Genomic DNA, 461,373 nt, shown 5'->3' on the forward strand with positions numbered 1-461,373 from the left:
TACTAATTGCCCGTACGGCTTGATCCTATAACCTTGTAATCTGCAGCAAACTCATACCGCAGTCACAACAAACAACCTTCCCCATTTTGCGCTTCCCGTCCCCAGGACGTGAGGCATACAAGTTACGTCTGGCGTCAATAGCCCTCTGGTACCACCCCTTCCCTTCCCGAACAGGACCGTGAAACAGATGAGCGCCAATGATAGTGAGCTTCCGCTCGCGAAAGTAGGTCAACGCCAGACTCCCATTTACAAAGCCCCTCACGGTTAAACCGGCGAGGGGCTTTGTGCGTCTACTAAATAGAAAAATAACGGCTGAAATGTGTGTTTTTAGCAGCCTCTGGTTTGCGCGCCGAGCGTCCTGAGAATGGCCTGTGATCAGCCAAGTAACTTGCGTTGGGTTAAATACTTCTCAAGAATTTCCAGTCGTGCCACCGGGTCGTCCAGTTCCAGCAGTTTCTGTTTGGCGAGATTCTGGATGGGCAAGACTTCGGTAATCCGATAGCCCACCCATTCGGCTTCGTCGTAGCGATGTGGTTCGGGCATACGGTCCTTGCCGAGGTCGCCGACGATACGGCGGAGCAGGGGAACGAGGCGTTCGCGTTCTGGCGGCAGCGGTGTCGGGCCGGTTTCGGCCAGCAGTTCGACGTTTGCTTCGAGCTGATTGCCCGGTCCGACGGTGCTTTCGATAATGCGGAAACGACGGCCGCCCTGAGCGGTGATCATCAGGATACCGAGTTGCTCCATTTCCCAAGTGCTGATTGTGGCGAGCGTGCCGATGGAGTGGGGAACGGCCGTCTCACCGACTTCGCTGCCTTTTTCGATCAGACAGACACCGAAGGGCATGTTGTCCTTCATGCAGGCTGCAGCCATGTCGAGATAGCGCTGTTCGAAGATTTTCAGCGGCAACATGCTGCCGGGGAAAAGCACCGTGCTGAGCGGGAATAGGGGGATGCGCAGCGTTTCGACCGCATTGCCGGATGGTGAGCGGATAAAATCGAACCAACCCATGTCAGCGCTCCTCGCCCCAGCGTTGCATCAGGGTGTGCGGCACGCCGATCTGGTCCATGACGCGGGCAACGACGAAGTCGACGATATCCTGCACGCTCTGCGGGTGGTGGTAGAAGCCGGGGCTGGGCGGCAGGATGATGGCGCCGGCGCGCGACAGGCGCAGCATGTTTTCGAGGTGGATGGCCGAGAATGGCGTTTCGCGCGGAACTAGCACGAGCTTGCGGCCTTCCTTCATCACCACATCAGCAGCGCGTTCGATCAGGTTGTCAGCCAGACCCTGGGCGATGGCGGCCAGCGTGCCCATCGAGCAGGGGCAGATGATCATGGCGTCCGGCGGATTTGAACCCGAGGCGACCGGGGCGAACCATTCTTCGCGGCCATAAACAGCGAGATTTTCCGGGTTGGCCGCAGGAAAACGAGTGAGCAGGGCGGCTTTGGCTTCGGCCGGGCGTGACGGAAGGTCGAAATCCAATTCCTGTCTGGCAACGATCTGTGAGGCCTGCGAGTAGAGCAATTGCACCTTGCAGCCTGCTGCGAGCAGGCATTCGAGCAGGCGCAGGCCGTAGGGCATGCCGGAGGCACCGGTCAGGGCGAGGCAAATGGTCTTGTTCATTGGGGCATTTCCGCTGGCGCAGGTTCAGCCAGCAGTTTAGCTGCGATCAGGCCGTTGATGGTGCCGAAGACCAGCGCGGCGGCGGTAAAAACCGGGGTGAGCAGGAAGACGCCATCGTGCGGGATCAGCCACAGGCGGGCGAGCAGCAACTGGCCGCCGATGTGGGCGAAGGCTGCGAGGATGGACAGGCTGACCGGGCCGAACCAGCGTTGGGGCAGATGGCGGGCGAGACCCAATGTGAGCAGGCTGAGGATTGTGCCGGTCAGCGACAGGAAAAATCCGGGGGCAAGAAAGTAGCCGAGCAGCAAGCTACCGGCCAGCACGCGCAGGCAGCTGACCCAGACGGCGGTAGCCCAGCCGTAACGGGCAAGGACGACAAGCGTGACGATGTTGGCCAGCCCCGGTTTGACGCCGGGTAGCGGCGACGGGATCGCCGCGTCGACCAGCGACAGGCCGACGGCCGCCGTGGCCAGCCAGGCGACGCGACGGTCTTCGGCGGTGACGACGAGTTCAGTAGCTGATCGAGTCATAGACCTTGGTTCGTCCGGCGATCTGGACGCTGACCCGGTTCGGGGCGCAGATGGCGATTTCGCCGGGGCGCATCAGCCAGCCTTGCTTGACACAATATTGCCGTGGGCTGGGGTCGGAAATGATGCGGGCGCGGCCGGGTTCGACGGCAATCAGCGTGATGCCGAGTGGGCCACTGACCTCGAACTGTTTGCGGGCCTTGAGATCGACTTCGGCAAAGACCTTGCCTTCCTGGCGGATGATCGCCCGGTCGGCCAGGCCGCCTTGCCAGAAAACCGGGATGCTGGCACCAACCAAGGCGGCACTGCCGAGGATGACCAGCCAGTCACCCGGCCGGATCAGGGCCAGCCAGGGGGTCAAGTGCCGGCCAGAGTGCGGTGCCGAACCAGCACTCGGGCCCGGTTGGAGAATTCCTCAGCCAGCCACTCGGCGATATAAACGGAGCGGTGCTGGCCGCCGGTGCAGCCGATGGCGACGGTCAGGTAATTTCGGTTGTCGCGGATGTAGCAAGGTAGCCAGGTGGCAACGAAGCGGGCGATGTCGTCGCGCATGCGGCGAACCTCCTCCTCAGCTTCGAGGAAGGCAATCACCGGTTGATCCTTGCCGGTCAGCGGGCGCAGGTCGGGGTCATAGTGCGGATTGGGCAGGCAGCGCACGTCGAAGACGAGGTCGGCGTCGAGCGGAATACCGTGCTTGAAGCCGAAGGATTCGAACATCAGGGTCAGGCCCTGGCCCGGCTCAGCCTCAATGAACTGGCGGACCCATTCGCGCAGGCCGTTGGCCTTCATGCCGCTGGTATCGATGCGGTGGCCGAGTCCGGAAATGGGTTCGAGCAGGTTGCGCTCGGACCGGATGGCTTCGACCAGGGTCTGATCCGCACTGGCCAGCGGGTGGCGGCGGCGGGATTCCGAATAGCGCTTGAGCAGCGTATCTTCGGTTGAATGCAGGAACAGGAAAGTCAGGTTGATGCCCGATTGGGTCAGCCTTTCCATCTTGGAGGCCAGCAAGTCGATGCCATGCCCGGAGCGGGCATCGATGGCGACCGCGGTTTTCTTGATCCCTTCTTCCTTCAGCATGCCGACGAGCACGGTCAGCATGATGACTGGCAGGTTGTCGACGCAGTAATAGCCCGAATCTTCGAGCAGGTTCAGGGCGACGGATTTGCCGGAGCCGGACAGGCCGCTAATCAGAATGAGTTCCATGGAGCGGAGCATAATCAAGGCAGCGTCCGGTATCAACCCGCGGCATAATATAAAAAACAGGAGACGCTCATGCCCCCGACAATTCCCTTGCTCGATCTGCCTTTCTTGGCCGAACTGACTGCCCTGCGGCGCGATATCCATGCCCATCCGGAACTCGCTTTCGACGAAAACCGGACGGCCGATATCGTGGCACGCGAACTGGAACGCTACGGTCTGGAAGTCCATCGTGGCATCGCCAAAACCGGCGTCGTGGCTGTGCTGCGGGCCGGTACTTCGCAGCGGATGATCGGCCTGCGCGCCGACATGGATGCGCTACCGCTGGCCGAACTGAACGAATTCCCGCATCACTCCCGTCACCAGGGAAAGATGCACGCCTGCGGCCATGATGGTCATACAGCGACGCTGCTCGGTGCGGCCCGCTATCTGGCTGAAAAGCCCGATTTCGACGGCATCGCCGTGTTCATCTTCCAGCCGGCCGAGGAATCGGAAGGCGGGGCGGCGGTGATGATCGAGGATGGCCTGTTCGAGCGCTTCCCGGTCGAGGCGGTGTTTGGCCTGCACAACTGGCCGGGTATTCCGGTCGGCGAAATGATGGTCATGCCGGGGCCGGTGATGGCAGGCACCTGCGCCTTCGAGATTTTCGTGCGCGGCCATGGCTGCCACGCGGCGATGCCGCATCAGGGCGTCGATTCCATCGTTGCTGGCGCCCAACTGGTGCAGGCGTTGCAGACGGTGGTGGCGCGTACCTTGCACCCCTGTGAATCCGCGGTCGTCAGCGTGACGCAATTCCACGCCGGCGAGGCATGGAACATCATTCCCGAGGAAGTGGTGCTGCGCGGCACGATTCGCACTTTCAAGCCGGAGGTGCAGGAAGCCGTTGAGCGGGCCGTCGAGCGTTTGTGCAGCGGCATCGCTGCGGCCAACGGGGCGCAGATCAGCGTCCATTTCGATCATCGCTACCCGCCAACGGTCAATAGCGTTGCCGAAGCGAATTTCTGCCAGCAGGTGGCCGCCGAGGTCTTCGGGCAGGAAAAGGTACTGACCGACATCCTGCCATCCATGGGGGCCGAGGATTTTGCCTACATGCTCAACGAGAAGCCGGGCTGCTACGTCTGGCTGGGTAATGGCCCGGGTACCGGCGGCTGCACGCTACACAACCCGCACTACGATTTCAACGACGAGCTGCTGACGCTGGGCGCCAGCTACTGGGTGAATCTGGTCCGGCGCTGGTTGCCCAAGTCTGCCTAGCCGGCTGCAAGCATTCCATTTTCCAGGCGTAGGGCATTGACCAGCAGCAATTCGCGTTCAACCTTGGCGACCAGTGCATCATCTGCCATATTGAGAAAGCGGGTATTGACGTCAAGGGCGAAAGGCAGGGCGAGCACGAAGGCCGGAAAATCGTGTTTCGGTATCCGCCGTTTTTCCATCATGGCAAAGGCGACGATGACCTTGATGGCGTGCCAGGCCAGCTGTTCAATGTTGTTCTGGAACTGGTTCAGGCGCCGGAAAGCGCGCTCGAAGGCGGCATCGACGGTAGAGAACGGTCGGCCGTGACCGGGAATGACCGTGTCGATGGCCAGTTGGGAGAGCATTTCCAGCGTTGCCTGCGTGCTGGCCAGGCCGTCCGCTTCACCGAGCAGTTCCGGGAAAATGACGCCGAAGCCGTTTTCCCACAGGGCATCGCCCGAGATCAGGATGCGCTGCTCCGGGTTGTAGTAGGCCAGTGCCTCCATGTCGTGACCGGGGACGGCCAGTGCCTGCCAGTTGAGACCGCCCATTTCGAGTTCGTTGCCGGCGCCGATCAGGCTGTCGTGCTGGAAGCGGGCCGACTGCTGGCCGAGCGGCGAAAGCAGCAGGGCATCTTCGTCCCAGTCGGCAATCACCGCGTGCAGACCGGCCGGGACGATGATTTCGCAGTCAAAAGCCGCTTTGAGCGCTGCGTTGCCGCCGATGTGGTCGGAGTGGGAATGGGTGTTGATCAGCCGGCTCAGTTGCCGGCCTGCCAGGGAGTGTTGCACCAGTTCGACGGTTTGCCTGGCATGGGCGACATAGCCGCTATCGACCAGCGTGGCCTGATTGCCATCGAAAAACAGGATGTTGTTGGCCGACAGCCAGCCGCGTTCGAGTACCTGCATGCTGGCGGGGAGCGTCACGGTCATTCCGGTGTGTCCGGATCACCCTTGCCGGTCGGTACAGTCGTTGTCGGTTGGGTCAGTTCGGCCACGATGCCGGGTTCGCCGAGGGGCGGACGGCCGCAGCCCAGGCAGTAGCCGGAGTCGGGGTCGGACATGCAGACACCGACGCACTGGTAGAGATCTTCTTGTTCGCTAGTCATTTCGATGGCTGTCACAGCGCAATACGTCTTCACAGAAATCGTACTCCTGCCGGCGCCGGGTGACGGCGGCAAGAATGTTTGTTTTGGCGACGTCGTCGAGGCGCGACCAGTCGGTAATTTCGCCGATGGTGCGATAGCAGCCGAGACACAGGCCATTATTCGCATCCATCTGGCAGATGTTGATGCAGGGTGAGGGAACCATCAGATGAGCATGAAGCGGTGTTGTTGATCGCGCACCATCTCAACGGCTTCGAGGGCTTCGTCGCGGCTGATTCTGGCGAGCATGGCCAGATGCAGACGCCGGTCGCGGGCAGTTAGTTCCGGGAAATTGATAGTGTGGACGTTGATGTCCTGCACTGGTTCATCCTTGACGATGCCCAAGCGGTCGACGGTGATGCTGACCGGCGTCAGGTGCAGAGCGGGTTCCGGGGAGAGCAGGTAATCGGCCAAGGCTTCCAGCAGGTGTTCCGGCATCAGGGCTTCGGCGCTGTGGCGAAGCTTGCTGTCAAGTTCGGCCAGGTGCCGGGTGCCGACCTCGATTTCATGGCCGCCCATCGCACTGTGGAAGGTCGTCAGGTGCGCCCGTTCGATCGATACGTCGGTACGCAGCCCTTCGCGCTCGCGGCGGAGCACTTCGACGTGCGAGTGAAAGGTGTGGAGCAGGCTTTCGAGCGCTTTGCAGCGCAAGCCGTGCAGGCTGGTCTCAAGCTGGCAGCTCGGTTCGATCAGGGTCTGGCCGGAGAAGTAGAGGACCAGTTGCGGCACATCGTTGCGAATGACTTCGCCTTGTTGTTCCATGCCGAGCTGTTTTTTCTGCTGGCGGCGGGCGGCGAACATGGCGTAGAAATGGTCGCTTTCCCAACTGCAGGGCTCGGCCAGGAAATCGCGCACTGCCTGGCTGCGACCCAGCATCTGGAAAATATCGTCGGCCGTGGCGAATAGCGCGTGCACCAGCGGGTCATTGGCAAATGCCTGGCGGTTGATATCGACAGGGCCGGGCAACGAGGCGACCAGACCATCGCAATAGCCGAGTGCATGCTGTAGCGGCCCGCTCAGTTTTTTTTCAAAGCCCGGCGCCAGTTTGAGCATCGGGTCGACCAGTTCGGCGACCCGGCCCAGTGCCTTTTGCAAGGAAGGGTCCGGCGGTGGCGCAGGCTTCAGGAAGTCGGCAACGGCAGAAAAAAGGCTCACTCGATCGCAGTGCACAGGGCCCGGCCGGCCTTGGCGCCATTCGGGCGGTTGATGGCGTTGGAAATCCATTCGCCGATAGCTGCCAGTTTAGCCAGATCGATGCCGGTTTCAACGCCCAGCCCCTGCAATAAATAAACGACATCTTCGGTCGCGACGTTGCCGGAGGCACCCTTGGCGTAGGGGCAGCCACCGAGGCCGGCGATGGAGCTGTCGAAAACCGCCATGCCCATCTGCAGCGAGGCGTAGATATTGGCGATGGCCATGCCGTAGGTGTCGTGATAGTGGCCGGCCAGCTTGGTCATGGGAATCTGTCTGGCGCAGGCTTCGATCATGCGCTGGATGCTGGCCGGGTTGCCGACACCGATGGTGTCGCCAAGCGAGACTTCGTAGCAGCCCATATCGAACAGGGTTTTCGCCACTTCCGCTGTTTTCTGTGGATCGATCGCGCCTTCGTATGGGCAGCCGAGGACGCAGGAAACATAACCACGGACCGGAATTTCCAGGGCTGAAGCCGCTGAAACGATGGGTTCGAAGCGTTTCAGGCTCTCGGCGATTGAGCAATTGATGTTTTTTCGGGAAAAACTCTCTGAGGCGGCCCCGAAAATGGCGACTTCATCGGCGCCAGCCTGAATTGCACCGTCAAAACCCTGCAAATTCGGGCTCAGCGCCGTATAAATGGTTTTCGGATGGCGCCTGATCCCCTGCAGGACGGCCGTGTTGTCGCCCATCTGCGGCACCCATTTCGGCGATACGAAGGAGGTGGCCTCGATGACGCGCAGGCCGGCGTCGGCCAGACGGTTGATCAGTTCGATCTTGATGTCGGTCGGGACGACCTGTTTTTCGTTCTGCAGGCCATCACGCGGGCCGACTTCGACGATTTTTACTTTGGCGGGAATATTCATGGGTTGGCCTTGTGAACTCCCTCCCCTTTATGTCCCGCAGGGACGGTATCCCAGGGGGCAAGGGGAGGGCTGGGGTGGGGATGGGTTCCTGTTTCAGCGAGAGCTGCCATGATCAACTCGATCACGGCTTCAGTTTCCTGAAACACTTGGTTATTCCAAAAGCGCAAAACCCGAAATCCAGCAGCTTTGAGTTGTTGCGTCCTGGCCTCATCTTCGGCGATAACTTCAGCATGCTGTCCGCCATCAAGTTCAACGACCAGTTTTGCTTCGAGTGAAACGAAATCGAGTACGAAACCATTGAAGGGATGCTGCCGACGAAATTTCACACCGAGCCGATTTCCGCGCAGGTATTGCCAGATCAGGCGCTCGGCATCGGTTGCGTTATTCCGAAGTTGTTGCGGAATCCGGTTTTGTTGCAACCAGTCTTTACTCTGTCCGTGCATTCGTAACCCATCCCCCTCCCTGCCTCCCCCTTGAAGAGGGGGGAGTTTTATTCGCCCTCGAACTCGACCAGTGCCGCGCCATCGGTCACCTGTTCGCCAGCCGCGTAGCAGAAGGCCTTGACGATGCCGGCGGCCGGAGCGGTGATGGTGTGCTCCATTTTCATCGCTTCGAGGATCAGCAGCGGCGTGCCTTTTTCGACCTTCTGGCCGGGCTGGGCGAGCAGGGCAACGACCTTGCCGGGCATCGGCGCGGTCAGGCCGCCACCATGGCTGTCGCCGGCGTCGACGCGGTGCAACGGGTCGTCGCGGAGCAGCGTGAAGGTGGTGCCCTGCAGGAAGATGCTGCGCTTGTCGGCGACGGCCACCACACTGGCGATCAGGCGGCGGTCGTCAAGTTCGACGGCAAAGCGGTCGCCGTCCAGCTTCTTGCCGCGGGCCAGGGTCGTTTCGCCATTCAGCGTGATCTGCCACTGATCGCGCTGGTAGCGGACGTGGGCATCGACCAGTGCTTCGCCATCGTCCCCCAAGGGGACTTCCTTCGGGGCGCGGAAGCTGATGGTGCGGGCCGAGGACAGGTTCATCCGCCAGCCATCGCGGGCATGCCACGGCGAGTAGGGGTCGCCACTGGCTTTGGCGGCCTGCTTGGCCTCATGCTGTTCCCAGAGCAGCTCGCCCACGGTGGCGACCAGCAGCACGTCGCGGGGAACGGCTTGCGCTTCGGGGAAGAGGAATTCCTTCTGGCGTTCGATCAGGCCGGTATCGAGGTCGGCGCCGGCGAAGGCCGGGCAGGCGACGAGTCGGGAGAGGAAATCGATATTGGTGGTGACACCGGCTACCTGATAGTCGGCCAGCGCCTTGCGCATGCGGGCCAGTGCGGCGTCGCGATGCTCGTCCCAGACGATCAGCTTGGCGATCATCGGGTCGTAGTAGGGCGTGATCTCGTCGTCCTCTTCGACGCCGGTATCGACGCGGACATTCAGCGATTCGGCTGGCGGGGCGAGGCGAACCAGCTTGCCGGTAGCGGGCAGGAAGCCCTTGCTGGCGTCTTCGGCGTAGATCCGGGCTTCCAGTGCATGGCCGCGAATCTGCAGCTGTTCCTGGCGCAGAGGCAGCGGTTCGCCCGAAGCGACGCGCAACTGCCATTCGACCAGATCCTGGCCGGTGATCATTTCGGTGACCGGGTGCTCGACCTGCAGGCGGGTGTTCATTTCCATGAAATAGAACGAACCGTCCTGGTTGGCGATGAACTCGACCGTGCCGGCGCCGACGTAATCAACCGCCTTGGCGGCAGCGACTGCGGCTTCGCCCATCTGGCGACGGCGCTCTTCCGGCATGCCGGGGGCAGGGGCTTCTTCCAGCACCTTCTGGTGGCGGCGCTGCACCGAGCAGTCGCGCTCGAACAGATAGACGCAGTTACCCAGCGAGTCGGCGAAGACCTGGATTTCGATGTGGCGCGGCCGGGTGATGTATTTCTCGATCAGCACGTGCTCGTTGCCGAAACTGGACGCGGCTTCGCGCTTGCAGGAGGCGAGGGCGTCGAGGAAATCCTCGCTCTTTTCGACTAGGCGCATGCCCTTGCCGCCACCGCCAGCGGCGGCCTTGATCAGTACCGGGTAGTCAATAGCGTCGGCTTCCTTGTGGAGCAACGAAGGCGCCTGGTCGTCGCCGTGGTAGCCCGGCGTCAGCGGCACGGCAGCGCTGCCCATCAGTTTCTTGGCTTCGGATTTCGAGCCCATGGCGCGAATCGCCGAGGCCGGCGGGCCGATGAAAGTGATGCCGCTGGCGGCCAGTGCATCGGCAAAGGCGGCGTTCTCGGAAAGGAAGCCGTAGCCGGGATGCACGGCCTGGGCGCCGGTGCGCTTGCAGGCGTCGATGATCTTGTCGGCTACGAGGTAGGACTCGCGGGCGGCGGCCGGGCCGAGCAGCACGGCTTCGTCGGCGAGGCGGACGTGGCGGGCGTTGGCGTCGGCTTCGGAATAGACGGCCACGGTGCGGATGCCCATGCGGCGGGCAGTCTTGATGACGCGGCAGGCTATTTCTCCGCGGTTGGCGATCAATATCTTGTTAAACATGCTGGGTCTCCCGCGGAGAAATAGCCTGGGCGTGCTCTGCACGCAGGCAATTTGACTTCGTCGCTGCGCCGCTGCGCGGCTGGTCGCCGCGGTTTGCAATCAGAATCTTGGTGAACATGGTGATTACTCCCCAATCCAGTTGGGCTGGCGTTTGTCAAGGAAGGCGGCGATGCCTTCGCGGGCTTCCGGCGTGGCGCGCAGGTGGGCGATGCGGTGGGCGGTATCCTCGACCAGATTGTCGTTGATCGGCCGGCTGTCGACGGCGCGGATCAGGTCCTTGGCGGCAGCCTGGGCGAGCGGGCCGCCTTGCAGCAGCGAGCTGACGATTTCCTGCACCTTGGCATCCAGTTGCTCCGGCTCAACGGCTTCGTGGACGAGGCCGATTTCTCGGGCGCGGCCAGAATCAATCCGTTCAGCGCTCTGGAAATAGCGCGTTGCCTGCCGGGCGCCGATGGCGCGCAGCACGTAGGGCGAAATGGCCGAAGGGATGATCCCGAACTTGACCTCCGAGGTGGCGAAAACCGCCTTGTCCGAAGCGACAGCGATGTCGCAGGCAGCGGCCAGCCCCATGCCACCACCGAGGGCGGCACCCTGGACGCGGGCGATGGTCGGCTTCTTCATCTCGGCCAGCGTACGCAGCATCTTGGCCAGCGCCCGGGCATCGTTGAGGTTGTCGTCGAGGCCATTGTTGGCCGCGCGCTTCATCCAGTTGAGGTCGGCTCCGGCCGAGAAGCTCTTGCCACGACCGGCGAGAACGACGACGCGGATGTCTTCGTCTTTATCCAGCGCGACGCAGGCGGCGGTCAGTTCGGCAATCAGGGTTTCGTCAAAGGCGTTGTGCAGGTCGGGCCGGTTCATCCAGATTGTGGCGACCGGGCCGTTCAGTTCGATTTCTAGTGCGGTGAACATCTATTTGTCTCCTCCTGTTGAGGCTCGTCGTTGTATTTCGGCCTGCTTTAAATTGTTAAAAGCGGATTTTGTTTTTTGCAAACAATCTAAAAGACCTGGTTTTGTGTATGCCTGAATAAAAAGATCCCAGTCCTCAATACCTTTTCTCAGTGGGTAACGATCAAGTTGATCGGGAGGAAATTTTTTGAGCAAATTTGGAATTGGATTCTTTGTATCGAAGGGGATTTCCCAATCAAACTCAGGCTCGGTGAATGTAATTTTGTATTTTTCAGAAAGTGTTGAAATCCAGTGTCCCTTTTCAACGCTTCCGCATCTACTAGCAAGCATTCCTTTCAGGAATAGCTCCACTGCATGCCTTCCCAAATGAGCAGAAACGCATGCAGCTGGATAATTCCAAACCACCCCGTCTTCTCCAAATCGTTGACATTGACAAATCGCTGCATCGATATAGGCATCTGCAAATTGCCAGTATTTTTCGTGGGCAACGATTTCAGTTAGATCGAGGTTCGATACCACCATTAGTTACATCCGGAAGATGCCGAATTTCGTTTCTTCAGCCGGCGCATTCATCGAAGCCGACAACCCAAGCCCCAGCACCCGCCGCGTATCCGCCGGATCGATAATCCCGTCGTCCCACAGCCGCGCCGAGGCGTAATACGGATGCCCCTGCGTCTCGTACTGCTCGCGGATCGGCGTCTTGAAGGCGGCCTCTTCCTCGGCGCTCCAGGTTTTGCCGGTCGCTTCCATGCCGTCGCGCTTGACGGTGGCCAGCACGCCGGCAGCCTGTTCGCCGCCCATCACCGAAATGCGGGCGTTGGGCCACATCCACAGGAAGCGGGGCGAGTAGGCACGGCCGCACATGCCGTAGTTGCCGGCGCCGAACGAGCCGCCAATGACCACGGTGAACTTCGGCACCTTGGCGGTGGCGACGGCGGTGACCATCTTGGCCCCGTCACGGGCGATGCCGCCGTTTTCGTACTTGCGGCCGACCATGAAGCCGGTGATGTTCTGCAAAAAGACGAGCGGGATGCCGCGCTGGGCGCAGAGTTCGATGAAATGCGCGCCTTTGAGGGCGGATTCGCTGAACAGGATGCCGTTGTTGGCGACGATGCCGACCGGATAGCCGTAGATGCGGGCAAAGCCGCAAACCAGCGTGGTGCCGTAACGGGCCTTGAATTCGTCAAAGTCGGAGCCATCGACGATGCGGCCGATGATCTCGCGCACGTCGAATGGTTTCTTACTGTCGGTCGGGATCACGCCGTAGAGCTCTTCAGCCGAATAAAGCGGCTCGGCCGGCGGCGTCAGGGTGACCGGCGGCTGCTTCTTCCAGTTCAGGTCCTTGATGATGCGGCGGGCGATGGCCAGCGCATGGGCATCGTTTTCGGCCAGATGGTCGACGACTCCGGAAATGCGAGTATGCACGTCAGCGCCGCCGAGGTCTTCGGCCGAGACGACTTCGCCGGTCGCGGCCTTCACCAGTGGTGGGCCGCCGAGAAAGATGGTGCCCTGATTCTTGACGATGATCGACTCGTCGCACATCGCCGGCACGTAGGCGCCACCGGCCGTGCAGGAGCCCATCACCGCAGCAATCTGCGGAATGCCTTTGGCCGACAGGTTGGCCTGGTTGAAGAAGATGCGGCCGAAGTGTTCCTTGTCCGGGAATACCTCGTCTTGCATGGGCAGGAAGGCGCCGCCGGAATCGACCAGATAGACGCAGGGCAGGTGGTTTTCCAGCGCAATTTCCTGCGCCCGCAGGTGCTTTTTCACCGTCAGCGGATAGTAGGTGCCGCCCTTCACGGTCGCATCGTTGGCGACGACCATGCATTCGACCCCGTGTACGCGGCCGATACCGGCGATCACCGAGGCGGCCGGGACATCGCCGCCGTACATGCCATAAGCGGCGAACTGGCCGATTTCGAGGAAGGGCGTGCCGGGATCGAGCAGGCCACTGACCCGCTCGCGCGGCAGCAGCTTGCCGCGGGCCAGATGTTTCTGGCGGGCCGCTTCCGGACCACCGAGGGCGATCTTGTCGACCTTTTCATGCAGGTCGGCAACCACCGTCCGCATGGCGTCCGCGTTGGCCTGAAAGTCGGCGCTTCGCGGGTTGAGTTGGGTTTTCAGGGTAGTCATGTCTCTTCCTTGTTATTAGTTACTTGCTAGCCTCGTTAAACCGTCATTCCCGCGGAGGCGGGAATCCAGGCAGCGGTGCGTCTCTGGGTTCCCGTTTGCACGGGAACGACGGCTTGATCCTCACAGCTGCTTTTCCTCTTTCAGCCATTTGCTGACTGGCTCAGGCCGGTAGGCGGCCATCGCGTCAAGCAGGTTTTCAATATCGGTGTCGGCGAGCGCCATCGCCCGGTTCTGGGCGCGCAGGAAGCCTTCCTGTACCGCATGGTCGAACAGACCAAGCAGCGGGTCGTAGAAGCCATTGACGTTGAGCAGGCCCATTGGTTTGACGTGGAAGCCAAGCTGCCCCCAGGTCAGGATTTCGCAGAATTCCTCGAAGGTGCCAAAGCCGCCGGGCAGGGCGATGAAGCCATCGGACAGTTCGGCCATCCGGGCCTTGCGGGTGTGCATCGAATCGACCACTTCGATCCGCGTCAGCGCGCGGTGATCGACGGCGCGACCGGCGACTTCCTTGCCCATCAACGCCTCCGGGATGACACCGATGACCGTGCCGCCCGCCTCCAGGCAGGCATCGGCGACAGCGCCCATCAGGCCGATGTTGCCGGCGCCATAGACCAGTTCGATGCCGCGGGCGGCCAGCAGTCGGCCGAGCCTTTCGGCCTCGGCACGGTAGAGCGGGTTGTGGCCAGCGTTCGAGCCGCAGAAGACGCAGATTCGTTTCATGAAGTCCTCAGAAGCCTCCGATTTCAAGCCAGTGCTCAATCTGCGGCAGACGGTCAGCGCCAAAGAAGGCTTCGCCGTCGATGACGACGTGCGGTGAGCCGAAGACGCCGGCGGCCAGCGCTTGCTCGCATTCGTCGTTGAGTCTGGCCTTGATTTCCGGGCTTTGCAGCGCGGCGGCCAGCGTAGTGCGATCGACGCCCAGTTTTTCGGCAATGTCGAGCACGGTGTCGGGCGACGAAATATCGCGGTCATCGACGAAGAAGCCGCGATAGACGGCATGGGCAAAAGCCCGGGCCAGCGCGCAATCCTGGCCGTGCAGCCAGTAGTAGGCGCGGGCGGCGTTCTGCGTCGGCAGCGGGAAGCGGCTGGGCGGGGTGTAAGGAATGCCCATGTACCGCGCCGAGCGGTAGAAGTCATGGAACATGTACTTCCCCTTGCTGGTCACACCATCGGCCGGCGGTCGTGAGCCGGTGGCCTGGAAAATGATGCCGAGCAGGATCGGATGCCAGCGCACCTTGCGGCCGTACTGGGCGGCGAGCGCGTCGATCTTCTCGCTCATCAGGTAGCCGTAGGGGCTGGAAAAGTCGAACCAGAAATCGATGGGGGCCTTGTCGTTATCGGTCATGTCTTGTCTCCTGCTCAGTTGGCAGCGGTCGCCGGAATTTCTTGGGTGTTCCGGTCGACCCTGGGGCCAGCTGTAGTTTCTATGGTCGCCAGGTTGGGGCTTACTCGTTGGCGATGCTGCGGCCGATCACTAGGCGTTGAATGTCGTTGGCGCCTTCGTAAATCTGCGAAATACGCACGTCACGGTAAATGCGCTCGACCGGGAAGTCGCTGGTGTAGCCGACGCCCCCGTGGATCTGGATGGCGTCCGAGGCGATCTTCTCGGCGGCTTCGGAGGCGAACATCTTGGCCATCGAGGCTTCCTTCAGGCAGGGCTTGCCGGCGTCCTTGAGCTGGGCGGCGCGCCAGACCATCAGGCGGGCGGCGTCAAGCAGCGTGTTCATGTCGGCCAGGCGGAAATTGACGGCCTGATGTTCGATGATCGGCTGCCCGAAGGTGACGCGCTCCTTGGCGTAGCGCACGGCTGCCTCGAAGGCGGCGCGGGCCATGCCGATGCTCTGGGCGGCGATGCCGATGCGGCCGGCTTCGAGGTTGGACAGGGCGATCTTGTAGCCTTCGCCTTCCTTGCCAAGCAGGGCGCTGGCCGGGACGCGGCAATTTTCAAGAATGATCTGCACGGTGTCGGATGCGTGCTGGCCCATCTTGTCCTCGGTGCGGCCGACGATGAAGCCCGGCGTCGCGGTCGGGATCAGGAAGCAGGAGATGCCCTTCTTGCCGGCCGCCTTGTCGGTCACGGCGAAGACGATGGCCATGTGGGCGTGCTTGCCGGTGGTGATGAACTGCTTGACGCCGTTGAGCACGAAGCTGTCACCGTCGCGGTCGGCGCGGGTGGTGATCGCGGCGGCGTCGGAGCCGGTATGCGGCTCGGTCAGGCAGAAGCAGCCCCATTTTTCGCCACGGGCCAAAGGCTTGAGCCATTCTTCCTTTTGCTGGTCGGTGCCGTATTTCTGCGTGATGCCGCAGGCCAGCGAGTTCTGCACCGAGACAATGGTCGAGGTGGCGCCATCGCCGGCGGCGATTTCTTCCAGCGTCAGGACCAGCGACATGTAGTCCATGCCGGCACCGTCCCATTCTTCCGGTACGCACATGCCCATGGCACCCAGTTCGCCGAGTTCCTTCAGGGCTTCGGCCGGGAAGGTGTGGTGCTTGTCCCATTCGGCGGCGAAGGGGGCGAGGCGCTCCTGCGCGAAGGCGCGCATCGAGTCGCGGATCATTTCCTGTTCTTGCGTCAGAATCATGTTGTTTTTCCCTTTTGATAACTGGTGAGCCAGACGCCGGTAATGACCAGCGCGCCACCGGCCAGTACGGCCAGCCCGAGGCGTTCGTCAAGCAGCAGGGCAGCTTGCAGCACGGCGAAAACCGGCACCAGATTGATGAATATGGAGGCATGGCCAGCGCCGAGTCGATGCACGGCGTCGGTAAACCAGGTGTAGGCGATGGCGGTACCGAAAATGGCGAGGAAGCCCATGCCGGCCCAGACGCGCCACGACCAGGACGCCGGGTCGATATCACCCTGAACCAGCGCGGCGAGGCCAAGCAGCACGGCGCCGCTCAGACTGGCGTAGAGCGTCGTCGCCAGCGGCGAGAAACGATGGGTGGCCTGCCAGCCGATGAAGGTGTAGGCCGTCCACGACAGTACGCAGCCGATGATCAGCCACTCGCCGAGGCCGACGGAGCCCTGGAAGAGCGCCAGCGGATCGCCGTTGCCGATCACCGTCAGACAGCCGGCAAAGGCGATCAGACTGCCAATGGCCTTTCTGGGTGTCATGTGCTCCTTGCCGATCAGCCAGGCAGTGATGACGATGACCACCGGGTTGAGTGCGACGACCAGCGCCCCTCGGCCAGCCGGAATGCGTTGCAGGCCGAAGAAGAAGCACAGCCCGTAGAGGAAGATGCCGAAAAAGCCCAAGGCCCAGATCAGCCCCCAGTCGCCGCCAGTCTGCGGCACCGGGATGCGGCCTGCGGAGAGCAGCATGAAGCCACCAACGGCCAGGCCGGACAGCACGAAACGCAGCGAAGCCACGGCGAGCGGCGCACTCAGCTCCTGGGCGATGATCCGCCCGGCAACCCAGGTGCCTCCCCACATGGCCATGGCTGCGATCAGCTTGACGTAGACGAGCGAACGGGCCGAAGGCAATTACAGCATTTCCACCGCGAGGGCAGTTGCTTCGCCGCCACCGATGCACAGCGAGGCGACGCCGCGCTTCTTGCCGTACTTCTTCAGCGCGCCGAGCAGTGTGACGACGATGCGGGCACCAGAGGCGCCGATCGGGTGGCCCAGCGCACAGGCGCCGCCGTGGATGTTCACCTTGGCCGGATCGAGCTTGAGGTCGTGCAGCGAGGCCATGGTGACGACGGCGAAGGCTTCGTTGATCTCGTACAGATCGACCGACTCAGCCGTCCAGCCAGTCTTGGCAAACAGCTTCTGCATGGCACCAACCGGAGCGGACGGGAACAGGGCGGGCGTACCGGCATGGGTGGTATGGCCGACGATGCGGGCAATCGGCTGCAGGCCGAGCTTGGCGGCTTGCGATTCACGCATCAGCACCATCGCGGCAGCGCCATCGGAAATCGACGAGGAGTTGGCGGCGGTGACGGTGCCGTCCTTCTTGAAAGCCGGCTTCAGGGTCGGGATTTTTTCGACATTGACGGCGAACGGGCCTTCGTCCTTGTCGATGACGACGTCGCCCTTGCGGCCGGCGACGGTGGTCGGGGCGATTTCCCAGGCGAAGCTGCCGTTGTTGCTGGCTTCGATGGCGCGGCTGGTCGAGCGGACGGCGAATTCATCCTGCGCTTCGCGGGTGAAACCGTAAGTGGTCGCACACTCTTCGGCAAAGGTACCCATCAGGCGGCCGCGGGTTTCCTTGCTGTAGGAATCTTCCAGGCCGTCGAGGAACATGTGGTCCATCATCTGACCGTGACCAAGGCGATAACCACCGCGGGCTTTGGGCAGCAGGTAGGGGGCGTTGGTCATTGACTCCATGCCGCCGACCACGGCGGCGCCGTAGGAACCGGCCAGAATGCCGTCGTGGCCGAGCATGGTGGCCTTCATGGCCGAGCCGCACACCTTGTGGATGGTGGCGCAACCGGCAGAGAGGGGCAGGCCGGCCTGCAATGCGGCCTGGCGAGCCGGTGCCTGGCCCTGGCCGGCTTGCAGCACGCAGCCCATCAGCACTTCTTCGATCAGGTTGGCGTCGATGCCAGTGCGCTCGACGGCGGCCTTGATGGCCACGGCGCCGAGATTGGCGGCGGTCAGGCCGGCGAAGCCGCCCTGAAAGGCACCCATGGCGGTACGGGCGGCGGAAACGATAACGATCGGGTCATTCATGCTGATTTCTCCTGAGTTGTTCAAAACGACACGCCGCCTTTGTCATCCCTGCGTAGGCGGGGATCCAGCGGCTTGTTTGGGATGGATTCCCGCCTGCGCGGGAATGACGGGGGGCAGGTTTTCATGCGTCCAACGCTTTCAGTGCGGCGTCGTAACGGGTGGGTAAATCTTGTGGGCAATCGACGGTGATGCCGAGGTCGTGGATCAGGCCGTCCTTCAGGCCGTAGATCCAGCCATGGACGGTCAGTTGCTGGCCGCGCGCCCAGGCATCCTGGACGACTGGGTTGTGGCAGACGTTGGTCACCTGTTCAAGGACGTTCAGTTCGCACAGGCGGTCGTGGCGCTGGGCTTCGGGCAGGTTGTCGACGTTGGCCAGGTGCTTGTTATGCACGTCATGGACATGGCGCAGCCAGAGATCGACGACGCCGACCCGGGCCCGGTTGAGCGCGGCGAGCACACCGCCGCAACCGTAGTGGCCGACGACCATGATGTGCTTCACTTTCAGCACATCGACGGCGTACTGGATGACCGACAGGCAGTTCAGATCGGTGTGCACGACGACGTTGGCGACGTTGCGATGGACGAAGACTTCGCCCGGCAGCAGACCGACGATCTGGTTGGCCGGCACGCGTGAGTCGGAGCAGCCGATCCACAGGAATTCCGGGGTCTGCAGGTGGGACAGCTTGTCGAAATAGGACGGGTCGACGGCCTGCATCTGGCTGGCCCAGGCGCGGTTGAAGTCGAACAGGTGGGAGAGGTTTTCGCTGCGAATTTCCTCTTCCGACCAGTTGTCGAGATCGAGGGCGAGGAACATCGTGCCTTCGACCGGCGTCTGGTAATAGTTCGGCGCTTCGGTAAAGCCCAGCTCGCGGTACAGCTTCACGGCCATGCGCATGTTGGGCAGGGTGTCGATCATCAACTTGCGATAGCCGATTTCCTTGGCTGCCTTGATCGCGGCCAGCGCCAGCGCGGCGCCGATACCGTGACCACGTTCAGCCGGATCGACATAGAGGCGTTTCATTTCGCAGACGCCATCGCTGTCCGGCAGCGGGCGAACGCCGACACAGCCGGCCGGGTGGCCATCGACTTCGGCAAAGAACAGCCGGCCCTGCGGCGCGACATAGTTGCCGGGCAGGGAAGCCATTTCCTGGTCGAAATTCTGGTACGACAAATCGACGCCCAGCCAGGCCGCATAGTTGCGGAAGTACTGGCGAACCTGCTCGAGGGCTTCGGTGTCGTTGGCGGTGAGGGTGCGTAGGGTAACGGTCATGCTGTTTAGCTCCATGTTGCGGCGCCCCTGTCCGGAGCGCCGGCAGGAGCGTGTTATGCGGTTTCGGCGAAAAGTTCGCGACCAATCAGCATTCTACGGATTTCGGAGGTGCCTGCCCCGATCTCGTAGAGCTTGGCATCGCGCCACAAACGGCCGGTCGGATACTCGTTGGTATAGCCGACGCCGCCAAGCGTCTGGATCGCCTCGCCGGCCATCCACGTCGCCTTTTCAGCCGAGTAGAGAATGGCGCCGGCCGCATCCTTGCGTAGCGTGCGTGAATGGTCCGTTGCATCACAGGCCCGGCCGACGGCATAGACGTAAGCGCGGGTGGCCTGCCAGGTCGAATAGAGGTCGGCGACCTTGCCCTGCATCAGCTGGAATTCGCCGATCGCCTGGCCGAACTGCTTGCGTTCGTGCAGGAAGGGAACGACGACGTCCATGCAGGCCGCCATGATGCCGAGCGGGCCACCGCAGAGTACGGCCCGCTCGTAATCAAGACCGGACATCAATACTTTGGTTCCGTTGCCGACGCCGCCCAGCACGTTTTCCTCCGGCACTTCGCAGTCGTCGAAGAACAGCGGGAAAGTGTTCGAGCCGCGCATGCCCAGCTTGTCGAGATGGGTGCCGTGGGTGAAACCTTTCATGCCTTTTTCGACGATGAAGGCGGTCATGCCCTTGGCGCCGGCATTGAGGTCAGTTTTGGCATAAACCACCAGCGTGTCGGCGTCGCCACCGTTGGTAATCCACATCTTGGAACCGTTCAGGACATAACGGTCGCCCTTTTTCTCGGCCTTCAGCTTCATGGAGACAACATCGGAGCCGGCATTCGGTTCGGACATGGCCAGTGCGCCGACGTGGTCGCCGGAAATCAGCTTGGGCAGGTATTTCTGGCGCTGGGCTTCGGTGCCGTTGCGGCGGATCTGGTTGACGCACAGATTCGAGTGGGCGCCGTAGGACAGACCGACCGAGGCCGAAGCGCGCGAGATTTCCTCCAGCGCGACGATGTGGGCGAGGTAGCCCATGTTGGTGCCGCCGTATTCTTCGCCGGCGGTCATGCCGAGCAGGCCCATGTCGCCGAATTTCTTCCAGAGATCGGCCGGGAATTCGTTAACCCGGTCGATTTCTGCCGCGCGCGGCGCGATTTCGGCATCGGCAAAGGCCTTCACCGCATCGCGCAGCAGATTAATGTCTTCGCCGAGGCCGAAGTCGAGGCTGGGAATGTTCATGTGATTTGTCTCCGTCTTGTTGTTAGTTATTAGTTGCCTAGGGACTGGAGTGAGAGCAGTTTTACTAACAGCTCAAGTCTCTTGGGCAACTCGATCCTATTTCTCGCCCTTCCCATGCATGACCATGATGGTCTGCTGCATCAGAGCGCAAAGCGTTTCCCGGCCGTCTTTCACGGCAAAAACTTCAGCCTGGGTGATGATCAACGTCTTGCCCGGGCGTACCACCTTGCCTCGGGCGATCAGCTTTTCGCCGTCGGCCGGGGCGACCAGGTTCATCTTGAATTCGACAGTCAGCACTGAGGCAGTTTCCGGCACGACGGTCATTGCCGCATAGCCGGCCGCCGAGTCGGCGATCATGCCGACAACGCCGCCATGGACGAAACCATGCTGCTGCTCGACGCCCGTCCAGTGCGGCAGATGGATTTCCGTTCGACCATGTTCGATGACCGGCATCGTTGCCTGGATCAATTCCATGGCGTTCTGGCGGGCAAAACTGGCGCTGACGCGCTCGGCAAAGTGGGGGTCGAAGATTTTGGTCATAGGTCGTGATTGTATTTACGTTAACGTTAACGTCAACTGATTGGGAAATATTTATTTCTTGGCGTTGCGGCGGGTCAACTCCTGTTCGCATTGCTGCTCGAATTGCGAGATTTCGGCCAGCATCGCCTCAATGTCTTCGCGTTGCTGTTCCAGTGCGGCACGGCGCTTCTCCATGACGCGCAGGCATTCGAGCAATTGGGGCGTTTCGTCCTCGGTCGACTCGTACATGCCGATCAGATCCTTGATCTCGGCCAGCGACAGGCCGAGGCGCTTGCCGCGCAGGGCCATCTTCAGGCGCGCCCGGTCGCGGCGGTTGAAGATGCGCTTGCTGCCTTCACGTTCCGGCGACAGGATGCCCTGGTCTTCCCAGAAGCGGATGGTGCGTGGGGTGATGCCGAATTCCCGAGCCAGGTCGGAAATGGCGAAGGTCGGTGTGGAAGGGGCGGCCGTCTGGCTCATTTTGTCTCCTGATGGTGCGGCAGAGTAAATCAGAAGCGGGGGCTTTTTTCAATCCGCTACCGTATGGTAAGTTGAACGCCCCTGTTTTCGGGTTTCCCCATGTCCCTGCATTTTCCCCATGCCCATCCGCCCGCAGCTGGCGAGCTGACCGAGGTCGCGCCCGGTGTTTACTGGCTGCGCATGCCGTTGCCGTTCCAGCTGGATCACATCAATCTCTGGTTGCTGCGTGATGGCGCTGACTGGACGATCATCGACACCGGCTTTCCCGACGATGCTGTTCGGGCAATGTGGACCCAGATTCTCGATCGGCTCGACGGGCCGGTGACGCGCCTGATCGTGACCCATTTCCATCCCGATCATCTCGGCCTCGCAACCTGGCTGATGGAAAAGACCGGCGCACCGCTGGCGATGACCACCGGTGAGTTTCTGACAGCCCATGTCGTCTGGCATGAGGTTGGCGGTCACGGGGCACGCTTCATGGTCGAACAATTTCGTCAGCATGGCCTGGATGCCGACCATCTGGCCAAATTCGAGAAGCGCGGTTCGGGCTATCGGCGGGCTGTGCCTGCCTTGCCGGAGTACTACCATCGCTTGATGGCCGGAGATATCACGACCATTGACGGCAAAAAATGGCAAATTCTGATCGGTCATGGTCACGCCCCCGAACATTTGGCACTTTACTGTGTCGAACTCGGCGTGTTAATTTCGGGCGACATGCTATTGCCAAGAATTTCGACTAACGTCAGCGTTTTTGCGGCGACCCCGGAAGCTGACGCTTTGCGTTGGTATCTGGATTCGCTCGATGAAATGGCGAGAGATATTCCGGCAGAAACTTTGGTGTTGCCTTCGCACGGGTTGCCCTTCACCGGGGTGCAAGAGAGGGTTCAGGCACTGCATGCGCACCATGAGGAGCGCCTGCAGGCACTGGAAAATAGCTGTGAACAAGCGCCACAGAGCGCAGCCGAGTTGCTGGATGTCCTGTTCAATCGGGCACTCGATACACACCAAACCATGTTCGCGATGGGCGAAGCGATCGCCCATCTGAACTACCTTGAACAAGCTGGTCGGTTGTCGCGTAGCATGGACGCCGATGGGGTAATTCGCTATTCGCGGTTGCGGTAATGACCCGCCGCGCACTGACAGAGGGAGTTTGAAGATGTCGCAGCAAACCGAAGACCAGAGCATGAATCTGCCGAACCCGGCCGAAATTGCCAAGACCTATGCCGAAGTCGCCCAGCGCGCCTCCCGGCTGATTACCCAGTTCATGGAAAAGAAGGCGAAGGACGGCGTTGATGCGCCGGCCGACGAGTTGGGCGTTGCCAAGGCCTTCATGGACCTTTCCGCCCGTCTGATGGCCAATCCGTACAAGCTGGCCCAGACCCAGATGAACATGATGTGGGATTACTTCTCGCTGTGGCAAGGCTCCATGATGAAGATGATGGGTGTGCCTGGTTCTGGCCCCGTCGCTGCCCCGAAAAAGGGTGACAATCGCTTCAAGGACGAAGACTGGGAGCAGCATTTCCTGTTTGACTTCGTCAAGCAGTCCTACCTGATCACCGCCCGCCACCTGCATGACACCGTAGCCGGTACCGAAGGCCTGGATGAAGCAACCCAGCAGAAGGTCAACTTCTTCACCCGTCAGTACATCGATGCGCTGTCGCCCTCCAACTTTGCCCTGACCAACCCGGAAGTCTTCCGTGAAACCGTCAAGAGCCACGGCCAGAACCTGATCAAGGGCCTGAACAACCTGCTGCACGACGTCGAATCCGGCGACGGCCAGTTGCGCATCCGCATGACCGACACCTCGGCCTTCGAAATGGGCAAGAACGTTGCCACGACGCCGGGCAAGGTAATCTTCCAGAACGAACTGTTCCAGCTGATCCAGTACAACCCGACGACCCCGGACCAGAACAAGAAGCCCTTCCTGATCGTTCCACCGTGGATCAACAAGTACTACATCCTCGACCTGCGCGAGAAGAATTCCATGGTCAAGTGGGCGACCGATCAGGGTCACACCACCTTCATCATGTCCTGGATCAACCCGGACGAAAAGCTGGCCAAGAAGTCCTTCGAAAACTACCTGCTCGAAGGCTCCATCGAAGCCATCAACCAGGTCTGCGCCCACACCGGCGAAGACAGCGTCAATCTGGCCGGCTACTGCCTGGGCGGCACGCTGACCATGACCACGCTGGCCTACATGGCGGCCAAGAAGGACAAGCGCGCCAACTCCGCCACCTTCTTCACCACCATGCTTGATTTCTCCGAGCCGGGCGAACTGGGCATCTTCCTCGATGAAGGCGCCGTCGCCGGTCTGGAAAAGAAGATGGCCGAGCGCGGCTTCCTCGAAGGTTCGGAAATGGCCGGCACCTTCAACATGCTGCGCGCCAACGACCTGATCTGGTCCTTCGTGGTCAATAACTACCTGATGGGCAAGGATCCGTTCCCGTTCGACCTGCTCTACTGGAACTCCGACTCCACCCGCATGCCGGCCGCGATGCACAGCTTCTACCTGCGCAACATGTACCTCGGCAACCTGCTCAAGGAACCGGGCGGAATCGAGTTGGGCGGCGTCAAGATCGACATCAGCAAGGTCAAGACCCCGTGCTACTTCATCTCGACGATCGAAGACCACATCGCCCCGTGGAAGAGCACCTACATGGGTGCCCGCCTGCCGTCCGGCAACACCAAGTTCGTGCTCGGTGGCTCCGGCCACATCGCCGGTATCGTCAATCCGCCGGCCGCCAACAAGTACGGTTTCTGGACCAACGACGCCACCGACGGCAACCTGCCGGAAAGCCCGGAAGACTTCCTGGCTGGCGCCACCCAGAACGCTGGTTCGTGGTGGACGCACTGGAATCAGTGGGTCACCAGCCTGCCGGGTGGTTCTGCCAAGGTCAAGGCCCGCAAGCCGGAAGATGGCAAGCTGGCGGTGATCGAAGATGCACCGGGCAGCTACGTCAAGTTCCGTCTGGATACCCAGAAAAAAGCCTAAAGGCGATTTCGTCTGAAGCAAAAAGGGAGGCTGCGGCCTCCCTTTTTATTGGCGAATGAATTTACTGCTTTTTCAACGGGAATGATGGATGCACCGGGTCGGCTGATTTCTGTTGCCCCGCATCCTGAACCATGCCGGATTCCTTCTGTCTTACAAACACAGACAGAAAGGAGATCTGCCATGTTCGACTCTCCCGTTGTTTCCGTTCATATTCCGTTGGCGCTCCGTGGTTTTTCCGGTGGGCACGATGAGATTACTGCCAGTGGCGATACGGTCGGTGAGGTTCTGGCTGCCGTTGGTCACGAGTTTCCGGCGATTCATGATTATCTGGTATCGCCCAGCGGCGATTTGCTGCCCGGGGTGGCGGTCTTTCTCGGGCCTCGCAGCATCAGCGAATTGCAGGGCTTGGCGACACCGATCGAGTTGGAAGAAGTGCTCAGCATCGTACCGATAGGTAGCTTGTAAGCAGTTTGTGCCGATTGTCTGAACGGTCCGCGTGAGTGCAGAAAAAGCTTTGCTGCACTGCAGGAATCGCGATTGGACAGCATGGGGTATGCTCTTCCCGAAATAATCGGCCATTGGCGCCAGGCGGGGAGGGTTTGATGTCTGAAGAATTGGTTTCCCAGATCAGCAAGGCGCTTTCGCGTAGCGAAAACCAGATTTCATTTGCGATTACGCTGATGGAACACTTGGTGGTTCCGACCTTCGTGCTCGATGCCGATCAGAATGTGCTGATCTGGAACCGGGCCTGTGAGCGCCTGACCGATATACCGGCTGCAGAGGTGGTTGGCACCCGCAACCACTGGCGGGCTTTCTATGAAGAGCCCAGGCCGTGTCTGGCTGATCTGGTCGCTACTTCCAGCCTTGAGCAGATTTCCGATCTGTATACCGTGTCCGACGATCCGAGCGACCCGTCATTCGGCGTCCACGCCGAGAACTGGTGCTGGATGCCACGTCGTCGCCAGCATCTTTATCTGGCGATCGATGCGGGCCCGGTGTTTGACGAGTCCGGCAAGCTGATTGCCGTGGTCGAGACCCTGCGCGATACCACGGAAAGGCATATTGCCCAGACCAAGGTGCAGGAGCAGGCCAGCATCCTGAAGGCACATTTCGATGAGCAGGAGCGCGAGACGGAACTGGCACGGCGCATTCTTGACCACCAGATTCGCAGCGACCTGATGCAACAGGCGGGAGTCAAGTATTCGGTCATTCCGGCCAGTAATTTCTCGGGTGACATGGTGCTCGCCGCACGCTCGCCGTCTGGCCGTCTCTATGCCATCCTGGCCGATGCGACCGGGCATGGCCTTTCGGCTGCGGTCAGCGTCTTGCCGATGGTGCAGGAATTTTATCGTCTGGTCGAACTGTCATCGCCGCTGAGCACTGTGATCGAGTCGATCAATTTCCTGCTGGCCAATTCCTTGCCGCTCGGGCGTTTTGTCGCCGCCGCCTTTGTGACGCTGGATGAGGCGGCCAAAGAGGGGGAGATCTGGGTAGGCGGGGTGCCGGATGTGCTGATGTTCGACAGCGCCGGCCGGCTGGAGCGACGCATCGCTTCGAGCAATCTACCCTTGGGTATTGTGAAGACCAGTGAGGGTGTTCAGGGTATTGAACACTTTAACTGGGTTGACGCTCGCCAGCTGCTGTTGATCTCGGATGGCATTGTCGAGGCCTGCAACGCCGATGACGTTGCCTTTGGCGATGAGCAACTGATACATGTCGTCGAGCACCGTGCCCCTGGCGTCGAGTTAACCGATGCGCTACAGCAGGCGTTGCAGCACCATTTGAAGGGCTGCAGCGCTCATGACGACATGTCGATGCTGGTCATCGACTGTCCGGCCAATAGCAATTAATGGCGAAATAGCGGCAGCTTGGCGGAAAACTTCGGCCACTCCACGGCGTCGAGCATGTTCTTGACGATCAGGCCGAGTTCGGTATCGCCGGTGATTTCCAGTTCGCGGTTGAAGAACAGCGTATCCGGGTCTTCCTGGCGGGCCAGCAACTGCAGGTAGGCCGACAGATTGGCAGCAAAGGCCAGATCAGGTTCGCGCTCCGGGCGGAAAACCGGCCGGAACAGGCCGTTAAGGTAGGTGTAGCAAGCTTCTCCACCGGTATCGAGGACACGAACGCGGAACAGCTTGTCTTCCAGCAGGGCAAGTTCGCTTTCCGGCAGCAACTTCATTTTCAGTGCCGCATTCAAGCCGGCGACCAAGGCCAGGGCATGTGGCCATTGCGGCAGTTTCTGGCCGAGACTGGCGACGAAATCAGGCAGCTTGAATTTGGGAATGGTGAAATTGCCGTTCATGTTCATGCTCCGTGTGTCATGCACCCAACTGGGCAAGTGCTTGCGTATGGCGCTGGACGATACCGGCATCGCCAAACCAGTAGCCATCCACCAGGCCGCTGGTGCTCCATTCCCGACTGTCGACCGGCAGCGTCTCGCCCCGTCGGGCCGCATCGAAGGCAGCGATGATTTCGTTGATGTACTGCTTCTGCGGGCTGATGCGCACGATGTCGATACCCATCTTGAGCATTTCCGGCATCTCGTGCAGCAGATTGTAGCTCTGTGCCGACATGGTCTGGATGCCGTTGATGGTCAGGAAGTCCTGTCCCTCGCGGGTTTTCAGGGTCAAACCTTCGGCGTGATCCAGGCACTTGAACTGGCAGTCATCCTTGTTCAGATCGTAATGGCGAGCGGTGAAGCAGCGGGCGGAAAAGGCGAGCGGAATCTTGCCGAAGGCGAAGACTTCAGTCTCGATGCCAGCTGGCCTGCTCGCGTGCAGGGCCTCGATCATGCTGCGTGAGCCTTCGAGTGGCGGCACCCAGCGCTTCAGGCCGAAGCGAGCGAAAGAAGCCAGCGTCGCCTCGTTGTAGATGTTCAGATGCGGGCCGGCCACGAAATCCTGGCCGTGCACGAGGTTGACGGCTCCAAGATCGTTGGCTTCGAGCATGCAGCCAGCTTCGTCGATCAGCCGGCGCAGGGCCTTGAGGTCGCTTTCCGATTCGAGCAGGGCCTGCGCCGAGACGACGACCTGTTTGCCGGCATCGGTCAGGTCGCGGGCCAGGCCGATCCAGTCGGTCGTGCGCAGTTGCTGGCGGCGCGAGCAGACCACTTCGCCAACGTAGATGATGTCGATGGCCGGGTTCTGGGCCATTTCGGCGTAGAACTCCATGACCTCGGCTTTGGGCCAGAAATAGAGTAGGGGGCCAAGCGAAAGTTTCATGTTGCGTTGTCCTTTAGCGCCATGGCCGGCTGTAGGCGCCGAGCGTTGCCTGGCTGCCTTCGGAAACCTTGGCCAGCTCGGCTTGCCAGGCCGGTTTCACATGGAAGCGTTCGCTGCCATCACGGAGCGAATCGAGCGCGGCGCGCAGTGTGCGAGTGACTTGCGTGACGTAGGCCGGGCTACGCTGGCGGCCTTCCACCTTGATGGCCTTGACGCCGATCTTGATGATTTCCGGCAGGATTTCCAGCACATTCAGGCTGGTTGGTTCTTCCAGGGCGTAATAGGTTTCGCCCTGTACTTCGAAACGCCCCTTGCACAGCGTCGGGTAACCCGCCGGTTCATCATCGCCGAAACGGTCGATCAGGACGCCGTTGAGGCGTGTTTCCATGGTGCCCGGCTTCTTGTCCCATTTGACGTACTTGGCCGGCGAACAGGCCCCCACTGTATTGGGCGATTCGCCACAGGCGTAGGACGAGAGCCAGCAGCGTCCTTCGTTCATTACACACAGGCTGCCGAAGCCGAAGACCTCGATTTCGACCGAGGTGTTCTTGATCACATGTTCAACCTGGGCCAGCGTCAACACACGCGGCAAGACGGCGCGGCGAACGCCGAATTCACGCTGGCAGAAATTGATCGCCTCGTAGCTGGTCGCCGAGCCCTGGACCGAGAGGTGCAGACGCTGCTGTGGATGCTTGTTGCGGGCGTAATCAAGCAGGCCGATGTCGGCCAGGATGATCGCATCCACCCCCTGATCGACGGCACCGTCGACGGCCTTGTGCCAGTCGGCAACCCGGCCGGCCTGCGGGAAAGTGTTGATCGCCATCAGCACTTCGCGACCCTTGGCGTGAGCGTAGCGTATGCCTTCGGCCATGGTCTTGGCGTCGAAGTTCAGGCCGGCGAAATTGCGGGCGTTGGTATCGTTTTTGTAGCCGAGATAGACGGTATCGGCACCGTTGTCGACGGCGGCCTTGAGTGCCGGCAGGCTGCCGGCCGGACAGACGAGATCGGGCAAGGAGCTCATGGGAGGCGTCCTGAATATCAAGCGCCGGAGTATAGCCAGCGCTGCAGAAACGCCATTGATCCTGGTCAAAGGCGTGGCTTGTGCGAGGCAAGATTGGCCTTCGTTACGGTATGATTGTGGTCAATAATCGGCCAGGGGAGGGGCATGTTTTCCCGCTCTTTCGTCCAAAGCACCCCGCCAGTCATGTGTCAGGCCATTGAGAAAGGCTGAGTAATGAATAAGGAACGCGTCCTCGTTGTTGATGATGAACAATTGAACCTGTTCATCATCGAGGAGTTTCTCGAGCAGGAAGATATCGAGCTGGAGATGCACAGCAATCCGCTTGAGGCTTGGGATAGCCTGATTGCACCGGACAGTGATTTTTCACTGGTGGTTCTCGATCGAATGATGCCTGAGCTGGACGGGATGGAGTTGCTCCGCCGCATGAAGCGGGAGGCGCGCTTTGTCGATATTCCGGTCATCATGCAGACGGCGGCTTCTTCTCCCGATCAGGTTCGGGAGGGTCTGGAAGCGGGAGCTTACTACTACCTGACCAAGCCTTACGAACCGGAAGCGCTGATTTCCATCGTGCGGGCTGCGATGGAAGATCGGCGGGCACGCAAACAGTTGCGCAGCCGTGCGGCTCGTCTGGAAGAGGCGCAAAAGCTGATCCGGAGCGTCGAGTACCGTTTTGTGACGCTGGAGGATGTCACCAGTCTGGTTCCTGTCTTGGCCGGCATGTGCCCGGTGCCGGATGTCGCTGCGCCCGGTTTGTCAGATCTGATGGTCAATGCGGTCGAGCACGGTAATCTGGGCGTGACTTATCAGGAAAAGTCGCTGCTCAAGTGGGAGGGCGACTGGGAGGCAGAAATCAGGCGTCGCCTTGCGCTGCCGCAATTCACCGATCGATTTGCCACGGTCAGAGTCGAGCGTGATGCCGATGGTGTCGTCTTCACCATTACTGATCAGGGCGATGGTTTCGAGTGGAACAAGTTCCTGAGTTTCGATCCGGACCGCGCGTTTGATCCGAATGGCCGAGGCATCGCGATGGCGAAGATGATGAGTTTCTCGGCGCTCGACTATCAGGGGCGAGGCAACGTCGTCGTTGCCAGGGTCAATCTCTGACCTCGCTGCCTAGCGGGTGATGATCGTCGGACGGTAGCCCAGCGCAGCGCGGATTTTCTCGGCGACCCGGTCGGCATCGCCGCGATTCGCATAGGGGCCGAGATGCAGGCGGTGAATGCCGCCACTTGGATTGACCCGCATCGTTTCGCTCAGCCAGTCGAGCTCGCGCAGCAGGTGATTCTTCAGGTTTTCGGCATTTTCGGCATTCGAAAAGGCGCCCAGCTGCAGGTAAATTCCCTTCTGAATGCTTTCGTCGCCACTCATGCCGGCCATCGCCGCGGTTTGCACCGGTCGCTCTTCAAGCGCCATGCGCTTGGCCAGTTGTTCGATATCGTCCCCGTTCGCGGGGCCGGCGACGCGGGGTGGCGGCGTGGTCTGGGCGTAGGCGGTGCCGGCGAGTTCGCCTGGAATGATTGCCTCGACCTCGACCTGGCCGCTACCACCATTGATCAAGCCAAGCTTGTAGGCAGCGGTGTAGGAAAGATCGATCACACGGTCGGCATGGAAAGGGCCGCGATCGGTGATGCGGACGATCACCGACTTGCCGCTCTGCACGCTGGTGACGCGAGCGTAGGAGGGCAGGGCCAGCGTGGTGTGGGCGGCGGTCATGGCGAACATGTCGTAAGGCTCGCCGATCGAGGTTTTCTGGCCATGGAACTTCTTGCCGTACCAGCTGGCGATGCCACGTGCCCTGTAGGCCTTGACCGCGGTATTCGGCACATATTCCTTGCCCAGCACGGCGTAGGGCTTGGTGGCGGGTTTGTGCAGCGGCTCCCACTTCGGTTCGGCATCGGGAATGTCATCGAGGCCATCCGGGATGTCGTCGGCCGGGCCGTCATCCTTGTAGAAACCACCGCCTCGCTTGAGGACGGCTGTTGGTTTCCTGGTCGGCGTCGGTGTTTTTGAAACTGGCCCTTTTTGCCCCTCAACCGTTGTCTCGCGTACCGGACCGGGGCCACCGCAGGCGGCAAGCAGCAAGGCCAGACTCAGGGGGGCGATCAGGCGAATCATTTCTTGACCAGCATCCGGTGGGTATGGATCGACATCAGCATGCCGATGCCGAGAAATAGCGTGACCAGCGCTGTGCCGCCATAGCTCATGAAGGGCAGCGGGACGCCGACGACGGGCAGAATGCCGCTGACCATGCCCATGTTGATGAAGGCGTAGGTGAAAAAGCCAAGGGTAATCGCCCCGGCGAGGAGACGGGAAAACAGCGTTGGGGCGGCCGAGGCAATCATCAGGCCGCGCCCGATCAGCAAGGTGTACAGAAAGACGAGCAGTGCATTGCCGAGCAAACCCCATTCTTCGGAATAGACGGCGAAGATGAAGTCGGTATGCTTTTCCGGGATGAATTCGAGGTGAGTCTGCGTTCCGTTCAGGTAGCCCTTGCCAAAGGCGCCACCGGAGCCGATGGCGATGATTGACTGGATGATGTGGTAACCCGAGCCGAGCGGATCAGTAGTCGGGTCGATCAGCGTGAGGATGCGCTTTTGCTGGTAGTCGTGCAGCATGTTCCACAGGAACGGGGCGGCCGAGGCTCCCGCGGCGACCAGTCCGATGATCACCTTCCACGGCAGGCCGGCGAAAAAGATGACATAAAAGCCGACGGCGCCGACCAGTAGTGCCGTACCCAGGTCGGGCTGCTTGGCGATCAGCGCGAACGGGATGATCAATAGAGCGCAGGCAATCAGGTAATGCTTCATCTTCAGCACGGCTTCGTATTTCTGGAAATACCAGGCGAGCATCAGCGGCATGGCAATCTTCATGATTTCGGAAGGTTGAATCCGCGTGAAACCGAGCGAAAGCCAGCGCTTCGCCCCATTGACCTTGATCCCGAACAGAAAGACGCAGACCAGCAGGATCAAAGCGATGACATAGAGCGGAATGGCAAAGTTCATCAGTTTCTGTGGCGGCAGGCGCGACACGAACCACATGACGATCATGGCAATGCCCATATTGCCTGCCTGGGAGAGCATCCGGTGGTTGCTGTCCCAGGTTGCGGAATTGACCGTGGCCAGGCCGACACCCATGATCGCCAGCGTGATGAAAAACAGCGGAAAGTCGATATGGGCAATCAACTGCTGCCAACTGCGGCGGAGGGTGCCAACGATATCGATCATTCTTCGGGGTCCTCCTCGACGGCGGCCGGGTCTTCCTTCGCCGCGCCGCCCGGTAGCTTGCCGAGCAGGTAGTAGTCGATGACCATGCGGGCGATCGGTGCGGCTGACTGGGCGCCGAAGCCACCGTTTTCGACCAGCACGGCGAGGGCGATTTTCGGTTTGTCGGCCGGGGCGTAGGCGATGAACAGGGCGTGGTCGCGCAGTTCTTTCTTGACGGAGCCTTCCTTGTACTGGGCCCCCTTCAGCGAGTAAACCTGGGCCGTACCAGTCTTGCCGGCGGCTTCGTAGGGGGCGCCGGCGAAGGCGCGGGTGCCGGTACCTTCCTTGTTTACACCGACCATCGCCCGTCGGATGACATCGACGTTCTGCTGCTTGAGGTTCAGATCACGAATCGGCTTCGGTTCGACCTGGCGTTTTTCGCCCGTCTTGGTGTCTATGATGTAATGCACCAGATGTGGCCGGAACATCACCCCATTGTTGGCCAGGGTGGCCGTTGCCTGGGCCAGCTGGATCGGCGTGTAGGCGTTGTAGCCCTGACCGATACCGATCGAGATCGTTTCACCGGCATACCATTTCTGCTGTTCCGGTTTCTTGAAGCGCTGTTTTTTCCACTCCTGTGAAGGCAGCACCCCCTTCGATTCGCCGGAATCATCCTTGCCGAGATCGATCCCGGTGCGCTGGCCGAGGCCCAGGGAGCCCATGAACTTGGCGATGTTGTCGATCCCCATGTCGTTGGCCAGCATGTAGTAATAGGTGTCGCAGGAGTGCACGATCGACTTGTACATGTCCACGCTACCGTGGCCGCCCTTCTTGTCGTCACGGAACTGGTGGTTGCCAAAGTTGAAATAACCGGGGTCGCTGATCGCCTGATTCGGCGTGCGCTTACCCATCTCCAGTGCGGCCAGTGCCATGAAGGGCTTGAAGGTTGAGCCCGGCGGATAGGCACCGTTGATGGCGCGATTGACCATCGGCTTGCTCGGATGCTCGTTCAGTTCCTTCCAGTTGTCTGGCGTGATGCCATCGACGAACAGGTTGGGGTCGTAAGTCGGGGTGGAGACCAGGGCGAGGATGCCGCCGGTGGAAGGATCGATGGCGACCAGCGAACCTTTGCGGTCGCCGAAGGCCTGTTCGGTGATTTCCTGCAGCTTGGCATCCAGCGTCAGCGCCAGGTTGTTGCCGGAAACCGGCGGAATCCGCTTCAGGCTGCGTAAGGCCCGGCCGCCGGCATCGATCTCGACTTCCTCGTAGCCGGTTTCGCCGTGCAGCTCGAATTCGTAATGCTGCTCAAGGCCCGTTTTGCCGACGTGATCGGTACCCTTGTAATTGGCCTGCCGTTCAGATTCCTCGATCCATTTCAGGTCGCGTTCGGTGATTCGCCCGATATAACCAATGGCGTGCGAGGCGATGCTGGCCAGCGGATATTGCCGGAACAGACGGGCCTTGACCTCGATGCCGGGGAAACGATAGCGATGCGAGGCAAACTTGGCGACTTCACCATCGGTCAGGCGGGTACGAATGGGGATCGATTCGAAGTTCTTGGCTTCGTCGAGCAGGCGCTTGAAGCGCTTGCGGTCCTTCGGCTGAATGTCGATGACTTCGGAGAGTGCATCAATGGTTGCCTCGAGATCGCCAGCCTGCGACGGGGTAATTTCCAGTGTGAAGGCCGAGTAGTTGTGGGCCAGCACGACCCCGTTGCGGTCGGTGATGACGCCACGGTTGGGGACGATGGGAATCAGTGCGATACGGTTATCTTCGGCGCGGGTCCGGTAAAAATCGTGCTGGATGACCTGCAGCCAGACGAAGCGGCCGATCAACAGGCCAAAGGCGAGCAGGACGGCAACCGCCGCAAAGCCGATGCGAAACCGAAAACGGTCGAGATCGGCTTCCGGATTGTTGAAGTCACCCACGTGCGCCCTGCCTCGGCCTTAAATAGGGCGGTTGGGGTCCTGCTCGACCGGCCGGTATTGCGGCAGGAGCAGGATGAAGGTGGCGGGAATCCAGAGCAGCGTAGCGATCATCGGGCCAACGAAATAGCCCCAGCCGGGAAACTCGGCGCCAACGGCCAGGCGCATCAAGGCTTGCAATACCTGCGTCGCCAACAGCAGCGGCATGATCTGCAGGGCCTGTTGCAGTAGCGGGAACCACAGGATGCGGCGCGACAGCGAGGCGGCGGTATAGGCGAGAGCGACGTAGGCAAAGCAATGCTGACCGAGCACCGCGCCGTCGGCAACGTCCATCAGCAATCCCAGCATGAAGCCCCAGCCCATGCCGACCTTGCGGAATTCGCGGACACTCCAGAAGCACAGCACCAGTGCGACCCAGTCCGGCATGCCGGGCCAGTGTGCCGTCGGCAGGAAGTTGAGGAGCGCGGCGGCAATCAGGCTGAAAAAAATGAACCAGGGCCGGACTGGCAGCAGAATGCGTGAGGAGGAAAAGGTAGGTTGCATCAGTGTTCTTTTCCTGAAACTTTCTTTTTCTTGCGCAGGTTCGGCTTGTCCGAACTGCCCGGGCGTCCGGACGACTCCGGCGGCGCCGGCGGCAAAGCCTTGCGCGGGTCGAGGACCATCACTTCGCCAAAGTTTTCGACGCCGGCGATGGGTACGCAGAAAATTCGGGCAAAGGAGTAGGCGCTGTCGCGCTCGATATTGACCACCTTGGCGACCGGGAAACCCGCCAGGTAGATGCCGTCCAGTCCGGAGGTGACCAAGATGTCGCCGACCTGGACGTCCGCGTTGGCCGGCATGTAGCGCAATTCCAGCTGGCCGTTGCCGAGGCCGAAAACGACAGAGCGCTGGCCGCTGCGAACGACTTGAACCGGCACGACCTGATCCTTGTCGGTGATCAGCGTAATTTCAGACGAGAACGGAAAGACGCGGGTCACCTGGCCGACGACGCCGGCTTCATCGATGGCTGGTTGCCCGGCGATGATGCCGGCCTGCTGGCCTTTGTCCACAATGACCTTGCGCGAGAACGGGTCGCGTGCAGTGTATAGAATCTGGGTGACTTGACCGTTGGCCTTTTCGCGTTCCTTGACGGCCAGCAACTTGCGCAACCGTTCATTTTCAACTTCGAGTTGGGCCAGGCGCTGCAGATTGGGCGCGGTCGTCAGCTGATTGTGCTTCAGCTCGCTGTTTTCATGTTGCAGGGCACGCAGGCCTTGCAGATAGCTGGCCGCATAGTCGACCAGGCTGCCCGGTGTCTGGGCGACGCGCTGGACCGGGTCGACGACCAGCGCGATACTCTGGCGCAGCAATTCGAGGCTCTTGAAACGCAGGTCGAGCACGAATATCGCCAATGAAACGGCGATGTAGAAAGTCAGAAGGGCCAGCGGTGCTGGCCCTCGCTTGAAGAACGGTGGAGGCGCGTGGTCGATGCCGGCCATCGCTCAATCCTGCCTTGCTGCGATCAAGGTTTAGTCCGAGGCAAAAATGCTGCCCAGCTTGTCCATCTTTTCCAGTGCCATGCCGCAACCGCGGGCAACACAGGTCAGGGGCTCATCGGCAACGATGACGGGGAGGCCGGTTTCTTCCATCAGCAGACGGTCGAGATCACGCAACAGAGCGCCGCCACCGGTCAGGACCATGCCCTTTTCGGCAATGTCGGCACCGAGTTCGGGCGGCGTCTTTTCTAGCGCGGACTTGACGGCGGAAACGATCTGGTTGAGCGGGTCGGTCAGCGCCTCGAGGATTTCGTTGGAGGAAATCGTGAATTTGCGCGGGATGCCTTCGGCCTTGTTGATGCCGGAAACTTCCATTTCCTTGACTTCGGCGCCCGGGAAGGCGGAACCGATGTTCTTCTTGATGTTCTCGGCAGTGTTCTCGCCGATCATCATGCCGTAGTTGCGGCTGATGTAATTGATGATCGCTTCGTCGAGCTTGTCGCCACCGACGCGCACCGAGCCGGCATAGACCATGCCGCCGAGCGAGATGACGCCGACTTCGGTCGTGCCGCCGCCGATGTCGACGACCATGGAACCTGTCGCATCGGAGACCGGCAGGCCGGCACCGATCGCAGCAGCCATCGGCTCCTCGATCAGGTAAACCTGGCTGGCGCCAGCGCCGAGGGCGGATTCACGGATGGCGCGACGTTCGACCTGGGTCGATCCGGACGGAACACAGATGATGATGCGCGGACTCGGGCTGAACAGCTTCGAGTCGTGTACCTTCTTGATGAATTGCTTGAGCATCTGCTCGGTGACGGTGAAGTCGGCAATGACGCCGTCCTTCATCGGGCGGATAACGGTGATGGTGCCCGGTGCCTTGCCAAGCATGTCCTTGGCTTCCCGGCCGACGGCCTGGATGGTTTTTTTGGCATTGGGGCCGCCTTCAAGGCGGATGGCGACGACTGATGGCTCGTCCAGGACGATGCCGCGGGCACGCACATAAATCAGCGTGTTGGCGGTACCAAGGTCGATGGCGAGGTCGTTCGAGAAGTATTTACTGAGGAAACCAAACATGGATGCTCCGCGTGGGGGGGTGCGGTAGGGAAAACTTTTATGATACCTTATAACGCTTTCCATTTTAAGACTTTGTGCACTGCAAAAAAGTCTTTGGCACCCATGTCGCTCACATTAGAACAGGTTAAGCGCATCGCCCATCTCGCCCGAATCGAGATCAGCGATGACGAGGCCCTGACCACCCAGGGCCACCTCAATGGCATCTTCCAGTTGATCGAACAAATGCAGGCCGTGGATACCAGCGGCGTCGAGCCGATGGCGCATGCTCAGGATGTCAGCCAGCGTCTGCGTGAAGATGCAGTTTCCGAAGGTGATCGCCGCGCCGCCTATCAGGCCGTCGCCCCGGAAATTGAAGCCGGGCTCTACCTTGTGCCGAAGGTGATCGAATGATCAATGCCAGCCTGAAAGAACTGTCGCAGGCGCTGGCCGCGAAGAAGGTTTCCAGCGTCGAGTTGTCGTCCTTGTTCCTTGACCGCATCGAGCGTCTGAATCCAAGTCTCAATGCCTTTGTGACGGTTGATCGCGAGAAGAGCCTGCAAATGGCCCGTGATGCCGATACGCGTATCGCTGCCGGCACGGCTGGCCCATTGACCGGCATACCTATCGCCCAGAAGGACATCTTCTGTGCCGAGGGCTGGCTGAGTACTTGTGGCTCGAAAATGCTGGCCAACTTCGTTTCGCCCTATGATGCGACGGTCATCCGCAAGATGCACGCCGAAGCCGGCCTGGTCTCGCTCGGCAAGACGAATATGGACGAATTCGCTATGGGTTCGTCGAATGAAACCTCGTTCTTCGGCTCGGTGCGCAACCCTTGGGATACCGAGCGTGTACCAGGCGGTTCGTCTGGCGGTTCGGCCGCCGCAGTGGCTGCCCGTCTGGCGCCGGCAGCGACTGGCACCGATACTGGCGGCTCGATCCGTCAGCCGGCTGCGCTGTGCAACCTGACCGGCCTGAAGCCAACCTACGGTGTTGTTTCCCGCTACGGCATGATTGCCTTCGCATCGTCGCTTGATCAGGGCGGCCCGATGGCAGCCAGCGCCGAAGATTGCGCCTTGCTGCTCAACACGATGGTCGGTTTCGACGAACGCGACTCAACCTCACTCGACCGCCCGGTCGAAGACTATGCCCGTGATCTCGAGAAACCTCTGAATGGCCTGCGCATTGGTCTGCCGAAAGAGTTCTTCGGTGAGGGTTGCGATGCCGGGGTGATGGCGGCCGTGCGTGCGGCGATTGCCGAATACGAGAAGCTCGGCGCATCGATAGTTGATGTCTCGCTGCCCAACTCCCATCTGTCGGTACCGGCCTATTACGTGATCGCGCCGGCGGAGGCCAGTTCCAACCTGTCGCGTTTCGACGGTGTGCGCTACGGCTATCGCGCTCCGGATTACGGCAATCTGGACGACATGTACATGAAGACCCGCGCCCAGGGCTTCGGTGCGGAAGTAAAGCGCCGCATCCTGATTGGCGCCTATGTGTTGTCGCACGGCTATTACGACGCCTATTACCTGCAGGCCCAGCGCATCCGCCGCTTGATCGCCAATGATTTCGTCGAGGCCTTCAAGCACTGTGATGTGATCATGAGCCCGACTTCGCCATCGACTGCCTTCAAACTCGGCGAAAAGGCGGCCGATCCGGTGCAGATGTACTTGTCGGATATCTACACGATCGCGGTCAATCTGGCTGGTCTGCCCGGCATGTCGATTCCCTGCGGCTTTGTCGGCGGCTTGCCGGTTGGACTGCAACTGATCGGCAACTACTTTGCCGAGAACCGTTTGCTAAATGTGGCCCATCGTTATCAGCAAGCGACTGATTGGCATCAGCGTCGCCCGGGTGGCATTGAATAAAATGCGCCTTCTCTGGACTCTGCTCGCTGCCCTGATGTTGGCCAGTTGCGCTGAAACGCCGAAGGCGCCCAAGGAACCAGCGGCGCAATCAACTGCTGAAAAACCGGTGGCCACCGAAGAAACGCCGAAATTCAAGAATTCGACCCTGAAGTACCTGGCCAACCGCAACCTCAAGCCGCAGCCGACGCGTCCGCTCAACGTTCGCTCGCGTTGCTCGCACAAGGATGCGATCGGCACGCAGACCCGGCTCGATCTGCTGGTCAAGGAGGCCGACGTCAAGAAATTTGATGCCCAGGTCAGCATGAAGGGCTATGGCACCTGCCGTTTTAACCTGGACGATTTCGAGCAGATCGAGAAGCTGCCGCAGGCGCTGCTGCGTCACAAGAAACAGTCGGATTGCCTGGTTCGCATGTGGGAGCAGGGCCCCAAAGTAACGATTGCATTCAATAGTTGCCCCAAATCCTGCGAAGGAAAGGCCTTCGACTATCTCTGGCCGATCATGGTCGAGGCGAAGAGCGGGCAATGTTTCTAATACGGATGAAGCTATGACTCAGTGGGAAGTGGTAATCGGCATCGAGACGCATGCACAGCTCTCGACGGTCTCGAAGATTTTCTCCGGCGCCTCGACGGCGTTTGGTGCCGAACCGAACACCCAGGCTTGCGCCGTTGATCTTGCCCTGCCTGGTGTTCTCCCCGTGCTGAACAAGAAAGCGGTGGAATGCGCCATTCGCTTTGGCTTGGCGATCGGCGCAGAAGTCGCCAAAAAATCGGTATTTGCCCGCAAGAACTACTTTTACCCAGATCTACCCAAGGGCTACCAGATCAGCCAGATGGATCTGCCGGTGGTGGTTGGCGGAAACATCACGCTGCAGGTTGGACTGGGCGACAAGGCCTACGAAAAAGTCGTTCGCCTGACCCGGGCTCACCTTGAAGAAGATGCCGGCAAGTCGCTGCATGAAGATTTTCATGGCAAGTCGGGGATCGATCTGAATCGCGCCGGTACACCATTGCTGGAAATCGTTTCCGAGCCGGACATGCGTTCGTCTGACGAGGCGGTCGCCTATGCCCGGGCATTGCATGCCTTGGTCCGTTGGATCGGCATTTGCGACGGCAACATGCAGGAAGGCTCCTTCCGCTGCGATGCCAACGTTTCGGTGCGCCCGAAAGGCCAGGCCGAATTTGGCACCCGTCGCGAGATCAAGAATCTGAACTCCTTCCGTTTCCTGAAGGAAGCCATCGACTTCGAAGTCCAGTGGCAAATCAATGAAATCGAGGAAGGCCGCAAGATTCAGCAGGCCACCGTGCTGTTTGATCCGGATACCGGCGAAACACGCATGATGCGGAGCAAGGAAGATGCGCACGATTACCGCTACTTCCCGGATCCTGATCTGCTGCCACTGATTATTCCGGCCGAGTGGATTGCCCGTGTGCAGGGCGAATTGCCAGAATTGCCGGTCCAGAGACGCGAACGTTTTGCTGGCGAATTGGGACTCTCTGCTTACGACGCCACCGCGCTCACCGCCAGTCAGGAAATAGCCGATTATTTCGAGGCGGCAGTGGCGATTGCCGGCAAGGTCAATGCCAAGCCCTGTGCCAACTGGGTGATGGTTGATCTGGCTGCCCGTCTCAACAAGGAAGGCAAGGACATCGCCGAGTCGCCGGTTTCAGCAACTCAACTGGCTGGCCTGATCTTGCGTATTGCTGACGACACCATTTCCAACAATATCGCCAAGAAGGTCTTCGAGGCGCTGTGGAATGGTGAAGGGGCGACGGCCGATGAAGTCATCGACAAGCAGGGTTTGAAGCAAATTACCGATACTGGCGCCATCGAAGCTTTGGTGGACGAAGTACTGGCTGCCAATGCTGCCAACGTCGCCGAATTCAAGGCCGGCAAGGAAAAGGCGTTCAATGCGCTGGTCGGTCAAGTGATGAAAGCCGCAAAGGGCAAGGCCAACCCGCAGCAGGTCAACGACCTGCTGAAGCAGAAACTGGCTGGCTGATCAGCGAATTGCCGGGGCTGCGCCGCTGTTCGGCGTAGCCGGTGGCCGGCGGGTCAATTCGAAGTAGCGCTTGCGGTCAGCGTCGTACTTGGCCTTGATCGACTCGAAATCCTTTTTCTTGATTTCGAGTAGTTCCTGCTGCAACTTGATTTCGTGGTCAATGGCGCGCAGTTCTTTGTCGAGTTCAGGAGGTAGTGTCTTTTTCTTGTAAAACTCGGCCTCGTCAGCAAACTTTTTGCGCTTGGTACGAACGGCATCGATGCGGGAAATAGTCGCCAGAATGGCTAAATTCACATCCGCTTCGGCTTTCTTTTGTGCCAGATCGATGTCTTCTGGTGTCGTGTAGGTATCGAGTAGGGCCTGATCCCGCCGACGCTGCTCGCGGCTCGCATCTTCAAGCTGTTTCTTGCGACGGTTTTCCAGTACCTGTTCCGCCTTTTGCTCCGGCGTCAGCGGCGGGCCGACTTCCTTGACGATATTGCCGCCGCTGTCGAGCACCCGATAGGCACGGCCGCGACATTGCTCGGGCAGCGTGTCCCCGCACACCCGACGGCCACTGACCGGGTCGTGGCAGCAGTAAAACTCTCCAGCCGCTTGGGCCGAAGTGGCCAGCAGCAGAAGAAGAGGGAGGATAGCCCGCTTAGGCATCGACCCCATACTGCTCCCGGTAGCGGGCCACAGCCTCGCGATGCTTGGCAAAATCAGGCCGTTGGGACAGGAAGGTCATCAGATCCTTGAGCCCGGCAACGGCGACAACGGGAATGCCATAGTCGCGCTGGACTTCCTGGACGGCGGAGAGGTCGCCCTGGCCACGCTCCTGGCGGTCCAGCGCAATCAGAACACCGGCTGGTGTGGCACCGGCGGCACGGATCAGTTCGACCGATTCGCGGACCGAGGTGCCGGCAGAAATCACGTCATCGACAATCAGGACGCGTCCGGTCAATGGCGAACCGACGATATTGCCGCCTTCACCGTGATCCTTGGCTTCCTTGCGGTTGAAGGCGAAAGGGAAATTTTTGCCACGCTGGGCAAGGGAAATGGCAATCGCCGCAACCAGCGGAATTCCCTTGTAGGCCGGGCCAAACAACATGTCGAACTGCACGCCGCCAGCTTCTGCTGCTTTGGCGTAGAATTCGGCCAGACGCCCCAGTGAGTTGCCATCATTGAACAGGCCGGCATTGAAAAAATAGGGCGAAAGCCGTCCAGCCTTGGTTTTGAATTCGCCAAAGCGCAATACCTGGCAGCTAACGGCGAATTCGATGAAATCCTGACGAAAATCCATAGTTTTCTTTTCCTGACGGTCGGAAAAATACGACCAATTTGAGCACAATGTTACGCATCATCTCCCTGAATCTCAATGGTATCCGCTCCGCGTGGAACAAAAATGTGTTGCCGTGGGCAGCAGCCAAGAATGCGGACATCATTTGCCTGCAGGAATTGAAGGCTCAGTTGCCCGATCTGACCCCGGAAATGATGGCCCCGGATGGCATGCAGGCGTTCTATCACTGTGCCGAAAAGAAGGGGTATAGCGGCGTCGGTATCTGGAGTCGGCAAAAACCGGATCGGGTGATCGAAGGCTTCGATGGCGGTGAGTTTGATGCCGAGGGGCGTTACATACGGGCTGATTTTGGCGACCTGTCGGTGATTTCGCTTTATCTGCCTTCGGGTTCCTCGTCGCCGGAGCGGCAGGAGGCCAAGTTTCGCTTCCTTGATGTCTTCTTTCCCCAAATGCTGGCTTTGCGCAACGAGGGGCGCGAAATCGTGCTGTGTGGCGACTGGAATATCGCCCATCAGGCCATTGATCTGAAGAACTGGAAGTCGAATCAGAAGAATTCCGGCTTCCTGCCGGAAGAGCGTGCGTGGTTGTCACGGGTTTTCGACGAACTGGGCTGGGTCGATGTTTATCGCCGCCTGTACCCGGAAACGACGGATACCTGTTACACATGGTGGAGCAATCGGGGTCAGGCCTGGGCCAAGAATGTCGGCTGGCGAATCGACTACCAGATCGCCACCCCGGGCATCGCAGCAACGGCTGTGCAGGCCGAGGTCTACAAGGATGAGCGATTTTCTGATCACGCTCCGCTGATCGTTGATTACGACTTCAAATAAGCACCCAAAGTGCATTGATTTCGCTGCGCCGTAGGGATAACCTGTAGCTCTGCTTACTTGTCTAACGAGGTTGAAAAATGTCTGACCAAATCACTGCTGCCAACAAGGAAAAGCTGGTTTCCGATCTCAAGGTTGTGATCTCCGATACCGAAGAATTGTTGCGCGCAACTGCCGGTGCTGCCGGTGAAAAAGTGGGCGAACTGCGTGAGCGTCTTGGCGTTCGTCTGCGCGATGCCAAAGAGCGCGTGATCGATCTCGAAGTCGCTCTGGTCGATAAGACCAAGGCAGCAGCCCGCGCGACTGATGATTTTGTGCACGAAGAGCCATGGAAGGCTGTTGGTGTGGCTGCCGCATTGGGTCTGGCTCTCGGTGTGCTGATCGGACGTCGCTAAGCGCATGACTCAGCAGTCAGGCGGTGAAGGGGGCCGCGAGGGTCTTTTTTCCGCCTTGAAAAATATTGTCGCGACGCTGATCGCGATAGGTAAGACGCGTGCTGAGCTTCTGGTTACGGAGCTTGAGGAGGAGAAATTCCGCCTCATGTCGCTCTGGGCCAAGGCCATCGGTGCCGCGTTTCTGCTCGCCTTGGGCGTCGTCATGGTCGTCTGCTGTGTGGCGCTGGCTTTCTGGGAGCAGAGGGTCGTCGTCTTCGGCATCTTTGCCGTCCTGTTCATTGGCGGTGGTGCGATCCTCGTTGGTTCGCTGAAACGGCAAGCCAGTCAGCCGAGCAAAATGTTCAAGTCCAGTCTGTCTGAATTGGAAGCGGACATGGCGCAACTGCGCCGCTATCGCAACAAGTCGGAATGAACCCCAAGCTGCTTGAGCTGGCAACGCGACACGGTGCTCTCAAGGCGCGTATCGACGAGCAGCGCCGTCAACTGGCAAGGCATGTTGAGCCGCTGCAGGGAGCGCTGGCCAAGGGCGATACCGTTCTCAAAGGGGTCGATTGGCTGAAGCATCATCCCGCCGCCGTCGGCTTAGCCGTCGCTGCGGCCGTCATTGCCCGGCCAAAACGTGCATGGCGCTGGGGGCGGCGCAGTTTCCTGCTGTGGCGTGGCTGGCAGGCACTTAAAAGCGCCGTGGCCGGAGGGCGCTGAGCGTGGCGAAAGGCAGTCTGGACGAGGCGATACTGCCTGGCTGGTGGCGGCAGGTTGTGTCGTCGCAGCGACGCGAAGCCCAGCGAATACTGGCCGAACTGCTGGCGACACGCGGCATCATGCCGCTGTTGATGAAGGCGCGTAATGGCGAAGGCTGGACGATTGCCGAGAAAGAGGAGCTACTGGGGCATTTGCGCCGGATGGCCCACTTGTCCCCTTATCTGATTGGCCTGCTCTTGCCGGGGTCAGTTCTGCTGTTGCCGATCTATGCATGGTGGCTGGATCGCCGACGTCTCAAACGGGGCGAATAGCCGAATCCGAGGTTTCGTGCCACGGTGCGACTTTCAGTAGCAAAAGCATTCCCGGCACCGCAAGGCCGGCACACAGCCAGAAGAAACCGTACCAGCCAAGATTTTCAACCAGCCAGCCCGCCGAGGCGTTGATGAAGGTGCGCGGCACGGCGGCCAGGCTGGTGAACAGGGCCATTTGCGTCGCCGTATAAGCCGGATGCGTCGAGCGCGCAATGAAGGCGACGAACGCTGCAGTGCCCAGACCAACACCTAGCGCTTCGAGTCCGATGACGAAGGCGAGAGCAAGCCGCTCGCTGGCGCCGACACTATCGTAATGTCCTTGGGCCGCCAGCCAGGCAAAGCCGAAGATCGATACCAGTTGCACGACGCCAAACAGCCACAGGGCCCGGTTGATGCCCAGCCTGACCATCCATAATCCGCCGAGCAGGGCGCCAATGACTGCCGGCCATAGCCCAGCATGTTTGGCGATCAGGCCGATATCGGTCTTGGTGAAACCCATGTCGAGATAGAAAGGGGTGGCCAGTGCCGTGCACAGGCTATCGCCCAGTTTGTACAGGAAGATGAAGCCGAGTACCGTGGCGGCACCCTGCCAGCCCTGGCGGCCGATGAATTCGTGGAAAGGCTCAGTGACGGCTTGGCGCAGCGTTTTGGGGGCACCTTTGATTGTCGGCTCAGTAACCAGCCAGGCCATGGCCATACCGGGAATCATGAAAGCACCGGTAATCCAGAAAACCTCGTTCCAGGGCAGGCGATCGGCCAGGATCAGCGATAGCGAGCCGGGAATCAGACCGGCGATCCGGTAAGCGTTCACATGGACGGCATTGCCGAGGCCGAGTTCGTTGTCGCCGAGGATTTCCCGCCGGAAGGCATCGACAGCGATGTCCTGGGTGGCGGAGAGCAGTGAAAGCAGGGTGGCGAGCCACAGGATGGGCCAGATGCTTTCTTTCGGGTCAAAGCCGCCGAGGAAGCCGATGGAGAACAGCAGGCCGATTTGGGTAATCAGCATCCAGCCACGCCGGCGGCCAAAGCCTGGCAGGCTGTAGCGGTCAAGCAGCGGGGACCAGAGGAATTTCCAGGTGTAAGGGAACTGGATCAGCGCGAAGAAACCGATGGTTTTGAGGTCCACGCCTTCGCTGCGCAGCCAGGCTGGCAGCAGGTTAAGGAGCAGGTAAAGCGGCAGACCGGATGAAAAACCGGTGAAGATGCAGATCAGCATCTTCCGGGTGAGTAGGGCCGCGAGCCAGGCTGGCATCAGCGGTTTTGCGTCAGGCGATAGACTGCCAGGCTGCCGAGGAAATTGATTTCCCGGTTGTCCGTGTTGTGCACGATGTTGCCACCCTCGTCCAGCACTTGCCGTTCGCGGATGATCAGGCCCATTTGATCGCACAGCGCTTCAAAATCAAGCAGCGTGAAAAAGCGGACGTTGGGCGAGTCGTACCACTGGTATGGCAAGTCTTCGGAGACCGGCATACGGCCATCAAGCACCGAGCGCAGGTTTTTCCAGTAGGCAAAGTTCGGGAAGGAGACGACGGCTTCGCGGCCGACGCGCAGCATTTCACGCAGGATGCCCTCGGTGTGGCGAACGGTTTGCAGGGTGCGCGACAGGACGACGTGGTCGAAGGCCTGGTCGGCGAATTCATCGAGGCCGCGCTCCAGATTGCCCTGGATGATGTTGATGCCGTTCTTGATGGCGGCCAGGACGTTGGCGTCGTCGATTTCCACGCCGACGCCATGAACACCGCGGGTTTCGATCAGGTGCTTGAGTAGCGTGCCATCGCCGCAGCCGAGGTCGAGGACGCGGTGGCCCGGCTCGACCCAGCCGGCAATGACTTCAAAATCGGGGCGGCCCAAGGTATGCGTCATAGCTTGATGTTCCGCAGATAGGCGTCGACGACGCCGTGATAATGGGCATCATCCATCAGGAAAGAGTCGTGGCCGAAGTTGAGGTCGATTTCGGCGTAGGAAACATTGCGTCCGTTGGCGAGCAGCGCGGCGACGATTTCCTTGGAGCGGGCCGGTGTGAATCGCCAGTCGGTGGTGAATGAGGCAATCAGGAAATTGGCCTTGGTGCGCGCCATGGTGGCGGTCAGGTTGCCATCATCTTCTCGGGATGGGTCGAAGTAATCGAGCGCCTTGGTCATCAGGAGGTAGGTGTTGGCGTCGAAGTAACCGGCAAACTTGTCGCCCTGGTAGCGCAAATACGATTCGACTTCGAACTCGACGCCGTAGCCAAAGGAAAAGGCACTGTTGCGCAGTTCCCGGCCAAATTTTTCGCCCATCTGGTCATCGGACAGATAGGTGATGTGGCCGAGCATGCGCGCCAGGCGCAGGCCGCGGACTGGGCGGGTGTTGTGTTCGTAGTAATGGCCGCCGTGGAAATCGGGATCGGTCAGGATGGCCTGGCGGGCGACGTCGTTGAAGGCGATGTTCTGCGCCGAAAGCTTCGGGGCGGCAGCGATCACGATGGCGTTCCGGACGCGTTCCGGGAAAGTGATGCTCCAGCGCAGCGCCTGCATGCCGCCCAGGCTGCCACCCATGACGGCAGCCCAGCTGTCAATGCCGAGCAAGTCGGCCAGCCGGGCCTGGGCGTGCACCCAATCATTGACGGCAACGATCGGGAAATCGGCCCCCCATGGCTTGCCAGTGGCCGGATTGAGCGATGAGGGGCCGGTGGAGCCGTGGCAGCCACCGAGGTTGTTCAGGCCGACGATGAAGAATTTGTCGGTATCGAGCGGGCGACCGGGGCCGACGATGTTGTCCCACCAGCCGATATTGTCGGGCTGGTCGGCATAGTGGCCGGCGACGTGATGATGGCCGGAGAGGGCGTGGCAGACGAGAATGGCATTCGACTTGGCCGCATTGAGCGTGCCGTAGGTCTCATAGACCAGATCGTAGGCCGGCAAAACCCCGCCGCTGCGCAAATGCAGTGGCTGGTCGAAGTGGGCGCGCTGTGGCTGGACGGCGCCGACGGATTGTCCTGGCATGCTGTTCCTGAAAACAAAAACCCAGTTGGCTGAAAAACGCGAACTGGGTGGTTCCCGTTTTAGCTGTATTTATAAGCGCCCGCAATCAGAGCTCAAATCGGCGCCGCTGAAGTGTTTTCAGCGTCTGCGGACAATACCCAGCAGGGCGGCAAAAGTCAATAAAACGAATGCCTTATGCAGTGATGGTGGGGGCGTCAAGTTTTGTTAAACTCCAAAAAACAAACTTTTAGAAAGACTTGAACCTAATGTTGGATCAAAGACGGCATCTGCGAATTCGGTTTGCTTCATTGCCAACGATACGCCTTGGTTATGGCGGTGCGATCGGTGACGGGGTGATTGAGAACCTGTCGCTGTCAGGGCTGATGGTTCGAACCTCGATGCCTCTGGAAATTTCGCGCAATGTTGGCTGCGAGTTTCGAATTTTCCAGTCGCCGCTGATTGATGTTCCCGCTGCCGTGGTCAGCCGGGTGGGGGATGTTTTTGGCGTGCGTTTTCAACCGGGTCCGATCGCGCAGATTCTGATCGAGGATGCGATCAATCAGGCGCTGCTCGATGGCAATGCGTCGATTCTCTCTGTCCACGAATTAGGCGGGAAGAAAATCATGCGCATCACCGGGGGGCTTTCCGGCGCCTTGCGCAATGACTTCATGCACGCCCTGACGCGGATGGGCGTCGATGAAATCGATGTAGAAAGCGTGACGGCTGTTGAGCAGGCTGGTCTGGCGCTATGTCTGGTGGCAACCACTCGGCATGGCGTCTCCATTGGTGCTCAATCGCAGTGTTTTGCCGAGGCATGGAAGTTTGCGCAAGTCGTGCCTGGAGATGTGGCGCCGGGGATGTCGGGGCGTGATCAGACCCTGGAATAGCCTCTCGCGCAGTCTTCTGCTCATTGCTTTGGTCGCGATGGGGGTCAGTGCATCTTGGGCAGATGACGAGAGGGCCTATTTCAGTGAGTTGCCGGTTGTTGCATCGGTCAGCCGGCTGCCGCAGCGAATTGCGGATGCCCCAACTGCTGTCACCGTTATCGATCGGGAGTTGATCAAGGCTTCCGGTGCCCGTGATTTGAGTGATGTATTCCGGTTGGTGCCGGGTTTCCAGACCTTTCCCAATAACACCGAGGCAGCTCAGGTCACCTACCACGGCATGTCGGATGGTGAGTATTCGCCGCGCCTGCAGGTGCTGGTGGATGGTCGTTCTCTGCATTCTCCTTTGTTCAGCAATGGGATCAATTGGGCGACGATTCCGGTAGCGCTTGAGGATATCGAACGGATTGAGGTCGTGCGCGGGACCAATGCGGTGTCTTATGGCAGCAATGCCTTTCTCGGGGTCGTCAATATCATCACGGTGGATCCCGCTCTGGCGCAGGGTTTTTCCATTTCTACCGGTTACGGCAGCCAGAATGTTCGTGACTATGCTTTGCGTGCCGGCGGGCGGATCGGGGATGTCGGAGACTTCCGATTCACCTACAAGCAGCAGAATGATGATGGCTTGACTAACCGTTGGGACTGGGTCGATTCATTCCGGTCGCGATTGTTCGACTTCCGTTCGGATTTTTCATTGAGCGACCGGGATAGTCTGCAGTTCAGCATTGGGCAGATTGAGGGGGTAACCCAGCGCGGCCGGCTGAATACGACTACATGGCAGCAGAAACCGGAAGATCCGATTCGTGATATGCGGCAGACAGATGCCTATGTGCAGTTTTTGTGGCGCCGGGTATTGTCGCCCACTTCAGATTTGCAACTGCGCTACTCCTATGTCGTTGACCGTTCATCTGACGAGTTCTCCATTCCGTTCGCTGGCCGAATCTACCGGGTTAATCAATCCGGTGACGAAGGGGCCAGGCATGAACTGGAGATCCAGAACTCCCTGAAGCTGATTGATACTTCGCGGCTGGTCTGGGGGGCAAGCTGGCGTACTGACAGCATGCGTTCGGACTGGACCCTGCCAGGGCAGGGGGCTGTGCAGCGAGATCTGGCACGGATATTCGGCAATCTCGAATGGAAACCGAGTCACTGGTTTACCGGCAATGCCGGTATTTCCGGGGAGAACGATTCAATGGCTGGCTTTCATATGGCCCCCAGAGTCAGCGGCAATTTTCATCTGAGTCCGGAGAATACGATCCGTACCGGTTTTTCCCGCGCTTATCGGACAGGGAGCATTCTGGGTTACCGGGGAGATTGGTGGACAGTCAGTGGTGGCTTGCCCAAATACCAGTTTGCAGGCAATCCGAATATGCCGCCCGAGCGGATGGATACGTGGGAAATCGGTTACCTGGGCGATTGGCGTGAAAGCCGGATGAGCCTTGATGTGCGGGTTTTCAATGAAACAATTCACGACAGGCTGCTGTCGATCGATCAGAACATCGCCAACAATCTGATTCCGGATACGATCATGCCGGTCCAGAAAGTCTGGATTCGCGGATTTGAGTATCAGTACAAGTGGCAGCCGTTTGAATCGACACGGATTGTCCTGAATCAGGCTTTTGCCGATATTGGCAGCAGCTATCTGCAATCGGCACTGGCTAATCCCAACAATTCATTGGGAAATGCCGCCAAGAGCGCAGCAATTCGCGAGCAAACCGAGTATTCGATGCCGCATCGTTCGACATCGTTGCTGGTGATGCAAAAGTTGCACTGGAACCTCGATTTCTCCGTGGCGGGCTATTGGCAGGACCGGATGAAATGGTCGACCAATTCCTGGTCGCCGAAATACCGGCGCTTCGATGCGCGTCTGGCCTACCTCTTCCGCTGGAGTGGGCTGGGCGGCGAAGTGGCTTACACCATCCAATCACTGAATGGCGCCCACAGCGAGTACAAATGGAACGACGAGCCCTCCGACCGTGTTGTGGATCGGCGCCAGTGGATCAGTCTGCGGCTTGACTTCTGATCCTGAGTCGGTACTAACCCGAACGCATCACCGCACCCTCGAACCAGACCTCGAAGGGCTCGTTGGGGGCGATGGCCTTGCCCTGGGCGTAATCGATACCGAGATCCTTGAGTTGCTCCAGTGTTTCCAGATCATCGATATCTTCGGCGATCGAATGGATATGCTGGTCGGCTGTGATTTCCTGCACGGCCCGCAGCAGGGCGGTTGACGCGCGGTTGCCACCGAGATCCCGGGTCAGGCTGCGGCTCAGCTTGACGTGGCTGGGCGTGATGCTGCGCAGGTGGCTGAAGGAAGACAGGCCCCCACCGAAATCGTCCAGGCCGATCTGGCAGCCAAGGGTCCGCATCTGGCGCGAGAACTCCATGGCCTGACTGGTCAGGTGGGTCAGGATGTCTTCGGAAAACACGAAGCAGAGCTTGTTGCCGGACATGTTCTGACTAGCCAGGCTGCGGGCGATGTAGTCGATGGTTTCGCGGCTGCCGATGGAGCCGCGGGAGAGCGGCACCAGACAGTGCAGGTTGCGGTGCCGACGCTTGGCGCGGGCCTGGGCGGCGATGGCGGTATCGATCAGGCGACGGTCGATGGCCGGCGCCAGGTCGTAGCGTTCGGCGGCGTCGATCAGTGCGGCGAGGGTGACAGGTGGTTGACCGGGTTCGTTGAGGCGCGCCGTCAGTTCGACGATGTGCCCGCCGGAAGCGTGCTGGAGGGCGCGCAAGGGCACGGCTTCGATAAGCAATCTGTCCTCGGACAGGGCGCTGGCGATGCGGCTGGCCCAATTGCTGGCTTCGTGGCGGCGTTCCTGGCTGAAGGTGACCTCCTGCTCGACGACCCGGTTGCGACCACTTTCCTTGGCGCGATGGCAGGCAGCATCGCCGGCAGCGAGGATTTCGTTGATATTGCGTACCTTGCGGTTCACCGTGGTGATGCCAACGCTGGCGCCAATGGCGAATACCTTGTCCTGCCAGATGAAGCGATAGGCGGCGGCCAGGCCGCAAATATCCTCGGCGACCTGCATGGCACGTGTGCCGGTGCAGTTGGCCAGCATGATGCTGAATTCATCGCCGCCCAGACGCGCCAGCGTGTCCTCCTCACGCAAGCGGCCCTGGAAAAGCAGCGACATCTGGCGGAGCAGTTCGTCGCCGGCCAGATAGCCGCAGGTGTCGTTGACCTGCTTGAAGCGGTCAAGATCGAGGAAGAGGATGGCGAATTCATCGCCGCCAGCCTGCACGCTGGCCAAAGCCTTTTCCAGACGGTGTTCGAATTCGCGCCGGTTAAGCAGGCCGGTCAGCGCATCGTGGCGGGCCTGGAAGGCGAGTTGGGCGGTGGCTTCCTCGATCCGCGCCTGCATCGAGTGATGCACTTCTTCCATTCGTGTGGCCATCTCGTTGAAGCCGTTTTCGAGAATGCCGAGTTCGCCGCTGGAACTGGTTGGCACGCGCGTATCCAGTCGGCCAGATGACATGCCGCGCACGGCCTCGACCAGACGCATCACCGGCTTGGCCAAATTGTCCGCCATGGCGATGGCTAGCGCGGCGAGTACCAGCAAGCCGAAGAGCACGATGACCAAACCGCGCTGCAGGAGTTGTCGTTGCTTGTTGGCCAGCTCGGTCTTGTCGAATTCGACAAAGACGTGACCAATGATTTCAGGGGCGGCCGGCTTGCTGGTATTGGTTTCGAAGAGCTGGTCGGTATCGCTCATCGAGCGCTTGACCGGGGCACCAAAGGCAATCCAGTGTTCGGTTTCGGCGACTTGCCGCGCTTCGCTCAGGTTCTGGCGCAGTTCGTCAGCTGCCAGTGAAACCCGGCCACTGACGGCAATGGTGCGGCCCTTCTGGTTGACGACAATGGCCGCCTTGACGCCGGATTCCTGGACGGTGGCCTGGGCCAGCCCGTGCAGGCCTTCAACCTGGCCGGCAATGATGCCGTATTCGCTGATCGGGGCCAGATAACGGACGGTGGCCATGCCCTTGAGGCGGAGTTCGCCTTCCAGCGTCTTGATCCCGCTGAAGGTGAAATACGCGACCAGCGCGATGGCAATCAACGTGCTGGGGAGCAGCGTCAATAGCAGCAGGCGATGGCGGAGGGTGAGACGATTCATCGTGCTTCCCTGTCAGCAAGGATGGAGCGTCGCAGCGACGCTTCATCCGGAATATTGAGCCCCAGCGCCTGAGCAACATTGGTATTGATGGCAATGGCAAACTGGGCGGGGCCGGTTGGGGGGGCAAGGTTGATGCCGTTGTTGACGATCATGTCGGCCGTCTGGCGGGCAATCTGGCTCGGTGTGCTATGCAGCGCAGCCAGCGCGCCGGCCGTGACAAAGGCGGTGGAGTAGCCGATGACCGGTCGCTGGTGGCGGAAGGCGGTAATCAGGATGGCCTTGATATTGTTGCGGTGGTAGATGCTGGCATCAGGCAGGGCGAGCAGGGCACCACTCCGGGTGAGCAGGGTATTCAAGGCCGGCAATAGCGTCTTGTCGGTATCGCTGTCTTCGCTGTCCAGTACCAGTCCGGACCAGGCGAAGGCCTGGCGATACTGGCTGGCGGAGTTTCTTGTCTCGCTGCTGAAAAGTATGCCGAATCGCTTCTGGTCCGGTAAGAGATGGCGCAAGAAAGCAGCTTGCCGGTTGGCCGGTTGGTCGAGATAGATGGCGGTGATGCGGCCGGAAGTCCGCCGATGCTCAGCCAGGATCTTTTCGTAGTTTTGTCGCGGCAGCAGTGTCGCGATGATCGGGGTGCTGTCGCCTCGACTCAAGGTCCGGCGCAAGGCTTCACTGCCGACGGTGACGACCAGATCGGGGGGCCTGGACGGTTGAGGTGGCGCATCTCCCTGGCTGGTCGAGACAATGTTCCAGGTCGTCCCGCTGAGCGATTCATCAAGGATGTTGGCGAATTCGCCATACATGCCGCCGCCTTCGCTGAGAACAAGCGCAATGCTGCCGGCCTGTGCCGGTACGGCAAGGACGATCAGTAAAATCAGGACGAAGCGGCTCAAGCTGCGCATCAGCGGAATATCGCACGGCAGGTATGCCAATGCAATGAGGGTTTTACACAGGTCAACGATTGTTGATCATGCGACCGATTTGTTCCGTGATTTCTGACACAGGCATGGCAAAAGCGAATTTCTTGACGAAGCTGCCGTCCGGGCCGAGCAGGATCATGCCGGCGGAATGGTCGACTGCGTAGCGGTCTGCGGCAACGCCGGGTTCCTTGACTTTGGCGTAGCGAATCTTGAAATTGTCGGCCGTACGCCGAATCAGCGCGGGTGAGGCGGTGAGGCCGAGAATGCGGGGGTCGAAGAACTCGGTATAAGTCTTGAGAATCTTGCCGGTGTCACGCTCCGGGTCGACTGAAATGAAAATGGCCTGGACTTGTTTGGCATCGGCGCCCAGTTGTTTCAGGATTTCGGCCATTTCGACCAGCGTGGTCGGGCAGATGTCGGGGCAGTAGGTGTAGCCGAAGGCGATCAGTTGATAGCGCCCGCGAAAATCCTCACTGGTGACCGAGCGTCCGTTCGGATCCTGCAGAAGGTAGCGTGGATTGATTCCTTCGGTGCTTCCTTCTTTTAGCAACTCAAGGCTGTGGGAGGCCTGCGCGGCAGCGTGGCCGGCGACCAGAAGAGCAAAGAGAAATACGAGGGTACGAATCATTTGCTATCGGCAAATGCCGACTTCATGCGTTGTTCGGCTGCGGCAATGTTGCTGGCCAGGCTTGCGGCATCTGGGCAGGTGGCACCCTTGCCTTGTTCGAGATAGGCGGCGTTGGTGGCGTTTTCAAAAACTTCGCCGTAGCCGCGGGTCTTGGGGGCGGTGGTGATGATGGCATTGCGGGCACGGGTGACCAGGGCCGGCTGCTGGCAGGCCAGGGCGATGCCGTTGAGACGGCCGAGCGCTTCGACCGCAACAGTGCCCGGGTCGGTATCGGCAGCCATGCTGCTGTTGGCGAGAGCGGCAAGGATCAGGGCAAGGAGCGGAGCAGTGATCTTCATGAACGGAATCCTTAAGTTTGGACGACGATTATAGGCAATGTGCCGGTCGTGGCCTTTTCACAGATCAAAAATGGCTAGCAATTGCGGCAGGCCTTCGCTGATCGCGACGGGGCCAGGAGTCAGGATGATCGCTGACTTGATTTCGTGCATTTTCCCGTTGCGTACCGCCGGGATGCTGTCCCAGCCAGGGCGGGCGGCGACGCGCTCGGGGCGGAAGTGCTTGCCGCACCACGAGCCGATGATGATGTCCGGGGCACGGGAGATGACGGCTTCCGGTGTTGGGCGACGATCCTTGGCCAATGGTGAGCGGGCCTGCTCGGCAAAAATGTCTTCACCGCCGGCGATTTCGATCAACTCCGAGGCCCAGCGGATGCCGCTGATCAGCGGTTCGTCCCATTCCTCGAAATAGACGCGCGGTTTTTTGCCGCTGCGGGCGTAGCGTTCGGCAGCGATGGCGCGGGCTTTTTCAATTTCCGCTTCCAGTCCGGCAACGATCTCCAGTGCCTTGGCCTCGGCGCCAACCAGTCGGCCCACCGTTTCCACCATGCCGAGGATGTCCTCGACGCTGCGCGTGTTGAAGGCGTAAACCGGCACGCCGGCCTTGATCAGGTCGCGCGAAATCTCGCTTTGCAGGTCGGAGAAGGTCAGGACCAGATCGGGCTGGGTAGCGAGGATCTTGTCGATGTCGCCGCTGGTGAAGGCGAAGACCTTCGGTTTTTCCTTGCGGGCCTCCGGCGGGCGCACGGTGTAGCCGGAAATGCCGACGATGCGCTCCTGCTCGCCGAGGGCGTAGAGGACTTCGACGGTTTCGGTGGTCAGGCAGACGATGCGTTGGGGCAGGCGGGGCATGTTTTACTTGGCAGAACGGTGGCTTCTTGCGACATCGAGGTGGGCGCAAAGTTTCTCGGCACCATCAAGGATGCGCGGCGTGTGGCGCTGCATGATGTCGGGGTTGATGTGGAACAGGTTGTTGCGCTTGACCGCCGTCATCCGTGTCCATTTGTCCCAGTCGTGCAGCCACTCCGGCTTGGCGTCGCCCATGCCGGTAGCGATGATGGCCTCGGGGTCGGCTTCGAGCACGGCTTCGACACTGACCGTCGGCGCCATCTTGCCGAGGTGGCCGAAAACGTTGGTGCCGCCGCACAGCGTGATGGCATCGCTGATGATCTGCGGGCCGCCGACCGTCATCAGCGGCGTTTTCCAGATTTGATAGAACACCCGGACCTTGGGCTTGCCGGCATTGGCCGCGCGCAGGGCCTCCAGGCGTTTGCGGAAACGTTCGGCCGTGGCATTGGCGACTGTTTCGGTGCCGGCCAGTTGGCCCAGGCGCACCAGTTGGTCGGCGACGTTTTCCATCGTGTTGGGCTGCGAAACATAGACCGTCAGGCCCAGCCCCTTCAGCTTGTCGACCTGCGGCATGTTGTTGCCGCTTTCCCAGGCCAGGACCAGATCCGGTTTAAGGGCGGCAACGGCCTCCAGATCGACGCGCGAATAGCCGCCGACGCGCGGCACTTTCTTCGCTTCCGGCGGGTGGTCGCTGTAATCGACGGTGCCGACCAGCCGGTCGCCAGCCCCCGCTGCGTAGAGGCTCTCGGCGATGTGCGGAGCGAGCGCGATGATGCGTTTGGCCGGCGCCTTGAGGCGGACTTCCTGGCCGGTGTCGTCCTTGAAGACGAGGTCGGCGTGGACAGTAGTGGACACGGCGAAGGCTGCAGCCAAGGCCGCAAGCAAGTGGATTTTCATGCGGGTTTCCATTCGGCAAGTGCCTGGCCCAGACGTTGCCATTCGGTTTCGCTGCCGGGAAGGCCAAAGCGGAGCAGGGGCTGCTGGTCGAAGCGGCGGGTCAGGATGCCCTGGCGGGCGAGGGCTTCATGTAAATCGCCGGCGTGTTGGGTGGTCAGCGTGGCGAACAGGGCGGTGGCCTTGACCTCGCCGAGCGGGGCGAGCATCAGGAGCAAACGTTCGCCGGCGGCCTGCAGGCGGGGACGGGTGGCAGCCTGCCAGGCAGTATCCTGCAAGGCCAGTTTGGCCGCCTCGCGCGACGGGCCGCTGATCGTCCATGGGCCCTGTGCCTCGCTCATCCGGCCGAGCAGTTCGGGGGCACCAAACACGAAACCGACACGGATTCCCGCTAGGCCGAAGAACTTGCCGATGGAGCGGAGGACGATCAGGTTCGGCGCTTCTTCGCTACCGGCCAGCGGGGTGACGCTGTCTTCCGGCGTCGCATCGATAAAGGCCTCGTCGACAATCAGCCAGCCGCCGCGTTTCTTGATCTGCCGGGCGGCGTCGAGCACGATGTCGTGCGGATGGCGGTCGGCCGTCGGGTTGTTCGGGTTGCACAGCAGCACGTAAGGAGTCGCTGCCGCCAGCGCCCGCGGCAACAGGGCATTCTGCAGGAAACGGATCTTGTGGCCGGCGTGTTGCCAGGCCTGGGGGTGCTCGGCGTAGATCGGCGAAATGCAGGCGACGACGGCGCGGGGCAGCAGGGTCGGCAGCCACTGGATTGCCGCCTGCGAGCCGGCGACGGGCAACAGGTTGGCGTTGCCGTAATAGGCGGCCGCAGCGGCTTCCAGGCCGTCGTTGCTTTCCGGCAGGCGCTGCCAGACAGCGGGCGGCAGGGCCGGAACCGGCCATGGGTCAGGGTTGATGCCGGTGGACAGGTCCAGCCAGTTATCCAGCGGAATGTTGTAGTGTGCCGCGGCTTCACGCAGGCGGCCGCCGTGTTCAAGCATCCAGGAATCCAATCACGAAAAATGCGCTCAGCCAGAGCCAGAGGCTCTGCCGAATCAGGGCAATCGCCCGGCCAAGGTCGGCGGCAACCGGTGCCGGTCCGCTGCCGAGCGGTGGGCGGATTTCTTCCTGCCCATGATAGATCGCCGCGCCGCCGAGTTGCACGCCGAGACTGCCGGCCCCGGCCGACATCACCGGTCCGGCGTTCGGGCTGTCCCAACCCGGCGCCTGGGTACGCCAGCAGGCCAGCGCGTTGCGGGTCTGGCCAAGCAGGGCATAGGTCAGGGCCGTCAGGCGGGCCGGAACCCAGTTCAAGGCATCGTCAAAACGGGCGGCAAAACGGCCGAACAGGTTGAAGCGTTCGGTGCGGTAGCCCCACATCGCATCCAGCGTATTGGCCAGGCGGAAAAGCAGGGCGCCGGGGCCGCCGAGCAGGGCGAACCAGAACAGGGTGCCGAAGATGGCATCGTTGCCATTTTCCAGTACCGACTCGACGCCCGCCTTGGCGATGCCGGATTCGTCCAGCGTCGATGTGTCACGGGAGACAATCCAGCTGACGCGCTGTCGTGCCTCGTCAAGATGCCCGTCCTGCAAGGGTTTCGCGATGGCTTCCGCATGCTCGCACAGGCTCTGCGCACCGAGCGCGAAGTAGAGGAGAGCCACATCGACGGCGAAGGGGGCGTAGGGGCGCAACAGCCAAGCCAGTGCGACAAAGGGCAGGACGACCAGCGCCCAGGCGAACAGCCCTGGCACTAGGCGGCGGTTGTTCAGACGTTTCTCGACAGCGGCGGCCAGGTTGCCGAAACCGACCAGCGGGTGGAAATGGCGCGCTTCGCCGAGCAGGCGGTCGAGCAGCACGGCCGCCAGGGCGGCGGCCGGCATGGCGAGTGCGCCATCGAGCATCATTTCGGAAAGATGCCCCGCTGCTGGATGTCGTCCTGCATGGCGGCGACTGTGTTGGTCAGCGATTCCTGGCGTGTCACATCAGCCTGGCCCCACTGGTCGTAATAGAGCAGGTCGGCAATCGGCAGGCGGGGCAGCCAGCCAGCCTTTTCCAGTTCCGGCTTGTCGTGGAAGTGGCTGACGTAGCCGATGCACAGGTAGGCGATTGGCACGATGTCGGTCGGCATGCCCAGCGCCTGCTGCAGTTCAGGCTGGTTGAAGATGCTTACCCAGCCGACGCCCAGCCCTTCGGCACGGGCGGCCAGCCACAGGTTTTGCACGGCACAGACACTGGAGTAGAGATCCATTGTCTTGATGTGGGTGCGGCCGACGACGACCGGGCCGGTTCGCTCGCGGTCGCAGGTGATGCACAGGTTGATCGGCGATTCGACGATGCCTTCGAGCTTGAGCTGGCTGTAGATTTCCCGCTTGCCCTCGGGGAACATCATGGCCGCTTCGGCATGGGCCTTGGCGAAGATGTCGCGGACCCGCTGCTTGACCTCGGGCGAGCGGACGAGCAGGAAGTTCCACGGCTGCATGAAACCGACCGATGGCGCATGGTGGGCGGCGAGCATGACGCGGGCGAGCACCTCGTCCGGTACCCGATCGGGCAGGAACTGGCCGCGCACATCGCGGCGATTGAAGATGCTGCGATAGACGGCGGCGCGCTCGGCGTCTGAAAAAGAATGGTCAATCTGGTTTTCCATGAATTCCCCTTGTGGAAAAACGATGGCTGCCTGTCCATGCAGCCTAATTTCGTCTCCCGGCCGGTCTTCTGACTTGGATTCAACCGAACGATGCGCCTTCCCGGCCGGGTTTCCCCTCTGCCAGTGGCTTCTTGCATCGCCCGTCCTCCTCACAGCGTTGGGCACGTGGCGGAATTGCACCGCCTTCCCGATTCTCCGTTCAGCAGGCTGAACGGCACCCGGAGACACTCGCCCAAATCAAATTGGGCGGCCCCGATGGTGCCATAATTACCGACTTTTTTCACATATGCTCGCCATGCCCTGTTATTCCCTGATGGTCCAAGGCACTACCTCCGATGCCGGTAAATCGACGCTGGTCGCAGCGCTGTGCCGCATCCTGAAGCGGCGGGGCGTGCGGGTGGCGCCGTTCAAGCCGCAGAACATGGCGCTGAATTCTGCCGTGACGGTGGATGGCGGCGAGATTGGCCGGGCGCAGGCCTTGCAGGCACTGGCCTGCGGGCTTCTGCCGCATACCGACTTCAATCCGGTCTTGCTCAAACCGACCACCGACAAGAAGGCGCAGGTCATCATCCACGGCAAGGTGGCGATTGATCTCGATGCCAAGGCCTATCACGCCTACAAACCACGGGCGATGGGGGCGGTGCTGGAATCCTGGGCGCGGCTGACTGCTGAATACGAATGCGTGGTGGTCGAAGGCGCCGGTTCGCCGGCCGAGATCAACCTGCGCGACCGCGACATTGCCAACATGGGCTTTGCCGAGGCGGTCGATTGCCCGGTGATCATCGTCGCCGACATCGACCGTGGCGGTGTCTTTGCCCATCTGGTTGGCACGCTGGAATTACTGTCACCCTCCGAGCAGAACCGGGTCAAGGGTTTTGTCATCAACCGTTTTCGCGGCGATATTGCCTTGCTTGAATCGGGTCTGACCTGGCTGGAAGAGCGCACTGGCAAGCCGGTTCTGGGCGTCCTGCCCTATCTGCATGGCCTGATGCTTGATGCAGAGGACGCCATCGCCACCGCGGCGGTCGGCGGCAAAAAGACGGCAAAACTGAAAGTCGTTGCCCCGGCCTACCCGCGCGTCTCCAATCACAACGATCTCGATCCGCTGCGTCTGCACCCGGAAGTCGATTTTCGCTGGATCGGCCCGGGTGAGACGCCGCCAGCCGCCGATCTGATCGTTTTGCCCGGTTCCAAGGCGGTGCGCGCCGACATCGACTGGCTACGGACGCAGGGCTGGGACAAAGCGATCCACAAGCATCTGCGCTACGGTGGCAAGGTCGTCGGCCTGTGTGGTGGCTACCAGATGTTGGGCCGGATGATCCACGATCCGCAGGGGCTGGAGGGGCTGTCGGGCAGCACGGCTGGCCTCGGCGTGCTGGCCGTGGAAACGACATTGGAGGCCGAGAAGCAGCTGCGCAATGTGAGTGGTCACTTGTCGCTACCGGGTCGGCCGGCGATGACCGGTTACGAAATTCACCTCGGTGTGACACGCGGCGAAGGATTGGCCCTGGGCGCCGTGGAACTGGCTGACGGCACCCGCGATGGCGCCATTTCAGCCGACGATCAGGTTTTTGCCACCTACTGCCATGGGGTCTTTGATCACCCCGATGCGCTGACCGCGCTGCTCGCCTGGGCTGGCATGACCGAGAGCGAACAAGTCGATTTCGCGGCGCGCCGTGAGGCTGATCTCGACCGCCTGGCCGATTCGGTCGAAGCCGCGCTGGACTGGAAAAAGCTGTCGTCGCTGCTGCCCGGCTGAGCGTTTCAGGCGGCCGGCTTCTCTTCGTGGTGGATGCGCTTGAGCGCCACCTGCTTCTGAATCTCGCGGAAATCCTGCTCCCGGCCCTGCAGCGCGTATTGCTTGCGGATCGTGCCGAAAACCTTCTTGGCGTCTGGGCTGGTCATCAACAGCTCGGTATGCCGGTCGGCCAGTTCGTGATCGCCGACTGTAAGCGCCGCCCGCATCACGTCGATGCTGGCGCTCGGGTCCAATTCGCTGGCTAGCAGGGCTGGGCGCAGGCCGGCAAAGCGGGCCTTGCCCTTTTCCGGCGAACTGATGGCGAGCAGGGCGGCAAAACTGGCCTGCTCGGCGAGGTTCATCGCCTGAATTTCGGCGTCGCGTAGGCCGACCAGCACTTTTTCGGCTGAAATCTTGTCCCCGGCATCGACGTGGCTGCGGGCCATGGCCAGCCGGTCTTCCGCCGAAACCGCGCCAGGCATGGTGTCATTGGCAATGACGTCGGCCATTGCTGCCCGCGCTGTTTCGCTGTCGCCATTCAGGGTGGCGGCTTCGGCCAGCATTCGCTTGCGCAGATAGTTGCGGGGGGTTTTCTTGGCCACCTCATCGAGCACTTTCTGGGCTTCGGCATGTTCGCCCTGAGCCATGCAGATGCTGGCCTTGAGGTCCGAAGCGTCAAAAAAATGCGGTGTGCCGGCGACCACCTTGTCGATTTCGGTGCGGGCCTCGGTCAGACGGTTCTGCTTGTGCAGGGAGCGGGCAACCCCGGCTCTCGCCCAGGGGAATTCGTAATTTTCCAGGATGTCGCGATAGGCCTTCTCGGAGGCTTCGGCATCGCCGCTGGCGAGCAGGACTTCCGCTTGCTGACGCAGAATCTCGAAACGGTACGGTCGTCCGGTTTCGCTGGCGCGTTGGGCCTCAAGGATGGCCAACGCCCTGGCGAACTCCTGCTGGCGCTTTTCCTTGTAGTAAGCGGCGAAGAAGTTCTTCTTGGCGACGATCCGGTCCAGTCGGAGGACCAGCTTGTCCGGCGAGAACGGCTTGATGATGTAGTCGTCCGGCACCAGTTCAACGGCTGAAACCACCTGCTCGTAGGATTGTTCGCCGGTAACCATCATGAAGATCGTTTCGTCCGGCAACAGATTGAAGCGGCGCAACTCTTCGAGCAACTGCTGCCCCGAGCGGCCCTCGCCCAGCATGTAATCGCAAAGGATGATGTCCGGCGCATTGTTGCGAATCCGGAAGATCGCATCCTGATAATTGGAGGCGAATTCAACGGCGAAGGCGCCTATCGTTTGGGCAATGGAGCGCAACGCATCGCGGGCCTGCGGCTGGTCGTCGATGACGAGAAAACGTTTTTTGTTGTACTCGCTCATCAGGGCAGCCGCAATTCAAAACGGGCGCCGCCGAGGCTGCCGCCGTTGCTCAAATGCAGGCTGCCCTGCAGGCCCTTGCGGGCATGCAGCTCGGCCAGGCGGGAGGCGACCATCAGGCCGGTACCCTGTTCCGGCGGCAGTGCGGAAAAACCAGAACCGTCGTCTTCGACGCTGAGGAGGAGCCAGCCGCCTTGCTCCTGAGCGCTGAGCCTGATCTGGCTGCGGGCGAAGCGCCCGGCGTTCTGTACGGCGTTGTTCAGCATGTCGGTGACCAGGTCACGGTCCAGCGGCCATTCGTCGAACACCTGGCAATCGACTGTCAGTTCAATGTTTTCGCCGGTCAGATGGTTCTTTTGGGCGAGTACGACTTCTTCGCAGAGGTCGGCAACGAGTACCGGCGTGACGGCCAGCGTCGCGTCATGGCGCAGAACGCCATAGGCAGCCAACGTGCGGGAGAGGCGATTACCCGCCGCTTCGATGGCGTAGCGGGCTTCGCTCATGGTCATGCCGTACTTGGCTTCGGCGGCGGCAATCAGCGATTCGGCGATGAACAACTGGTTCTTGGCGTCATGTACGCCCGAAGCCAGGATGTCGAGCAATTTATGCATCTTTGAACCCTCCACCAAAGACATCTGTCGCATCTATTTTCGGTAAGGATACCGATCTTTTTGTCGGGCTGCCCGAATCGCGAGAAATGCCCTCAAAAATGGCGCCAGATCAGCCGGCGGCGGACTTGAGGCTCAATGGCAGTCCGGCGGCAACCAGCGTCACTTGATCGCAAACCGCAGCGACGCGCTGGTTCAGCCGCCCCTGTTCATCGGCAAACAGGCGGGAAACCGGATGCATCGGCACGATGCCCCAGCCCACCTCGTTGGAGACCAGAATGATGCGGCCGGGTAGTTGCGGCAGTAGTTCGATCAGCGCAGTGGTTTCCGTGCGGAACAGCGGGCAGTCGATGGCCTCGCCGGCTTCGGCCTGTGCTGCAGCCTGGCCGGCAAAGAGCAGGTTGGAGAGCCACAAGGTCAGGCAATCGACCAGCACGCAGGTGTCCGGCGCTGCCAGTTCACGCAGTCGGGCCGCCAGGTAAAGAGTTTCCTCAGTGCAGCCCCATTCGGCCGGCCGGCGTTCGCGGTGATGGGCGACACGGCGGGCCATTTCGCCGTCGAGCGCCTGTGCCGTGGCGAGGTAGGTCACCTTCATGCTTCGGTCGTTGGCATATACGCGTGCCCGTTGTTCGGCCAGCAGGCTCTTGCCCGACCGGGCACCGCCGAGAATCAGTTCTTTCATGGCCGGCATTTTGGGTGAAGGCCGGCCCGGCGGCAACCGGTATAATTTTGCCTTCGACAATACGGAACCCGGTGCGAGTCTGACTCAATTCCGGGGCGGGCCCGCCGCTGTAATCGGGGACCGATGCCGCAACAGCCACTGCAATGGGGAAACAGACCCGGCGGGAAGGCGCGGTAAAGGGACGATCCGAAAGCCAGAAGACGTGTCGAAACAAGAAACGCCAACAAAATAATCCTGGCGTTGTTGTGCCGCCTTGCCGTACGCCTTGTGCTGTCTTCGGCGGCACGCCTAGCCAGGACCGCTTTGCTTCATGTTGTTGGTGTTTCTTGATCGTGGAAGCCTGTGGACAGGGCTTCGCGGCAGCGTTGGCCAAACGTTGTCGCGAGGCCCTTTTGCTTTTGGAGAATCGGATGCATTCGTTTGAAATTTCTACCCCGGACTGCGGTCTGGAAACTGCCCTGCAAAACAAGATCGACCGCAAGACCAAGCCGCTCGGCGCGCTAGGTCAGCTTGAAAAAGTCGCCAAAAAAATCGGTCTGGTTCAGCAAACGCTGAGCCCACAACTGAACAACCCGCAAATGCTGGTTTTCGCAGGCGACCATGGCGCAGCCAAGGCTGGCGTCTCGGCTTACCCGCAGGACGTTACCTGGCAGATGGTCGAGAACTTCCTGGCCGGCGGTGCTGCCATCAATGTCTTCGCACGGCAGAACGGGCTGGGCCTCTCGGTCGTCGATGCCGGCGTGGCCCACGATTTCGGCCAGCGTACCGGTTTGGTCGATGCCAAGGTGGCGGCCGGCACGGCCAACTACATCGAGCAAGCCGCCATGACGGCTACCCAGTGCGAACAGGCGATCAATAACGGCGCCGCCATCGTCCGCCAACTGGCAGCGAACGGTTGCAATGTCGTGGGCTTCGGCGAAATGGGCATCGGCAATACCGCTTCTGCCTCGCTGCTCACGCACTGCCTGACCGGCCTGCCACTGGCCGAATGCGTCGGGCGCGGCACCGGGCTGGACGATGCCGGCCTGGCGCGCAAGCAGGACCTGCTCGAACAAGCCTTGATCCGCTACCGCGCAGGCGGTGGCGATGACGAAGCATTCAAGGTGCTGGCCGAGTTTGGCGGTTTCGAAATTGCCACCATGGTCGGCGCCATGCTGGCGGCGGCCGAAGCGAAGATGGTGCTGCTGATCGACGGCTTCATCGTCGGTTCGGCTGCCTTGGTGGCTTCCCGTCTGGCGCCAGCCCTGCTCGGCTACTGTGTCTTCTGCCACCGTTCCGCCGAGGCCGGTCATCGCACGCAATTGCTGGCGATGGGCGCCGAGCCGCTGCTGGACCTTGGCCTGCGCCTCGGCGAAGGCACTGGCGCCGCGCTGGCTTATCCGCTGGTACAGGCGGCCGTGAATTTCCTCAACGAGATGGCCAGCTTCGAATCGGCCGGTGTGTCGGACAAGGAATAAGCAGGCCAATAGAAACCGTAATTCCCGTACCCCAAGGGCACTTCCTGCGGGACGAGAAAGCGGGAATCCAGGAATTCCAGAATGATCCGTCGCGAGCTTGAATACTTCTTCGGCGCCATCCGCTTCTTCACGCGGCTGCCGGTGCCCGGCTGGGTCGGGCATTCGGCCGAGGCGCTCAACCACTCGGCCCGCTATTTCCCGGCCGTCGGCCTGTTGGTCGGCGGCATCGGGGCGCTGATCTATCTCGGCGCAGCCTTGCTCTGGCCGCAGCCGGTCGCTGTGCTGCTGTCGATGGCGGCGACCATCTACGCGACCGGCGCCTTCCATGAAGATGGCCTGTCCGACACCGCCGATGGCCTCGGTGGCGGCTGGGAGAAACAGCGCATCCTCGACATCATGAAGGACTCCCGCGTCGGCAGCTACGGCGTTGTCGCGCTGGTGCTGGCCCTGCTCGGCAAGTTCGTTCTGCTCTCCTCGCTCAACCCGGCGCTAGTTCCCTTAGCCCTGCTCTCTGGCCATGCTGTTTCGCGCTTCTGCGCGACCGTGCTGCTGGCGACCATGGACTACGTTCGCGACGATCAACTCAGCAAGGCCAAGCCGCTCGCCACCCGCTTGTCAGGCGGGGCCCTGCTGGTTGCTTTGTGCTTCGTTATCGCTCCGCTGGCCGCGTTGCCCTTATTCAAGGCGCTAGCGGGAGTCACGCTGGCCGCTCTGGCCACCCTGTGGCTTGCCCGCAAATTTCAGCGCTGGCTGGGCGGGTATACGGGGGATTGCCTTGGTGCGACGCAGCAGTTGGCGGAGATTGCGTTCTATCTGGGGTTGGCGGCGATTTGGTTGGTGCGCCTTCCTTAACTCTTTCGTATTTCGTATGCTGCAGGTCGGTCAGTAGAAATGGCAGAGAATTCCGTCGAGATTGCTGACTGTCTCAGTATTGATTGAATGTTTCGGCTCTGTCGAATGAGCGTTCATTGCTGACAGGTCATTCCGGGAGCATAATTCCCGCAAGGGCATCAATGTAGATTCGTGATCACTAGGATCCGATAAGAACCTCTTGGGCGCAGAGTACTTTGACCATCATTCCAAAATCTCAAATCAGTTCAGAACTAAGCGATAACCGAGTCTTAAGACGTTACCTTGATCTTCCGAAGTTTATTGATCTGCTGCGAACGCAAAATCTTTTCCTTTGTCGCGCTGATCTATTTCAAGACAAGTTCGAAGGCTCGTTTACGCCGTCATTGCGAGCTGCGATTGAAGAGGCTTATAGCTATAACAAGAGCGAGTTCAGCTATGAGAAATTCAAAAAGGAGCTACGTGAAGGTGTTTACGTAAATTGCTGGTCATTAGGTGTCAATGACAATATGGCCCTTTGGGAACTCTATGGAAAGTCTGATGCTTCGGTAGCAATTACCACGACAGTTGGCCGGCTACGAAAGGAATTGGCAGCATCCAATCTACTTGGCGTAACAAGCCTATGCAAGGTTGAGTACATCAAGCATTGGAACGACCCAAAAATAGACATCATTCCGTATTCGAACGTCTTTCGGTACAAAGTTGTCGCCTACGATTTCGAGCGGGAGGTACGAATCATCCACGACAGGTTCGAACAGAACTTCAAGATGTCAGGCAAGGAAAGTGGATTACCCCTAAGTGTTCGGCTAAATAGCTTACTCAGAAGCATCGTCGTGTCGCCATCAGCTCAGCCATGGTTCATTGATCTCGTTAAAGATGTTGCGCAGCGGTATGGAGTCACAACTCCTGTCAGACGATCAAAACTCTCGCTCGATCCTATCTGATACAGAGCTTTCTGTTTGCTGCTGAAAACCCGAACTTTCGCTAAGAGTCGGCGGCACGCTTTATAACTTTCAAACGGCCAATATGCGCCTCCATCTGATCCGCCACCCAAAGCCAGTGATCGAATCTGGCGTTTGCTACGGCCGGCATGATTGCCCGGCCGAGGATGTGGTGTCGGTGGCCGGGGCTTTGCTGGTCGAATTGCCGCCGGGGCTAGCGGTATGGAGCAGCCCCTTGCGCCGTTGTCGCGAGCTGGCGGACCGGTTGCATGTACGGCCAATCATTGACACCCGTCTGGCCGAGATGGATTTCGGGCTATGGGAGGGGCGACTCTGGGATGAGATTCCGCGCGCCGAGCTGGATGCCTGGGCGGCGGATGTGGCCGGCTATGCGCCGCCCGGCGGCGAATCGCCGCGCCAATTGCAACGACGGGCGCTCGATTTCGTTGATTCACTGGATGTGCCCGAGGCGGTGATCGTCACCCATGCCGGGGTGATCCGTACCTTGCTGGCGCACTGGCAGGGGCTACCGCCGGAGCGGTGGACGGAGCTGAGCTTCGCTTATGGCTCCTGCGCGGTGATCGACATTCCCCGGTAACGCCGGCGTTATCCACAATGGTGGCTGCTAGTAGAATGCCGGGCATGGAAACTTTCAATCCTCTGCGCGACGCGGTGCCGCTCGGTGAAATCAAGCGAGCGCTGGTCATCAAGCTGCGCCATCATGGCGATGTGCTGGTCAGTTCGCCGGTCTTTTCGGTGCTCAAGGCGCATGCGCCGCAGGTCGAGATCGATGCGCTGGTCTATGCCGATACGGCCGAGATGGTGACCTTGCATCCGGCGATTGCTGAAGTGCATACCATCGACCGCAAGTGGAAGCAGTTGGGTGCCATCGGCCAGCTCAAGGCCGAACTGGCGCTTTACAACACCCTGAAGGCGCGTGGCTACGACCTGATTATTCATTTGACCGAGCATTGGCGCGGCGCCTGGCTGTGCCGTCTGTTGAAGCCACGCTGGGCGGTTGGCCCGGCGGTGCGGGGGCGGAGCAAGCGCTGGAAGCAGAGCTTTAGCCATATCCAAGCCATGCCGTTCAATGCGCTGCGTCACATGGCTGAAACCAATCTCGACGCCCTGCGCCGGATCGGCATTCAGCCAGGCGTGAATGAGCGTTGCATGACCCTTGTACCTGGGGCGCCGGCTGAGGCGGTGGTAGCGAAGCACCTTGCCGGGTTTGGACTCAGCGGGAGGGGTTTTATTCACATCCATCCTGCTTCACGCTGGTTTTTCAAGTGTTGGCCGGTAGAAAATATGGCCGCCTTGGTTGAACGGCTGCAGGTCGAAGGGCATGCGATTATTTTGACTGCTGCGCCCAGTCCGGATGAAAAGAGAATGTTGGACTCGATTCAGGGGCGCCTGACCAAGCCGGCCTTCTGCCTCTCCGGTCAGTTGTCGTTGAAGGAGCTGGCGGCGCTGACCCGGGTAGCGACCTTGTTTGTCGGTGTTGATTCCGCCCCGATGCATATCGCAGCAGCGGTCGGCACCCCGACAGTTGCGCTGTTCGGGCCGTCCGGCGATAAGCAGTGGGGGCCGTGGGGAGTGCCTTGCCGCATCGTCAGTAGCACCAGGCACCAGTGTCGGCCTTGCGGCATTGACGGTTGCGGGGGCGGGAAGCTTAGCGAATGCCTGACATCCTTGAGCGTCGACGAAGTTTTTCAGGCGGTGCAGGACGTCCTGAGTCAATGTGGCGGGGTGGGCAAATGACGATCAGGCTTGCGCTGATTCGCCAACGTTACAACCCGTTTGGTGGGGCGGAACGTTTCGTTGCGACGACGCTGGAAGCTTTGATGCAGAAGAACAACGACCTGTCGTTGACCCTGATTACGCGCAAATGGACGGGTAGCGAACACAAACATGCGGTCATCGAGTGCGCCCCGCCGCATCTTGGCCGTCTGGGGCGCGATTACTCTTTTGCCCGTTGCGTCCAGCGCACGCTGGCGCGTGAGCAGTTCGATCTCGTGCAGTCGCATGAGCGGATTGCGGGTTGCGACATCTTTCGCGCCGGTGATGGCGTGCATGCCGCGTGGCTGGAGCAGCGGCGTCGCCAACAGAGTCTGATCGGCCGGGTCGGCACCGCACTGTCGCCTTGGCATCGCTATACCTTGGCAGCAGAGCGGGCGATGTTTGCCGACCCGCGTTTGCGGGCGGTCATCTGTATTTCCGAACTGGTCCGTGACGATATCCGGCGCTTCTATGGCGTGCCTGAGCAGAAACTGCATGTGATCTACAACGGTATCGATCTGGACCGTTATCACCCGAGGCTGGCGACCGAGCATCGGGCCGAGGTACGCCGGCAATATGGCATTCCCGAAGCGGCTCCGCTGTTTGTTTACGTTGGCTCCGGCTTCGAGCGGAAGGGTGTCGGACCGTTGCTTGCCGCGTTGGCAAGCGCCAGGGCAACAGGCAGTTACCTGCTGGTTGTCGGCGCCGACAAGCATTTGGAGTCCTATCGGCAACAGGCGGCGGGTCTCGGTCTGTCCGGGCGGGTGATCTTTACCGGGGGGCTCAAGAATGTCCTTCCCTGTTACGGCGCAGCCGACGCCTTTGTCTTGCCGACGCTGTATGAACCGCTCTCAAATGCGGTGCTCGAAGCACTGGCTTGCGGTCTGCCATGTATCGTCAGTGACCATTGCGGGGCAGCTGAGCTGATCGAGCCGGGAGTGAGCGGTCAGATTTGCGATGCGCTTGACGTGACTGCGCTGAGCGCCCATCTGGATACGCTGGCGCAACCCGGCGTGGCGGCCGGCATGCGGGGGGCGGCGCGGGCGGCGGTTGAGCATCTGGGACTGGTAGCCATGTCGGAGCGATTACTGGCGCTTTATCGCAGCCTCCTCTGAGGCTTGCCGGCGAAACGGTATAATGCTCGTTTAATCGCCGAGCGCCTATGACCAAACCCGCGAGCAGCCGCGAACTCTATCTGCGCCTTCTTCAGTACGTTCGTCCCTACTGGAAGGCGATTGTGCTTTCCCTGTGCGCGACGGCGATCATGGCGGCAACCGAACCGATGTTTCCGGCGCTGCTCAAGCCGCTGCTCGACGAAGGATTTACCAAACAGGGTGGCGGTATGGAAAATCCGCTGCTCATCCCGCTTGGTATCGTCGGTGTTTTCCTGTTGCGCGGTGTTTTCAACTATTTTTCCTCCTACGGTTTTTCGTGGGTCTCGAACCGGGTCATTGCCGATATTCGTGCCGAAATGTATCTCCGGATGGTCCGGCTGCCGAATGGTTATTTCCAGAAAAATGCATCCAGCGTACCGCTGACCAAGATCGCCTACGACGTCAATGGCGTTGCTTCAGCGGCAACCAACGTTATCGTCACAGTGCTCAAGGATGGATTGGTGGTTATCGGCCTCTTGTGCTGGTTGCTGTGGCTGAACTGGCAATTGACCCTGATTTGCTTTGCCCTGATTCCAGCAGTGGCCTGGGCGATGCGAACCTTTTCGGGACGCTTGCGCAAGGCCAGCCGGGCGGCGCAGGTCAGCACTGCGAACATGGTCCAGGTGCTGCAGGAAACCGCGCATTGTGAGCGGGTGATCAAAGTGTTCGGGGGAGAGTCGCAGGAAGCGGCCCGCTTCCACCGTACCAACGATGAGGTTCGTCGCCAGAACATGCGTCAGGCGGTTGCTGCCGCTGCGACCAATCCGATTGTCCAGATGTTTGCCGCGACGGCAGTGGCAGTGGTCATCTACATCGCGCAGGTGCAGTCGGCTTCGGGCCAGATCACGGTCGGCAGCTTTGTTTCTTTCATCACTGCGCTGCTGATGCTGCTTTCACCGTTGCGCCACTTGGCCGACGTCAATGCGCCACTGCAACGTGGTCTGGCCGCAGCCGAAAGCGTTTTTCAGCTGCTTGATGAGGCGATCGAGTGCGACGATGGCAAGATCGACGCCGGCCATGCCGCGGGGCATCTGGTGTTCCGCGATGTTGCCTTCCGCTATCCGGGGGCCGAGCGCAATGCGCTGTCCGGCATTAATCTCGATATTGCCCCTGGCCAGACGGTCGCTCTGGTCGGCCAGTCCGGCGGTGGCAAGTCGACCCTGGCAGCGCTGGTGCCGCGTTTTCACAACCCCGATAGCGGTGCCATCCTGCTCGATGGCAATGAACTGCAGGCCTTGAGCATGCATAGCCTGCGCCGCAACATCGCTTATGTCAGCCAGGATGTGTTGCTGTTCAACGATACCGTTGCGGCCAATATCGCCTACGGCGACAAGGCTGGCGCGTCGCTTGAGGCGATTGAGGCCGCGGCTGCAGCGGCTAATGCCCTGGAGTTCATCCGTGCGTTGCCCAACGGTTTCGAGACGATGATCGGCGAGAATGGCAATAACCTTTCCGGTGGTCAGCGCCAGCGCCTGGCGATTGCTCGCGCCATCCTCAAAGACGCACCGATACTGATCCTCGATGAAGCGACTTCGGCGCTCGACAACGAATCCGAGCGTCTGGTGCAGGGGGCGCTGGAAAACTTGATGAAGAAACGGACCACGCTGGTCATTGCCCATCGTTTGTCGACAATTGAGAAGGCTGATTGCATCGTGGTTCTTGGCGATGGCCGGGTACTCGAATCCGGGCAGCACGGAGAGCTTGTCGCCATCAACGGCGCCTATGCCCGTTTGCACAGCCTGCAGATGCAGACCGAGTCGATGCGGGAGCCGGCATGAGAATTCTCCATACCGAAGCTTCATGTGGCTGGGGCGGCCAGGAGATCCGGATCCTGACGGAAGCGCGCGGGCTGATCCGCCGCGGTCATCAGGTGGAGCTGGTCTGCCCGCCGGAGGCTCGCATTTTTCAGGAGGCGCCTGCCTACGGCGTGCCCGTCAGAGGGTTGTCAATCGGCAAGAAGCGTTTGCCAGCGCTCAAGGCAATGCGTACTTTTCTGCACGACAACCGTTTCGACGTCATCAATACCCATAGCTCGACAGATTCCTGGTTGGCTGCGCTGGCCTGCAAGACGCTGGCCGACGCCCCGCCCATCGTTCGCACCCGCCATTTGTCCACGGCGGTCAACCGCTCATGGTCGACCCGCTGGTTGTACGAAAAAGGCTGCGCTCATGTCGTCGTCACCGGCGAGGCCCTGAAGGCACAGCTGATTCGCGATAACGGTTTCCCTTCAGCGCAACTGACCTCGGTGCCAACCGGCATCGACCTCGAACGTTTCCATCCGCAGCCACGAGCCTCGGCGCGGGCGACGCTTGGGCTAAGTGCGGAGGCGACTTACATCGGTATTCTGGCTACCCTGCGTGACTGGAAAGGGCACACCGTGCTCTTCGATGCGCTGACCCAGTTGCTGCCGAGTCGTCCGAACCTGCGTGTGCTGATCATCGGCGATGGTCCTTACCGCGACCGGCTCGATACCCGTGCCGAAGTGCTGGGCATAACCGACAGGCTCGACTTTGTTGGTCACCGTACGGATGCCGAGCGCTGGCTACCGGTCATCGATGTGTTCACCTTGCCCTCCTGGGGCGACGAAGGCGTGTCGCAAGCCTTGATGCAGGCGATGGCGTGCGCTTTGCCTATCGTCACCACCCCGGTGGGGAGCTTGACTGAGGTCATCCACGATGGTGAAACCGGCTTGATCGTACCGCCGCGTGATGCCTCTGCACTCGCTGCGGCAATTGCCCGGCTGCTCGACGATCCGGCGTTGGCCGGCCGCCTCGGGACAGCCGCCCGCGAACTGGCCGTGGTGCGTTGCGGTGAAACACTGATGCTGGACCGTATGGAAGCCATCTTCCGGCGTTTCGGGCGTCCCGGAGCACGCTAAACGATGTGTGGCATCGCTGGCTTCTTTGGCCGCCGCCCGGTTTCCGGGTTGGCTGTTGACGCCATGCGTGCGGCGATTGCCCGCCGCGGTCCCGATGCCTTTCATGTTGCCGGTTGTCGTGTTTCTGCTGCCCAGTTCGTCTTGCAGGATGAGTATGCCGGACTGAGCAGCGCGTTGCTGCATGCCCGTCTCTCGATCCGTGATCCGCGCCCGGTGGCCGACCAGCCAATGGCCAGCGAAGATGGTGATATCTGGCTTTGCTACAACGGTGAAGTTTACGGCTGGGAACAAGACAAGGCAGGTTTGCAGGCTCAGGGTCACGTTTTCAATACGACATCCGACACGGAATTCATCCTGCGCGCCTACCAGCAGTGGGGCTGGAACGGGCTGCTGCCGCGCTTGCGCGGCATGTTCGCACTGGTGGTCCTCGACCGGAAATTGGGCAAGGTTTTTGCCGCACGCGACCGCATGGGTTTGAAGCCGCTGGTTTATTACCACGATGCAGCCAATGGCGAATTTGCCTTCAGCTCATTGGTGCGTGGCGTGCTGCCCTATCTGCCCGCCAACAAGCGCGGGTTTTCGCCGGCCGGCATCGACGCTTATCTCGCCCACCGAACGATTCCCGCGCCGGGAACGGTCTTTACCCACATCCAGCGCCTGGAAAATGCCCATTGTCTGGCGTTCGACCTCGCCAGTGGCAAACTCGAGAAGCGCTGCTACTGGTCTCCCGAACCGCTGGCAGATGGCAGCAAGACCTGGCAGGCCGAGCTGGACGAGGCAATTTTCCTGCGTACTGCCGCTGACCGGCCGGTCGGCCTGTTCCTGTCGAGTGGCATCGATTCGACGGTACTCGCCAGTCGACTGGCCGAGCAGGGCTACCGCAACATCAGGACGTTTACCGCTGCCTTCGACAACCCCGCCATGGACGAAAGCGAGCGTGCTGCGGGTATCGCCCGGCGATTGGGCATGGAGAACGAACGAATTGCCATGCCGGCGGACACGGTGGCTGATTTTGCGCAGATTGTCGCCGATCTCGACGAGCCCTTCGCCGACCCCTCCAGCTTCCCAACCTGGTATCTCGCGCAGGCAGCAGTCAAGAGCGTCAAGGTCGTGCTCTGCGGTGACGGTGGTGACGAGATGTTTGCCGGTTACAAGCGTTATCGGCAACACCTGCGTTCGGCTTGGCGACGAAAGCTTCCTGCGATTTCCGCTCTTCGCCCGCCACCGGCAATCTTGCCCGGCAAGCCTGGTCGCTTGGCTTTGGAAGCGTCGCTCGACTGGTTATCCGCCTACCCATTGCGCTTTTCCGGGATTGGCCTGACCGAGCGTGCGGCGCTGCAACCGGATGTCGCGGTCAATGCTCACCACTGGCGAATTCCTGATGGGGTGGCGGCGCTGTCTCCCATCACGCAGTTGCTGGCCATCGATGCCGAAAATTATCTGCCGGAATATATCCTGCGCAAGGCGGACTTGCTGACGATGGCGCATGGCCTTGAAGGGCGCGCCCCTTTGCTCGACCATGTTTTCGTCGGCCGCGTATTGGCGATGCCGGCCGCCGAGCGCTTCACCGATCCCGCGAAGCAGGCGTTGGCAGGCGTCTGTCCGCAGGCAGCAGAGTTCGCATTCTTTTCGCGCAAGAAAATGGGTTTCAATCCACCGGTTGGATCCCTGCTGAAATCCTTGCAAGGCCGGTTCGCAGGTTTGCCGGAACGCCTCTCGGCAAACAGTGGCAACCAGTTGCCGGTGCCTGCATTGACCCAGGCGCTGGCGCAGTGGCAAAGCGACAACGGGTATGGCGAACAACTGTTGCAATTGCTGATCCTCGATGAGTCTCTCCAGCAACTCGCCTGCTTGGCGCGGGTGCGACATGACTAAAAACAGCCGCCTCTGGTCTCGCTTGCTGGTTCTCTCGCATGCCTTGCCGCGCCTTGTTTTTGGCCGGAAAAAACCGAGCCGGCCACAACGAATACTGATCGCTCATCATCTATTGCTCGGTGACAGCATCATGCTGGCTGGACTGTTCAAGAAACTGCGCCGCGATCACCCTGAAGCGCAGATCGATACTCTGGTGCCGGTGGCCTGGCTGCCCATTTTTGCGAGTCGGCCCTATGGCATACGGGCGCTGCCTTACGACCCTCGTTCACTGAGCAGCCAGAAACGACTGATTTCCGAGGGGCCCTATGACTGGGCGCTCGTCCCGGCCGACAACCGCTGGGCGTGGATCGCCCGGGCCATGGGGGCGCGTTGGGTGACCGCCTTTGCCGGTAGCGAAGGTGGCGTCAAGGATTGGCCGGTGGACGAATTCATCGACTGGCCACAGAGCCCGGAAGCCTGGGGGGACATCGCCAGCCGTTTGGTGTTTGGTCCGGAGCCGGCTCCGTACGTTTCCGGGGAGTGGCCGGCACCGCCCTTGCCCGAAAATGGCCCGGTGCTGCCGGCCAAACCGTACGCAGTGCTGCATCTGGGCGCCTCCAGCCCTCACAAGTTGTGGCCGCCTGAACGCTGGCTGGCCTTGGCCGAAACCCTTGCTCAGTCCGGACTAACCGTGGTCTGGTCCGCCGGGCCGAATGAAAAGGCGCTGGTCGAGGCGGCCGACCCGCAGGGACGCTTCATTAATCTGGCTGGGCAGTTCAACATGGCAGGCTTGTGGCATCTGATGGCCGGGGCTGCGCTGCTGGTCAGTCCCGATACCGGGGTCGCCCATTTGGCGCGGCTGACCGGGACGCCTGCCGTGGTGCTGTTCGGTCCGGGGTCGCCGATTGTGTCGGGGCCGGGCCGTTTCTGGCACGACAGTCCGTTTGCGGTGGTCTGGGAAGAGAACATCGAGTGCCGCAATCAGAATCTGCTGTTCGAGCGGCCCTTGCCTTGGGTGCGCCATTGCTGGCGCGGCGTTGCCGAGTGCGGTCGGCCGCGCTGCATCTGGGAAATCGATAACCAACGGGTCATGCAGGCCATTGAAAAAGTTACCGGCATCGTGCTGGTCAGGGAGCGGGCATGAGTCCGGAAAACAAGAAACGGGTCGGTTTGTTTGTCGACTCGCTGATGGGCGGCGGGGCCGAGCGGGTGGCGCTCAATTTCGCCGAAAAATTCATCGAACTGGGCCACGATGCGCGGGTTTTTGTGCTGCACCCGCCCATCGAACACCAGACCGGCACTGTGCCGATTCATCTGGTCAGCGAGCAGTTCAAACTGGCCAACTGGCGGCCACTGAATAAATGGCTGTACGCCCAGCGCATCAAAAAGCTGGTCCGCGAGATCGAGGCCGATGGCAAGCCTTTCGATTTCTTCATCTCGAATGCCGAGGATTCCGATCGCCTGACACGGATGGCCGGTCTGCGGCCGGTATTTATCCGCTATCGCAATTCGCTGCAGCACTTCCTGGCCGCAAAGGTCGGAGATACGACAGGGCTCAAGCGCCGTATCCGTCATGTCCGCTGGTTGAACAAGTTTCGCCGTTTCTACAGCGGTCATATCGTTACTGTCTCGCGGGCGCTGGAAGAAGAGCTGGTGCATGAAATCGGCCTCAAACCGAAGTCGATCAAAACCATCTACAACCCCTTTGATTTCGACCTGCTGCGTCGCCGTGCCGCCGAAGCGCGCGAACTGCCGGCCGAGCCTTACATCCTCTATCCCGCCCGCCTGACGCCGCGCAAGCGCCAAGATCTGCTGCTGCGTGCTTATGCGCTGTCGGGGGTGACGCTGCCGCTGGTATTGCTGGGCGGTGTCAGTGGTGCCGAAGGCGAGAAATACGAGGCAGAGATGAAGGCGCTGGCTGCCGAATTGGGTATTGCCGGGCGGGTCCGCTTCCTCGGCTTCGAGCAGAATCCCTATCCGTGGATCAAGCATGCGGCGCTGGTCGCGATGTCCTCCGACAGCGAAGGCCTGCCGACGGTGCTGATCGAATCCCTGATTCTTGGAACGCCAGTGGTGAGCACCGACTGTCCGACAGGGCCGTCGGAAATTCTCACTGGCGATCTGGCCTGCTTCCTGTCACCGGTCGACGATGCACCGGCGCTGGGCGCCAATATCCGTGCGGCGCTGGAAAACTATCCGGCAATCGGCGAGGCTCATATCGAGCGCTTCCGAGCCGAAAACACGATCCAAACCTACATTGCTCATTTTGAGGCGCTGACCGAGGCGGCAAAGAAATGACTCAGGGCATGCCAGCCGAGCCGCTGTTTGCCCAGATCAAACTGCACACGTATTTCGGTGGCGGAGAAATTTTCGCTGCGCATCTTGCCGAGGCTGCCGCCGGCTTGGGTGGCTCATCAGTCCTGATTGTGCACCCGGCTGCGAAGCATTGGCAGAACCTGCACCTGCCGGCAACCAGACTGATCGAGGCGCACGACTGGGCAGAGGCTGTTACTAAGCTACCGCGCGGCTTGCCGGTGATTGTCCATGCTGCGCCACCGCTGGACATTGCGCAGAAAATTGCCGCGATGCAACCGTTGATCGGCTTCGTGCATATGCCTCTCAACCGTTTTTATGCCGACAGCCGTCATGCCTATGGCGCCTGCACGCGGGTGGTCGGTGTTTCCGGCTACGTGATCGATACCATTCGCGGCTTGGGGTTGGAAGCCTGGCCCGATCCTTTCTATGGCGTTGCTGATGCCAGGCGACCAGGTGACGGGGAGGGGATCGTCTCGACCTCCGAATTCGAATGGGATCGCCGCAAGTTCCGCGATCGTCTGCTTGGTCTCAGCGAACCGTTCTGGTCACGCCTGCGTCGGCAAACCGCTTACCAGAAGCGCGATGGCCTGACGCTTGGCATTGTTTCGCGTCTGGCACCGATCAAGCAGTTCCCGCTGCTGATGGAACTGCTCTCTCCGGAACTGGCGCGCCAGAAAAACATTTTTCTGGAAGTCTTTGGTGCAGGCGGCTACGCTTCGGTGCGCGACCTGCGCCGCGCCCTGAAACCGCTCGGTGAGCGCGTTCGCTTTTGGGGTCACCAGCGGGATGTTGCCCGGGCTTATGCCAGCATTGACGTGCTGATGACCGGCTTGCCGGAGCGCGAGGCACTGGGGCTCAATGTCATTGAGTCCCAGGCTTGCGGTGTACCGGTGCTGGCGCCGGGGGCGCCGCCATTTACCGAAACGGTTCTTCCTGGCAAGACAGGCTGGCTGTATGCAGACCCGAGAAAATCCGGCGACGCTGTTTACCCGTCATTTTCTGCGCTACTTGCCCAGATTCAGATGGGCAAGGCGGCCGGTTCGCTACCCGACCCGCGTAGCGAAACCGAACACATGGAACGTTTCTCGAAAAATGCCTTCAACAAACGACTCGCCGCCTTGCTTGCCAGCGTCCGCTGAGCCGAACAGCCGTTTTACGCTTTTCGCCTGGGTTTCTCTCTCCCTGCTGGGCGTTTTTGCCTTGCTGGCAAACGCGCCGGCACCCCGTCGAATATTTTCAGTTGTGGTGTTGTTAAGCTTCATCGTTGAAGGGTTCAACAGAGTTTCCCTGATCAGGCGCTACTGGGCAGCCTTTTTACCCTGGGTCGCGGTGGTGCTGGCATCGGCTCTTTGGTCACCTTCTCCCACGGTTACCCTGGGTGACGCGTTGTGGGAGATCATTTCTCCGATTGCGGCCGGCTTGTTGGCCATGTCGGTGGCGGCGCGTATCGGGCAACGCCATTTCTGGTTGCCATTTGCCTTGATCGGCATTTTTATCGTGCCATGTCTGCTCGGGGCATTGCATGTCCATGCGGGATTCTGGCCGGAACTCCCCAAAGTTGTTGTTGGCGCCTACGCCGGGCGTGGCGTGGCCAGTACCATGGGAGTCTTTCTGACGCTGATCGGCATTGCCGTAATCGGAATTAACTGGAGAGTTGCGGGGGGGCGGAAATATCGGCTGATTTTTCTTGGGGGCTGGTTGTTGATTGCCGGGATATTGCTGGGAGTACTCGGGCATAACCGGATGTACTGGTTGGCTTTGCCAATCGCCTTGCTGCCGTGGCTGATCAGGATTGGAAATTTGCCGAAACGCATGCGTTTCGGGCTGATTGGCAGCTTGCTGATGGTTGTTGCCATGGGCATTTTGTACTCGAATTATCTTGCCAAATTGCCCGCAGTTGGCGAAGCAGCGCCCTCCGAAAATCTGAATAGTTATGTCAAGGATCCTCGTTGGGTAATCTGGCATGACTGGCTGGCGGTAGCAGCTGAACGTCCGCTGCTCGGTATCGGCTATGGCTCGCGGATCATGTCGAGAGTGGGCGAACAGAAAATTGCCGTCACTGTCGATTACAACGTTCAGCAGCATGCTCATAATCTGCTGCTCAACATCGTCGTCCAGACGGGACTTGTCGGACTCGTTTGTTTTCTGTTCGCACTCGGGGGAGTCTGGCGCTTGCTATTCGATGCCCGGGGTGCAGTTGCGGAAGTGCCGGGCACATGGCAACTGGCTGCCCTTTCTCTGGTGCTGGCAGCTTTGGTTAAGTCCATGACGGATGATTTTTTTTGGGGGCCGGCCGGTGTTTTGATGTGGATGTTTGTCGGCGTATTCGCTGCCAGAAGGCGATAATTTTTAACAGCGTTGTCAACCAGGGTTGGGGCAAAGCGAGCGACATGGGCCTTAAAATCGTGTCTGGATGGGGCTAGTCGATAAAAGGAAAAGCATGATCAGAAAAGATGGTCGTACGATGCGGCGTCTGCGAAAGCTACGCTTGAAATTTGGCAAGCCGGCATTGGCCGAGAATTCTGGTGTACTGCTGCCGATTTCTGCCGCCGGCGTTTCTCCCGCCTTGTTGCGGGCGATTTATCTTGACCCTTATGAAAGTCATGAGCGGGCAATCATCATGAGCAAATTGGCTGGCGATGATGTGGTGCTCGAGTTGGGGGCTGGGATAGGGTTCATCTCGACCCTCTGCGCAAAAAAAATAGGTAGCGAAAGGGTTTTTGCTGTGGAAGCGAATCCGATCATGGCCGAAACCATCCGGGAGACCTATCGTCTCAATGGTGTTGCTCCGCAGTTGACCTGCGGTCTTCTCGGACAGGGCGATGGTGAGGACACTTTTTATGTTGAGAGCAATTTCATCTCGTCATCTACCCACCAGCGAAGTGCTTCCGCCACGCCGATCAGGACGCAGCGTTTCGATGCGGGGAGATTCATGCAACAGATCAAGCCGACATTTCTGATCTGTGATATCGAAGGCGGGGAGCAGGAGTTGCTCGATTACATGTCTCTGGATGGCTTACGAAAGCTTTGCATCGAGTTGCATCCACATGTGATCGGCAATCAGGGCGTCAGCAGTATTTTCAGGCGCTTGCTGAATGAGGGGTTTGTCTGTGATTTCCTGATGTCCTCGGGCAAGGTTTTTTTCTTCGAACGTAATTCGGCATAGCTTTGTGGCTGTGAGGCAGCGTGCAGGGGGCTCTGAACAAGATCCCTCGCACGGAAGGGTGTGAAACAGAGAGATGGGCAAACCAGAACAATCAATTCTAATCATTCGGCGAGACAACATTGGTGATCTGGTGTTGACGACACCTTTGTTCGAAGCCATCCGGCGACGCTATCCGAATGCGTACATTGCCGTGCTGGTCAATAGCTACAACGCACCGGCAATTCTTGGTAACCCATTTGTCGACGATGTCTTTTCATATACCAAAGGCAAGCATGCCGAGGGTGTCAAAGTACTGAATGCTTACTGGCGGCGCTTTTTGCTGGTCTGGCGCTTGCGCAGGCAACATTTCGATTTCGTCATCCTTCCCAATGGCGGCTACGCTTCGCGGGCCCTGAGTTTTGCCCGGATGCTGAAACCGAAGAGCATCATTGGATTCGATGGTGGCAAGGAAAAGGGGGGCGGGATCGATGTGCCAATTTCCCATGTTGGCGGCGAGTCTCTGCATGAAACAGAGGATATCTTTCGGTTGCTCTCGCCGCTCGATATTGCTGAACCAATACCACCGCTGACGGTGGTACCGAACCGGCAAGTTGTGGAACGGATTGCCTCCAGTTTGGCGCCGGCCTTCACCGCGGCCAGCGGCCCGGTTGTGGCGCTGCACCTGAGCGCCCGCAAGGAAAAGCAGCGTTGGCCGGTCGACAGGTTTGCAGTATTGGCCCGGCGCTTGTACCAGACCCACGGCACACGCTTCCTGGTTTTCTGGTCGCCTGGTGACGAGAACAATCCCTTTCATCCTGGTGATGATGGCAAGGCAGCAAAATTGCTGGCGGACGTTGCCGACCTGCCGGTATCAGCGGTCCGTACGGAAGCTTTGGCCGAACTGATTGCCGGCCTTTCATTGGCCGATTTCGCCATACTCTCCGATGGAGGTGCGATGCACCTGGCTGCCGGGCTGGGTAAGCCCATGGTCTGCTTTTTTGGCAACTCTCCGTCGAATCGCTGGCATCCATGGGGGGTTCCCTATGAATTGTTGCAAAAATCGTCGGAGGATGTCGGTGATATTGGCGTGGACGAGGTGCTTGCGGCGTTTGAACGCTTGCTAATCAGTAACGTAAGCAAGCGGCCCGCCTAATGCGCCGCTTCCCAGTTCGGTCCGACGCCGACTTCGACGACCAGCGGTACCTTCAGCTCGGCTACCTGCCCCATCAGCCGTGGCAGATGGGTGCGGACATCCATCAGTTCGTCGTCCGGCACTTCGAGCAGCAATTCGTCGTGAACCTGCAAGATGAGCCGTGATTTCAGCGCCGACTTTTCCAGCCAGTTTTGCACGGCGATCATTGCCAGCTTGATCAGGTCGGCCGCCGTGCCCTGCATCGGCGCGTTGATCGCGGCGCGCTCGGCGCCTTGGCGGCGATTGCCGTTGCTGGAACGGATATCCGGGAACCATAGCCGGCGGCCGAAGGCGGTTTCGACGTAACCGTGCTGACGGGCCGATTCGCGAGCTTCTTCCATGTAGCGGGCGACGCCCGGGTAACGGGCGAAATAGCGGTCTATGTATGTTTGCGCCGCGCTACGTTCCAGCCCGAGCTGGCGGGCCAGGCCGAAGGCGCTCATGCCGTAGATCAGGCCGAAGTTGATGCTCTTGGCGACGCGGCGCTGGTCGGGGCCGACTTCAAGCGGCGTGACGCCAAAAATTTCGCCGGCCGTCGCCTTGTGCACATCCTCGCCGTGGGCGAAGGCATCAAGCAGACGCTCGTCGCCCGACAAATGCGCCATGATGCGCAGTTCGATCTGCGAATAGTCGGCCGAAACGATGCTGGAACCTTCCGGAGCGATGAAGGCGGTGCGGATTTTCCGGCCTTCCTCGCTGCGTACCGGGATGTTCTGCAGGTTGGGGTCGCTGGAGGCCAGCCGGCCCGTGACAACGGCGGCTTGCGAGAAGTGAGTATGTACTCTCCCGGTGCCCTGATTGACCATGTGCGGCAGCTTGTCGGTGTAAGTGCCTTTCAGCTTGGACAGACTGCGGTGCTCGAGCAGTAGTTTCGGTAGCGGGTAGTCGAGGGCCAGTTCGGACAGCACTTCCTCGTCGGTGGACGGGCCGCCGGACGGCGTTTTCTTCTTGACCGGCAGGCCCAGTTTTTCGAACAGGATGTCGGCGAGCTGCTTCGGTGAGGCGAGGTTGAATGGCTGGCCGGCCAGTTCGTAGGCTTGCGCTTCGAGGGCCATGATTTTCTGGCCCATTTCGTGGCTCTGCCGGGCAAGAATTTCGATGTCGATCAGGATGCCGTTGCGTTCGATCTGCCAGATCACCTGGCGGGCCGGCATTTCGATCTCGTGGTAAATGCGCGACAGGCCAGGTTCATCGGCAAATTGCGGGTGCAGCACGTTATGGACGCGCAGGGTGACGTCGGAATCTTCGGCGGCGTAGGTCGCGGCGCGTTCGATGTCGACCTGATCGAAGGTGATCTGCTTGGCACCCTTGCCGCACAGGTCTTCGTAAGCGATGGTATCCAGCCCGAGGTGGCGGGTGCATAGCTGGCCGAGGTCGTGGCCCTTGTCGGACTCGATGACGTAGCTTTGCAGCATGGTGTCGTGGGCGATGCCGGCCAGCGTGATGCCGTGGTTGGCGAAAACGTGCTGGTCGTACTTGGCGTTTTGCAGCACCTTCTTGTGGTCGGCAGACTCCAGCCAGGATTTCAGCTTGGCCAGCGCTTCTGCGCGCGGTAGCTGGTCGGCGACGCCGGGGGCGGTGTGGGCGAGCGGGATGTAGCAGGCTTCGCCAGGGGTAACCGACAGAGAAACGCCGACGATACGGGCTTCGAAGGAATCGAGGCTGGTCGTTTCGGTATCCAGCGCGGTCAGTTCTGCTGCTTCGATCTTCGCTAGCCAGGCATCGAATTGCGGCCAGCTCAGCACGGTTTCGTACTTGACCTCGACCGGGCCAACCGGCGCTATCGGGGTTGCCGCCAGACTTTCCCGGGCAGGCACGGCGGCAGCCGCTTCCGGGCCGTCGATTTCGCCCAGCCAGGTCCGGAACTGGTAGCGGGTATAGAGCTCGCGCAGGGCGGCCGTGTCACGCGGGCTGGTGGTCAGCGTGCTAGGCCCTGGCAGGTTCGACAGGTCGCAGGCGACGGTGACCAGCTTTCGGCCGAGCGGCAGGAAACCAAGGTGATCGCGCAGGTTCTGGCCGACCACGCCGCCGATTTCGCCGGCATGGGCGACGACTTCGTCGAGCGAGCCGTATTGCGCCAGCCACTTGAGTGCGGTCTTTGGACCGCACTTGGCGACGCCCGGCACGCCGTCGACGGTATCGCCGACCAGCGCCAGGTAATCGACGATCTTGCCCGGTGGCACGCCGAATTTGGCTTCAACGCCGGCTTCGTCGAGCAGTTCGTTGCTCATCGTGTTGTACCAGCGGACATGTGAGCTGACCAGTTGGGTCAGATCCTTGTCGCCGGTGGAAATCAGCGTCTCGATACCATCGGCGGTGGCATTGGTGGCCAGGGTGCCGATCACGTCATCGGCTTCGACGCCATCGACCATCAATAGCGGCCAGCCGGCCGCCTTGATCGCCGCGTGCAGCGGTTCGATCTGCTGGACCAGATCCTCCGGCATCGGCGGGCGATGCGCCTTGTATTCGGGATACCAGTCGTCGCGGAAGGTCTTGCCCTTGGCGTCGAAGATGACGGCCTTGTAGTCTGCCTTGTAGTCGCTCTCCAGACGACGTAGCATGTTCAGAACGCCGTAGATGGCGCCCGTCGGCTCGCCGGCCTTGTTGCGCAAGTCAGGCAGGGCATGGAAAGCGCGATAGAGATAGGACGAACCGTCCACTAACAACAAGAGAGGCATAGGAAGTGACGGAAAGCGATAAATTGGTGACTGGGGTGGAGACCGAGGCCATCCTGAAAAGTACGACGGCCCGCGAGTCGTGGCGGATTTTTGGCATTATGTCAGAGTTCGTCGAGGCAACAGAGCGCCTGGCCGCCATCAAGCCGGCGGTAACCATTTTCGGCAGTGCCCGCGTTCGTCCGGAGTCTCCCTATTACATGCTGACCGAGCAAACGGCGCGGCTGCTGTCCGATTCCGGCTTCTCGGTCATCTCCGGCGGCGGGCCGGGCATCATGGAAGCGGCCAACAAAGGTGCCTTCTTCGGCAAGTCGCCATCGGTCGGCTTGAACATCCAGTTGCCGCACGAGCAGAAGAACAATCCGTACCAGGACATCTCGCAGACTTTCCGTCACTTCTTCGCCCGCAAATATATGTTCGTCCGTTTTGCCAGTGCTTATGTGGTGATGCCGGGCGGTTTCGGTACGCTGGACGAGTTGATGGAAGCCTTGACGCTGATCCAGACTGGCAAGGGCCGCAAGATCCCGTTGATCCTGGTCGGCTCGGCATTCTGGGGCGGCATGATCGCCTGGTTCAAGGACCGTCTGGTCGCCGAGGGCATGGTCGATCCGGAAGACATGAATCTGATCCAGCTGATCGACGAGCCGGAAAAGGTTGTCGAAGCCATTTTCAAGCATTACGAATCTCGCCCCTTCGGCCCCTTGCCGAACGAACACGAGATGCTGCTCAACCTGTAAAATCGGGACATAGCCACTGAGGATCTGATCATGCGCCGCCTTCTCCCCATCCTGCTTCTTGCCGCTTTGCCTGTCTGGGCGCAGAAGGGCGATCTCCAGCCCCTGCCGGCCGTGCCGCCACCGCCGCCGGGCATGGAAGCCTTCGATGAAGCGCTTGAGCCGCAGGTGACCATCGTCAAGAAAGAGACCGAAACCCGCGAAGAGTTTCGGGTCAAGGGCAAGCTCTACATGGTCAAGGTCACGCCCGTCGTCGGTCCGGCCTACTATCTGGTCGATCGTCAGGGTGACGGTCAGTTTATCGAGGCGGATATCAACCAGAAGCCGGTCAAGCCGCCGATGTGGGTCATCCATAGCTGGTAAGCCTTGTCCGTCTATACCAAGGTCGGGCGGGATGATCTCGCCGCCTGGCTCCAGCCGCTAGGTCTGGGTGAGTTGATCGACCATGCCGGTATCGCTGCCGGCATGCAGAATTCCAATTATTTCGTGACGACCACCCGCGGTCGTTTCGTGCTGACGCTGTTTGAACGTATCGACCCCTCGGCCCTGGATTTCTATCTGGCGCTGCAGGACAGCCTGGCTCGGCGTGGCATCCCTTGTCCGCAACCCGTGGCCGATGGCGAGGGACGCTACTGGCGCCTGCTTTGCGACAAACCGGCCGCCTTGCTCACCTGTCTGTCGGGGGCGGCGCTGGAAACGCCTGCGGCGAGTCATTGTCATGCCGCCGGCGAAATGCTGGCCCGCCTGCACCTGGCGGCGGCCGACATGCCGAACCCGCTGCCCAACCCCTGTGGTGCCGCCTGGCGTCAGACTGTCGGTACGGCCCTGCTGCCACTGGTGTCGGCTGAGGAACATGACCTGCTGGCTGACGAACTGGTGTTTCAGGACGGGCAGGACTGGGCGGGTCTGCCGCGTGGTGTCATCCATGCCGATCTGTTCCGCGACAACGTCCTCTGGGATTCGACTGGCCGACTGAGCGGCGTGCTGGATTTTTACTTTGCCGGTGAGGACGCCTGGTTGTTCGATCTGGCGGTCGTCGCCAACGACTGGTGTTTTGACGAAACGACACTGGCGGCGCTGATTACCGGTTATACGGCCCAGCGTCCCTTGATCGAGTCGGAAAGAGAAGCCTGGCCAGCCATGCGCCGGGCCGCCGCCTTGCGTTTCTGGCTGCTACGTTTGGAGGTCAGGCACCAGCCGCGTGCCGGGGAAGTGGTAACGATCAAGAATCCGGATGACTTTCGGCACCTGCTGGCCCGTTTTCGCCTTGCTCCGGAAGCACTCCCCCGTTAGCATCCGCGCATGAACGAAACTCCTGTATTTCCCATGGCACCGACCCGTTTTACCGGGGAGAGCCGCGAAGTTGACCCCGGTGCCTGCTTTGACTGGCTGCGCCAGGGCTGGGCAATGTTTCTCGTCAATCCTGGCGTCTGGATCGGCAGCACCGTCCTGCTGCTCGTCATCCTGATGGCCATTTCCATTGTGCCCTTGTTTGGACAGATTGCGGCGCACCTGCTGGTGCCGCTGTTCGGGGCCGGTATGATCAAGCTCTGCCGCCGCCTGGGTGAAGGCGAAGAGCCGGAAATCGCCGATCTGTTTGCCGGATTTCGCCACAATGCCGGGCAACTGGTCATGGTTGGAGTCTTCTTTGCGCTTGGGATTTTCGGCATTGCCTTCATGGCTTTTCTACTGGTCAGCGGAGGAATTATTGGTGGCGGGGTGACCGGCAAGGTGGCGGGCGTCGGTATCGCCCTCGGCGGCGTCATGCTGGCGGGCCTGTTGGTCATGGTGCTGTCGGTACCGGTCATCATGGCCACCTGGTTTTCGCCGGCCCTGGTATTTTTCCACGACATGCAGCCGCTGGATGCGATGAAGGCCAGCTTCGCCGCTGGCGCCAAGAATTTCCTGCCGATGGCTATCTTCGGCGTCTTTCTGGTCGTCGCACTGTTTTTTGCCATGTTGCCGGTCGGTATGGGCCTGTTGCTGCTGCTGCCGGTCTTCTCCGGTGCGGTTTACGCCTCCTACCGCGATATTTTCGTGGGAAGCTAAGGGTGAGGGCGCAAACACTACCAGCCGCCGCTGGCTGGCAATGGATACTCGGCGGCTTCGCAATCTTCCGGCGTAACCCGCTGATGCTCGGCATGCTGGTCGTTTCCTACTGGTTCACCGTGCTCTTCCTCAATATCGTGCCGGTGATTGGTGTCGTTGTTGCCTCGCTGGCTATCCCAGGCCTGTCGGTTGGCCTAATGCAGGCGGCGCGCAACCTGGAACGCGGGCAGCCCATCGGCCTGCAAACCCTCTACGGCAGCCTGAAGGAAAACGCCAGGACGCTGATCGCCCTTGGCGCGCTCTATCTGGCTTGCACGCTGGGTATCCTGGGCCTGTCATCGCTGGTTGATGGTGGTGATTTTTTGAAATTCATGCTGTCGAGCAGTCGTGCCGAGAGAGCCGCCGTCGAGGACGCCGATTTCATCTTACCCGCCCTGTTCATCACCCTCCTGATGACACCGGTGCTGATGGCCTACTGGTTTGCCCCGGTGCTGGCGGCCTGGCATCGCCTGTCGGTCGGCCGTTCGCTTTTCTTCAGCTTTGTCGCCTGCTGGATGAACTGGCGCCCCTTTCTGGCCTATGGCATCGGCTTGGTGCTGTTTGCCGGCATCGTGCCCGGCGTTGTGCTCGGCTTGTTATTGCTGCTGTTTCCGGGGGCTGCAAGTTTCATCACCGCCCTCGTGACCATCCCGATGGTGCTGGTCGTGGCGCCAACCATCTTTGCCAGCTTCTATGCCTGCTATCGTGACATCTTCGGTATTTCCGAAATTGTCTGAACCGCTTGGCCTGTTTGGCGGTACCTTCGACCCGGTTCATTTCGGCCACTTGCGATTGGCCGAAGAGTCGATTGCCCACCTAGGCCTAGGTGGCGTGCGCTGGATTCCGGCCGGGCAGCCGCCGCATCGCGGGACGCCTCAGGTCACGCCACAGCAACGTCTGGAAATGGTCCGTCTGGCCATGGCCAGCAACGGACGATTTTCGCTGGACCCGAGCGAAGTGGAGGCTGCAGCGCCAAGTTACACCGTGCATACGTTGGAGCGTCTGCGCCGCGAACTGGGCGCTCAGCAACCGCTGGTCCTGCTGGTCGGCGCCGATGCCTTTGCCGGACTGGCAACCTGGCACCGCTGGCGGGACATTTTCGCGCTGGCTCATGTCGCGGTTTCACATCGGCCGGGTTTTCCGGTTGAAATTTCCAGTCTGCCGCACGAACTGGCCACTGAGTTCAATGACCGTCGACTGGCCGATGTGGACGGGCTGAAAGCCTCACCAGCCGGCGGAATTGTGACTTTCGCCATGACCCAGCTGGCCATTTCGGCGACGCAAATCCGCAAGTTGCTGGCCAACGACCTATCGGCTCGCTATTTGCTGCCGGATAGCGTTCTCGACTATATTCAAACCCATTCTCTTTATAGAAACTCCTGATGGACATCCGCAAGCTGCAAAAAATCGTCGTTTCCGCCCTCGAAGACATCAAGGGCAAGGATATCGAAGTAATCAACACCAGTAAGCTGACTTCGATGTTTGATCGAATCATCATCGCGACTGGTGATTCCAACCGCCAAGTCAAATCGCTGGCCAACAACGTCCAGGAAAAGGTCAAGGAAGCCGGTGCCGAGGTTATCTCGACCGAAGGCGAAGACGGTGGCGAATGGGTGCTGGTCGACCTTGGCGACATCGTCGTCCACGTCATGCAAGCCAACGTGCGCCAGTATTACAACCTTGAAGAGTTGTGGTCAGCCACACCGGCCCAGCGGCGCAAAGCCGTGGAGCAGGCTCGGGAAGAATGAAACTTGCCGTACTCGCCGTAGGCCATCGCCAGCCCGATTGGGTGAACGAAGGCTGCGCCGAGTACCTCAAGCGCATGCCGCGCGAACTGCCGGCCAGCGTTACCGAAATCAAGCCTGAAGCCCGAGGTTCCAAGACCCGCGAGCAATTGCTCGCGGCCGAAAAATCGCGCATTCGCGATGCGCTGGCCGCTGGCAGCCGCATTGTCGTGCTCGACGAGAAGGGCGACGACCTGACAACCTTGAAACTGGCCAAGCGGTTGGAAGCCTGGATGCAGGATGGTCGCGATGTGGCCTTGCTGATCGGTGGGGCTGATGGCCTGGACGAGGAATTCAAGCAGCAGGCCGACGATCGCTTGCGTTTGTCCAGCCTGACGCTGCCGCATGGCATGGCGCGCCTGCTATTATGCGAACAGCTTTATCGTGCTGTCAGTGTGCTGAAGAACCATCCATATCATCGGGAGGGATGATGCGTCTTTATCTTGCCTCGCGCAGTCCGCGCCGTCGTGAATTGCTCAATCAGATCGGTATCGATTTTGATACCGTCGTTTTCCGCGATGGTACCCGGGCGGATAGCGAAACCGATGAAACCCCACAGCCGGGGGAGAGCCCGGTTGCCTATGTCGAGCGCGTAGCCCGTGCCAAGGCCATCCATGGCCTGAAAATCGTCGAGGAACGCAAGTTGCCGATGCGCCCGGTGCTGTCGGCCGACACGACGCTCGAATTCAATGGCTCCATCATCGGCAAACCGGTCGATCGGGCTGATGCGGCCGCTATCCTGCGCCGCCTTTCCGGGCATACCCACCGGGTGTTGACCGGAGTGGCGATCAATCACATGGGCCATTCCGAGTATGTGCTGTCGACCAGCGAAGTGACTTTCCGCGAGATCGACGATGAGGAAATCCGCCATTACGTGATGAGCGGCGAGCCGATGGACAAGGCCGGCGCTTACGGCATTCAGGGCCGGGCCGGCTTGTTCGTCAAGCATCTGTCCGGCAGCTTTACCGGTGTCATGGGCCTGCCGGTTTGCGAAACCGGCGATCTACTCAAGAAGCTCGGCTTCAGGCCGCTTTAGTCGCTACAGCACCAACGTAGCGGGCAGGCTGAGCGCTGCCTTCTGCCAAAGACTCCTCCGGTTCCGTCTTTCTCTCCATCAAAGCCAAGCCTCGGTATTTCAAGCAGGGATTTTTGCGCTGGCGTAGCGAATAATGGCATTTGCCGCCTGGCAAATGCCGTCTGCTGTCGGAACAGGGGATGGCTTTTGACTCAGAACGCCTTCGATAGCAGCGGTCAGCCGTCCGCTTTCCAGGTCGGCAGCTTCGATCTCGAGACAGCGCGCATTGCCAGTCAGCCATTCGATCAGGCAATTCTGCTCCGGCCAGTCTTCACGCCGTTGGTAGATGACTGGGATGCCGTTGCAGGCGGCCTCCGTAAAGGTGCCATAACCGGGTTTGGTAATGATCGCATCGACGGAGCACAGCAGGTCGGTGAAGCTGAGGCCAAAGGACTCGCCGGCGATTGCATCAGGGTGCCGGCAGTTCCATTCGGCCGGAACCAGCCAGCGCACGCCGGGCAGCCGGGGCCAGTTTTCCACCGGCAGACGGTGAGCGATGCCGCCCATGGCAATCAGAATGGCTTTGTCGCCATTCAGCTTGAGTTTGTGTTGCTTGCCGTGGGCGGCGATCGGGCTGACGGGCTGGATATTGCCCAGCGCCGCCATCGCCATGCCCGGCGTAACCCGCAGGAAAGCCTGCGCCGACCGATAGGCAGCGAGCATTTCTGCGTGGATGGGCGGTGCCCAGGATTGGTCGCCAAAGAAGTGGCCAAACAGGTCCGCCCAGTTCAGTGAGCACAGGCTGAGGGCGGGAATGCCCGCAGCGGCAGCCCCGGCCAGCGGTAGGTAGCTGACGTTGGTGAGCACCAGATCGAGCTTGAGGCTGGCGAGAAAGCAGGCTTCATCGGCGATGCTGCCTGCCCAGTCGGTGTGGGCCTGATGATAGGCGGACGCGCTGGCCGCCAGATCGACGCGGGTGGCATCGATCATTACGTAGCCAAAATCGCTTGCAGCGCTGATCAGATTGAAGGGTGTCTTGATCCGTTGCTGCAGCTTGGCTGCGGGCAGAGCACTTCTGACGATCAGCCGGAAATCCGGGATGATTTCCGCCACGGCGTTGAGCACTGGCGCCGTGATGGCGAGATGCCCGAAACCGTGGCTGGAAATGTCGACAAACAGGTGCATTTGGGCTGTCTATTGCCTAAATGACCGGTCTCAGCGGTTCTTGAACACCGGCTTGCGCTTCTCGACAAAGGCGGCCATGCCTTCCTTCTGGTCTTCGAGGGCGAAGGCCGAGTGGAAGACGCGGCGCTCGAAGAGCAAGCCTTCGTTCAGGCTCGATTCATAGGCCCGATTGACTGTTTCCTTGATCATCATGACCACCGGCAGCGAATAGCCGGCAATGGTCTGGGCGGCTTTCAGGGTTTCGGCTAGCAGTTGGTCAGCCGGGATGATGCGGGCGACCAGGCCAGCCTTTTCGGCTTCGGCCGCATCCATCATCCGGGCAGTCAGGCACATGTCCATGGCCTTGGCCTTGCCGACGGCGCGGGGCAGACGTTGCGTGCCGCCGGCCCCGGGCATGGTGCCAAGACGAATTTCCGGCTGGCCGAACTTGGCGGTGTCGGCGGCAAAGATCATGTCGCACATCATGGCCATTTCGCAGCCACCACCGAGGGCGAATCCGGAGACTGCAGCGATGACCGGCTTGCGGGTGGTCTTGATGCGTTCCCAGTTGCGGGTGATGAAGTCGGTTTTATAGGCGTGCATGTAGTCAAAATCCTTCATGAAGCCGATGTCGGCTCCGGCGGCGAAGGCTTTCTCATTACCAGTGATGACGATGCAGCCGATGTTCTCGTCGGCTTCGTAGGTGTCGATGGCGGCGCCGATGCCGTCGACGACCTCGTTGTTCAGTGCGTTCATCGCTTCCGGACGGTTGATGCGGATCAGGCCGACCTTGCCGATCACTTCGGTGAGGACTACTTGGGTCATGCTGGCTCTCCTTGTCTGTGGTTTTGTTGGTGGCGACAAACCCTGATATTAGCAGCAGGCAAATCAGGGTTTGTCCGCCTGACGACAGTCTTGAGCCTCGCTAAGCTGTTAACCTGTACGTTGAACACCATAAAACGGAGACAACATGACCTACGCCATCGAAGCGCAGCCACTCTGGCAACCCAATCCGCAAACTGTCGGCCAGACCCGCATGGCGCAGTTCATGCGCGCGGAGGGTTACGAAAGCTATGCCGACCTTTGGCAATGGTCTATCGACATGCCGGAGGTTTTCTGGTCTTCGCTGTGGAACTACTGCAGCGCGGTCGGCGAAAAAGGTACGAAGATCCTCGTCGATCGCGACAAAATGCCCGGTGCCCGCTGGTTTCCCGAAGCACGCCTGAATTACGCCGAGAACCTGCTGCAACAGCGCGATGCCAGCGAGGCGCTGGTCTTCTGGGGGGAAGACAAGGTCAAGCGGCGGATGAGTCGCAGCGAACTGTATGCCGAGGTAGCGCGCTTCCAGCAATTCCTGATCGCCGCCGGTGTCGGCGAAGGCGACCGGGTGGCGGGTTACCTGCCCAATCTGCCGGAAACGCTGGTCGCCATGCTGGCGGCGACTTCACTGGGGGCCATCTGGTCCTCCGCCTCGCCGGATTTCGGCATCCAGGGCGTGCTCGATCGTTTCGGCCAGATCGAGCCGAAGGTGCTGATCTGTGTCGATGGCTACTGGTACAACGGCAAACCGGTGGATTGTCTGGAGAAGAACGCCGAGGTGGTGGCCAAAATGCCATCGCTGCTCAAGATGGTCGTCGTGCCCTACCTGAATGCATCGCCGGCACTTGGCAATATCGCCAACGCGGTCAGCTGGAACGATATCCCGCCCGCTAATGGCAAAGAGGTCGTATTCAAGCGTGTTGGCTTTGATCACCCGCTGTTCATCATGTTTTCCTCGGGGACTACCGGTGTCCCGAAGTGCATCGTCCATTGTCACGGCGGCGTGCTGTTGCAGCATTTGAAAGAGCACCAGTTGCACAGCGATGTCCGGCCGGACGACCGGCTGTTCTACTTCACCACCTGTGGCTGGATGATGTGGAACTGGTTGGTTTCAGGTCTGGCCTGCGGCGCCACGCTGCTGCTTTACGACGGTTCGCCGTTTGCCGCCAAGGGCAGGGTGCTGTTCGACTATGCCGAAGCCGAAAAAATGACCCACTTCGGCACCTCGGCCAAATTCATCGATGCCGCCGCCAAGCTCGGTCTGACGCCGGGCAAGACGCACGATCTCACTGCCCTGCGCGCCATGTTCTCGACCGGTAGCCCGCTGTCACCGGAAGGCTTTGACTGGGTCTATCGCGAAATCAAGCAGGACATCCTGCTCGCCTCGATATCCGGTGGCACCGACATTGTTTCCTGCTTTGTGCTCGGCAATCCGGTGCTGCCGGTCTATCGCGGTGAAATCCAGTGTCGTGGCCTGGGCATGGCGGTTGATGTCTTTGATGATGCCGGTCAGCCGGTGCGCGGCGAAAAGGGCGAACTGGTTTGCACCAAGCCCTTCCCGGTGATACCGGTCGGCTTTTGGAACGATCCGGAAGGCGCAAAGTACAAGGCGGCCTATTTCGAGCGTTTCGACAACATCTGGTGCCACGGCGATTTTTCGGAACTGACTGCCCACGACGGGGTGATCATCTACGGTCGCTCCGACGCGACGCTGAACCCCGGTGGTGTGCGCATCGGCACGGCGGAAATCTACCGCCAGGTCGAACAGCTACCGGAAGTCCTCGAGTCACTGGTCATCGGCCAGGCGTGGCCCCCCGGTCGAAATGACGACGTACGCGTCGTGCTCTTTGTCAGGCTGCGGGAAGGTGATGTGCTGGATGCCGCATTGATCGACCGCATTAAACGGCAGATCAGGGACAGCACGACGCCGCGCCATGTGCCGGCCAAAGTGGTTCAGGTGCAGGACATTCCACGCACCAAGTCCGGCAAGATCGTCGAACTGGCGGTGCGCAACGTGGTGAGTGAGCAGCCGGTCAAGAATGTCGAGGCATTGGCTAACCCCGAGGCGCTGGAATTCTTCCGGGGCCGCCCGGAACTCGCCGACTAGGCCAGCCTTTGGTTCTGTGGTGCTAGGTGCGGCGCGGCAGCAGGGTGCCGATGACTGGCACCCGGCGGGCAATGATCATGGCGTTGCCGAATAGCCAGCCAAGGGCGCCGGTGATGCGTCGGCTGGCTTCCGGGCTCTCGATCCAGCGATAGAACAGGGTCGCTGCGGCAATGCTGGTCGCCCAGGCCAGGATCAGGCCGATCATGGCCGATGCGGTTGAATCCAGACCGAGTCGGGCATAGAGGCCGTTCGCGATGAGCAGGACCGGGAAGTGCACCAGGAAAATTGAGTAGGAAATCTGGCCAAGGAAGGCCAGTGGCCTGGCATTCGGCCATTGTTCCAGCAGGCCGCTGCGGCGCCCGAAGCCGAGCAGCAAGGCGACGGCAACGGCCAGTACGATGCGCAGGCGGAAATCGACGATCAGCGCCGCAATGGCAATGGTCAGGATGACGCCCATCCAGGCGGATAGTTGTTTGCGGTCGGAGGCCCACCAAGCGGCAGCGCCGAGGCCGTAGGAGCCAAAGAAGTAGATGGCCCAGTTGTCCCAGCTGGCATCACGGTTGAACCAGAACAGCGAGGCTGAGGCGACCAGCAGAACCAGCGCGGGGGCAACGATGCGCGTGCGGCCGGACCAGAGCAGGAGGGCCATCAGCGCAAAGAGCTGGAAATCGATGGCGATGTACCAGACGCCGGCCGAGAGCGCGTCGAAGCCGAGCACGCCATGCAGCAAGGTGGCATGGGCGAGCCATTGCAGGAAGGTGGCGCGGGCCGGAATGGCATCGTCGTCCAGCCAGTGGTCGGCAATGGCGGCGGCCACAATGGCCAGGCCAATGGCGGCCAGATAAGGCACGACCAGCCGCAGATAACGCTTCCAGATCAGCGGCAAGGGCGAAACATCGAGTGCCTGGCCTTGAGAAGACAGGCCGCGTGCGGCGAGGAAGCCGGCAATGACCAGGAAAACCTGCACGGCCATGCGGCCGTACTCGAAAAACCAGCCGAATATCCCCGGGAAAGCCTGCCGAGCCGCCTCGGCCAGCGGGCCATAGGAGGAAAAGTGGTTGAGCAGAACGAGCAGTGCCGCGACCGCCTTGAGGGCGTCGATTAGCGGCATGCGGTTGGAATTCTGGCTCATTCGGCGAATCTTACACGGGTTTGCTGCGGTGCACAAAACCAATTTGTTATTGATTTGTCGGGTGTTTGTTACACAAAACGCGCGACAAAGGAATTGGTGTACATGGTCGGTAAATCAACCCAGACCCGGTGGCCGCTGCCGGGGGCAACGGTAGCCGGCTGGCCGGCCTTATCTTCCATGCGGGCCAGTGTGAAGATGTGGTTGCCTGAAGGGTGCACGCACTCCAGACGGTCGCCGACCGAGAAGCGGTTCTTGACTTCGATTTCCATCAGGCCGCGCGCCGTATCGAAACGTACCGCGTCGCCGACGTAGAGGCTGCGGTCCGATTCGGAGCTGCCGCGCAGGTAGTTCTGGTACTCGGTATCGTGGTGGCGTTGCAGGAATCCATCGGTATAGCCGCGGTTGGCCAGGCCTTCCAGTTCACGCAACAGCGCCGGGTCGAGCGGCTTGCCGGCGACCGCATCGTCGATGGCTTGGCGGTAGGCCTGGCTGGTCCGGGCGACGTAGTAGGGGCTCTTGGTACGGCCTTCGATCTTCAGCGAGTCGACGCCGATCTCGACCAGGCGATGCACGTGCTCGATGGCGCGCAGGTCCTTGGAGTTCAGGATGTAGGTGCCGTGCTCGTCTTCCTCGATCGGCATCAGCTCCCCGGGGCGCTGCTTTTCCTCGAGCAGGATTTCCTGTTCCTGCCGGAGCATTTGCGCCGGTTGCCCGTCGGAAGTGCTGACCTTGTAATCCCAGCGGCAGGAGTTGGTGCAGGTGCCCTGGTTCGGGTCGCGGTGATTGAAGTAGCCGGAAAGCAGGCAGCGGCCTGAGTAAGCGATGCACAGCGCGCCATGGACGAAGACTTCGAGCTCGATGTCCGGGCAGCGCTGACGGATTTCGGCGACTTCATCAAGCGACAGTTCGCGCGACAGGATGATGCGCTGGACGCCCATTTTTTGCCAAAAGCGAACCGAGGCCCAGTTCACGGTGTTGGCCTGCACCGACAGGTGGATCACCTGTTCCGGCCAGGTCTCGCTCACCATGTCGATCAGGCCGGGGTCGGACATGATCAGGGCGTCGGGCTTTAGGGCGATGACTGGGGCCATGTCGGCCAGATAGGTGGTCAGCTTGGCGTTGTGCGGAATGATGTTGCTGACGACAAAAAACTGCTTGCCGCGGGCATGCGCTTCATCAATGCCTTCACCCAGCTTTTCCATGCTGCCGAACTCGTTGTTGCGGACGCGCAGGCTGTAACGTGGCTGGCCGGCGTAGATCGCATCGGCGCCGAAATCGAAGGCGGTGCGCATCATATCGAGCGAGCCGGCGGGAGCGAGGAGTTCGGGAGCTTTGGGCATAGTAGAATGCAGCAAAACCGCGCATTCTACGCCCCATGACCGAAGAGATACTGATCAATTTCACGCCGCAGGAGACCCGCGTTGCCGTCATGCAACAGGGCGTCGTCCAGGAACTGCACATCGAACGCACAGCGAGCCGCGGGCTGGTCGGTAACGTCTATCTTGGCCGTGTCGTCCGCATTCTTCCCGGCATGCAGTCGGCGTTCATCGACGTCGGGCTGGATCGCACCGCCTTCCTGCACGTTGCCGATATCTGGCAGCCGCGCGAAACGGCGACCGAACGGCCGATCGAGAAGATTCTGCACGATGGACAAAGTATTCTCGTCCAGGTCGTCAAGGATCCGATCGGCACCAAGGGCGCCCGGTTGTCGACGCAGGTTTCCATCGCCGGCCGCATGCTGGTTTATCTGCCGCAGGAAAAACACATCGGCATCTCGCAGCGCATCGAGTCCGAAACCGAGCGCGAAGTGCTGCGCGAGAAAATCACCCGACTGGTGCCAGCAGACGAACCGGGTGGTTTCATCGTCCGGACCATGGCTGAGAGCGCCAGCGATGAAGAGTTCGCCACCGATATCGCCTATCTGCGCAAGACCTGGGCCGATATCCGCGACAAGGCCCGCACCTCGGGGCCGCCGACGCTGCTCTACCAGGAACTCTCGCTTGGGCAGCGCGTGCTGCGCGATTTCGTCAATCCGGAAACAACGCGCATCGTCATCGACTCGCGGGAGAATTTCCAGAAACTGACCGGGTTTGCCGAGGAGTACACCCCGGCCGTCATCCCGCTGCTCGAACACTACACCGGCCAACGCCCCTTGTTCGACCTGCATGGCGTCGAGGAGGAAATCCAGAAAGCCCTCGCCCGGCGTGTCGATCTGAAGTCCGGTGGCTACCTGATCATCGACCAGACCGAGGCGATGACGACCATCGACGTCAACACCGGCGGTTTCGTCGGCGTGCGCAATTTCGACGACACCATCTTCAAGACCAACCTCGAGGCAGCCGTCACCATCGCCCGCCAGCTGCGCCTGCGGAACCTCGGCGGCATCATCATTGTCGACTTCATCGACATGGAGAACGACGAGCACAAGAAGGCCGTGCTGGACGAGTTCAATAAGGCGCTGGCCCGTGACCATACGCGCCTGACGGTCAACGGGTTTACGGCGCTTGGGCTGGTTGAAATGACCCGCAAGCGGACGCGTGAATCGCTCGCCCACGTGCTTTGCCAGCCTTGCCCAACCTGTAGCGGGCGGGGCGAGGTCAAGACCGCACGTACCGTAGCCTATGAAATCCTCCGCGAACTGCTGCGCGAAGCCCGCCAGTTCAATGCTCGCGAATACCGGATTCTGGCTGGTCCCGATGTGGTCGACCTGTTTCTCGACGAAGAGTCCCAGGCCTTGGCCATGCTTTCCGACTTCATCGGCAAATCCGTCTCACTACAGTCCGAACCCAGCTATTCGCCCGAGCAGTACGACATTGTTTTGATGTAATGCCCATTCAGGAGACAAACCATGAAAACAGAACCCGAGTTCGACAGTCTCGTTCCGCCCCAGACCTTTGATCGCCGCAGCTTCCTGGTGACCAGTCTGGGCGCCGGATTCGCCCTGGCCACGCAGCCGGTGATGGCACAAACCGCGATCAAGACCGATGAGGTCGGCCTGATTGCCGGCGAAATCAAGGTGCCGGTCAAGGATGGCGAGATGGTCGCCTACCGTGCGATGCCGGGTGGTCTGGCCAAACCGCCGGTGGTGCTGGTGGTTTCCGAAATCTTTGGTGCCCACGAATACATCCGCGATACCTGTCGCCGTCTGGCCAAGCTCGGTTATTGCGCCATTGGCCCCGACCTCTTTGCCCGTCAGGGCGACCCGCGGCAGATCACCAGCATTCCCGAAATTCTCGAAAAAATCACCGGCAAGACCCCCGATGCGCAGGTCTTGAGTGATCTCGATGCCTGTGTGGCTTGGGCTGCCGGCAAGGGAGCGGATACCAGTCGGCTGGCGGTGACCGGTTTCTGCTGGGGCGGCCGCATCACGTGGCTGTACAGCGCTCACAACCCGGCCGTGAAGGCTGGGGTGGCCTGGTACGGCAAGCTGGTGGGCGCAAGTAACGAGATGACACCCAAGCATCCGACTGAACTCGTCGGGCAGCTCAAGGCGCCGGTGCTTGGTCTCTATGGCGGCCTGGACGCCGGTATTCCGCTGGAAACCGTCGAGGCTATGGAAAAGGCCTTGCAGCAAGGCAGCGCAGCGGCCAAGGCCTCGGAAATTTATGTTTACGATAATGCGCCACATGCCTTCCATGCCGACTACCGCCCCAGCTATCGCAAGGAAGAGGCTGAGGATGGCTGGAAACGCATGCTCGCCTGGTTCCGCAAAAACGGTGTCTGAAAACCGATTTCGCGGCTGTAAGGGCGTGCCTTCGTGCTAACCTTCGCGCCTCAACCTGTTTCTGTTACATCATGACGACTACCGAAGCCACTACCGACAAGCCGATTGACGCGCGAGCCCTGCTCAAGGACTTGCAGACGCAATTCGATGTTTTCCGCAATTTCAGCCCGCTGGCCATTGGCATCGACAAGCAGGTTTTCGCCCAATTGCCGGAAGTCAGCAAGAAATCCCTGCGACTCGCCATGCGCAGTCACACCATTTCAACGCGTTATCTGAAGGAAATGGAAAAAGGTACTGTCCGTCTGAATCTCGACGGCACGCCGGCTGGCGAGGTGACCGACGAAAACCGTCAGCACGCGACGGAACTGTTGCGTGAGCGCTTCAAGAAACAGGCCGAGCAGCGCAAGGCCGCGGAAGCTGAGGCCAAGGCCGAGCAGCGTCGCGTCGAAAAGCTGAATCAGCTGGCTGAAAAATTCGGGCGCAAATAAGCTTCGAGCAGACAGCAATGAAAAAGGCCAGTCGAGTGACTGGCCTTTTTGCTGGTATCCGGTGGTTGCGGGGGCAGGACTTGAACCTGCGACCTTCGGGTTATGAGCCCGACGAGCTGCCAACTGCTCCACCCCGCGTCCGATCAGGTGAAATCACCTGGGATTTACTGCAACAACTCTATAAACAAAAAACCTCGACGCTAGGCCGAGGCTCAGTGTTTTGGTAATTCTGGTGGGGCGCGACAGATTCGAACTGTCGACCTACGGATTAAGAGTCCGCTGCTCTACCAACTGAGCTAGCGCCCCACGTTCCCTAAAAGACTGGTGGGTCGGCCGAGATTCGAACTCGGGACCAACGGATTAAAAGTCCGCTGCTCTACCGACTGAGCTACCGACCCAGCTTACAGGGAGCGCGCATTATATAGACGCACCAGTTGTGCGTCAACGCACCTCGTTGAATTGTGAAGATATGTTGGGAAGCATGACCTGCTTGGGAGGATGTCGCTAGAATAATCTGGTGGGCCGGCCTTCCGGCTGGCGGACTTTAGAACCATGTTCTTTAAGGAGAAGGTTATGACAGAACAGGATATTTCGCGCTATCAGGATTTGCTGGTCACGACGGCCACGGACGTGGGCTTGAAGATACTGGCTGCTATTGTCTTCTGGGTGGTCGGTCGCTGGCTGATTGGCGTGGCCGTTGGTTTGGTCCGCGCTTCGCTGGAGCGCCAGAAGGTCGATCCGACGGTGCTGCGTTACCTCGGTTCGGTCATTACCGTGACCCTGAACGTCCTGCTGGTGATCGGCATTCTGGGCTATTTTGGCATCCAGACGACAACCTTTGCCGCTCTGATCGCTGCGGCCGGTGTGGCGATCGGCATGGCCTGGTCGGGCTTGCTGTCAAATTTTGCGGCGGGCGCTTTCATGATTGTGCTGCGGCCGATGAAAGTCGGCGATTTCGTGACGGTGGCCGGTGTTACCGGCACGGTCACCGAGCTGGGTTTGTTCACGACGACGATCAATACGCCGGATAACGTCCTGACCATTGTCGGCAACAACAAGGTGTTCAGCGACAATATCCAGAATTTCACAGTCAATCCGTTCCGCCGGGTCGATCTGAAGTGCCAGTTGGCCGGTACGGCGGATCATCAGGCTGCGATGGCGCTGTTGCGTGAAAAGGTAGCCTTGATCCCGAATGTGCTGCCGGAACCGAAGGTCGATGTCGAAATTCTCGAGTTCAACCTGGTTGGCCCGGTGCTGGCTGTGCGTCCGTATTGCCATAACGACAACTATTGGCAGGTCTATTTCGATACCAATCGGGTGATTCGCGAGGCCTTGGCCGAAGCCGGCTTCCCGGCACCAATGCCGGCACAGAACGTGATCGTGACGCAAATCTCCTGAGATATCGGGGCAGCAAAAAGCCCGACACGGTTTGGTCGGGCTTTTTGCTTTTTGGCTGTTTTTCCGGTTGGCAGCAGCAAACCGGAAAAATGGCTCGCCAGGCAGTCAGCCGAGGCGGCGGCAGATTTCCGTGGTCAGCGCACTCTGATTCATGGCATAGAAATGCAGGCCGGGGGCGCCGCCCTTGAGCAGGCGTTCGCAAAGTTCGGTGACGACATCGAGGCCGAAGGCGCGGATCGAGTCGGCGTCGTCGCCGAAACTTTCGAATTTTTTGCGCATCCAGCGTGGAATGTCAGCACCACAGGCATCCGAGAAGCGGGCCAGCTTGGTGAAGCCGGCGATCGGCATGATGCCGGGCACGATGGGCACATCGACGCCGAGGGCGCGGGCTTCGTCGACAAAATGGAAATAGGCGTCGGCGTTGTAGAAATACTGGGTAATAGCCGAGTTGGCGCCAGCCTTGACCTTGCGGGCGAAGGCGTCGAGGTCGTCTTTCGGGCTGCGGGCTTGTGGGTGCCATTCCGGGTAGGCGGCAACCTCGATGCTGAACCAGTCGCCGGTTTCGGCGCGAATAAATTCAACCAGTTCGTTGGCGTAGCGGAACTCACCGGTTTCGGCCATGCCGGAGGGCAGATCGCCGCGTAGGGCGACGGTGCGCTTGATGCCGGCGGCCTTGTATTCGGCGAGGATTTCGCGGATGGACTCGCGGGTCGAGCCGATGCACGACAGGTGCGGTGCTGCGTCGAAGCCTTCGGCGGCGATTTCCTTGACCACGGCAAAGGTGCGCTCGCGGGTCGAGCCGCCGGCGCCGTAGGTGACCGAGAAGAAATGCGGGTTCAGCTTGGCCAGTTCAGCCCGGACGGTGCGCAGTTTTTCGAGGCCTTCCGGGGTTTGGGGCGGGAAAAACTCGATGGAGATTTCAGGTTTCATTTGTTCAACCAGATAAAGAATTCGCGGTTGCCGTCACCGCCGGTAATCGGACTATCCAGCCAGGCGCGGACAGTAAGGCCAAGCTTGGTTGCGCAGTCGCGCAGTTTGGTCTCGACGTCCTTGTAGAGCGTTGCATCGCGGACGATGCCGCCCTTGCCGATGTTGTCTGGACCGACTTCGAATTGCGGTTTGACCAGCAGCAGGAGGTCGCCATGTTCGGCCAGCAAGGCCGGCAACTGTGGCAGAACCAAGGTCATGGAGATGAAGGAGACATCGCCGACGATCAGATCGAAGCCGGCCGCCGGAAAGGCATGGCCGAGATCGGCCGCGGTCAGTGCCCGGCAGTTGATACCTTCGATGGCGGTGACTGCGGAGTCGTGGCGGAGTTGCGAGTGCAACTGGCCGTGACCAACATCGACGCCAACGACGTGCTTCGCTCCGGCCTGCAGCAGGCAGTCGGTGAAGCCGCCGGTCGACTGGCCGACATCGAGGCAGCTCTTTCCCGCGACCTCGATCCCTGTTTCGGCCAGCGCGCCGGCCAGCTTGTTGCCGCCTCGCGAGACGTAATGGGCATCCGGGTCGGCTGCAACGCTCAAGGGGGTGCCCTCGGGCAATTCCATTGCCGGTTTGTTGACCGCACCACCTACCCAGCTGACGCGCCCTTCCTTGATCAGCCATTGGGCGGCCGTGCGGGAGGGGGCGAGTTTCTGGGCGACGAGCAAGGCATCCGCCCGCGACATCCCGGCCGGTCGTTCATGGCTAGGCTGGCGTGGGGCCGGCGGCTTTTTCTGCCGCGCATGGAAGGAGTTCATGCTCATCGCTGCAGTTCAGTTCTTGCGCAGCAGAACCGCGCTCAAGACCCATGAAATCAGGCTGTAGCCGATGGAGCCGAGGAGGGCCGACCAGAAGCCGCCGACCTGAAAGCCGTCGACCAGATTGCCGGCCAACATGAAGAGCAGGGCATTGATGACGAAAATGAACAGCCCCAGCGTCAGCAACGTGACCGGCAGCGTGAGCAGGATCAACAGCGGCTTGAGCAGCGTGTTGATCAGGCCCAGCACGACGGCCACCAGCATCGCCGTGCCGAACCCCGCTATCTGGATCGACGGAACGACATAAGGCAGCGCCAGCAAGGCCAGCGCATTGACGATCCAGACGGCGAGCAGGTTCAGCATCGTGATTGCTTAATAGCGGTAGTGGTCAGCCTTGTACGGGCCTTCCTTCGGCACGCTGATGTAGGCAGCTTGCTCGTCGGTCAGCTCGGACAACTGGGCATTCAGCGTCTTGAGCTGCAGGCGGGCGACCTTTTCATCGAGGTGCTTGGGTAGCGTGTAGACGCCGACCGGGTACTTGTTGGAACCCTTGACGGCCTCGGTCCACAGTTCGATCTGAGCGATAGTCTGGTTGGCAAAGGAGGAAGACATCACGTAGGACGGATGGCCTGTGCCGCAGCCGAGGTTCACCAGGCGACCCTTGGCGAGCAGGATGATGCGTTTGCCGTCCGGGAAGATGACGTGGTCGACTTGCGGCTTGATCTCTTCCCACTGGTACTTCTCGATCGAAGCGACGTCAATTTCGTTGTCGAAGTGACCGATGTTGCAGACGATGGCGTTGTTCTTCATCGCGACCATGTGGTCATGGGTGATGACGTGGAAGTTGCCGGTCGTGGTGACGAAGATGTCGGCCTTGTCGGCGGCGTACTCCATGGTCACCACGCGGTAGCCTTCCATGGCAGCCTGCAGGGCGCAGATCGGGTCAATTTCGGTAACCCAGACCTGAGCCGACAAGGCGCGCATGGCCTGGGCGGAGCCCTTGCCCACATCGCCGTAACCCGCGATCACGGCGATCTTGCCGGCGATCATCACGTCGGTGGCGCGCTTGATGCCATCGACCAGCGATTCGCGGCAGCCGTACAGGTTGTCGAACTTGGACTTGGTCACCGAGTCATTGACGTTGATGCCCGGGAACTTGAGTTCGCCGCGCTGGTGCATCTGGTACAGGCGATGGACGCCGGTGGTGGTTTCTTCGGTGACGCCCTTGATCTGGGCCAGGCGCACGGAGTACCAGGTCGGATCGACGGCCAGCTTGGCCTTGATGGCGGCGAAGAGGATGGTTTCTTCTTCGGAGCCCGGCTTGGCCAGCAGGGAGATGTCCTTCTCGGCACGGGCGCCGAGGTGCAGCAGCAGGGTGGCATCGCCGCCGTCGTCGAGGATCATGTTCGAGTAGCCGCCGTCGGCCCATTCGAAGATGCGGTGGGTGTAATCCCAGTAATCGACCAGAGTTTCGCCCTTGACCGCGAAGACCGGGATGTTCTGCGCGGCAATGGCGGCCGCGGCGTGGTCCTGGGTCGAGAAGATGTTGCACGAGGCCCAGCGGACTTCGGCGCCGAGCGCGGTCAGCGTCTCGATCAGCACGGCGGTCTGGATGGTCATGTGCAGCGAACCGGTGATGCGGGCGCCCTTGAGCGGCTGGGTCTTCGCGAATTCTTCGCGAATGGCCATCAGGCCCGGCATTTCGGTTTCAGCAATGAGGATTTCCTTGCGACCCCAGTCGGCAAGGGAAAGATCGGCAATGACGTAGTCTTTGAATTCAGCCACAGTAAGCTCCTAAATAACTGTGACGGGGAGGGGAATAACGGCGTTGTTGCTCACCGGCGGCCCCCTGCGCCCGGCAGGGTTGATCAGTGAGCGCCGTTTTAAACCGAGCCTGGGAGGAATCTCCTGCAGCGCCCCTCGGTAGGTTGCGGATTATAAATGTCTTTTCAGACCTTGTCGCCAGCCCAATAGCGGTCGACATCCTTGATGCCCCACTTGGCGGCATCTTCGCGACCGGCAATTTTCTCGGGGCTGCGGGCAATGTCGATGAGTTCCGGCTTGATATAGGCCTGCGATTTGGTCGAAAAGAATACTTTGATCTTTGGTTTGAGCAGCGATTGCTCGCCCTGTTCGACGACGACGCCGAGTTTGCCCGAGGCGAGGCGAACCAGTGAGCCAATTGGATAGATTCCCAAACTTTTAACGAAGGCCTGAAAAACGGCGGGGTCGAAATGCCCCTTCCATTCGGCCATTCGCTTGATCGACTCGGCCGGATCCCAGCCAGCCTTGTACGGGCGGTTGGAGGTGACTGCGTCGTAAACGTCGCAAACGGCCCCCATCTTGGCGAACAGGCTCATGGTCTCGCCATTCAGTTCCTTGGGGTAACCGCTGCCATCAACCTTTTCATGGTGGTGCAGGCAGACATCCCTGGTCATCTCGCTGATGCCGCTACCCTCCAGCAAAAGCTTGTAGCCTTCTGCGGGGTGAGTCTTGACCAGATCGAATTCCTCGTCGGTCAGCTTGCCCGGCTTGTTCAATATCTCAAGCGGGATCATCGCCTTGCCAAGGTCATGCAACAGGCCGGCCATTCCGGCATCGCGGACTTGTTGCTCATCGAGGCCGAGTTGGCGGGCGAGGGCGATCATCAGGGCGCAGACGGCCACCGAATGCATGAAGGTATAGTCGTCCGCCGTTTTCAGGCGGGCCAGGCTGATCAGGGCGCCCGGATTGCGCATGACCGAATTGGAAATTTCCTCGACCAGCGGCGCGGCGGCTTCGGCCTCAATGGCCCTTCCCATGCGCGCTTCCTGGAACATCGAAACGACGGCTTCCTTGCCTTTGGCGCAAATCTTGGCGGCGCGTTTTACTTCGTCGTTGAACGAAGCCTTTTCCTGCACAACGGGCGGTGGTTCGGGAATTTCCTCTGCGCTGACGACTTCCTTCGCACCGGCAAAATCCCCCGTTTCTACGTCGGTGCCTTTGGAAGCGTCGATCCAGACTTCCCTGATCGAGCTTTCCATGATCAGGCACAGGTCGTTTGGATCGGTCAGGACGAACTTGGTCCGCCAGAACGGATGATCCAGCCAGGCGCCGCAGAAAGCCTGGAGGTGCATGCCGAGCGTCAGTTTTTCGACTGGGATTTTCTTCAACATATTTCGCAATTCTAACAAAAAGGGGGCTGCGCGCCCCCTTGTTTAATGCGAAGAAATGTAGGGTTTACAGACCGGCATCGCTCTTCAGCAGATTGGCGCGATCGGTGGCTTCCCAGGTGAATTCCGGCTCGTCGCGGCCGAAGTGGCCGTAGGCGGCGGTCTTCTGGTAGATCGGACGGAGCAGGTCGAGCATGTTGACGATGCCCTTCGGACGCAGGTCGAAGTGCTTGCGAACCAGTGCAGTCAGAGTTTCGTTGTTGACCTTGCCGGTGCCGTAGGTCTCGACCATGATCGAAGTCGGCTCGGCGACGCCGATGGCGTAGGAAACCTGGACCAGGCAGCGCGAGGCGAGGCCGGCGGCAACGATGTTCTTGGCGACGTAGCGGGTGGCGTAGGCGGCCGAACGGTCTACCTTGGAGGGATCCTTGCCGGAGAAGGCGCCGCCACCGTGCGGTGCGGCACCGCCGTAGGTGTCGACGATGATCTTGCGGCCGGTCAGGCCGCAGTCGCCCTGCGGGCCGCCGACGACGAAGCGGCCGGTCGGGTTGACCAGATACTTGATGTCGCCCTTGATCAACTCCTTCGGCAGTACCGGCTTGATGATCTGCTCAATGGTGGCTTCGCGCAGGTCTTCCAGGCTGATGTCCGGCGAATGCTGGGTGGACAGCACGACGGTATCGATCGAGTGCGGTTTGCCATCAACGTAGCGGATGGTGACCTGCGACTTGGCATCCGGGCGGGCCCACGGCAGGCGGCCATCCTTGCGCAGCATGGCTTGGCGCTCGACCATGCGGTGCGACAGATAGATCGGCAGCGGCATCAGCGACGGGGTTTCGTCACAAGCGTAGCCGAACATCAGGCCCTGGTCGCCGGCGCCCTGGCCGAGGTTGTCGTCGTAGGCGGCATTGACGCCCTGGGCGATGTCCGGGCTCTGCTTGTCGTAGGCGACGAGCACGGCGCAGCCCTTGTAGTCGATGCCATATTCGGTGTTGTCGTAGCCGATGCGCTTGATGGTGTCGCGGGCAACCTGGATGTAGTCGACGTTGGCGTTGGTGGTGATTTCACCGGCCAGCACGACTAGGCCGGTGTTGCACAGGGTCTCGGCGGCAACGCGGGAATGCTTGTCCTGAGCCAGGATGGCGTCGAGGATGGCGTCGGAAATCTGATCGGCAACCTTGTCGGGATGGCCTTCGCCGACAGATTCCGAAGTGAAGAGGTAATCGCTCATGGAATGCTCCAATGGTCCTTTGATCCGGCGTTACCAGCTTCGGACCATGAGCAGGTGACGCTTTAGCAGAATTTATTAGTCGCCCCGCAAGTTGTCTGTTTAACTCGGCGAACGGATAATATTAAACTTTTCTCAGGGGGATTCAACCCCCGGGGCGTCATGGTTTTTATTTTTCGCGTTTTTTCCTTATTGCCGCTGGGCTTGCTGCATGCGTTGGGCGGCGGGGTCGGCCGCCTGATTTACTGGCTTTCACCGACCTATCGGCGTCATCTGCAGGAAAATCTGGCGCAGGCCGGCATAGCCCCGGCCTTGCGTGGGCGGGTGGCGGCCGAAACCGGCAAGCAGATGATCGAGCTGGCGCGCATCTGGATGCGTCCGCTTGAAGAGGCGGTGCCGCTGGTCGCCGAGGTCGTCGGATGGGAACATGTCGCGGCAGCACGGCAGGCTGGCAAGGGAATCGTGTTTCTGACGCCGCACCTCGGCTGTTTCGAGATTACGGCCCAGTACCTCTCGTCTTTTGGCGACATCACCGTGCTATATCGTGCCCCCAAGTCGGCCTCGGCTCAGGAGTTGATCCTGATGGGGCGTAAACGTGAGCACCTGCACCTCGCGCCGGCCGATCTGTCCGGGGTTCGGGCGCTGATCAAGGCGCTGAAGAAGGGCGAGATGGTCGGCATGCTGCCGGACCAGGCGCCCAAGACCGGCGAAGGCGTCTGGCTGAAGTTTTTCGGGCGCTATGCCTACACCATGACCCTGGCGGCACGCCTGACCGAAACTGGCGCAGCCTCGCTGCTGACCTGGGGCGAGCGCCTTCCTGGCGGGCGCGGTTACCGTGTTCATTTTCAGCCGCCGCAAACCGCTTTAACGGGTTCGACCGTCGAACGCGCACAGCAGATCAATACCGAAATCGAGGCCTTGATTCGTCAATGTCCAACCCAGTACCTGTGGGGCTACAACCGATACAAGCGACCGGGTGGCGCTGAATTGCCGCCGGCGGAGTGAGCTTTGAAGATCTTCCTTACCTACCTCCTCGTTGGTTTTCTCTGGCTGCTGCATTGGCTGCCCTTGCCGGTTTTGCGAGACTTGGGCTGGGGCTTGGGGCGTCTGCTGTATGCCTTGGGGCGTGAGCGGCGGCGTGTTGCGCTGACCAATCTGCGTCTGTGTTTTCCGGAGAAAAGTGAAGTCGAGCGCGAAGAACTGGCGCGTCGGCATTTCGTCTCCTTTGCCCGGGCTGTGCTTGATCGTACGCTGGGTTGGTGGGCCTCGAAGGAACGACTGGAGCGCATCATCCGTATCCATGGTGTCGAACACCTGACCGATCCGGAAGGCCGGCCGGTGATCCTGCTGTCACCGCATTTTGTCGGGCTGGATGCCGGCGCAACCCGTATTTCGATGTACGTCGTCGGCTGCAGCGTCTTTTCCAACCAGAAGAATCCGGTGTTGAACAAGCTGCTTTATGATGGGCGGATGCGATTCAATGAGGCAGTACTGCTGTCACGGCAGGATGGCATGCGCAAGATCGTCAAGGCGATGAAGGACGGACATCAGTTCTATTACCTGCCGGACATGGATTTCGGCCCGAAGGAGTCGATCTTCGTGCCTTTCTTCGGCGTTCAGGCAGCAACGATTCCCGCTCTGTCGCGGCTGGTTCGCCTGACCGGCGCTCGCGTCGTGGCCTGCATTACCCGTCAGGTGCCGGACGGCTACGAGGTCGAAGTGATGCCCGCCTGGGAGAATTTTCCCGGCGAGAGTGTTGAAGCCGATACCGAATTCATGAACAAATTTATCGAAAGCCAGGTGCTGCGCATGCCGGAGCAGTATTTCTGGTTGCATAAACGCTTCAAAACCCGGCCACCCGGAGAACAGAGGTTTTATAAATGAACAGCAGCCTGAAAGTGGAAATCCGCCCCGTGACGCCGCCCGATGTGCCGGCAATCGCGGCCCTCGCTCGCGAAATCTGGCAGGCGACCTATCCTGGCATCATCACCCAGGAACAGATCGATTTTATGCTCGAACAGCGCTACGGCCATGAGCGCTTGTACGACGACCTGGAAGACTTGCATAAGTGGTTGGATCAGGCTTTCCACGGGGAGCGTCGCGTTGGTTTCGCGTTCAGCGAAATCTACAAGGACGAATTCAAGCTCGACAAGCTCTACATTCACCCGGATGTGCAGCGCCAGGGCGTTGGTGGTCAGTTGATCGCCCACGTCGCCGAGCGGGCGAAAAAGCAGGGCTACCCTTGCGTCATCCTGCAGGTCAACAAGCGCAACGTGAATGCCATCAACTCATACAAGAAATATGGTTTCGCCGTACGTGCAGCGACGGTTGACGACATCGGTCACGGCTACGTGATGGACGATTTCGTGATGGAGAAGAAACTTTAACAATTTGAGGCAAGCCCCTGTCTCTGCTATTCTTTTCCTAACCATTCAGCGGAGCGGTGCGTGAAACTCAAATTCTCCAAGATGCACGGTTTGGGCAACGATTTCGTTGTCCTTGACGGTGTTCGCCAGCATGTTTCCCTGTCCCCGGAACAGTTGTGTTATCTGGCTGATCGCCACTTCGGCGTCGGCTGTGACCAGATTCTGCTGGTCGAGAAGACGAGCCAGCCGGGGATCGATTTCCGTTATCGGATTTTCAATGCCGATGGCGGCGAGGTCGAACAATGCGGCAATGGGGCTCGCTGTTTCGTTCGCTTTGTTCATGACGAAGGCCTGACTGAAAAGCGCGAGATTCGCGTCGAGACGATGCGAGGCATTATTTCGCCGCGCCTTGAAGGCGATGGCAATGTCACGGTCGATATGGGTGTTCCGCGCTTTTTGCCGGCTGAAATTCCCTTCCTGGCCGAAGACGACGTGATCATTCACCTCCTTGACGTAGCCGACGAGACCCTGGAAACCAGTGTCGTGTCGATGGGCAATCCGCATGCCGTGCAGGTCGTGGAGAGCGTCGACGCCGCGCCGGTTGGCGAGCATGGGCCATTGATCGAAAAGCATCCGCGCTTTCCGCAGCGGGTCAACGCCGGCTTCATGCAGATCGTTGATCGGCATGCCATCAAGCTGCGTGTTTACGAGCGCGGTTCAGGCGAAACGATGGCCTGTGGCACTGGCGCCTGTGCGGCGGTGGTGACGGGGATTCGTCGTGGCTTGCTCGATTCGCCGGTCAGGGTAACGACCCGCGGTGGCGACCTGACGATAGCCTGGGGTGGCGACGACCGGCCGGTGCTGATGACCGGCCCGGCAGTGACCGTATTTACTGGAGAAATTGAATTATGAGCGCCATGTTCCCCGAGGAAATCGCGGAGTATCTGAAGAACAATCCGGGTTTCTTCGAGCAGTATGCGGACTTGATGGCGCAGATTTTCGTGCCACACCCGCACGGTGGTCGTGCTGTCTCGCTGGCCGAGCGGCAGATGCTGACGCTGCGCGAAAAAAACCGGACGACCGAAAGCAAGCTGGCCGAGTTGATTGCTTTTGGTGAAGAAAACGACCAGATCAGCGAGAAGGTGCATCGCCTCGCTGTGGCACTGATCGCTGCCGAAACTTTTCAGGCGGTGATCCATTTGCTCAATTTCCATCTGCGCGATGATTTCTCCGTGCCGCACGTCGCTCTGCGCCTGTGGGACAAGCCGGAAGGCGTCGAGGGCTTGCCGGAGTTCGCTGCGGTCAGTGAGGAATTGCAGGTTTTCGCCGAAACGCTGGCCCGTCCTTATTGCGGTTCGACGGCAGGGTTCGGTACGGCTTCATGGTTTGGCGAACATGCTTCGCACATTCGCTCGCAAGCCTTGATTGCCTTGCGCAACGGTGGCGGCACGATCGGCATGATCGCTTTGGGCAGCGAGGAAGCGCAGCGCTTCTACGCCGACATGGGGACGCTCTATCTCGAACGCCTCGGCGAAATGGTTTCTGCTGCGCTGGCCCGGGTGACCAAGAGCGTGCTGTGACCCCGGTCGTTGCCGTCGACACTTGGCTGGCCGAGCTTTCGGACCAGCGACGCTTGTCGGCGCACACCGTTTCGAACTATCGACGTGATCTGCAAAAGCTGCTGGCAGCAGCGGGGGATATTCCGCTCGCCAGCCTGCAGGTGCACCACCTCCGGCGCTTCGTGGCCCAACTGCATGGTCAGGGGCTGGCAGGTCGCTCGTTGGCGCGGACCTTGTCGGCATGGCGCGGGTTCTTTCAATGGCTGGGTGAACGCGGCATGGTGAAAGCCAATCCTTGCGACGGAATCCGTCCGCCCAAATCGCCCCGGTTGTTGCCCAAGGCCTTGTCGGTCGATGAAACCTCGCGCCTGCTAACGCCGGTCGAGGATGATGATCCCGCCCAGGCGGCACGCGATCTGGCGATGTTCGAATTGTTCTATTCGTCGGGCTTGCGCCTGGCCGAACTGGTTGCTCTGGATTGCGAGGCGCTGGACAGCATCGCCCATGAAAGCGAAGTCCGCGTGCTGGGCAAGCGCAACAAGCTGCGTCTGGTGCCGGTCGGCAGCAAGGCGCGGGAGGCCCTGGCGGCGTGGGCGGCGGTGCGAGGTGAGCTGGCGAAGCCTGAGGAAAAGGCCCTGTTCGTCGGTCAGCGCGGTGCCCGCATCAGCCCGCGCATGGTCGAGGCCCGGCTGGCTCGACGAGCTATGCTGCTTGGTTTGCCGACCCATGTCCATCCCCACATGCTGCGCCATTCCTTCGCTTCGCATGTCCTGCAATCGTCGGGGGACTTACGGGCGGTGCAGGAAATGCTCGGTCATGCCAGCATCGCGTCGACGCAGGTCTATACGCATCTTGATTTTCAGCATCTGGCCAAGGTTTACGACGCTGCCCACCCAAGAGCGAAGAGCAAGTAGGACTCACTTCGGTTGGTATGGCATGGGCTGATGGAATTTCTGTGGCCGGCTGCCGAAAGTGGCGAAAAATCAAGGCTTCGTTGACGATTTCTCCACCAGCCTCTATGATTGACGGTTTCGAAATATAGCCGGAATCAAGGAGTTATTCATGGCCATCAACCGTAATCGCCGTTCGTCCCTGGAGCGCCGCTGCGTTTCCAAGTCCACCAAGCGTCTGTTCAAGAGCACCGGCAAGACCATGTTCAAGGTCATGTACGCTGCTGAGTGCCATCAGCGCAACCGCAAGGCTCTGGGCGCCTGATTCCACGCCCGAACCAACCGTGACTTTGTCGACGTCGCCTTGCCGTGCTAATCGCACTGTCTGCGGCTTGTCTTCGCGTCACGCTTGATCCGGGCATGGAATAAAAGCCAGCACAGTATTTCAGGCCCCGGTTGCTGCAAGGCAACCGGGGCTTCTTGCTTTTTAGATCGGGAAAAACATGGCTCAGCTGATTCTGCTTCCGGGCAAGGAGCGTTCTGCCTTCAAGCATCACCCCTGGTTGTTCGCCGGTTCGGTTGGTCGTCTGGAAGGCCGTGCGCGGCCGGGCGATACGGTCGAGGTATTGGCTGACAACCTGCGTCCGCTCGGACGGGCTGCCTACAGTCCGAAATCGCAGATTCGCGCCCGTTTCTGGACGTTTGACGCCGACGAGTCGATCGACGATGCCTTCTTCAAGCGCCGTATCGCTGCCGCCGTGGCGCTTCGCCAGGCATTGCCGGAACTGCGCGGCCAGCAGGGCTTGCGACTGATCCATGCCGAATCCGATGGTTTGCCCGGGGTTATCGCCGACCAGTATGGCGATACGGTAGTCGTCCAGCTGACTTCGGCCGGGGCCGACAAGTGGCGCAATGCCATCGTCGCCGGCTTGGTCAAGGCGACCGGCTGTGCCCGGGTTTATGAGCGTTCCGATTCAGATGTGCGTGGCCTCGAAGGTCTGGGGCCGACGACCGGCTGGCTGCATGGTGAAGCGCCAGCAACGCCGCTGTCGATTGATGAAAACGGCGTCCGTCTGGCGGTCGATGTTGCCGGTGGCCATAAGACAGGTTTCTATCTCGACCAGCGCGAAAACCGGGCCTTGCTCGGCCAGTTGTCAGCCGGCAAGGATGTCCTGAACTGCTTCTGCTACACCGGCGGCTTTTCCCTGCTGGCTCTGGCTGGGGGGGCGAAAAGTGTATTGTCGATTGACTCCTCCGGCCCGGCGCTGGCGCAGGCCAAGGCCAATCTGGCGCTCAATCCGCAACTGCCGGCTGCTCGTGCCGAATGGCAGGAGGCTGATGTATTCCAGGCGCTGCGCGATTTCCGCAAGGCCGGCAAGCTGTTCGACCTGATCGTGCTCGACCCGCCCAAGTTTGCACCTTCTGCGGCGCATGCCGACCGGGCGGCGAAAGCCTACAAGGACATCAATATCCTCGGTTGCCGGCTGCTCAAGCCGGGTGGCCTGTTGATGACCTATTCGTGTTCCGGTGGTGTCGGGCTGGAAATGTTCCAGAAAATCATCGCCGATTCGGCGCTGGATGCCGGGCGCAGTGCGCGTATCGTGCGCCGTTTGTCCGGTGCGGCCGATCATCCGGTGGCGCTGAATTTCCCGGAAGGCGAATATTTGAAGGGCCTGCTGGTCCAGGTGGACTGAGCCAGCCGCTCTGCCATCTGAACGTAATGCAGCGCTGCTAAACTGAATAGATGCTTCAGTTGCGCCAGCTCCTTCTCGTTGCCGTTCTCTTCTTCGCCCAATTGGCGACGGGAGCGCACGCGGTCGAGCATGCGGCGGGCAACGAGAAGGGCTTGCCGACGCATGCCTGCCAGCTTTGCCTGGCAGCGCATGATCTTGGCGCAGCACTGCCCTCGCTGGTGGCTTTGCCGCCAGTGGTGGCTATCCAGTTTGTTCCGGAAGCCTTGTCGGCCCATGGCCGGAGCGCCTTCCCGGCACCGGTCGCAACTCAGCGCGGCCCGCCTCTCTTCTGAAATTTGCCCGTTTTTGATGGTCGACCGGAGCAATCCTGCTGCCGGTCGATTTCAACGCATTTTCAGGAGAATCCCATGCAAAAATCATTTGCCATGGCGGCGCTGCTGGCCGCCTCGTGCGGCGCGCAGGCCGCAACCGATGCCGATCTGGCAGCCATCCGCGCCCAGATCGACGAGATGAAAAAATCCTACGAGCAGCGTATTGCCTCGCTCGAGAAGAAACTGGTGCAAGCCGAGTCCAAGGCGAGTGCGCAGCCTGTTGCCGCACCGGTCGTCACAACCGAGGGACGCCAAACGGCTGCATCGACGGCAAGCGGCTTCAATCCCGAGGTATCGCTGATCCTCCAGGGGCAGTACAAGAACATGAAGGATGTGCCGGAGCGTGGCATCACCGGCTTCTACCCGGCGGGCGGTCACGATCATGGCGATGGGGCCATTCCGGGCATCAGCAAGCGCGGCTTCTCGGTCGAGCATACCGAACTGGTGCTGGCAGCGAATATCGATCCTTACTGGCGCGGCCAGGCGATAATCGCCATGGTCGACGGTACGGCCGAGGTCGAGGAGGCCTGGTTCCAGTCGCTCGGCCTTGGCCATGGCATCGGCCTGAAAGGGGGGCGTTACCGCTCGGGTATCGGTTACCTGAACGAGCAGCATCCGCATATGTGGGATTTCGCCGACGCACCGTTGATGTACCAGGCGATGTTCGGTGAAGAGGCAAGCTACGTGCAGGACGGCGTCCAGTTCAAGTGGCTGGCACCGACCGAAACCTTTATTGAACTTGGTGTCGAAGCGGGGCGCGGTGCGACCTTCCCGGGTACCGATCGCAACAAGAACGGCAGTGGCGCCGCGGCGGCCTTTGCACATGTCGGCGGCGATGTCGGCTTGTCCAGCAACTGGCGGGCCGGCGTGTCCTACCTGAAGACCAAGGCCAAGGAGCGCGAGGGTCATTTCGAGGACATCGGCGGCGTCGAGGCGCTGGGCAAATTCACTGGCGATTCGTCCACCGTGCTGGCGGACTTCGTCTGGAAATGGGCGCCGAATGGCAATCCGAAGTACCAGAATTTCAAGTTCCAGACTGAGTACTTCAGCCGGCGGGAGAAGGGCGATCTGACCTGTTCCGATGATGAGGGCGTGGGTAATGCCTGTGACCCGCTGGTTGCGGGTGACAGCGTGACCAGTCGCTACAAGACCCGTCAGTCCGGCTGGTATGCACAAGGCGTTTTCCAGTTTACCCCGCAATGGCGTGCCGGCCTGCGCTACGAGCAACTCGACAGCGGCCACCGCGATTTCGGCGCCAATGCAGCCAATCTGGTCGTTGCCGACTATCGGCCGAAGAAGGCGACAGCGATGGTCGACTACAGCTGGAGCGAGTTCTCGCGGGTCCGCCTGCAGTTTGCCCAGGACAAGTCGATGCTTGGCATCACCGACAACCAGGTGACACTGCAGTACGTCATGAGCCTGGGTGCCCACGGCGCCCACAAGTTCTAGGAGGTCACATGAAACATTTTGCTATGAGCATTTTGCTCGCTGTGACGGGGCTTTCCGCCCAGGCCGACCTGAAGGTCTTCGCCACGGTTCCCGAATGGGGGGCGCTGGCCAAGGAAATTGGCGGCGACAAGGTCAGGGTTTACACGGCCACCAATGCTTTCCAGGACCCGCATCGCATCGAGGCCAAGCCGTCGCTGCTTGCCCAGGCGCGGCAGGCCAACCTGCTTGTCGCGGCCGGCGCCGATCTGGAAATCGGCTGGTTGCCGCTGGTCCTGCGTGATTCCGGGAATTCGGCCATTCAGAATGGGCGGTCCGGATATTTCGAGGCCTCGGCCTTCGTCAATCGGCTGGATGTGCCAGCAACACTGGATCGAGCCCATGGCGATCTCCATGCGGCCGGCAACCCGCATACTCACCTTGATCCACGCAACGTGTTGAAGGTTGGCGAAGCGCTGACGGCACGCATGGCCGAGCTGGATGCGGCCAATGCCACCAGCTATCAGGCGGCTTTCAAGACCTTTGCCAGCAAGTGGCAGGTGGCGATAGCGCGCTGGGAAAAGGAAGCCGCGCCACTCAAAGGCGTTCCGGTACTGGTCCATCATCAATCCTTCGTCTATCTCAGTCATTGGCTGGGCTTGAAGGAGGTCGGCGCGCTCGAGCCCAAACCAGGCATCGAGCCGACCAGCGGCCATTTGACGGGTCTCCTCAGTCGTCAGCAAACCGCTCCAGCCAGAATGGTGCTGCGGGCGGCCTATCAGCAGGAGGGGCCAAGTCAGTGGATCGCCGGCAAGACGGGTATCCCGGCAGTGTTGCTGCCCTATACCGTCGGCGGGACGCCGGAGGCCGGCGATCTGTTCGGCTTGTACGACGATACGATCCAGCGTTTGCTCAAAGGTATTCGTTGAGATGATGCTGCGCGCCAAAGCGCTTGTCGCCGGCTGGCAAAAGCCGGCGACCCAGGCCATCAATCTGTCACTGGCGGCTGGCGAAATTGTCGGCCTGACCGGCCCCAACGGCGTCGGCAAAAGCACTTTGCTCGCCGCCCTGGCCGGGCGAGCCCGCGTTTTCTCCGGACGCCTCGACCTGCAGCCGGGGTTACGCCTGGCCTTGCAGACCCAGGATGTACCGCCGGTCGATGGCCTGCCGCTGTCCGGGCGCGAATTGCTGGCGCTGACCGGCGCCAGCCCGGCAGGCTTGCCACCCTGGCTGGCTGAGCGTATCGATATCCGGCTGGACCGTTTGTCCGGCGGCCAGCGGCACTACCTTGCGCTGTGGGCGGTCCTGCAGGCACCGGCCGATCTCGTCCTGCTCGATGAACCGACCAACAATCTCGATGCGGCCGGCGTCCGGCACCTGACAGCGCATCTGCACGAGCGCTCGAAAGGCGGAACGGGAATTATCGTGGTCAGTCACGATGCCGCTTTCGTTGAAGCGGCCTGCGACCGGGTCGTGGTTCTGGAGGCCCATGATGGGGAATGAGCTTTTTCTGATTCCGTTCCTGACCGGGCTAGGCTTGGCGGTCTTGCTACCGCTGCTCGGTTGCTATCTCCGCTTGCGCGACGAGTGGCTGGCGGCGCTGGCCTATTCGCACGTCGCGGCAGCCGGTGCTCTGCTGGCGCTGGTCAGTGGTTTGCCCCCCATTCTCGGCGGCATCGGCTTGGCCGGCCTGGCCGGCGCAGGCAAGCGCTTGTTTGCCCGGCGCCTGGCGGGTGGCGCCAGCTACGCCTTGCTGCTGCTCGGTGGCTGGGCGGTGGCCGTGCTGTTGGCAGCCAATCAGCCGATGGCGGAGCGGCTGGGGCATGCCTTATTTGACGGGCAACTCTATTTTGCCGGTCAGAATGAACTCTGGCTCGTCGCAGCCTGTGTGCCAGTGGCCGTGTTGATTTTGCGTCTCTTGTCCCGCCACCTGCTGTTGGCGCACACCTATCCGGATCTGTTTCGTATCCGCGGTCTGAAGGCGTGGCCAACGCAGATCGGCTTCGATCTCCTGGCGGCTTTGTCTTTGGCGCTGGCGACGATGAATCTGGGGGTAATGGGGGCCTTTACACTGATTTTCATTCCGCCGTGGCTGGCCTTCCGGCGGGCCGGGAATTGGCGTGCCGGCTTGCTCTGGGCCTTGATTATTGGCGTTCTTGGCTATGTCGGCGCTTTCTCGCTGGCGCTTTGGCTGGATCAACCCTTTGGTCCGGTGCTGGCAATTCTGCTGGTTGTCGTTGGGCTGGTCGTTGCATGAACGCAGACGCCGTGCTAAAACTCGCATTCTGCATGCGGAGTGGTCATGGTCTTTTCGTTTTTCAAGAAGCAGCCCAACAAGATGCCGGAACGTCCGGCCGCGCGTCCGCGTTCGGCTGAACCGTTGCCTGAGGCAGATCAGCCAAAACCAGCCAGCGAAGAGGCGCCGAAGCCGCTTCCCCAGCCATTGCCGGATCTGGAATTTACCCCCGGCAAGCCACTGGCCACCGTTTCAGGCATCGCTGCGGCGCAGCCCAAAGTTGCCGCAGCCGTGGCGAATGCTCCCTCCACCCAGGCCAAATTGCCGGTGGACAATACAGATTTCAGCATTGACGATTTTGATCGCGATTTTACGGATTCGAGTGTCATGGGCATCGATGTTGATCATGACGTCGATCCATTACAGGCCTGTGTCGAGCAGGTAGTGGTGCTCTACGCCAACGGCCAGGATGGGGCGGCTCGCTCGCTGCTCGAGACTTTTGTCCGTTCTTATCGCGGTACTGAAGGCAAGCGCTTCTGGCTGCTTTTATTCGACCTGCTGCAGATCGGCGGCGACCGGGTTGCCTTCGAAAAGTTGGGCGTAGATTATGCCGAGGCCTGCGAGACTTCGCCGCCAACCTGGTGCCAGGCGTCGTCGATGGCCAAACAGGCGACGAGTGGGGTCGGGCCACGCAAGGTTTTTCTGCAAGGCGTATTGACGACCGAAGGCGCCTTGCCAGTGACGGAGCTGGTCAAATTCATTGACCAGAAGGAAGAGGTGACCGTTGATTGCAGCAAGTTGATCGGCTGTGATGACGAAATTGCGGCCCTGTTGGCTGATTGTCTGACCAAGGCACGAAAGACGCGCCTTGCGGTCACGCTGCTCGGCGCAGAAGCTTTTATGGATCGCTTGAACGACCGGCTGGTCGCAGGCGACGCGGGGCACGAGGCTGCCTGGCGCTTGCTGCTGGAGTTGCTGCAGCGCCATGGCACCCAGGAAAAGTTTGAAGAACGGGCTGTCGATTACGCCATCACCTTCGAGTTGTCACCACCCTCCTGGGAGGCGCCGGCGCCCGGCACCAAAGCCTCTGCCGTTGTGCCTCAGTCAGGTGACGATGCGCATTATCTGAGCGGCGATCTTAAAGGCTGTCGTTTTGAAGATCTGGCCCAGATCATTGAGGCCAACGAGCAGCCCATCCTCGATTTCTCCGGCGTCAGCCGGCTCGATTTCGTGTCGGCCGGGCAGCTGGTGAACCGTCTGGCACCCTACAAGGCAGCCGGGCGGGACATCATTATCCGCAGTCCGAACCACCTCGTCGCTGAACTTATGGCCGTGGTCGGACTCAACAAACAGGCACGCATCGTCGTTCCCAAGTCTTAATTTAGGAAAAATCATGGAGCAATATCACGGCACCACGATCTTGTCGGTGCGCCGGGGCAATTCTGTTGCCATGGGCGGCGACGGACAGGTCACGCTGGGCAACATCGTCATCAAGGCGACGGCCAAAAAGGTTCGCCGCCTGTATCAGGGCCGCATCCTGGCTGGGTTCGCAGGCGGTACGGCCGATGCCTTCACGCTGTTCGAGCGTTTCGAGGCCAAGCTGGAAAAGCATCAGGGCAACCTGCTGCGCTCGGCCGTGGAGCTTGCCAAGGACTGGCGCTCGGACCGTGCCCTGCGCCGCCTGGAGGCCATGCTTTCGGTTGCTGATCGCGAGGTATCGCTGATCATCACCGGCAACGGCGATGTACTGGAGCCGGAGCAGGGCATCGTCGCGATCGGCTCAGGCGGTTCCTACGCCCAGAGCGCAGCGCGTGCCTTGCTCGAAAACACCGAACTGGCACCGCGCGACATCGTCACCAAATCGCTGGAAATCGCTGGCGATATCTGCATTTACACCAACCGTAATTTCACGATCGAGGCCCTCGAATGACCGCGATGACCCCGCAGGAAATCGTTTCCGAGCTCGACAAGCACATCGTCGGTCAGAAAAACGCCAAGAAGGCCGTTGCCATTGCCTTGCGCAACCGCTGGCGGCGTTCGCAGGTGGCCGAGCCCCTGCGTCAGGAAATTACGCCAAAAAATATTCTGATGATCGGGCCGACTGGCGTTGGCAAGACCGAGATTGCTCGTCGTCTGGCTCGCCTGGCCAATGCTCCGTTCATCAAGATCGAGGCGACGAAATTTACCGAAGTCGGCTACGTCGGGCGTGACGTCGAGACGATCATCCGTGATCTGGTCGAGATGGCCATCAAATCACACCGCGAACGGGCCATGAAGGCTATGCGCGCACGGGCCGAGGATGCCGCCGAAGAGCGCATTCTCGACGTGCTGCTGCCAACGGCGCGCGGCCCCAATTTTTTTGCCGAAAACTCCGAGTCGACCGCAAGCGATAACACCACCCGCCAGAAATTCCGCAAGAAATTGCGCGAAGGCGAGCTGGATGACAAGGAAATCGACATCGAAGTCGCCGCACCGAGCATGCAGGCCGAAATCTTCGCGCCGCCGGGCATGGAGGAGCTGACCCAGCAGATTCAGGGCATGTTCCAGAGCGTCGGTGGTGGCAAGAAGAAGTCGCGAAAGCTGCCGATCAAGGAGGCTTTGAAGCTGCTGGCCGATGAAGAGGCTGCGAAGTTGGTCAATGATGAGGACGTGAAGCTGGAGGCAGTGAAGGCAGTCGAGCAGAACGGCATCGTCTTCCTTGATGAACTCGACAAGATTGCCAGTCGCTCCGAAATGCATGGCGCCGACGTTTCTCGGCAAGGCGTACAGCGCGACCTGCTGCCGCTGGTCGAAGGCACGACCGTATCGACCAAGTACGGCATGATCAAGACCGACCACATCCTGTTCATCGCTTCGGGCGCTTTCCATCTGTCAAAGCCGTCCGACCTGATTCCCGAGTTGCAGGGCCGCTTCCCGATCCGTGTCGAGCTGGATTCGCTTTCGGTGGCTGATTTCGAGTGCATCCTGACCCAGACCGATGCCTGCCTGACGCGGCAATATCAGGCGTTGCTTGAGACAGAAGGTGTTCAGCTTGAGTTTGTCGAAGATGGTATCCGACGTTTGGCTGAAATCGCCTTCCAGGTGAACGAAAAAACCGAGAACATCGGTGCCCGTCGTCTGCATACCGTCATGGAAAAGCTGCTCGAAGAGGTTTCCTTCGATGCCGGCAAGGTTGGCCTCGTCAAGGTGCTGATCGACGCCGCCTACGTCAATGCCAAGCTAGGCGAACTGGCCGCCGACGAAGACCTGTCGCGTTACGTGCTGTAAAAGCACGGCTGGCCGGGTGGGCCTCAGGGTCTTTCCCTATTGCGCACTGATCGGCCAGCCTCGCACAATGTCTGCCACATTGCAGACCATTCCCCGGGGTTCTGATTGGAAGACCAAAGCCTGAGTTTCCGCCTGCTGGCCATCCTGTTCCCCATTTTCGGGATCGTGGCGGCCGGCTATTTCTACGGACGCAAGCACAAGCCGGAGATGGCCGTCGCCAACCGCCTGAACATGGATGTCTTCGTGCCGGCGCTGGTCTTTGCAGCAATGGCCGGCAAGTCCTTCGATCTGGCGGCCTATGCCCCATTGGCGCTGGGCGGCTTTCTGGTTCTTGCTGCCTGTGGTCTGCTCGCCTGGCCGATTGCGCGTTTGGCTGGCATCCAGCCAAAAACACTGGTTCCACCCATGTTGTTCAACAACTCCGGCAACATCGGCCTGCCGCTCGCCGTACTGGCCTGGGGGGAAAACGCCCTGCCGGCAGCGGTCATCCTGTTCATGGTTGAGAACACGCTGCATTTCTCGTTCGGCGCCCGTCTGCTCGATCCGACGACACGGCTGTTGACGCTGTGGCGTATCCCGGTGGTTTTCGCCGCGATTGCCGGGCTGGCTGTCGCGCTGCTGAAAATCTCCATCTGGACGCCGCTGGTCATCGCAATCAAGATGCTTGGCGATGTATCTGTACCGCTGTTGCTCTTTTCGCTTGGCGTGCGGATGACGGATGTGAATTTCAGCGAATGGAAGGTGGCGGTGGGTAGTGCCGTACTGCGGCCGCTGGCCGGCATGCTGATCGCAGCCGGTGTCATTCAGTTGCTTGGATTGCAGGGCAGGGATGCGGCGATGCTGTTCGTTTTCGGCGCCCTGCCGCCTGCCGTGCTCAATTTCCTGTTTGCCGAGCGCTACAAGCAGGAGCCGCAGCGGGTTGCCTCGATTGTGCTGATTGGTAATCTGGCAGCGCTGGTTTTTCTGCCGTTGGCCCTAGCCTGGGTGCTATGAGCCGCTGAAGCGGCCGAGCTGGCGGCGGTCGCGCTTGGTCGGTCGGCCATGGGTGTCGGCGGCGGGGTCTTGCACGAACTGCCGGCTTTCGCGCTCGGCTTCGCGGGCCGCAATACTTTCCGGTGTTTCCTCGTAAAGCATGCGTGCTTCCGGCGCCGGGCCGCGTTTGTCCGACAGGGCTTTAACGGTCACTTCCCAGCGTGTTTCGCTGTTGGCGATCTCAAGTTGGTCCCCAATCTTGATTTCACGGGCTGGTTTGATCGTGGCGCGATTGATCTTCACCTTGCCGCCACTGACGGCATCGCTGGCCAGGGAGCGCGTCTTGAAAAAGCGCGCTGCCCACAGCCATTTATCGACGCGCAGGCTCACTTGGGGAGAATGGACTCGCCGGCGTAGAGTTGTTCGACCGTTTCACGCTGGCGAATGACATGGATCTGGTCGCCATCGACCATCACTTCAACCGCCCGCGGCCGGGTGTTGTAGTTCGAGGCCATGGCCATGCCGTAGGCGCCGGCTGACATCACGGCCAGCAGGTCGCCGGCTTCGACGGCCAGCGGACGGGCCTGACCGAGAAAATCACCAGTTTCGCAAACCGGGCCGACGACGTCGTATTCGGTGGCAGCACTGGCGCGCGGCACGACGGGCAGGATGTCGTGCCAGGCTTCGTACAGCGCCGGACGCATCAAATCGTTCATGGCGGCATCGATGATGGCGAAATTCTTGGCCTCGCCCTGCTTCAGATATTCGATGCGCGTCAGCAGCAGGCCGGCATTGCCAACCAGTCGGCGGCCTGGTTCGAGGACGACCTGCAGGCCGCGACCGGCCAGTTTATCGAGCAGCGGCGTCAGGTAGGAAGCCACTGTTGGTTGCACTTGTTCGGCGTTGTACTTTATGCCGAGGCCGCCACCGAGGTCGAGGTGATGAATGTGGATGCCTTCGGCCGCCATCTGGTCGACCAGGGCCAAAATGCGATCGAGTGCTTCGACGAACGGCGACGGGTCGAGCAGTTGCGAGCCGATATGGCAGTCGATGCCGGTGACTTCGATGTTCGGCAGGGTAGCGGCACGGCGATAGAGGGCAAGTGCGTTGTCGTAGGCGACGCCGAATTTGGCTCCCTTGAGGCCGGTAGAAATGTAGGGGTGCGTCTTCGGGTCGACGTTGGGATTGACGCGCAGGCTGATCGGCGCCTTTTTGCCGCACTGGCCGGCGACTTCGTTCAGGCGTTCCAGTTCAGGCGCGGATTCGACGTTGAAGCAGAAAATGCCGACTTCCAGCGCCAGCTTCATCTCTTCGGCTTTCTTGCCAACACCGGAAAAAACAACCTTCTTCGGATCAGCACCAGCGGCGAGCACGCGCTGCAGTTCGCCACCGGAAACGATGTCAAAGCCGGCGCCGAGGCGGGCGAAGACGTTCAGGATGGCCAGATTGGAATTCGCCTTGACGGCATAGCAGACCAAGGCACCTTTGCCGGCAGGATGGCCGCCGAGAACATCATGGAATTCGCGCAGCGATGCTTCCAGCGCAGTGCGGGAGTAAACATAGGCCGGCGTCCCGAACTGGTCGGCGATGGCGGGCAGGGCAACGGATTCGGCGTGCAGGACGCCGTTATTCAGGGCAAATTCGGTCATTGGGCTTGGGGGCGAGTGGTCGTGCTAACATCCTTGACGGCTGTCTTGCCGCTGCCGAGCAGCGGCTCCGGCGCCGGGCCGGAAGGCCGTTCAAGCGGGCCTTTCATGCCACAGGCAGCAAGGCTGAAAATGATCAGTAAGGCGGCGATTCTGGACATGTTCGGAGCGCTGTCAGCGAAGAGCGGGATGGTAGCACACGATGGATGACAGCGAATTCAACGCATTGGCCGAACAGGTACTGGCCCGGATTGATGCGGCACTCGAGGCTTGTGATGCCGATCTCGATTTCGAACTGGCGCCGGGCGGCGTGCTGGAAATCGAGTTTGCCGACCGCAGCAAGATCATTGTCAATCGCCACGGTGTCGCCAAGGAAATCTGGGTAGCCGCCCGTGCCGGCGGCTTCCATTTTCGCTGGGATGGTACCGCTTGGCGCGATACCCGCGATAACGCCGAACTGATGGAAAAGCTGTCGATGCTCGCCAGCCAGCAGGCCGGCGAGACTATCGTTCTGCGCTGATCAGTCGCTGGGCGGCGTACTCAGGTCTGGCTTGGGCAGCGGCGTCGCATCCTGGCTTTCCTCTTCAGGCGTACGCTCATTGGCGGCGTTCTCGGCGTAGACGTAGCTTCGGTCACGCCCTTCGCCATAGGCAATGAGACCTTCCGGCGCTTGCTGTACCTGCATTGGTACGTCCTTGAGGGCGCGCGCCATGTAGCCGATCCAGATCGGTAGTGCCGCCGTGCCACCAGTTTCCTTGTCTCCCAGTTTTCTCGGCTGGTCGAAGCCAATCCAGGCGCAACCGGCGACTGTCATCTGATAACCGCAGAACCAGGCGTCGACATACTCGTTTGTTGTTCCGGTCTTGCCGGCCAGATCCTGACGCTTCAGAATCGCCGATGCCTTGGCTGCAGTACCGTAGATGGCGACGTCGCGCAGCATGGTATCCATCATGAAGGCGTTGCGTGGGTCAATGACCCGGATAGTGTCACTACCGGCTTCGATCTCGGCGGAGCGGGCCAGGACCTGCTCGCGTTCGTCACGAATTTCGCGGACGACGAATGGATTGACCTTGAAGCCGCCGTTGGCAAACACGGAATAGGCGGTGACCATCTGCCATGGGGTGACTGATCCGGCACCTAGCGCCATGGTCAGATAGGGTGGATGCTTGGCGGGATCGAAGCCGAAGCGTCCGGCGTAGTCCTGAGCGTAGTTCGTGCCGATAGCCTGCAGGATGCGGATCGATACCATGTTCTTCGATTTGGCCAGTGCCGTGCGCATCTTCATCGGGCCTTCGTACTTGCCATCGTAGTTATGCGGCTCCCAAGCCTGGGTGCCGGTCTGGCTAGCCGGAATGACGATTGGTTCATCGGCAATCACGCTGTTCGGGCTGAAACCCTTTTCCAGCGAGGCCGAGTAGATGAATGGTTTGAAACTGGAACCTGGCTGCCGCCAGGCCTGCGTGACATGGTTGAATTTGTTGCGATTGAAATCGAAACCGCCGACCAGGGCGCGAATGGCTCCATCTTTTGGATCGACCGCGACGAATGCAGACTCGACTTCCGGCAACTGGCTGATCTGCCAGCCACCCTTGTCGTCCTTCTGCAGGCGAATGATGGCGCTACGTTTCAGGCGCTTGTTCGGCGGAGCCTTGTCGTCGAGCATCTTGGCAGCGAATTTCATCGCATCGCCAGTCAGTGTCACGACTTCGCCGCCCTTGCGGTAAGCCTTGATTTGTTTGGCGTCGGCCGACAGCACCAGGGCGGGGATCAGATCCCCCGTGTCGGAGATGTCCTGAAGCGCTTCGTCGATCGCCTCATCCTGGTCGGACTTGATGTCCTTCATGTCCAGATAGGATTCGGCGCCCCGGTAGCCGTGCCGTCGGTCGTAGTCCATGACGCCTTTCCGCAGGCTGTTGTAGGCGGCTTCCTGCTCGGCTTTGATTAGCGTCGTGTAAACCTTCATCCCGCGGGAGTAAACCTCTTCCGGAAAGCGTTCCGCCGTGATCTGGCGAGCCATTTCGGCGACATATTCGGCATGAACGGCGTAGCCCGCCAGTTCGCGCTTGACGATCAGCGGCTCTTTCAGGGCGGCGGCGTGTTGGGTTTCCGAGATATGCCCCAGTTCATGCATGCGGCGCAGTACGTATTGTTGGCGAAGTCTGGCCCGAGTCGGGTTCACCACCGGGTTGTAGGCCGATGGTGCCTTCGGCAAGCCGGCCAGCATGGCCGCTTCGGCAATCGAAATATCTTTCAGCGGCTTGCCGAAATAAATCTGGGCGGCCGCGGCAAATCCATAGGCGCGCTGACCAAGGAAAATCTGGTTGATGTACAGCTCGAAAATCTGGTCTTTCGTCAGGTTGCTTTCTATCTTGAAAGAGAGAAGTGCCTCGTAAAGTTTGCGCGTGTAGGTCTTTTCGCCGGTCAAAAAGAAGTTCCTGGCGACCTGCTGGGTAATGGTCGATGCGCCTTGGCGTTTGCCGCCACCAATCAAATTTGCGCCAGCTGCGCGCAGGATTCCGGTGTAATCGATGCCGCCATGCTGATAAAAGCGATCATCCTCAGCGGCCAGAATGGCCTGCTTCATGATTGGTGGCACGTCCTTGATCGCAACCACCGCGCGGCGCTCCTCGCCGTATTCGCCGATCAGGAAGCCGTCAGCTGTATACACACGCAAAGGAATCTTTGGGCGGTAGTCGGTCAACACTTCAAGCGACGGGAGGTTTGGATAGGCCAGAATGAGGACAATCAATGCCATCGCGACGCCGATGGCGACAAGTCCAACCAGCAATATGAGGGGATAAAGGATCAGGCGTAGCGTTGGATGGGCTGAAAACACGGCGGTTTGGGCTGCAAAATTGAAGTTGCGCAGATTATACGCCGCGCTATTTTTCGGTCGTGAAATTGCTTTACATGCCTATAGGTTGTTGTTAGCATCTGAAGTGAATTATTGGTTATTTTCGTAACTTCGTAATCCGTAAGGACTTTTTGGGGGTCTGGTGGGCTTCGATATCTCAGCGTTGTTAAATCCCAAGGCGCGTCCCTTGTTCGGGTTGGACATAAGTTCGTCCGCCGTAAAGATGGTTGAGTTGACCGCAAACGGGAAGGACGGCTATCGCGTTGAGCGCTACACCATTGAGGTGTTGCCCAAGGATGCGGTGTCCGATGGCAATATCGCCAACCTGGATGGCGTTGTCGACTGCGTGAAGCGTGCGTGGAAGCGCATGGGAACGTCGACTCGCAATGTCGCCATGGCTCTGCCAGGTTCTGCGGTCATCACCAAGAAAATCATTGTTCCGGCGGGGCTGCGGGATGACGAGCTTGAGGCTCAGGTCGAAACGGAGGCGAATCAGTACATTCCGTTTTCGATCGACGAAGTTAATCTGGATTATCAGGTGATCGGACCGGCCCCCGCAGTGCCCGATGAGCTTGAAGTCCTGATCGCAGCATCCAAAAAAGAACGCGTCGAAGATCGCGTAGCTGTTGCCGATGCGGCCGGGCTCAAAGCCATGGTGGTTGATGTCGAGTCTTTCGCAGTGTTGGCTGCGTTTGAGTTGATTGAGCGCCAGTTGCCAGAATCCGGCAAGAATCAGGTCGTCGCCATGATCGATGCCGGCGCCAATGTGATGAACTTGACCGTGCTCAGAAATGGCCAGCAGGTATATGCCCGTGAGCAGGCTTTTGGTGGCGGTCAATTAACGCAAGATATAGCGCGTCACTACGGCATGAGCTTCGAAGATGCCGAGGCGGCCAAAAGAGCGGGAAATCTGCCTGAAGGTTACGAGGTGGAGTTGCTGAACCCGTTCATGGAAAATTTGGCGCTCGAGGTTTCGCGTGCCTTGCAATTCTTCTTTACTTCGACTCAATACAACCAGGTTGATCACATCGTTCTCGCGGGAGGGTGCGCAGTAATCCCCGGCATCGATGAAGTTGTTGCGACTAGAACGCAAGTTAATACCCTGATTGCCAACCCGTTTGCCAACATGGTGCTGTCCGACCGCGTGCGTGCGAAGAGCCTTTTAGCCGACGCCTCGTCGCTGATGGTGGCCTGCGGCTTGGCTTTGCGGAGGTTTGATCCATCATGATTCGCATCAATCTTCTGCCGCATCGCGAAGAGGCAAAAAAAGCTAGGCGCGAACAGTTTTTCGTATTGGTCGGGTTGGTTTCTATTTTGGGTGCCCTGATCGTCTTTGCCGGCTACACCCTGATTGGTGGTGCGATCACCAACCAAGAGGGGGCAAATGACTTCCTCAAGAAGGAAATTGCAGTTCTTGACAAGCAACTGGATCAGATCAAGCGCCTGAAAGAGCAGACACAGGCATTGTTGTCACGAAAGCAGGTTATTGAAAACTTACAGCGTGATCGCGGTGAGACTGTTTATCTGCTCAGCGAACTGGTCAAGCAGGTTCCAGAGGGTATTTATCTAAAAGCGGTGAAGCAGGATGGCCTGAAAATCAATGTTATCGGTCATGCCCAGTCAAATGCCCGTATTTCAGCGCTGATGCGTAATTTGGAAGCATCCCCTTGGCTGGAGCAGCCGCAGTTGGTCGAAAGCAAGGCGGTAGTTGTCAATGGTCGCAGGGTTTACGAGTTCGGAATGAATTTCGTCATGACCCGAGTGAAACCAGACGACGTGAAGGGTAAAAAATGAACGCCAAGTCCATATCCCTGCCCAATTTCGATTTTCAATCGATCACAGACGATTTTCGTTTCTTAAACCCGAATGATCCGGGTTCGTGGCCACTGGTTCCAAAGGCGACAGTTCTTGTCGGTTTATTTGCGGCAATTTTGCTGGCTGGCTGGTGGTTCGTCTGGAATGATCAGTTGATTGAATTGGAGTCCAAAGAAAATGAAGAGCAGACCTTGAAGCAGCAATTTCTGGATAAGAAGCGCCAGGCGGTGAATCTGGATCTCTATATCCAGCAGTTGGCTGAAATTGACCGTTCTTTTGGTGCCCTGTTAAAGCAGCTACCAGACAAATCCGAGATCGAGGCGCTGTTGATTGAGGTTAACCAGGCTGGCTTAGGGCGCGGTTTGCAGTTTGAGCTCTTCAAGCCTGGCCAGGAGCAAGTCAAGGATTTCTACGCCGAACTGCCGATTACAGTGAAAATTAATGGCGGCTACCATGACTTCGGCGCATTTGCCGCTGATATCGCGAAACTTCCGCGCATCGTAACGCTGAACAATATAGCAATCACTTCCGTTAAAGAGGGCGGTCAGCTCTCTCTTGATGCGACAACAAAGACATTCCGCTATCTGGATGACGAAGAAATCGCCAAGCAGAAAAAAGCCGAGCAACAGAAGAAGGCAGAGCAAGGAGCGAAGAAGTGAAACGGATATTGCTCATCGCCCTGTATGGCGCTCTGGGGGCTTGCTCCGGGAGTGACCACGAAGATTTGAAGCAATGGATGGCGGAAAACACCAAGGACCTACGCGGGAATATTCCCAAGTTACCTGAGGTGAAGCCCTACGAACCTGTTCCGTATGATGTTGAGGGCGCGTTAGATCCATTCAAGGCCAGCAAAATCGAGCCGGAATCGAAATACAAGCAGGTGGCTGGAAAAGGGGGGGCATTCCAGCCCGATTTCGAGGCGCGCGAGGTACGGAATAGCTTGCTCGAAAAGTATCCGATCGAATCCCTGAAGATGATCGGCTACATGAACGTCAATAAGCGTCCAATGGCCGTGATTCAGGTGGAAGATAAGGTCAAGCAGATAAAAGTCGGTGACTACATGGGGCTTGACTTCGGTATGGTGACGCAGGTTTCCGATACGGAAGTGCAATTGCGGGAATTGATTCAGGATTCTGCTGGGGATTGGACTGAGCGCAAGAGCTCGCTCTACCTGCAGAGCAAGGAGGGAAGCAAGAAATGAAATTCATAAACTATGCGATGGCTACTGCCTTGGCCTGCCTTGCCGTAGTCTCTTCTGTGAACGCGGAAACATTGCCTTCAAATGCGATTGAATCTGTCAATGTGGCGCAACAAGGGAACGAAGTTGCATTGCGGATTGACTTAAAAGAGGCGCTTGCTTCGCCTCCCCCAGGGTTCAGCGTCGCTAATCCTGCCAAAATAGCATTGGACTTTCAGTCAACGGCCAATGGCTTGGGTAAAAATAGTCAGGTTTTTAACCAAGGCGATCTGCGCAGCATGAATGTTGTTCAAGTGGGTGACCGCACTCGTGTGGTCCTCAATCTTGTCCGGAATATGAATTACAAGACACGTCTGGATGGGAAGGCGCTATACGTAACGCTTTCACCGATTGAGCGCTTGGCGGACTCGACGGCTCAGCGTGCTACTAGGTTTGCTGAGGAAAGCTTGGTCGGCAGTAGGCACGCAGTTAATGATGTAGTGTTTCGTCGCGGCAAAGGTGGCGAGGGTCGCATTGTTGTCGATCTAAGTGATACAGGAACGGGTATCGATATTCGGCAACAGGGAGCAAACCTGATTGTTGATTTCATGAAAACCAATATCCCTGACCGCCTGCGTCGAAAACTGGACGTCACTGATTTCGCAACCCCCGTGACGACAGTAGAAACCAAGGCCTTTGGTGACAACGTGCGGATGATTATTACGCCAAAAGGGCTATGGGAGCACAACGCTTATCAGAGCGACAACCAGTTTATCGTTGAGGTGAAGCGCGTTGTTGAAGATCCTAATAAGTTGGTCCAAGGCTCCAAAGTAGGTTATCAGGGGCCGCGAGTTAGCATTAATTATCAGAATGGCGATGTGCGTGCGCTCTTGCGTCTGATGGCAGAGGAGCTAGGTCTGAATGCAGTGATCAGTGAAACAGTGACTGGGACGACGACGCTGGTACTGAAGGATGTCCCTGCTGACCAAGTTATCGACATCATTTTCCAGCAAAAGGGGCTGGACATGCGGAAGAAAGGCAACATCATCATGATCGCCCCGCGTGATGAAATTGCAACTCGCGAAAAATTGGAATTTGAGTCAAAACAGCAGATTAGTGAATTGGAACCGCTTAAATTAGAGCAATTTCAGCTGAATTATCAAAAATCTGCAGATGTCGCACGCTTGCTATCAGGGGTCGCGATTGCTGGGGGGGCTGTCGCCAGCTCGGGGGGAGCAAACCCCCAGCGCATTCTAAGTAAGAGGGGTAGTGCAGTAGCTGATCCAATGTCCAATATTCTTTTTATCAACGATATTCCCTCTAAACTTGAGGAGATTCGTTCATTTATTGCGGCTATTGATATTGGGGCTAGGCAGGTCTTGATTGAGGCCAGGGTAGTTGAAGCAAATGACACATTTAACCGAGATCTAGGTGTCAAACTAGGGTTCATCAATTCAAAGGCAAATGAGCTTGGTGGAAGCGGCTGGAATGTAGTGGGGGGCAAGATGAGTCCCGCTGTGACTAGTGGAACTACCACGACGCCTGCTACCTTGACGCAAAATTCAATGGTTGGCGTGAATCTCCCTTCTGGTGCCTCAAGTGGAGGCACCTTGGCCCTGTCGCTCTTCAACGCATCCGTAACACGGATATTGAATCTTGAATTGACGGCCTTGGAGAAGGATGGAATCGGCAAAATTATTTCCAGTCCGCGGGTTATCACGGCAAATAACGTCAAGGCCAAAATAGAAGATGGCACTGAGGTACCGTATATAACAACCCAAGCTGCTACTGCTGGGGCTGCTCAGACGTATACGGTAAGTTTCAAGCCCGCCAAGTTATCATTGGAAGTTACGCCGCAAATTACGCCAGAGGGAACGGTCAGGATGATGCTGGTAGTAAAGAAAGAGGAGCCAGATTGGGAGCGAGCGGTCGCGGTGAATGGTTTCTTGAATCCGCCGATCAAGAGTTCAATCGTTGAGACAAGTGTCGTTGTTGAGAATGGTGGAACTGTGGTTATTGGCGGTGTTTTTGTAACGAAATCAGGCAACACGGTAAACAAAGTTCCTTTGCTGGGTGATATCCCGGTCCTTGGATGGTTGTTCAAGACGAAAAGCGAATCGGTGGACCGGCGCGAGTTGCTGGTGTTCATTACGCCTCGACTTATGTCTGACAAGATGCGTTTTGATTGATGCAACGAAATTGATCGATGAAGGGCCGGCAATGCCGGCCCTTTTTTGTTTCAGCTTAAGACTCAGCTAAAATCACGACTGTGGAACATCGTCGAAACATATATCTCGTCGGGTTGATGGGTGCCGGTAAAACTACTGTTGGGCGCCAATTGGCTAGGCGGCTTACCCGCCCTTTTTTCGATTCCGATCATGAGATCGTTGAGCGGACGGGGGTGCCGATCCCGACTATTTTCGAGATTGAGGGCGAAGAGGGGTTTCGGCGTCGAGAGGCGCAGACGATTCATGACCTCACGCTTGATGACAATATTGTCTTGGCTACAGGTGGTGGGGTAGTAATCAATCCAGAGAATCGCCAGCGATTACACGATACGGGCTGGGTCGTATACCTGAACGTCTCGCCGGTGCTCTTGTATGAACGTACACGGCATGATCGCAATCGACCGCTATTGCACGTGGAGGACCCTTTGGCCAAGCTCGAGGAACTCCATTCGATCCGGGATCCCTTGTATCGGGAGACTGCACATATCGTGGTCGATGGATCTCATCTGGTTGCCTCTGGCATCGTTCAGTATTTGTTGAGGGAATTCAACCGCTTATGCAAACAGTGACCCAAACGCTCGATGTTGCCTTGGGCGAACGTTCTTATTTGATACACATTGGAACGGGTGTCTTGTCCAAGCCGGAGTTAATCCTGCCGTACATCGCCCAAAAAAAAGCGGTTGTGGTAACCAACACCACGGTGGCGCCGCTTTATCTGGAATCCCTTCTTTCGACTCTCGAAAAAGGTGGGATAGAGGCTCTGCCCGTTGTCTTGCCGGACGGTGAGCAGTACAAGACCTGGGAAACGCTTAACCTGATATTCGATGCCTTGTTAGGCGCCCGATGCGAGCGAAATACCACGCTGATTGCTCTTGGTGGGGGCGTTATCGGTGATATGGGCGGATTTGCTGCAGCCTGCTATCAGCGCGGCATGCCGTTTATTCAAGTACCAACCACGCTGCTTTCACAAGTTGATTCATCGGTGGGCGGAAAAACTGCCATCAATCACCCGATGGGCAAGAACATGATCGGCGCCTTCTATCAGCCCAGACTGGTGCTCGCCGATCTTTCGACACTCGATACCTTGCCTGACCGAGAATTGAAAGCCGGCCTGGCCGAAGTCATCAAATATGGCTTGATTCGAGATCCGGATTTCTTCGTGTGGCTGGAGGGCAACCTGGAACAGTTGCTGCTTCGCGACAAAGCTGCATTGGCGTATGCGGTGCATCGCTCCTGTGCCAACAAGGCTGAAGTGGTTGCTGCTGATGAACGCGAAAGTGGCGAGCGCGCGCTACTCAATCTCGGGCATACCTTTGGTCACGCCATTGAAACTGGACTGGGTTACGGCGAATGGCTGCACGGTGAAGCGGTAGCTGCCGGCACGCTAATTGCAGCCGAATTGTCATGTCAGATGGGCTGGATTGGTAACGATGCCCTGGATCGGATAGAAAAAATATTCGTCCGGGCTGGTTTGCCTGTCGTGGGGCCGGCTCTTGGTGGGGCTCGCTATCTTGAATTGATGAGTCATGACAAGAAGGTGCAGGACGGAAAGCTACGTTTGGTGCTCCTCCGCGGAATTGGCGAGGCGGTGCTTTCAGATGTGGCATCTGCTGAACAGATTGTCGGCGCCATCGAGGCGCGATGCACCCAAACAGGGAAAGTGTGACTGTTGAAGTGCCGGATTGGTGCGTCGCAGCATCTTGAATTGACAGGGGTTTGCCAGTATATTTGATGGTTGCCTCTAATTTTCGTACAGGCCGTAACGTCAAATATGACGTGCGGCTTTTTTGACCATTGGCCTTTAGTCACCGGCCAAGTTATTTGAAGGAACGCGTGTGATGGAACCGGCAGTACCTGAGCGGCAGGGTTTGTACGACCCAGCCAACGAGCACGACGCTTGCGGCGTGGGCTTTGTTGCCCATTTTAAAGGCCAGAAAAGTCACAGCATCGTCGAGCAGGGTTTGTTGATCCTGAAGAATCTGGATCACCGCGGTGCCGTTGGTGCCGATCCGTTGCAGGGTGACGGTGCCGGTATCCTGATCCAGATTCCGGATCAGTTCTATCGCGAGGAAATGGCCAAGCAGGGCCTCGAGCTGCCGCCGAATGGCGAGTACGGTGTCGGCATGGTTTTCCTGCCGCAAGAAGCCGCTTCGCGCCACGCTTGCGTCGAAGAGATCGAGCGTTCGGTCAAGGCCGAAGGTCAGGTTGTCCTTGGCTGGCGTGATGTACCGGTCAATGCCGATATGCCGATGTCGCCGACCGTCAAGGCCAAAGAACCGGTCATTCGCCAGATCTTCGTTGGTCGTGGTCCAGATGTTTTCGTGACCGACGCGCTCGAACGCAAGCTGTACATCATTCGCCGTCGCGCTGCCAACGCCATCAAGTCGCTGAAACTGAAGCATGGCCAGGAATTCTATGTGCCGTCTTTCTCGGCGCGCACGGTCAACTACAAAGGTTTGCTGCTGGCCGACCAGGTCGGTGTGTACTACGCCGACCTGCAGGACAAGCGTACTGTTTCTGCTCTCGCGCTTGTGCACCAGCGGTTTTCGACCAATACCTTCCCGACCTGGGATCTGGCTCACCCGTTCCGCTATATCGCCCACAACGGCGAGATCAACACGGTGCGCGGCAACGTCAATTGGTTCAAGGCTCGTGAACAGGCGATTTCTTCGCCGATTCTCGGCGACGACCTGAAGAAGGTCTGGCCGCTGCATTACCCCGGTCAGTCTGACTCTGCTTCTTTCGACAATGCGCTCGAACTGCTGGTCATGGGCGGCGGCTACTCGCTGGCCCAAGCCGTGATGCTGATGATCCCGGAAGCCTGGGAAAAGCACACGACGATGGACGAGAACCGTCGCGCCTTCTACGAATACCATGCTGCGATGATGGAGCCGTGGGACGGCCCCGCTGCGGTGGCATTCACCGATGGCCGCCAGATCGGCGCAACGCTGGATCGCAATGGCCTGCGTCCAGCCCGTTATCTGGTGACTGACGATGACCTCGTGGTCATGGCTTCCGAATCTGGCGTGCTGCCGATTCCGGAAAAGAAAATCGTCAAGAAGTGGCGTCTGCAGCCGGGCAAGATGTTCCTGATCGATATGGAACAAGGCCGCATCATCGATGACCAGGAGTTGAAGAACTCGCTGGCCAACGCCAAGCCATATCGCGAGTGGATCGAAAAGATCCGCATCAAGCTCGACGAAGTGCCGGCGGCCGCCGAAAAGTGCGCTGAATCTTCAGCCTCCCTGCTCGATCGCCAGCAAGCTTTCGGCTACACCCAAGAGGACGTCAAGGTCATTCTTGAGCCGATGGTGCTGAATGGCGAAGAAGCTAGCGGGTCCATGGGCACCGATTCGGCTTTGCCGGTCCTGTCCAGTAAGAACAAGACGCTCTACGCTTACTTCAAGCAGCTGTTCGCTCAGGTGACCAATCCGCCGATCGATCCGATTCGCGAAGAACTGGTCATGTCGCTGGTGTCCTTCATTGGGCCGAAGCCGAACCTGCTGAACACGAGTGATATCAATCCGCCGATCCGTCTCGAGGTGTCGCAACCTGTCCTGTCCTTTGCTGACATGGAAAAGCTGCGCAATATTGGCAAGTACACCTCCGACAAGTTCCGTTCCTTCGAACTGGATATCTGCTATCCCGTTGCCTGGGGCAAGGATGGTGTTGAAGCCCGTCTGGCTTCGCTGGCGGCAGATGCCGAGGACGCGGTTCGTTCCGGTGCCAACATCCTGATCGTCTCCGACCGCAAGATCGATGCCGAGCACGTGGCCATTCCGGCGCTGCTGGCGACTTCTGCCATCCATCAGCATCTGGTCAAGAAGGGCCTGCGCACCAGCGCCGGTCTGGTGGTCGAGACAGGCTCCGCCCGCGAAGTCCATCATTTCGCCTTGCTCGGTGGTTACGGTGCCGAAGCGGTTCACCCGTACCTGGCCCTCGAAACCATCGAAGGTCTGGCCAAGGGCGATGCCGAGAAGGCCGAGAAGTTCACCAAGAACTTCATCAAGGCTATCGGCAAGGGCTTGAACAAGGTCATGTCGAAGATGGGTATCTCCACCTACATGTCCTACACCGGTGCCCAGATCTTCGAAGCGATTGGTCTGCAAAAGGCCTTCGTTGAGAAGTATTTCACCGGTACGCCGTCGAACATTGAGGGTATTGGTGTCTTCGAGGTGGCCGAAGAGTCCATTCGTTTGCACAATGAAGCCTTCTCCGCTGATCCTGTGCTGGCCAACATGCTGGATGCCGGTGGCGAGTACGCTTACCGCATCCGTGGTGAAGAGCATCTGTGGACGCCGGATTCCATCGCCAAGCTGCAGCACTCGACCCGTTCCGGCCAGTATGAAACTTACAAGGAATACGCCAAGCTGATCAACGATCAGACCAAGCGTCACCTGACCCTGCGCGGCCTGTTCGACTTCAAGCCGCAAGGCGCAGCGATTCCGCTGGAAGAAGTCGAGTCGGCCAAGGAGATCGTCAGGCGCTTCGCTACCGGTGCCATGTCGCTCGGTTCGATCTCGACCGAAGCGCACACCACGCTGGCGATTGCCATGAACCGTATCGGCGGCAAGTCGAATACCGGTGAAGGTGGCGAGGATGCCAAGCGTTTCCTGCCGATCAAGGCGGGTCAGAAGCTGTCCGAAATCATTGGTGCCTCGCGCATTGAGCGTGACTATCAATTCAAGGACGGCGATTCCCTGCGTTCGGCGATCAAGCAGGTCGCCTCCGGTCGTTTCGGTGTCACTACCGAGTATCTGGTCAACGCCGACCAGATCCAGATCAAGATGGCGCAAGGCGCCAAGCCGGGCGAGGGTGGCCAGTTGCCGGGTCACAAGGTTTCCGAGTACATCGGCTTCCTGCGTCACTCGGTGCCGGGCGTCGGCCTGATTTCGCCGCCGCCGCATCACGACATCTACTCGATTGAGGATCTGGCCCAGCTGATTCACGACCTTAAGAACGCCAACTCGCGTGCTTCGATCTCTGTCAAGCTGGTTTCCGAAGTCGGTGTTGGTACCGTTGCTGCCGGTGTGGCCAAGGCCAAGGCCGACCACGTCGTGATCGCCGGTTTCGACGGCGGTACGGGCGCTTCGCCGCAATCTTCGATCAAGCACGCCGGCACGCCATGGGAACTCGGTCTGTCCGAGACCCAGCAGACCCTGGTCCTGAATCGTCTGCGTTCGCGTATCCGCGTTCAGGTCGATGGCCAGATGAAGACCGGTCGTGACGTCGTTGTCGGTGCGCTGCTCGGCGCCGACGAATTCGGCTTCGCCACTGCACCGCTGGTGGTCGAAGGCTGCGTCATGATGCGCAAGTGCCACCTGAATACCTGTCCGGTTGGTGTCGCCACCCAGGATCCGGTACTCCGTCAGCGCTTCTCCGGTCAGCCGGAACATGTCGTCAATTACTTCTTCTTTGTTGCTGAAGAAGTTCGCGAAATCATGGCTGAGCTCGGCATTCGCAAGTTTGACGATCTGGTCGGCCGTGCCGATCTGCTCGACACCCGTGCCGGTATCGAACACTGGAAGGCCAAGGGACTGGACTTCTCCAAGGTGTTCTATCAGCCGAACGTGCCGGCCGAAGTTTCGCGTCGCCATACTGAAACTCAGGATCACGGTCTGGAAAAGGCGCTCGACCACAAGTTGATCGAGCAGGCCAAGCCAGCCCTCGAAAAGGGCCAGAAGGTCCAGATCGAGACCAAGATCATCAACGTCAATCGTACCTGCGGCACCATGCTGTCGGGTGAAGTCGCTCGTCGCTACGGCAACGACGGCCTGCCGGACGACACCATTCACGTCAAGCTGACCGGTACTGCCGGCCAGGCCTTCGGTGCTTTCCTGGCCAAGGGCGTGACGCTGGAGCTGACCGGTGAAGGCAATGATTATGTGGGCAAGGGTCTGTCGGGCGGTCGTCTGATCATCAAGCCGAGCCCCGATTTCCGTGGCGATACGCAGCAGAACATCATCTGCGGCAATACCGTGATGTACGGTGCAACCGATGGCGAAGCCTACCTGGCTGGCGTTGGTGGCGAGCGCTTCTGCGTCCGCAACTCCGGCGCCACGGCAGTGGTCGAAGGTGTCGGTGACCATGGCTGCGAATACATGACTGGCGGTACGGTGGCCGTGCTGGGCATGACCGGGCGTAACTTTGCGGCCGGTATGTCGGGTGGCATCGCTTATGTGCTGGATGAGGACGGTGGTTTCAAGAGCCGTTGCAATCTCGCTCAGGTGGCACTCGAGAAAGTTCTGCCGGCCAGCCGTCACGCTGCCGGTGAGCCATTGCATCGTGGCATCGCCGACGAAACGCAACTCAAGGAACTGGTGACCCGTCACGCCGAATATACCGGCAGCGCGACCGCCAAGGCTATCCTGGCCAACTGGGATGCTTACCGCGAGAAGTTTGTCAAAGTTTATCCGCACGAGTACAAGCGCGCCCTCACCGAGATGGCTGCTGCACAGAAGGAGGCCGCATAATGGGCAAGCCGACTGGCTTCATGGAGTTTGAGCGTCTCAACGAGAGCTACGACCCGGTTGAACAACGCCTGAAGCATTACAAGGAGTTCGTGCATACGCTGAACGACGACGATGCCAAGGTTCAGGGCGCACGCTGTATGGACTGTGGCATCCCGTTCTGCAATAACGGCTGCCCGGTGAACAACATCATTCCGGACTGGAATGACCTGGTTTACCGCGGCAACTGGAAGCAGGCGCTGGATGTGCTGCACTCCACCAACAACTTCCCGGATTTCACCGGCCGCATCTGTCCGGCGCCTTGCGAAGCTGCCTGTACGCTGGGCATCAACGCGGCACCGGTCGGTATCAAGTCGATTGAGCATTTCATCATCGACAAGGGCTGGGAGTCGGGCTGGGTTGTGCCGCAGCCGCCGAAGACCAAGACCGGCAAGAAGGTTGCCGTCGTGGGTTCCGGCCCGGCGGGTCTGGCTGCTGCCCAGCAACTGGCGCGTGTCGGTCATGACGTGACCGTGTTCGAAAAGAGCGACCGTCTCGGCGGCCTGCTTGGCTACGGCATTCCCGACTTCAAGCTGGAAAAAACGGTCATTGATCGCCGTGTTGCCCAGATGGAAGCCGAAGGCGTCACCTTCAAGACCAAGGTCGTGATCGGTGACAAGAACGTGCCGGCCGGCATCAACAACGATGCCACCGAGTTCGTTTCGGCCGACCAGTTGAAGAAAGATTTCGATGCGGTGATTCTGGCTGCCGGCTCTGAAGTGCCGCGCGATCTGCCGGTGCAGGGCCGCGAGCTGAAGGGCATCTACGCTGCGCTCGAGTTCCTGATTCCGCAGAACAAGGAAGTTCAGCAGGGCAAGGCCAATCCGATCAACGTCAAGGGCAAGCACGTCATCGTCATTGGTGGCGGCGATACTGGTTCTGACTGCGTCGGTACGTCGAATCGCCATGGCGCAGCCTCGGTCACCCAGTTCGAACTGATGCCGATGCCGCCGGAACAAGAAAACAAGGCGCTGACCTGGCCGTACTGGCCGTACAAGCTGCGTACTTCTTCTTCGCACGATGAAGGCTGCAGCCGCGATTTCGCCGTTGCGACCAAGGGTTTCGTCGATGATGGCAAGGGCAACGTCAAGGCACTAAAGGCCGTTCGTCTGGACTGGAAGGACGGCAAGATGAGCGAAGTCGCCGGTTCGGAGTTCGAACTGCCGTGCGACAACGCCTTCCTGGCCATGGGCTTTACCAACCCGGTTGGCGGCTTGCTCGAGGCTTTTGGCGTCGAAAAGGATGCGCGCCAGAATGCCAAGGCAACGACCGATGGCGAGGGTTGCTACAAGACCAACGTGGACAAGGTTTACGCCGCCGGTGACGTGCGTCGTGGCCAGTCGCTCGTGGTCTGGGCGATCCGTGAAGGCCGTCAGGCAGCGCGTGAAGTGGATGCCTTCCTGATGGGCTCGACGACGCTGCCGCGTTAAATCAAGCCTGATCCTGAAAAGCCCCGCATCTGAGAAGATGGCGGGGCTTTTTTCTTATGGCATCCGCCATCCGGAAAGAATGCTCAGCACAGCTTGCGAGGCCGGTGAAAACTTCCTCCATCAGTGTTTTCAGGCTTCGACAGCCCGCCTCAATCGTGTGAAAATGACGAACGATCACTAGGGGGGAACTATGTCGGCTGAGCTGCAACCTGCCTTGCAGGTGACAACACCAAGCGGGGCGCTTGATGGGCATATGCTGCTCATCCTGGCCATTATGGTCGTGGCCGGTATTCTGGGCGGTGCCGCCAACTATTTCCTGGCTGACCGGCATGGCGAACCCGCCCGCCGCGATTGGCTGAAATATCCGGTTTTCGGGGTCGTGGCGGCGCTGACCGTGCCGCTCTTCCTGAACATGATCTCCAGCACCCTGCTTGAGGGGGCGCGGACAAAACCGATCGATTTCTATGTTTTCGCCGGCTTTTGCCTGATCTATGTGGTGGCCTCGCGCCGCCTGTTCGAAAACATGGTGCAACTGCTGCTGGGCCAGATTGATCAGGTGCGCCGCGATGTCGGGCAGATCAAGCAGCAGCGGCGCGACGAGCCGATCATGGCAGCGGCCAGGTTAGAGACCGAGCAGGTCAAGGCGGTTGAGCCAGATCCCAAGGAGGTCCTCTCCTACAACGACGTGGAAATTTTGCGGGCCTTGTCCGAAGAGAGCTTCGTTTACGGCAATCTTGCCGCCATCTGCGACAGCACCGGGCTGGCCAGGGATTTCGTCAGCCAGCGGCTGACGGTCATGAAGGCGCTGGGCGTCATCGAAACCCGGATCAACGACAAGAATGTCCTGCACTGGTTCGTTTCAGCCCGCGGCAAGGCGGTGCTGGGCGATATCCTCGGCGGACAGGAGCAGAAGAAGATCGCATGAAATCTGCTGGCTTTGGCCGGCCTTACCTGAGATAAAACCATGAATATCGTCATCCTCGCTGCCGGCCAAGGCAAGCGCATGCACTCCAATCTCCCCAAGGTGCTTCACCCGGTCGCCGGCAAGGCACTGGCCCAGCATGTGATCGACACGGCGCGCCAGTTGTCCCCGGAAAAGCTGATCGTGGTCTATGGCCATGGTGGTGAAGTGGTGCGTTCGACGCTGGCCGCCGCCGATCTTTCCTGGGCCGAGCAGGCGCAGCAACTGGGTACCGGTCATGCGGTAGCGCAGGCCTTGCCCGAGCTCGGTGCAGCCGCCCAGACGCTGGTGCTTTACGGTGACGTACCGCTGACTACCGTGGCAACGCTGAAGCGTCTGCTGCAGGCTGGCAAGGATGGTTTGTCGGTGCTAACCGTCGACCTGGCCAATCCGACCGGCTATGGTCGTATCGTGCGAGACACCGCTGGCAACATGGTCAGCATCGTCGAGGAAAAGGATGCAAGCGCCGAGCAGAAGTCGATCCGTGAGGTGAACACCGGCATCATGGCGGTACCGACGGCACGCCTGGCTGATTGGTTGGGCCGCTTGAAGAATGACAATGCCCAAGGCGAGTATTACCTGACCGATATCATCGCTCTGGCCGTGGCCGAAGGCATGCCGGTGCATACGGCGCAGCCGGAGGGCGAATGGGAGGTGCTGGGCGTCAACAGCAAGGTCCAGCTGGCTGAGCTGGAGCGTCAGCATCAGCGCAATCTGGCCGATGCCTTGCTGGTTGCCGGCGTGCGCCTGGCCGACCCGGCCCGCATCGATATCCGCGGCGAGCTGACCCATGGTCGCGATGTGGCGATCGATGTCGGCTGTGTCTTCGAAGGCAAGGTCGAACTGGCCGATGCGGTCGAAGTTGGCCCCTATTGCGTACTGAAAAACGTCAAGGTCGGCGCCGGCACGCGCATCGCCGCCTTCTGCCATTTCGAGGATGCGGTGATCGGGCCGGATGGCGTGCTCGGCCCCTACGCCCGCCTGCGGCCGGGGACCGAACTCGGCCCGGAAGTGCATATCGGCAACTTTGTCGAGGTCAAGAAGAGCACCATCGGCGCCCAGTCCAAGGCCAATCATCTGGCCTATATCGGCGACGCCCGGATCGGCCAGCGCGTCAATGTCGGCGCCGGCACCATCACCTGCAACTACGATGGCGCCAACAAGCACCTGACCATCATCGAGGACGATGTCTTCATCGGCTCCGATACCCAGCTGGTTGCACCGGTGACCGTGGGGCGTGGGGCAACGCTGGGGGCCGGTACGACGCTGACCAAGGATGCCCCGCCCGATGCCCTGACCGTGTCGCGTGCCAAGCAGCTGACGCTGCCGGGTTGGGAACGTCCGAAGAAGGTAAAGAAATAATGGATCTGGGTTTCACCGCGTTTGTCACCGCGATTGCGCTCCTCGTGGCAGTTGGGGGATCGCTATTGCTGGTCGGCTATTTCGGTACCTTGCCGGCGTCGTTCAATTTTGGCTGGAAGGCATGGCTGCCGACGCTGGTCCTGCCCGTGCTCGGGCCGGTCTGGTTTGCCTTGACGCACCGTGACGAGTTCCTGCGCCCAGCCTTGCAACTGATTTCCGGCCTGCTGCTGATTGCCGCCGCAGTCGGCTTGCTATTCGGCTTTGGCCAGCACTTTGCTGACCAGCTCGTCGCAGGCATCAAATGATTTTTCGCTAAGTTCATATAAGTTCAGGGAGAAGAAGATGTCCAAGTACAACACCGAGTCCCTTCGATCCATCGCACTGGTTGGTCATGGTGCCGTCGGCAAGACCAGCCTGGCCGAGGCCTTGTTGTTCGCGACCGGCGCAATCGCTGCCAAGGGCAGCGTCGACAAAGGCAGTACGGTTGCCGATTTCGATGCGCAGGAAAAGGAGGCGGGCCATTCCCTGACTTCTGCCGTGGTCAATTTTGGCTACGAAGATACCCATGTTCACCTGATCGACACCCCGGGCTACCCGGATTTCTCCGGTCAGGCCATTGCCGCGCTGGCCGGCGTCGATACAGCGCTGGTCGTGATCAATGCCCAGACCGGTGTCGAGCTGATGACCGAGCGCATGATGCGCTACGCCGCCGACCGCAAGCTGTGCCGGATGATCGTCATTAACAAGATCGATGCCGAGAATCTCGATCTGCCGGGCCTGGTCGCTGACATCCGCGAGCGCTTTGGCAAGCAGTGCATGCTGCTCGATCTGCCGGCCCATGGCGCGGCCGATGTGGTCGAAGTCCTGGAGCACGACGCTGGCGATGCCGACTTCGAATCCGTCACGGCCGCCCACCGCGCGCTGATCGACCAGATCGTCGAGGAAGACGAGGACCTGCTCGCCCAATACCTCGAAGATGGTGCCGATCCAAGCGCTGCTGCCCTGCATGCGCCGTTCGAGAAGGCGCTGCGCGAAGGTCACCTGATTCCCATCCTGTTCACTTCGGCCAAGACCGGCGCCGGCATCAAGGAACTGCTGCATGTGCTGGCCTCGCTGGCGCCTAACCCGGCAGAAGGCAACCCGCCGCCGTTCTACAAGGGCGAACCGGGCGACGTCACCGAGCCATTCCACGCCGAGCCGGATGCCGGCAAACATGTGCTGGCCCACGTTTTCAAGATCGTGGCCGACCCCTACATGGGCAAGATCGGCGTTTTCCGTGTGCATCAGGGTACGATCAAAAAGGACATGCAACTGTTCGTCGGCGACAGCAAGCGCCCGTTCAAGGTGGCGCACCTGTACCAGTTGCAGGGCAAGGACAGTGTCGAGGTCGATGAACTGCTGCCAGGCGACATCGGTGCCATCGCCAAGGTTGATGAAGTCGATTTCGACTGTGTGCTGCATGACTCGCACGATGAGGATCATATCCATCTGGTGCCGCTCGAATTTCCGAAGCCGATGGCTGGCCTGGCGGTCGAGACCAAGAAGAAGGGCGACGAGCAGCGTCTGTTCGAAACGCTGGGCAAGCTGGCCATGGAAGATCCGACCTTCGTCGTCGAGCGTCATCCGACCAGCAACGAAACGGTGATCCGCGGTCTGGGCGAAATCCACCTGAAAGCCAAGCTGGCCCGCATGTCTGGTCAGTACAAGCTGGAAGTCGATACCAAGCCGCCGCGCATTCCTTACTGCGAGACGATCACTGGTTCTGCCGAGGCAATGTACCGCCACAAGAAGCAGTCGGGCGGCGCCGGGCAGTTTGGTGAAGTGCATCTGCGCATCGAGCCGAAAGGCCGGGGCGAGGGCTTCGAGTTCGTCGATGCGGTCAAAGGTGGCGTCATTCCCGGTGTCTTCATGGCGGCGGTCGAAAAGGGCATTCGCCAGGGCCTGGAAGGTGGCGTTGTCGCCGGTTATGCCGTCGATGACCTGAAAGTGACGGTTTTCGATGGCAAGACCCACGCCGTCGATGGCAAGGAAGTCGCCTTCGTGGTGGCCGGCCGCAAGGCGGTCATCGAGGCCATTCGTGGCGCCAAGCCGATCGTGCTCGAACCGATCGTCAATATCGAGATCATCGTTCCCGAAAGCGCCATTGGCGATCTGACCGGCGACCTTTCCGGGCGTCGTGGCCACATCACCGGCACCGATGGGCGTGGCCACGGGCTGGCCGCGATCAGTGGCGAAGTGCCGCTGGCCGAGTTGAACGACTACCAGTCCCGCCTGAAGTCGCTGACCGGTGGTCAGGGCAGCTACACCATCGAGTTCGCGCGCTACGCTGCCGTGCCGCCGAACATCCAGCAGCAACTGGCGAGCAAGTTCCAGTTGCACGACGAAGACGAGTGAGTTTTCACGCTGCCCCCGGTGCCTGTGCGCCGTGGGCTGGATGGACAAAAGGGCTGAGTCATCAGCCCTTTTTGCTGTCCGTCAGCCGGTGCTCTCTTCGAGTTTGTAAGCCGCCTTGATGCCGTCCAGAACGCGGTCGAGTTCCAGTTCAAAGCGTTCGAGGTGTTCCGCCATGTCCGGGCTGCGGTTCTTGATGGCTTGCTCCAGCGCTGCGGCCAGTGCGGCCAGCGTCGTGGCGCCGATCATGCCGCCGGTGCCCTTCAGGCTGTGGGCTCGGCGGCTGGCGACATCGATTTCCTGATTGCCGAGAGCTTCGCGGATGCGCGTCGCTTCGCCGGTAAAGCGGGCATGGAAGTCGCGCAGTATCTTTTCATACATCGAAACGCGATTGAGCATGCGGCGCAAGCCATCGACGACATTAATCCCGGGCAAATCGGGCATGCCGGGTGCTTCGCCGCTGGCCGTGCTCGCCGGTTTTTCGGGTTGTGCCTGGCCGACGGAATGATCCGGTTTCCAGCGCTGGATCATGGCGATCAGCTGGGCAGGTTCGATCGGCTTGGTCAGAAAATCATTCATGCCCGAGGCGATGGCATGCTGGCGCTCATCCTCCAGTGCATGGGCGGTGAGCGCGATGATTGGAATATCGGCTCGCACCTGGCCGGCCCGAATACGGCGGGTTGCTTCCATGCCGTCCATCTCGGGCATCTGGATGTCCATCAGGATCAGATCAAGCCCCTTGCCGGCAGCGGCCAGCTGCTCGAGGGCGAGCCGGCCGTTATCCGCCATGTCGACCGTGGCGCCGAGCGATTCGAGCAGGTCGCGCATGATCAGCTGGTTGGTCGGGACGTCCTCGGCCACCAGGATGCGCAGTCCGGCCAGCGGCGCGGTGTGCGACGCTGCTTCTGCCGGCGGTGGGTGGGGGCTGTGCTGCAGGTCGTTGAGCACCTCGCCGATGCGGGCGAAAGTCGCTGGTTTTTCGATGATGGCATCGAAGTCCCCCAGGGCGTAGCGGTAGCGCGAGGCATGCACGTTTTCGCCGGTGACCATGACCAGTTTGGCCGGGGCGCCCTTTTCGTCGCGAATATGATGGGCCAGTGCCAGGCCGTCCATGTCCGGCATGTTCAGGTCCACCATGACGCAATCGAAGCGGATGTTGTTTTGGGCATGCAACATGGCCAGTGCCGCGGCGCCCGAGCTTGCCGTCGCGACGATACAGCCATGTTTCTTGAGCAGGCTGGCCAGTACGCTGAGTGCCAGGTCGTTGTCGTCGACGACCAGTACCCGATAACCGGGTTTTTGCACTGGATCGGGGTGCGCCGTGTCGACCCCGAGGCGGACATTGAACGAGAAGGTCGAGCCGACTTGCTGGCGACTGTCTACCGAGATGCTGCCGCCCATCATTTCGACCAGCCGCTTGCTGATGATCAGGCCGAGTCCGGTGCCGCCGTATTTTCGCGTGACTGAACTGTCCGCCTGCGAGAAGGCCCGGAACAGGTTCTCCACTTGCGCCGGCGACATGCCTATCCCGGTATCCTGGATGCGGAATTCGAGCTCGATCTGGCCGTCGACAGGCGCTTGCGCATCGACGAAAACGGTAATCGACCCCTCGGCGGTGAACTTGATGGCGTTGCCGACCAGGTTGATCAGGATCTGTGACAGGCGCAGCGCATCGCCGCGCAGGGCTTGTGGCGTATCCGGATTGACCACGTATTCGAGGACCAGTTTCTTCTCCTGGACGCGACCGCGAACCAGGTTCGACAGATTGTCGAGCACCTCGTCGAGCTGGAAGGAGGCGGTTTCCAGCTGCATTCCGCCGGCATCGATCTTCGAGAAGTCGAGGACGTCATTGACGACTGCCAGCAGCAGTTTGCCGGCCCCCTCGATGCGTCTGACGTATTCCATCTCGCGCGGCTCAAGCTTGCTCTGCAGGAGCAGGTAGGCGAGGCCGATCACGCCGTTCAGCGGCGTCCGGATTTCATGGCTCATGTTGGCCAGGAAATCGGAACGCGTCTGAGCCAGCGCTTCTGCCTCCTGACGGGCGATTTCGCGCATTCGGGCCAGGGCCCGGTCGCGTTCGTTGTCGAAAGCGAGGCGGTTGCGCAGCGACTCCAGGCCCTGGATGACCTGGGCTATTTCATCGTCGCCGCGAACGTCGAGCCGGGTGTCGAACTGGCCGGACGAAATGGCGTGGAAGGTTGGCAGGACCTGCGTGTTCAATGGCTCCAGCACCAGCTTGCGCAAGAGCAGGATGATGATGACGAAAATTGCCCCGGCCATCGCCAGGCCACCGCCGATGACCAGCCAGACGATGCGGTCGGTCAGCGCCGTGAATTCATCAACCGAGGTGCCACCGGCAACGATCCATCTCGGATTGTCCAGCGTCTCGAAAATGACCAGTTTCTTGCGGGCTGTTTTCTCCCCGGCTTCCTCATTCTTCCAGTGGTAGGTGATCGCGCCATTTTTCTGCTTGACCAGTTCGGTGACCAGATCCAGGCCGTCCTCGGTGCGGAAGTCGGCCAGATTGCGACCCTCCTTGTAAGGGTGCAGGATCAGGTTGCCGTAATACTCGCCGGGGGAAGTGTCGATGATGTAGTAATAGCCGCTGTTGCCGACCTGCATCGAGCGGATTTGTGCCTTGAGGGTCTCCAGTTGTTCGCCGATGTCGATGCCGACCACGCTGGCGCCGATGACCTTGTTGTTGGCATCGAGGATGGGGGTGTAGCGGGTGACGTACTGGCGGCCGAAGACGCGGGCCGGGCCGACGTAGGTATGGCCGGCGGCAAGCACTTTGGAGGCCGGATGATCAGCCTCGAGGTAGGTGCCGATGGCGGACTTGCCGCGTTCATCGACGGCGGTGGACAGGCGGCGCTGAAACCCCTGGGGGGTGAGGATGAAGATGCTGCCGACACCGCGTAATTCCTTGAGAAACTGCTCGAAGTGATGAACCGGTGACTTGCTCTCTTGCCGCAACATGGCCGTCAGTGTTTCCAGGCTGGCGTTCCTTTGGCCATCGAGCGCGTCGTAGACCTGGTCGGAGAGCAGCTTCGAATATTCGACGGCTTCGATATTGGCGCTTTCGACCCGGGCCGACACTGCCGCGCGGAGCAGGCTGACCTGATGGGTCAGTTGATGGCGGGCGTTGTCATCCAGGGTGCGGGTAACGTGGCCGGCCAGGAAATAAGTCGTCAGTCCGAGGACGATGATGGCGGCGAGCAGCGAAGCCAGGACAAACTTGGTGCCGAGTGAGGCTTTGCCAAATGTCTGCGGCAGCGAGGTCCAACTGCGGCGAGGGCTGGCTGCGCCGTGTTCGAAGACCAGTTCTTTCTGCGACTGATGGCGCAAGGTTGCGTAGTTTTGCTCGGCGAGCCGGATCTGGTCGCGCGTTGCCTTGCGCCGCATCGACATGTAGCCGGAGACCTTGTCGCGATCCCAGATCGGCGAAATGTGCGCTTCAGCCCAGTAGGCATCGCCATTCCGGCAGCGGTTCTTGATCATGCCGATCCACGGGCGTCCGGCCTCGATGTCGCGCCAGAGATCGGCAAAGACTTCCGCCGGCATGTCGGGATGGCGAAGGATGTTGTGTGGCTGGCCGATCAGCTCTTCTTCGGTAAAGCCACTGATTTCGACGAAATCCGCATTGACGAAGACGATCCGACCCTGCTCATCACTTCGCGAAATGATGATCTGATCATCCAGCAGTTCGATTTCGTGGCCGCTTACCGGACCGTTGTCGCGCATTTGCAGCAAACCCCAGAGCGATCGGCAGAGGCATCTGTCGGTCGGTGTTGTCGATCAAAGCGAGAGGCTGAGGAATTGCCATCCCGATTTCAGCTATCACAGTGGCTGCGGTGGGCGAAAAGCTGCCTGCCGCGCTGGTCATTCTAAACCCAGGCGATGCTGTAATTCGAGGAATTTATAACAAAAACATCAAAATCAATAGGTGTTTTTTAGGGGCAATGGCGCCGGCATGGTCAGCCGGAACCCTGCTTGCCCGGCGGCTCCGGGCAAAGGCCTAATCCGGCTCGCCGGACCAGGCTACGCTAGCCAGAAAGAGATAGCCGGCCCCATAGACGGTCTTGATGAAGGCGGGGCTTTGCGGATCGGGTTCGAGCTTGCGGCGCAGGCGCGAGATACGGACGTCGATGGCGCGGTCGGTCGGGGCCAGGTCGCGGGTGCCCATCAGCTTTTCGCGTTGCAGGATACGGTTCGGGTTGTTGACGAAAACTTTCAGCAATTCCGACTCGGCGGTGCTCAGCGCGTGTTCTTCCCCATTCGGGGCGCTCAGCCGGTTGTTGCCAAGATTGAAGCGCCAGCCGCCGAATTCGGCAATCTGGCGGGCCGGGGCTTCGCCGCTTTCGCGCCGCCGCACGATGCTGCGTACCCGGGCGACCAGTTCGCGCGGCTCGAACGGTTTCAGCACGTAATCGTCGGCCCCCAGTTCGAGGCCCATCACCCGGTCGCTGACATGGGCGCGCCCGGTCAGGATCAGGATGCCGCAGCCCGACTGGGCGCGCACGCGCTGCATGGCTTCGAGGCCATCCATGTCGGGCAGGCCGAGGTCGATGATGCACAGGTCGGGCGCCAGGGTGCGCAGGCGGCGCAGCAGGTCGCCGGCGCTGCGACACCAGACGGTGCGGAAGCCGAAGTCGCCGAGCACCTGCTCGATGATCTTGGCGACATCCGGATCGTCCTCGACGATGGCGATCAGCTTGGCGGCTTCGTTATCTCTCATGGCTTGCCTCGGGGTGCGCGTTGCAGGGCGCGGGCCAGATCCTGGCGGTCAAAGGGTTTGGCCAGCACCGGCAGATCGCTGGTGGCATCGGCATCGGCTTCGTCGGTATAGCCGCTCATCAGCACAATCCGCATTTGTGGGCGACGGGCCAGCGTTTGCTCGGCCAATTGCCGGCCGTTGAGGCCGCCGGGCATGATCACATCGCTGACGACGATGGCAATATCGTGAACCTGATCGATCATGTCGAGGGCCTGGGCGCCGTCCTCGGCCTCGATGACCGGATAGCCCAGATCGATCAGTTGCTGGCGGACGACACGGCGGACGTTCGGCTCATCCTCGACGAGCAGTACCAGTTCGCCGCCATGGGGCAGGGCGGTCTCTGCGCAGGGTGCGTCGAGCTCAAGTTCCGGCGCGGCCAGCGGCAGCACCATCAGCACGGAAGTGCCTTGCTCGGGCTGGCTTTGAATCGAAACGCCGCCGCCTGACTGCTTGGCGAAGCCGTAGGCCATGGCCAGACCGAGGCCGCTGCCCAGTCCGAAGCGCTTGGTCGTGAAGAAGGGTTCGCAGGCCCGGGAGAGGGTGGCGGCATCCATGCCGCAGCCGTTGTCGGCGACTTCGATCAGCACGTAATGGCCGGGCGGCACATCGAAAGCGGCGGCGTCGGTCGACAGCTCGACAGCGCGTGCCCCGATGTGCAGGCGCCCGCCATTGGGCATGGCATCGCGCGAATTCAGCGCAAAGTTGAGCAGGGCGCTTTCCAGTTGCCCCGGGTCGACCAGGGCGTGAATCGAGGCCCCGGCCAGGTCGGTCGACACGGCAATCGACTCGGGCAGCGAACGACGGACCAGTTTGGCCAGGCTGCCGATCAGGCGGCCGATGTCGACGGCCTGCGGCTCCAGCGGCTGCTGCCGCGAGAAGGTGAGCAGGCGTTTGATCAGCTGCACGCCCCGGCGGGCCGATTGCAGCGCCGGCTCGACGAATTCGTTGACGCCGGCATCGTCCGGCCGGTGATCCTGCAAGGCGGCCAGGTTGCCGATGATGACGGTGAGCAGGTTGTTGAAGTCATGGGCCAGGCCACCGGTCAGCTGGCCGATGGCTTCCATTTTCTGGGCCTGGACCAGCGCCGCCTGCATGCGCTTCTGCTCGGTGATTTCGTGCGAGAAGACAAAAAAGCCCAGGGTTTCGCCGGCGGCACTGATTTCGGGAACCAGGGTGCTGCGGGCAAAAACCGTCTGCCCCTGCTTTTCCATCTGGTACTCGTAAGTGACCTGCTGGCCGGCCAGCGCCCGGCGCACCGAGTCGCGAACCTGGCCGTAAACCTCGGGGCCGATCACGTCGAGCACCGCCCGGCCGGTGACGCTACCTTCCGGGTGGCCGTACCAGTCGGAGTAGCCCTTGTTGGCGTAGCGATAGACCTCATCCTTGTCGACGTAGCCGATCAGGATGGGAATGGTGTCGTTGATCAGGCGCAGGCGGGCTTCGCTGCGGCCGAGGGCGGCGGCAATGCGCTCGTTGTCTTCGTTGGCCAGGCGCAGGTTGGCATTGGCGTTTTCGAGCTGGGCCGTGCGCCGGCGCACGCGTTCTTCGAGCTGGATGTTCTGGTGTTCGGTCAGGTGCTCGATGTAACGCTGTTCGGTCACGTCGCTGTACAAGGTTACAAAGCCGCGGTGGGGCAAGGGCTCGCCACGCAGCATCAGCACCCGGCCGTTCGGGCGCTGGCGCTCGGTCAGGTGGGGGGCAAAGTCGCGGGCGGCGCCGACGCGTTCGGCAATCTGGATTTCCCTGTCGCCCGGCCCGTATTCGCCGCGCTCGGCGTTGTAGCGGATGAAGCTTTCGAACGGGGCGCCGACGAAGGCAAGTTTCTCCGGAAATTCAAGCAACTGCAGGAAGGTCCGGTTCCAGGCGACCAGCCGCAAATCCCCGTCGAACACCGTGATGCCCTGGTCGAGCAGATCGAGGCCGGCTTGCAACATTTCGTAGCGCTGGCTGGGCGCGGCGGCGGGGGCGGCGGGAAGCATCGGTCGATTCTAGTGCAGGCGGCAGGTTTGAATCCGGGGTGTAACGATTCGTTACATTCTGCCAATAGTTGCGCAAGAGTGTTTTGCGATTCTCCTGAAAAACAAAGCACGGTTACGGGCGCACCGCACGGATAGATGCCTGGATCGGCAATAACTTGCTCCAACGAGAACAGCAAACTCGGCAAGCAACGTGAGGAGATTTATCTTGGTTAACCCGTACACCGTAGGGCTGGACCGGAATCCGGCCAACTATGTTCCGCTTTCTCCGCTGACCTTCATCGAACGGTCGGCCTTTATCTATCCCAAGCGCATTTCCGTCATCCAGGGCGCTCGTCATTACACCTGGAAGGAAAGCTACGACCGTAGCCGCCAGCTGGCTGCCGCCCTCAAGGGCCGGGGCATCGGCAAGGGTGACACTGTCGCCGTCATGCTGCCGAACAGTGCTGCGATGTTCGAATGCCACTTCGGCGTGCCGATGATCGGCGCCGTGCTGAATACCCTGAACACCCGCCTCGACGCCGAAGCCATCGCCTTCATGCTGGCCCACGGCGAAGCCAAGGTGCTGATCACCGACCTGGAGTTCTCCAAGGTCGTCAAGGCCGCGTTGGCGCTGCTCGAAGGGCCGAAGCCGCTGGTCATCGACAGCCTCGACCCGGATTTCACCGACGGTGAAAAGCTCGGCGAGAAGGACTACGACGCCTTCCTGAACGAAGGTTCGCCCGACTTCGAATGGCAGTTGCCTGAAGACGAGTGGGATGCCATCGCCCTGAACTACACCTCCGGCACGACCGGCAACCCGAAGGGTGTGGTCTATCACCATCGCGGCGCCTACCTGAATTCGGCCTCGAACATCATTTCCTGGGGCATGCCGCCGCACTCGGTCTATTTGTGGACCCTGCCGATGTTCCACTGCAACGGCTGGTGCTTCCCCTGGACCCTGGCCGCCAATGCCGGCACCAGCGTCTGCCTGCGCAAGGTTGATCCGGCCCTGATCTTCGGCCTGATCAAGGAGCACAAGGTCAGCCACATGTGCGGCGCGCCGATTGTGTACGGCATGATGATCAACGCCCCGGAAAGCCTGCGCGAGGGCATTGAGCATCAGGTCAACGGCCTGATCGCCGGTGCAGCCCCCCCGGCCGCCATCATCGAAGGCGCCCAGCGCATGGGCTTCAACATCACCCACGTGTATGGCCTGACCGAAACCTACGGCCCGGCTGCCGTCTGCGCCAAGCAGCCGGAGTGGGATCGCCTGCCGATCGACCTGCAGGCTGCCCGCAACGGCCGCCAGGGTGTGCGTTACCACATGCAGGAAGCGATCACCGTGCTCGACCCGGTCTCCATGGAGCCGGTGCCCTGGGATGGCGAGACGATGGGCGAGATCATGTTCCGCGGCAACCTGGTCATGAAGGGTTACCTGAAGAACGAGAAGGCCACCGAGGAATCCTTTGCCGGCGGCTGGTTCCACACCGGTGACCTGGCGGTCGTCCATAGCGACGGCTACGTCAAAATCAAGGACCGCTCCAAGGACGTGATCATTTCCGGCGGCGAGAACATTTCGTCGCTGGAAGTCGAGGACGTGCTCTACCGCCACCCGGCCGTCATCGCCGCCGCCGTCGTCGCCAAGCCCGACGAGAAGTGGGGCGAGGTGCCGGCTGCCTTCATCGAACTGAAGGCCGATGCCAAGTGCACCGAGGCCGAGATCATCGAGCATTGCCGCGCCCACCTGGCCCGCTTCAAGGTGCCCAAGCAGGTTGTTTTCGGCGAACTGCCGAAGACCTCGACCGGCAAGATCCAGAAATACGTCCTCCGCCAGCACGCCAATTCGGCGCTGGCCATCGAGTAGCTATTAGTTGCTGGTCGTTAGTCGTTAGCGGTTGGTTGCTAGCGACTAATGACTACGGACTAACCACTAAAAGGAATTCCCATGAGCACCTATATCGCCCCGATTCGCGACATGCAGTTCGTTCTGAATGAAGTCGCCGGCCTTGAAGAGATTTGCGCCCTGCCGGGCAACGAGGAATGCTCGGTCGATCTCGTCGAATCCATTCTCGACGAAGCTTCCAAGTTCGCCACCGGCGTTCTCGATCCGATCAACAACGTTGGCGACCGTGTCGGCCACGTCTGCAAGGACGGCGTCGTCACCACGGCGCCCGGCTTCAAGGAAGCCTACCAACTGTTCGCCGAAACCGGCTGGAACTCCATGCCTTTCTCGCCGGAATACGGCGGCCAGGGCCTGCCGGCCGTCGTTTCGATGGCCGTCAATGAAATGTGGAAGGGCGCCAACATGGCCTTCGGCCTGTGCCCGATGCTGACCGGCGGCGCCATTGAAGCCATTGCCCACCACGCCTCCGACGAACTCAAGCAGAAGTACCTGCCGAAGATGGTCGAAGGCACCTGGACTGGCACGATGAACCTCACCGAGCCGAACGCCGGCTCCGATCTGGCGGCCATCTCTTCCAAGGCCAAGGCCGTCGGTGATGGCTCTTACCTGGTCAGCGGCACCAAGATTTTCATTACCTGGGGCGAACATGATGTCGCCGAGAACATCATCCACCTCGTGCTGGCCCGCCTGCCGGACGCGCCGCCGGGACTGAAGGGCATCTCGCTCTTCCTGGTGCCGAAGTTCCTGGTCAATGACGACGGCTCGCTCGGCAAGCGCAACGATCTGATCTGCGCCTCCATTGAACACAAGCTCGGCATCCACGGCAGCCCGACCGCCGTCATGTCCTACGGCGAGAACGAAGGCGCTGTCGGCTACCTGATCGGCGACGAGAACAAGGGCATCGGCTACATGTTCACGATGATGAACCACGCCCGCGTCAATGTCGGCCTCGAAGGCGTCGGCATCGCCGAGCGCGCCTACCAGCACGCCCTGTGGTACGCCCGTGAGCGCGTGCAGGGCAAGATCATCGGCGACAAGTCCGACGAGAAGAAGACCATCCTGCATCACCCGGATGTTCGCCGCATGCTGATGGACGTCAAGTCGCGCACCGAAGCCATGCGTACGCTGGCTTATTACGCTGCCGCCAATATCGACCGCGCCCATGCCGGCGATGCTGCCGCCCAGTCGCGCGTCGATCTGCTCACCCCGGTCGTCAAGGGCTGGAGCACGGAGCAGGGCGTCGAGCTGTCGTCGACCGCGCTGCAGGTCTTCGGTGGCGTCGGTTTCGTCGAAGAAACCGGTGCGGCGCAGTACTACCGCGATTCGCGCATCACCACCATCTACGAAGGCACGACGGCCATCCAGGCCAACGACCTGGTCGGCCGCAAGCTGGCCCGCGAAAAGGTGCCGGGCGCCGCCATGAAGACGCTGATCGCCGAAATGACGGCCACGGCTGACGAGATCGCCGCTAACGCCCAGCTGGCCGGTATTGCCGCCAACCTGAAGACGGCGATTGCGGCCCAGCAGAAGGCGGTGGACTGGATTCTCGCCAATTACGAAAGCGCCCCGGCCGCCGTTCATGCCGGTTCCGTGCCTTTCCTCAAGCAGACCGGTATCGTGGTCGGCGGCTGGCTGATGGCCAAGTCGGCCGCCATTGCCGTCAAGCACATTGCCGAAGGCAGCAGCGACGATTTCTACAAGGCCAAGCTGGCCACGGCCAACTACTTCGCCGCCCACCAGTTGCCGTTCGCTACCGCCTACGCTGCTGAAATCACCGGTGGTGCCGAGTCGGTGTTCGCCCTGCCGGAAAGCCTGTTCTGACCATGAGCACGCGCACCGATCGCGATGCAATGGAATACGATGTCGTGATCATCGGCGGCGGCCCTTCGGGGCTGTCTTCGGCGATCCGCATCAAGCAGCTGGCCGAGCAGTCGGGCAAGGAAGTTTCCGTCTGTCTGCTGGAAAAGGGCTCGGAAATCGGCGCCCACATCCTGTCCGGCGCCGTGCTGGAACCGCATGCCCTGAACGAACTCTTTCCGGACTGGAAGGAACGCGGCGCGCCCCTGAACACGCCGGCCGGCGAGGATCGTTTCCTGTTCCTGACCGAAGGCGGTTCGTTCAAGCTGCCGACCCCGCCGCAGATGTCCAACCATGGCAACTACATCATCAGCCTGGGCAACCTTTGCCGCTGGCTGGGTGAGCAGGCCGAGGCGCTGGGCGTCGAGATCTACCCGGGCTTTGCCGCCGCCGAGGTGCTTTACCACGAGGACGGCTCGGTCAAGGGCGTCGCCACCGGCGACCTGGGCATCGGCAAGGACGGCCAGCCGGGCCACAACTTCCAGCCGGGCATGGAACTGCATGCCCGCCAGACCATCTTCGCCGAAGGCTGCCGCGGTTCGCTGACCAAGGAACTGTTCGGCAAGTTCGATCTGCGCGATGGCATCAATCCGCAAACCTACGGCATCGGCATCAAGGAGCTGTGGGAAATCGACCCGGCCAAGCACCAGCCCGGCCTGATCGTGCACACCGTGGGCTGGCCGGTATCGTCCGACACCTACGGCGGCTCCTTCCTCTACCACCTGGAGAACAACCTGGTGGCGGTGGGCTACGTTGTCGGCCTCGACTACAAGAACCCGTGGCTGTCGCCGTACGAGGAATTCCAGCGCTACAAGACGCACCCGGCGATTCGCGGCTTCTTCGAAGGCGGCCGGCGCATTTCCTACGGCGCCCGCGCGCTGTCGGAAGGCGGCTACCAGTCGGTGCCCAAGCTGCATTTCCCGGGCGGCCTGCTGGTCGGCGACACCGCCGGCTTCCTCAATGTGCCGAAGATCAAGGGCACGCACATGGCCATGGAGTCCGGCATCGTCGCCGCCAAGGCCGTGTTCGAGCACCTGTTCAAGGACAACGCCGGCACCGAGGTCAAGGAATACGGCGAGCTGATCAAGCAGAGCTGGCTGTGGGCCGAGCTGTACAAGGTGCGCAACATCCGCCCGGCCTTCAAGTGGGGCTTGTTGGGTGGCCTGGCCTACGGCGCCATCGACACCTTCCTGTTCGGCGGCAAGGCACCGTGGACCATGCGTCACCACGACGACCACAGCCAGCTCGGCGACAAGAACAGCTATCCGAAGATCGACTACCCGAAGCCGGACGGCAAGATCAGCTTCGACCGCCTGTCCTCGGTTTTCCTGTCGGCGACCAACCACGAGGAAAACCAGCAGACGCACCTGCGCCTGAAGGATGAATCGGTGGCCATTTCGGTCAATTACGCCAAGTACGGCGCGCCGGAAACGCGTTACTGCCCGGCTGGCGTGTACGAAATCCTCGGTGAGGAGGAAGGCAAGCCGCGGCTGCAGATCAACGGCCAGAACTGCCTGCACTGCAAGACCTGCGACATCAAGGATCCGACCCAGAACATCAACTGGACGGTTCCGGAAGGTGGCGGTGGGCCGAACTATCCAAACATGTAAGTCCTGACGCCTGGCCGGGCATCGCTCAGGCCGGGCGCAACAACAAACAGAACCCGAGAACAGCGCAGTTTCAAATCAATCGGAGTTTCCAGGAGGTCTCATGTCACAAGAAAATATCCAGGCGAAGATTCGGAGCAATCCGAAATTCGCCGAACTGGTCGGCAAGCGTACCCGCTTCGCCGTCATCCTCTCGCTGGTCGTGCTGGTGCCTTACTACACCTTCATGTTCCTCGTTTCCACGCAGCCGCAGATCTTCGCCGCCAAGATTGCCGAAGGTAGCGTCATCACCATCGGCTGGCCGATCGCCGCGCTGATCGTCGTTGCCGGCTGGATCCTGACCGGTGTCTACGTCAACCGCGCCAACGGCGAATTCGACAGCATCACCGCCGAAGTCCTCAAGGAGGCCCGCAAATGAAGCGCTCCATCACCGCATTGATCGCCGGCAGCCTGCTCGCCGTCTCCTTCGCCGTATTTGCCGGTCCCGGCGCCATCGAAGGCGTCGAGAAACAGCCGATCAACGTCAGCGCCATCGCCATGTTCATGATCTTCGTGCTGGCCACGCTCGGCATCACCAAGTGGGCGGCCGGCAAGACCAAGACCACCGCTGACTTCTACACGGCTGGCGGCGGCATCACCGGCTTCCAGAATGGCCTGGCCATCGCCGGCGACTACATGTCCGCCGCGACCCTGCTCGGTCTGACTTCGATGGTCTATTTCAAGGGCTACGACGGCTTCATCTACGCCGTCTGCTTCTTCATCGGCTGGCCAATCATCCTGTTCCTGATGGCGGAACGTCTGCGCAACCTCGGCAAGTTCACCTTCGCCGACATCGCCTCCTACCGCCTCGACCAGAACCGCATCCGCACCTTCGCGGCCATCGGTTCGCTGACCGTCGTCTGCTTCTACCTGATCGTCCAGATGGTCGGTGCCGGCCAGTTGATCCAGCTGCTGTTCGGGCTGGAATACAACTATGCCGTGATCGTCGTCGGCCTGCTCATGATGGTGTACGTCACCTTCGGCGGCATGACGGCAACGACCTGGGTGCAGATCATCAAGGCCTGCCTGCTGCTCGGTGGCGGCATCACGCTGATGCTGCTGACCCTGGCGCAATTCGGCTGGTCTTTCGAGAATCTGTTCACCAAGGCCATCGAGTCGCACAAGCTGGGCGAAAAGCTGATGTCACCGGGTACGCTGATGGCTGACCCGATCTCTGCCTTCTCGCTGTCGCTCGGCCTGCTTTTTGGTACCGCCGGTCTGCCGCACATCATGATGCGCTTCTTCACCGTGCCGAACGCCAAGGAAGCCCGCAAGTCGGTGTTCTACGCGACTGGTTTCATCGGCCTGTTCTTCCTGGTCACCATGGTTCTCGGCGCTGCCGCGATCACCATCGTCGGCACCAACGGCGCTTTCTTCGAAGGCGGCCAGGTTGGCGGCAAGCTGATCGGTGGCGGCAACATGCCGGTCATGCACCTGGCCAAGGCAGTTGGCGGCGACATCTTCCTCGGCTTCCTGTCGGCCGTGGCTTTTGCCACCATCCTGGCAGTGGTGTCGGGCCTGGCCCTGGCCGGCGCCTCGGCGATCTCGCATGACCTGTACGCCCGCGTCATCAAGAAGGGCACGGCCTCCAGCCAGCAGGAAATGAAGGTCACCCGTCTGGCCTCCATCGGCCTCGGCATCGCGGCCATCCTGCTTGGCATCGCCTTCAAGGATCAGAACGTGCTGTTCCTCGTCGCGCTGGCCTTTGGCGTCGCTTCCTCGGTCAACTTCCCGGTGCTGATCCTGTCCATGTACTGGAAGGGCCTGACCACGCGCGGCGCGCTGTGGGGCGGCATCGCTGGTCTGGTTTCGTCGGTTGGTCTGGTCATCCTGTCGCCGACCGTGTGGGTCAAGATTCTCGGCAACAAGGCCGCCATCTTCCCGTACGACCACCCGGCCATCGTCTCGATGACGCTCGCCTTCTTTGTCACCTGGTTGCTTTCGGTGACCGACAAGAGCGCCCGTGCTGCGGCCGAAGCCGCCGCTTTCGAAGAGCAGTTCATCCGTGCCCAAACCGGCCTGGGTGCTGCCGGAGCGCACGCGCACTAAGAATTTGCTCACTCTGCGGGTGAGATATCGGGAGAACAGCGCCCGCCATCTCATTCTTTCAGGGGCCTTCGGGCCCCTTTTTTTGTCACGTAGATATTAAATGTAATAATTTTACAAAAAATGCCTTTTAAATATTGATTTGGCGTTATCCTGACGCTATCGACTATAACTAAAGTAATGGCTTCTGCGGAGATGCAAAAGTAAATGAGTGAGATGGGCCAAAGCCGGCTTCCCGGGCTGCTGGGCAAACTGGGAAAGATGACGTCGATTCGCGATACTGAGCTGCTGGAGCAAAGCCTGCTGCGGACATTGGGGCCCTTGCTCGGGGTGCTCGATACCTCCTTGTACCGGACGGACGATGGCGAGAGCCTGATCCGGGTCACCCACTATCACCGTTCCAAAGTGGTGGACGCGGATGGCGTCGCTCGCATGGTCGAGCGGGTCGAGGAGGTCATGCATCTGGGCGAATTGCCGCCGGAGGTAATCGGATTGACCGATAACGTCAGGCTGCTGGCCAAGCCCTGTACGCGCAAACTCGATCAAGACCTTCTGGTCGCCTATCCCCTGATGGGCGGCAACGATGTCTGTGGTTACTTCGTCTTCCTGCGCGATCGAGAGGTTTCTGCGGTTGAAGACACGATGATCCGCGGCGTGCTGGAAGTGTTCTCGAATTACTACGCGCTGCTCGACATCAGCCAGCGCGATCGCCTGACCGGACTATTCAACCGCCAGGCACTGGAAAGCAGTTTCGACCGGATCTGGCGGGCGCTCGGTCGTCCCGATTTCTTTGCCGAGAAGACCGCCGGCCGCCGGCAGTTGCCGGCCGACACTTACTGGCTGGCCGTGATCGACATCGATCACTTCAAACGCATCAACGACGGTTTCGGCCACATGGTCGGCGACGAGATCCTGCTGCTGGCGTCGCGCCTGATGAGCCACACCTTCCGCTCCTCGGATCTGCTTTACCGCTACGGGGGCGAAGAGTTTGTCGCGATTATTTCGGCCGAAAACGCGGCCATCGCCAGGAACGTTTTCGAACGTGTCCGCCTGGCCATCGAGGCGCATCTTTTCCCACGTATCGAACACCTGACCGTCAGCATCGGCTACAGCCAGGCCGCGCCCGACATCCTGCCGGTCGAAGTCCTCAGCCGGGCCGACCGCAGCCTCTACCAAGCCAAGCAGGACGGGCGAAATCGCGTTTACGCCTATCAGGAGCTGGTCGATTCCGGGGTCTTTGCGCAGCAGAGTTACGACGAAGTGGAGTTTTTCTAAAGGCGCCAAGGGCCGCCGCCGGCGGGCTGCCGGCGGGTGAACGTGACCGTTTATTTGTCGACGCGATACATCTTGGCCTTGTTCATCTTCGGGCTCCACGGCAGGCCGCTGTTCTGCCAGCCGTTTTGCAGGCGGAAGCCGGCTTGCGGCCCTTCCTTGATGATCGAACCCTGGAAGCCATTGACGATATAGCGGGCATTGACGAAGCCGTTGTCACGCAGATATTCGGCACTCGGCTCGCCCCGTTCGCTGCCGGAACGGCACATGGTGATGATTTCGGTGTCCGCTCCCCAGCCCCGTTTGGCCAGCTCGGCCTTGACGTCGGCTACGAAATTCGGGTTGTAGTTCGGTTTGTAGTTGCCGCGCTTGTCGTCCCAGACATTGCGGTCGACGATCAGGTAGGGAATGTTCACGGTAATCATGTCGGTGAAACCGGTGAACATGATCTCGACCGGATCGCGCACGTCGATGAACAGGATCTTGGCATCGGCCTGCTTGACCTTGTTGTAGGCCTCCTGCGCAGAAATTGCGATATCGACGGCACTGGCCGTCAGCGCGCTGAAGATCAGGCTGGCTGCAGCAATGAGTCGTTTCATGGTGTCTCCTTTATATTGTGTGGAAATATAAGGTTACACGAATATTATCAATCGCTACTGATGCGATCGGGCAGCACGCTACTGCGCAAACCAATACCGGATCAGGGCGAGTGACAGTGCAAACAGGTAGCCATAGGCGAACCGGTCGATGCGCAGCACGGGCTGATTATTCCGGGCCCGCCAGGCACCCATGACGCACATCAGCAGGCCAACGGCGACAGGCGTGAACAGCAGGTTGGCCAGACGCAGCCCGGCACTGGCGAAATGCATCGGCAACAGCAAAAGGCTGATGCCGCCGGCGATGGCGCCAAAGATGGCATAGCCGAATCCAGCCAGCCACGGGTTGGGCGGTTTGCGGAATGGCTCAGCCAGCGAGTGCAGCCCAAGTTCGACCAGCGCCTCGGCAACCGCCTGCAGCACAACTTCGCCAATGACTTCGACGATGAACTCGACAATCAGCTCAAGCATCCGGGTGGCGCCAGTTGTTGTTTGGGCGGTGCAGCGGGCTCGGCATCAGCCGGTTCGCTTCAGGTTGTTTTCGCTTCCGCGGCGGCCAGTTTCGGCCGTTCGAACAGCGAACTGATGGTGACACGCCCGATGGCCGGGGTGTCCGGCACGGCATACATCACATCGACCATCATTTCCTCGAAGATGCCACGCAGGCTGCGGGCGCCGGCCTTGTATTCGATGGCGAGTTCGGCCATCTGGCGGAAGACGTTGGGTTCCACCTGCAAGTCGACGCCATCGGCGGCCAGCATGGCCTGAAACTGTTTGTAGATGGCGTTTTTCGGCTCGGTCAGGATGCGGATCAGCATGTCCTGCGACAGCTCGTGCAGGCGGGTGACGATGGGCAGACGGCCGGCGAATTCGGGAATCAGGCCGAATTCGAGCAGGTCGGTTGGTTTGACGCGGGCATTCAGCCGTTCCAGGATTTTCTGGTCGTCGCCTTCTGCGGTCGAGATAAAGCCGAAGGTGTGGGTCCGGGTCAGGATGTGGTCGAGCCCGACAAAGGCGCCACCGCAGATGAACAGGATATTGGTGGTATCGATATGGCGCCCGTCTTTCAGGCGGACCGGGGCGCCTTCCATGATCTTGAGCAGGGCGTGCTGGACGCTCTCGCCGGAAGTAGCACGGGCTTCGCCGCCAACCGCCTTGAGCTTGTCCACTTCATCGACGAAAACGATGCCGCGCTGGGCGAGGGCGAGGTCGTCGTTGGCCCGGTCGAGCAGGCGATGCAGGATGGCCTCGATTTCGTCGCCGACAAACTGCGTCTGGGCCAGCGAGGTCGCATCGGCGGTCACGAAGGGCACGTCGAGAATACGGGCCAGCGTTTCGCAAAGCAGCGTCTTGCCGGTGCCGGTCGGGCCGATCAGCAGAATGTTGCTCTTGGTCAGCTCGACGCTGTCCTCGGCGATATTCCCCATCCGGCGAAAGTGAGCGTAGATGGCGACGGCCAGCGTTTTCTTGGCATCTTCCTGGCCGATGACATGTTCGGAGAGGCGGCGGACGATTTCGCTGGGTTTGAGCAGGGTGGGCATCGGAGTACTCCGCGGACAGTATTTGCCGATGCTAGTCGTGCCGGGCTGTTTCGGAAAGCCCAATCGCGTGGCCGGGCCAGCTGCGAGCTTTGCCTCCCCGCTGGCATGGCCGTCAAAGGTAAAATAACGAATTGACCAAGTGATCGGTGCTGGCTATCCGGCAACCATCGCTTGAGGCCCGACTTCATTTTCCTGCAGGAATTCCTTCATGCTACCGAAGCTCACCTCCTTCCCCGGCGTCCAAGGCCCGGTCGTTATCATCGTGATGGACGGCTACGGCCTGCCCAAGACCGACGTTGGCAGCGCCATCGCCGCGGCCAAAAAACCGACCCTCGACCGCCTGTTCGCCAATTACCCGAACATCCGCCTGCGCGCCCACGGCACGGCGGTCGGCATGCCGTCCGACGACGACATGGGCAATTCCGAAGTCGGCCACAACGCCATCGGGGCCGGACAGGTTTACAGCCAGGGCGCGTCGCTGGTCGCCAACGCGATTGCCGATGGCGCCCTCTGGCAGGGCGAGGCGTGGCAGCAGATTGTTGCCGGCGCCAAGGCCGGTCGCGGTGTGGTCCATTTCATCGGCCTGTTCTCCGACGGCAACGTGCACAGCCACATCGATCACCTGAAGGCCATGGTCGTCCAGGCCAAGACCGAAGGCATCAAGACCGTGCGCATTCACGCGCTGCTCGACGGCCGCGACGTGCCGGAAACCAGTGCGCTGGATTATGTCGTGCCCTTCGAAGCCTTTCTGGCCGAGATCAGTGCGGATGGCTTCGATGCCCGCATCGCTTCCGGCGGTGGCCGCCAGTACATCACCATGGACCGTTACGACGCCAACTGGGCGATGGTCGAAAAAGGCTGGAAGACCCACGTGCTCGGCAAGGGGCCGCAGTTCGCCAATGCCACGGCAGCGGTCAACGGCCTGCGCGAGCAGAACCCCGGTACCATCGACCAGGATCTACCGGAGTTCGTCATCGCCGATAACGGCAAGGCCATCGGCACCATCGAGGACGGCGATTCGGTCGTCTTCTTCAACTTCCGCGGCGACCGCGCCATCGAAATCACCCGCGCTTTCGAAGAGGCGGCTTTCGACAAGTTTGACCGCGTTCGTTTCCCGAAGGTCACCTACGCCGGCATGCTGCAGTACGACGGTGACCTGAAACTGCCGGCCCGTTTCCTGGTCGCCCCGCCGGCGATCAAGGACACCACCGGCGAATGGTTCGCCAAGTCGGGCATCGCTCAGTTCGCCTGCTCGGAAACGCAGAAATTCGGCCATGTGACCTACTTCTGGAATGGCAACCGCTCCGGCAAGTTCGACGGCGAAACCTGGCAGGAAGTGCCGAGCGATGTCGTTCCCTTCGAGCAGCGGCCCTGGATGAAGGCGGCCGAAATCGCCGACGCGATGATCGCTGCCCTCCAGTCAGGCCAGTACAGAACGCTGCGCTGCAACTTCGCCAATGGCGACATGGTCGGCCACACTGGCAACTTCGAAGCAGCACGGATCGCGGTCGAAGCCGTCGACCTGTCGCTCGCCCGCGTCCTGCAGGCCATCGATGCGGCCGGCGGCGTGGCGCTGATCACGGCCGACCACGGCAATGCCGACGAAATGTTCGAACTGGACAAGAAGACCAAGCAGCCGGCCATGAACAAGGATGGTTCGTTCAAGGCCAAGACGGCACATACGCTGAACCCGGTGCCGCTGATCCTCTACGACAACGTCAGTGGCAGCAAGCTGGGCTTCAAGCAGACCGAGACGGCCGGCCTGTCCAACATCGCCGCCACAGTTGCCAACCTGCTCGGGCTGGAGAAGCATGCGGCTTGGGACGAAAGCTTGCTGGAAATTCGCTGAAGTGCGCTGGCCGGCGACAACGGATGCCCTGATGCCGGAACGGCATCCGTTGGCTGGCCTTGGGGGCTGCGATGATTGACCCCTTCATCGCCCTGCGCGGTGAGCCGCCCGCCCTGCAGGTGCTGAAGCATCCACTCGGCTTTGTCTTTCGGGTGCTGCGCGGCTTCAGTACCAATCAGGGCCTGCTGCTGGCTGGGGCGATTGCCTACTATGCGCTGCTTTCGGTCGTACCGCTGCTGATCCTGACGGTATTCCTGCTTTCCAATCTGGTCAGCCAGGCCGAATTGCTCGGCGTCCTCGGGCGCTATCTGGAATGGCTGGTGCCCAGCCAGTCGCAGGCGGTGCTCGGCGATGTTTCCCGATTTCTGCAGAACGGCATCGGGATCGGTGCCCTGTTGCTGCTGACCATGCTGTTTTTCAGTTCGCTGGCCTTTTCCGGACTGGAAAAAGCGATGGCGATCATCTTTGCCCATCGTGGTCGGCAAAAGAAGCGCCACTTTCTGGTTTCCGCCGTCCTGCCCTACTGTTTCGTTTTCGTGCTGGGCATCGCCTTGTTGGTCGTGACCTTCGCTTCGGCCAGCCTGCAGGCGATGGAACATGAAAGCGTCCATTTTCTTGGCACCGACTGGTCGTTGCGCGGGGTCTCCGGCCTGCTTTTCTACCTGCTCGGACTGGCCATGGAAACTGCCGTCCTGACCTCGCTCTACCTGATCATCCCGGTCGGGCGGACGTCGCTCAGCCACGCGCTGATCGGCGGTTTTTCGGCCGCCCTGCTGTGGGAAGCCCTGCGCCATGTGCTGGTCTGGTACCTGACCAGCCTGTCGCGGGTCAGTGTCGTCTATGGCTCGCTGACCACGGCGGTGGTGGCGCTGTTCTGCATGGAACTCGCCGCGACGCTGCTACTGCTTGGCGCCCAGGTGATTGCCGAGTACGAGTTGCTGGGCGACAACGCACCCGCCTGATTACTTGGCGTTCCGCTCGCGAACGATGGGCGGCACGAACTTGACCGAGAATTTCCAGCCGTCCGGGCTGGCCTTGAGGAGCAGGGATTTTGAATTGGCCCCTTCCTCAAACAGCGGTTCTTCGTTGAGCATTTCAATGGCGCCTATGCCCTTGATGACACAGGCGCCGGGCAGCGTGACAAAAGCCGATTCGGCGGCGACCAGCACAAACTGCCCTTCCTTGGACTCGGAGCAGGACAGGCCCTTCGGCACGCTGGCCGGGTTCTCCTTCCAGGCTTGACGCAGCTTGTCGAGGCTTAGGCCCAGTTCTTCGGTGATCTTGAGCGGGAGCGTTACTTCGCGCGATTTGGCATGGCTCATTCGATGGTTCCTTGGTGGTGGCCGCTCAGAGCCAGGTCAGCCAGCGGCCGACCAGCAGCATCAGCACGATGGGCAGATAGGGAAAGGCGACGGTTGGGCGGCAGGCGCTGAGAATGTAGCTGGTGATCAGGCCAACGCTGCCGGGTCGGCTGGCAGCCCAGTCGGTATGCAGTTGCATCGCCGCTGGTGTCGGCTCGGGCTGCCCGAGCAGCGCTTCGATGTGCAGCAGGCGCTCGGCCAGCCGTGACTGGTAGGTCTTGAATATGCCTTCCTGCACCCAGCAGAGCAGTACCGTGAAGCCGATCCAGACCGGTGGCAGGCGGAGCGCCAGGCCAATCAGGCAAAGCGCGAGGCAGACCAGCTTGATGCTCAGGGCGTTGCGTTCGTGCTGTTCGTGGTTGTCCTGCAGGGTTTGCCACTCCTGAGCCAATAAGGTTTTGCTGTCCATTCGCCATTGTTCCCGGTTGCTTGCGACGCTGCGGTAGCAAGGATAGCCGTTTGTGCCCCGGATGTACGCGACAGGCGATGCTGATGGCAGGCAGCGTGTGGTGGAGAGGCGATTGCCACGCTGATTTGAAACGAAAAGGGCCGCCCGAAACGGGGCGGCCTTGTGTCCCAATGCCATTCAGTTAGTGAAAAACCTCTGGGGTCTGTCGTTCCCGCGGCCTCGACACGCCCGGGACTCCGCTTCGCGGCGGGCGAAGCGGGAACCCAGTAAATGTGTGATGCCTGGATTCCCGCTTTCGCGGGAATGACGCTTGACTGAACCGTATTGGGCCCTCGGCCTGGACGGCAATGGCCTCCGGCTTGCTGCGATTACTCGCCAGCGGCGCAGGCGCGCTGCTCGGCGCGGCTTAGGCCGCTGCCGGTAAAGCACTTGTTGTAGCCATCCTGCTCCAGCTTGTACAGCGTGCGAGCGACGACCGCGGTGTCGGTGAAATCGGAGAAGACACCATCGATACCCAGGCGGTAGAACTGCAGGTACTCATTGACCGGGTTGCCGGTGTAATCGCTGGACAGACGGCGCTGTTCGTTGCGGAAGGTCCAGGTGTGCACCTTGAGGCCACGGGCGTGGGCGCGCTCGATCAGGTCGGTCGGCTCGGCCAGGGCGCGGGCCGCTTCGCCCGGGCCGGTCGCATCGGAGACGACGGTGCTGACGATGTAGCGTTTCCACGGACCGATGCCGTAGGCGTAGCTGGCGATCTCGTCGAGGCCGGCATCGGTGGCGAACCAGCCAAAGGTGCGAGCCAGCAATTCCGGCTTGCCGGAGGCCGTCCAGTCGTACGGGCGGTCGAATGGTGCGTTGTAGGCCAGGCTGCCATCGGCGTTGACGTCGTCGGCATCGACCAGCTGGATCAGGCGGACCTTGGTCTGCTTGCTCAGGGCCTTCAGGTTGGCCTGTTCGAAGCTCTGGATGAAGACCGGGGCGTGGCGGTGGTTCCAGCCGGCGCGGGTCAGCGCGGCGAGCAGCTTGCCTTCCAGCGGCAGACCGAGGGCCTGGTGGTAGGTCGGGTGCTTGGTTTCCGGATAGATGCCGATGGTGCGGCCGGTTTCACGCGATTTGCGCTTGGCCAGTTCGATTACTTCATCAAAGGTCGGGATCTGGAACTTGCCGTCGAATTGCGTCGGCCGGTCGGCCGGGATCGGCTGCTTGGCGCGCAGGGTCTTGATTTCGGCCAGCGTGAAGTCGGAGGCGAAAAAGCCGGTTTCGGCGGCACCATCGACCAGGCGGGTACGCTTGCGGGCGGCGAACTCGGGGCGGCTGGCGACGTCGGTCGTCGCCGTGATGTTCGGTTCGTGACGGGCGATCAGGTGGCCATCCTTGGTCGAGACAAGGTCCGGCTCGATGTAATCGGCGCCGAGTGCGATGGCCAGGGCATAGCCTTCGAGGGTGTGGTCGGGCAGGTAGCCGGCGGTGCCGCGGTGGCCGATGACCAGCGGGGCAGTTTCGTTGCGTTCGTCGTAAGCGTTGTGACCATCGTGGGCGACAGCCGGGGCGGTCGTGGCCAGGCCGAGCGCGCCGGTGACCAGCAGGGCGGCGAGCGAAAGGTAGTGCTTGCGCATGTGGGGTGCTCCTCAGAGGTGGGGGAGCGGCTAGGCTAGTGTCGTGATATGACCATGTAATGACATTTCGCGTGGCCGGCGCGCGGATTGGCAGGCCCTGTGGCCAGGCTTGGGAAGCGCCAAAAATGCGGGCGACTCTTCGGTTTAATCGAAGTGTTTCTGTTGCACAGGTCGGTGGTTCGCACTGGTCAGGCTGCTTAGAATAGGCGCCTACGATTTTTCCGGTTCCCTGCCATGTTCGAACTCCTGCTCTCCCCCGAAATCTGGATCGCTTTCTTCACGCTGACGGCGCTGGAACTGGTGCTCGGTATCGACAACATCATTTTCATCAGCATCCTGGTCGACAAGCTGCCCAAGGAGCAGCAGGAGCTGGCCCGCAAGATCGGCCTGTTCCTCGCCATGTTCATGCGCATTGCGCTGCTGCTGGTGCTGTCGTGGATTGTCGGCCTGACTGAACCGGTGCTGACGCTGTTCGGTTATGGCGTTTCCGGGCGCGACCTGATCCTGATTGCCGGCGGCCTGTTCCTGATCTGGAAGAGTACCGGCGAGGTGCACCAGTTGCTGGAAGGCGAGGAAGGCAGCGAATCGGCCAAGGTGGCGTCAAGCTTTGCCGGGGTGATCGCCCAGATCATGGTGATCGACCTGGTGTTCTCGCTGGATTCGATCATCACGGCGGTCGGCATGGTCAGCCAGGTCGGCGTGATGATTGCCGCCGTCGTTGCCTCGGTCGGCCTGATGATGCTGTTTGCGCGCCATATCGGCGAATTTGTCTCGAATCACCCGACGATCAAGATGCTGGCCCTGTCCTTTCTGGTGGTGGTTGGCGTGGTGCTGATCGCCGACGGTTTCGGCCACCATGTGCCGAAGGGTTACATCTACTTCGCCATGGCCTTCTCGGTGGGGGTCGAAATGCTCAACATCCGCATGCGCAAGAAGGCCGTCAAGCCGGTCGATCTGCGCGAGCCGTATGCCCGGGAGTTAGAGGCCGATTAGGCTTCAAACCGGCGACAGCACGGCGGCCACCCGGCCTGGCTCGATGCGGATCGAGCGAAGCAGCCAGCGGGCCGCCTTTTCCTGCAGGCTGCCGTCTTCGCGCAGGACATAGACCGGCTTGCTACGGAAATAGCTGGCCACCATCTGGCTGATTGCCTGACGGGCCATCGGCTCGTATTCCCGCGGTAGCGCGGCGGATTGCACCGACTCGGCGACCGGTTGGTCGAGGAAAAACGCTTTGGCCGCATCGTCGTAGCGCACCCCGGCGGTGCCGAGCATGTCGACAGGAACGGCTGCCTGGCCGAGCAGCGATACATTCAGGCGGGCAGCGATGGTGGCCTTGCCGGCCGGCTCGCCAAGACGAATTCTGGGCGCTTCGCTCAGTGAAACGATGATCATCCCTTTGCCGTAGCTCTTCTGCTGCACACCATTTTTGTCGATCTGTGTCTGGATGTCGGCTTCGGAAAAATAGACTTCCTTGTCGAGCAAGCCGGCGCTGCCGGTCGTGGCGCTAACGAGGAGGGCCAGTGCGGCCATTAGGGATTTGAGCTTCATCAGATACCTCGATTCGAGTCGGCGTATTTTCCCACCCATTGACGCCGATAGTGCACTGGCGCCATGCCGGTCCATTCGACAAAGGCGCGATAGAAGGCCGAGGTGTCGGCATAGCCGAGGTCGGCGGCGACCTTGGCGATCGAGTCCTTCGTTTTCGTCAGCCGGGCCAGCGCCATGTCGCGGCGCAGGGCGTCCTTGATGCCACGGAAGCTGGAGCCTTCTTCTTCGAGCCGGCGGTGAATGGTGCGCGGCGACAGGTAGAGGCGGTCGGCGATGTCGTCCAGGCTCAAGGTGTCGGGCAGGGCGGCGCGCAGCAGGTCGCGGACGCGGATGACCATCTCGCGGTCGCGTCGGTAGAGGGTGGTGATCTTGCCGGGGGCGCCGTCGAGGAAAGTGGTCAGTGCCGCTTCGTCGCGGCGGATGGGCAGATCGAGCAGGTTGGCGTTGAAGCTGGCGACCAGCGTCCCCATGCCACCGGGAACCGTCGGCGCAAAGCGCGAATCCTCGGTGAAGATCAGGGCGTAGTCGGCGAAATGGGCTGGCTTGCGGTAGGGAAAGATCACGCTGTCGAGACCAATGCCGCGCCCGGCCAGCCAGCACGACAGGCCGTGCAGCAGACGGAGCAGCCATTCGAAGGCGAAGATGCGGCCGGGGTCATTTACTCCTCCCTCTTTAGGGTCCAGAGGGCCGGTATCCCTTGGGACAAGGGGGAGGTTGGGTGGGGGATGGGTTTTGGCACGCGCTGTCATTGCCCCATCCCCTCCCCAGCCCTCCCCTTGAAGGGGAGGGGGGGCAGGCCAACTTTGCATGGGAGGGAGTGGCAGGCCGAGCGGGCGCCGTTCAGCGATGACCAGTTCGGCGTGACCATGTGAGCGGCGGACGCTGACCGCCATGTCGGGCAATACGACGTGCAGGAAGCGGGCGGCACGGGTGAGCGCCTCGGCCAGCGTCGGGGCACTCAGGCAGCCACGGCACAGGAATTCGAAACTGCCGACGCGCATCGGCTGGGCGAAAAGATTGAAGGCTTCATCGTCCAGCTCACGATTCAGCCGGTTGTAGAGCGCGGCGTAGCGGTCGATAGGGATGCGCTTGGCCGTGTCTGCAATGTCAATGTTTTCAGCGGCCAGCATGGGGGCCGGGTTGATCTGTCGCCGCGCCAGACCAGCCAGCATGCCGGTAACAAAGCCCATGGCAACAGTGGCTTGGGTGCGGTTTGGTGATTCTGGGTTGGTGCGATGCAGCATTTTTGGCCAATTTTTCTGGTTCACTGTGACAGGGTATCACCTTGGCGGAATTTGCACGATTATCGTCATTCGCCACAATGGCAGCGGGGTGAAAGGGGCATACGATGGGCGCCTTTCCACCTTTTTGTTGAGGCAGGCGTCATGACCGATCTTTCAGTTGCCAAGAAGCTTTCCCCGTACAAGCCGAAGAACAAGGTTCGTTTCGTCACCGCCGCCTCGCTGTTCGACGGCCACGACGCCTCGATCAACATCATGCGCCGCATCCTGCAATCGACTGGCTCGGAAGTGATCCACCTCGGCCACAACCGCTCGGTGCAGGAAATCGTCAATGCCGCGCTGCAGGAAGACGTGCAGGGCATCTGCATCACCTCCTACCAGGGGGGGCACGTCGAATTCTTCAAATACATGATCGACCTGCTCAAGGCCAATGGTGGCGCCAACATCAAGGTGTTCGGCGGTGGCGGCGGCGTCATCGTGCCGTCGGAAATCAAGGAACTGCACGACTACGGCGTGACCCGCATCTACGCACCGGAAGACGGCGTGCACATGGGCCTGCAAGGCATGATCAACGAGGTCGTGCAGAAATCCGACTTCGATGTCGCCGATGAAGGCGTGCCAACGGCCGAACAGGTGCTGGCTGGCCTGAAGGCCGGCGACAAGCGCCTGCTGGCCCGGGTCATCACCCTGCTCGAAAACGGCGAAGCCCCGGCCCTCAAGGAGCCGCTGCTCAAGGCGGCGGCCGAAACGAATATTCCTGTGCTCGGCATCACCGGCACCGGTGGTGCCGGTAAGTCGTCGCTGACCGACGAACTGGTCCGTCGCTTCCGCCTCGATCAGGGCGATACGGTCAAGATCGGCCTGATCTCGATCGATCCGTCACGCAAGCGTACCGGCGGTGCCTTGTTGGGCGACCGTATCCGGATGAACGCCATCGAGCATCCGAACATCTTCATGCGTTCGCTGGCTACCCGCGACACCGGCTCCGAAATCTCCGTTGCGCTGCCGGAAGTGATCGCCGCCTGCAAGCTGGCCGGCTTTGATCTGGTCGTCGTCGAAACCTCCGGCATCGGCCAGGGCAACGCCGCCATCGTGCCTTTCGTCGATCTGTCGCTGTACGTGATGACGCCCGAGTTCGGTGCCGCCTCGCAGCTGGAGAAGATCGACATGCTCGATTTCGCCGATTTCGTCGCGATCAACAAGTTCGACCGCAAGGGCGCCGAGGATGCGCTGCGCGACGTGCGCAAGCAGTACCAGCGCAATCGCGAAGCTTTCACCACGCCGACTGACGACATGCCGGTCTTCGGCACGCAGGCTGCCCGTTTCAACGACGATGGCGTCACCGCCTTGTATCAGGCGCTGGTCCCGGCCCTGACCGAAAAGGGTCTGACGCTCAAGCCAGGTCAATTGCCGATCGTCACCGTCAAGCAGTCCTCGACCCAGCGCGCCATCGTGCCGGCCCAGCGCGTGCGCTACCTGGCTGAAATTGCCGACACCGTGCGCGGCTATCACGCCCACACTGAAGAGCAGGTCAAGATCGCCCGTGAGCGCCAGTCGCTGCGCATCGCCAAGGCTGTCTTTGCCGGTTGCGACAAGAACGTGGCCGATTTCGACGAAATGCAGGCTTTCAAGGACGCCCAGCAAGACCCGAAAGCCAAGAAGCTGCTCGACATGTGGCCGGCGACGGTCGAGGCCTATTCCGGTGACGAGTACGTCGTGAAAATCCGCGATAAGGAAATCCGTACCAAGCTGGTTTCCGAATCGCTGTCCGGCACCAAGATCAAGAAGGTCATCCTGCCCAAGTTCGGCGACGATGGCGAAACCCTGCGCTTCCTGATGCGCGAGAACGTACCGGGCTCCTTCCCCTACACCGCCGGCGTCTTCGCCTTCAAGCGCGAAGGTGAAGATCCGACCCGGATGTTCGCCGGCGAAGGCGATGCCTTCCGCACCAACCGCCGTTTCAAGCGCGTTTCCGAAGGCATGCCGGCCCACCGTTTGTCGACCGCCTTCGACTCGGTGACGCTGTACGGCTGTGACCCGGACGAGCGCCCGGACATCTACGGCAAGATCGGCAATTCCGGCGTCTCGATCGCCACACTCGACGACCTCAAGGTGCTTTACGACGGCTTCGACCTGCTCGCCCCGACCACCTCGGTCTCGATGACCATCAACGGCCCGGCACCGATCATCCTGGCCTGCTTCTTCAACACCGCCATCGATCAACAGATGGCCAAGTTCGAAAAGGACAACGGCCGTCAGCCGACCGAAGACGAAGCCGAGAAGATTCGCGAGTGGGTGCTGAAGAGCGTGCGCGGCACGGTTCAGGCCGACATCCTGAAGGAAGACCAGGGCCAGAACACTTGCATCTTCTCGACCGAGTTTGCACTGAAGATGATGGGCGACATCCAGGAATTCTTCGTCCATAACCAGGTGCAGAACTTCTACTCGGTGTCGATCTCCGGCTATCACATTGCCGAAGCCGGCGCCAACCCGATCAGCCAGCTTGCTTTCACGCTGTCCAACGGCTTCACCTACGTTGAGTCGTATCTGGCGCGCGGCATGCACATCGACGATTTCGCGCCGAATCTGTCGTTCTTCTTCTCGAACGGCATGGACCCGGAATACTCGGTGATCGGCCGCGTTGCCCGCCGCATCTGGGCGATTGCGATGAAGAACAAGTACGGCGCCAACGAACGCAGCCAGAAGCTGAAGTACCACATCCAGACCTCCGGCCGCTCGCTGCACGCCCAGGAAATGGACTTCAACGACATCCGCACCACGCTGCAGGCGCTGATCGCCATCTACGACAACTGCAACTCGCTGCACACCAACGCCTACGACGAAGCGATCACCACGCCGACCGAGGAATCCGTGCGCCGCGCCATGGCCATCCAGTTGATCATCAACCGCGAGTGGGGCGTCGCCAAGAACGAAAACCCGAACCAGGGGGCCTTTGTCATCGACGAACTGACCGATCTGGTTGAAGAGGCCGTGCTCAAGGAATTCGAAGCCATCGCCAGCCGCGGCGGCGTGCTCGGCGCCATGGAAACCGGCTACCAGCGCGGCAAGATCCAGGAAGAGTCGATGTACTACGAGCACAAGAAGCACGACGGCTCGTACCCGATCATTGGCGTGAACACCTTCCTGAATCCGAAGGGCATGGCCCAACAGGAAATCGAACTGGCCCGTTCGAGCGAGGAAGAAAAGCAATCGCAGATCAAGCGCCTGCGCGACTTCCAGGCCCGTAATGCCGACAAGTCGTCGGCCATGCTGGCCAAGCTGAAACAGACGGTCATTGAAGACGGCAACGTCTTCGCCGTGCTGGTCGATGCCGTCAAGTGCTGCTCGCTCGGTCAGATCAGCAGCGCACTGTATGAAGTCGGTGGCCAGTACCGCCGCAGCATGTAAGGGCCCGCGTAAAAGGCGAACAGCAACCCGAACCCGATAGGGCGGAGGAGAAAAACGACGGCGAGGCTATGAACCTCGCCGTTTTCATTGCCTGATCTATCCGCGGGTAAACCTGAAAATGCGCTTCTTGGTAACCTGCATCGGTGAATCTGCACGATAATCAGAAAACGCTAATGCATCATGCAGTCATCGCTTATGTACCCGCAGACTACCAACGCCGCTTCCGACTGGATTGTCGATAACACCCACCTGCTCGATTTCGTCCTGAACGAAGCGGGCGGCTTTGTTTACGCCATCGACGCGACGACTCACGAAATCCTTTATGCCAACGGCAGCGTCGTTCGCACTTTCGGTAACGTGGTCGGCAAAACCTGCTTTCACGCACTTCAACGCGGGCGCGACGAGATCTGCCCGGGTTGTCCGGAAATGCCCCCTCCCGAGCAGCCCGAGAGCGATGAGCTGGTTGAATGGGAGAACACCAACAGCATCAACCAGCGGACCTATCTGCTGAATGGCCGTTACCTTCGCTGGCCCGACGGTCGTCGGATTCGCCTTCAGGTTGGTATCGACATCACTCGCCAGAAGGCGCTCGAATCGGCCGTCGACGAGGAACGCCGGGCGTCGCTGGAAACCTTCGAGATGCTGACCAATGCGACCATCGAAGGGCTGATCATCTATGACGAGGATCGCCGTTGCGTGCGGGTCAATCAGGTGGCGCCGCAAATCCTGGGCTACAGCGCCGACGAAATGCTCGGCAAGAGCGCGTTCGATTTCATCGCCCCCCAGTCGCGCGATCACGTCCATCGCGTCATCAAGAATGCTGACCAGGCCCCCTATGAAGCGCAGATGCTGCGCCGGGACGGTTCCGTATTCTGGGCCATCCTGCGCGGCCGCGACCTGAGCCTGGCCGGCCGTAAAATTCGCGTTTCTGCCATTCTGGATATTTCCCAAATCAAGGAAAAGGAAGCCGAGATCAGCCACTTGGCCTACTACGACGCGCTGACCGAGCTGCCCAACCGGCGCTATCTGAACGAACAACTTGGCCACGCCTTGAACGCCGCCCGGCGAAGCGGAAATTATGGCGGACTGTTGTTTATCGATCTCGATCATTTCAAGACCATCAACGACACCCGTGGCCATGCCGTCGGCGACAAGGTGCTGATCGAAGCCGCGCGACGAATCAGGCAGTACACGCGCGATGCCGACTACGTCAGCCGCTTCGGCGGCGACGAATTCGTCGTGCTGCTGGAAAACCTCTCCTCCGCTGAAAGCGAAGCCACGCAAAAGGCGTATCAGGCTGCCCGCAAAATTCTCGATGCGCTGGCGGTCCCTTACCTGATCGATACCTACGACTACCGGCTCACCGGCAGCATCGGCATTGCCCTGTTCAACGGTTCCTCGGGTTCCAACGAGGATTTGTTGCGCTATGCCGATGCCGCGATGTACACGGCCAAGGATGCCGGACGCAACAGCGTGCGTTTCTTTGACCCGGTGCTGCAACAACAGGCGGAAGCCAAGGCACTGCTGATCAGCCGTCTGCGGCGTGCCATTGAAGAAGAAAAGCTTCAGCTCTACGCCCAGCCGCAAATTGGCTCCACCGGTGGCCGGAAGGTTTACGGCGTCGAATTGCTGGCCCGCTGGCCGGATGCCGAGCAAGGCATGATTCCGCCCGGCATTTTTATTCCGGCGGCAGAGGAAAGCGGCCTGATCCTCCCGCTTGGGCAATGGGTGCTGCATCAGGCCGTCCGCCAGCTGAAAGCCTGGGAAAACGATCCGGAGCGAAAAAACTGGCGCATTTCGATCAATGTCAGCGTTCGCCAGTTCGAAGACGGCGACTGTGTGGCAGGCATTACCGAACTGCTCGAACGCTACCGCTTCCGACCCGAGCTGCTTTGCCTTGAACTGACCGAGAGCGTCCTGCTGCAACACACCAAGGAGATACTCCACAAGTTCTCGCGCTTGCGCGAACTGGGTTTCCACCTTTCGATCGATGATTTCGGCACCGGCTATTCCTCACTCGCCTACCTGAAGCGGCTGCCGATCACCGAACTGAAAATTGACCGCTCTTTCGTCCATGAAATGACGATCGACAGCAGCAATGCGATTCTGGTCCAGACCATGATCGCCATCGGCCAGCAGTTCGGTCTCGACGTAGTGGCCGAAGGGGTCGAAACCGAGGCCCAGTACGAACGCCTGCTGGCAATGGGGTGTACGCAATTCCAGGGTTACCTTTTCGGGCGCCCGACCCCGGTCGGCGACTGAGGCGGCGTCTGAAACACGGCTGATCGTTGCCGCCGCAGCCTGTGAGGCAATCTTCAGCGGTGGGGTGGCATGCCGGAGCCGTTCGGGCGGCGGAAAAACGACGGCGAGGCCGTGGACCTCGCCGTTATTGTTGGTGCACCGGTGAGAGAGGTGATCAGAACGGCATTGCCACCTTCACCCCGATCGCATTGGTGGAGCTGTTGTTGGAAAACTGACCGGTGTATTCCAGGCGAATGGTCGTGCCGCTCTTGCGCAGGATATCGACGCCAATCGCCAGATCGGCATAGGTCTTTTTGCTCTTGGTGGTGACCGTGAATGGCTGGACGCCGGATGGCGCGCCTTCGAGGCTGGCGGTGACGTGGCGCTCATTGCTGCCGAGGAACTGGGTCATGCCGACGCGCACGTAATGGCGGAGCAGGGTGCCCTCGCCGCCGACACTGTTTTCACCGCCGAACTCGATAGCTGGATGCAGTGACACGAAGGTGTCGTTTGCCTTCTCGACACGCAGGTTGGCACCACCGGCCCCAGTTTCCTCATAGGCATCGCGTGACACGTAGGACACGCCCAAGCCCAGCATCGGGCGGATATAGGCGTTTTCGCTGGCCATGATGTCGTGGCTGATCCGGCCGTGCAAGGAACTAGACCACAGGGTCGGCCTGGCTTGGGCATAGGTGCCCGGGGCTACGAGGTCGACCAGGCGCCGGGTGTTGTAGTGGCCGTAGCCGGCGCTGAAGGACAGCGACAGGCGGGTGGCGTCGTAGCGTTGCTTGAGGATCATGCCGCCCTCGAAGCGCTCGCCATTGACGTCCGAAAAGACCGAGTTGAGGGCCGATTGCTGGTAAGAGGCGCCAAAGCCGAGATGCAGGTTTTCGCGCACGGCCTTCTGGAACCCACCGGCCATCGTCACCACATCCTGACGATAGCCTGGATTCTGGTCGTTCCTTTCCTGATCGCGGATGCTGCCACCGAAGCGGACCCAGCTGCATTCGCCTTCGCGGATGAAGCGATAGTCGCCGTCGCGCTGACGGCAACTGTGCATCGCATCGTTGAACGCCAGGCTGGAAGTGGTCGCTGCCGTCGTTGTCGTACCCAGCGCGCCCGGGCCGAGCTTTTCGTAGGCAATGCGCAAGCGCGCCTCGTCCGGCATGCTGACCAACGCAGCGATATAAGGTGCCAGGCTGCTTGAGCCGCCAGCCGCCAGAATTGCATTGAGGTGGGCGCCGATTTGCCGGCCGTTGTTGCCCAGCGAGGCCGGTGAGAAATCAACCAGGCTGGAAATGGCCACCTCATTGCTGCTCGGGTAGCTCAAGGCGTAATGAACGATGGGCGATGCCGGGGCAATCAGGCTCAGGCTGTTGGAGGTGACGCCGCCAGCGGCCGAGAGGACGACGCGCTGCCAGTTGCCGATCTGGACGGAGCCGGTGTCGATCGGCGTTACCCGGATGCTGCCGCCAAGCTGGGCGCTGCCGCTGACGTTGAGGCGGTCGCTGCTCCTGCCTGCCAGGCTGAGGTCGACGTTGTAGGCGCCGCCGGCGTTCTGCTGCAGATTGCCCGTCAGCAAGGTGGTCTGTGGCACCCGCGAACCGCCGGGTGAGAGCGTGCCGTCGTTGCTGAAGCTGCGTCCGGCGCCGATCATGATGTTGGCCAGGGGGTTGAAGGTCGCATCGACAAGGTTGCTGATTGTGTTGCTGCCGGCGCCGAGATCGACGTTGCCGGTCAGCGTGCCGTGGTTGTTGAGCGTTTCTGCAGCAGCGCCGCCACTCAGGGCCATGCCACTCAAAGCCGAGACCGTACCCCGGTTGGTGATGACGTTGCTGGCGCCATTCAGAACCATGATGCCGACGCCGGTTCCGCTGCCGCCGGTGACCGAACCGTCGTTGATATTGACGATCACATTGCCGTTGCTCGCACCGCCCAGACTCTGGGCAACGATACCGTGGGCGTCAGCACCGGTGACGAGGATATTGCCCGAACTATTGACCGTGACCAGGCCGGATGAACCGGTATAAACGCCGCCGCTGAAGCCGCCATTGCTCTGGGCGACGATGCCGTGCGCGGCGATGCCGTAGGTCCGGATATCGCCGGTTTGTGCAACGGTCACCTTACCGCCTTCCCCAGTGCCGCCAACGCTGCCGGCTATCCCGATACCGGCGCCGACGGTGCCGCCCAGGCCGCCGCCTCCGCCGACGCTCTGGGCGAAAATGCCCATGGCGCCGCGGGCGCGGGTGACGATGTTGCCGAAGTTGTCGACGATCACCTCGCCGCCGTTGCCGGCATTGCCGCCATCGCCGGCGAAAGCGAAGGCGTTGCCGAAGTCGGTGACGCCGAGGTCGACATTGCCGGCGTAACCGCCGCCGCCGCCGATGCTCTGCGCGAAGATGCCGTGGGCGACAACGCCCGACGTGGAAATTTCGCCATGGGTGATGACATGCACCAGTCCGCCGTTGCCCGATGAACCACCGTCACCGCCGAAGCTGAGTTGCTTGCTGTCGGCATCACCGATCGCGCCGATGCCACCGATGCCGCCGCCGCCGCCAATGCTCTGCGCGAGCACCGCGACGGAACCCTGGCCGGTGGTTGTGATGCTGCCTGTATGGTCGATGAAGACTTCCTTGCCGTCGCCACTGGCGCCGCCGGCACCACCCACCGTGATGTTGACGTCACCCTCTTCCTGGATCGGCAGCACGAAGTCGAGCAATTCGGAAACGTCTTCCGAGACGCCGAAATCCTCCCAGTCGAGTCCGTGGTAACCGCTGCCGCCTACCCCGCCGCCGCCGCCGATACTCTGGGCGAAGATGCCGAAGGCGTCAGCGCCGCGCGTGACGATGCTGCCGGTATTGGTGACTTCCACCTTCGCCCCGGCATCCTCGCCTGTGCCGGCCCGGCCGCCGACACTCAGCGTCGCGCCGACGCTGAAGCTGGTGGGGTCGGGCACCTCGGGTACATCGGGCTGCCAGTTGGAGGGATCAATGCTCAGGATCATGGAACGTGCGTCGCCACCCGCGCCGCCGCCGCCGCCGACGCTCTGGACGAAGATGCCGTGTGCGCCGACACCGTAGGTATCGATTGCGTTGCGATTGGTCACCGTCACATTGCCGCCGACGTTGCCGCTGGCACCCTTGCCGCCGATAGCCATGGCGAAGTCGACCTTCACTTCGACCTGCCCGCCCGCTTTGCCTCCCTGGCCGCCTGCGTCGCTGGGATCGTCCGGCAGGGAGAAGTTGGCGGTCGCGGCGACGCTGCTGCCGCCGTCACCACCACCGCCGCCGATGCTTTGCGCCAGGATGCCGTAGGCGTAGTCCTGGTGGGTCGTGATCCGGCCGTCGTTGGTGACAACAACGTCGCCAGCCTTGCCGCCCGTGCCGCCATCACCGCCCAGCGTCAGCGCGATGTTCACGCCGACCTTCGGATAGGGCTCTGGTATCGGCACCAGGCTGCTGAAATTGGCCATCACCGCGCCGCTGGAACCGCCCGCCCCGCCGCCACCGCCGATGCTTTGCGCGAAGATGCCGTAGGAGTATTCGTTCCAGGTTTCGATGCGGCCGCTGTTCACCACTGTCACGGTGTCGGCTGAATTGCCGTTACCGCCGTCGCCGCCCATGGTCAGGGTTAAGCCGCCGAAGGCGGATACGGCGCCGGAGAAGGCCATACCGCCGGCGCCGCCGCCACCACCGATGCTCTGCGCCAGGACGCCGTGGCTTTGCCGGCCCCAGGTCATGACGTCGCTGTCGACATAGACATTGACCAGGCCGCCCTTGCCGCCAGCACCACCGTCGCCGCCGAAGCCGAAAGATATCGACACCGGCTTCAGCAACGAGCCGGTGATGCTGGCGCCGCCGTTGCCGCCGCCGCCGCCGATGCTCTGGGCAACGATGCCGTGGGCGCGATCGCCGTAAGTGGTGAGCGTTCCGCCCAAGGCCGAGTTCGCGCTGCCGACATTCACGGTATTGCCGTCGCTGGCGCCGCCGCCCGTGCCGCCGAAGCCGAGATCGAGACCGGTACCGCCGGCCAGGCTGGCCGAAATGCTGAAACCCCCGTTGCCGCCACTGCCACCGATGCTCTGGGCGAGAATGGCGTGCGCGCCGTTGCCGGCGGCCGGGTCGCACCCGCTTGTATCAGCCATCGCCTGGCTGCAACCGGTCGTGATGTCGCCGACGCTGTGGACCGTGACGACGTCTGAATCATTGCCGGTGCCGCCGTTACCACCAATCGAGATGTTGGCCGTGATGCCGCCCATCACGCTGCCGGCGATGGCGAAACCACCATCGCCGCCGCTGCCGCCGATGCTCTGGGCGACGATGCCGTGGGCGTAATCGCCGCGGGTATGGATGCTGCCGAAGAAGGGATCCGCTGCACTGCCGACATCGACTGTCTTGCCGACGCCGCCGCCGCCGCCCTCGCCGCCGAGGCTGAGGTTCAGGCCCTTGCTGCCGCTGTAGCTGCCGGCGATGGCGAAGCCGCCGGAGCCGCCGCCGCCGCCGACGCTCTGCGCGAAGATGCCGTAGGACTGCTTGTCGTAGGTGTAGATGCTGCCGCCGCCGAGCACCTTGACCGCCCCGGCATCGCCCCCCGTCCCGCCGCTGCCGCCGATGGCGACGCTAAGGCTGACGATGCTCCCGGCCGAACCGGAAATCGCGAAGCCGCCGTTGCCGCCGCCGCCGCCGATGCTCTGCGCGAAGATCGCGTGGGCACGTTCGCCATCGGTGACGATGCTGCCGCTTGCGGTATTGGTGACGGTGACGTCCGAGCCATTGCCGCCCGTGCCACCCTTGCCGCCGATCGACACCGAAGCTTCGGCGCCGACAGCGACCGCGTCGCCGCCTGCGCCGCCGCCACCGCCGACGCTCTGGGCAAAGAGGGCATGCGACTCGTCTTCGCGGGTATGGATGCTGCCTTCGTTGACCACTTTGACGGTGTCGGCATTGCCACCGCCACCGCCGTCGCCGCCGATGCTGACCAGCCCGCCGGAGTGGCCGCCGTCGCCGCCCCCGCCGCCGATGCTCTGGGCGTAGATGCCGTAGGACTGAAGACCGAAGGTATTGATGCTGCCGCGATTGGTGACATCGACCTTGCCGCCGTCGCTGGTTCCCGAACCGTTGCCGCCGATGCCGACCAGACCGTTGGCACCGCCCCCGTCGCCGCCGCCGCCGCCGACACTCTGGGCGTAGATGCCGTGTGCGTAGTCGCCACGATGTACTGCCTGCGAGCCATCGGTTCCGGTACTGATGGCCCCTTCGTTAACCACGGTCACCATGCCGCCATTGCCGCCGGCGGCGCCGTCGCCGCCGACGCTGGCCAACAGGCCGAAGCGGCCGCCGCCGCTGCCGCCGCCGCCACCGATGCTCTGCGCGAAAATCCCGTGGCTGTACAGGTTGTTGGTGCTGACGGTGCCGGACGCTTCGTTCCGGACATCCACGTCGCCGCCGCTGCCGCCGCTGTTGGCGTCGCCGCCGAAGGACCAGAACAGTCCCCAGCTGGTTCCGCCGGGGCCGCCGAAGCCGCCGACGCTCTGGGCGTAAAGGCCGTAGGCGTACTTGCCCGAGGTTTCGATTGCGCCGCTGCTGTGCAGCGTCACCTTGTCGCCATCGCTGGCGTCACCACCACTGCCGGGCTTGCCGAACAGCCAGCCGCCGCTGCCGCCGGCACCGGCGTTGCCGCCGATACTCCTGGCCCAGATGCCGTTGGCGTAGTCGCCGCCGGTCGTGACGTTCCAGCCGCCGACGACGCTGACTTCGCCACCCTTGCCGCCGAAGCCGCCGCCGCCGCCCGGCATGGCACCGCTGCCGCTGCCGCCGGCGCCGCCGTTGCCACCGACGCTCAGGGCGTAGATGCCGGTCGCGTCGGCGCCGCTGGTGGTGATGTCGGCACTGCCGCTCACCGTCACGGTGCCGCCAGTGCCGCCGGTGCCGCCCTTCTGGCCATGGCGCCAGTGGCCGCCATCGCCGCCGGCCCCACCCTCGCCGCCGGCACTGATGGCGACGATGCCGCCGGAAGCATCCAGATGCGTGACGATGCTGCCGCTGGCCGCAATGCTGACCGCGCCACCGTCACTGCCCGCTCCGCCGCCGCCGGCCGAGTGACCGATGCTGCCATCGCGCCCCCGGGTGCCGGTGCCGCCCTGGCTGTAGGCGTCGATACCATAGGACCCGGTATTTTTCGTCTCGAGCGCGCCATTGCTGGTGATAGCGATGCTGTTGCCCGCACCGCCGGCCATTGCATCGCTGAGAATGCCCGCGACATAGCGCTGCAGGTCGGGGAACAGGGTGGGCGAACTGGCTGCCGCCGGTTTGCTGCTGACGCCGAAGGTGTCGAACCAGGCTTCCCGGTTTTGCATCAGGTCTCCGTGGCTGTCTTTCTGGAAGGTGACGACCAGTTGGCTGTTATCTGCCTGCGTGTTGCCAGCCCGTGTGCCGAGAACGCTGTAGCTGACCGCCGTGCTCAAGGTCTGGCCAGTGCCCAGCGCGGCCTGCGCCGCGAGTTCTGCGGGGCTGTACTGCACCGTGAAATGGCCGTCGGGATAAATGGTGAAGGTGCCGTGCTCGATTGGGTTGCCGTTGCCATCCCGGACGATGGTCCCGTTGGCGTCGATCAAATGGCCGCGCACCTGGATGCTGGCGCCGGTGAAACTCAGCACATCACCGGCTGTATTGCGGACGCTGGTCACGGCAAAGCTGAAGCCGGTTTCGCTGAAGCTGCGCAGTTGGCTCAGCACGCTCTCCGGATAGCCTGGGCTGGCGCTGTAGGCGCGGATCGCATGGGCATTCGCACCATCGGTGACGATGTTGCTGTATGAGTTGATGGTCACCGTGCCGCCCGAAACGTTCGGATCGACGCCGACCAGCGGAACACCGAGGAAGGCATCCGGTGGCGCGCTCAGGCTGGGGGTTCCCAAAGTGATGCCTTCGATGCCGTAGGCCGCGTTGCCGCTTGTCTTTATTTCGACCACGCTGGAAGGCGTGCCGCTGTTGATCAGCACGTTGCCAATACCGTTGCTGATCATCCGGATGCCTGGTGTGCCGCTGACCGGGGCTATGTCTTGATTCAGCTGCTGGACATCGAGTCGACTGGGCGGGGTGGTGATACTGACGCCTTGCGACTGATTGCCTTCGCAGGTCAGGGTCATGCCGCCGTCACTGGTCGTACAACTGTCCGGGCCGGCGATCGCCACGGGAACGAAGGCTGCCGAAATGGCCATGGCGAGAAAACGCTGATTGGCACGGGGAATGAAACGAGCATTCATGACATCTCCCTGGTCCTGCGTCTGCAGGTTATTTGGTATCTGTTATGAATATAGCCATTTATGCAAAAAAGCATAGGTGCATTGGGCTCGAGATCCAGTATTGGCGGGGGTTTCAGCGTTGTTGTCGGGTTTGATAAATAAATGGTTTTGTGGTGCTTTGAATGAATTATTTGTCGTATTTAAAGGTTTGTTTTGCGTTTCTGGCCGCGCCTTTCTTCCTTGGGAAAATTGCCGCAGAATTAAGGCTTCGGATCTTGAATCCATATTCGGAGTTGGCATGAGCTCTCACGATCGGCTTGCGAAAAATCTGCTCGGGAATCGAATCACCCGCCGCCAGGTGCTCTGGCTGTTCGGCGCCAGCGCCTTGTCCGGCTGTGCCAGTTCGCCGGTCGGCGGCGGCTCCATCCTGGTCGGCATGAGCGAGGAGGAGGAAAAGGCGGTCGATCAGAAAGTGGCGCCGCAGCAGTTCTCGCAGGATCTGGGGGCGGTACAGGACGGACCGATCAACCAGTACCTGACGGACGTGGGGCACCGCCTCGATACGAAGTCACACCGGCCGCAGATGCCTTATTCGTACCGTGTACTGAACGCCAACTACGTCAATGCCTACACCTTCCCCGGTGGGGCGATGGGGGTGACGCGCGGCATTCTGGTCGATCTCGACAATGAGGCTGAACTGGCGGCGCTGCTCGGCCATGAGCTGGGCCACGTCAATGCCCGCCACGCCGCCCAGCGTCAGGGCACGGCGATGGTGACGCAGGTGGCGATGACCGGCGTGAACATCATCGGCGCGGTGGCCGGTGTCGGCAGCCTGACCGATATCGGCACCCAACTCGGCGCCAGTGCGCTGCTCGCCAGCTATTCCCGCGATAACGAGCGCGAGGCCGATTCGCTGGGTCAGGAATACATGGTGCGCGCCGGCTACCCGGCCAGCGGTATGGTTGGTCTGCAGCAATTGCTGGTCGACCAGCAGAAAGAGTCGCCGGGCATGCTGAAGACCATGTTTTCGACCCACCCGATGAGCAGCGAACGGCGCGATACCGCGAAGCAGCTGGCCGAGAGCAAGTACGCCGCAAGCAATACCCGCGATCCCGGGCGCGACCGTTTCATGGACAACACCGCCTCCCTGCGTCGTATCAAGCCGACCATCGAAGCCTGCCAGAAGGGTGAAGTGGCGATGGCCGGCAAAGCCTATGGCAAGGCCGAGGAGCAGTTCCGCACGGCCTTGAAGGCAACGCCGCGCGACTACGCCGCCAATGTGCTGATGGCCAAGTGCCTGTCAGTTCAGGACAAGGATGGGCAAGCGATGGAGTACGCGCAGGCAGCGACCAAGATTTACCCGCAGGAAGCGCAGGCCCAGAAGATGGTCGGCATCCTGGCGCTCGGCCAGAAGGATCCGGCCAAGGCCTACGAACATCTCGATCGCTATGACCGTCTGATGCCGGGCGACGCCGGCGTCACCTTCCTCAAGGGGGTTTCGCTGGAAGGCTTGGGCCGCAAGCAGGAAGCGGCCAACCAGTACGCCGCCTATCTGAAGCGGAGCCAGAAGGGCAAGGCAGCGGAGTATTCCTACAGCCGGCTGCAAAGCTGGGGCTACGTGAAGTAGATCGGCTTATTGCGCTGAAGGGCGGTACAAGCCGCCCATTCAGTCGCCGAAACTGCGCAGGCCTTCCAGGTCGACGATGTGGATGCCGCCGTATTCGCTGCGCACCAGCCCCGCGTCCTCCAGTACCTTCAGCGCCTGATTGGCCCGCTGGCGGGATACGCCGGCCAGGTAGCCGAGTTCTTCCTGTGATATCTGCAGCAACCGGTTGGTGCCGGGGTAAAGGACTGGATTGAACAGGGCGGCCAGGCCCCGGGCGATGCGGGCATCGGTGTCGAGCATGCGCTCGTTCTCGATCATGCCGATGAACTGGCCGAGGCGCTCATTGAGCTGGGCGATCATGTAGCGGTTGAACGGAATGCTGTGGTCGAGCAGCCAGTTGAAAGTGGCGCGGTTCATGAAGGCGACCCGGGTTTCGCGCAGGGCCATGACGTCGTAGCGACGCGGCTCCTTCTTCATCAGCGAGCCTTCGCCGAACCAGCCGCCGACGCTGATGCCGGTCAGCGAGGTCGTCTTGCCGGTCGTCCAGTGGCTGGCCATCTTGCCCAGGCCGTCGATGATGCCCATCCAGTAATCGACCGGCTCGCCCTTCATGCAGATGAAGGCGCCGGGGGCGAAAGAACGCTCGATCGTGCCGGCCAGGGCGCGATCCATTTCCTCGGCCGTCAGCGACTGGCCCCAGAGGGAGGTGCGAAGCAGTTCCTCAGCGTTCTTCAATTTATTTCCTGGAATGTCTGCCGGACGACAATTATAAGCGCGGGGTGTGCATACACTGGGTCGCAACTGTGAGAGATTGTCGTGGCGCGGCGCAAGGTTTATGTAAGGCAGCGCAGCCCACAATGATTCAAACGAACGTTAGACCGCGTGCCAAAAAACGCGGCGATGAGGAGACTAAAGAATGCCCACGCAGGCGAATTTTGCCGCGGTGGATGGTTTGCATACCTTCCCGCGCTTGCTTTTTCATCACGCTCAAACGCGTCCCAATGCCCCGGCCATGCGCGAGAAATATCTCGGCATCTGGCAAACGTGGACCTGGTTGGATGTCGCCGAGCGCGTTCGCGCCCTGGCCTGTGGTCTGGCCTCGCTGGGTTTCAAGCGCGGCGACAATCTGGCGATCATCGGTGACAACCGTCCGCATCTCTACATGATGATGACCGCCGCCCAGTGCCTGGGTGGCGTGCCGGTGCCGCTCTACCAGGACGCGGTGGCCAACGAAATGCTCTTCGTGCTGCAGGATGCCGGCATCCGCTTCGTCATCGTCGAAGACCAGGAGCAGGTGGACAAGATGCTGGAAATCCAGAATCAGGTGCCGACGCTAGAACACATCGTCTATGACGACCCGCGCGGCATGCGGCATTACACCCAGCCCTTCCTGCACGACATCCATGAACTGATGGAAATGGGCCGGATTCACGACCGCAACCACACGACTTTCCTGAACGAGGAGGTCGAGCATGGACATTTCGACGATATCTCGGTGATGCTCTACACCTCGGGCACCACTGGCAAGCCGAAGGGCGTCTGCCAGACGCACGCTGCCTTCATTGCCGCCGCCCAGGGCGGGGTGCAGGTCGACAAGCTGGGCGCCGATGGCGACATCCTGTCCTACCTGCCCATGGCCTGGGTGGGCGACCACCTGTTCTCCTACGCCCAGGCGCTAGTGGCTGGTTTCACCATCAACTGCCCGGAGTCCGGCGAGACGGTGATGAGTGACCTGCGCGAAATCGGTCCGACCTGCTATTTCGCACCGCCGCGTGTATTCGAAAGCCTGCTGACTTCTGTGATGATTCGCATGGAAGATGCCGGCAAGCTCAAACAGAAAATGTTCCACCACTTCATGGCGGTGGCCAAGCGCTGCGGCTCGGATATTCTCGATGGCAAGTCGGTCGGCCTTGGCGACCGTTTGCAGTACTGGCTGGGCAATCTGCTGGTCTATGGTCCGCTGCGCAACGTGCTCGGCATGAGCCGTATCCGTGTCGCCTACACGGCCGGGGCGGCGATTGGTCCGGAACTGTTCCGCTTTTACCGTTCGATGGGCATCAACCTCAAGCAGTTTTACGGCCAGACTGAAACCTGTGCCTACGTCTGCCTGCAGCCGGATGGCGCCATCAAGTTTGACTCGGTCGGCCAGCCGGCCCCCGGCGTCGAGATCAAGATTGCCGACAACGGCGAGGTGCTGGTCAAGGGCCCGATGCTGCTCAAGGAATACTACAAGCGCCCGGACGCCACGGCCGAGTCGATCAATGCCGAGGGTTACTTCATGACCGGCGATGCTGGCTTCCTGGATGAAGACGGCCACCTGAAGATCATCGACCGCGCCAAGGATGTCGGCAAGCTGTCGAACGGCGCGATGTTTGCGCCGAACTACATCGAGAACAAGCTGAAATTCTTCCAGCACATCAAGGAAGTCGTCTGCTTCGGCCACGACCGCGACATGGTCTGTGCCTTCGTTAATATCGACGTCGGCGCGGTCGGCAACTGGGCTGAGCGGCGCGGCATCGCCTACTCGGGCTATGCCGATCTGGCCGGCAAGCCGGAAGTGCTGGAACTGATCCGCGAATGCGTCGAACAGATCAACGCCGATCTGGTGCACGACAGCATGGTGGCCGATTCGCAGATTCACCGCTTCCTGGTGCTGCACAAGGAACTCGATCCCGATGACGACGAGCTGACCCGCACGCGCAAGGTGCGTCGCAACTTCGTCGCCGAGAAATACAAGGTGCTGATCGACGCGCTCTATGAGGGCAAGGCCAATCAGTTCATCGAAACCGAGGTCAAGTTCGAAGATGGCCGGCGCGGCAAGGTGTCAGCCGATCTCAAGATCATCGATGCCAAGACCTTCCCGATCGTGAAAAAGGCAGCCTGAACATGAGCAAGAAAATAGGCGACGTCATTCTCGACCTGCAGAACATTTCCCTGCGCTTCGGTGGCGTCAAGGCGCTGACCGACATTTCCTTCGATGTCCGTCAGCACGAAATCCGCGCCATCATCGGCCCGAACGGTGCTGGCAAGAGCTCGATGCTCAACGTCATCAACGGCGTTTACCACCCGCAGGAAGGCAAGATTTTCTGGCACGGCAACGAGCGCAAGCGCATGGAGCCGCACATGGCTGCTCAGCAGAATATTGCCCGGACCTTCCAGAACATCGCCCTGTTCAAGGGCATGAGCGTGCTCGACAACATCATGACCGGGCGCATTACCAAGATGAAGGCCAACTTCATCGAGCATGCGCTGTGGTTCGGCCGGGCGCGCAGGGAGGAACTGGAGCATCGCAAGAAGGTTGAGGAAGTGATCGACTTCCTCGAGATCCAGCACATCCGCAAGACGCCGGTTGGACGTCTGCCCTACGGCCAGCAAAAGCGTGTCGAACTCGGCCGTGCGCTGGCCGCCGAGCCATCAATGCTGCTGCTCGATGAGCCGATGGCCGGCATGAACGTCGAAGAGAAACAGGACATGTGCCGTTTCATCCTCGATGTGAACGACCAGTTCGGCACCACCATCGTGCTGATTGAACACGACATGGGCGTGGTGATGGATATCTCCGACCGCGTTGTCGTGCTCGATTACGGCAAGAAGATCGGCGATGGCGTCCCTGAAGAAGTTAAGAACAACGAAGACGTCATCAAGGCGTACCTCGGTGCTGGCCATTAAGGAGCGGGCGAGATGAATTTCTTTCTTGAAGTGTTGATCGGCGGCCTGCTTTCCGGCGTCATGTATGCGCTGGTGGCCCTCGGTTTCGTGATGATCTACAAGGCGTCCGGCGTCTTCAACTTCGCTCAGGGGGCGATGGTTTATCTCGCTGCGCTGTCGGTCGTTGGTTGCATGGAGAAGGGCGCGCCGCTCTGGCTGGCGATCATCCTGGCCTTCGCGATCATGACCGCCTTCGGTATTGCCACCGAGAAGTTTGTGCTGCGCAAGCTGGTCAATCAGCCGCCGATTGCCTTGTTTATGGCGACTATCGGTCTGGCCTTCTTCATCGAAGGTCTGGCCCCGATGATTTTCGGCAGCGAGCCGCGGGCACTGGAGCTGGGTATTGTCGATGAGCCGATTCCCTGGATCCTCGACAACTGGAACATGGTGATTTCCAAGTTCGATCTGGTTGCTGCCGGTGTCGCGGCCGTCCTGGTTGCAACGCTCGCCCTGTTCTTCCAATACACCCGTGTCGGCCGCGCCCTGCGCGCCGTGGCGGATGACCACCAGGCCGCCTTGTCGATCGGCATTCCGCTGCAGCACATCTGGGCCATCGTCTGGGGTGTGGCCGGTTTCGTCGCCCTGGTTGCCGGCATGATGTGGGGCGCCCGCAACGGTGTGCAGTTTGCGCTTACTTTCACCGCACTCAAGGCCCTGCCTGTGTTGATTCTCGGTGGCTTCACCTCCGTGCCGGGGGCGATTGTCGGCGGCCTGATTATCGGCGCCTCCGAGAAACTGGCTGAAATCTACATTCCGCCGGTCATGCAGGATCTGTTCGGCGGCAACTTCGGCGGCATCGAGGGCTGGTTCCCTTATGTGCTGGCGCTGCTGTTCCTGCTGGTTCGACCGGAAGGCCTGTTCGGCGAAAAACACATTGACCGGGTTTAAGGAAATGCTGATCAAGGCACCCCCGTCATTCCCGCGAAGGCGGGAATCCATGAACTCAAGCAACTGGATCCCCGCTTTCGCGGGGATGACGAATCAGTCAGCGTTTCTCCAAGGAGAACAATAAATGCTTTATCGTGAAGCCGGTCAATTCAAGACCACCTACGCCGCCGACCAGCAGCTCTTTCCGATCCGTCAGGACCGGATCGGCGTCATCACCCTGCTCGTCGTCGCCTTTCTCGGCGTGCCGTTCTTTGCCAGCGAATACTGGTTCTCGGCCATCCTGATTCCCTTCCTGATCTTTGCGCTGGCGGCGCTCGGCCTCAATATCCTGACCGGTTATGCTGGCCAGCTATCACTAGGTTCGGCGGCCTTCATGGCGGTTGGCGCCTATGCCGCCTACAACTTCCAGTTGCGCATCGAAGGCATCCCGATTCTGGTTTCCTTCGCGCTGGCTGGCCTGACCGCAGCCGGTGTCGGCATCCTGTTCGGTCTGCCATCGCTGCGCATCAAGGGCTTCTACCTCGCGGTGGCGACACTGGCGGCCCAATTCTTCATCGTCTGGTGCCTGACCAAGTTCCCCTGGCTGTCCAACAATTCGTCTTCGGGCGTGATTTCGACGCAGCAGCTGATCTTCTTCGGCCATGAACTGAAGACACCGGTCGAGAAATACCTGCTCGTGCTCTCCATCGTCGTCGTCATGGCGCTGGCCGCCAAGAACATGGTCCGTTCGACCACGGGCCGGGCCTGGATGGCGGTGCGCGACATGGATGTGGCGGCGTCGGTGATCGGTATCAAGCTGATGCCGACCAAGCTGCTCGCCTTCGCTGTCAGTTCCTTCTACTGCGGTGTGGCCGGCGCGCTGTACGCCTTCTGCTACCTCGGTTCGGTCGAGCCGGATGGCTTCTCGCTGGAAATGTCCTTCAAGATCCTGTTCATGATCATCATCGGCGGGGTCGGTTCGATCATGGGCAGTTTCCTCGGCGCTGCCTTCATTTTGCTGCTGCCGATCTTTCTCGACATCACCCTGCCGTTCATGGCCGATCTGTTCGGCCTGCCGTTTTCCAGCGCTACCGTGTCGCACATCCAGATTACGGTGTTCGGTGCGCTGATCATGTTCTTCCTGATCGTTGAACCACACGGGCTGGCCCGTCTGTGGCAAATCGCCAAGGAGAAGCTGCGCCTGTGGCCCTTCCCGCACTAGGAGGCGACCCCGAAATGATTCTGGCGTTGTTGTGCCGCCTCGCCGTACTAAACGTACTGTCTTCGGCGGCACGCCTAGCCAGAACCGCTTTGCTTCATTCCGGGCTCACCTCCCGGTCAGTAGTTGATAACTAAAGGAGACAAAACCATGATTAAAAGCTTCAAACCTGCCCTGAGTGCCGTTGCGCTTTCCCTGGCGATGCTGTCTCAAGGTGCAGCAGCTGCCGAAGAACAGTTTTTTCCGCTGATCGACTACCGCGTCGGCCCCTATGGCTCGAACGGCCAGGCTTTCTACGGTGGTTTCATCGATTACCTCAACTACGTCAATCTGAAGGAAAAGGGCGTCAATGGCGTCCAGATGACCTACGAAGAGTGCGAAACCGAGTACAACAACGCCAAGGGCGTCGAGTGCTACGAGCGCCTGAAGGGCAAGGCCGCCAAGTCGGCCGGCCCGCTGCACACGATGTCGACCGGCATCTCCTACGCCCTGATCGACAAGTCGGCCCAGGACAAGCTGCCGCTGGCCATGATGGGTTACGGCCGCACCGACGCGGTTGATGGCTCGGTCTTCCCGTATGCCTTCCCGCTGGTCACCACCTACCAGATGCAGGCCTCGGCCATCGTCAAGTTCCTCAAGGACAAGAACGGTGGCAGCCTGGCCGGCAAGAAGATCGTTTATCTGTATCACGACTCCGCCTACGGCAAGGAAGCCATCGTCGCGCTGAATGCCGAAGCCGCGCTGAACAAGTTCGAGATGGTGCAGATTCCGGTGGCCCACCCGGGTAACGAGCAGGGCGCCCAGTGGCTGAAGATTCGCCAGGAGAAGCCTGATTTCGTCATTTTCTGGGGCTGGGGCGTGATGAACCAGACCGCATTGAAAGCCGCCCAGAAGGTTGGTTATCCGCGTGACAAGATGATCGGTTCGTGGTGGACCGGTTCAGAGGAAGACGTCGTACCGGCCGGCGATGCCGCCAAGGGCTACATGGCTGCAACCTGGAATGTCGCTGGCAAGCAGGTGCCGGTGATCGCCGACATCGAGAAGGTGGTTTACGGCGCCGGCAAGGGCAACCTGCAGGACAAGGCCAAGATCGGCACCATCCTCTACAACCGTGGTGTTTCCGCCGCCGTGCTGTCGGTTGAAGCCATCCGCAAGGGTCAGGAAAAGTACGGCAAGGGTAAGGCGCTGACGGGCGAACAGACCCGCTGGGCGCTGGAAAACCTGAATATCACCGACGCCCGCCTGAAGACCCTGGGTGCGACCGACCTGTTGCCGGAAATCAAGACCTCCTGCGACAACCACGAAGGTTCCGGCAAGGTGAAGATCCAGCAGTGGGATGGCGCCAAGTGGGTGCCGGTGTCCGGCTGGATCGAGGGTAACAAGGCGCTGATCCACCCGTTGTTCCAGGCTTCTGCCAAGCAGTACGCCAAGGAAAAGGGCATCACGCCGCGCGATTGCTCGAAAGAGAAATAAGGATGTTCCTCCCCCTTTAAGTGGGAGGTTAGGAGGGGGATGGGTTGGGCTTGCCCGATAACCCATCCCCACCCCGGCCGGAGGGCTGGCTTTGCATAGCCAGCCCGTTCAGGCGGCACAGAGCGGTGCTCTGCGAAACCCCGCCTTCACCCCCTTGAAGGGGTGGGGAGATGTAAGGACGCATATGACTACACAAACTGCCGCTGCGGCGGGCGAAAACTACCTGAGCATCAACAACATCGAGGTCATCTACGACCACGTGATTCTGGTGCTCAAGGGGGTGTCGCTGAACGTGCCGAAAGGCAAGATCGTCGCCTTGCTCGGTGCCAACGGCGCCGGCAAATCGACGACCCTGAAGGCGATCTCCAATCTCCTGCATGCCGAGCGCGGCGATGTGACCAAGGGTTCGGTCGAATACAAGGGCCAGCGCATCGACCAGCTCACCCCGAACGAGCTGGTCAAGCGCGGTGTCATCCAGGTCATGGAAGGGCGCCATTGCTTCGGCCACCTGACCATCGAGGAAAACCTGCTGACCGGCGCCTACACGCGCAGCATTTCGCGCGGCGAACTGAAGGACAGCCTGGAAAAGGTCTATCACTACTTCCCGCGCCTGAAGACGCGGCGCACTTCGCAGGCCGGCTATACCTCGGGTGGCGAGCAGCAGATGTGCGCCATCGGCCGGGCGCTGATGGCCAGGCCGGAAATGATCCTGCTCGATGAACCGTCGATGGGCCTGGCGCCGCAGATTGTTGAAGAGATTTTCGAGATTGTTAAGGATTTGAATAGTCGCGAGAACGTGAGTTTCCTGCTTGCTGAGCAGAACACCATGGTGGCGCTGAGGTATGCGGACTTCGGGTACATCCTGGAGAACGGGCGGGTGGTGATGGAGGGGGATGCGGAAGACCTGCGGACCAATGAGGATGTTAAGGAGTTCTATCTGGGGCTGAGTTCGGCCGGGAGGAAGTCCTTCAAGGACGTCAAACACTATCGTCGCCGCAAACGCTGGCTTTCGTAATGGCAGTGCGCCGCTCATGGCGGCGTTGTCGGCGGGCTTGTTTGCAAGAGCAAACGGCGCCCGCCTCCGCCTTGCCCTGAGCGACTACATTGCCATTCCGGGAGCCGCCTGGGGAGGCTCCCACGGTCAACCGGAAAAAACGGAGAAAAATGAAATGAGCTATTACGACCCGCTCGAGACCCGCGATCCGGATGAGCGCGAAGCCGATCTGATGGACAAGCTGGCACGCCAGGTGGCGCATGCCAAGGAAACGACGCATTACTATTTTCAGACGCTGGCCGGGATCAATCCCTTCGAGTGCACGACGCGCGAGGCACTGGCCAGATTGCCGCTGACCCGCAAGCGCGACCTGATCGAGCTGCAGAAAAAGACGCCGCCCTTCGGTGGCCTGAATGCGCTAGCCCGCAGCAAGGCCCGCCGGGTGTTCGCCTCGCCGGGGCCGATCTACGAACTGCAGGGCGCCGAGATGGATCACTGGCGCATGGCCCGGGCGCTCTATGCCGCCGGGTTTCGGCATGGCGACCTGATCCACAATTGCTTCTCCTACCACTTCACGCCCGGCGCCTTTATCTTCGAGGGTGGGGCACGCAAGCTGGGTTGCCCGGTCTTTCCCGGCGGTGTCGGGCAGACCGAGCAGCAAGTGCAGGCCATGGTCGATCTGAAGCCGGATGGCTATGTCGGCACGCCGTCCTTTTTGCGCATCATCGTCGAGAAGGCCGAGGAACTCGGTGCCGATATTTCCTCGCTGAAGAAAGCATTGGTGTCCGGTGAGGCGTTGCCCGGCATTACCCGCAACTGGCTGAACGAACGCGGTATCGCGGTTCGCCAGTGCTATGCGACGGCCGACATCGGCGCCATCGCCTACGAAACTGAAGCTGAGGAAGGGCTGGTCGTCGAGGAGGAGTTGCTGGTCGAAATCGTTCGTCCCGGCACCGGTGATCCGGTCGAACCCGGTGAGGTCGGCGAGGTGGTGGTGACCAGCTTCAGTCCGGATTACCCGCTGATCCGTTTCGCCACCGGCGATCTGTCGGCCATCCTGCCGGGCCGTTCGCCCTGCGGTCGCAGCAATATCCGGCTCAAGGGCTGGCTGGGCCGGGCGGATCAGACCACCAAGATCAAGGGCATGTTTGTGCATCCGGAACAGGTGGCCGAGATCGCCGTTCGGCACCCGGAAATTCATCGCATGCGGCTGGTGGTCGACAACCCCGGCGGCCAGGATCGCATGGTCCTGCACTGCGAGATCGAGGCGGGTAACGAGGTTCTGGACAAGGCGGTGGTCAGCAGCTTGCGCGAAGTGACCAAACTGCGCGGCGAAGTGGCCTTTTCGGCGCCGGGGGGCTTGCCCAACGACGGGAAGGTGATCGAAGATAGCCGGGTTTATTGATCCGGATATCTTTCATGCGAATTTTCGTGCTTGCGCTGGCCTGGCTGGCGCTCTCGGCCCAAGCCGCCGAGCCGGTTCTGCGGCCGTCGGCGCGGCTGCTGTTCAAGCAACCGGAGATGCTGAAAGCCGGGCAGTGCGTGCGTTACGAAGAGGGTGGGGCCGGCTTTATCGTCACCGAGCCGGTTTTTTACCTCAAAGGCGAAGTGATCGCGGCGGAAGTCCGGTCGCGCCACCTGGCCAAGTGCCCGGTGGTGCCCGGCAAGAATATCGAGCAATACAGCCGCGACGAATTCAACCGCCACGCCAATGCCTTCCCCTGCGTGGCGCAGGATGTGGCCGAGCGTGACGAGCAGATCGGCGTCGTTCGTGTCCGGGTCAGCGATTGGGAAACGCCGCATGCCAAGAAGGCTGAAAATGCCGGGCGGCTCTATCGCGGCATGTTCGTCGACCGGAAACTGGCCAAAGACCTGGAAATCGAGCTGGAGGCCGACCTGCTCGGCATTTGCGAGCAGTAGGCCTGCACTCGGGCGGCTGCGCCGCCCTCCCTTTGATTATTGCCGCGCTATTGATTCGTGCTGACCGCCCCGCTGGCTGCCAGCCGTTCGATTTCAGCATCGGACAAGCCTAGTTCCGACAGGATTTCGCGGCCGTGTTCCCCCAATAGCGGTGGCGGTGCCTGAATCGCTCCCGGGGTGCGCGACAAGCGAGGAGCAGGGGCGGGTTGCCTGACCCCTGCCACGTCGACGAAGGCTTCGCGAGCCACATTGTGCGGGTGCGCCGGGGCTTCCTTCATGCTCAGCACGGGCCAGACGCAATCATCGCTGTCGTCAAACAGCGCTTCCCAGTGGCTGCGAGGCTCGCGCTTGAATATTTCGACCAGCCGCTGCTGCATCACCGGCCAGCGCGTGGTGTCGTACTGCTGGCCGGTAAAGTCCGGGTCGCCGCTCAGCCCCAGCCGCTTGACAAAGGTCGCGTAGAACTGCGGTTCGAGCGGGCAAACGCTGATCCACAGGCCGTCGGCGCATTGATAGACGTCGTAGAAGGGGGCGCTCGAATCAATGGCGCACTGCCCCTCCCATTCACCCAGTGCTTCGAGATTGAACAGGCCGTGGGCGAGCACTGCCGCGCCTTCGCACATGGCGGCGTCGATGACCTGGCCCTTGCCGCTGCTCCTGGCTTCGAGCAGGGCGCAGGCAATGCCCCAGGCCAGCATCAGGCCGCCACCGCCCATGTCGCCGACCAGCGTCGGTGGCGCCCATGGGGCACCGCCGTGGCGACGCCCGGTATCGAGTACCCCGGCCAGCGCGGCGTAATTGGCGTCGTGGCCGGCCCGGGGGGCAAGCGGGCCGGTTTGGCCCCAGCCGGTCATCCGGCCATAGATCAGTCGTGGATTGAGCCCAAGGCAAACCTCCGGGCCATAGCCCAGGCGTTCCATGACGCCAGGGCGGAAGCCTTCGATCAGCACATCGGCCTCGGCGATCAGCTTGAAAACCAGGTTTTTGGCTTCCGGGTGCTTCAAGTCAATGCACAGCGATTTCTTGCCGCGATTGGCCACCGCCTTGCGCCCACCGCCAAACAATTGTGAGGCAAAGGTGCCGCCGGCCCTTTCGAGCAGGGTGACCTCCGCGCCCATGTCGGCGAGCAGCATGCCGCAGAAGGGGCCGGGGCCGATGCCGGCGAATTCGACCACCTTGATGCCGGCCAGGGGGCCGCGTGCTTTTGTTTTCGATGAGTTTTGCATGGTATCCGGGGACTGTTCGTGAAGAGTTTGTCTGGGTGGCAGCCCGCATTATCGGGCCTCATGTGTTCTCCCGAAAAGCCCTGTTGATCGGCCATCGGGCGTGACGCTGGCCGCTTGATCAGGCACACTCTGCCGGTATGCCAAGCCGATCAGGCAAAGGATCCACGCTGATGAACAAGAATGTCGACGAACTGCTGGTGCGAATTCGCAGCTTGCAGGACGAACTGGAAGAGGAATACCGCCGGACGCGCGACGAGTGGTCGCAGAAGAAACAGGAACTGGCCGATGAGTTTCTTCGCCAGCAGCGCCGCTACAAGACCGGCCTTTTCCGTTTCCTGCTGCGGACGCGCTTCCTGGTCGCCCTGACGGCACCGGTAATCTATCTCGGCTGGATACCGTTTTTGCTGATGGACCTGTTTGTCAGCCTTTATCAGGCAGTCTGTTTTCCAATCTACCGGATTCCCAGGGTGCGGCGGGCCGACTATCTGGTTTTTGATCGCGAAGATCTGCCCTACCTGAACATCATCGAGAAATTCAACTGTTTCTATTGCTCATACGGCAACGGGGTGGCGGCCTATACGCGGGAAGTCGCCGCGCGGACCGAGCAATACTGGTGCCCGATCAAGCACGCCCGGCGCGTCAAGGCTGCACATGATCGCTATCCGAATTTCTTCGATTATGGCGATGCCGAGGCGTTCCAGCAGGGCTTGAACCGGCTGCGCAAACAATACGACGACCCCGGGAAGTAGCGGGCCACGGTCCGCTCAGGGTTCGATGACGCTGACTTCAAACTCGAATGCGTGGTCGCCGCCCTGGTGCCAGGACTGCCCGAAACCGATCCGGCCATTGCCGGTCAGTGTCGCCATTTCTTTTCTGATCAGAATCTCCGGTGCGTCGGTCGTCGTGACGTAGGTGCCGTTCGTGCTCAGATCAACCAGCACGTAGTTGCCCAGGCGATAAATGATCCGGCAATGCTGCCGCGAGGCTTTCGGGCAATTGATCGCGATGTCGCTGGCCGGATCCCGGCCAATGGTCAGTAGCGAGCGATCGGTAGTGAAGCGGAGGACACGTTCGCCCTGGCGAATGATGATTCCATTGTGCGGTGTATCGGGGTCGGCTTCGGCGCTGCTTTTGGGGGGAGCCGCCCGCAACATGGGGAGTGAATTCCAGTCGACGGCATAAGCCGGTATTTCGGAGCCTTCGTTAACTACCGCCACCGTTTTTTCGCGCAAGCTGACGGGTAGCGCTTCGGCCACACTTTCCGAAATCACGATGCTGGCCTCGTCAAGCAGCGAAGAGAGCTTGGAGGCGGTCGCTTCGGCTGGATCGACGGGGCCGGTTGAAATTCTTCTGGTTACTGACAGATGAATGCCAATCTTGAGCGCGATCTGGGTATCGGCAATCTGCGGAATCACGGCGCAACGCCGCTGCATTTCGCAAGCCCCTAACAAGGCAGCCTCGGCCGTTTCGAAAGAGGCCAGCAGACTCTGCGGCATCTGCCTGATCAGTGCGCCGCCATGCGCTGCCAACACTCTTTCCAGCCGTTTCAGGCGGCGGCGAAACAGCTTGCCGAGCAAACTCGCGTCGAGTTCCGAGGCTTGCCCCGAAATCTCGTGTACGGCGCCATGCACCAGATAGGCTGCGCCGGGCGCCTGGCGGGCGAAGCTTTTCGGTTTGTTAGAGGGAGTCGTCTGATTCTGCATTGTTTTCTGTTTGCCTGAATTCAGGCTGGCGGAGGCTGCCAATGCTCAGGCATGTTCATGGTTGGGCTGTGCATTTCAAATGCGCTGTCATCAGGATGGATACGGATTGACAAGGGCATAGGAAGCTTAGCACTCCACACCTGTGTATTTGCAAAATTTTGTACTTTTGTTGAAAAATAGGTAGCCAAGAGGCTTGCACCGGGCAGCTGTGTCTCGGCTGAGCGCCGGGCTGCAGTCGGGGCACGCATGGCGCATGCCCCGGGATGTTTCGCTGCTTCTAGCCTTTTCTGCCGAACAGGCCGCGCACGGCTTCCTGCAGATCGGCCGGCAGGACGACGACCTTGGCGTTGTCCTTCTCGCCCATGCGTTCCAGCGCAGCAATGTATTTTTCGCCGAGCATGTAGGACATCGGGCCGGTCTGGTCGCCGATGGCCGCCGTGATGCGGCGGATTGCCTCGGCCGAGGCTTCGGCCAGCATGACCTGGGCGTTAGCGTCGCGCTTGGCCGACTCCAGTCGGGCTTCGGCTTCGAGAATGGCCGATTGCTTGGCGCCTTCCGAGCGGGTGACGACGGCCTTGCGCTCGCGCTCGGCGGCGGCCTGCATTTCCATCGCCTTCTGCATCGACTGCGAGGGCTTGATATCCTGGATTTCGACCGACTTGACGGTCAGGCCCCAATCGACGGCTTCGTCGGCGATGCTTTCGCGCAGCCGGGCCTTGATCTTGTCGCGCGACGAGAGCGCCTCGTCGAGCTCCATTTCGCCGACGATGGAACGCAGCGTGGTCATGATCAGGTTGCGGATCGCTTCCGAGAAATCGGTCACGCCATAAACCGCCTTGACCGGGTCGGTCACCTTGATGAAGGCGATGGCATTGGTCAGGATCACCGCGTTGTCGCGGGTGATCACCTCCTGCTCCTGGACGTCGAGGATGATGTCCTTGGTCACCAGTTGGTAGGCGATCTTGTCGAGGTAGGGAATGACGATGTTGAGGCCCGGCTTCAGCGTGCCGTGGTACTTGCCGAGCCGTTCGACGATCCACTCCTCGCCCTGCGGCACGATGCGCACGCCCTTGGCGATGGTGACGATGACAAAGACCAGAATGGCCAGCGTGACGATAAATCCTGCGTTCAAGTCCATTTTTGCTTCCTTTAAGCCTTGCTGACTTTGACGAAACTGCCTTCAACAGAGGTCACCTTGACCCGTTCACCGGCAGCGATGGCAGCATCCGACAGGCAAACCCATTCCTCGGAGCCGAGGATTGGTCGCTGAAAACGTACCTTGCCGCGCTCGAAAGGGGCAACGGCGCTGACCAGCAGGCCGATTTCGCCGATGGCCTCGCCGTCGGCCGTACCCGAGCGGGTCTTGATGAAACTCTGTTTGAAGACGCGGAACCACAGCACGACCATGGCCAGCGAGGCCAGCGTCCAGGTTGCCAACTGGGCGGTCAGTGAAAGGTCGAAGGCCAGCGCCAGAAGCCCGACGAGCAGGGCACCCAGGCCGAACCAGACGATGAAGAACGAGGGGATGACGAGCTCGGCAAGAACCAGCACGATGCCGCCGACAACCCAGTGCCACCATTCAGGATGCATGTATTTCTCCTTGTTCCGGCGAGTATTTAGGGTTTGCGTGACAGGGTCAAGGTGGAATGCGGTTTTTGCCTGTTTTTTGGCTCATCGCCTCTTATGATTCTTTTATGACTTTCGTCGTGATGCGAACGGACTATGAATTTGTCCTGTTTTTGTCGTGCCGGTGTAACAGAATGCATCAACAATCTGTGTCTTCATTCATCTGTTGGCGGAAACCGGTGTTCCGATCCATATTTCTTGCTATTTCGTGAAAACACCTAACGCGTCAGTCCGGGAAAAACACAAAACCAGGGGGCGGTGGGTGTATTTTCGACAGCAAGCGCCGAGTCACGTCAAGCGGGGTGGCACGCTCGATCCTTTCGATAAAGCCGGAGGGCTATCCATCAGATATCTGGCTCCATTGTTGATTGCCTTGTCGGCATCGGTCACAGAGTGTCCGGCCGTCGACCGCGCACCAAGCCGCCATTGGGAAAACTGTGCGAATGTTCCCGGACTCTATGATTCGGGGCAACAGGTATGCGATGCCAGAACGAAACTTATCAACTGGCAATGGCCTCTAATCTTCGAGCCCGGCAGTGGTGACCCCTTAATTGGTTACGCTTTTTGTAAGGCGCAGCGACCATCGGGGACAATCGATACCATGGCTTATCCCCGGTACAGAAACTTCTGTCCCGCAGGGTATCTGGGAATTGGCTACCTTGGAGAAACAGACAATTGCACCACCAGTGGCGCCAGTTATTACCCTGCAGGCTATTCGGGATACGACGTCATTTGTCGGCGCAGTGACAGCCAGCCAGACTTCGAAAAAAATCAAGGGCCGATGAATTGTGTGGGCAATCCAATCAATCCCGGTTTCCAGAATAAATATGAAGCCCAAGCCGATTATGAGCATGGCGGAACGCATCTTTCACTGAAACGCTCGTATAACAGTCGGGCCGTTGCCATGGAGAGGAGCAAAGGCTCATACAACGGCTCGTATGGGGTACCGTTGCTCTCCGGGAGCATTGGCACCAACTGGCGTAGCAGCCATTCTCTCTTCCTTAAGATTTTTCAAGGAGGGGGCATAAGCACTGTCTCTGTCGCCCGTCCCGACGGACGGGCGGTGTTTTTCAATCTATCGGGTAATGCTTGGCTGCCTGAAGCCGATATCTCTGATCGAATCCTCGAAGTCAAAGACGTGAACGGGGTCCGTTCAGGCTGGCGATACTTTGTCGCTGCTGACAACTCGGTTGAAACCTACGGTGATACGGGCAACCTTCTAGCTGTCACTGATCGCTCCGGTCAAACCCTGAGTCTAATTTACGATCTGCCAGATAGTGCAGGTGGGGACAATAACGCCAACACCCTTGACGTGGTCGCTGATCCATTTGGTCGAAGGTTGGTTTTTAGCCACGATACGCAAAATCGCCTTTCTACTGTCATTACTCCAAGCAGCAGTTCGATTTCGTACATTTATGATGCAAAAGGCAATCTCGCATCGGTGATCTACCCGGATGGCAAGACCAAGACCTATCACTACAACGAGTCGGCCTACACCAGTGGAGCCGACCTTCCGAATGCGCTGACGGGGATCACCGACGAGAACAGTGTGCGTTATGCCACATACCGGTACGATACCCAAGGCCGGGCCATTTCCACTGGTCACACCGAAGGTGCTGATCTTCACACCGTGGCCTACGGCGCCAACAGCGCCACGGTCACCGACCCTCTAGGTTCCCAGCGGGTCTATAGCTTCCAGACGATTCTGGGCGTTGTCAAAAGCACCGGCGTTTCCCAGCCCGGCGGCAGTGGCTGCGGCGCGGCGAGCAGCAACCTCACCTACGACACCAACGGCAACGTCGCCACGCGCACCGACTTCAACGGCAATACCACCGCCTACACCTACGACCTGACCCGCAATCTCGAAACCCAGCGGATCGAAGCCGCCGGCAAACCCGAAGCGCGGACCATTTCCACCCAGTGGCACGCCACCTGGCGCCAGCCCGCCCAGCGCGCCGAACCCAAGAAACGCACCACCTGGGTCTATAACGGTGACGGCGGCGCCTACTGCGCCCCGACCACGGCCACCGTCCCCAGCCTCAATGGCGGCACCCAGCCCATCGGCGTCGTCTGTTCCAAGACCGAACAAGCCACCACCGATGAAACCGGCACATCCGGTCTTGCTGCCACGACTACCGGTGCGCCCCGCACCTGGCGCTACACCTACAACGCCTTTGGCCAAGTCCTCACTGCCGACGGCCCGCGCACCGACGTGGCCGATGTCACCTCCACCACGTACTACGCCGCCGACGACCCCGACCTCGGCAAACGCGGCAACATCGCCACCGTCACCAACCCCCTCGGTCATCTCACCCGCTACACCGCCTACGACCTCAACGGCCGGCCGCTGTCGATCACCGACCCCAATGGCACCGTCACCACGCTGAGCTACACCCCGCGCGGCTGGCTCAAGACGCGCAGCGTGGCCGGCCAGACCACCACCTACGACTACACCCCCTGGGGCGGCCTTGCCCAAGTCAGCTACCCCGACGGCAGCGGCATCAGCTACACCCACGACGCCGCCCACCGTCTCACCGCGATCGTCGACAGCGCCGGGCGGGGCGTGCACTACACCCTCGACCCCGCCGGCCACCGCCTCCAGGAAGACTACCGCAACGCCGACGGCTCACCGGCCCGGCAAGTCAGCCGCATCTTCGACGCCCTCGGTCGCCTGAAAGACGAAATCGAAGGCAACAGTCCGCCGCACACCCTCGGCTACACCGCCAACGGCGAACCGCGCTACCGCATCACCGCCAAGGGCGACACCACCACCGACGACATCGACCCCCTGGGCCGCCCGGTCAAGCGCACCGATCCCGAGAACGGCAGCGCCCAGCCCACCCTCATGGCCTATGACCGCCTCGACCAGCTCACCCGGCTGACCGCTCCGAACGGCGCCGTCACCGCCTTTGACATCGATGGCCTGGGCAACGTCTGGAAAGAAAGCTCAGCCGACCGCGGCAGTGTGGACAGCACCTTCGATGCCGCCGGCAATGTGCTAACCAGAAAGGATGCCCGAGGGCTGACCGTCACCACCACTTATGACGCTCTCAACCGGCCGACCCAAATCACCACCAGTAGCGGCAAGACCCAGAGCCTGAGTTGGGACACCAGCTGCGCCAACGGCATCGGCCGGCTGTGCCAGAAAACCGACGGGGCGGGCAGCACGACCTATTCGTATGACACACGAGGCAATCTGACCAGCGAAACGCGCAGCGAAGGCGGGCGCAGCTTCACCACCACTTACGCCCACAACACCGCCGACCGCCCCACCGACGTCATCGCCCCGACCGGCGAAACCCTTATCCCGACGCTCGACCCCGGCGGCAAGACCCAAGCCCTGAGCGCCACCGGAGCAGGCACGACCACGGCTATCGCCAGCGCCATCGCCTATAGCGCCACCGGGCAAATCACCGCCCAGCAACTCGGCCTGACCTGGCTGACGGTGAACTACGACAGCGCCGGGCGGGTGGACAGCGAAACCGCCACCGTCCAGGCCGAACCTTCATCCAACGGCGATGTGCCATTGCCCGGCTGGGCCTTGGCCGTGCTCGGTGCCACCCTGTTCGGCCTGACCCGGCGCCGGCTGGCCGGGGCAACGCTTTCCCTGTTCGCCGCGTGCATTCTGACGCTCTTTCTGGGCACGCCTCCCGCCGCCCAAGCCGCCGACCTCGATCTCGACTACGACGCCAACGGCAACGTCATCAGCAAGACCACGGCCAGCGGCACGACGAACTACACCTACGACAAACTCGACCGCCTCGACACCGAGGCCGGCCCACCCGGCAACCGTGACCACGCCTACGACCCCAACGGCAATCGGACGAGTGACGGGGCCGGCACCACGGCGACCTTTACCCCCAACACCGACCGGGTGGCGACCATCAACGGGGTCAGCGTCACGCTGGACGCGGCCGGCAACCTGACCGCTGACGGCACGTACAAATATGTCTGGGACGACTTCGGTGATCTGACTGAACTACGCAAGGCCGACAACACGCTACTCGCTACCTACTACTACGATGACCGCCACCGGCGCACCCGCAAGGTGACCACCGCCGCCGCCCCGCAAGGGGCGACGACGACCTTCTACATTTACCTGCCGGACGGCCGGTTGCTCGCCGAGATGGGCGGATCAGGCGAAGCCCTGATGACCTACGTCTGGAACGGCGACATACTCACCGGGATCATTGTCCATCAACCGCAACGCACGGTATATACCGTGCAGGTCGACCATCTGGGCACGCCCTATCAGGTACGGACGATCGAAGGCAAGATCGTCTGGCGCTGGGAACCGGATGGCTATGGGCGAACCGCACCGAACGAGGATGTGGATGGGGACGGGAAGAAGCTGACGCTGAACGTTCGGTTCCCGGGGCAATACTTCGACAGGGAATCGGGGCTGCATTACAACTGGCATCGGTATTACAGTCCGAAGATCGGCTACATCAGTCCGGACCCGATTGGGATTGCTGGGGGCATGAATTTGTACAGCTATGTCGGGGGGAATCCGGTGAACGCATATGATCCGGACGGATTGCGACAATCACTACCGAATGCACCCCAAGGACATCCTGGCTATGTTCCACCGGTATCAGGTTCTCCATGCGTCGCACAAGCGTTTCTGAGCAACTACGCCGATATGCGTGACGCCAATACTATCGGCGCGGATAAGTACTTTCATTGCAAGGCAAATTGCGAGGCCACCCGGTGCGGCCAATCAGGCGACGATCAAGCATGCTTCATCTCAGATGCACGAGAATGGGCGGACCAAAATATAAAAGGCGACCCTGCGAGTGCTTCCGCTGCAGATCAGGTTGCGAATCAGTTTGGTAGGAAAAATGCAAATAGCTCTGGAACATGCTCGCAGGTCTGCACTCCATTTCGGCCAAACGGCCTGCCAGCAAGATACTGAGGGAACCTAAATGAATAGAAAAATGGGATTTATCCTAGTCGTGGTTATTTGTACATTTGTGGCAGTTGGTTTCTGGTTGCGTAACGAATTCCGGATCGATAGCTGTCTTGATCAGGGTGGCAGATGGAATTACGAAGTTGGCGGATGCGAGTTCCGGTAGCAAGCCAAAGGGTCGGAGTGAATAGAAAAAATGGGGATCGCTTGACTTGACTCGCCTTTCGCCCCAGCCAACGAACTTCAACCTCATTTCATTTTTCGCTCTTTTTCCCGGTTGACCGTAGAAGTGCTCCTGAGCAGCGAACCCCGAACCGTCGGCAGCCACAGCTTGACCACCACCTACTTTGATGCCGCCGACCCCGACCTTGGCAAACGCGGCAACATCGCCACCGTCACCAACCCCCTCGGTCATCTCACCCGCTACACCGCCTACGACCTCAACGGCCGGCCGCTGTCGATCACCGACCCCAACGGCACCATCACCACGCTGAGCTACACCCCGCGCGGCTGGCTCAAGACGCGCAGCGTGGCCGGCCAGACCACCACCTACGACTACACCCCCTGGGGCGGCCTTGCCCAAGTCAGCTACCCCGACGGCAGCGGCATCAGCTACACCCACGACGCCGCCCACCGTCTCACCGCGATCGTCGACAGCGCCGGGCGGGGCGTGCACTACACCCTCGACCCCGCCGGCCACCGCCTCCAGGAAGACTACCGCAACGCCGACGGCTCACCGGCCCGGCAAGTCAGCCGCATCTTCGACGCCCTCGGTCGCCTGAAAGACGAAATCGAAGGCAACAGTCCGCCGCACACCCTCGGCTACACCGCCAACGGCGAACCGCGCTACCGCATCACCGCCAAGGGCGACACCACCACCGACGACATCGACCCCCTGGGCCGCCCGGTCAAGCGCACCGATCCCGAGAACGGCAGCGCCCAGCCCACCCTCATGGCCTATGACCGCCTCGACCAGCTCACCCGGCTGACCGCTCCGAACGGCGCCGTCACCGCCTTTGACATCGATGGCCTGGGCAACGTCTGGAAAGAAAGCTCGGCCGACCGCGGCAGTGTGGACAGCACCTTCGATGCCGCCGGCAATGCACTAACCAGAAAGGATGCCCGGGGGCTGACCGTCACCCAGACCTACGATGCCCTGAACCGGCTGACGCAAGTCTCTACCAGCAACGGTCAAATCATTCGCTACACCTGGGATGCGGGCTGTCCGAACGGCATTGGCCGCCTCTGCCAGAAAACCGATGGCGCAGGCACCACCACCTACGCCTACGATGCGCGGGGCAATCTGCTCAGCGAGACGCGTAGCGAAGGCGGGCGCAGCTTCACCACCACCACCGCCCACAACGCCGCCGACCGTCCCACCGACGTCCTCGCCCCGACCGGCGAAACCCTCGTCCCGACGCTCGACCCCGGCGGCAAGACCCAAACCCTGAGCGCCACCGGCGGCGGCACCACCACAGCCATCGCCAGCGCCATCGCCTACAGCGCCACCGGGCAAATCACCGCCCAGCAACTCGGCCTGACCTGGCTGACGGTGAACTACGACAGCGCCGGGCGGGCCGACACGGTGAGTGCCACCCCGAGCAATGCCGCGAACGACAGCAACGGCGATGTCCCGCTCCCCGGTTGGGCCCTGGCCGTCCTCGGCGCCACCCTGTTCGGCCTGACCCGGCGCCGGCCAGCCGGAAGCGTCCTCCCCTTGCTTGCTACCGGGCTGCTTGCAATCTTCCTTAGTGCAGCTCCTTCAGCTGAGGCTGCCGATCTCGGCTATGACTACGACGCCAACGGCAACGTCATCAGCAAGACCACGGCCAGCGGCACAACGGCCTACACCTACGACAAACTCGACCGCCTCGACATCGAGGCCGGCCCACCCGGTAACCGTGACCACGCCTACGACGCCAACGGCAATCGCACGAGTGACGGGGCCGGCACCATGGCGACCTTTACCCCGAACACCGACCGGGTGGCGACCATCAACGGCATCAGCGTCACGCTGGACGCGGCCGGCAACCTGACCGCTGACGGCACGTACAAATATGTCTGGGACGATTTCGGCGATCTGAAGGAATTGCGCCGCTCCGACAACACCCTGATCGCTACCTACTACTACGATGACCGCCACCGGCGCACGCGCAAGGTGACCACTGCCGCCGCCCCGCAAGGGGCGACGACGACCTTCTACATTTACCTGCCGGACGGCCGGTTGCTCGCCGAGATGGGCGGATCGGGCGAAGCCCTGATGACCTACGTCTGGAATGGCGACATACTCACCGGGATCATTGTCCATCAACCGCAACGCACGGTATATACCGTGCAGGTCGACCATCTGGGCACGCCCTATCAGGTACGGACGATCGAAGGCAAGATTGTCTGGCGCTGGGAACCGGATGGGTATGGGCGGACACAGCCGAACGAAGACCCAGATGGCGACGGGAAGAAACTGACGCTCAACGTTCGGTTCCCGGGAATGTACTCTGACCGGGAGAGTGGGCTCTTCTACAACTGGCATCGGTATTACAGTCCGAAGATCGGGTACATTTCTCCGGACCCGATTGGGATTGCCGGGGGCATCAACCCGTATGGCTACGCGAATCAGAATCCGCTGAGCTATACAGACCCAGAAGGGCTAGCTGCAGCAGGAGCAATAAAAGGTGCCCGATTCGGGGGCGCGGCAGGAAGTCGGTTTGGACCTGTGGGTGCGGCTGTCGGTGTTGCTATTGGTGCTGGGATTGGCTATCTAACCTGCCAGGACAGTGCTGAAGAGTGCAAGCAAGAATGCGCTGACACGCTTCAAAGAGACGAAGCGGAATGTCTGATTGCCAGAGCCGGCTATGGTCGAGCTGCACAAAGAGTTTGCCTGGCTAAGGCCAAGGAATACTATTCCCGCTGTTTGCGTCAATGTGAAGGAAAATAAAAATGCACGAGCCATATCTTGCGATATATGTAGAGGATGGAGCTTTACACATAGCAAAGAAGCTTCCGACGGAGGACATTGCGCGCGGCATCATTGAGGTTCCGCTTAAGCAAGTGACGTCAGACAAATTTGATGAGGCTGCAAGAAAGCTAGGCGGAACCGTACTCGGACTTTTTAAGCTTTGGCACAAGAAAGATTTTGAAGGCTGGGACGATTCCAATATTTTGGAGAACGGCGCTATTGAGGACTTCTCAGTCGCTTTGTATCTGATAGACAGACTGTCTCAAGGATGTTCTGAAGACAGGTTGCGATTAATCGATGAAATTCTCGGTGAAGCAGCAACATCGAATGTTGTTGCGGCTGACTACTTTCAGGAAGACTGGCCTTTGTTGAGGAAAAGACTATTGCGAGTGTGATGAGCAATACAGACCAAAGGAGAAAACGATTTGCTGTCGATGACCGACCCCGACGGCAACCGCACCGCTGACGGGGCTATTCACGACTTAGAATGCAGCGATGAACACTGCGCTGCTGCTCCTTCCCGACTTTTCACTGATCCTGCTTGGCGCTGCCATTCGCCGCTGGATGCATCTGGGCGACCATTTCTGGAACGGGGTCGAGAAGCTGGTCTATTTCATCCTGTTTCCGGCGCTGCTGATCAACGCCATCATCAAGACCCGGCTCGACCTGGGGGCGGCCTTGCCATTGCTCGCCACGGCCTTTGCCGTGATGGCCGGCGGCATGTTGCTCGGCATCGTGCCCAAGCTGTTCAGTCGTCTGCCGGCGCTGACCTATGCCTCGATGTTCCAGTGTGCCTACCGCTTCAACTCCTACATTGCACTGGCCGTCGCCGGCATGCTGTTCGGCGCGCCGGGGATCGCCACCATGGGCTTGATCGTTGGCGCTGCCGTGCCTTTCGCCAATCTGGTCTCGGTCTGGATGCTGGCCCGCCATGGCGAAGTCGGCCTGTGGCGCGAGGTGGCGCGTAATCCTCTGATCTGGGGAACGGCAACCGGCTTCCTGCTCAATCTCGCCGGTTTTGTGCCGCCGGCCCCGTTGCAGGCCTTTCTCGGCCGTCTGGCCGATGCCTCGATTGCCCTCGGCCTGATCACGGTTGGTGCGGCCTTGCGGCTGGAAAGTACGCCGGGCGTGCGGGGTTTTTCGTTGTGGCTGGTGCTGGTGAAACTGCTGGCGCTGCCGCTGGTGGCGCTTGGCGTCGGCAGTCTGCTTGGCCTGTCCGGCCTCAACTATCAGGTGGTGGTGCTGTTCGCGGCGCTGCCGACCGCATCGTCGGCTTATATCCTGGCCATGCGCATGGGTGGCGACGGCCGCAGTGTGGCCTGGCTGATTTCAGCGACGACGCTGGGCTCAATGCTCACGCTGCCGCTATGGGCAGCGTGGCTGGCTCGACTCTGATTATTTCTTGACGGCGGGCCGCCTGGCCTTCGGCTTGGCGGCTTCCTCGGTGGCGGCGCTGGCGGCCGCCTCAGCGGCGGCTTCGGCCGATTGCTGCATCTGGTCGCGCATCTGCTGCATCATTTGCCACGGCCACATGGCGGCTTCGGAGAAGGCGTTGGCCTGCGGTTCGGCCGGTGCTTCTGCGGCGGCTTCGGGCGACATTGCCTTGACGCTGTCCTTGGCCATCTGGCCCATGGCCTGCACCGCACCAACCGTAGTCCGCTGCATTTCCAGGCCCTGAATGGTCATCTGCAGCATCGACAGATTCATGCGCAGCCAGCCTTCGACTGCCTTCATGTCCTTGATGCGCTTGTCGAGTTCGTCGAGATCGAAAGTCGGTGCCACCATGCCGGGGAGCGAGAAACCCATGTTGCCCCACATGTTGCGCATGAAATTGAGCGGGTCGTGTACCTGTTCTTCGGCCATGTTCTTCTCCTCCTGTTGGATAACCTCATCTTAAACCTCTTAAACCACTTCGTAATGCAAAATGATAAATTAGCGGCCTGTTGAATAGGGGGACGGTATGTTGAAGCTGTTGGTGGTTGAAGATCATGCGCTGGTTCGCGAAGGTCTGGTTCGCCTGCTTGGGCAGATCGAACCCGGCGCCCAGGTTCAGGAGTGTGCGGATTTCGAATCGGCGCTGAATGTGCTCGATAACGAAGGCGAGTTCGATCTGGTCTTGCTCGACTTGGCGCTGCCGGGAATCGACGGCTTTGCCGGTCTCGATATCCTGCGCCGCCGCTACCCAGCCATGCCGGTCGCCGTCGTTTCGGCTTTCGACGATACGCCGACCATTACGCGCGTGCTGAATCTCGGGGCATCCGGATTCATTCCCAAGGCTTTTTCCGGCGAGGCATTGCTGTCAGCGGTACGCGAAGTATTGGCCGGCAACATCTTCCGGCCGAATGGCCAGTCGGCAGCGCGGCTCGATGATGCGACACCGGTGCCGCCGCCGACCAAGGGGGGTGTGCGCCCTGATGAAATCGGCCTGACCGACCGCCAAGGGCAAGTGCTGGCCTTGATGGTGCGCGGCCTGTCGAACCGGGATATCGCCGATCAGCTCGGTCTGTCAGAAGGCACGGTCAAGATTCATGCGACGGCCGTTTTCAAGGCGCTCGGGGTCAATAGCCGGACCCAGGCGCTGGTTGCCGTGGCCCGCTACGGCGTGGATTTCGAAAGCGTTTTCTGAAGCTGGTTCAGTAGCGCCCGCAGCTTGGCCGGGCGCACCGGCACGGGAAGGGCGTGGGCGTCGGTCGGCAGGCTCCGGGCTGGATCCCGGACCAGCACGACCAGGGGCATGCCCGTGGCCAGTTCGGCACTGACGGCAGCGGCGAGTTCGTCGTCGGCGATCAGTACCGCATCTTCAGGCCGGCGCTCGGTGCTGCTGCCGTCGTCGGCACTGACGAGATAATCCCAGCGCTCCATCAACTCGATGCACTCTTGCATTTCGTCCGAGGTGCCGATGCAATGGACCTTGCCGGCTTTGGGTGAGGGCAGGCTGGCCGCCGGTACGGCGATCTCCGGATGGCTGCGCGCAACGCTGAGTGAGAAGCGTGTGCCTTCTCCCTGCCGCGAACGCAGCGTAACTTCGATGCCCAGCGCCTTGGCCAGGCGATCGACGATGGACAGCCCCAGGCCCAGGCCCTTGTTCTGTTCCCGGGCGATATTTCCGACCTGATAGAACTCGGCAAAAATGGCGGCCTGGTGTTCGGCCGCGATGCCGATGCCGTTATCCCTGACTTCAATATTGACGCGATCGCCCCGCAGACGGGCGGCAATCAGCACGCAGCCACCGGGCGGGGTGTAGCGCAGGGCGTTGGAGACCAGGTTGGCGATCATGCGCTCAAGCATGATCGGGTCTGATTCAACCCATCGCCTGGTCGGACGGAAGCGCAGCGTCATGTTGCGGTCGGTTGCCGCGCGCCGGAAAGAGTTGGCCAGTCGTTCGAATATTGGCTGCACCGGGGTGGGGCGGCTGTCGGGCTTGATGCCGGCGACGTCGAGCCGGGAGATGTCGAGCAGCGAATCGAGCAGTTCGCCCAGAATGGTGGTCGAGGCGGCTATCTGCTCGGCCAGTCGTGGCAGCTCCTTCGCCGTGCCGCTCTGGAGTTGTCTTTGCAGGTCGGTGGCGAATAGCGACAGGGCGTGCAGCGGCTGGCGCAAGTCGTGGCTGGCCGCCGCGAGAAAGCGGCTCTTCGCGGTGTTGGCGCGTTCGGCGGCATTCTTCTGCCCGGCCAGTTCCTGCGTCGCATCGCGGACGCGCTCTTCGAGAAGATCGTGGCTGGCCGCCAGTTCGTCGGTCATGGCCGCCATGTCGCGAACCTGGCGGCGGACCAGCAGGGCCGTGACAAGCAGGACGATGCTGACCAGCAGGGCCAGCGTGCCCAGTTCGAACAAGCGACTGTACCAGGCGGCGAGCAGGGTCTTTTCAGGAATGGCGCTGAGAATTCGCAAGTCGGCAAAGCCGGGGATCGGCGACACGGAGATCAGATAGCCGTTACCGGTGGTCAAGCCGCCTTCCGGGATGAAACCCCGCAATTGGCCGCTGTAGAGGACGGTCGAGGCCTGGGCGCCGAGAATCGGCGATTGCCGGCTCAGGTCCGTGGGGCGACAGGAGGCGATGATTTCGCCTTTTCGGTTGATGAGAACCGTTTCGAAGTCGTCGGACAAGCGGTTCGACCAGCAGAAATCCTGGAGATAGGCCGGCTCCATGGCGGCGAAGGCGGCGCCGGCAAAGTGGCCGTTGTCGCCGGTCAGGCGCCGGGCGATGGCGTAGGTGTAACGGCCGCTGTTGCGCCCGATATAGGGGCCGAAGGTCCCGGCTTCGGCGCCTTCCTCAAGTGCCTTGAAATAAGGGCGGTCCCTGACGTTGATGTGTGGCGCGGGAAAGAAGGTCGAGATAAAACGCTGGTTGCCGAAGCGGTCAAAGATGATCAGGTCACGCAGCTGCGGCATGGCCCGCGAATGGCGCTGGGCAATGTACTCCCAGCCCTTGCTCGGGTCCCAGCTCTCCCAGTCGCGCCGACTGTGCGAGAGGTCGGTCGCGGTTTCGCGCAGCAGGACGTCGACGGCTTCAAACGTTCGTGCCGTGTGTTCCGCCATCATCAGGCCGAAGTGTTGAAGGCGACGTTCGCCGGATTCCAGGTCGCGGTGGCGGGCCAGCGCGAGGTCGGCCAGGAAGACGAGCAGAACCACCAGCGTGCCGGCCAGGGCAACGCTCAGGGCAAGGGTTTCGGGCTTTCTGGCGGGCATGCGGCCTATAGCTGATAGCAATAGAGCGGGCGAGGCGGCGTGCAATCGACCTCGATGATGCGGTCGGGCGTCGCGCCGGGCACCGGAAAGCTGTTGCTGACGAACAGGCTGCCCGGCTGCATTTCGGCTTTCACCTTTTCCCACAGGCGCGGCATAGGGGCAGGGGAGAGGAAGGCGTAAACCACGTCGTAGTCGCCGAGATTTGCCATCCAGAGATCATCCCAGCGCCAGCGGATATTGGGTCGGCCGAGGCTGAAAAAGCGGCCGACCAGCCAGGTCAGCGGCGCGTTTTCATAGCCGGTGAAATGGCTGTCGGGCAGGGTGTCGGCCAGCGGTACCGTGGTGCTGCCCAGCCCGGCGCCGAGATCGAGAAATCGGCTAGGGCCGCGTTCGGCCAGCACTTCGGCCAATGCGGCCACCGTTTCCTTGTTCGACAGGTAGAGCGGCACCTGCCCGGACAGCGCGCCGCGAAAGATCAGCAGCAGCAGGATGGCGGCGAGCAGGAACCAGATCGGGTCGATGGCCAGCGTGTGGGTGAACCAGACCAGCGGCATGAAGCCGCCGTGAATCAGCTTCCACCACCACGGCTGGCGCGACAGGGTGGCGAGAACAAGGGCGACGCCGCCGATGGCCAGGCTGGTTTCCAGCCACGGCATGGCCTCGGCGTTCAGGCCGTAATACGGCCAGGCCAGCGAGAGAACGAGGATCGCCGCCGCCCCTTGCAGGGCAAACTGGCGTAGCGGGGGTGAAATCATCCCCGGATTTTATGTCATCAGTGCGGATCTCGCCTTTTCTCTTGCTTGAGTGGTGGGTTTGGCAGGTGCGCTCAGTGGGCGAGGGGCAGGGAGGGCGAAGGGTTGGCAAGGTTTGCCAGGAAAGCAGTCAACGGCGACGATTTCAATTTTGGCCGTTTTTTCCGGTTCACCGTGGGAATTGGAAAATGTGGAGCCCATGGGGATTTTGGGATAGTAAATGTGATTGGCCCGCAGAAACCGTGGTCTGTCCCCTATTATTGTTTTTACTATTATTGTTTTCTATTATTGTTTTTGGAATGCCTAACGTGGAGGTAACCGGCGCTGCGCGGCTTTATCGCGCAGCGTCCGTGTTGACCGCAGAGTTAGGTTTTTCGGGCTCAGCTGATGAGTACCAAAACGAAGCACACAATCCAGACGATGAAATATGCGAGATTTTGCTTCGTTGCCTTGGCTCGCTGATACAAATAGACGGGAACGAGCCAAATCCACCCTTTGAACTTTTCGGTGTTGTGCCCTGCGGACTTAAGGCGCCTCTCGTCGAAAAACGCCAGCGCAATATTCAATCCAAGAGTGACAAACCAGTACTTGCTATCGGCCATGGCAATTGCAGCACCAACCTGATTTCCATGAATGGCACCCGCGATAAACCATTCAAGGAAATAGCCGATCAGCGGGGCAAATGCCAGAAGCCAGACGAGGGTGTTGTTGATTTTCTCGCCAGAGAGTGGTGGCGGGGCTGTGTTGTCCAGATGGACGCGCAATTCAGTATTCTCAACCGACAACCAGTCCGGAAACCCTTGTTTCCAAACTGCGGTCCCATGCGAAATGACGGATGCCTTTATGAGCTTAACTAGGTCTGGCTCCACGACGGGGCCCTTTCTCTGACCATTTTCCTCATAAAACCATGCGGCTTCTGATTGTGCTTCGCTCATTGCTGACTCCCTTGTGAGTGGAAAAACCTAACGTAAAGTGGATGGCATTTTTGCCATCCATTCTGGAAAACAGCCGTCCATCCTGGCCAGCACTTCAGCCAAAGATGGCCTGTCAGAGTGGCTTTGGGAATTGGTGATCAAATCATTACCGAGGATGGATGGCGGTGAAACATGGCGCGGGGCCGGGATATGCGGCGCGAACGCCTTATATCCCGGACTCGTGCCGTCCCCTCTGGAGAATATGGCGGGCTGAAACCCGCATGCATTCTGGCGAAGCCTCGAAACAGTGTGGATATTCACCGTGATATTTGTCCGCCAATTACGTCATTGAGGTGAATCATTTGGCTGGTTCTCTGACTAGTCCTGCCAAATGATCATTTTCAGGGCAACAGCATACGGAGCGGATGAGCTAATGTCGAGTGGGTACGAGGTGTTTCAGGCGAGTTGCCGCAACGCCTCCCGGCGGCTGGCCGCTTTCCTGGCCGCTTCGCTGCGAACCAGCCCGAACCCGCGTACCTCGGCTGGCCAGTTGGCGAGGGCCGTGAGTTCCGGGCTTGGGCGGTGGGCGATGATGAAATTGAGGTCGGCTTCGTAGTCGGCGAGTAGCTGACGGTCAACCCGAAATTCGGCTGAAAATCGGAAAGGATTGAGCCAGGTGTGGCGCAGGCGGCGGGCCTTGGCGAGCAGTTTGAGGGCGGGCATGAGCCAGGGGCCGAAGCGGATTTTCTTCGGGCGTCCATCGGGGCCGGGTTTGGCGAGCAGCGGCGGGGCGAGGTGGAATTGCAGGCGGAAATCGCCGTCGAAACTGTCACGCAGGCGGCGGATGAAATCGCTGTCGGCGTACAGGCGGGCGACTTCGAATTCGTCCTTGGGGGCGAGCAGGCGGGCGTACTGGGTGGCGACCGTGCGCGTCAAGGCTTCGTCGCCGAGGGCGCGGATGCCGGCTAGCCGGTCGGTGTAGCGTTGGGCGAGGGCGGCATCCTGATAGGCGGTGAGGTGGGCGACACGGCTGGCGATCAGTTCGTCCAATGTTTGCTCGACGAAAGGCTGGCCGCCGAGCGGGCCGGCGATGCTGGCCACTTTTTCCGGATCGGCCGCGACGCGCCGGCCCCACTGGAAGGCCTCGCGGTTGGCGGCGACGGCCGCACCATTCAGTTCGATGGCCCGGTCGAGCGAGGCGGCGGAAACCGGCACCAGGCCTTTTTGCCAGGCAACGCCGAGGAGCAGCATGTTGGCGTAGAGGGCATCGCCCATCAGCCGGGTGGCGAGGTGCTGGGCGTCGATGAAATCGACGGCGGTGCTGCCCAGCGTCTCGGTCAGGCTCTTTTGCAGCCCGGCCAGCGGGAAGTGCCAGTCGCGGTTGCGGGTGAAGTCGGCGGTCGGCGTGTCGGTGCAGCTGACCACGGCCCGCGTGCGGCCTTCGAGCATCTTGGAGAGTGCCTCGCTGCCGGCGCTGACGACCAGATCGCCGCCCAGAATGGCATGTGCTTCGCCGGTGGCGATGCGGGCGGCGTGGATGTCTTCCGGTCGGTCGGCGATGCGCAGGTGCGAGAAGACGGCGCCGTATTTCTGCGCCAGACCGGTCATGTCGAGGGTGGAAATACCCTTGCCGTCGAGGTGGGCGGCCATGCCGATCAGGGCGCCGAGGGTGATGACGCCCATGCCGCCGACGCCGGTGATCAGCAGGTTGTAGGGTTGGGTGGTGGCGGGCAGTGTCGGGGCCGGCAAGATTGGCCAGCCTTCGGCATCGAGCGTGCCCGGCTGGGCAGTATTGCCCTTCTTCGGCTTGCCGCCTTCGATGGTGACGAAGCTGGGGCAGAAGCCTTTCAGACAGGAGAAATCCTGATTGCACGACGATTGGTCGATCTGCCGCTTGGTACCGAAGGCCGTTTCGACCGGCACGACGGACAGGCAGTTGGATTGCACCGAGCAGTCGCCGCAGCCTTCGCAGACGGCTTCGTTGATGAAGACGCGCTGGTTTATTGGCGGCATCTTGCCGCGTTTGCGCCGGCGGCGGGCTTCGGTGGCGCAGACCTGGTCGTAGATCAGGATCGAGACGCCGGGATATTCGCGCAGTTCGCGCTGCACGGCGTCGAGGTCATCACGGTGTGCGACCGGGATTTTTCCGTCATTCCCGGCTTGACCGGGAATCCATGGCCGACACTGGATTCCCGCGTTCGCGGGAATGACGGTTCCCGAGAGATATTTCTCCGGCTCGGCCGCGACGATGACCATCTTCTCGATGCCCTCGGCCTCCAACTGGCGGGTGATGCGGGCGACGCTGAGGATGCCATCAACGGGCTGGCCGCCGGTCATTGCCACGGCGTCGTTATAGAGAATCTTGTAGGTGATCGGCACCTTGGCGGCGATGGATTGCCGGATGGCCAACAGGCCGGAGTGGAAGTAGGTGCCGTCGCCGAGGTTGGCGAAGATGTGCTTTTCGCTGGTGAAAGGCGCTTGGCCAACCCAGGGCACGCCCTCGCCGCCCATGTGGGTGAAGGTCGAGGTTGACCGGTCCATCCAGGTGACCATGTAGTGGCAGCCGATGCCGGCGACGGCGCGCGAACCTTCGGGTACCTTGGTCGAGCTGTTGTGCGGGCAGCCGGAGCAGAAATGCGGCTTGCGCTCGGCGAGCACGATCGGCGTCTGGGCGGCTTTCTGTTTGTCGGCGATGACCTTCAGGCGGGCCGCGATGGTCGGCGACGTGAAGAAGCGGCCGATCCGTTCGGCAATGACGCGGGCGATGGTGGCGACCGGCAGCTCTCCAGCGGCTGGCAGCAGCCAGTTGCCTTCGCTCCACTCGCCGATTTCGTCGAACTTGCCGATGACGCGGGGGCGGACGTCGCGATTTTGCGAATCTGTCCAGTTGTAGAGCTCTTCCTTCAACTGGTATTCGAGCAGCTGGCGCTTTTCCTCGACGACGAGGATTTCCTCCAGCCCTTCGGCAAACTGCCGCACGCCTTCCGGCTCCAGCGGCCAGACCATGCCGACCTTGTACAGCCGGATGCCGATCTCGGCGGCCAGTGCGTCATCGATACCCAGTTCAACAAGCGCCTGGCGGACGTCGAGATAGCTCTTGCCGGCGGTCAGGATGCCGAGCTTGGGGGTCGGCGAATCGATGATCAGCTTGTTCAGTCCGTTGGCCCGGCAATAGGCCAGCGCGGCGTAAAGTTTGTGGTTGAGCAGCCGGGCTTCCTGCACCAGCGGCGGGTCAGGCCAGCGGATGTTGAGGCCGTCCGGCGGCAATTTGAAATCTGGCGGAAAAATCGGGGTGACCGCAGCCGGGTCGATATTGACCGAGGCCGAGGTTTCGACGGTGTCGGCCAGCGCCTTGAAAGCCACCCAGCAGCCGGAATAGCGGCTCATCGCCCAGCCGTGCAGGCCGAAATCGAGGTATTCCTGCACGTTGGCCGGGTAGAGCACCGGCATCATCAGCGCCTTGAAGACATGCTCGGTCTGGTGCGGCAGGGTCGAGGATTTGGCGGCGTGGTCGTCGCCGGCGATGACCAGCACGCCACCGAATTTTGACGAGCCGGCAGCGTTGGCGTGGCGGAAAACATCGCCGCAACGGTCCACGCCCGGCCCCTTGCCGTACCACAGGCCGAATACGCCGTCGTATTGCGCGCCGGGAAAGAGATTGACCTGCTGGCTGCCCCACACGGCGGTCGCCGCCATGTCTTCGTTGAGGCCGGGCTGGAAGGTGATGTGGTGTTCTGCCAAGTGCTGCTTGGCTTTCCAAAGTCCGAGATCGAGATTGCCGAGCGGGCTGCCGCGATAGCCGGAGATGAAGCCGGCGGTGTTCAGCCCGGCCGCCAGATCGCGTTCGCGCTGCAGCATGGGCAGGCGGATCAGGGCCTGGGTGCCGGTCAGGAAGACGCGGCCGGAGGTGCGGGTGTATTTGTCGTCCAGCGTCGCGGTGAGGCTGGCTGGTAGAGCGAGATTGCTCATTTTTGTCTCCATTTTTGCGGCCTTGTGGGCCGGGTGGTCGTTCGCCCTGCCGTCGGGGGTGGTGACGGGAGGGGGGTGGAGGTTTGAGTATTGGGGGAGGGGATGGTTCGGGGGAATGGGGGTTTTCCCCCTGTTTTGGGTTTGGCTGTCTTTGGTCTTGCTTGTCGGGTATTTCTCTTTGTTTAACTGTTGGGTTTCGCGCTTGAGGCGCGCCTTACTTTCTTTTGCTTCGCCAAAAGAAAGGTAAGCAAAGAAAAGGCGACCCTGGGGCGGTGCCGGCTTCGCCGGTTCCCTGTGCTACTCGAAACGCCGGGCGGCTGGCTAAACTCGCCTGCGGCTCAGACAACGCCAGCCGACTGCCCCCGGCGTTCCTGCGTTGCTCGGCACCTTCCAAGGGGCCCGGAAAACCGGCCGTGCTCATGGCTTGGTCGCGTCATTCCCGCGGCCTCGACACACCCGGGACTCCAAGGGCGGTCTGGACTCCCGCCTGCGCGGGAGTGACGGGGTTAGGGATGGGAGGATCGAGGGCTGGATTTTATTTTTTGGCGTTTTTTCGAGTTGACCGTGGAAGTCAAAAGTCAGGCTGCCGCTTGGTCCCGCGACGCCTTTTGGCCCCCTTGGGCGGCGCTGAGCAACGCAGGCGGGCCGGGGGAGTTCGGCTTGCCTTGTCTGAGCCGCAGGCGAGTTCTGGCAAGCCGCCCGGCCTGCCGAGTAGCGCAAGGAACCGGGCTTGCCCGGCGCCAACCTCGGGGTCGCCTTTTCTTTGGCTACTTTCTTTTGGCGAAGCAAAAGAAAGTACGCCCGCCCTCAAGGCGGAAAACAGCGCTTATCTCACGTAGAAAACCCTCAGGCCGGTGCCAAGCCAGCCACCAAAACGCCTATGGCAAAACCTTCCCAGGATTCAACAAATTCCGCGGATCAAGCGCCATCTTCACCGCGCGCATCACGTCGACTGCCACCTCCCCATGCTCGGCGACGAGATACTTCTTCTTCCCCAGCCCAATCCCATGCTCACCGGTGCAGGTGCCTTCCATGGCAATCGCCCTTTTGACGACGCGACGGCTGATCCAGGCGGCTTCTTCCATTTCCTTGGCGTTGTCGGTATCGACCAGCACCACAAGATGGAAATTGCCATCACCGACATGGCCAAACAGCGCAATCGGGATGCTGACTTGCGCGATATCTTCATAGGTCGCGGCGATGCATTCGGCGAGGCGCGAGATCGGCACGCAGACATCGGTCGGGAAGCAGCGGCAGCCCGGCTTCAGTTGCAGGCAGGCGAAATAGGCGTCGTGCCGGGCTTGCCACAGGCGGCTGCGGTCTTCTGGCCGGGCGGCCCATTCGAAATTGGTGCCGCCGAGATCGTCGGCAATGGCCTGCACGGTTTCGGCCTGCTCTTCGGCGGAAGAAGGGCTGCCGTGGAATTCGAAGAACAGCGTCGGCGCTTCGGCCAGCGTGGTCTTGCTGAACAGGTTGATCGCCTTCAGCGACAGCGCATCGAGCAGTTCGATACGGGCGACCGGGATGCCGAGCTGGATGGTCTGGATCACCGTCTGGACGGCTGCCTCGATGCTCGGGAAGGTGCACACGGCGGCCGAAATGGCTTCGGGGATCGGGTAGAGCTTGACGGTCAGCTCGGTCATGATGCCCAGCGTGCCTTCGGAGCCGACCAGCAGGCGGGTCAGATCGTAACCGGCCGAGGACTTGCGGGCGCGGCCGCCGGTTTTCATCACGCGGCCATCGGCCAGCACGGTGGTCGTCGCCAGCACGTTGTCGCGCATCGTGCCGTAGCGGACGGCGTTGGTGCCGGAGGCGCGGGTGGCGGCCATGCCGCCGAGCGTTGCGTCGGCACCGGGGTCGATCGGGAAGAAGAGGCCGGTACCTTTCAGCGCATCGTTCAACTGCTTGCGGGTGACGCCGGCTTGTACCGTCGCATCGCCGTCCTCGGCGTGGATGGCGATCACCTGGTTCATGCCGGAGAGGTCGAGCGAAATGCCGCCGCTGGTCGCCAGCACGTGGCCTTCGACCGAACTGCCGACGCCGTAGGGAATGACCGGCACGCCATGCTCGGCACAGAGGCGGACGACTTGCGCCACCTCGTCGGTGCTTTCGGCCAGAATGACGCCGTCGGGCAGTTCTGGCGCATGGACCGATTCGTCGCGGCCATGCTGCAGGCGGGTCGATTCGCCTTGCGAAAAACGTTGCTGGAATTGTTGCTGGAGGGCTTGCTGCAGTGCTGCGGGGAGGGCTTTTTGGGTCACGGAAGGAATCGGGTGGCTTGGTCGAGATCCGTGTGAGTATGCCCTTCATAGAGCGCCGTGACGAATTTTCGCCAGACCAGGTCGGGTTCGCCAATGCGGAAACCGCAGTAATGCTGGTTGTCGACATCGGTTTCCTGAACCGCTTGCACGGTCAGGCGGGAAACTTCGTTGAGGCCGAGCTGAACGGTGGCGTTGAGCCAGACGTCGGCGGGGATCTGCTGGGCGACACGCGCCCGGAAGCCGTAGCGGGAGACTTCGTTGACCTCGACTGCAATCGGTTTGTCGATGAAGGCTGTCGAATTGGCCAGCTTGGCCGGGCATTTGACCGAGAAACGGCGGTGCTGGCGAATTTGCTGCACGGCCCCTTCGCCCTTGTCAGGAAGGGCTGGCAGTATCTTGCGATATTCCGGCAGGTCGTAGATCAGGTGCAGCAGGGCCTTCTTGCGATCACTCAGTTCGGCAAAGACGGAGGTCTTCTTGTTGAAGAAATAATCGATCAGGTCGGGCGTCAGCACCGGGTCATTGGTCGTGAAGAAGCGCCGGTGCGGTATCTGGATGTTGGCCAGCTTGGTTTCGATGAAGTAATGATAAAGGTTGCGGTTCGGCGCCTTGCCGGCGTAGGCCTTGCGCAGGATTTCCGGGGCGAACTTGAGATCCAGTGCGGCACCGACAGCCGGGGCGCCATTGACGAAGTCATAGTTCTCGACGACGTTGGCAGTCAGTCGCTTGAAGAAAAGTAGCGACTCGTACATCTCGATGTGGCGCGGATTGACGGCGATGACCAGATGGCGGGTATCGAAGAAGGTCGTGCAGTATTCGTACATGAACTTCATCAGCGGGAAAAGAATAGTCCCGCCGGTTCGCCGGAAGCGCGGATGCACGGCGAGGGCCGAAACCTCGGCGATCTGGCCTTCCTTTTCGCGAACACCGGTCAGGTCGAAAATGCGCTGCAGCGGGAAACCAATGGCGCTTTCGCGAATCAGCGACAGGGTGCCGACCACCTGGTCGTCGTACTTGGCGCATAGCGTGGTGGTGCTTGGCAGTGCGTGGTAGATGGTGACCCGCATGCCTGAAGGATCGGGAGTCATGAAGCCGCTGCTGACGTAGGCGTCATGCAGGAGCTTGAAGCAGGCTTCCAGCTCTTCCTTGCTCTCGGCTATCTTCAGGACCAGCCGCTTGTTCGGGTCGGAGTTGCAGTCCACAAGAGATCGATAGACGTCGTGCCGTCTTTTTTGTGGCAGCATCGAGAACAGCTTGCGAGCCGTCTGCTTAACCAGAAACCGTAACTTGGCAATGACCGGCATCAAGGCGACCTATCGAAAATGACTACGTTTTGATCATAGCACCTTATTATTGACATGTATTCGGCGCCTCCGGACAATCAGCGGACGCCTTTTACCCCCAGAGATCAGGAGACATATCAATGCACGCGAAGCTTTCCGTAGTTGCCCTCTCCGTTGCTGCCGCTTTTGCTCTGTCCGCCTGCGGTCAGAAGGAAGAGCCGAAGGCTGCGGCTCCCGTTGCGCCGGCTGGCAAGCCTGAAGTGGTCGTCAAGCTCGGCCATGTGGCGCCGATGACCGGCCCGCAGGCCCATCTGGGCAAGGACAATGAAAACGGCGCCGTGCTGGCCATCGAGGAATTGAATGCCAAGGGGCTGGAAATTGGCGGCGCCAAGGTCAAGTTCCAACTGCTGGCTGAAGATGATGCCGCCGATCCGAAGCAGGGCGCCATCGTTGCCCAGAAGCTGGTCGATGCCAAGGTCAATGGCGTGATCGGCCACCTGAACTCAGGCACGACCATCCCCGCATCCAAACTGTATTCCGACGGCGGCATCCCGCAGATTTCCGGCTCGGCGACCAACCCGAAATACACGCAGCAGGGCTTCAAGACGGCTTTCCGTGTGATGGCCAACGATGTCCAGCAGGGCCGGGCACTCGGCGAGTTCGCCGCCAAGCAGGGCGTCAAGACGGTAGCCGTTGTTGACGACCGCACCGCCTATGGCCAGGGTCTGGCCGACGAGTTCAAGAAGGCCGCCGAAGCGTCCGGCCTCAAGGTTGTCGCCACCGAATACACCACCGACAAGGCTACCGACTTCAAGGCCATCCTGACCAAGATCAAGTCGACCAAGGCCGAACTGGTCTTCTACGGCGGCATGGATGCCCAGGGCGGCCCGATGGCCAAGCAGATGAAGGAGCTGGGTATCAAGGCCAGGTTCCTCGGTGGCGATGGTGTCTGTACGCCGGAATTCATGAAACTGGGTGGTGAGGCGACTGAAGGTAATTTCTGTTCGCTGCCGGGCATGCCGCTGGAGAAGCTGGCCAAGGGTCCGGAATTCCGCGAGAAGTTCACCAAGAAGTTCAACGCCGAGATCCAGCTTTACGCACCGTATGTCTATGATGCCGTGATGGTCATGGCCGATTCGATGAAGCGCGCCGATTCCGTCGATCCCGCCAAGTTCCTGCCGGCCATTGGCCAGACGAAATACGATGGCGTGACGGCGATGGTCGAATTCGACCCGCAGGGCGACCTGAAGGGCGGCGCAATCTCGATTTACCAGTACAAGGGCGGCAAGCTCGAGTATGTCGAAACGCTGGGCGGTAGTTCGGTCGAGATGGCGAAGGCCGAGGTCAAGGAAGCCGTGGCTGAAGTGAAGGATGCCGCCAAGGCCGTCGCCGGTGCAGCAACGGCCGTCGGCAAGGAAGCGGTCGGCGAGGCCAAGGAAGTTGCCAAGGCGGCGGCCGAAGCCGGCAAGGATGTCGTGAAGGCTGGTGCCGAAGCGGTCAAGAATGCCGCTGACGCGACCAAGGCTGCAGTCGAAAAGAAGTAACAGCAGATCCGCTGAACAGAAACGGCACCGCAAGGTGCCGTTTCCTTATGTTGCAAAAGAAAAAGACTAAATGGATATTTTCCTTCAGCAGATCATCAACGGCCTCGTGCAGGGCAGCATCTACGCCTTGGTTGCGTTGGGCTACACGATGGTCTACGGCATCATGGGCCTGATCAACTTCGCACATGGCGAGGTGGTGATGATAGGGACGCTGGTCACCATCACGGTTGCCGGATCGCTGATCAAGGCCGGCATGCCGGTAGTGCTGGCCGGGCTGGCCGGGGTCAGTGTCTCGGTGCTGGTCTGCATGGCGCTCGGCTGGGGGCTGGAACGCATCGCCTATCGGCCGCTGCGCAACGCACCGCGCCTGACGCCGCTGATTACGGCGATCGGCATGTCCATCGTGCTGCAGAATCTGGCCATGATGATCTGGGGGCGGAACTACCTGACCTTCCCGTCGCTCTTGCCCAAGGTCAATTTCGAGCTGGCCGGCGCGCACTTTACGGCGATTCAGGTCATCATCGTGGCGGTCTCCGGCATCACCATGGGCGGCTTGCTGCTGCTGGTCTATCGCACCAAGCTCGGCATGGCGATGCGCGCCACGGCCCAGAACCCGGCGGTGGCCAGCCTGATGGGCGTCAATATCAACCGCGTCATCGCTGCCGCCTTCGTCATCGGGTCGGCGCTGGGAGCTGTGGCCGGCATCATGGTCGGTGGCTATTACGAAATCGCCCATTACCAGATGGGTTTCATGCTCGGCCTGAAAGCCTTCACGGCAGCAGTGCTTGGCGGTATTGGCAACCTTGGCGGCGCCATGCTGGGCGGTATCCTGCTTGGCATCATCGAGGCGCTGGGGGCGGGCTACATCGGCGACCTGACCGGCGGCTTCCTCGGTAGCCACTATCAGGACATCTTCGCTTTTGTCGTGCTGATCGTCGTGTTGATGTTCAAACCGTCAGGCCTGTTCGGTGAAAAGACGGGGGATCGGGCATGAGCAAGTGGCTTAATCCTCGTTCCGGCCTGGGCATCGCGCTGATTGCCGCGGCCCTGATAGCCCTGCCTTTCGTCGCTGCGATGGGCGGCCAGGCCTGGGTACGCATCCTCGATTTTGCGATTCTCTACGTCTTCCTGGCGCTGGGTCTGAACATTGTCGTCGGCTTCGCCGGCCTGCTCGATTTGGGTTATATCGCCTTCTATGCCGTCGGTGCCTACACCTGGGCCCTGCTGGCCAGCCCGCACTTTGGCCTGCATCTGCCGATCTGGGCGATCCTGCCGATCGGCGCGGCGCTGGCCTGCCTGGCCGGCGTGGTCCTTGGTTCGCCGACCCTGAAGCTGCGTGGTGATTATCTGGCCATTGTCACGCTCGGCTTCGGCGAGATTGTCCGCATTTTTATGAACAACCTGAATGCGCCGGTCAATATCACCAACGGGCCGCAGGGCATTACCCTGATCGATCCGGTGGCCTTTGGCGATTTCAAATTCTCCGGCACGACGCAGATTTTCGGCATTGCCCTGAGCGGGCCGCAGAAGTATTACTACCTGCTCGTCGCGCTGGCGATTCTGGTCATCATCATTAACCTGCGTCTGCAGCATTCGCGCATCGGCCGCGCCTGGCAGGCGATTCGCGAGGACGAGATCGCCGCCAAGGCAGTCGGCATCAACACCCGCAACGTCAAGCTGCTCGCCTTTGCCATGGGCGCCAGCTTCGGCGGTGTGGCCGGGGGCATCTTTGCGGCGATGCAGGGATTCGTCTCGCCGGAAAGCTTCTCGCTGATCGAGTCGATCATGATCCTGGCCATGGTCGTGCTGGGCGGCATGGGCCACATTCCCGGCGTCATCCTCGGCGCGGTCTTGCTGTCCATCCTGCCCGAGGTGTTGCGCTATGGTGTCGGCCCGGCGCAGATGGCGTTGTTCGGCAAGATGCTGGTCGATCCGGAGAGCCTGCGCATGCTGGTCTTCGGTTTGGCGCTGGTGCTGGTCATGCGTTTCAAGCCGGCCGGCCTGTGGCCATCACCGGAGCGCAAGCGCGAAATGAGCGAAATTCGGCAGGAGACCGGGAAATGAGCCCCGTCCTGCTCGAAGCGAATGCCGTTGCCAAGCACTTCGGAGGCGTCAAGGCACTGCGCGACGTGTCGCTGACCATCCGCCGTGGCGAAGTCTATGGCCTGATCGGTCCGAACGGGGCCGGCAAGACGACCTTCTTCAACTGCATGACCGGGCTGTACGTGCCGGATGGCGGTGGCTTCGTCTTCGACGGCGCGCCGCTGATCGCCGATGCGCCGCATCAGGCCGCCGAGCGCGGTATTGCCCGGACCTTCCAGAATATCCGGCTGTTCGGCAACATGACGGCGCTGGAAAACGTCATGGTCGGCCGCCACGTGCGGACCAAGGCCGGCGTGCTCGGGGCGATGTTCCAGAATGCGGCGACCAAGGCCGAAGAGGCAGCGATCCGGCAGAAAGCTATCGACCTGCTGCATTACGTGCGCATCGAAGAGCGGGCCGACGATCTGGCCAAGAATCTCTCCTACGGCGATCAGCGCCGGCTGGAAATTGCCCGGGCGCTGGCCACCGAACCCAAACTGCTCTGCCTGGATGAGCCGGCGGCCGGCATGAATGCGACGGAAACCGCCGAACTGCGCGACCTGATCGAAGGCATCCGGCGCGACGGCACGACCATCCTGCTCATTGAACACGACGTCAAACTGGTCATGGGCCTGTGCGACCGGGTGGCCGTGCTTGATTACGGCGCCTTGGTCATCGAGGATGTGCCGGCAGTCGTGCAGAAAGATCAACGCGTCATTGAGGCTTACCTAGGTGCTTGAAGTAACCGGACTCCACGTCGCCTATGGCGGCATTCAGGCGGTGCGCAGCATCACCTTTCACGTCAATGCTGGCGAAACCGTCGCCCTGATCGGTGCCAACGGCGCCGGCAAGACCAGCACACTGAAGGCCATCTCGCGGGTGCTCGATGCTGTCGGCGGTGATGTGCACTTCTGTGGCGAAGAAATCACCCGTCTGGCACCGCACGACATCATTCGCAAGGGCATTGCGCTGGTCCCGGAGGGGCGCGGCGTTTTCCCGCGGCTGACCGTGCTGGAAAACCTGCACATGGGGGCTTATGTGCGCGATGCGGCGGCCGACGTCGACAAAGACCTGCAAATGGTCTTCGAGTACTTCCCTCGCCTCCGGGAACGCGAAAGCCAGCTCGGTGGCACCTTGTCCGGCGGCGAACAGCAGATGCTGGCCATCGGCCGCGCCCTGATGAGCCGGCCGAAAATGCTGCTGCTCGACGAACCCTCGATGGGGCTGGCGCCTATCATGGTTCAGAAAATTTTTGAAGTCGTCCGTGCCGTGGCCGCCAATGGCATGACCATCCTGCTCATCGAGCAGAACGCCCGGTTGGCCTTGCAATGCAGCCAGCGCGGCTATGTCATGGAAAGCGGCGAAATCACGCTGAATGGCGAATCGGCGATGTTGCTCGACGACCCGAAAGTCCGCGCCGCCTATCTCGGCGAGTGAGTGGCCGGCCTTCTGTCATGCAAGCCTCATCTTGGCGGGGCGAGCCTGTGGGATAATCGCGATCCTTTCGCAACACACGTCGCAGGCATGGCAAAAGATTCACCGATTCAGTTCAAGGGCACCACGCTCAAGATCATCCAGACGCAACTCCGCACCACCGACCACGCCGCGCTGCATCAAGCCCTCACCGAATTGACCGGCAATAGTCCGGACTTTTTCGAAAACGAGCTGGCTGTCCTCGATTTCAGCCAGGCCCAGGCCTTGCCGGAGTCCGCTGATTGGGCCGGCATCGTTGATTTGCTCAGCCAGTCCGGCCTGAATGCGGTGGCGACCTGTGGGCTGCCCGATGAACTGGCGAATTCGGCCGTAGCGGCTGGCTTGCCGGTCGTCGGCGCCGATGCGCTCGGCCGCCAGCGCGCCAAAATCGAGGACGCCCCCAAGTCACCGCCGGTTGTGGCGCCTGAACCTGCCCCGCTACCGCTGGCCGCTGCTGTACCAGAACCGGCACCGCGCACCATCATCCTCGACAAGCCGCTGCGTTCCGGTCAGCGTTTCTACGCCAAGGGTTGTGACCTGATCGTCACGGCCATGGTCAGTGCCGGCGCCGAAGTGATTGCCGACGGCAATATCCATGTCTATGCCCCGCTCCGTGGCCGCGCGCTGGCTGGTGCCAGTGGCGACAAGGATGCCCGTATTTTCACGACCAGCCTGGAGGCCGAACTGCTCTCCATCGCCGGTCTGTACCGTACTTTTGAAGCCGGCGTGCCGGCCGAACTGCTGCGCCAGCCAGCCACCGTCAGCCTGATTGATGACGGCCTGACCATCGTGCCGCTGGCGCTCCGTTAGAACCCATTCCTATAAACCTTAACCTACCCAACGAGAAACCACCGTGACCAGAATCGTCGTCGTAACTTCCGGCAAAGGCGGGGTCGGCAAGACCACCACCAGCGCCAGCTTCTCCTCCGGCCTCGCCATGCGCGGCTTCAAGACGGCCGTCATCGACTTCGACGTCGGCCTGCGCAACCTCGACCTGATCATGGGTTGCGAGCGCCGTGTCGTTTATGACCTGATCAATGTCATCAACGGCGAAGCGACGCTGACCCAGGCGCTGATCAAGGACAAGCACACCGACAACCTCTACGTGCTGCCTGCCTCGCAGACGCGCGACAAGGATGCGCTGTCCGAAGAGGGCGTCGAGAAGGTGATCAAGGAACTCGAACATCAGGGCTTTGATTACATCGTCTGCGACTCGCCGGCCGGCATCGAATCCGGCGCCGTGATGGCCCTGACTTTTGCCGACGAGGCGCTGGTCGTGACCAACCCTGAAGTTTCCTCGGTGCGCGACTCCGACCGCATCCTCGGCATCCTGCAGGCCAAATCCCGCCGCGCCATCGAAGGCCGTGAGCCGGTCAGGGAACATCTGCTGATCACCCGCTACAACCCGACCCGCGTCGAAGCCGGCGAAATGCTGTCGTACAAGGACATCCAGGAAATCCTGCGCGTGCCGATCATCGGCGTCATCCCCGAGTCCGAAGAAGTGCTGCAGGCCTCCAACCAGGGCTCGCCGGTCATCCACCAAAAGGAAACCGACGCCGCCGAGGCCTACCACGACGTGATCGCCCGCTTCCTTGGCGAAGACAAGCCGCTGCGTTTTGTCGATTACGTCAAGCCGGGTCTGCTGAAGCGCCTGTTCGGAGGCAAGTGAGATGTCCTGGCTCCAGAAACTCTTCGGCAACCAGCCGAAAACCGCCCAGATGGCCAAGGAACGCCTGCAACTGATCATCGCCCACGAACGCGATGGCGGCGGCAGCAGCGTCAACTTCCTGCCCGACCTGCAGCGCGAACTGATCGCCGTGATCTCCAAGTACGTCAAGGTCAATCCCGACGACATCCGTGTTTCGCTGGAGAAGCAGGATCGCTACGAGGTGCTTGAAGTCAATATCGTCCTGCCCGAAAAGGGCTGAAGCAGAGCGGCGAACGAGGTCGGACTTCGTTTGCTGAGATGCATCAAACGTTTTGCCATGCCGGCAGGTCACAATGCCGGCATTGTCTTTTTCAGGATTCCTCCGCCATGAACATTCGTCACTCCTTCTCTGCTCTGGCTGCCATATTGCTGGCGACCGCGCTCCATGCCGAAGAAACCAAGCCGGTCGATACCATGCCCAAGATGGCCTACGGCCTGATGCTGAAGCAGGGTGACAAGCTGATTTTCTCGCCCTGCCGTGACCGCAGCTACGCCTATGTCGAGGATGTTTCGGCCGACGGTAGTGTCACCAAGGTACTGAACAGCGTGGGTCTGGATGCCGGCAAGCGCTTGTACGTCGAATTGCTCGGTGTGCTGGAAGGTACCCAGTTGAGGGCCTCGGCAGTCAACATGGCGCGTGTCGAAGGGCGCTGCCAGATGCCGGGCGGCAAGGAAGAATCATGGCGGGCGGCCGGCAATGACCCAGCCTGGGCGATGGTTGCCGGTGGCGAGCATGTCCAGTTGCAGCGCTATGGCAAGCCGGAAGTGGCACTGCCCTATACGGAATTCCGGACCGAAGGAAACGTGACCCGCTACGACGGGGCCAAGGACAACAACAAGCTATCCGTTCGTTTCGAAAAGACGCTTTGTCGCGACACTGCGGCGAATGGCGTTTTCGCCTGGACGGCAACGCTCGACCTGAATGGTCAGGTACTCAAGGGCTGCGCCTGGGCGCGGTAAAACCTGGCTGAAAAGCGCCAGCCTGACCTGGCTGGCGCGCCTGAATATCAGTTTGTGGAGAAGGTGAAGGCGTCGGCGAAGAACTCTTCTTCCGGCAGGCCTTGCGCCATGAAGTCACGCTTGGCGGCCTCGGTCATCACCGGCGCGCCACAGGCGTAGGCCTGATAGCCGGAGAGGTCCGGAAAGTCAGCCAGCACGGCCTGGTGCACGAAGCCGGTACGACCTGTCCATTCATCGCTGGCTGCCGGTTCGGACAACACCGAGATGTACTTGATGTTGGCGTGTTCGGCTGCCCACTGTTCCGGCAGGGCGTTCTGGTAGAGGTCGACGCGGGCCTTGGCGCCCCAGTAGATGAAGATCGGCCGCTCGCACTTTTCGGCGATGGCGTGTTCGACGATGGCCTTGATCGGCGCGAAGCCGGTGCCACCGGCCAGCAGGATCATCGGCTTCTTCGAGTCTTCACGCAGGTAGAACGTACCGTGCGGACCGTTGAAACGCAGGATGTCGCGGACCTTCATGGTCGAAAAAACCTGGTCGGTAAACTGGCCGCCGGGCACATGACGGATCTGCAGTTGCAGCAGGGCGTCGTCGTGCGGCGCATTGGCCAGCGAGTAGCTGCGCTTCTTGCCGTCCTTGAGCAGGATGTCGATGTACTGGCCGGCCCAGAACTGCAGTCGTTCGCTGGCCGGCAGGCGGAGGTGCAGTTCGATGACGTCAGGCGCCAGTTTTTCCAGCTTTTCGATGCGCGAGGGCAGGGTCTTGACCGGGATATCACCGGCCGAGCTGACCTGCTTGCATTCGATGACCAGATCGGATTGCGCCTTGGCGCAGCAGTAGAGGGTTTGGCCGGCGGCTTTCTCGTCATCCTTCAAGGCATGGGGCTGGGCCTTGCCGTGATCGACGGCGCCACTGAGCACCTTGCCCTTGCAGGCGCCGCAAGCGCCATCCTTGCAGCCATAGGGCAGGGTCAGGCCCTGACGCAGCGCGGCGTCGAGCAGGGTTTCGTCGGCCTCGGCAGCAAATTGCTTGCCGCTCGGCTGGACAGTGACTTGGTAGCTCATCGGTTCCCCTTACTGGTCGGCTACAATGCAGCCGTGCAAAAAATCCTGATTGTCGGCAGCGGGGACGTTGCCCGCCGCATCCTCTCCCGTCTTGCCCGCCGCGTCCGCGTCTACGCACTGCTGCGCGATGCGGCGCGTGCTGCCGAGTGGCGTACTGCCGGCGCAATGCCAGTGTTGGCCGACCTCGACGACCGGGGCAGCCTGCAACGCATCGCCGGCCTGGCCGACGTCGTGCTGCATCTGGCGCCGCCGCCTGGCGAAGGCCGCCGCGACACGCGTACCCGCAACCTGCTGGCCGCCTTGGGCAAGGCCAAAAGTCTACCACGCCAACTCATTTACGTAAGCACGACAGGGGTTTACGGCGACTGTGGCGGCGCGCAGATTGATGAAACCCGCTGTCTGAATCCCGAAAGTGCCCGTGCCGGCCGGCGGGTCGATGCCGAGCGCTGCTTGCGGGCATGGGGGGCGAAGAACGGGGTAGTCATCTCCATTCTGCGAGCGCCTGGTATCTATGCGGCCGATCGGCTGCCGATCGAGCGCCTGAACAAGGGCATGCCAGCGCTGTGCGAGGCGGATGATCCCTATACGAATCACATTCACGCCGACGATTTAGCCGCTGCCTGCATTGCCGCGTGGCGCAATGGCGACGCCAACCGCGTTTACAATGTCGTCGATGATTCCGATCTGAAGATGGCCGAGTATTTCGACCGTGTTGCCGAGGCGTTCGCGCTGCCACGTCCGCCGCGCATCTCGCGGCTGGAGGCCGAAAAAACGCTGTCGCCGGTGCAGATGTCCTTCATGCGCGAATCGCGGCGCATCGGCAATCGGCGCCTGAAAAACGAATTAAAACTACGCCTCGCATACCCGACGGTCGACGCCGGGATAGCCGAGGCGCTTGCAAGGAGAAACGCATGCTCGTCGTAAAGACACTGCATATCTGGATGGTCATTTCGTGGTTTGCCGGCCTGTTCTACCTGCCGCGCATTTTCGTCAATCTGGCCATGGTGCCAGCGGATAGTCACGCTGAGCGCGACCGCCTGTTGCTGATGGCCGGCAAGCTGTACAAGTTCATGACCCCGCTCGGCGCGCTGGCCATCGTGCTGGGTTTCTGGCTGTGGTTTGGCTACGGTTTTTCCGGTGGCTGGCTGCATGCCAAGACGACGCTGGTTGCCGTGCTGGCTGCTTATCACTGGCATTGCGGCCGGGTGCTCAAACGCTTCCAGTCGGGCGACAATGCCAAATCACACGTCTGGTTCCGTTTCTACAACGAACTGCCGGTCATCATCCTGCTGGTTGTCCTCTTCCTCGTCGTCCTGAAGCCTTTCTGACATGAACAAATATTTCGCAATTTGCCCGCGTGGGCTGGAAGAGCTGCTGGTCGAGGAACTGCGTGCTGTCGGCGGTGAAGAGCTACGGGCGACCCACGGTGGTGTCTTCTTCTCCGGTGACTGGTCGGTCTGCTATCGCGCCAACCTCGAATCGCGGCTGGCTACCCGCATCCTCTGGCACATCGTCAAGGGGCCGTACGCCAAGGAAGAGGACATCTATCGCCTGGCCGTGCGCCAGTTGTGGCCGAACCATTTCTCGGTCAGCCGGACAATGCGTGTGGTGACGACGGCGATCAAGTGTCCGCTGAAGTCGCTTGATTTCGTCACGCTGCGCGTCAAGGATGCGATCTGCGACCGCTTCCGCGAAGACCTCGGCGAACGTCCGAACATCGAGACGCGCCATCCAGATGTCAGCGTCCACGTCTTCCTCAGTGAAAACGAATGCACGCTGTACCTCGATACCTCCGGCCAGCCGCTGTGGCAGCGCGGTTTCCGCAAGGCCAGCGTCGATGCGCCGCTGAAGGAAAACCTGGCGGCCGGCATCCTGAAAATGACCGGCTGGCAGCCCGGCACGCCACTGATCGACCCGATGTGCGGCAGCGGCACCTTCCTGCTCGAAGCGGTGCAGATGGCGCTCGACCGGGCGCCGGGGCTGGATCGTGGCTTTGCGTTCGAATTGCTGAAGAGTTTCGAGGCGATGAACTGGGCTAATATCCGGGCCGCTGCTGAGGCGCGGGTCAAGCCAGTCGAGCCGATGGATATTCGTGGTTACGACAACGACGAAAAAGCCGTACGCGCCTCCCGGCGCAATCTGCAGGAAGCCGGTTTCGGTGCGGCGGTGATGGTCGACAACAGCGATGTGCTGGAAACGCAGCCACTGACTGACCATGGCATTCTGGTGACCAACCCGCCCTACGGCGAGCGTATCGGCGAGCAGGACGAACTGGCCGCCCTTTACCCGCAACTCGGCACGGCGCTGAAGCGTCACTGGGCCGGCTGGAACTGTTTCTTCTTCACGGCTGACATGCGTTTGCCCAAGCTGGTCGGCCTGCGACCCAGCCGCAAAACACCGCTGTTCAACGGTCCGCTCGAATGCCGCTTGTTCGAAATCCGTATGGTGGCAGGCAGCAATCGCAAGGTTTGATTGCTGCGATGCAATAAGCATGGGGTTTTGATCTTGGTCATCTTATTGGTCTGACCGCCATGCGACGATTCACGTTTCGTAATTAATAATTTCAGGAGATAGCGCATGTCCGTCCAGGCCCTCTACCAACAAAAACGCATGTCTGCTGCCGATGCCATTCGCGTCGTCAAAAACGGGGATACCATTGTTGTACCGACGGCAGTCGGCGAACCGCCCAGCCTGCTGACGGCACTGTCGGAGGCGCGCCGTGACTTCCGTGACGTGCAGGTTTCGCAGATTCTGGCCGTGCGCAAATACGGTTATCTGGACCCCGAAACCGTTGAAAATGTCCGTCACACCGCCTACTTCTACAGCGGTGCCACACGCCCGGGCGGCAAGGATGGCTGGGTCGATTTCATCCCGGCTTACTTCTCCGAAATGCCCCAGCTGATCAACCGCGGCCTGATGCCGGCCGACGTGGTGTTCAGCATGGCCTCGCCGATGGACGAGCACGGTTTCTTCTCGCTGGCGCTGGCTGCCGACTACACGATGGCCGCCATCGAGCGCGCCCGCGTCGTGGTGCTCGAAGTCAATCCCAATGTGCCGTTCGCCAACGGTGATTGCCACATTCATATCTCGCAGGTCGCCGCATTGTGCGAGAGCGACGATCCGATTCTTGAAGTCGGCCTGCCCAAGATCGGCCCGGTTCAGGAAGCCATCGGCAAGTATGTCGCCGACATGATTCCCGATGGCGCGACGCTGCAGATCGGCTACGGCGGCATTCCCGACGCCGTGGTCATGCAGCTGACCGACAAGCACGATCTCGGTATCCATACCGAAATGGTCGGCGATGGCATCATGTCGCTGGTCGAAGCTGGTGTGGTGACCAACCGCAAGAAGAACTACCACACGGGCAAGATGCTGGCGACCTTCGCGCTCGGCTCGAAGAAGCTCTACCAGTTCATGCACCGCAACCCGGCGCTCGAAATGCATCCGGTCGATTTCACCAACGACCCGTATCTGGCTGGCCAGAACGACAACCTGCACGCGATCAATGCCACGATGCAGATCGACTTCCTCGGCCAGTGCGGCTCGGAAAGCCTGGGCTCAATTCCTTACTCCGGCACCGGCGGTCAGTCCGACTTCGTACGGGCAGCCAATCGCTCGAATGGCGGCAAGGCTTTCATCGTGCTGCCGTCGACGGCCAAGGACGACACCATTTCACGCATCGTGCCGACCCTGTCGGCCGGTACCCACGTGTCGACCAGCAAGAACGACATCAATTACGTGGTGACTGAGTTCGGTGTCGCACAACTGCGTGGCAAGACGGCCAAGCAGCGGACCGAAGCGCTGATCGGCATCGCTCACCCGAATTTCCGTGGCGAATTGCGCGAGGCTGCCAAGAAGCTCAAGCTACTTTAAGGAAGTGTCATGATGGAAAAGCGTTTCTCGGATCAGGAACTCGAGCGGATCATCGATGAGGCAACCTTTTACATGTGTGCCTGCCCGGCCCAGGTGGTTGTCCAGATTCGAGGGCTACGCGAACTGTTCCAGTATCAGCTCAGTTGCGAGATCGATCCCGGCAACGATCCGGCGGTTCATCAGGCCATTGCCGACGTGACCGCCAAGGCGCACGCCATGATGGAGGATTGCCTGGATCAGATCCTGACTATGGAAGGCTGGGACCGGACAACGCTGAAAATGCCCGAAGGCTTGCGCCGCAAGATGTCAGAGGCCGTCGAGCGAGGTTTTTGAAGCATCACGCCGACTCTTCAGTCGGCACTTACAAACTGTAGCAATTTAGTTTTCCCCGACGGGCCATTTATTCGCTATCTTTAAAGCGAGTCAATGGCCCGTTTGGGTGTCGCCATGAAATATCGAAATCTACTTGTTGTTTTGCTGGCCGTGATCATGGCTGGCGCAGGCTCCAGCGCTTGGGCGCATGGCGGTCGCGTTCGTCTGGGTGTCAATGTCGGCATTGGTGGCCCGGTCTGGGGTCCGGCTTGGGGCCCTGTCTGGTATCCCCCGCCCTATTACTATCCGCCGCAGGTGATCGTCGTTCCCCCGGCCCCGCCTCCGGTTTACATCGAGCAGGCCGAGCCGGCCGCACAGCCTGTGCAGGCTCAGCAATACTGGTATTACTGCAAGAGCAGCAAGGGCTACTACCCCTACGTCAAGGAATGTCCAGAAGGCTGGCAGAAGGTGCTGCCGCAACCGGAGAGATGAAATGAGCGCGAAAAATCATAGGCCGAAACTGGCCGTGGCTGGTATGGCCCTGCTGCTGGGCGCGTGTACGGTGATTCCGACGGGACCGAGCGTCATGGTGCTGCCGGGGACGGGGCAGCCTTTCGAGCGTTTCCGGGCTGACGATATGGACTGCCGTCAGTACGCGCAGTACCAGATCGGTGGCAAGACGGCCGGCGACAGCGCCAAGGAATCCGCGGTGACCAGCGCAGCCGTCGGCACGGCCGTCGGCGCGCTGGCCGGTGCGGCGATCGGCGGTAACAGCAAAGGGGCGGCGATTGGTGCCGGTGCGGGCCTGTTGATGGGCAGTGCGTCAGGCACGGATGCTGCGCGAGCCTCGACGGTCGGCACCCAGCGCCAGTACGACAACGCCTACATCCAGTGCATGTATGCCAAGGGGCATCGCGTTCCGGTGCCGGCCAACATGAGCTACTCGGCGCCGGTTCGTTCGTCGGTGCAAAACCAGCCACAGGATCCGAGCATCCCACCGCCACCACCCGGTGCGCCGCCACCGGCGCCGGCCAATGTCCGCTAGATTTGGGGCATGAATCAAAAGGGCAGCACCGAATGGCGCTGCCCTTTGCTTTTCAGACTCCGGATTATCGTGCCGCGATCAGGCGATGCCGGCGCTGTGGGCCTGCTGGTCGGCCCAGTAACTGGAGCGCACCATCGGGGCACAGGCGGCACCGGAGAAGCCCATTTTCTTCGCTTCTTCTTCAAACATCTTGAAGGTGTCGGGATGCACGTAGCGGCTGACCGGCAGGTGATGGCCTGACGGGGCGAGGTATTGGCCGATGGTCAGCATCTCGACATCATGGGCGCGCAGGTCGCGCATGACCTCGAGGATTTCCTCATCGGTTTCGCCGAGGCCGACCATCAGGCCGGACTTGGTCTTGACGTCCGGGTAGCGTGCCTTGAACTGCTTGAGGAATTCCAGCGAATGGGCGTAATCGGCGCCGGGGCGAGCCTGCTTGTAGAGGCGGGGCACGGTTTCCATGTTGTGGTTGAGGACGTCGGGCAGGGCGCCGCCGAGAACGTCGAGCGCCACGTCCATGCGGCCGCGGAAGTCGGGAACCAGGGTTTCGACGGTGGTGGTCGGCGACAGTTCGCGGACGTTGCTGATCACGTCGACGAAGTGCTGAGCGCCGCCGTCACGAAGGTCGTCACGATCGACGCTGGTGATCACGACGTAACGCAGCTTGAGGGTGGCAACCGATTCGGCCAGTTCGCGCGGCTCGTTCGGGTTGGGCGGCAGCGGCTGTCCGTGGCCGACGTCGCAGAACGGGCAGCGGCGCGTGCAGATGTCGCCGAGGATCATGAAGGTCGCCGTGCCGCGGCCGAAGCATTCGCCTATGTTGGGGCAGGCGGCTTCTTCGCAGACGGTGTGCAGCTTCTTCTCGCGCAGCATGGTCTTGATTTCGCCGAAGCGCCCGGCGCTGTTGCCGGCCTTGACGCGTATCCACTCGGGTTTGCGCAGCGGGGTGTCGACCGGCACGATCTTGATGGGGATGCGTGCGGTTTTCAGTTCGCCTTTTTGCTTGACGCCTTTTTCAGCCATGTTGTTTGTCCAGTTGCTGTAGCAAGTGTTGCGAGAGTTGCTCGCCGGCCTCGTGAGCGGTGAGCGGGATATTGAAGTCTTTGGTCTGGATGACCTTCAGGCCAGCATAGCCGCAGGGATTGATCGCCGCAAAGGGGGAAAGATCCATATCGACATTGAGCGAGACGCCATGGTAGCTGCAACCGTTGCGGATGCGCAGACCGAGGGCCGCAATCTTGGCCTCGCCGACATAGACGCCAGGGGCGCCGTCGCGACGTTCGGCGGTCACCCCATATTCGGCCAGCAGGTCGATGACGGCCTGTTCGATCGCCGTGACCAATTCGCGCACCTTGATCTTCAGGCGCGACAGGTCGAGCAGAAGGTAGATCACGACCTGGCCCGGGCCATGGTAGGTGACCTGCCCGCCGCGGTCGATCTTGACGATGGGGATGCCGACATCCTTGAGGATGTGCTCCGGCTTGCCGGCCTGGCCCAGGGTGTAGACCGGCGGATGCTCGACGATCCAGATCTCGTCAGGCGTTTCGGCTGTGCGGCTGGCCGTGAAGTCCTGCATGGCCTGGAAGGTCGGCGCGTAGTCGACCTGGCCCAGGCGTTTGACGACAGGGGTCACAGCGCTGCCTCCGAAGCTTCGGCACGTGGCATTTGTCGGCAGCAGGTGCTGTTCGGCTTACTCGCATCCCCGCAAAGCGGGGCGCCTGCTTGGTACCTCACAGCACCACTTTGATCATCGGGTGGCCGCTCAGGTCGGTGTATAGCGCATCGAGTTGGGGTTTGGAGCGGGCGATAACGGTACAGGTCAGGCTCAGGTAGTTGCCGCCAGAGCTGGCCCGCATTTCCATGCTGGCGCCGTCGAAATCCGGGGCGTGAACGGTGACGATATCCAGGACGACCTGAGCCAGGCTGTCATCCGCCTTGCCCATGATCTTCAGGGGGAATTCACAGGGAAATTCGAGGAGGGTGTCCTTGTATGAAGCCATTTCAGCCTTTGCGCATTACGGTGTTCTTGAAGTCCTGATACCACTGCCACATCTGCTCGCCAAACGGGCCGGGCTGGCCTGCATTGGGCCCGTTTCCGACAGGCTCGCCATCCAGTGTCGTGATCGCCAGGATTTCCTTGGTCGATGAGGTCATCCAGACCTCGTCGGCGCTGCGAAGTTCAGTTTCGCTGATTTCACGGACTTCCAAAGCCTGCTGGTGGGTCGCGGCCAGTTCGAGGATCACGTCGTAGGTGATGCCTGGCAGCATCAAGTGCGTCTTGGGCGGGGCGAGCAAAACACCATCCTTGACGATGAAGATGTTCGAGGCTGCGCCTTCCTTCATCAAGCCGTCGCGAATCAACAGCGCCTCGGCACAACCCTGCTCGACGGCTTGCTGGCGGGCCAGGACGTTGGCGAGCAGCGAGATGACCTTGAGGTCGCAGCGCGACCAGCGCAGGTCGGGCACGGTGATCGCGGCAACCCCCTTGGCGCGGACTTCTGCGGGCGTGGTGACCAGCGGCGAAGCGAAGGCAAAGGCCGTCGATGGCACCGAGGCCGGCGGAAACGCATGGTCGCGCTTGTCATCGGCGCCGCGGGTGACTTGCAGGTAGATCGACTGGTCGTCCCAGGGGGCGGTTTCGATCAGCTTGCCAATCACTTCTTTCCAGCCGTCAGCGGTCAGCGGATTGGCCAGCTTGATGCCGTCCAGCGTCGCTTGCAGGCGCTTGACGTGTTCGTCGATGCGGAAAGCACGACGGGAATAGACCGGGATCAGTTCATAGACGCCGTCGCCGTAGAGAAAACCCCGGTCGAGCGGGGAGATGCCCGCTTCTGCCAGCGGCAGGAAACGGCCATTGAGGTAGACGGGATCGGCGACGTAGGGGGTCATGGGTTTAGTTGAACCAGAGTCGGATGGTATCGATGAGTCGAATGAAGATATTGCCGAGAGCGATATTTTCAAGAGCGACGACCGGATATTCGTTGTACGGCTTGCCGTCGATGCTGACTTTCAGCGTGCCGACCTTCTGGCCCGCTTCGATCGGAGCGATCAGACGCGGCTCGGCGACGAAATCACTCTTCACCTTGTTGGCGTAGCCCTTCGGAACGACCACAGACAGGTCGCTGGTAAAGCCGACTTTCGCCTCGCTCTGGGCGCCCTTCCAGGCGCGCAGCGTGGCAACTACCTGATCCTTGGCGAAGAGCGCCACGGCGTCATAGGAGATGTAACCCCAGTTCAGCAGCTTCTGTGATTCGGAGGCGCGGGCGCTGTCCGAGGCCGTGCCGAGAACCACTGACAGCAGCCGGCGCTTGTCGCGCAGGGCCGAGGAAATCAGGCAATAGCCGGCCGCTTCGGTATGGCCGGTCTTGACGCCATCAACCGTCGGGTCGATGAAGAGCAGGCGATTGCGGTTCGGCTGGGTAATGTTGTTGTAGCGGAACTCCTTCATCGAGTAGTACTTCTTGTAATCCTCGGGGAAGTCGCGGATCAGTGCCGAAGCGAGCAGGGAAAGGTCGCGGGCGGTGGTGTAGTGCTGCGGATCGGGCAGGCCGGTCGAGTTCATGAAATGGCTGTTCGTCATGCCCAGGCGCTGGGCTTCACGGTTCATCATCTGGGCGAAATTTTCTTCGCTGCCAGCAATGCCTTCCGCCAACGTGACGCAGGCGTCGTTGCCGGACTGGACGATCATGCCCTTGATCAGGTCTTCCACCGGCACTTGCGTGTCGACCCGGATGAACATCTTCGAGCCGCCGGTGCGCCAGGCCTTTTCCGAGACGGGCAGGGGCTGGCTCAGGCCAATGGTCTTCTGGCGCATGGCCGAGAAAGTCAGGTAGGCGGTCATCAGCTTGGTCAGCGAGGCCGGTTCGAGGCGCTCATCGGACTTTTCGGCGGTCAGAACCTGGTTCGAGCCGACTTCCAGCAGCAGCCACGATTTGGCGGCCAGTGCGGGCGGAACCGGGAGTTGCTGGGCCAGCACCTGGCCGGCGGTGACAATACTCAGTAGGATGAAAGCGGTCTTGCGGAACAGCGACATGGATTTTTGACTTTGTTTTATGTTGGGGGCAAGCATTATACCCTCGGCTCCGCGCCGGCCTGCGGCGCTGCGGCGCAGAGCGCCTCGACAGCCGGGTGGCGGATCCGTCGTTCGCTGGAGATGGCATAAATCTGTTCGCTGACGCCGGCCATGGCGCCCAGCGGCTGGGCATCGAGCTGTGAGGCAATCTGTTCGGCCAGGCCGAGCGGCGCGGGGAAAATCCCCAGGCCGCCGCGGCCGAAGGTGTTGAGCAAGGCGCTGTCTTCGAATTCGCCGACGATCTTCGGGCGAATATTGCTGTGCTCCAGCCAGCGATCAATCCGGCCGCGCAGGGCATTGTGGCGAGTCGGCAGCAGCATCGGCGCACCGTCGAGGCTGTTGGGAAAACCATGTGCGTAACGCTCGACCAGGGCTGGCGCGGCGAACAGCCCGGTGGCAAATTCACCCAGCCGGGTGCTGAATACCTTCAGGTTGCCACCAACCGGCGCGGCACGGTCGGTCAGCACGACATCGAGACGGTGCAGGGCGAGTTCGGCCAACAATGTTTCGAATTCGCCTTCGTCGCAAATCAAACGAACATCGGCCGGCATGTCGGTGACCGTAGACAACAGTCGGTAGGCGAGCAGCTTGGGAATGCCGTCGGAAATGCCAGCACGCAGGCGAAGTGTGGACTCGCTATTGCTATGCTCGACGGCATCAACCAGCGCGTCGCCGAGCTGGAAGATCTGGTCAGCGTAGCCAAGCGCCACGCGTCCTACCTCGCTCAATACCAGGCCGCGTCCCTGACTGTTGAACAGGGCCTTGCCCAGGTGGCGTTCAAGCAGGGAAAGCTGACCACTGATCGTCTGAACGGCAACGCCGAGCCGTTCTGCCGCCCGGGTGATGCTACCTTCCTGGGCGACGACCCAGAAGTAATGGAGGTGCTTGTAGTTGAGTGGGGTCATAAAGTTCATCAGGAAAAATCGAAGGGATAATCAATTTTGCTCCTGTTTTTGTAATTTGTGCAATGCAATACCATCGGCCCGTTTCTCTTTTGAGGAGTTCGACATGAAACGCATCATCCTGTTTCTCGCCACCAACCTGGCGGTCATGCTGGTTCTCAGCGTGGCGACCAGCCTGCTGGGCGTTAATAAATTCCTGACAGCCAATGGCTTGAATATCGGCATGCTATTCGTCTTTGCCGCAGTAATCGGTTTCGGCGGCGCTTTCATTTCGCTGCTGATGTCCAAGACCATGGCCAAGTGGAGCACGGGCGCCCGGGTCATCGAGTCGCCAAGTACCTCCACCGAAATGTGGCTGGTCGATACCGTGGCCAAGCTGGCCAAGCGTGCCAACCTGCCGATGCCGGAAGTGGCCATCTATGACGGTGAGCCGAATGCCTTCGCGACCGGCGCGACCAAGAACAAGTCGCTGGTTGCCGTCTCGACCGGCCTGCTGCAGAGCATGACGCGTGACGAAGCCGAAGCTGTGCTGGCCCACGAAGTCGCCCACATTGCCAACGGCGACATGGTGACGCTGACCCTGATCCAGGGCGTGGTGAATACCTTCGTCGTTTTCCTGTCGCGCATCGTCGGCTACGTGGTTGATGGCTTCCTGCGCCGTGGCGACAGCGAAAACAGCGGCCCGGGCATCGGCTACATGGTGACCAGCATGATCTGCGAAGTGGTCTTCGGCCTGCTCGCTAGCATCATCGTCGCCTGGTTCTCGCGTCAGCGTGAATTCCGCGCCGATGCCGGTGCGGCTGGCCTGATGGGTTCGCCGGTGCCGATGCAGAACGCGCTGCGCCGCCTGGGCAACCTGCACACCGAACCCTTGCCGCAGAACATGGCGGCCTCGGGCATTGCCGGTGGCAAGGGCGGCTTCATGGCGCTGTTTTCCACCCATCCGCCGCTCGAAGAACGCATTGCCGCCTTGGGAGGTCGTTGATCGCAGCCATTCGTGGCACGCGGTTTGCTAATTCGATGTTTATGATGCAACGCAAAAAACTGTTGATTCTCCTGCTGGGCATGAGCGCGATGCTGGTCGTCGCGCAGCCCGAATATGATTTGCCGAAGCTCGAGGCGCTGGCCATGGAGTCCAGTCGTTCCGTGCTGGCAGCCCGTGAGCAGATTACGGCGGCCCGCTATGCCGTTGAAAGTGCGGGCGCCTTTCCCAACCCGGAACTGGAATATCTTGGCGGCACCGTACGTTCCCGCGGGGTGGGCGGCAATCTTGGCGATGCACGAAGCGTTGCGCTGACTCAGCCTCTGGACATGCCGTGGCGCCGTTCCTCCCGGATTGGCGCGGCCGAGGCGGGGCTGGCGGCGACCAGTGCGGCCGTGCGTGCCTTCGAGGCTGATTCGCTGGCCCGTCTTCGTCTGCGCTATTTCGAAGTTTTGCGCCGCGATGCCGAGCTGAAGAATGCCCGTGAAGACATGAGCTTGATGGAGAGTGTGCGCTCACGTATCGCCCTGCGGGTCGAAACCGGCGAAGCACCGCGCTTCGAGTTGATCAAGGCCGATGCCGAAGCCCTCAACGCCCAGAAAACCGCTCAGGCTGCGGGATTCCGGGTTGAGCAGGCGCGTTTTCTGCTGCGCCAGGCTGTCGGCGCCGCCTTGCCGGCTGACTTCGGCTTGCAGGGGCGCCTGCGTGACGTGCCGGAAGTGCCGCCGCTGGATGGGCTGCGCAAGCAGCTGAGCGAAACGAGCCCGGATTTGGCGCGGGTACGCGCCGAAATGGTGCGTGCGCAGCACCAGCTTGATCTTGAAAAACGTCAGCGCTGGCCTAGCGTCGCGTTGAAAGCCAGCATGGATGAGGATCCGGAAACACGGGCCTCGAAAGTTGGCGTGGTTGTCTCGATACCCTTGTGGGACCGGCGTAGCGGCCCGGTCGGCGAAGCGGCGGCCCAATTGTCTCGGGCGCGCCACGAACTCGCGGCGCAGGAGTTTTCGCTGGCCCAGCAACTCGATGTCGCGGTCCAGCAATATGAAATTGCCCAGTCGCAGGTGACGGCGCTGGAGGGCGGCATCGTCCGGCAGGCCGAGGCGGCGCTGAAGGTTTCCGAGGCAGCTTATCGCTTTGGCGAACGCGGCTTTCTCGAAGTGCTCGATGCGCAACGGGTTTTCCGTGCGGCTCGTGCCGAATTGATTGCGGCGCGCTATGAACTGGCAGCGGCGTGGGTAGAAATTGAAAGATTGCGGGCGATTCCCGGAGAAACAAGAAAATGAAAAAAGCCCTGATTCTGGCTTTGTCCGCAGCACTTTTACTGGGCTGCAACAAGGATAACAACCCGGCCGCCGCTCGGCAGGCGCAGGACCCGACCATCGTTCAGCCGTCTCCGGAATTGCTGGCGCAGCTGAAACTGGCTGATCTCGAAAGGAGGGCGGTGGCTGAAACCCTGCGTGTGGCGGGGCGGATCGATTTCGACGAGCAGCGGCTGGCGCGCATCGGCGCCACGGTGACCGGTCGCGTCACCGAGATTGATGCCCTGCTCGGGCAAAGCGTCAAAAAGGGTGAAGTCCTGGCCCGCCTGAACAGCAGCGAATTGTCCAGCCAGCAGCTGGCCTATCTGAAAGCCCGGGCTCAGCTTGAACTGAACCGCCGCAACGCCGAGCGGGCCAAGGCCTTGTTCGATGCCGATGTGATCGGTGCTGCCGAGTTGCAACGGCGGGAAAGCGAGTTCCAGATTTCCGTGGCCGAATCCCGCGCTGCTGCCGACCAGCTTCAGTTGCTCGGCGTCAGCCGGGCCGCCATTGATCGTCTCGGCAAGCAGGGGGCGGTGGATTCCGTGACCCCGGTGACGGCAACAATGGATGGCGTGGTGGTCGAACGCAAGCTGGCCCAGGGACAGGTGGTGCAGCCAGCGGACGCTCTGTTCGTCGTTGCCGATCTATCGCGCCTGTGGGCCGTGGCCGAGGTGCCGGAGCAGCAGGTCAGCCAGGTCAAGACCGGGCAGACCGTCAGTATCGAAGTTCCAGCACTGGGCAATGAGAAACTCGCCGGCAAACTGATTTTTGTTGGGCAGACGATTGATCCGGAAACGCGCACGGTGCTCGTGCGCACTGAGCTGGATAATCGCGAGGGACGTCTCAAGCCGGCGATGCTGGCCTCCATGCTGATCGAGGCCAAGCCGGTGGAACGCCTGGTCGTGCCGGCCAGCGCCGTCGTCCGTGAAAATGATGAGGATCACGTATTTGTGGCCGAGGGCGATGGGGTTTTTCGTTTGCTCAAGGTCAAGCTCGGGCCGGAGCAGGGTGGCGTTCGGGTGCTGTTTTCAGGGCTCAAGGGCGGGGAGAAGCTGGTCGTCGACGGCGCTTTTCACCTGAACAATGAGCGTAATCGCAAGGAAATGGAGGGGTCGTGATCGAATCTCTCGTCCGTGGTGCGCTCAAGCAGCGCCTGGTCGTCGCGGTCATCGCGACGGTTCTCTTTTTCTTCGGGCTGGATGCAGCGCGCAAACTGTCGGTCGATGCCTTTCCCGACGTAACCAACGTCCAGGTTCAAATCGCGACCGAGGCCACTGGCCGTTCGCCGGAAGAGGTCGAACGCTTTGCCACCGTGCCGCTGGAGGTCGCGATGACCGGCCTGCCCGGGCTGGAAGAAATGCGCTCGCTGAACAAGCCCGGCCTGTCGCTGATCACGCTGGTTTTCAACGACAAGACCAACGTCTATTTCGCCCGCCAACTGGTCATGGAGCGCCTGCTCGAAGTCGGTTCGCGTCTGCCTGTCGGCATTACGCCGATTCTTGGGCCGGTGTCGACCGGTCTCGGCGAGGTTTATCAATACACGCTGGAACGGCCTGATGATGGCGACCGGACGCTGAGTGAAGAAGAGTTGATGAAGCGTCGCGTCGCCCAAGACTGGGTGGTGCGCCCCTTGCTGCGCTCGATTCCGGGGGTTGCCGAAATCAATTCGCAGGGTGGATTTGCCAAGCAGTATCAGGTGCTGGTCAATCCCGACAAGCTGCGCCATTTCGGGCTCAGTGTGGCTGACGTCTATCAGGCGGTTGGCCGCAACAACGCCAACGCCGGCGGCGGCGTCCTGCCGCAATACGCCGAGCAATACCTGATTCGCGGCGTCGGCCTGATCCGCGACCTGGAGGATTTGCGCGCCATCGTGCTCAAGGAAAAGGACGGCGTGCCGGTCTATGTGCGCGATGTGGCCGAGGTGCAGATCGGCCATGAGGTTCGCCAAGGCGCCGTGATCAAGAACGGGACGACCGAGGCGGTCGGCGGCGTGGTCATGATGATCGCCGGCGGCAACGCCAAGGAAGTGGTCAGCCGGGTCAAGGCGCGGGTCGAGGAGATCAACCGCAAGGGCATGCTGCCCGACGGCCTGAAGATCGCGCCGTATTACGACCGTTCGGAACTGGTCGATGCGGCGCTGTGGACGGTGACCAAGGTGCTGCTTGAGGGCGTCGCGCTGGTTGTCGTCGTGCTCTTCCTGTTCCTTGGTGACGTGCGTTCCTCGTTGATCGTGGTCGGTACGCTGGTACTGACGCCGCTGCTGACTTTCATGGCGATGAACAAGCTGGGCATTTCGGCCAACCTGATGTCGCTCGGCGGTTTGGCGATCGCCATCGGCCTGATGGTCGACGGCTCGGTGGTCGTCGTCGAAAACGCCTACCTGCAACTCGGGCGCCATGCCAAGAGCGGAGAGAGCCAGTTGCGGGTGATCCTGCGCGCCGTGGTCGAAGTCGCGACGCCGGTCATCTTCGGCGTTGGCATCATCATTCTCGTCTTCCTGCCGCTGATGACCTTGCAGGGCATGGAGGGCAAGATGTTCGCCCCGCTGGCCTACACCATCGCCATCGCGCTGGCCATTTCGCTGATTCTGTCGATGACGCTGACGCCGGTGATGTCGACCTACCTGCTCAAGCCGCCGGCCCACGATGGTGATCACGACACCAAGCTGATCGCCGCCATGAAGCGCCGCTACCTCAAGATGCTGCACTGGGCGCTGGGCAATGAGCGCAAGACGGTGATCCTGGCCGTTGGCGCCTTCATCCTGACCATCGGCACGCTGCCTTTCCTTGGCACTGCCTTTATTCCGGAAATGAAGGAAGGCTCGGTCGTGCCGGGTATCAACCGGGTGCCCAACATCTCGCTCGACGAGTCGATCAAGATGGAAATGGAGGCCATGCGTCTGGTCATGCAGGTGCCGGGCGTCAAGTCGGCGGTGTCCGGCGTTGGTCGCGGCGAATCGCCGGCCGACCCGCAGGGGCCGAATGAATCGACGCCGATCGTCAGCCTGAAGCCGCGCAGCGAGTGGCCATCCGGCTGGACGCAGGAGGATATTCAGGATGCCATGCGCGAGAAGCTGAAGGTCTTGCCGGGCGTGCAGGTGGTCATGGCCCAGCCGATTTCCGACCGCGTCGATGAAATGGTCACCGGCGTGCGCTCCGACATCGCGGTCAAGGTTTTTGGCGACGATCTCGATCAGTTGAAGAAGATTGCCGGGCAAATCGGCAAGGTCGCCCAGGCCTTGCAGGGCGCGCAGGATTTGCGCATCGAGCGGATCAGCGGCCAGCAGTACTTGTCGATCGAAGTGGATCGTCAGGCCATTGCCCGCCTCGGGATTAACGTTTCGGATGTCAATGATCTGCTGGAAACGGCCGTCGGTGGCAAGGTGGCGACCGAGATTTTCGAGGGCGAACGCCGCTTCCCGGGCGTGGTTCGCTTGCCCGAGCGTTTCCGCAATAACGTCGAGGCAATTTCCAACATCCTGATTACTTCGCCCAATGGTGCGCGGGCACGACTGGCCGATGTGGCCAAAATCAGTGTCATGGACGGCCCGGCACAGATTTCGCGCGAGTTGGGCAAGCGACGCATCGTCGTCGGCGTGAACGTCAAGGATCGCGACCTCGGCAGTTTCGTCGCCGAGTTGCAGCAGAAGGTGGACGGTCAGATCAAGTTGCCGGACGGCTATTACCTGGAGTGGGGCGGTCAGTTCCAGAACATGGAGCGGGCGCTCGGTCACCTGAAGATCATCATCCCGATCACCATCGCGGCGATTTTCTTCCTGCTCTTCCTGCTCTTCAATTCGCTGCGCTTCGCCACGCTGATCATTACCGTGCTGCCATTTGCCTCCATCGGCGGCATCATCGGCCTGTTCGTCAGCGGCGAATATCTGTCCGTGCCAGCCTCGGTGGGCTTCATTGCGCTGTGGGGCATCGCCGTGCTCAACGGCGTCGTTCTGGTGTCCTACATCCGCGGTCTGCGCGACCAGGGGCGCAGTGTGCGCGATGCGGTGGTCGAAGGCGCCACGCTGCGTTTCCGGCCGGTGATGATGACCGCGACGGTGGCCATGCTCGGCCTGATTCCCTTCCTGTTCTCCAGTGGGCCGGGCTCCGAGGTGCAGCGTCCGTTGGCCATTGTGGTCATTGGCGGCCTGATTACCTGCACCCTGCTGACGCTGCTGGTTTTACCCACGATTTACCGCTGGTTTGACGAAGACGAGGTTGAAGCATGAAAGAGATCAAGGCGGTCATTCGCCCCAATAAACTGGCGGTGTTGCGCGATGCGCTGGTGGCCTTGCCGGGCTTTCCCGGAATGACGGTGACCAAGGTTGAGGGCTGCAGCGCCCCCTCACGCCATGTGCCGGCGCGGACCAAAATCAAGGATGAGCTGACCGACTACACTTCCAAGGTGCGCGTCGAAATCGTCGCGCCCGACGAAGTGGCCGAGGCCGTCTTCATGCGCATTACTGAAGTGGCGCAGACCGGGCATTACGGTGACGGATTGGTCTGGATCACCGACGTCGAGAAGGTCGCTTTCATTTTCAAGACGACACCCGGGCCGGAGTAATTCCGAGAATGATCTATTACTTTAGTCAGATGTGGAGGATTTCACGGTAGGATTTGGCAGGTTTTCCTAGAATTCGACTTGTTCAAATGCCCTGAAGGGCCAAGGTCGTTCGGAATTACATGGAAAATCTGCATATCCCCGGCATTGGCGCCGCCCTGATGTCGCCAGCAGAGCTGCAGGAAGGCATCGCCAGCCTGTCGCGCGGGGTCTATTTCAAGGAAGCCTCGTTCGAGATGATGCTCAGCATCCTGACCGAATCGGCCGCCCAAATGTCCGGGGTCGAGCGCGTCAGCATCTGGGCGCTGACTGACGATCATCACGAACTCAGTTGCCTTGACCTCTACGAACGTGCCTCCGGTCAGCATAGCAAGGGGACGAGTATCGATGCCGGGCGCTATCCCGCCTATTTTCGCGCCCTGCGGGCCGGTACGACCATTGTGGTCGACGATGCCTTGATGCATCCGTTGACGGCCGAATTTGCCACCGACTATTTGCCGCGCTACCAGGTGACGGCGATGCTCGATACCCCGATTCACATTCGAGGTGAATTGCAAGGTGTACTGTGTCTCGAACAGGTTGCATCACGCCAGCCGTGGGCCTCGGCGCACCAGCTTTTTGCTCAGGCCGTGGCCAATCTGGTGACCCTGGCGCTGGTCGAATACGAGGCAGAAGAGGCGAAACGCGAGGCGCAAGTGGCCAGTGAGCGCCTGCGGGCAGTTTTCGATGCATCCAGGGACGCGCTTTTCCTGGCCGATGGCGATAGCGGCGAGATCCTTGATGTCAATCGCCAGGCCGAGGCTTTGCTTGGTCGGGCGCGCCATGAATTGCTTGGTCGGCATCAAGGCAGCCTGCATCCGCTCGAGCTCCAGAGAACGATGCTCGGGGAGTTTCGCCAGATGCTTGATGGCCGCCAGCCCTGGGCTTTGGCGAGCCAGATTCAACATAGCGATGGGCGGACGGTGCCGGTCGAGATTACCGCCGAGGTCGCCGACCTGAGCGATGGCCGGCGGCTCGCCTTGAGTATTTTTCGGCCAGTCTAGGCAGCATCTACGGCAGCAATTGCCGTGGCCAGGGTGTGCAGAAGCGTCTCGATTTTTTCCCGGCACTCGGGTGAGTCCAGTTCGGCGGCATTCTGGCCCACGAGCTCGGTCAATTGCCGGGCCAGATGCATGATGCCCCAGAGTTCCAGTTGTTCAGCCTGCTGGGCCAGTTTCATGGCTTCTGTGGTCAGCGCATAGGCGTCAGGCGGCAGTGCGGCCAGCGCATCGTGCATCAACTCGATCTGCTCGCGAGACTCATCGACAAACAGGCGGTCCAGTACGGCCGAGCGTTCGGCGTTGTCGGGTGCCGATGCCGTTGATTCCAGGCGCATCGAGAAATGATGGGCGCGGTCGGCAAAAGCGTCGTGCTCCAGGCCGTCCGCTTCGGTCAGGCATTCGATGGCGCCGGTGATGGCGGCGATCAGGCGCGGCGACGGGCTCGCATTTTCCAGGCGGTCGGCAGCGCTGGCCAGCGCCTCCCCCAATCGGAGGCAGTCGCTATCGGCCGTTTCAATGGCGATGGCGTAGAGGCTGAAGATGGCAGGCCGGATCTCTTCAGCGCCAGCACCGTGACGGTCTGACCACGCAGCCGTCAGGCGCTTTCCGGCAGCGACCCAGCGCTCATTCAGTTCCGCAGCGAAGCGTAACTGGCGGGGCTTGCTCACCCAGGGCAGGATGGCGGCAGTCGCTTCCAGTGTCGGAGCGAGCGCCGCCCGGGTTTCCTCGAGCTCTTCCTCGGGGATGTCCGCCATGAGAATGCTTATTGAGCCGCCAGCTTGGCGAAGGCCGAAACGACTTCCGGCGGCGCCTGAACCAGTTCGATCAACACGCCTTCGCCGCCGATCGGGAATTCTTCATTGCCCTTCGGGTGCAGGAAGGTGATGTCAAAGCCAGCGGCGCCCTTGCGAATGCCGCCAGGCGCGAAACGCACGCCATTGGCCGACAGCCATTCGACGGCCTTCGGCAAATCATCGATCCACAGGCCGACGTGGTTGAGCGGCGTCGTATGTACAGCCGGCTTCTTTTCCGGATCCAGCGGCTGCATCAGGTCGACTTCCACCTTGAACGGGCCGCTGCCCATGGCACAGATGTCTTCGTCGACGTTCTCGCGTTCGGAAACGAAGGTGCTGGTGATTTCCAGGCCGAATTTCTCGACCCACAGCGTGCGCAATTTTTCCTTGGAGGGGCCGCCGATGGCGATTTGCTGGATGCCGAGAACCTTGAACGGACGTGTCATGACTGGATTCCTGTCTTGGGTTAGATAACGTAATCCATAATTATAGAGGCTTCTTCCGGTAGGCAAATACCACCAGCGCCACCCCGGCCAGGATCATCGGCAACGACAGCCACTGGCCCATGCTGATCGTGTAGGACTGCCCGAAAATGCCGTGATCCGGCTCCCGGAAAAACTCGGTAATGAAACGGAAGGCGCCGTAACCGATCAGGAACACGCCCGAGGCGGCAGCGCGGGGGCGCGGCTTGGCAGTGAATAGCCAGAGGATGATGAACAGCGACAAACCTTCCAGCCCGACGTGATAGAGCTGGGAAGGGTGGCGCGGCGCCATGTCGCCGGATTGTGGAAAGATCATTGCCCACGGCAGGCTGGCTTCGGCGACCCGGCCCCAGAGCTCGCCGTTGATGAAATTCCCGACTCGTCCGGCCGCCAGACCGAGTGGCACCAGCGGCGCAATGAAATCCGTCACATCGAACCAGTTCAGGCTGAGTTTTCGGCCCCACAGGCCGATTGCCAGCAGTACGCCAATGAAGCCGCCATGGAAGCTCATGCCGCCTTTCCAGACGGCGAATATTTCCAGTGGATTGGCCAGGAAATACGTCGGTTCGTAGAACAGAACCTGCCCAAGTCGTCCGCCAATGATCACACCGAGCATGCCGTAAAAAAGCAGGTCATCCAGTTGTTCGATGCTCAGCAAGCCTGGCCGGGTTTTGATCCGGTAACGCCCGAGCAAAATAAACTGAACGAAGGCGACCAGATACATCAAACCGTACCAGCGCACCGAGAGCGGGCCGACAGAGAAAGCGACGGGATCGAACTGTGGGTGAAGAAGCATCGAAGGCGCAGAGTGGGCTAGAATTAGCCGATTATAGTTCGCGCGCCATGACAAGACATCGGCGCCAGATTCAGACGGAGAGAGAGTCATGCCGCAATACCGTTCCCGCACCTCCACCCACGGCCGCAACATGGCCGGTGCCCGCTCCCTGTGGCGCGCCACAGGCATGAAGGATGGCGACTTCGGCAAGCCGATCATCGCCGTGGTCAACAGCTTTACCCAGTTCGTGCCCGGCCACGTTCACCTCAAGGACATGGGTCAGCTGGTGGCGCGCGAGATCGAGGCAGCCGGCGGCGTTGCCAAGGAATTCAACACCATCGCCATCGACGACGGCATCGCCATGGGCCACAGCGGCATGCTGTACTCGCTGCCCAGCCGCGACCTGATCGCCGACTCGGTCGAATACATGGTCAACGCCCACTGTGCCGACGCCATGGTCTGCATCTCCAACTGCGACAAGATCACCCCGGGTATGCTGATGGCCGCCATGCGCCTCAACATCCCGGTCATCTTCGTTTCAGGCGGCCCGATGGAAGCCGGCAAAGTCAAGCTGCAGGATCAGGTGATCCATCTCGATCTGGTCGATGCCATGGTCAAGGCCGCCGACCACACCGTCTCACAAGCCGACCTCGACGAAATCGAACGTTCAGCCTGCCCGACCTGTGGTTCCTGTTCCGGCATGTTTACCGCCAACTCGATGAACTGCCTGACTGAAGCCTTCGGCCTCAGCCTGCCCGGCAACGGTACCGTGGTCGCCACTCACGCCGATCGCAAGCAGCTCTTTCTGCGTGCCGGCCGTCAGATCGTCGAGCTGTGCAAGCGCTACTACGAGCAGGACGACACCTCGGTGCTGCCACGCTCGATCGCCACCAAGGCCGCCTTCGAAAATGCCATGACCCTCGATGTTGCGATGGGTGGTTCGACCAACACCGTGCTCCATATCCTGGCCACGGCACAGGAGGCGGGCGTCGATTTCACCATGGCCGATATCGACCGTATTTCACGTTCGGTACCCTGTCTGTGCAAAGTCGCCCCGATGACCGACAAATATCACATCGAAGACGTCCATCGTGCCGGCGGCATCATGGGCATCCTCGGCGAACTCGACCGGGCTGGCCTGATCAATCGTGACGTGCCGAACGTCTATGCGAAAAACCTCGGCGAAGCGATTGATCGTTGGGATGTGGTACGCGAGCACGACGTCAAGGTGCACGAGTTTTTCAAGGCCGCGCCCGGTGGCGTGCCGACCCAGGTCGCCTTCTCGCAGGATCGTCGCTTCAACGAACTGGATCTTGATCGGACCCACGGCTGTATCCGCAACAAGGCCAATGCCTTCTCGCAGGAAGGCGGCCTGGCCGTGCTCTACGGCAACATTGCGCTGGATGGCTGCATCGTCAAAACGGCCGGTGTCGACGAGTCGATCTGGAAATTCAGCGGCCGTGCCCGCGTCTTCGAAAGTCAGGACACGGCGGTCGAAGCCATCCTGGGCGAAAAAATCGTCGCTGGTGACGTTGTCGTCATTCGCTATGAAGGCCCGAAGGGTGGTCCCGGCATGCAGGAAATGCTCTACCCGACGTCCTATCTGAAGTCGATGGGTCTCGGCAAGGCCTGTGCGCTGCTCACCGATGGCCGCTTCTCCGGCGGCACCTCCGGGCTTTCCATTGGCCATGCCTCGCCCGAAGCGGCCGACGGCGGCGCCATCGGTCTGGTGGAAGAGGGTGACACCATCGAAATCGACATCCCGGCTCGTCGCATCCATTTGGCCATCACCGATGGCGAGCTGGCCCAGCGTCGCGCTGCGATGGAAGCCAAGGGCGAAGCCGCCTGGCAACCGGTCAGTCGCGAGCGCAAGGTTTCCGCCGCTCTGCAAGCCTATGCCCTGATGGCTACCTCGGCCGACAAGGGAGCCGTGCGGGACGTTAAGCAGATTCAGCGCCGCAAGTGACACTGACTGTCTGGCTCGGGTTTCTGGCGGCATCGCTACTGATCGCTGTCACGCCCGGGCCGGGTGCGGTGATCAGCATGAGCACCGGCATGCGGCATGGTTACTGGGCGGCATTGACCGCAATCCTGGGGCTGCAGGCAGCGATTCTTCTGCATCTGCTAATCGTTGCCTTGGGTCTTGGCGCCTTGCTGGCGGCTTCGGAGGTGGGATTCACGCTGGTCAAGTTTCTCGGGGCGGCCTATCTGGTCTGGCTTGGCATCCAGAAGTGGCGGGCGCCAATCGTTCCAGTTGATGCGAATGTTCCTCCGGTCCGCCGCAAGGGGCTTTTCCTGCAGGGTGTGCTGGTCAATCTGACCAACCCGAAGGCAATCATATTCATCGGGGCGCTGGTGCCCCAGTTCGTCAATCCGGCGATGCCGCAGATTCCACAGTATCTGCTGATTGCCGTGACGCTCTGTCTGACAGATCTTTTGGTGATGTCAGGCTACGCCCTTGCTGCATCGCGTCTGGGTCACTGGTTGCATGATCCGCTAGCCATTCGCCTGCAGAATCGTGCTTTCGGGGGGCTTTTCGTATCGGCTGGGGCGCTGTTGGCTATCTCATCGCGGCCTTCATAAGCTTTTGCTGTCAACTGAGCTTTCATTTTGCGCGTTAAGTAGTGTGCGGATGCGAAAGACCAGACTTGCCGTTCTCCTTGTTTGCAAGGGACAGAAAAGGGTTTTATCATCCTCAACTGATTTACCTTCCAACTCGAAGAACGGAGCAAGAGAATGAAAGCTGTTTATGTTGCCATGATGGCTGCTGGTGTTGTGATGGCTGGTCAAGTCCAGGCCGACGAAGCGCTGGCCAAGGCCAAGAACTGCATGTCCTGCCATGCCGTGGACAAGAAGCTGGTTGGTCCGGCTTACAAGGAAGTAGCCGCCAAGTACAAGGGCGATGCCAAGGCACCGGCCATGCTGGCTACCAAGGTCAAGGCTGGCGGTAAAGGCACCTGGGGTCAGATTCCGATGCCCCCCAACAACGTTACCGAAGACGAAGCCAAGAAGCTGGTTGCCTGGGTTCTCGCCCAGAAGTAATTCAAGCTTCGAAAGCGCAAAAGCCGGCTATATGCCGGCTTTTCTGTTTTTAGGTGTTGACAGGTCTATGTCGCGTCCGGATAATCTCGGGTTCTTCCGGAGGGGTACCCAAGCGGTCAACGGGAACAGACTGTAAATCTGTCGGCTCTGCCTTCGAAGGTTCGAATCCTTCCCCCTCCACCAGATTGAATGCTGTAGCAGCCTGTGATGCGGGCGTAATAAGCGGGTGTAGCTCAATGGTAGAGCTGAAGCCTTCCAAGCTTAAGACGAGGGTTCGATTCCCTTCACCCGCTCCAAGATGCAGTACGGCTGGAGTTTTAAGGTAGGCCCATGTGGCTCAGTGGTAGAGCACTCCCTTGGTAAGGGAGAGGTCGGCAGTTCGATCCTGCCCATGGGCACCACCGATTAGCTTGGATTCTGGATTTTTTACTTTATTTGATTATTGAGGAACTGGAATGGCTAAGGAAAAATTCGCGCGTACGAAACCGCACGTAAACGTTGGTACGATTGGTCACGTTGACCACGGCAAGACGACGCTGACGGCTGCGATCACCACGGTGCTGTCCGCCAAGTTCGGTGGTGCTGCCAAGAAATATGACGAAATCGACGCTGCGCCGGAAGAAAAGGCCCGCGGTATCACGATTAATACTGCTCACGTCGAATACGAAACCGCCAACCGTCACTACGCCCACGTTGACTGCCCGGGTCACGCTGACTACGTCAAGAACATGATTACCGGTGCTGCCCAGATGGACGGCGCCATCCTCGTCTGTTCCGCTGCTGACGGCCCGATGCCGCAAACCCGCGAACACATCCTGCTCGCCCGTCAAGTTGGCGTGCCGTACGTGCTCGTGTTCATGAACAAGTGCGACATGGTTGACGACGCCGAACTGCTCGAACTGGTCGAAATGGAACTGCGCGAGCTGCTCTCCAAGTACGACTTCCCGGGCGACGACACCCCGATCATTCACGGCTCCGCCTTGAAGGCCCTCGAAGGCGACCAATCCGAAATCGGCGAACCGTCGATCTTCCGTCTGGCAGATGCCCTGGACACCTACATCCCTGATCCTGAGCGTGCCATCGATCAGCCGTTCCTGATGCCGGTTGAAGACGTCTTCTCCATCTCTGGTCGCGGTACCGTCGTGACCGGTCGTGTTGAGCGTGGCATCGTCAAGGTTGGCGAAGAAATCGAAATCGTCGGCATCCGCCCGACCGTCAAGACCATCTGTACCGGTGTTGAAATGTTCCGCAAGCTGCTCGACCAAGGTCAGGCTGGCGACAACATTGGCGCCCTGCTACGTGGTACCAAGCGTGAAGACGTCGAGCGTGGCCAGGTGCTGTGCAAGCCGGGTTCTGTCAAGCCGCATACCCACTTCACCTCCGAAGTGTACATCCTGTCCAAGGATGAAGGCGGCCGTCACACCCCGTTCTTCAATGGTTACCGTCCGCAGTTCTACTTCCGCACGACCGACGTCACTGGCTCCATCGAACTGCCGGAAGGCACCGAAATGGTCATGCCGGGCGACAACATCGCCATGACGATCAAGCTGATTGCACCGATCGCCATGGAAGAAGGTCTGCGCTTCGCCATCCGTGAAGGCGGTCGTACCGTCGGCGCCGGCGTCGTCGCCAAGATCATCGAGTAATCGATAATCTTTCGGTAATTGAGGCGCTTCGGGAAACCGAAGCGCTTTGATGTTTCTGCAGCAGGGGTGTAGCTCAATTGGTAGAGCAACGGTTTCCAAAACCGTAGGTCGGGGGTTCGATTCCCTCCGCCCCTGCCACTCTCTTTAAAGATCGCGAACGTAATGGCTGACAAGATCAAGTTTGCGCTGGCGCTGATTATTCTGGCGGCTGGTGTGGCTGGCTTCTACCTGCTCTCCGAGCAGGCAATGATTTTGCGCGTCCTGGCGGTCCTCGTTGGTTTGGCGCTGGCAATTGCAGTGGCTTGGAAGACGGAGCCGGGTCAGCGCTTTTTCCTGTTTGGTAATGAGGCGGTGGTCGAGGCCAAGAAAGTTGTTTGGCCGACTCGCAAGGAAACCATGCAAACCACGGGCGCGGTATTCGCCTTTGTCGTGGTCATGGCAATTTTCCTGTATCTGACTGACAAGAGCCTTGAAGTGGTTCTTTACGACTGGGTGCTGGGCTGGAAGAAATCATGAGCAAACGCTGGTACGTCGTACATGCCTACTCCGGCTTCGAAAAAAGTGTAATGCGCGCCATTCAGGAGCGCATTACCCGTTTGGGTATGGAAGAAAAGTTTGGCCGGATTCTGGTGCCGGTTGAAGAAGTCGTCGAAATGAAGGGTGGTCAGAAATCGATTTCTGAGCGCAAATTCTTCCCTGGCTACGTCCTCTGCGAAATGGAGATGGACGACGATTCATGGCACTTGGTCAAGAACACGCCGAAAGTCACTGGTTTTGTTGGTGGCACCGCGACCAAGCCAACACCGATTTCCGAAAAGGAAGTTGAGAAGATCATGCAGCAAATGCAGGAGGGTGTTGAGAAGCCTCGTCCGAAAGTGCTGTTTGAGGTTGGCGAAGTGGTTCGTGTCAAGGAAGGTCCGTTTACCGACTTCCATGGCTCGGTCGAAGACGTCAATTACGAAAAGAATCGCCTGCGCGTTTCGGTGACCATCTTTGGTCGCGCTACGCCGGTTGAGCTGGAGTTCGCCCAGGTCGAAAAGGCCTGATCAGGTTTTTTGGGTTCGCCGAAAGCCCCGATTTCGGCAAGAGGAGCGTCAGTAGCTGGTGATTTTTTCGGCCAACGCGCGTTACGACTCATTTATTAGGAGCAAATTATGGCCAAGAAAATTATTGGCTACATCAAGCTGCAAGTGCCTGCTGGCAAAGCAAACCCGTCGCCCCCGATCGGCCCAGCCCTCGGTCAGCGCGGTCTGAACATCATGGAATTCTGCAAGGCCTTCAATGCCCAGACTCAAGGCGTTGAACCGGGTCTGCCGATTCCTGTCGTAATTACCGCCTTTGCGGACAAGTCTTTCACCTTCGTGATGAAGACCCCGCCGGCCACCATCCTGATCAAGAAGGCTGCTGGTATCAAGTCCGGTTCGGCCAAGCCGCACACCGACAAGGTTGGCAAGATCACCCGCGCCCAGTGCGAAGAAATCGCCAAGACCAAGTCGCCTGACTTGACCGCCGCCGATATGGAAGCAGCAATTCGCACCATCGCCGGCTCCGCCCGTTCGATGGGTATCACGGTAGAGGGTCTGTAATCATGGCTAAGTTCACGAAAAAGCAAAAAGCCCTTGCCAGCAAGGTTGTCGCGCAGAAGTTGTATCCGCTGCAAGAGGCGCTGACCCTGGCCAAGGAAACGGCAATCGCCAAGTTCGACGAATCGATCGATGTCGCAGTCAACCTCGGTGTTGACGCACGTAAGTCGGATCAGGTCGTTCGCGGTTCCGTCGTTCTGCCGGCTGGTACCGGTAAGTCGGTTCGCGTTGCCGTCTTCGCTCAGGGCGAAAAGGCTGAGGCTGCCAAGGCAGCCGGCGCTGAAGTCGTCGGTTTCGACGATCTGGCTGCTGAAGTCAAAGCTGGTAACCTGAATTTCGATGTCGTCATCGCCACCCCGGATGCCATGAAGGTGGTTGGTCAGCTCGGCCAGATCCTCGGCCCCCGCGGCCTGATGCCGAATCCGAAGGTTGGTACCGTGACCATGGACGTTGTCACTGCAGTGAAGAACGCCAAGGCTGGTCAGGTGCAGTACCGCACTGACAAGGCCGGCATCATTCACGCCACGATCGGCCGTGCTTCCTTCTCCGTTGAGAGCCTGGAAAGCAACCTGAAGGCATTGATCGATGCGCTGAGCAAGGCCAAGCCTGCTTCGTCCAAAGGTCAGTACCTGAAGAAGATCGCAGTTTCTGCCACGATGGGCCCCGGCGTTCGCGTCGACCAGTCCACGGTGGTGGGTTAATAGAACTTTGGGCCGTTGGTGGTCACTTCGGTGGCTGCCGGCGGATCGTCAAAGACCGCAGGTGTTTCGGCAACGGAACTTAATCGCGTAAGTAGCCTGCGCAGACGGTGTCCCCGAACAAGATTTCTAGTCGTCCGCAATGGATGGCTTAACTTCTGGTTCAGGTCGCCGTAGGTGCGGCGGGAATTTTCCCGTCGTGTTATGACTTGAAAGGAGGAAGGACCCGTGGGTCTCAATCTGAACGACAAAAAAGCGGTTGTAGCTGAGGTGTCGGCACAAGTGGCCAACGCACAGACCATCGTGATTGCCGAATATCGTGGCATCGAGGTTACTGACCTCACCGTGCTGCGCAAGAAGGCGCGCGAGTCTGGTGTGTATCTGCGTGTGTTGAAGAACACTTTGGTGCGTCGCGCGGTCGCGGACACTGCGTTCGCTGGCCTGTCTGACCACATGGTCGGACCGTTGATTTATAGCGTCTCCGCTGATCCGGTGGCTGCCGCGAAGGTTCTCAGTGACTTCGCCAAAACCAACGACAAATTGGTGCTCAAGGCCGGTTCATATGCCGGCAAGGTGCTCGACAAAGCTGGTGTGCAGGCGCTTGCCTCCGTACCGAGCCGCGAAGAGCTGCTCTCCAAGCTGCTGTACGTCATGCAAGCTCCGGTTGCCGGCTTCGTCCGCGGCCTGGCTGCCCTGGCTGCACAGCGCGAAGAAGCTGCCGCTTGATCCTCACCGCATACGAACTGATTTAGGAGTTTATTGAAATGGCAATTAGCAAAGAAGACATCCTGGAAGCCGTAGGCTCCCTGACCGTTATGGAACTGAATGACCTGGTCAAGGCATTCGAAGAGAAGTTTGGCGTTTCCGCCGCTGCCGTCGCCGTTGCTGGCCCGGCTGGTGCTGGTGCCGCCGCTGCTGAAGAGCAGACCGAATTCACCGTCATGCTGACCGGTGCTGGTGATAAGAAGGTTGAAGTCATCAAGGTCGTTCGTGCAGCTACCGGTCTGGGCCTCAAGGAAGCCAAGGATCTGGTTGATGGCGCTCCGAAGGCCGTCAAGGAAGCTATTTCCAAGGCTGATGCAGAAGCCCTCAAGAAGTTGCTTGAAGACGCAGGCGCCAAGGTCGAAGTCAAGTAATCGACTTTTGGTGTGTGGGCTGGCGGTTTTCCGCCAGCCCTTTTGTGCTTTGTACGACAGGTTTGATAAACCTAGAAAACGAACTTGAATAACGCCAACTGGCAAACGCAAACAAGGCTTTCCTTTTTCCCGGCGGGGAGGAGAGTTTGTTTGCGTTTGCCTGTTTTCTCAGGTTCCACCTTTGATTTCATCCTCACGGAGTTACCATGACTTACTCCTTCACCGAGAAGAAACGCATCCGCAAGAGCTTCGCCAAGCGCGCCAGCGTGCTGGACGTTCCCTACTTGTTGGCGACCCAGTTGCAGTCCTTCAAGGACTTTTTGCAAGACGAAGTTGCCCCTGAGAAGCGGAAAAACGAAGGTCTTCAGGCCGCGTTCACCTCGATCTTCCCGATTGTTTCGCACTCCGGCAACGCTCGCCTTGAGTTTGTCAGCTACATGCTGGGAGAGCCAGCGTTCGACGTTACCGAATGTCAGCAACGTGGCCTGACCTTTGCCTCGTCGCTGCGTGCGCGGGTTCGCCTGGTCATCATGGACCGCGAAGCCCCTGATACGGTCAAGGAAGTCAAGGAGCAGGAAGTCTACATGGGTGAAATTCCCTTGATGACGACCAATGGTTCCTTCGTGATCAACGGCACCGAGCGGGTCATTGTTTCCCAGCTTCACCGTTCTCCCGGCGTCTTCTTCGAGCACGACCGCGGCAAGACCCACAGCTCCGGCAAGCTGCTGTTCTCCGCGCGGGTCATTCCTTACCGCGGTTCATGGCTCGATTTCGAATTCGACCCCAAGGACACCCTGTTCTTCCGCGTCGACCGTCGCCGCAAGATGCCGGTCACCACGCTGCTCAAGGCAATCGGCATGTCTTCCGAGGAAATCCTGAGCCAGTTCTTCGAATTTGATACTTTCCTGATCGCCAAGGACAAGGTTGAGTTCACCCTTGTTCCTGAGCGCTTGCGTGGCGAAGTCGCTCGTTTCGATTTCGTCGCCCCGGATGGCAAGCTGATTGTCCAGAAAGACAAGCGCATCACAGCGAAGCACATTCGCGACATTGGTGCAGCAGCAATCAAACAGATCGTTGTTCCCGACGAATTCTTGATTGGCCGTGTGGTTGCCAAGAATACGATCGACAAGGCGACGGGCGAGGTTGTTGCCAACGCCAACGACGAAATTACCGAGACGCTCTTGGCCAAGTTGCGTGAAGCCGAGATCACGACGCTTGAGACGCTCTATACGAACGAGCTCGATCGCGGTGCCTTCATCTCTAATACGCTGCGTGCTGATGAAACGGCAACCCGCCAGGCCGCTCGTGTGGCGATCTACCGTATGATGCGTCCGGGCGAGCCGCCGACGGAAGAGGCGGTTGAAATCCTCTTTAACGGCCTGTTCTATTCCGACGAACGTTACGATCTGTCTGGCGTTGGCCGCATGAAGTTCAATCGTCGTCTGGCCCGTCCGGACGTCATTGAATACAAGTTGATGCTCAAGGGCCTGGCTTCGAAGGCCGAAGCCGCACTGAAGAATCTGGCGGAAGCCTCCGGTTTTGCCCTGTCGGCAATTCAGGATCTGGTCAGCCTGATGCCTTTCGGCGCTCGTGCCATGGTCGAGAATTCGACTCTGGGCGAAGTCGAGGCGCTGGCTGCCAAGCTGAAGCCGCTTGGCGCCAATATCGAGGTGCGCGAACAGCTGACCCTGTCGCCGCGCGATATCGTCGAAGTCATCAAGATTCTTGTCGAACTGCGTAATGGTCGCGGTGAAATCGACGATATCGATCACCTTGGTAACCGTCGCGTCCGTTCAGTTGGCGAATTGGCCGAGAACCAGTTCCGCGCTGGCCTCGTCCGTGTCGAGCGCGCCGTTAAGGAGCGTCTGTCGCAGGCTGAATCCGATAACCTGATGCCGCACGATCTGATCAATGCCAAGCCGATCAGCGCTGCGATCAAGGAATTCTTCGGTTCCAGCCAGTTGTCGCAGTTTATGGACCAGACGAACCCGCTGTCGGAAATCACGCACAAGCGTCGCGTTTCCGCCCTCGGCCCAGGCGGTCTGACCCGCGAACGCGCCGGCTTCGAAGTGCGTGACGTGCATCCGACCCACTACGGCCGTGTTTGCCCGATCGAAACGCCGGAAGGTCCGAACATTGGTCTGATCAATTCGCTGGCGCTGTTTGCCCAGGTCAATAGCTATGGCTTCATCGAAACCGCTTACCGCAAGGTGAATGACGGTCAGGTGACCAACGATATCGAGTATTTGTCGGCGATTGAAGAGGGCAACTACGTGGTTGCCCAGGCTAATGCCTCTCTCGATGCCAACGGCCGCCTGTCCGACGATCTGGTGACCTGCCGCGAGAAGGGTGAAACCATTCTGGCTGAGCCGTCACGCGTCCAGTATATGGACGTGGCACCGGGCCAGATCGTATCGGTTGCTGCCTCGCTGATTCCGTTCCTGGAGCACGATGACGCGAACCGCGCCTTGATGGGCGCCAACATGCAGCGTCAGGCCGTGCCTTGTCTGCGTCCGGAAAAGCCGCTGGTCGGCACCGGTATTGAGCGCACCGTTGCTGTTGACTCGGGAACTGCAGTAGTCGCATTGCGTGGCGGCCTTGTTGATTACGTCGACGCCGCTCGTGTCGTGGTTCGTGTCAATGACGATGAAACCATTGCCGGTGAAGTGGGCGTTGATATCTACAATCTGGTCAAGTACACCCGCTCCAACCAGAACACCAACATCAACCAGCGTCCGATGGTGCGTGTCGGTGACCACATCGCCAAGGGCGACGTGGTGGCTGACGGCGCTTCGACCGACAAGGGCGAACTCGCTCTCGGTCAGAACATGCTGATCGCCTTCATGCCGTGGAACGGCTACAACTTCGAAGACTCGATCTTGATTTCCGAGCGCGTTGTTGCAGAAGACCGTTACACCTCGATTCATATCGAGGAGCTGACGGTTGTCGCCCGCGACACCAAGCTCGGCCCTGAGGAAATCACCCGCGATATCGCATCGTTGGGTGAGGCTCAATTGTCTCGTCTGGATGATTCCGGCATCGTTTATATCGGTGCTGAAGTCGAAGCTGCTGACGTGCTGGTTGGCAAGGTGACGCCGAAGGGTGAAACCCAGCTGACGCCGGAAGAGAAGCTGCTGCGCGCCATCTTCGGTGAGAAGGCTTCCGATGTTAAGGACACCTCGCTGCGTGTGCCGTCCGGTATTGCCGGTACCGTCATCGACGTTCAGGTGTTTACCCGTGAAGGCATCGAGCGCGACAAACGCGCCCAAGCCATCATCGACGAGCATCTGCGCCACTACAAGCTGGACCTCGCCGACCAGATGCGCATCGTCGAACGCGACGCTTTTGCTCGTGTCGAGCGCCTGATCACCGGCAAAAAAGCCAATGGCGGCCCGAAGAAGCTGGCCAAGGGCACGGTGATCGACAAGGTCTACCTCGACAGCATGGATCCGCACCACTGGTTCGACATCCGTCTGGCCGATGATGAGGCTGCCCAGCAGCTGGAACAGGTCAAGGATGGTCTGGAGCAGGCACGCAAGGACTTCGACATCGCTTTCGAAGGCAAGCGCAAGAAGCTGACGCAAGGCGACGAACTGCCGCCGGGTGTCCAGAAGATGGTCAAGGTCTATGTCGCCGTTAAGCGTCGTCTGCAGCCGGGTGACAAGATGGCCGGTCGTCACGGTAACAAGGGTGTGGTTTCGCGCATCCTGCCGGTTGAGGATATGCCGCACATGGAAGATGGCAGCCCGGTCGACATCGTTCTGAACCCGCTCGGCGTGCCGTCGCGGATGAACGTCGGTCAGATTCTCGAAGTTCACCTTGGCCTCGCCGCCAAGGGTCTTGGTCACAAGATTGGCGCGATGTTGCGTGCCCAGTCCAGCGCCAAGGAAGTTCGCGGTTTCTTGGACCAGATCTACAACTCCAGCGGCAAGTCCGAGAACCTCGACGAGTTGAATGATGTCGAAGTTCTGGAAATGGCGGAAAACCTCAAGAGCGGCGTGCCGTTTGCGACGCCGGTGTTCGACGGTGCCAAGGAAGAGGAAATCAAGGCCATGCTGGCGATGGCCGGCATGCCGTCTTCTGGCCAGATGACCCTGTTTGATGGTCGTACCGGCGAAGCATTCGAGCGCAAGGTGACCGTTGGCTACATGCACTACCTGAAGCTGCACCACTTGGTTGACGACAAGATGCACGCCCGTTCGACCGGTCCGTACTCTCTGGTTACCCAGCAGCCGCTGGGTGGCAAGGCACAGTTCGGTGGTCAGCGCTTCGGTGAAATGGAAGTGTGGGCACTGGAAGCCTATGGCGCTTCCTATGTACTGCAGGAAATGCTGACTGTGAAGTCCGACGATGTGAACGGCCGTACCAAGGTTTACGAAAACATCGTCAAGGGCGAACACCGCATCGAAGCCGGCATGCCGGAATCCTTCAATGTGTTGGTCAAGGAAATCCGTTCGCTGGCGATCGATATCGATCTGGAACGTTACTGATTTAGGGCTGGGAGTTAAACGATGAAAGCATTGCTCGATCTATTCAAGCAGGTAACCGCCGAGGAAGAATTCGACGCGATTACCATTGGCCTCGCTTCGCCCGAAAAGATCCGTTCCTGGTCCTACGGCGAAGTCAAGAAGCCGGAAACCATCAACTACCGTACCTTCAAGCCGGAGCGCGATGGCCTGTTCTGCGCCAAGATTTTTGGCCCGATCAAGGACTACGAATGCCTGTGCGGCAAGTACAAGCGTCTGAAGCACCGTGGCGTTATCTGCGAGAAGTGCGGCGTCGAAGTGACGTTGGCCAAGGTTCGCCGCGACCGCATGGGTCACATTGAACTGGCTTCGCCAACTGCGCACATCTGGTTCCTGAAGTCCTTGCCGTCCCGTCTCGGTATGGTGCTCGACATGACGCTGCGCGATATCGAGCGCGTCCTGTACTTCGAAGCCTATGTCGTGACCGATCCGGGCATGGTCAGCAACCTTCAGCGCGCTCAACTGCTGACGGAAGACCAGTATCTGGAAATGGTCGAAGAGCATGGCGATGAATTCCAGGCGCTGATGGGCGCTGAAGGTATTCGTGAGCTGCTGCGCAACCTCGAACTCAATAGCGAAGTCGAGTCACTGCACGCCGAACTCGAAGTGACCGGTTCCGAAGCCAAGAACAAGAAGCTGGCCAAGCGTCTGAAGATTCTTGAGGGTTTCCAGAAGTCCGGCATCAAGCCGGACTGGATGATCCTCGAAGTCCTGCCGGTGTTGCCGCCGGATCTTCGTCCGCTGGTTCCGCTCGACGGCGGCCGCTTTGCGACCTCTGACCTGAACGATCTCTATCGTCGCGTTATCAACCGTAACAACCGTCTGAAGCGTCTGCTTGAACTGAAGGCTCCGGAAATCATCGTGCGCAACGAAAAGCGCATGCTGCAGGAAGCCGTGGACTCGCTGCTCGACAATGGTCGTCGCGGCAAGGCGATGACCGGCGCCAACAAGCGTCCGCTGAAGTCGCTGGCCGACATGATCAAGGGCAAGGGCGGTCGTTTCCGTCAGAACCTGCTGGGTAAGCGCGTCGACTACTCCGGCCGTTCGGTCATCGTGGTTGGTCCGCAGCTCAAGCTGCATCAGTGCGGCCTGCCGAAGCTGATGGCGCTGGAACTGTTCAAGCCTTTCATCTTCCACAAGCTGGAAGTGCTCGGCTACGCCACCACCATCAAGCAAGCCAAGAAGATGGTTGAAGGTCAGGAACCGGTCGTCTGGGACATCCTCGAAGACGTCATCCGCGAACATCCGGTCATGCTGAACCGTGCGCCGACGCTGCACCGTCTGGGTATCCAGGCTTTCGAGCCGACCCTGATCGAAGGCAAGGCCATTCAGTTGCACCCGCTCGTCTGTGCGGCGTTCAACGCCGACTTCGACGGTGACCAGATGGCTGTTCACGTGCCGCTGTCGCTCGAAGCCCAGATGGAAGCCCGCACCCTGATGCTGGCCTCGAACAACGTGCTGTCGCCCGCCAACGGCCAGCCGATCATCGTGCCGTCACAGGATATCGTGTTGGGTCTGTACTACGCGACCCGCGAGAAGATCAACGGCAAGGGTGAAGGCATGTATTTTGCCGACACCAACGAAATCGAGCGTGCCATGGCTGCCGGCCAACTGGACGTCCATTCCCGCATTTCCGTCCGCTTGAAGCAGTACGAACCGGCGGCGGTTGATGGCGAATGGGAAGAGAAGATTGTCCGTGTTGAAACGACGGCTGGTCGCGCACTGCTTGCCAAGATTCTGCCAAAGGGTCTGCCCTTCAAAGCAATCGATCGTGCGCTGAAGAAGAAGGAAATTTCCAAGCTGATCGACGAGTCATTCCGTCGTTGCGGCCTGAAGGAAACGGTCGTCTTCGCCGACAAGCTGATGCAGAACGGCTATGCCCTCGCGACGCGCGCCGGTATTTCCTTCTGCTCGGACGACATGCTGGTTCCGGCCAAGAAATACGAAATCATTTCTTCCGCCGAAGCTGAGGTTAAGGAAATCGAGACCCAGTACACGAACGGCCTGGTCACTCAGGGCGAGCGTTACAACAAGGTCGTCGATATCTGGGGCCGCACTGGTGACCAGGTTGCCAAGGTGATGATGGACGAACTCGGCCACGAGGAAGTCATCGATCGTCACGGCAAGAAGGTCAAGCAGGACTCCTTCAACTCCATCTACATGATGGCCGACTCCGGTGCTCGCGGTTCCGCTGCCCAGATTCGTCAGCTGGCTGGTATGCGTGGCCTGATGGCCAAGCCGGATGGCTCGATTATCGAGACCCCGATTACCACCAACTTCCGCGAAGGTCTGAACGTTCTTCAGTACTTCATTTCGACCCACGGCGCCCGTAAGGGTCTGGCCGACACCGCGCTGAAGACTGCCAACTCCGGTTATCTGACGCGTCGTCTGGTCGATGTGACCCAGGATCTGGTGATCACCGAAGACGACTGCGGCACCAAGAACGGCTTTGTCGTCAAGGCACTGGTCGAAGGCGGCGAAGTGATCGAAGCGCTGCGCGAACGTATTCTGGGTCGCGTCACGGTCGATGACCTGATCGATCCGGAAACCCAGGAAACGGTTATTTTCGCCGGCACCATGCTAGACGAAGATTTGGTCGATCTGATCGACAAGCTGGGCATCGACGAAGTCAAGGTTCGCACCCCGCTGACCTGCGATACGCGCTACGGCCTTTGCGCCCAGTGTTACGGCCGAGATCTCGGCCGTGGCACGATGGTCAACGCCGGTGAAGCGGTCGGTGTCATCGCCGCCCAGTCAATCGGTGAGCCGGGTACCCAGCTCACCATGCGTACCTTCCACGTCGGTGGCGCGGCTTCCCGTGCTGCCGTGGCTGACAAGGTCGAAGGCAAGTCGGCTGGTACCGTGCGCTACACCTCCAACATGCGTTATGTCACCAGCGCCAAGGGCGAAAAGGTGGTCATTTCCCGTTCCGGTGAAGTCTTGATCGTCGATGATCACGGCCGTGAGCGCGAGCGTCACAAAGTGCCTTATGGCGCCATGCTGTCGGTTGATGAAGGCAAGACCGTCAAGGCCGGTGCCAAGCTGGCGACGTGGGATCCGCACACCCGCCCGATCATTACCGAATACGCCGGTACTGCGCGTTTCGAGAATGTTGAAGAAGGCGTCACGGTCGCCAAGCAGGTCGACGATGTGACCGGCCTGTCTACGCTGGTGGTTATCGACCACAAGCGCGGCGGCAAGGCGGCCGTCAAGGGTGTGCGTCCGGTCGTCAAGCTGCTGGACGAAAATGGCCAGGAAGTTCGTGTTCATGGCAGCGATCACACCGTCTCTATCGCTTTCCAGGTCGGCTCGATCATCTCCGTGCTCGATGGTCAACAGGTTGGTGTGGGCGATGTGCTGGCTCGTATGCCGCAAGAGTCTGCCAAGACTCGCGACATTACCGGCGGTCTGCCACGTGTGGCCGAGTTGTTCGAAGCCCGTACGCCGAAGGATGCATCCGTGCTGGCCGAAACGACCGGTACGATCAGCTTCGGTAAGGACACCAAGGGCAAGCAGCGTCTGGTCATTACCGACCTTGACGGCGTGGTGCACGAGTTCCTGATTCCCAAGGACAAGCACGTTCTGGTGCACGACGGCCAGGTAGTCAATAAGGGCGAAAAGATCGTTGAAGGCGAACCGGATCCGCACGATATCCTGCGTTTGCAGGGGGTTGAGGCGCTGGCCCGCTACATCACCGACGAAGTTCAGGACGTTTATCGTCTGCAGGGCGTGAAGATCAACGACAAGCACATTGAAGTGATCGTCCGTCAGATGCTGCGTCGGGTGACCATCGTCGAGCCGGGCGATACCAAGTTCATCAAGTCCGAGCAAGTCGAACGAGCCGAACTGCTGGCTGAGAATGATCGCGCCAATGCCGAGGGCAAGCTCCCGGCAACGATCGAACACATGCTGCTGGGTATTACCAAGGCATCGCTGTCGACCGACTCGTTCATCTCTGCTGCGTCCTTCCAGGAAACAACGCGTGTGCTGACCGAGGCTGCCATCATGGGCAAGCGCGACGAGCTGCGTGGTCTCAAGGAAAACGTCATCGTCGGACGCCTCATCCCGGCGGGTACCGGTCTGGCTTACCACCGTAGCCGCAAGGCTCAGTTGGCGGGCGAAGACATTGCGGCCTCCCGTCCGATCGAAGAGGCAACTGCCGAAAACGCAACACAGGACGCCGCTCAGGGCCTGTGATCCGTCTTGCAACCCCCGTGCCACGTTGACACGGGGGTTGATCAGCCATAGAATTTATGGTCTTTGTCGGCAGAGGCTAATCATTGTCTCTGCTTTGGATAACAAAATTGCCGTCGTGCACCATTTTTCGGTGCCCGGCTGTTGAAGGAAGTTTGATATGCCGACCATCAACCAGCTCGTGCGCAAACCGCGCGTAGCCGAAAAGGCCAAGAGCAAGGTTCCTGCTCTGGAAAAGTGCCCGCAGAAGCGTGGCGTCTGCACCCGTGTTTATACCACCACCCCGAAGAAGCCGAACTCCGCGCTCCGTAAGGTTTGCAAGGTTCGTCTGACGAATGGCTTCGAAGTCATTTCGTACATCGGCGGTGAAGGCCACAACCTGCAGGAGCACTCTGTGGTCCTGATTCGTGGTGGTCGTGTCAAGGACTTGCCGGGTGTGCGCTATCACACCGTGCGTGGCTCCCTGGATACGCAGGGCGTCAAGGATCGTAAGCAATCCCGTTCCAAGTACGGCGCCAAGCGTCCGAAGGCTGCTTAATTCTTAAGTGGCTTAAGTAAGTGGTCGCTCTGTTGGGCGGCTGAGAGGGCCGGGTGGGTGAAAACCCCTTCCCGGCTTTTCAACTGAATCGTGTTTAATTGAGGTTAATATGCCCCGTCGTCGTGAAGTACCCAAGCGTGACATTCTGCCGGATCCGAAGTTCGGCAACGTTGAAGTCTCCAAGTTCGTTAACGCCATCATGCAAAGCGGCAAGAAGTCCGTTGCTGAGCGCATCGTTTATGGTGCTTTCGATATCATCACCACCAAGGGTGGCAAGGATCCTCTCGAAGTCTTCAGCGCTGCCATGAGCAACGTGAAGCCGATGGTCGAAGTCAAGTCCCGTCGTGTTGGTGGTGCAAACTATCAAGTTCCGGTTGAAGTGCGCCCGGCTCGTCGCGCCGCGCTGGCAATGCGCTGGCTGCGTGAGTCCGCCCGCAAGCGTTCTGAGAAGTCCATGGGTCAGCGTCTGGCTGCTGAAATGCTGGAGGCTGCTGAAAATCGCGGTGGCGCTGTCAAGAAGCGCGACGAAGTGCACCGCATGGCTGAAGCCAACAAGGCCTTCGCTCACTTCCGCTTCTAATTTTCAAAGGGCTTTAACGTGGCACGTAAAACTCCCATCGAGCGCTACCGCAATATCGGTATCAGCGCGCACATCGACGCCGGCAAGACGACGACGACTGAACGTATTCTTTACTACACCGGTGTTAATCACAAGATCGGTGAAGTTCATGACGGCGCTGCCACCATGGACTGGATGGAGCAGGAGCAGGAGCGTGGTATTACTATTACCTCCGCTGCGACCACCTGTTTCTGGAGTGGTATGGACAAGCAGTTCCAGCCGCACCATATCAACATCATCGACACCCCGGGTCACGTTGACTTCACTATCGAAGTTGAGCGTTCCATGCGTGTTCTTGATGCTGCCTGCATGGTTTACTGTGCGGTTGGTGGTGTTCAGCCGCAGTCTGAGACTGTTTGGCGTCAGGCCAACAAGTACGGCGTGCCGCGTCTGGCCTTCGTGAACAAGATGGACCGTTCCGGTGCCAACTTCTTCAAGGTCGTTGACCAGCTCAAGCTGCGTCTGAAAGCGAATCCGGTGCCTATCGTCATTCCTATTGGCGCCGAAGACAAGTTCGAAGGTGTGGTTGACCTGATCAAGATGAAGGCAATCTACTGGGATGAGGCTTCTCAGGGCATGAAGTACGATGCTCGCGAAATCCCGGCCGAGCTGGCTGATGATGCCGCCACCTGGCGCGAACAGATGGTCGAAGCTGCTGCCGAAGCCTCTGAAGATCTGATGAACAAGTACCTCGAAGAGGGTGAGCTTTCTGAGGCTGACATTATTCTTGGTCTGCGTACCCGCACCATTGCCTGTGAAATCCAGCCGATGCTTTGCGGTACCGCCTTCAAGAACAAGGGCGTTCAGAAGATGCTCGACGCTGTTATCGAGCTGCTGCCGTCGCCGGTTGATATTCCGCCGGTCAAGGGTATTCTCGAGAACGACTCCGAAGGTGAGCGTCGCGCAGCTGACGACGAGGCGTTCTCGGCTCTGGCATTCAAGATCATGACTGACCCGTTTGTCGGTCAGTTGATCTTCTTCCGTGTTTACTCCGGTGTTATCAACTCCGGTGACACTGTTTACAACCCGGTTAAGGGTCGTAAGGAGCGTCTCGGCCGTATCCTTCAGATGCACGCCAACCAGCGTGAGGAAATCAAGGAAGTGCGCGCTGGTGACATCGCTGCCGCCGTGGGTCTGAAAGAAGCAACCACCGGCGATACGCTGTGTGATCCGCAAAAGGTTATTACCCTTGAGCGTATGGTTTTCCCAGAGCCGGTGATTCACGTTGCCGTCGAGCCGAAGACCAAGGCTGACCAGGAAAAGATGGGTCTGGCGCTGGGTCGTCTGGCTCAGGAGGATCCGTCCTTCCGTGTGCGTACTGACGAAGAATCCGGCCAAACCATCATTTCCGGTATGGGTGAACTGCACCTGGAAATTCTGGTTGACCGCATGCGTCGCGAATTCAACGTTGACGCCTCCGTTGGTGCGCCTCAGGTTGCTTATCGTGAGTGCATCAAGAAGTCTGTCGAGCAGGAAGGTAAGTTCGTCAAGCAGTCTGGCGGTCGCGGTCAGTTCGGTCACGTCTGGCTCAAGATTGAGCCGAACGAAGCCGGCAAGGGCTACGAATTCATCGACGCCATCAAGGGCGGTGTGGTTCCCCGTGAATTCATTCCGGCGGTTGACAAAGGTCTGCGCGATGCAGTGACCAGTGGTGTTCTGGCTGGCTTCCCGGTAGTCGATGTCAAATTCACCCTGTTTGATGGTTCCTACCACGACGTTGACTCCAACGAAAATGCCTTCCGTATGGCCGCTTCGATGGCCTTCAAGGAAGGTATGAAGAAGGCTAGTCCGACCCTGCTCGAGCCGATGATGGCGGTTGAGGTTGAAACGCCTGAGGAATACATGGGCAACGTTATGGGCGACCTTTCGTCCCGTCGCGGCATCGTGCAGGGCATGGAAGATCAGGTTGGCGGCATCAAGGTCGTCAAGGCTGAGGTTCCTCTGTCCGAGATGTTTGGTTACTCGACTTCCGTGCGCTCCCTGTCGCAAGGTCGCGCTACCTACTCGATGGAATTCAAGCACTACACCGAAGCGCCGAAGAACGTCGCTGAGGCCGTCATTAACAAGAAGTAATCTGGAGAGCTGATAATGGCTAAGGAAAAATTCGCGCGTACGAAACCGCACGTAAACGTTGGTACGATTGGTCACGTTGACCACGGCAAGACGACGCTGACGGCTGCGATCACCACGGTGCTGTCCGCCAAGTTCGGTGGTGCTGCCAAGAAATATGACGAAATCGACGCTGCGCCGGAAGAAAAGGCCCGCGGTATCACGATTAATACTGCTCACGTCGAATACGAAACCGCCAACCGTCACTACGCCCACGTTGACTGCCCGGGTCACGCTGACTACGTCAAGAACATGATTACCGGTGCTGCCCAGATGGACGGCGCCATCCTCGTCTGTTCCGCTGCTGACGGCCCGATGCCGCAAACCCGCGAACACATCCTGCTCGCCCGTCAAGTTGGCGTGCCGTACGTGCTCGTGTTCATGAACAAGTGCGACATGGTTGACGACGCCGAACTGCTCGAACTGGTCGAAATGGAACTGCGCGAGCTGCTCTCCAAGTACGACTTCCCGGGCGACGACACCCCGATCATTCACGGCTCCGCCCTGAAGGCCCTCGAAGGCGACCAATCCGAAATCGGCGAACCGTCGATCTTCCGTCTGGCAGATGCCCTGGACACCTACATCCCTGATCCTGAGCGTGCCATCGATCAGCCGTTCCTGATGCCGGTTGAAGACGTCTTCTCCATCTCTGGTCGCGGTACCGTCGTGACCGGTCGTGTTGAGCGTGGCATCGTCAAGGTTGGCGAAGAAATCGAAATCGTCGGCATCCGCCCGACCGTCAAGACCATCTGTACCGGTGTTGAAATGTTCCGCAAGCTGCTCGACCAAGGTCAGGCTGGCGACAACATTGGCGCCCTGCTACGTGGTACCAAGCGTGAAGACGTCGAGCGTGGCCAGGTGCTGTGCAAGCCGGGTTCTGTCAAGCCGCATACCCACTTCACCTCCGAAGTGTACATCCTGTCCAAGGATGAAGGCGGCCGTCACACCCCGTTCTTCAATGGTTACCGTCCGCAGTTCTACTTCCGCACGACCGACGTCACTGGTTCCATCGAGCTGCCGGAAGGCACCGAAATGGTCATGCCGGGCGACAACATCGCCATGACGATCAAGCTGATTGCACCGATCGCCATGGAAGAAGGTCTGCGCTTCGCCATCCGTGAAGGCGGTCGTACCGTCGGCGCCGGCGTCGTCGCCAAGATCATCGAGTAATCGTTCTTTTTGAAAATCGGGGTAGGTAGATTGCCTACCCCATCGTTCTTTGGAAGCCAAAAATGCAAAGCCAAAAAATCCGTATCCGTCTGAAGGCCTTCGACTATCGCCTGATCGATCAATCCGCTCAGGAAATCGTTGAAACCGCCAAGCGTACCGGTGCTGTCGTTCGTGGTCCCGTTCCGCTGCCAACCCGCAAGCAGCGTTTCGATATCCTGCGTTCGCCGCACGTCAATAAGGCTTCCCGCGATCAGCTCGAAATTCGTACCCATCTGCGTCTGATGGATATCGTTGATCCGACCGACAAGACAGTCGATGCGCTGATGAAGCTGGATCTACCGGCTGGTGTCGACGTCGAAATCAAGTTGCAGTAATAGTAGTTCGCGGATATAATCCGCGCCTTTCGGGGGTGGCCGGCGACGGCTGCCCATTTGTTGTTTTACATCGACCGGCCAATCGCAGCCGGCGATGAGGAGAATAACCATGAGTCTAGGCCTTGTTGGTCGCAAGGTTGGCATGACTCGCATTTTTGCCGAGGATGGCGCGTCCATTCCGGTAACTGTGCTTGACGTGTCAAACAACCGCGTGACCCAAGTCAAAACGCCGGAGATCGATGGCTACGCAGCCATTCAGGTCGCATTCGGCAAGCGCCGTGCCTCGCGCGTTTCCAAGCCCCTGGCTGGCCATCTGGCCAAGGCGGGTGTGGAAGCCGGGCATGTGCTCAAGGAATTCCAGATCGAAGCTGATCAACTAGCTAGTTTCAAGGCCGGTGATCAGGTTGCTGTCACCATTTTTGCCGAAGGGCAAAAAGTTGATGTGACCGGTACCTCGATCGGTAAGGGTTTCCAGGGTGGTATCAAGCGCCACAATTTCAGTTCCAACCGTGCTTCCCATGGTAACTCGCTGTCGCATAACGCGCCGGGTTCCATTGGTATGGCGCAGGATCCGGGTCGTGTTTTCCCGGGCAAGCGCATGGCTGGTCATCTGGGTGATGTTCAGTCCACGATGCAGGGACTGACGATTGTTCGCGTTGATGCCGATCGCCAGCTGTTGCTGGTCAAGGGTGCCGTTCCCGGCGCCAAGGGTTCCGACGTCGTTGTGCGTCCGGCGGTCAAGGCTTAAGGGGGCGACATGGAACTCAAGGTTATTAACGAACAAGGTCAGGAAGCAGCGAAGCTGCAGGCTTCCGATGTGCTGTTCGGTCGCGACTTTAACGAAGCGTTGGTACATCAGATCGTCGTTGCCTATCAGGCAAACGCCCGTTCTGGCGACCGTCAGCAGAAAGATCGCTCCGAAGTCCGTCACACCACCACCAAGCCGTGGCGTCAGAAGGGCACTGGTCGTGCTCGTGCTGGTTCCAATGGCAGCCCGCTGTGGCGCGGAGGCGGTCGGATTTTCCCGAACTCTCCTGAAGAAAACTTCAGCCAGAAGGTTAACAAGAAGATGTTCCGCGCCGGTATGGCTGCGATCCTCTCTGAGTTGGCTCGTCAGGACCGCCTCGTCGTTATCGACGATCTGTCCATTGATGCGCCCAAGACCAAGCTATTCACGCAGAAGCTGAAGGGCATGGGTCTTGAAGGCAATCTTCTGGTCATCACTGACGCGCTGAACGAAAATCTGTATCTCTCGTCGCGCAACCTGCCTAACGTTCTGGTTCTCGAAGCTCAGGAAGCTGATCCGGTTTCTCTGGTCCGCTTCGCCAAGGTTCTGGTTACCAAGAATGCCGTGGCCAAGTTCGAGGAGATGTGGGGATGAATCAAGAGCGTCTGATGCAGGTGCTGCTGGCACCGCAAATCTCCGAGAAGGCAACTTATGTTGCTGACAAGTATGAGCAAGTGATCTTCCGCGTTGCATCTGATGCAACCAAGCCGGAAATCAAGGCTGCTGTCGAGCTGCTCTTCAAGGTGGAAGTCGAAGGTGTTCAGGTTTCCAACGTGAAGGGCAAGGTTAAGCGCTTCAAGGGTGCAACCGGTCGTCGTAAGGGCTGGAAGAAAGCCTACGTGAGCCTCAAACCGGGTCAGGAAATCAATTTCGTTGAAGGGGGGAATGCGTAATGGCACTCGTTAAAGTCAAGCCGACTTCCCCTGGTCGTCGCGCCGTTGTTCAGGTCGTAAACGCCAACCTTCACAAAGGCAAGCCGTTTGCTGCGCTGGTTGAAGCCAAGTCTGGCAATGCTGGTCGCAACAACAACGGTCGCATCACCGTACGTCATCAGGGTGGTGGTCACAAGCAGGCCTATCGTGTTATCGATTTCAAGCGCAATAAGGACGGGATTCCCGCCAAGGTTGAGCGTCTGGAATACGATCCGAACCGTACTGCGAATATTGCGCTGCTTTGTTATGCCGACGGTGAGCGTCGCTACATCATCGCCAACAAGGGTATGGTGGTTGGTCAGCCGATCATGAGCGGTTCGGAAGCGCCGATCAAATCGGGTAATGCTCTGCCGATCCGCAATATTCCGGTTGGTACGACCATTTGCTGTGTTGAGATGTTGCCAGGCAAGGGCGCGCAGATTGCTCGTTCGGCCGGTACTTCCGTCCAGTTGCTGGCTCGCGAAGGTGCATATGCTCAGATTCGCCTTCGCTCCGGTGAGGTGCGCCGTGTGCACGTCGAGTGCCGCGCTACCATCGGTGAAGTGGGTAACGAAGAGCATAACCTGCGCAAGTTCGGTAAAGCCGGTGCGATGCGTTGGCGTGGTATTCGTCCGACCGTCCGTGGTACTGCCATGAACCCTGTGGATCACCCGCACGGTGGTGGTGAAGGCCGTACTGGCGAAGGCCGCGTGCCGGTTAATCCGTGGGGTCAGCCCACCAAGGGTTACCGCACCCGCAGCAACAAGCGCACGAACAGCATGATCGTTCAGCGCCGTCATAAGCGTTAAGGGGTAGGAAATGGGACGTTCTCTCAAAAAGGGCCCGTTTGTTGATGCGCACCTGATCGACAAAGTCGAAGCAGTTCGCGCTACCAGCGACAAGCGCCCGATCAAGACCTGGTCGCGTCGTTCGACGATCCTCCCCGAGTTCATCGGCCTGACGATTGCGGTCCACAATGGCAAGCAGCATATTCCGGTGTTCGTCACCGAAAATATGGTCGGTCACAAGCTCGGCGAGTTCTCGCTGACCCGTACGTTCAAGGGTCACACCGCCGGCAAGAAGGCCAAGAAGTAAGGAGCTGACATGGAAACTCGTGCAAGTCTGCGAGGCGTACGCCTCTCTGCGCAAAAGGGCCGCTTGGTTGCGGATCTGGTGCGCGGCAAGCCGGTTGGTCAGGCTCTCAACATCCTGGCTTTCTGCCCCAAAAAGGGCGCCGGTATCGTCAAAAAAGTGCTGGAGTCGGCAATCGCCAACGCCGAGCACAACGATGGTGCTGATATCGATGAGCTGACGGTGAAAACCATCTACGTCGAAAAAGGCATGGTGCTGAAGCGTTTTACCGCCCGCGCCAAGGGTCGTGGCAATCGGATCATCAAGCCGACCTGCCATATCTATCTGACCGTTGGTAACTAAGGAAGAGCCATGGGACAGAAAATTCATCCGACTGGCTTCCGCCTGGCAGTCACCAAAAACTGGAGTTCACGCTGGTACGCTAACAGCAAAGACTTCCCGGGTATGCTGAACGAAGACATCAAAGTTCGCGAATACCTGAAGCGTAAGCTTGCTCACGCTTCGGTTGGTCGTGTTCTGATTGAGCGTCCGGCCAAGAATGCCCGCGTCACCGTTTACTCCGCCCGCCCGGGTGTGGTTATCGGCAAGAAGGGCGAGGATATTGAACAACTGCGTTCGGATCTTCAGCGCATCATGGGCGTTCCCGTCCATGTTTCGATCGAAGAAATCCGCAAGCCGGAAATCGATGCCCAGCTAATCGCTGATTCAATTGCCCAGCAGCTCGAAAAGCGCATCATGTTCCGTCGCGCCATGAAGCGTGCGATGCAGAACGCCATGCGCCTCGGTGCCCAGGGCATCAAGGTCATGAGCGCCGGTCGTCTGAACGGTGCCGAAATTGCTCGTAGTGAATGGTATCGCGAAGGTCGTGTGCCCCTGCACACCCTGCGCGCCGACATCGACTACGCAACTTCGGAAGCGCTGACCACGTACGGAATCATTGGTATCAAGGTCTGGGTTTACAAGGGTGACATGCTTGACCGTAATGAGCAGCCGGCAGTTGAAGAGCCGGTAGCTGATGACCGTCGTCCGCGTCGCGCTCCTGGCAAGCCCGAAGGCGACAGGCCACGTACCCGCACGGTAAAGAAGACCGATGGTACGGTTGATCCGGCCAAGCGCGTAAGAAAGGCAGGTGCTTAACATGCTGCAACCTAACCGTCGCAAGTTCCGCAAGGAGCACAAGGGCCGCAATGAAGGTCTGGCGACTCGTGGCACGAAGGTTTCCTTCGGTGAGTGGGGTCTCAAGGCGATCGGTCGTGGTCGTCTGACGGCTCGTCAGATCGAAGCGGCTCGTCGCGCCATGACCCGTCATATCAAACGGGGCGGTCGCATCTGGATCCGTATCTTCCCGGACAAGCCGATTTCTAAGAAACCGGCCGAAGTTCGTATGGGTAACGGTAAGGGTAATCCGGAATATTGGGTTGCCGAGATCCAGCCCGGCAAGGTTCTGTACGAAATGGATGGTGTCAATGAAGCGCTGGCTCGTGAGGCATTTGCCCTTGCTGCGGCCAAGCTGCCGATTCCCACCACCTTCGTGACTCGTCATCTGGGGTAATCATGAAAGCTAGTGAACTGAGAACCAAGAGCGTGGACGAGCTCAAAAAGGAATTGCTGGACCTGTTGAAGGCCCAGTTCGGTCTGCGTATGCAACTTGCTACCCAGCAGTTGTCCAATACCAGCCAAATGTCCAAGGTGCGCCGCGACATCGCTCGCGTTCGCACGCTTATCCGTGAAAAGGCGGTGCAGCAATGAGCGAATCCTCCAGTAGCAAACGTACTCTCATTGGTCGCGTTGTCAGCGACAAGATGGAAAAGACGGTTACCGTCCTCGTTGAGCGTAAGGTCAAGCACCCTATGTATGGCAAGGTGATGGTTCGTTCGAAGAAGTACCATGCCCATAACGAAGGCAATTCGGCCAAGGCCGGTGATCTCGTTGAGATTGTCGAAACCCGTCCGGTTTCCCGTACCAAGACTTGGGCTGTGACCAGCGTTCTGGAAAAAGCGATCGTTGTATAACGAAAGTTTTTAAAAACGCTTGCGCAGTGATCAAAGAAGCCGGTATAATCCGGCTTCTTTTTTGCGACTGCCGTCCTGGTGGTTGCGAAGTTGTTCGACCCGTACGGGTTCCAAGACTGACCGCCTGGGCGGATTAAGTTGGAGTTTATTTAAATGATTCAGATGCAGACGACTCTGGATGTCGCCGATAACACCGGCGCGCGTTCAGTAATGTGTATCAAAGTGCTGGGTGGATCCAGGCGCCGTTATGCGGGCATTGGTGACATCATCAAGGTTAGCATCAAGGATGCTGCCCCGCGCGGTCGTGTCAAGAAGGGTGATGTATATAACGCCGTGGTGGTTCGTACTGCCAAGGGTGTTCGTCGTCCGGATGGCTCGCTGGTGCGCTTTGATGGCAATGCCGCAGTCCTTCTCAACAACAAGCTCGAGCCGATCGGCACGCGCATCTTTGGCCCGGTTACGCGCGAACTGCGTACCGAGCGCTTCATGAAGATCGTGTCGCTGGCGCCGGAAGTGCTGTAAGGAACGGATGATGGAAAAAATTCGCAAAGGCGACGAAATCGTCGTCATTACAGGTAAAGACAAGGGCAAACGCGGCACCGTGCTGCGCCGTGTCGATGATGAGCATGTGCTTGTCGAGGGTGTCAATCGTGCCAAAAAGCACGTTAAGCCGAACCCGGTCAAGGGTGTAGCTGGTGGCATCGTGGACAAAGACATGCCTATCCATATCTCCAATGTTGCGCTGTTCAATCCGGCGACCAAGAAGGCTGACCGTGTCGGCATCAAGGCGCTCGAGGATGGCCGCAAGGTTCGCGTGTTCAAGTCGAACGGCGAACTGGTAAACGCATAAGGGGTGGTCATGGCGCGTTTGCAACAGTTTTACAAGGACACTATTGTTTCCGATCTGGTCAAACAGTTCAGCTACAAGTCCGTGATGGAAGTTCCGCGTATCACCAAAATTACCCTGAATATGGGTGTTGGCGAGGCGGTTGCTGACAAGAAAGTTCTGGAAAATGCCGTTGGTGACATGCAGAAGATCGCAGGTCAAAAGCCGGTTACCACGAAGGCTCGCAAGTCGATCGCCGGCTTCAAGATTCGTGATGGTTATCCGATCGGTTGCATGGTCACCCTGCGTGGTCCTCGCATGTTCGAATTCCTGGATCGTCTGGTGACCATCGCCCTGCCGCGTGTTCGCGACTTCCGTGGTATTTCTGGCAAGGGTTTTGACGGCCAGGGTAACTACAACATGGGTGTCAAAGAGCAGATCATTTTCCCGGAAATTGAGTACGACAAGATCGATGCTCTGCGGGGTATGAATATCAGTATCACCACGACCGCGAAGACCGATGCAGAAGCCAAGGCTCTGCTGGCGGCCTTCAAGTTCCCGTTCAAGAATTGAGGCAATCATGGCAAAACTTGCTCTGATCAACCGCGAAGAGAAGCGCCGCAAGATGGTGGCTCAGTACGCTAAGAAGCGCGCTGCCCTGGAGGCGATCATCACCAACGTGAGCCTGTCTGACGAGGAGCGTTATGAAGCCCGTCTGAAATTCCAGGCCCTGCCGCGCAATTCCAGTCCGTCCCGTCTGCGCAATCGCTGCCAGCTGACTGGCCGTCCGCGTGGTGTTTTCCGTAAATTCGGTCTGTGCCGTAACAAGATCCGTGAGCTGGCCTTCAATGGCGAGATCCCGGGTATTGTTAAAGCCAGCTGGTAATCAGGAGATTCAGAAATGGCTATGAGCGATCCGATCGCGGACATGCTGACTCGCATCCGCAACGCCCAGCTCGCCGAAAAGGCGTCTGTCTCCATGCCCTCGTCCAAGGTCAAAGTGGCTATCGCTGCCGTGCTCAAGGATGAAGGCTACGTCGAAGATTTTGCAGTTCGTCAGGCTGACGGCAAGGCAACTCTCGAAATCGCACTCAAGTATTACGCCGGTCGCCCGGTTATTGAGCGCATCGAGCGTATTTCTAAGCCCGGTCTGCGTATCTACAAAGGCTGCGACGATATTCCGCGTGTCATGAATGGTCTTGGTGTGGCCATCGTTTCTACCCCGAAGGGCGTCATGACTGACCGCAAGGCTCGCGCCAGCAAGGTTGGCGGCGAAGTCCTTTGCATCGTGGCGTAAGGAGCGAAGCATGTCTCGTATTGGTAAGAATCCCGTAGTGCTGCCCGCCGGTGTTGAAGTCACCGTCGGTGAGCAGATCGTTGTCAAGGGACCGTTGGGTTCCCTGAAGACGGCCGCTCATTCAGCAGTCAATGTTGCCGTAGAAGGCCAGAACGTTACCGTTTCCAAGGTCGCTGGTGTAGCTAATGCTGCCGCCATGTGGGGCACCATGCGTGCCAACCTGAACAACATGGTGACCGGCGTTTCGAAGGGCTTCGAACGTAAGCTGCAGCTGGTTGGCGTGGGCTACCGTGCCCAGGCTCAGGGCGATACCCTGAATCTGTCGCTCGGCTTTTCCCATCCCGTGGCTCACAAGATGCCCGCCGGTGTGAAAGTCGAGTGTCCGACCCAGACCGAAATCCTGATCAAGGGTTCGGACAAGCAGCAAGTCGGTCAGGTTGCCGCCGAGATTCGTGCATATCGCAAGCCGGAGCCCTATAAGGGTAAGGGCGTTCGTTATGCCGATGAAGTGGTGGTTATCAAGGAAACCAAGAAGAAGTAAGGGTGGCATATGTTTAACAAGAAGCAAGCGCGTCTGCGCCGTGCCCGCAAAACCCGGGCCAAAATCGCCGAGCTCAAAGCTGTCCGTTTGTGCGTTAATCGTACGAACTGCCACATTTACGCCCAGATCATTTCGCCTTGCGGCGGTAAGGTTCTGGCTTCGGCTTCCACGCTGGACACCGATGTCCGTAAGGATGTTGCGAACGGCGGTAACAAGGCTGCTGCCACTACCGTTGGCAAGCTGATTGCCGAGCGCGCCAAGGCCGCCGGTATTGAGCAGGTAGCCTTTGACCGTTCCGGTCTCCAGTACCACGGACGTATTCAGGCGTTGGCGGAAGCCGCGCGTGAAGGCGGCCTGAAGTTCTAACCGACGGCAAAAGGACGAGGTTAAGAAATGGCTAAACCTGAAAGAAACAAGAAGCCGCAACAGGCTGAAGAGCGCGATGATGGCATGCGCGAGAAGATGGTTGCGGTTAACCGTGTTACCAAGGTTGTAAAGGGCGGCCGGATTCTCGGTTTTGCAGCCCTGACCGTGGTTGGTGACGGTGACGGTGGCATTGGCATGGGCAAGGGCAAGTCCCGCGAAGTGCCGGTTGCTGTCCAGAAGGCAATGGAAGAGGCTCGTCGCAAGATGGCCAAGGTCAGCCTGAAGAGCGGTACCGTTCATCACACCGTGATGGGTCGTCATGGTGCTACTACCGTGATGATTCAACCGGCTCCCGAAGGTACCGGCATTATCGCTGGCGGCGCAATGCGTGCTGTCTTCGAAGTCGTTGGTGTCACCAACGTGGTTGCCAAGGCTCACGGTTCGACCAATCCCTACAACATCGTGCGTGCCACCATCGACGGCCTGTCGAAGGTGAATACGCCAGCCGAAATCGCCGCCAAGCGTGGTCTTTCGGTGGATCAGATCCAGGGGTAAGTCATGGCTGACAAGAAAATCAAAGTGACGCTCGTCAAGAGCGTTATCGGCACCAAGCAAGACCATCGGGCTACCGTCAAGGGCCTTGGTCTGCGCAAGCTGAATAGTTCTTCTGAGCTTGAGGATACGCCGGCTGTTCGCGGCATGATCCAGAAGGTTCAGTATCTCGTTAAGGTTGAGGGTTAAGCCATGCGTCTGAATACCATCAAGCCGGGCGAAGGTTCCAAGAAAGCAGCCAAGCGTGTTGGCCGTGGCATTGGTTCCGGTCTGGGCAAGACCTGCGGTCGTGGCCACAAAGGTCAGAAGTCGCGTTCCGGTGGCTTCCACAAGGTTGGCTTCGAGGGCGGTCAAATGCCTTTGCAGCGTCGTCTGCCGAAGCGTGGCTTCAATTCGCTGACTCGTGCGCGCAACTACGAAGTTCGCCTGACCGATCTGGAGCGTCTGCCGGTTGACGAAATCGATCTGCTTGCGCTGCAAGTGGCCGGTATCGTTCCGGGTGATGCTCTTTCCGCCAAGGTGGTCTTGTCCGGCGCGATCAGCCGCAAGGTTGTCCTGAAGGGTGTTGGCGCGACCAAAGGTGCCAAGGCTGCTATCGAAGCAGTCGGTGGCTCGGTCGCTGAGTAAGACAGGGAAAGGTTAGAACGTTGGCAGCAAATCCCAATACCGTTGGCAAAGGTGGCAAGTTCGGCGATCTCAAGCGCCGGCTTTGGTTCCTGCTGGGGGCACTCGTTGTGTACCGCATCGGCGCCCATATCCCGGTTCCGGGTATTGACCCCAACGCTCTAGCCGATCTTTTCAATTCGCAGAAGGGTGGCATCCTGGGCATGTTTAACATGTTCTCTGGTGGCGCCCTGTCGCGATTCACGATTTTTGCATTGGGGATCATGCCGTACATCTCGGCGTCGATCATCATGCAACTGATGAGTGTCGCTAGCCCGCAGCTTGAAGCTCTCAAAAAAGAGGGTGAGGCAGGCCGCCGCAAGATCACTCAATACACCCGCTACGGCACAGTAATCCTCGCGCTGTTCCAGGGTTTGGGGATTGCTGTAGCACTTGAAGCACAGGCAGGTCTGGTTAACGACCCTGGCTTTATGTTCCGCTTGACGACTGTTTCAACACTGCTGACCGGTACGATGTTCCTGATGTGGCTGGGTGAGCAGATTACCGAGCGTGGTTTGGGTAACGGTATTTCGATCATCATTTTTGCTGGTATTGCAGCCGGTTTGCCGAATGCAATTGGTGGTCTGCTTGAGTTGGTCCGTACCGGTGCGATGCATCCGCTGACCGCCCTGATCATCTGTGTTCTCGTTGTTGCGGTTACCGGATTTGTCGTCTTCGTCGAGCGTGGCCAGCGGAAAATTCTGGTCAATTACGCCAAGCGTCAGGTCGGAAACAAGATTTACGGTGGACAGAGTTCGCACCTACCACTGAAGCTGAACATGTCGGGCGTTATCCCACCGATTTTTGCATCTTCCATCATCCTGTTCCCTGCGACTGTCGCCAATTGGTTCGGTTCCAGTGAGTCGATGCACTGGCTGAAGGATGTTGCCGGTACGCTGTCCCCGGGACAGCCGATCTACGTGATGCTTTACGCCTCGGCTATCGTGTTTTTCTGCTTCTTCTACACCGCCCTTGTGTTCAATTCCAAGGAAACGGCAGACAATCTGAAGAAGAGCGGTGCGTTTGTGCCCGGTATTCGCCCAGGTGAACAGACTGCACGCTACATCGACAAGATTTTGATGCGCTTGACCCTGATTGGGGCTGCTTACATCACTGTTGTTTGTCTGTTGCCCGAATTTTTGATCCTGAAATGGAACGTGCCGTTCTATTTCGGTGGAACGTCACTGCTTATCATCGTAGTTGTAACCATGGACTTCATGTCTCAGGTTCAAGCCTATGTAATGTCGCATCAATATGAAAGCCTGCTGAAGAAAGCAAACTTCAAAGGCGCACCTATGATCAAGTAGTAATCAGGCATGGCGAAAGAAGATTACATTGAGATGCTAGGCGAGGTTATTGAAAACCTCCCGAATGCGACCTTCAAAGTCAGGCTGGAAAACGGACACATAGTGCATGGGTTCATTTCCGGAAAAATGCGGATGCATTACATCCGCATCCTTCCCGGAGACAAAGTGACCGTGCAATTGACACCGTATGATTTAACCAAGGCCCGGATCGTTTTCCGGACCAAGTAAAAAGTTCTCTACGCAATAAACCGCAGGGCAAGGAAACACGGCTGCTTCCAAGCTCTCGCAGACGAGGAGTGAAACATGAAAGTCCAACCTTCAGTGAAGCGCATCTGCCGCAACTGCAAAGTTATCCGCCGCAAAGGTGTCGTGCGCATCATTTGCAAGGATCCGCGTCACAAACAGCGCCAGGGTTAATTCCCTGTCCAGTTCGGCATTTGTTAATTTTCGAAATAGTGGAGTGATTCAATGGCCCGTATTGCAGGGGTAAACATTCCGAACCATCAGCATGCAGAAATCGCCCTGACGGCGATCTTCGGCATCGGCCGTACCCGCGCACAGAAAATCTGTGACGCAGCCGGCGTTGGTCGTAACGTAAAAATGAAAGACCTGTCCGATTCGGACATGGATCGTCTGCGTGACGAAGTTGGCAAGTTCACCGTTGAAGGTGACCTGCGCCGCGAAGTCACCATGAACATCAAGCGCCTGATGGACCTCGGTTGCTACCGTGGCCTGCGCCATCGCAAGGGTCTGCCTTGCCGTGGTCAGCGCACCCGTACCAATGCTCGTACCCGCAAGGGCCCGCGCAAGGCCATCGCTGGCAAGAAGTAATAGGGACAGAACATGGCAAAGACTGCTACCAAAGTTCGCAAAAAGGTTAAGAAGAACGTTGCTGAGGGCATCGCCCACATTCACGCATCGTTCAACAACACCATCATCACCATTACCGACCGTCAGGGCAACGCTCTGTCTTGGGCTACTTCCGGTGGTGCCGGCTTCCGCGGTTCGCGTAAGTCGACTCCGTTCGCAGCCCAGGTTGCGGCTGAAGCTGCTGGCAAGGCCGCTCAGGAATGTGGCGTCAAGAACATTGAAGTCCGTATCAAGGGCCCCGGTCCTGGTCGTGAATCCTCCGTCCGCGCGCTTAACGCGCTGGGCATGAAGATTACTTCCATTTCGGACGTGACGCCGGTGCCGCACAACGGTTGCCGTCCGCCTAAAAAGCGCCGCATCTAAGGAGAAAGACAAGTGGCTCGTAATCTCGATCCGAAATGCCGTCAGTGCCGCCGCGAAGGCGAAAAGCTGTTCCTGAAGGGCGAAAAGTGTTTTACCGACAAGTGTGCCATTGAGCGTCGTTCGTACGCGCCGGGCCAGCACGGTCAAAAATCTGGTGCCCGTTTGTCTGACTACGGCGTTCACTTGCGCGCTAAGCAGAAGATTCGCCGCGTTTATGGCGTTCTTGAAGGCCAGTTCCGCAAGACGTTTGCCGAAGCTGACCGCCGCAAGGGCCAGACCGGTGAAAACCTGCTGCAATTGCTCGAAGCCCGTCTGGACTCCGTTGCATACCGTATGGGTTTTGGTGCTTCCCGTTCAGAGTCTCGCCAAGTGGTCCGCCACAACGGTATTCTGGTAAACGGCAAGCGCGTGAATATTCCGTCGTTCATCGTCAAGCCGGGTGATGTTGTCCAGCTGACTGATCGCGCACGTGCTTCCCTGCGTTGCAAGGCTGCTCTTGAAGCTGCCGAGTCCCGCGGTTTCCCGGAGTGGATCTCCGTGGACGTCAAGGAGGGCAAGGGCACGTTCAAGGCCATGCCGCAGCGCTCCGAATTGCCGGCGACCCTGAACGAAGGTCTCGTCATCGAACTTTACTCGAAGTAAGCACTGAGCAGAGGATCTAGCCCATGCAAAGCAGTGGACTTCTCAAACCCCGCATCATCGACGTGCAGAGCGTTTCGCCCGTGCAAGCCAAGGTGGTCATGGAGCCGTTCGAACGCGGCTATGGCCATACCCTTGGTAACGCCTTGCGTCGCATTCTGCTCTCTTCGATGGTCGGTTATGCACCGACCGAAGTCGGCATCGACGGCGTGCTCCATGAGTACTCCACCGTTGACGGCGTGCAGGAAGATGTCGTTGATATCCTTCTTAATCTGAAGGGCATCGTCTTCAAGTTGCACAACCGTGACGTGGTCAACCTCAAGCTAGCCAAGGAAGGCGAAGGCGCCGTCCGCGCTGGCGATATCGAGTTGCCGCACGATGTTGAGATCATCAACCCGGAACACGTGATCGCTCACCTCGCACCCGGCGGCAAGCTCGCCATGGAAATCAAGGTCGAGAAGGGTCGCGGCTACGTGCCGGGTAATGTCCGTAACCTGGGTGATGCCAAGACCATCGGCAAGCTGGTTCTGGACGCTTCGTTCAGCCCGATCCGTCGCGTTGCTTATGCGGTCGAAAGTGCCCGCGTCGAACAGCGTACCGATCTGGACAAGCTGATTGTTGATATCGAAACCAACGGCGTTGTCGAGCCGGAGGAAGCCATCCGCTACGCAGCTCGCGTGCTGATGGAACAACTCTCCGTGTTCGCCGATCTGGAGGGTACCGCTCCTGTGGCTGAGGCTTCCAAGCCGGCTCAGGTTGATCCGGTTCTGCTCCGTCCGGTGGATGATCTCGAGCTGACGGTTCGTTCCGCGAACTGCCTGAAGGCCGAGAACATCTACTACATCGGCGATCTGATCCAGCGTACCGAGAATGAACTTCTCAAGACCCCGAATCTGGGTCGCAAGTCGCTGAATGAGATCAAGGAAGTGTTGGCCGCACGCGGTCTGACGCTCGGCATGAAACTGGAAAATTGGCCGCCCGCCGGTCTGGAAAAGGCGTAGGCCTTTTTCAACCCGGGTCGTCAAGGGACGCCTGCAGAACATAGAAAGGATTAACCATGCGTCACCGCAATGGACTTCGCAAACTGAACCGTACCAGCAGCCATCGCCTCGCGATGCTGCGCAACATGACCGTTTCCCTGCTCAAGCACGAGGCTATCAAGACCACGTTGCCGAAGGCCAAGGAACTGCGCCGTGTTGTTGAACCGATGATCACCCTGGGTAAGAACCCGACGCTGGCTAACAAGCGTCTGGCCTTCGACCGTCTGCGCGACCGCGATATCGTGGTCAAGCTGTTCGCAGAAATCGGCCCGCGTTATGCAACCCGTCCGGGTGGCTACCTTCGCATTCTGAAGTGTGGCTTCCGCGTCGGCGACAATGCCCCGATGGCATTCGTCGAGTTGCTTGACCGTCCGGAAGTGACCGAAGCGGTTGAGATCGAGGAATCTGCAGCTGAATAAGCTGTTGAGACCTTAAATAAAAAAGCCAGTCATTGACTGGCTTTTTTATTGGCTATGCCTTTTCTGATCATGGGCACTCGATCAGCATCAGTGAGATATCGTCACTCGCCAGGCAGCCGTTCTGATGCACTTTCAGGGCCGCTTCAATCTTGGCAAATCGTTCTTTTGGCGAGCTGTTTGTCGCAGACTCGATCAGGCCGGAACTGCCGAATTGAACGCCATCCTTGTCCGTGGCTTCCAAAAGACCATCCGAGCATAAGGCGAGTTGGCTTTCCGGTTCCCAGGTAAATACTCTTGGCTGGCCTCCAAGTTCATTGCTGCCGACAATGCCTAGCGGCAGGTTGTCTGACGGGAAGGTGCTGGCGACCCGCCCCCAGCGATCGAACAGGAAGGCTTCCGGAGTGCCTCCCACCCAAATTTCGCCTTTCCGCTCGCCTTCGTTGAGGCAGACGAGCGTTATGGCGACAAAGCGCCCGACCGGCATGGACTCCTTCAACTGCTGGTTCAACTCGAGGACTATTTCCTGGATTGAACGGTTGAGTTTGGTCATCCGGTAAAAGAGAGCCAGCACAGGGAGCACGCTGATCGCTGCGGTTAATCCGTGTCCGGTGGCATCCGCGAGCAGGGCATAGAGGTGTCCATCCTGGGAACGAGCGGCGGCGACAATGTCTCCGCTGAAGTGCTCGGCTGGGATGACCTTGTAACAGAGGCGTTTATCCTGAAGGCCGCTGCGGTGGAGTTGTTTTTCCATCAGGCGGAGCGCCAGTTGCTGCTCTGTCTGGGTCTGGTCGTAGTAATCCTGCAGTTGGTGGGCGTTCTCGCGCAGCTTTTGCTCAGTTTGTTTCCGCTCGGAAATATCGCGGATCACACTGATGATCATGCGTTGATTGTCGAGGGTGACCTGACTGACCGAGATGGTTGCCGGGAAGCGGTGGCCGTCCTTGTGTGTCGCGACGACTTCTTGCTCCTGTGCGGCCACCAGCAACGGCTCGTCCGCATCAATCGAACGAACGCTGTGCTGGTCCGTGGCTCCCTGCTGAACCGGTATCAGCACTGATGTGTGCTGCCCGATGAGCTCGGATGATGGCCAGCCGAAAATCCGCTCTGTCGACTGATTGACTGAGACAACCATGCCTTCTTCGTTGGTGGTAACGATGGCATCAAGAACGTTGTCTGAAATTGCCTGAACCCGGCGCAGCGAATCGATGGATTGCTGTTGCATGGTTAGCGACCGTTGCATCGAGCGCAACTTGGCTTCCAGCACGACAAAATTGATTGGCTTGGTGAGGTAGTCGTCGGCACCTGCGTCCAGGCCTTCGACGAGATTTTCATCACGATTCAGGGCGGAGAGGAAGATGACCGGCGTCCAGCGGTCGCGAGTCATGGCTTTGATCCGACGCGCTGCTTCAAAGCCGTCCATGACCGGCATCATGATGTCGAGCAGCACCAGGTCTGGCGATTCCGACTCAAACCGGCGCACGGCTTCCTCGCCGTTTTCGGCCAGAATGACTTCATGCCCCAGTTTCTTGAGGAAAACCTGAAGTATGTGCAGGTTGGTGCGGTTGTCATCAACCGCCAGGACCTTCATTTTGTTCATTACCGAAATCATGATCGACTAATGCTGTGGGGCCGGATTGGGGCGTTCAATATCACTAGCTGTGATATTACCAACCTTCGTGTCGAATGCCGCTGAAACTTGGCCTTCTCCCAGCCGATCGGCTGGGCATTCGGAGCTGCCGGCCACTTAAAGTCCGGCTACCGGTGGGTGGTGCTCCTCCTGCTGTTGCAGGGTCCACATTTTTGCGTAGTTGCCGCCGGCAGCCAGCAGGGCTGAATGCGTGCCTCTCTCGATGATGTGGCCCTCGCTCATGACCAGAATCTCGTCGGCATTCATCACCGTGGACAGGCGGTGCGCGATGATCAGTGTGGTGTGGCCAACAGCAACTTGTTCAAGCTGGCTCTGGATGGCTCTTTCAGTGGCCGAGTCGAGGGCCGAGGTGGCTTCGTCAAAAATCAGGATGGGCGGATTCTTCAGCAAGGCGCGGGCGATCGCGACACGTTGTTTTTCGCCTCCGGAAAGTTTCAGGCCACGCTCGCCGACACGTGTTTCGTATTTTTGCGGCAAGGACTCGATGAAATCGTGCATTTGAGCGGCGCGGGCGGCAGCGAACACTTCTTCCCGGGTGGCTTCCGGGCGACCGTAATTGATGTTGTAGAAAATGCTGTCGTTAAACAGCACCGTGTCCTGGGGCACGATGCCAATTGCCGCTCGCAGGCTGCTTTGCTTCAGTTTCCGGAGATCGTGGCCATTGATTCTGATGGCGCCGTCTGTGACGTCGTAGAAGCGATAAAGCAGGCGGGCCAGCGTGGATTTGCCGGCGCCGGAGTGTCCTACTACAGCGACCGTCTTGCCCGGGGGAATGGCAAAACTGAGGTTCTTCAGGATCTGGCGATCCGGGTCATAGCCGAAATTGACAGTTTCAAAATTGATCTGCAAAAGGCCGTCCGGAAGCTCTCTGGCATCAGGAGCATCGGCGATTTCGCGATTTTCCTTGAGCAGGTTGAACATCCGCTCGATATCAGTCAGCGCCTGCCGGATCTCGCGATAGACGATGCCGAGGAAATTGAGCGGAATGTAGAGCTGGATAAGGAAGGCATTGACCAGCACCAGATCGCCGATGGTCATCTCGCCGGCAACCACCCCACTGGCGGCGCGCCACATCATCGCCGTGACGCCGAGCGCGATGATTGCCGCCTGGCCGAGGTTGAGGAAGGCGAGCGTGGTCTGGCTACGCGTCGCGGCTTCTTCCCATTTGACCAGTTGTTCGTCGTAGCGGCGGGCTTCCCAGGCTTCGTTATTGAAATATTTAACTGTCTCATAGTTGAGCAGGCTGTCGATGGCGCGCGTGTTGGCGGCTGAATCGTTTTCATTGACGGCGCGGCGGATGTCGATGCGCCAGTTGCTGACCTTGACGGTGAAGATGATGTAGACGATGAGCGAGGTGATGGTAATGACCACGAAGCCGACATCGTATTTGACGAACAGGATGGCGAGCACCAGCCCGATTTCGACCAGTGTCGGCAGGATGGAGTACAGCGTGTAGGAAATCAGGCTGGAGATCGAGCGGCTGCCACGTTCGATATCGCGGGAGACGCCGCCGGTCTGCCGCTCCAGATGGAAGCGCAGCGACAAGGCGTGCAGGTGCCGGAATACCTCCAGCGAAACCTGGCGGACGGCGCGTTGGGTGACGCGGGCAAAGAGAATTTCGCGCAGTTCGGTGAATAGCGACGTCGAGAAGCGCAGGATGCCGTACAGGACCAGCAGCAGGATGGGCAGGGCAAGCAATTGCTGGCTGCCGGAAAGGCCATCGATCATTTCCTTGAAGATCAGCGGCACGCTGACATTGGCCACCTTGGCGCCGATCAGGCAAGCCATGGCGGCCAGGACGCGCAGTCGATAGGTCCACAGATACGGGAATAGCGTGCGGAGCGTCAGCCAGACGTGGGTTTGAGGCAGAGCCTGGCCGGCGGGGGGCTTGGGGAGTGCAGAGGCGCGACGCATGGGGCTGGGGCGAAATCCGGTGAAAGAGTCTCTGGCGAGTATATGAAAACTGCCGCCTTTCCGGGAAAATCCGGAGATTATTTGCAATCTGGACTGAACATGGCTGTCGACCGTCTTACCCTTCCGAGCAAGCACTGTACGCTGCGTGTTGTCCCGATGCCGGCTGATCTCAATCAGAACGGTGATGTCTTCGGCGGCTGGGTCATGGCCCAGGTCGACGTCGCTGGTGCCATCCCGGCAATGCGTCGGGCTTGCGGCAGGGTGGCCACCGTTTCGGTCAATTCCTTCCTGTTCAAGCAGCCCGTTTCAGTTGGGGATATTGTCAGTCTTTACGCCGACATCGTCCGCGTCGGCACGACGTCGATTACCGTCCGGGTCGAGGTCTATGCCGAACGCAATTACGCCGCACCGATCATCGTCAAGGTGACTGAGGCTGAGTTGACCTACGTGGCGATTGACAGCGAAGGTATGAAGCGCAAGGTTCCAGCCGAAAAGTGACCGGAAATGGTCTAAAATCCGACGATTAACCAATTTTCCGCCTGCAAGCGAGCAATCCAATGAATAAATTCTGCCTGCGTATCGTTCCGGCCCTGCTGCTCACGGCCTTTTCCGGCGTGGCTTCCGCTGCTGCCTTTCAGCTCTGGGAGCAAAATGCCAGCGGCTTGGGCAATGCTTATGCCGGTTCGGCGGCGGTTGCGGATAACGCCAGCACGATCTTCTTCAATCCGGCGGGGATGACGCAACTGACAGGCTTTCAGTTTTCGGCAGGCGTGACCGGGGTCGGGCCGAGCTATGAGTTCAGCAACGAAGGGTCGCGCGGCACCGGGGCTTTTCTGGGGCTGTCGGGCGGCAATGGGGGGAACGCTGGTGGCTGGGCTGCAGTGCCCAATGCGTATTTGTCCTGGGCGGTGACGCCGAACCTTTTTCTTGGTTTCGGCGTATCAGCGCCCTTTGGATTAGCGACTGAATATGAGGATACAAGCTGGGTTGGGCGCTATCACTCAGTCAAATCCGAAATCAAGACAGTCAATTACAATCCTTCCGTCGCTTACAAGGTCAACGAGAAAATTTCGCTTGGCTTCGGCTTGAATTACCAGACCATCGACGGGGAGCTTAGCAGCGCCACCGGTACCTTGAAGGGCGACGACGCCTCGCTGGGTTGGAACGCTGGCGTACTATTTACCCTCTCTCCTGCGATGCGGGTCGGCGTTTCCTATCGTTCGGCTGTCCAGCACACACTCGAAGGCACTGTGAATGGCAGCGTGCCGGTGAAGGCTGATGTCAAGCTGCCGGACACCTTCATTCTTTCAGTCTGGCAACAGGTTTCCGATCGCTGGGAGGCGATGGGGGATTTGTCCTACACGCGCTGGGAGTCCATGCAGGCGCTGAATGTCCAGAGTCGTGCCTCTGGTGCATTGCTAAGCTCTGAGCGCTTTAACTACGGGAATGCCTGGCGGCTTGCCTGGGGCGCTGCTTACAAGAGCAGCGATGCGGTGAAACTCAAGTTCGGTATCGCCTATGACCGCACGCCGATACAAAATGACGATCGCTCGGCGCGCGTGCCGGATAACGATAGGCTCTGGCTGTCGCTGGGCGGTCAATATAACGCCGGAAAATACGGCAAGCTTGATCTGGGCTACGCCTATTTGTACGTCAAGGATCCCAGCATCAACCAGACCAAGGAAATCCGGAATGCCTCCGGCACCCTGCTCGGCACGGTGAACCTGAGTGGCCGCTATGATGCCAGCGCCCATATCGTCGGCCTGCAATACTCGGTGGGCTTCTAATCATTAAGGGGCCGACGTGCCGGCGCTGGAACTGGGCGGGATGACGCTGGGGCTGCGCGAAGGGGTGATCGTGTTGATCGCGCTGGTCGCGGTCTACATGCTCTTCGTTCTGCTGCGCATGCGTCGGCTGCGCAACAAGCCAGTGGAGGCGCCGCTTGCTCCGGTCGACAGCGTTCCGCCTGAGGAACCAACGGTGCCTGCTTTGCCGGCCGCCTCGGAGCCCAGTGAGGAAGAGACTTGGGAGCAAACCACGAAAGGTCTGGGCGAAGAGGTTTTACGCCAAGGCCTGGAGCAGGAGTTGGCCCAGTTGCGCGATGAGGTCGATGCCATGCGCGGCGAACTGGCGGCCTTGCGCGATGACATGTTGCACGAACTGGCCCATCTGCGGGCCAGTCAGACTGTTTCTCCAATATACGGCGATGCGATGCAGATGGCTGTCTCCGGCTATGATCCGGCGGCGATTGCCGAACGTTGCGGGATCGCCCGGGCCGAAGCAGAACTGGTCGTTGCCTTGGCCAAGAGTCAGGAACGTTGAGGTAGGGAATGGCAGATCAACCTGAAGTTGCCGAGAGTGAAGACAATGCGGGCGAACTGCGCAGCAAGCTGATCGGCCGTCTGGCCGTGGCTGGCGTGCTGGTAGCGCTGCTGCTTGGCGTGCTGGCCTTTTTCGACTATCTGGCGAATCCGCCTGAGGAAGCCGAACAGCAGGTATTCACCCAAGCTGTGCCTGTTGCGCCCAAGAAAGAAGTCTCGCAACCGGTGACGCCGGCCGAGAACTTGCCCGAACCGCCGGCGCCCGAGAAAGCCGAACCACCCGTCGAACCACCTTCACCACCCAAGGTTGAGGCGCAGCCGGCGGCTGTCGTCGAGGCCAAACCTGAGCCGCAGCCGGAATCTCGTGCCGCTACGAAGATGCCTGCGGCCATTACGAAACCCCCGGTTTCAGCGCCACCAGCACCGCAAGCAGTGCCGGAGGCAACGATGGCGCCTTCGAATACGCTGGCGCCACAGCGTTCCGCTGCCCAGCTTGAGTCTGCACCCGCCAAGCCCTCGGTGCGTATCGTTGAAGCGAAACCGGCACCAGCGCCCGCGGTGGCAGCGCCGAGTGCCCCACGTCTGTTCTCCGGATTTTTGCTGCAGGCCGGGGTGTTTTCGAGCGTACAGCGAGCCGAGGAGTTGCATGCCCGCCTGACCTTGAGTGGCGTTCCCTCAACGCTGGAAACGCGGGTTCAGGTTGGCCCGTTCCGGACCCGGCATGAAGCGGAAGTTGCGCAAGCCAAGCTCAAGGAGCTAGGCGTCGAGGCCATTCTCGTTCCGCCTAGAGGCAAGAACTAGCCAATCAGGGCATGCCGGGGAGGCGCGGCAGACCGAGGCTGCGCCGGACATCGCGGTGTAGCTGCAGCGGCGGTGGCAAGGGAGCGCCATAGCTGCGCCGGTCATCATGGCGTCGATCATCGTAATACCTGCCGCCGCGGTCATCGTAATGACGGTGACCGGATTCGTAATAGATATTCGCCCTCGGGTAGCCATAGGCTGGGTAGGTTTCCACATACGCCGGCGGCGCACGGTGATAACCCGCCTGATGCGCTGGAACCACCATACAGGCGCCAAGACTGCCGAGCAGTGCTGTGGCGAGGCCAAGGCGGATGATGGTTTGCGAGAGTTTCATGGGGAAAGTGTTTCCGGTGGTTGCGTAAGCAAATAACGCGGACAGTTCCCGCCCGGCATACTGCGATGCCTGGCTGGTTTGTAACAATTCGTTAGAGGCAGGCCCTGCAAGGGTTTTCCGAGTTTCCTTCGTGTGTCTCGGAGGCCGGCGTTTATTCGGCCAGCGCCTTGCGTGCCCGATTGGCAAAGACGGTCATTTCCCTGGCCGCCTGAATGTCGCCGTTGGCTTCGGCCACCGCAATGCCCTGTTCGTAAGCGGCCAGGCAGCCGATGTTGTCGCCGGCTTCGGCGCGCGCCTTGCCCAGCGCTTTCCAGGCGGCGGAATATTTCGGGTCGCGGTCGACGGCGTCCTTGAAGCAGGCCGCTGCTTTGGCCGGATTGCCGGCTTTCAGGTATTCGTTGCCGAGCGAGAAGCGGAGCAGGGCGCCATCGCGTGGGCCGTTGAGCATTTTTTCCAAGGATTCGATGCGCGGGTTCATCTAGAATTGTCGTTTCGATTGTTGATAGAGAAAGTATTCCATGGCCAAGACCATCATCGCCACCCCGAACGCCCCGGCAGCCATCGGCACCTATTCGCAAGCCGTACGCGTCGGCGACACCGTTTACATGTCCGGGCAGATCGGGCTCGATCCGGCTTCCATGCAGATGGTAGACGGGATCGACGCACAAATCGTTCGCGTTTTTGAAAACTTGAAGGCCGTGGCCGAGGCGGCGGGCGGTTCGCTGGCTGACGTGGTCAAGCTCAACGTCTTCCTGACCGACCTGGCCAACTTCGCCAAGGTTAACGAAACGATGGCCAAGTATTTCAGCGAGCCCTTCCCGGCCCGTGCTGCGGTGGGCGTCAAGGAGTTGCCGCGCGGTGCGCTGGTCGAGGCCGATGCCGTGATGTGCCTGGGCAACTAAGCGGCTGATCCACGCCTGATGACGACGAGCGGGGCTTCGGCCCCCGCTTCTCCGCCGATTCGCGCCTCCGAGGCGCTGCAGAAGAAGCTCGCCAAGATCGGCCTCCATAGCGAGGCCGATTTGCTGGTCCATCTGCCGCTGCGCTACGAGGACGAAACCCGCATCACGCCGGTCAAGCGAGCCTTTGGCGGCGAGCCGGTGCAGATCGAGGTGGTCGTCCAGAGCAATGAAGTGCAATTCCGGCCCCGCCGGCAGATGATTGTGCGGGCGGCCGACGACAGCGGCGAGATTACGCTGCGTTTTTTCAGCTTTTATCCGAATCAGCAGGCGGCGCTGAGCGAAGGCTCGCGCATCCGGGCCTTTGGCGAGGTACGCGGCGGCTTTTTCGGCGCCGAGATGGTGCACCCGCGTTTTCGCAAGGTCGGTGACGACGAACCGCTGCCGACCGAGATGACCCCGGTTTATCCGTCGACCGCTGGCCTGGCCAATTCGGCGCTGCAAAAACTGATCGGCAAGGCATTGGCGGTGGGCGATTTATCGGAGACCTTGCCGGAAGAACTGCGCCAGCGTTTGAAATTGCCGGGCCTGGCGCGCAGCCTGCGCTTCCTGCACAAGCCACCGCCGGGCACCGACCTCGATACCTTGCACGCACGCAACCATCCGGCCTGGCGGCGGGTGAAATTTGACGAAGTGCTGGCCCAGCAACTCTCCTTGCGCCGCGCCTATCTCGCCCGTCGCGAGCAGGGCGCGCCGGTGCTCAGGGCGCGCGACAATCTTGGCGCCCGCTTGCTCGACAGCCTGCCCTTCGGCTTGACCGGAGCGCAGGCGCGGGCGATGGCCGAGATTGGTGCCGATCTGGCCCAGCCGTTCCCGATGCAGCGTCTGCTGCAGGGCGACGTCGGCGCCGGCAAGACCATCGTCGCCGCGCTGGCCGCGTGTCAGGCCATTTCGGCCGGCTGGCAGGCGGCGTTCATGGCGCCGACGGAAATTCTCGCCGAGCAACACTATTTGAAATTGAAGGACTGGCTGGAGCCGCTCGGGGTCAATGTGGCGTGGCTGTCTGGCAGCCTGAAAACCAAGGCCAAGCGCGAGCAACTGGCGGCGACGGCGGCCGAGGCGCAACTGGTCGTCGGCACCCATGCGCTGATCCAGGATGGCGTCGATTTCGCCAAACTCGGGCTGGCCATTGTCGACGAGCAGCACCGTTTCGGTGTCGCCCAGCGCCTCGCCTTGCGCAAGAAGGGCGACAACCCGCATCAGCTGATGATGTCGGCGACGCCGATTCCGCGCACGCTGGCCATGAGCTATTACGCCGATCTCGATGTCACCGTGCTCGACGAACTGCCGCCCGGGCGGACGCCGATCAAGACGCGCTTGGTTGCGGACAATCGGCGCGATGATGTGTTCGGTTTTGTGCAAAAGCATGTCGAGGAAGGCCGCCAGGCTTACTGGGTCTGTCCACTGATCGAGGAATCGGAAACCCTGCAATTGCAGACGGCGCAGGACACTTACGAACTGCTCTCAGGCCAGTTTTCCGGCCTGACCGTGGGATTGGTCCATGGCCGCCTGAAAGCCGACGAAAAGCAGGCGGTGATGGCTGCCTTCGCGGCCGGCGACATCGATGTGCTGGTGGCGACGACGGTCATCGAAGTCGGCGTCGATGTGCCCAATGCCAGCCTGATGGTCATCGAGCACGCCGAACGCTTCGGCCTGTCGCAACTGCACCAGTTGCGCGGCCGGGTTGGGCGCGGCCAGTACGAATCGAGCTGCATCCTGATCTACGCCGGGCCGCTCGGCGAGATCGCCCGGCAGCGCCTGAAGATCATTTTCGAGAACACCGATGGCTTCGAAATCGCCCGCCAGGATCTGCAGATCCGCGGCCCCGGCGAATTCGTCGGTGCCCGGCAGAGCGGGGTGCCGTTACTGCGCTACGCCGATCTGGAAATGGATGCCGATTTGGTCGAGATGGCGCGTGACGTGGCCGAGGAAATGCTGACCGAGCACCTTGAACTGGCTGAGCGGCACCTCAAGCGCTGGCTAGGCTCGCGGGAAGAGTTGCTGAAGTCCTAAGCGGCTGTCGCTTCCGCGGCCGCGACACACCCGGGACTCTGCTTCGCAGCGGGCGAAGCGGGAATCCAGTTCCTCGGGTTTCTGGACTCCCGCTTTCGCGGGAGTGACGGGCGCAATGGTCAGCGTTTCCTGTTTGCCGAGGCTGTTATCCCGTCGCACAGCGTTTGCAGGGCCGGGAGGCTGGGGCCTTCGCGCAGATGGATCATGCCGGTCGGCACCAGGCTGAATTCGTCAGGCACCGTTTCGATGACCAGATCGGCGGCATGGCTGGACTGCTCAACGACGCGGCGCGGCATCAGCGTCCAGCCGAGGCCGACGGCGATGCAGCCGAGGATGCCTTCGAGCGTGCCGAATTCCATGGCATCGGCCACGGCGTGGCCTTGGGCGCGTTGCCAGGCGACGGCGCGGGTGCGGTAGGCGCAGCCTTCGCGGAAGAGGATCAGCGGCAACAGCACCGGGTCGGTGCCGGCGGCGTGCACCTGCACCAGTTCCTCGACGACCAGTTCATCGAATTGCAGGTCGGGGTGGATCACCGGGCCGGCGACGAAGGCGCAGTCGAGCTTGTGGTCGAGCACCTTGCCGGTCAGCGTGCTGGTGGTGTCGGTGAAGACACGCAACTCGAGGCCGGGGTGTCCGGCGCGCACGGCTTTCAGGGCGCTCGGCAGGTGCAGGGCGGCGAAGGTTTCCATGGCGCCGATGCGCAGTTCGCCGGCGCTTTCGCCGACCTGGCGGACAGCAGTGGCGGTCTGGCGTTCGAGTGTCAGCATCCGCCGCGCGTAGTCGAGCAGTACCTTGCCCGAGGGGGCGAGCTCCAGCCCGCGACCCTTGCGGAAGAAGAGTTCGGCGCCGAGTTCTTCCTCCAGCCGCCGGATGCGGCCGGTGACGTTGGACTGGACGGTGTTCAGCTTGCGCGAGGCGGCGAGGATGCCGCCTTCTTCGACGACGGCCTGAAAGGTGCGGAGGGCGACGAGTTCCATTGGTATCTCAAAAAACGAATGGTTGATTCGAAACAAATCACTTGTATGGATACTTTACGCTGTTTATTGTTCGGCTATCAAGTACAAAAAGGAATAAACCATGAACTCACAGAGAGAGCGCCTCAAGGTGCTGGGCGCCGGGATCTTCAGCCTGCTGCTGACCTTCGGCGTCGCCCGTTTTTCCTACACGCCGCTGCTGCCGCTGATGCAGCAACAGGCCGGGCTCGGGCTGGCCGAAGCCGGCTGGCTGGCGGCCTTCAATTACGCCGGCTATCTGTGCGGCGCGCTGGTCGCGTCGCTGATCAGCGATCTGGTGCTCAAGGACAGGCTGTACCGGATCGGTCTGGTCGTCGCCATCCTGAGCACGGTGATGATGGGTCTGACCAACGATCCGCTGGTCTGGATGGCCTCGCGCTTCATCGCTGGCCTGAGCAGCGCGGCCGGCATGTTGCTCGGTACCGGGCTGATCCTGAACTGGCTGATTCGCCACAACCATCGGCCGGAACTGGGCATCCATTTCGGCGGCATCGGGCTGGGCATTTCCGGTTGTGCCATCTCGGTGTGGCTGATGAGCGGCTCGTTCGACTGGCGCGAGCAGTGGTTTGCCTTTTCGGCCATCGCCTGCCTGCTCATCGTGCCGGCCCTGGCCTGGCTGCCGGCGCCCGATACGAGCGGGGTTACCAAGAGCGGCGCAACCATGCACGACAACCCGCCGAGCCCGCTGTTCTTGCGCATCTTCATGGCGGCCTATTTCTGCGCCGGCTTCGGCTACGTGATCAGCGCCACGTTCATCGTCGCCATCGTCGATGGGTTGCCCGGGCTGGCCGGGCAGGGCGCGCTGGCCTTCCTGGCGATCGGTCTGGCGGCGACGCCGGCAGCCTTCAACTGGGATCTGATCGCGCGCTATACGGGCGACATCAACGCCCTGATCCTCGCCGCTGTGCTGCAGATCGTCGGCATCGCCCTGCCGGTGGCGGTGGGCGGGCTGTTCGCCACGCTGTTCGGGGCGCTGCTGTTCGGTGGAACCTTCATCGGCATGGTCAGTCTGGTGTTGACCATGGCCGGGCGTTACTACCCGACCCGGCCGGCCAAGATGATGGGCAAGATGACGCTTTCCTATGGTGTGGCGCAGATCATTGGGCCGGCCATCGTCGGCTGGTTGGCGACGCGGCTCGGCAACTATTCGATCGGCCTGAACATCGCGGCCGGGGTCATGGTCGTTGGCGTCGTGCTCTTGGTTATACTGAAATTTGTCGAAAGGCGGGACGCCGCGCTGGTGCCCTGCGTCCAGAACTAAACGGAGAAAAGCGATGTTCAAGGGAATTCTGATCGAGAAAGACGACGCCGGTTACCGGGCATCGGTGCAGGAGATAGCCGACAGCCAGTTGCCGGAAGGCGATGTGACGGTGCGCGTCGATTACTCGTCGCTCAACTACAAGGACGGTCTGGCGATTACCGGCAAAGGCCCGGTCGTCCGCAAATTCCCGATGGTGCCGGGCATCGACATCGCCGGTACGGTCGAAAGCAGCAGCCACGCCGACGTCAAGGCCGGCGACCGCGTCGTGCTCAACGGCTGGGGCGTTGGTGAAACGCATTGGGGCGGACTGGCGCAGAAGGCGCGGCTCAAGGGCGACTGGCTGGTGCCGCTGCCGGCGGCGTTTTCCGAGAAGCAGGCCGTCGCCATCGGCACCGCCGGCTATACCGCCATGCTCTGCGTGCTGGCGCTGGAAAAGCAGGGCGTCAAGCCGGCCGACGGCGAGATCGTCGTTACCGGTGCGGCGGGCGGTGTTGGCAGTGTGGCGATTGCCGTGCTGGCCAAGCTCGGCTACACGGTCGTTGCCGTGAGCGGCCGGCCGGAAGAAACCGATTACCTGAAGCAGCTCGGCGCGGCCGAAGTGCTCGACCGGGCGGCCTTCTCCAGCCCCGGCAAGCCGCTCGGCAAGGAGCGCTGGGCGGGGGCGGTCGATGTCGTTGGCTCGCACACGCTGGCCAACATCTGCGCCACCACCAAATATCGCGGTGTGGTGACCGCCTGCGGTCTGGCCGGCGGCATGGATTTCCCGTCGTCGGTGGCGCCCTTCATCCTGCGCGGCGTGACGCTGGTCGGCATCGACAGCGTGATGTGCCCGCGGCCGGATCGGCTGGTCGCCTGGCAGCGTCTGGCGACCGATCTCGACGTTGGCAAGCTCGGCCTGATCACCCATGAAGTCTCGTTGGCCGAAGCCATTCCGACGGCGGCGCAGCTGATGGACGGCAAGGTGCGCGGCCGTGTGGTCGTAGACGTGAATCGATGAGGCGGCACTGATCGACCCAAGCCGCTGGATCCCCGCTTTCGCGGGGATAACGAATTATTCGGCGTTTATTAACGGGAGATTTGATGCCCTACGTCAATATCAAGATCACGCGTGAAGGGGCGACGGCCGAGCAGAAAGCCCGGCTGATCGCCGGCGCGACGCAGCTGCTGGTCGATGTGCTGGGCAAGAACCCGAAAACCACGGTCGTCGTCATCGATGAAGTCGATACCGATAACTGGGGTGTGGCGGGTGAGTCGATCACCGTCCGCCGGGCGCGCGGCGAGTAGGCGCCGCTCTTGCTGAGCGCCGCCGCCGATCCTCGACTACGGCCGGGGTTGATCGGCGGTGTCTGGCTCGGCTTCCAGAAGCAGGCGGATACCGAGCAGGGTATAGCGTGTTTCCGGGGTATTCCAGTTGCGGAATGCGCAGCGGGAATAAAGTGACCAGGTGTGCCAGGAGCCGCCCCGGCGAACCTTGACGGTACCGGATTCCGGCCCCTGCGGGTCGGCTTGGGGCGACCTCGCATACCAGGCATCGTCGTGCCAGTCGGAGACCCATTCCCAGACATTGCCAACCATGTCCTGCAAGCCGAAGGCGTTGGCCGGGAAGCTGCCGACGGGGGCGGTAAAGGCGAAGCCATCGCTGCTCTGGAGGGCGAAGCTTGCCCATTGCGGCCAGTTTGCCGAGGCATCGGCATCGAAAGTGTTGGCCACCGTTGCCAATGCTTGCGGCTGGTTGCCGTGGGCGTAGCGGCCCCCTTGTCCCGCCAGGCAGGCGTATTCCCACTCCGCTTCGGTCGGCAGGCGATAGCGCCGGTTCTCTTTCCGGCTTAACCAGGCTGCCATTGCGGTGGCGTCATGCCAGGTGACGTTGACGACGGGGTGGTCATCCGTTTGCCGGAATCCGGGATTCGACCAGGAATATTTTGGCGCCCTTCCCTCGAAGGCATCGCGCCGGACGCTTGTCGCCGGGTCGTAGTCAGGGTTGTAGCCGTAGCCGCCAGTGCCATCGGCGATCGATTCGGGAACATGGCCGGAGGCGGCCAGGAATTTCCGAAACTGGCCGACCGTCACTTCATGCTGCCCCATGAAGAAAGGTTTGGTAATGCGTACGCGGTGAATGGGCGACTCGTCTTTGAGATGGAGAAAACGCGCTTGTTCGTACTGCGGGAAGTCACGGGCCAGACTGTCCAGGCTTTCGTCGCTGCCCATCAGGAACTCGCCGGCCGGCACCAGGACGAAGCGCATGCCCAGGGAGTTTTCCAGCGGGGGCGGGGCGCCATGCCGGCTTGTTGCCGAACAGGCGCCCAGCAGCACAGGAAAGAGAAGAATCAATGGCAGGGTTTTCATGTTTGCTTCCATCCTCTGTTGCTGCTTCTGGTGGCCGCCTCTCGAGAAAGCAGTCGCTGAGCCTTTTTTCCGCACTGAGGCGCAAACTGTGCGCATTGCGGGAACTTTTCCGGAAGGCGCTGTCCAACTCGCCTCAATTTTCAAACTTACCTGCGAGACGACAATGGACGAACTTTCCTACTTTGGTATTGGCTTTACCGTGCTTATTCTTGGCCTGGCCTGCCTGATGGCAGTGAAGCTGTCTTCCAAGACCGCGTACCACTAAAAGACCGATTGCCACTAAGAAAAAGCCGGGGTTCCCCGGCTTTTTTGTGGGCGGCATTTCGTGCCTGCCCTGATCAGCTGAATTTCTTCTGGTGTGCCTGCACCGCTTTCTGGCGGGCCATCTGCAGGCGCTGTTTCACGGCATCGGAAAGATCGTCGCCGGTGTCGGTCACCTGGGCCAGGGCATGGGCCTCGACGGCTTTCATGCGGGCCAGAAACAGCCTGAGCTTGACCGATTCCGAGAGCGGCGGATCGAGAACCTTGTCTGTTTCGTCCTCCGGCTCGTCCGTTGCCAATCTGGGGCGGTTGTAGGAGCGGTGGAGTACCAGCTCGAAATAATCGTCATCGTCGTTTTCATCATCGACGTATTTGCGTGGCGGGAAATCGCCGGGTTTCGGTTTTTGGCTGAGCAGGGCCAGTTGATGGCGTTCGGTGCGGCTGAGCAGGATCGTCGGGAAAGCCTGCTTCTTGGCAAGGTTTGCTTTCCGCGCCGAGCGCAGCTTCCCGCTGCGATTGATCGGCTGCAGAACCTCGACCACCGAGGCTGGCATCGGCACCGGCGTGATGACGACCGATGCTTCGGCATAAGGCGCAGGGGTATCCCCGGCCACCGCCGCTGCATCAGCCGGTGGCTCCGATGCGTAGACGCCAAGCGAATAAAAAGCAGCCATCGCCGCGATCAAAAACCTGCGCACTTCTGTTTCCCTCACTAAATCCAGCCACCATTTTACGCCTCATCGGGCGCGCCAGGATGTCAGTTAGATGTCATCCGGTGGGCCGGGTTCAATCAGGCAATGAAGGTCTCGACGATGCGCGCGACTTCTTCCGGCTGGTCGTGGTGCAGCATGTGGTCGGCGTTGTCGACCCATTCTTCGCGCACGTTGGCAAAGCAGGCCTGGCGGGCGGCCCAGTCGCCGGGGCGGGTGTCGAATTCGCGGATGACCCAGGACTGGCGGCCGGCGACCCAGAGCACCGGGCAGGTGATCTGCTGCCAGATCGCCATCGATTCTTCGAGGCGGAACAGGTAGGGGGCGGGGGCCTTATGCCAGGGGTCGCCGTTCCAGATGATGCCGTGGCGACGTTCGCCACCCTTGGTTTCGCCATCGCCGATCCGGGCGAGGTGGCGGGAGAGGTAGTCGGCGCGTTCCTGGGTCAGGAAGCGGTCGGTGTGCATCAGGCGGCGGGCGAAGCCGGCGCGGTCGCTGTAGACATGCATGCGTGGCGGGCTTTTGAGCACGCCTAGCCATTTCTGGTAGCGCTCGGTCGCCATGTCCGGCGTGGTCGGGGCGATGCCGAAGCCTTCCAGCGAAATCACGCTTTCCACCCGTTCGGGCCGGATGCCGGCGTACAGGCAGGAGAGGATGCCGCCCATGCTGTGGCCGACCAGCTTGACCTTGCCTTCGGGGGCGTAGCGGTCGAGGATGGCTTCGAGGTCGCCGAGGTGTTCGGCGAAGAAGTAGGGGCGGTTCAGCCATTCCGAACTGCCGAAGCCGCGCCAGTCAGGGGCGATGATGTTCCAGTCCTTCTTCAGCTCGTCGACGACGAACTGGAAGGAGGCGGAAACGTCCATCCAGCCGTGGAGCAGGAACAGCGTAGGCGCCTTCGGGTTGCCCCAGCGCCGGATGTGCAGGCGGATGTCGGGCAGGTCGAGGTATTCGGAGCGGGAAGGTGTCATCAAGGGTCAGCCGAGTAATTTCTTCAATGCAGCTTCCAGCCGTTCCGGCGTGAAGGGCTTGGACATCCAGCCGGTGGCACCGGCTGCGCGGAAAGCCGTTTTCATTTCGTCGGAAGTTTCGGTGGTCAGGACCAGGATGGGCACGTTCTGCTTCACCGTGCCGCTGCGAATCGATTTGACCATGCTCAGGCCGTCCATACCTGGCATGTTCTGGTCGGAGATGATCAGATCAATGTCTTCCTGGCGCAGTTGCTCAAGGCCGGCCCGGCCGCCGGAAGCCTCGACGATGCGATAGCCGAGTGGCTGCAGGCAGGCCTTCAGCATGTTGCGGATGGAGGTGGAGTCATCGACGATCAGGATGGTTGGCATGATGAGTTGAGCTTGGCAGGATCAGGGAAAAGGTGCCTTGGGGGCATCGGCTTGGATTCAGAAGAGAGTTTTCCAGATTTTTGCCGGTGCGGTGGATTTTTTCGCGGTGCGGCAGACCAATGTCTCATGTCATTGATGGCCAGTTAAGTAGCTGCATTCCGGGAAGGCATCCACCGGCCTGCTGCTCGGTGGATGCCTGCTTGCGTCCTACATGCCGAGATAGGCCGCCCGCACCTGCTCGTTGCTGATCAGTTCCTGGCCGGTGCCGGTCAGGGTGATGTTGCCGGTCTCCAGCACATAGCCGCGGTCGGCGATGGCCAGTGCGGCGAAGGCGTTCTGCTCGACCAGGAAGATGGTCATGCCCTGCGACTTGAGCGTCTTGACTACGTTGAACACCTCCTCGACCAGCAGCGGAGCGAGGCCCATCGACGGTTCGTCGAGCAGCAGCATCTTCGGGCGGCCCATCAGGGCGCGGCCGATGGCCAGCATCTGCTGCTGGCCGCCGGATAGCGTGCCGGCCGGCAGATTGCGCTTTTCCTTGAGGATGGGGAACATCGAATAGATTTTCTCCATGTCCTCGGCGACCTGATGCTTCGGCTGTGTGTAGGCACCAAGCCGCAGGTTGTCCTCGATCGACAGCGGCCCGAAGACCTGCCGTCCTTCCGGGCTCTGGCAGATGCCGCGGCGCATGCGCAGGTCGGAACGTAGGTGCGAGATGTCCTCGCCGTCGAACATGATCTTGCCGGCGCTCATCGGCTGTACGCCGGAGAGGGTGCGCAGGAAGGTGGTCTTGCCGGCGCCGTTGGCGCCAACCAGGGCAACCAGCTCGCCCTTGCGGACTTCGAGGTCGATGCCCTTCAGTGCCTTGATGCGGCCGTAGCAGCTTTCCATGCCCTTGACCGAAAGCAGCACGTCGCCACCGGCCGGGCCGGCGCCAGGTTGCAGCGAGCCGGCGCTGTGGGCGCCGAGACCGATGGATTCGGGGGCGAGGCTGGCGATGCGGTGGAACAGTTCGCGGAATTCGGCCCGTGCCTTGCTGCCGAACAGCGGGTCGTCGTTGTCGAGGAAGGCCTTGTCGATCTCGGCCCAGTCTTCAGTCGTCAGCACCTCGCGGGCGAGGGGCATGGCGTCCTTTTCCTCGCTGCGGACGTGGCTCTTGATCGCCGCGGTGTAGTTGCGCAAGGCGCCGGTGAAGGCGGCATTGCTCTCGCCGCCGCCAGCCGTCGCCGCAAGCTTGGCACGCAGATCCTTGAGGTTTTCCGGGCCGTTGCGGTGTTCGGCCTGCAGGCGGTCGAGGATGGCGCCAGCTTCGGTTGAACGTTCGCGCAGCAGGCGGAAGAGGTATTCGTCCTCCTTGGCGTGGTGGGCGCGATCCATGAACTGCTCGATGTAGTCGAAGACCGAGGTGAAGAAGGGCGTCTCGACCTTGCTGCCGGCGTCGATCTCGTCGGCGACCATGTCGAGCGTGGTGGCGATGCGCCAGAGGTTCTGGTGCTCTTCGGTGATGATGCGTAATGCTTCCATGTCTAACTCCTGGATTTCGTGCACGGCCGGCTCAGCGCGCGAAGGCGAGCCGCAGGCAGTGCGAGTTGCACGCCAAGGCGAAGTCGACAAAGCGATGGGCTGGCCGGGGATGGAATCATGCGTGAGCGCCGAGGTAGGCGGCGATTACATCGGGGTTCTTGCGGATTTCTTCACCGGTGCCTTCGGCCAGTTTCTTGCCGTAGTCGAGGACGAGGATGCGGTCGGACAGGTTCATGACCATCTTCATGTCGTGTTCGACCAGCACTACCGTCACGCCGGCGTCGGCGATCTTGCGGACCAGATGGTCGACCTCGATGGTCTCCTTGGGGTTGAGGCCGGCGGCCGGTTCGTCGAGGAAGATCAGTCGCGGCTTCATGGCCAGGGCACGGGCGATTTCCAGGCGCTTCAGGGCGCCGTAGGACATCGCGTCGGCCCGGGTTTCGACGTACTGCTCCAACCCGACGAAGGCCATCAGTTCAGCCGCTTCGGCGCGCATTTCGCGATCACGCTTTTTCAGGCCGGGGAAGCGCAGGGCAGCCTTGACCAGATTGCGGTCGAGCCGCAAGTGAGCGCCTACCATCACGTTCTCGACGGCGCTCATGTTCATGCAGATCTGCAGGTTCTGGAAGGTGCGGGCGACGCCGCGGGTGGCCAGTTCGTTCGGCGACTTGCCGTGGATGGCTTCGCCGTCCAGCCGGATTTCGCCGGTGGTCGGTTTGTACACCCCGGTGATCAGGTTGAACAGCGTCGTCTTGCCGGCGCCGTTGGGGCCGATCACCGAATAGACGATGCCGGAATCGATGTTGAACGACACATTCTGGACGGCCTTGACGCCGCCGAAATGGATGGAGAGGTCTTTGACTTCAAGCATGCTCACGGTTATTCCCCCTTCCCGAACTTGGCGGCCAGCGTCGGGACGAGGCCCTTGGGCAGGAAGATCATCGACAGCATCAGGATGGCGCCGAAGACCACGGTTTCCCAGCCTTCGAAGGTGGCCAGTGCCTGGGGCAGGGCGGTCAGCAGCACGGCGCCAACCAGCGAGCCATATACCGAGGCCATGCCGCCGATGACGACCATGGTGACCAGTTCGATCGAGTGGAAGAAGTCGGCGAAGTTGGGGCTGACGAAACCGACGTAGTGCGCCGTGACGCTGCCCATCAGGCTGGCGAAGACGGCGGACAGCACGAAGATCGCCACCTTGTAGCGAACGACATCGACACCGACCACCTGTGAGGCGACTTCCGAGCCGTGCAGCGCGCGCAGGGCGCGGCCGAACGGCGAGTCGATCAGGTTCAGCGAGGCCCAGACCGACACCGACAGCAGGATGGCGACGACCCAGTACCACTGCTTGTCGTTGCTCAGCTCGAAGCCGAACAGGCCCATCGCCGGCACCGGCATGCCGTCCGGTCCGCCGGTCCATTGCGCTTCGTTACGCAGCGCAATGTTGATGATGATGCCGAGGCCGAGCGTTGCCATCGCCAGGTAGTTGCCCTTGAGCTTGAAGATCGGGCGGGCGACCAGGGCGGCGAGAACGCCGGTGGCGACCGCGCCGGCGCCCATGGCGAGCAGCGGATGCCAGCCGAAGTGCGTCGGCAGCACGGCCGAGGCATAGGCGCCAATGCCGAGGAAACCGGCGTGGCCGAGACTGATCTGGCCGGCAAAGCCGATCAGCAGATTCAAGCCGAGGACGATCACGGCGTTGATCGCCATGCGCACGGCGAGGTCGAGGTAGAAGCTGTTGGGCATCACGAAGGGCAGCACCAGCAGAATGGCGATGACCACATAGAGGCCGTTATAGACACTTTTTTTCATGCTTACACCCGATCCGTCGATTTGCCGCCGAACAGGCCGCGCGGCATGAAGAAGAGAATGAACAGGATCAACACGAAGGGGATCGCATCCTTGTAGGCCGACGAGATGTAGCCGGCGCCCATGGCTTCGAGGATGCCGACGAGCAGGCCGCCGACCACGGCGCCGAGGCCGTTGCCCAGGCCGCCAAGCACGGCAGAGACGAAGCCCTTGAGGCCGAGCATGATCCCGACGTCGTAGGAGGTCATGGTGATCGGGGTGAGCAGGATGCCGCCCAGCGCGCCGAGCGCGGCCGACATGGCGAAGCTCATGAATAGGACCCAGCCGGTGTTGATGCCGACCAGTTCGGCGGCCAGCCGGTTATAGGAGGTGGCCAGCATGGCCTTGCCCTGCAGCGTGCGGTTGAAGTAGTACCACAGCGCAACGACGACCAGCGCGGTGATGCCGAGCACCCACAGGCTTTGCGGCATCAGCGTGGCGCCGAGGATGTTGATCGGCGTTTCGCCGGAGAAGGCCGGCAGGCTGTGGGTGTTCTTGCCGAAGATGACGGCGGTCAGGCCGCGGATGACCAGCGAGGCGCCGATGGTGATGATGATCAGGGTCACCGTTTCGGCGCCCTTGACCGGCTCGATGGCCAGCTTTTCGATGATCACGCCGACGATGGCGGGAATCAGGATGGCCAGTACCAGCGCGACCGGCAGCGGCAGGCCGGCCTGGGTGAAGAACACCGCCAGCATGCCGCCGAGCATGATGAATTCGCCCTGGGCGAAGTTGATCACGTTGCTGGCGTTGTAGATCAGCGTAAAGCCGAGAGCGGCCAGCGCGTAAGTCGCACCGACCGTGATCCCGGAAAAGAGGAATTGCAGGAACTGGGCAAGCATCATGCCCTCCTTCTCTGTTGGTCTTGGGGGTTCATCTCGTCTCCTTTTGGTTTTTATGTGATGGCTATTGGTCGTCATTCCCGCGAAAGCGGGAATCCAGAAATTCGCACCAAAAATGGATCCCCGCCTGCGCGGGGATGACGGGGTGAAACGTATTGCTGGTGCATGATCGTGGTCGGTTGTTCAGGCCGACAGCAGGTGATCTTCATCGGCCACCACCGGCTGCTGCTGGGCAAAGAAGCCTTCGGTATGTATCAGTTCGTCCAGCGCGCCCTGGGCCTTGGCGGCGGCGACGCAGCTGTCGACGAATTCCGGGCTGCCGGCGATGAAGAGGGTGTGCTTGGACAGATCCTTGAACAGTTGCGGCAGCACGACATCGACGCGGCCTTTCAGGAAACCGTCGGCTTCTTCGCGGGTCAGCGTCACCTTGTAGTCGAAATTGCGATGCTTGGTGCGCCACCAGGCCATCATGCCCTGGCTGTAGACGTCTTCCTTGGTGCGGGCCGAGAAGAGCATGGTTACCGGTTTCTTGAAGCCGCGACGCAGGGCGGCTTCAGCCAGCGCCAGCACGGGGGCGAGGCCGGTGCCGGCCGCGATGCAGAGGACCGGGGTGTCGACCGAAGGGTCACCGATGAAGGTGCCGTAGGCGCCGGACACCTTGACGTTGTCGCCGGCCTGCAGGCTGTCGTGCACCCAGTTGCTGGTCACGCCGCCATCGGCGCGGGCAACTTGCAGCACCAGTTCGCCGTCGGGACGGGGGGCGTTGGAAATGGAATAGGCGCGGGCCGGAATGTCGGCGCGCGGGTTGCCGAGCGTGACGTACTGGCCGGGCCAGTAGCGGATCGGCTGGCCGACCGGGCGCAGGCGCAGCTCGACGACGCGGGCGGCGATCTGCTTCTTGTCGGTGACGACGAACAGCGCATCTTCGCGCGGGGGGAAGAGTTTGGGCTTCGCATCGGCGGTGCCCCACTCGATGGTCAGTTCCTCGGAAATCGGCTTGGCCATGCACATCAGGCCGAAGCCCTGCTTGCGCTCATCCTGCGAGAGAGCCATGTCGAGCACCATGCCCTGGTCGAACTGGCCCTGGGTGACCTTGACCTTGCATTCGCCACAGGCGCCGGCGCGGCAGTTGTTGGGCAGGGCATAGCCGGCCTTTTCGAGCGCCATCAGAACGGTATCGCCATAGGCGCAATCAACGGACTTGCCGGAGGGTTGCATGATGATACGAGCCATTTTGTCTTCCCCTATTGGTATTGGTTTCTCTGTTGCGGCAAGGCCGGCGCCCTTGTCGGGGCACCGGCCGGTTGTGGCATCGTCATTCCCGCGCCCCGAAGGAAGTACCCCTGGGGTGCGAAAGCGGGAATCCAGAAAGAGCGACGACTGGATTCCCGCCTGCGCGGGAATGACGATTGGGGGGCTTAGAAGACCGGGATGATGTCTTCCATGTCGATTTCGGAGACTTCCTGGCCGGTGATGCCGACTTCCGGAATGGCGGGGAACGGGATGTTGTAGCGATCAAGCACGCCCTTCAGGTTGATCATCGCGTTCTTCCAGTTTTCCAGTTTGGCCTCGTAGCTCGGGATGCCGAAACCGGCGCCGCGCGCCACTTCTTCGCCTTCGCGCTGGTTGGCGATGAAGTCTTCCGGCAGGTCCCAGAATTCCATCGGCGGCTCGAACAGCACGGCGGACAGGAACAGGTAGCCGGCGCGGATCTGCTTGGTGACGATCGCCTTGGTGGAGTCGTCGAGGCCCGGGTAATCGCGCTCCATGACCGCCATGCAGATCGCCATGTGACGGCCTTCGTCGCGGCCGATGTTCTTGAAGCCTTCCTTGAACACGGCTTCACGGGAGTTGTCGAACATCTGCTTGAAGATGGTGGCGGCAGCAATCTCGCCCATCAGGAAGGAGCTGAACAAAACCGCCAGGTCGTACTTCGGCACGGCCTGCTTGTAGCCGGTCCAGTAGCGCGAGCCGTTGAAGTACAGCCACTTGACGTTTTTCTGCAGGCGGCGGCCAAGATCGGTCTTCGGTTCATAGGTGATCGGGTCCGGGTGGCCGAGCATCTTGGTGATCGCCAGACCGCACATGATTTCGTGGTTCTGCTCGTCACGGGTGACGGAGAAGAAGCACTTGCGGACGGGGTCTTCCTCGTGCACTTCGTAGGTCTTGATCAGCGCTTCAGCGAAGACAGGGGGGGCGGATGCATCGAATACCGACAGCAGACTCCACCAGTAGGCGATCGACTCACGCTCTTCCCAGGTGTAGCTGTCTACATCCAGCGTATCCCAGGGCAGCTTTTCCGGATCCCAGTTCTCGCGCAGCGAGGCTTCCCAGACTTCCTGCAGCTTCTTGGTCTTGGAGTTCCAGGATAGCGGGTAGATGTTGGGCTGCTGGATTTCCGGCGGGAATTCCATCTTGTCGGCAAAACGTTCCTTGTTGCTGGCCATGTCTTTGTCTCCTTTTGGATACGAATCTTGTCATCGGGTTGGTGATCCATCCGGACCTGCGGATGGCGTGAGATGAATCATGATACGTATCGATGTTTAATGTCAACAAATTCTGTATCGGTTTTGCGTAAAGTTTATCAGGAACAAATTCTGTATTTCGGAATCATAGCCTTGGAATGAAGATTGGCAAGATATAACTGGCGGTTTTTAAGAATATTTTTATAGTTTGAGAAATTTCTTTCGCTAAACGGAATGATCGGTTTTTGCATTTTTAACGATACTTTTGTTTGACAATTGTTATCTTAATTCGTATCGTGTAACCAGATTGGAGTGCGCCGCATGCGCCTCTGCCCAAGAAAAGACATCTTCAAGGAGATTTCCGATGTCCCACCCCCTGCTCGACAAGCACCGCGCCACGCTCGATGGCGCCCTGAATGCCATCGCCACCCGCGGCTACTGGTCGGCCTATAACGAGATGCCGAGTCCGAAGACCTACGGCGAAACGGCAGCTGAAGATGGCAAGAAGGCTTTCGAAGCCCATCTTGGCAAGCAGTTCGATCTGGGGCAGCCGGGTACTACCGGTTGGGTGGGCGGCGAGCAGTCTCCTTATGGCATCGACCTGAATGTTCAATATCCGGTTTGTGCCTACGAAACATTGATCGCCGCCGGGCAGCAGGCCATGACTGGCTGGCAGAAGATCGGTACCGAGGGCCGTACCGGCATCTGCCTCGAAATCCTGGCTCGCCTGAATCAGCAGAGCTTCGAGCTGGCCCACTCGGTGATGATGACCACCGGCCAGGGCTGGATGATGGCCTTCCAGGCCGGCTCGCCGCACGCCCAGGACCGCGGCCTCGAAGCTGTGGCCTACGCTTATCGCGAACAGAGCTTCGTGCCGGCCGAAACGACCTGGGACAAGCCGCAGGGCAAGAACCCGCCGCTGGTCATGAAGAAGCATTTCGAAATCGTCGGTCACGGTATCGGCGTCGTTGTCGGCTGCGGCACCTTCCCGACCTGGAATACCTACCCTGGCCTGTTTGCCGCGCTGTCCACCGGCAATGCCGTCATCGTCAAGCCGCACAGTAATGCAATCCTTCCGGCCGCCATTACTGTGCGCACCATTCGCGCCGTGCTCGCCGAGAACGGCATCGATCCCAATCTGGTCACCCTGTGCGTCGCCGATCGTGCCGCGACGCAGAAGCTGGTCACCCATCCGGCCGTCAAGTCCATCGACTTCACCGGTGGCAATGTCTTCGGCCAGTGGCTGATCGACAACTGCCGTCAGGCCCGCGTCTATGCCGAGCTGGCTGGCGTTAACAACATCGTCATCGACTCGACCGATGCCTACAAGCCGATGCTGCGCAACCTGGCCTTCACGCTGTCGCTGTATTCCGGCCAGATGTGTACCACCTCGCAGGCCATCTTCGTGCCGGCTGGCGGCATCGAAACGGAAGACGGCCACAAGTCCTACGACGACGTTTGCGCCGATCTGGCCCGCGCCGTTTCCGGCTTCCTGTCCAAGCCTGAAGTTGCACTGGCCGTGCTCGGTGCCGTGCAGTCGGCCGATACGCTGAAGCGCATCAACGAAGCCGACAGCGGTTCGCTGGGCAAGGTCATCCTCGCCTCGACCAAGCTCGACAACCCGGAATTCCCGAAATCCGAAGTTCGCACTCCGGTCCTGCTCGCCTGCGATGCCGCCGACGAAAAGGCCTACATGGAAGAACGTTTCGGCCCGATCAGCTTCATCGTCAAGGTCGCCGACACCGCTGCCGCCATCGCCCTGTCCGAACGCATCATCACGACGCACGGCGCGCTGACGGCCGGCATCTACTCGACCAAGGCTGAAGTCATCGACGCCATGACCGCTGCCACCATGCGCTCCAAGGTCGCCCTGTCGATCAACCTGACCGGTGGCGTGTTCGTGAACCAGTCGGCGGCTTACTCCGACTACCACGGCACCGGTGGCAACCCGGCGGCCAATGCGTCCTACGCCGATGCCGCCTTCGTCGCCAATCGATTTGTCGTCGTCCAGCGCCGTTACCACGTATGAACACCTCACCGTCATTCCCGCACCCCAAGGGTGCTTCCTACGGGGCGCGCAGGCGGGAATCCAGAAGTCCCTGGATCCCCGCTTTCGCGGGGATGACGGCCAAGTCAGCCTAGCTTAGAGAGAAAGCCAAGCATGAACTTCCAAACCATCACCTTCACCGTCGACGCCGGCATTGCCCGCCTGACCCTGAATCGTCCGGACAAGCTGAACAGCTTCACTGGCGAAATGCATGCCGAACTGCGCACCGCGCTCGACCGCGTCCAGAGCGACCACGTCATCCGCGTGCTGGTGCTGAGCGGTGCCGGTCGCGCCTTCTCGGCCGGCCAGGATCTGGCTGATCCGGACATGGCGAAAATCGACGGCAAGATGCCGGACATCGGCAATGTCGTCGAGCGGAACTACAAGCCGCTGGTCATGCGTCTGCAGAACCTGCGCGTGCCGACCATCGCTGCGGTCAATGGCATCGCGGCCGGTGCCGGCGCTTCGGTGGCGCTGGCCTGTGACCTGGTCATTGCCACCAAGTCGGCTTCCTTCCTGCAGGCATTTTCAAAGATCGGCCTGATTCCGGATACCGGCGGTACCTGGTTCCTGCCGCAGCGCGTCGGCATGGCCCGCGCCATGGGCCTCGCCCTGCTGGCTGACAAGCTGCCGGCCGCAAAGGCTGCCGAATGGGGCCTGATCTGGGAATGCACCGAGGATGCCGATTTCGCCGCCCGCATTGATGCGCTGGCCAAGCAACTGTCGGTGATGCCGACCAAGGCGCTGGTCCGCACCCGTCAGGCCATGCACGCCGCGCCGGGTCACACGCTGGAGCAGCAACTGTCCTTTGAAGGCAGCTTCATGCGCGAACTGGGCTGGAGCCCGGACTACGCCGAGGGTGTTGCTGCCTTCATGGAAAAACGTGCGCCGAATTTCACCGGAGAGTGAGAGCGTGAGCGCTCGTGCTTATCTCCGTCATTCCCGCGCAGGCGGGAATCCAGTGCTCCGACCATGGATCCCCGCCTGCGCGGGGATGACGGGTTCGGCTGCTAGTACAAACGAATAATCAACGCCATGACCCAACCCCTTAATAGAGAATCCGTCATCGCCGTCATCGGCACTGGCGCCATGGGCGCCGGCATCGCCCAGGTCGCTGCAGCGGCCGGCCATCCGGTCAAGCTGCTCGATGCCCGCTCCGATGCGGCCGCTCGTGCCGTCGCCGGTATCCGTGCCCAGTTCGCCAAGCTGGCCGAAAAAGGCAAGATGACTGCCGAAGCCGCCCAAGCGGCCGGCGAGCGCCTGAGCGCCGTCGAGCAACTGGCTGATCTGGCCGATGCCGCGCTGGTCGTCGAGGCCATCGTCGAAAGCCTCGAAGCCAAGCAGAAGCTCTATGCCGATCTCGAAGCCATTGTCGGCAAGGATTGCCTGTTTGGCACCAACACCTCGTCGATTTCGGTGACCGCCATTGGCGCTGCGCTGAAGCACCCGGAGCGTCTGGCTGGCCTGCATTTCTTCAATCCGGCTCCGCTGATGGCGCTGGTCGAGATTGTTTCCGGCCTGGCCACCGACAAGGCGGTCGCCGACACCTTGTTCGCCACGGCCAACGCCTGGGGCAAGACGGCGGTCCATGCCAAGTCGACGCCGGGTTTTATCGTCAATCGCGTCGCCCGCCCTTACTACGCCGAAGCCCTGCGTGTCGCCCAGGAAGGCGCTGCCGACTACGCCACCATCGATGCCTGCTGCCGCGAGGCCGGCGGTTTCCGCATGGGGCCGTTCGAGCTGATGGACATGATCGGCCACGACGTCAATTTCGCCGTGACCAATTCGGTGTGGCGCGCTTTCTACAACGACCAGCGTTTCCTGCCTTCGCTGATCCAGCAGGAACTGGTTGATGCCGGTTTCTTCGGCAAGAAGACCGGGCGTGGCTTTTACGACTACCGCGAAGGCGCCGTTCGCCCGGCCGCACAAACCGAGGCCGCTCAGGCCCCGGCCGGCAAGATCACCGTGTTTGGCGAGTCGGCTGCGGCCGAAGCGTTGGCCGAGCGTCTCGAACACAGCGGCCTGACTTTCAGCCGGGCACTGGATACCGACGCCCTGAAGGAAGTCCCCTTGGGGGACGGCCGTGTCGCTGAAATCGGCCGTGCTGCCATTTACGTGACCGACGGTCGCAGCGCTACCCAGCGCGCCGCCGAATCGGGTGTCGCCAATACCGTCCTGGTCGATCTGGCCCTGGATTACAGCAAGGCAACGCGCATCGCCATCGCTGCCGCCGAGCAGTGCGATCCAGTGGCGACGGCTTCGGCCATCGGCCTGCTGCAGGCCGCCGGCTTTGCCGTCTCGCGCTGCCTCGATGTGCCGGGCCTGATCGTCATGCGCACGGTTGCGATGCTGGCCAATGAAGCCGCCGATGCCGTCAATCAGGGCGTCTGCTCCGAAGCCGGGGCCGATCAGGCCATGCGCCTCGGCGTCAATTACCCGCAAGGGCCGCTGGCCTGGGCCGATCAGGTTGGCGTCGCCGCTATCCGTGATGTGCTGGCCAATCTCGGCACCAGCTACGGCGAGGACCGTTATCGCATTTCGCCGCTGATCCAGCGCGCCGTTTTTGCCGGAAGGAAAATTCATGACTGAACACAAGCTCACTCCCGCCGAGGCGCAAGCCCTGGCCGACGCCACCGCCGAGGCGATGTTCGCGCGCGACCGCGCCGCCCAGGCCCTGGGCATCAAGATCGTCCGCGTCCAGCCGGGCGCCTCGCTGCTCACCATGACGGTACGTTCCGACATGGTGAACGGCCACCACATCTGCCACGGCGGCATGATTTTCAGCCTGGCCGATACCGCCTTTGCCTACGCCTGCAACAGCTACAACAAGAACACCGTCGCCTCGGCCTGCCATATCGATTTCCTGGCTCCGGCCAAGGAAGGCGAAACGCTGGAAGCCGAAGCGGTCGAGCAATCCGCTTCCGGCCGCACCGGCGTCTACGACATCACGGTGCGCAATAACCACGGCAAGACCATCGCCCTGTTCCGCGGCAAGAGCTACCGCATCAACGGCGAAGTGATTGCCGGACTGGAAAGCAGTAGTTAGTTGCCAGTCAGCGAGAGTCGTTAGCAAACCCTGCTAATCACTCTAGCGACTAACGACTAATGACTAGCAACTAATAGAGGAGACAAACATGACTTCCAAGAAGCCCCTGCCCGGCGAACTCGATCCCATCGAAACCGCCAGCCGCGACGAAATCTCGGCCCTGCAACTCGAGCGCCTGAAGTGGTCGGTGCGCCACACCTACGACAACGTCGAACCGTATCGCAAGAAGTGCGAAGCCAAGGGCGTTCATCCGGACGACCTGAAGTGCCTGGCCGATCTCGGCAAGTTCCCCTTCATGACCAAGCTCGATCTGCGCGACAACTACCCCTTCGGCCTGTTCGCCGTGCCGCGCACCAAGCTGGCACGCCTGCATGCCTCGAGCGGCACGACCGGCAAATCGGTCGTCGTCGGCTATACCCAGAACGACATCGATAACTGGGCCAACGTGGTTGCCCGTTCGATCCGCGCCGCTGGCGGCCGGGCCGGTGACATGGTCCATGTCGCCTACGGCTATGGCATGTTCACCGGCGGCCTCGGTGCTCACTTCGGTGTCGAACGCCTCGGCTGCTGTGCCGTGCCGATGTCCGGCGGCCAGACCGAAAAGCAGGTCCAGCAGATCATGGACTTCAAGCCGGAAATCATCATGGTTACGCCGTCCTACTCGCTGGTGATCGCCGAGGAATTCGAGCGCCTCGGCATCAAGCCGGAGGAAATCTCGCTCAAGGTCGGCATCTTCGGCGCCGAGCCGTGGGGCGAGGGCATGCGTCACGAGATCGAGCGCAAGCTGGGTATCGACGCCATCGACATCTATGGCCTGACCGAAGTCATGGGCCCGGGCGTTGCCTGCGAATGCATCGAAACTAAAGACGGTCCGGTAATCTGGGAAGACCATTTCTACCCCGAAATCATCGACCCGGAAACCGGCGAAGTGCTGCCGGACGGCGAAGAGGGCGAACTGGTGTTCACCTCGCTGACCAAGGAAGCCTTCCCGGTCATCCGCTATCGCACCCGCGACCTGACCCGCCTGCTGCCGCCGACCGCCCGCTCCTTCCGCCGCATCGGCAAGATCACCGGCCGTTCCGACGACATGCTGATCATCCGCGGCGTCAATGTCTTCCCGACCCAGATCGAGGAACAGATCCTGCGCGACCAGCGCCTGGCCGGCAATTACCAGGTCGTCGTCACTCGCGACGGGCACATGGACAACCTCGAAGTCCGTTGTGAAGTCCAGCGCGAGCTGTCCGGCAAGCTGTCCGCCGCCGACATCCAGCAGATCAGCAAGGAACTGCAGCACCGCATCAAGACCATCATCGGCGTGTCGACCCGGATCACCGTCATGGAATTCGATGCCATCCCGCGTACCCAGGTCGGCAAGGCCAAGCGTGTGCTAGATGAGCGACCGAAACAGCAGTAGTTAGTTGCTAGTCGTTAGTCATTAGCAAAGGCCAAAGCCTTGCCAACTGACGACTAGCCGCTCTCCAACTAACAACTAAGGACTAACGACTAATGACTGATGCTTACATCTGCGACGCCATTCGCACCCCCATTGGCCGCTACGGCGGCGCCCTGGCTGGCGTGCGGGCTGACGATCTCGGTGCCATCCCGCTCAAGGCGCTGATGGAACGCAATCCGCAGGTCGACTGGACAGCCGTCGAAGACATCATCTACGGCTGTGCCAATCAGGCCGGTGAAGACAACCGCAACGTCGCCCGCATGTCCGGCCTGCTGGCCGGCTTGCCGATCGAAGTGCCGGGTACGACGATCAACCGCTTGTGCGGTTCCGGCATGGATGCCATCGGCCTCGCGGCCCGTTCGATCAAGTCCGGCGAAACCGAGCTGATGATCGCCGGTGGCGTCGAGAGCATGTCGCGCGCCCCGTTCGTCATGGGCAAGGCCGAAAGCGCTTTCTCCCGCAATGCCGCGATCTACGACACGACCATCGGCTGGCGCTTTCCCAATCCGCTGATGAAGAAGTTGTACGACACCCATTCGATGCCGCAGACGGCTGACAACGTCGCCGCTGACTTCGCCATCGGCCGGGCCGATCAGGATGCTTTTGCCGTCCGTTCGCAGCAGCGCTGGGCGGCGGCCAACGCGGCTGGTCGCTTCAAGGACGAAATCGTGCCGGTCGTCATCCCGAAGAAGAAGGGTGATCCGGTCGTCGTCGATACCGACGAGCATCCGCGTCCGGAAACGACGCTGGACATGCTGGCCAAGCTGAAGGGCGTCAATGGTCCGGAACTGTCGGTTACCGCCGGCAACGCTTCCGGCGTCAATGACGGCGCCTGCGCACTGCTGCTGGCTTCCGGCGCTGCCGCCAGCCAGTACGGCCTGAAACCGCTAGCCCGCGTCGTCGGCATGGCCACCGCCGGCGTGCTGCCCCGGATCATGGGTTTCGGCCCGGCGCCGGCCGTGCGCAAGGTGCTGGCCAAGACCGGCCTGAGGCTGGATCAGATGGACGTCATCGAACTGAATGAAGCCTTTGCGGCGCAAGGGCTGGCGGTGCTGCGCGATCTCGGCCTGGCCGACGATGCCGCCCACGTCAATCCCAACGGCGGCGCCATCGCCATGGGCCACCCGCTCGGCATGAGCGGCGCCCGGCTGGTCACCACCGCTGCCTATGAACTCAAACGCCGTGGCGGTCGCTACGCCCTGTGCACCATGTGTATTGGTGTCGGGCAAGGCATCGCGATGGTGATCGAGCGTGTTTGATAACCCCTTGCCGTCATTCCCGCGCAGGCGGGAATCCAGATGTTTAAACCTGGATTCCCGGTCAAGCCGGGAATGACGACACCCGTTTTACCGCAGTACCTGACAACAACCCGATAGAGGAGACAAATCCATGAAGCAGAATTTCAAGAAGCTCGTCGCTGGCGCCGCCCTGGTTCTCGGTGCCTTCGGCGCCATTGCTGCCGACCCGATCAAGATCGGTTCCGTCCTCTCCGTCACCGGTCCGGCTGCCTTCCTTGGCGACCCGGAACTGAAGACGCTGCAACTCTACGTTGATGACATCAACAAGAAGGGCGGCGTCCTCGGTCGCCCGCTGCAACTGGTCCATTACGACGATGGCAGCGATGCCAACAAGGCCAACGGCTTCGCCAAGCGCCTGCTCGAAGACGACAAGGTCGACGTGCTGGTTGGCGGTACGACCACCGGTTCCACCATGTCGATGGTGCCGCTGGCTGAAAAGTCGGCAACGCCCTTCATCTCGCTGGCGGGTGCCGTGGTCATCGTCGAGCCGGTCAAGAAGTTCGTCTTCAAGACCCCGCACACCGACCGCATGGCCGCTGAAAAGGTCTTCGAGGACATGAAGAAACGTGGCCTGACCAAGGTGGCGCTGCTCTCCGAAACCTCTGGTTTCGGTGCTTCCGGCAAGAAGGAAACCGAAGGCGTCGCCGCCAAGTACGGCATCACGCTGGTCGCCAACGAGACCTATGGTCCGAAGGATACCGACATGAGCCCGCAGCTGACCAAGATCAAGACCACGCCGGGCCTTCAGGCCGTGTTCGTGTTCGGTCTGGGCCAGGGTCCGGCCATCGTCACCAAGAACTACAAGCAACTCGGCGTGACCTTGCCACTGTATCAGTCGCATGGCGTGGCTTCCGACGAATTCCTGAAGCTGGCCGGCCCGGCGGCTGAAGGTGTCCGCCTGCCGTCTCCGGCTCAGCTGATCCCGGAAAAGCTGGCCGCCAACGACCCGCAGAAGCCTATCGTCACCGCCTATGACAAGGCCTACAAGGCTGCCTACAAGACCGATGTGTCGACCTTCGGCGGTTACGCCTACGACGGCCTGATGCTGGCGGTCGACGCCATCAAGCGCGCCGGTTCCACCGACAAGGCCAAGGTGCGTGATGCCCTGGAAGCGACCAAGGGCTTCGTCGCCACCAGCGGCACCTTCAACATGTCGCCGACCGACCACATGGGTCTCGATCTCTCGGCCTTCCGCCTGCTCGAAGTCAAGGGCGGCGACTGGGTCATCGTTCAGTAAGGCGTCGTCCAGCAGTACTCCTCCCCCTTCAAGGGGGAGGCCGGGAGGGGGATGGGTATGGCGTGCCATGTTCCGGCCAGTCCTGACCCATCCCCACCCCGGCCCTCCCCTTGAAAGGGAGGGAGTGCTGCTCCATGCGACTTCTTTAGGGAGGTGCTGATTAATTCGGAAATGTCATCCCCGCGCAGGCGGGGATCCAGTCCGTTGATTTTTCTGGATTCCCGCCTGCGCGGGAATGACGAATTGATCGGCGTCTCGTTAGCAGCAACTCCAACCCCAAGGAGAACTTCATGTACACACAATCATTCAACGTGCCAGACAACGCCGGCAGCAAGACCGTGCCCCTCGCACCCTCGAATGAGGATCCGGCGCTGCAGGCGGCTTTCGATACCCGCATCGATGCCGATGGTCGCATCGAGCCGCAGGACTGGATGCCGCAGGCCTACCGCAAGACCCTGGTCCGCCAGATCAGCCAGCACGCCCACAGCGAGATTGTCGGCATGCTGCCCGAAGGCAACTGGATTTCCCGCGCCCCGAGCCTGAAGCGCAAGGCCATCCTGATCGCCAAGGTGCAGGATGAAGGCGGCCACGGACTCTATCTGTATTCCGCCGCCGAAACGCTGGGCACCAGCCGCGACCAGATGCTCGAAGGCCTGCATAGCGGCCGCGCCAAATACAGTTCGATCTTCAACTACCCGACCCTGACCTGGGCCGACGTCGGCGTCATCGGCTGGCTGGTGGATGGTGCCGCGATCATGAACCAGATCCCGCTCTGCCGCTGCTCCTACGGTCCCTACGCCCGCGCCATGGTCCGCGTCTGCAAGGAAGAATCCTTCCATCAGCGCCAGGGTTACGAAGCGCTGCTGGTCATGATGACCGGCACCGAAGAACAAAAGGCGATGGTCCAGGATGCAGTCAATCGCTTCTGGTGGAAGTGCCTCGCCATGTTTGGGCCGCCCGATGCAGACAGCCCGAACAGCGTGCAAGGCATGCGCTGGGGCATCAAGCGCATCTCCAACGACGACCTGCGCCAGAAGTTTGTCGACGCCACCGTGCCGCAAGCCAAGGTGCTCGGCGTCACGCTGCCTGACCCGGACCTCAAGTGGAACGAGGAACGCCAGCATTACGGCTACGGCCAGATCGACTGGAACGAATTCTGGGAAACCGTCAATGGCAACGGCCCCTGCAACAAGGAACGCCTGGCGACCCGCGTCAAGGCCCACAACGACGGCCAATGGGTGCGCGACGCCGCGCTGGCCCATGCCAACAAACAAAAAGCCCGTAGTGTTAAGGAGGCAGCATGACTACCGAACTGAAAGAATGGCCCCTCTGGGAAATCTTCATCCGCAGCAAGCAGGGTCTCGAGCACAAGCACTGCGGCAGCCTGCACGCCGCCGATGCCCGTCAGGCACTGGAAATGGCCCGCGACGTCTACACCCGCCGCCAGGAAGGCGTCAGCATCTGGGTGCTGCCATCCGCCGCCATCACCGCCAGCAACCCCGATGAAAAGGGCGAACTGTTCGACCCGGCCGCCGACAAGATCTACCGTCACCCGACCTTCTACGAAATCCCCGACGAAGTGGGGCACATGTAATGAGCGCCGCCATCGATTACCTGCTGCACCTGGCTGACAATGCCCTGGTCCTTGGCCAGCGCAATGCCGAATGGTGTGGACACGGGCCGATCCTCGAAGAAGACATCGCGCTGTCCAACGTCAGCCTCGACCTGATCGGTCAGGCCCGCATGCTCTATCAGCTGGTTGCCACGCTGAAGGGTGGCGATGCCACCGAAGACAAGCTGGCCTACTTCCGCGATACCGGCGAATTCCGCAACTACACGCTGCTCGAACTGCCGCATCACGGCCCGCTGTCCGGCTATGCCCATTCCAGCCTCGACTACGGCACGACCATCGTCCGCAACTTCCTGTACAGCGCCCTGATGGCCCTGCTCTGGGAAGCGCTGGCCAAGTCGAACAACGCCGATCTGGCCGCGATTGCCGCCAAGTCGCTGAAGGAAGTGCGCTATCACCTGCGCCATTCCCGCGACTGGCTGGTCCGTCTCGGCGATGGCACCGAAGAGTCGCATGCCCGCGTCCAGGCTTCGCTCGATCACCTGCTGCCCTACACCCAGGAATTCTGGGCCCACAGCCCAGCGGAAGCTGCCGCGGTGAAGGATGGCATTGCCGTTGATCTGAATACGCTGAAGGCCGACTGGGATGGCATCGTCGCTGCCGCGCTGGCCGAAGCCACGCTGCAGCGCCCGCAAGCCGGCGGCTATGTTTCCGAAGGCAAGAACGGCGTGCATTCCGAGCATCTCGGCTTCCTGCTGGCCGAAATGCAAAGCCTGGCCCGCGCCCATCCGAATGGAGTCTGGTAAGCGATGAACGCCAACGTCGATGCCGCCTGGGCAGCGCTGGAAGATCTGGCCGATCCGGAAATTCCGGTCATCTCGCTGCGCGAGCTCGGCATCCTGCGCGATGTCCGGGTTGGTGCCGACGGTCTGGAAGTGGTCATCACGCCCACCTACAGCGGCTGCCCGGCGATGAGCCAGATCGAGGATGACGTCAAGGCGACGCTGGCTCGCGCCGGTATCGCCGCCCGCGTCATCACCCAACTGGCCCCCGCCTGGACCACCGACTGGATGAGCGAAGCCGGCAAGGAAAAGCTGCGCGCCTACGGCATCGCGCCGCCGCACCAGACGCCGGCCGGCAGCAATGTCGTGCGCTTCATCAGCAAGCCGGCCAAGGTCGAAACCGTGCCCTGTCCGCATTGCGGTTCGGCCAATACCCGCGAATCCTCCCATTTCGGATCGACGGCCTGCAAGGCGCTGTACAAGTGCCAGGATTGCCAGGAACCGTTCGATTACTTCAAGCCTTACTGAGAAAGTCAGAGCAATCGCATGAATCCTGTCCACGTCAAAAATCACCCCCTCTCCACCAACTTGTTGGGGGAGAGGGCTGGGGAGAGGGGGACAGGTTTTTCACCTTCATACGATTGCCGTTTTCACTAAGCATTTTCCGGAGCCCCAATAAATGTCTGCCCTCCGCTTTCACGAACTCACCATCAAGCGCGTCAGCCCCGAAGCGGCCGGCTCGGTGGCGATCACTTTCAACATTCCCGACGCCGAGCGCGAAGCCTTCAGTTTCCAGCCCGGCCAGTTCCTGACCCTGCGCGCCAAGGTCGATGGCCAGGATGTCCGCCGCAGCTATTCGATCAGCAGCCCGCGCAGCCGTCTGGCCAAGGCCGGCGAGCTGGAAATCGGCATCCGCCCGGTCGAAGGCGGCGTCTTTTCCAACTGGGCGGCGCAGACCCTGAAGGCCGGCGCCAAGCTCGACGTGATGCCGCCGGATGGCCGTTTCGTCGTCAAGAAGCAGCGCGCCATCCACCGCGTTGGTTTCGCCGCCGGTTCGGGCATCACACCGATCCTGTCGATTGCCGCGACGACGCTGGAAGAGCAGCCGGAATCAAAATTCACGCTGGTCTACGGCAATCGCCGCATGTCGAGCGTGATGTTCAACGAATCCCTGCAGGACCTGAAGGACCGTTACCCGGACCGCTTGACGCTGATCCACATCCTGTCGCGCCAGGCGCAGGAAGTCGACCTGCTGCAAGGCCGGATCGACGGTGCCAAGGTCCAGGCCGTGATCGATGCCCTGCTGCCGGTCAAGAGCATGGACGAAGTGTTCATTTGCGGCCCGGAGGCGATGATCGAAGCGACCGAAAAGGCGCTGATCGAAGCCGGCGTCCCGGAAAACCGCGTCTATACCGAGCGCTTCACCTCCGGCCCGGCCCAGGCCGCCAAGATCCAGGCCGATACCGATGCCGCACCGACCCGAGTCGCAGCGGCCAAGGACATCGCCCTGACCGTCGTTCTCGACGGCAAGGAACATGATCTGCAGATCGGCCCCGATGAGCACGTGCTCGATGCCGCGATGAACGCCGGCCTCGACCTGCCGTTCTCCTGCAAGGCGGGCGTCTGCTGTACCTGCCGCGCCAAGGTGTTGTGCGGCGAGGTGGTCATGGACAAGAACTACACGCTGGAAGGCGACGAAATGGCGCAGGGCTTCGTGCTCAGCTGCCAGGCCCGTGCCACCACCAAACGCCTGGTGGTCAGCTTCGACGAACGCTGATCCATCCTAACGAAAACTGCACTTGGACCGCCCCACGGCTCCCTCCGGGGGCGGTCATTTTTTTGGAGTGAACAATGACCCAAGTAGTCCTCACCGAAGTGATCGGCAAGGTCGGCCTGATCCGCATCAACCGCCCGGAAGCGATGAACGCGCTGAACAACGAGGTCGTCGACGGCATCGGTGCCGCCATCGACACCTACGAAGCCGACGAGAACATCGGCTGCATCGTCATCACCGGCAATGAGAAAGCCTTCGCCGCCGGAGCCGATATCGGCTTCATGAAGGATTTCGACTACATGCACGCCTACAAGACCGACTTCATCACCCGCAACTGGGAACGCATCAAGACCACCCGCAAGCCGGTGATCGCCGCGGTATCCGGTTTTGCCCTCGGTGGTGGCTGTGAGATGGCCATGATGTGCGACATGATCTTCGCCGCCGACACCGCCAAGTTCGGTCAGCCGGAAATCCGCCTCGGCACCATGCCCGGGGCCGGTGGCACGCAACGTCTCCCCCGCGCCGTCGGCAAGGCCAAGGCCATGGACATGTGCCTGACTGCCCGCATGATGGATGCTGCCGAAGCCGAGAAGGCTGGCCTGGTCGCCCGCATCATCCCGGCCGACCAACTGCTCGACGAAACCCTGAAGGCCGCCCAGACCATAGCCGGCTATTCGCTGCCGGTCGTCATGATGATCAAGGAAACGGTCAATCGCGCTTTCGAATCCAGCCTGAACGAAGGCCTGCTGTTCGAGCGCCGCGTCTTCCACTCGGCTTTCGCCCTCGAAGACCAGAAGGAAGGCATGGCCGCCTTTGTCGAGAAGCGCAAACCAGTATTCAAGAATCGCTGAGGATCGCTGCCATGTACGAAACCCTGGAAATCGAACGGGCCGGCAAGGTCGCCACTATCTGGATGAACCGTCCGGCCGTCTTCAACGCTTTCGACGAACAACTGATCGCCGAACTGGCAGCTGCCTGCACGGAACTCGATGCCGATGCCAGCGTCCGCGTCGTCGTGCTCGGCGGTCGCGGCAAACACTTCTCGGCCGGTGCCGACCTCAACTGGATGAAGCGCGCTTCGCAATTCACCCATGAGCAGAACGTTGAGGATGCCCGCAAGTTCGCCGGCATGCTGCGCACCCTGGCCCAGATGAGCAAACCGACCATTGCCCGCGTGCAAGGCGCTGCCCTCGGTGGCGGCACCGGCCTGACGGCCGCCTGCGACATGGCGGTAGCGAGCAGCGATGCCGTGTTTTCCACGTCGGAAGTAAGGTTCGGCATCATACCGTCGGCGATCAGCCCCTACGTGCTGCGCGCCATCGGCCCGCGCCATGCCCTGCGCTATTTCCAGAGCGCCGAGCGGATCAAAGCTTCGCGGGCTCTCGCCATCGGCCTGGTCGGCGACGTCGTCGAACCGGATGAACTGGATGCCTGTGTCGGCCAACTGGTCGAGGCTTTGTTGCAAGGCGGTCCGCTGGCCCAGAAAGCAGCCAAGGATCTGATTGGTGCGGTGAATGGCCAGCCGATCGATGCAACGATCAGCGAGGAAACAGCCCAGCGCATTGCCCGCCAGCGCGCCACCGATGAAGCGAAAGACGGCATTGCCGCTTTCCTCGACAAGCGCCCGCCGGCCTGGTTGTAAGCCGTGACGTTTACCCGGCCGAATCCCGATCGGAGTATCCGGCTTCGCGCTGGCTGCGTATCGCCAGCACGAAGACGGTATCCAGCTCCGGCAGGTAGCGATACAAGGCAACATAACCATGCGAACGACGACCGATCACTAATTCACGCGTGGCATTCGCTGTGGGGCGGCCGATCAACGGGTTCTGCCCGAGAACATCCAGCGCAGCGATTATTTCGCCGATGCGCTGCCTGGGGTCGTCTACTTCATGATTCGCCAGGTGATCAAGAATGCGCTCGAAATCCTCGGCGACTTCCGGCGCCAGTTCGATACGGGACACGCTCAGCGGACCAGCTTGCGGGCAGCCGGGCGTTGCGTGACCTTGCCGGCCAAGCGTGCTTCCAGATAAGCCCGCATTTCCGGCCACGGAATGGTTTTTCCGGTGGCCACAATGTCGGCATAGCGGGCTTCTGCCACGGCATCGAAATCAGCGCGACGTTCGGCTTGCTCGGCTTTCTCGGCAATCGCCTCAAGAATGAAGGCATGAGCCGTCGTTCCCGCCTGTTTTGCTGCAGCGGTAATGCGGGCTTTCAGCTCATCCGGCAGGCGAATGGTGGTCGTGGACATCTCGGCTTCCCCATGAAGTATTCGAAGCTAGTGTAGCGCAATTGTGCTACAGATCACAGTTCATGCCAGGGGGTCTTTCCGGTCAGGCCGGAACTTTCGGTTCGCCGTGCGCGCCGAGGCGCAGCGACAGCGCATCGGCGCTACGTTTCAGGCTGGTGATGACGTCGCTCTCCGGGCTGATGTCGACCATCCCCTGGACGCCAACGACGAGCAGCGACATGGTGATTTCGTTCTTGAAGTTGAAGACCGGCGCGGCGACACCCTCGATGCCCGGCACCTTGTGCTGGCCATTGGTTGCCGCGTAGCCCTTGGTGCGAATGTCGGCGAGCAGGGCTTCGACCGCCTGCTTGCTGCGCAGCTCCGGCGGAATGTGCGGCTTCTTCAGTTCTTCGGCGATCAGCGGGGCGACGATCTTCTTCGGCATCCACGCCGCAAAGACCCGGCCGGTGGCCGAGCTGAGCAGATCGAGCACGGTGCCGGTAATCACATTGACCGTGATCGGCCGGCGCGGCCGCTCCCAGCGCACGATGACCGGTCCCTGTTCGGCCCAGACGGCGAGTGCCGTGGTCTGGTTGATCTCGTCACGCAATTCGGTGATGGCGTTGAGGCCGAGGCGGACACGGTCCAGCCGGTCGAGTGCGACGAGGCCGAGGTTCAGCGCGAAGCTGCCGAGGTCGTAGCGCGAGCTCATCGGGTCCTGGTCGACCAGGCCGGCCCGGATCAGGCTGACCAGGTAACGGTGCGCCTTCGAGGCGGGCATGTCGGCCGCGGCGGCAATCTCTTTCAGCATCATCGAACGCTGGCCGTTGGCCATGGCGCGCAGGATGCCCATGCCGATTTCCAGCGACTGGACGCCGTGTTTTCCCTCAAGTTCCTCGCTCATGTTGACTCCCTGGATTCTGTTATTCAAAACTGGTTTTATAATAAGTCGAAATATCAAAGGAAAACATTGTCTTATGTCAAACCTGCGCGTTTACGCCATTGACGGCATCGTTCCGGTGGTCGATCCCACCGCCTACGTCCACCCAAGTGCCGTACTGATCGGCGATGTGATCGTCGGACCCGGCTGCTATGTCGGTCCCTGTGCCAGCCTGCGCGGCGATTTCGGCCGCCTGATCCTGGAGGCCGGGGCCAATCTGCAGGACACCTGCGTCATGCACGGCTTTCCCGGCACCGACACCGTGGTCGAGGAAAACGGCCATATCGGCCATGGCGCCGTGCTGCACGGCTGCCGCATCCGGAAAAATGCCCTGATCGGCATGAACGCCGTGATCATGGACAACGCGGTGATCGGCGAGGCGAGCATCGTTGCCGCCTCGGCCTTCGTCAAAGCCAGCCAGGAAGTGCCGCCCGGTGTGCTGGTCGCCGGCGTGCCGGCCAAGGTGATCCGGCCGCTGACCGAACAGGAAATGGCCTGGAAGAGCGACGGTACGCGGACCTATCAGGAACTGACCCGGCGTTGCCTGGCAACGATGGTCGAAACCACGCCGCTGACGGCTGTCGAACCGGGCCGCAAGCGGATCGAAATGCCGGATGTGGTGCCGCTGACCGAGTTGAAGAACCGCTAAGGAGGCCCCGGTTTATCCGTCATCCCCGCGTAGGCGGGGATCCAGTTCCTTGAGTTTTATGGTTCCCCGCCTACGCCCCGAAGGCTACGAGGCCTTGGGCCCAAGTACCCTTGGGGTGCGCGGGAATGGCGTTCCAATCCAGGCCAGATCAGGCCGACAGCGGATCGTTCTGCGGAAAGCGCTCGGGAAGCGTCCGGTCTTCTTCCGGCACCCTGCCGTCAGCCAGACACAGCAACTGGTCAAGGTGACGGCCGGAGAGTGCTTCCAGCCGCTTGTAAAGTTCCTTGCACAACAGCCGTGCCTGCTGGCCCGGCCAGTTGGCCGGCAGCAGGACTTCCGGCAATTCCGGGTCGCGCAGCAGCAGGCGCCGGTAATCGTGGATGAGCAGGATGCGCAGCAGGAAAGCATCCTGTTCGCTGACGCCGGCCAGATGGTCGCGGCGAAGCTCATCAAGAATGGGTTGATAGGTCGCGACGAAGGCGCTGTAGGCCTCGGCCAGATGGCCCAGATCCCAGGCCCGGCGGACCAGGTCGGCATCGCTGGCCGACTGGGCCGAACGTGCATCGGCGGCGAACAGCGGCATCAGCGCGCCGATGGCCGATGACAGACCTTCGGTGATCAGCGTATCGAGCACGCTGGACAACTCGGCACTGGGGTGCACGAAACAATCGGCCCCCAGCGCGCCAAAACCCTGCCAGAACAGGGCGCGTCGGACCTGCTCGCGCAGCTTGGGGTCAAGATCGCCGACGACCAGAATGAGCCGCCAGCGCCGATCCCAGAGCGGCGCATCCGAGGCATAAATGTGGCGCGAAGCTTCCTCAAAACGCCGACGGCCCGATGGCGTCAGCACATAATCGGCCCGCCGGCCAATCGTTTCAGTCCGCAGCCATTCCTCCTTGACCAGCCGGAAGACCGAAGTGCGGATCAGCCGTTCGTTCAGTTCGAGCGGCTCAAGCAGCCGAATCAGGCTACCCAGCCAGATCCGTCCGCCCCGCGGCAGGATCGCATCGCCAAAGACAGTGATGATCAGCGAGCCGGCCTGAACGCGGCGCTGTTGCCGGAATTCATTCAGGCGGGATTGGATGGCGTTGCTCACGGGATGGGCTGGTGAAGGGTGTTGGGGAAATGGCTCGGGTCGATAGCGGCCCGCTGAAGATTTCGATTGTACCTGATGCCGAGTATCGTTTTGCATGCCGGGGTTGAGTGAAAAACCCTTAAGGCACCGTGCAAGTCGAATTTTTCCGAGAGTTATTGATACAAAAATTCTGTATTAATTTGTATTTTTGTGCCAGTTCGTTTCTGTCGGAGTCGGCTACTGCGCAGTATCAAGTGACCGGCTCGAATCGACCCTAACCGGAAATTGCCTGCTCGGAACAGTGGACGTTCGAGAAAGAGGAAGAGAGGTGCCGCCACAGTTCGTAGCACGGAGAGAGCCAACAAAATTAGTTTTTAGCTGTTCCTCTCGACTACAAAGTTAGACTTTGACGCTCTTCTTTTTTTGTTTAACCCACTCTGGAATAGCTCCAATTTTTGGCGCAGTATCAATTTCGAAGATATGCTGGAGCAGTGAATTTATGTCCTTGTCAATATCCAATTTCGATATTCCAAGCTTTGATTTCATGTAAATTGGAGTGTTTTTTTCGAAATCACCATAAGCTATAACAATATATTTTGTGTTCATTTCTCCTTGGAGCATCATGTCTCCTTGGATAATCATTGTCTCCCAGCCGACTCCTGCTTTCCGCATATCAGCCTTTTCTGCGTAGTGCGAGTCGCAAACCAAAAGAACCTTGCTTGCTTTTATTAGTTCATTTGTCATCCACTGTGGAAGATCCATTCCTGGGCGGAGGTGAAACCTATCAAGCCGTGCATCTACTCCATTTGCGCAGAGGCTTGTTGCAAGCTCGAAAACCCAGTTTTTTACAGAATCATCTTTCCATGAGTATGAAATAAATACACGAGGATGCTCTATCAACTCCTCGTCGTGTTGATGGCCAATAGACTCTTTACCGTAAAGAAGTTGATAGACATTCTTGTCAGGTATATAGGCGTTAACATTAAAATTTTCTCTGCCGAGAACTCTCTCATACGCATTAAATACCTCTACGGGATCTAGGCCGCCTACTCCAGTACCTAAAAGAGGGATGTTGACTATGGAGCAGTCGTTTTGCTTGCTGAAAGCAATTAGATCTAATGAAATTTGTTCTATTGCAGATAGTGCTGAGCTAGTTGTTCTGGCGTCAACAGATGCTGCATAACCGACAAAATCAGCCTTTGTGTATCTCGCTTCTGTTGAAAGAACCCTTAATTGTCCAAATGGTATAGGCGCACCAGGGTACGGTAGATTGTTCTGCTCAATTTCACGTTTGACCCAGCTTGTGACAGAGCCACTTGAGCTGCAGGGCAGCACAATAAGATCGCATTTTTCGTCAAATACGCTGCCGCGCTTAATTTTTAGCATAAGTGATCACCAAGAATCTAACAGTTAATAGGCGGCCCCATAAGTCCACCAATCCATATTCAAGCGGACGCCAAAATAATATCGAAACACCAAGGATTTGCGAGGCTTTCCGCATATTTTGTTCGCTAAGTCACTCACAAAAAAGGAGACAGGCGACCAAGTATCTATACATATCGCATTTTGCTCAAGGCGAGTGTCTGCTTTGCGCTCATGCGCAGGCAGGACCTCTCTTGACCGCTTCCAACCTCATGCAAAATCGCTGATTATCCCCGCAATTACCCTTATCAGCTGTAGCGAGGTGGATGCCCGACTATCGGGGATTCTGTTCCCTGAAGCAAAAGAGTGCCTCGCCGGATCGCCTGATCGACGTGTCATAATTTGCGCCCAGAATTGAATATCTTCATCCATTGCCGTTTTAGTCGTCTTGAGGAATACGTAGATGTCAGGTTTGTCGAAGAGTCGGGGTTTCGGGGCTGTCACGTGGTTGGTGGCGCTGGCTATCGCAATAGCGGCCGTCCTGATCTACACCAAGCCATGGCAATCGGAAACGACGAGCGCCGGGGACGGGCCGTTCGAGATCGCCGATTTCTCGAATCGCGATTTCGAAGGATCGCCATCGCTGTCCTTGAGTTTTACCCTGCCGATGGATGCCAAGAAGGGTTACGACGAACAGATTCAGGTTTTCGAGATGCCGCCGCGCCCGGGCGATGCCAGGGCACAGGTGAATGAATCCGAGGATGAAGGCGAAGAGGGCGCGCCGGGTAGCGCCAATCCGCAAGTCAGCACCGAGCCGGCCGATGTTGCGACCGACGGCGGCAAGCTGGTCAAGGGCGCCTGGGTGGTCGGCGACAATCCGCGCATCCTGTATTTTCCGCACATCAAGCCGCAGACGCGCTACGTCGTTCGGGTCGCCGCCGGCCTGAGTTCGCTCTCCGGCCAGAAGCTGAACGAGGAGGGCCGTTACTCGGTTGTCACGGCCACTGTCGCGCCGGCCTATTACTTCGCCAGCCGCGGCACGGTGCTGCCGGCCAAACAGAATGGTGGTCTGCCAGTGGTCACGGTCAATGTGCCTGAGGTCGATGTCCAGTTCCTGCGCGTCAAGCCGGACCAGTTGCCGCGCTTCCTCGACAAGGTGATCAGCGGGCCGCGGCCGCAGGCGCGGGCCAAGCGCCAGAACAACGACGACTACGACTATGACGTGGATTACGAGGGCGATTACGACTGGCGCGCCACCAGCCTGAAGGGGGCGGTCAACAACTGGTCGCTGGACAGCCTGCACACCCTGACCGAAAGCGTCTTTGTCGGCCGTTTCCTGACCGAGCAGAAGCCCAACAAGCGCAACGTTACCTTCCTGCCGGTCGAAGACATCAAGGAACTCCGCGAGCCGGGCATTTACATCGCGGTGATGAGCCAGCCCAACCGCTTCCGCTACGACTATCAAGTGACCTATTTCTACGTCAGCGATCTTGGCCTGAGCACCCGACTGTTTGCCAAGGGCGCCGATGCTTATGTCAGCTCGCTGACCACTGGCAAGGCAGTGTCCGGCGTCGAAGTGGCCTGGATGGACGAGAACGCCAAGGTGGTGGGTCGTGCCGAAACCGACAGCAGCGGCCGCGCCAATTTCGCCGAGCGGCCGGCCGCGGCGAAGGTCATCATCGCCCGTCACGGCCAGCAGATTTCGATGGTCACGCTCAAGGAACCGGCGCTTGACCTGTCCGAATACGATGTGGCCGGCCTGCCCGGTCGGCCGGTGCGCCTGTTCGCCTATTCCGGGCGCAACCTGTATCGCCCCGGCGAGAAATTCGACATTTCCGTGCTGGCTCGCGATGCCGATGGGCGACCGGTGCCGGCCCAGCCGATTCAGGCCATCCTCCGGCGCCCGGACGGCAAGAGCCAGTTCACCGCGACCTGGCAGCCGGATGCCAAGCTCGGCGGCTATTACCAGAGTCGCATCGAACTGCCGGTCGACGCTGCCACTGGCGCATGGACCCTTGAACTGCGCGCTGATCCCGCCGACAAGCTGGCGACCACCAGCTTCCGCTTCGGGGTCGAGGAATTCCTGCCCGAGCGCATGAAGCTCGACCTGAACAGCAAGCAGGCGACGGTTTCGCCCGATGAATCCCTGAAAATCGACATCAAGGGCGCCTACCTCTACGGCGCCCCGGCGGCTGGCAACCAGCTGCTCGGCGTCGCCGTCTTCGAGCGGCAGAAGAATCCGCTGGCGCAGAAACTGCCGGGCTTCGAGTTTGGCGATACCAATGAAGACAGCCAGCGTCAGCGCGTCGAACTTGAGCAGAACCAGCTCGACGAGAACGGCGACCTGGCGCTGGAAGTCGATCTCGCCCCGGCCAAGGGCAAGCGTTCGCCCTACACGGTGCGGACCACGCTCAGCCTGCTCGAAAGCGGTGGCCGGCCGGTGGTGCGCAATTTTGAACGGGTGATCTGGCCGGCCCCGGTGCTGGTCGGTATCCGTCCGCTGTTCACCGGCGACTACGCCCGTGAAGGCAGCGTCGCCCAGTTCGAGGTCATTCGCGCCAACGCCGAAGCCAAGTTGCATGGCGGCAAGGCACTACCCGTCCGCCTGTTCCGCGAAAACCGCGACTACTACTGGCGCTTCGATGACCAGCGTGGCTGGCACTCGGGCTTTACCGAAACCGACGAACTGGTCGATACGACGGTCGTCAGCATTCCCGATGGCAGCCGCGGCAAGCTCGGCCTGCCGGTCAAATACGGCCGTTATCGTGTGGAAATCACCGATTCGGAAACCGGCCAGATCACCAAATACCGCTTCTACGCCGGCTGGAGTGCGCGCGGCGACGAAACGCAGGGCGTCCGCCCGGACCGGGTGGCGCTGAAGTTCGACAAACCGGCCTACAAGGATGGCGAAACGGCCAAGCTGACCATCACGCCGCCGCACGCCGGCGAAGCGCTGATTACCGTCGAGGCTGACAAGACCCTGTGGCTCAAACGCGTTTCGGTGCCGCTCGACGGCACGACCATCGACATCCCGGTCGACAAGGAATGGAAGCGCCATGACCTCTACGTCTCGGCCGTCGTGCTGCGCCCGGGTAGTGCTGGCGAAAAGGTCACTCCGGCCCGGGCGCTGGGCCTGACGCATCTGCCACTCGAACGCAGCGACCGCAAGCTGGCGGTCAGCCTCGATGCGCCGAAGAAGATGCTGCCGGACACCCGCCTCAAGGTGAAGGTGAAAGTGCCGGGCCTGACCGGGCAGCAGGCGGTGGTCACGCTGTCGGCAGTCGATGTCGGCATTCTCAACATCACCCGCTACGCGACGCCCGATCCGCATGGCCATTTTTTCGGCAAGCTGCGCTACGGTGCCGATCAATACGACGTCTATGGCCGCCTGATCGAGAAGATGGGCGGCCAGAAGGGCAAGCTGAAGTTCGGTGGCGATGCGGCGCCGAAGGCCACCAAGAGCCTGCCCAAGAAGGTTCGTCTGGTCGATCTGTTCTCCGGGCCGGTGCAGCTGAACGAGCAGGGCGAAGCCGAAATCGGCCTCGACGTGCCGGACTTTAACGGCACCTTGCGCCTGATGGCGGTGGTTGCCGCACCGGACAAGTTCGGCAGCGCCGAGGCGGAAACCATCGTCGCCGCACCGCTGGTCGCCGAGTTGATGACGCCGCGCTTCTTGACCGTCGGCGACAACGCGACCATCGCGCTCGACCTGCACAACCTGTCCGGCGCCGCGCAAAAGCTGAAGGTCAGCATCGAGAATGCCGACGGCCTGAAGATCCAGAACGCCGAACGCGAACTGGATCTCAAGGATCAGCAGAAGCAGACCCTGCGCTTCCCGCTCGAAGCCGGTAATGCCTTCGGTCTGGCCGATGTCCGCGTGCTGGTCAGTAGTGCGGCCGGCCTCAAGCTGGAACGCAGTTTCGGCCTGCAGGTCCAGGCTCCGACTCCGCAGCAGCAGGTGCTGAAAATGCTGGCTGTCGGGCCGGGTGAAACGGTCGAGGTCAAGGAGTCCGAACTCGGTGGCTTCCTGAAGAGCACGGTCCAGTCGCACCTGATCCTCTCCGACAAGGCGCCGATCGACGTGCGCAGTGCCATTCAGGGCTTGCTGACCTATCCGTACGGCTGCGCCGAGCAGACGACCAGTACGGCCTACCCGCATGTGCTGGTTGATGAGGAGGGCGCCAAGCTGTTCGGTCTGAAGCCTTACAGCCGCGACCAGCGCGCCGACATGCTGGAGAAGGCGATCGCCAAGCTGGGTGCCATGCAGGCACCGAACGGCGGCTTCAGTCTGTGGGGCAATATGTCCGAGTACCAGTACTGGCTCTCGGCCTACATCAGCAACTTCCTGCTTGATGCCCGCGAACAGGGCTTCAAGGTGCCGGAAGCGATGCAGAAGAACGCCATGGAATTCCTGCTCAAGAATCTGCAGGAAGGGGCGGCTGGCTTGCCGAGCGGCAAGGTGACCTACAACCAGAACGGCTGGCAGGATTACCGCTATGGCGGCTCCGGCCGCTTCGGCGTGCTGGCCTATGGCGCCTACGTGCTGTCCCGTGAAGCCAAGGCGCCGTTGTCGACGCTGCGCCAGATGTTCGACCTGCGCGAGCAGGCCCATTCCGGCCTGGCGCTGGTTCATCTCGGTCTGGCCCTGAAGCTGATGGGCGACGAAACGCGGGCGCAGACCGCGCTGGCCGAAGGCGTCAAGAAGAGCCGTGACAATGGCTACTGGTGGGGCGATTACGGCAGCCCGTTGCGTGATGCGGCGCTGTCCTACGCCTTGCTCGATCGCCACAAGCTGAAGATCGATGGCCAAGACAATCTGGTCGCCGTCGCTGCCAGCGAACTGGGCAAGAACCGCTACACCAGCACCCAGGAAAAGTTGGCGCTCTTCCTGCTCGGTCGCAATTTCGCCAAAGCCGGCGAAGGCGAGGCCGGCTGGACGGCCGAAGTGCTCGGCAAGGAAAAGCCGGAAACCATCAATGGTTCCGGCACCCTGATCCGGCCGCTGTCCGCTGCCGCCTTGCAGGGCGGCGTTCGCATCAAGAACACGCACAAGGAAAGGCTCTATCTGCAACTCGCCTTCAGTGGCAACCCGGCCAAGATGCCAGCCAATCGCGACGACGCCATTACCCTGACGCGCGACCTGTTCGAAGCCGACGGCAAGCCGCTGAAGAGCCGGGCGCTGAAGGTCGGCGAATCGGTCATCGTCCGCATCAACGTCAATCCGCGCAGTTGGGTCAATACCGGCATGGTGGTCGATCACATTCCCGCCGGCCTGGAGATCGAGAACCTCAACATCGCCCAGGGCGAGGGCATGGCCAGCACGCTGATCAACAACGTCAATCCGGCCGAAGCGATGCTCGATCCGCGCATCCAGCACGTCGAGTTCCGCGATGACCGCTTTGTCGTCGCCGCCCGTCTGCAGGGCAAGCTCAGTCTGTTCTACCGCGCCCGTGTCGTCACGCCCGGCAAGTTCGTCTTCCCGCCGATCTACGCGGAAGACATGTACCGGCCGGACGTTTACGGTCTGGCGACCGGCGATGCCACGCTGACGGTGACTGACGGCAAGGAAAAGCCGGCGGCTGTTCCGGTGCCTGCGCCAGCCGCAGCGCCGGCAGCAGTGGCAACACCAGCGCCGGCCAAGCCCTAAGACCCGGTGCGCGGCGCGGATTGGCCGAATTCCTGGCGCGGGTGGCTGAGCCGCCGTCCGCGCTGGCAGTGGGGCGTGCTGCTCGCCCTGCTGCTACTGGCGGGCCTTGACTACGCTTTCCCACCACCGGTGCCCGGCCGCGATGCGCCGAATGCGCTGCTGATCGTTGCCCGCGACGGCACGCCGCTGAGGGCCTTTCCGGACCGCGACCATGTCTGGCGCCATCCGGTGGCGCTCGAAGACGTCTCGCCGCTCTATCTGCAGTCGCTCGAACGCTACGAAGATCGCTGGTTCCGCTGGCATCCCGGCGTCAATCCGCTGGCCTTGGCGCGGGCGGCCTGGCAATGGGCATGGCATGGGCGCATTGTCTCCGGCGGTTCGACGCTGACCATTCAGGTCGCCCGCATCATCGAGCCGACGCCGCGGACGCTGGCCGGCAAAGCCCGGCAAATCCTGCGCGCCCTGCAACTCGAACTGCATTACTCCAAGGACGAAATCCTCGCCATCTACGTCAATTACGCCCCGATGGGCGGCGTTCTCGAAGGCGTCGAAGCGGCCAGTCGGGCCTATCTCGGCAAGCCGGCCAAGCGCCTGAGCCATGCCGACGCGGCGCTGCTCACCGTCCTGCCGCAAGCGCCGTCACGACTGCGGCCGGATCGCCAGCCGGCTCGCGCCCGCGTCGCCCGTGACAAGGTTTTGCAGCGCATGGCCGGGGTCTGGCCGGATGCCGAAATCAAGGATGCGCTGCAGGAACCGATCATCGCCCAGACCATCCGCGATCCGCTGCTGGCGCCTTTGCTGGCCGAGCGCTTGCGCAAGGAAGCGCTCGGCCAGCTGCGCATCGACACGACCATCGATGCGCAAGCCCAGCAGACCGTCGAGCTGTTGCTGAGCAGCCGGCTGGCCGCCTTGCCACCGCGCGTTTCGATGGCCGCCATGGTGGTCGATAACGAAACGCTGGAAGTCCGGGCCTATGCCGGTTCGGCCGACTTCGGCGATGTCGACCGCTTTGCCTTCGTCGACATGGTGCGAGCCTCGCGTTCGCCCGGTTCGACGCTGAAGCCCTTCCTCTATGGTCTGGCGCTGGACGAAGGCCTGATCCACTCCGAATCTCTGCTCGCCGATGTGCCGCAATCCTTCGGCGGCTACCAGCCGGGAAATTTCCAGCAATCCTTCCACGGTGCGGTCAGCGTCTCCGAAGCCCTGGCCAAGTCGCTGAACGTGCCGGCCGTCGAGGTGCTTGATCGCCTGGAGCCGAACCGCTTCGTTGCCGCGCTGCGCCGGGGTGGCCTGAAGCTGGATTTCCCCAAAGGTGAAACGCCCAACCTGTCGGTCATTCTTGGCGGTGCGGGAACGACGCTGGAACAACTGGTCGGCGCCTATACCTCTTTTGCTCGCCAAGGTGTTTCCGGCAAGCCGCGCTATACGCCGGAGGCGCCCTTGGTCGAACAGCGCATGCTGTCGCCCGGCGCCGCCTTCATCATCCGCGATGTGCTGGAATCCGGCGGCCCTGTCGGTCGTGCCGTCGAGCAGGGGCCGGGCATCCGCCGCGGCATCGCCTGGAAGACCGGGACCAGCTTTGGCTTCCGCGATGCCTGGTCGATCGGCGTCTCGGATCGACTGACCGTAGGCGTCTGGATCGGTCGGCCGGACGGCACGCCCAATCCGGGCTTCTTCGGCGCCAATATTGCCGCCCCGCTGCTGGTTGATATCTTCGATGCGCTCGACCATCAGCCAGCGACGACGCGAGTTCCGCCGCCTTCCGTGCAGCAGGAAAAGATCTGCTGGCCGCTGGGCACGCGCTTCGATCCGGCCGAAGAAAGCCTGTGCCATCGGCAAGCCCTGGCCTGGGTACTGAACGGCACGGCGCCACCGACTTTCCCTGATCGCCTGCGCAACGGCGAGGTGCGCTACAGCTACGAGGTCGATGCCGTCAGCGGCCTGCGGGTCACACCCGAATGCAGTTCGCGACCACGCCGCGGGGTTGAAGCCGTGCGCTGGCCGGCAGCGCTGGAGCCGTGGCTGAGCGCCGATGTCCGGCAAAAGGCCCAGACCCCCGCCTGGGATACAAAATGCCAGGCGAAGGGCGAACCGGAAGCCGGGCTGCGCATCGTCGGCTTGACCAGCGGCGAAGTGCTCAAACGACCGCGCCCGGATCAGCCGCCGGTGATTCGTCTTGAACTGCGCGGCCATCGTGGGCAAGTCTATTGGCTGATCAACGGCCGGGTTGTTGCCCATCGCTCGGCTGCCATGCCGCTGATTCATCGGCTGGAAGAAACCGGGCGGGTCGATATCACCGTGATGGACGATCAGGGGCGCTACGATCGGCTGACAGTCAGCGTGCGTTAGGCCTGGCTGAGGCAGACGTCAGGTTTGCTGAGTACGGGAAATGCAGGCTGCATGTGAAGCAATTCACGCAAAAGATCGCGAATTTCTATTCAATTCGCGTAAAATTCGGCCGAATCATTCGTCATTAATCAATGATGATTGCACCCCTGTTCGATCTCCCCCGGCAAACCCCCCATGCTCCCGACTTTCCTCTCTGACACCCGTCTCTACGAACTCACCTGGCGTGATGCAGCGGGGCCTGATCTACCGGTCGAGGCATGGTGGGGGCGGGAGGCGTTGTCCGGTGGGTTCGAAATCTGTATCGACCTGCTGGCGACCGATACCCACCTCGAACTCAAGCGTTTTCTCGGCCGTTCGCTGACGCTGAATACTCGTCTGTCCGACGGCAGCCAGGCCAGCCGCAGCGGTCTCGTCCGCGCGGCCCAGAAGCTTGGCGCCGATGGTGGTTTCGCGCGCTACCGCATCACCGTCGTGTCGTGGGTCTGGCTGCTCAGCCGCGGCCGCCACAATCGCGTCTTTCAGGAAAAGACCGTCATCGACATCGTCGAAGCCGTCTTCGCCGACTATTCGGATGTCGCCGCCTGGCAATGGAGCGACGAAGTCGCCGGCTTTCTGGCCGACGCCCGGCCGCGCAGCTACTGCGTCCAATACGGCGAATCCGACTACGCCTTCATTTCCCGGCTGCTGGCCGAAGAAGGCATCGGCTGGTGCGCCGAAGAAGACAAGGAAGCCCCGGCCGGCCACCGCCTGCGCCTCTTCGCCGACAGCCAGCGCTTCCCCGAAGACATCCTGTCGCAATCCGCCAACGGCGGGCAAGGCCTGCGCTACCACCGGGCCGATTCGCAGGAAGACCAGGATGCCATCCTCGCCTTCGGTGAACGCCACCGTCTGGCCAGCTCGCTGATCAGCGCCATCACCTACGACTACAAAGCCAAGAAGAACGTCAGCCTCAACATCCCCAGCGCCCAGCCCATCGGCGGCAAGAACGCCCCGGTCCTTGAAAGCCACGACCACCCCGGCCTCTACGCCTGGGCCAATGCCGCCGAAGCCGAACGCTACGGCCGGCTGGCCATGGAAGCCCGCGAAGCCGGCCACCGCACCTGGCTTGCCCGCAGCACCGTGCGCAGCCTGCGCCCCGGCACCGCCTTCGACCTGATCGGCCTGCCCATCGACCCCGCCAAGGCCGACGCCGAACAGCGGTACAACGCCACCGACATCACCCACCTCGGCATCAACAACCTGAGCGGTGAAGCCATCGCCGCCATCGCCCAACGCCTCGGGCAGGGCCACCAGAAGATCGATGCCGCCAACGGCCTGGCGACAGGCGACACCCTGACCCCGATCAGTGCCCCAAGCACCCTCTCGGCCGAACTGCTCAAACTCGCTGTCGACCGTGGCTATGGCAATACCTTCGACGCCCACGCCGCCAACACCCCCTGGCGCCCCGAGCTCGAAGATCGTTCCGGTGCCCGGATCAACCCCCGGCCCACCGCCCCGGGCCCGATGAGCGCCCTCGTCGTCGGCCCCGAAGGCCAGAGCAGCGCCAACGGTTCCGACGAACTCTGGTGCGACGCCCTCGGCCGCGTCAAAATCCGCTTCCACTGGCAACAAGCCGAAACGCCGGACGACCGCGACTCCTGCTGGGTCCGTGTCCTCAGCCGGCAAGCCGGTGCCGGGATGGGCTGGCAATGGCTCCCCCGCATCGGCCAGGAAGTCCTCGTCGACTTCGTCGGCGGCGACATCGACCGTCCCTACCTGCTCGGCGCCCTCTACAACGGCCAGGGGGAGGGCGGCATTGCCGCCACCCCGGGCGGCGAAAACACTAAAGCCCAACCCGACAACCTCTTCGATAGCGCCAGCGACCACCGCCCTAGCGGCCAGGGCAACACCGCCAGTGGCAACAGCCCAGCCTGGCACGGTGCCGCCGAAACCAGCCACCGCCACAGCGCCGCCCTGACCGGCTTCAAGAGCAAGGAATTCGGCAGCGCCAGCGGCTACAACCAACTGCTCCTCGACGACAGCGACCAGCAACAACGCCTGCAACTCAAGAGCACCCAACACACCAGCGAACTCAACCTCGGCCACCTCATCCACCAGGCCGACAACTACCGCGGCTCCTTCCGCGGTACCGGCAGCGAACTCAGAACCGACGCCTGGGGCGCGCTACGTGGTGGCCAAGGCCTGGTCATGACCACCTGGGCCCACCCAGCCGCCGGCGCATCGACAGCACAACCCGCCGGTGACATGGCCCCGGCCATGGCCCTGCTCAGGCAAGCCGACACCCTCGCCAAAACCCTCAACCAGGCTACCGCCACCCACCAGACCGTCCAGCTCGCCAGCGCCATCGGCACCCAGGGCAAAGACCAAAGCAAGATCGACCCCGAAGCAGCCCCGCTCAAAGCCCTGCACAAAGTCGCCAGCGGCATGGTCGACGCCAAGGATCAAACCGCCGCCCAAAGCGACGCCCAACAAAAAAGCATCAACGCCAGCGCCGACAAACGCCCGCACCTCACCGACCCCGCCATCGTCCAGACCGGCAAAGCCGGCATCGGCCACGTCGCCGGGCAGAACCTGCAATACACCAACGGCGAAACTCTGGTCTTCGAAAGCGGCAAAGACACCAATCTCGCCATCGCCGGCAAAGCCAGAATCCACAGCGGCCAGGCCATCGGCCTGCTGGCCGGCGCCATCGCCCCGGGCGAAGGCAACACCGGCATCAAACTCATCGCCGCCAAGGACGACATCGACCTGCAGGCGCAAAGCGACGAAATGAAGTTTCTGGCCAAGAAAGACGTCAAACTCGTCTCCGCCACCCAGCACATCGACTTCGCGGCGGCCAAGAAAATCCACCTTGCCGTGGCCGGTGGCGCCAGCATTACCATCGACGGCGGCATCACCGTGCAGTGCCCGGGAACGATTACGGTGCATGCGAGTAAGAAGTCATTTGCGGGGCCGACCTCACTGAGCAGGGAGATGAATACATGGCCAAAAACCACCTTTGACGACGCATATGTAATCCGCAATCCTGCTACGGGAGAACCGTTGGCCAACAGTGCGATAGAGATAACGCGGGGCGACGGCTCGAAACTGAAAGTTATGACCGATGCGGCAGGTAAAACCCCGATCCAGAAAAGCGATCTTTTCGAAAACATCAAAATTCGCCTGCTCGATTAAACGAAATAGTAATCCGCCCACGCCATGACCGAAGCCAACAATGTTCTCTGCGGCACGACCGTTGACCAAAACGGGGATCAGTACAGCGAGGCCACGCTGACGAACACCGATGATCAACGAGAAAAAATTGTTCTCGCCAAACCCTGCATCATTCCCGTGCTCTTCATACCGGGCATCATGGGCACCAATCTGCGCCAAAAAGGGAGCAAAAAGAAAGCTTGGCGGCCTCCAAATGCCGACCTGGCTGGTGCGGCAGATTTGATTGGCCAGCTCTTTAGCTACGCTTTCAAAAGCACTGAAGAAAGAACCGCCGACTTGACGACGCCAGCGGTCGAAATTGATCCCGGTGGTCCCATAGACGAGGGTGAGAGCGGCCTGCCGAAGAACGTTCTCGTCGCCCGCGGCTGGGGAGGGGTGATGCGGTCCAGCTATCATCCGTTCATGGGGCAACTTCAGCACCACCTGAATCAACTGTCGATGTATGACTTCGCGCGATGCGAAGCCGATTTACAGGAATGGGCCAAGTCGCATGGAATGGAGCCGCCGACCGATTGGGGAACAGAGAGCGGGGATCCTCTGACCAAGGATGAAATCCTGCATGCCGCCAACTACCAGTTTGATGTCTGGGCGGGTGGCTACAATTGGCTGCAAAGCAACCGTGATTCGGGCGCTGCCATCAAGGATTATATCGAAGAGACCATCCTGCCCTATTACAACGAAGGCAAGCAGGTGACTGTCAAAGATACGCCCGATGGCCAAGGTAAGAACGAATGCAGCATTGAGCGTAAGAAACCAACTCGTCCTCTGGCCGAGAAGGTGATCGTGGTCACCCACTCCATGGGAGGGCTGGTCAGCCGTTCTCTGACCGAAGTGCACAATTGTGAGAAAGTGATGGGCGTATCACACGGTGTGCAACCGGCTACCGGGGCTCCCGCTACCTACAAGCGCATGCGCTCAGGGTTCGAAGGGGCGGAGCAACTGTTTCTCGGCAGAAACGCTGCCGATGTCGTCGCCATCCTGTCGCAAGCGCCCGGCGGCCTGGAACTGCTGCCGACTGCGGACTACAACGACGGCAAACCGTGGCTGAAAGTACGCGACAAAAAAGACAAGGAGAAGGTTGTTCTCGCCTTGCCAGAAAAAGGCGACCCCTACGAAGAGATCTACAACTCGCCGGAATGGTACGGCATGGTTCCGGAGAAGAATTTGGGGTTGATGAATCCAGGAGAACAGAATGGGAAAACTGAAGGTGACAGTTCTCCCCGCGATCTACTGAACAAAACGATCAACGGTGTTCGAGAATTCCACGAAGCCATCGAAAAGAAATACAAGATCCCGACTTATGCCCACTATGGTGCACAAGGCAAACGCGATAAGCGCATGGAGCGTGGCGGCGTTCTCGGCACAGGCCTGATGGCTAGCAAAAACCTCTTTACTTGGGGTGAGGTGGCCTGGGAGGGGGAGGGTGTGGCCTCGCTTGACCCAGACAAAATTTCCCTCGCCGACGACGACCACAACGGTGAACTCAAAACGACAACCGGCATCAAGCTGACAATCAGCGAGCCGGACTGCCCTGGTGACGGAACCGTGCCGCTATACTCCGGCGAGGCGCCGGGAAAGGCCGGCATCGCCCTGAGTTTTGCCCATGGCCAAGGCAATCCGGGCAAATGCAACGAACATTTTAGTTACGACCATCAAGGCAGTTACGGTGACAAGCATGGCCGCTCCCTGTATGCCTCGATGTACGCCATCATCAAAATTGCCCAGCAGGCGCAATGGCACAAGAAATAAGCGAAGGAAAAGCCATGAAAACAGGTTGGAAGACCCATGCCATCGGGCGACATCTGGTGGATGTGCCGGGGGATGCGAAGTTGGTTGAAAGTTGGAAGTACAACAAAAATGTGTTGGAGCCGCTTCCGGTCAAGAGCGAAACGCACTTCAAGCTGATTGTCGAGCAGCGCGAGGCCGAATTGCGTAAGGCTCAGCAAAAGAAGCATGGCTCCATGCTCGTTGAGCGAGTGGCTCATGCACAGGGGTCTGTAACTCTCATTTCCTGGTCAAGTCCAACTTGGGACGGGATGTATTGGTTCGATAGTTATTTTTTTTCTGGCTCAAAATCGTTGAAGTACTCGGGCGATGTTTCGCTTGACCGGAAGCAGGCGGCTCTTGAACGCCGCGAACGTTATGCCCAAGAATGGCGCGAACTACGCTCCGGAGAAATTCCTGAGGGCATCGGTTTCGTAGCAGGCGACATGATCCTGGCAGACAAGGATTTCAATAGCGAAAGCTGGCGCATCTCCATTCAACTGGCCAATAAGCCGGATGTCTCACTCGAAATCTCGTCTTTTGTGGTAGGCAAGGTTGATCCTGAGCAAACCTTACGTAAGCGCGCAGGTGGCGTCGTGGCTGGCATGCTGGGGATGGGCCTCGGTTTGGCTCGCCTGCGCAATCGCGAACGTCCGGTTGGTCCGATTTGGGGGGAGGAAATCCTCGTTGCCGGCACGCAGAATGGCAAGCGCAGCTACGGCTTTAAGTGGGAAGCACCGGGCAAGGCCAACTCTTTGGCTGAACCTCAATTGAACATTGGGCTGGAAGTGGGCGAGAGTGCCTATGCGACGAATGCACAATCCTTTGCCAATGATGAAGAGGCGCTGATGCTCTGGGATGGCATTGTTGACTCCATTCGTTTGCGTCCTGGAGCGGTTTAGCCGCAATGCTTGCGTCGATTATTCGGATGAGTGGTGTTAAACGGGAGTGGTCCTGCCGTGTTGTTGGTCGGGGATTGCTCTTGGTCGCAATGCCTCTGCTTTTGTCTTCATGCTGTATTTTCGGTTTCGAAACAACGAGTTCATATGAATGGCAGGCCTCTTTTCCGGAAGATACCCAGCAGCTAAAAAGGGGGTGCGAAATTGATGCTCAAGTTAGTGCTGACCTTGCAAAGAAGCGTATTGAGAAAATGCTCGCGAGAGAGTGCGCAAAGGCAGAACCTTTTGCCTCTGTTCAGTTTGTAAATCCCAGCACGGGAGCAAGCTACGGTTCTTCATTGGCTGCATCGACAGCCGAAGCCCTCTGTCCTGACTGGCGGCAAAATAAAACGGTGTCTGAGAACAATCTTGGGAGCTATTGCCGGGAATGTTTCATCTCTCAAAATGAAATCGAGAGGTGCTTCGAAAAAAATGGCTTAAAACGTGTCGAGGTTCAAAGCATTGGTTGCAAGCCGATGCGATTATTTTGAGCTTTTGGGAGTACGAATCTGATGTTGATCAATAGGCGACGGAATTTGCTCGCGCTAGTCAGTTTGCCAGCGTTGTCGCTGTTGGCGTTTGCGCGGGTTACCCCGTCAATTTCTGTGGGCGTGGCTATTGCTTATCTGAATCGCGAGTTATTTAAATCGCCCCATCAACGTACGCAACATTTTTAGCCCAAGCCTAAGGGTTTCCGATTGTAAAAAACCTCGATGTATTCAAAGGTTGTGGCCTTGATCTCGGCGTGCGTGGCGTAGCGAACACCATGGACTCGCTCGTTCTTGAAGCTGTTGAACCAACTCTCCGTCGGCGCATTGTCCCAGCAGTTTCCTTTCCGGCTCATCGAGCAGGTCATGCCGTAGGCTCTGAGCTTCTCCTGAAAGACCTGGCTGGCGTATTGGCTGCCCCGGTCGGAGTGATGCATCGGGGGTGTCTGAATTTCTGCGCGTGAGGCGTGAGGAGACTTTTCCACGGTGACGGCTGCCGAAGGTCCGTTCAGACCGTAGGCTGACGGCGCGGTGGGAAAGTCGGTGGTCATTTTATCCGCGTGCAGCTTCAAAGCGTTCGGCGTAGAGGATGGCAAATTGGTTCATGGCATCCTTCCAATCCTTGGCTGCCCGTCCCCAGTCGGCGGTGATGTTGCGCAAGGCCAGCCAGATCAGCTTGGTGGCTGCATCGTCGCTCGGGAAATGGCCGCGCGTCTTGATGATCTTGCGTAGCCGGGCATTGACGCTTTCGATAGCGTTGGTCGTGTAGATCACCCGGCGGATCGCCGGCGGGAAGACGAAGAAGGGAATGACCCGGTCCCAGGCCCGACGCCAGGCAGCGGCCACGGTCGGGAATTTCTCACCCCACAGCCCCTGCGCGAAGGCCTCCAGTTCCGCCATGGCCGCTTCGGCGCTGGGTGCCGTGTAAATTGGCTTGATCGCTGCCGCCAGCGCCTTGCGATCCTTCCTGCTGGCGTAATCGAGGCTGTTGCGAATCAGATGCACGATGCAGGTCTGCAGCGTGGTCGCCGGGAACACTGCGGACAGCGCTTCCGGCATCCCCTTCAGGCCATCGGTGACGGCGATCAGGATGTCGGCTACGCCGCGGGTCTTCAAATCGTTGAAGACCTTCATCCAGAACTTGGCGCCCTCGGTGTTCTCGATCCACAACCCGAGGATGTCCCGTGTGCCATCCGGCAGCACGCCCAGGGCCAGATAGATGGCCTTGTTGCGGACCACGGCATCCTCCCGAATCTTGACCCGCAGGGCATCAAAGAAGACGACCGGATACATCGCTTCTAGTGGGCGCGACTGCCAGGCGGTGACCTCGGCCATCACCGCATCGGTGACCGAACTGATGAATTCCGGTGACACCTCTGTGTCGTACTGCTCGGCCAGAAATCCCTGAATCTCGCGCACCGTCATGCCGCGGGCGTACATGGCGACGATCTTGTCGTCGAAGCCGGTGAAACGCCGCTCGTGCTTGGGAATGAGCAAAGGTTCGAAGCTGCCCTGACGGTCGCGCGGGACGTCGATCCGAAGCGGCCCATCGTCGGTCAGCACGGTCTTGCCGCTGACCCCGTTGCGGTGGTTGCCGATCTCGCCGGGCTTGTCGGCGCCGGGTGGGTAACCCAGGTGATGGCTGAGTTCGGCACCCAGGATGCGTTCAATCAGAGCCTTCTTGAAGGCCATCGAGGCGGCATTCACCGCCTCGGCGTCCATCGGGCCAATGACCATCCGATCAATGAGTTCTTTGGGAATGCTGGGCAGCGCCGCTGCCGGTTTCTTCTTGCTCGTCTTGCTTGGCATACATGCTCCTTATCGACATGTTATGCCTCACACACAAAATTTCTGACAAGCTCGATGCATCAGCCCCGGCGCCGGCCGCTTCCTGAACCAAGCCATGGTCAGCGCATCCGTCACGATGTCCGCCGTCATGCGCGGCTTCAACGACCAGCCAACCACTTCGCGGTTAAACAGGTCGAGAACGATCGCCAGATAGAGCCAGCCTTCATCGGTCCACAGGTAGGTGATGTCCGACGTCCAAACCTGATTCGGCGCCGTCGGCATAAAGTTTCTGGCGAGCAGGTTCTCCGCCACCGGCAGGCCGTGCTTCGAGTCGGTCGTAACCTTGTAGCGTCGCTTGTGGCGGGCGTAGATGCCGTTGTCACGCATCAGCCGTTCAACCCGTGCCTTGCTGGCCGAGAAACCTCTCGTCCGCAGCTCGCGCACCATGCGCGGACTGCCGTAGGCCCCTCTGAGTTCGGCATGAATAGCGCGGATCAGGGCCAGCATCTGGCTGTCGGACAGGCGCTTGCGATCCGGTTTGCCGCCGCGCTTCCAGGCGCGATAGCCGCTGATGCTGACGTCGAGGACATCGCACATTTCTGTCAGGGAATACGCCTTGCCCTGCGCAGCAATCCAGGCGTACTTCACAGAACATCCTTTGCGAAGTACGCCGTCGCTTTTTTTAGGATTTCGTTCTCCCGCTTGAGCCGGAGATTCTCGGCACGCAGCCGGGTGAGTTCCATCTCTTCTGGCGTCACTACTCTGCTACCCGCCCCGGCAAGCTTGCCTTCTGCTGATGCCTTGACCCAGTTGCGCACGGTCTGGTCGCCGAGGCCGAGTTCCTTGCACACCGTGCTGACGCTCTGGCCATCTTTGATTCGTTTGACCGCCAGTTCCTTGAACTCGATCGTGTATGCCTGTTTCGGTATCTTCATTTCCTGCCTTCCAAAAGTGACTCGATTTTATGTCACCCTTGGCAGACGAAATTTCGGGGGAAGCTCAGTTCTATTCGAGCCTATAGATGATCTACCTAGCCGCGTTCGGGATGAGTTTAAGAAGGACAATGCCCAACTGCGCGAAGTATTCAATGCCTATATCGATATCGTTCCCAAGAAAACTGGCACGATGGAAGAGGTGCTGGCCTCCCACATGCAGGTCATGCATCGTTGGCTGAAAGAACGGGTTGCCAGCAACGGCGAGTCGGTATCGAAGGCCCGCTTGGTGCAGATGCGCGACGAGGCGAAGAAAAAAGCCAAAGCTGCTCGCAAGCAACAGGCGTCCGTATTGGCCGAAAATCAGGGGGCCTATGGCGGTGAGATGCCCGTTTGGTCATCGGAGCAGGAGGAACAATTCGAGGCGGCCGCTAAGGAGCGCAAAGCGGCAGACAAAGAATACGATGAAGCAAGCGATGCCTTGAAAGACTTGAAGCAAGAGGAACGCAAGTATGTCTGGGATGTTCAGGACATCTACTTCAGGGAGAGCCAGGGCCAGAAACTGTCACTCCGCGAGCGAAGCATCAAGGATGCGTGGGAAGACACCGCGCCGCTACCCGAGGCGGTGAAACGCTTCTTTGATATGTTCTCCCATGATTCGATAGCGCACTTCAACTTTGATACGAGCCGCTTGTCCGACTGGCGGACAGTTTACTTCGGGGACAGTAAATTTAAACCGAGTTAAGTCTCTGCGTGTGACGCTAAACCCACGGCCCACCGCTCCTACCCGCTCGGTGCCCCCTACAACGGCTAAGGGGCGGCGGCATCACCGCCCCCCGGGGCGGAGAAAAAAGTAAAGCCAAAGCCGATAACGTCTTCGGCCCCGCCAGCGTCTCTAACCAGCTGCTCAGCGAAAGCGACCAACACGATTTTTTAAAAGTTCTTGACCAAAACATATCGATATAACTAATATTATCGATATGAAAAACGACTATACCAAAGCGATTCCGCCTGCCTGGCAGGCGATGTCGAAAATCTTTGTGGCGCTGGGCGATGAGCATCGGCAGCGCATTCTGCTGTTGTTCGAGCCGGGCGAGCGGCTCAATGTGGGGCAGATCGCCGAGGTTTCCACGCTCGCCCGGTCGACCGTTTCGCACCACCTGAAAATCCTCCATGAGTCCGGTGTGCTGGCTTCCGAGAAGCTTGGCAAGGAGGTCTGGTTCTGGATCAATCGCGAGTCGCTGGAAAGCACCTTTACCAACGTGCTCGATTACCTGCGGGAGCATTCATGATGCGCAAGTTGTTGCGGCCGCTGTTGCGCGGTCTGGCCCGGTTGCTGTTTCGCATTGAAGTGCCGATGCAACAGGCGAGTTTTGATCATGAACGCCTGCTGATCGTCGCCAATCACCAGTCTTTCCTTGATGGTCTTTTGATCGGCTTGTTCCTGCCTATCGACCCGGTGTTCGTCGTGCATACGACCATCGCCGAGAGTTTTTTCTTCCGCATCCTTTTGTCGCAGGTCGAGTATCTGGCGGTTGATCCGACCAGCCCGATGGCGATGAAGAAGGTCATCCGCCTGATCGAATCCGGCCGCCCGGTGGTGATTTTTCCGGAAGGGCGTATCACGCTGACTGGTTCGCTGATGAAGGTCTACGACGGCCCGGCTTTTGTTGCCGCCAAGACCGGCGCGACCGTGGTGCCGGTGCGGGTCGATGGTGCCCATCGCAGCTACTTCTCGCGCCTGTCGGGCAAGCACCCGAAGACCTTGTTCCCGAAAGTCCGCCTGAGCATTCTGCCCGAGCGCCATTTTCCGATGCCGGAAGGCGCCACCGCCAAGCTGCGCCGTCGCAAGTCGGGCGAGGCGATGCGCCGGCTGATGCAGGAAATGATCTTCGCCTCGCGGCCGCAGCAGACGCTCTATGCCGCGCTGTGCGATGCGGCCGAGATCTATGGTCGTCGGCGCCGCTTGCTGGAAGACGTCAAGCAGATCGAATATTCGTATAACGACCTGCTGAAAATGGCGCTGATGCTGGGCCGCCAGATTGAGCGTATTTCGCAGCCCGGCGAGAAGGTCGGTCTGCTGCTGCCCAATCTGGTGCCGACCATCGGCCTGATTTTCGGCTTGACCGCAAGAAAACGTATTCCGGCCATGCTCAACTATTCGGCTGGCACCGAGGCCATCCAGGCCGCCTGCGATGCCGCTGAAATTCGTACTGTCGTTACTTCGCGCGCCTTCGTCGAGCAGGCCAAACTGATCGACAAGCTGGCCGGGCTGAGCGGCGTGCAACTGGTATATCTGGAGGATGTCCGGGAAAAGATCGGCCTCGGTGACAAGCTGTGGCTGATGGGCTACGCGCTGCATTTTCCGCGCGCCTTTGAACTGCCGGCCTCGCCGGAGGATGCCGCCGTCGTGTTGTTTACCTCTGGTTCCGAAGGCAAGCCGAAGGGTGTCGTACTGCCGCACCGGGCCATTCTCGCCAACATCGCGCAGATCCGTTCGGTGATCGACTTCTCGGTCTACGACAAGGTGCTCAACGCATTGCCGATCTTCCACTCCTTCGGCCTGACCGCCGGCGCGCTGCTGCCGGTCCTGAACGGCGCCAGCCTCTTTCTCTACCCGTCGCCGCTGCACTATCGGGTGATTCCGGAACTGGCCTACGACCGTGGCTGCACCGTGCTGTTCGGCACCTCGACCTTCCTCGCCAACTACGCCAAGTTCGCCAACCCGTACGACTTCTACCGCCTGCGTTATGTCGTGGCCGGCGCCGAGAAGCTGTCCGAGTCGGTGCGCAACGTTTGGTTCGAGAAGTTCGGCCTGCGCATTTTCGAAGGCTACGGCGCGACCGAAACCGCACCGGTGCTCGCCGTCAATACGCCGATGGCCTACCGGACCGGTACTGTCGGCAACCTGTTGCCCGGCGTCGAACACAAGCTGGTGCCCGTGCCGGGCATCGAGCACGGCGGCATCCTGCATGTGCGTGGCCCCAACGTGATGGCCGGTTACTTGAAAGCCGACCTGCCCGGCGTGCTGCAACCGCCGGTTTCGGATATCGGCGATGGCTGGTATGAAACCGGTGATGTGGTGGAGCTGGATGAGGATGGTTTCGTCAAGATCGTTGGCCGGGTCAAACGTTTTGCCAAGATCGCCGGCGAAATGGTCAGCCTGGAAGTGGTCGAAAAACTCGCCACCGCAACCTCGCCAGCCTTGCCCCACGCCGCCTCCAGTCAGCCCGACCCGGCCAAGGGCGAAGCGCTGGTGCTATTCACCACCGATGGCGAACTGACGCGCGAACTGCTCGCCGCCAAAGCGCGCGAAATCGGCGTGCCGGAACTGGCCGTGCCGCGCAAGATCCACAAGGTCGAGGCGCTGCCGCTGCTCGGCACTGGCAAGGTCGATTACGTGACGCTGAAACGCTTGGCGGAAGCTGTTTGATGCAGGCCAATCTGAATCGCCGCCGCCTGCTCGGTCTGTTGGCCGGTGGTGCCGCGCTGTCGGCCGCAGGCTGGGTGTCGGCCAAGCCGCTGCTGGTCAACAAATGTCGGGTCGCCATTCCCGCCGGACTGATCGACAGCCCGTGGCTGCAACAAGCCTGGGCCGGCATTGATCCGGCGCAGCTCTGGGACTGCCACGTCCATCTGGCCGGCATCGGCGATGGCGGCAGCGGCATTGTGGTCGGGCCGCAACTGTCGTCGGTGCTGCATCCGCTGCACTACGCCCAGCGGCTGTTCTACATGAACGCCGGCTGTGCGCACGATGCGCCGGGCAAGGTCGATCAGGCCTACGTCGCCCGCTTGCTCAACCTGTGCGATGCGATGCCGGAAGGCTTCAAGGTCATGCTCTTCGCCTTCGAGCGTTTTCATGATGGCAAGGGCGATGCGCATCCCGAGCATTCAGCTTTCTACGTGCCGAACGCCTGGGCGGCCAAGCTGGCGCGGGACTTCCCGGCACGCTTCGAGTGGGTGGCGTCGCTACATCCCTATCGGGCGAACGCTGCCGATGATCTGAAACTGGCCATCGCCAACGGTGCCCGCGCGGTCAAATGGCTGCCGGCCGCGATGGGCATGGACCCGGCCGATGCGAAATGCGATGCCTTCTACCGTGTGCTGGCCGAGAGCCGCATGCCGCTGATCGTCCATTGTGGCGAGGAGAAGGCGGTCAAGGGCAGCGACACGCAGGCTTTCGGCAACCCGCTGCGCCTGCGCCGGGCGCTCGATGCCGGGGTGAAGGTGGTGGTCGCGCACTGTGCTTCGTTGGGTGACGATCTTGACGACGATGGCAAGGTGCTCAGCAGTTTTGATCTCTTCCTGAAGCTGATGGCCGAGCCGCGCGCCAACGGGTTGCTGCACGGCGATATCTCGGCTATCACCCAGCGCAACCGCAAGCCGGTGCTGATCCGCACATTGCTCGAACGCGGCGACCTGCACGATCGACTGCTGCACGGTTCCGATTACCCGCTGCCCGGCATCGTGCCGCTGACCTCGACCTCCGCGTTGGCCAAGGCCGGTCTGCTGCCGAAAGCAGCAATTAACGATCTCGACATCCTGCGCCAGCACAATCCGCTGCTCTTCGACTTCACCTTGAAGCGCCTGCTCAATTGGCAGGGCCATTCCTTTTCTCCGGCGGTTTTCCAGACCCGCCGCCTTTTCGCTGCGAGCCAAGCATGAGCGGTCAATTCGGCCTTCTGAAAACCAGGCGTTTCGCGCCCTTCTTCGCCACCCAGTTCCTTGGCGCCTTCAACGACAACCTGTTCAAGAACGCGCTGGTCGTGCTGCTGACTTTTCAGGCGGCGCAATGGACCACGCTGAAGCCGGAACTGCTGGCCAACCTGGCGGCGGGCATCTTCATCCTGCCTTTCTTCCTGTTCTCGGCCACCGCCGGGCAGTTGGCCGACAAGTACGACAAGGCGATGCTGGCCCGGCTGGTCAAGGTGCTGGAGATGGTCATCATGGGTGTTGCGGCGGCTGGCTTCTTTCTGCACAGCCTGCCGGTCCTGATGGCGGCGCTGTTCATGCTTGGCTGTCATTCGACACTGTTCGGGCCGGTCAAGTACGCGATCATTCCGCAGCATCTGCACGAGGAAGAGTTGGTCGGTGGCAATGCGCTGATCGAGGCCGGCACCTTTGTCGCCATCCTGATCGGCACCCTGGCTGGCGGTCTGCTCGCCGGTTCGGTCGAGCATCCGGCCTGGATTGCGGTCGGCGGCTTTGTCGTCGCTTTCGCTGGCTACCTGACCAGTCGTGGCATTCCGGCCGCGCCAGCCCCGGCGCCGGCGCTGAAGGTCAATCTCAATCCGCTCAGCGAAACCTGGCGCAATATCGCCTTCGCCCGGCAGAACCGCACGGTCTTCCTGTCCATCCTCGGCATTTCGTGGTTCTGGCTCTATGGCGCCCTGTTCCTTGCCCAGTTCCCGGCCTACGCCAAGTTTGTGCTCGGTGGTGGCGAATCGTCGGTCACTCTGCTGCTGGCGGTCTTCACGGTCGGCATCGGTATCGGTTCGATGCTCTGCGAAAGGATGTCCGGCAAGCATGTCGAAATCGGTCTGGTGCCCTTCGGCTCGATCGGCCTGACGCTGTTCGGGCTGGACCTCTACTTCGCCTCGCCGGTCGGCTTGGCCGGTACGACGCCGCACGAACTGCTTGCCCTGCTCAGCATTCCGGCCATCTGGCGTGTGCTGTTCGACCTGATGATGCTCGGCGTTTTCGGCGGCTTCTTCATCGTGCCGCTCTATGCGCTGGTCCAGTTGCGCAGCTCGCCGGAGTGTCGGGCGCGGATCATCGCCGCCAACAACATCCTCAACGCCCTGTTCATGGTGGTCGGCGCCCTCGGTGCGGCGGCCGCACTTGGCGAAGGGCTGTCGATGCCGGCGCTGTTCGGCATTGCCGCCCTGCTCAACGCGGCAGTCGCGATCTACATCTACGGGCTGGTGCCGGAGTTCCTGCTCCGCTTCGTCGCCTGGCTGCTGGTCAAGGCCATCTATCGCCTGCGTACGACCGGGCTGGAAAACATCCCGCAGGAAGGCGCCGCGGTGCTGGTCGCCAACCATGTTAGCTTTGCCGATGCGGTGATCATCATGGGCGCTTCGCCGCGACCGATCCGCTTCGTGATGGATCACCGAATCTTCAAGACGCCGCTGCTCGGCTTCGTCTTCCGCCATTGCGGCGCTATCCCCATTGCCTCGGCCAAGGAAGATCCGGCGATGATGGAAGCGGCCTTCGCCGAAGTGGCGCGGGCGCTGGCCAACGGTGACCTGGTCGGCATCTTCCCGGAAGGACACATCACCCGCGACGGCGAAGTGCAGCCCTTCCGGCCCGGCATCAGCCGCATCCTCGCGGCCAACCCGGTATCCGTTGTGCCAATGGCGCTGAGCGGCCTGTGGGGCAGCTTTTTCTCGCGGGTTGATGGTCATGCCATGCAGACACCATTCCGGCGCGGCCTGTTTTCGGACATTGCGCTGAGTGTCGGGGCTGCGGTGGCGCCGGCCGAAGCCACGCCGGAATGCCTGCAGGCACGGGTGCGCGACCTGCGCGGCAACATCCGCTGAGATTCGCCATGACCTTCAGACTGAGCGAGGGGTACAAACCGCTGATCGAATTTGTCGCCATCGTACTGGTCATCGGCTATTCGGTGATGCGCAAACGGAAGGTCAACGGCCAGCGTGAGCGGCCCGAGCCGAGCAGCGCGAAATTCATGCTCTACCTGATTGCTGCGCTTGTTTGCGGTTGTACTGGATGGTCCAGTTACGCCTACATGCAGAATCATCACGGCGACTACGCCAATTACCTGATGATGCTTGGGGTGATGATCGGCGCGCCGTTCGGTGCCGGTTTCCTGCTTGGTGCCATCATCGAAGGCTTGCGTGTGGTGTTCTCCGGTAACCGCCGTTAGATACGGCTTTTGGCCAAATTTCCGGTTGACCGTTAAGTCAGGAGCGATGGTCTGAAATGGCAAGGCATCTCGTTGCCTTGACCGTGGCCGATCCGGCACCAGTCGGGCGCGACACCGTGCTAAGGTGCAAGCAGACAACTCTCGAAATGGCGCGCGGTGTCGTGCCCAACTGGCAACCCTGATTCGTTTTGGCAATAGAGGAGACAACGTGGAAGAAGCGCAGACCTTTAATGGCATCGATCGGCTCGAAGGCAGCGATGACTGGGGCGTTTACAAGACCCTGCTCGAATCGACCAAGGCGATTCCGTGGAAGATCAACTGGCAGACCAAGCAGTTCGATTACATCGGCCCCCAAATCGAGACGCTGCTCGGCTGGCCGCGTGACAGCTGGCTCGGCGCGATGGACTGGATCGAACGCATCCATCTGGAAGATCGGGAAAAGACGGCCAATTTCTGCATCAGCCAGTCCGAACAGGGCGTTGATCACGAGGCCGACTACCGGGCCTTGAAGGCTGACGGCAGCTACGTGTGGATTCGCGACGTGGTGCATGTCATCCGTGATGGAAATGGCGTGACGACGGATCTGGTCGGCTTCATGTTCGATATTTCGGCCCGCAAGCAGATGGAGCAGGATGTTGTCGAACTCAATCGCAAGCTTGAAGCCTGGTCGCATCAGGATGGCTTGACCGGCATCGCCAACCGCCGCCTGTTCGATCAGACGATGGCTGCCGAATGGGCGCGCGGCAAGCGCAGCCAGGAGCCGCTGTCGCTGCTGATGTTCGATGTCGACCATTTCAAGGGTTACAACGACCACTACGGCCATGTGAAGGGCGATGAATGCCTGGTCCGTCTGACCCGCGAAGTCAGCCAGATGCCCTTGCGCTCGACAGACCTCTTTGCCCGCTACGGCGGTGAGGAGTTTGCCCTTGTCCTGCCGCAGACACCAGGTGATGCCGCGCTGCAGATTGCCGAAAAATGCCGTGAAGTGGTGGCCGCCCTGAAAATTCCGCATGCGGTATCACCAGTTGGTGTGATCACGATCAGCGCTGGGGTCTGCACCATGATTCCCGGCGAGGAGGGCACGTATACGACCTTGATCGAGCGGGCGGACGACAAGCTTTATCGCGCCAAACGGAACGGTCGGAATTGCATTTGTTCCTGTTAGCAAAAACTGCAGCGTCCGATTTTTCCCGAGTTGGCCGGTGTGCGGTGGCAGTCGGTGAGTTAAGCATTCAGCTGGCGACAATAAGAGCCAGATTCAGTCGCATGGAGCCTATCGGTCAATGCTGAAGACCATGACACAGGCAGCCATTACGCCGGCGCCCGCTATGCCGCGACCGGGCAACCCTTCGGCGACGCGAAGAGGCCGGATGCTTCGCGGATGATTTTGGGGTTTGTGACCAAGCAGTTCGGCCGGGCGGTTCAGCAGTAGCTAACACCGGAGCCTTGCCGGCATTGGTGATATTGGTTACACCATCGAGCAGATTTGAATACGCCGCCAACTGCGGTTTTTTTGCTCTGGGTTGGGCTGTTTTAGGTAAGGAACCCTCGTCGATACTCGGCGAGATGCATCTTTATGCGCTCCACTTGTCCTCGCGTGAATTCTGTCATCCATCCGTCGTCCACGTAGTTCATGTAGTTGTGAACGGGGGCAACTTCCCCCTCCTTGCAAGCGTTGTTGGGTTTCAAGTCATCTGGAGTTCCAGAATTTGGTCCAGAGTGACTTGTAGTGTCGCCTACGTGATCTCCGAAGGCGTCACAACCCCCTTGGAACGTATGGTATAGGCCAAGCCAATGGCCGATTTCATGTACAGCGGTGAGTCCCAAATTGTACGGTTCTGCATCTCCTCCAGGTAAGGTTGAGTAGAGAATAACCACTCCGTCTCGGTCTCTATCGCCTTCCAACTCCCAAGGGAAGGTAGCCCATCCCAATAGTCCCGCAGTCAAGCCTGCGGTATAGAAGTTCAAGTGACGTTCCGGGCTGGCACGTAAAGCGGACTTCGCATATCTTTCTGCGACACTTCCATGATCCATTACGAACCATTCTGCACTTTCGTGTACTTTCACCGTCGCAGGATCATATCTAAACGTAACCCCCGCCGCAGAATATGCTTCATTTAGAACGGCAACTTGTCTAGCTCGTTGAGCTTCCGAGATCGCTCCGTTGTCATTCAGGGTGAGGTGAATAAACTGAATATCGATTTCTATACCACCGATCCGCTCCACATCTATTCGAGCTGATCGTATGCGTTCATCATTGCGTTCGATTTGATATCGGTTCGGATGTGAAGTCGCACAGCCTCTGCCATGGAGCGCATAGTCGTCGACTGATTTGAACGATCTGCCATTTATCTGGAGCGCTGACTTATGAATATTCGGCATCGAAACTTTCCTCCTATGTGAGCAGTGAGTGAGCCTTGATAGAGATGTTGAAAGTGCACTCGATTGTGCTTTCGGTACACCAAAGGGACGTGCGCCCTCCTAAGGTCTTCGGATTCCTATCCAGACTAGAAACTTCCACCGATTGATATCGTTGTCGAGGTCTCCCCCTTATTGTCTACCTTTACAGTTCCGCTTACGGTAGAGCCGCCAACATTTACCGAAGCGGAGCCAGTAACGCTTTGAGAACCGTGGTCGTTACTTGCAGATATATTCCAACCTTCTCTAACGGTATCAGCTAGTTCGGACGTTGGTGCAGTGGCGTCTTTACGTTTTTGGAGGGTGGTTTCGTAGTGTTTGATGCACCGCATTCCGTCGCGCACTATTTGTCCCAATGCAGCCAATTGTTTTTCGTCTGGGGCGCCGAGTAGAAGTTCGTCTGAGATCGTTAGCATCGCCATTGTCGTGTTCGAAGTGCGTTGACTGCAGCCATACCCCGTTTCGGCCCACTCACCTCCACGACACTTTAGTTCCCTCCCGTTCATACAAATAAGTGAACCTTCCGAATATTGCGTCCCATTAAATGTGCATGACATGTTTTTTTCCTTGTCGTTTGAAATAATATGGTGACCACATAGGCAAGATTCTTGCCTAGCTCAATAGTAAATACCCCTAATGCTTATCGCATTCCCTATTTGAGGTATGCGCAGCCGGGTACTAACCGTTGCCGAGCGCCCCCGTCAAACAAACCAGTTCCCCTTGCCGGTGCGTTCCGGTTTTCTTGTACACCGTCCGCAACTGCGTCCGAACAGTGTCGAGTTTGACGGCGCGGGCTGCGGCGATGGCTTCCAGGCTTTCGCCCTTGGCGAGCAGTACGGTCAATTCGGCTTCGGCGCGGGTTAGGCCGTAGAGGTGTTCGAGGCGGCAACGCACGCCGGGGGCGAGGTGGTGCATGGCGGTGAGGCGGAGCAGCGCGAGGTTCGGCTTGCCGTCGACCGGGGTGGCGGAGGCAAACCAGGTGTCGTCGCTGCTGGCAACGAGCGCTTCGGCGGCTGAGCGGTGACGGAGGCTGGTACCGACCAGCTCTTTCAGTTTTTGGCGGAGCCTGGCTTGGGGGGCGGTAGTGCCGGGTTTTTCAAACAGGACAACCCAGGCGGCCCCGGGGTTTTCGTGGGCGGCGGTGTTGGCCCAGGCGACGGCCAGATTGGCATTGACGACGGCGAGCGGAATGTTGATCTGGGAAGCAATGTCGCAACTGCGCCGCGAGTTGGCGGGGCGGCTTGCCAGGCCTTCCGGCAGCGGTATGGCGTTGCCGACGCGCCAGTGGTGGATGAAGCGGTCAAGTTCCTGGCCTTGCCCGACGGAGAACGGTTCCGAGCCATGAAAGCGCTGGACACCGACCACAAACAGTGTGCCATCCGGGTGGCGCCATTGGGCTGCGATGACATGGTCGATGCCGTGCGGCCGCAGGTAGTCGTGGCAGAGTTCCGGGTTTGCCAAGTAGGCGGGGTGGCGGGTGGTGTCGAGGACGATGGCGCGCCCGGCGGGGCGTTCTTCGAGCAGTTGCGGCAGGGGGTCGAGGTGGCTGAAATGATCCCGGTACTGAGTGATGGCGCTGTCGCTGTGGCCGTTGGCAATCAGGCTGTGCTGCCCATCCGGATGCACCGTGAGCATGCCGCTAGCTTCGGCGCCCAGCATGTCGGCGATGTGGGCCAGCCACTGGGTGGCGTTGTGGTCCATTGGGGTTGGATGCCTTGGCCGAGCCGCGGACGCTTAGGTGCGTCGAACGAAGTGTTGGCCTTGGCTGGCCGGTCCGTGATGCTTGCATGCGCTCATGTGGCTACCCCCGTTGATGTGCGTTGTCTTGAGATGCCTTTAAATTGGTTATTGGAATGAAAGTGCGATGCCGGAGTATTTGCGCGGCAGGTTTCGTTTGAATGACATTTGCTTGCTTGATTCGTTACGCATCGAAAAGTTCAATGTCATTCGGTGGAGGCCTGCCAGTGTTTGATGCAGCTCTGGGAATTTCAATCGCAGCATTCAGGCTCGGCGCGGTGGTGTCCCGTTAAAATGGCGATTTCCCATATTCCGATTCGCCATGACCACTGCCAACCCAATCCCTGCTGACCAACTCGCCAAGCTGGCCAATACCGATATCCAGCGTCTTGCCGCGCGGATGGCGCAAGATGTCTTTGCCGGGGTTTTCCGCCAGGCGGCGGTGACCGATGCCGCGCCGGATGTCGGGGTGCTGGGCGAGGTGGCGGCGCACTGTTATGACTGGTGTCAGGCCGCTGCCAGTGACGAGGCGCGGGCGCTGCGTCTGGCCATGCTGATCAGCGGTCTCGACCAGTGGGGTCTGGCCTATACCCAGGCGTTCAAGCTCGATGCCATTCACCCCCTGACAGCGCTGATCGGCGGCTTGCGCACTCGGCTGGACGCGCGCAACGACATGCTTTTCCAGAAATATTTCGAGCAGATCGATGTGGTGGAATCGGATGCCATCGACTTCAAGGTCGATCTGCGCCGCGGCATTCATCTGGCGCTGTGGCATGCGATGGCCGCCTGCGAAACTGCTGAGCAGATCGAGGCCATCGTCCAGGCGCTGGGCAGCATGATGTTGGCGCTGAACCAGCAGATGCCGGAACTGGGCTGGCGCCTGCTGGCCGATGCGCTGGCCAATATCCAGATTGCCCTGCTCTCCGATGTCGTGCCCGAATCGGCGCAGGCCCAGGAGGGAACGCAGCAGTTGTTCGCCTCGCTGCGCCATGCTTTGCCGCAGGAACGTTATCAGGCCATCCTGGCGCATTCCGGGCAGGCGGTCGTCGCCTGGCAGCAGGCTTCACGGGTCAAAAAGGACTGAGTCCTCCCCGGGGCTTGTCGTTCCCGCGAAAGCGGGAACCCAGCAAATTCGTGATGCCTGGATTCCCGCCGGTGCGGGAATGACGTTTAACTGAGCGGCATTCCCCCCGAGGGAATCCTTTCTGCAGTTCCCCGTGTCTGCCAAGGTAAAATCATCAGATGAACTGGCCAGCGCTCAAAGAAAAACTCGACCTCTACGAAAAGCTGATGCGGCTCGACAAGCCGATCGGCATCCTGCTGCTGCTCTGGCCGACGCTGTGGGCCTTGTGGCTGTCGTCGTTGGGGCGGCCGAACTGGATCATCGTCTGGATTTTCGTGCTCGGCACCGTGCTGATGCGTTCGGCCGGTTGCGTGATCAACGATTATGCCGATCGCGACTTCGACAAGCATGTCGAGCGCACGAAAGAGCGGCCGCTGACTTCTGGAAAGGTGACGACCAAGGAAGCGCTGGCGCTGTTTGCCGGACTGTCGCTGCTCTCATTCCTGCTGGTGCTAGTCCTCGGCAATACGTTGGTCATCTGGCTGTCGGTGCCGGCTGTCTTTCTGGCGGCGAGCTATCCATTCACCAAGCGTTTCCTGGCCATTCCCCAGGCTTATCTGGGCGTCGCTTTTGGTTTTGGCATCCCGATGGCCTACGCCGCCCATATCGGCGGAGTGCCGCCCGAGGCGTGGTGGCTGTTGCTCGCCAACGTCTTCTGGGCGGTGGCCTACGATACCGAATACGCCATGGTCGACCGTGACGATGACCTGAAAATCGGCATCAAGACCTCGGCCATCACCTTTGGCCGCTTCGATGTGGCTGCCGTGATGTTCTGCTACGCCGCGACGCTGGCCATCATCGGCTGGATTGGCTACACACTGAATCTTGGCCCTGCTTTTTACACCGGACTGGTGGTGGCAGCCGGCATCATGGGCGTGCATTACACCTGGATTCGTGGTCGGGAGCGGACGCCGTGCTTCAAGGCTTTCCTGCACAACAACTGGGTCGGCGCCGCGATTTTCGCCGGCATTGCCGTTGATTTTCTGGTTTCCGGAAGGAGCTTCTGATGAAAGCTTTGATTTTTGCCCTGTGTTGCCTGTCGACTGCTGTATTCGCCGAAGACGCCCGCCAGTTGGCCAAACTGCCGGCACCGGCTCAGGAGTCGCTGCGCCAGGAAATGCTCGACAACTTGGTCGCGGTCAATGAAGTGCTGTCGCTGATGGCCGAAGGCAAGGTCAAGGAAGCCGGCGAGGCGGCCGAGGCCAAGCTCGGCATGTCGGCCATGGGCAAGCACCGCAGCAAGCCTTTCGACGCCCGGCCCGGTCCGCACATGCCGCCGGCCATGCACGGTATCGGCATGGATGGCCACAAGGCGGTCAGCGAGTTCGCCATCGTGGCCAAGACCGGTGACCGGGACAAGGCGCTGGCCCTGCTGCCCAACCTGACTTCAGCCTGTGTCGGCTGTCACTTTTCGTATCGCACCCGATGAAATATCACGATCTGCGCGACTTCATGTCGCAACTGGAAAAGACCGGCGAACTCAAACGGATCGGCGTCGAGGTCGATACCCACCTTGAAATGACCGAAATCGGCGACCGGGTCCTGCGCGCTGGCGGGCCGGCCCTGCTCTTCGAAAAACCGAAGGGGCATACGATCCCGGTGCTGGCCAACCTGTTCGGTACGCCGAAACGGGTGGCGCTCGGCATGGGTGAGGAATCGGTGCAGGCCCTGCGTGAAGTCGGCAAGCTGCTGGCGTATTTGAAGGAACCGGAACCGCCCAAGGGCCTCAAGGACGCCTGGGACAAGCTGCCCATCCTCAAGCAGGTCATGAATATGGCGCCGAAGAAGGTGTCGAACGCGCCGTGCCAGCAAGTCGTGTGGGAGGGCAAGGATGTCGATTTGAGTCGCCTGCCGATCCAGCACTGCTGGCCGGGTGACATCGCACCGCTGATCACCTGGGGCCTGGTCGTCACCAAGGGCCCGCACAAGAACCGGCAGAACCTCGGCATCTACCGCCAGCAGGTGCTCGGGTCGAACAAGGTGATCATGCGCTGGCTGGCGCATCGCGGCGGGGCGCTGGATTTTCGCGAGCATCAACTGGCCAATCCGGGGCAACCGTTCCCGGTCGCCGTCGTGCTCGGCTGCGATCCGGCGACCATTCTCGGCGCCGTGACGCCGGTGCCCGATTCGTTGTCGGAATACCAGTTCGCCGGCCTGCTGCGCGGCGGCAAGACCGAGCTGACGCAATGCCTCGGCTCGACCCTGCAGGTGCCCGCCTCGGCCGAGATCGTGCTCGAAGGCGTCATTCATCCCGGCGAGGTGGCGCTCGAAGGGCCGTATGGCGACCACACCGGCTACTACAACGAGCAGGCCGAATTCCCGGTATTCACCATCGAGCGCATCACCATGCGCCGCGACCCGATCTACCACAGCACCTACACCGGCAAGCCGCCCGATGAGCCGGCCGTGCTCGGCGTCGCGCTCAACGAGGTGTTCGTACCACTGCTGCAGAAACAGTATCCGGAAATCGTCGATTTTTACCTGCCGCCGGAAGGCTGCTCATACCGGATGGCCATCGTCAGCATCAAGAAGGCTTACCCCGGCCACGCCAAGCGCATCATGTTTGGCATCTGGTCCTTCCTGCGCCAGTTCATGTACACCAAGACCATCATCGTGGTGGACGACGACATCGACATCCGCGACTGGAAGGAAGTGATCTGGGCGATGACGACGCGGATGGACGCGACGCGCGACACGACGCTGGTCGACAACACGCCGATCGACTACCTCGATTTCGCCAGCCCGGTCGCTGGCCTCGGCTCCAAGATGGGGCTGGATGCTACCAACAAGTGGCCGGGCGAAACCAGCCGCGAGTGGGGGCGGCCCATCGTGATGGATACCGACGTCAAGAAGCGTGTCGACACGATGTGGCAGGAACTAGGCCTTTAGGACGAATTGACCCGTGGCGCGGCGGCTTGAGAGAATCCGCCCTCCTATCGGCATCGAGATACGGAACACGGTGCGAATCCGTGGCGGGCCCGCCGCTGTAACCGGGGACGAAGACTGCATGGTCGCCAGACCAGCCACTTGCGGGGCATGCCGCGCAGGGAAGGCGCAGCGCTTCGGCTGATCCGGAAGCCAGAAGACGAATCGATGCCAATCAGGAGCCAAGGCAAGGGCTCCGGCTGAATGCATGCGACCAGCGTGCACTCAGCCGGGGCCCTTTTTGTTTTTTGTCTTCCCGAGGAGTGGACAATGTCCCAGATCGTTTCTCAAGTCGCATCCAATACCGTTAAAACCCAGCCGACATCCGCCCAACATGCGCAGCCGGTGGCCCCGACCATCGCTGTTCGCAAGAGCTGCAACCCGGACGGCATCGGCCTCTCGCACTACGTGCTGATGGACCGGAAGGCGGCCAAGTGAGTGCGCTAATCGCCGAGCGTGCCGCGCGCGGCACGCTGTTCCAGCCGGTCGATATCGGCCACCCGGTCTATGCCGCGGTGACCGATCCGCAGACGGCTTTCTGGGCGCTGGTCGACAAGACCCGCGTCCATGAGGCCGGCGGCGACCCGGTCCTGGTCGCCGCCTATGCAGCCAAGGCCGAACAGTTCTCGCAGGAACTGCATGCCCTGCGCTTCGGCCTGAAGCCTTCCGGTGTTTATTTGAACCCGACCGAGCGTTGCAATCTCAACTGCACCTACTGCTATCTGCCCGATACCCAGCGCAGCGGCGGCAGCCACATGCCGGTCAAGACGCTGCTTGATTCCCTGGCCAAGCTGCGCGATTACTTCCGTTCGGTGATGCCGGCTGATCGCAAGCCGCGCGCCATTTTTCACGGTGCCGAGCCGCTGATGAATGCGCCGGCCGTCTTCGAAGCCATCGATGCCTTTGCCGACGATTTCGTCTTCGGCCTGCAGACCAATGGGACGCTGCTCGACGATGCGGCACTCGACTTCCTGACTTCGCGCAATGTCAGCGTCGGCCTGTCGCTCGACGGTCCGGTCTCCGGCATTACCGATGCGACCCGGCGGACCTGGAGCGGCAAGAGCGTGCACGACAAGGTGCTGCGGGCGATGGAAAAGCTGCGCGGTTACGGCTCGTGGAGCGTCATCACGACCTGCACGACAGAGAACTTGCCCCACCTGACGCGCATGGTCGAGCTGTTCCACGCCCACGAAGTGCCAACCTGCATGCTCAACACCCTGCGCTGCACCTTGCCCGGTGCCCGTGGGGTCAAGCCGGCCGATGGTGACATGGCGGCGGCCTTCTTCGCCGCTCTCGACCGGACCCACGAGTTGTATCAGGAAACCGGGCGCAAGCTGATGGTCGCCAATTTCGCCAATATCCTGATCGGCATCCTGGCGCCGACGGCCCGCCGGTTGATGTGCGACATCTCGCCCTGCGGCGGTGGCCGAGCCTTCTTCGCGCTGGCCGCCGACGGCAGCCTCTATCCATGCAGCGAGTTCATCGGCCTGCCGCGTTTCAATGGCGGCAGCCTGCTGACTGGCGGGGTCGAGGCCGCGCTGGATTCCGCCGCCTTCCGCGAGGTGACGACGCGCGACGTTGACCGGTTCAGCCCGTGCGGCGATTGCGCGATCCGCCATTTCTGCGGCTCGCCGTGCCCAGCCGAAGCTTTCGAGATGAACGGCGGCATGGACAAGATCGGCGCCTTCTGCGATTTCTACAAGGAACAGGTCAATTACGCCTTGCGCCTGATCGCCGACGGCAAGGCCGATGACTATCTGTGGGATGGCTGGGACGAGGGAACCGAAAGCGTTTTTGCGATGGGTTGAGAAATGCCGGGCGGGCGCTTTAATATGGCGCCCTTCCTTTGCTTTCAGGCATCGCCAGTCATGCACTCCCGTCTTGTCATTACCGCCACTGATTTGGCTGATCTGCGTCACGTCGAAGCCTTTCTCGACCTGCTCGAACACTATGCCCGTGATCCGATGGGCGGCGGTGATGGCCTCTCGGATTACGCCAAGGTCCATCTGGTCGGCACCATGCAGGAGGTTCCAGGCTTTCATGGCGCGCTGGCCTGGCTCGATGGCAAGGCGGTCGGACTGATCGACTGTTTCGCCGGCTTTTCGACCTTCGCCGCGAAGCCGCTGCTCAATGTTCACGATATCGTGGTGCACGAAAGCTTGCGCGGCCTGGGCATCGGCCAGGCTCTGCTGGCTTGGGCTGAACAACGCGCTCGCCAACTTGGTTGCTGTAAGCTGACGCTGGAAGTGCTGTCCAACAACACGCGGGCGATGGCTTCCTACCAGCAGGCCGGATTCGCGCCCTATGTGCTCGATCCGGCCGCCGGCCATGCGCTGCTCATGCAGAAATATCTCCCGGAGGATTAACTCATGCAGGAACCTCTTCCCGTCGACGACCTCAAGGGTGTGCGCCTTTCTCTGGTGCAATACACCCACTTCATCTACGGCCTGCACGCTATTGCCGTGCTGATCGGCGTGACCTCGGCGGCAACGGTGGCCGGTGGTTTCGTCTTTGGCCTGCCGTCCCTGCTGGCGGTTTTTCTCAATTACCTGAAGCGGGGCGAGGTCAATGGCACCTGGCTGGAAAGCCATTTTCGCTGGCAGATCCGTACCTTCTGGTTCACTTTCCTGTGGCTGGTGGTCTATGGTTTGCTGATTATCACCATCATCGGCATTCCCATCGCCTGGATCCTGATCGCCCTGCTTGGCCTGTGGGTCGGCTATCGGGTCATCCGTGGCTGGGTGGCGCTGAACGGGGTGCGGCCAGTCGGCGAATGACCGGGGCTCAGGTGCCCATGTAGCGTCCGTTCTTGTGATTGACCGCAATGACCAGGTTCAGCGCCACCGCGCCGACGATCGAGAAGCCGACACTGACCGGGTCGCGGACGAAAAGCGCCGCGCCCAGAATCAGGCAGTCGGCCGCCATCTGCAGCTTGCCGGCCCGCCAGCCGCGTGTGTTCTGCAAATGGATGACCAGAATGCCCAGGCCACCCAGGCTGGCCTTGTGGCGGATCAGCATCAGTAGCCCGACTCCGGCCAGAAAACCGGCCATCACCGCCGCAAAGCCGCGGTTCAGTGACTGCAGATGAATCAGCGTCGGCAGCAGTTCGGTGTATAGCGAGAGCAGGGTGATCGACAGGAAGGTCTTGATGGTGAAGGCCTTGCCCATGGCCCGCAGCGCCAGCGCATAGAACGGTAGGTTGACCGCGAACAGCACCAGCCCGATCGGCCAGCCGCTCAGGTAGTGGATCAGGAAGGCAATGCCGACCGTGCCGCCGGTCAGCAGGCCGGCTTCGCGGAACAAGAAGACGGCAAAGGCGACCAGCAAGGGGGCGACGAGCAAGGCCTGGGCATCTTCGAACAGGTTGTGGTGATGGCTTTCCGTGGTGTTCATGGCGGGCCGCTCAGCCGTAATACTGGCGAATCACGGCCAGCGACCGTGAATAGCTGTGCCTGATCTGGGCGTCTTCGTAGCGATGCTGGCGGCCCACGGGGCAGGCCTGGCGGGCCAGGCAGCCGTGGGCGCAGGGTGATTCCGGCCGCAGGCGGTAGCGGCTGCAGGCGTCGAGATCGAACTGACCATCTTTCAGGGCATTGGCCGGGCAGGCGGCCACGCAGGGCTGGGGCGCGCAGGTCGGGCAGGGGCTGCGCGCTTCCTCGGCCAGCGATGGCGCAAAGTCGGTGTCAGCCATGACTACGGCGCGATAGGCATACCAGCTCCCCCATTCCCGGTCGACGCCGACCATGATCGGCGATGGATGGTGCCAGCCGGCCAGCTTGCCCAAGGCCTGCAGGCCGATCGGCTGGTTGCTCGGAAAGAGGATACGGTAGCGCTGGCCGGGCAACTGTTCGGCAAACCAGCGTTCGACGGTGCGGATGCTGTAGTCGTCGATCGGGTGCTCGCTGGTGATGCCGGAGGCCTGCACGCATTCCCACAAGCGCCGCCCGCCGTGCCCGAAGAGGATCAGCTGCCGCTCGCCGGCTTGTGGCGCCAGCTTGTCGACAATGTCGGCCGGCAGGTCGTGCAGGTTGAAGACGAACTGGCGGTTCAGCCCGGCTTCGTTCAGATAGTCGCCCGGAAAGGGCCGGCGTTCACTCATTTTCCAGAACCGGCGCTTTCTCGCCGACTCGACGCTGGGCGACCCAGACGAGCAGCGCATCGATGGCGGCGCTGCCGGCCTGGGCGCGCGGATGGTTGATCAGGAAGGTGAAGGCGTAACGGCGGCCCAGCGCATCCAGCGCGTAGCCCGAAGCCGTTTTGACGCCATCCAGCGTGCCGGTCTTGATATGAGCGCGGCCGGTGGCATCGGAAGCGTTCAGGCGTTTTTTCATCGTGCCGTCGATGCCGACAATGGGCATGCTGGAAACGAATTCCGGCATCACCGGATTCTTCCAGGCGTCGAGCAGCAGGCGGTTCAGGCTGTCGGCACTGATCCGCTCGAGGCGCGACAGGCCCGAGCCATTGTCGAGTACCAGTTCGTCGAAGCGCAGGTTGCGGGCCACCAGCCAGTCGGCGATCCGCTGCTTCGAGCGTTCGGCCGTGGCCGGCGCCGCGTCATTGCCCAGCGTGAGGAAAACCTGCCGGGCCATCACGTTATTGCTGAACTTGTTGATGTCGCGCACCGCATCGGCCAGCGGCGCCGATTCGTGCTGGGCCAGCAGCTTGGCGCCAATCGGCACGCTGCCGGCGCGCACCTGGCCGCTCAGCTTGCCGCCAAGTTCCTGCCACAGGGCGCGGATCAGTCCGCTGGCCTGGGCGTCGGCCGGCAGAGGCGACAGGTTCAAGGCCTTCTCGCCGCACAGCACCGAATAGGTGCCGCTGAATTCCAGGCGGTTGCCGGTGTTTTCCGGAATCAGGCGAACGTTGATGAAATCCTTCCAGTTGCTGCCGCAGTCGCCATTGCCGGCGCGTAACAGGTTGTCGACGCGCAGGCCTTCGCTCGGCGTTTCCATCAGCACGCGTGGCTTGCCGTTGTCCGGCAGCAGCGTGAAGCGCAGGGCGCGGAAATTCAGCAGCAGGCCATCCGGCCCGACGTTGTAAGGGCGCATCGGTTTGTCGTCGAAGGCGCCGGGGTCGAGGCTGGGCACGTTGAAAGCAGTACGGTCGAGCACGACATCGCCGGCGATCTGCTGGATGCCTCGGACGCGCAGCTGGCGCAGCAGCCCCCACAGATGTTCGATGGCGAAACGCGGGTCGCCGCTGCCCCGGAGATAGACGTTGCCGCTCAGCAGGCCGTCGACCGGCGCCGTTTCGGTCCATGCCGTGGTTTTCCACGTGTAGGCCGGGCCGAGCAGGTCGAGGGCGGCGTAGGTGGTGAGCAGTTTCATCACCGAAGCCGGATTCATCGATTGCCTGGCGTTGTGGGCGACCAAAGGGGCTGTCGCATCGACCGGGTGGACGACAACAGCGACGTTGGCGGCAGGAATCTGCGCCGCCTTCAAGGCCTTCAGGACATTGGGGGGCAGGCCGTCAGCCTGCGCCGTCAGCGAAAGGCCGGCAAGGGCCAGGGTGGCGAGTATCTTGGCGAACATCCGTAGGGGCTGGGGAAGAAGCAAAGTCGCTAGCCTACCATTCACTGGGGTAATTCCCGGGGGTTGCCAAGTCATGGCGAAACACCGCGCGCCGTCCGGATTTTGGTGCTATTTTGATGAACGTAGACTTTCGACGAGTTGCTGTTCCATGAATGAAGTCGTCAACCAGCTTCCCAAATCCGGATGGGGTTCGCTTCTGACCCTGGGCTATCGGGTCTGGCTGGGCATGGCTTATCTGCTGCTTGCCCTGCTCTGCGGGCTGGGCATATCGATGGAATTCAGCCGGATCGACGAGAGCATCGAAACCCTGGCGCGCGAGCGGGGAAGCATCCTGTTCCGACTGGTTGAACTGACGCGCGACTGGAACGCTCAGCACGGCGGTGTCTATGTCCCGGTCACCGAAAAAACGCAGCCCAATTCCTATCTGAAACACCCGCGGCGCGATCTGGTCACTGACGATGGTCAACGCCTGACCATGGTCAACCCGGCCTTCATGACCCGCCAGATCGCTGAACTGGCCGAGCAGGCTGAAGGCGTCAAGTTTCACATCACCAGCCTGAAGCCGATTCGGCCGGCCAATGCACCCGATCCCTGGGAGATCGAGACCCTGCACGCCTTCGAAGCCGGCAAGCGCGAGGCCCTGTCACTGCTGCAAATGGAACAGGGGGTGATGCATCGCTACATGGCCCCGCTGTTCATCAAAAAGCAATGTCTGCACTGCCATGCCGAGCAGGGGTACAAGCTGGGAGAAATTCGTGGCGGCATCAGCATTTCCATGCCGGCCGATAAAATCCTGGCCATTCGCCACGATCAGCGAATGCGCAGCGTGCTGATCTTCGGTGCCGCCGCGCTGATGATTGCGCTGTTGATGCATTTCGTGATCCGGCGGTCACGCCAGTACGTCGAGCATTTGAAGGCGGTGACGACCGGGCAGGAGCAGTTGATTGTCGAGCGAACGCAAGCCCTGTCCAAGGCAAACGCGCAACTGCTCCAGGAAGTGGCCGAGCGCCAGCGCAAGGAGAAGCAGATTCTGGAGAGCGAGGCCCGCTATCGCTCGGTAATCGAGACCAGCCAGAATGCGATCCTGATCATGCAGGCACCGGATTTCGTCATTGTCTTCGCCAATGAACAGGGTGCCGCCTTGGTCGGACTGGCGCCAAGCCAGATCATCAATCGACCGCTGCTGGATTTCGTCTGCCTGCAGGATCGTACCCTCGTCGCTGAGCGCCTGGCCCGGCGCTTGCGGGGCGAACCGGTTTCGCCGACATCACGCCTTCATTTCTGCCGACTGGATGGTTCGCACATTCGGGTCGGTGATGTGCATGTGGCACGCATTGAAAGTGCCTCTGAATATCCGCAATGGGTGCTCAGCGTGCATGACGTCACCGACCGTCTGGCCAACGAGCGTGCCTTGCAGATTTCGGCAGCGGTCATGGAGAGCGCAGCGGAAGGCATTGTGGTGACTGACGCGCAGAATCGGATCATTCAGGTGAATCCCGCTTTTTCGGCCATCACCGGTTACCGTCCGCAGGAAGTACTGGGCAAGGATCCCGGTTTTCTCAGTTCCGGGCGCCATGAAGCCGCATTTTTCCGTGAAATGTGGGAAGCGCTGGAGAAGGATGGCCACTGGGCCGGGGAAATCTGGAATCGGCGGCCAGACGGGACCGTGTATGTCGTCTGGCTGGCAATTTCGGCGATACGTGGCGAAGGGGCGGAAAGTGGTGGTCGCCATGTCGCCACCTTCATTGACATCACGCAGCGCAAGGAGGTTGAGGACTTGCTCCGCCACCGGGCGCAGAGCGATCCGCTGACGGATTTGCCGAACCGGACCTTGTTCTACGACCGCTTGCAGATGGCCTTGACCCAGGCCAGGCGCTATAGCGAAGAGTTTGCGCTGCTTTACGTTGATCTTGACCATTTCAAGGATGTCAATGACACCCTTGGCCATGCCGCTGGTGACGCCTTGCTGATCGAGACCAGCCGTCGGCTGACGCAGGCTGTTCGGCAGTCGGATACGGTGGCCCGCCTGGGTGGTGACGAGTTTGCCGTCATCTTGCCCAAAGTCAGTAGCGATGCCGAGATAGAGGAAGTGGCGCAACGTATTGTCACGACGATGGCCCTCCCGTTTTTGCTGTCATCCGGTACCGTCAATATTTCGGCCAGCGTCGGGGTCGCCATTTACCCACGCCATGGCGACGATCTGGAAACAATCCGGGCCGCTGCCGATGCCGCACTCTATCTGGTCAAGCAATCCGGCCGAAACAGCTATCGGCTCTACGGGCCGGATAGTCGCTGATCTCGCGCCTGTACCAAGACTATCCCTTCAGTTTCGGGTGGCGAGGGGCAGTCGCCTGTCTGGCTGCCCATCGGGTCAGATCGGCTTCATTCCCGTTATTTGCGAAACGGCCTCTTGAAATCCGCCGGCCTCGCCCCTATTATTAGCACTCACCGGCGAGGAGTGCTAATAACATCTCCGTTCCGGTCCCGGCACTGCGCCTGTGCGTAACCGGCCAATTTCCAGTTTGTAGCAACTCATTATCAGGAGTCAGTTTATGAATATCCGTCCTTTGCACGACCGTGTGATCGTTAAGCGTGTTGAAGCCGAGCGCACCACCGCTTCCGGCATCGTCCTTCCTGATTCCGCCGGCGAAAAGCCGGATCAGGGTGAAGTTCTGGCCGTCGGCCCGGGCAAGCGCGACGACAACGGCAAGCAGATCACCCTGGACGTCAAGGTGGGTGACCGCGTTCTGTTCGGCAAATACGCCGGCCAGGCCGTCAAGGTCGATGGCCAGGAAGTCCTGGTCATGCGTGAAGAAGACATCATGGGCGTTCTGGTCGCCTAATTTCATTGCCGGCCTGTCCGTGACTTTGTCGACTGCGCCTCGCCGTACCAAGCGTACTGCCTTCGGCTGGTCTTCGCGTCACGAACGCCCCATCAATGAAATTGCACTCAACTTACAGAATTCAGGAGCTATAAATGGCAGCTAAAGAAGTCAAATTCGGTGATTCCGCCCGCGCCCGCATGGTCGAAGGCATCAATGTCCTGGCTGACGCAGTCAAGGTCACCCTCGGCCCCAAGGGTCGTAACGTTGTGCTCGAGCGTTCCTTCGGCGGCCCGACCGTCACCAAGGACGGCGTTTCCGTCGCCAAGGAAATCGAACTGAAAGACAAGTTCGCCAACATGGGCGCCCAGATGGTCAAGGAAGTTGCTTCCAAGACCTCCGATATCGCTGGTGACGGCACCACCACCGCCACCGTGCTGGCCCAGTCCATCGTCCGCGAAGGCATGAAGTTCGTTGCCGCCGGCATGAACCCGATGGACCTGAAGCGCGGTATCGACAAGGCTGTTGTCGCCACCATCGCCGAACTGCAGGCGATCTCCAAGCCCTGTACGACGACCAAGGAAATCGCCCAGGTTGGCTCCATTTCCGCCAACTCCGATTCCGACATCGGCGAAATCATCGCCAATGCCATGGAAAAGGTCGGCAAGGAAGGCGTCATCACCGTTGAAGATGGCAAGTCCCTGGCCAACGAACTCGACGTCGTCGAAGGCATGCAGTTCGACCGCGGCTACCTGTCCCCGTACTTCATCAACAACGGCGACAAGCAGCAGGCCCTGATGGAAAACCCGTACGTCCTGCTCTTCGACAAGAAGATCTCCAACATCCGTGACCTGCTGCCGGTTCTGGAACAGGTTGCCAAGGCTGGCCGTCCGCTGCTGATCATCGCTGAAGATGTCGATGGCGAAGCGCTGGCTACCCTGGTCGTCAACAACATCCGCGGCATCCTGAAGACCGTTGCCGTCAAGGCTCCGGGCTTTGGCGATCGTCGCAAGGCCATGCTGGAAGACATCGCCATCCTGACCGGCGGTACCGTGATCTCCGAAGAGACCGGTCTGTCGCTGGAAAAGGCTGTCCTGAAGGATCTCGGCCAGGCCAAGCGCATCGAAGTCGCCAAGGAAAACACCATCATCATCGACGGCGCCGGCGAAGCTGCCTCCATCGAAGCCCGCGTCAAGCAGATCCGTGTCCAGATCGAGGAAGCAACCTCCGATTACGACAAGGAAAAGCTGCAGGAGCGTGTAGCCAAGCTGGCTGGCGGCGTTGCCGTCATCAAGGTTGGCGCCGCCACCGAAGTCGAAATGAAGGAAAAGAAGGCTCGCGTTGAAGACGCCCTGCACGCTACCCGCGCTGCCGTGGAAGAAGGTATCGTCGCCGGCGGCGGCGTTGCCCTGATCCGTGCCCGAGCTGCAGTTGGCAAGCTGAAGGGTGACAACCACGACCAGGACGCCGGCATCAAGATCGTTCTCCGCGCCATGGAGCAGCCGCTGCGCGAAATCGTTGCCAACGCTGGCGACGAGCCGTCTGTCGTGGTCGACAAGGTGCAGCGTGGCAAGGGTAACTACGGTTACAACGCTTCCACCGGCGAGTATGGCGACATGGTCGAAATGGGCGTGCTGGATCCGACCAAGGTGACCCGCACCGCACTGCAGAACGCCGCCTCCGTGGCCGGCCTGATGCTGACCACCGAGTGCATGGTGGCTGAACTGGCTGAAGACAAGCCGGCCGGCGGCATGCCCGACATGGGTGGTATGGGCGGCATGGGTGGTATGGGCGGCATGGGCATGTAATGTCCTGCTGAGCCTTTACGCTCTCAAGAAGCCCCGCCTTGTGCGGGGCTTTTTCTTGTCAAAGAAACCAGAAAACTGCCAATTTTTCAATATGTTGAATTAATCGAATTAAACGTTTCGGAATTGATTACGCGCTGTAAGTTAGCTGTAAGACGCCACGCCTAAATTACGCTTCGCAGCAATGCCTCTATAAACAAAATCTGAGGAGCAAATCAATGCAAGACACACTAGATCGGGTCACCGCGAACCCGAAGTTCCACGAGTTCATTGCCATGCGCAGTCGATACTCGATCATCATGGCCATCATCAGTGCCGCCGCTTACTACGGCTTCATCCTGCTGGTTGCCTACAACAAAGAGTTTCTGGCGGTCAAGCTGGGTGCCGGCATGACTACCAGCGTCGGCGTTCCGCTCGGCGTTGCCGTTATCGTCTTCACGATCATCCTGACCTGGATCTACGTCCGTCGTGCCAACACCGAGTTCGATGCGACCAACGAAGCCATCATCAAGGAGGCACAGAAGTAAGATGACCAAATTCACCCAAATTCTGGCCGGCCTCCTGGCCATGGCCGTTGCTGGTGGCGCTATCGCTGCCGGTGCCGACATGGGCGCCACGCAACAACAGGCTACCAACTGGACCGCGATCGTCATGTTCGCCATCTTCGTTGGCGGCACACTGTACATCACCAAGTGGGCGGCTTCCAAGACCAAGTCTGCTGCTGACTTCTACACCGGCGGTGGCGGCATCACCGGCTTCCAGAACGGCCTGGCGATCGCCGGCGACTACATGTCTGCCGCGTCCTTCCTCGGTATTTCCGGTCTCGTGTTCGCCAACGGCTTCGACGGCCTGATCTTCTCGATCGGCTGGCTGGTCGGCTGGCCGGTCATCACCTTCCTGATGGCCGAGCGTCTGCGCAACCTGGGCAAGTTCACGTTTGCTGACGTGGCTTCCTACCGTTTCGCCCAGACCCCGGTTCGCGTCTTCGCAGCTTCCGCTTCCCTGGTTATCGTCGCTTTCTACATGATTGCGCAGATGGTCGGTGCCGGTCAGCTGATCAAGGTGCTCTTCGGTCTGGAATACATGTACGCCGAAATCCTCGTCGGTTCCGTGATGATGATGTACGTGCTGTTCGGCGGCATGACCGCAACGACCTGGGTGCAGATCATCAAGGCCTGTATGCTCCTCGGCGGTGCTACCTTCATGGCTGTCTCCGTGCTGCTGCAATTCGGCTTCTCGCCGGAAGCGCTGTTCACGAAGGCTGTCGAAGTGCACTCCAAGAAGGATGCCATCATGTCTCCGGGCGCCCTGATCAAGGATCCGATCTCTGCCATCTCCGTCGGTATGGCGCTGATGTTCGGTACCGCTGGTCTGCCGCACATCCTGATGCGCTTCTTCACTGTGCCGAATGCCAAGGAAGCCCGTAAGTCGGTTGCCTGGGCAACCACCTGGATCGGTTACTTCTACATCCTGACCTTCATCATCGGCTTCGGCGCTATCACCAATCTGGTGCAAAACCCGGGTGACTTCTACGTCGGTGGCGAAATCGCCAAGGGTCTGAAGGGCGGCGGCAACATGGCTGCTGTGCATCTGTCCAAGGCTGTTGGTGGTGACCTGTTCCTCGGCTTCATCTCGGCCGTGGCCTTCGCAACCATCCTGGCTGTTGTGGCCGGTCTGACCCTGTCCGGTGCTTCTGCCGTGTCGCATGACTTGTACGCTTCCGTGTTCAACAAGGGCTGTACTTCCGAACAGGAACTGCGTGTCTCCAAGATCACGACCGTGCTGCTCGGCATCCTGGCTGTTGTTCTGGGTATCGCCTTCGAAAAGGAAAACGTTGCCTACATGGTGATGCTGGCCTTCGTGATCGCCTGTTCCTCCAACTTCCCGGTGCTGTTCATGTCCGTCCTGTGGAAGAATTGCACCACTCGTGGTGCCGTGGTTGGTGGTTTCGTCGGTCTGGCTTCCGCTGTGATCCTGACCATCGGCTCTGCCAGCGTCTGGGAAGCAGTGATGCACAATCCGAAGGGCTCCGCTTGGTTCCCGTACAACTCTGCTGCCATCTTCTCGATGACTGCCGCGTTCGTCACCATCTGGTTGGTGTCCATTCTGGACAACTCCGCACAGGCCAAGAAGGAACGTGCTCTGTACCCGTCTCAGCAGCTGCGTTCCGAGACCGGTCTGGGTGCTTCCGGCGCCAGCGGTCACTAATCAGACGAGTCGCCTCGTCAGCAAAAAGCCCGGGTTTTCCCGGGCTTTTTTTCGTCTTGAATTTTGATGGCGCTGAACCGCTGGGAGCAAGGCGCCAAATAATATGGGCGTGCTTGTGCGCTGCGGGAATCGCAGGGCGCTTTATTTGATAGACTGTATGTGTTTGGCGGGGAAAAAACGGTAGGGGGTACCCAGTGCAGGATCGGGCCACCCCCTGAGTAGCGGCAGAAGCCGCGTACTCCAAGACCATAAAAGGAGAACAGCCCGCTCAGGATAATGCGACTGGCTTACAGAAATCTTACGCCTGCAAAGGCAATAATCGGATAAATGCGCATCCTTATCGCTGAAGACGACGCCATCATCGCGGATGGCCTATCCCGCTCCTTACGTCAGGGCGGTTACGCTGTGGACTGGGCACCCAACGGCATGGAAGCCGATACCGCCCTGGTCACGGTTTCCTACGATTTGCTGATTCTCGATCTCGGTTTGCCCAAGCTTTCCGGCCTCGAAGTGCTCAAGCGGCTGCGGGCGCGTAACTCGCAATTGCCGGTGCTGATTCTGACGGCCCTCGATGGGACCGGAGATCGCGTCAAGGGACTGGATCTCGGTGCCGACGACTACATGGTCAAGCCGTTCGAGCTGGCCGAGCTTGAGGCCCGAGTGAGAGCGCTGACCCGACGTTCGGCCGGTACTTCGCCGACTATCCAGTGTGGTGCGCTGACTTATGATCAGGTCGGTCGGGTCGCCCAGATACAAGGCCAAAGCCTTGAGTTGTCGGCGCGTGAAGTCGGGCTGCTTGAGGTGCTGTTGAGCCGGATGGGGCGGCTGGTCAGCAAGGACCAGTTGGTCGATCACCTCTGTGGCTGGGGCGAGGAAGTCAGTCATAACGCCATCGAAGTCTATGTCCACCGACTGCGCAAGAAAATCGAGCCGGGTGGCGTGAAGATCGCCACCGTTCGTGGTCTGGGTTATTGTCTTGAGCGCCCCCCCGGCGAGTAATTCTCCTCCTGTGCAGGCATCCGAAACCGAGCGCTCGCTGTTTGGCGAGATTCTCGACTGGATGCTGGCACCCCTGTTATTTGTCTGGCCACTGAGTATTGCCTTCACGCATTACTTCGCCAACAATGTGGCCAACTACCCCTATGACCAGGCCCTGCGCGAGCACGTGGCGGCGATTGCCCGGCAGGTGAAGTTGGTTAACGGCAAACCGCAACTCTCCCTGCCTGCATCGGCTAGAGCCTTATTGCGAGCCGATGAAACGGATAGTGTGTATTTCCATGTGGTGACTTTTGACGGCAAGTTCCTGGCCGGCGACAAAGAACTCCCATTGTTCCAGCTGTCGATCGACGAATCGATGGTGCCCGGTGAGATCTATCAACGAGACGCTGATTTCAAGGGGCAGGATCTTCGCCTGGCATATACCTATCTGGCCGAGCCTAATATGCCAAAGTCCCAGTGGGTGGTCGTCGAAGTCGGCGAGACCACGGAAAAGCGTAGCCAGTTGGCCAACAAGATTGTCGCCAGCGTCATCCTGCCGCAATTCATCATCATCCCGCTGGCGGTCATGCTCGTCTGGTTTGGTCTGTCCCGGGGTTTGCGGCCGCTGACCCGTCTGCGCCAGACCATCGATGCCCGTGAGCCCGATGACTTGTCGCCGATCGCCACGCGCCGGGTTCCCGAAGAGCTTGAGCCGCTGGTCGAGGCCTTCAACGAAATGCTCGAACGGATGAAGCGCAGCGTCGAGGCACAACAGCGCTTTGTCGCCGATGCAGCCCATCAACTACGAACCCCGCTGACGGGATTGAAAACGCAGGCCCAATTCGCCATCCGTGAAACCGATCCCGAGGCCCTTCGCCACGCTTTGCGCCAGATAGCAAGCGGGGTAGATCGCGCCGGCCGCCTGGTCAATCAACTGCTGACGCTGGCCCGCACCGAAGGCGGTGAGTTGGCGCAGAGTCGCCATGAACCGCTTGATCTTGCACTACTGGTGCGTGAGGTCGTTGAGGATTGGGTTTCGCTCGCTATCGAAAAGAACATTGATCTTGGTTACGAGTCGGAAGGGCCGGCGATGATCAGCGGAAATGCCTTCCTGCTGTGTGAGTTGGCCAAGAACCTGATCGATAACGCCTTGCGTTATACGCCGGTTGGTGGTCACGTGACTTGCCGGGTGGTGGCGAACCCCGATACGGTCCTCCTGGAGGTTGAGGACAACGGCGTGGGAATCGGCGAGGAGCAGGCCGAGCTGGTATTCGAGCGCTTCTATCGGGTTGACGATGCGTCGACAGAAGGTAGTGGCCTTGGCTTGGCCATTGTTCAGGAAATTGCCATGCAACACGATTCGCGCGCCAGCTTGCGCCCGAACCCGCTGGGCAAGGGCGCCATCGCCCGAGTCGCGTTTGCCGCCTGGTATCCGCCGCCCTTGCCGCCACCGCCGCCGGATGATTTCTCCGAGCTATATCGTCAATCGCCACCCATCGGTACCTAACAGGCAAGAATTGCATCCCCAGTCTTCTGAAAGTGCCGGCGCTAGTTGCGGAGAGCCAGTGACATCGCTATAATGCGCCCTCGTTTGGCCAATTAGCTCAGTTGGTAGAGCAGCGGATTGAAAATCCGCGTGTCCGTGGTTCGATTCCGCGATTGGCCACCAAATTTTTCAAGGGGCTTAGCCGAAAGGCTAGGCCCTTTGTTTTTGGTCGCCGTGACAGAAACGTGACAACGTGATCACGTTACCTGCCGACCCGGTTTCGATCCTGGAAGCCGCTATTGCCAAGTGATCCGTAGCAAACTTGGCATAACGATCCACCATAGACCGCGTTTTCCATCCGCCGAGCTCTTTGAGTTCATCACAACTGGTTCCAGACTGGCGATGCCAGGAGGCCCAGGTATGGCGCAGATCGTGAAAACGGAAGTCATGCAAACCCGCCTTTTCTAGCGCAGAAAACCAGCCTTTGTTACTAACATTGGCCTTAATCGGTTCCCCCCGATAGGTAAAGCAGAACTGCGGATGCTTCCCGACCTGATCTTCAAGCGCGGCAAGTGCATCACGATTTAGCGGGACGCCTCTCGGCGTGCCATTCTTGGTCAGGTTTAACCAGGCGGTCCCTCGATTGAGATCGACCCGGTTCCATTCCAAACCCAAAATCTCCCGCGCACGGCATCCGGTTGCCAAAGCAAAACGGACGATGGCAGACAAGTGAGGAGGGCAAACCGCTAATAGTAAGCGTCCGGCCACAACCGTCTTTCCACCGAAGCTTCGTTGTCTGAAGATACCTCGCGGACGGGCACCTCAAATTTGTGCCCACGAAGGGATTTATGGACACAAATTCAAAGGCAGTCATGGCCTCGAAGCGGCGAGGCCCCTACCGGCATCACCCGTTGGCGCAGAAGCGAGCGATCGTTGAAGAAACGCTGCAGCCAGGTGCCTCGGTTGCACAGATTGCCCGCAAACACGGTGTCAACGCCAACCAGGTATTTTTGTGGCGCAAGATCTACCGTGAGGGACTGCTGCCCGAAGTGAAGCCAGCGCTGTTGCCGGTCACCCTCACGCCGCTGATGGTCAGCGATCAGTTGCCGGCAGCCAGCAGCTCTGCCAGCACAGGGTGTCTGACGATTGAGTTCGGGCAAGTTCGCGTTCGCATCGAAGGCCGCCCTGACGCCGAGGTGCTGCGGCTGGTTCTCGCGGCGCTGCAGCAGCGATGATCGGGCTACCCAGCGGCACCCGGATCTGGCTCGCCGCCGGCTTGACCGACATGCGTCGCGGCTTTGATGGTCTGGCCAGCATCGTTCAGGAGAAACTCGCCGCCGATCCCTTTGCCGGTCACGTCTTTGTCTTTCGCGGTCGCCGCGGTGATCTGGTCAAACTGCTCTGGTGGGATGGCGATGGCCTCTGCCTTTTTGCCAAGCGCCTGGAGCGCGACCGCTTCATCTGGCCACAGGCCAGCGAGGGCTCGGTGCACCTCTCAGGCGCCCAACTTTCCATGCTTCTGGAGGGCATCGACTGGCGTCGCCCGAGTCGCACCGGGCAACCGGAACGGGCCGCATAAGAAAGCTGGAAAACCTTGGCTGGCGGGGCTGTTCACCCGTGGGCTATTCGCGTAAACTCGCCGCATGAACAGCGCTCCTCTGCCCCGCGACACCACGACCTTGCAAGCCATGGTGGTCGCCCAGCAAGCAGAAATCGAGCATCTCAAACTGATCATCGCCAAGCTGCGTCGTATGCAGTTCGGCCAGAGCTCCGAGAAGATCGACGAGATGGTCGGGCAACTCGAACTGGCGCTGGAAGAACTCGAAACCGGCAAAGCGGAACGGGCCGGCATCCCGGAAATCACCCCGGCCGAAGAAGTCCCCGGCAAACCAGTCCGCAAACCACTGCCGGATCACTTGCCACACGACACCGTGGTTCATCTGCCTGAGCACGCCTGCTGCCCGGACTGCGGCGGTCATCTCAAGCCGCTGGGTGAGGATGTCTCGGAAGTACTCGACTACGTACCTGCCAGCTTCCGGGTTATTCGCCATGTTCGGCCGAAGCTGGCTTGTGGCCGTTGCGACACCATCGTTCAGGCACTGGCACCCAGTCGGCCGATTGCCCGAGGCATGGCAGGGTCTGGATTGCTGGCCCATGTGCTGGTCGCCAAATATTGCGATCACCTGCCTTTGTATCGGCAGAGCGGTATTTATGCTCGGGAAGGCGTTGATCTGGAACGCTCGACCCTGGCCGAATGGGTCGGGCAATGTTCAGCGCTGCTGCGCCCCTTGCTGGAACGGCTGCGTCACCACGTGCTGGCCGGCGAGAAGCTGCATGCCGACGATACGCCGGTGCCGGTGCTCGCCCCGGGCGATGGCAAGACCAAGACCGGGCGGTTATGGACCTATGTCCGCGATGATCGGCCGGCCGGGAACGACATGCCGCCCGCCGTCTGGTTTGCCTACTCACCAAATCGCAAGGGCGAGCATCCGCAGAGCCACCTAAAATCCTTCAAGGGGATTCTGCAAGCCGATGCCTTTGCCGGTTTCGATGCTTTGTATGCCACGGGTGACATTCTGGAAGCCGCATGCTGGGCCCACGCCCGCCGCAAGTTCTTCGAGATTCACCAGGCCCAAGGCTCACCGATTGCCGCCGAGGCACTCAAACGAATCGCAGCCTTGTATACGATTGAAAGCAAGGTTCGCGGACAACCGCCAGATGTCAGGCTCAAAGGACGGGAACAGGCCAAGCCTATCCTCGAAGAACTCCATGCCTGGTTACTGGACACGCGACGACAACTCTCAAAGAAATCCGGCCTGGCGGATGCCATCGGCTACGCCTTGAATCATTGGCAGGCACTGATCCGCTATGCCTCGGATGGGCGCATCGAGATCGACAACAATGCGGCTGAACGGGCGCTACGGGCGGTGGCGCTTGGACGCAAGAATTTCCTGTTTGCGGGTTCTGATGCCGGTGGTGATCGCGCTGCCGCGATTTACAGCCTGGTCGGCTCAGCGAAACTCAACGACCTCGACCCGGAAGCCTATCTGCGTTTCGTCATTGAGCGAATTGCTGATTACCGAATCAGCGAACTCGACGACCTGCTGCCTTGGCGTGTCGCCGAGCGGATCGCCAAGACCGAGCATCACGCTGCTGCAGCCTGATTCCGATTAACTCGGAAAGACGGTGGTGGCCGGACGGTTACCGCTAATAGCCGGTCAGCTTCTTCTCTCGTCAGCCAACGATCCCGCTCAACTTCACCGAGCAGTAAGCGAACCTTCGGAATGCTATCGATCCATTGCCACTCGTCGCGCGCTGTTCTCAGTAGATTACGGAGCAGAGACAAGTAACGGTTGATCGTCGCGGGCTTGTTGCCCTTCTTCATCTCCCCCTGGATGATTGACCAGACCACATCGCCATTGATGTGATTGAGCATCAAGCCCCCAAGGTAGGGGTGAAGATTCCTACAAATTCGCTGAACATCTCGATAGCTTTTCAGCGTTGCTTTGACTTCAAGATACCTAACAATCGCCTCCTGCCAAGAGCGTTCAGGTTTAAACCCAAAATGTTGTTCCCGGTAGATCTTGCGCCACAAAAATACCTGGTTGGCGTTGACACCGTGTTTGCGGGCAATCTGTGCAACCGAGGCACCTGGCTGCAGCGTTTCTTCAACGATCGCTCGCTTCTGCGCCAACGGGTGATGCCGGTAGGGGCCTCGCCGCTTCGAGGCCATGACTGCCTTTGAATTTGTGTCCATAAATCCCTTCGTGGGCACAAATTTGAGGTGCCCGTCCGCGAGGTATCTTCAGACAACGAAGCTTCGGTGGAAAGACGGTTGTGGCCGGACGCTTACGTAGATCGTGCAGAGCCGCCACCTTCAGATGAATGACCAACTTAAGGCGGTGACGGGGCGATTCAGCACATTCGCAGCGTGGGCAAATACCTGGCACGCTGGGGCTTCACGCCGAAAAAGCCGATCAAGCGTGCCAAGCAAGAAGGCGCAGAAGTCCATTGGAGGGATGAAACGGCGCCGACCAATATCGATATGCGCGGTAGAAGCTTTGATCCCGCGGGCAAGACCCCTGTGGCAAACAGGAAATAGGAAAGCGTATTCCCATTCGCACCAAAGCCAAACTATGCGACACAACCAGTACTCACATGATGATGTTGGACCGGTTTATCCAGCTATCCCCTGCGCCTGCGCCTCGGCTTCCTGCTCCAGATAAACCCAGTCGACAATCTCATTGCTCGGCGTGTAGCCAGTGACGAGTTTTTCCATCATCAAGCGGATGACGCCGACGTCGTTAACATTGAGCGCCATCTCCAGCGCATTCAACTTGGCTTCCAGATCTGCCCAGGGGATGAACTCCTCGCGGGCTTTCATGATCCTCGAATGAGATGTGGGCTTGGGATTGTCGCCAATCAGCAGCTCTTCATAGAGCTTCTCACCGGGTCGCAGACCCGTGATCTCGATCTCAATGTCGCCATCGGGGTTCTGCTCGTCCTTCAAAGTTAAACCCGAGAGTTCGATCATCCGCCGCGCTAGGTCCATAATCTTCACCGACTGGCCCATGTCGAGGACGAATACGTCACCACCCTTGGCCATGGCACCTGCCTGGATTACCAGTTGTGAGGCCTCCGGGATCGTCATGAAGTAGCGTGTGATCTCCGGATGGGTCAGCGTGATCGGACCGCCGTCACGAATTTGCTGCCGGAACTTTGGCACGACCGAGCCAGAAGAACCCAATACATTACCGAACCGCACCATGCTGAACTTGGTACCGGGGTTGATAGCAGGTAGTGCTTGCAGAACCATTTCTGCCAATCGTTTGCTGGCGCCCATGATGTTGGTGGGGCGGACAGCCTTGTCAGTGCTGATCAGGACAAAGTCCGAGACGTCGTTTTCTGCCGCTGCTTGAGCCGTGCGTAGCGTGCCCAGCACGTTGTTTTTGATTCCTTCGGCCGGGTTGTGCTCAACGAGCGGCACATGCTTGTAGGCGGCAGCGTGATAGACCGTATCTGGGTGCCAAGTGGACATAATCTCGCGCATGCGCTCGTTGTCTTGTACGGAGGCAAGCAAAGGCACCAACACGATTTCACGGCCGGCGAGCTTTTCTTCGAGTTTTTGGTGAATGCCGTAAAGCGCAAACTCACTCTGCTCGATCAACAGCAGTTTGCTTGGACCAACCGAGAGGATTTGACGACAGAGTTCGCTACCAATAGAGCCCCCTGCACCCGTCACCATCACGACCTTACTGCGCACATTCATGGCCAGCAGGATGTGATTGGGCACGACTGGTTCGCGGCCGAGCAGGTCATCGATGTCCAGTTCACGCAGATCGGAGACGCTGACCTTGCCCTGAGCCAGATCGGTGACGCTGGGCAGCGTGCGGACTGCCACACGAGCCGTTCGAATCTGTGTCAGGATTTCATTGCGACGCTTACGGCTCAGGCTGGGCATGGCTAGCAACACATCGCTGATGGTTAATGTGAAGGCCAGATTGGTAAGGTCCGCAGGGTTGTAGATGGGCAGCCCATTTAATACATGGCCATGCAGACGATCATCGTCGTCCAGAAACCCGACAACTTTCATCTCGTGGCTGTTGGCCATGGCGGCGACCAATTGACGTCCGGTGGTACCGGCACCATAAACGAGCACCTTGGGCCGAGAGGCTTGTTTCAGGATGCTCAGGTATTGATCACCCAACCAGACCCGAGCCAGCGCGCGCGATGCGCCAACAAACAGCAGCAGCAATATCGGCTGGATGATGCCGACAGTGCGCGGCACGCCTGCCACGCCAATTGCGGTGAAGATGGAGGCATACAACAAACCATAAATACCTACGGCTCGCGCCACCGCCAACAAAGCTGGCCAGCCGCTGTAGCGGAAGATGGCGCGGTACAGCCCCGACACGATAAAAATGGGCAGCGCGATGCCGATGGAAGCCGCAACGGCCAGCAAAGCATTGACAGACAGCGCAACAAACTCACCCAACCGTAGGTAGTAAGCCAGCCAGACAGTTAGGATGCATAGGCATAAATCGACGGCCAAGGCGACGAAGCGCTTTGCAGCTCTTGGCAACCCCAGAATGGGGGCAGCCAGCTTAAACAGAGGTTGTTTCATGGCGTGCTCAAAGAGGCTTTATTCGATCGCCGCTGCCAGAGCCCGTCACTGTTTTTATGATGGACTTGAAGTAAGCCACTATACTCATCTCCCTCAGCATGAGTGCATCCGTTTCTGCAAGCAGTTGGGGAGTGGACATATCGATGCCTTGAATTTGTGCCAACCCCGTAATTCCTGGACGAGCATCAAAAACCCCCCGCGCTGCGCGCTCAGCAATCAAATCGGTCTGGTTGAACAAGCTTGGCCTAGGGCCCACCAGACTCATCTCCCCCTTAAGTACATTCCAAAACTGGGGTAACTCATCCAGCTTTGTGCGCCGCAAAAAAAGCCCTATCTTGGTAACAGCCGATGCATCGGCTAGGTGAGTAGCGACCGATGCCGTATCAGGGCGCATGGTACGGAACTTCACCAAAACGAAAGGCTTTTGATGACGACCGACGCGCTTCTGAAGAAACAACGGGGAACCGGTGTCGAACAAGCCGATTAGATAAATCAAGGCTAGCAAAGGCCAGCCAAGTAGCAATCCAAGGCCTGAAAACACAACGTCAAAAAAACGTATCATCGTATTATCGTTTGCACTGCGCGACGCAAACCTTCATCGACTGAAACCGGAGGGTGCCAGTTCAGCAGATCTCTGGTTTTCGCAATATCCAGTTGCAACGACCCGCACAAGCGCTGATACATGCGTTGTCTATGCACCATAGTTGCCCCCAGTTTGAGAAGTGCAGTGGGCACATAAAACAGGCGCGCAGATATCCCTAAGGCTACCCCTGCGCGCCTTAACAAATCGGCGGTCGAGAGATCCTCCCCGTCACTAACCAAGAATGTCTCGTTGGCAGCAGCAGGGTGTTTCAGGCAAGTGATGATCAGGTCGACCAGATTGTCCAAAGCCACCAAACTGCGCCGATTGTTTGTGACGGCGGCCAGTGGCAAAGGTACGCCACCGACCAGCCAACGCATCATCGACTCAAAGTTGGCTTTGACTCCGGGTCCATACACTAAAGGAGGGCGAATGATCACCACCTCCATTCCAGTTTCAGTGGCAATCTGGCGCAACAGCTGTTCCGCTTCATGCTTGGAGATACCATAAGGGTCTTCCGGAGCAGGCGTATCGTCGGCTTGGAACAGCCGATCTGCCACACTGGTTTCTCCATTCACCTTAATCGAGCTTAAATACACAAGACGTCTAACGCCCCTAGCTGCAGCCTGGCGGGCAAGATTAAGAGAGCCCTCAACATTAACTGCTCTGTAAGATTTCAAAGAATCTACCACATCACCCCTTATCACATGGACTAGAGCAGCGAGATGAACAACGACGTCTGGTTGTTTGAGCAATGCAAAATGCCAATCCGTCTCTGGCCCAACGTTGCCAACAGCAACCTCAACTCCGACAGCCCCGCCCCTAACGGTCGGCACCATTTCAAACCCACGAGATGCTAGCGTGCCGCAGAGTCGGCGTCCGATGAAGCCGGACGCCCCAGTAACCAGAACTTTCAAGCAACCATCTCCCTATCGCGGCAGTCGCCAGGCATGCTTCACGAAGTAGCGCAACATGCTAGACAGATGCCATTTCATATAGCGCAGCCTCCTTCGGCTCGCCCGCTGTGCGGCGTGTATCACCGTGACGCCCGGATGCAGAATAACGCGCCGGCCACTCTGCCAGAGACGAGTGCAGATATCTACATCTTCATAATAGAGAAAGAAACCTTCGTCGAACCCATCGAGTTCGCTATACGCGCTGGCCGGAAAAAGAAGGAACATTCCGGCAGTCCAGTCGACGTCCTGCGGGGCGGGACCTTCGGACGTCACGCGTCCATCCCCGAGTCCCATGATCTTGCGCACCAGACGCAGCGGTGTAGGAAAATTGCGCGCGCTATCCTCAAGATCGCCGCTGGGATTTCTCACTGCTGGCGCGATCACCCCGCCAGAGCTCATCTCGAGAGCTTGAGCTAATTGCGGAAAAGGATCGTCCCTAAGCCGGATGTCCGGATTGAGCACCGCAAACATTGAGGCTTCGCAAAATCTGAAAGCCTGATTGTGATTGGCGCCGAAACCGCGAGGACGCTCGTTACGGATCACTCGCAAGCGAGGCTGGAGGGACGCAGGGCACGGAATGTCGTCTTCGGGAATGTTTTGGGTCAGAACAACCGCCGATACATCTTGGCAACAAGCCAGATCTTCGAGCAACGCAGCTACGAACCGGCCTTGGCCATGACTGACAACGGATACCATGATGGGCTGGCGGCAAGGCTCAGTCACGCTCAAATACTCCGTACAGGCAGTACTGGCGAATACGAACATTTAACCAGGCCGACCGCAAGGGCATATGGAATAGCCGTTGCAGGCCAAAACCTGCCGCTGCCAAAGTCGAAACAAGTGTGGCCTCGTCATAGAAAACCTTGTGATCCGAGTCTGTGGCGTACCCGCGATGTCCCGGCACGCCTACCACTAGGGAACTATGTGGGCGCAGAACTCGACGTATTTCTTTTAGTAGTTCAGCAGGTTCGATCAGATGTTCCAGCACATTATCTAGAATTGCGCTGTCAAAACTGACATCCTGAAATGGCAGCACATTAGGCGACATTTGGTGCGCATCCAAACCCCTACGGAGACACCATTCGACCGTTGCAGGATTGATATCGACGCCCACCGTTCCGGTACGGTGATTCAGGAAATCGCCGATTCCGCAACCAATATCAAGCGTCTTTCCATCGAGATATCGGCATAGCCTTGGATACAGCCAGTACCGCCGATACAACCAACCGAGGCGACTGCGTCCCTTGAGATACTCGAAATATTCCTCAGGGGCGGTCATACAGAGCCCTCGATAAGCTGCAGATACTGCATCGCAGCCGTAGATTGCCTGAACGAAGGAGGAAGCAAACTTGATTTTATAGAACGTGTGCGGCCAAGACTCGCAGCCTCAATCATTGCACGAGAAAGATCGATATCACTTGAAAACAGTTTCCCTGCCATCGGGTCGCTCAGCAGTTCCGCATTACCGTCCACATCACGAAGCACACAAGGCACCCCCAAATGCAAAGCTTCAAGAGCCGCCCTTGAAACACCTTCTGAACGCGACGGCAGTATCAATGCATCGGCACCAGCGATGAGCGGGTAAGGATTTGCAACCTGGCCGTGCAGTTGAACATGTTCTTGCAAGCCATTTCTCACCACCGTGGCAGAAATGCTTTCTCTTAGGGGGCCATCGCCAATCACGTCTAATTTGACCTCATAGCCTTGGCTTATCAAAAATTCGATCGCATGCACGATTAGGGCAGGTTGTTTTCGATTCGTCAAAGACCCAACGTAAACAAAGTGTAATCCCCCTTTGACATACGAAGAAGCACTCCGGAAGCATTCAAGGGCCTGTTCGTCGACAAAGTTCCCGATAATCTTGGACCGCACTCCTGCAATAGAGTGAATTTGCGTGGCCATGGCCTCTGTCATGGCAAACACATGGTCGAACGAACGAAGCGCCAGCAGATGGGCAATAGCCAAACTGGTGCCAATCATTCCATAATCATGCTGGTAGTTCTGCGGCAGATTACCCCTCACGCTCGAACAGATAACCGCATCTTCAGAGCAAAACCGGTTGAACAGATCAGCCGAGAAGCACATTGAGAGCGATGCCACGTTTTCTCGCCCCCCGGCATCCCGAAGAAGCCTTTGGTAGACACGCAGCCGGCCCCTCCAACCACCCGGAGTAGTGACTAGCAAAATCTCTTCGACACGAGCATCTAGATTGGCATCCACGCCTGGCCCATCTTTCAGATAAACCAGCACTACGCGACGGATGGGTGCCAAGGCATTTGCCAAGGCAAATGCCCCCTTAACTGGCCCAGTTGGATGCGGCGAAGGAACCAGGATAAATATTGTGCGATTCATAGTTCGCAGGCAGCTTCGATGATTTTTTCTGCCCTGCGTGTCCAAGTGTGTTGTCGTTCGTATTGGTCGTGGGCATTAGAGCCGATACGCGCCGCCAATTCAGGATTCCCTGCAATACGGTCAAGGGCTGCCAACCATGAATCAATATCCGATGGACGAGCAAGCAAGCAGTTTGCTCCATCAAGCAACACCTCTCGCAATACAGGTAGATCAGAAGAGATGATTGGCACACCGGTGCCCAGATATTCGAACATCTTCATCGGGGACATCCATCGAGCCGTGTCATGTCCAGCAACACCAATGGAAACACTTTCCTGGTAGGGCATCAGCAGTATGTCCACCATTCGCATCAAGTCCCGTGCCACAGGATGAGGTACATGGCCCATGAATGCCAAGTTGGCTTGTCGGTTGGAAGCGCGGCGAGCTGCGATATCGGTCTCTGTGCCGCCATAGACCAAAAACAGGCAGTCTTTACGTGCTGCAGCCATCGCTTCGACGATTTCTATGCCGCGGCCAGAATACAGGTGTCCAAAATAGCCGCAGACCTGCTTCCAAGTCCCCTGTGCTTCGGGTACGAGATCATAAAGTTTATCCCTGCGCTCAGTGATTGTTACCGGTGAGATACCGGCCGGTGCCGCATCATGCAGTACGAGTGTGCGATGCGGCTCCGCTCCATGGTGTTCCGCTAGATACTTGGCGAGGTGCTCCGAGATCACAATGGTGGTTACCCATGGGCAACGCATTATGGCACGCTGCATCCATTTTCTAAAACCTGTCTCGAGTTGGTGCGTTTCGAACAGCAGCGGAATTCTATGCAACACCGCCAACGAGAACGTCGCGTAGAGGTTACGCGACAGAATGGCGTCGCCCCGCTCGGAGCGACGAATGCAGCGCACCGCATGTCGGGCAATTCGCAGGTTGTCTCCAAGCGTCAAGGCACTGTAGAAGGTCTCGAAGCGAAAAGCTGTGGCCCCAACGCCATAGGTGGTTTCCACGGCTTGTGGGAGTTGCTGCGCATCATGCATGGCACGCTTGGCATACAGGGTCACGTCTGCGCCGCGTTGGGCAAGGCCATTACACTGCCACACGACGTGCACTGAATTGGCAGCACGGGAAGGAAGCGTTGAGGGGGCAATGTAGTGGAAACGCATCGGTTCATCGCTCCACTTTTGCAGCACGGAGAGACGGGTGATAGCCAATCCCTGGATAGTCGATGAAACCCCAATGTCCCGCATGCTCAGGATGCATGGCAACATCTATCCGAGCCAGGGCCAGCATGCGGAACCAGCTGTCCCACAGGTCGGATTCATTCCATCCGCGCGAATACTGGCTCCAGTGGGTATGGATGCGATTGTGCTTGGGGCGCTGCAGAGTCAGGCCATAGCGCAGGCGTTCCCGCAATGCCCCCGGATTACCCCGTGCTGCCCAGGCATGGCGGACAAAGCCGGCCAGTTGCGCAATGGATCGGGGCCGCACCTGAAGCGACTCGCAAAATCCGCCATCCGGGTTTTGTTCTGCCAACAAGGTGCTAGCCGTCCGTTCCAGCACGCGCCGAGTGGTTTCGTCGGGTATCCGGCCATGCGGTGTCAGCATGAACACAGCGTCGTAGTCATAGCATCCACCACCGCCCGGATAGGGAGCGAAGTGCCCCTGCATATCTGCCAAACCACGAACGGACGCAAGTGTTTGCTCGAGATGTGGGTTGTCCAGGCCAAGGTATTCCAGCACTTCGTGCTGGTGATAGCCATTCTGGAATTGAAGGTGAGTCATGCCAGAAGAGCATCCCCAAAAGCCGAAATGGTTCATGTGCTTGACATGTATATCAACCCACTCATCCAGTTTTGCATGAACAGGCATTCCAAGATGGTCCCGCGCATGGATCATGAAAATTGCGGCGAACATGGCCTGGTTGCCACTTCCTGCTTGTCCATTTATTACCCCGGCTCGCAGAAGCGTATCTTTTATATTGTCATCAATCTGCTCGCCAACGAGATCTTCCAAGGGGTCTTCTTTTAGTTCATCCAGGATCGCCAGCGCACTCAAGCCGAAGGTCAGAAGTTGTCGATAGGGCTTCGCACGGCGGTGATTCGAGTCACGCGGTCGTATTTCCCGTAGGCCATTTTTCAAATGCCTGGCCATTGTTTTCGGGTCTTCAATTTTGTGAAGAGCCCGAATCAACTGTAAAGAGTAGATTGCGAAACAAGTGGCGTAAAGACTTGTATCAGCGCGCGGCGTCAGGCAGAAATCAAGTGACGAAGACGAGCAGGAATTCACAAATTCCTGAAATTTGTGCCTCACTGGGTTCAGGTCAGGCTTCACGGTTGTATGTTTTGCGAATTTTGTTTACAAGAAGATTACGCATCGAAGGGGTCAATACAAACCACCAAGTGCCAATTGCCCAGATCGTTCCGCCCATGACTACCTGTGCCATGAGCGTGTGCAGTGCTGACAGGGCACCCGGGAAGCCGAAAATTGCCGTGGGCGCTCCCATGCTTAACAGCAGCAATCCTGACGGCTTGAAGATAGACATGGCGAGATCGAATGGCCGCAGTCTGATTTCCATTTTGAGCAGAATAGCTGCGATGGAGAGACGAGCCATGAACCCGACAGAAACGCCAATGGCGAGCGCCGATACACCGAGCGTGGTCAACTGCAACAAGGCAAGGCCGATTCCGAGACCCAATACCGCGCTACTCAGTTCGGAGAACGCGCTTTCCCAATGCCTGCCGGCCCCCAGCAAAACACCTCTGACAGCTGACGCAGGCCCCACAAAGAATGCACCAATCGAGAGAAAATGCAAGTTCCATACCAGTTGCTGCATCGATGTGTGTTCTTCTCCTCCGGTGCCTAACCACCAATGCACAAATGCGGGCCCCGCGAAGAAGAGCGCAACGACGATCGGCACGCTCATGCTGGCCGACAATGAAATTGTTCCAATAGCCACGTCCGCAAGTGCCTGTTCCTTGGCGACGCTCAAGGAACTGACCACGGGCGTTACGAGTGCGCCCAACGAACCCGAAAAAGACACGGCCTGTGTGACCAGCATCAACGGTATGGCGAAAGCTGACACAGAGGCCAATCCAAGCTTTGCAGCGGCAATGATGCTTCCCTGGGCAAGCATCATTGCCGAAAACGTCAGCAGCAAGGACGCACCCGTATGCGACATCAGTTCATACACACTCGCTCTCGAGAGTCCCGAAAAAGTGATCGGAACCCCTACCTGACGTACCCCCAGATAATACTGAATGATATTGGTCAGCAGAGGTGGCAGGACAGCGACAACCGCAAAAACGAAAATTCCCAAACGCCATTCAAGCACGACGAGAAGTACGAGAGCCAGACGGAAAAAAACTCCTGCCAGATCCACCCCGAAATAGATATCGAATCGATTGGAAGTTGCCAACAGGCCGTAACCGACCTTGAGTGGCAGTCCGGCCAGTGCTGCTACAACGGCCACCGCGAGAACGTCGTAATGCCCTGCGCCTGCACTTTCTCCAAGCAGTAGCTGAGCGACACCCACTCCGCCAAAATAAATCACCAGCACGCCGATCAGGCTGACACCAGCGCCCAGCAAGAAAGCGCATGAGACAAGGCGGGACGCTTCGCTATGGCGCCCGTTTGACAGCAGGCGAGGCAGTATTCTTGGTAATGCGGAAGCTGCACCAAAGTCCAGCAGAGCCACATAGGTTGCCATTGTCGTCCCGAGAATCCAGACCCCCATTTCCTCGAGACCGTAAAACCGCGCAGCTACACCCGTAACGACCAGTGACGAGATAATGTATGCGACCTTGTGCCCCCACATAAATACGATATTGCGTACGGTCTGTCTGGCGCTCGGTACCTTGTTTGATTTCTGTGGCAGCACGTCAATCCACCTTCGCAGGATATCCGTGCCTCAGAAAAATTGCACTCAGCGTGAAAATAAACGGGGTGACGCTGTGCGTCAGCCATCCAGCTGTTGAGTAGACAAAAAAATCGAATGCCAGGACTGCCACCATCAGAATTATTCCACCGCCGAAAATAATGCTCGAGTTTGTATGAACTCCGGCAAGTTGCTTTTCGAGCGCCAGCCAGAGAAATACGAAGAAACCCGCTGCCGCAATCACGGAAGCAATGCCTCCCTCCCAGAGCAGCATCAAACCAAACGAATATGTTCCTCGAAGCCCGAATTTATCGAACATGATATCTGTGCGATTGGGTCCGAGATTAGGGCTAGGATTGATTGCTCCACCACCGAGTCCGAAAATGAGCGTACCCAAACCCCTATCCGCCAGTGTCTCGATGCTTTCCTGCATAAGCTTGAGCCGACCCAATTGAATATTCGTGTTGTTATCCTTGGTGGTTGTGTCCGAGTGATTCATTGGAGAGGAATAGTCTCTCAGCAGATAGTCCTTCCCGTATTTCAATAGCTGTACAGGGCATGGTTCATCGCTACCGCATTGGAGAGACGGAATCAAGGTAACCGAAGAAATCCACACGGTGATGCACACCACACTCAAAGACGCAAGCTTCCCGATAGTTATTCGTGGAATACCGATCTGTTCGCCAAGATGGCGCGACGAAAGCTGCGCATAAACATAGAAGGCTGCTGCGACAAGAAGTGGGAGCATGACCACGACTGCTCTTTTTTCGTTTACCACGGGCAGGAATGCGTAAATCGTGACGATAAGAATAGTCCAGCCCCCTTTGTACAGATACAACAGAAGAAGCATTGACAGCACAAGCATTGGGAAGATAAGCCCGAGTTGTCCAGCCGTCTGACTCAACCCGCCTATCCAGTGTTTTTCTTCAACCCCGATCACCATCCATTTGTAGGTAAAGAACGGAAGTTGCAGCAACATTAGACTGGCGATCAATAACAACAGCCGTCGTGATGCCGCTCTATCGAGCGGAATATTCAGTATCCCGACCAAAAAGAGCAGTGGCACAACGAGGAGTCTCACATAGAACAGGCTTTCGATGAAACTGGCACCTTGTGTTGCGCCCGAAACGAGACCGAACAGAACAGCGACGCAAAATGGCAAGATCAGTTGTATGCCGCTCAGCAGTTGTCTTGATCGCAGTCTTTGCGCCACCCCCATGGCAAAGAGTGCGATAAAGCCAGCTTCGAGAGCTGCCTTCAGCATCGACTCACGAATGCCCGCAGCAACCCAAGCCCCTTGAGTCATGCTCAATACGAGCAAGCTGGCAACCAGAAACTCGCCGATCGACAACTGCCTCAGCCCGGAGAGGCCAGATATCTCTAGTTCTGAAAATTTGATACGCATTGCTGCTTCTCTATTAAGTGTGGTTTTCCTTCTGTTGCGATTTGCCTTCCCCGAAGAAAGTCGTAGACAGTTGCGATGACCATTTGCGACGCCGTGCATCAATCGGAGACTCGAAACACCATGCGATCACGGCCGATATCAGCAGCGTCACGAGCACAACAAGTGCAAAACCAGCTACCGTGGTCTGAAGAAGTCCGTTTTTTTCATCCGGTATGGCAAGCACGACGCTTGCCGCCCCCCCCCACATCACCCCCAGGGCCAAGGCTACATGGTTGCCTATCCAGTGCAGCAGATAAACTGGATAAGCCATGTGTCCAAAAAATGCATCGATGCGTACTCCTGCACCCTTTGCCTTGTTAAGGGACAGCAACCAAGTGATGTAGGCCAGCAGAGGTAGTGCGACCAGGAAACTGGCTGTTACGCTCCAGCGGCTGAGCAATGATCCACACAGGAGAAAACCCACACTGGCAATCAGCAGATGGGTGTGTGGCCTTTCAGGCTTCTTGAACTTGTCACGAAGATGCCATATACATGCGCCCAAGGCGTAGGGGATCAATGCAACTGGTAGAAAGCTGTAGGTTAATGATCCTGCGAGTTCTGGATAGCCATTTCGAACCAGCAATTTGCTGGTCAGATAAAGGAAAGGAAATGCCCCGGCACAGATCAGTAATGTGAGCTTTGCACCCTTCCATGTGCGGGACAGCCATAGCATCGATGCCGCATACATCAATATCTCCACATCAACCGCCCACGAAGAAGGGCTTAGTGAAGTCTCCAGGCGACCAAGCCCCAGGAACGTTCCGCCAAGTATGAATACAGTGGATATCCACTCCAAGCCGCTGTCAGGAATACCAAGCGCGCTGTTGATCGAGCGTGGATCAACCAGATGGCCGAACATCCAGATGGATATGAATGCGAGGAAGAGCGAAAGCCAGTAGGTCGGAAAGATGCGCAATGCCCGGTTGACCGAAAATTCGAACAGATCCGTACGCCCAAACCGATACCGGCTGTTCAGCGCTCCTGTGATGAGGAACCCACTGAGAAGAAAAAAAGCCCATACCGCCAGGCCGGAGAACACCTCGGTTGCCTTGAAGTGCTTGAGAAGCACAAGGAGCGCGAGTAGAAGTCTATAAGTTCCGAACACGAGTCCTCGCCAAGCAGATTTCTACGAATGCAGCGAAAGATACTGGGCCGTCGTCCCGAGACTGTGCCATGCAAAGTCTATCCATTGCCGCAGCAGATTCAGCGGGTGCGTTCGTACGATGCGAGATGCAGGAACCGGTCGATATCCTGCACGCACGCAGAGACGCCGGAGCGATGCTGGCGTGAAGCCATGCAGATGCTCGAATGGGGCCAGCACATGAGGTGTTTTTCCATCGAAAGGCCAAGTCTCCCAGATACGAGTTCCAGAGGGGTCTCTCAGTATGTTGGGGACAGTGATACGGATCAGCGTATGTGTCCCGCAATAGGCCTTAAGCCTTGTTAGTGTTTCAAATGGGTCAGGCACATGCTCCAGAACCTGCTCAAGATGAATGACATCGAATTTCATGCCCGCGAGCTCAGACTCCGAATGCACTAATCGGAAGGGCGGAACTGCTTCGCCGCCCCGCTCGACACTAGGCTCATAGGCGACGACGCGGAACCCCTCTGCCACTGCTGCTCGCGCCCAGCGCCCGCGGCCGGAGCCGTAATCGAGAAGCAAGGGTTCTTTGCACACAGTATTGGTCAGGCGTCGTACCCTTCGCATTTCCTGCTGCATTGCAGTTGACGGAGTGTTGGTGGGTATTGCACCTGATGCAAGGGGGCGCCCAGATGCGTACATGAGTAAAAGTTGATCTGGCTCTGGTTGATTGCGATACCACGCATGACCGCATACCCGGCAACCCAACACCTCTAGGGGAATCGTATCGAGCCAATTTGAGAGTAATCCGTCGTACTTGATCTGATCGAATTCGAGAAATGCGTGGCGACGAAACTTGTCAAGTTGAGTGACAGTAATCGGATTTGAGGTGTCGCAGGCGGGACAGTCCTGTATGACCTGCATGATCTATGCCGTACAAAGGAAGAATAGTTTGTGCATCAACCAGGGGCTTTTTATTCGTTTGTATAAATAGCCATGCTTGAAAGGACGCGCTTGTACGTCCGAGAAGCTCTGTTCAAGCAGGTGCCGCAGACGCTTGTCGCTGAAATGAGTGACATGTGTCGGGTCATCTCGCAATCGACTCCATTTGCGATGCAGCAGTGCGTCACTCCAGTCGTAGAATCGCTTGATTGGATAGTTGGGCGTAGATATCAGGAGCATCCCGCCTGGGCGAAGAATGCGACGGAGATCGCTCACCGTGCGTGCGCCCTGCTCAGCCGGGATATGTTCAATCACTTCCATCATGTTGATGATATCGAAGCTTGCATCTTTGTATGGAAGCGGGCCTGTTCCTTCAATCAGACTGGCATTTGCCCACCCCATTTCCTGACATCGTTGTACGCGACGACTTGATACTTCCACACCGTGCACGTTTTCTGCACTTAGACCACGATTTGATACGAGGTGATGAAAATACTTCCCATCGCCGCAACCATAGTCCAGGAGCTTGATGGTCATTGGTGGTTGGCCAGATAGGCTGATCGCTTCACACAAGGCAGCATCCCAAGTATCTGCCACATTCGCATTGAATCGTTTGAAATCGGCGTAGGCCTCAAAGTCCTGTTTGTCAATCAAGTAAATGCTCCTGGCGAACTCGGCGAGAGCGTCTCTGATCCGGGCGACTGGACTGATTTGATGCCATCGATATAAAAGCCCAGAGCATAGTCTGTATCCCCTGCAAGAGCTTTTGAGGATTGCTTCCCGCGTCGACGCGAACACGCAGCCAGCAGAACAATTCCTTTGACAAGTTTTCCACGTATGCCGCCGAGAAACCATGGCAAAGCTGCCAACACGCTGGACAAAGGACTACACGACAATGATTTAATGATGAAGTCATTTGTATCAAGTCCCAGTTCGCAGAGTTCCTTTTCCCAGTATTCAGCCGTATTTCGATGAAAGTCACCATAACGGCCGTGTCGTGGGAATAGGAAAGGGATGGTCACAACGAATCGTCCGCCCGGTCTGAGCACCCTGAGCAGTTCCCGTGTGATACGGCGCTCTTCATGGATGCGCTCCAGTGCATTGAGGAAAATTACTTTGTCATACATTTTGTCGGCGATGGGCAAGACTTCATTCAGGTCAGCGACGATTGTTGGATTGACTGCTGCGGAAATGTTGATGGAGTCCAGATTGCCATCAATCTGGATCAGCTTGGTGTAGTCAAAATCTGTGCCGCCACCAATATCTAGGATTCGACCCCGCAAGTATAGGCGGGCGATTTGCTCATCCTCCATGAAGCGCAAGAGCGTGTTATCACCAGTTGCCACCAGGCTTTGATGGATTGCGATGAAGAGGCAACGATCATCTGGCGAGGGGATTTTTTGCAAGTTGGAGAAAAACATCGCGATAACCCGACGTGGCGGCATCAATCGCGAAGCGATGTCGATTCTTGAGCACTTGATCTCTCAGTTCGCTATATCGCGACCTCGCCTCTCTGGCTGTGTTTACAAGGTTGCTTTCATCCAACGGCAACCCGCAATAACCGACTATTTCCGTGCTGCTACCGGGGCCGGGGTTGTAGATTACGGGGAGACCGGCGCAAAGGGCTTCGAATACCGCGTTTGGACACGGGTCGTTCAGCGCCGGATGTAAAAAGAAATGTGCTTGCGCAAGAGTCTTCAGCATCTCTTCATGTGGCTGCATGCCCAGCAAGCGGACTTGAGCGGTGGGTAGTCCTTCCGGCCAGACACCAAGATGCACGACCTCGACGCCGTCGCACATGGAGATTTTTGCGATCAGATCATGCCGCTTGGTCTCCCTGGCGCTGGCTGTCGAGGAGACGAGCCTGATTTGACCATCCAGTGGTTGCGCGCAAGGGTTCTCGACCCAGAAAAACCGAGAAGCTCCATTATGGATAATGCAGTTTTGTGCCTCTTTGTATCCAGCACGCAAGAAAAACTCGCGCTGATAGGCACTCTGGAAAATGACGACATCCGCAAGGTTGAGCAGCGCAATAGTCTGGCGATCCTGGAGCCAGCCGAGGGTCATATTGCGCAAACCCATGCGGAACGCGTGGCGGTTGAGATTGACTGCGCGAACAACAATGCGCCGCCCCTCGGCTTTCCAGCGTCGCACCTGGGCCAATTTGTAGCGCCGGCCATTGCCTCCAGGACCCTTGCCGAGTTGATTCATGAAAACTATGTCGCAGGGTGCATCGACGGTATCGGTGCACTGGAAACGGTCGTCCTGCGCCAATTCAGTTTTGATTGCACGGATGAAGTTGTTCGCGCCGCCCCATGCCGCATCGACATGCCGGTAGGTGAAATGAACCCTGATCATGGCAATGACTTCACCATGTGGCAGCGCCGGGCACGGTTTTGGCAGGTGGGCGTCCGATCAATGCCTCTAGGTGTTCCACCAGTTTGGCAATTTCATCCATATAGGCGGCGGTTCGTTCCGTATGAACATTGGCTTTGCCCAGCAGTACCGAATAGAGATTGACGCTCGCACTGGTTTCGAACACAGAGGCTACGTAAGCCCGTAGCGCCTCTTCATCTGTTTTATGTTGCCCGATGGCCTTCCTGACGAGGTTTTGCAGGTGGCGTGGATCGGCGCAGCGACGCACCATGGTGTCGGGCAGCAGGTTATAGGGGCAGTCGCCAAACGTGATGACCGGCTTGTCGAGCATGGCCGCCTCCAGTGCGACTGAGCCCGTAACCACGGCCACGAGATCGGCCTGTTTCACAAGTGTGCGGGCCTCTACAGCAGGATCAGCGAACCTGACGCGGGGGATGTCCAGCATCTTCTGGTAGGCGCCAAGCGATCGTTTCCCGACCATCCACGGATGCTCCTTCACGACGAGCACGGTGTCGATCGGTAGGCTCATGGCAAGCATCCGAATGATCTCAATCTGGTTGACGTACGGTCTGCCATACACCAGCAATGACACCTCGGGCTCGGTGTGCAACGGGAAGAAAACATACCGCATGCCTGGCAGATCAGCTTCGTGTACATAGCGGCCCTTGAAGAACTCGCGCGTACGACGGGCCTGCTTAGGATTCTGACAGGCCGTGAAATAGAGACGGCGCAGCGGATCGGGTACGTGGTTGTCAGAAGTTGCAATGGAGTTTCTGTAGTTCCAATAGGCGCGAATTGCTGAGAATAACCGGTCGATTCGCGCGAATTTTGAAGCGTTCGACTTTAGCGCCGGCTTGTCAGATGGGCGCACCACTCCTTCATAGCGACCATGCTGTTCACGCACACGCTGAATATAGCGCCGAGCTTCCTCTTCGAAACGCGACTGCTCACCAGCCAGCAACCGCTGGTACTGTAAGGCAAGTTCGGGCGATGGGTCGTTTAGCAAGTGCGAGAAGGCGACACGGTCACCAATTCGGGTGGGACGAAGGTTCAAAAACCGCACCCCCCTAGCTTTGGCAAAAAGATAGGCCAGATAGTCGAGCATCGTGACGCAGATGAAGCTAACGACCAAATCCGGCTTTAGATCATCAAAAAGCGCCTCCATGCGCTCGAGCCCACGCTGAAGGATACAGAGCAACTCATCATCGGAAAAACGACGGCGGTAATCTTGGGTAAATGCACAGTCAGGCCCCATGAACAACCGGCGATCCGCCACGATTGCACCGAATAGGCCTGGATCACCGCCCAACTCCCGCTCATAGCGGGCCAGTTTTACCAAGTCCGGTTTACCCAGTGGCCTTGCCGTGACTTGCCATTCCTTAAGTAAGTGGTGGCCCTCCTGCTCGAAGCCTGGTCTTTCGAGAAGCCAGCGGTCGTATGCCATGCTGTCAGCCACAACAAAACCGGCCCGCTCGACCGGCAACCGTGTTTTGCTAGCGCTGCACAGGGCATCAAACAGTTTGAGACTTTCGCTTTGCGTGCAAAATAATACGTTCATGAGTCCTGATATCCGTTCATCGGCTCAATGACTAAGCTGGCGCTTGAGAAGAAACTCGATAAGAGCAAAATCAAGTTCCGAGTCGATGTCGAAAGCCCGCTCAGGTGGAATTTGGTAACCGAATGCGCGACCATCAAGTAGGTGACCGGCTGACTTTAGATATTTCGTTGTCAGGACATAGGTACCTGCAACGTGCTCATAAACAGCCGGCGCCCGCTGGCGCGCGAGCACTGTGCCATTGCCGATGCTCTTGCTCATCTTCAAGACACCATCGTTATCGGCTTCAACCAGGTTGAAATAAGGGTTGCGCCGAGCCTCGGATACTGTGAATACGGCATCTGGAGCGAGCCCGTCCTGTCGCAGTTGTCTAAATTTCTGCAACGCGCCTTGAATGTCAGCGACTTGGAGCAAAGGATTGGTGCAGTCAATATCGATGTACAAATCGTAGGCAATGCCGTCCTGCTCCTCACAAGCTTGAAGCGCATGCTGCCAGACTTGAAACTTGCCGGCATCTGACGAGGCGAGGGAGGCTGGGCGCATAAAAGGCACCTCGGCACCTGCCGCCCGCGCCACTCCAGCAATGGCTTCAGAGTCAGTGCTAACAACCACGCGGTCAATATCCGGAACAGCCAATGCTTTCTGGATCGCCCATGCAATCACCGGCTTGCCCAGAAGCGGTCGGATATTTTTACCAGGCACGCCTTGGCTTCCGCCCCGAGCGCCAATTACGCAGAGAATTTTTTCTAGATGCATGTGCCAATGCCTTACTTTGCGTAGCGATCTACGTCGAAGAAGTGCATGTTGCGCTCAATCCACTCCACCGTTCTTGTCAGCCCCTCATTAAACGGTACGCGACTCTTCCACCCCGTGAGCCGCTGCATCTTTCGGGTATCCGCCAGCAGACGGTTGACCTCGCTCTTTTCGGGACGGATACGCGCTTCGTCGGTGATGACTTCTACCTTGCGCCCAACGATTTCACACAACATTTCGACCGTCTGGGCGATCGACCACTCTTCTCCGGAACCAACATTGACCACCTGCCCCTCAGCCTCCTTGCACAGGGCCAAAGCCAGCATGCCATCAGCCGTATCCAAGGCAAAGTTGAAGTCACGAGTAGGCGTTAATGCCCCTAAATTCAATGTTTCACGGCCGGCCAACAACTGACTAGCTATGGTTGGGATCACGGCGCGTGCTGTCTGACGAGGTCCGAAGGCATTGAAGGGGCGTGCAGTCACCACAGGCAGGCCAAACGACAGGTAAAAGCTCTCGGCCATCTTGTCCGCTGCAATCTTGCTCGCGGAATAAGGGGATTGCCCCACGAGAGGATGATCTTCGGAAATCGGCACCTGCTGTGCAGTTCCGTACACCTCAGAGGTAGAAACGTGCACCAGCCGGGTCAAGGCGTCACTCTCCCGACAGGCTTGCAAGACATTCAGTGCTCCGGTCACATTGGTATCGACATAGGAACGCGGCGCATCGTAACTGTAGGGGATCGCGATCAGGCTGGAAAGGTGAAACACATAATCGCAACCTGTTACCCCTTGCCGCATGCGTTCCGCATCCCGTACGTCACCAGTGAACAATTCCACACCATCAAGGGTTTCCTTGGCTACATCACGAAGCCAGCCCTTGTCATTCCAAGAGTTGTAGTACACCAACGCGCGAACATGCGCACCCGAAGCCACTAACTGTTCGACCAGATGGCTACCGATGAACCCGTCCGAGCCAGTAACGAACACTTTTTTCCCGGTAATTGTTTCAATCATTGTCTTGCACCGTTTGAGCAAAGAAAGTCCGAGCTTTTTCGAGATCATCCGGGGTGCCGATGTCACTCCAATACTCGTGAACCGGGAACACAGCCACCGGCATCCCGCAGGTAAAGCAGGAATCGATAATATCTGTCATGTTGAGATGCCCCGCTCCTTGCAGCAAGTCCAGCGCCTGCGGGGAAACGGCATAGATGCCCGCATTACACAGAAATCGCTGGGAAGGTTTTTCAACCAGTCCAGTAGCAAAAGCACCCTCGGTATTGATAACGCCGTAGGGTATGCTGATCCGGTAATCTACTGCGGCCACTGTAACTTGAGCGGCGTGCGCCTGATGAAAAGTATACAGACTGCCAAAATCAGAGGTGGTAAGAATATCCCCGTTCATCACGACAATCGGCCGACTAGGCTTTTCCGGAAGGAGGGCGAGGGCACCGGCAGTACCTAATTTTTCCTGCTCACGCAGGTAGCGAATCTCTACCCCAAAACCAGCGCCGTCACCAAAATGTTCTTCGATAACATGACCAAGGTAGTTTAGGGAGAGGTAGATACGCCTCAGACCGGCTTTAGCTAGACTCTCGATCTGGCGCTCCAGCAGTGGGGCGCCACCAATGTCCACCATCGGTTTGGGGATCGTGGCCGTGAGGGGACGAAGTCGCGTACCCTCTCCCCCGGCCATGATGACGGCAAAGTCAAATTCAGCCGTGACCGGAATAAAGTGCTCCGGATACTCCAGATCGATCAAATGTACCAACCGCTTGAAACGGCCTTCGCTATCGACAACCGGCAGAGCCATGACGTTGCGTTTGCGCATGAGATCCAGGAGATACCCGGCGGGCGCGCCTTCTTCGGCAAGCAACGGGGATGAATTCATAGCCTGCGACAGAGGTGTTTCAAGACTCCCGCCCGCTAGCAGGCAACGCCTTACATCGCCATCAGTGAGCGTGCCGAGGAGGCGATTCTCGGCATCCACCACGACCGCCATACGCCGACGAGTAGCCTCGATGCCGCGAACCGCAGCCATCAATGGAGCATCTGGACTAAGCAAAGCATCGCTCATCGGAACCAGCCATCCCTGATCTCGCCTTTCAAGGTCATCTTTTTGCGAATCAGGTTTTGATCCAACGCGACCTCAGCAAGCACCTCGGCGATCTTCGGCCCGGCATCGCCCAGCCAGTAGGGGTTTTCCACCTTGTGGCACTGTTGCCTGAAGCCATCATCGAACAGGCAACGCCGTATCGCAGAGGAGATTTCCTGTCGGTCATACCCCGCGTCAACGACGTTCATTCCACGTAGCCGGCCTTCCTGCCGAGAGCCTATATTGACGGTCGGACAGCCGAAAGCAGGTGTTTCCTTGAGACCAGAGGAGGAGTTGCCTACGCAAGCGACGAGTATCGAATCATGCTTCGCCAATGCCAACACACCGTGATAGAGATGACGCCCAAGCGATCGATGCACTTGGGTATTGGCGACCTTCCGGTGACGGAACTCCTCAAGGCGCTCAATAATCTGCCGCCCCCCGGCATCGTTGTTCGGGTAGGTCAGTATGACCTGCACGCCATCTGTTGCTAACTCTTCCAACGCAGCCAGAGAAGGCTCGAGTTGCGAAACTGCCTGATCAAACTCTGTCGTGACGGAATGCTGTGTAAACAGCACGACAGGACGGAAAAGGTTCAGCCCAAGTCGCTCGGCGATCTCATCCGGGTGGGCATATCTGCCCTCCGAGATCAAATCGATCGCCGGGAAACCCACGGTATGTACCCGCCAGGCCTCTTCGCCCATCCCGAGGATGCGATTGGTTGCTTGTTGGTTAGTTGTGAAATGCAGGTGCGAAAGCTTGGTCATGGCATGGCGCACCGAGTCATCCAGCGCCCCGCCTTCCGTCAGATCGCCGCCTTCGATATGTGCGGTGGGTATGTTCATCTGGCTGGACGCAATCACGGCCGCCAAGCCCTCAAACCGGTCCGCATAAACCACCATCATGTCCGGCTTTAGTTCTGCGAGCACCTTGCTGATTTCGATGATGCCGGAGCCGATGGCCTGTGCAGTGGAAAAGAGCGAGCCTGCGTCCATTTCGATCTTGACTTCTGCATCGATTCTGAACCCGTCACTCCGAATTTCTTCGAGTGTCCGCCCGAAATTCGCATCCAGGTGGGCGCCGGACACGATCAGGCGATAATCCAGATCGGGGTGATTGTCCACTGCTCGTAGTATCGGATACTGAAGACCATATTCGGCACGATTGCCGGTGAAAATGGCGATGGTACGTAATCTCATGTATGTTCCATTCCTCTCTGCCTGCTGACCAAACGCCGAAGCCCTTCATTCAAGAGGACAGATGGCTGCCAATACAGATATTGTTTAGTCTTGGTAATGTCCAAAACGATGCAGGACGGCTTGGCTGCTGGCTGCGTAGAAACGATCTGTCGCTGGGATTGTTTTGCCTCTTCCAGCAACATCCTCGCAAGTTCTCCAATTGACGTGCCAACTCCCGTGCCAACATTGAACACGCCCTGAGCCTGCTGAGTCGCCATTTTTATGATGACTTCGGCAGCATCCTCGACCCAAATAAAATCTCTAACAGGGCTGGTATCCTGCAATTTAATGGGACCATTCTGGTCAAGCTGACCAAATATGTGGCTAAGTACATTTACGGTAGCCATACTTGGACCATAGATATTGGCAAGCCGCACAACAACACCTCCACAAGACAGAACGCTTTGCTCAGATGCCAATTTCACGCGAGTGTAAGTGTCGATGGCGCTGACAGGTTCGGACTCGATGTGAGGTGTGCAGAGTCCATCTCCATAGATGACGGAGGAAGATGCATAGATCACTTTTCCGTAGCCCTTTTTCAACAAGGCATGGAGAGTGCTGGACGCCTCATGCTCATATTCCACCGATAATTGGTTCACTCGGGATCTATTATTGATCTCCGCCAAGTGGATCAATACATCACCAAGCGGCGAGTCTGCATATTTAGCCACCTGCAGAAAACCGGGGATATCCTGTCGTGAGACGCGCAGGGTACTCACCCCGGCATAAGTCAGGCTTCTAGCAATGACACTGCCTAGGAAACCTGATGCGCCAGTAACAACCACCCGCATAAACTCACTTGCTCACAATTATTTGTTCGCGGTAATCGATAACTTCGAATTTCCAAGTAGCCGCATACTGCCTTGATAGTTTTTTGAAGAAATTGAGGTTGCTACGGTACCTAGGTCATCTTTGGTGCATGGCTTCACATAGCCTAGGCCGGCTACAGTTGAATACTTGACTTTGTCCGCACCCAGCAGTTGTTGCAAAACAAAAACTGTAGACAGCCTTTTATCTACCAGACATCCGATAGGTCTGACAGTGCTTCTCAGAACGTGAATGTAGTCAAAATCAAATGTTGCAGACCCATCAACTGGCGAAACATATTTTGGGCCATCAACGAAAACAAAATCGTAGGCTCTGTCCGGAATGTCCTCATAGCGCACCCCTCTAAATAGAGAGTACTGATCTTCAATGGTCCCACTCAGCCTGAAATCTACATATTCTGCGTATTTATTGGGCAGAAGTTTGCGCGACATCTCAAGCCACCCTTCATGCTCTTCCATGGACGTCACCCGCCCCCCCCGGCTGGTTTCTCTCTCGTTTTCCATCAGTGCATGAGCGATAACCAATGTAGACACCCCTGTTCCGCACTCAAGCACTTCCACCGGTTTCTCCGACCTGATCGTTTGATACAGGCACGCGTAGTCAATGTACCCACATCCTGTGGATTTCGTCTCCTGCAGGTATGCCTGCAAGGCATTCCAAAGCCCATCATTGCGCTGCAGCATTCGCTTCGCCCTGATTTGCGCTATTTTTCTTAGGAGGATTTCCAGCTTTGACCGAAGATAAGCCATCACATCTTTTCCGTTTACTCTTGTGTTGATAAACCAAGTACGATTTGATCTTTACGGAGCTGGTAGCCGCGCTTGATGGGGCGCAGTACTTCCTTTCCAATAAGAGAGTCATAGTCGAGCACGCCAAAGTCCCCACCACCAGGCCGCTTGACCCATATGTTCTCCTCGGTCAACTTTTCGCCCGGCTTGAGGTCCTTGGTAGCCACAACCGATGCAAAGGCAAATGCGATAGTTGGAGCCTCCGCGTCGACGGGCCCTTTTTTGCCGCCCCGGGCCGAAAAAATGATACGTGAACCCTCAATCAATTCAGACAAAGTTTTGGGGTCCATCGAGCAGATAATATCTGGTCCTTCCCTCTCCATACTGTCAGTGAAATGACGCTCAAGGATCGATGCGCCAAGCGCTACGGCACCCAGGCAGGGGTAGTTTGATGTCGTGTGATCCGACAGACCGATCACGGCATCCGGAAACGCTTCTCGAAGAGCTGACATCGCACCTAGCCTGACCAGTTCGGGAGGAGTGGGGTAGACATTTGTGCAATGTAGCAAGGCATAGGGCACCTTGTGTGCACGCAGGATTTCAACGGTTGGGCGCACCGATTCAAGGGTGTTCATTCCTGTGCTGACGATGACAGGCTTGCCAATTTTTGCCACATGCTTGATCAGGGGATAGTTGTTACACTCGCCTGAACCGATCTTGATGGCAGGGACATCGAAACGCTTGAGCCGCTCGGCTGCAGCCCTTGAGAACGGCGTGCTAATAAAAATAGAACCCCGGCCGTGAACATGCTGCATGAGCCTGCGCTCATCTTCCTCAGAGAGTGCGCAACGATCCATGATTTCGTAAATCGAAATGTCTGCATTGCCAGGGATAACCGACTTGGCCTCTTCCGACATTTCATCTTCGATAACGTGAGTCTGGTGTTTGACGATCTCAGCCCCTGCATCGATTGCAGCATCTGCCATCCGGATCGCAAGATCCAACGACCCGCCGTGGTTAATGCCAATCTCAGCGATGACTACGGGAGGGTGCTCATCACCGATAGGTCTGTTTCTGATAATTAGTTCCGGCATAGCTAATTTCCGATTTAAAACGTAATTAAAGGCGTCACACGGCAATTTCGCTGGATTGGATATCGGAATCGCAGTCAGTGGGCGTGGCGATGATGACGAAGTCGGCGCCGACATAGGCTTCTTGCTTGTTCAGCGTAGCGCGGAAGTTCAGTGGCCTGTGCTTGAGGAAGTCTTCGATTTCGGCGTCTTCGATCGGAGATTCCTTTCGATTCAACATCACGACCTTTTCCGCGTCAATGTCGAGACAGACCACTTCGTTGCGCTGCGCTAGCAACACGCCGTTCGACAGGCCAACATAACCAGTTCCTGCAATGGCTATTTTCACTGCAGGCCGCCCTTTACGGAATTCATCTTAGCTTGCAGTACCTCATACTTCGCCTCAAAAACTCCGCCGTCAGCTTGGACTTCTCAGCCACCCCAGTCGGCGTGAGCAAATAGGCATAGCGCAGCTTGCTCTGGCTGAAGCTCGACATCTTGAGCAAGCCCTTTTCCACCAAGGCCTGGAAGCAAAAATTGATCGTACCAAGCCCCACACCCAGACCCTTGGCCAACGCGCAGTGATTAACGTGGGGCGCCTGATGCAAACCAAACGATGCAAAACTTCGAACTAGATTTCCTCCTGGAAACCAGCCGATTTTTGTAGTGGGGATACGAGACTCAAGGTGATTTAGGCACGCTACCGCCATACCGTTTCACGATCAGCAAGCGCGGTCAGCAGATTCTAGCAGAGGGGGGGCAGAGTAAAAAGTGCAGCAAAGGATGTTGCCGCAAGCTCAACGGACGATGGGAATTGTGCCACACCATCATGACTTTGAGAAAGGTTTTTTGCCAAACAGGCAATAGCGAAGCAGGCTTGTCAGCTCGCCTTGCGCAAACTGGCCGGCGCGACACGCACCGCGACGGGTTTACTCAGAATCTCGATCAGCACCATGACTCGACGCTCGCCATCAGCCATTTGGTAGATGCCTTCGATGCCGACAAACGGTGCTTCTGTCAGACGAACGTGCTCCCCAGGCTTGAACAGCCGCTCGGGTTCAGTCTGAACCGCCGCTTCCTGTGTTCGCAACAGTTCAATGAGGCCATCATCAACACGCGCCGGTTCGATCCCGAAGCTGACCAGACGGCTGACACCCTTGGTCGAGCGGATCGGCGCCCAACTCTTGGCGGAATCCCCCTGGCCCAAGCGTATGAACAGGTAACGTGGAAACAGGGACTCGTCTGCAAGCGTCAGCACCCCTTGACGGAGCTTTTCTGATGGGAGGGTCGGGAGGTAGCACTGATAACCCTGCCGATGGAGGTTGTCCAAGGCGCACTTTTCCTGCCTAGGCTTGGTATAAACGAGATACCAGTGCATCGCCACCTCCGAAGGTTGTCTTTATTGTCAACATTTTACCCTTCGGTATTGCAGCGCGGCAATGACATTTCCATCGTTTATTTCATTTGTGATTCCTAATCAGCGGCAGTGGTATCTCCCTGCGCTGGAGCTTCGTTGTCATATTCCGAATCGGAGTGGGTGTTTTCTGCATCCAGCTTGTCGTTCCCGTCAGGGCCGTCTTTGAATTCGCCATCAGTCGCCAATTGCTGCAGTACCGTCTCTTCCATGCGGACGGTGTGAGCCTCCCCCGGTTTTTCGTCTGCCAAAGGGCGGGATTCATGCTACCCGTTTTTCCTGACGCTGCGCGCTGATCCAATTCTCCAGAAACTGCATTGGCGACGTGTTGCCAAGAGTCGAATGCTGCCGCTTTCTGTTGTAGAAGACCTCGATGTATTCAAAGGCAGTCGCCTTGATCTCGGCATGTGTGGCGTAGCGAATCCCATGTACCCGCTCACTCTTGAAACTGTTGCCCCAGCTCTCTGTCGGCGCGCTATCCCAGCAGTTGCCTTTTCGGCTCATCGAGCAGGTCATGCCGTATTCCTTGAGCTTGTCTTGAAAGGCATGACTGGCGTACTGGCTACCCCGGCCGGAGTGGCGCAACAGCCCGGCGCTGTTTTCTAGCGGAACCAGGCCATGATCAGCGCATCCGTCACTCTGTCCGTCGCCATGCGCGGTTTCAGCGACCAGCCAACGACTTCACGGTTGAACAGGTCGAGCACGATGGCCAGGTAGAGCCAAAGCGCTCGAGGCCATATTGTTGAAGGGCCTCAAAGGCAGTATCGACCTCGCACCGCGCTAGCTCCGGATGCCGTGACAGACGGGGATTACCCCCCTTCTACCCAAACTCGGGTTGTCGTGGCCGCCAGCCCATTGGGCTGACCCGGATGCTGCGCATGTATGTGGCGCAACAATGCTTCGGACTCTCGGACGAAGGCGTCGAGGATGCTTTGTACGACAGTCAGGCCATTCGCCGCTTTGTCGGGATCGACCTGGCGCGTGAAGCGGCCCCGGATGCGACGACCTTGCTCAAGTTCCGCCGCTTGCTGGAAGCGCACCAGCTGACCGAATCCATCTTCAATACCATCAACGCCCATTTGGCCGAGAAAGGTCTGCTGCTGCGGGAAGGGACGATTGTTGATGTTACCCTGATTGCCGCACCGCCGTCGACCAAGAACCGGGAAGGGAAACGGGATGAGGAGATGCACCAGACGAAAAAAGGCAATCAATGGCACTTCGGTATGAAGGCGCATATCGGCGTCGATGCCCAGTCCGGATTGGTGCATACGGTGATTGGCACCGCCGCCAAGGTGAGCGACGTGACCCAGGCCCAAGCGCTCCTGCATGGGAACGAAACTGCTGCCTTTGGCGATGCTGCCTACCAGGGGATCGAGAAGCGGGCAGAGAGCCTGGAAGTTCCGGAGACCTGGCATGTAGCCATGCGCCCGTGCAAGCGCAAGACTCTGCCGGGGGCGCCACTGGGCGACCTGCTCGAACGGATCGAACACGCCAAAGCCAGTATCCGGGCCAAGGTTGAGCATCCGTTCCATGTCGTGAAGAACCTCTTCCGTCATCGCAAGACACGCTACCGCGGTTTGGCCAAGAACACGGCCCAGCTCTTCTCACTGTTCGGCTTTGCTAATCTGGTGCTGGCACGTCGTTGGCTGCTCGACAGCAACATCCAAGGTGCGTCCTGAAAATGGAAAATGCGCGAAATACTCCGCAAAAGAAGATGCTGGGCGGCAAAAACAAGCTTGTTTACCAATCCAACCAGCTTCGCCCGCCTCACGCTTCCGGGTGAGGTGGATTGTTCGGCGTTTCCCTAAAGACATCCTTGTCCATCGGGATCACTGCATCGATGCTTGGCTGCAAACTCTGCGGGCATCAGATAATCCAGTGTCAATCGCCCCAGATTTGGTGGAGGCTCTAACTCTTGAGAAGATAGAGGCATGAAGAAGTCAGTTAAGTTCTCCCCCGAATTTCGCGAGCGCGCCGTGCGCATGGTTACCGAATGCCGAGCCGAATATCCCTCGCTGTGGTCAGCCGTTGAGTCCATTGCCGCCAAGATCGGTTGCACGGCGCAGACGCTGCTGACCCGGGTGCGTCAGCACGAACGAGATAGCGGCCAGCGTGAAGGGCCGACCACGGCAGACCATAAGCGCGTCAAGGAACTGGAGCGCGAGGTCAAGGAGCTGCGCAAAGCCAACGAGATTCTCAAGCTTGCCAGCGCGTTTTTCGCCCAGGCGGAGCTCGACCGCCGATTCAAGTCCTGAGAGCGTTCGTCGACGAGCACCGTGATGCCTTCGGGTTCGAGCCGATCTCACAGCTTGATGCCGTATTCCTGTTCGATGAGCTGACCGATGGCTGAGCGGGGCCACAGGAAGAAATCCATCTTGAGTTGTTCGGGGCATTTATCAATGATGGTGCGACCAATCGTATCTTCCTGATGGCTTTCTTGTGCAACGGAACAACTTGCTTGCGCCGCTCGTAAAGTTGTTCCAGCGTTCTCTTTTTCATCACTTGATGGCGCCAAAAAACCACAAAAGTTCATATTTCATCGGACCTTTTCAATAGCAACCGAATTTCATGATGACGTTGCAATGCTGCGGTAACATTTGGTGCACATAATGCCGCCTTTTCCGAGAGGGACGATCATGGACTTGTTGCTGTGGCGCCACGCTGAAGCCGAGGACGGGGAAGACGATCTGAAGCGTCGTTTGACCGAGCGCGGTGAAAAACAGGCACAGGCGATGGGGGCATGGATTCGTCAGCGCCAACTCAAGGATCTGCGGATTATCGTCAGTCCGGCGGTGCGGACGCAGCAGACAGCAGAGGCATTGAAGCTTCCCTTTGAAACAAATCGCAAGATCGGGCCGGAGGCTTGTGTCTCGGAGTTGATTGCAGCGTCTGGCTGGCCGTCTGCCAAGGGCTCAGTCTTGATTGTCGGGCATCAGCCTTCGTTGGGGCGCTTGGCCTCGTTGTTGCTCGCCGGCCATGAGTCGGAGTGGAGCATCAAGAAGGGGGCGCTGTGGTGGCTGAGCAATCGCGTGCGCCGCGATGAAACGCAGACCGTGCTGCGGGCAGTGATTCCGGTTGAAATGCTGGACTAGACAAGCTCGCCACTTAGGCGTGAAATAAGCCTTTTCGCATCAATGGATGGAGAGGGCATGGCAACCAACAAGAAAATAGCAATAACAGCACCGGCAACTGCCAGCACCAAAAAGCCGACGTCGCGTCCACCTCGCAAGCGCGCGGTAGCAAGCGGTGATATCGCGCCAAAACTGACCCCCGATGGTATCGAGGGTTTTGCCATCCATGCCGCCATTGATGGTGCTCAGGAATCGAAATTGGGTGCCATGCGCGATGTGATCGCCGGTCTGCCGCCGGAGGAGTCAGTCGCCTTGCTCAAGGGCCTGCTCAAGCAGCAGGGCGTGGTGGCCGAAGAGCTGCCTGCCAGTCCGGACGATGAGCTGGTCAAGGACTGGCGCGAAGGGGGATATCCCTACAAGAACCTGATGCAGCGCCGCAATTACGAGCGGCAAAAATATCGACTGCAAGTTGAGCTGTTGAAGCTGCAGGCCTGGGTCAAGGAAACCGGGCAGAAGGTGGTGATCCTGTTTGAAGGCCGTGATGCGGCGGGCAAGGGGGGGACCATCAAACGTTTCATGGAACACTTGAATCCACGGGGCGCCCGCGTCGTCGCCCTGGAGAAACCGAGCGAAATGGAGCGTGGTCAGTGGTATTTCCAGCGCTACGTGCAGCACCTGCCGACCAATGGCGAGATCGTGCTGTTCGATCGTTCCTGGTACAACCGTTCAGGGGTCGAGCGGGTGATGGGCTTCTGTACTGATCAGGAGTATGCGGAATTCGTCCGTCAGGCGCCGGAATTCGAGCGCATGCTGGCGCGCAATGGCACGCATCTGATCAAGTTCTGGTTCTCGGTCAGCCGCGAGGAGCAGCGCCGCCGGTTCCGCGAGCGCAAAGTGCATCCGCTCAAGCAGTGGAAACTGTCACCGATCGACATGGCCTCGCTGGACAAGTGGGATGACTACACCAAGGCCAAGGAGGCGATGTTCTTCCATACGGATACCGCCGATGCGCCGTGGACGGTGATCAAGTCGAATTGCAAGAAGCGTGCTCGCCTGAACGCCATGCGCTATGTGCTGCATAAACTGCCGTACAACAACAAGGATACCGAGCGGATCGGCAATCTGGACCCGCTGATCGTCGGTCGTGCCAATGTGGTGTTTGAGCGCGGCGAGCATCAGGGAGTGCCGATCCTCTAGCTGATTACGTAGGAGGCGCCGCCGGTCGCGATGAGCAGGCCGGTTTCGTTTTCCAAAGTCATCTGCACGGAAGCAATACGGCCGCCAAGACGGGTTACCCGTCCGGTGGCCGTAAATTTTTTGCCGACGCCCTGGTGCAGGTAGTCGGTACGCAAGTCGATGGTGCCGATGCGGCCAAAGCGATGGCTGACCTGGTCGGTACTTTCGCTGTTGAATTTCTCGGCGATGGCCACCGTCACGGCCAGGCCGCCGACGGTATCCAGCACGGTGGCGATCACCCCGCCGTGCAGTCGGCCGTGCTGAAAATGACCGATCAGGTCCTGGCGCATGGCAAAGCTGATTTGCGGCGCTGCCGGATCAAGCGATTCGACGCGGAAACCCAGGAGTTCGTTAAAGCAGAGGCGATGCTCGAAAACATAGCGCAACGTGATTTCGAGGTGCTTTTGCTCTTCAGCTGAGCGGCGGGGCGGTTGGGTTTGGGTAGTCATGGTGCTTCGAAGAAATAAAACGGTCGAGGGCGGCAAGTACCTGAATCGGAGGCCAGTTTAACCTGTCCCGAAGAGAATCTTGTGCGCGGAAGCAAGCTCAGTTCAAGCAATGCCGTGCCGGGAGGCTTCGCCTCCAATCACCCGATATTCATTCTTCATGCATGTTGTGGCAACGAGCGAAAGCTGAATGACCTTTGGCATAGTCCGAAAGGACTATGCGGATTCATGCTTGTAGTGAGAGTGGCGTAATAATCGCTAGCCAGAATTGAAATTGTGAAAATCGCCCAACGAGCCTGGTTGATTTGAGCCTGGGCCGAACCGTGGCGTTATCCGGCCCCCGTCAATGAAAACTGATTGAGTCACAATTTTGAGAGGAATGTCATGAAAGGCATCAAACACCCCAAGAACGACCTGACGATCAACCCGTCAGGCAATGATTCCATTTTCGACGTGATTGGTCGCGTCGAGGTGAGCCGCCGTCGCTTCATTCAAGGTAGTGCCAGCGCCAGCATGCTGGCTGCTGCTGGTGGTCTGACCCTGTCCGGTATTGTCGGTACCGTTGAGGCCGCTGTGGCCGCTCCGGTGGTCGGCATCGGTTTTACCGGCGTTCCGGCCAGTTTGGCACCCGTGGCCGACGTGGTAACGGTTCCCGCCGGCTATACCGCCAAGGCGCTGGTTGCCTGGGGTGACCCGATCATGGCCGGCGGCGTTGCCTACAAGGCCGACGCGACCAACACCGCAGCCGAGCAGGCCAAGCAGTACGGCATGCACACCGACGGCATGCACTTCTTCCCCTTCCCGAGCCGTGGCCAGGTGCTCAACGATCGCGGCATCCTCTGCGCCAACAACGAATACACCCACGAAGAAATTCTCTTCCCGGATGGTCAGGTCGGTACCGGCTACACCATCGAGAAGTGCCGCAAGTCGCAAGCTGCTCACGGTGTTTCCATCCTCGAAGTGCGTCGCATCAACGGCAAGTGGAATGTCGTGCCATCTTCGATCTATGGTCGTCGCCTGACCGCCAACACGCCGATGCGCGTTTCCGGCCCGGCCGCCGGCCACGCCCTGATGAAGGCCAACGAGTACACCATCAGCCCGAGCGGCTCGGTTGCCACCGGTAACACGACCGACGGCTACACTGCCAACGGCACCATCAACAACTGCGCCAACGGCATTACCCCCTGGGGCACCTACCTGACCTGCGAAGAAAACTGGAACGGCAACTTCGGTGCCAACGCCGCCCTGCCGGCCGTTACCACGGAAGCTGGCAAGCTCTACAACCGCTATGGCGTGGTTGCCGCCGGCTTCGGTTATCGCTGGCACACCGTTGATCCGCGCTTCGACCTGGCGGTTAACCCGAACGAGAGCAACCTGTTCGGCTGGGTCGTCGAAGTCGATCCGATGGATCCCACCAGCAAACCGGTCAAGCGCACCGCCCTGGGCCGTTTCAAGCACGAGAGCGCCCAGTACGTGGTCGACAGCGCCAACAATATCGCCTTCTATCTGGGTGACGACGAGCGCAATGAATACATCTACAAGTTTGTCTGTGCCGGCAAATACAACCCGACCAACCGCGCCGCCAATCGCGATCTGCTCGACAGCGGCACCCTGTACGTCGCCCGCTTCGATGCCGACCTGACCGGCACCTGGTTGCCGCTGACTCCGGACAGCATGGGCCTGAACGGCGTTGCTCTGCGTGACAACCCGAATTTTGTTGGTGCCAATGACGACGAAGTGATGGCCAAGATCCTGATCAAGACCCGCATGGCTGCTGACGCTGTTGGCGCCACCATGATGGATCGTCCGGAATGGACCGGCGCCCGTCCGCGCATTAATGGCTACGACGAAATCGAGGTCTACTGCACGCTGACCAACAACAATCGCCGCGGCAGCGCCGCTACGCCGAGCTCCAACAATGCCAACGGCTCGACCACGGCTGCTTCTGCACGCCCGGCGGTCGATGCCGCCAATCCGTACGCGGACAACATCTACGGCCACATCATCCGCTGGCGTGAAGACGGCAAGACGGTTCTCGCTACCGAGTTCGGCTGGGACATCTTTGCCCAGTGCGGCGATACCGCGACCACCAAAGCCGCCAAGTCGACCAACGACTACAAGGGCAACATCGAAGATACGCCGGATGGCTCGGCTGATATCGGTGCGCCGGACGGCCTGTGGTTCGACTGGTTCGGCCGCCTCTGGGTGCAAACCGATCAGGTCGGCGATGCTTCCGGCGACTGGCTCCATATCGGTGCCAACAGCCTGTCCTGTGTCGATCCGGTGACCAAGGAATTCCGCCGCTTCCTGACTGGTCCGAACAAGTGCGAAGTCACCGGCATCACCATGTCGCCGGATGGCAAGACCCTGTTTGTCGGTGTCCAGCACCCTGGTGAAGATGCGACAGCCGCCAACCCGACCCAGTACTCCAACTGGCCGGCCAGCCAGTGGGCGACCCGCGCCGACGGTGTCACAGCCCTCCCGGGCGGCCGTCCGCGCAGCAGCGTCGTGGTCATTACCAAGGACGATGGCGGCATCATCGGCGCCTGATAGACGTGAGACTCTCCCGGCAGAATGCCGGGAGTTAGCGAAACAACGAAAGGAATTCGACATGAACAAAATCAACCTGATCGCCGGCTTGTTGCTGGCAGTCACCGCTGCCGGCGCCAACGCTGCCGGTACCATCAACAGCCTGGCTGATGTTCCTGCTAGCAGCGTGGTTCTGAACTTTGAAAACGAAGATGGTCACGTCTTCGCTTCCGGTGCCAGCTACAGTTTCGGCGGTGCTTCGTTCGTTGCCGACCAGCAGATTACTGTTGGCCAGTCTGTCTTCGACCTTGGTGAAAACGGCCTGTGGGGTGGTAACGGCAACCACTTCCTGTCCTTTGACAACGTTGGCGCCATGACCTTGGACGTCAGCTTCAATGGCCTCAAGACGAAAGGCTTCGCCTTCGATTTCAGCGCCTGGCAGGAGTTGGGTTCAACAACCCCTGCTACGATCAGCGTCAGCTACTTCGATGCTGCCAATAGTCTGATTGGCACGCACAGCGAGACAATTTCGCCAAGCCTGGGTTGGGAAAACTACAACCTGTCCCTGAGCACCGGCTACGTCAGCGACAGCGCCAACATCGCTCGTGTCAGCATCACCGGTGACGGCGTCGTACTCGACAACCTGACCTTTACCCAAGCTGTTCCAGAGCCGGAAAGCTACGCCATGCTGCTGGCTGGCCTCGGCCTGATGGGCGTCGTTGCTCGCCGCCGTCAGCGCAGGTAAAGACCGCACAAGGCAGCGGGGGCAACCCTCGCTGAAACGAGAAGGGCCGGAATTTTCCGGCCCTTCTTATTGGTGCTCGCTACCAGTCGGTTCGACTTATTTTTTGCGCGGTGCCGGTACGTCGGTACAGGTGCCGTGCGCCACTTCGGCCGCCATGCCCACAGTTTCACCGAGTGTCGGGTGCGGGTGGATGGTCTTGCCGATATCGACTGAATCGCAGCCCATTTCGATGGCCAGACAAACTTCGCCGATCATGTCGCCGGCGTTCGGGCCGACAATCGCCCCGCCGATGACGCGATGCGTTTCGGCATCGAAGATCAGCTTGGTGAAACCGTAATCGGCACCGTTGGCGATGGCACGACCGGAAGCTGCCCACGGGAATTTGGCGGCTTCGATCTTGCGGCCTTCCTTCTTGGCCTGGTCTTCGGTGACGCCAACCCAGGCGACTTCCGGATGGGTATAGGCGACGCTCGGAATCACTGAGGCATCGAAGGCAGACTTCTGACCCGCCGCAACTTCCGTCGCGACGTGCGACTCATGCACGGCCTTGTGGGCGAGCATGGGCTGGCCGACGAGGTCGCCGATGGCGAAGATGTGCGGCACATTGGTCCGCATTTGGGCATCGACGTTGATGAAGCCACGGTCGGTCACGGCGACGCCAGCCTTGTCGGCACCGATCTTGTTACCATTCGGCGTGCGGCCGGCGGCTTGCAGGATCATGTCGTACTTGACCGGCTCGGGCGAGACACCTTCGCCTTCGAACTTGACGTAGAGACCGTCGTCCTTGGCTTCAACAGCTACCGTCTTGGTCTTCAGCATGATCTTGTCGAAACGCTTGGCGTTCTGTTTCTCCCAGACCTTGACGGCGTCGCGGTCGGGGCCTTGCATTAGGCCATCCATCATTTCGACGACATCGACCTTGGCGCCCAGGGTCGAGTAGACCGTGGCCATTTCCAGACCGATGATGCCGCCGCCGATGACCAGCATCTTCTCCGGCACGAAGCGCAGTTCGAGCGCCCCGGTCGAATCGACGATACGCGGGTCCTTCGGAATGAAGGGCAGGTGCATGGCGGCCGAGCCGGCGGCGATGATGCACTTCTGGAACTTGACGATCTTCTTGGCGCCGGTCTTGTCCTGACCCGTGCCGTCGGTCACTTCGACTTCGATGTGATGCGGGTCGAGGAAGGTGCCGACACCGCGCACGATCTCTACCTTGCGGCCCTTGGCCATGCCGGCCAGACCGCCGGTCAGCTTGCCGACGACCTTGTCCTTGTGGGCTCGCAGCTTGTCGATATCGACGGTCGGTGCAGCAAAGGTGACACCGAGATCATTGGCGTGCTCGGCTTCTTCCATGACCGCTGCGACGTGCAGCAGCGCCTTGGACGGAATGCAGCCGACGTTGAGGCAGACGCCGCCGAGAGTGGCGTAGCGCTCGACGATGACCGTCTTCATGCCGAGGTCGGCCGAGCGGAACGCGGCGGAATAGCCGCCGGGGCCGGCGCCGAGGACGAGCATTTCGCACTCGATGTCGGCACCGCCGGCATGGCTGCCGGCGACCGGAGCGACCACCGGGGCAGCCGGAGCTGGAGCAACGGCAGCCCCCTCTCCCCGGCCCTCTCCCGCGAGGGGAGAGGGAGTGGATGCCGCAGCACCGGACTCGACCTTGATCAGCAGCGAGCCTTCGGCCACCTTGGCACCGAGCTGAACGAGCACTTCCTTGACCACGCCAGCGACCGGCGACGGTACATCCATCGTCGCCTTGTCCGATTCCAGCGTGCAGATTGCGTCATCTACCTTGATGCTGTCGCCAACCTTGACGAACAGGTCGATGATCGGCACTTCGGCGAAATCGCCGATATCCGGGACTTTGACTTCTACGAGACTCATGATGATCTCCTTCCCGGGTTACAGCGCGACGCGACGGAAGTCGGCCAGCAGCTGGGCGATATAGACATTGAAGCGGGTCGCCAGCGCACCGTCGATGACGCGATGGTCGGCGGTCAGCGACAGGGGCAGGACAAGGCGCGGCACGAATTGCTTGCCGTCCCAGACCGGCTTCATCGCCGACTTGTTGACGCCGAGGATGGCGACTTCCGGTGCATTGACGATCGGCGCGAAGTAGGTGCCGCCGATGCCACCCAGGCTGGAAATCGTGAAGCACGCGCCGGACATGTCGGCTGGCTTGAGCTTGCCGTCACGGGCTTGCTTGGCCAGATCGCCGGATTCCTGCGCCAGTTCGAAGACCGACTTCTTGTCGACATTCTTGACGACCGGGACGACCAGACCATTCGGCGTGTCAGCCGCAAAGCCGATGTTGAAATACTTCTTCATCACCAGATTGTCGCCATCGAGCGAGGAATTGAATTCCGGGAACTTCTGCAGACCCTTGACGCAAGCCTTCATGAGGAAAGCCAGCATGGTCAGCTTGGCGCCGCCGCCCTTTTCGTTTTCCTTGTTGAGCAGCACGCGGAAGGCTTCGATGTCGGTGATGTCGGCGTCTTCGTGATACGTCACGGCCGGGATCATGACCCAGTTGCGCGACAGGTTCTGGCCGGAAATCTTCTTGATACGCGACAGCGGCTTGACCTCGATCTCGCCGAACTTGGCGAAATCAACCTTCGGCCACGGCAGCAGATCGAGACCGCCGCCGAGGCTGGCGCCGGCGGCGGCAGCAGCCGGGCCGGCAACGGCGCCGGACATGACGCCCTTGACGTACTTGGTCAGGTCTTCCTTGACGATGCGGTTCTTCGGGCCGGTGGCCGGCACCTTGTTCAGGTCGACGCCGAGTTCGCGGGCATAGGCACGGACGGACGGCGAGGCGTGAACCTTGGCGCCCGCTGCTAGTGCCGGGGCCAGTGCAGCCGGTGCGGCAGCGACTGGCGCGGCGGCCGGAGCAGCAACCGGGGCTGCAGCGGCAGGTGCCGGGGCAGCCGATTGCAGTGCGGCGGCCGGAGCCGAGGCGCCGGTTTCAACCTTGATCAGAACCGTGCCTTCGCCCACTTTGGAACCGAGCTGGACCAGAACTTCCTTGACCGTACCCGCCACGGTGGACGGAACATCCATCGTCGCCTTGTCGGATTCCAGCGTGGCAATGGCGTCGTCAACCTTGATGCTGTCGCCGACCTTGACGTAGAGCTCGATGACCGGAACTTCGGCGAAGTCGCCGATATCGGGCACCTTGACTTCAACCACACCACCGCCAGCAGCAGGCGCTGCGGCAACCGGGGCAGCAGCAGGGGCCGGCGCCGGCGCAGCAGCTTGCGCGGCCGGAGCGGCAGCAGGAGCTGCAACTGCGGCACCACCCGATTCAACCTTGATCAGCACGCTACCTTCGCCCACCTTGGAGCCGAGCTGGACCAGCACTTCCTTGACCACGCCTTCAACGGTGGAAGGCACATCCATCGTGGCCTTGTCAGATTCCAGAGTGGCAATGGCGTCGTCGATCTTGATGCTGTCGCCGACCTTGACGTACAACTCGATCACCGGCACTTCGGCGAAATCGCCGATATCGGGGACTTTGACTTCAATGATTTGGCTCATGTTGTCTCTCCCTGATTAAACCGACATCGGGTTGGGTTTGTTCGGGTCAAGGTTGTACTTGACCAGAGCGGCAGCAACAACTTCACGAGCGATCTCGCCGTTATCGGCCAGCGCCTTCAAGGCAGCCAGCGTCACCCAGTGACGATCGACTTCGAAGAAATGACGCAGCTTTTCGCGGGTATCCGAACGGCCGAAACCATCAGTGCCGAGCGTGACGTACGGCGCCTTGACGAAGGGGCGAATCTGCTCGGAGAACAGCTTGATGTAGTCGGTCGAAGCGATGACCGGGCCCTTGGCGCCAGCCAGCTTCTGCTCGACGTGCGACAGCTTCGGCGCCTCAAGCGGATGCAGCAGGTTCCAGCGCTGGACGTCCTGACCGTTGCGGGCCAGTTCGTTCATGCTCGGGCAACCCCACAGGTCAGCCTCAACACCCCAGTCTGCCTTGAGCAGGTCGGCGGCAGCGATGACTTCGCGGAAGATGGTGCCGGAACCGAGCAGCTGAACGCGCGGGCCGGCCGATTCGCCACCCTTCTTGAACAGGTACATGCCCTTGATGATGTCGGCTTCGGCGCCGACCGGCATTTCCGGGTGCTCGTAATTCTCGTTCATTACCGTCAGGTAATAGAAGACGTCTTCCTGCTCCTGGAACATGCGGCGCATGCCGTCCTGCGTTACGACGGCGACTTCGTACTGGAAGGTCGGGTCGTAGGAAACGCAGTTCGGGATCAGGTTGGAGAGGATCAGGCTGTGGCCGTCTTCGTGCTGCAGGCCTTCGCCGTTCAGCGTCGTGCGACCGGCCGTGCCGCCGATCAGGAAGCCACGGGCGCGCTGGTCGCCAGCCGCCCAGCACAGGTCGAGGACGCGCTGCATGCCGAACATCGAGTAGCAGATGTAGAACGGAATGGTCTGGACGTTATGCACGGAATACGAAGTGGCGGCGGCGATCCAGTCGCTCATGGCGCCGGCTTCATTGATGCCTTCCTGCAGCACCTGGCCAGTCTTCGATTCCTTGTAGAACATCAGCTGGTCATGGTCTTCCGGTACATAGTTCTGGCCTTGCTGGTTCCAGATGCCGACCGAGCGGAACATGCCTTCCATGCCGAAGGTGCGGGACTCATCCGGCACGATAGGCACAACGTTCTTGCCGACATTCTTGTCCTTCAACATCATGTTCATGATGCGGACGATGGCCATCGTCGTGGACAACTCACGGCCTTCGCCGGAGGCCTTCAGCAATGCAGCAAAAGTGTCGAGCGCCGGAATTTGCAGCGCATCGGCCTTGCGGCGGCGCGACGGCAGGAAACCGCCGAGGTCCATGCGACGCTGGCGCATGTACTTGTACTCTTCCGAATCTTCCGGGAAGGTCAGGTAGGGCAGTTCTTCCAGCTTGTCGTCGGCTACCGGCAGGTTGAAGCGGTCGCGGAAGCGGCCAATCTGCTCCTTGTCCATCTTCTTCTGCTGGTGCGAAATGTTCATTGCCTCGCCGGCCTGGCCCATGCCGAAGCCCTTGATGGTCTTGGCCAGGATCAGGGTCGGCGCGCCCTTGTGGGTAACGGCAGCGTTGTAGGCGGCGAAGATCTTGAAGATGTCGTGGCCGCCACGATTCAGTTGCCAAACCTGATCATCGGTCCAGTCGGCAACCAGTTCCTTCAGTTCCGGCGTGTTGAAGAAATGCTCACGGACGTAGGCGCCGTTCTTGGCCTTGAAGGTCTGATACTCACCATCGCACAGTTCCATCATGCGTTTCTTCATGATGCCCTTCTTGTCGCGCTGGAACAGGGCATCCCACTGGGTGCCCCAGATCAGCTTGATGACGTTCCAGCCGGAACCGCGGAATTCGGATTCCAGTTCCTGGATGATCTTGCCGTTGCCGCGTACCGGGCCATCAAGGCGCTGCAGGTTGCAGTTGATGACGAAGATCAGGTTGTCCAGCTTTTCGCGGCCAGCCATGCCGATGGCGCCGAGCGATTCGACTTCGTCGGTCTCGCCGTCGCCGAGGAAAGCCCAGACCTTGCGCTGTTCAGCTTTGGCGGCATCGATCAGGCCACGCGAGGCGAGATACTTCATGAAGCGGGCCTGATAAATGGCCTGGATCGGGCCGAGACCCATGGAAACGGTCGGGAATTGCCAGAAGTCCGGCATCAGCCACGGGTGCGGGTAGGAGGAAATGCCCTTGCCGTCGGTTTCCTGACGGAAGTTGTCCATCTGCTGTTCGGTCAGGCGGCCGAGCATGAAAGCGCGCGAATAGACGCCCGGCACCGAGTGGCCCTGGAAGAAGATCAGATCGCCGCCGGTGTCGTGGTCGAGGCTCTTCCAGAAATGCGAGAAACCGACGTCGTAAAGCGCGGCGGCCGAAGCGAAGGAGGCAATGTGGCCGCCGACGTTGGTGTCCTTGTTGGCACGCACGACCATGGCCATGGCGTTCCAGCGAATGTAGCTGTGAATCTTGATTTCCATGTCCGCGTTGCCCGGGTACTTGGGCTGACGGTCGGCCGGAATGGTGTTGATGTATTCGGTGTTGGCCGAGTAAGGCAGATCTATCCCGTCTTCGCGGGCCTGGCCGATCAGTTTTTCAATCAGGAAATGGGCGCGATCGGCGCCTTCCTGCGTAATGACGCCATCGAGGGCATCGGTCCATTCTTTGGTTTCCTGCGGATCTACGTCAGCGGGGTCAGGCAAGGCATTCGGTTGTTCGGCCATGGTTTGTCTCCTAGGTTGCATTTCATTCTGTTTTGCCTGTTGAGCAAAACAACTTTAGCTCGTTACGAGTCGGTTCGCGAGCCCGTGTTTTCCCTAATCATCGTTCCGCATTGTAAAAACAAAATTCACATCGTGCAATATGGCCGAGCGTATGCATCGAGCTTATTTGCGAAATTTTTGAGGGGGGCAGGGCCGTGCTTGCAGCGGCGTGTTAACGCCGCGGTTTGCGGGACGGGAAACCTAGAGCGTAGCCCAGCGGGCCAGCGTGCTGCCGTAGAAAGCGGTGGCAAGCAGGGCGAGCGGCGAAATGGCGATGAAGACCTTCAGCACCCGCTTGATAAACGGGTGAGCGACCTGCGACTCGATGAAACAGCGGGCGACCAGCGCGCCCTTGATCCAGATGATGGCCGCCACCAGCAGCGGCAGCAGACTGATGTCCCGGAACCACTCGCTAAGCCCCAGGCTGGCCAGGGTCAGGGCCACGAGGGCCAGCCAGGCGGCGGTCAGTTGGCGGAAATGATCGGTTTTCGTATCCATGTTCAGGCCAGTACGTAGAACAGCGGGAAGATGATCAGCCAGATGATGTCGGTGGCGTGCCAGTAACTGGCCAGCGCTTCGAGGCCAGCGTAGTCCTTGGATGAATAGCCATGGAAAACCAGGCGGGCCATAACCCACAGAATGCCCAGGATGCCCCAGGTGGCATGGACCAGGTGGGTGAAGGTCAGGTAGTAATAGACCGTGAAGAAAATTCCCGACTCGCCATTGATGCCCTGGGCCAGGTTCCAGTTGATTTCCAGTGCCTTGGTCAGCGGGTAGCCAAGGGCAATGATCAGCCCGGCCACCAGCCAGATGACGGCGGCGCGATGCTTGTCCTGACGGATGGCATTGACCGAGCAGGCAATGAAGTAGCTGCTGGTGATCATCAGCAGGGTGATGGTCGTGCCCGCCACGACTGAAAGCCTTTGCGCCCCTTCGTGAAAGGCATCGGGAAAGTGGGCGCGGGCGATGAAATAAACCGCGAAGAGAACGAGGAACTCGACGAACTCGCAGGTAATGCCGGCCCAGATGCCCTTGTTGCCGGGCACGCGGCGGGTGCTGTCTTCCGGCGGGGTCAGTTCGTCGATGGTGGCGGCGGTCATTTTTCGGCCATGCGTAGGATGGCTTTCATTGTTTCGTTCCATGGCGCGGCGGGCATTGATGTTCATCAACGGAACGAGGGCATGTGACACGAAACAAAAAGATTCGATCACTTGCTTTGTATCAAATGGTCAAAAAATCACCTTTCTATAATCATGGGTTTCGCATTGCGCTTTCGAGGAGTCGATATGGCGGCAGTCATGCCTGCACCGGCAGCAAGCCGGGTTCTGATGTCTGGTAACGAAGCGGTCGCCCGCGCGGTCTGGGAGTCCGGCGTCAAGGTGGCTGCGGCCTATCCCGGTACGCCGTCAACTGAAATGCTCGAAGTGATCTCGACCTATCCGGATCTCTATGCCGAGTGGTCGGTCAATGAGAAGGTCTCGCTGGAAGTCGCCATCGGCGCCGCCTATGCCGGCTCGCGTTCGTTCTGCTGCATGAAGCATGTCGGCATGAACGTCGCCTCCGATGCGCTGATGACCCTGACCTTGACCGGCGTGGTCGGTGGCCTGGTCATCGCCATCGCCGACGACGTCGGCTTGTCTTCCTCGCAGAACGAGCAGGATTCCCGCTACTGGGGCCGCTTCGCGCATGTGCCAGTGTTCGAGCCGGCCGATTCGCAGGAAGCCTACGAGATGACCAAGCTCGCCTACGAGCTGTCCGAAAAATTCCAGGTTCCGGTCATCCTGCGCATGACGACGCGGATCAACCACGTCAAATCGCTGGTCGTCGTTGGCGAACGTGTCGAGTTCAACGGTGCCGGCTTCAAGAAAGAGCCGTCCCGCTTCGTGATGGTGCCGGGCAACGCCGGCAAGCGCATTCCGTTGATGTTCAAGCGCGATATCGAATTGCGCGCCGAGGCTGAAAAGTCGGCCCTGAACTTCATCGAGCCGGGTTCCGACAAGCGCGTCGGTTTCATCACCTCCGGTCCCGCCTACATGCACGTCAAGGAATCCTTCCCCAACGCGCCGGTCCTCAAGCTCGGCTTCTCCTGCCCGGTGCCGTTCGAGAAATGCCGTGAACTGGTGGCTCTGGTCGATCAGGTGGTAATCGTTGAGGAAGTCGAGCCGCTGATCGAAACCGAACTGAAGGCCCAGGGCCTGAAGGTCATCGGCAAGGAAATCCTGCCGCTGCAGGGCGAGTTGTCGCCCAACGTACTGAAGCCGGCCATCGCCAAATTGCTCGGCGAACCGGTGCCGGTGATGGACTCCGTGGTCCCGATGAAGGTTTTCCCCCGGCCGCCGACCATGTGCGTGGCCTGCCCGCACCTCGGCGTCTATTACACGCTGTCGCAGGTCCGTAACCTCAATATCTCCGGCGACATCGGCTGCTACACGCTGGGCGCCGGCCACCCCTGGAATGCGCTCGATACCTGCGTTTCGATGGGCGCCTCGATGGGCGTTGCCCTCGGTATGGACAAGGGTCGTGGCGAAGCCGACAAGGACAAGCGTGTCGTTGCCGTGATCGGCGATTCGACCTTCCTGCATATGGGCATGCAAGGCCTGCTCGACATGGTCTATAACAAGGGCAACGTCACCGTACTGCTGCTCGATAACCGGGCGGTCGGCATGACCGGGGGGCAGGACAACCCGGGCAATGGCCGCGACATCTACGGCGACGATTCGCCGCGGGTCGATTTCGCCAAGCTGGTTTCGGCGCTCGGGGTCAAGGAGGAGCGCATCCATGTCGTCAATCCGTATGAGCTGCCGGTGCTGTTCAAGACCATCCGCGACGAAGTGAAGGTGCAGGATGTCTCGGTGATCATCACCGACCAGCCCTGTGTGCTGATCAAGGACTACCACAAGCTGAAGCCCTTCGAGGTCATCGAGGACAAGTGCACCGGTTGCGGTAACTGTATCGACGTCGGCTGCCCGGCCATCCACGTCACGCGCCGTGGCAAGGAAGTGAAGCCGAACGGTCGCGAGGTCGATCTCGCCTTCGTCCGCATCGAAAGCTCGGTCTGTACCGGCTGCACCCTTTGCGTTCAGCCCTGTGCGCCGGGCGCCATCGTGCATTACGCCCCGGTCTCACCGATCCAGCTGGTCAAGAAGGGCTGTTCAGCATGAGCGAAAACACCAATATCCTCGTCGTCGGCATTGGCGGCCAGGGCGTCATGACGGCGACTGAAATCCTCGCCGAAGCAGCCATCGCCTTGGGGCACGACGCCAAGAAAACCGAAGTCGCCGGCATGGCGCAGCGCGGCGGGGTGGTTTCCTCGCACCTGCGTTTCGGCAAGAAAGTGCTGTCGCCGCAGATCACGCCGGGCACGGCCGACGTACTGCTCGGCTTTGAGTCAGCCGAGGCGATGCGCTGGCAGCATATGCTCAAGCCGGGCGGCATCACGTTGATGAATACCGCCAAACTGGTCCCGCCGGTCGTCGAACTGGGTCTGTTCGATTACCCGGACGACCCGCTGGCCGAGATCAGGAAGTGCGGCAACAAGGTCGTCGCCTTCGATGCCACCTCCATCGCTCAGGAGCTGGGCGACATCCGCCTTGGCAACACGGTCATGCTCGGCGCCATCGCCGACCATCTGCCGTTCGGTGCGGAAACCCTGCTCGACTGCGTGCTCAAGCGTTTCCAGCGCAAGGGCGAAAAACTGGTCGAACTGAACCGCCAGGCTTTCGAGGCCGGAAGAGCCGCTGTGGGCGCTGCCGAAGCAGCAATCGGCTGACTTCGGCCTGATTCTGGTAAAATTCGCGCCAAATCAAAGGGAAAGGCAGTCGCCTTTCCCGTTTTCTTTTTGTTGGATGCGACGATGACGGCACAAATTATCGATGGCAAGGCACTGGCAGAAGAGTTGCGCCAGAGCTTCAAATCCCGCGTGGAAGCGCTGACGGCCAAAGGCCACCGCCCTGGCCTGGTGGTTATTCTGGTCGGCGAAGACCCGGCTTCCCAGGTCTATGTGAAAAACAAGGTCAATGGCTGCCTGGCCATCGGCATGCATTCCGAAAAGATCACCTACGAAGCGACCGTCGATCAGGCCACCGTGCTGGACAAAATCGCCGAACTCAATGCCGACCCGAGCATCCACGGCATTCTGGTCCAGTTGCCGCTGCCCAGACATTTCGATGAAGAAGCCGTGCTCGAAGCGATTGCCGCTGAAAAGGACGTCGATGGCTTTCACGCTGAAAACGTTGGCGCCCTGGCCCAGGGCAACCCGCGTTTCATCCCCTGCACCCCGTACGGTGTGATGAAGATGTTCGAGAAGGGCAACGTCGACCTGACCGGCAAGGAAGCCGTGGTCATCGGCCGTTCCAACATTGTCGGCAAGCCGATGGCGCTGTTGCTGATCAATGCCGGGGCGACCGTCACCGTCTGCAATTCGCGCACCAAGGATCTGAAATTCCACACGAGCCGCGCCGACATCCTGGTCGCCGCCGTCGGCAAGCCGAAGTTCGTCACCGGTGACATGGTCAAACCGGGCGCCGTCGTCATTGACGTCGGCATCAACCGCCTGCCGGACGGCAAGCTGTGCGGCGACGTCGATTTCGCCAGTTGCCTCGAAGTGGCTGGCCAGATCACCCCGGTACCGGGCGGGGTCGGTCCGATGACCATCACCATGCTGCTCGCCAACACCATCGAAGCGGCTGAACGGAAAGCCGGACTATGACAGCGCACCACCAACCTCTCGTCGGTGTCGTCATGGGCTCCGATTCCGACTGGCCGACCATGCAGGCCGCTGCCGTGATCCTCAAGGACTTCGGCGTCCCGTTCGAAGCGCGTGTCGTTTCCGCCCATCGTACCCCCGACCTGCTGTTCGACTATGCCGCCATGGCCGGCGAGCGCGGCCTCAAGGCGATCATCGCCGGTGCTGGCGGCGCTGCCCATTTGCCGGGTATGCTGGCTGCCAAGACGACGGTGCCGGTGCTCGGTGTGCCGGTCCAGTCCAAGGCCCTGTCGGGTGTCGACTCCCTGCACTCCATCGTCCAGATGCCGAAGGGCATCCCGGTCGCCACCTTTGCCATTGGTGAGGCCGGTGCGGCCAATGCCGCGCTGTTCGCCGTCGCCATGCTGGCCAACGAGAACCCGGCATTGAACGAGAAACTGCAGGCCTTCCGCCAGAACCAGACCGAGAAGGTCCTGGCCATGAAGTTGCCGGAAGTGTGATTCAGTGAGCGAGTTGCCTGTTCGCTTCGATGGTGACGCTCTGCAGCAGCGCATTCTGGTGCTGCGCGGCGAGCGCGTGATGGTCGACAGCGATCTCGCTGAGCTTTACGGCGTGACTACCAAGCGCTTCAATGAACAGGTGAAGCGTAACCTTGAGCGGTTTCCGGTTGATTTCATGTTTCAGCTGACCGCAGAAGAGAAAGCCGAGGTGGTCGCAAAATGCGACCACCTCGCCAGGCTCAAATTTTCCCCGCACTTGCCGCGCGTCTTTACCGAGCACGGTGCGATCATGGCTGCCAGCGTATTGAACAGTCCGCGGGCGGTCGAAATGAGTGTATTTGTCGTGCGCGCTTTTGTCCGCTTGCGCCAGATGCTGGTTGAACATGTGGAGTTGGCCGCTCGCCTGGATGAACTGGAAGCGCGCGTTGCGCGCCACGACAACAGCTTGTCCACATTGATGGCAACCATCCGGCAGATGGCGACGCCACCTGCCACCCCCTCGCGCCAGATCGGCTTTGTCGTCGATCGACAGGAGAAAAAACAATGATTCTGCCGCCCGCCACGCTGGGCATGCTCGGTGGCGGCCAGCTTGGCCGCTTCTTCGTTTCCGCTGCCCACGAGATGGGCTATCAGGTCTGGGTGCTTGACCCGGACAAGAACAGCCCGGCCGCCCAGCTCGCCGAGCGGCATTTCTGCGTGTCCTACGACGACTACGCCGCGCTCGACGAATTCGCAGCGGGATGCGCCGCGATCACCACCGAGTTCGAGAATGTGCCGGCCGATACGCTGGATTACCTCGCCAAATTTGTTCCGGTGCGTCCATCTGCCGCTGCCGTCGCTGTCTGCCAGAACCGCATTGCCGAAAAATCCTTTCTGCGCGACAACGGCCTGCCGCATGGCCCGTTTGCCGCGATTCGCTGCGAGGACGACATCAAGAACGCCGATGTTTCGCTGTTCCCGGCCATCCTGAAAGTGGCCCGCTTCGGCTATGACGGCAAGGGGCAGGCCACGGTCAATAGTCGTGAGGAAGCGTTGATTGCCTTCGGCCATTTCAAAGGCGAGCAATGCGTTCTCGAACAGCACCTGACGCTCGACTACGAAGTTTCCGTCGTGCTGGCTCGCGACGAGCATGGTCAGGTGCAGTGCTTCCCGACCGGTGAAAACCAGCACACCAAGGGCATTCTCGACGTTTCCATCGTGCCGGCGCGGACGACAGCTTGCGTCAGGAGCGATGCCGAAGACGTCGCCGCCCGCATTGCCGAAAAGCTCGGCTACATCGGCACCATGGGCGTCGAATTCTTCATCAGCCGCGGCCAGCTGATTGTCAATGAAATGGCGCCGCGCCCGCACAATAGCGGCCACTACACCATCGATGCCTGCGTCACCAACCAGTTCGAACAGCAGGTGCGTGCCCTGTGCGGCCTGCCGCTCGGTGAACCGCGGGCGCATTCGGCGTCGGTGATGGTCAATCTGCTCGGTGACCTCTGGTACGACGGCGACACCTATCGTGAACCTGACTGGGCCAAGCTCTACGCCATCCCGAATTTGAAGCTGCACCTCTACGGTAAACACCACGCCCGGCCGGGTCGCAAGATGGGCCACTTCACCGTGATTGGCGACAACGCCGAGGTGGTGCAGCAAGCCGCGCTGGCCGCCCGTGCCGCCATCGGCATCAAGGACGAATGACTCCGTCGGACGCCGATTATCAACGCGCGGTCGACTTGCTGCGCGCCGGCGAACTGGTCGCCATCCCGACCGAGACGGTCTATGGCCTGGGGGCGGATGCCGCCAATCCGGCCGCCGTCGCCAAGATTTTTGCCGCCAAGGGCCGCCCGGCCGATCATCCGCTGATCGTCCATCTGGCCGGCCATGATGCCGTCGATCATTGGGCTGAACAGGTGCCCGATGTGGCCTGGGAATTGATGGAAACCTTCTGGCCCGGCCCGCTGACCGTCATCCTGAAAAAGCAGGCCTGGGTGCCTGATGCCGTCACCGGCGGGCAGGACACCGTCGGTTTGCGCGTGCCCGGCCATCCGGTTGCGCTTGAATTGCTGCGCCGCTTTGCTGCAGCAAGCGGCGAACATGCCGGCATTGCCGCGCCGTCGGCCAACCGTTTCGGGCGGATCAGCCCGACGACGGCATCCCATGTCGCGGAAGAGCTCGGCGACGCGGTGCCGATGATTCTCGATGGTGGTCCGTGTGCGGTCGGCATCGAATCGACCATCGTCGATTGCTCGCGCGGCGAACCGGTCGTGCTGCGCCCCGGCCACATCTCGCCCTTGCATCTCGAAGCTATTGTCGGCCGCCGACCGGCCATCGAAACCGCCGTCGGCGCCCCCCGCGTTTCCGGTTCGCTGGAAGCCCATTACGCGCCCGTCACGCCACTGCGAATGGTGGCTGGCGAGCGCCTGCTCGATTTCATCAATGCCCAGCGTCATCGTGGCGGACGTTGCGGCGTGATCAGCCCCAACCAGCCGCCACAGGCCGGCATGCCGCACGCCTGGCGCCTGATGTCGGCCGACCCCGTCGGTTATGCCCACGATATCTATGCTGCCCTGCGCGACATGGATCATGCCGGCGTCGACCTGATCGTCGTCGAATCCCTGCCGGAAGGCGCCGAATGGACGGCGGTGGCTGATCGCCTGCGCCGCGCCGTCGCGGGTGCCGGTCAGGCTTAAAGCGCCAGCAGCTTTTCCAGCTTCGCCGCGCAGATGAAGTCGTTTTCGGACAGCCCGCCGATGGCGTGCGTCCAGTATTGAACGCGAACATCCTTGTAAGAAACCGTCAGTTCCGGGTGGTGATTTTCCCGGTGCGAGACCCAGGCAATCGCATTCACGAAGGCCATGGCTTCGTGATGATTGCGGAAGGTAAAAGTTTTCTCCAGTCGCTGATCAAGCAGACTCCAGCCGGATAGTGTTGAGAGCAGTTGGGCCGAGCGATCAGCATCAAGCGGCTGAATGCCGCCTTCACACGGTTCGCAATGCTTGCTGGCAATGTCGCAACTGCTCATGGTTTAGTCCTCCTTGTTGCGGGGCTACCTCGGTGAGAGGGAATTCGCTGGCCTTGGTTCCCGTTGCCGGTGGCTTTCATTCGTCTATTGGAGTGCGCTAGAATCATGGCACGTTGGGGGGGTAGCTCAGCTGGGAGAGCGCCGCGTTCGCAATGCGGAGGTCGGGAGTTCGATCCTCCTCCTCCCACCATCGAACTCATAAAAAGCCTGATTCTTCAGGCTTTTTTATTTGGTGCCCGGGTTAGGGATTTCCCTTGGGGTGCTTGTATTGCGGTGAGATTCGCCGAATACTTGGTCCGCGTCGGGGATGACCTGTGTCGTCTGGGTCAAGCCGACTCCACAGAGATGTTTTGCTTGCAGAACAATAACCGGTTGGAGGATCGAGACATGACTTTGGCTGCCAAAGTGCGTACGCACAAGATTTCCAAGAACGTTACCCTGAGTGCTTCCGGCTACAACCTGATTGGCCCGGATTCGCCGGCCATTGAGGCGATGACCGATTTTCTGAGAGTCAATGTTGTCGCCATTGGCCCCGATGCGTCCGTTGTTGCGGCCAATGCCCGGATGATTTCGCGCGGCGTGCGCCTGCTGATGGTGACCGATGGTGATGATCAGGTGGATGGCCTGATCACCGCCCGCGACATCCTCGGTGAAAAACCGCTGCAGGTCGCCCAGGCCCGTGGCTGCAAGCGGGATGAGCTGATGGTGGCGGACCTGATGACGCCGATCGGCCATGTCGACACCCTGTATCTGAATGAAGTGCTGCACGCCAGCACGGCTGACATCCTTGAGGCCCTGAAACATCTGGGGCGCCAGCATATCCTGGTCGAGGACGTTGATCCGGTCACCGGCTTGCCACGGGTACGCGGCCTGTTCTCGGCGACGCATATCGGCCGGTTGCTGGGTGTGCCGGTGCTCAGCTTTGAACTGGCGAGTACCTTTGCCGAGATCGAGGCGGCGCTGGTCAATTAGGCCGTTGTTTGCCGCCTGATACGGGTTTTCGGCGGCAGGGAAAACTGAATCCTCAGCCTCCTTCGTGAGGCTGGATTTTTTTCTGCTTTTGGCCAAGCATGCGTCATTGAACGCCAACCAAGTATCTGGAGTCTTCATGCCTGTCCCCGCTCATCCCATTGCTGCCTCGCTGCCGGGTTCCGATACCGGAAAGGTGGTTTCCGCCCGCAATGCGGTTCGGCTGATTCGCGATGGCGATACGGTGGCGACCGGCGGTTTTGTCGGCATCGGCTTTGCCGAAAATATCGCCGTGGCTTTGGAGCAGCGTTTCCTTGAAAGCCGGGAGGCCGACCTGCACGGTATCGGCTCACCGCGCAATCTGACGCTGGTTTACGCCGCCGGCCAGGGCGATGGCAAGGAGCGCGGCTTGAATCATCTTGGTCACGATGGGCTGGTCGCCAAGGTGATCGGCGGTCACTGGGGGCTGGTCCCGAAGCTGCAGGAACTGGCTGTCTCGAACCGTATCGAGGCCTACAACCTGCCGCAGGGAGTGATCACTCACTTGTTCCGCGATATCGCTGCCGGCAAGCCGGGGACGATCACCCGCGTCGGAATGGGCACTTTTGTCGATCCGCTGTTCGGTGGTGGCAAACTGAATGAAAAGACCACGCTGGATATCGTCCGCCGCATGGAAATCGACGGCGAGGACTACCTGTTCTACAAGGCCTTCCCGATTCACGTCGGCATCATTCGCGGCACGACGGCGGACCCGGATGGCAACATCACCATGGAGAAAGAGGCGCTGACGCTGGAAGCGCAGGCCATCGCCATGGCAGCACGCAATTCGGGCGGCATCGTCATCGCCCAGGTTGAGCGTATTGCCGAGCGCGGCACCCTGAATCCGCGGCAGGTGAAAATTCCTGGCATCCTGGTTGATTGCGTCGTGGTCGCCGAAAAGCCGGAGTACCACATGCAGACTTTCATTGAGCCTTACAGCCCGGCCTTTTCGGGCGAGATCAAGGTACCGATGTCGGCCATCCCGGCGATGGCCATGAGCGAGCGCAAGATCATCGCCCGTCGGGCGGCCATGGAGCTCAAGGCCAACGCCATCGTCAATCTCGGCATCGGGATGCCGGAAGGCGTCGCCAACGTGGCGGCTGAAGAACACATCATCGATCTGCTGACGCTGACCGCCGAACCGGGCGTCATCGGCGGTGTGCCGGCCGGCGGGCTGAATTTCGGTGCGGCGACCAACACCCAGGCGATCATCGATCAGCCCAGCCAGTTCGATTTCTATCAGGGCGGCGGGCTGGACATCGCTTTCCTCGGACTGGCCCAGGCCGACCAGCAGGGCAACCTCAATGTCTCCAAGTTCGGTCCGCGACTCGCCGGGTCGGGCGGCTTCATCGACATTTCGCAGAACGCCAAGAAGGTCGTTTTTGTCGGCACTTTTACGGCGGGCAATCTCGATGTGGTGCTCGATGCCGGCAAGCTGAAAATTCTTGAGGACGGCAAATCGGTCAAGTTCGTGGAGGAGGTCGAGCATCGCACCTTCAGCGGTCCGGAAGCAGCCCGGCGAGGCAAGGAAGTGATCTACATCACCGAGCGCTGTGTCTTCCGCCTGACCGCCAACGGCCTGCAATTGACCGAAATAGCCCCGGGGATCGATCTGCAGAGCGATATTCTCGACCACATGGCTTTCCGTCCGATCATCGACGGTGAACCGGCGCTGATGGACGAGCGCATTTTCCGCCCCGAGCCGATGGGGATTCGCCCGGAACTGCTGGAAGTGCCGCTGGCCGAGCGTCTCAGCCATGATGCCGCGCAAAACCTGTTCTTCCTTGATTTTTCCGGCCTGAATGTGCGCAGTGGCGATGACATCCGGCGCATCGAAGCAGCGGTGGAGGCAGCCTTGCAGCCGATCGGCCACAAGGTCAACGCCATCGTCAATTACGACCGCTTCAGCATTCTGCCCGAGCTGATCGACGACTACATCGCGATGGTCAAGGGCGTGGTTGAGCGCCATTACCACGATGTCACCCGCTATACCTCGAGCACTTTCCTGCGCATGAAGCTGGGCGAGGCGCTGGAAAAGCGGGATATCTCGCCCAAGCTCTTCGAGACGGCCGATCAGGCCCGAGGGGAGCTGGCGAGTTAGGAGGAAGCCCCGTTCGGGCCTCAATCTCCTCTGCTAACCGGGCGCTCACTACGGCAATGACATGACGGTTGAGCAAGGTATCATTGCCGGATTACGTTGGTAGACACAGGTTTTGGCATGAAAATGAATTGGTCGGGAGCCCTAGCCGGGCGGAAAACCCGTATTGCGCTGGTCCTGGCCGTGCTTGTGGTCGGTGCCGCATTCCTCATGCGCGCCGAGGCGCCCAAGCCGTCAGAATCCGCCAAGGCCCCGGCGGCAAGCCGGCCGGCGCTGACCGTGCGCCTGACTGCACCCAAGACAGAGAACTGGCCGCTGGTGCTACCGGCCAACGGCAATGTCGTGGCCTGGCAGGAAGCGGTGATCGGTGCCGAAATCGCCAATTACCGGATTACCGAAGTCCGTGTCCAGGTGGGTGATGTCGTCAAGAAAGGCCAGGTGCTGGCCCGCATTTCCAGCGATACCGTGGCCAGCGAACTGGCCGAGGCCAAGGCGTCGGTGGCCGAACTCGAAGCCAGTGCCACCGAGGCGAAGGGCAATGCCGAACGGGCGAAGGAGCTGAAGGAAAAAGGCTTCTACAGCTCGCAACTGAACACCCAATACCAGACTGCCGAACACACGGCGCAGGCCCGCCTTGCCGCTGCACGCGCCCGTTTGCAGGCCGCAGGGCTGCGGATGGACAAGACCGGCGTGCTGGCCCCCGACGATGGGGTGATCTCGGCACTCAGCGCCACCGTCGGTTCGCTGACCCAGGCGGGGCAGGAGTTGTTCCGGCTGATCCGCGGCGGCCGGCTGGAGTGGCGGGCCGAAGTGCAGTCATCCGAGCTGGGCAAGGTCAAGGCCGGGGTGGTGGCGAGGCTGACCGCGCCGAGCGGTGAAAGCGTCAAGGGAACGGTGCGGGCGGTGGCGCCCAGTGTCGATCCGCAAACCCGCAACGGGCTGGTCTATGTTGATTTGCCGGTGTCGAGTGCCATCCGCGCCGGCATGTTCGCGCGCGGCGAATTCGAGCTGGCGCAAAGCCCGGCGCTGGCCTTGCCGCAATCGGCGGTAGTGCTGCGTGAAGGTTTTGCCTACGTCTTCCGGCTCGAAGGCGAGGATAGAGTGGCGCAGACCAAGGTGCTGCTCGGCCGGCGGAGTGGCGATCGCCTTGAGGTGGTTTCGGGACTGGCGGCCGAGGCGCGGGTGGTTGAGTCCGGTGCCGGCTTCCTGGCCGATGGCGATGCCGTCAAGATCGTGACGGGTAACACGCAATGAACGTTTCGTCCTGGTCGATCCGGAATCCGACGCCGGCGATTCTGCTCTTCATCATGCTGACGCTGGCCGGGGTGATGGCCTTCAAGGCGATGAAAATCCAGCAGTTCATGGACATCGACCTGCCGACGGTGACGGTCACGGCCAGCCTGCCCGGCGCCGCGCCGGCCCAGATGGAAACCGAGGTGGCGCGCAAGATCGAAAATTCGGTGGCGACGCTGCAGGGCATCAAGCACATCTACACCAAGGTGCAGGACGGCACGGCCATCGTGACCGTCGAGTTCCGGCTGGAAAAGCCGACGCAGGAAGCGGTCGACGATGTCCGCGATGCGGTGTCGCGGATCAGGGCCGACCTGCCGGGCGATCTGCGCGACCCGGTGATCAGCAAGGTCAACCTGTCCGGCGCCCCGATCCTGACCTATACGGTCGCCTCCAGTCGCATGGACGACGAGGCCCTGTCGTGGTTCGTCGATAACACAGTGACCAAGGCGCTGCTGTCGGCGCGCGGCGTCGGTGCCGTGTCGCGGGTCGGTGGCGTGACGCGGGAAATCCGCATCGAACTCGATCCGGCCAAGCTGCTGGCGCTGCGCGCCACGGCGGCGGATATCTCGCGGCAGTTGCGACAGATTCAGCAGGAGGCCTCAGGTGGCCGTTCCGACGTGGGCGGCATCGAGCAGTCGGTGCGCACCATCGCCACGGTGAAGAGCGCCGATGAACTGGGTGCCATGGACATCGTGCTGAGCGATGGCCGGCATCTCCGGCTCGATCAGGTGGCCAGCGTCACCGATACCGTCGGCGAACAGCGCACGACGGCGCTGCTCAACGGCAAGCCGGTGGTCGGCTTCGAGATCACGCGCAGCAAGGGCGCGGGCGAGGTCGAGGTGGCCGACAACGTCAAGTTATCCCTCGCCAAGCTGCAGGCGGAGCACCCGGACATCGAGATCACCGAGGCTTTCAATTTCGTCGATCCGGTCATCGAAAACTACGATGGCTCGATGAAGCTGCTGATCGAAGGCGCGCTGCTCGCCGTGCTGGTCGTCTGGCTCTTCTTGCGCGATGGCCGGGCGACCTTCGTTTCGGCTGCCGCGCTGCCCCTGTCGGCGATCCCGACCTTCGCGGTGATGTACCTGATGGGCTTCACGCTCAATGTCGTGACCCTGCTCTCGATGTCGCTGGTCGTCGGCATTCTGGTCGATGACGCCATCGTCGAAATCGAAAACATCATGCGCCACCTGCGCATGGGCAAGACGCCGTATCAGGCGGCCATGGAAGCCGCCGACGAGATCGGCCTGGCGGTCATCGCCACCACCTTCACGCTGATTGCCGTCTTCCTGCCGACTGCCTTCATGAGCGGCGTGGCCGGCAAGTTCTTTGTCCAGTTCGGGTGGACGGCGGCGATTGCCGTCTTCTTCTCGCTGGTCGTCGCCCGCATGCTGACGCCGATGATGGCCGCCTACATTCTGAAGCCGGTCGACCACAGCGAACCGACGCCGGGTTGGCTGAAGCTTTACGAAGGCTGGGCGGCCTGGTGCCTGCACCATCGCATCATCACCCTGCTTGCTGCCGCCGTTTTCTTCGTCGGTTCTTTTATGCTGGTGCCGCTGTTGCCCAAGGGCTTCATGCCGCCGGACGACCTGTCGCAGACGCAGATCTACCTGTCCTTGCCACCGGGTGCCACCTTCCAGGAAACGCTGGCCGCCGCCGAGCAGGCGCGGGCCATGGCCGAAGCCAATCCGCATGTGAAGCTGGTTTACACGGCGGTGGGCGGCGGCAAGGCGGGCAGCGATCCCTTCGCGCCGGCCGGGGCAGCCGAGGTGCGCAAGGCGACGCTGACGCTGAACCTGACGCCACGCGGCGAGCGTTCGGGGACCAGCAAGCAGCAGATTGAAAGCGAGTTGCGCGAGGCGCTGACGGCCATTCCCGGCGTCCAGGTCAAGGTTGGCCTGGCCTCGGGCAATGAGAAATACATCCTGGTGCTGGCCAGTGAAAATGGCCCGCTACTGTCCGAACATGCCCGCATCGTCGAGCGCGAACTGCGCGGCATTCCCGGCCTCGGCAACATCACCAGCACGGCCAGCCTGGTCCGTCCGGAACTGGTCATCCGCCCGGATTTCGCCCGGATGGCCGATCTTGGCGTCACTTCGGCCGCCATTGCCGACACGCTGCGCATCGCCACGGCCGGCGATTACGACCAGGGCCTCGCCAAGCTCAACCTGGCGCAAAGGCAGGTGCCCATCGTCGTCAAGCTGCCGCCTGCCGCCCGCACCGACCTCGCGCTGCTCGAGCGCCTGAGCGTGCCCGGCAAACACGGCCCGGTCATGCTGGCCAATGTCGCCTCGATCAGCATTGCCGGCGGCCCGGCCGAAATCGACCGCTACGACCGCCTGCGCAACATCAATTTCGAAATCGAGCTGAACGGCCAGCCGCTCGGCGAAGTCGAGGCCACGGCGCTCAAGTTGCCCAGCCTGGCCAACCTGCCGCCCGGCGTCATCCAGACCACGGTTGGCGATGCCGAGGCGATGGGCGAGCTGTTCACGAGTTTTGCGCTGGCCATGGCCACCGGCGTGCTCTGCATCTATATCGTGCTGGTCCTGCTCTTCAAGGATTTCGTCCAGCCGGTGACCATCCTCGCCGCGCTGATCCTCTCGGTGCCCGGCGCCTTCCTGGCCTTGTTCATCACCCAGAAAGCAATCTCGATGCCGTCGATGATCGGCCTGATCATGCTGATGGGCATCGCCACCAAGAACTCCATCCTGCTCATCGATTACGTCGTCCTGGCGCGCCGCGAGCATGGGCTGGATCGCTGGAGCGCGCTGCTCGACGCCTGCCGCAAGCGGGCAAGGCCTATCGTCATGACCACCGTGGCAATGGGCGCCGGCATGATGCCGATCGCGCTCGGTATCGGCGTTGATCCCAGCTTCCGGGCGCCGATGTCCATCGTCGTCATCGGTGGCCTGATCACCTCGACCTTCCTCAGTTTGCTGGTCATTCCGGTCGTTTTTACCTACGTGGACGACCTGATCACTTGGGTGCGCCGGTTCTATGGCTCAGCGACTCATTGAACTCGAGGTCGGCTGGCCAGTTCTTTGAGTTCCGAGGTAACCGACTGGATAAGCTCATCCCACCTGCCCAGCGAGGACTGGCGGAAAATCCGGGCGGACGGGTACCACGGGCTGTCGCTTCGTTCCAGCAACCAGCGCCAGCAGGTGTTGAAGCGGTTCAAGACCCAGACCGGTTTTCCCAGGGCCCCGGCCAAATGGACGATGGACGTATCCACGGCAATCACGAGATCGAGGTTGGCTACCAGGGCCGCGGTATCGGCAAAGTCGTGCAATTCGTCGGTCCAGTCGATAACAGCCTCCCGGCGCGGGTGAGAACGGAGTTGCTGTACCGCTCCGTCACCTTTTTGCAGACTGATGAAGTCAATCTCCGGCAGATCGAGGAGCGGCATCAGCATCTCGAAAGGCATGCTGCGAACGCGATCGACACGATTGGCTGAATGCTGGTGCTTGCGTGGATCTCCCGACCAGGCCAGTCCGACCCTGAGTTTATCCGAGTCACCCAGGCGTTTTTTCCAGAGCGTTTGCAATTCGCGATCAGCCGACAAATACGGAACCTCCGCCGGGATTGAAGAGAGTTCCGTCCGGAACGCGTGCGGCAGGCTCATCATGGCGCAGTGCGCGTCGAATTCGGGCAAAGGCTCGTCTTCAGCAATGATCTGAACCTGATAGGGCAGGCTGCTCAGCAATTTCTTCAGAGGCGGCTGGACGAGCAGGACTACCTTGGCCCCGGTTTCTGCCAGCAGTTTTGCATAACGGCAAAACTGGAGCGTGTCGCCGAGCCCTTGCTCCCAGTAAACCAGGAGATTTTTTTCTCGAATATCGAAATTGCCAAGCCATTCGGGTTGGTCGTAATTGCGGTTCGATAGCAGCGAGTTTTTTTGTTTCTTTCGCCATTCGAATTTCTCCCAGCCAATATCGAGGCGACCGGCCAGGAGGTTGGCCAGTCCCGCGTTCCAGTGCGCATCGGCAAAATCGGGATCCAGGTTGATTGCGTGATTCAGCGCCCCGAGCGCAGGCTCGAGACAGTTCTGGTCGAGCAAGGCGATGGCACGGTTATTGATGGCCAGCGGGGAATCGGGTTCGATTGCCAGCGCCTTGTCGAATGCATCCACGGCTTCGCTGGTGCGATAAAGGTTCCGTCTGACTGTTCCCAGGTCAATCAGGCACTCGCTGTCCTTGGGGTCGATAGCAGCAAGCCTTTCGAGCGTGGTGCAGGCTTCCTCAAGCATGTTCAATCGGATGAACAGTTTCGCCAGAGCCTTGTAGGCCGAACCTTGCCCGGGTGCCAGCGCCGTTGCTGTTCGATAGGAGGCCAGGGCTTCTTCAAAGCGCTCCTGGTCGGCCAAAGCATTGCCCAGATAGACGTGGGCGTCGATCAGTTTTGGGTTGATGGCCAGTGCCTTGCGAAGGCTGGCGATGGCATCAAGGGGGCGGGCGAGCTCTCTGAGCACCGCACCTCGATTGCAGTAGCCAATCGCATAGGCTGAATTTAGCGAAATGGCCTGTTCAAAGCTGCTCAGCGCCTCTTCCGGGCGGCCCAATTCCCTCTGCGTCAGGCCCAGATTGTTGAAGGCAGCAGAATGTTTTTTGTCGGCGGCGATCGCCCGTTCAAAGGTGAGTAAAGCCAGATCCAGCTTGCCGGTAGAGCGATAGGCACCGCCCAGCGTGTTCAACAGATCGGCATTCGCCGTGCTCAAGTCAGCGGCGGAGGCCAGCAGGCAAATCGCCCCTTCCATGTCACCAAGCTGCATCCTGCAATATCCGGCCATGTGGAGGATGTCAGCATCAGGTGGCGAAGCACTCATGGCCGATAGATAAAGACGATCGGCTTCTTCGAGTTGGCCGGCTCGGTGGAGTCGAATCGCCTCGTCAACAGTGGAATTGTTTTGCATGACCTGAGAGTCCAGATGGATTTGTTCTAGCGGAAAGAAACTTGGCCCTGTTTCTAACATGTTCACTGCAACATTTTTGTTACATCGGATAGCCGAATTGCCGGCTTTTATCTATTTCGGCTAGTGTACAAATCGCTCGTCTTCACCTACGTCGACGACCTGATTGTCGCCGTCCGGACCAGGCTGGCTGCGGGGCGACACTGAAGATTGCCGCCCGGGTGATGGCTGCCCGGCCTGATATTGGTGATAATCGGGCGCAAATATCTTGCGCTTGAATCCTGCTCAGCTAGCCGGGCCCTCTGGGTCGGCCTGACAGAAGCGATGACCGACAGGACCCCCGGTGGCTGAATTTACCCCTGCAATGAACGAAAGATCTTCTCTCCGGACCCGTTTCTGGCTGGTCCTGATCGCTTGCCTGGCATTTATCTGGCTGATGACTTTCTATGAACTGGATCGTCGCCAGGTGGGCGATTTACGTGATGTCGAGCACTCGACCGAGTTCCAGGCGCAGGCCTTCGCCGAAAACACCCTGTCCCTGGTCAAGCGCCTGAATGAAATCCTGCTCGATCTGCGGACCCGCTGGGATGGCGACCCCGGCAGTTTTGCCTCGGCCGTCCAGCGTCGCCAGGATTACATGGCGGATATTGCCTTTCAGGTAGCGGTGATCGACGAGCATGGCTGGCTGGCCTATTCCAATCTCGGCGCCCCGAAGGAACGGCTCGATCTCAGCCAGCGCGAACATTTCCGGGTTCATCTCGATCGCCGTGACCGCTTGTTCATCAGCAAGCCGCTGAAGGGCAAGGTTTCCGGCAAATGGTCGATCCAGTTCACCCGGCCGATCATCACCAAGGACGGTTTCAAGGGGGTGCTGGTCGTTTCGGTCAGCCCGGACAGCTTCGCCGCATTCCGCGAGAAACTGGCGCCGGATGCCGTGATCACGATCGTCGCCGACAGTGGCGAGATCATGGCTCGCCACCCGGGCAACGATGCGGCCATGGGCAAGCAGCTCAGCGGAACGCCGTACCTGCAGCCGCTGGCACCGCTCTCCGGCAACTTTACCCGCCGGGCGCAAATTGACGGGGTTGAACGCATCTATGGTTTTTACCGCATGCCGGAATACGGGCTGAGCTTTGTCGTCGGTCATTCCGTTGACAGCATCCTGGCGCCCTATCGCACGCACCGGCTGTTCATTATTGCCATCGCGACCGGGATCAGCCTGGCCATTGTCGTTTTGTTCCAGCTCCTCTTCCGGGCCCTGGCATTGCGGGCTGACATGGAAAAGCGCCTGCAGGACAGCCAGGCCATGCTGCGCTCGGCGGTCGATACCATCGGCGAGGCTTTCGTTATCTACGACCAGAACGACCGGCTGGCCTACTGCAACGAGCAGTATCGAGCCTATTACCCGAGTTCGGCGGATCTGCTGGTGCCCGGCAAATCGTTCGAGGAAATCATTCGGACCGGGGCCGAACGTGGCCAGTACAAGGCGGCAATCGGCCGGGTCGATGCCTGGGTGGCCGAGCGCCTGGCGGCGCATCGCAGCGGCAATACCGACCTGATCCAGCCGCTGGACAACGGTCGCTGGCTGAGAATTCGCGAGCGCAAGACGCCGGAAGGGTTCATCGTCGGTTTCCGCATCGACATTACCGCCGTCTATGCCGCCAAGGAGGCCGCCGAGGCCGCCAACGCCGCCAAGAGCAACTTCCTGGCGATCATGTCGCATGAAATACGGACGCCGATGAACGGCATTCTGGGCATGGCGCAACTGCTGCTCTTGCCGGACTTGTCGAAGGAGGAGGGCAACGAGTACGCCCGGACCATTCTCAATTCCGGGCAGACCCTGCTGACGCTGCTCAACGATATTCTCGACTTTTCCAAGATCGAGGCAGGCAAGCTCGAGCTCTCCGCGGTGGCCTTCGATCCGGCACAGCTTGTCCGGGAAACGGTGACCCTGTTTACCGGGGTGGTGCGGGAGAAAGGCATCGCAATCGATTCAGGCTGGCAGGGCTCGGCGGGGGCTCGTTACCGGGCCGATTCGATTCGCCTGCGCCAGATGCTGGCCAACCTGGTCAGCAATGCCGTCAAATTCACCAGCCAGGGATTCGTCCGGATTGAAGCTCGCGAAGTCAGGCGCGACGGCGGGCAGGCCGTGCTGGAGTTTTCTGTTTGGGACAGCGGTATCGGCATCCCCCCGGATAAACAGTCGCTCCTGTTCCAGCCTTTCTCTCAGGCCGACAGTTCGACGACCCGGGAATACGGCGGCACCGGCCTTGGTTTGTCGATCGTGCGCCGGCTGGCCGAAATGATGGGGGGCGAAGTCGGGGTCGAGAGCGAGTCCGGCCAGGGGGCGCGCTTCTGGTTCCGCATTCGGGCCGAGGTGATTGGCGCCGGCGAGGAATGCCGCGACCTTGCCCGGGTTGCTGCTGCCGATTCGCCGGGCGCGACCGCGAGCGAATGGCTGGGGCGGATTCTGGTGGTGGATGACAACAAGGTGAACCTGAAAGTCGCCCAGGCCATGTTGACCAAGCAGGGAATCGAGACTGCCGCAGTGACGGACGGTCTGGAGGCGGTACAGGCGGCTACCGCCGCTGAGCGGCCGGTTCTTGTCCTGATGGATGTGCAGATGCCGGTCATGGATGGCCTTGAAGCAACGCGCCGAATCCGCGCCTGGGAAAAGGCCAATGGCCAGCCTCGCTTGCCGATTGTGGCACTGACGGCCGGGGCCTTTGCCGAGGATTACGAGCGGTGCACAGCGGCCGGGATGGACGATTTTCTCGCCAAGCCGATCAATCACGACCAGTTGCAGCAGATGCTCGATAAATGGCTGGGCCGCGAGCGCCCCCGGCCTTAAGGTTTTTGCCCCGGCGGAGGGCGCGCCTTGTCGGTTGGCGCTTCCCGTCCGAAGCTCAGCGTGTAGAAGATGTCCAGCGCATTGTCGCTGCCGGCCCGGCCGATCACGGCGATCTGGCGGGTCAGGTTGACGGTCAGCTTCACGATGCCTTCCGCCCGGCCCAGTGTCTGTTCGTAGGAGAGCAGGGCGTTGGACGACAGACGCTTGCCGACACTGAGAATCTGCTGGCCGGTCGTGCTTGAGGTGTCGACACTGTTGCCGCCGGCGACCCGGCTGATCTGCTGCCGGCCCCCGGTATCGCCGATCCGGCCCTGACGCACGCCGAATTCGTCGAAGCCGAAAGTCTTCTTCAGTTGCTGGATGACATTCCCGGAATCGTTGCCGAGCAGCCCGCCGGCGGCCGAAAAGAGCAGCGTTGCATCGCCGGCCCCCATCTGCTCGGGACCATGGCCGAGCACCAGCCAGGCGAGCTTCTCGGCATCCGGCAGTTCCGGATCGGAGACCAGCCTGACCACCGGCCGCTGCGCCGTGCCGCTGATCTGCACGCCAGGTTCGACCGCCAGCCCCTTGCGTACAGCCCGGACATCCAGCCCGGGATTTTCCAGCAGGCCGTTGAAGTTCAGGATGCCACGTTCGATTTCCAGCTTCTGGCCATAGGCATCGAAACGGCCGCCGCGCGTGCGGATCGTGCCGCTGGCCCGCGGCAGGTCGCGGCCATGGGCGGTGATCCGGATGTCGCCGACCAGTCGGCTGGAAAGGCCGGCCCCGTTGAACAGGAAGTTGCGGCCGAGATCGGTGCTGATGTCGAGATTGAGTTTGGGGCGCAGATTGGCCGCAGCCTTGTCGCTGCCGGGCCGCTTGACGATGACGTCGTCGGACAGGCGGGGCGTGCCGCCGGGGGCGAGTTGCCAGTAACCGGCATCGACCGCCAGCTTGCCCTGGGCGCCCAGCGTGCCATCCTGCCAGGTCAGCCGGCCATCGCCGGAGACGGCAACCCACTGGTCCGGCGACTGGTAGGCGCCGAGCCGGTCGAGGCGGAAATCGAGAAAGGCGCTGTCCTGGGCCTGGGCTTGGTCGACGCGCATCTGGCCGGTTACTTCGAGGCGGCCGGGTTGTTTGGTCAGTCCGGCCAGATCGTCGCGGGCCTCGACCCGCAGCGGACGGGGGAGTGGCTGGAGCAGACTGTCGAAGCCGAGCCGGTTGATGCGCAGCAGGTTGTCGCGCAGGTCGATGTCGAGTTCGCCACGCGCCAGGTTCAGGCCCTGTCCCGGTAGGCGCAGGGCCAGCTTTTCGCCCCGGAAGCGGCCGCTGCTCAGCGGGGCCGCCGGCGTGCCGGCCAGGAGCAGTTCGCCGGTCAGGCGCCCTTCGCTCTGCCAGCCTTCGCCAATCAGTTCGGCCAGCCAGCCAAGATCGGCGATGTCGCTGTTCAGTCGCCCCTGCCAGCGGGCTTGCCGGTCGAGCGACCAGGCGTCGTGCAGCGCTGCGTTCAACTCGCCATCGACCAGCCCGATCCGGCTGCCGCGGGCATGGAGGCTGGCCTGCAGCCGCCGGGCATCGGCGCTGGCCTGCAGGGTGGCTTGCCAGTCGAGCGGGTCGCCCGCCAGGCGGACCGGGCCGACGTTCCAGTCGGTCGTGGCGAGCCTGATGGGGGCGGGGGCGCTGAGGCGGAAATTGCGGGATTGATCAGGACTGCTCAGGCGAGCCTCCAGCAGGCTGCCTTGCCAGGCGCTCTGGTCAGCGGACAGGCCGCCGTCGGCGGCGAGCGTCAGTCGATTCTTGCCGGCGAGTTCGGCGCTGGCATTCAGGTGGTGCGACTGGTTGGTGCCGCTGCCCTGGACGCGGAGCGCCTTGACCAGGCCGGGCTGGTCCGGCGTGTCGATGCTGGCGATATTGATGTCAAGGGCCAGCGGTGAGGCGGCCTCGCTGCCGCCCTCGCTCTTCAGGCTCAGATCGTTGAGACGGAAGGCGCCGGGCAGGCCGAGTCGGGCGGCATTCAGCGTGCCGGTGAGTCTCGGTCCTTGGGCCCCGCCAGTCAGCTCGAAGCGGCCGCTGAGGCCGCCTTCAAGCCCATAGGGTGCGAGTTGCGGCGCATCGACCGCCAGGCTCAGCAGGTCGCCGGGCTGGCCGTAGGCGCCGTGGGCCGTCAGCCGGTTGGCGCCGGCGGCGATCTGGATGTCGGCCAGAGGTATGCGCGGCCAGTCGACCCGGATCTGGCCTTGCCCGGACAGGGGCTGACCGGCCAGGCGGCTGTCCTGCAGCGTGAAGCTGGCATCGACGACCGGCTGCGGCGCCAGTTGGCCCCTGGCCTTGAAACTGGCGTTGATCCGGGCGCCTGGCAGCGTGGTGAAACGGCTGGGGTCGAAGCGCAGCAGTTCGCCTTCGGCGGTAAAGCGTCGCGGGTTGGCCAGATCGAGTTCGCCGTGTGCATTCAGGCGGGCGTCGCCGGCCGCCAGTTGCAGTTGGGGCAGTTCGATTCGCCCGTCGGCGTGGCTGGCTTCGGCAAGCAGGCTGAAGGTGTTGTCTTTCAGCGCCATTTTCAAATCCTGGCGTTTGGCCCCCAGCGTCGTGGCCAGCGGCCCGTTCAGGCGGGTCGGGCGCAGCATCGAGGCGATTCGGGAGGCATCCAGGCGGCTGGCATTCAGCGCCAGTTTGAGCCTGCCATCCTGCCATTCGCCGCTGCCATCGAGTTCGCCGTTGCCGGGCAGCGCGGCATGCAGGCTGGCGAAACGGGCCGTGTTGCCCTGCCAGTCCACCGTGCCGGCCAGGGTGTTCAGCGGCAGGCGCTGGCGGTCGAGCGGGCCGGGCTGAAGGTTGGTCAGGCCGAAGCTGCCGATGATGCCGGCGCCTTGCGGCTGGACATCGGCCGTGATGCTGAGCCGGGCTTGCAGCGCACCGGTCAGCCAGGTGGCGGGGTCAAAATCTTCGAGCAGGATGCGGGCGCTGGCGAAGGCCGCGTCGGCAAAGGGCGTCAGCACAATTTCGGCGTGACCGGCAATGCCTTCACTGGCCACCGCGGCGAGGCTGATTCGATCGAGTTGGCCGCGTGCCGTGGCGGTCATGGCCAGGGCGCGTTCATCGAGCCGGCCAGCCATCTCGGCGCTGGCGTCGAGGGCGAATGGGGCGGCGCCATCCAGCGTGGCGCGCGCGCTGGCTGTGACACCGGCGGTCTGGACATGAAAGTCTTCGAGGCGGTGCTGGCGGCCGTCGCTGCTCAGGCGGGCGGCGAGATCGGTGGCCGTGAACGCCTCGCCGTAGGAGAGCGTGCCAATGGCCAGTTTTTGCACCTCGACGGCCAGCGGCAGGCTTAGATCGGTCGGGACGACGCTTGGGCTGTCGCTGGGCTGGCTGGCGATATGCAGATGGCCGACGGAGAGTTCGGCAATCTGCAGCCTGCCGCGCAACAGCGCCGAGGGCGACCAGTCGAGATGAATCTGCGTCGCTTCGATTTCCAGGCTGGCGCTTTGCCAGTGCAGGCGACCGAGGGTCAGCGGGCCGCTGAGCCGGCCGCTGGCCTGTTCAAGCTGCAACTGTTGGCCGCTGGCGCTTTCAGCCAGTCGGGCCACCGTTTGCAGGCCACTTTCGCTGCTCGTCAGCCAGCCGGCGGTGCCAATGATGGCGATGCTGGCGAGGAAAAGGAGGCGGCGCAGCATGTCAGAACGGAATGGCCAGCGAGAAGTGCAGTTGCACCTGGCGGGTCCGTTCGCCATAGGCGAGATCGACGCCGATCGGTCCGGCCGGGCTGCGCCAGCGGGCGCCGAGGCCGTAGCCGATGGCGAGGCGGATATCCTGCAGCGAATCGACCGCATCGCCGGCATCGATGAAGGCGGCAAAGCCCCAGTCCTCATCCAGCCAGTGCGTCAGTTCGGCGCTGGCGATGCCGAGGTAGCGGCCGCCCACCGTCGCGTTGCCTTCCTTGATGCCCAGGCTCTGGTAGGCGTAACCACGCACCGAGCCGGCGCCACCGGTGCGGAACAGGTAGTCCTGCGGGATGCGTTGCCGCGAATCGGCCAGCGTGTAGCCGATCTCCCCGCGCAGGGTCAGCGTATCGACGCGACCGAGCGGGATGAAATGCTGGAAGCGGGCATGGAACCGAACAAAATTCTGGTCCGAGAGGGCAGCTTTCGAACCGCCGCCGATCTGCCCCTGCAGGACAGTGCCGTTTCGCGGTTCGATCAGGCTGTCGACGTGACGCCAGGTCCACATGCCGTTGGGCACCAGCGCCCGGCTGGTTACCGGCGAGGCGCCATCCGGCTCGCGTTGTTCGTTCTGCCAGTTGAGCGACAGCCGCTGTTCGACACTGCCGCGCTGCTGGATGGTTTGGGCGCCAAAGGCGTAACGCTCGGTCTTCAGGTTCTGGATGTCGGTCGCTTCGGCCATCACACCAACGCTGTGCCGGCGGTTGCGCTCGTCGGGCGGCAGGAAAACGTCGGCATAGGCGGTCTGCCGCTTCTGCTCCAGACGCAAGCCCGTGTCCAGTTCCCAGGCCTGGCCGAATAGATTGGGCGTGTGGTAATTGAATTCGACCCGGGCGCCGGTGTTGGAGCTGGCGCCGGCGCCGAAGGAAACGCGGTGGGGCGAACGTTCGCGGACGCGGACCAGGACAGGCGCGGTGGCGTTGCCGTCAGCGTCCATTTCAGCAGCTTCCCGGTCAAGCAGTGTCTGCACCGAGGCGAAGTACGGCGTCGATTGCAGCGTCGTCTGCAGGGCGTTCAGCTTGTCCTCGCGATAGGGCTGGCCGGGCTGCACGATGCGGTTATAGCGTGCGATCAGGTCGGGCGAATAGTTCTGCAGGCCCTCGACGCGCAAGGGGCCGAAACGATAGCGCGGACCGGCCTCGTAGTGGGCGCGCAGGTCGGCCCGGTGGGCTGCCGTATCGATGCTCGCCTCGCTGTCGAGCAAGCGGGCATCGGCGTGTTCGACGGCGAGCAGGCGGGAAAGAATCTGCTGCTTGGCCGTGTTCCAGTCGTCCTGGCGGAAAGGCTGGCCGACCGGCAGGGCCCAGCCGTCAATCAGTTCTTGCCGGGCGCCGGCCTCGACCGGGCCATCGATCCGCAGATCAAGGCTGTGGATGGTGGTGCGCCGGCCGGGATCGAGGGTCAGCTTGAGCCCGTCGCCCTGCTCGGCAAATTCGAAGACCGGCGAGAAATAACCCTCGGTGGCGAGAATTTCGCTGAGCAAGCCCTGCAGCTTTCCCGGGCTGCCCACCTCGTCCGGCAGATAGGGGGCGAGCAAGCCGGTGATCTCATCCGGCGCCTGCAGGTCAAACTCGCCTGCCGCCAGCGGCTGGGACAGGCAGAGCAGCAACAGGAGAGGCAGACGGCGGACGATCACCCCGTCATTTTACGCGTCGGCGCTGATTTGGCGGGGCGGCAGGAAAAAACTGCGGGGTTGCTGGCGGAGGCGGTGCCAGAGCGCCTTGAGCAAGGGGCCGCCATGTTCGAACTGGACGCCGCGGGCGCGCATGGCGGTGCGCAGGGCCAGCGTGAAGCTGACGGCCAGGTTGGTGAAGCCGATGGCCGCGATGCCGAAGGCGGCCCAGGCGATGGCCTTGAGCGGCAGGGCGAACTGGAAGCCGACCAGGGCGTAGCCAAGGTTGGCCGAGGCGAAGGCGATGTGACGGATATCGAGCGGCAGGCCGAGGATGGTGCCGATGACGCCGGTCGAGCCGAGCATGCAGCCGAACAGGAAGTTACCCATGATGCCGCCCAGCCGTTCCTGGATGTAGGCACCGATGCGGCCGGCCCGTTCCTGGCCGAACAGCGCCCGCAGCCAGCGCAGGCGGGCCAGGCGCGGGCCGATGTCGGCGTAGGCGGCACGGTTGTCGAAGTAGCCGGTGATCAGGCCGGACAGGAAAAGGTAGAAACCGGCGATGGCGGCGTGGGGCAGGGCCCAGGACAGCGGGTCGAGATCGGCGATCAGGTGGGCGCCCTTGTCGACGGTGATTGGCGGCAAATCGACCAGGAAACCCAGGCCGAAGCCGACCGCGATGGCGACCGGCAGGGCGACCATGACATTGCCACCAATGGCGGCCAGCTGGCTGCGGCTGACCGCGGTGATGACGTCGACCAGGCGTTCGAGATCGGCGCTGCGGCTCAGCTTGAGGTCGCCGAGCAGGCTCGCCAGCGTCTGGGCTGTCATGGCCGGCTGCTTGGTGGCGACGGTCATGCCGAGCAGGAAGATGATGACGAAGCCCAGTCCGTAGATCATGCTGTACATGAAGGCTTCGCCGAACAACGGGGCATGCAGCGCGGCAGCCTTGATCTTGAGCAGCGCCATCAGGCCGATCAGCACCCCGGCGCCGGCTGCTGAGCGCCACATCCGGCCATAGTCGGCGGGGCTTTCGCAGATGTAATGCTCGCCGGAGCGCGCTGCGTTCTCGGTCACCCGAACGGCCAGCAGGTGCGACAGCTGGGCCAGGTAGAAACGCAGGCTGTTGCGGCGGTTTTCGGCCAGGAAGGCGGCGTGGGCGAACTCGGCCCAGGCCTGGACCGCTTCATCCCGGGTGCTCGATTGTTGGCCGGCGGTCAGGATGGCGGCCAGGTCGCGCAGGCGTTCCAGGCTTTGCTCGCTGCGCGTCAGCAGGTAGGAAAGATGCAGGCTGGTGCCCACCGTCAGCGCCCGCTTGCGAATGCGTTGCAGGGTGTCCTGGCACTGATCGGCGATGACCAGCAACTGGCTGCCGTCATCCGGCGTTTGCTCGGGCTCGTTCAGCGCGGCGCGGAAGGCATTGACGAAATCGAGTGCCTCGGCTGACAGGGCGACGAAACGCGGCGTGTCGTCGTCGAAATTGGGCGAGGCGCGCATCAGCTCACTTTCGACGCCCAAGCCGCTGACCCGGTGGGCAAGCAGCAGCACGGCATCGAGCATCTGCTCCTGGATGCCGCGCCAGTCGATGTTGCGCAATTCCTCGTCCGGCGCGATCAGTTCCCAGAAGCGCTGGGAGGATTCGGCCGGGATGTGTTCCAGCCAGCGCCAATCGCTGGCCCGGTCGTAGATGACGTGCAGGCAGTCCTTGAGTCGCCGCTCGTCGGGCACTTCCGGCAACAGCCGGCTGCCCAGGATGCGCCACCATTCGGAGAAAAAGCCGGTGCCGGGCAGAACGCCGCTCTCGGTGAAAAAAGTGACCAGCCGGCGGGTGGCAATGAAATGCACGATATGGCCACGGAAGGCCGTGCGCAGACCATCGTCGGCTTCAAGCCGGTCGAGCATGGCCTGGAAACGTTCCGATGCCGCCAGGTCGCGCCGATTCTGCGGGCGCAGCACGGCGACCAGTCGGCGAGTCAGCTCCAGGGTGTCGGCGTCGGCATCGCGATAGCGCTCAAGGGCGTCGGCAATCGGATCGCCGGGAAGCTTCGGTTTGCCGAGAAACCAGTCAAGAACGGCACGCAGTTGATTGATCATTTTGTCGGAGCCAGGGTGCGACGGCCAAAGCGTCGGACGACGCATGTTACTTGAGATAAAGTCCGGCAGCTGTGTGTGACAAGTGGTTGAAGTGTGACTATTCGTAATAGAATCGAGGGGTGTTTGAATTGATCCATCCATCCTAATTAATTACCGGGACTGCTGAAAAATGAATATCGTCAAAAAATCTCTGGTACTGGCCCTGCTGGCCGGCATCGGCTTCTCTGCTGTAGCGCAAGAGCGCGTTTACCTGATCGACCAGCGTGACGTCGTCGCCAAGAGCGGCTTCGGCCTGTGCTGGCGCGATGGCTACTGGACCCCGGCCGCTGCCGCTGCCGACAAGGCCGGTTGCGAGTGCGACAAGGACCTGCTGCCGAAGGAAGCCTGTGCTCCGAAGGATCCCGCTGGCGCCGCCAAGGCTCCCGCTGCTGCCGGTGTGAAGCCGTCCGGTGAAAAGATCACCGTCGCCGCTGACGCCCTGTTCGACTTCAACAAGGCTGTCCTGCGTCCGGCTGGCAAGCAGAAGCTCGACGAACTGGTCTCCAAGGCCAAGGCCATCAAGCTCGAAGTGATCCTGGCCGTTGGCCACACCGACCGTATCGGTGGCGACGCCTACAACCAGAAGCTGTCCGAGAAGCGCGCTGCCGCCGTCAAGGAATACCTGGTTGCCAAGGGCATCGAAGCCAACCGTGTTTACACCGAAGGCAAGGGCGAGAAGCAGCCGGTTACCGGCGACAAGTGCAAGGGCAATGCCAAGACCAAGGCCCTGATCGACTGCCTGCAGCCGGATCGTCGCGTCGACATCGAAGTCATCGGCACCAAGTAATCCGCCAACGCTTCAACGAAAAGCCCTGCTTCGGCAGGGTTTTTTTACGTTTGGAAAAATCATGTCGCCTCCCCGTCTCCTCTCCCGCCTGCTGATTATTGCCCTGTTGTCGACGACCGCCGTCCTTGCTGCGGATGCAGCCCGGCCTCGTATCGGCCTCGTTCTTGGTGGCGGCGGAGCGCGCGGGGCGGCCCATATCGGCGTCCTGGAAGCGCTGGAGAAGTTGCGCATTCCGGTCGATTGCGTCGCCGGGACCAGCATGGGGGCGCTGGTTGCGGGCACCTGGGCGGCTGGCATGGCGCCGGCGACAATGCGCGAAAGCCTGGCGGCAGCCGATTGGGGCGACATGTTCATCGACGATCCGGAATACGCCGAACTGAGCCATCGCAACAAGCAGATGGCCCGGCGCTTCCTGCCCGGCTCGGAAAGCGGCGTCATGGCCGATGGGGTCAAGTATCAGTCCGGTATGGTCAGCGGCCAGAAGATCAAACTCTTCTTCAACCAGTTGGTGCGGGCCAATCAGGGCGAGCGCAATATCGAGGATCTGCCGCTGCCCTTGTCGGTTGTGGCGACCGATATCGGTACCGGTGAACGCGTGGTCTTTCGCGATGGCCCCCTGACTCAGGCCATGCGCGCCAGCATGTCGGTGCCCGGCCTGCTCGCTCCGGTCGACCATCAGGGCCGCAAGCTGGTCGATGGCGGCCTGGTGGACAACCTGCCGATTGCCGAAGTGCGCGAGCGCTGCCGGGCCGATGTGGTCATTGCGGTCAACGTCGGTTCACCCTTGCTCAAGGCCGAGGAAGTCGGTTCCTTGCTGACTGTCTCGGCGCAGATGATCGCCATCCTGACCGAGCAGAACGTCAGCCGTTCGCTGGCCCTGCTGCGCGATGGCGACATCTACATCAAGCCCGATCTCGGGCCGATTACCGCGGGCGATTTCAGCCGGCATGGCGAGGCCGCCGAGCTTGGACGGCAGGCGGCCGAAGCAATGCAGTCCCAACTGGCCCGCCTGTCGCTCGATGAAGCGACTTACCTGGCCTGGTGGCAAGGCATCGAGGTCCGGCGCAAAACCTCGCCGCGGATTGACGAGATTCAGATTGCCGGCTTGAACCGGGTCAATCCGGCCGTCATCGAGCGCCATCTGCATGTCGAGCCCGGCCAAACGATACGTCCCGCTGCGATCAACAGCGACCTGCTGCGCATGTACGGCGACGGCTGGTATGAAGGCGTCGATTACACGGTGCTGACCCAGCGCGACAAGAACATCCTGCGCGTCATGCCGCTGGAGAAGCGCTGGGGGCCGGACTACATGCGCTTCGGCATCAACCTGCAGGCCGACAACAGCCAGGGCACCTCCTTCGGCTTGCGCGCCGCCTATCACTCGACCTGGCTCAATCGCCTGGGCGGGGAATTGATCGTGACCGGCGATGTCGGCTCGACCAACCGTCTCGGTGCCAGCTTTTATCAGCCGCTTGATGCCCGCCAGCGCTACTTCGTCGAAGCGACGACCGGCATCGAACAAAGCAGACTGAACATTTATCAGGACGACCGGCGAATTGCCCAGTACAAGGTCACCGAAAGCGGCTTTGGCACCTATCTCGGCGCCAACATCGGCGTGCTCGGCCCGGTGCGCCTAGGCTGGGTGCAGCGCCATCGCTACTACGATCCGGATATCGGGGTGCCGACACTGCCCAAGGCTGACCAGGCGTTTGGCGGCTGGAAGATCGGCCTCGACTTTGACCAGTTCGACCGCATGCATTTCCCGACCCGCGGCTGGGCGGCGCAACTGTCCTATTTCGATTCGCCGGAAGCTGACTACTCCCGGGCCGATGCCAACCTGCAGGGGGCCTTCGCCCTGGGCGGCACGGTCTTCAATGCCCGGCTGCGCTACACCGCCTCGCCGCGCGGCGAGCTGCCGGTGTACGACGCTGCCCAACTGGGCGGTTTCCTGAACATGACGGCCTTTGCTCCGAACCAGCTGATCGGCGACGATGTCCGCTATGCCGGCCTGCGCACCGAGCGGATCATCGGCAATCTGCCGCTGGGCCTGCGCGGCGACATGCGCCTGGGTCTGGCGTTCGAGGCGGTGCAGCTGGGCAAGCGTTATACCGAAACCAGCCGCAGCGGCATTCTCGATTCAGCGGCCATCTATCTCGGCGGACAAACCCCGCTCGGGATGGCCTACGTCGGCTTCGGCTACTCAACGAGCGGCGTCTCCAACCTTTTCCTGTTTGTCGGCACGCCCTGAGCCAAAAACAGGTGGCATACTGAACAATTCACTGCACTGTACGGGAGAGAAAAGATGAAATCACGTTTCCTGTTGTTGCTGGCTTCCTGTCTGGTGTGGGCAGGCGTTGCGCTGGCCCAGATCAATATCAATACGGCCTCGAAGGAAGAACTTGACTCTCTCAAGGGAATTGGCGATGCAAGGGCGGAGGCAATCATTAAATATCGTTCGGAGAATGGTCCTTTCAAGTCAGTGAATGATCTGGAAAAAATCCCGAATTTTCCGCATAACCTGGTGAACAAATTACGTGGGCAGATCACTGTTGGCGGCGCTTCACGTCCCGCATCTGCCGCCGAAACGCCGAAACCGACGGCGTTGCCCCCGGCCCGCCCGATGAGCAGTTCGCCTTCTGCGCCGGCTCGCCCCGCTGCGCCGGCAATGCCCGGCAAGAGTGCGCCAGCCCCGGCACCTCAGGCCGCTGAAAAACCAGTCGCGCCAGCAACCCCCGCAAAGCCTGCCATGCCGGGCAAACCGGCGGTCGATAGCACTCCGCAAGCGGCTCCCGCCGCTACAAGCGCAAAGCCGGCTGCCCCGGCGGCACCTGCCCGACCGGCCATGCCCGGGAAGGCGGCAAGCGAGGCCAAGGCTGCTGTACCTGCTGCTCCTGCCGCCGCTCCTGCCATGAAGCCGGCCAGTCCGCTCGCTGCCCCGGCAAAACCGGCATCACCTGCCGCCAAGCCAGCCGCATCGGCCGTACCTGCTGCACCTGCAGCCCCGGCTAAACCCGCTGCCCCGGCTCGGCCGGCGGTCGCCAATTAATCGCCTGGTGCGTTCTTTGAGGTCTGCTTGAACGATAGCCTGACGCTCTGCGCCACGACGCGTCTGGCGCAAACCCTGCGTGGCGAGTTGCCGGGGGAGAAGGCGGTCTGGCGCACCCGGCAGGCGCTGACCCTGGGCCAGTGGCTGGCGACGCTGGGCGATGAGGCGCTGCTGACCGGCATCGCCGAACTGCCGGTGGCGCTCGATCCGTTTTCCGAGCGTCTGCTCTGGGAAAAGGTCATTGCCGCCTCGCTGACTGACGCGGCGCCGCTGTTCGATATTCAGGGCATGGCGACTTCCACGGCCGAGGCGCAGGCCTTGTGCCGTGTCTGGCGCCTTAAGCCGGAGGGCGGCCAGCTGTCTGATGAAGCAAAGCTGTTCATCGGCTGGCAGGCTGATTTTGAAAAACGCTGCCGGGCCGGTGGCTGGATGGACACGGCTGGCTTGCACCGGCAACTGATCGAATTGATCGAGGCCGGGCACTTTACGCTGCCGGCAACGATCATTTTCGCCGGCTTCGACCGCTATACGCCGCTCGAACAGGATCTGACGGCGGCGCTGAAGGCGCGTGGCGTCACGGTCGAAAATGCGCCACGCTTCCCCGTCGAGCGTAGCGAGCAGGTCAAACTGGCCTGTGCCGATGTCGAGGCCGAATGCCGGGCGGTGGTTGCCTGGGCCAAGGCGGAACTGGCTGTTCGGCCGGATTGCCGGCTCGGCATCGTTGCGCCCGATCTGGCCGGCGTGCGTGACCGGCTCGAATTCTTGCTCGACGACGTGCTGCATCCGGCGCTGATTCGTCCCGATGCCGCGGAAGTGCCGCGCTGTTTCAATTTTTCGCTCGGCCGGGCGCTGGCCGATCTGCCGCTGATTCGTGTCGCGCTGGATCTGCTGGCGCTGGGCAGTGGTCGGGCCAAGGTCGAGCAGAGCCGCCTGTCGGGCTTGCTGCTGACCGGTGGCTGGTCGGCCGCCGAGGCCGAAGCCGATGGCCGGGGACGGCTCGACGCCGCCTTGCGCCGGGATTTGCCCTATTTCACCACCTTGCCTGCCCTGATCAAGCTGGCTGGGCGGCTAGCCGAAAACGAAGCGCCGCTGTGCCCCCAAACCGTCGCAGCGCTCGAAGCCTTTGTCGAGACGGCCGGCGCAGCGACCCGCAAGTCCCTGCCCGGGCAATGGTCTGGGGTCTTCCGCAATTGCCTGAAGGCGGCGGGCTGGCCGGGCGATCGGCCCTTGTCCAGTCATGAGTTTCAGGCCCGGCGGGCTTTTGGCGAGGTGCTCGACGGCTTTGGCCGGCTCGATGCGCTGCTTGGCCCGCTGGGCTTTGCCGAAGCGGTGCGCCGCCTGTCGCAGCTTTGTCGCCAGCGCCTGTTTCAGCCGGAAACGCGCGGCCGGCCGGCCATCCAGGTGCTGGGCGTGCTCGAAAGTGCTGGCCTGGGCTTCGATGCGCTGTGGGTGATGGGCATGAACGACGATCTCTGGCCGCCACCGCCGCGTCCCAACCCCCTGCTGCCGGCCGAGATGCTGCGCGCGGTCGGGGCAGCGCATGCCAGTGCCGAAGTCGAGCTCGATTTTGCCCAGCGTGTGCATGTCCGTTTGTCGCACTCGGCGCCAGTCGTGAGGTTTTCCTATGCCCAAGCTGAAGGCAATCGCGTGTTGCGCCCCAGTCCGTTGATTGCCGGCATTCCAGCCGCCGATGAAACGTTCGGTGAGGTCGAGACGCTGGCGCGGCAAATGGCTGGAGAGGCTGCATCGTCGATTGTCTTGGTCGACGACGCACTGGCGCCACCGGTCGGCGAAGGTGAGAAGGTTTCCGGCGGCAGTTGGGTGCTGCGCGCCCAGGCTATCTGCCCGGCCTGGGCCTACTACCAGTACCGGCTGGGCGGCGAGGCGATGGAGGAGCCGGTCGAAGGGTTGGACCCGGCGGCGCGCGGCACGCTGGTCCACCAAGCGCTGGAAGCCTTCTGGTCGGCCATCCGTTCATCCGATGCGCTGGCGGCGCTGGGTGAAATGGCCCGCCAGCAGGCCATCGTCGAGGCCGTCGACAAGGCCCTGCAGAATTTTGAACTGGATCGTCGTGTCACGCTGCCGGCGCGCTTCCGCGAACTGGAAGCGGCGCGGCTGGCCAAGCTGCTTGATGTCTGGCTGCAGGTCGAAGCCAGGCGCGGCCTGCCTTTCGAGGTGGTCGCCTGCGAGCAGCCGGCCGAAGTCGAGATCGAGGGCATCAAGGTCAGGATGGTGGTCGATCGTATCGACCAGTTGGCCGATGGCCGGCAAGTGATCATCGACTACAAGACGGGGGCCAGCATCGACACCAGGAACTGGGCCGAGCAGCGCATCACCGAACCCCAGTTGCCGATCTACGCTGCGCTGGTCAATGAGGACGTGGCGGCTGTCGTGTTTGCCAAGGTGCTGCTCGACAAGCCGGCTTTCGCCGGTGTGGCCGACGAAAAGGACATCCTGCCCGGCGTGCAGGGCATCGGCGACGACAAGCAGAAAGTCTTCGATCCGGCTGAGTTTCCCGACTGGATCGCCGTCATCACCCACTGGAGAGAGCGTCTGCATGCAGTGGCCAAAGAGGTGAAGGCCGGGCAGGCCGGCGTGGTGTTCGCTGACGAAAAAGGGCTGCAATACTGCGAAGTACTACCGCTGCTCCGTCTGCCCGAGCGCCGGCGTTTGCTGGCCGAAGCGCAGGCGGAGGGGGGGCGATGAGCCTTTCCGGCTTGATGGCATGGTTCAAGGTGCGTCCGAAGTTTGTGGCCCTGCTTCAGTTGCTGTTTGGGCTCTCCGCCGTTATGGCCGGTCTGTTTTATGTCCATTCGCTGCATACCTCCGGCCTTTTGTTGTTGCCGGAGAATTTCGAAGAAAAGCGCGGGGCGATGCGAGACTATCGATCGGTCGTTTCGCCCGGCGGCAAGAGCGCACCGACCTATCAGGGACATTTCGGCATCTCGGGGCAGCACGATCACTATTACGTCTCTGGCTTTTCCCGAGATTTCGTCCTGAATGAACTTCCGAAGGCAACGACGGTTTCGTGCAGCTTTCGCCGAGCGGAGATTTTCAAGGTGGAGTCTGATGGGATGCGTCGCTGCTTTGGTTTTGCAGTTGATGGCCGGGTAGTGCGCTCTCTTGAAAAGTCGATTGCCGAGCAAGACTTTTTCAACACCGTGCTGCAATGGATCAACATTGCCTTCGTGGTGGCTGGTTTCTGGCTATCGAGCCTTGGTGTGCTTGGCATGCGCGGCGTGGTGTTATAAACGAAACTGGCGGTGGCTGCTGCGCCGGGCCGCCCGGAATGCTTGGGCTAAAGCCCGGCTTATTGGGAAAACGCTGAAATATTCGTCATCCCGCGGCCTCGACACACCCGGGACTCCGCTTCGCGGCGGGCGAGGCGGGGATCCAGTTCGTTGATTTTTCTGGATTCCCCCTGCGCGGGAATGACATTTCCGGATAAATCTGCGGTTTATCAGGTCAATTGTGCTCGGCTTGTCTTAAATCAAGCCTTGTTTGCAGCGATAAGACAAGAATTCAAGCAGGGAATGCTGATGTATCCCTGCAAAACTCTGGAGAGATGATTCACCGTGTTGTCCAAGCTCCTCCTGTTGCTTCAGCGCTGGAATGGCTGGCGATTGTGGGCGGTCCTGACCCTCGGGATTGTGGTCACGGTCGAGTTGATCGTCTCGGCAATGAGTCTGATCCTGAAGGGCGAGGTTGCCTGGGATTATCTGCTGACGGGTTTTGTCGCCGCCATCATGGCGGCGCCACCCAGTTTGGTGCTGCTGACCTTTCTGCTGGGCGAACTGGCCGGGCGGCAGCAGGAATCCCTGTCGAAAAGCCTGCTGCGTGTCGAGAACCGCCTGACGATGGCGCTCGATGCCGCCCAGATGACCTGCTGGGAACTGGATGTCGTCGATGGCAGCTTGCAATACGACCCATCGACGCTGAGGCTGCTCGGGATGTCGACCGAGGATGCGCCGCGGGATTTGCCCGCCTGGCTGGCCTATGTTCATCCGCAGGACCAGCCCGAATTCGTGGCCGCTTACGCAGCGGCCATCCAGTCGGGGGCGCCGGGCTTTGACAGTGAGTACCGGGTGAAACAGGCCTCGGGTGACTGGGGCTGGGTGCAGACGCACGGTACCGTTGTCCAGCGTGACGTTGACGGCCAGGCAAGACGGGCGCTCGGTATCACGATGAACATCGCGGGGCGCAAGAAGGGCGAGGCTGAACTCGCGCGGCACCGGGATCATCTGGAGACCCTGGTGGGCGAGCGAACCGCTGCGCTGCAGGCGGCGCACAACAAGTTGCTTGATACGCAGTTTGCGATGAACGGCGTCGGCATCGGTATTCGCTGGACGGAGGTGGCGACCGCACGCCTGATCGACGCCAATAATTTTGCCGCTGAAATGCTCGGCTACTCGCTAGAGGAGATGCTCAGGCTGCGTGTTTTCGATATCGACCCGAACTTCAATGAAGCACAGTACGACGAAGTCGTCGCGCAGCTTCGCCAGCAAGGCTATTTGCGTCTGGAGTCGACGAACCGGAGCAAGAACGGGACGCTGATCCCGGTCGAATTGACGCTGCACTACCTGCCGGCCATGCATGAATTGCCGGAACGGGTCATTTCCTTTCTGGTCGATATCACCCAGCGCAAGGCCGCCGAGGCGGCGCTGGTTGCGGCCAAGGAGGCGGCCGAGGCGGCGAATGTGGCCAAGAGCGCCTTTCTGGCCAATATGTCGCATGAAATCCGGACGCCGCTCAATGCCATCACCGGCATGTCCCATATCATCCGTCGCGTCGGGCTGCCGCCGGATCAACTTCGGCGGCTCGAGAAAATCGATGCGGCGGGGGAGCATTTGCTGGAAATCATCAATGCCATTCTGGATCTGTCGAAGATCGAGGCCGGCAAGCTGACGCTGAATGAAAGCGAAGTCAGCGCCAATGGCATCGTCGACAATGTGGTCGCCATGCTGCTTGATCGGGCGAATACCAAGGGACTCAGTCTGAGCGCCGAAACCGAGGGTATGCACGTGCCTTTGCTGGGCGACGCGACCCGGCTGCAGCAGGCCTTGCTCAATTACGCCGGGAATGCCATCAAGTTCACTGACAGCGGCAGCGTCATCATCCGGGCCAAGGCCGATGAAGAGACTGAGGGCAGCCAGCTGGTGCGTTTCGAGGTGCAGGATAGCGGGATAGGCATCGCCCCCGAGGTACTTGGCCGACTGTTCAACGTTTTCGAGCAGGCCGATAACTCGATTTCCCGGAAATATGGCGGCACCGGCCTGGGCCTCGCCATTACCCGCAAGCTGGCGCAACTGATGGGTGGTGATGCCGGCGTCACCAGCACACTGGGCGCCGGCAGTACCTTCTGGTTTACCGCGCGTCTCACAAAAGGCCGTGAAGGGGGCGTCGGCCTGGCGGCAGTACGGGGCGGGGGGGCTGAGAAGATTCTCCGCCGCGATTTCCCCGGGCGACGGATATTGCTGGTCGAAGATGAGCCGGTGAACCGCGAAATCGCCCGCGAGTTGCTGGAGGACATCGGACTGGCCGTCGACGTGGCGGAAGACGGAAGCGTGGCCGTGCAGTTGGCGGTGGATAACCAGTACGACGCCATCCTGATGGACATGCAGATGCCGAAGATCGACGGCCTGGAAGCGACCCGGCGGATACGGGCGATGCCGGCCTATATCGATGTGCCGATCATTGCCATGACGGCAAATGCCTACGCCGAGGACAGGAGCGCCTGTTTCGAGGCGGGGATGAATGATTTCGTCGCCAAGCCCATACGCCCGGACCGGATTTTTGAAGCGCTGGCGAGAGGGTTGGCCAGCGTGAGCGCTTGAGGGCAGGCATGGCCCGGCGTAGGATTCGGCGCTGCCCGCCGTAATGCCATGGCCGGCGCTCAGCCGGAAAAACTGAATGAAAGCCTCTTGCCTGTGACTGCTGCGCCCGACCGCCTCGAAGAAGACAAAACCGCCCGTCAGCGCGCGCTGGAGATCGCCTCGTTCATCGTCGAGGCCCCGGCCGGGGCCGGCAAGACGGAATTGCTGACGCAGCGCTACCTGCGCTTGCTGGCGGCGGTCGAGCATCCGGAAGAGGTTCTGGCGCTGACTTTCACCAACAAGGCGGCGACCGAGATGCGCGACCGCATCCTGGGCAGCCTGGAACTGGCCGCCGCCGGAGAAATTCCCGCCCAGCCACACAAGCAGTTGACCTTCGGGCTGGCGCAACAGGTATTGACCCATGATGCCTCCCGTGGCTGGCAGTTGCTCGGGCACCCCGGCCGCCTGCGCATCACGACGCTGGACGCGCTCTGTGCCAGCCTCGCCCGCCAGATGCCTTACCTCAGCCGCTTTGGCAGCCAGCCGGGCGTCAGCGAGGATGCCGAAGCGCACTATGCAACCGCCGCCCGCCGGACGCTGGAAATGGTCGAATCCGGCACGCCGGATGCTGAGGTCGTCGCCGAAGCGCTGGCTTTCATGGACAACAATGCCGGCCGGCTGGAAAAACTGCTGATCGCCATGCTCGGCCGGCGCGACCAGTGGCTGCACCATGCCTCCCGGATTGAAAGCGGGGCGATGAAGGCCGAGGTCGAAGCCGGGTTTTCAGCGCTGATCGAGCGCGATCTGGCGACTGTCGGCGGCTTGCTCGACGCCCGCACGCAATCGCTGCTCATGCCGCTGGCCCGCTTCGCTGCGGCCAATCTGCCGGGCGGGCTCGAGGCGATTGCTGACTGGCATTCGCCATTAAGCCCGGCCATCGCCGATCTGCAGCAGTGGCAGGCGGTGGCCAGCCTGTTGATGACTGGCACGGGTACTTTGCGCAAGACGGTCGACAAGCGCATCGGTTTTCCGGCTGGCGCTGAGTTTGTCGACCAGAAAAGAGCCATGCTCGAACTGCTCGGCGATCTGCGCGGGCTGGCCGGTCTGGAAGAGGCGCTGGCCATGCTGGTCAAGTTGCCGTGCCCGGAACTGAGCGAGGCCGAGTGGGCCACGGTCGAATGCTTCTCGCGCCTGCTCCGGCTGGCGGCCGGGCAGCTTTGGCTGGCCTTCCAGGAAGCGGGTGAGGTCGATTTCATCGAGATCGCCGCCCGGGCCGGGCTGGCGCTGGGCGATGACGATGCGCCAACCGATCTGGCCCAGGCACTCGACTACCGGATTCGTCACCTGCTGGTCGATGAGTTCCAGGACACCAGCCCGAGCCAGGTCGGCCTGATTGAAAAACTGACCCGCGGCTGGATGCCGGACGATGGCCGGACGCTGTTCGTGGTTGGCGATCCGATGCAGTCGATCTACCGCTTCCGCAAGGCCGATGTCGGCTTGTTCCTGCGCGTTCGCGAGCGTGGTATCGGCGACATCCGCCTCGGCCACCTGCGCCTGTTCCGCAACAACCGCTCGTATCCGGGCATTGTCGATTGGGTCAATACCGCCTTCCCGGGCATTTTTCCGGCCGAAGACAGCCCTGAGGCCGGCGCCGTGCGCTATGCCGAATCGGCGGCGACCCGGCCGGCGCGTGACGATAGCGGCGTCTTCGTGCATCCGGTCATCGAGCGCGAAGGCAGCGACTCGGCCAGTGAAGAAGCTTGCCGGGTTCTCGCCATCATTCAGCAAGCCCGCCACGAAGCACCGGCCGAGCGCATTGCCGTGCTGGTGCGGGCGCGCAGCCATCTCGATGCGCTGGTCGCCGAGATTCGTCGCAGCGCGCCGGATTTGCGTTTTCAGGCGGTCGATATCGAGGGCCTGGATGGTCGCCAGCACGTGCAGGATCTGCTGACCCTGTTCCGCGCCCTGCATCATCGGGCTGACCGCGTGCATTGGCTGGCCTTGTTGCGTGCCCCGTGGTGCGGTCTGAAACTGGCCGACCTGCATGCGCTGGCCGCCGACGACAAGAAATCGACCATCTGGCAACTGATGCAGGACGAGGCACGGCTTGCCCGTCTGTCCGACGATGGCCGGCAGCGACTGAGTCATGTCCGTGCTGTGCTGCAACTGGCCTTTGCCGGTCAGTCGCGCCAGCACCCGCGCCGCTGGCTGGAGGGCGTCTGGCTGATGCTGGGCGGGCCACGCTGCCTGGAGGCGCCGGAAGCGCTGAACGATGTTGAAGCCTTCTTCAAGCTGATCGACAAGCTGGTGACCAGCCGCAGCTTGAGCCCAGAAACGCTGGCCGCCCACGCGGCGGAACTCTATGCCCCCTCCGATCCGCTCGGCGATGCCGTGCAGATGATGACGGTGCACAAATCCAAGGGGCTTGAGTTCGACACTGTGATCCTGCCCGGCCTGCATCGAGAAACCGGCGGCAACGAGAGCAGTCTGCTGCTCTGGGACGAAGTGGCCGGGGCCGATGGCGACGAGCACTTGCTGGTTGCGCCGATGAAGCAGAAAGGGGGCGGCAGTGGCGAGCCGACCGCGTACGACTACCTGAAAAAACTCGAAGCCGAGCGAGCCGCCCACGAAGACGAGCGACTGCTCTACGTGGCCGCCACTCGGGCGATTCGCCGCTTGCATCTGCTCGGCATCGCCGTTGCAGATGAAAAGAAGGAGGACGGCCTGAAGCCGCCGGCCAATGGCACGCTGCTCAAGCTGTTATGGCCCGGCGTGGCCCAGCGCGAGTTCGTCGTGGCACTGGCTGGCGCAGTGGACGGCGAAGTTTTGGCTACCCGGGTCGATCCGGCCACTTTTTCGCCACCGCTGCTGCGCCTTCGCGAAGTCGGCTTGCTGGTGGCGTTGCAGCCTGCTGCCGAAGGTGTGCGTCCCGCCGATAATCCGCTTGATCTCGATGTGGCGGCCAGCGCACTTTCGTTGGAGGCTTCGGTCGGCACACTGGTGCATCGTTGCCTGGAGCTGATGGCGAAAGGTGGTCTGGCGGCGTGGTCGGGCGAGCGGGTTGCCAGTTTGCAGCCGGCCTATCAGCGCTGGTTACGGGCTCAGGGCCATAGTGATGCCGAAGCCGAAAGCGGTGCCGCCGAAGCGGTGTCCGCCCTGGTCAATACGCTGGCGTCCGAGACGGGTCGCTGGCTGCTGGCCGAGCACCCGCAAGCTGCTGCCGAGCAGGCGTGGAGCAGCACCGATGGCCAGCTGGCGAGCAATCACGTGATCGACCGCGTTTTCGTGGCCGATGCCTGTCGCTGGATCATCGACTACAAAACGGTGCGCTTGCCCGAGGCCGAGCTGCCGCGGCGTGCCGAAAGCTACCGGCCGCAACTGGAGCGCTATGCCGGCCTGTTCGCCGGTGACCCGCTGCCGCTGCGCCTGGCCGTTTATTTCCCGCTGCAGGGCCGCTTGATCGAGTTGCTCCCGGTCGCATTGCCGGCCGATGGCGGGCAACTCAGTTTCTTGCTCTAAGCCTGTTGCGCCGTTCCGCCAACGACGAAATAGCAACCTATGGAGGTGCTGATTAATTCGTCATCCCCGCGAAAGCGGGGATCCAGTCCATTGATTTTTATGGATTCCCGCCTGCGCGGGAATGACATTTCCGGATAAATCAGCGTTTCCCTAGGGAGTTGACCAGTAACACGGTGATATTCAAAACGCCTATACTTGCCGATTGGCATTTTTATATGCGATTTACATGTTGCGCCGCCTGCTCCTCTCCCTGTTGTGTTTTGCCTTGCCTGCCGGCCTGCCGGGGGGCGTTGCGCATGCCGCGGAGCCGACGCTGCGTGTTGTCGTGCTGGAGAATTCGCCACCGATGTCTTACCGGGACGAAACCGGCCAGCTGACAGGCTTCAGCGTCGAAATCGCCCGTGCCCTGTGCGAGGAAATTCGCGCCAGCTGCGTCTTCGATGTGGCCGCGCAAGGGGCCTTGCTGGAGACGGTGGCCCAGGGCAAAGCCGACATCGCCGCCGCTGCGGTTTTTGCTAACCCGGACCGGCGTGGCAAGTTGCTTTTTGCCAAACCCTATTACCGCTCGCTATCACTCTGGCTGGCCAGGCCGGATGTCGTGCCGGGGCGTGTCGGCGTGCGGGTTGCCGTGGTCCAGGGTTCGGCGCAGGAGGATTACGCCCGCAAGCAGGGCTGGGATATTCACGAGGTGCGCAGCAATGGCGAGTTGGCCGGATCGTTGGTGGGCGGCGAGGCTCAGGCGGCGCTGGTTCCGATGATCAGTGCCTTGCAGTTGCAGAAAAGCGATCCGTTTCGCCGGCTTGGCCTGGCGCCGACCGTCCTGCGCGCCCCGGAGTTGAGCGGCGATGCCTCGTTCGGGATTTCGCCGCGTCGCCCGGGCTTGAGAGACGAAATCAATGCGGCGCTTGATCGCATCAAGCGCAATGGGACGTATGATCGGATCAATTCCCGCTTTTTGCCTTTCCGGGTGAGTTGATGCCTGCTTTGTACTACCTGTCGTGGTGCCGTGTGGCCCCCTTGTCTTTTTGGTTCGCCGGTTTTGATCAGGGCGCCTAAAGGCATTCATGCCGGCCGTGCTTTTGGCTTGCTGGCCGCGCTGTTCGTGCTCGCCTTCGGGGCGGCCGTCGTACTGCTGGCGTTGGACCAGCAGCGTGTGATCGATGCCAACAGTCGCCTTGAAGAAATCACCGTGCCGGAAATCATCCGCTACCAGCGACTGGCGAGAAATCTCGAACAACTCCGTCAGGAAGGCGAGCGTATTTTTTCGGTCAGCTCGCATGCCTCCCGTCAGCAGTCGATGTTTGTCGTCACCCTGCTCGCCAGCCATCCCAGCATCCTGGAGCACCACGCGGCGGCCAAGCTGGCTCGCGAGACGGAACAGTTTCTCGGCGAAGTGGTGCGCCAGTCGGCACGCGATGAACGGCGTCAGGCGATCCATTACGATGAGTGGCAGCGCCTGGCGTCACGCCTTGGCATGCAGGTTGACGATGTGTCGATCGAGGGCATCAATCTGGCGACCAGCGATCTGAACGTGGCGGCGGCGGCCATGAAACTGGCCCGTCACAAGTTGATCATCGCGCTGCTGCTGGTCGGGCTGTTCCTGCTGGCCTTCATCGTCCTCGTCCGTCGCCACCTGATCCAGCCGTTGCAGCGAATTGACCACGTCCTGTCCAATCTGAGCGCTGCCAGCCCATTGCCCGATTTCGACACGTCGCGAATGCTGGAAATACAGGCGGTCGAAGAGGCGATCCGTGAGCACCATGACCTGCTGATCCAGAACGACGAAGCGCGGCAGGTGCTGGAGAAGCTGGCCAACAAGGATGGCCTGACCGGCCTGATGAATCGCCGTTTCTTCATGCAGTCGGCCGAGGCCGAGCTACAGCGGGCCCAGCGTTATCGGCGTCCGGTCACGGTCGCCATGGCCGACCTCGATTTCTTCAAGAAACTGAACGATACCTATGGCCACGCGGCGGGCGATACCGTGTTGTGTGCCTTTGCCGACATGGTCAGGGAAACTTCGCGCCAGTCCGACCTGGTTTGTCGTTACGGGGGCGAAGAGTTCGCTTTCCTGTTCCCGGAAATTTCGCCGGCTGAGACCCAGAAACTGGCGGAGCGTTTGCGCGTTAGCTGCGCCAATGCCGATATCGCCCTGCCCGATGGTCGCTCGGTCAAGGTAACGGTCAGCATGGGGCTGGCCGATGCCAGCGAATGCCCGATCGAAATTGCCCTCAAGCGCGCTGACGACGCCCTGTACGAAGCCAAGCGCCTCGGGCGCAATCGGGTGGTCGTCGCGGCCTGAACCGACGGTCACAAATCCGCTACAAGAAATTCCCGGATTGGCTGCGGCTAGCCAGTTAAAATTTCGGGTTGAATTTTTTGGGTAATTGTATGCGTCGATTGCTGGATGCGCTGATTCGCTTTGGGCAACGCCTTGTCGGCGGACAGCTGACCGCCTCCATTGAGGCAGTGACGCTGCTGGTCAGCCTGTTCTTCGCCCTTTTCTGCAATCAGCTTTTCCTGAAGGGCATGCTGTCCGGCTACGACATGGCCCAGCCGGCCAGCTGGGTGCTGGCCGCTTCGCTGCTGGTCGGCCTTGCTGCCGCGCATTTCATCCTGCTCAGCCCGTTCATGACGCGCTGGACGACCAAGCCGCTGCTCGCCTTGTTGCTTGTGACGACAGCCTTTGCCGTGCATTTCATGACGCGCTACAAGGTCTATCTCGACACCAGCATGCTGCGCAATGTGCTGGCTACCGATGTCCGCGAAGCGCGAGATCTGATGACCTGGTCCTTGATTCCGCAACTGCTGCTTTACGCGGTGCTGCCGCTATGGCTGCTCAGTCGTTTTCGTCTCAAGCAGCGGCCGGTCGGGCGAGCCATCCTGGTCCGCCTCGGCGCCATCATGCTCGCCCTGCTCGTGCTGGGTGGCGCCATCTTCCTGAACTTCCAGGACATGGCTTCGCTGATGCGCAACAACCGGGAGTACCGCTTCCTGGTCACACCAGCCAATTACCTGTATTCGCTCGGTCAGGTGACCCGCAGCCAGGCGCAGGCGGTCGAGGCCGTACGCGAACCGGTCGGTACCGATGCAGTACCCGGCAGCAGCTGGCAAACACGCGGCAAGCCGGTGGTCATGGTCATGGTCCTTGGCGAAACGGTACGCGCCGCCAACTGGGGCCTGTCCGGCTATGCCCGGCAGACGACGCCTGAACTGGCGGCCGAGGCCGGCATCATCAACTTTGCCGACGTGACCAGTTGCGGCACCGATACCGAAACTTCGTTGCCCTGCATCTTTTCGCCTTGGGGGCGGCGTCAGTACAACGAAACGCGCATCCGGAACAGCGAGTCGGTACTCGATGTCG

The 461,373-nt window shown here is 60.3% G+C and carries 419 protein-coding genes, 9 tRNA genes, 2 rRNA genes, 9 pseudogenes, 4 riboswitches and 1 other annotated feature (2 of these 444 only partly in view); of the genes and pseudogenes, 266 read left to right on the forward strand and 173 right to left on the reverse strand.

The genetic code is table 11. The annotated features are described in order from the left end of the window. Both KI617_RS00430 and rrf read left to right on the forward strand, forming a co-directional pair. Window positions 1–27, forward strand: a 23S ribosomal RNA gene (locus tag KI617_RS00430) (it extends 2,855 nt beyond the left edge of the window). A gap of 100 nt (window positions 28–127) precedes the next feature. After that, a 5S ribosomal RNA gene (rrf, locus tag KI617_RS00435) occupies window positions 128–240 on the forward strand. A gap of 135 nt (window positions 241–375) precedes the next feature. Here the strand turns inward: rrf and KI617_RS00440 are convergent. Genes KI617_RS00440 through rapZ form a run of 5 tightly spaced genes read right to left on the reverse strand, consistent with a single transcriptional unit; the run spans window position 376 to window position 3,351 of the window. Next, on the reverse strand, window positions 376–1,008 hold the full coding sequence (locus KI617_RS00440) for an LON peptidase substrate-binding domain-containing protein (protein WP_226449618.1): 633 nt from the start codon (window positions 1,006–1,008) through the stop codon (window positions 376–378). A gap of 1 nt (window position 1,009) precedes the next feature. After that, window positions 1,010–1,621, reverse strand: coding sequence for a flavin prenyltransferase UbiX (locus tag KI617_RS00445; RefSeq protein ID WP_226449620.1), 612 nt, complete (start codon window positions 1,619–1,621; stop codon window positions 1,010–1,012). Then, a complete protein-coding gene (locus tag KI617_RS00450) occupies window positions 1,618–2,151 on the reverse strand; it encodes a Gx transporter family protein (RefSeq protein ID WP_226449622.1) in 534 nt (177 codons plus the stop codon). Before KI617_RS00450 ends, KI617_RS00445 begins: the two co-directional genes overlap by 4 nt. Then, window positions 2,132–2,509, reverse strand: a complete 378-nt coding sequence (locus tag KI617_RS00455; RefSeq protein WP_226449624.1) for a NusG domain II-containing protein — start codon at window positions 2,507–2,509, stop codon at window positions 2,132–2,134. The genes KI617_RS00450 and KI617_RS00455 overlap by 20 nt, the downstream gene beginning before the upstream one ends. Continuing rightward, on the reverse strand, window positions 2,506–3,351 hold the full coding sequence (rapZ, locus tag KI617_RS00460; RefSeq protein ID WP_226449625.1) for an RNase adapter RapZ: 846 nt from the start codon (window positions 3,349–3,351) through the stop codon (window positions 2,506–2,508). Before rapZ ends, KI617_RS00455 begins: the two co-directional genes overlap by 4 nt. A gap of 69 nt (window positions 3,352–3,420) precedes the next feature. Between rapZ and KI617_RS00465 the strand changes: the two genes are divergently transcribed. Next, complete coding sequence (locus tag KI617_RS00465) at window positions 3,421–4,599, forward strand: M20 aminoacylase family protein (RefSeq protein WP_226449627.1); 1,179 nt, start codon at window positions 3,421–3,423, stop codon at window positions 4,597–4,599. On the opposite strand, the gene KI617_RS00470 is transcribed toward KI617_RS00465, so the two are convergent. From KI617_RS00470 to KI617_RS00560, 20 genes are all read right to left on the reverse strand, one after another. Continuing rightward, on the reverse strand, window positions 4,596–5,510 hold the full coding sequence (locus KI617_RS00470; RefSeq protein ID WP_226449629.1) for an MBL fold metallo-hydrolase: 915 nt from the start codon (window positions 5,508–5,510) through the stop codon (window positions 4,596–4,598). The two genes, KI617_RS00465 and KI617_RS00470, sit on opposite strands and share 4 nt — an antisense overlap. Further along, on the reverse strand, window positions 5,507–5,686 hold the full coding sequence (locus tag KI617_RS00475) for a DUF1289 domain-containing protein (protein ID WP_226449631.1): 180 nt from the start codon (window positions 5,684–5,686) through the stop codon (window positions 5,507–5,509). The genes KI617_RS00470 and KI617_RS00475 overlap by 4 nt, the downstream gene beginning before the upstream one ends. After that, entirely contained in the window at window positions 5,679–5,888 is a 210-nt protein-coding gene (locus KI617_RS00480) for a DUF1289 domain-containing protein (protein WP_226449633.1), read from the reverse strand. Before KI617_RS00480 ends, KI617_RS00475 begins: the two co-directional genes overlap by 8 nt. Continuing rightward, window positions 5,888–6,877, reverse strand: coding sequence for a hypothetical protein (locus KI617_RS00485; protein ID WP_226449634.1), 990 nt, complete (start codon window positions 6,875–6,877; stop codon window positions 5,888–5,890). Before KI617_RS00485 ends, KI617_RS00480 begins: the two co-directional genes overlap by 1 nt. Continuing rightward, the gene (locus tag KI617_RS00490) at window positions 6,874–7,779 is read right to left on the reverse strand and encodes a hydroxymethylglutaryl-CoA lyase (RefSeq protein WP_226449636.1); all 906 of its coding nucleotides are present in this window, start codon (window positions 7,777–7,779) and stop codon (window positions 6,874–6,876) included. Before KI617_RS00490 ends, KI617_RS00485 begins: the two co-directional genes overlap by 4 nt. Further along, on the reverse strand, window positions 7,776–8,222 hold the full coding sequence (locus tag KI617_RS00495) for an endonuclease domain-containing protein (RefSeq protein WP_226449638.1): 447 nt from the start codon (window positions 8,220–8,222) through the stop codon (window positions 7,776–7,778). The genes KI617_RS00490 and KI617_RS00495 overlap by 4 nt, the downstream gene beginning before the upstream one ends. 47 nt (window positions 8,223–8,269) lie before the next feature. Further along, entirely contained in the window at window positions 8,270–10,294 is a 2,025-nt protein-coding gene (locus tag KI617_RS00500) for an acetyl/propionyl/methylcrotonyl-CoA carboxylase subunit alpha (RefSeq protein ID WP_226449640.1), read from the reverse strand. After that, window positions 10,287–10,412 carry a hypothetical protein gene (locus KI617_RS20320; RefSeq protein WP_264180040.1) on the reverse strand — a complete coding sequence of 42 codons (126 nt, stop codon included), beginning with the start codon at window positions 10,410–10,412 and terminating at the stop codon, window positions 10,287–10,289. Before KI617_RS20320 ends, KI617_RS00500 begins: the two co-directional genes overlap by 8 nt. Before the next feature lie 5 nt (window positions 10,413–10,417). Next, window positions 10,418–11,203 carry an enoyl-CoA hydratase/isomerase family protein gene (locus tag KI617_RS00505; protein WP_226449642.1) on the reverse strand — a complete coding sequence of 262 codons (786 nt, stop codon included), beginning with the start codon at window positions 11,201–11,203 and terminating at the stop codon, window positions 10,418–10,420. Beyond that, on the reverse strand, window positions 11,204–11,722 hold the full coding sequence (locus tag KI617_RS00510) for a HEPN domain-containing protein (RefSeq protein WP_226449643.1): 519 nt from the start codon (window positions 11,720–11,722) through the stop codon (window positions 11,204–11,206). It abuts the gene before it with no gap. Window positions 11,723–11,725: 3 nt separating this feature from the next. Continuing rightward, the gene (locus tag KI617_RS00515; RefSeq protein WP_226449645.1) at window positions 11,726–13,333 is read right to left on the reverse strand and encodes a carboxyl transferase domain-containing protein; all 1,608 of its coding nucleotides are present in this window, start codon (window positions 13,331–13,333) and stop codon (window positions 11,726–11,728) included. A 120-nt stretch (window positions 13,334–13,453) separates the two neighbouring features. Next, window positions 13,454–14,053, reverse strand: coding sequence for an LOG family protein (locus KI617_RS00520; protein ID WP_226449647.1), 600 nt, complete (start codon window positions 14,051–14,053; stop codon window positions 13,454–13,456). Window positions 14,054–14,060: 7 nt separating this feature from the next. Then, on the reverse strand, window positions 14,061–14,678 hold the full coding sequence (locus KI617_RS00525) for a 2-hydroxychromene-2-carboxylate isomerase (RefSeq protein ID WP_226449649.1): 618 nt from the start codon (window positions 14,676–14,678) through the stop codon (window positions 14,061–14,063). A 100-nt stretch (window positions 14,679–14,778) separates the two neighbouring features. Then, window positions 14,779–15,915, reverse strand: coding sequence for an acyl-CoA dehydrogenase (locus KI617_RS00530; RefSeq protein WP_226449650.1), 1,137 nt, complete (start codon window positions 15,913–15,915; stop codon window positions 14,779–14,781). Further along, window positions 15,912–16,814: a DMT family transporter gene (locus KI617_RS00535; RefSeq protein ID WP_226449652.1), complete on the reverse strand. Its 903-nt coding sequence runs from the start codon at window positions 16,812–16,814 to the stop codon at window positions 15,912–15,914. The genes KI617_RS00530 and KI617_RS00535 overlap by 4 nt, the downstream gene beginning before the upstream one ends. Further along, window positions 16,815–18,005: an acetyl-CoA C-acyltransferase gene (locus KI617_RS00540; RefSeq protein ID WP_226449654.1), complete on the reverse strand. Its 1,191-nt coding sequence runs from the start codon at window positions 18,003–18,005 to the stop codon at window positions 16,815–16,817. Window positions 18,006–18,126: 121 nt separating this feature from the next. Continuing rightward, on the reverse strand, window positions 18,127–19,275 hold the full coding sequence (gene can, locus KI617_RS00545; protein ID WP_226449656.1) for a carbonate dehydratase: 1,149 nt from the start codon (window positions 19,273–19,275) through the stop codon (window positions 18,127–18,129). Window positions 19,276–19,328: 53 nt separating this feature from the next. Further along, complete coding sequence (locus KI617_RS00550) at window positions 19,329–20,501, reverse strand: isovaleryl-CoA dehydrogenase (RefSeq protein ID WP_226449658.1); 1,173 nt, start codon at window positions 20,499–20,501, stop codon at window positions 19,329–19,331. A gap of 96 nt (window positions 20,502–20,597) precedes the next feature. Further along, window positions 20,598–21,041 (reverse strand): PaaI family thioesterase, encoded by a 444-nt coding sequence (locus KI617_RS00555; protein WP_226449660.1) that lies wholly within the window; start codon window positions 21,039–21,041, stop codon window positions 20,598–20,600. A 51-nt stretch (window positions 21,042–21,092) separates the two neighbouring features. Continuing rightward, a complete protein-coding gene (locus tag KI617_RS00560; protein ID WP_226449661.1) occupies window positions 21,093–21,500 on the reverse strand; it encodes a MerR family transcriptional regulator in 408 nt (135 codons plus the stop codon). Between the two features lie 99 nt (window positions 21,501–21,599). On the opposite strand from KI617_RS00560, the gene KI617_RS00565 reads away from it, so the two are divergent. The 4 genes from KI617_RS00565 to KI617_RS00580 all read left to right on the forward strand — a co-directional run bounded on the left by KI617_RS00565 (window position 21,600) and on the right by KI617_RS00580 (window position 26,342). Further along, window positions 21,600–22,622: an MBL fold metallo-hydrolase gene (locus KI617_RS00565; RefSeq protein ID WP_226449663.1), complete on the forward strand. Its 1,023-nt coding sequence runs from the start codon at window positions 21,600–21,602 to the stop codon at window positions 22,620–22,622. 34 nt (window positions 22,623–22,656) lie between these two features. Continuing rightward, complete coding sequence (locus KI617_RS00570; protein ID WP_226449665.1) at window positions 22,657–24,492, forward strand: PHA/PHB synthase family protein; 1,836 nt, start codon at window positions 22,657–22,659, stop codon at window positions 24,490–24,492. Window positions 24,493–24,672: 180 nt separating this feature from the next. Next, window positions 24,673–24,957 carry a ubiquitin family protein gene (locus KI617_RS00575; RefSeq protein ID WP_226449667.1) on the forward strand — a complete coding sequence of 95 codons (285 nt, stop codon included), beginning with the start codon at window positions 24,673–24,675 and terminating at the stop codon, window positions 24,955–24,957. Between the two features lie 137 nt (window positions 24,958–25,094). Further along, window positions 25,095–26,342 (forward strand): SpoIIE family protein phosphatase, encoded by a 1,248-nt coding sequence (locus KI617_RS00580; protein WP_226449669.1) that lies wholly within the window; start codon window positions 25,095–25,097, stop codon window positions 26,340–26,342. Here the strand turns inward: KI617_RS00580 and ubiT are convergent. From ubiT to ubiU, 3 genes are read right to left on the reverse strand one after another with little or no spacing between them, the layout of a single operon-like run. Further along, window positions 26,339–26,794, reverse strand: a complete 456-nt coding sequence (ubiT, locus tag KI617_RS00585; protein WP_226449671.1) for a ubiquinone anaerobic biosynthesis accessory factor UbiT — start codon at window positions 26,792–26,794, stop codon at window positions 26,339–26,341. The two genes, KI617_RS00580 and ubiT, sit on opposite strands and share 4 nt — an antisense overlap. Before the next feature lie 16 nt (window positions 26,795–26,810). Continuing rightward, window positions 26,811–27,713 (reverse strand): U32 family peptidase, encoded by a 903-nt coding sequence (locus tag KI617_RS00590; protein WP_226449673.1) that lies wholly within the window; start codon window positions 27,711–27,713, stop codon window positions 26,811–26,813. A 13-nt stretch (window positions 27,714–27,726) separates the two neighbouring features. Then, entirely contained in the window at window positions 27,727–28,734 is a 1,008-nt protein-coding gene (gene ubiU / locus KI617_RS00595) for a ubiquinone anaerobic biosynthesis protein UbiU (protein WP_226449674.1), read from the reverse strand. 213 nt (window positions 28,735–28,947) lie between these two features. Between ubiU and KI617_RS00600 the strand changes: the two genes are divergently transcribed. Continuing rightward, window positions 28,948–29,838: a response regulator gene (locus tag KI617_RS00600; protein WP_226449676.1), complete on the forward strand. Its 891-nt coding sequence runs from the start codon at window positions 28,948–28,950 to the stop codon at window positions 29,836–29,838. 9 nt (window positions 29,839–29,847) lie between these two features. Here the strand turns inward: KI617_RS00600 and KI617_RS00605 are convergent, their stop codons facing one another. From KI617_RS00605 to KI617_RS00630, 6 genes are read right to left on the reverse strand one after another with little or no spacing between them, the layout of a single operon-like run. Then, entirely contained in the window at window positions 29,848–30,849 is a 1,002-nt protein-coding gene (locus KI617_RS00605; RefSeq protein ID WP_226449678.1) for a septal ring lytic transglycosylase RlpA family protein, read from the reverse strand. Beyond that, window positions 30,846–31,958, reverse strand: coding sequence for a rod shape-determining protein RodA (rodA, locus tag KI617_RS00610; RefSeq protein ID WP_226449680.1), 1,113 nt, complete (start codon window positions 31,956–31,958; stop codon window positions 30,846–30,848). The genes KI617_RS00605 and rodA overlap by 4 nt, the downstream gene beginning before the upstream one ends. Beyond that, the gene (gene mrdA / locus KI617_RS00615; protein ID WP_226449682.1) at window positions 31,955–33,865 is read right to left on the reverse strand and encodes a penicillin-binding protein 2; all 1,911 of its coding nucleotides are present in this window, start codon (window positions 33,863–33,865) and stop codon (window positions 31,955–31,957) included. Before mrdA ends, rodA begins: the two co-directional genes overlap by 4 nt. 18 nt (window positions 33,866–33,883) lie before the next feature. Beyond that, window positions 33,884–34,405, reverse strand: a complete 522-nt coding sequence (gene mreD / locus KI617_RS00620; RefSeq protein ID WP_226449684.1) for a rod shape-determining protein MreD — start codon at window positions 34,403–34,405, stop codon at window positions 33,884–33,886. Beyond that, window positions 34,405–35,340: a rod shape-determining protein MreC gene (gene mreC / locus KI617_RS00625; protein WP_226449686.1), complete on the reverse strand. Its 936-nt coding sequence runs from the start codon at window positions 35,338–35,340 to the stop codon at window positions 34,405–34,407. Before mreC ends, mreD begins: the two co-directional genes overlap by 1 nt. A 30-nt stretch (window positions 35,341–35,370) precedes the next feature. Then, complete coding sequence (locus tag KI617_RS00630; protein WP_011285885.1) at window positions 35,371–36,414, reverse strand: rod shape-determining protein; 1,044 nt, start codon at window positions 36,412–36,414, stop codon at window positions 35,371–35,373. A gap of 102 nt (window positions 36,415–36,516) precedes the next feature. Between KI617_RS00630 and gatC the strand changes: the two genes are divergently transcribed. The 4 genes from gatC to gatB are packed head-to-tail and all read left to right on the forward strand — an operon-like array spanning window position 36,517 to window position 40,258. Beyond that, window positions 36,517–36,804 carry an Asp-tRNA(Asn)/Glu-tRNA(Gln) amidotransferase subunit GatC gene (gene gatC, locus KI617_RS00635; protein WP_226449687.1) on the forward strand — a complete coding sequence of 96 codons (288 nt, stop codon included), beginning with the start codon at window positions 36,517–36,519 and terminating at the stop codon, window positions 36,802–36,804. Continuing rightward, window positions 36,801–38,258, forward strand: a complete 1,458-nt coding sequence (gene gatA / locus KI617_RS00640) for an Asp-tRNA(Asn)/Glu-tRNA(Gln) amidotransferase subunit GatA (RefSeq protein ID WP_226449689.1) — start codon at window positions 36,801–36,803, stop codon at window positions 38,256–38,258. Before gatC ends, gatA begins: the two co-directional genes overlap by 4 nt. Window position 38,259: 1 nt before the next feature. After that, window positions 38,260–38,790 carry a hypothetical protein gene (locus KI617_RS00645; protein WP_226449691.1) on the forward strand — a complete coding sequence of 177 codons (531 nt, stop codon included), beginning with the start codon at window positions 38,260–38,262 and terminating at the stop codon, window positions 38,788–38,790. A 13-nt stretch (window positions 38,791–38,803) separates the two neighbouring features. Beyond that, a complete protein-coding gene (gene gatB, locus KI617_RS00650) occupies window positions 38,804–40,258 on the forward strand; it encodes an Asp-tRNA(Asn)/Glu-tRNA(Gln) amidotransferase subunit GatB (RefSeq protein WP_226449693.1) in 1,455 nt (484 codons plus the stop codon). Here the strand turns inward: gatB and KI617_RS00655 are convergent, their stop codons facing one another. Together KI617_RS00655 and pyrE are read right to left on the reverse strand one after the other, a co-directional pair. Continuing rightward, window positions 40,259–40,906 (reverse strand): hypothetical protein, encoded by a 648-nt coding sequence (locus KI617_RS00655; RefSeq protein WP_226449694.1) that lies wholly within the window; start codon window positions 40,904–40,906, stop codon window positions 40,259–40,261. Next, window positions 40,899–41,540, reverse strand: coding sequence for an orotate phosphoribosyltransferase (gene pyrE, locus KI617_RS00660; protein WP_226449696.1), 642 nt, complete (start codon window positions 41,538–41,540; stop codon window positions 40,899–40,901). Before pyrE ends, KI617_RS00655 begins: the two co-directional genes overlap by 8 nt. A gap of 47 nt (window positions 41,541–41,587) precedes the next feature. Here pyrE and KI617_RS00665 point away from each other — a divergent pair, with 47 nt between their 5' ends. From KI617_RS00665 to KI617_RS00685, 5 genes are all read left to right on the forward strand, one after another. Next, window positions 41,588–42,367 carry an exodeoxyribonuclease III gene (locus tag KI617_RS00665; protein WP_226451821.1) on the forward strand — a complete coding sequence of 260 codons (780 nt, stop codon included), beginning with the start codon at window positions 41,588–41,590 and terminating at the stop codon, window positions 42,365–42,367. 77 nt (window positions 42,368–42,444) lie between these two features. After that, window positions 42,445–42,759 carry a DUF883 family protein gene (locus KI617_RS00670; protein ID WP_226449698.1) on the forward strand — a complete coding sequence of 105 codons (315 nt, stop codon included), beginning with the start codon at window positions 42,445–42,447 and terminating at the stop codon, window positions 42,757–42,759. 4 nt (window positions 42,760–42,763) lie between these two features. Next, the gene (locus KI617_RS00675) at window positions 42,764–43,171 is read left to right on the forward strand and encodes a phage holin family protein (protein WP_226449700.1); all 408 of its coding nucleotides are present in this window, start codon (window positions 42,764–42,766) and stop codon (window positions 43,169–43,171) included. Next, window positions 43,168–43,461: a YqjK-like family protein gene (locus KI617_RS00680; protein WP_226449702.1), complete on the forward strand. Its 294-nt coding sequence runs from the start codon at window positions 43,168–43,170 to the stop codon at window positions 43,459–43,461. Before KI617_RS00675 ends, KI617_RS00680 begins: the two co-directional genes overlap by 4 nt. A gap of 2 nt (window positions 43,462–43,463) precedes the next feature. Beyond that, entirely contained in the window at window positions 43,464–43,772 is a 309-nt protein-coding gene (locus tag KI617_RS00685) for a hypothetical protein (RefSeq protein WP_226449704.1), read from the forward strand. Here the strand turns inward: KI617_RS00685 and KI617_RS00690 are convergent. The 3 genes from KI617_RS00690 to metX are packed head-to-tail and all read right to left on the reverse strand — an operon-like array spanning window position 43,756 to window position 46,756. Further along, window positions 43,756–45,024: an AmpG family muropeptide MFS transporter gene (locus KI617_RS00690; protein ID WP_226449706.1), complete on the reverse strand. Its 1,269-nt coding sequence runs from the start codon at window positions 45,022–45,024 to the stop codon at window positions 43,756–43,758. The genes KI617_RS00685 and KI617_RS00690 overlap by 17 nt on opposite strands. After that, window positions 45,024–45,635, reverse strand: coding sequence for a methionine biosynthesis protein MetW (gene metW, locus KI617_RS00695; protein WP_226449708.1), 612 nt, complete (start codon window positions 45,633–45,635; stop codon window positions 45,024–45,026). The genes KI617_RS00690 and metW overlap by 1 nt, the downstream gene beginning before the upstream one ends. Then, window positions 45,632–46,756, reverse strand: coding sequence for a homoserine O-succinyltransferase MetX (gene metX, locus KI617_RS00700; protein ID WP_226449716.1), 1,125 nt, complete (start codon window positions 46,754–46,756; stop codon window positions 45,632–45,634). Before metX ends, metW begins: the two co-directional genes overlap by 4 nt. On the opposite strand from metX, the gene KI617_RS00705 reads away from it, so the two are divergent. The 3 genes from KI617_RS00705 to KI617_RS00715 are packed head-to-tail and all read left to right on the forward strand — an operon-like array spanning window position 46,755 to window position 49,642. Continuing rightward, entirely contained in the window at window positions 46,755–46,964 is a 210-nt protein-coding gene (locus KI617_RS00705; RefSeq protein WP_226449718.1) for a hypothetical protein, read from the forward strand. The two genes, metX and KI617_RS00705, sit on opposite strands and share 2 nt — an antisense overlap. A 37-nt stretch (window positions 46,965–47,001) precedes the next feature. Beyond that, window positions 47,002–47,622: a PilZ domain-containing protein gene (locus KI617_RS00710; protein ID WP_226451822.1), complete on the forward strand. Its 621-nt coding sequence runs from the start codon at window positions 47,002–47,004 to the stop codon at window positions 47,620–47,622. Beyond that, window positions 47,603–49,642: a TonB-dependent receptor plug domain-containing protein gene (locus KI617_RS00715; RefSeq protein WP_226449720.1), complete on the forward strand. Its 2,040-nt coding sequence runs from the start codon at window positions 47,603–47,605 to the stop codon at window positions 49,640–49,642. Before KI617_RS00710 ends, KI617_RS00715 begins: the two co-directional genes overlap by 20 nt. A 13-nt stretch (window positions 49,643–49,655) precedes the next feature. Here KI617_RS00715 and KI617_RS00720 read toward each other — a convergent pair whose 3' ends face one another. Genes KI617_RS00720 through bluB form a run of 9 tightly spaced genes read right to left on the reverse strand, consistent with a single transcriptional unit; the run spans window position 49,656 to window position 58,005 of the window. Then, window positions 49,656–51,740: a diguanylate cyclase gene (locus tag KI617_RS00720; RefSeq protein WP_226449722.1), complete on the reverse strand. Its 2,085-nt coding sequence runs from the start codon at window positions 51,738–51,740 to the stop codon at window positions 49,656–49,658. Then, window positions 51,737–52,642, reverse strand: coding sequence for an ABC transporter substrate-binding protein (locus KI617_RS00725; RefSeq protein ID WP_226449732.1), 906 nt, complete (start codon window positions 52,640–52,642; stop codon window positions 51,737–51,739). Before KI617_RS00725 ends, KI617_RS00720 begins: the two co-directional genes overlap by 4 nt. Before the next feature lie 52 nt (window positions 52,643–52,694). Continuing rightward, a complete protein-coding gene (locus tag KI617_RS00730) occupies window positions 52,695–53,288 on the reverse strand; it encodes an SCO family protein (RefSeq protein ID WP_226449734.1) in 594 nt (197 codons plus the stop codon). Next, window positions 53,285–53,626 (reverse strand): hypothetical protein, encoded by a 342-nt coding sequence (locus KI617_RS00735; protein WP_226449736.1) that lies wholly within the window; start codon window positions 53,624–53,626, stop codon window positions 53,285–53,287. Before KI617_RS00735 ends, KI617_RS00730 begins: the two co-directional genes overlap by 4 nt. 57 nt (window positions 53,627–53,683) lie before the next feature. Then, window positions 53,684–54,475 (reverse strand): cobalamin-binding protein, encoded by a 792-nt coding sequence (locus tag KI617_RS00740; protein WP_226449738.1) that lies wholly within the window; start codon window positions 54,473–54,475, stop codon window positions 53,684–53,686. A gap of 3 nt (window positions 54,476–54,478) precedes the next feature. After that, window positions 54,479–55,369: a cobalamin-binding protein gene (locus KI617_RS00745; protein WP_226449740.1), complete on the reverse strand. Its 891-nt coding sequence runs from the start codon at window positions 55,367–55,369 to the stop codon at window positions 54,479–54,481. Continuing rightward, window positions 55,366–56,358, reverse strand: coding sequence for a threonine-phosphate decarboxylase CobD (cobD, locus tag KI617_RS00750; protein ID WP_226449742.1), 993 nt, complete (start codon window positions 56,356–56,358; stop codon window positions 55,366–55,368). Before cobD ends, KI617_RS00745 begins: the two co-directional genes overlap by 4 nt. Next, window positions 56,351–57,262: an adenosylcobinamide-phosphate synthase CbiB gene (cbiB, locus tag KI617_RS00755; RefSeq protein ID WP_226449744.1), complete on the reverse strand. Its 912-nt coding sequence runs from the start codon at window positions 57,260–57,262 to the stop codon at window positions 56,351–56,353. Before cbiB ends, cobD begins: the two co-directional genes overlap by 8 nt. Further along, complete coding sequence (gene bluB / locus KI617_RS00760; protein WP_226449746.1) at window positions 57,259–58,005, reverse strand: 5,6-dimethylbenzimidazole synthase; 747 nt, start codon at window positions 58,003–58,005, stop codon at window positions 57,259–57,261. Before bluB ends, cbiB begins: the two co-directional genes overlap by 4 nt. Before the next feature lie 41 nt (window positions 58,006–58,046). Then, window positions 58,047–58,242: riboswitch (cobalamin riboswitch) on the reverse strand. A 58-nt stretch (window positions 58,243–58,300) separates the two neighbouring features. On the opposite strand from bluB, the gene KI617_RS00765 reads away from it, so the two are divergent. Further along, complete coding sequence (locus KI617_RS00765; RefSeq protein ID WP_226449748.1) at window positions 58,301–59,764, forward strand: cobyric acid synthase; 1,464 nt, start codon at window positions 58,301–58,303, stop codon at window positions 59,762–59,764. A 5-nt stretch (window positions 59,765–59,769) separates the two neighbouring features. Here the strand turns inward: KI617_RS00765 and KI617_RS00770 are convergent, their stop codons facing one another. From KI617_RS00770 to cobU, 3 genes are all read right to left on the reverse strand, one after another. Beyond that, a complete protein-coding gene (locus tag KI617_RS00770; protein WP_226449750.1) occupies window positions 59,770–61,119 on the reverse strand; it encodes a response regulator in 1,350 nt (449 codons plus the stop codon). Next, entirely contained in the window at window positions 61,119–61,727 is a 609-nt protein-coding gene (locus KI617_RS00775) for a sensor histidine kinase (protein WP_226449752.1), read from the reverse strand. The genes KI617_RS00770 and KI617_RS00775 overlap by 1 nt, the downstream gene beginning before the upstream one ends. A 109-nt stretch (window positions 61,728–61,836) precedes the next feature. Beyond that, window positions 61,837–62,415 carry a bifunctional adenosylcobinamide kinase/adenosylcobinamide-phosphate guanylyltransferase gene (gene cobU, locus KI617_RS00780; protein WP_226449754.1) on the reverse strand — a complete coding sequence of 193 codons (579 nt, stop codon included), beginning with the start codon at window positions 62,413–62,415 and terminating at the stop codon, window positions 61,837–61,839. Window positions 62,416–62,443: 28 nt separating this feature from the next. Next, window positions 62,444–62,630, forward strand: a riboswitch (cobalamin riboswitch). Window positions 62,631–62,816: 186 nt separating this feature from the next. Between cobU and cobT the strand changes: the two genes are divergently transcribed. From cobT to KI617_RS00855, 15 genes are all read left to right on the forward strand, one after another. Beyond that, the gene (gene cobT, locus KI617_RS00785; RefSeq protein WP_226449756.1) at window positions 62,817–63,863 is read left to right on the forward strand and encodes a nicotinate-nucleotide--dimethylbenzimidazole phosphoribosyltransferase; all 1,047 of its coding nucleotides are present in this window, start codon (window positions 62,817–62,819) and stop codon (window positions 63,861–63,863) included. 81 nt (window positions 63,864–63,944) lie between these two features. Further along, entirely contained in the window at window positions 63,945–64,715 is a 771-nt protein-coding gene (locus tag KI617_RS00790) for an adenosylcobinamide-GDP ribazoletransferase (protein ID WP_226449758.1), read from the forward strand. Window positions 64,716–64,930: 215 nt separating this feature from the next. Next, window positions 64,931–65,656 carry a hypothetical protein gene (locus tag KI617_RS00795; RefSeq protein ID WP_226449760.1) on the forward strand — a complete coding sequence of 242 codons (726 nt, stop codon included), beginning with the start codon at window positions 64,931–64,933 and terminating at the stop codon, window positions 65,654–65,656. 82 nt (window positions 65,657–65,738) lie between these two features. Further along, window positions 65,739–66,251: an alpha-ribazole phosphatase family protein gene (gene cobC, locus KI617_RS00800; RefSeq protein WP_226449762.1), complete on the forward strand. Its 513-nt coding sequence runs from the start codon at window positions 65,739–65,741 to the stop codon at window positions 66,249–66,251. 44 nt (window positions 66,252–66,295) lie between these two features. Beyond that, window positions 66,296–67,411 (forward strand): putative lipopolysaccharide heptosyltransferase III, encoded by a 1,116-nt coding sequence (rfaQ, locus tag KI617_RS00805; RefSeq protein ID WP_226449764.1) that lies wholly within the window; start codon window positions 66,296–66,298, stop codon window positions 67,409–67,411. Further along, the gene (locus tag KI617_RS00810) at window positions 67,408–68,544 is read left to right on the forward strand and encodes a glycosyltransferase family 4 protein (RefSeq protein ID WP_226449766.1); all 1,137 of its coding nucleotides are present in this window, start codon (window positions 67,408–67,410) and stop codon (window positions 68,542–68,544) included. Before rfaQ ends, KI617_RS00810 begins: the two co-directional genes overlap by 4 nt. A gap of 47 nt (window positions 68,545–68,591) precedes the next feature. Next, window positions 68,592–70,361 (forward strand): lipid A export permease/ATP-binding protein MsbA, encoded by a 1,770-nt coding sequence (gene msbA / locus KI617_RS00815; protein ID WP_226449768.1) that lies wholly within the window; start codon window positions 68,592–68,594, stop codon window positions 70,359–70,361. Continuing rightward, on the forward strand, window positions 70,358–71,461 hold the full coding sequence (locus KI617_RS00820; protein ID WP_226449770.1) for a glycosyltransferase family 4 protein: 1,104 nt from the start codon (window positions 70,358–70,360) through the stop codon (window positions 71,459–71,461). The genes msbA and KI617_RS00820 overlap by 4 nt, the downstream gene beginning before the upstream one ends. Window positions 71,462–71,464: 3 nt before the next feature. Continuing rightward, complete coding sequence (gene asnB / locus KI617_RS00825; RefSeq protein WP_226449772.1) at window positions 71,465–73,336, forward strand: asparagine synthase (glutamine-hydrolyzing); 1,872 nt, start codon at window positions 71,465–71,467, stop codon at window positions 73,334–73,336. Beyond that, window positions 73,329–74,459, forward strand: coding sequence for a glycosyltransferase family 9 protein (locus tag KI617_RS00830; protein ID WP_226449773.1), 1,131 nt, complete (start codon window positions 73,329–73,331; stop codon window positions 74,457–74,459). The genes asnB and KI617_RS00830 overlap by 8 nt, the downstream gene beginning before the upstream one ends. Next, complete coding sequence (locus tag KI617_RS00835; RefSeq protein ID WP_226449775.1) at window positions 74,456–75,613, forward strand: glycosyltransferase; 1,158 nt, start codon at window positions 74,456–74,458, stop codon at window positions 75,611–75,613. The genes KI617_RS00830 and KI617_RS00835 overlap by 4 nt, the downstream gene beginning before the upstream one ends. After that, the gene (locus tag KI617_RS00840; protein ID WP_226449776.1) at window positions 75,610–76,770 is read left to right on the forward strand and encodes a glycosyltransferase; all 1,161 of its coding nucleotides are present in this window, start codon (window positions 75,610–75,612) and stop codon (window positions 76,768–76,770) included. The genes KI617_RS00835 and KI617_RS00840 overlap by 4 nt, the downstream gene beginning before the upstream one ends. After that, a complete protein-coding gene (locus KI617_RS00845; protein WP_226449778.1) occupies window positions 76,724–77,977 on the forward strand; it encodes an O-antigen ligase family protein in 1,254 nt (417 codons plus the stop codon). The genes KI617_RS00840 and KI617_RS00845 overlap by 47 nt, the downstream gene beginning before the upstream one ends. Before the next feature lie 94 nt (window positions 77,978–78,071). Continuing rightward, window positions 78,072–78,797, forward strand: coding sequence for an FkbM family methyltransferase (locus KI617_RS00850; protein WP_226449779.1), 726 nt, complete (start codon window positions 78,072–78,074; stop codon window positions 78,795–78,797). A gap of 73 nt (window positions 78,798–78,870) precedes the next feature. Beyond that, window positions 78,871–79,929 (forward strand): glycosyltransferase family 9 protein, encoded by a 1,059-nt coding sequence (locus KI617_RS00855; protein WP_226449781.1) that lies wholly within the window; start codon window positions 78,871–78,873, stop codon window positions 79,927–79,929. Here the strand turns inward: KI617_RS00855 and polA are convergent. Then, window positions 79,926–82,646, reverse strand: a complete 2,721-nt coding sequence (gene polA, locus KI617_RS00860) for a DNA polymerase I (protein WP_226449783.1) — start codon at window positions 82,644–82,646, stop codon at window positions 79,926–79,928. The two genes, KI617_RS00855 and polA, sit on opposite strands and share 4 nt — an antisense overlap. A gap of 5 nt (window positions 82,647–82,651) precedes the next feature. Here polA and KI617_RS00865 point away from each other — a divergent pair, with 5 nt between their 5' ends. Genes KI617_RS00865 through KI617_RS00905 form a run of 9 tightly spaced genes read left to right on the forward strand, consistent with a single transcriptional unit; the run spans window position 82,652 to window position 88,285 of the window. Continuing rightward, window positions 82,652–83,380, forward strand: a complete 729-nt coding sequence (locus KI617_RS00865) for an LOG family protein (RefSeq protein ID WP_011285933.1) — start codon at window positions 82,652–82,654, stop codon at window positions 83,378–83,380. Between the two features lie 30 nt (window positions 83,381–83,410). Beyond that, window positions 83,411–83,740: a DUF2782 domain-containing protein gene (locus tag KI617_RS00870; RefSeq protein ID WP_226449785.1), complete on the forward strand. Its 330-nt coding sequence runs from the start codon at window positions 83,411–83,413 to the stop codon at window positions 83,738–83,740. Window positions 83,741–83,743: 3 nt separating this feature from the next. Further along, entirely contained in the window at window positions 83,744–84,670 is a 927-nt protein-coding gene (locus KI617_RS00875; protein ID WP_226449786.1) for a homoserine kinase, read from the forward strand. A 9-nt stretch (window positions 84,671–84,679) separates the two neighbouring features. Next, entirely contained in the window at window positions 84,680–85,426 is a 747-nt protein-coding gene (locus KI617_RS00880) for a BPSS1780 family membrane protein (protein ID WP_226449788.1), read from the forward strand. Between the two features lie 2 nt (window positions 85,427–85,428). Then, the gene (locus tag KI617_RS00885) at window positions 85,429–86,202 is read left to right on the forward strand and encodes a BPSS1780 family membrane protein (protein WP_226449790.1); all 774 of its coding nucleotides are present in this window, start codon (window positions 85,429–85,431) and stop codon (window positions 86,200–86,202) included. After that, complete coding sequence (gene nadD / locus KI617_RS00890; protein WP_226449792.1) at window positions 86,195–86,848, forward strand: nicotinate-nucleotide adenylyltransferase; 654 nt, start codon at window positions 86,195–86,197, stop codon at window positions 86,846–86,848. Before KI617_RS00885 ends, nadD begins: the two co-directional genes overlap by 8 nt. Next, a complete protein-coding gene (gene rsfS / locus KI617_RS00895; RefSeq protein WP_226449794.1) occupies window positions 86,848–87,213 on the forward strand; it encodes a ribosome silencing factor in 366 nt (121 codons plus the stop codon). Before nadD ends, rsfS begins: the two co-directional genes overlap by 1 nt. After that, window positions 87,210–87,680: a 23S rRNA (pseudouridine(1915)-N(3))-methyltransferase RlmH gene (rlmH, locus tag KI617_RS00900; protein WP_226449796.1), complete on the forward strand. Its 471-nt coding sequence runs from the start codon at window positions 87,210–87,212 to the stop codon at window positions 87,678–87,680. Before rsfS ends, rlmH begins: the two co-directional genes overlap by 4 nt. Then, window positions 87,680–88,285: a Maf family protein gene (locus KI617_RS00905; protein ID WP_226449798.1), complete on the forward strand. Its 606-nt coding sequence runs from the start codon at window positions 87,680–87,682 to the stop codon at window positions 88,283–88,285. Before rlmH ends, KI617_RS00905 begins: the two co-directional genes overlap by 1 nt. Before the next feature lie 99 nt (window positions 88,286–88,384). Here KI617_RS00905 and KI617_RS00910 read toward each other — a convergent pair whose 3' ends face one another. Continuing rightward, window positions 88,385–89,449 carry a hypothetical protein gene (locus tag KI617_RS00910; RefSeq protein WP_226449800.1) on the reverse strand — a complete coding sequence of 355 codons (1,065 nt, stop codon included), beginning with the start codon at window positions 89,447–89,449 and terminating at the stop codon, window positions 88,385–88,387. A gap of 30 nt (window positions 89,450–89,479) precedes the next feature. After that, on the reverse strand, window positions 89,480–90,253 hold the full coding sequence (locus KI617_RS00915) for an enoyl-CoA hydratase (RefSeq protein ID WP_226449802.1): 774 nt from the start codon (window positions 90,251–90,253) through the stop codon (window positions 89,480–89,482). 145 nt (window positions 90,254–90,398) lie between these two features. On the opposite strand from KI617_RS00915, the gene KI617_RS00920 reads away from it, so the two are divergent. Then, the gene (locus KI617_RS00920) at window positions 90,399–92,354 is read left to right on the forward strand and encodes an acetoacetate--CoA ligase (protein WP_226449804.1); all 1,956 of its coding nucleotides are present in this window, start codon (window positions 90,399–90,401) and stop codon (window positions 92,352–92,354) included. Between the two features lie 22 nt (window positions 92,355–92,376). Here KI617_RS00920 and KI617_RS00925 read toward each other — a convergent pair whose 3' ends face one another. Continuing rightward, window positions 92,377–93,486 carry an acyltransferase family protein gene (locus tag KI617_RS00925; protein WP_226449806.1) on the reverse strand — a complete coding sequence of 370 codons (1,110 nt, stop codon included), beginning with the start codon at window positions 93,484–93,486 and terminating at the stop codon, window positions 92,377–92,379. A 68-nt stretch (window positions 93,487–93,554) separates the two neighbouring features. Next, entirely contained in the window at window positions 93,555–94,826 is a 1,272-nt protein-coding gene (gene trhP / locus KI617_RS00930) for a prephenate-dependent tRNA uridine(34) hydroxylase TrhP (protein ID WP_226449807.1), read from the reverse strand. Between the two features lie 35 nt (window positions 94,827–94,861). On the opposite strand from trhP, the gene rng reads away from it, so the two are divergent. The 3 genes from rng (at window position 94,862) to KI617_RS00945 (ending at window position 97,698) form a co-directional block, all read left to right on the forward strand. Beyond that, complete coding sequence (rng, locus tag KI617_RS00935; RefSeq protein ID WP_226449809.1) at window positions 94,862–96,313, forward strand: ribonuclease G; 1,452 nt, start codon at window positions 94,862–94,864, stop codon at window positions 96,311–96,313. Window positions 96,314–96,334: 21 nt separating this feature from the next. Then, window positions 96,335–97,210, forward strand: a complete 876-nt coding sequence (locus tag KI617_RS00940) for a dienelactone hydrolase family protein (protein WP_226449811.1) — start codon at window positions 96,335–96,337, stop codon at window positions 97,208–97,210. A gap of 71 nt (window positions 97,211–97,281) precedes the next feature. Further along, window positions 97,282–97,698: a ProQ/FINO family protein gene (locus KI617_RS00945; RefSeq protein ID WP_226449813.1), complete on the forward strand. Its 417-nt coding sequence runs from the start codon at window positions 97,282–97,284 to the stop codon at window positions 97,696–97,698. Between the two features lie 62 nt (window positions 97,699–97,760). Here the strand turns inward: KI617_RS00945 and KI617_RS00950 are convergent. From KI617_RS00950 to KI617_RS00960, 3 genes are all read right to left on the reverse strand, one after another. Continuing rightward, window positions 97,761–97,836 (reverse strand) — tRNA-Met (locus tag KI617_RS00950). 92 nt (window positions 97,837–97,928) lie between these two features. Continuing rightward, a tRNA-Lys gene (locus KI617_RS00955) sits at window positions 97,929–98,004 on the reverse strand. A gap of 16 nt (window positions 98,005–98,020) precedes the next feature. Next, window positions 98,021–98,096 (reverse strand) — tRNA-Lys (locus KI617_RS00960). Between the two features lie 175 nt (window positions 98,097–98,271). Between KI617_RS00960 and KI617_RS00965 the strand changes: the two genes are divergently transcribed. Continuing rightward, on the forward strand, window positions 98,272–99,096 hold the full coding sequence (locus KI617_RS00965) for a mechanosensitive ion channel family protein (protein ID WP_226449815.1): 825 nt from the start codon (window positions 98,272–98,274) through the stop codon (window positions 99,094–99,096). 105 nt (window positions 99,097–99,201) lie between these two features. Here KI617_RS00965 and metF read toward each other — a convergent pair whose 3' ends face one another. The 6 genes from metF to metK all read right to left on the reverse strand — a co-directional run bounded on the left by metF (window position 99,202) and on the right by metK (window position 105,221). Next, window positions 99,202–100,026 (reverse strand): methylenetetrahydrofolate reductase [NAD(P)H], encoded by an 825-nt coding sequence (metF, locus tag KI617_RS00970; RefSeq protein ID WP_226449817.1) that lies wholly within the window; start codon window positions 100,024–100,026, stop codon window positions 99,202–99,204. Next, on the reverse strand, window positions 100,023–100,844 hold the full coding sequence (locus tag KI617_RS00975; RefSeq protein WP_226449819.1) for a TlyA family RNA methyltransferase: 822 nt from the start codon (window positions 100,842–100,844) through the stop codon (window positions 100,023–100,025). Before KI617_RS00975 ends, metF begins: the two co-directional genes overlap by 4 nt. 9 nt (window positions 100,845–100,853) lie before the next feature. Next, window positions 100,854–101,201 carry a phage holin family protein gene (locus tag KI617_RS00980; protein ID WP_226449821.1) on the reverse strand — a complete coding sequence of 116 codons (348 nt, stop codon included), beginning with the start codon at window positions 101,199–101,201 and terminating at the stop codon, window positions 100,854–100,856. Window positions 101,202–101,210: 9 nt separating this feature from the next. Next, window positions 101,211–102,623 carry an adenosylhomocysteinase gene (gene ahcY, locus KI617_RS00985; protein ID WP_226449823.1) on the reverse strand — a complete coding sequence of 471 codons (1,413 nt, stop codon included), beginning with the start codon at window positions 102,621–102,623 and terminating at the stop codon, window positions 101,211–101,213. A gap of 81 nt (window positions 102,624–102,704) precedes the next feature. Next, window positions 102,705–102,766: riboswitch (S-adenosyl-L-homocysteine riboswitch) on the reverse strand. A gap of 21 nt (window positions 102,767–102,787) precedes the next feature. Continuing rightward, window positions 102,788–103,993 (reverse strand): HD-GYP domain-containing protein, encoded by a 1,206-nt coding sequence (locus tag KI617_RS00990; protein ID WP_226449824.1) that lies wholly within the window; start codon window positions 103,991–103,993, stop codon window positions 102,788–102,790. 64 nt (window positions 103,994–104,057) lie between these two features. Further along, window positions 104,058–105,221, reverse strand: coding sequence for a methionine adenosyltransferase (gene metK, locus KI617_RS00995; RefSeq protein ID WP_226449826.1), 1,164 nt, complete (start codon window positions 105,219–105,221; stop codon window positions 104,058–104,060). A gap of 159 nt (window positions 105,222–105,380) precedes the next feature. On the opposite strand from metK, the gene KI617_RS01000 reads away from it, so the two are divergent. The 17 genes from KI617_RS01000 (at window position 105,381) to KI617_RS01080 (ending at window position 120,019) form a co-directional block, all read left to right on the forward strand. After that, entirely contained in the window at window positions 105,381–106,223 is an 843-nt protein-coding gene (locus KI617_RS01000) for a lysophospholipid acyltransferase family protein (RefSeq protein WP_226449828.1), read from the forward strand. Between the two features lie 3 nt (window positions 106,224–106,226). Further along, window positions 106,227–107,102: a lysophospholipid acyltransferase family protein gene (locus tag KI617_RS01005; protein ID WP_226449830.1), complete on the forward strand. Its 876-nt coding sequence runs from the start codon at window positions 106,227–106,229 to the stop codon at window positions 107,100–107,102. Then, complete coding sequence (locus KI617_RS01010; RefSeq protein WP_226449831.1) at window positions 107,099–107,605, forward strand: GNAT family N-acetyltransferase; 507 nt, start codon at window positions 107,099–107,101, stop codon at window positions 107,603–107,605. The genes KI617_RS01005 and KI617_RS01010 overlap by 4 nt, the downstream gene beginning before the upstream one ends. A 60-nt stretch (window positions 107,606–107,665) precedes the next feature. Next, complete coding sequence (gene dapF / locus KI617_RS01015; RefSeq protein WP_226449833.1) at window positions 107,666–108,496, forward strand: diaminopimelate epimerase; 831 nt, start codon at window positions 107,666–107,668, stop codon at window positions 108,494–108,496. Beyond that, complete coding sequence (locus tag KI617_RS01020; RefSeq protein WP_226449835.1) at window positions 108,493–109,164, forward strand: DUF484 family protein; 672 nt, start codon at window positions 108,493–108,495, stop codon at window positions 109,162–109,164. Before dapF ends, KI617_RS01020 begins: the two co-directional genes overlap by 4 nt. After that, window positions 109,161–110,057: a tyrosine recombinase XerC gene (xerC, locus tag KI617_RS01025; RefSeq protein WP_226449837.1), complete on the forward strand. Its 897-nt coding sequence runs from the start codon at window positions 109,161–109,163 to the stop codon at window positions 110,055–110,057. The genes KI617_RS01020 and xerC overlap by 4 nt, the downstream gene beginning before the upstream one ends. A gap of 148 nt (window positions 110,058–110,205) precedes the next feature. Then, window positions 110,206–110,358 (forward strand): hypothetical protein, encoded by a 153-nt coding sequence (locus KI617_RS01030; protein WP_198134085.1) that lies wholly within the window; start codon window positions 110,206–110,208, stop codon window positions 110,356–110,358. 178 nt (window positions 110,359–110,536) lie between these two features. Then, window positions 110,537–111,727, forward strand: a complete 1,191-nt coding sequence (locus tag KI617_RS01035; RefSeq protein ID WP_226449839.1) for a class I SAM-dependent rRNA methyltransferase — start codon at window positions 110,537–110,539, stop codon at window positions 111,725–111,727. Between the two features lie 50 nt (window positions 111,728–111,777). Beyond that, window positions 111,778–112,059 (forward strand): hypothetical protein, encoded by a 282-nt coding sequence (locus tag KI617_RS01040; RefSeq protein WP_226449841.1) that lies wholly within the window; start codon window positions 111,778–111,780, stop codon window positions 112,057–112,059. Between the two features lie 75 nt (window positions 112,060–112,134). Continuing rightward, window positions 112,135–113,547 (forward strand): TonB-dependent receptor, encoded by a 1,413-nt coding sequence (locus tag KI617_RS01045; protein WP_226449842.1) that lies wholly within the window; start codon window positions 112,135–112,137, stop codon window positions 113,545–113,547. Window positions 113,548–113,555: 8 nt separating this feature from the next. Then, entirely contained in the window at window positions 113,556–114,452 is an 897-nt protein-coding gene (locus KI617_RS01050) for a metal ABC transporter substrate-binding protein (RefSeq protein WP_226449844.1), read from the forward strand. 1 nt (window position 114,453) lies between these two features. Beyond that, a complete protein-coding gene (locus KI617_RS01055; RefSeq protein ID WP_226449846.1) occupies window positions 114,454–115,026 on the forward strand; it encodes an ATP-binding cassette domain-containing protein in 573 nt (190 codons plus the stop codon). Beyond that, window positions 115,013–115,780, forward strand: a complete 768-nt coding sequence (locus KI617_RS01060) for a metal ABC transporter permease (protein WP_226449848.1) — start codon at window positions 115,013–115,015, stop codon at window positions 115,778–115,780. The genes KI617_RS01055 and KI617_RS01060 overlap by 14 nt, the downstream gene beginning before the upstream one ends. A 45-nt stretch (window positions 115,781–115,825) precedes the next feature. Further along, complete coding sequence (locus KI617_RS01065; protein WP_226449850.1) at window positions 115,826–117,139, forward strand: STAS domain-containing protein; 1,314 nt, start codon at window positions 115,826–115,828, stop codon at window positions 117,137–117,139. A 13-nt stretch (window positions 117,140–117,152) separates the two neighbouring features. Next, the gene (gene hslV / locus KI617_RS01070; RefSeq protein ID WP_226449852.1) at window positions 117,153–117,689 is read left to right on the forward strand and encodes an ATP-dependent protease subunit HslV; all 537 of its coding nucleotides are present in this window, start codon (window positions 117,153–117,155) and stop codon (window positions 117,687–117,689) included. Further along, the gene (gene hslU / locus KI617_RS01075) at window positions 117,686–119,026 is read left to right on the forward strand and encodes an ATP-dependent protease ATPase subunit HslU (protein ID WP_226449854.1); all 1,341 of its coding nucleotides are present in this window, start codon (window positions 117,686–117,688) and stop codon (window positions 119,024–119,026) included. Before hslV ends, hslU begins: the two co-directional genes overlap by 4 nt. A gap of 105 nt (window positions 119,027–119,131) precedes the next feature. Further along, entirely contained in the window at window positions 119,132–120,019 is an 888-nt protein-coding gene (locus KI617_RS01080) for an AEC family transporter (protein WP_226449856.1), read from the forward strand. Here the strand turns inward: KI617_RS01080 and KI617_RS01085 are convergent. The 3 genes from KI617_RS01085 to lptM are packed head-to-tail and all read right to left on the reverse strand — an operon-like array spanning window position 120,014 to window position 121,805. Further along, entirely contained in the window at window positions 120,014–120,382 is a 369-nt protein-coding gene (locus KI617_RS01085; RefSeq protein WP_226451823.1) for an RNA-binding S4 domain-containing protein, read from the reverse strand. The genes KI617_RS01080 and KI617_RS01085 overlap by 6 nt on opposite strands. A 2-nt stretch (window positions 120,383–120,384) precedes the next feature. Then, window positions 120,385–121,647, reverse strand: coding sequence for a diaminopimelate decarboxylase (gene lysA, locus KI617_RS01090; protein WP_226449858.1), 1,263 nt, complete (start codon window positions 121,645–121,647; stop codon window positions 120,385–120,387). Continuing rightward, the gene (lptM, locus tag KI617_RS01095; RefSeq protein WP_226449860.1) at window positions 121,644–121,805 is read right to left on the reverse strand and encodes an LPS translocon maturation chaperone LptM; all 162 of its coding nucleotides are present in this window, start codon (window positions 121,803–121,805) and stop codon (window positions 121,644–121,646) included. The genes lysA and lptM overlap by 4 nt, the downstream gene beginning before the upstream one ends. Before the next feature lie 41 nt (window positions 121,806–121,846). Between lptM and cyaY the strand changes: the two genes are divergently transcribed. Continuing rightward, window positions 121,847–122,164: an iron donor protein CyaY gene (gene cyaY / locus KI617_RS01100; RefSeq protein ID WP_226449862.1), complete on the forward strand. Its 318-nt coding sequence runs from the start codon at window positions 121,847–121,849 to the stop codon at window positions 122,162–122,164. On the opposite strand, the gene KI617_RS01105 is transcribed toward cyaY, so the two are convergent. Then, entirely contained in the window at window positions 122,165–124,399 is a 2,235-nt protein-coding gene (locus KI617_RS01105) for a penicillin-binding protein 1A (RefSeq protein WP_226449864.1), read from the reverse strand. A gap of 241 nt (window positions 124,400–124,640) precedes the next feature. On the opposite strand from KI617_RS01105, the gene KI617_RS01110 reads away from it, so the two are divergent. The 13 genes from KI617_RS01110 (at window position 124,641) to fusA (KI617_RS01170) (ending at window position 142,374) form a co-directional block, all read left to right on the forward strand. After that, complete coding sequence (locus KI617_RS01110) at window positions 124,641–125,726, forward strand: pilus assembly protein PilM (RefSeq protein ID WP_226449866.1); 1,086 nt, start codon at window positions 124,641–124,643, stop codon at window positions 125,724–125,726. Beyond that, a complete protein-coding gene (locus KI617_RS01115) occupies window positions 125,723–126,292 on the forward strand; it encodes a PilN domain-containing protein (RefSeq protein WP_226449868.1) in 570 nt (189 codons plus the stop codon). Before KI617_RS01110 ends, KI617_RS01115 begins: the two co-directional genes overlap by 4 nt. Beyond that, the gene (locus KI617_RS01120; protein WP_226449869.1) at window positions 126,289–126,972 is read left to right on the forward strand and encodes a type IV pilus inner membrane component PilO; all 684 of its coding nucleotides are present in this window, start codon (window positions 126,289–126,291) and stop codon (window positions 126,970–126,972) included. Before KI617_RS01115 ends, KI617_RS01120 begins: the two co-directional genes overlap by 4 nt. 8 nt (window positions 126,973–126,980) lie before the next feature. Beyond that, window positions 126,981–127,514: a pilus assembly protein PilP gene (locus KI617_RS01125; RefSeq protein WP_226449870.1), complete on the forward strand. Its 534-nt coding sequence runs from the start codon at window positions 126,981–126,983 to the stop codon at window positions 127,512–127,514. Further along, complete coding sequence (pilQ, locus tag KI617_RS01130; RefSeq protein ID WP_226449873.1) at window positions 127,511–129,679, forward strand: type IV pilus secretin family protein; 2,169 nt, start codon at window positions 127,511–127,513, stop codon at window positions 129,677–129,679. The genes KI617_RS01125 and pilQ overlap by 4 nt, the downstream gene beginning before the upstream one ends. Before the next feature lie 116 nt (window positions 129,680–129,795). Further along, window positions 129,796–130,287 carry a shikimate kinase gene (locus KI617_RS01135; RefSeq protein WP_226449875.1) on the forward strand — a complete coding sequence of 164 codons (492 nt, stop codon included), beginning with the start codon at window positions 129,796–129,798 and terminating at the stop codon, window positions 130,285–130,287. Further along, window positions 130,275–131,384, forward strand: coding sequence for a 3-dehydroquinate synthase (gene aroB / locus KI617_RS01140; protein ID WP_226449877.1), 1,110 nt, complete (start codon window positions 130,275–130,277; stop codon window positions 131,382–131,384). The genes KI617_RS01135 and aroB overlap by 13 nt, the downstream gene beginning before the upstream one ends. A gap of 172 nt (window positions 131,385–131,556) precedes the next feature. After that, window positions 131,557–136,191, forward strand: a complete 4,635-nt coding sequence (locus tag KI617_RS01145; protein ID WP_226449879.1) for a glutamate synthase-related protein — start codon at window positions 131,557–131,559, stop codon at window positions 136,189–136,191. After that, window positions 136,191–137,657, forward strand: coding sequence for a glutamate synthase subunit beta (locus KI617_RS01150; RefSeq protein WP_226449881.1), 1,467 nt, complete (start codon window positions 136,191–136,193; stop codon window positions 137,655–137,657). Before KI617_RS01145 ends, KI617_RS01150 begins: the two co-directional genes overlap by 1 nt. 190 nt (window positions 137,658–137,847) lie before the next feature. Then, entirely contained in the window at window positions 137,848–138,582 is a 735-nt protein-coding gene (locus KI617_RS01155; protein WP_226449883.1) for a YEATS-associated helix-containing protein, read from the forward strand. Window positions 138,583–138,621: 39 nt separating this feature from the next. Further along, a complete protein-coding gene (glmU, locus tag KI617_RS01160; RefSeq protein ID WP_226449885.1) occupies window positions 138,622–139,980 on the forward strand; it encodes a bifunctional UDP-N-acetylglucosamine diphosphorylase/glucosamine-1-phosphate N-acetyltransferase GlmU in 1,359 nt (452 codons plus the stop codon). Beyond that, window positions 139,980–140,285 (forward strand): hypothetical protein, encoded by a 306-nt coding sequence (locus KI617_RS01165; protein WP_226449887.1) that lies wholly within the window; start codon window positions 139,980–139,982, stop codon window positions 140,283–140,285. Before glmU ends, KI617_RS01165 begins: the two co-directional genes overlap by 1 nt. A 37-nt stretch (window positions 140,286–140,322) precedes the next feature. Then, complete coding sequence (gene fusA / locus KI617_RS01170) at window positions 140,323–142,374, forward strand: elongation factor G (RefSeq protein WP_226449889.1); 2,052 nt, start codon at window positions 140,323–140,325, stop codon at window positions 142,372–142,374. 81 nt (window positions 142,375–142,455) lie between these two features. On the opposite strand, the gene KI617_RS01175 is transcribed toward fusA (KI617_RS01170), so the two are convergent. The 3 genes from KI617_RS01175 to KI617_RS01185 form a co-directional block, all read right to left on the reverse strand. Then, window positions 142,456–146,112 (reverse strand): Cache 3/Cache 2 fusion domain-containing protein, encoded by a 3,657-nt coding sequence (locus tag KI617_RS01175; protein WP_226449891.1) that lies wholly within the window; start codon window positions 146,110–146,112, stop codon window positions 142,456–142,458. A 274-nt stretch (window positions 146,113–146,386) separates the two neighbouring features. Then, window positions 146,387–147,106 carry a response regulator transcription factor gene (locus KI617_RS01180; protein WP_226449893.1) on the reverse strand — a complete coding sequence of 240 codons (720 nt, stop codon included), beginning with the start codon at window positions 147,104–147,106 and terminating at the stop codon, window positions 146,387–146,389. Further along, window positions 147,103–149,124, reverse strand: a complete 2,022-nt coding sequence (locus tag KI617_RS01185) for a PAS-domain containing protein (protein ID WP_226449895.1) — start codon at window positions 149,122–149,124, stop codon at window positions 147,103–147,105. Before KI617_RS01185 ends, KI617_RS01180 begins: the two co-directional genes overlap by 4 nt. A gap of 205 nt (window positions 149,125–149,329) precedes the next feature. Here KI617_RS01185 and KI617_RS01190 point away from each other — a divergent pair, with 205 nt between their 5' ends. The 6 genes from KI617_RS01190 (at window position 149,330) to KI617_RS01215 (ending at window position 157,830) form a co-directional block, all read left to right on the forward strand. After that, the gene (locus KI617_RS01190) at window positions 149,330–150,967 is read left to right on the forward strand and encodes an acyl-CoA synthetase (protein WP_404826768.1); all 1,638 of its coding nucleotides are present in this window, start codon (window positions 149,330–149,332) and stop codon (window positions 150,965–150,967) included. 81 nt (window positions 150,968–151,048) lie between these two features. Beyond that, on the forward strand, window positions 151,049–152,827 hold the full coding sequence (locus KI617_RS01195) for an acyl-CoA dehydrogenase C-terminal domain-containing protein (protein ID WP_226449897.1): 1,779 nt from the start codon (window positions 151,049–151,051) through the stop codon (window positions 152,825–152,827). Window positions 152,828–152,829: 2 nt separating this feature from the next. After that, a complete protein-coding gene (locus KI617_RS01200; protein ID WP_226449899.1) occupies window positions 152,830–154,473 on the forward strand; it encodes an electron transfer flavoprotein-ubiquinone oxidoreductase in 1,644 nt (547 codons plus the stop codon). 100 nt (window positions 154,474–154,573) lie between these two features. Beyond that, the gene (locus KI617_RS01205) at window positions 154,574–154,888 is read left to right on the forward strand and encodes a DUF485 domain-containing protein (RefSeq protein WP_226449901.1); all 315 of its coding nucleotides are present in this window, start codon (window positions 154,574–154,576) and stop codon (window positions 154,886–154,888) included. Beyond that, window positions 154,885–156,558, forward strand: a complete 1,674-nt coding sequence (locus KI617_RS01210) for a cation acetate symporter (RefSeq protein WP_226449903.1) — start codon at window positions 154,885–154,887, stop codon at window positions 156,556–156,558. Before KI617_RS01205 ends, KI617_RS01210 begins: the two co-directional genes overlap by 4 nt. A 204-nt stretch (window positions 156,559–156,762) precedes the next feature. Further along, window positions 156,763–157,830, forward strand: a complete 1,068-nt coding sequence (locus tag KI617_RS01215) for a GGDEF domain-containing protein (protein ID WP_226449904.1) — start codon at window positions 156,763–156,765, stop codon at window positions 157,828–157,830. Between the two features lie 50 nt (window positions 157,831–157,880). Here KI617_RS01215 and KI617_RS01220 read toward each other — a convergent pair whose 3' ends face one another. The 3 genes from KI617_RS01220 to clpX all read right to left on the reverse strand — a co-directional run bounded on the left by KI617_RS01220 (window position 157,881) and on the right by clpX (window position 159,964). After that, complete coding sequence (locus KI617_RS01220) at window positions 157,881–158,426, reverse strand: rhodanese-like domain-containing protein (RefSeq protein ID WP_226449906.1); 546 nt, start codon at window positions 158,424–158,426, stop codon at window positions 157,881–157,883. A gap of 78 nt (window positions 158,427–158,504) precedes the next feature. Further along, complete coding sequence (locus KI617_RS01225) at window positions 158,505–158,894, reverse strand: hypothetical protein (RefSeq protein WP_226449908.1); 390 nt, start codon at window positions 158,892–158,894, stop codon at window positions 158,505–158,507. A 59-nt stretch (window positions 158,895–158,953) separates the two neighbouring features. After that, window positions 158,954–159,964: an ATP-dependent Clp protease ATP-binding subunit ClpX gene (gene clpX / locus KI617_RS01230; RefSeq protein ID WP_226449910.1), complete on the reverse strand. Its 1,011-nt coding sequence runs from the start codon at window positions 159,962–159,964 to the stop codon at window positions 158,954–158,956. 208 nt (window positions 159,965–160,172) lie between these two features. On the opposite strand from clpX, the gene gpmI reads away from it, so the two are divergent. Next, a complete protein-coding gene (gene gpmI, locus KI617_RS01235) occupies window positions 160,173–161,813 on the forward strand; it encodes a 2,3-bisphosphoglycerate-independent phosphoglycerate mutase (protein ID WP_226449912.1) in 1,641 nt (546 codons plus the stop codon). Between the two features lie 71 nt (window positions 161,814–161,884). Beyond that, window positions 161,885–162,775, forward strand: a complete 891-nt coding sequence (locus KI617_RS01240) for a YihY/virulence factor BrkB family protein (RefSeq protein WP_226449914.1) — start codon at window positions 161,885–161,887, stop codon at window positions 162,773–162,775. Here the strand turns inward: KI617_RS01240 and KI617_RS01245 are convergent, their stop codons facing one another. The 3 genes from KI617_RS01245 to KI617_RS01255 all read right to left on the reverse strand — a co-directional run bounded on the left by KI617_RS01245 (window position 162,776) and on the right by KI617_RS01255 (window position 165,199). Then, the gene (locus KI617_RS01245) at window positions 162,776–163,135 is read right to left on the reverse strand and encodes a hypothetical protein (protein WP_226449916.1); all 360 of its coding nucleotides are present in this window, start codon (window positions 163,133–163,135) and stop codon (window positions 162,776–162,778) included. A gap of 25 nt (window positions 163,136–163,160) precedes the next feature. After that, entirely contained in the window at window positions 163,161–163,583 is a 423-nt protein-coding gene (locus KI617_RS01250) for a hypothetical protein (protein ID WP_226449917.1), read from the reverse strand. Window positions 163,584–163,951: 368 nt separating this feature from the next. Further along, on the reverse strand, window positions 163,952–165,199 hold the full coding sequence (locus KI617_RS01255; RefSeq protein ID WP_226449919.1) for a glycerophosphodiester phosphodiesterase: 1,248 nt from the start codon (window positions 165,197–165,199) through the stop codon (window positions 163,952–163,954). 234 nt (window positions 165,200–165,433) lie between these two features. Here KI617_RS01255 and KI617_RS01260 point away from each other — a divergent pair, with 234 nt between their 5' ends. Then, entirely contained in the window at window positions 165,434–166,192 is a 759-nt protein-coding gene (locus tag KI617_RS01260; RefSeq protein WP_226449921.1) for a TerC family protein, read from the forward strand. A gap of 3 nt (window positions 166,193–166,195) precedes the next feature. On the opposite strand, the gene KI617_RS01265 is transcribed toward KI617_RS01260, so the two are convergent. Next, on the reverse strand, window positions 166,196–166,747 hold the full coding sequence (locus KI617_RS01265) for a DUF1439 domain-containing protein (protein WP_226449923.1): 552 nt from the start codon (window positions 166,745–166,747) through the stop codon (window positions 166,196–166,198). Further along, complete coding sequence (locus KI617_RS01270) at window positions 166,747–167,991, reverse strand: AraC family transcriptional regulator (RefSeq protein WP_226449925.1); 1,245 nt, start codon at window positions 167,989–167,991, stop codon at window positions 166,747–166,749. The genes KI617_RS01265 and KI617_RS01270 overlap by 1 nt, the downstream gene beginning before the upstream one ends. Window positions 167,992–168,132: 141 nt before the next feature. On the opposite strand from KI617_RS01270, the gene icmF reads away from it, so the two are divergent. Together icmF and KI617_RS01280 are read left to right on the forward strand one after the other, a co-directional pair. Next, a complete protein-coding gene (icmF, locus tag KI617_RS01275) occupies window positions 168,133–171,396 on the forward strand; it encodes a fused isobutyryl-CoA mutase/GTPase IcmF (RefSeq protein ID WP_226449927.1) in 3,264 nt (1,087 codons plus the stop codon). Between the two features lie 180 nt (window positions 171,397–171,576). After that, window positions 171,577–173,658 (forward strand): putative bifunctional diguanylate cyclase/phosphodiesterase, encoded by a 2,082-nt coding sequence (locus KI617_RS01280; protein ID WP_226449929.1) that lies wholly within the window; start codon window positions 171,577–171,579, stop codon window positions 173,656–173,658. 154 nt (window positions 173,659–173,812) lie between these two features. Here KI617_RS01280 and KI617_RS01285 read toward each other — a convergent pair whose 3' ends face one another. Next, window positions 173,813–180,898 carry an autotransporter outer membrane beta-barrel domain-containing protein gene (locus KI617_RS01285; RefSeq protein ID WP_226449931.1) on the reverse strand — a complete coding sequence of 2,362 codons (7,086 nt, stop codon included), beginning with the start codon at window positions 180,896–180,898 and terminating at the stop codon, window positions 173,813–173,815. Window positions 180,899–181,175: 277 nt separating this feature from the next. Between KI617_RS01285 and KI617_RS01290 the strand changes: the two genes are divergently transcribed. Next, window positions 181,176–182,504, forward strand: coding sequence for a M48 family metalloprotease (locus tag KI617_RS01290; protein ID WP_226449933.1), 1,329 nt, complete (start codon window positions 181,176–181,178; stop codon window positions 182,502–182,504). Window positions 182,505–182,543: 39 nt separating this feature from the next. Here the strand turns inward: KI617_RS01290 and KI617_RS01295 are convergent, their stop codons facing one another. Continuing rightward, complete coding sequence (locus tag KI617_RS01295; protein WP_226449935.1) at window positions 182,544–183,218, reverse strand: Crp/Fnr family transcriptional regulator; 675 nt, start codon at window positions 183,216–183,218, stop codon at window positions 182,544–182,546. A 181-nt stretch (window positions 183,219–183,399) separates the two neighbouring features. Here KI617_RS01295 and KI617_RS01300 point away from each other — a divergent pair, with 181 nt between their 5' ends. The 8 genes from KI617_RS01300 to KI617_RS01335 all read left to right on the forward strand — a co-directional run bounded on the left by KI617_RS01300 (window position 183,400) and on the right by KI617_RS01335 (window position 192,664). Further along, the gene (locus KI617_RS01300; RefSeq protein WP_226449937.1) at window positions 183,400–185,367 is read left to right on the forward strand and encodes an AMP-dependent synthetase/ligase; all 1,968 of its coding nucleotides are present in this window, start codon (window positions 183,400–183,402) and stop codon (window positions 185,365–185,367) included. Window positions 185,368–185,369: 2 nt separating this feature from the next. Then, window positions 185,370–186,152, forward strand: a complete 783-nt coding sequence (locus KI617_RS01305) for an ABC transporter ATP-binding protein (protein ID WP_226449939.1) — start codon at window positions 185,370–185,372, stop codon at window positions 186,150–186,152. Window positions 186,153–186,164: 12 nt separating this feature from the next. Next, a complete protein-coding gene (locus tag KI617_RS01310) occupies window positions 186,165–187,079 on the forward strand; it encodes a branched-chain amino acid ABC transporter permease (protein ID WP_226449941.1) in 915 nt (304 codons plus the stop codon). A 124-nt stretch (window positions 187,080–187,203) separates the two neighbouring features. Then, a complete protein-coding gene (locus KI617_RS01315; protein WP_226449943.1) occupies window positions 187,204–188,280 on the forward strand; it encodes a branched-chain amino acid ABC transporter permease in 1,077 nt (358 codons plus the stop codon). A 147-nt stretch (window positions 188,281–188,427) separates the two neighbouring features. Then, window positions 188,428–189,750, forward strand: a complete 1,323-nt coding sequence (locus tag KI617_RS01320; RefSeq protein WP_226449945.1) for an ABC transporter substrate-binding protein — start codon at window positions 188,428–188,430, stop codon at window positions 189,748–189,750. A 184-nt stretch (window positions 189,751–189,934) separates the two neighbouring features. Beyond that, a complete protein-coding gene (locus KI617_RS01325) occupies window positions 189,935–190,765 on the forward strand; it encodes an ABC transporter ATP-binding protein (protein WP_226449947.1) in 831 nt (276 codons plus the stop codon). A gap of 154 nt (window positions 190,766–190,919) precedes the next feature. After that, window positions 190,920–192,149, forward strand: coding sequence for a phenylacetate--CoA ligase family protein (locus KI617_RS01330; RefSeq protein WP_226449949.1), 1,230 nt, complete (start codon window positions 190,920–190,922; stop codon window positions 192,147–192,149). A gap of 14 nt (window positions 192,150–192,163) precedes the next feature. Next, on the forward strand, window positions 192,164–192,664 hold the full coding sequence (locus KI617_RS01335; protein WP_226449951.1) for a hypothetical protein: 501 nt from the start codon (window positions 192,164–192,166) through the stop codon (window positions 192,662–192,664). A 47-nt stretch (window positions 192,665–192,711) separates the two neighbouring features. Here the strand turns inward: KI617_RS01335 and KI617_RS01340 are convergent, their stop codons facing one another. Then, the gene (locus KI617_RS01340; RefSeq protein WP_226449953.1) at window positions 192,712–193,890 is read right to left on the reverse strand and encodes a CaiB/BaiF CoA transferase family protein; all 1,179 of its coding nucleotides are present in this window, start codon (window positions 193,888–193,890) and stop codon (window positions 192,712–192,714) included. Between the two features lie 170 nt (window positions 193,891–194,060). Here KI617_RS01340 and KI617_RS01345 point away from each other — a divergent pair, with 170 nt between their 5' ends. Then, window positions 194,061–194,639 (forward strand): hypothetical protein, encoded by a 579-nt coding sequence (locus KI617_RS01345; protein WP_226449954.1) that lies wholly within the window; start codon window positions 194,061–194,063, stop codon window positions 194,637–194,639. Window positions 194,640–194,654: 15 nt separating this feature from the next. On the opposite strand, the gene KI617_RS01350 is transcribed toward KI617_RS01345, so the two are convergent. From KI617_RS01350 to KI617_RS01360, 3 genes are all read right to left on the reverse strand, one after another. Continuing rightward, on the reverse strand, window positions 194,655–195,593 hold the full coding sequence (locus tag KI617_RS01350; RefSeq protein ID WP_226449956.1) for an FHA domain-containing protein: 939 nt from the start codon (window positions 195,591–195,593) through the stop codon (window positions 194,655–194,657). A gap of 277 nt (window positions 195,594–195,870) precedes the next feature. Next, window positions 195,871–196,731, reverse strand: a complete 861-nt coding sequence (locus tag KI617_RS01355; protein WP_226449958.1) for an SPFH domain-containing protein — start codon at window positions 196,729–196,731, stop codon at window positions 195,871–195,873. A gap of 11 nt (window positions 196,732–196,742) precedes the next feature. After that, window positions 196,743–197,183: an NfeD family protein gene (locus KI617_RS01360; protein WP_226449960.1), complete on the reverse strand. Its 441-nt coding sequence runs from the start codon at window positions 197,181–197,183 to the stop codon at window positions 196,743–196,745. A gap of 1,477 nt (window positions 197,184–198,660) precedes the next feature. Here KI617_RS01360 and KI617_RS01365 point away from each other — a divergent pair. The 4 genes from KI617_RS01365 (at window position 198,661) to KI617_RS01380 (ending at window position 206,479) form a co-directional block, all read left to right on the forward strand. Further along, window positions 198,661–202,134 (forward strand): RHS repeat-associated core domain-containing protein, encoded by a 3,474-nt coding sequence (locus tag KI617_RS01365; protein ID WP_404826806.1) that lies wholly within the window; start codon window positions 198,661–198,663, stop codon window positions 202,132–202,134. Window positions 202,135–202,459: 325 nt separating this feature from the next. Next, window positions 202,460–205,063 (forward strand): RHS repeat-associated core domain-containing protein, encoded by a 2,604-nt coding sequence (locus KI617_RS01370; protein WP_226449964.1) that lies wholly within the window; start codon window positions 202,460–202,462, stop codon window positions 205,061–205,063. A gap of 2 nt (window positions 205,064–205,065) precedes the next feature. Next, the gene (locus KI617_RS01375; RefSeq protein ID WP_226449966.1) at window positions 205,066–205,479 is read left to right on the forward strand and encodes a hypothetical protein; all 414 of its coding nucleotides are present in this window, start codon (window positions 205,066–205,068) and stop codon (window positions 205,477–205,479) included. Between the two features lie 100 nt (window positions 205,480–205,579). After that, window positions 205,580–206,479, forward strand: a complete 900-nt coding sequence (locus tag KI617_RS01380; RefSeq protein ID WP_226449967.1) for an AEC family transporter — start codon at window positions 205,580–205,582, stop codon at window positions 206,477–206,479. On the opposite strand, the gene KI617_RS01385 is transcribed toward KI617_RS01380, so the two are convergent. After that, on the reverse strand, window positions 206,480–206,947 hold the full coding sequence (locus KI617_RS01385; RefSeq protein ID WP_226449969.1) for a PhaM family polyhydroxyalkanoate granule multifunctional regulatory protein: 468 nt from the start codon (window positions 206,945–206,947) through the stop codon (window positions 206,480–206,482). It abuts the gene before it with no gap. Window positions 206,948–207,044: 97 nt separating this feature from the next. Here KI617_RS01385 and KI617_RS01390 point away from each other — a divergent pair, with 97 nt between their 5' ends. Then, on the forward strand, window positions 207,045–207,710 hold the full coding sequence (locus KI617_RS01390; RefSeq protein WP_226449971.1) for a response regulator transcription factor: 666 nt from the start codon (window positions 207,045–207,047) through the stop codon (window positions 207,708–207,710). Here KI617_RS01390 and KI617_RS01395 read toward each other — a convergent pair. The 6 genes from KI617_RS01395 to KI617_RS01420 all read right to left on the reverse strand — a co-directional run bounded on the left by KI617_RS01395 (window position 207,680) and on the right by KI617_RS01420 (window position 218,973). Beyond that, entirely contained in the window at window positions 207,680–209,773 is a 2,094-nt protein-coding gene (locus KI617_RS01395) for a sensor histidine kinase (RefSeq protein WP_226449972.1), read from the reverse strand. The genes KI617_RS01390 and KI617_RS01395 overlap by 31 nt on opposite strands. Before the next feature lie 5 nt (window positions 209,774–209,778). Further along, window positions 209,779–210,528 (reverse strand): class I SAM-dependent methyltransferase, encoded by a 750-nt coding sequence (locus KI617_RS01400; RefSeq protein ID WP_226449974.1) that lies wholly within the window; start codon window positions 210,526–210,528, stop codon window positions 209,779–209,781. A 377-nt stretch (window positions 210,529–210,905) separates the two neighbouring features. Then, window positions 210,906–211,460, reverse strand: a complete 555-nt coding sequence (locus KI617_RS01405; RefSeq protein ID WP_226449976.1) for a DUF4339 domain-containing protein — start codon at window positions 211,458–211,460, stop codon at window positions 210,906–210,908. A gap of 435 nt (window positions 211,461–211,895) precedes the next feature. Continuing rightward, window positions 211,896–215,408 carry an indolepyruvate ferredoxin oxidoreductase family protein gene (locus tag KI617_RS01410; protein ID WP_226449978.1) on the reverse strand — a complete coding sequence of 1,171 codons (3,513 nt, stop codon included), beginning with the start codon at window positions 215,406–215,408 and terminating at the stop codon, window positions 211,896–211,898. 878 nt (window positions 215,409–216,286) lie between these two features. Further along, window positions 216,287–217,669: an FAD-binding oxidoreductase gene (locus KI617_RS01415; protein ID WP_226449980.1), complete on the reverse strand. Its 1,383-nt coding sequence runs from the start codon at window positions 217,667–217,669 to the stop codon at window positions 216,287–216,289. Next, entirely contained in the window at window positions 217,666–218,973 is a 1,308-nt protein-coding gene (locus KI617_RS01420; protein ID WP_226451825.1) for a GNAT family N-acetyltransferase, read from the reverse strand. The genes KI617_RS01415 and KI617_RS01420 overlap by 4 nt, the downstream gene beginning before the upstream one ends. Before the next feature lie 119 nt (window positions 218,974–219,092). On the opposite strand from KI617_RS01420, the gene KI617_RS01425 reads away from it, so the two are divergent. The 9 genes from KI617_RS01425 (at window position 219,093) to KI617_RS01465 (ending at window position 226,719) form a co-directional block, all read left to right on the forward strand. Continuing rightward, entirely contained in the window at window positions 219,093–220,496 is a 1,404-nt protein-coding gene (locus KI617_RS01425) for a branched-chain amino acid ABC transporter substrate-binding protein (protein WP_226449982.1), read from the forward strand. Between the two features lie 70 nt (window positions 220,497–220,566). Next, on the forward strand, window positions 220,567–221,490 hold the full coding sequence (locus KI617_RS01430) for a branched-chain amino acid ABC transporter permease (RefSeq protein WP_226449984.1): 924 nt from the start codon (window positions 220,567–220,569) through the stop codon (window positions 221,488–221,490). After that, on the forward strand, window positions 221,487–222,560 hold the full coding sequence (locus KI617_RS01435) for an ABC transporter permease subunit (protein WP_226449986.1): 1,074 nt from the start codon (window positions 221,487–221,489) through the stop codon (window positions 222,558–222,560). The genes KI617_RS01430 and KI617_RS01435 overlap by 4 nt, the downstream gene beginning before the upstream one ends. Further along, entirely contained in the window at window positions 222,557–223,318 is a 762-nt protein-coding gene (locus tag KI617_RS01440; protein WP_226449988.1) for an ABC transporter ATP-binding protein, read from the forward strand. The genes KI617_RS01435 and KI617_RS01440 overlap by 4 nt, the downstream gene beginning before the upstream one ends. Next, entirely contained in the window at window positions 223,311–224,015 is a 705-nt protein-coding gene (locus KI617_RS01445) for an ABC transporter ATP-binding protein (protein WP_226449990.1), read from the forward strand. The genes KI617_RS01440 and KI617_RS01445 overlap by 8 nt, the downstream gene beginning before the upstream one ends. A gap of 87 nt (window positions 224,016–224,102) precedes the next feature. Further along, a complete protein-coding gene (gene minC / locus KI617_RS01450; RefSeq protein ID WP_226450000.1) occupies window positions 224,103–224,861 on the forward strand; it encodes a septum site-determining protein MinC in 759 nt (252 codons plus the stop codon). A 43-nt stretch (window positions 224,862–224,904) separates the two neighbouring features. Beyond that, a complete protein-coding gene (minD, locus tag KI617_RS01455; RefSeq protein ID WP_226450001.1) occupies window positions 224,905–225,720 on the forward strand; it encodes a septum site-determining protein MinD in 816 nt (271 codons plus the stop codon). A 1-nt stretch (window position 225,721) separates the two neighbouring features. After that, window positions 225,722–225,979 (forward strand): cell division topological specificity factor MinE, encoded by a 258-nt coding sequence (gene minE, locus KI617_RS01460; RefSeq protein WP_226450002.1) that lies wholly within the window; start codon window positions 225,722–225,724, stop codon window positions 225,977–225,979. 107 nt (window positions 225,980–226,086) lie between these two features. Continuing rightward, a complete protein-coding gene (locus KI617_RS01465) occupies window positions 226,087–226,719 on the forward strand; it encodes a COG3650 family protein (RefSeq protein ID WP_226450003.1) in 633 nt (210 codons plus the stop codon). Between the two features lie 47 nt (window positions 226,720–226,766). Here the strand turns inward: KI617_RS01465 and KI617_RS01470 are convergent, their stop codons facing one another. Further along, a complete protein-coding gene (locus KI617_RS01470; RefSeq protein WP_226450004.1) occupies window positions 226,767–227,780 on the reverse strand; it encodes a CDP-6-deoxy-delta-3,4-glucoseen reductase in 1,014 nt (337 codons plus the stop codon). 33 nt (window positions 227,781–227,813) lie between these two features. On the opposite strand from KI617_RS01470, the gene KI617_RS01475 reads away from it, so the two are divergent. The 7 genes from KI617_RS01475 (at window position 227,814) to KI617_RS01505 (ending at window position 233,010) form a co-directional block, all read left to right on the forward strand. Continuing rightward, window positions 227,814–228,704: an SDR family oxidoreductase gene (locus tag KI617_RS01475; RefSeq protein ID WP_226450005.1), complete on the forward strand. Its 891-nt coding sequence runs from the start codon at window positions 227,814–227,816 to the stop codon at window positions 228,702–228,704. Continuing rightward, a complete protein-coding gene (locus tag KI617_RS01480) occupies window positions 228,692–229,108 on the forward strand; it encodes a CopD family protein (RefSeq protein WP_226450006.1) in 417 nt (138 codons plus the stop codon). The genes KI617_RS01475 and KI617_RS01480 overlap by 13 nt, the downstream gene beginning before the upstream one ends. Before the next feature lies 1 nt (window position 229,109). After that, entirely contained in the window at window positions 229,110–230,252 is a 1,143-nt protein-coding gene (locus KI617_RS01485; protein ID WP_226450007.1) for a THUMP domain-containing class I SAM-dependent RNA methyltransferase, read from the forward strand. A 105-nt stretch (window positions 230,253–230,357) separates the two neighbouring features. Then, window positions 230,358–231,653 (forward strand): acetyl-CoA hydrolase/transferase family protein, encoded by a 1,296-nt coding sequence (locus KI617_RS01490; protein WP_226450008.1) that lies wholly within the window; start codon window positions 230,358–230,360, stop codon window positions 231,651–231,653. A 9-nt stretch (window positions 231,654–231,662) separates the two neighbouring features. Further along, window positions 231,663–231,986 (forward strand): hypothetical protein, encoded by a 324-nt coding sequence (locus KI617_RS01495; RefSeq protein ID WP_226450009.1) that lies wholly within the window; start codon window positions 231,663–231,665, stop codon window positions 231,984–231,986. 93 nt (window positions 231,987–232,079) lie between these two features. Continuing rightward, window positions 232,080–232,457, forward strand: a complete 378-nt coding sequence (locus KI617_RS01500) for a hypothetical protein (protein ID WP_226452040.1) — start codon at window positions 232,080–232,082, stop codon at window positions 232,455–232,457. Window position 232,458: 1 nt separating this feature from the next. Beyond that, on the forward strand, window positions 232,459–233,010 hold the full coding sequence (locus KI617_RS01505; protein WP_226450011.1) for a YMGG-like glycine zipper-containing protein: 552 nt from the start codon (window positions 232,459–232,461) through the stop codon (window positions 233,008–233,010). Between the two features lie 78 nt (window positions 233,011–233,088). Here the strand turns inward: KI617_RS01505 and lipA are convergent, their stop codons facing one another. From lipA to KI617_RS01535, 6 genes are all read right to left on the reverse strand, one after another. After that, complete coding sequence (lipA, locus tag KI617_RS01510) at window positions 233,089–234,033, reverse strand: lipoyl synthase (protein WP_226450013.1); 945 nt, start codon at window positions 234,031–234,033, stop codon at window positions 233,089–233,091. Next, window positions 234,026–234,643 carry a lipoyl(octanoyl) transferase LipB gene (gene lipB, locus KI617_RS01515; RefSeq protein ID WP_226450015.1) on the reverse strand — a complete coding sequence of 206 codons (618 nt, stop codon included), beginning with the start codon at window positions 234,641–234,643 and terminating at the stop codon, window positions 234,026–234,028. The genes lipA and lipB overlap by 8 nt, the downstream gene beginning before the upstream one ends. A gap of 97 nt (window positions 234,644–234,740) precedes the next feature. After that, entirely contained in the window at window positions 234,741–235,010 is a 270-nt protein-coding gene (locus tag KI617_RS01520; RefSeq protein WP_011286058.1) for a YbeD family protein, read from the reverse strand. A gap of 1 nt (window position 235,011) precedes the next feature. After that, on the reverse strand, window positions 235,012–235,899 hold the full coding sequence (locus KI617_RS01525) for a D-amino acid aminotransferase (RefSeq protein ID WP_226450017.1): 888 nt from the start codon (window positions 235,897–235,899) through the stop codon (window positions 235,012–235,014). 4 nt (window positions 235,900–235,903) lie between these two features. Next, on the reverse strand, window positions 235,904–237,043 hold the full coding sequence (locus KI617_RS01530) for a D-alanyl-D-alanine carboxypeptidase family protein (RefSeq protein WP_226450019.1): 1,140 nt from the start codon (window positions 237,041–237,043) through the stop codon (window positions 235,904–235,906). A 35-nt stretch (window positions 237,044–237,078) separates the two neighbouring features. Beyond that, window positions 237,079–237,996: a LysR family transcriptional regulator gene (locus tag KI617_RS01535; protein WP_319004133.1), complete on the reverse strand. Its 918-nt coding sequence runs from the start codon at window positions 237,994–237,996 to the stop codon at window positions 237,079–237,081. A gap of 94 nt (window positions 237,997–238,090) precedes the next feature. Here KI617_RS01535 and htpX point away from each other — a divergent pair, with 94 nt between their 5' ends. From htpX to KI617_RS01565, 6 genes are all read left to right on the forward strand, one after another. Next, the gene (gene htpX, locus KI617_RS01540; RefSeq protein ID WP_226450020.1) at window positions 238,091–238,969 is read left to right on the forward strand and encodes a protease HtpX; all 879 of its coding nucleotides are present in this window, start codon (window positions 238,091–238,093) and stop codon (window positions 238,967–238,969) included. A 62-nt stretch (window positions 238,970–239,031) separates the two neighbouring features. Then, a complete protein-coding gene (locus tag KI617_RS01545; protein ID WP_226450022.1) occupies window positions 239,032–240,249 on the forward strand; it encodes a TolC family protein in 1,218 nt (405 codons plus the stop codon). Continuing rightward, complete coding sequence (locus KI617_RS01550; RefSeq protein ID WP_226450024.1) at window positions 240,246–241,385, forward strand: efflux RND transporter periplasmic adaptor subunit; 1,140 nt, start codon at window positions 240,246–240,248, stop codon at window positions 241,383–241,385. Before KI617_RS01545 ends, KI617_RS01550 begins: the two co-directional genes overlap by 4 nt. Then, window positions 241,382–244,492, forward strand: a complete 3,111-nt coding sequence (locus KI617_RS01555) for an efflux RND transporter permease subunit (protein WP_226450026.1) — start codon at window positions 241,382–241,384, stop codon at window positions 244,490–244,492. Before KI617_RS01550 ends, KI617_RS01555 begins: the two co-directional genes overlap by 4 nt. After that, window positions 244,489–244,827 carry a P-II family nitrogen regulator gene (locus KI617_RS01560; protein WP_226450028.1) on the forward strand — a complete coding sequence of 113 codons (339 nt, stop codon included), beginning with the start codon at window positions 244,489–244,491 and terminating at the stop codon, window positions 244,825–244,827. The genes KI617_RS01555 and KI617_RS01560 overlap by 4 nt, the downstream gene beginning before the upstream one ends. Window positions 244,828–244,946: 119 nt before the next feature. Next, window positions 244,947–245,867: a GAF domain-containing protein gene (locus KI617_RS01565; protein WP_226450030.1), complete on the forward strand. Its 921-nt coding sequence runs from the start codon at window positions 244,947–244,949 to the stop codon at window positions 245,865–245,867. On the opposite strand, the gene KI617_RS01570 is transcribed toward KI617_RS01565, so the two are convergent. The 3 genes from KI617_RS01570 to lgt are packed head-to-tail and all read right to left on the reverse strand — an operon-like array spanning window position 245,864 to window position 247,936. Beyond that, window positions 245,864–246,619 (reverse strand): hypothetical protein, encoded by a 756-nt coding sequence (locus tag KI617_RS01570; RefSeq protein WP_226450032.1) that lies wholly within the window; start codon window positions 246,617–246,619, stop codon window positions 245,864–245,866. The genes KI617_RS01565 and KI617_RS01570 overlap by 4 nt on opposite strands. A gap of 8 nt (window positions 246,620–246,627) precedes the next feature. Beyond that, complete coding sequence (locus tag KI617_RS01575; RefSeq protein WP_117607629.1) at window positions 246,628–247,104, reverse strand: VOC family protein; 477 nt, start codon at window positions 247,102–247,104, stop codon at window positions 246,628–246,630. 40 nt (window positions 247,105–247,144) lie between these two features. Further along, window positions 247,145–247,936, reverse strand: a complete 792-nt coding sequence (lgt, locus tag KI617_RS01580; protein ID WP_226450034.1) for a prolipoprotein diacylglyceryl transferase — start codon at window positions 247,934–247,936, stop codon at window positions 247,145–247,147. Window positions 247,937–248,024: 88 nt separating this feature from the next. Here lgt and ilvD point away from each other — a divergent pair, with 88 nt between their 5' ends. From ilvD to rplQ, 49 genes are all read left to right on the forward strand, one after another. Next, complete coding sequence (ilvD, locus tag KI617_RS01585; protein ID WP_226450036.1) at window positions 248,025–249,881, forward strand: dihydroxy-acid dehydratase; 1,857 nt, start codon at window positions 248,025–248,027, stop codon at window positions 249,879–249,881. Continuing rightward, window positions 249,878–250,498: a homoserine/homoserine lactone efflux protein gene (gene rhtB / locus KI617_RS01590; RefSeq protein ID WP_226450038.1), complete on the forward strand. Its 621-nt coding sequence runs from the start codon at window positions 249,878–249,880 to the stop codon at window positions 250,496–250,498. The genes ilvD and rhtB overlap by 4 nt, the downstream gene beginning before the upstream one ends. A 153-nt stretch (window positions 250,499–250,651) precedes the next feature. Continuing rightward, complete coding sequence (locus KI617_RS01595; RefSeq protein ID WP_226450040.1) at window positions 250,652–250,957, forward strand: c-type cytochrome; 306 nt, start codon at window positions 250,652–250,654, stop codon at window positions 250,955–250,957. Between the two features lie 98 nt (window positions 250,958–251,055). Next, window positions 251,056–251,140, forward strand: a tRNA-Tyr gene (locus KI617_RS01600). A 39-nt stretch (window positions 251,141–251,179) separates the two neighbouring features. After that, window positions 251,180–251,253, forward strand: a tRNA-Gly gene (locus KI617_RS01605). 30 nt (window positions 251,254–251,283) lie between these two features. Beyond that, window positions 251,284–251,358: transfer RNA gene (locus tag KI617_RS01610), tRNA-Thr, on the forward strand. Window positions 251,359–251,412: 54 nt separating this feature from the next. Then, window positions 251,413–252,603 carry an elongation factor Tu gene (gene tuf, locus KI617_RS01615; protein WP_226450042.1) on the forward strand — a complete coding sequence of 397 codons (1,191 nt, stop codon included), beginning with the start codon at window positions 251,413–251,415 and terminating at the stop codon, window positions 252,601–252,603. A 62-nt stretch (window positions 252,604–252,665) separates the two neighbouring features. Further along, a tRNA-Trp gene (locus KI617_RS01620) sits at window positions 252,666–252,741 on the forward strand. A 24-nt stretch (window positions 252,742–252,765) separates the two neighbouring features. Continuing rightward, window positions 252,766–253,119 (forward strand): preprotein translocase subunit SecE, encoded by a 354-nt coding sequence (gene secE, locus KI617_RS01625; protein WP_226450044.1) that lies wholly within the window; start codon window positions 252,766–252,768, stop codon window positions 253,117–253,119. Further along, on the forward strand, window positions 253,116–253,649 hold the full coding sequence (gene nusG / locus KI617_RS01630; RefSeq protein ID WP_226450046.1) for a transcription termination/antitermination protein NusG: 534 nt from the start codon (window positions 253,116–253,118) through the stop codon (window positions 253,647–253,649). Before secE ends, nusG begins: the two co-directional genes overlap by 4 nt. Window positions 253,650–253,757: 108 nt before the next feature. Further along, window positions 253,758–254,189, forward strand: coding sequence for a 50S ribosomal protein L11 (rplK, locus tag KI617_RS01635; RefSeq protein ID WP_011286077.1), 432 nt, complete (start codon window positions 253,758–253,760; stop codon window positions 254,187–254,189). Window positions 254,190–254,191: 2 nt separating this feature from the next. After that, window positions 254,192–254,887 (forward strand): 50S ribosomal protein L1, encoded by a 696-nt coding sequence (rplA, locus tag KI617_RS01640; protein WP_226450048.1) that lies wholly within the window; start codon window positions 254,192–254,194, stop codon window positions 254,885–254,887. Between the two features lie 225 nt (window positions 254,888–255,112). Then, window positions 255,113–255,610 carry a 50S ribosomal protein L10 gene (gene rplJ / locus KI617_RS01645; RefSeq protein ID WP_226450050.1) on the forward strand — a complete coding sequence of 166 codons (498 nt, stop codon included), beginning with the start codon at window positions 255,113–255,115 and terminating at the stop codon, window positions 255,608–255,610. Window positions 255,611–255,648: 38 nt separating this feature from the next. Further along, complete coding sequence (gene rplL / locus KI617_RS01650; RefSeq protein ID WP_226450052.1) at window positions 255,649–256,020, forward strand: 50S ribosomal protein L7/L12; 372 nt, start codon at window positions 255,649–255,651, stop codon at window positions 256,018–256,020. 206 nt (window positions 256,021–256,226) lie between these two features. Continuing rightward, window positions 256,227–260,510: a DNA-directed RNA polymerase subunit beta gene (gene rpoB / locus KI617_RS01655; protein ID WP_226450053.1), complete on the forward strand. Its 4,284-nt coding sequence runs from the start codon at window positions 256,227–256,229 to the stop codon at window positions 260,508–260,510. A 21-nt stretch (window positions 260,511–260,531) separates the two neighbouring features. Next, window positions 260,532–264,743 (forward strand): DNA-directed RNA polymerase subunit beta', encoded by a 4,212-nt coding sequence (gene rpoC / locus KI617_RS01660; RefSeq protein WP_226450055.1) that lies wholly within the window; start codon window positions 260,532–260,534, stop codon window positions 264,741–264,743. Window positions 264,744–264,900: 157 nt separating this feature from the next. Next, window positions 264,901–265,278: a 30S ribosomal protein S12 gene (gene rpsL, locus KI617_RS01665; RefSeq protein WP_011286083.1), complete on the forward strand. Its 378-nt coding sequence runs from the start codon at window positions 264,901–264,903 to the stop codon at window positions 265,276–265,278. A 109-nt stretch (window positions 265,279–265,387) separates the two neighbouring features. Next, entirely contained in the window at window positions 265,388–265,858 is a 471-nt protein-coding gene (rpsG, locus tag KI617_RS01670) for a 30S ribosomal protein S7 (protein WP_011286084.1), read from the forward strand. A gap of 18 nt (window positions 265,859–265,876) precedes the next feature. Further along, window positions 265,877–267,970, forward strand: coding sequence for an elongation factor G (gene fusA, locus KI617_RS01675; protein WP_226450057.1), 2,094 nt, complete (start codon window positions 265,877–265,879; stop codon window positions 267,968–267,970). Window positions 267,971–267,985: 15 nt separating this feature from the next. Next, window positions 267,986–269,176: an elongation factor Tu gene (gene tuf, locus KI617_RS01680; RefSeq protein ID WP_226450042.1), complete on the forward strand. Its 1,191-nt coding sequence runs from the start codon at window positions 267,986–267,988 to the stop codon at window positions 269,174–269,176. A 62-nt stretch (window positions 269,177–269,238) separates the two neighbouring features. After that, window positions 269,239–269,550, forward strand: a complete 312-nt coding sequence (gene rpsJ / locus KI617_RS01685) for a 30S ribosomal protein S10 (protein ID WP_028994183.1) — start codon at window positions 269,239–269,241, stop codon at window positions 269,548–269,550. A 109-nt stretch (window positions 269,551–269,659) separates the two neighbouring features. Next, the gene (gene rplC, locus KI617_RS01690; RefSeq protein ID WP_011286087.1) at window positions 269,660–270,298 is read left to right on the forward strand and encodes a 50S ribosomal protein L3; all 639 of its coding nucleotides are present in this window, start codon (window positions 269,660–269,662) and stop codon (window positions 270,296–270,298) included. Between the two features lie 9 nt (window positions 270,299–270,307). Continuing rightward, window positions 270,308–270,931: a 50S ribosomal protein L4 gene (gene rplD, locus KI617_RS01695; protein ID WP_226450058.1), complete on the forward strand. Its 624-nt coding sequence runs from the start codon at window positions 270,308–270,310 to the stop codon at window positions 270,929–270,931. Next, complete coding sequence (gene rplW / locus KI617_RS01700; protein ID WP_226450060.1) at window positions 270,928–271,230, forward strand: 50S ribosomal protein L23; 303 nt, start codon at window positions 270,928–270,930, stop codon at window positions 271,228–271,230. The genes rplD and rplW overlap by 4 nt, the downstream gene beginning before the upstream one ends. Beyond that, window positions 271,230–272,057, forward strand: coding sequence for a 50S ribosomal protein L2 (gene rplB / locus KI617_RS01705; protein WP_226450062.1), 828 nt, complete (start codon window positions 271,230–271,232; stop codon window positions 272,055–272,057). The genes rplW and rplB overlap by 1 nt, the downstream gene beginning before the upstream one ends. A 10-nt stretch (window positions 272,058–272,067) precedes the next feature. Continuing rightward, window positions 272,068–272,343, forward strand: a complete 276-nt coding sequence (gene rpsS / locus KI617_RS01710) for a 30S ribosomal protein S19 (protein WP_011286091.1) — start codon at window positions 272,068–272,070, stop codon at window positions 272,341–272,343. A gap of 9 nt (window positions 272,344–272,352) precedes the next feature. After that, a complete protein-coding gene (gene rplV / locus KI617_RS01715; RefSeq protein ID WP_011286092.1) occupies window positions 272,353–272,682 on the forward strand; it encodes a 50S ribosomal protein L22 in 330 nt (109 codons plus the stop codon). Window positions 272,683–272,691: 9 nt separating this feature from the next. Continuing rightward, window positions 272,692–273,477 (forward strand): 30S ribosomal protein S3, encoded by a 786-nt coding sequence (rpsC, locus tag KI617_RS01720; protein WP_226450064.1) that lies wholly within the window; start codon window positions 272,692–272,694, stop codon window positions 273,475–273,477. 1 nt (window position 273,478) lies between these two features. Then, window positions 273,479–273,892, forward strand: a complete 414-nt coding sequence (gene rplP / locus KI617_RS01725; protein ID WP_011286094.1) for a 50S ribosomal protein L16 — start codon at window positions 273,479–273,481, stop codon at window positions 273,890–273,892. 2 nt (window positions 273,893–273,894) lie between these two features. Further along, entirely contained in the window at window positions 273,895–274,089 is a 195-nt protein-coding gene (gene rpmC / locus KI617_RS01730) for a 50S ribosomal protein L29 (protein ID WP_011286095.1), read from the forward strand. Continuing rightward, the gene (rpsQ, locus tag KI617_RS01735; protein ID WP_226450066.1) at window positions 274,086–274,352 is read left to right on the forward strand and encodes a 30S ribosomal protein S17; all 267 of its coding nucleotides are present in this window, start codon (window positions 274,086–274,088) and stop codon (window positions 274,350–274,352) included. The genes rpmC and rpsQ overlap by 4 nt, the downstream gene beginning before the upstream one ends. A 153-nt stretch (window positions 274,353–274,505) precedes the next feature. Next, window positions 274,506–274,874 carry a 50S ribosomal protein L14 gene (rplN, locus tag KI617_RS01740; protein WP_011286097.1) on the forward strand — a complete coding sequence of 123 codons (369 nt, stop codon included), beginning with the start codon at window positions 274,506–274,508 and terminating at the stop codon, window positions 274,872–274,874. Between the two features lie 10 nt (window positions 274,875–274,884). Then, window positions 274,885–275,202 carry a 50S ribosomal protein L24 gene (rplX, locus tag KI617_RS01745; RefSeq protein ID WP_117607653.1) on the forward strand — a complete coding sequence of 106 codons (318 nt, stop codon included), beginning with the start codon at window positions 274,885–274,887 and terminating at the stop codon, window positions 275,200–275,202. 9 nt (window positions 275,203–275,211) lie between these two features. Beyond that, window positions 275,212–275,751 carry a 50S ribosomal protein L5 gene (rplE, locus tag KI617_RS01750; protein WP_226450070.1) on the forward strand — a complete coding sequence of 180 codons (540 nt, stop codon included), beginning with the start codon at window positions 275,212–275,214 and terminating at the stop codon, window positions 275,749–275,751. A gap of 7 nt (window positions 275,752–275,758) precedes the next feature. After that, entirely contained in the window at window positions 275,759–276,064 is a 306-nt protein-coding gene (gene rpsN / locus KI617_RS01755; protein WP_226450072.1) for a 30S ribosomal protein S14, read from the forward strand. 15 nt (window positions 276,065–276,079) lie between these two features. Beyond that, complete coding sequence (rpsH, locus tag KI617_RS01760; RefSeq protein WP_226450074.1) at window positions 276,080–276,475, forward strand: 30S ribosomal protein S8; 396 nt, start codon at window positions 276,080–276,082, stop codon at window positions 276,473–276,475. Window positions 276,476–276,485: 10 nt separating this feature from the next. Further along, window positions 276,486–277,016, forward strand: coding sequence for a 50S ribosomal protein L6 (rplF, locus tag KI617_RS01765; protein WP_226450076.1), 531 nt, complete (start codon window positions 276,486–276,488; stop codon window positions 277,014–277,016). Window positions 277,017–277,025: 9 nt separating this feature from the next. Continuing rightward, entirely contained in the window at window positions 277,026–277,382 is a 357-nt protein-coding gene (rplR, locus tag KI617_RS01770; protein ID WP_226450078.1) for a 50S ribosomal protein L18, read from the forward strand. A 27-nt stretch (window positions 277,383–277,409) separates the two neighbouring features. Further along, complete coding sequence (gene rpsE, locus KI617_RS01775) at window positions 277,410–277,937, forward strand: 30S ribosomal protein S5 (protein ID WP_226450080.1); 528 nt, start codon at window positions 277,410–277,412, stop codon at window positions 277,935–277,937. A gap of 3 nt (window positions 277,938–277,940) precedes the next feature. Then, entirely contained in the window at window positions 277,941–278,123 is a 183-nt protein-coding gene (gene rpmD, locus KI617_RS01780) for a 50S ribosomal protein L30 (protein ID WP_226450082.1), read from the forward strand. 3 nt (window positions 278,124–278,126) lie between these two features. After that, a complete protein-coding gene (rplO, locus tag KI617_RS01785) occupies window positions 278,127–278,561 on the forward strand; it encodes a 50S ribosomal protein L15 (RefSeq protein ID WP_226450084.1) in 435 nt (144 codons plus the stop codon). Window positions 278,562–278,581: 20 nt separating this feature from the next. Beyond that, window positions 278,582–279,904, forward strand: coding sequence for a preprotein translocase subunit SecY (secY, locus tag KI617_RS01790; RefSeq protein ID WP_226450086.1), 1,323 nt, complete (start codon window positions 278,582–278,584; stop codon window positions 279,902–279,904). 9 nt (window positions 279,905–279,913) lie between these two features. Next, entirely contained in the window at window positions 279,914–280,132 is a 219-nt protein-coding gene (infA, locus tag KI617_RS01795) for a translation initiation factor IF-1 (protein WP_226450088.1), read from the forward strand. Between the two features lie 75 nt (window positions 280,133–280,207). Continuing rightward, window positions 280,208–280,321, forward strand: a complete 114-nt coding sequence (gene rpmJ / locus KI617_RS01800) for a 50S ribosomal protein L36 (protein WP_011286109.1) — start codon at window positions 280,208–280,210, stop codon at window positions 280,319–280,321. 51 nt (window positions 280,322–280,372) lie between these two features. Next, window positions 280,373–280,735 carry a 30S ribosomal protein S13 gene (rpsM, locus tag KI617_RS01805; RefSeq protein WP_011286110.1) on the forward strand — a complete coding sequence of 121 codons (363 nt, stop codon included), beginning with the start codon at window positions 280,373–280,375 and terminating at the stop codon, window positions 280,733–280,735. Window positions 280,736–280,747: 12 nt separating this feature from the next. Then, complete coding sequence (rpsK, locus tag KI617_RS01810; RefSeq protein ID WP_226418158.1) at window positions 280,748–281,137, forward strand: 30S ribosomal protein S11; 390 nt, start codon at window positions 280,748–280,750, stop codon at window positions 281,135–281,137. Between the two features lie 12 nt (window positions 281,138–281,149). Next, on the forward strand, window positions 281,150–281,779 hold the full coding sequence (rpsD, locus tag KI617_RS01815; RefSeq protein ID WP_011286112.1) for a 30S ribosomal protein S4: 630 nt from the start codon (window positions 281,150–281,152) through the stop codon (window positions 281,777–281,779). A gap of 23 nt (window positions 281,780–281,802) precedes the next feature. Then, on the forward strand, window positions 281,803–282,777 hold the full coding sequence (locus tag KI617_RS01820) for a DNA-directed RNA polymerase subunit alpha (RefSeq protein ID WP_226450090.1): 975 nt from the start codon (window positions 281,803–281,805) through the stop codon (window positions 282,775–282,777). A 56-nt stretch (window positions 282,778–282,833) separates the two neighbouring features. Further along, the gene (gene rplQ, locus KI617_RS01825; RefSeq protein ID WP_226450092.1) at window positions 282,834–283,235 is read left to right on the forward strand and encodes a 50S ribosomal protein L17; all 402 of its coding nucleotides are present in this window, start codon (window positions 282,834–282,836) and stop codon (window positions 283,233–283,235) included. Window positions 283,236–283,302: 67 nt separating this feature from the next. Here rplQ and KI617_RS01830 read toward each other — a convergent pair whose 3' ends face one another. Then, window positions 283,303–284,832, reverse strand: coding sequence for a SpoIIE family protein phosphatase (locus KI617_RS01830; RefSeq protein WP_226450094.1), 1,530 nt, complete (start codon window positions 284,830–284,832; stop codon window positions 283,303–283,305). 147 nt (window positions 284,833–284,979) lie between these two features. Then, complete coding sequence (locus tag KI617_RS01835; protein ID WP_226450096.1) at window positions 284,980–286,797, reverse strand: ABCB family ABC transporter ATP-binding protein/permease; 1,818 nt, start codon at window positions 286,795–286,797, stop codon at window positions 284,980–284,982. A gap of 99 nt (window positions 286,798–286,896) precedes the next feature. Between KI617_RS01835 and KI617_RS01840 the strand changes: the two genes are divergently transcribed. The 4 genes from KI617_RS01840 (at window position 286,897) to KI617_RS01855 (ending at window position 289,919) form a co-directional block, all read left to right on the forward strand. Beyond that, on the forward strand, window positions 286,897–287,295 hold the full coding sequence (locus tag KI617_RS01840; RefSeq protein WP_226450098.1) for an acyl-CoA thioesterase: 399 nt from the start codon (window positions 286,897–286,899) through the stop codon (window positions 287,293–287,295). A gap of 116 nt (window positions 287,296–287,411) precedes the next feature. Then, window positions 287,412–288,584: an OmpP1/FadL family transporter gene (locus KI617_RS01845; protein ID WP_264180044.1), complete on the forward strand. Its 1,173-nt coding sequence runs from the start codon at window positions 287,412–287,414 to the stop codon at window positions 288,582–288,584. Between the two features lie 16 nt (window positions 288,585–288,600). Continuing rightward, window positions 288,601–289,119, forward strand: coding sequence for a DUF2802 domain-containing protein (locus KI617_RS01850; protein ID WP_226450102.1), 519 nt, complete (start codon window positions 288,601–288,603; stop codon window positions 289,117–289,119). 8 nt (window positions 289,120–289,127) lie between these two features. Continuing rightward, a complete protein-coding gene (locus KI617_RS01855) occupies window positions 289,128–289,919 on the forward strand; it encodes an SPOR domain-containing protein (protein WP_226450104.1) in 792 nt (263 codons plus the stop codon). Between the two features lie 4 nt (window positions 289,920–289,923). On the opposite strand, the gene KI617_RS01860 is transcribed toward KI617_RS01855, so the two are convergent. Together KI617_RS01860 and KI617_RS01865 are read right to left on the reverse strand one after the other, a co-directional pair. Beyond that, the gene (locus tag KI617_RS01860) at window positions 289,924–290,253 is read right to left on the reverse strand and encodes a hypothetical protein (protein WP_226450106.1); all 330 of its coding nucleotides are present in this window, start codon (window positions 290,251–290,253) and stop codon (window positions 289,924–289,926) included. A 151-nt stretch (window positions 290,254–290,404) separates the two neighbouring features. Then, complete coding sequence (locus KI617_RS01865) at window positions 290,405–290,731, reverse strand: tetratricopeptide repeat protein (protein WP_226450107.1); 327 nt, start codon at window positions 290,729–290,731, stop codon at window positions 290,405–290,407. Window positions 290,732–290,771: 40 nt separating this feature from the next. Between KI617_RS01865 and KI617_RS01870 the strand changes: the two genes are divergently transcribed. After that, window positions 290,772–291,155, forward strand: a complete 384-nt coding sequence (locus tag KI617_RS01870; RefSeq protein WP_226450109.1) for a RidA family protein — start codon at window positions 290,772–290,774, stop codon at window positions 291,153–291,155. 18 nt (window positions 291,156–291,173) lie between these two features. Then, on the forward strand, window positions 291,174–293,225 hold the full coding sequence (gene recG, locus KI617_RS01875; protein WP_226450111.1) for an ATP-dependent DNA helicase RecG: 2,052 nt from the start codon (window positions 291,174–291,176) through the stop codon (window positions 293,223–293,225). A 119-nt stretch (window positions 293,226–293,344) separates the two neighbouring features. Here recG and KI617_RS01880 read toward each other — a convergent pair whose 3' ends face one another. Next, window positions 293,345–294,202 (reverse strand): LysR family transcriptional regulator, encoded by an 858-nt coding sequence (locus KI617_RS01880; RefSeq protein WP_226450113.1) that lies wholly within the window; start codon window positions 294,200–294,202, stop codon window positions 293,345–293,347. A 100-nt stretch (window positions 294,203–294,302) separates the two neighbouring features. Between KI617_RS01880 and KI617_RS01885 the strand changes: the two genes are divergently transcribed. The 3 genes from KI617_RS01885 (at window position 294,303) to KI617_RS01895 (ending at window position 296,783) form a co-directional block, all read left to right on the forward strand. Continuing rightward, the gene (locus tag KI617_RS01885) at window positions 294,303–295,499 is read left to right on the forward strand and encodes a YbfB/YjiJ family MFS transporter (protein WP_226450115.1); all 1,197 of its coding nucleotides are present in this window, start codon (window positions 294,303–294,305) and stop codon (window positions 295,497–295,499) included. Window positions 295,500–295,512: 13 nt separating this feature from the next. Continuing rightward, window positions 295,513–296,496, forward strand: a complete 984-nt coding sequence (acuI, locus tag KI617_RS01890; RefSeq protein WP_226450117.1) for an acrylyl-CoA reductase (NADPH) — start codon at window positions 295,513–295,515, stop codon at window positions 296,494–296,496. An 83-nt stretch (window positions 296,497–296,579) separates the two neighbouring features. Continuing rightward, a complete protein-coding gene (locus KI617_RS01895; protein ID WP_226403563.1) occupies window positions 296,580–296,783 on the forward strand; it encodes a 2-hydroxymuconate tautomerase family protein in 204 nt (67 codons plus the stop codon). 36 nt (window positions 296,784–296,819) lie between these two features. Here KI617_RS01895 and KI617_RS01900 read toward each other — a convergent pair whose 3' ends face one another. Next, window positions 296,820–297,845, reverse strand: coding sequence for a formylglycine-generating enzyme family protein (locus tag KI617_RS01900; protein WP_226450119.1), 1,026 nt, complete (start codon window positions 297,843–297,845; stop codon window positions 296,820–296,822). Between KI617_RS01900 and KI617_RS01905 the strand changes: the two genes are divergently transcribed. Continuing rightward, window positions 297,844–298,110, forward strand: coding sequence for a hypothetical protein (locus tag KI617_RS01905; RefSeq protein WP_226450121.1), 267 nt, complete (start codon window positions 297,844–297,846; stop codon window positions 298,108–298,110). The two genes, KI617_RS01900 and KI617_RS01905, sit on opposite strands and share 2 nt — an antisense overlap. 73 nt (window positions 298,111–298,183) lie before the next feature. Here KI617_RS01905 and KI617_RS01910 read toward each other — a convergent pair whose 3' ends face one another. From KI617_RS01910 to KI617_RS01955, 9 genes are all read right to left on the reverse strand, one after another. Beyond that, window positions 298,184–298,804, reverse strand: coding sequence for a hypothetical protein (locus tag KI617_RS01910; RefSeq protein ID WP_226450129.1), 621 nt, complete (start codon window positions 298,802–298,804; stop codon window positions 298,184–298,186). Between the two features lie 92 nt (window positions 298,805–298,896). After that, window positions 298,897–299,784 (reverse strand): alpha/beta fold hydrolase, encoded by an 888-nt coding sequence (locus KI617_RS01915; protein ID WP_226450131.1) that lies wholly within the window; start codon window positions 299,782–299,784, stop codon window positions 298,897–298,899. 6 nt (window positions 299,785–299,790) lie between these two features. Beyond that, window positions 299,791–300,153: a response regulator gene (locus KI617_RS01920; RefSeq protein ID WP_226450133.1), complete on the reverse strand. Its 363-nt coding sequence runs from the start codon at window positions 300,151–300,153 to the stop codon at window positions 299,791–299,793. Between the two features lie 207 nt (window positions 300,154–300,360). Next, complete coding sequence (locus tag KI617_RS20435) at window positions 300,361–301,677, reverse strand: ATP-binding cassette domain-containing protein (RefSeq protein WP_319004134.1); 1,317 nt, start codon at window positions 301,675–301,677, stop codon at window positions 300,361–300,363. A gap of 115 nt (window positions 301,678–301,792) precedes the next feature. Continuing rightward, a complete protein-coding gene (locus KI617_RS01935; RefSeq protein ID WP_226451828.1) occupies window positions 301,793–302,548 on the reverse strand; it encodes an ABC transporter ATP-binding protein in 756 nt (251 codons plus the stop codon). A gap of 8 nt (window positions 302,549–302,556) precedes the next feature. Continuing rightward, a complete protein-coding gene (locus tag KI617_RS01940) occupies window positions 302,557–303,489 on the reverse strand; it encodes a branched-chain amino acid ABC transporter permease (protein ID WP_226450135.1) in 933 nt (310 codons plus the stop codon). A gap of 2 nt (window positions 303,490–303,491) precedes the next feature. Beyond that, window positions 303,492–304,370, reverse strand: coding sequence for a branched-chain amino acid ABC transporter permease (locus KI617_RS01945; protein WP_226450137.1), 879 nt, complete (start codon window positions 304,368–304,370; stop codon window positions 303,492–303,494). Between the two features lie 180 nt (window positions 304,371–304,550). After that, entirely contained in the window at window positions 304,551–305,600 is a 1,050-nt protein-coding gene (locus tag KI617_RS01950; protein WP_226450139.1) for a 2Fe-2S iron-sulfur cluster-binding protein, read from the reverse strand. A gap of 185 nt (window positions 305,601–305,785) precedes the next feature. Continuing rightward, complete coding sequence (locus KI617_RS01955) at window positions 305,786–306,814, reverse strand: hypothetical protein (protein ID WP_226450141.1); 1,029 nt, start codon at window positions 306,812–306,814, stop codon at window positions 305,786–305,788. 382 nt (window positions 306,815–307,196) lie between these two features. Here KI617_RS01955 and paaN point away from each other — a divergent pair, with 382 nt between their 5' ends. From paaN to KI617_RS02025, 14 genes are all read left to right on the forward strand, one after another. After that, entirely contained in the window at window positions 307,197–308,861 is a 1,665-nt protein-coding gene (gene paaN / locus KI617_RS01960; RefSeq protein WP_226450142.1) for a phenylacetic acid degradation protein PaaN, read from the forward strand. Between the two features lie 132 nt (window positions 308,862–308,993). Beyond that, complete coding sequence (gene paaG / locus KI617_RS01965; protein WP_226450144.1) at window positions 308,994–309,788, forward strand: 2-(1,2-epoxy-1,2-dihydrophenyl)acetyl-CoA isomerase PaaG; 795 nt, start codon at window positions 308,994–308,996, stop codon at window positions 309,786–309,788. Between the two features lie 126 nt (window positions 309,789–309,914). Then, on the forward strand, window positions 309,915–311,468 hold the full coding sequence (gene paaH, locus KI617_RS01970) for a 3-hydroxyacyl-CoA dehydrogenase PaaH (RefSeq protein WP_226450146.1): 1,554 nt from the start codon (window positions 309,915–309,917) through the stop codon (window positions 311,466–311,468). After that, window positions 311,461–311,925, forward strand: coding sequence for a hydroxyphenylacetyl-CoA thioesterase PaaI (gene paaI, locus KI617_RS01975; RefSeq protein ID WP_226450148.1), 465 nt, complete (start codon window positions 311,461–311,463; stop codon window positions 311,923–311,925). Before paaH ends, paaI begins: the two co-directional genes overlap by 8 nt. 88 nt (window positions 311,926–312,013) lie before the next feature. After that, complete coding sequence (gene paaK / locus KI617_RS01980) at window positions 312,014–313,339, forward strand: phenylacetate--CoA ligase PaaK (RefSeq protein ID WP_226450150.1); 1,326 nt, start codon at window positions 312,014–312,016, stop codon at window positions 313,337–313,339. 92 nt (window positions 313,340–313,431) lie between these two features. Next, window positions 313,432–314,637: a 3-oxoadipyl-CoA thiolase gene (gene pcaF, locus KI617_RS01985; RefSeq protein WP_226450152.1), complete on the forward strand. Its 1,206-nt coding sequence runs from the start codon at window positions 313,432–313,434 to the stop codon at window positions 314,635–314,637. A gap of 130 nt (window positions 314,638–314,767) precedes the next feature. Continuing rightward, complete coding sequence (locus tag KI617_RS01990; protein WP_226450153.1) at window positions 314,768–315,913, forward strand: ABC transporter substrate-binding protein; 1,146 nt, start codon at window positions 314,768–314,770, stop codon at window positions 315,911–315,913. A 290-nt stretch (window positions 315,914–316,203) separates the two neighbouring features. Further along, on the forward strand, window positions 316,204–317,217 hold the full coding sequence (gene paaA / locus KI617_RS01995; RefSeq protein WP_226450154.1) for a 1,2-phenylacetyl-CoA epoxidase subunit PaaA: 1,014 nt from the start codon (window positions 316,204–316,206) through the stop codon (window positions 317,215–317,217). Beyond that, window positions 317,214–317,507, forward strand: coding sequence for a 1,2-phenylacetyl-CoA epoxidase subunit PaaB (gene paaB / locus KI617_RS02000; protein ID WP_226450155.1), 294 nt, complete (start codon window positions 317,214–317,216; stop codon window positions 317,505–317,507). Before paaA ends, paaB begins: the two co-directional genes overlap by 4 nt. Then, window positions 317,507–318,289 carry a 1,2-phenylacetyl-CoA epoxidase subunit PaaC gene (gene paaC / locus KI617_RS02005; RefSeq protein ID WP_226450156.1) on the forward strand — a complete coding sequence of 261 codons (783 nt, stop codon included), beginning with the start codon at window positions 317,507–317,509 and terminating at the stop codon, window positions 318,287–318,289. Before paaB ends, paaC begins: the two co-directional genes overlap by 1 nt. A gap of 3 nt (window positions 318,290–318,292) precedes the next feature. Beyond that, window positions 318,293–318,793, forward strand: coding sequence for a 1,2-phenylacetyl-CoA epoxidase subunit PaaD (gene paaD / locus KI617_RS02010; RefSeq protein WP_226450157.1), 501 nt, complete (start codon window positions 318,293–318,295; stop codon window positions 318,791–318,793). A gap of 151 nt (window positions 318,794–318,944) precedes the next feature. Continuing rightward, on the forward strand, window positions 318,945–320,042 hold the full coding sequence (locus KI617_RS02015; protein WP_226450159.1) for a 2Fe-2S iron-sulfur cluster-binding protein: 1,098 nt from the start codon (window positions 318,945–318,947) through the stop codon (window positions 320,040–320,042). Window positions 320,043–320,116: 74 nt separating this feature from the next. Continuing rightward, entirely contained in the window at window positions 320,117–320,890 is a 774-nt protein-coding gene (locus KI617_RS02020; protein WP_226450161.1) for an enoyl-CoA hydratase, read from the forward strand. An 11-nt stretch (window positions 320,891–320,901) separates the two neighbouring features. After that, window positions 320,902–321,681, forward strand: a complete 780-nt coding sequence (locus tag KI617_RS02025) for an enoyl-CoA hydratase/isomerase family protein (RefSeq protein ID WP_226450163.1) — start codon at window positions 320,902–320,904, stop codon at window positions 321,679–321,681. 10 nt (window positions 321,682–321,691) lie between these two features. On the opposite strand, the gene KI617_RS02030 is transcribed toward KI617_RS02025, so the two are convergent. From KI617_RS02030 to KI617_RS02040, 3 genes are all read right to left on the reverse strand, one after another. Beyond that, the gene (locus KI617_RS02030) at window positions 321,692–322,000 is read right to left on the reverse strand and encodes a type II toxin-antitoxin system RelE/ParE family toxin (RefSeq protein WP_226450165.1); all 309 of its coding nucleotides are present in this window, start codon (window positions 321,998–322,000) and stop codon (window positions 321,692–321,694) included. Between the two features lie 2 nt (window positions 322,001–322,002). Beyond that, on the reverse strand, window positions 322,003–322,287 hold the full coding sequence (locus tag KI617_RS02035; protein ID WP_226450167.1) for a DUF6290 family protein: 285 nt from the start codon (window positions 322,285–322,287) through the stop codon (window positions 322,003–322,005). Window positions 322,288–322,369: 82 nt separating this feature from the next. Then, entirely contained in the window at window positions 322,370–323,170 is an 801-nt protein-coding gene (locus KI617_RS02040) for an IclR family transcriptional regulator (RefSeq protein ID WP_226450169.1), read from the reverse strand. Between the two features lie 73 nt (window positions 323,171–323,243). Between KI617_RS02040 and paaY the strand changes: the two genes are divergently transcribed. Then, window positions 323,244–323,855, forward strand: coding sequence for a phenylacetic acid degradation protein PaaY (gene paaY, locus KI617_RS02045; RefSeq protein WP_226450171.1), 612 nt, complete (start codon window positions 323,244–323,246; stop codon window positions 323,853–323,855). A 148-nt stretch (window positions 323,856–324,003) separates the two neighbouring features. Here the strand turns inward: paaY and paaX are convergent, their stop codons facing one another. Both paaX and KI617_RS02055 read right to left on the reverse strand, forming a co-directional pair. After that, window positions 324,004–324,951 (reverse strand): phenylacetic acid degradation operon negative regulatory protein PaaX, encoded by a 948-nt coding sequence (paaX, locus tag KI617_RS02050; RefSeq protein ID WP_226450173.1) that lies wholly within the window; start codon window positions 324,949–324,951, stop codon window positions 324,004–324,006. Between the two features lie 378 nt (window positions 324,952–325,329). Beyond that, complete coding sequence (locus KI617_RS02055; RefSeq protein ID WP_226450175.1) at window positions 325,330–326,316, reverse strand: TIR domain-containing protein; 987 nt, start codon at window positions 326,314–326,316, stop codon at window positions 325,330–325,332. Window positions 326,317–326,755: 439 nt separating this feature from the next. Between KI617_RS02055 and KI617_RS02060 the strand changes: the two genes are divergently transcribed. From KI617_RS02060 to KI617_RS02085, 6 genes are all read left to right on the forward strand, one after another. After that, on the forward strand, window positions 326,756–331,939 hold the full coding sequence (locus KI617_RS02060; RefSeq protein ID WP_226450177.1) for an alpha-2-macroglobulin family protein: 5,184 nt from the start codon (window positions 326,756–326,758) through the stop codon (window positions 331,937–331,939). 75 nt (window positions 331,940–332,014) lie between these two features. Next, complete coding sequence (pbpC, locus tag KI617_RS02065) at window positions 332,015–334,288, forward strand: penicillin-binding protein 1C (RefSeq protein ID WP_226450179.1); 2,274 nt, start codon at window positions 332,015–332,017, stop codon at window positions 334,286–334,288. Between the two features lie 174 nt (window positions 334,289–334,462). After that, window positions 334,463–337,462 (forward strand): type VI secretion system Vgr family protein, encoded by a 3,000-nt coding sequence (locus KI617_RS02070; RefSeq protein WP_226450181.1) that lies wholly within the window; start codon window positions 334,463–334,465, stop codon window positions 337,460–337,462. A 24-nt stretch (window positions 337,463–337,486) separates the two neighbouring features. Then, the gene (locus KI617_RS02075; protein ID WP_226450183.1) at window positions 337,487–339,250 is read left to right on the forward strand and encodes an esterase/lipase family protein; all 1,764 of its coding nucleotides are present in this window, start codon (window positions 337,487–337,489) and stop codon (window positions 339,248–339,250) included. Then, window positions 339,235–340,167: a T6SS immunity protein Tli4 family protein gene (locus KI617_RS02080; RefSeq protein WP_226450184.1), complete on the forward strand. Its 933-nt coding sequence runs from the start codon at window positions 339,235–339,237 to the stop codon at window positions 340,165–340,167. The genes KI617_RS02075 and KI617_RS02080 overlap by 16 nt, the downstream gene beginning before the upstream one ends. Before the next feature lie 5 nt (window positions 340,168–340,172). After that, complete coding sequence (locus KI617_RS02085) at window positions 340,173–340,694, forward strand: hypothetical protein (RefSeq protein WP_226450186.1); 522 nt, start codon at window positions 340,173–340,175, stop codon at window positions 340,692–340,694. A gap of 203 nt (window positions 340,695–340,897) precedes the next feature. On the opposite strand, the pseudogene KI617_RS02090 reads toward KI617_RS02085, so the two are convergent. The 3 genes and pseudogenes from KI617_RS02090 to KI617_RS02100 all read right to left on the reverse strand — a co-directional run. Next, a pseudogene (locus KI617_RS02090) lies at window positions 340,898–341,122 on the reverse strand (IS3 family transposase); the annotation flags it as partial. A gap of 121 nt (window positions 341,123–341,243) precedes the next feature. Beyond that, window positions 341,244–342,500, reverse strand: a complete 1,257-nt coding sequence (locus tag KI617_RS02095) for an IS256 family transposase (protein WP_226450188.1) — start codon at window positions 342,498–342,500, stop codon at window positions 341,244–341,246. Window positions 342,501–342,557: 57 nt separating this feature from the next. Beyond that, window positions 342,558–343,414, reverse strand: a pseudogene (locus KI617_RS02100) (IS3 family transposase); the annotation flags it as partial. Between KI617_RS02100 and KI617_RS02105 the strand changes: the two are divergent. The 8 genes from KI617_RS02105 (at window position 343,389) to KI617_RS02135 (ending at window position 351,462) form a co-directional block, all read left to right on the forward strand. Next, window positions 343,389–344,156, forward strand: a complete 768-nt coding sequence (locus KI617_RS02105) for a hypothetical protein (protein WP_226450189.1) — start codon at window positions 343,389–343,391, stop codon at window positions 344,154–344,156. The pseudogene KI617_RS02100 and the gene KI617_RS02105 sit on opposite strands and share 26 nt — an antisense overlap. A 235-nt stretch (window positions 344,157–344,391) precedes the next feature. Beyond that, window positions 344,392–344,703 (forward strand): ArsR/SmtB family transcription factor, encoded by a 312-nt coding sequence (locus KI617_RS02110; protein ID WP_011286167.1) that lies wholly within the window; start codon window positions 344,392–344,394, stop codon window positions 344,701–344,703. Then, entirely contained in the window at window positions 344,700–346,844 is a 2,145-nt protein-coding gene (aas, locus tag KI617_RS02115; RefSeq protein WP_319004135.1) for a bifunctional acyl-ACP--phospholipid O-acyltransferase/long-chain-fatty-acid--ACP ligase, read from the forward strand. Before KI617_RS02110 ends, aas begins: the two co-directional genes overlap by 4 nt. Next, on the forward strand, window positions 346,844–348,076 hold the full coding sequence (locus tag KI617_RS02120) for an amidohydrolase family protein (RefSeq protein ID WP_226450191.1): 1,233 nt from the start codon (window positions 346,844–346,846) through the stop codon (window positions 348,074–348,076). Before aas ends, KI617_RS02120 begins: the two co-directional genes overlap by 1 nt. Continuing rightward, window positions 348,073–349,953, forward strand: coding sequence for an MFS transporter (locus KI617_RS02125; RefSeq protein ID WP_226450193.1), 1,881 nt, complete (start codon window positions 348,073–348,075; stop codon window positions 349,951–349,953). Before KI617_RS02120 ends, KI617_RS02125 begins: the two co-directional genes overlap by 4 nt. 8 nt (window positions 349,954–349,961) lie before the next feature. Next, complete coding sequence (locus KI617_RS02130; protein WP_226450195.1) at window positions 349,962–350,297, forward strand: hypothetical protein; 336 nt, start codon at window positions 349,962–349,964, stop codon at window positions 350,295–350,297. 56 nt (window positions 350,298–350,353) lie between these two features. Further along, window positions 350,354–350,479, forward strand: a complete 126-nt coding sequence (locus KI617_RS20325; protein WP_264180045.1) for a hypothetical protein — start codon at window positions 350,354–350,356, stop codon at window positions 350,477–350,479. Window positions 350,480–350,505: 26 nt separating this feature from the next. After that, window positions 350,506–351,462 (forward strand): GGDEF domain-containing protein, encoded by a 957-nt coding sequence (locus tag KI617_RS02135; RefSeq protein ID WP_226450197.1) that lies wholly within the window; start codon window positions 350,506–350,508, stop codon window positions 351,460–351,462. A 368-nt stretch (window positions 351,463–351,830) separates the two neighbouring features. Here the strand turns inward: KI617_RS02135 and KI617_RS02140 are convergent, their stop codons facing one another. Together KI617_RS02140 and KI617_RS02145 are read right to left on the reverse strand one after the other, a co-directional pair. Beyond that, entirely contained in the window at window positions 351,831–352,679 is an 849-nt protein-coding gene (locus KI617_RS02140; protein WP_226450199.1) for a zinc metalloprotease, read from the reverse strand. A gap of 714 nt (window positions 352,680–353,393) precedes the next feature. Then, window positions 353,394–354,416, reverse strand: a complete 1,023-nt coding sequence (locus KI617_RS02145) for a helix-turn-helix transcriptional regulator (RefSeq protein WP_226450201.1) — start codon at window positions 354,414–354,416, stop codon at window positions 353,394–353,396. Between the two features lie 358 nt (window positions 354,417–354,774). Here KI617_RS02145 and KI617_RS02150 point away from each other — a divergent pair, with 358 nt between their 5' ends. The 8 genes from KI617_RS02150 to KI617_RS02185 all read left to right on the forward strand — a co-directional run bounded on the left by KI617_RS02150 (window position 354,775) and on the right by KI617_RS02185 (window position 361,277). Then, window positions 354,775–355,536 carry a hypothetical protein gene (locus KI617_RS02150; RefSeq protein WP_226450202.1) on the forward strand — a complete coding sequence of 254 codons (762 nt, stop codon included), beginning with the start codon at window positions 354,775–354,777 and terminating at the stop codon, window positions 355,534–355,536. 158 nt (window positions 355,537–355,694) lie between these two features. Then, window positions 355,695–356,582, forward strand: a complete 888-nt coding sequence (gene ubiA / locus KI617_RS02155) for a 4-hydroxybenzoate octaprenyltransferase (protein WP_226450204.1) — start codon at window positions 355,695–355,697, stop codon at window positions 356,580–356,582. After that, window positions 356,582–357,004, forward strand: a complete 423-nt coding sequence (locus tag KI617_RS02160; RefSeq protein ID WP_226450206.1) for a cytochrome C — start codon at window positions 356,582–356,584, stop codon at window positions 357,002–357,004. Before ubiA ends, KI617_RS02160 begins: the two co-directional genes overlap by 1 nt. Beyond that, window positions 357,001–358,464, forward strand: a complete 1,464-nt coding sequence (gene ubiD, locus KI617_RS02165) for a 4-hydroxy-3-polyprenylbenzoate decarboxylase (RefSeq protein WP_226450208.1) — start codon at window positions 357,001–357,003, stop codon at window positions 358,462–358,464. The genes KI617_RS02160 and ubiD overlap by 4 nt, the downstream gene beginning before the upstream one ends. A 62-nt stretch (window positions 358,465–358,526) precedes the next feature. After that, window positions 358,527–358,662, forward strand: a riboswitch (cobalamin riboswitch). Window positions 358,663–358,770: 108 nt separating this feature from the next. Continuing rightward, window positions 358,771–358,938 carry a modified peptide precursor CbpA gene (cbpA, locus tag KI617_RS02170; RefSeq protein ID WP_226450210.1) on the forward strand — a complete coding sequence of 56 codons (168 nt, stop codon included), beginning with the start codon at window positions 358,771–358,773 and terminating at the stop codon, window positions 358,936–358,938. Further along, a complete protein-coding gene (gene cbpB, locus KI617_RS02175; RefSeq protein ID WP_226450212.1) occupies window positions 358,935–360,308 on the forward strand; it encodes a peptide-modifying radical SAM enzyme CbpB in 1,374 nt (457 codons plus the stop codon). Before cbpA ends, cbpB begins: the two co-directional genes overlap by 4 nt. Before the next feature lie 60 nt (window positions 360,309–360,368). Continuing rightward, a complete protein-coding gene (locus KI617_RS02180; RefSeq protein WP_226450214.1) occupies window positions 360,369–360,866 on the forward strand; it encodes a GNAT family N-acetyltransferase in 498 nt (165 codons plus the stop codon). A 3-nt stretch (window positions 360,867–360,869) separates the two neighbouring features. Then, entirely contained in the window at window positions 360,870–361,277 is a 408-nt protein-coding gene (locus KI617_RS02185) for a DUF4870 family protein (RefSeq protein WP_226450215.1), read from the forward strand. A 7-nt stretch (window positions 361,278–361,284) separates the two neighbouring features. Here the strand turns inward: KI617_RS02185 and KI617_RS02190 are convergent, their stop codons facing one another. Genes KI617_RS02190 through dacB form a run of 3 tightly spaced genes read right to left on the reverse strand, consistent with a single transcriptional unit; the run spans window position 361,285 to window position 364,031 of the window. Then, entirely contained in the window at window positions 361,285–361,893 is a 609-nt protein-coding gene (locus tag KI617_RS02190; protein ID WP_226450216.1) for a YitT family protein, read from the reverse strand. Window positions 361,894–361,903: 10 nt separating this feature from the next. Then, window positions 361,904–362,599, reverse strand: a complete 696-nt coding sequence (locus tag KI617_RS02195) for a hypothetical protein (protein WP_226450217.1) — start codon at window positions 362,597–362,599, stop codon at window positions 361,904–361,906. After that, a complete protein-coding gene (gene dacB, locus KI617_RS02200; protein WP_226450218.1) occupies window positions 362,592–364,031 on the reverse strand; it encodes a D-alanyl-D-alanine carboxypeptidase/D-alanyl-D-alanine endopeptidase in 1,440 nt (479 codons plus the stop codon). Before dacB ends, KI617_RS02195 begins: the two co-directional genes overlap by 8 nt. A 148-nt stretch (window positions 364,032–364,179) precedes the next feature. Here dacB and KI617_RS02205 point away from each other — a divergent pair, with 148 nt between their 5' ends. From KI617_RS02205 to KI617_RS02240, 8 genes are all read left to right on the forward strand, one after another. Next, window positions 364,180–366,327, forward strand: a complete 2,148-nt coding sequence (locus tag KI617_RS02205; protein ID WP_226450222.1) for a diguanylate cyclase domain-containing protein — start codon at window positions 364,180–364,182, stop codon at window positions 366,325–366,327. A gap of 256 nt (window positions 366,328–366,583) precedes the next feature. Further along, on the forward strand, window positions 366,584–366,874 hold the full coding sequence (locus KI617_RS02210; RefSeq protein ID WP_226450224.1) for a co-chaperone GroES: 291 nt from the start codon (window positions 366,584–366,586) through the stop codon (window positions 366,872–366,874). Between the two features lie 134 nt (window positions 366,875–367,008). After that, window positions 367,009–368,661, forward strand: coding sequence for a chaperonin GroEL (gene groL / locus KI617_RS02215; protein ID WP_226450226.1), 1,653 nt, complete (start codon window positions 367,009–367,011; stop codon window positions 368,659–368,661). A 215-nt stretch (window positions 368,662–368,876) separates the two neighbouring features. Next, complete coding sequence (locus KI617_RS02220) at window positions 368,877–369,185, forward strand: DUF485 domain-containing protein (RefSeq protein WP_226450228.1); 309 nt, start codon at window positions 368,877–368,879, stop codon at window positions 369,183–369,185. 1 nt (window position 369,186) lies between these two features. Beyond that, window positions 369,187–370,866 carry a cation acetate symporter gene (locus KI617_RS02225; RefSeq protein ID WP_226450230.1) on the forward strand — a complete coding sequence of 560 codons (1,680 nt, stop codon included), beginning with the start codon at window positions 369,187–369,189 and terminating at the stop codon, window positions 370,864–370,866. Window positions 370,867–371,193: 327 nt separating this feature from the next. Then, a complete protein-coding gene (locus KI617_RS02230) occupies window positions 371,194–371,865 on the forward strand; it encodes a response regulator transcription factor (RefSeq protein WP_226450232.1) in 672 nt (223 codons plus the stop codon). Window positions 371,866–371,875: 10 nt separating this feature from the next. Further along, window positions 371,876–373,351 carry a sensor histidine kinase N-terminal domain-containing protein gene (locus KI617_RS02235; protein ID WP_226450234.1) on the forward strand — a complete coding sequence of 492 codons (1,476 nt, stop codon included), beginning with the start codon at window positions 371,876–371,878 and terminating at the stop codon, window positions 373,349–373,351. 86 nt (window positions 373,352–373,437) lie between these two features. Next, window positions 373,438–373,513 (forward strand) — tRNA-Phe (locus KI617_RS02240). A gap of 27 nt (window positions 373,514–373,540) precedes the next feature. Here the strand turns inward: KI617_RS02240 and KI617_RS02245 are convergent. After that, window positions 373,541–374,059, reverse strand: a complete 519-nt coding sequence (locus KI617_RS02245) for a site-specific integrase (protein ID WP_404826773.1) — start codon at window positions 374,057–374,059, stop codon at window positions 373,541–373,543. Between the two features lie 191 nt (window positions 374,060–374,250). Here KI617_RS02245 and tnpA point away from each other — a divergent pair. The 3 genes and pseudogenes from tnpA to tnpC all read left to right on the forward strand — a co-directional run. Beyond that, a pseudogene (gene tnpA / locus KI617_RS20485) lies at window positions 374,251–374,565 on the forward strand (IS66-like element accessory protein TnpA); the annotation flags it as partial. After that, complete coding sequence (gene tnpB / locus KI617_RS02255) at window positions 374,562–374,909, forward strand: IS66 family insertion sequence element accessory protein TnpB (RefSeq protein ID WP_226446023.1); 348 nt, start codon at window positions 374,562–374,564, stop codon at window positions 374,907–374,909. The pseudogene tnpA and the gene tnpB, both read left to right, overlap by 4 nt. Window positions 374,910–374,973: 64 nt before the next feature. Continuing rightward, entirely contained in the window at window positions 374,974–376,494 is a 1,521-nt protein-coding gene (tnpC, locus tag KI617_RS02260; protein ID WP_226446024.1) for an IS66 family transposase, read from the forward strand. Here the strand turns inward: tnpC and KI617_RS02265 are convergent. Both KI617_RS02265 and KI617_RS20490 read right to left on the reverse strand, forming a co-directional pair. Then, window positions 376,476–376,925 (reverse strand): site-specific integrase, encoded by a 450-nt coding sequence (locus KI617_RS02265; RefSeq protein ID WP_404826807.1) that lies wholly within the window; start codon window positions 376,923–376,925, stop codon window positions 376,476–376,478. The two genes, tnpC and KI617_RS02265, sit on opposite strands and share 19 nt — an antisense overlap. Next, window positions 376,902–377,015 (reverse strand): annotated as a pseudogene (locus KI617_RS20490) (transposase); the annotation flags it as partial. The pseudogene KI617_RS20490 and the gene KI617_RS02265, both read right to left, overlap by 24 nt. 237 nt (window positions 377,016–377,252) lie before the next feature. On the opposite strand from KI617_RS20490, the pseudogene KI617_RS02270 reads away from it, so the two are divergent. Then, a pseudogene (locus KI617_RS02270) lies at window positions 377,253–377,417 on the forward strand (winged helix-turn-helix domain-containing protein); the annotation flags it as partial. A gap of 90 nt (window positions 377,418–377,507) precedes the next feature. On the opposite strand, the gene KI617_RS02275 reads toward KI617_RS02270, so the two are convergent. From KI617_RS02275 to KI617_RS02405, 27 genes and pseudogenes are all read right to left on the reverse strand, one after another. Further along, the gene (locus KI617_RS02275; protein ID WP_226450240.1) at window positions 377,508–379,454 is read right to left on the reverse strand and encodes a polysaccharide biosynthesis protein; all 1,947 of its coding nucleotides are present in this window, start codon (window positions 379,452–379,454) and stop codon (window positions 377,508–377,510) included. A gap of 7 nt (window positions 379,455–379,461) precedes the next feature. Further along, complete coding sequence (locus KI617_RS02280) at window positions 379,462–380,016, reverse strand: sugar transferase (RefSeq protein WP_226450241.1); 555 nt, start codon at window positions 380,014–380,016, stop codon at window positions 379,462–379,464. Continuing rightward, window positions 380,013–380,951 carry a UDP-glucose 4-epimerase family protein gene (locus tag KI617_RS02285; protein ID WP_226450243.1) on the reverse strand — a complete coding sequence of 313 codons (939 nt, stop codon included), beginning with the start codon at window positions 380,949–380,951 and terminating at the stop codon, window positions 380,013–380,015. Before KI617_RS02285 ends, KI617_RS02280 begins: the two co-directional genes overlap by 4 nt. Before the next feature lie 12 nt (window positions 380,952–380,963). Continuing rightward, on the reverse strand, window positions 380,964–381,641 hold the full coding sequence (locus KI617_RS02290; protein ID WP_226450245.1) for a glycosyltransferase: 678 nt from the start codon (window positions 381,639–381,641) through the stop codon (window positions 380,964–380,966). Between the two features lie 64 nt (window positions 381,642–381,705). Further along, on the reverse strand, window positions 381,706–382,269 hold the full coding sequence (locus tag KI617_RS02295; protein WP_226450247.1) for a class I SAM-dependent methyltransferase: 564 nt from the start codon (window positions 382,267–382,269) through the stop codon (window positions 381,706–381,708). After that, entirely contained in the window at window positions 382,266–383,273 is a 1,008-nt protein-coding gene (locus KI617_RS02300) for a glycosyltransferase (RefSeq protein ID WP_226450249.1), read from the reverse strand. The genes KI617_RS02295 and KI617_RS02300 overlap by 4 nt, the downstream gene beginning before the upstream one ends. Window positions 383,274–383,338: 65 nt before the next feature. Continuing rightward, window positions 383,339–384,493 (reverse strand): glycosyltransferase family 4 protein, encoded by a 1,155-nt coding sequence (locus KI617_RS02305; protein WP_226450251.1) that lies wholly within the window; start codon window positions 384,491–384,493, stop codon window positions 383,339–383,341. Between the two features lie 4 nt (window positions 384,494–384,497). Further along, window positions 384,498–385,661, reverse strand: coding sequence for a type II toxin-antitoxin system RelE/ParE family toxin (locus KI617_RS02310; RefSeq protein ID WP_226450253.1), 1,164 nt, complete (start codon window positions 385,659–385,661; stop codon window positions 384,498–384,500). Beyond that, window positions 385,651–387,207 (reverse strand): MATE family efflux transporter, encoded by a 1,557-nt coding sequence (locus KI617_RS02315; protein ID WP_226450255.1) that lies wholly within the window; start codon window positions 387,205–387,207, stop codon window positions 385,651–385,653. Before KI617_RS02315 ends, KI617_RS02310 begins: the two co-directional genes overlap by 11 nt. A gap of 1 nt (window position 387,208) precedes the next feature. Then, a complete protein-coding gene (locus KI617_RS02320; protein WP_226450257.1) occupies window positions 387,209–388,609 on the reverse strand; it encodes a hypothetical protein in 1,401 nt (466 codons plus the stop codon). A 13-nt stretch (window positions 388,610–388,622) separates the two neighbouring features. Continuing rightward, entirely contained in the window at window positions 388,623–389,687 is a 1,065-nt protein-coding gene (locus KI617_RS02325; protein WP_226450259.1) for an acyltransferase family protein, read from the reverse strand. Window positions 389,688–389,774: 87 nt separating this feature from the next. Then, a complete protein-coding gene (locus tag KI617_RS02330) occupies window positions 389,775–390,653 on the reverse strand; it encodes a class I SAM-dependent methyltransferase (protein ID WP_226450261.1) in 879 nt (292 codons plus the stop codon). 3 nt (window positions 390,654–390,656) lie between these two features. Further along, complete coding sequence (locus KI617_RS02335; RefSeq protein ID WP_226450263.1) at window positions 390,657–391,325, reverse strand: class I SAM-dependent methyltransferase; 669 nt, start codon at window positions 391,323–391,325, stop codon at window positions 390,657–390,659. Next, complete coding sequence (locus tag KI617_RS02340) at window positions 391,322–392,092, reverse strand: class I SAM-dependent methyltransferase (RefSeq protein ID WP_226450264.1); 771 nt, start codon at window positions 392,090–392,092, stop codon at window positions 391,322–391,324. The genes KI617_RS02335 and KI617_RS02340 overlap by 4 nt, the downstream gene beginning before the upstream one ends. Next, window positions 392,052–393,029: a glycosyltransferase gene (locus tag KI617_RS02345; RefSeq protein WP_226450266.1), complete on the reverse strand. Its 978-nt coding sequence runs from the start codon at window positions 393,027–393,029 to the stop codon at window positions 392,052–392,054. The genes KI617_RS02340 and KI617_RS02345 overlap by 41 nt, the downstream gene beginning before the upstream one ends. Window positions 393,030–393,039: 10 nt before the next feature. After that, window positions 393,040–394,605 (reverse strand): capsular polysaccharide export protein, LipB/KpsS family, encoded by a 1,566-nt coding sequence (locus KI617_RS02350; RefSeq protein WP_226450268.1) that lies wholly within the window; start codon window positions 394,603–394,605, stop codon window positions 393,040–393,042. Between the two features lie 24 nt (window positions 394,606–394,629). Then, the gene (locus tag KI617_RS02355) at window positions 394,630–395,358 is read right to left on the reverse strand and encodes an acylneuraminate cytidylyltransferase family protein (RefSeq protein ID WP_226450269.1); all 729 of its coding nucleotides are present in this window, start codon (window positions 395,356–395,358) and stop codon (window positions 394,630–394,632) included. A gap of 11 nt (window positions 395,359–395,369) precedes the next feature. Next, the gene (locus tag KI617_RS02360) at window positions 395,370–396,371 is read right to left on the reverse strand and encodes an SDR family NAD(P)-dependent oxidoreductase (RefSeq protein WP_226450271.1); all 1,002 of its coding nucleotides are present in this window, start codon (window positions 396,369–396,371) and stop codon (window positions 395,370–395,372) included. After that, a complete protein-coding gene (locus KI617_RS02365) occupies window positions 396,364–397,431 on the reverse strand; it encodes a nucleotidyltransferase family protein (protein WP_226450272.1) in 1,068 nt (355 codons plus the stop codon). The genes KI617_RS02360 and KI617_RS02365 overlap by 8 nt, the downstream gene beginning before the upstream one ends. Beyond that, window positions 397,428–398,648: a UDP-N-acetylglucosamine 2-epimerase gene (gene neuC, locus KI617_RS02370; RefSeq protein WP_226450273.1), complete on the reverse strand. Its 1,221-nt coding sequence runs from the start codon at window positions 398,646–398,648 to the stop codon at window positions 397,428–397,430. The genes KI617_RS02365 and neuC overlap by 4 nt, the downstream gene beginning before the upstream one ends. After that, complete coding sequence (locus KI617_RS02375; RefSeq protein ID WP_226450274.1) at window positions 398,645–399,478, reverse strand: NAD-dependent epimerase/dehydratase family protein; 834 nt, start codon at window positions 399,476–399,478, stop codon at window positions 398,645–398,647. Before KI617_RS02375 ends, neuC begins: the two co-directional genes overlap by 4 nt. An 18-nt stretch (window positions 399,479–399,496) precedes the next feature. After that, window positions 399,497–400,198, reverse strand: a complete 702-nt coding sequence (locus KI617_RS02380) for a class I SAM-dependent methyltransferase (protein WP_226450275.1) — start codon at window positions 400,196–400,198, stop codon at window positions 399,497–399,499. Between the two features lie 80 nt (window positions 400,199–400,278). Next, entirely contained in the window at window positions 400,279–401,337 is a 1,059-nt protein-coding gene (locus KI617_RS02385) for an N-acetylneuraminate synthase family protein (RefSeq protein WP_226450276.1), read from the reverse strand. Window positions 401,338–401,371: 34 nt separating this feature from the next. After that, window positions 401,372–401,662 (reverse strand): UDP-glucose 6-dehydrogenase family protein, encoded by a 291-nt coding sequence (locus KI617_RS02390; protein ID WP_226450277.1) that lies wholly within the window; start codon window positions 401,660–401,662, stop codon window positions 401,372–401,374. 531 nt (window positions 401,663–402,193) lie between these two features. Next, the gene (rfaH, locus tag KI617_RS02395; protein ID WP_226450278.1) at window positions 402,194–402,691 is read right to left on the reverse strand and encodes a transcription/translation regulatory transformer protein RfaH; all 498 of its coding nucleotides are present in this window, start codon (window positions 402,689–402,691) and stop codon (window positions 402,194–402,196) included. A 95-nt stretch (window positions 402,692–402,786) separates the two neighbouring features. Beyond that, complete coding sequence (locus KI617_RS02400; protein ID WP_226450279.1) at window positions 402,787–402,939, reverse strand: hypothetical protein; 153 nt, start codon at window positions 402,937–402,939, stop codon at window positions 402,787–402,789. Window positions 402,940–402,988: 49 nt separating this feature from the next. Then, window positions 402,989–403,467 (reverse strand): annotated as a pseudogene (locus KI617_RS02405) (IS3 family transposase); the annotation flags it as partial. A gap of 75 nt (window positions 403,468–403,542) precedes the next feature. On the opposite strand from KI617_RS02405, the pseudogene KI617_RS02410 reads away from it, so the two are divergent. Then, window positions 403,543–404,406 (forward strand): annotated as a pseudogene (locus KI617_RS02410) (IS5 family transposase); the annotation flags it as partial. A 252-nt stretch (window positions 404,407–404,658) separates the two neighbouring features. Further along, window positions 404,659–405,038, forward strand: a pseudogene (locus KI617_RS02415) (transposase); the annotation flags it as partial. Then, window positions 404,937–405,045 (forward strand) — a sequence feature (AL1L pseudoknot). (Overlaps the previous pseudogene by 102 nt.) On the opposite strand, the pseudogene KI617_RS02420 reads toward KI617_RS02415, so the two are convergent. Continuing rightward, a pseudogene (locus tag KI617_RS02420) lies at window positions 405,033–405,226 on the reverse strand (IS630 family transposase); the annotation flags it as partial. (Overlaps the previous feature by 13 nt.) The pseudogenes KI617_RS02415 and KI617_RS02420 sit on opposite strands and share 6 nt — an antisense overlap. 137 nt (window positions 405,227–405,363) lie before the next feature. Here KI617_RS02420 and KI617_RS02425 point away from each other — a divergent pair. Continuing rightward, a complete protein-coding gene (locus KI617_RS02425) occupies window positions 405,364–405,819 on the forward strand; it encodes a SixA phosphatase family protein (protein ID WP_226450280.1) in 456 nt (151 codons plus the stop codon). Between the two features lie 57 nt (window positions 405,820–405,876). Then, window positions 405,877–406,995: a polyphosphate kinase 2 gene (gene ppk2, locus KI617_RS02430; protein WP_226450282.1), complete on the forward strand. Its 1,119-nt coding sequence runs from the start codon at window positions 405,877–405,879 to the stop codon at window positions 406,993–406,995. Here ppk2 and KI617_RS02435 read toward each other — a convergent pair. Further along, window positions 406,992–407,483, reverse strand: coding sequence for a thioesterase family protein (locus tag KI617_RS02435; protein WP_226450284.1), 492 nt, complete (start codon window positions 407,481–407,483; stop codon window positions 406,992–406,994). The two genes, ppk2 and KI617_RS02435, sit on opposite strands and share 4 nt — an antisense overlap. A gap of 381 nt (window positions 407,484–407,864) precedes the next feature. Between KI617_RS02435 and KI617_RS02440 the strand changes: the two genes are divergently transcribed. After that, a complete protein-coding gene (locus KI617_RS02440; RefSeq protein WP_226450286.1) occupies window positions 407,865–410,030 on the forward strand; it encodes a PhoX family protein in 2,166 nt (721 codons plus the stop codon). A 61-nt stretch (window positions 410,031–410,091) separates the two neighbouring features. Beyond that, entirely contained in the window at window positions 410,092–410,754 is a 663-nt protein-coding gene (locus tag KI617_RS02445) for a PEP-CTERM sorting domain-containing protein (RefSeq protein ID WP_226450288.1), read from the forward strand. A gap of 96 nt (window positions 410,755–410,850) precedes the next feature. On the opposite strand, the gene lpdA is transcribed toward KI617_RS02445, so the two are convergent. The 5 genes from lpdA to KI617_RS02470 all read right to left on the reverse strand — a co-directional run bounded on the left by lpdA (window position 410,851) and on the right by KI617_RS02470 (window position 418,133). After that, a complete protein-coding gene (gene lpdA / locus KI617_RS02450; protein ID WP_226450290.1) occupies window positions 410,851–412,641 on the reverse strand; it encodes a dihydrolipoyl dehydrogenase in 1,791 nt (596 codons plus the stop codon). Window positions 412,642–412,659: 18 nt separating this feature from the next. Then, the gene (gene aceF, locus KI617_RS02455; RefSeq protein WP_226450292.1) at window positions 412,660–414,294 is read right to left on the reverse strand and encodes a dihydrolipoyllysine-residue acetyltransferase; all 1,635 of its coding nucleotides are present in this window, start codon (window positions 414,292–414,294) and stop codon (window positions 412,660–412,662) included. 15 nt (window positions 414,295–414,309) lie between these two features. Next, window positions 414,310–416,994, reverse strand: coding sequence for a pyruvate dehydrogenase (acetyl-transferring), homodimeric type (gene aceE, locus KI617_RS02460; protein WP_226450294.1), 2,685 nt, complete (start codon window positions 416,992–416,994; stop codon window positions 414,310–414,312). A gap of 240 nt (window positions 416,995–417,234) precedes the next feature. After that, entirely contained in the window at window positions 417,235–417,531 is a 297-nt protein-coding gene (locus KI617_RS02465) for a hypothetical protein (RefSeq protein WP_226450296.1), read from the reverse strand. Between the two features lie 2 nt (window positions 417,532–417,533). After that, on the reverse strand, window positions 417,534–418,133 hold the full coding sequence (locus KI617_RS02470; RefSeq protein ID WP_226451830.1) for a cytochrome c oxidase subunit 3 family protein: 600 nt from the start codon (window positions 418,131–418,133) through the stop codon (window positions 417,534–417,536). Window positions 418,134–418,319: 186 nt separating this feature from the next. Here KI617_RS02470 and KI617_RS02475 point away from each other — a divergent pair, with 186 nt between their 5' ends. From KI617_RS02475 to KI617_RS02505, 7 genes are all read left to right on the forward strand, one after another. Beyond that, entirely contained in the window at window positions 418,320–420,194 is a 1,875-nt protein-coding gene (locus KI617_RS02475) for a thiamine pyrophosphate-dependent enzyme (RefSeq protein ID WP_226450297.1), read from the forward strand. Beyond that, entirely contained in the window at window positions 420,191–420,802 is a 612-nt protein-coding gene (locus KI617_RS02480) for an indolepyruvate oxidoreductase subunit beta (protein WP_226450299.1), read from the forward strand. Before KI617_RS02475 ends, KI617_RS02480 begins: the two co-directional genes overlap by 4 nt. A gap of 84 nt (window positions 420,803–420,886) precedes the next feature. Further along, entirely contained in the window at window positions 420,887–421,741 is an 855-nt protein-coding gene (gene folD, locus KI617_RS02485) for a bifunctional methylenetetrahydrofolate dehydrogenase/methenyltetrahydrofolate cyclohydrolase FolD (RefSeq protein ID WP_226450301.1), read from the forward strand. Next, window positions 421,738–422,238: a 5-(carboxyamino)imidazole ribonucleotide mutase gene (gene purE / locus KI617_RS02490; protein WP_226450303.1), complete on the forward strand. Its 501-nt coding sequence runs from the start codon at window positions 421,738–421,740 to the stop codon at window positions 422,236–422,238. The genes folD and purE overlap by 4 nt, the downstream gene beginning before the upstream one ends. A 4-nt stretch (window positions 422,239–422,242) precedes the next feature. After that, entirely contained in the window at window positions 422,243–422,785 is a 543-nt protein-coding gene (locus tag KI617_RS02495) for an ORF6N domain-containing protein (RefSeq protein ID WP_226450305.1), read from the forward strand. Continuing rightward, window positions 422,782–423,924: a 5-(carboxyamino)imidazole ribonucleotide synthase gene (locus tag KI617_RS02500; RefSeq protein ID WP_226450307.1), complete on the forward strand. Its 1,143-nt coding sequence runs from the start codon at window positions 422,782–422,784 to the stop codon at window positions 423,922–423,924. The genes KI617_RS02495 and KI617_RS02500 overlap by 4 nt, the downstream gene beginning before the upstream one ends. Then, on the forward strand, window positions 423,921–424,916 hold the full coding sequence (locus KI617_RS02505; protein ID WP_226450309.1) for an L-threonylcarbamoyladenylate synthase: 996 nt from the start codon (window positions 423,921–423,923) through the stop codon (window positions 424,914–424,916). Before KI617_RS02500 ends, KI617_RS02505 begins: the two co-directional genes overlap by 4 nt. On the opposite strand, the gene KI617_RS02510 is transcribed toward KI617_RS02505, so the two are convergent. Next, a complete protein-coding gene (locus KI617_RS02510) occupies window positions 424,913–425,248 on the reverse strand; it encodes a 4a-hydroxytetrahydrobiopterin dehydratase (protein ID WP_226450311.1) in 336 nt (111 codons plus the stop codon). The genes KI617_RS02505 and KI617_RS02510 overlap by 4 nt on opposite strands. Before the next feature lie 115 nt (window positions 425,249–425,363). Here KI617_RS02510 and KI617_RS02515 point away from each other — a divergent pair. From KI617_RS02515 to KI617_RS02535, 5 genes are all read left to right on the forward strand, one after another. Then, a tRNA-Ala gene (locus tag KI617_RS02515) sits at window positions 425,364–425,438 on the forward strand. Window positions 425,439–425,635: 197 nt separating this feature from the next. Then, entirely contained in the window at window positions 425,636–426,220 is a 585-nt protein-coding gene (locus KI617_RS02520; protein WP_226450313.1) for a CBS domain-containing protein, read from the forward strand. Window positions 426,221–426,356: 136 nt separating this feature from the next. After that, window positions 426,357–428,357, forward strand: coding sequence for an acyl CoA:acetate/3-ketoacid CoA transferase (locus KI617_RS02525; RefSeq protein ID WP_226450314.1), 2,001 nt, complete (start codon window positions 426,357–426,359; stop codon window positions 428,355–428,357). 117 nt (window positions 428,358–428,474) lie between these two features. After that, window positions 428,475–429,608: an efflux RND transporter periplasmic adaptor subunit gene (locus KI617_RS02530; RefSeq protein WP_226450316.1), complete on the forward strand. Its 1,134-nt coding sequence runs from the start codon at window positions 428,475–428,477 to the stop codon at window positions 429,606–429,608. Next, window positions 429,605–432,667 (forward strand): efflux RND transporter permease subunit, encoded by a 3,063-nt coding sequence (locus KI617_RS02535; protein WP_226450318.1) that lies wholly within the window; start codon window positions 429,605–429,607, stop codon window positions 432,665–432,667. The genes KI617_RS02530 and KI617_RS02535 overlap by 4 nt, the downstream gene beginning before the upstream one ends. On the opposite strand, the gene KI617_RS02540 is transcribed toward KI617_RS02535, so the two are convergent. Further along, on the reverse strand, window positions 432,661–434,559 hold the full coding sequence (locus KI617_RS02540; RefSeq protein WP_226450320.1) for a tetratricopeptide repeat protein: 1,899 nt from the start codon (window positions 434,557–434,559) through the stop codon (window positions 432,661–432,663). The genes KI617_RS02535 and KI617_RS02540 overlap by 7 nt on opposite strands. Window positions 434,560–434,920: 361 nt before the next feature. Between KI617_RS02540 and KI617_RS02545 the strand changes: the two genes are divergently transcribed. Next, on the forward strand, window positions 434,921–437,407 hold the full coding sequence (locus KI617_RS02545; protein WP_226450322.1) for an ATP-binding protein: 2,487 nt from the start codon (window positions 434,921–434,923) through the stop codon (window positions 437,405–437,407). Here the strand turns inward: KI617_RS02545 and KI617_RS02550 are convergent. From KI617_RS02550 to KI617_RS02560, 3 genes are read right to left on the reverse strand one after another with little or no spacing between them, the layout of a single operon-like run. Beyond that, window positions 437,404–441,057 carry a translocation/assembly module TamB domain-containing protein gene (locus tag KI617_RS02550; RefSeq protein ID WP_226450324.1) on the reverse strand — a complete coding sequence of 1,218 codons (3,654 nt, stop codon included), beginning with the start codon at window positions 441,055–441,057 and terminating at the stop codon, window positions 437,404–437,406. The genes KI617_RS02545 and KI617_RS02550 overlap by 4 nt on opposite strands. A gap of 1 nt (window position 441,058) precedes the next feature. Next, entirely contained in the window at window positions 441,059–442,738 is a 1,680-nt protein-coding gene (locus KI617_RS02555) for an autotransporter assembly complex protein TamA (RefSeq protein ID WP_226450326.1), read from the reverse strand. A gap of 9 nt (window positions 442,739–442,747) precedes the next feature. After that, window positions 442,748–444,808, reverse strand: a complete 2,061-nt coding sequence (locus KI617_RS02560) for a site-specific recombinase (RefSeq protein ID WP_226450328.1) — start codon at window positions 444,806–444,808, stop codon at window positions 442,748–442,750. A gap of 169 nt (window positions 444,809–444,977) precedes the next feature. Between KI617_RS02560 and KI617_RS02565 the strand changes: the two genes are divergently transcribed. The 10 genes from KI617_RS02565 to KI617_RS02615 form a co-directional block, all read left to right on the forward strand. Then, window positions 444,978–445,634, forward strand: coding sequence for an OmpA family protein (locus KI617_RS02565; protein WP_226450330.1), 657 nt, complete (start codon window positions 444,978–444,980; stop codon window positions 445,632–445,634). A gap of 61 nt (window positions 445,635–445,695) precedes the next feature. After that, a complete protein-coding gene (locus KI617_RS02570) occupies window positions 445,696–447,882 on the forward strand; it encodes a patatin-like phospholipase family protein (RefSeq protein ID WP_226450332.1) in 2,187 nt (728 codons plus the stop codon). A 54-nt stretch (window positions 447,883–447,936) separates the two neighbouring features. Further along, complete coding sequence (locus KI617_RS20440; protein WP_319004136.1) at window positions 447,937–448,680, forward strand: ComEA family DNA-binding protein; 744 nt, start codon at window positions 447,937–447,939, stop codon at window positions 448,678–448,680. A gap of 27 nt (window positions 448,681–448,707) precedes the next feature. Then, window positions 448,708–451,386 carry a PD-(D/E)XK nuclease family protein gene (locus KI617_RS02585; RefSeq protein ID WP_226450334.1) on the forward strand — a complete coding sequence of 893 codons (2,679 nt, stop codon included), beginning with the start codon at window positions 448,708–448,710 and terminating at the stop codon, window positions 451,384–451,386. Beyond that, window positions 451,383–451,931 carry a hypothetical protein gene (locus KI617_RS02590; RefSeq protein ID WP_226450336.1) on the forward strand — a complete coding sequence of 183 codons (549 nt, stop codon included), beginning with the start codon at window positions 451,383–451,385 and terminating at the stop codon, window positions 451,929–451,931. The genes KI617_RS02585 and KI617_RS02590 overlap by 4 nt, the downstream gene beginning before the upstream one ends. A 327-nt stretch (window positions 451,932–452,258) precedes the next feature. Next, window positions 452,259–454,514 (forward strand): response regulator, encoded by a 2,256-nt coding sequence (locus tag KI617_RS02595; protein WP_226450338.1) that lies wholly within the window; start codon window positions 452,259–452,261, stop codon window positions 454,512–454,514. A gap of 48 nt (window positions 454,515–454,562) precedes the next feature. Then, window positions 454,563–458,012 carry a UvrD-helicase domain-containing protein gene (locus KI617_RS02600; RefSeq protein WP_226450340.1) on the forward strand — a complete coding sequence of 1,150 codons (3,450 nt, stop codon included), beginning with the start codon at window positions 454,563–454,565 and terminating at the stop codon, window positions 458,010–458,012. 226 nt (window positions 458,013–458,238) lie between these two features. Beyond that, on the forward strand, window positions 458,239–458,988 hold the full coding sequence (locus tag KI617_RS02605; protein WP_226450342.1) for a substrate-binding periplasmic protein: 750 nt from the start codon (window positions 458,239–458,241) through the stop codon (window positions 458,986–458,988). Between the two features lie 63 nt (window positions 458,989–459,051). Next, window positions 459,052–460,311: a GGDEF domain-containing protein gene (locus tag KI617_RS02610; RefSeq protein ID WP_226450344.1), complete on the forward strand. Its 1,260-nt coding sequence runs from the start codon at window positions 459,052–459,054 to the stop codon at window positions 460,309–460,311. 89 nt (window positions 460,312–460,400) lie between these two features. Continuing rightward, window positions 460,401–461,373, forward strand: partial view of a phosphoethanolamine transferase gene (locus tag KI617_RS02615; RefSeq protein ID WP_226450346.1) — the 5' portion only. 692 nt of this gene lie beyond the right edge of the window; 973 of the gene's 1,665 nt are visible here — the first part of the coding sequence; its start codon is at window positions 460,401–460,403; its stop codon lies off the right edge, out of view.

Source organism: Ferribacterium limneticum (assembly GCF_020510625.1).
Taxonomy (GTDB): Bacteria; Pseudomonadota; Gammaproteobacteria; order Burkholderiales; family Rhodocyclaceae; genus Azonexus; species Azonexus limneticus_A.

Coding starts and splice junctions, on each gene's coding strand:
- rplC (WP_011286087.1), top strand. CDS start 269,660: ATGAGTCTAGGCCTTGTTGGTCGCAAGGTTGGCATGACTCGCATTTTT.
- can (WP_226449656.1), bottom strand. CDS start 19,275: ATGACCGTTACCCTACGCACCCTCACCGCCAACGACACCGAAGCCCTC.
- rplK (WP_011286077.1), top strand. CDS start 253,758: ATGGCCAAGAAAATTATTGGCTACATCAAGCTGCAAGTGCCTGCTGGC.
- asnB (WP_226449772.1), top strand. CDS start 71,465: ATGTGTGGCATCGCTGGCTTCTTTGGCCGCCGCCCGGTTTCCGGGTTG.
- pilQ (WP_226449873.1), top strand. CDS start 127,511: ATGAAATTCATAAACTATGCGATGGCTACTGCCTTGGCCTGCCTTGCC.
- KI617_RS01030 (WP_198134085.1), top strand. CDS start 110,206: ATGGCCATCAACCGTAATCGCCGTTCGTCCCTGGAGCGCCGCTGCGTT.
- KI617_RS00940 (WP_226449811.1), top strand. CDS start 96,335: ATGAAAACAGAACCCGAGTTCGACAGTCTCGTTCCGCCCCAGACCTTT.
- KI617_RS02070 (WP_226450181.1), top strand. CDS start 334,463: ATGCTCCCGACTTTCCTCTCTGACACCCGTCTCTACGAACTCACCTGG.
- KI617_RS01260 (WP_226449921.1), top strand. CDS start 165,434: ATGTTCGAACTCCTGCTCTCCCCCGAAATCTGGATCGCTTTCTTCACG.
- rpsH (WP_226450074.1), top strand. CDS start 276,080: ATGGCTATGAGCGATCCGATCGCGGACATGCTGACTCGCATCCGCAAC.
- KI617_RS02035 (WP_226450167.1), bottom strand. CDS start 322,287: ATGTCCACGACCACCATTCGCCTGCCGGATGAGCTGAAAGCCCGCATT.
- KI617_RS01115 (WP_226449868.1), top strand. CDS start 125,723: ATGATTCGCATCAATCTTCTGCCGCATCGCGAAGAGGCAAAAAAAGCT.
- KI617_RS02520 (WP_226450313.1), top strand. CDS start 425,636: ATGACTTTGGCTGCCAAAGTGCGTACGCACAAGATTTCCAAGAACGTT.
- rplR (WP_226450078.1), top strand. CDS start 277,026: ATGTTTAACAAGAAGCAAGCGCGTCTGCGCCGTGCCCGCAAAACCCGG.
- KI617_RS00495 (WP_226449638.1), bottom strand. CDS start 8,222: ATGCACGGACAGAGTAAAGACTGGTTGCAACAAAACCGGATTCCGCAA.
- rplO (WP_226450084.1), top strand. CDS start 278,127: ATGCGTCTGAATACCATCAAGCCGGGCGAAGGTTCCAAGAAAGCAGCC.
- KI617_RS02475 (WP_226450297.1), top strand. CDS start 418,320: ATGGCGGCAGTCATGCCTGCACCGGCAGCAAGCCGGGTTCTGATGTCT.
- KI617_RS00735 (WP_226449736.1), bottom strand. CDS start 53,626: ATGAAGATCACTGCTCCGCTCCTTGCCCTGATCCTTGCCGCTCTCGCC.
- folD (WP_226450301.1), top strand. CDS start 420,887: ATGACGGCACAAATTATCGATGGCAAGGCACTGGCAGAAGAGTTGCGC.
- ilvD (WP_226450036.1), top strand. CDS start 248,025: ATGCCGCAATACCGTTCCCGCACCTCCACCCACGGCCGCAACATGGCC.
- KI617_RS01180 (WP_226449893.1), bottom strand. CDS start 147,106: ATGAGAGATAACGAAGCCGCCAAGCTGATCGCCATCGTCGAGGACGAT.
- KI617_RS00720 (WP_226449722.1), bottom strand. CDS start 51,740: ATGAATCGTCTCACCCTCCGCCATCGCCTGCTGCTATTGACGCTGCTC.
- KI617_RS01395 (WP_226449972.1), bottom strand. CDS start 209,773: ATGCCCGCCAGAAAGCCCGAAACCCTTGCCCTGAGCGTTGCCCTGGCC.
- KI617_RS01135 (WP_226449875.1), top strand. CDS start 129,796: ATGGGTGCCGGTAAAACTACTGTTGGGCGCCAATTGGCTAGGCGGCTT.
- KI617_RS01350 (WP_226449956.1), bottom strand. CDS start 195,593: ATGCAGAATCAGACGACTCCCTCTAACAAACCGAAAAGCTTCGCCCGC.
- KI617_RS00855 (WP_226449781.1), top strand. CDS start 78,871: ATGGGCAAACCAGAACAATCAATTCTAATCATTCGGCGAGACAACATT.
- paaD (WP_226450157.1), top strand. CDS start 318,293: ATGAACGCCAACGTCGATGCCGCCTGGGCAGCGCTGGAAGATCTGGCC.
- mreC (WP_226449686.1), bottom strand. CDS start 35,340: ATGGCCGGCATCGACCACGCGCCTCCACCGTTCTTCAAGCGAGGGCCA.
- KI617_RS01835 (WP_226450096.1), bottom strand. CDS start 286,797: ATGCGTCGCGCCTCTGCACTCCCCAAGCCCCCCGCCGGCCAGGCTCTG.
- KI617_RS01380 (WP_226449967.1), top strand. CDS start 205,580: ATGAACACTGCGCTGCTGCTCCTTCCCGACTTTTCACTGATCCTGCTT.
- KI617_RS01570 (WP_226450032.1), bottom strand. CDS start 246,619: ATGGCGGACATCCCCGAGGAAGAGCTCGAGGAAACCCGGGCGGCGCTC.
- KI617_RS00645 (WP_226449691.1), top strand. CDS start 38,260: ATGCGCCTTCTCTGGACTCTGCTCGCTGCCCTGATGTTGGCCAGTTGC.
- KI617_RS01120 (WP_226449869.1), top strand. CDS start 126,289: ATGAACGCCAAGTCCATATCCCTGCCCAATTTCGATTTTCAATCGATC.
- gatC (WP_226449687.1), top strand. CDS start 36,517: ATGTCGCTCACATTAGAACAGGTTAAGCGCATCGCCCATCTCGCCCGA.
- KI617_RS01495 (WP_226450009.1), top strand. CDS start 231,663: ATGATGGAAAAGCGTTTCTCGGATCAGGAACTCGAGCGGATCATCGAT.
- KI617_RS02590 (WP_226450336.1), top strand. CDS start 451,383: ATGAGCCTTTCCGGCTTGATGGCATGGTTCAAGGTGCGTCCGAAGTTT.
- KI617_RS01820 (WP_226450090.1), top strand. CDS start 281,803: ATGCAAAGCAGTGGACTTCTCAAACCCCGCATCATCGACGTGCAGAGC.
- pcaF (WP_226450152.1), top strand. CDS start 313,432: ATGACTGATGCTTACATCTGCGACGCCATTCGCACCCCCATTGGCCGC.
- KI617_RS00915 (WP_226449802.1), bottom strand. CDS start 90,253: ATGACCCAAGTAGTCCTCACCGAAGTGATCGGCAAGGTCGGCCTGATC.
- KI617_RS20440 (WP_319004136.1), top strand. CDS start 447,937: ATGAAATCACGTTTCCTGTTGTTGCTGGCTTCCTGTCTGGTGTGGGCA.
- KI617_RS02195 (WP_226450217.1), bottom strand. CDS start 362,599: ATGAGTGAACGCCGGCCCTTTCCGGGCGACTATCTGAACGAAGCCGGG.
- lgt (WP_226450034.1), bottom strand. CDS start 247,936: ATGCTTCTTCACCCACAGTTCGATCCCGTCGCTTTCTCTGTCGGCCCG.
- rpsS (WP_011286091.1), top strand. CDS start 272,068: ATGGGACGTTCTCTCAAAAAGGGCCCGTTTGTTGATGCGCACCTGATC.
- KI617_RS00830 (WP_226449773.1), top strand. CDS start 73,329: ATGACTAAAAACAGCCGCCTCTGGTCTCGCTTGCTGGTTCTCTCGCAT.
- recG (WP_226450111.1), top strand. CDS start 291,174: ATGACGACGAGCGGGGCTTCGGCCCCCGCTTCTCCGCCGATTCGCGCC.
- KI617_RS01335 (WP_226449951.1), top strand. CDS start 192,164: ATGCGAATTTTCGTGCTTGCGCTGGCCTGGCTGGCGCTCTCGGCCCAA.
- lipA (WP_226450013.1), bottom strand. CDS start 234,033: ATGGCTGAAAAAGGCGTCAAGCAAAAAGGCGAACTGAAAACCGCACGC.
- KI617_RS02375 (WP_226450274.1), bottom strand. CDS start 399,478: ATGCGGGTGGTTGTTACTGGCGCATCAGGTTTCCTAGGCAGTGTCATT.
- KI617_RS01320 (WP_226449945.1), top strand. CDS start 188,428: ATGATTAAAAGCTTCAAACCTGCCCTGAGTGCCGTTGCGCTTTCCCTG.
- KI617_RS01935 (WP_226451828.1), bottom strand. CDS start 302,548: ATGCTTGAAGTCAAAGACCTCTCCATCCATTTCGGCGGCGTCAAGGCC.
- KI617_RS02350 (WP_226450268.1), bottom strand. CDS start 394,605: ATGAACGTATTATTTTGCACGCAAAGCGAAAGTCTCAAACTGTTTGAT.
- KI617_RS02305 (WP_226450251.1), bottom strand. CDS start 384,493: ATGCGTTTCCACTACATTGCCCCCTCAACGCTTCCTTCCCGTGCTGCC.
- ubiD (WP_226450208.1), top strand. CDS start 357,001: ATGAAATATCACGATCTGCGCGACTTCATGTCGCAACTGGAAAAGACC.
- KI617_RS00465 (WP_226449627.1), top strand. CDS start 3,421: ATGCCCCCGACAATTCCCTTGCTCGATCTGCCTTTCTTGGCCGAACTG.
- KI617_RS01530 (WP_226450019.1), bottom strand. CDS start 237,043: ATGTCGCTGTTCCGCAAGACCGCTTTCATCCTACTGAGTATTGTCACC.
- KI617_RS02365 (WP_226450272.1), bottom strand. CDS start 397,431: ATGAGCGATGCTTTGCTTAGTCCAGATGCTCCATTGATGGCTGCGGTT.
- KI617_RS01425 (WP_226449982.1), top strand. CDS start 219,093: ATGCACGCGAAGCTTTCCGTAGTTGCCCTCTCCGTTGCTGCCGCTTTT.
- KI617_RS01900 (WP_226450119.1), bottom strand. CDS start 297,845: ATGAAAACCCTGCCATTGATTCTTCTCTTTCCTGTGCTGCTGGGCGCC.
- KI617_RS01250 (WP_226449917.1), bottom strand. CDS start 163,583: ATGGACAGCAAAACCTTATTGGCTCAGGAGTGGCAAACCCTGCAGGAC.
- aceE (WP_226450294.1), bottom strand. CDS start 416,994: ATGGCCGAACAACCGAATGCCTTGCCTGACCCCGCTGACGTAGATCCG.
- KI617_RS02160 (WP_226450206.1), top strand. CDS start 356,582: ATGAAAGCTTTGATTTTTGCCCTGTGTTGCCTGTCGACTGCTGTATTC.
- KI617_RS02275 (WP_226450240.1), bottom strand. CDS start 379,454: ATGAAACAACCTCTGTTTAAGCTGGCTGCCCCCATTCTGGGGTTGCCA.
- KI617_RS01895 (WP_226403563.1), top strand. CDS start 296,580: ATGCCCTACGTCAATATCAAGATCACGCGTGAAGGGGCGACGGCCGAG.
- rplD (WP_226450058.1), top strand. CDS start 270,308: ATGGAACTCAAGGTTATTAACGAACAAGGTCAGGAAGCAGCGAAGCTG.
- KI617_RS02560 (WP_226450328.1), bottom strand. CDS start 444,808: ATGATCAATCAACTGCGTGCCGTTCTTGACTGGTTTCTCGGCAAACCG.
- rplL (WP_226450052.1), top strand. CDS start 255,649: ATGGCAATTAGCAAAGAAGACATCCTGGAAGCCGTAGGCTCCCTGACC.
- KI617_RS00565 (WP_226449663.1), top strand. CDS start 21,600: ATGTCCCTGCATTTTCCCCATGCCCATCCGCCCGCAGCTGGCGAGCTG.
- KI617_RS02140 (WP_226450199.1), bottom strand. CDS start 352,679: ATGCCGAATATTCATAAGTCAGCGCTCCAGATAAATGGCAGATCGTTC.
- metF (WP_226449817.1), bottom strand. CDS start 100,026: ATGAAACCTGAAATCTCCATCGAGTTTTTCCCGCCCCAAACCCCGGAA.
- KI617_RS02110 (WP_011286167.1), top strand. CDS start 344,392: ATGAAAAACGACTATACCAAAGCGATTCCGCCTGCCTGGCAGGCGATG.
- KI617_RS00725 (WP_226449732.1), bottom strand. CDS start 52,642: ATGCGCAGCTTGAGCCGCTTCGTCCTGATTTTACTGATCGTCCTTGCC.
- KI617_RS00530 (WP_226449650.1), bottom strand. CDS start 15,915: ATGATTCTGACGCAAGAACAGGAAATGATCCGCGACTCGATGCGCGCC.
- KI617_RS00480 (WP_226449633.1), bottom strand. CDS start 5,888: ATGGTTCCCTCACCCTGCATCAACATCTGCCAGATGGATGCGAATAAT.
- rpoB (WP_226450053.1), top strand. CDS start 256,227: ATGACTTACTCCTTCACCGAGAAGAAACGCATCCGCAAGAGCTTCGCC.
- KI617_RS02400 (WP_226450279.1), bottom strand. CDS start 402,939: ATGGAAGAGACGGTACTGCAGCAATTGGCGACTGATGGCGAATTCAAA.
- KI617_RS00445 (WP_226449620.1), bottom strand. CDS start 1,621: ATGAACAAGACCATTTGCCTCGCCCTGACCGGTGCCTCCGGCATGCCC.
- KI617_RS01885 (WP_226450115.1), top strand. CDS start 294,303: ATGAACTCACAGAGAGAGCGCCTCAAGGTGCTGGGCGCCGGGATCTTC.
- KI617_RS00500 (WP_226449640.1), bottom strand. CDS start 10,294: ATGTTTAACAAGATATTGATCGCCAACCGCGGAGAAATAGCCTGCCGC.
- KI617_RS01880 (WP_226450113.1), bottom strand. CDS start 294,202: ATGGAACTCGTCGCCCTCCGCACCTTTCAGGCCGTCGTCGAAGAAGGC.
- KI617_RS01105 (WP_226449864.1), bottom strand. CDS start 124,399: ATGGCATTGATTGTCCTCATTCTGGCCTATCCAAACCTCCCGTCGCTT.
- KI617_RS02295 (WP_226450247.1), bottom strand. CDS start 382,269: ATGACCGCCCCTGAGGAATATTTCGAGTATCTCAAGGGACGCAGTCGC.
- KI617_RS02210 (WP_226450224.1), top strand. CDS start 366,584: ATGAATATCCGTCCTTTGCACGACCGTGTGATCGTTAAGCGTGTTGAA.
- tuf (WP_226450042.1), top strand. CDS start 267,986: ATGGCTAAGGAAAAATTCGCGCGTACGAAACCGCACGTAAACGTTGGT.
- KI617_RS00690 (WP_226449706.1), bottom strand. CDS start 45,024: ATGCCAGCCTGGCTCGCGGCCCTACTCACCCGGAAGATGCTGATCTGC.
- KI617_RS01870 (WP_226450109.1), top strand. CDS start 290,772: ATGGCCAAGACCATCATCGCCACCCCGAACGCCCCGGCAGCCATCGGC.
- minE (WP_226450002.1), top strand. CDS start 225,722: ATGTCCTGGCTCCAGAAACTCTTCGGCAACCAGCCGAAAACCGCCCAG.
- KI617_RS01000 (WP_226449828.1), top strand. CDS start 105,381: ATGGTTTTTATTTTTCGCGTTTTTTCCTTATTGCCGCTGGGCTTGCTG.
- KI617_RS01520 (WP_011286058.1), bottom strand. CDS start 235,010: ATGGCTTCATACAAGGACACCCTCCTCGAATTTCCCTGTGAATTCCCC.
- paaY (WP_226450171.1), top strand. CDS start 323,244: ATGTCAAACCTGCGCGTTTACGCCATTGACGGCATCGTTCCGGTGGTC.
- KI617_RS01360 (WP_226449960.1), bottom strand. CDS start 197,183: ATGCATCCTGAATGGTGGCACTGGGTTGTCGGCGGCATCGTGCTGGTT.
- paaN (WP_226450142.1), top strand. CDS start 307,197: ATGTCCCACCCCCTGCTCGACAAGCACCGCGCCACGCTCGATGGCGCC.
- KI617_RS01340 (WP_226449953.1), bottom strand. CDS start 193,890: ATGCAAAACTCATCGAAAACAAAAGCACGCGGCCCCCTGGCCGGCATC.
- KI617_RS02510 (WP_226450311.1), bottom strand. CDS start 425,248: ATGAGCAGTTGCGACATTGCCAGCAAGCATTGCGAACCGTGTGAAGGC.
- purE (WP_226450303.1), top strand. CDS start 421,738: ATGACAGCGCACCACCAACCTCTCGTCGGTGTCGTCATGGGCTCCGAT.
- KI617_RS01500 (WP_226452040.1), top strand. CDS start 232,080: ATGGCCCGTTTGGGTGTCGCCATGAAATATCGAAATCTACTTGTTGTT.
- rfaH (WP_226450278.1), bottom strand. CDS start 402,691: ATGCACTGGTATCTCGTTTATACCAAGCCTAGGCAGGAAAAGTGCGCC.
- dacB (WP_226450218.1), bottom strand. CDS start 364,031: ATGTTCGCCAAGATACTCGCCACCCTGGCCCTTGCCGGCCTTTCGCTG.
- KI617_RS01945 (WP_226450137.1), bottom strand. CDS start 304,370: ATGATGCTTGCCCAGTTCCTGCAATTCCTCTTTTCCGGGATCACGGTC.
- KI617_RS00490 (WP_226449636.1), bottom strand. CDS start 7,779: ATGAATATTCCCGCCAAAGTAAAAATCGTCGAAGTCGGCCCGCGTGAT.
- KI617_RS00450 (WP_226449622.1), bottom strand. CDS start 2,151: ATGACTCGATCAGCTACTGAACTCGTCGTCACCGCCGAAGACCGTCGC.
- KI617_RS01505 (WP_226450011.1), top strand. CDS start 232,459: ATGAGCGCGAAAAATCATAGGCCGAAACTGGCCGTGGCTGGTATGGCC.
- KI617_RS01245 (WP_226449916.1), bottom strand. CDS start 163,135: ATGAGCCATGCCAAATCGCGCGAAGTAACGCTCCCGCTCAAGATCACC.
- aroB (WP_226449877.1), top strand. CDS start 130,275: ATGCAAACAGTGACCCAAACGCTCGATGTTGCCTTGGGCGAACGTTCT.
- KI617_RS00540 (WP_226449654.1), bottom strand. CDS start 18,005: ATGAATGACCCGATCGTTATCGTTTCCGCCGCCCGTACCGCCATGGGT.
- groL (WP_226450226.1), top strand. CDS start 367,009: ATGGCAGCTAAAGAAGTCAAATTCGGTGATTCCGCCCGCGCCCGCATG.
- KI617_RS02465 (WP_226450296.1), bottom strand. CDS start 417,531: ATGGATACGAAAACCGATCATTTCCGCCAACTGACCGCCGCCTGGCTG.
- KI617_RS01265 (WP_226449923.1), bottom strand. CDS start 166,747: ATGAAGCTCAAATCCCTAATGGCCGCACTGGCCCTCCTCGTTAGCGCC.
- KI617_RS02185 (WP_226450215.1), top strand. CDS start 360,870: ATGCAGGAACCTCTTCCCGTCGACGACCTCAAGGGTGTGCGCCTTTCT.
- metK (WP_226449826.1), bottom strand. CDS start 105,221: ATGAGCGATTACCTCTTCACTTCGGAATCTGTCGGCGAAGGCCATCCC.
- KI617_RS00550 (WP_226449658.1), bottom strand. CDS start 20,501: ATGAACATTCCCAGCCTCGACTTCGGCCTCGGCGAAGACATTAATCTG.
- KI617_RS02425 (WP_226450280.1), top strand. CDS start 405,364: ATGGACTTGTTGCTGTGGCGCCACGCTGAAGCCGAGGACGGGGAAGAC.
- paaI (WP_226450148.1), top strand. CDS start 311,461: ATGACTGAACACAAGCTCACTCCCGCCGAGGCGCAAGCCCTGGCCGAC.
- metW (WP_226449708.1), bottom strand. CDS start 45,635: ATGACGCATACCTTGGGCCGCCCCGATTTTGAAGTCATTGCCGGCTGG.
- KI617_RS00555 (WP_226449660.1), bottom strand. CDS start 21,041: ATGACCAAAATCTTCGACCCCCACTTTGCCGAGCGCGTCAGCGCCAGT.
- KI617_RS01565 (WP_226450030.1), top strand. CDS start 244,947: ATGGAAAATCTGCATATCCCCGGCATTGGCGCCGCCCTGATGTCGCCA.
- KI617_RS02020 (WP_226450161.1), top strand. CDS start 320,117: ATGACCCAAGTAGTCCTCACCGAAGTGATCGGCAAGGTCGGCCTGATC.
- rodA (WP_226449680.1), bottom strand. CDS start 31,958: ATGATCGATATCGTTGGCACCCTCCGCCGCAGTTGGCAGCAGTTGATT.
- KI617_RS00520 (WP_226449647.1), bottom strand. CDS start 14,053: ATGAAACGAATCTGCGTCTTCTGCGGCTCGAACGCTGGCCACAACCCG.
- rpsK (WP_226418158.1), top strand. CDS start 280,748: ATGGCAAAGACTGCTACCAAAGTTCGCAAAAAGGTTAAGAAGAACGTT.
- KI617_RS00920 (WP_226449804.1), top strand. CDS start 90,399: ATGACCTACGCCATCGAAGCGCAGCCACTCTGGCAACCCAATCCGCAA.
- KI617_RS00705 (WP_226449718.1), top strand. CDS start 46,755: ATGCTGTTCCTGAAAACAAAAACCCAGTTGGCTGAAAAACGCGAACTG.
- KI617_RS01035 (WP_226449839.1), top strand. CDS start 110,537: ATGGCTCAGCTGATTCTGCTTCCGGGCAAGGAGCGTTCTGCCTTCAAG.
- rplW (WP_226450060.1), top strand. CDS start 270,928: ATGAATCAAGAGCGTCTGATGCAGGTGCTGCTGGCACCGCAAATCTCC.
- KI617_RS01920 (WP_226450133.1), bottom strand. CDS start 300,153: ATGCCAACCATCCTGATCGTCGATGACTCCACCTCCATCCGCAACATG.
- KI617_RS01165 (WP_226449887.1), top strand. CDS start 139,980: ATGGATCTGGGTTTCACCGCGTTTGTCACCGCGATTGCGCTCCTCGTG.
- minC (WP_226450000.1), top strand. CDS start 224,103: ATGGCAAAAGATTCACCGATTCAGTTCAAGGGCACCACGCTCAAGATC.
- clpX (WP_226449910.1), bottom strand. CDS start 159,964: ATGCCCACCCTGCTCAAACCCAGCGAAATCGTCCGCCGCCTCTCCGAA.
- tnpB (WP_226446023.1), top strand. CDS start 374,562: ATGATCGGGCTACCCAGCGGCACCCGGATCTGGCTCGCCGCCGGCTTG.
- ubiA (WP_226450204.1), top strand. CDS start 355,695: ATGAACTGGCCAGCGCTCAAAGAAAAACTCGACCTCTACGAAAAGCTG.
- cbiB (WP_226449744.1), bottom strand. CDS start 57,262: ATGATGCTCGATGGCGCACTCGCCATGCCGGCCGCCGCCCTGGCGGCC.
- KI617_RS20435 (WP_319004134.1), bottom strand. CDS start 301,677: ATGGAAGCATTACGCATCATCACCGAAGAGCACCAGAACCTCTGGCGC.
- KI617_RS00880 (WP_226449788.1), top strand. CDS start 84,680: ATGAACGAAACTCCTGTATTTCCCATGGCACCGACCCGTTTTACCGGG.
- KI617_RS02385 (WP_226450276.1), bottom strand. CDS start 401,337: ATGCCGGAACTAATTATCAGAAACAGACCTATCGGTGATGAGCACCCT.
- KI617_RS01155 (WP_226449883.1), top strand. CDS start 137,848: ATGTCGGCTGAGCTGCAACCTGCCTTGCAGGTGACAACACCAAGCGGG.
- KI617_RS02440 (WP_226450286.1), top strand. CDS start 407,865: ATGAAAGGCATCAAACACCCCAAGAACGACCTGACGATCAACCCGTCA.
- KI617_RS01330 (WP_226449949.1), top strand. CDS start 190,920: ATGAGCTATTACGACCCGCTCGAGACCCGCGATCCGGATGAGCGCGAA.
- KI617_RS00980 (WP_226449821.1), bottom strand. CDS start 101,201: ATGCTGAACCTGCTCGCCGTCTGGATCGTCAATGCGCTGGCCTTGCTG.
- KI617_RS00910 (WP_226449800.1), bottom strand. CDS start 89,449: ATGCACCTGTTTGTCGACATTTCCAGCCACGGTTTCGGGCATCTCGCC.
- KI617_RS00475 (WP_226449631.1), bottom strand. CDS start 5,686: ATGACTAGCGAACAAGAAGATCTCTACCAGTGCGTCGGTGTCTGCATG.
- cyaY (WP_226449862.1), top strand. CDS start 121,847: ATGGATGACAGCGAATTCAACGCATTGGCCGAACAGGTACTGGCCCGG.
- KI617_RS02525 (WP_226450314.1), top strand. CDS start 426,357: ATGCCTGTCCCCGCTCATCCCATTGCTGCCTCGCTGCCGGGTTCCGAT.
- KI617_RS02055 (WP_226450175.1), bottom strand. CDS start 326,316: ATGCTAAAAATTAAGCGCGGCAGCGTATTTGACGAAAAATGCGATCTT.
- hslV (WP_226449852.1), top strand. CDS start 117,153: ATGGAGCAATATCACGGCACCACGATCTTGTCGGTGCGCCGGGGCAAT.
- rplA (WP_226450048.1), top strand. CDS start 254,192: ATGGCTAAGTTCACGAAAAAGCAAAAAGCCCTTGCCAGCAAGGTTGTC.
- KI617_RS01325 (WP_226449947.1), top strand. CDS start 189,935: ATGACTACACAAACTGCCGCTGCGGCGGGCGAAAACTACCTGAGCATC.
- KI617_RS01285 (WP_226449931.1), bottom strand. CDS start 180,898: ATGAATGCTCGTTTCATTCCCCGTGCCAATCAGCGTTTTCTCGCCATG.
- KI617_RS01200 (WP_226449899.1), top strand. CDS start 152,830: ATGAGCACGCGCACCGATCGCGATGCAATGGAATACGATGTCGTGATC.
- infA (WP_226450088.1), top strand. CDS start 279,914: ATGGCGAAAGAAGATTACATTGAGATGCTAGGCGAGGTTATTGAAAAC.
- KI617_RS01240 (WP_226449914.1), top strand. CDS start 161,885: ATGATTGACCCCTTCATCGCCCTGCGCGGTGAGCCGCCCGCCCTGCAG.
- lysA (WP_226449858.1), bottom strand. CDS start 121,647: ATGACCGAATTTGCCCTGAATAACGGCGTCCTGCACGCCGAATCCGTT.
- lptM (WP_226449860.1), bottom strand. CDS start 121,805: ATGTCCAGAATCGCCGCCTTACTGATCATTTTCAGCCTTGCTGCCTGT.
- KI617_RS01940 (WP_226450135.1), bottom strand. CDS start 303,489: ATGAAAAAAAGTGTCTATAACGGCCTCTATGTGGTCATCGCCATTCTG.
- KI617_RS01860 (WP_226450106.1), bottom strand. CDS start 290,253: ATGAAACTCTCGCAAACCATCATCCGCCTTGGCCTCGCCACAGCACTG.
- KI617_RS00670 (WP_226449698.1), top strand. CDS start 42,445: ATGTCTGACCAAATCACTGCTGCCAACAAGGAAAAGCTGGTTTCCGAT.
- KI617_RS01525 (WP_226450017.1), bottom strand. CDS start 235,899: ATGACCCCCTACGTCGCCGATCCCGTCTACCTCAATGGCCGTTTCCTG.
- KI617_RS01255 (WP_226449919.1), bottom strand. CDS start 165,199: ATGCGCAAGCACTACCTTTCGCTCGCCGCCCTGCTGGTCACCGGCGCG.
- KI617_RS01145 (WP_226449879.1), top strand. CDS start 131,557: ATGGAACCGGCAGTACCTGAGCGGCAGGGTTTGTACGACCCAGCCAAC.
- htpX (WP_226450020.1), top strand. CDS start 238,091: ATGAAACGCATCATCCTGTTTCTCGCCACCAACCTGGCGGTCATGCTG.
- KI617_RS02125 (WP_226450193.1), top strand. CDS start 348,073: ATGAGCGGTCAATTCGGCCTTCTGAAAACCAGGCGTTTCGCGCCCTTC.
- KI617_RS02190 (WP_226450216.1), bottom strand. CDS start 361,893: ATGAACACCACGGAAAGCCATCACCACAACCTGTTCGAAGATGCCCAG.
- aas (WP_319004135.1), top strand. CDS start 344,700: ATGATGCGCAAGTTGTTGCGGCCGCTGTTGCGCGGTCTGGCCCGGTTG.
- cobT (WP_226449756.1), top strand. CDS start 62,817: ATGCATTCGTTTGAAATTTCTACCCCGGACTGCGGTCTGGAAACTGCC.
- KI617_RS01305 (WP_226449939.1), top strand. CDS start 185,370: ATGAGCAAGAAAATAGGCGACGTCATTCTCGACCTGCAGAACATTTCC.
- KI617_RS01915 (WP_226450131.1), bottom strand. CDS start 299,784: ATGACACCTTCCCGCTCCGAATACCTCGACCTGCCCGACATCCGCCTG.
- rplV (WP_011286092.1), top strand. CDS start 272,353: ATGGAAACTCGTGCAAGTCTGCGAGGCGTACGCCTCTCTGCGCAAAAG.
- KI617_RS01535 (WP_319004133.1), bottom strand. CDS start 237,996: ATGAACTTTATGACCCCACTCAACTACAAGCACCTCCATTACTTCTGG.
- KI617_RS02340 (WP_226450264.1), bottom strand. CDS start 392,092: ATGTTTTTCTCCAACTTGCAAAAAATCCCCTCGCCAGATGATCGTTGC.
- KI617_RS01840 (WP_226450098.1), top strand. CDS start 286,897: ATGGCTGTCGACCGTCTTACCCTTCCGAGCAAGCACTGTACGCTGCGT.
- KI617_RS01480 (WP_226450006.1), top strand. CDS start 228,692: ATGCTCGTCGTAAAGACACTGCATATCTGGATGGTCATTTCGTGGTTT.
- KI617_RS00680 (WP_226449702.1), top strand. CDS start 43,168: ATGAACCCCAAGCTGCTTGAGCTGGCAACGCGACACGGTGCTCTCAAG.
- rplX (WP_117607653.1), top strand. CDS start 274,885: ATGGAAAAAATTCGCAAAGGCGACGAAATCGTCGTCATTACAGGTAAA.
- KI617_RS02605 (WP_226450342.1), top strand. CDS start 458,239: ATGTTGCGCCGCCTGCTCCTCTCCCTGTTGTGTTTTGCCTTGCCTGCC.
- KI617_RS02535 (WP_226450318.1), top strand. CDS start 429,605: ATGAACGTTTCGTCCTGGTCGATCCGGAATCCGACGCCGGCGATTCTG.
- KI617_RS01010 (WP_226449831.1), top strand. CDS start 107,099: ATGAACAGCAGCCTGAAAGTGGAAATCCGCCCCGTGACGCCGCCCGAT.
- KI617_RS00840 (WP_226449776.1), top strand. CDS start 75,610: ATGACTCAGGGCATGCCAGCCGAGCCGCTGTTTGCCCAGATCAAACTG.
- KI617_RS01390 (WP_226449971.1), top strand. CDS start 207,045: ATGTTGAAGCTGTTGGTGGTTGAAGATCATGCGCTGGTTCGCGAAGGT.
- rplB (WP_226450062.1), top strand. CDS start 271,230: ATGGCACTCGTTAAAGTCAAGCCGACTTCCCCTGGTCGTCGCGCCGTT.
- KI617_RS02150 (WP_226450202.1), top strand. CDS start 354,775: ATGACCACTGCCAACCCAATCCCTGCTGACCAACTCGCCAAGCTGGCC.
- paaA (WP_226450154.1), top strand. CDS start 316,204: ATGTACACACAATCATTCAACGTGCCAGACAACGCCGGCAGCAAGACC.
- KI617_RS02040 (WP_226450169.1), bottom strand. CDS start 323,170: ATGAGCGAGGAACTTGAGGGAAAACACGGCGTCCAGTCGCTGGAAATC.
- KI617_RS00470 (WP_226449629.1), bottom strand. CDS start 5,510: ATGACCGTGACGCTCCCCGCCAGCATGCAGGTACTCGAACGCGGCTGG.
- KI617_RS01205 (WP_226449901.1), top strand. CDS start 154,574: ATGTCACAAGAAAATATCCAGGCGAAGATTCGGAGCAATCCGAAATTC.
- KI617_RS00600 (WP_226449676.1), top strand. CDS start 28,948: ATGAATAAGGAACGCGTCCTCGTTGTTGATGATGAACAATTGAACCTG.
- KI617_RS02230 (WP_226450232.1), top strand. CDS start 371,194: ATGCGCATCCTTATCGCTGAAGACGACGCCATCATCGCGGATGGCCTA.
- KI617_RS00945 (WP_226449813.1), top strand. CDS start 97,282: ATGACGACTACCGAAGCCACTACCGACAAGCCGATTGACGCGCGAGCC.
- gatB (WP_226449693.1), top strand. CDS start 38,804: ATGACTCAGTGGGAAGTGGTAATCGGCATCGAGACGCATGCACAGCTC.
- KI617_RS02085 (WP_226450186.1), top strand. CDS start 340,173: ATGCTTGCGTCGATTATTCGGATGAGTGGTGTTAAACGGGAGTGGTCC.
- KI617_RS01955 (WP_226450141.1), bottom strand. CDS start 306,814: ATGGCCAGCAACAAGGAACGTTTTGCCGACAAGATGGAATTCCCGCCG.
- KI617_RS00975 (WP_226449819.1), bottom strand. CDS start 100,844: ATGAGCATGAACTCCTTCCATGCGCGGCAGAAAAAGCCGCCGGCCCCA.
- KI617_RS01410 (WP_226449978.1), bottom strand. CDS start 215,408: ATGAGCAATCTCGCTCTACCAGCCAGCCTCACCGCGACGCTGGACGAC.
- ubiT (WP_226449671.1), bottom strand. CDS start 26,794: ATGAACGGCAATTTCACCATTCCCAAATTCAAGCTGCCTGATTTCGTC.
- rlmH (WP_226449796.1), top strand. CDS start 87,210: ATGAAACTTGCCGTACTCGCCGTAGGCCATCGCCAGCCCGATTGGGTG.
- rng (WP_226449809.1), top strand. CDS start 94,862: ATGACCGAAGAGATACTGATCAATTTCACGCCGCAGGAGACCCGCGTT.
- KI617_RS00560 (WP_226449661.1), bottom strand. CDS start 21,500: ATGAGCCAGACGGCCGCCCCTTCCACACCGACCTTCGCCATTTCCGAC.
- KI617_RS02500 (WP_226450307.1), top strand. CDS start 422,782: ATGATTCTGCCGCCCGCCACGCTGGGCATGCTCGGTGGCGGCCAGCTT.
- KI617_RS02060 (WP_226450177.1), top strand. CDS start 326,756: ATGTCAGGTTTGTCGAAGAGTCGGGGTTTCGGGGCTGTCACGTGGTTG.
- KI617_RS02445 (WP_226450288.1), top strand. CDS start 410,092: ATGAACAAAATCAACCTGATCGCCGGCTTGTTGCTGGCAGTCACCGCT.
- KI617_RS01855 (WP_226450104.1), top strand. CDS start 289,128: ATGGCAGATCAACCTGAAGTTGCCGAGAGTGAAGACAATGCGGGCGAA.
- KI617_RS00820 (WP_226449770.1), top strand. CDS start 70,358: ATGAGAATTCTCCATACCGAAGCTTCATGTGGCTGGGGCGGCCAGGAG.
- KI617_RS02225 (WP_226450230.1), top strand. CDS start 369,187: ATGACCAAATTCACCCAAATTCTGGCCGGCCTCCTGGCCATGGCCGTT.
- rplQ (WP_226450092.1), top strand. CDS start 282,834: ATGCGTCACCGCAATGGACTTCGCAAACTGAACCGTACCAGCAGCCAT.
- KI617_RS00605 (WP_226449678.1), bottom strand. CDS start 30,849: ATGATTCGCCTGATCGCCCCCCTGAGTCTGGCCTTGCTGCTTGCCGCC.
- KI617_RS20325 (WP_264180045.1), top strand. CDS start 350,354: ATGGCAAGGCATCTCGTTGCCTTGACCGTGGCCGATCCGGCACCAGTC.
- KI617_RS02180 (WP_226450214.1), top strand. CDS start 360,369: ATGCACTCCCGTCTTGTCATTACCGCCACTGATTTGGCTGATCTGCGT.
- trhP (WP_226449807.1), bottom strand. CDS start 94,826: ATGCCCAAAGCTCCCGAACTCCTCGCTCCCGCCGGCTCGCTCGATATG.
- KI617_RS00515 (WP_226449645.1), bottom strand. CDS start 13,333: ATGACTACCCTGAAAACCCAACTCAACCCGCGAAGCGCCGACTTTCAG.
- KI617_RS00655 (WP_226449694.1), bottom strand. CDS start 40,906: ATGCCTAAGCGGGCTATCCTCCCTCTTCTTCTGCTGCTGGCCACTTCG.
- KI617_RS01185 (WP_226449895.1), bottom strand. CDS start 149,124: ATGCTTCCCGCCGCCCCCGCCGCCGCGCCCAGCCAGCGCTACGAAATG.
- rpsQ (WP_226450066.1), top strand. CDS start 274,086: ATGAGCGAATCCTCCAGTAGCAAACGTACTCTCATTGGTCGCGTTGTC.
- KI617_RS02435 (WP_226450284.1), bottom strand. CDS start 407,483: ATGACTACCCAAACCCAACCGCCCCGCCGCTCAGCTGAAGAGCAAAAG.
- KI617_RS01345 (WP_226449954.1), top strand. CDS start 194,061: ATGAACAAGAATGTCGACGAACTGCTGGTGCGAATTCGCAGCTTGCAG.
- KI617_RS01060 (WP_226449848.1), top strand. CDS start 115,013: ATGATGGGGAATGAGCTTTTTCTGATTCCGTTCCTGACCGGGCTAGGC.
- rpmC (WP_011286095.1), top strand. CDS start 273,895: ATGAAAGCTAGTGAACTGAGAACCAAGAGCGTGGACGAGCTCAAAAAG.
- gpmI (WP_226449912.1), top strand. CDS start 160,173: ATGCTACCGAAGCTCACCTCCTTCCCCGGCGTCCAAGGCCCGGTCGTT.
- paaB (WP_226450155.1), top strand. CDS start 317,214: ATGACTACCGAACTGAAAGAATGGCCCCTCTGGGAAATCTTCATCCGC.
- KI617_RS01950 (WP_226450139.1), bottom strand. CDS start 305,600: ATGGCTCGTATCATCATGCAACCCTCCGGCAAGTCCGTTGATTGCGCC.
- KI617_RS02025 (WP_226450163.1), top strand. CDS start 320,902: ATGTACGAAACCCTGGAAATCGAACGGGCCGGCAAGGTCGCCACTATC.
- KI617_RS01865 (WP_226450107.1), bottom strand. CDS start 290,731: ATGAACCCGCGCATCGAATCCTTGGAAAAAATGCTCAACGGCCCACGC.
- rpmJ (WP_011286109.1), top strand. CDS start 280,208: ATGAAAGTCCAACCTTCAGTGAAGCGCATCTGCCGCAACTGCAAAGTT.
- KI617_RS00905 (WP_226449798.1), top strand. CDS start 87,680: ATGCGTCTTTATCTTGCCTCGCGCAGTCCGCGCCGTCGTGAATTGCTC.
- KI617_RS00730 (WP_226449734.1), bottom strand. CDS start 53,288: ATGATTCGTACCCTCGTATTTCTCTTTGCTCTTCTGGTCGCCGGCCAC.
- KI617_RS01355 (WP_226449958.1), bottom strand. CDS start 196,731: ATGGACTTGAACGCAGGATTTATCGTCACGCTGGCCATTCTGGTCTTT.
- KI617_RS02565 (WP_226450330.1), top strand. CDS start 444,978: ATGAATATCGTCAAAAAATCTCTGGTACTGGCCCTGCTGGCCGGCATC.
- KI617_RS01280 (WP_226449929.1), top strand. CDS start 171,577: ATGCAGTCATCGCTTATGTACCCGCAGACTACCAACGCCGCTTCCGAC.
- rplP (WP_011286094.1), top strand. CDS start 273,479: ATGCTGCAACCTAACCGTCGCAAGTTCCGCAAGGAGCACAAGGGCCGC.
- KI617_RS01490 (WP_226450008.1), top strand. CDS start 230,358: ATGTCCGTCCAGGCCCTCTACCAACAAAAACGCATGTCTGCTGCCGAT.
- KI617_RS02550 (WP_226450324.1), bottom strand. CDS start 441,057: ATGCTGCGCCGCCTCCTTTTCCTCGCCAGCATCGCCATCATTGGCACC.
- KI617_RS00630 (WP_011285885.1), bottom strand. CDS start 36,414: ATGTTTGGTTTCCTCAGTAAATACTTCTCGAACGACCTCGCCATCGAC.
- ppk2 (WP_226450282.1), top strand. CDS start 405,877: ATGGCAACCAACAAGAAAATAGCAATAACAGCACCGGCAACTGCCAGC.
- rplE (WP_226450070.1), top strand. CDS start 275,212: ATGGCGCGTTTGCAACAGTTTTACAAGGACACTATTGTTTCCGATCTG.
- KI617_RS00745 (WP_226449740.1), bottom strand. CDS start 55,369: ATGAAAATCCACTTGCTTGCGGCCTTGGCTGCAGCCTTCGCCGTGTCC.
- rpsJ (WP_028994183.1), top strand. CDS start 269,239: ATGCAAAGCCAAAAAATCCGTATCCGTCTGAAGGCCTTCGACTATCGC.
- KI617_RS01440 (WP_226449988.1), top strand. CDS start 222,557: ATGAGCCCCGTCCTGCTCGAAGCGAATGCCGTTGCCAAGCACTTCGGA.
- KI617_RS01220 (WP_226449906.1), bottom strand. CDS start 158,426: ATGAAACGACTCATTGCTGCAGCCAGCCTGATCTTCAGCGCGCTGACG.
- rpsM (WP_011286110.1), top strand. CDS start 280,373: ATGGCCCGTATTGCAGGGGTAAACATTCCGAACCATCAGCATGCAGAA.
- KI617_RS01195 (WP_226449897.1), top strand. CDS start 151,049: ATGAGCACCTATATCGCCCCGATTCGCGACATGCAGTTCGTTCTGAAT.
- KI617_RS01485 (WP_226450007.1), top strand. CDS start 229,110: ATGAACAAATATTTCGCAATTTGCCCGCGTGGGCTGGAAGAGCTGCTG.
- KI617_RS01270 (WP_226449925.1), bottom strand. CDS start 167,991: ATGCTGCATCGCACCAACCCAGAATCACCAAACCGCACCCAAGCCACT.
- nusG (WP_226450046.1), top strand. CDS start 253,116: ATGAGCAAACGCTGGTACGTCGTACATGCCTACTCCGGCTTCGAAAAA.
- KI617_RS01375 (WP_226449966.1), top strand. CDS start 205,066: ATGCACGAGCCATATCTTGCGATATATGTAGAGGATGGAGCTTTACAC.
- paaG (WP_226450144.1), top strand. CDS start 308,994: ATGAACTTCCAAACCATCACCTTCACCGTCGACGCCGGCATTGCCCGC.
- rpsE (WP_226450080.1), top strand. CDS start 277,410: ATGGCTAAACCTGAAAGAAACAAGAAGCCGCAACAGGCTGAAGAGCGC.
- fusA (WP_226449889.1), top strand. CDS start 140,323: ATGTCCAAGTACAACACCGAGTCCCTTCGATCCATCGCACTGGTTGGT.
- KI617_RS01435 (WP_226449986.1), top strand. CDS start 221,487: ATGAGCAAGTGGCTTAATCCTCGTTCCGGCCTGGGCATCGCGCTGATT.
- KI617_RS01065 (WP_226449850.1), top strand. CDS start 115,826: ATGGTCTTTTCGTTTTTCAAGAAGCAGCCCAACAAGATGCCGGAACGT.
- KI617_RS02015 (WP_226450159.1), top strand. CDS start 318,945: ATGTCTGCCCTCCGCTTTCACGAACTCACCATCAAGCGCGTCAGCCCC.
- KI617_RS00990 (WP_226449824.1), bottom strand. CDS start 103,993: ATGTTGAAGAAAATCCCAGTCGAAAAACTGACGCTCGGCATGCACCTC.
- KI617_RS02095 (WP_226450188.1), bottom strand. CDS start 342,500: ATGCCAAGCAAGACGAGCAAGAAGAAACCGGCAGCGGCGCTGCCCAGC.
- KI617_RS02530 (WP_226450316.1), top strand. CDS start 428,475: ATGAAAATGAATTGGTCGGGAGCCCTAGCCGGGCGGAAAACCCGTATT.
- metX (WP_226449716.1), bottom strand. CDS start 46,756: ATGCCAGGACAATCCGTCGGCGCCGTCCAGCCACAGCGCGCCCACTTC.
- KI617_RS01430 (WP_226449984.1), top strand. CDS start 220,567: ATGGATATTTTCCTTCAGCAGATCATCAACGGCCTCGTGCAGGGCAGC.
- tnpC (WP_226446024.1), top strand. CDS start 374,974: ATGAACAGCGCTCCTCTGCCCCGCGACACCACGACCTTGCAAGCCATG.
- KI617_RS00525 (WP_226449649.1), bottom strand. CDS start 14,678: ATGACCGATAACGACAAGGCCCCCATCGATTTCTGGTTCGACTTTTCC.
- KI617_RS02570 (WP_226450332.1), top strand. CDS start 445,696: ATGTCGCCTCCCCGTCTCCTCTCCCGCCTGCTGATTATTGCCCTGTTG.
- rpsN (WP_226450072.1), top strand. CDS start 275,759: ATGGCAAAACTTGCTCTGATCAACCGCGAAGAGAAGCGCCGCAAGATG.
- KI617_RS02380 (WP_226450275.1), bottom strand. CDS start 400,198: ATGCTGCAGCGCAATGATGGGCTTTGGAATGCCTTGCAGGCATACCTG.
- cbpA (WP_226450210.1), top strand. CDS start 358,771: ATGTCCCAGATCGTTTCTCAAGTCGCATCCAATACCGTTAAAACCCAG.
- rpoC (WP_226450055.1), top strand. CDS start 260,532: ATGAAAGCATTGCTCGATCTATTCAAGCAGGTAACCGCCGAGGAAGAA.
- KI617_RS00710 (WP_226451822.1), top strand. CDS start 47,002: ATGTTGGATCAAAGACGGCATCTGCGAATTCGGTTTGCTTCATTGCCA.
- acuI (WP_226450117.1), top strand. CDS start 295,513: ATGTTCAAGGGAATTCTGATCGAGAAAGACGACGCCGGTTACCGGGCA.
- KI617_RS01560 (WP_226450028.1), top strand. CDS start 244,489: ATGAAAGAGATCAAGGCGGTCATTCGCCCCAATAAACTGGCGGTGTTG.
- KI617_RS01300 (WP_226449937.1), top strand. CDS start 183,400: ATGCCCACGCAGGCGAATTTTGCCGCGGTGGATGGTTTGCATACCTTC.
- KI617_RS00765 (WP_226449748.1), top strand. CDS start 58,301: ATGCCCTGTTATTCCCTGATGGTCCAAGGCACTACCTCCGATGCCGGT.
- KI617_RS02355 (WP_226450269.1), bottom strand. CDS start 395,358: ATGCATCTAGAAAAAATTCTCTGCGTAATTGGCGCTCGGGGCGGAAGC.
- KI617_RS02600 (WP_226450340.1), top strand. CDS start 454,563: ATGGCCGGCGCTCAGCCGGAAAAACTGAATGAAAGCCTCTTGCCTGTG.
- KI617_RS00665 (WP_226451821.1), top strand. CDS start 41,588: ATGTTACGCATCATCTCCCTGAATCTCAATGGTATCCGCTCCGCGTGG.
- KI617_RS01055 (WP_226449846.1), top strand. CDS start 114,454: ATGATGCTGCGCGCCAAAGCGCTTGTCGCCGGCTGGCAAAAGCCGGCG.
- KI617_RS01830 (WP_226450094.1), bottom strand. CDS start 284,832: ATGAACAAAATGAAGGTCCTGGCGGTTGATGACAACCGCACCAACCTG.
- KI617_RS01550 (WP_226450024.1), top strand. CDS start 240,246: ATGAAAAAAGCCCTGATTCTGGCTTTGTCCGCAGCACTTTTACTGGGC.
- KI617_RS01210 (WP_226449903.1), top strand. CDS start 154,885: ATGAAGCGCTCCATCACCGCATTGATCGCCGGCAGCCTGCTCGCCGTC.
- aceF (WP_226450292.1), bottom strand. CDS start 414,294: ATGAGCCAAATCATTGAAGTCAAAGTCCCCGATATCGGCGATTTCGCC.
- KI617_RS01225 (WP_226449908.1), bottom strand. CDS start 158,894: ATGCTTGAGCTGATTGTCGAGTTCATCGTCGAAGTCATTGGCGAAGTT.
- rfaQ (WP_226449764.1), top strand. CDS start 66,296: ATGGAAACTTTCAATCCTCTGCGCGACGCGGTGCCGCTCGGTGAAATC.
- hslU (WP_226449854.1), top strand. CDS start 117,686: ATGACCGCGATGACCCCGCAGGAAATCGTTTCCGAGCTCGACAAGCAC.
- KI617_RS01045 (WP_226449842.1), top strand. CDS start 112,135: ATGCAAAAATCATTTGCCATGGCGGCGCTGCTGGCCGCCTCGTGCGGC.
- KI617_RS02080 (WP_226450184.1), top strand. CDS start 339,235: ATGGCACAAGAAATAAGCGAAGGAAAAGCCATGAAAACAGGTTGGAAG.
- rpsG (WP_011286084.1), top strand. CDS start 265,388: ATGCCCCGTCGTCGTGAAGTACCCAAGCGTGACATTCTGCCGGATCCG.
- KI617_RS02345 (WP_226450266.1), bottom strand. CDS start 393,029: ATGATCAGGGTTCATTTCACCTACCGGCATGTCGATGCGGCATGGGGC.
- KI617_RS01215 (WP_226449904.1), top strand. CDS start 156,763: ATGAGTGAGATGGGCCAAAGCCGGCTTCCCGGGCTGCTGGGCAAACTG.
- paaK (WP_226450150.1), top strand. CDS start 312,014: ATGACTTCCAAGAAGCCCCTGCCCGGCGAACTCGATCCCATCGAAACC.
- KI617_RS02205 (WP_226450222.1), top strand. CDS start 364,180: ATGAATGAAGTCGTCAACCAGCTTCCCAAATCCGGATGGGGTTCGCTT.
- paaC (WP_226450156.1), top strand. CDS start 317,507: ATGAGCGCCGCCATCGATTACCTGCTGCACCTGGCTGACAATGCCCTG.
- KI617_RS00845 (WP_226449778.1), top strand. CDS start 76,724: ATGCCTTCAACAAACGACTCGCCGCCTTGCTTGCCAGCGTCCGCTGAG.
- KI617_RS01020 (WP_226449835.1), top strand. CDS start 108,493: ATGAGCGCCATGTTCCCCGAGGAAATCGCGGAGTATCTGAAGAACAAT.
- KI617_RS01315 (WP_226449943.1), top strand. CDS start 187,204: ATGCTTTATCGTGAAGCCGGTCAATTCAAGACCACCTACGCCGCCGAC.
- KI617_RS01040 (WP_226449841.1), top strand. CDS start 111,778: ATGCTTCAGTTGCGCCAGCTCCTTCTCGTTGCCGTTCTCTTCTTCGCC.
- KI617_RS20320 (WP_264180040.1), bottom strand. CDS start 10,412: ATGTTCACCAAGATTCTGATTGCAAACCGCGGCGACCAGCCGCGCAGC.
- cobC (WP_226449762.1), top strand. CDS start 65,739: ATGCGCCTCCATCTGATCCGCCACCCAAAGCCAGTGATCGAATCTGGC.
- KI617_RS00675 (WP_226449700.1), top strand. CDS start 42,764: ATGACTCAGCAGTCAGGCGGTGAAGGGGGCCGCGAGGGTCTTTTTTCC.
- KI617_RS01175 (WP_226449891.1), bottom strand. CDS start 146,112: ATGCGCGACAACGGTCCGGTAAGCGGCCACGAAATCGAACTGCTGGAT.
- KI617_RS00580 (WP_226449669.1), top strand. CDS start 25,095: ATGTCTGAAGAATTGGTTTCCCAGATCAGCAAGGCGCTTTCGCGTAGC.
- rpsL (WP_011286083.1), top strand. CDS start 264,901: ATGCCGACCATCAACCAGCTCGTGCGCAAACCGCGCGTAGCCGAAAAG.
- KI617_RS01290 (WP_226449933.1), top strand. CDS start 181,176: ATGAGCTCTCACGATCGGCTTGCGAAAAATCTGCTCGGGAATCGAATC.
- KI617_RS01575 (WP_117607629.1), bottom strand. CDS start 247,104: ATGACACGTCCGTTCAAGGTTCTCGGCATCCAGCAAATCGCCATCGGC.
- KI617_RS01905 (WP_226450121.1), top strand. CDS start 297,844: ATGTTTGCTTCCATCCTCTGTTGCTGCTTCTGGTGGCCGCCTCTCGAG.
- KI617_RS01465 (WP_226450003.1), top strand. CDS start 226,087: ATGAACATTCGTCACTCCTTCTCTGCTCTGGCTGCCATATTGCTGGCG.
- KI617_RS00505 (WP_226449642.1), bottom strand. CDS start 11,203: ATGTTCACCGCACTAGAAATCGAACTGAACGGCCCGGTCGCCACAATC.
- KI617_RS00770 (WP_226449750.1), bottom strand. CDS start 61,119: ATGAGCGAGTACAACAAAAAACGTTTTCTCGTCATCGACGACCAGCCG.
- KI617_RS02075 (WP_226450183.1), top strand. CDS start 337,487: ATGACCGAAGCCAACAATGTTCTCTGCGGCACGACCGTTGACCAAAAC.
- KI617_RS02470 (WP_226451830.1), bottom strand. CDS start 418,133: ATGACCGCCGCCACCATCGACGAACTGACCCCGCCGGAAGACAGCACC.
- rpmD (WP_226450082.1), top strand. CDS start 277,941: ATGGCTGACAAGAAAATCAAAGTGACGCTCGTCAAGAGCGTTATCGGC.
- KI617_RS00835 (WP_226449775.1), top strand. CDS start 74,456: ATGAGTCCGGAAAACAAGAAACGGGTCGGTTTGTTTGTCGACTCGCTG.
- KI617_RS02540 (WP_226450320.1), bottom strand. CDS start 434,559: ATGCAAAACAATTCCACTGTTGACGAGGCGATTCGACTCCACCGAGCC.
- KI617_RS02280 (WP_226450241.1), bottom strand. CDS start 380,016: ATGATACGTTTTTTTGACGTTGTGTTTTCAGGCCTTGGATTGCTACTT.
- rplF (WP_226450076.1), top strand. CDS start 276,486: ATGTCTCGTATTGGTAAGAATCCCGTAGTGCTGCCCGCCGGTGTTGAA.
- KI617_RS00575 (WP_226449667.1), top strand. CDS start 24,673: ATGTTCGACTCTCCCGTTGTTTCCGTTCATATTCCGTTGGCGCTCCGT.
- KI617_RS00850 (WP_226449779.1), top strand. CDS start 78,072: ATGATCAGAAAAGATGGTCGTACGATGCGGCGTCTGCGAAAGCTACGC.
- KI617_RS01405 (WP_226449976.1), bottom strand. CDS start 211,460: ATGAGCGAAGCACAATCAGAAGCCGCATGGTTTTATGAGGAAAATGGT.
- KI617_RS02320 (WP_226450257.1), bottom strand. CDS start 388,609: ATGCGTATCAAATTTTCAGAACTAGAGATATCTGGCCTCTCCGGGCTG.
- KI617_RS02545 (WP_226450322.1), top strand. CDS start 434,921: ATGAACGAAAGATCTTCTCTCCGGACCCGTTTCTGGCTGGTCCTGATC.
- rsfS (WP_226449794.1), top strand. CDS start 86,848: ATGGACATCCGCAAGCTGCAAAAAATCGTCGTTTCCGCCCTCGAAGAC.
- KI617_RS00740 (WP_226449738.1), bottom strand. CDS start 54,475: ATGCCCCGCCTGCCCCAACGCATCGTCTGCCTGACCACCGAAACCGTC.
- KI617_RS00925 (WP_226449806.1), bottom strand. CDS start 93,486: ATGAGCCAGAATTCCAACCGCATGCCGCTAATCGACGCCCTCAAGGCG.
- bluB (WP_226449746.1), bottom strand. CDS start 58,005: ATGGAAAACCAGATTGACCATTCTTTTTCAGACGCCGAGCGCGCCGCC.
- KI617_RS01990 (WP_226450153.1), top strand. CDS start 314,768: ATGAAGCAGAATTTCAAGAAGCTCGTCGCTGGCGCCGCCCTGGTTCTC.
- KI617_RS01050 (WP_226449844.1), top strand. CDS start 113,556: ATGAAACATTTTGCTATGAGCATTTTGCTCGCTGTGACGGGGCTTTCC.
- tuf (WP_226450042.1), top strand. CDS start 251,413: ATGGCTAAGGAAAAATTCGCGCGTACGAAACCGCACGTAAACGTTGGT.
- KI617_RS02505 (WP_226450309.1), top strand. CDS start 423,921: ATGACTCCGTCGGACGCCGATTATCAACGCGCGGTCGACTTGCTGCGC.
- KI617_RS00790 (WP_226449758.1), top strand. CDS start 63,945: ATGATCCGTCGCGAGCTTGAATACTTCTTCGGCGCCATCCGCTTCTTC.
- icmF (WP_226449927.1), top strand. CDS start 168,133: ATGACCGATCTTTCAGTTGCCAAGAAGCTTTCCCCGTACAAGCCGAAG.
- KI617_RS01595 (WP_226450040.1), top strand. CDS start 250,652: ATGAAAGCTGTTTATGTTGCCATGATGGCTGCTGGTGTTGTGATGGCT.
- KI617_RS00590 (WP_226449673.1), bottom strand. CDS start 27,713: ATGAAACTTTCGCTTGGCCCCCTACTCTATTTCTGGCCCAAAGCCGAG.
- KI617_RS00965 (WP_226449815.1), top strand. CDS start 98,272: ATGACAGAACAGGATATTTCGCGCTATCAGGATTTGCTGGTCACGACG.
- KI617_RS02360 (WP_226450271.1), bottom strand. CDS start 396,371: ATGATTGAAACAATTACCGGGAAAAAAGTGTTCGTTACTGGCTCGGAC.
- KI617_RS01470 (WP_226450004.1), bottom strand. CDS start 227,780: ATGAGCTACCAAGTCACTGTCCAGCCGAGCGGCAAGCAATTTGCTGCC.
- mreD (WP_226449684.1), bottom strand. CDS start 34,405: ATGCAACCTACCTTTTCCTCCTCACGCATTCTGCTGCCAGTCCGGCCC.
- KI617_RS00510 (WP_226449643.1), bottom strand. CDS start 11,722: ATGGTGGTATCGAACCTCGATCTAACTGAAATCGTTGCCCACGAAAAA.
- KI617_RS00810 (WP_226449766.1), top strand. CDS start 67,408: ATGACGATCAGGCTTGCGCTGATTCGCCAACGTTACAACCCGTTTGGT.
- KI617_RS01400 (WP_226449974.1), bottom strand. CDS start 210,528: ATGATTTCACCCCCGCTACGCCAGTTTGCCCTGCAAGGGGCGGCGGCG.
- KI617_RS02145 (WP_226450201.1), bottom strand. CDS start 354,416: ATGGACCACAACGCCACCCAGTGGCTGGCCCACATCGCCGACATGCTG.
- KI617_RS00440 (WP_226449618.1), bottom strand. CDS start 1,008: ATGGGTTGGTTCGATTTTATCCGCTCACCATCCGGCAATGCGGTCGAA.
- gatA (WP_226449689.1), top strand. CDS start 36,801: ATGATCAATGCCAGCCTGAAAGAACTGTCGCAGGCGCTGGCCGCGAAG.
- KI617_RS02220 (WP_226450228.1), top strand. CDS start 368,877: ATGCAAGACACACTAGATCGGGTCACCGCGAACCCGAAGTTCCACGAG.
- rapZ (WP_226449625.1), bottom strand. CDS start 3,351: ATGGAACTCATTCTGATTAGCGGCCTGTCCGGCTCCGGCAAATCCGTC.
- KI617_RS01385 (WP_226449969.1), bottom strand. CDS start 206,947: ATGGCCGAAGAACAGGTACACGACCCGCTCAATTTCATGCGCAACATG.
- KI617_RS02120 (WP_226450191.1), top strand. CDS start 346,844: ATGCAGGCCAATCTGAATCGCCGCCGCCTGCTCGGTCTGTTGGCCGGT.
- KI617_RS00775 (WP_226449752.1), bottom strand. CDS start 61,727: ATGCATAAATTGCTCGACATCCTGGCTTCGGGCGTACATGACGCCAAG.
- polA (WP_226449783.1), bottom strand. CDS start 82,646: ATGCCTCTCTTGTTGTTAGTGGACGGTTCGTCCTATCTCTATCGCGCT.
- cobU (WP_226449754.1), bottom strand. CDS start 62,415: ATGCCGGCCATGAAAGAACTGATTCTCGGCGGTGCCCGGTCGGGCAAG.
- KI617_RS00870 (WP_226449785.1), top strand. CDS start 83,411: ATGCGCCGCCTTCTCCCCATCCTGCTTCTTGCCGCTTTGCCTGTCTGG.
- rpsC (WP_226450064.1), top strand. CDS start 272,692: ATGGGACAGAAAATTCATCCGACTGGCTTCCGCCTGGCAGTCACCAAA.
- msbA (WP_226449768.1), top strand. CDS start 68,592: ATGACCAAACCCGCGAGCAGCCGCGAACTCTATCTGCGCCTTCTTCAG.
- pyrE (WP_226449696.1), bottom strand. CDS start 41,540: ATGGATTTTCGTCAGGATTTCATCGAATTCGCCGTTAGCTGCCAGGTA.
- cobD (WP_226449742.1), bottom strand. CDS start 56,358: ATGCTTGAACACGGCGGCCGCCTGCGTGAAGCCGCGGCACACTACAAC.
- KI617_RS02480 (WP_226450299.1), top strand. CDS start 420,191: ATGAGCGAAAACACCAATATCCTCGTCGTCGGCATTGGCGGCCAGGGC.
- secE (WP_226450044.1), top strand. CDS start 252,766: ATGGCTGACAAGATCAAGTTTGCGCTGGCGCTGATTATTCTGGCGGCT.
- KI617_RS01420 (WP_226451825.1), bottom strand. CDS start 218,973: ATGCCGGTCATTGCCAAGTTACGGTTTCTGGTTAAGCAGACGGCTCGC.
- KI617_RS00570 (WP_226449665.1), top strand. CDS start 22,657: ATGTCGCAGCAAACCGAAGACCAGAGCATGAATCTGCCGAACCCGGCC.
- neuC (WP_226450273.1), bottom strand. CDS start 398,648: ATGAGATTACGTACCATCGCCATTTTCACCGGCAATCGTGCCGAATAT.
- glmU (WP_226449885.1), top strand. CDS start 138,622: ATGAATATCGTCATCCTCGCTGCCGGCCAAGGCAAGCGCATGCACTCC.
- ubiU (WP_226449674.1), bottom strand. CDS start 28,734: ATGAGCTCCTTGCCCGATCTCGTCTGTCCGGCCGGCAGCCTGCCGGCA.
- KI617_RS01150 (WP_226449881.1), top strand. CDS start 136,191: ATGGGCAAGCCGACTGGCTTCATGGAGTTTGAGCGTCTCAACGAGAGC.
- lpdA (WP_226450290.1), bottom strand. CDS start 412,641: ATGAGTCTCGTAGAAGTCAAAGTCCCGGATATCGGCGATTTCGCCGAA.
- KI617_RS02330 (WP_226450261.1), bottom strand. CDS start 390,653: ATGCAGGTCATACAGGACTGTCCCGCCTGCGACACCTCAAATCCGATT.
- KI617_RS01310 (WP_226449941.1), top strand. CDS start 186,165: ATGAATTTCTTTCTTGAAGTGTTGATCGGCGGCCTGCTTTCCGGCGTC.
- KI617_RS02130 (WP_226450195.1), top strand. CDS start 349,962: ATGACCTTCAGACTGAGCGAGGGGTACAAACCGCTGATCGAATTTGTC.
- rplN (WP_011286097.1), top strand. CDS start 274,506: ATGATTCAGATGCAGACGACTCTGGATGTCGCCGATAACACCGGCGCG.
- paaH (WP_226450146.1), top strand. CDS start 309,915: ATGACCCAACCCCTTAATAGAGAATCCGTCATCGCCGTCATCGGCACT.